Origin of the sequence: Pseudomonas sp. 18-147 (genome assembly GCF_051048045.1) — a bacterium.
GTDB classification, from domain to species: domain Bacteria; phylum Pseudomonadota; class Gammaproteobacteria; order Pseudomonadales; family Pseudomonadaceae; genus Pseudomonas; species Pseudomonas aeruginosa.
The window spans coordinates 1-453459 of sequence record NZ_CP182296.1; the positions used below are offsets into that span (position 1 = coordinate 1).

The 453459-nt window shown below is 66.2% G+C and carries 407 protein-coding genes, 1 tRNA gene and 4 pseudogenes (1 of these 412 only partly in view); 235 read left to right on the forward strand and 177 right to left on the reverse strand.

Going from position 1 to position 453459, the window contains the following annotated elements; translation table 11 throughout:
- The 4 genes and pseudogenes from dnaA to gyrB all read left to right on the forward strand — a co-directional run bounded on the left by dnaA (position 1) and on the right by gyrB (position 6213).
- Positions 1-1545 (forward strand): chromosomal replication initiator protein DnaA, encoded by a 1545-nt coding sequence (dnaA, locus tag ACM0M4_RS00005; protein ID WP_003109151.1) that lies wholly within the window; start codon positions 1-3, stop codon positions 1543-1545.
- A gap of 28 nt (positions 1546-1573) precedes the next feature.
- Positions 1574-2677, forward strand: coding sequence for a DNA polymerase III subunit beta (dnaN, locus tag ACM0M4_RS00010; RefSeq protein ID WP_003097262.1), 1104 nt, complete (start codon positions 1574-1576; stop codon positions 2675-2677).
- A 9-nt stretch (positions 2678-2686) separates the two neighbouring features.
- Positions 2687-3789 (forward strand): annotated as a pseudogene (recF, locus tag ACM0M4_RS00015) (DNA replication/repair protein RecF).
- 3 nt (positions 3790-3792) lie between these two features.
- The gene (gene gyrB / locus ACM0M4_RS00020) at positions 3793-6213 is read left to right on the forward strand and encodes a DNA topoisomerase (ATP-hydrolyzing) subunit B (protein WP_003097268.1); all 2421 of its coding nucleotides are present in this window, start codon (positions 3793-3795) and stop codon (positions 6211-6213) included.
- A 120-nt stretch (positions 6214-6333) separates the two neighbouring features.
- On the opposite strand, the gene ACM0M4_RS00025 is transcribed toward gyrB, so the two are convergent.
- The 6 genes from ACM0M4_RS00025 to ACM0M4_RS00050 all read right to left on the reverse strand — a co-directional run bounded on the left by ACM0M4_RS00025 (position 6334) and on the right by ACM0M4_RS00050 (position 16132).
- Positions 6334-7062, reverse strand: coding sequence for a M48 family metallopeptidase (locus ACM0M4_RS00025; RefSeq protein ID WP_221345460.1), 729 nt, complete (start codon positions 7060-7062; stop codon positions 6334-6336).
- Positions 7052-10159, reverse strand: coding sequence for a type I restriction endonuclease subunit R (locus ACM0M4_RS00030; RefSeq protein ID WP_065085108.1), 3108 nt, complete (start codon positions 10157-10159; stop codon positions 7052-7054). The genes ACM0M4_RS00025 and ACM0M4_RS00030 overlap by 11 nt, the downstream gene beginning before the upstream one ends.
- Positions 10160-10203: 44 nt before the next feature.
- The gene (locus tag ACM0M4_RS00035) at positions 10204-10623 is read right to left on the reverse strand and encodes a hypothetical protein (RefSeq protein WP_034070167.1); all 420 of its coding nucleotides are present in this window, start codon (positions 10621-10623) and stop codon (positions 10204-10206) included.
- Positions 10620-11873, reverse strand: coding sequence for a restriction endonuclease subunit S (locus tag ACM0M4_RS00040; RefSeq protein WP_221345461.1), 1254 nt, complete (start codon positions 11871-11873; stop codon positions 10620-10622). The genes ACM0M4_RS00035 and ACM0M4_RS00040 overlap by 4 nt, the downstream gene beginning before the upstream one ends.
- Positions 11870-14269 (reverse strand): type I restriction-modification system subunit M, encoded by a 2400-nt coding sequence (locus tag ACM0M4_RS00045; RefSeq protein WP_065085109.1) that lies wholly within the window; start codon positions 14267-14269, stop codon positions 11870-11872. The genes ACM0M4_RS00040 and ACM0M4_RS00045 overlap by 4 nt, the downstream gene beginning before the upstream one ends.
- Positions 14270-14368: 99 nt before the next feature.
- Positions 14369-16132, reverse strand: coding sequence for an N-6 DNA methylase (locus tag ACM0M4_RS00050; protein ID WP_065085110.1), 1764 nt, complete (start codon positions 16130-16132; stop codon positions 14369-14371).
- A 530-nt stretch (positions 16133-16662) separates the two neighbouring features.
- Between ACM0M4_RS00050 and ACM0M4_RS00055 the strand changes: the two genes are divergently transcribed.
- The 21 genes from ACM0M4_RS00055 (at position 16663) to ACM0M4_RS00155 (ending at position 39918) form a co-directional block, all read left to right on the forward strand.
- Positions 16663-17397 (forward strand): TnsA endonuclease N-terminal domain-containing protein, encoded by a 735-nt coding sequence (locus ACM0M4_RS00055; RefSeq protein ID WP_221345462.1) that lies wholly within the window; start codon positions 16663-16665, stop codon positions 17395-17397.
- Entirely contained in the window at positions 17387-19318 is a 1932-nt protein-coding gene (locus tag ACM0M4_RS00060; RefSeq protein WP_221345463.1) for a Mu transposase C-terminal domain-containing protein, read from the forward strand. Before ACM0M4_RS00055 ends, ACM0M4_RS00060 begins: the two co-directional genes overlap by 11 nt.
- Positions 19315-20259 carry a TniB family NTP-binding protein gene (locus ACM0M4_RS00065; protein WP_065085113.1) on the forward strand — a complete coding sequence of 315 codons (945 nt, stop codon included), beginning with the start codon at positions 19315-19317 and terminating at the stop codon, positions 20257-20259. The genes ACM0M4_RS00060 and ACM0M4_RS00065 overlap by 4 nt, the downstream gene beginning before the upstream one ends.
- Positions 20256-22130 (forward strand): TniQ family protein, encoded by a 1875-nt coding sequence (locus ACM0M4_RS00070; protein WP_221345464.1) that lies wholly within the window; start codon positions 20256-20258, stop codon positions 22128-22130. Before ACM0M4_RS00065 ends, ACM0M4_RS00070 begins: the two co-directional genes overlap by 4 nt.
- A gap of 179 nt (positions 22131-22309) precedes the next feature.
- Positions 22310-22642 carry a hypothetical protein gene (locus ACM0M4_RS00075; protein ID WP_065085115.1) on the forward strand — a complete coding sequence of 111 codons (333 nt, stop codon included), beginning with the start codon at positions 22310-22312 and terminating at the stop codon, positions 22640-22642.
- Positions 22643-22653: 11 nt separating this feature from the next.
- Entirely contained in the window at positions 22654-23025 is a 372-nt protein-coding gene (locus tag ACM0M4_RS00080; RefSeq protein ID WP_065085116.1) for a hypothetical protein, read from the forward strand.
- Between the two features lie 93 nt (positions 23026-23118).
- Positions 23119-23478 (forward strand): hypothetical protein, encoded by a 360-nt coding sequence (locus tag ACM0M4_RS00085; protein ID WP_260330243.1) that lies wholly within the window; start codon positions 23119-23121, stop codon positions 23476-23478.
- Positions 23471-24613: a hypothetical protein gene (locus ACM0M4_RS00090; RefSeq protein ID WP_260330244.1), complete on the forward strand. Its 1143-nt coding sequence runs from the start codon at positions 23471-23473 to the stop codon at positions 24611-24613. The genes ACM0M4_RS00085 and ACM0M4_RS00090 overlap by 8 nt, the downstream gene beginning before the upstream one ends.
- A 13-nt stretch (positions 24614-24626) precedes the next feature.
- Positions 24627-25073: an antitoxin Xre/MbcA/ParS toxin-binding domain-containing protein gene (locus ACM0M4_RS00095; RefSeq protein ID WP_052150881.1), complete on the forward strand. Its 447-nt coding sequence runs from the start codon at positions 24627-24629 to the stop codon at positions 25071-25073.
- Between the two features lie 101 nt (positions 25074-25174).
- Complete coding sequence (locus ACM0M4_RS00100; RefSeq protein WP_034070160.1) at positions 25175-26629, forward strand: DUF3375 domain-containing protein; 1455 nt, start codon at positions 25175-25177, stop codon at positions 26627-26629.
- A complete protein-coding gene (locus ACM0M4_RS00105) occupies positions 26626-27381 on the forward strand; it encodes a DUF4194 domain-containing protein (RefSeq protein WP_221345465.1) in 756 nt (251 codons plus the stop codon). Before ACM0M4_RS00100 ends, ACM0M4_RS00105 begins: the two co-directional genes overlap by 4 nt.
- Positions 27374-30760 carry an ATP-binding protein gene (locus tag ACM0M4_RS00110; protein ID WP_221345466.1) on the forward strand — a complete coding sequence of 1129 codons (3387 nt, stop codon included), beginning with the start codon at positions 27374-27376 and terminating at the stop codon, positions 30758-30760. The genes ACM0M4_RS00105 and ACM0M4_RS00110 overlap by 8 nt, the downstream gene beginning before the upstream one ends.
- Positions 30757-31950: a DUF3322 domain-containing protein gene (locus ACM0M4_RS00115; RefSeq protein WP_221345467.1), complete on the forward strand. Its 1194-nt coding sequence runs from the start codon at positions 30757-30759 to the stop codon at positions 31948-31950. The genes ACM0M4_RS00110 and ACM0M4_RS00115 overlap by 4 nt, the downstream gene beginning before the upstream one ends.
- Before the next feature lie 85 nt (positions 31951-32035).
- The gene (locus ACM0M4_RS00120) at positions 32036-33085 is read left to right on the forward strand and encodes a phosphoribosyltransferase-like protein (RefSeq protein WP_221345468.1); all 1050 of its coding nucleotides are present in this window, start codon (positions 32036-32038) and stop codon (positions 33083-33085) included.
- A complete protein-coding gene (locus ACM0M4_RS00125; RefSeq protein ID WP_231240503.1) occupies positions 33060-33713 on the forward strand; it encodes an NADAR family protein in 654 nt (217 codons plus the stop codon). Before ACM0M4_RS00120 ends, ACM0M4_RS00125 begins: the two co-directional genes overlap by 26 nt.
- A gap of 83 nt (positions 33714-33796) precedes the next feature.
- Entirely contained in the window at positions 33797-34894 is a 1098-nt protein-coding gene (locus ACM0M4_RS00130; protein ID WP_231240502.1) for an ATP-binding protein, read from the forward strand.
- 23 nt (positions 34895-34917) lie between these two features.
- The gene (locus ACM0M4_RS00135) at positions 34918-35478 is read left to right on the forward strand and encodes a winged helix-turn-helix domain-containing protein (protein WP_034070155.1); all 561 of its coding nucleotides are present in this window, start codon (positions 34918-34920) and stop codon (positions 35476-35478) included.
- A gap of 289 nt (positions 35479-35767) precedes the next feature.
- Positions 35768-36100 carry a YegP family protein gene (locus ACM0M4_RS00140; RefSeq protein ID WP_024916274.1) on the forward strand — a complete coding sequence of 111 codons (333 nt, stop codon included), beginning with the start codon at positions 35768-35770 and terminating at the stop codon, positions 36098-36100.
- Positions 36101-36254: 154 nt separating this feature from the next.
- The gene (locus ACM0M4_RS00145; protein ID WP_024916273.1) at positions 36255-37067 is read left to right on the forward strand and encodes a hypothetical protein; all 813 of its coding nucleotides are present in this window, start codon (positions 36255-36257) and stop codon (positions 37065-37067) included.
- 527 nt (positions 37068-37594) lie between these two features.
- The gene (locus tag ACM0M4_RS00150; RefSeq protein ID WP_221345469.1) at positions 37595-38614 is read left to right on the forward strand and encodes a hypothetical protein; all 1020 of its coding nucleotides are present in this window, start codon (positions 37595-37597) and stop codon (positions 38612-38614) included.
- Positions 38615-38850: 236 nt separating this feature from the next.
- A complete protein-coding gene (locus ACM0M4_RS00155) occupies positions 38851-39918 on the forward strand; it encodes a hypothetical protein (protein WP_221345470.1) in 1068 nt (355 codons plus the stop codon).
- Positions 39919-40372: 454 nt separating this feature from the next.
- Here ACM0M4_RS00155 and ACM0M4_RS00160 read toward each other — a convergent pair whose 3' ends face one another.
- On the reverse strand, positions 40373-41146 hold the full coding sequence (locus ACM0M4_RS00160) for a lysophospholipid acyltransferase family protein (protein ID WP_003100265.1): 774 nt from the start codon (positions 41144-41146) through the stop codon (positions 40373-40375).
- 11 nt (positions 41147-41157) lie between these two features.
- Positions 41158-41694 (reverse strand): D-glycero-beta-D-manno-heptose 1,7-bisphosphate 7-phosphatase, encoded by a 537-nt coding sequence (gene gmhB, locus ACM0M4_RS00165; protein ID WP_004351911.1) that lies wholly within the window; start codon positions 41692-41694, stop codon positions 41158-41160.
- Between the two features lie 331 nt (positions 41695-42025).
- Here gmhB and ACM0M4_RS00170 point away from each other — a divergent pair, with 331 nt between their 5' ends.
- Entirely contained in the window at positions 42026-43717 is a 1692-nt protein-coding gene (locus ACM0M4_RS00170; protein ID WP_221345471.1) for a di-heme-cytochrome C peroxidase, read from the forward strand.
- Positions 43718-43773: 56 nt separating this feature from the next.
- Here ACM0M4_RS00170 and glyS read toward each other — a convergent pair whose 3' ends face one another.
- Together glyS and glyQ are read right to left on the reverse strand one after the other, a co-directional pair.
- Complete coding sequence (gene glyS, locus ACM0M4_RS00175; RefSeq protein WP_003100271.1) at positions 43774-45828, reverse strand: glycine--tRNA ligase subunit beta; 2055 nt, start codon at positions 45826-45828, stop codon at positions 43774-43776.
- A complete protein-coding gene (gene glyQ / locus ACM0M4_RS00180; protein WP_003097276.1) occupies positions 45828-46775 on the reverse strand; it encodes a glycine--tRNA ligase subunit alpha in 948 nt (315 codons plus the stop codon). Before glyQ ends, glyS begins: the two co-directional genes overlap by 1 nt.
- A gap of 104 nt (positions 46776-46879) precedes the next feature.
- Here glyQ and ACM0M4_RS00185 point away from each other — a divergent pair, with 104 nt between their 5' ends.
- From ACM0M4_RS00185 to ACM0M4_RS00200, 4 genes are all read left to right on the forward strand, one after another.
- Positions 46880-47431: a DNA-3-methyladenine glycosylase I gene (locus ACM0M4_RS00185; RefSeq protein WP_023131051.1), complete on the forward strand. Its 552-nt coding sequence runs from the start codon at positions 46880-46882 to the stop codon at positions 47429-47431.
- 143 nt (positions 47432-47574) lie between these two features.
- Positions 47575-48462 carry a lysophospholipid acyltransferase gene (locus tag ACM0M4_RS00190; RefSeq protein WP_003097282.1) on the forward strand — a complete coding sequence of 296 codons (888 nt, stop codon included), beginning with the start codon at positions 47575-47577 and terminating at the stop codon, positions 48460-48462.
- An 84-nt stretch (positions 48463-48546) separates the two neighbouring features.
- The gene (locus tag ACM0M4_RS00195; RefSeq protein WP_003100272.1) at positions 48547-48813 is read left to right on the forward strand and encodes a PilZ domain-containing protein; all 267 of its coding nucleotides are present in this window, start codon (positions 48547-48549) and stop codon (positions 48811-48813) included.
- Positions 48814-48959: 146 nt separating this feature from the next.
- Positions 48960-49613 carry a 7-cyano-7-deazaguanine/7-aminomethyl-7-deazaguanine transporter gene (locus ACM0M4_RS00200; RefSeq protein ID WP_003097286.1) on the forward strand — a complete coding sequence of 218 codons (654 nt, stop codon included), beginning with the start codon at positions 48960-48962 and terminating at the stop codon, positions 49611-49613.
- A gap of 61 nt (positions 49614-49674) precedes the next feature.
- Here the strand turns inward: ACM0M4_RS00200 and ACM0M4_RS00205 are convergent, their stop codons facing one another.
- The 6 genes from ACM0M4_RS00205 to def all read right to left on the reverse strand — a co-directional run bounded on the left by ACM0M4_RS00205 (position 49675) and on the right by def (position 54913).
- A complete protein-coding gene (locus ACM0M4_RS00205) occupies positions 49675-49947 on the reverse strand; it encodes a hypothetical protein (protein WP_023131050.1) in 273 nt (90 codons plus the stop codon).
- Between the two features lie 292 nt (positions 49948-50239).
- Complete coding sequence (locus tag ACM0M4_RS00210; RefSeq protein WP_003120685.1) at positions 50240-50557, reverse strand: tetratricopeptide repeat protein; 318 nt, start codon at positions 50555-50557, stop codon at positions 50240-50242.
- A 148-nt stretch (positions 50558-50705) separates the two neighbouring features.
- Positions 50706-52079, reverse strand: a complete 1374-nt coding sequence (trkA, locus tag ACM0M4_RS00215) for a Trk system potassium transporter TrkA (protein ID WP_003107053.1) — start codon at positions 52077-52079, stop codon at positions 50706-50708.
- A 27-nt stretch (positions 52080-52106) separates the two neighbouring features.
- Positions 52107-53411: a 16S rRNA (cytosine(967)-C(5))-methyltransferase RsmB gene (rsmB, locus tag ACM0M4_RS00220; protein ID WP_115288923.1), complete on the reverse strand. Its 1305-nt coding sequence runs from the start codon at positions 53409-53411 to the stop codon at positions 52107-52109.
- Positions 53408-54352 (reverse strand): methionyl-tRNA formyltransferase, encoded by a 945-nt coding sequence (gene fmt / locus ACM0M4_RS00225; RefSeq protein WP_034034677.1) that lies wholly within the window; start codon positions 54350-54352, stop codon positions 53408-53410. The genes rsmB and fmt overlap by 4 nt, the downstream gene beginning before the upstream one ends.
- Positions 54353-54406: 54 nt before the next feature.
- Entirely contained in the window at positions 54407-54913 is a 507-nt protein-coding gene (gene def / locus ACM0M4_RS00230; RefSeq protein WP_003097293.1) for a peptide deformylase, read from the reverse strand.
- Positions 54914-55051: 138 nt separating this feature from the next.
- Here def and ACM0M4_RS00235 point away from each other — a divergent pair, with 138 nt between their 5' ends.
- The 3 genes from ACM0M4_RS00235 to ACM0M4_RS00245 all read left to right on the forward strand — a co-directional run bounded on the left by ACM0M4_RS00235 (position 55052) and on the right by ACM0M4_RS00245 (position 57898).
- Positions 55052-56077, forward strand: coding sequence for a LysM peptidoglycan-binding domain-containing protein (locus ACM0M4_RS00235; protein ID WP_003097294.1), 1026 nt, complete (start codon positions 55052-55054; stop codon positions 56075-56077).
- A gap of 134 nt (positions 56078-56211) precedes the next feature.
- Entirely contained in the window at positions 56212-57300 is a 1089-nt protein-coding gene (gene dprA / locus ACM0M4_RS00240; protein ID WP_015502109.1) for a DNA-processing protein DprA, read from the forward strand.
- Positions 57301-57340: 40 nt separating this feature from the next.
- Positions 57341-57898, forward strand: a complete 558-nt coding sequence (locus tag ACM0M4_RS00245) for an L-threonylcarbamoyladenylate synthase (protein WP_003097300.1) — start codon at positions 57341-57343, stop codon at positions 57896-57898.
- Positions 57899-57907: 9 nt separating this feature from the next.
- Here ACM0M4_RS00245 and ACM0M4_RS00250 read toward each other — a convergent pair whose 3' ends face one another.
- Entirely contained in the window at positions 57908-58885 is a 978-nt protein-coding gene (locus ACM0M4_RS00250) for an NADPH:quinone reductase (RefSeq protein WP_003097303.1), read from the reverse strand.
- A gap of 190 nt (positions 58886-59075) precedes the next feature.
- On the opposite strand from ACM0M4_RS00250, the gene hemF reads away from it, so the two are divergent.
- The 5 genes from hemF (at position 59076) to ACM0M4_RS00275 (ending at position 63838) form a co-directional block, all read left to right on the forward strand.
- Positions 59076-59993, forward strand: a complete 918-nt coding sequence (gene hemF, locus ACM0M4_RS00255; protein ID WP_034034679.1) for an oxygen-dependent coproporphyrinogen oxidase — start codon at positions 59076-59078, stop codon at positions 59991-59993.
- Between the two features lie 57 nt (positions 59994-60050).
- Positions 60051-60875 (forward strand): shikimate dehydrogenase, encoded by an 825-nt coding sequence (gene aroE, locus ACM0M4_RS00260; RefSeq protein ID WP_016264001.1) that lies wholly within the window; start codon positions 60051-60053, stop codon positions 60873-60875.
- Between the two features lie 110 nt (positions 60876-60985).
- A complete protein-coding gene (locus ACM0M4_RS00265) occupies positions 60986-61972 on the forward strand; it encodes a phospholipase C (RefSeq protein ID WP_003111200.1) in 987 nt (328 codons plus the stop codon).
- Positions 61953-63239, forward strand: coding sequence for a peptidylprolyl isomerase (locus ACM0M4_RS00270; protein ID WP_023131046.1), 1287 nt, complete (start codon positions 61953-61955; stop codon positions 63237-63239). The genes ACM0M4_RS00265 and ACM0M4_RS00270 overlap by 20 nt, the downstream gene beginning before the upstream one ends.
- Entirely contained in the window at positions 63236-63838 is a 603-nt protein-coding gene (locus ACM0M4_RS00275) for a hypothetical protein (protein ID WP_031675040.1), read from the forward strand. The genes ACM0M4_RS00270 and ACM0M4_RS00275 overlap by 4 nt, the downstream gene beginning before the upstream one ends.
- A 3-nt stretch (positions 63839-63841) precedes the next feature.
- Here ACM0M4_RS00275 and ACM0M4_RS00280 read toward each other — a convergent pair whose 3' ends face one another.
- From ACM0M4_RS00280 to betC, 3 genes are read right to left on the reverse strand one after another with little or no spacing between them, the layout of a single operon-like run.
- On the reverse strand, positions 63842-65395 hold the full coding sequence (locus ACM0M4_RS00280; protein WP_023131044.1) for a SulP family inorganic anion transporter: 1554 nt from the start codon (positions 65393-65395) through the stop codon (positions 63842-63844).
- Positions 65396-65399: 4 nt separating this feature from the next.
- Complete coding sequence (locus tag ACM0M4_RS00285) at positions 65400-66323, reverse strand: choline ABC transporter substrate-binding protein (protein ID WP_023131043.1); 924 nt, start codon at positions 66321-66323, stop codon at positions 65400-65402.
- A 16-nt stretch (positions 66324-66339) separates the two neighbouring features.
- Positions 66340-67851 carry a choline-sulfatase gene (gene betC / locus ACM0M4_RS00290; RefSeq protein ID WP_003120673.1) on the reverse strand — a complete coding sequence of 504 codons (1512 nt, stop codon included), beginning with the start codon at positions 67849-67851 and terminating at the stop codon, positions 66340-66342.
- Between the two features lie 127 nt (positions 67852-67978).
- Here betC and ACM0M4_RS00295 point away from each other — a divergent pair, with 127 nt between their 5' ends.
- Together ACM0M4_RS00295 and ACM0M4_RS00300 are read left to right on the forward strand one after the other, a co-directional pair.
- On the forward strand, positions 67979-68878 hold the full coding sequence (locus tag ACM0M4_RS00295) for a choline sulfate utilization transcriptional regulator (protein ID WP_221345472.1): 900 nt from the start codon (positions 67979-67981) through the stop codon (positions 68876-68878).
- Positions 68879-68888: 10 nt separating this feature from the next.
- A complete protein-coding gene (locus ACM0M4_RS00300; protein WP_023131042.1) occupies positions 68889-69242 on the forward strand; it encodes a DOPA 4,5-dioxygenase family protein in 354 nt (117 codons plus the stop codon).
- A gap of 2 nt (positions 69243-69244) precedes the next feature.
- Here ACM0M4_RS00300 and ACM0M4_RS00305 read toward each other — a convergent pair whose 3' ends face one another.
- The 4 genes from ACM0M4_RS00305 to trpB all read right to left on the reverse strand — a co-directional run bounded on the left by ACM0M4_RS00305 (position 69245) and on the right by trpB (position 72438).
- Complete coding sequence (locus ACM0M4_RS00305; protein ID WP_003097330.1) at positions 69245-69610, reverse strand: Hpt domain-containing protein; 366 nt, start codon at positions 69608-69610, stop codon at positions 69245-69247.
- A 7-nt stretch (positions 69611-69617) separates the two neighbouring features.
- Positions 69618-70241: a response regulator transcription factor gene (locus ACM0M4_RS00310; RefSeq protein WP_003111192.1), complete on the reverse strand. Its 624-nt coding sequence runs from the start codon at positions 70239-70241 to the stop codon at positions 69618-69620.
- 185 nt (positions 70242-70426) lie between these two features.
- The gene (gene trpA, locus ACM0M4_RS00315; RefSeq protein WP_025324594.1) at positions 70427-71233 is read right to left on the reverse strand and encodes a tryptophan synthase subunit alpha; all 807 of its coding nucleotides are present in this window, start codon (positions 71231-71233) and stop codon (positions 70427-70429) included.
- Positions 71230-72438 carry a tryptophan synthase subunit beta gene (gene trpB / locus ACM0M4_RS00320; protein ID WP_003097340.1) on the reverse strand — a complete coding sequence of 403 codons (1209 nt, stop codon included), beginning with the start codon at positions 72436-72438 and terminating at the stop codon, positions 71230-71232. The genes trpA and trpB overlap by 4 nt, the downstream gene beginning before the upstream one ends.
- Before the next feature lie 103 nt (positions 72439-72541).
- Between trpB and trpI the strand changes: the two genes are divergently transcribed.
- The 15 genes and pseudogenes from trpI (at position 72542) to ACM0M4_RS00395 (ending at position 92795) form a co-directional block, all read left to right on the forward strand.
- Positions 72542-73429, forward strand: coding sequence for a trpBA operon transcriptional activator TrpI (gene trpI, locus ACM0M4_RS00325; protein ID WP_003122282.1), 888 nt, complete (start codon positions 72542-72544; stop codon positions 73427-73429).
- Positions 73430-73529: 100 nt separating this feature from the next.
- Entirely contained in the window at positions 73530-73745 is a 216-nt protein-coding gene (locus ACM0M4_RS00330; protein WP_003097345.1) for a dodecin, read from the forward strand.
- Between the two features lie 183 nt (positions 73746-73928).
- Positions 73929-74156, forward strand: a complete 228-nt coding sequence (locus ACM0M4_RS00335; RefSeq protein WP_003097347.1) for a DUF1161 domain-containing protein — start codon at positions 73929-73931, stop codon at positions 74154-74156.
- A 296-nt stretch (positions 74157-74452) separates the two neighbouring features.
- Positions 74453-76141: a two-partner secretion system transporter TpsB2 gene (gene tpsB2 / locus ACM0M4_RS00340; RefSeq protein WP_023095012.1), complete on the forward strand. Its 1689-nt coding sequence runs from the start codon at positions 74453-74455 to the stop codon at positions 76139-76141.
- A gap of 112 nt (positions 76142-76253) precedes the next feature.
- Positions 76254-86786 (forward strand): two-partner secretion system putative hemagglutinin TpsA2, encoded by a 10533-nt coding sequence (gene tpsA2 / locus ACM0M4_RS00345; protein WP_049688261.1) that lies wholly within the window; start codon positions 76254-76256, stop codon positions 86784-86786.
- Positions 86783-87253 carry a hypothetical protein gene (locus tag ACM0M4_RS00350; protein ID WP_153274314.1) on the forward strand — a complete coding sequence of 157 codons (471 nt, stop codon included), beginning with the start codon at positions 86783-86785 and terminating at the stop codon, positions 87251-87253. The genes tpsA2 and ACM0M4_RS00350 overlap by 4 nt, the downstream gene beginning before the upstream one ends.
- 106 nt (positions 87254-87359) lie before the next feature.
- Positions 87360-88061: a transposase gene (locus tag ACM0M4_RS00355; protein ID WP_023083833.1), complete on the forward strand. Its 702-nt coding sequence runs from the start codon at positions 87360-87362 to the stop codon at positions 88059-88061.
- A gap of 76 nt (positions 88062-88137) precedes the next feature.
- Positions 88138-89079, forward strand: coding sequence for a hypothetical protein (locus tag ACM0M4_RS00360; RefSeq protein ID WP_023131438.1), 942 nt, complete (start codon positions 88138-88140; stop codon positions 89077-89079).
- Positions 89076-89393 (forward strand): hypothetical protein, encoded by a 318-nt coding sequence (locus ACM0M4_RS00365; RefSeq protein ID WP_019485604.1) that lies wholly within the window; start codon positions 89076-89078, stop codon positions 89391-89393. The genes ACM0M4_RS00360 and ACM0M4_RS00365 overlap by 4 nt, the downstream gene beginning before the upstream one ends.
- A 230-nt stretch (positions 89394-89623) precedes the next feature.
- Positions 89624-90316: a transposase gene (locus ACM0M4_RS00370; RefSeq protein ID WP_034082442.1), complete on the forward strand. Its 693-nt coding sequence runs from the start codon at positions 89624-89626 to the stop codon at positions 90314-90316.
- A 78-nt stretch (positions 90317-90394) separates the two neighbouring features.
- A complete protein-coding gene (locus ACM0M4_RS00375) occupies positions 90395-90730 on the forward strand; it encodes a DNA/RNA non-specific endonuclease (protein ID WP_071535845.1) in 336 nt (111 codons plus the stop codon).
- Complete coding sequence (locus ACM0M4_RS00380; protein WP_049347895.1) at positions 90730-91059, forward strand: hypothetical protein; 330 nt, start codon at positions 90730-90732, stop codon at positions 91057-91059. Before ACM0M4_RS00375 ends, ACM0M4_RS00380 begins: the two co-directional genes overlap by 1 nt.
- 327 nt (positions 91060-91386) lie before the next feature.
- Positions 91387-91806 (forward strand): hypothetical protein, encoded by a 420-nt coding sequence (locus ACM0M4_RS00385; RefSeq protein WP_170954362.1) that lies wholly within the window; start codon positions 91387-91389, stop codon positions 91804-91806.
- Between the two features lie 217 nt (positions 91807-92023).
- Positions 92024-92187 (forward strand): annotated as a pseudogene (locus tag ACM0M4_RS00390) (transposase); the annotation flags it as partial.
- 212 nt (positions 92188-92399) lie between these two features.
- Positions 92400-92795 (forward strand): hypothetical protein, encoded by a 396-nt coding sequence (locus tag ACM0M4_RS00395; RefSeq protein WP_003083536.1) that lies wholly within the window; start codon positions 92400-92402, stop codon positions 92793-92795.
- Positions 92796-93065: 270 nt separating this feature from the next.
- On the opposite strand, the gene ACM0M4_RS00400 is transcribed toward ACM0M4_RS00395, so the two are convergent.
- Positions 93066-94475 carry an MgtC/SapB family protein gene (locus tag ACM0M4_RS00400; RefSeq protein ID WP_003122278.1) on the reverse strand — a complete coding sequence of 470 codons (1410 nt, stop codon included), beginning with the start codon at positions 94473-94475 and terminating at the stop codon, positions 93066-93068.
- A gap of 163 nt (positions 94476-94638) precedes the next feature.
- Here ACM0M4_RS00400 and exoT point away from each other — a divergent pair, with 163 nt between their 5' ends.
- The 4 genes from exoT to ACM0M4_RS00420 all read left to right on the forward strand — a co-directional run bounded on the left by exoT (position 94639) and on the right by ACM0M4_RS00420 (position 98240).
- Positions 94639-96012, forward strand: coding sequence for a T3SS effector bifunctional cytotoxin exoenzyme T (gene exoT, locus ACM0M4_RS00405; protein WP_003104308.1), 1374 nt, complete (start codon positions 94639-94641; stop codon positions 96010-96012).
- A 495-nt stretch (positions 96013-96507) separates the two neighbouring features.
- The gene (locus ACM0M4_RS00410) at positions 96508-97194 is read left to right on the forward strand and encodes a CsgG/HfaB family protein (protein WP_003104306.1); all 687 of its coding nucleotides are present in this window, start codon (positions 96508-96510) and stop codon (positions 97192-97194) included.
- Between the two features lie 30 nt (positions 97195-97224).
- On the forward strand, positions 97225-97578 hold the full coding sequence (locus ACM0M4_RS00415; RefSeq protein WP_003083569.1) for a DUF4810 domain-containing protein: 354 nt from the start codon (positions 97225-97227) through the stop codon (positions 97576-97578).
- Positions 97575-98240, forward strand: a complete 666-nt coding sequence (locus tag ACM0M4_RS00420; RefSeq protein WP_003083573.1) for a DUF799 domain-containing protein — start codon at positions 97575-97577, stop codon at positions 98238-98240. Before ACM0M4_RS00415 ends, ACM0M4_RS00420 begins: the two co-directional genes overlap by 4 nt.
- A gap of 14 nt (positions 98241-98254) precedes the next feature.
- On the opposite strand, the gene ACM0M4_RS00425 is transcribed toward ACM0M4_RS00420, so the two are convergent.
- Both ACM0M4_RS00425 and ACM0M4_RS00430 read right to left on the reverse strand, forming a co-directional pair.
- Entirely contained in the window at positions 98255-98638 is a 384-nt protein-coding gene (locus ACM0M4_RS00425; RefSeq protein WP_003104304.1) for a helix-turn-helix domain-containing protein, read from the reverse strand.
- A 281-nt stretch (positions 98639-98919) separates the two neighbouring features.
- Positions 98920-100581, reverse strand: a complete 1662-nt coding sequence (locus ACM0M4_RS00430) for a hypothetical protein (RefSeq protein WP_003118561.1) — start codon at positions 100579-100581, stop codon at positions 98920-98922.
- Between the two features lie 611 nt (positions 100582-101192).
- On the opposite strand from ACM0M4_RS00430, the gene ACM0M4_RS00435 reads away from it, so the two are divergent.
- The 3 genes from ACM0M4_RS00435 (at position 101193) to asnB (ending at position 103990) form a co-directional block, all read left to right on the forward strand.
- The gene (locus tag ACM0M4_RS00435) at positions 101193-101333 is read left to right on the forward strand and encodes a PA0050 family protein (protein ID WP_003083582.1); all 141 of its coding nucleotides are present in this window, start codon (positions 101193-101195) and stop codon (positions 101331-101333) included.
- A 61-nt stretch (positions 101334-101394) separates the two neighbouring features.
- Positions 101395-101532, forward strand: a complete 138-nt coding sequence (locus ACM0M4_RS00440) for a PA0050 family protein (protein ID WP_079392888.1) — start codon at positions 101395-101397, stop codon at positions 101530-101532.
- A 625-nt stretch (positions 101533-102157) separates the two neighbouring features.
- Positions 102158-103990, forward strand: a complete 1833-nt coding sequence (gene asnB, locus ACM0M4_RS00445; protein ID WP_012613433.1) for an asparagine synthase (glutamine-hydrolyzing) — start codon at positions 102158-102160, stop codon at positions 103988-103990.
- Between the two features lie 52 nt (positions 103991-104042).
- Here asnB and ACM0M4_RS00450 read toward each other — a convergent pair whose 3' ends face one another.
- The 4 genes from ACM0M4_RS00450 to osaR form a co-directional block, all read right to left on the reverse strand.
- Positions 104043-104471, reverse strand: coding sequence for a cupin domain-containing protein (locus ACM0M4_RS00450; RefSeq protein ID WP_003083588.1), 429 nt, complete (start codon positions 104469-104471; stop codon positions 104043-104045).
- A 208-nt stretch (positions 104472-104679) separates the two neighbouring features.
- Complete coding sequence (locus ACM0M4_RS00455; protein WP_054375690.1) at positions 104680-105228, reverse strand: RNA 2'-phosphotransferase; 549 nt, start codon at positions 105226-105228, stop codon at positions 104680-104682.
- Positions 105229-105266: 38 nt separating this feature from the next.
- Positions 105267-105773: a DUF1993 domain-containing protein gene (locus ACM0M4_RS00460; protein ID WP_003083593.1), complete on the reverse strand. Its 507-nt coding sequence runs from the start codon at positions 105771-105773 to the stop codon at positions 105267-105269.
- Between the two features lie 65 nt (positions 105774-105838).
- Positions 105839-106759, reverse strand: coding sequence for an oxidative stress response transcriptional regulator OsaR (osaR, locus tag ACM0M4_RS00465; protein ID WP_010793595.1), 921 nt, complete (start codon positions 106757-106759; stop codon positions 105839-105841).
- 107 nt (positions 106760-106866) lie between these two features.
- Here osaR and ACM0M4_RS00470 point away from each other — a divergent pair, with 107 nt between their 5' ends.
- From ACM0M4_RS00470 to ACM0M4_RS00485, 4 genes are all read left to right on the forward strand, one after another.
- The gene (locus ACM0M4_RS00470) at positions 106867-107754 is read left to right on the forward strand and encodes an MBL fold metallo-hydrolase (protein WP_003083599.1); all 888 of its coding nucleotides are present in this window, start codon (positions 106867-106869) and stop codon (positions 107752-107754) included.
- A 62-nt stretch (positions 107755-107816) separates the two neighbouring features.
- Positions 107817-108521 (forward strand): disulfide reductase DsbM, encoded by a 705-nt coding sequence (gene dsbM, locus ACM0M4_RS00475; RefSeq protein WP_003128176.1) that lies wholly within the window; start codon positions 107817-107819, stop codon positions 108519-108521.
- 83 nt (positions 108522-108604) lie between these two features.
- The gene (locus tag ACM0M4_RS00480; RefSeq protein WP_003118563.1) at positions 108605-109060 is read left to right on the forward strand and encodes an OsmC family protein; all 456 of its coding nucleotides are present in this window, start codon (positions 108605-108607) and stop codon (positions 109058-109060) included.
- Between the two features lie 110 nt (positions 109061-109170).
- Positions 109171-109404 (forward strand): DUF1161 domain-containing protein, encoded by a 234-nt coding sequence (locus ACM0M4_RS00485; RefSeq protein WP_003083610.1) that lies wholly within the window; start codon positions 109171-109173, stop codon positions 109402-109404.
- Positions 109405-109415: 11 nt separating this feature from the next.
- Here ACM0M4_RS00485 and ACM0M4_RS00490 read toward each other — a convergent pair whose 3' ends face one another.
- On the reverse strand, positions 109416-109853 hold the full coding sequence (locus ACM0M4_RS00490) for a hypothetical protein (RefSeq protein ID WP_016263990.1): 438 nt from the start codon (positions 109851-109853) through the stop codon (positions 109416-109418).
- Positions 109854-109909: 56 nt separating this feature from the next.
- Positions 109910-110326: a hypothetical protein gene (locus ACM0M4_RS00495; protein WP_003083614.1), complete on the reverse strand. Its 417-nt coding sequence runs from the start codon at positions 110324-110326 to the stop codon at positions 109910-109912.
- 91 nt (positions 110327-110417) lie between these two features.
- On the opposite strand from ACM0M4_RS00495, the gene ACM0M4_RS00500 reads away from it, so the two are divergent.
- Positions 110418-111545: an aminopeptidase gene (locus tag ACM0M4_RS00500; protein ID WP_003118564.1), complete on the forward strand. Its 1128-nt coding sequence runs from the start codon at positions 110418-110420 to the stop codon at positions 111543-111545.
- 7 nt (positions 111546-111552) lie between these two features.
- On the opposite strand, the gene ACM0M4_RS00505 is transcribed toward ACM0M4_RS00500, so the two are convergent.
- Genes ACM0M4_RS00505 through ACM0M4_RS00515 form a run of 3 tightly spaced genes read right to left on the reverse strand, consistent with a single transcriptional unit; the run spans position 111553 to position 113769 of the window.
- The gene (locus ACM0M4_RS00505; protein ID WP_003114660.1) at positions 111553-112536 is read right to left on the reverse strand and encodes a hypothetical protein; all 984 of its coding nucleotides are present in this window, start codon (positions 112534-112536) and stop codon (positions 111553-111555) included.
- 32 nt (positions 112537-112568) lie between these two features.
- On the reverse strand, positions 112569-113234 hold the full coding sequence (locus tag ACM0M4_RS00510) for an HAD family hydrolase (protein ID WP_003106611.1): 666 nt from the start codon (positions 113232-113234) through the stop codon (positions 112569-112571).
- Positions 113227-113769, reverse strand: a complete 543-nt coding sequence (locus ACM0M4_RS00515; RefSeq protein WP_003106612.1) for a gamma carbonic anhydrase family protein — start codon at positions 113767-113769, stop codon at positions 113227-113229. The genes ACM0M4_RS00510 and ACM0M4_RS00515 overlap by 8 nt, the downstream gene beginning before the upstream one ends.
- A gap of 77 nt (positions 113770-113846) precedes the next feature.
- Here ACM0M4_RS00515 and prlC point away from each other — a divergent pair, with 77 nt between their 5' ends.
- The 3 genes from prlC to ACM0M4_RS00530 all read left to right on the forward strand — a co-directional run bounded on the left by prlC (position 113847) and on the right by ACM0M4_RS00530 (position 117311).
- Positions 113847-115892, forward strand: a complete 2046-nt coding sequence (gene prlC / locus ACM0M4_RS00520; protein ID WP_003106613.1) for an oligopeptidase A — start codon at positions 113847-113849, stop codon at positions 115890-115892.
- A complete protein-coding gene (locus ACM0M4_RS00525; protein ID WP_003083624.1) occupies positions 115889-116164 on the forward strand; it encodes a YheV family putative zinc ribbon protein in 276 nt (91 codons plus the stop codon). The genes prlC and ACM0M4_RS00525 overlap by 4 nt, the downstream gene beginning before the upstream one ends.
- Positions 116165-116252: 88 nt before the next feature.
- A complete protein-coding gene (locus ACM0M4_RS00530) occupies positions 116253-117311 on the forward strand; it encodes a PA0069 family radical SAM protein (protein ID WP_003083628.1) in 1059 nt (352 codons plus the stop codon).
- A gap of 229 nt (positions 117312-117540) precedes the next feature.
- Here ACM0M4_RS00530 and tagQ read toward each other — a convergent pair whose 3' ends face one another.
- The 12 genes from tagQ to tagH form a co-directional block, all read right to left on the reverse strand.
- Positions 117541-118455, reverse strand: a complete 915-nt coding sequence (gene tagQ, locus ACM0M4_RS00535; RefSeq protein ID WP_003106614.1) for a type VI secretion system-associated lipoprotein TagQ — start codon at positions 118453-118455, stop codon at positions 117541-117543.
- A gap of 61 nt (positions 118456-118516) precedes the next feature.
- Positions 118517-120229 carry a type VI secretion system-associated regulator TagR gene (gene tagR, locus ACM0M4_RS00540; RefSeq protein ID WP_003106615.1) on the reverse strand — a complete coding sequence of 571 codons (1713 nt, stop codon included), beginning with the start codon at positions 120227-120229 and terminating at the stop codon, positions 118517-118519.
- The gene (tagS, locus tag ACM0M4_RS00545) at positions 120222-121421 is read right to left on the reverse strand and encodes a type IV secretion associated ABC transporter permease TagS (RefSeq protein WP_003158496.1); all 1200 of its coding nucleotides are present in this window, start codon (positions 121419-121421) and stop codon (positions 120222-120224) included. The genes tagR and tagS overlap by 8 nt, the downstream gene beginning before the upstream one ends.
- Entirely contained in the window at positions 121421-122140 is a 720-nt protein-coding gene (tagT, locus tag ACM0M4_RS00550) for a type IV secretion associated ABC transporter ATP-binding protein TagT (RefSeq protein WP_003114657.1), read from the reverse strand. Before tagT ends, tagS begins: the two co-directional genes overlap by 1 nt.
- On the reverse strand, positions 122137-125235 hold the full coding sequence (ppkA, locus tag ACM0M4_RS00555) for a serine/threonine protein kinase PpkA (RefSeq protein WP_023081677.1): 3099 nt from the start codon (positions 125233-125235) through the stop codon (positions 122137-122139). The genes tagT and ppkA overlap by 4 nt, the downstream gene beginning before the upstream one ends.
- A 7-nt stretch (positions 125236-125242) precedes the next feature.
- Positions 125243-125971 carry a serine/threonine phosphatase PppA gene (gene pppA, locus ACM0M4_RS00560; RefSeq protein ID WP_003083639.1) on the reverse strand — a complete coding sequence of 243 codons (729 nt, stop codon included), beginning with the start codon at positions 125969-125971 and terminating at the stop codon, positions 125243-125245.
- Between the two features lie 9 nt (positions 125972-125980).
- Positions 125981-126661 (reverse strand): type VI secretion system-associated protein TagF, encoded by a 681-nt coding sequence (gene tagF, locus ACM0M4_RS00565; protein WP_003083642.1) that lies wholly within the window; start codon positions 126659-126661, stop codon positions 125981-125983.
- On the reverse strand, positions 126658-130191 hold the full coding sequence (gene tssM, locus ACM0M4_RS00570) for a type VI secretion system membrane subunit TssM (protein ID WP_003111851.1): 3534 nt from the start codon (positions 130189-130191) through the stop codon (positions 126658-126660). The genes tagF and tssM overlap by 4 nt, the downstream gene beginning before the upstream one ends.
- Entirely contained in the window at positions 130188-131537 is a 1350-nt protein-coding gene (locus ACM0M4_RS00575) for a DotU family type VI secretion system protein (protein WP_003118500.1), read from the reverse strand. The genes tssM and ACM0M4_RS00575 overlap by 4 nt, the downstream gene beginning before the upstream one ends.
- A 6-nt stretch (positions 131538-131543) precedes the next feature.
- A complete protein-coding gene (tssK, locus tag ACM0M4_RS00580) occupies positions 131544-132878 on the reverse strand; it encodes a type VI secretion system baseplate subunit TssK (protein ID WP_003115052.1) in 1335 nt (444 codons plus the stop codon).
- Between the two features lie 15 nt (positions 132879-132893).
- Positions 132894-133358, reverse strand: a complete 465-nt coding sequence (gene tssJ, locus ACM0M4_RS00585; RefSeq protein ID WP_003083660.1) for a type VI secretion system lipoprotein TssJ — start codon at positions 133356-133358, stop codon at positions 132894-132896.
- A 44-nt stretch (positions 133359-133402) separates the two neighbouring features.
- Positions 133403-134914, reverse strand: a complete 1512-nt coding sequence (gene tagH / locus ACM0M4_RS00590; protein WP_023086769.1) for a type VI secretion system-associated FHA domain protein TagH — start codon at positions 134912-134914, stop codon at positions 133403-133405.
- Positions 134915-135281: 367 nt separating this feature from the next.
- Here tagH and tssA point away from each other — a divergent pair, with 367 nt between their 5' ends.
- From tssA to vgrG1a, 10 genes are all read left to right on the forward strand, one after another.
- Complete coding sequence (gene tssA, locus ACM0M4_RS00595; protein WP_003104975.1) at positions 135282-136316, forward strand: type VI secretion system protein TssA; 1035 nt, start codon at positions 135282-135284, stop codon at positions 136314-136316.
- A gap of 88 nt (positions 136317-136404) precedes the next feature.
- Complete coding sequence (gene tssB, locus ACM0M4_RS00600; RefSeq protein WP_003083666.1) at positions 136405-136923, forward strand: type VI secretion system contractile sheath small subunit; 519 nt, start codon at positions 136405-136407, stop codon at positions 136921-136923.
- Between the two features lie 12 nt (positions 136924-136935).
- Entirely contained in the window at positions 136936-138432 is a 1497-nt protein-coding gene (gene tssC / locus ACM0M4_RS00605; protein ID WP_003104973.1) for a type VI secretion system contractile sheath large subunit, read from the forward strand.
- A gap of 75 nt (positions 138433-138507) precedes the next feature.
- Positions 138508-138996 carry a type VI secretion system receptor/chaperone Hcp gene (gene hcp, locus ACM0M4_RS00610; RefSeq protein ID WP_003083670.1) on the forward strand — a complete coding sequence of 163 codons (489 nt, stop codon included), beginning with the start codon at positions 138508-138510 and terminating at the stop codon, positions 138994-138996.
- Positions 138997-139163: 167 nt separating this feature from the next.
- Positions 139164-140009 (forward strand): type VI secretion system accessory protein TagJ, encoded by an 846-nt coding sequence (gene tagJ, locus ACM0M4_RS00615; RefSeq protein ID WP_003119488.1) that lies wholly within the window; start codon positions 139164-139166, stop codon positions 140007-140009.
- Position 140010: 1 nt separating this feature from the next.
- Complete coding sequence (gene tssE, locus ACM0M4_RS00620) at positions 140011-140520, forward strand: type VI secretion system baseplate subunit TssE (protein WP_003104971.1); 510 nt, start codon at positions 140011-140013, stop codon at positions 140518-140520.
- Positions 140517-142376, forward strand: a complete 1860-nt coding sequence (tssF, locus tag ACM0M4_RS00625; RefSeq protein ID WP_003083676.1) for a type VI secretion system baseplate subunit TssF — start codon at positions 140517-140519, stop codon at positions 142374-142376. Before tssE ends, tssF begins: the two co-directional genes overlap by 4 nt.
- Entirely contained in the window at positions 142340-143386 is a 1047-nt protein-coding gene (tssG, locus tag ACM0M4_RS00630; RefSeq protein ID WP_003104969.1) for a type VI secretion system baseplate subunit TssG, read from the forward strand. The genes tssF and tssG overlap by 37 nt, the downstream gene beginning before the upstream one ends.
- Complete coding sequence (tssH, locus tag ACM0M4_RS00635) at positions 143379-146087, forward strand: type VI secretion system ATPase TssH (RefSeq protein WP_010793589.1); 2709 nt, start codon at positions 143379-143381, stop codon at positions 146085-146087. The genes tssG and tssH overlap by 8 nt, the downstream gene beginning before the upstream one ends.
- Before the next feature lie 46 nt (positions 146088-146133).
- Positions 146134-148065 carry a type VI secretion system spike protein VgrG1a gene (gene vgrG1a / locus ACM0M4_RS00640; protein WP_003142374.1) on the forward strand — a complete coding sequence of 644 codons (1932 nt, stop codon included), beginning with the start codon at positions 146134-146136 and terminating at the stop codon, positions 148063-148065.
- 114 nt (positions 148066-148179) lie between these two features.
- Here vgrG1a and ACM0M4_RS00645 read toward each other — a convergent pair whose 3' ends face one another.
- From ACM0M4_RS00645 to eagT6, 4 genes are read right to left on the reverse strand one after another with little or no spacing between them, the layout of a single operon-like run.
- Positions 148180-148464 carry an immunity protein Tsi6 family protein gene (locus ACM0M4_RS00645; protein WP_043155554.1) on the reverse strand — a complete coding sequence of 95 codons (285 nt, stop codon included), beginning with the start codon at positions 148462-148464 and terminating at the stop codon, positions 148180-148182.
- Positions 148465-148476: 12 nt separating this feature from the next.
- Positions 148477-148710, reverse strand: coding sequence for a T6SS immunity factor Tis1 (gene tis1, locus ACM0M4_RS00650; protein ID WP_003083689.1), 234 nt, complete (start codon positions 148708-148710; stop codon positions 148477-148479).
- Positions 148700-150082, reverse strand: coding sequence for a T6SS effector (p)ppApp synthetase Tas1 (gene tas1, locus ACM0M4_RS00655; RefSeq protein ID WP_015502132.1), 1383 nt, complete (start codon positions 150080-150082; stop codon positions 148700-148702). Before tas1 ends, tis1 begins: the two co-directional genes overlap by 11 nt.
- Positions 150083-150097: 15 nt before the next feature.
- Positions 150098-150532, reverse strand: a complete 435-nt coding sequence (gene eagT6 / locus ACM0M4_RS00660) for a type VI secretion system effector EagT6 (protein ID WP_003083692.1) — start codon at positions 150530-150532, stop codon at positions 150098-150100.
- Between the two features lie 253 nt (positions 150533-150785).
- Between eagT6 and vgrG1b the strand changes: the two genes are divergently transcribed.
- The 9 genes from vgrG1b (at position 150786) to ACM0M4_RS00705 (ending at position 161868) form a co-directional block, all read left to right on the forward strand.
- The gene (gene vgrG1b, locus ACM0M4_RS00665) at positions 150786-153011 is read left to right on the forward strand and encodes a type VI secretion system spike protein VgrG1b (protein WP_115288927.1); all 2226 of its coding nucleotides are present in this window, start codon (positions 150786-150788) and stop codon (positions 153009-153011) included.
- Positions 153012-153038: 27 nt separating this feature from the next.
- A complete protein-coding gene (locus ACM0M4_RS00670; RefSeq protein WP_003101196.1) occupies positions 153039-153488 on the forward strand; it encodes a DUF6484 domain-containing protein in 450 nt (149 codons plus the stop codon).
- A 16-nt stretch (positions 153489-153504) separates the two neighbouring features.
- Positions 153505-154617, forward strand: a complete 1113-nt coding sequence (locus ACM0M4_RS00675; protein WP_206437053.1) for a DUF2169 family type VI secretion system accessory protein — start codon at positions 153505-153507, stop codon at positions 154615-154617.
- On the forward strand, positions 154614-155651 hold the full coding sequence (locus ACM0M4_RS00680; RefSeq protein WP_115288929.1) for a hypothetical protein: 1038 nt from the start codon (positions 154614-154616) through the stop codon (positions 155649-155651). Before ACM0M4_RS00675 ends, ACM0M4_RS00680 begins: the two co-directional genes overlap by 4 nt.
- Positions 155651-156811, forward strand: coding sequence for a type VI secretion system effector Dnase Tse7 (tse7, locus tag ACM0M4_RS00685; RefSeq protein WP_003083698.1), 1161 nt, complete (start codon positions 155651-155653; stop codon positions 156809-156811). Before ACM0M4_RS00680 ends, tse7 begins: the two co-directional genes overlap by 1 nt.
- Before the next feature lie 21 nt (positions 156812-156832).
- The gene (gene tsi7 / locus ACM0M4_RS00690) at positions 156833-157753 is read left to right on the forward strand and encodes a type IV secretion system immunity protein Tsi7 (protein WP_003083699.1); all 921 of its coding nucleotides are present in this window, start codon (positions 156833-156835) and stop codon (positions 157751-157753) included.
- A complete protein-coding gene (locus ACM0M4_RS00695) occupies positions 157735-158982 on the forward strand; it encodes a TIGR02270 family protein (protein ID WP_004346959.1) in 1248 nt (415 codons plus the stop codon). The genes tsi7 and ACM0M4_RS00695 overlap by 19 nt, the downstream gene beginning before the upstream one ends.
- 375 nt (positions 158983-159357) lie before the next feature.
- Complete coding sequence (locus ACM0M4_RS00700) at positions 159358-160086, forward strand: carbonic anhydrase (protein WP_003083701.1); 729 nt, start codon at positions 159358-159360, stop codon at positions 160084-160086.
- A gap of 210 nt (positions 160087-160296) precedes the next feature.
- Positions 160297-161868, forward strand: a complete 1572-nt coding sequence (locus ACM0M4_RS00705; RefSeq protein WP_003083703.1) for a SulP family inorganic anion transporter — start codon at positions 160297-160299, stop codon at positions 161866-161868.
- Here ACM0M4_RS00705 and ACM0M4_RS00710 read toward each other — a convergent pair.
- The gene (locus ACM0M4_RS00710; protein ID WP_016254346.1) at positions 161855-162493 is read right to left on the reverse strand and encodes a hypothetical protein; all 639 of its coding nucleotides are present in this window, start codon (positions 162491-162493) and stop codon (positions 161855-161857) included. The two genes, ACM0M4_RS00705 and ACM0M4_RS00710, sit on opposite strands and share 14 nt — an antisense overlap.
- A gap of 371 nt (positions 162494-162864) precedes the next feature.
- Between ACM0M4_RS00710 and coxB the strand changes: the two genes are divergently transcribed.
- From coxB to ACM0M4_RS00730, 4 genes are read left to right on the forward strand one after another with little or no spacing between them, the layout of a single operon-like run.
- Positions 162865-163989 carry a cytochrome c oxidase subunit II gene (gene coxB, locus ACM0M4_RS00715; RefSeq protein WP_003101203.1) on the forward strand — a complete coding sequence of 375 codons (1125 nt, stop codon included), beginning with the start codon at positions 162865-162867 and terminating at the stop codon, positions 163987-163989.
- A 9-nt stretch (positions 163990-163998) separates the two neighbouring features.
- On the forward strand, positions 163999-165591 hold the full coding sequence (ctaD, locus tag ACM0M4_RS00720) for a cytochrome c oxidase subunit I (protein WP_115288930.1): 1593 nt from the start codon (positions 163999-164001) through the stop codon (positions 165589-165591).
- Between the two features lie 10 nt (positions 165592-165601).
- Positions 165602-166156, forward strand: a complete 555-nt coding sequence (locus tag ACM0M4_RS00725) for a cytochrome c oxidase assembly protein (protein ID WP_003083725.1) — start codon at positions 165602-165604, stop codon at positions 166154-166156.
- A 10-nt stretch (positions 166157-166166) separates the two neighbouring features.
- Positions 166167-167054, forward strand: coding sequence for a cytochrome c oxidase subunit 3 (locus ACM0M4_RS00730; protein ID WP_003083728.1), 888 nt, complete (start codon positions 166167-166169; stop codon positions 167052-167054).
- A 15-nt stretch (positions 167055-167069) separates the two neighbouring features.
- Here the strand turns inward: ACM0M4_RS00730 and ACM0M4_RS00735 are convergent, their stop codons facing one another.
- The gene (locus ACM0M4_RS00735; RefSeq protein WP_003101213.1) at positions 167070-167279 is read right to left on the reverse strand and encodes a twin transmembrane helix small protein; all 210 of its coding nucleotides are present in this window, start codon (positions 167277-167279) and stop codon (positions 167070-167072) included.
- A gap of 15 nt (positions 167280-167294) precedes the next feature.
- On the opposite strand from ACM0M4_RS00735, the gene ACM0M4_RS00740 reads away from it, so the two are divergent.
- From ACM0M4_RS00740 to senC, 5 genes are all read left to right on the forward strand, one after another.
- Positions 167295-168089 carry an SURF1 family protein gene (locus ACM0M4_RS00740; RefSeq protein ID WP_019371305.1) on the forward strand — a complete coding sequence of 265 codons (795 nt, stop codon included), beginning with the start codon at positions 167295-167297 and terminating at the stop codon, positions 168087-168089.
- Positions 168064-168642 carry a hypothetical protein gene (locus ACM0M4_RS00745; RefSeq protein WP_004346934.1) on the forward strand — a complete coding sequence of 193 codons (579 nt, stop codon included), beginning with the start codon at positions 168064-168066 and terminating at the stop codon, positions 168640-168642. The genes ACM0M4_RS00740 and ACM0M4_RS00745 overlap by 26 nt, the downstream gene beginning before the upstream one ends.
- 64 nt (positions 168643-168706) lie before the next feature.
- Complete coding sequence (locus ACM0M4_RS00750; RefSeq protein WP_003117203.1) at positions 168707-169780, forward strand: COX15/CtaA family protein; 1074 nt, start codon at positions 168707-168709, stop codon at positions 169778-169780.
- Between the two features lie 25 nt (positions 169781-169805).
- Complete coding sequence (gene cyoE / locus ACM0M4_RS00755) at positions 169806-170720, forward strand: heme o synthase (RefSeq protein ID WP_003083746.1); 915 nt, start codon at positions 169806-169808, stop codon at positions 170718-170720.
- Positions 170721-170745: 25 nt separating this feature from the next.
- Entirely contained in the window at positions 170746-171381 is a 636-nt protein-coding gene (gene senC / locus ACM0M4_RS00760) for a cytochrome c oxidase copper chaperone SenC (RefSeq protein WP_003083748.1), read from the forward strand.
- 39 nt (positions 171382-171420) lie between these two features.
- On the opposite strand, the gene ACM0M4_RS00765 is transcribed toward senC, so the two are convergent.
- Entirely contained in the window at positions 171421-171873 is a 453-nt protein-coding gene (locus tag ACM0M4_RS00765; protein WP_009314933.1) for a GNAT family N-acetyltransferase, read from the reverse strand.
- A gap of 131 nt (positions 171874-172004) precedes the next feature.
- On the opposite strand from ACM0M4_RS00765, the gene ACM0M4_RS00770 reads away from it, so the two are divergent.
- The 7 genes from ACM0M4_RS00770 to ACM0M4_RS00800 all read left to right on the forward strand — a co-directional run bounded on the left by ACM0M4_RS00770 (position 172005) and on the right by ACM0M4_RS00800 (position 177814).
- A complete protein-coding gene (locus ACM0M4_RS00770) occupies positions 172005-172478 on the forward strand; it encodes a winged helix-turn-helix transcriptional regulator (protein ID WP_003083753.1) in 474 nt (157 codons plus the stop codon).
- Positions 172479-172734: 256 nt separating this feature from the next.
- Positions 172735-173463, forward strand: coding sequence for an SDR family oxidoreductase (locus tag ACM0M4_RS00775; RefSeq protein WP_003083755.1), 729 nt, complete (start codon positions 172735-172737; stop codon positions 173461-173463).
- A gap of 24 nt (positions 173464-173487) precedes the next feature.
- Complete coding sequence (locus ACM0M4_RS00780; protein WP_003119512.1) at positions 173488-174075, forward strand: 2-hydroxychromene-2-carboxylate isomerase; 588 nt, start codon at positions 173488-173490, stop codon at positions 174073-174075.
- Between the two features lie 229 nt (positions 174076-174304).
- The gene (locus ACM0M4_RS00785; protein ID WP_003119513.1) at positions 174305-175654 is read left to right on the forward strand and encodes a C4-dicarboxylate transporter DctA; all 1350 of its coding nucleotides are present in this window, start codon (positions 174305-174307) and stop codon (positions 175652-175654) included.
- A gap of 48 nt (positions 175655-175702) precedes the next feature.
- Positions 175703-176389, forward strand: a complete 687-nt coding sequence (locus ACM0M4_RS00790; RefSeq protein ID WP_003083762.1) for a FadR/GntR family transcriptional regulator — start codon at positions 175703-175705, stop codon at positions 176387-176389.
- 100 nt (positions 176390-176489) lie between these two features.
- Positions 176490-177224 (forward strand): GntR family transcriptional regulator, encoded by a 735-nt coding sequence (locus tag ACM0M4_RS00795; protein WP_003117208.1) that lies wholly within the window; start codon positions 176490-176492, stop codon positions 177222-177224.
- 179 nt (positions 177225-177403) lie between these two features.
- On the forward strand, positions 177404-177814 hold the full coding sequence (locus ACM0M4_RS00800; protein ID WP_003101225.1) for an aegerolysin family protein: 411 nt from the start codon (positions 177404-177406) through the stop codon (positions 177812-177814).
- 31 nt (positions 177815-177845) lie between these two features.
- On the opposite strand, the gene ACM0M4_RS00805 is transcribed toward ACM0M4_RS00800, so the two are convergent.
- The 4 genes from ACM0M4_RS00805 to ACM0M4_RS00820 form a co-directional block, all read right to left on the reverse strand.
- The gene (locus tag ACM0M4_RS00805; protein WP_023132709.1) at positions 177846-178754 is read right to left on the reverse strand and encodes a LysR family transcriptional regulator; all 909 of its coding nucleotides are present in this window, start codon (positions 178752-178754) and stop codon (positions 177846-177848) included.
- Positions 178755-179053: 299 nt separating this feature from the next.
- Entirely contained in the window at positions 179054-179335 is a 282-nt protein-coding gene (gene parE / locus ACM0M4_RS00810; protein ID WP_003083773.1) for a type II toxin-antitoxin system toxin ParE, read from the reverse strand.
- Complete coding sequence (locus tag ACM0M4_RS00815) at positions 179332-179559, reverse strand: CopG family ribbon-helix-helix protein (protein WP_003083775.1); 228 nt, start codon at positions 179557-179559, stop codon at positions 179332-179334. The genes parE and ACM0M4_RS00815 overlap by 4 nt, the downstream gene beginning before the upstream one ends.
- Positions 179560-179734: 175 nt before the next feature.
- The gene (locus ACM0M4_RS00820; RefSeq protein WP_003101226.1) at positions 179735-180355 is read right to left on the reverse strand and encodes a hypothetical protein; all 621 of its coding nucleotides are present in this window, start codon (positions 180353-180355) and stop codon (positions 179735-179737) included.
- A 100-nt stretch (positions 180356-180455) separates the two neighbouring features.
- On the opposite strand from ACM0M4_RS00820, the gene ACM0M4_RS00825 reads away from it, so the two are divergent.
- Positions 180456-180956: an LEA type 2 family protein gene (locus ACM0M4_RS00825; RefSeq protein WP_003101228.1), complete on the forward strand. Its 501-nt coding sequence runs from the start codon at positions 180456-180458 to the stop codon at positions 180954-180956.
- A 72-nt stretch (positions 180957-181028) separates the two neighbouring features.
- The gene (locus tag ACM0M4_RS00830; protein WP_003101229.1) at positions 181029-181370 is read left to right on the forward strand and encodes a zinc ribbon domain-containing protein YjdM; all 342 of its coding nucleotides are present in this window, start codon (positions 181029-181031) and stop codon (positions 181368-181370) included.
- An 81-nt stretch (positions 181371-181451) separates the two neighbouring features.
- Here the strand turns inward: ACM0M4_RS00830 and gabP are convergent, their stop codons facing one another.
- The 4 genes from gabP to bauA all read right to left on the reverse strand — a co-directional run bounded on the left by gabP (position 181452) and on the right by bauA (position 186258).
- Positions 181452-182879, reverse strand: coding sequence for a GABA permease (gene gabP, locus ACM0M4_RS00835; RefSeq protein ID WP_003083784.1), 1428 nt, complete (start codon positions 182877-182879; stop codon positions 181452-181454).
- Between the two features lie 168 nt (positions 182880-183047).
- The gene (locus ACM0M4_RS00840; RefSeq protein ID WP_003101230.1) at positions 183048-184541 is read right to left on the reverse strand and encodes a CoA-acylating methylmalonate-semialdehyde dehydrogenase; all 1494 of its coding nucleotides are present in this window, start codon (positions 184539-184541) and stop codon (positions 183048-183050) included.
- A gap of 83 nt (positions 184542-184624) precedes the next feature.
- Complete coding sequence (gene bauB / locus ACM0M4_RS00845; RefSeq protein ID WP_003083790.1) at positions 184625-184912, reverse strand: beta-alanine degradation protein BauB; 288 nt, start codon at positions 184910-184912, stop codon at positions 184625-184627.
- Positions 184912-186258 carry a beta-alanine--pyruvate aminotransferase gene (gene bauA, locus ACM0M4_RS00850; RefSeq protein WP_003083801.1) on the reverse strand — a complete coding sequence of 449 codons (1347 nt, stop codon included), beginning with the start codon at positions 186256-186258 and terminating at the stop codon, positions 184912-184914. Before bauA ends, bauB begins: the two co-directional genes overlap by 1 nt.
- 134 nt (positions 186259-186392) lie before the next feature.
- Between bauA and bauR the strand changes: the two genes are divergently transcribed.
- Positions 186393-187310 carry an HTH-type transcriptional activator BauR gene (gene bauR / locus ACM0M4_RS00855; protein ID WP_003083805.1) on the forward strand — a complete coding sequence of 306 codons (918 nt, stop codon included), beginning with the start codon at positions 186393-186395 and terminating at the stop codon, positions 187308-187310.
- Between the two features lie 113 nt (positions 187311-187423).
- Here the strand turns inward: bauR and guaD are convergent, their stop codons facing one another.
- Entirely contained in the window at positions 187424-188794 is a 1371-nt protein-coding gene (gene guaD, locus ACM0M4_RS00860) for a guanine deaminase (RefSeq protein WP_003121623.1), read from the reverse strand.
- Between the two features lie 1110 nt (positions 188795-189904).
- On the opposite strand from guaD, the gene ACM0M4_RS00865 reads away from it, so the two are divergent.
- The 5 genes from ACM0M4_RS00865 (at position 189905) to ahpF (ending at position 195959) form a co-directional block, all read left to right on the forward strand.
- Positions 189905-191476 (forward strand): ABC transporter ATP-binding protein, encoded by a 1572-nt coding sequence (locus ACM0M4_RS00865; protein WP_031633988.1) that lies wholly within the window; start codon positions 189905-189907, stop codon positions 191474-191476.
- Complete coding sequence (locus ACM0M4_RS00870) at positions 191476-192573, forward strand: ABC transporter permease (protein WP_058170544.1); 1098 nt, start codon at positions 191476-191478, stop codon at positions 192571-192573. The genes ACM0M4_RS00865 and ACM0M4_RS00870 overlap by 1 nt, the downstream gene beginning before the upstream one ends.
- 21 nt (positions 192574-192594) lie before the next feature.
- Positions 192595-193521, forward strand: a complete 927-nt coding sequence (locus ACM0M4_RS00875) for an ABC transporter permease (protein WP_034052897.1) — start codon at positions 192595-192597, stop codon at positions 193519-193521.
- Between the two features lie 164 nt (positions 193522-193685).
- Entirely contained in the window at positions 193686-194249 is a 564-nt protein-coding gene (ahpC, locus tag ACM0M4_RS00880; protein WP_003083828.1) for an alkyl hydroperoxide reductase subunit C, read from the forward strand.
- A gap of 144 nt (positions 194250-194393) precedes the next feature.
- A complete protein-coding gene (gene ahpF, locus ACM0M4_RS00885; RefSeq protein ID WP_003111221.1) occupies positions 194394-195959 on the forward strand; it encodes an alkyl hydroperoxide reductase subunit F in 1566 nt (521 codons plus the stop codon).
- A 79-nt stretch (positions 195960-196038) separates the two neighbouring features.
- Here the strand turns inward: ahpF and ppk2 are convergent, their stop codons facing one another.
- A complete protein-coding gene (gene ppk2 / locus ACM0M4_RS00890) occupies positions 196039-196935 on the reverse strand; it encodes a polyphosphate kinase 2 (RefSeq protein WP_003121626.1) in 897 nt (298 codons plus the stop codon).
- A gap of 457 nt (positions 196936-197392) precedes the next feature.
- On the opposite strand from ppk2, the gene ACM0M4_RS00895 reads away from it, so the two are divergent.
- Both ACM0M4_RS00895 and ACM0M4_RS00900 read left to right on the forward strand, forming a co-directional pair.
- Positions 197393-198742: an 8-oxoguanine deaminase gene (locus ACM0M4_RS00895; RefSeq protein WP_034014515.1), complete on the forward strand. Its 1350-nt coding sequence runs from the start codon at positions 197393-197395 to the stop codon at positions 198740-198742.
- Positions 198743-198849: 107 nt separating this feature from the next.
- Positions 198850-199902 (forward strand): nucleoside hydrolase, encoded by a 1053-nt coding sequence (locus tag ACM0M4_RS00900; RefSeq protein WP_003106723.1) that lies wholly within the window; start codon positions 198850-198852, stop codon positions 199900-199902.
- Positions 199903-199929: 27 nt separating this feature from the next.
- Here the strand turns inward: ACM0M4_RS00900 and ACM0M4_RS00905 are convergent, their stop codons facing one another.
- Entirely contained in the window at positions 199930-200556 is a 627-nt protein-coding gene (locus ACM0M4_RS00905; protein ID WP_003117212.1) for a nucleoside 2-deoxyribosyltransferase, read from the reverse strand.
- Positions 200557-200677: 121 nt separating this feature from the next.
- Positions 200678-201193 (reverse strand): nucleoside 2-deoxyribosyltransferase, encoded by a 516-nt coding sequence (locus tag ACM0M4_RS00910; protein WP_003162250.1) that lies wholly within the window; start codon positions 201191-201193, stop codon positions 200678-200680.
- A gap of 238 nt (positions 201194-201431) precedes the next feature.
- Here ACM0M4_RS00910 and ACM0M4_RS00915 point away from each other — a divergent pair, with 238 nt between their 5' ends.
- From ACM0M4_RS00915 to ACM0M4_RS00990, 16 genes are all read left to right on the forward strand, one after another.
- Positions 201432-202529, forward strand: a complete 1098-nt coding sequence (locus ACM0M4_RS00915; RefSeq protein WP_003118576.1) for a BMP family ABC transporter substrate-binding protein — start codon at positions 201432-201434, stop codon at positions 202527-202529.
- Between the two features lie 72 nt (positions 202530-202601).
- Positions 202602-203564, forward strand: a complete 963-nt coding sequence (locus tag ACM0M4_RS00920) for an oxidoreductase (RefSeq protein ID WP_009875670.1) — start codon at positions 202602-202604, stop codon at positions 203562-203564.
- 104 nt (positions 203565-203668) lie between these two features.
- Positions 203669-204619: an adenosine deaminase gene (locus ACM0M4_RS00925; RefSeq protein WP_003112641.1), complete on the forward strand. Its 951-nt coding sequence runs from the start codon at positions 203669-203671 to the stop codon at positions 204617-204619.
- Between the two features lie 196 nt (positions 204620-204815).
- Positions 204816-205361 carry an RNA polymerase sigma factor gene (locus tag ACM0M4_RS00930; RefSeq protein ID WP_003112642.1) on the forward strand — a complete coding sequence of 182 codons (546 nt, stop codon included), beginning with the start codon at positions 204816-204818 and terminating at the stop codon, positions 205359-205361.
- Complete coding sequence (locus ACM0M4_RS00935; RefSeq protein WP_003112643.1) at positions 205358-206353, forward strand: FecR family protein; 996 nt, start codon at positions 205358-205360, stop codon at positions 206351-206353. Before ACM0M4_RS00930 ends, ACM0M4_RS00935 begins: the two co-directional genes overlap by 4 nt.
- A 147-nt stretch (positions 206354-206500) precedes the next feature.
- Positions 206501-208888, forward strand: a complete 2388-nt coding sequence (locus ACM0M4_RS00940; RefSeq protein WP_023132712.1) for a TonB-dependent siderophore receptor — start codon at positions 206501-206503, stop codon at positions 208886-208888.
- Between the two features lie 286 nt (positions 208889-209174).
- On the forward strand, positions 209175-210092 hold the full coding sequence (gene pcaQ, locus ACM0M4_RS00945) for a pca operon transcription factor PcaQ (protein WP_009314968.1): 918 nt from the start codon (positions 209175-209177) through the stop codon (positions 210090-210092).
- A 134-nt stretch (positions 210093-210226) separates the two neighbouring features.
- Positions 210227-210946 (forward strand): protocatechuate 3,4-dioxygenase subunit beta, encoded by a 720-nt coding sequence (gene pcaH / locus ACM0M4_RS00950; RefSeq protein ID WP_003118581.1) that lies wholly within the window; start codon positions 210227-210229, stop codon positions 210944-210946.
- A gap of 10 nt (positions 210947-210956) precedes the next feature.
- The gene (gene pcaG, locus ACM0M4_RS00955; protein WP_003118582.1) at positions 210957-211562 is read left to right on the forward strand and encodes a protocatechuate 3,4-dioxygenase subunit alpha; all 606 of its coding nucleotides are present in this window, start codon (positions 210957-210959) and stop codon (positions 211560-211562) included.
- A gap of 206 nt (positions 211563-211768) precedes the next feature.
- Positions 211769-212608: an IclR family transcriptional regulator domain-containing protein gene (locus ACM0M4_RS00960; RefSeq protein WP_003083866.1), complete on the forward strand. Its 840-nt coding sequence runs from the start codon at positions 211769-211771 to the stop codon at positions 212606-212608.
- Positions 212609-212760: 152 nt separating this feature from the next.
- Entirely contained in the window at positions 212761-213912 is a 1152-nt protein-coding gene (gene triA / locus ACM0M4_RS00965; RefSeq protein WP_024946948.1) for a triclosan efflux RND transporter adaptor protein TriA, read from the forward strand.
- Positions 213909-214979 carry a triclosan efflux RND transporter adaptor protein TriB gene (triB, locus tag ACM0M4_RS00970; protein ID WP_003083872.1) on the forward strand — a complete coding sequence of 357 codons (1071 nt, stop codon included), beginning with the start codon at positions 213909-213911 and terminating at the stop codon, positions 214977-214979. The genes triA and triB overlap by 4 nt, the downstream gene beginning before the upstream one ends.
- Positions 214976-218023 carry a triclosan efflux RND transporter permease subunit TriC gene (gene triC, locus ACM0M4_RS00975; protein ID WP_054375684.1) on the forward strand — a complete coding sequence of 1016 codons (3048 nt, stop codon included), beginning with the start codon at positions 214976-214978 and terminating at the stop codon, positions 218021-218023. Before triB ends, triC begins: the two co-directional genes overlap by 4 nt.
- A 198-nt stretch (positions 218024-218221) precedes the next feature.
- Positions 218222-219160, forward strand: a complete 939-nt coding sequence (locus ACM0M4_RS00980) for a LysR family transcriptional regulator (RefSeq protein ID WP_003118585.1) — start codon at positions 218222-218224, stop codon at positions 219158-219160.
- A gap of 115 nt (positions 219161-219275) precedes the next feature.
- Positions 219276-219461: a hypothetical protein gene (locus ACM0M4_RS00985; RefSeq protein ID WP_003083879.1), complete on the forward strand. Its 186-nt coding sequence runs from the start codon at positions 219276-219278 to the stop codon at positions 219459-219461.
- Positions 219462-220047: 586 nt separating this feature from the next.
- Positions 220048-221382 carry an OprD family porin gene (locus tag ACM0M4_RS00990; RefSeq protein ID WP_043089550.1) on the forward strand — a complete coding sequence of 445 codons (1335 nt, stop codon included), beginning with the start codon at positions 220048-220050 and terminating at the stop codon, positions 221380-221382.
- A 28-nt stretch (positions 221383-221410) separates the two neighbouring features.
- On the opposite strand, the gene ACM0M4_RS00995 is transcribed toward ACM0M4_RS00990, so the two are convergent.
- Positions 221411-222208 carry an AraC family transcriptional regulator gene (locus ACM0M4_RS00995; protein ID WP_003083886.1) on the reverse strand — a complete coding sequence of 266 codons (798 nt, stop codon included), beginning with the start codon at positions 222206-222208 and terminating at the stop codon, positions 221411-221413.
- A 77-nt stretch (positions 222209-222285) separates the two neighbouring features.
- Here ACM0M4_RS00995 and ACM0M4_RS01000 point away from each other — a divergent pair, with 77 nt between their 5' ends.
- The 5 genes from ACM0M4_RS01000 to ACM0M4_RS01020 all read left to right on the forward strand — a co-directional run bounded on the left by ACM0M4_RS01000 (position 222286) and on the right by ACM0M4_RS01020 (position 228412).
- Positions 222286-223902: a gamma-glutamyltransferase family protein gene (locus ACM0M4_RS01000; RefSeq protein WP_003102206.1), complete on the forward strand. Its 1617-nt coding sequence runs from the start codon at positions 222286-222288 to the stop codon at positions 223900-223902.
- Between the two features lie 671 nt (positions 223903-224573).
- Positions 224574-225410 (forward strand): outer membrane protein OmpK, encoded by an 837-nt coding sequence (locus tag ACM0M4_RS01005; protein ID WP_003102209.1) that lies wholly within the window; start codon positions 224574-224576, stop codon positions 225408-225410.
- Between the two features lie 241 nt (positions 225411-225651).
- Positions 225652-227058: a uracil-xanthine permease family protein gene (locus ACM0M4_RS01010; protein ID WP_003102211.1), complete on the forward strand. Its 1407-nt coding sequence runs from the start codon at positions 225652-225654 to the stop codon at positions 227056-227058.
- 92 nt (positions 227059-227150) lie between these two features.
- Complete coding sequence (locus ACM0M4_RS01015) at positions 227151-227816, forward strand: TetR/AcrR family transcriptional regulator (protein WP_003083903.1); 666 nt, start codon at positions 227151-227153, stop codon at positions 227814-227816.
- A gap of 5 nt (positions 227817-227821) precedes the next feature.
- On the forward strand, positions 227822-228412 hold the full coding sequence (locus ACM0M4_RS01020) for an IMPACT family protein (RefSeq protein WP_003102213.1): 591 nt from the start codon (positions 227822-227824) through the stop codon (positions 228410-228412).
- A 6-nt stretch (positions 228413-228418) separates the two neighbouring features.
- Here ACM0M4_RS01020 and siaD read toward each other — a convergent pair whose 3' ends face one another.
- The 13 genes from siaD to ACM0M4_RS01085 form a co-directional block, all read right to left on the reverse strand.
- Positions 228419-229246 carry a biofilm formation regulator diguanylate cyclase SiaD gene (gene siaD, locus ACM0M4_RS01025; protein ID WP_003083910.1) on the reverse strand — a complete coding sequence of 276 codons (828 nt, stop codon included), beginning with the start codon at positions 229244-229246 and terminating at the stop codon, positions 228419-228421.
- 6 nt (positions 229247-229252) lie between these two features.
- A complete protein-coding gene (siaC, locus tag ACM0M4_RS01030; RefSeq protein ID WP_003102215.1) occupies positions 229253-229633 on the reverse strand; it encodes a biofilm formation regulator SiaD modulator protein SiaC in 381 nt (126 codons plus the stop codon).
- A gap of 26 nt (positions 229634-229659) precedes the next feature.
- Positions 229660-230202: a biofilm formation regulator kinase SiaB gene (gene siaB / locus ACM0M4_RS01035; protein ID WP_003083916.1), complete on the reverse strand. Its 543-nt coding sequence runs from the start codon at positions 230200-230202 to the stop codon at positions 229660-229662.
- An 8-nt stretch (positions 230203-230210) separates the two neighbouring features.
- Positions 230211-232202 (reverse strand): biofilm regulation protein phosphatase SiaA, encoded by a 1992-nt coding sequence (siaA, locus tag ACM0M4_RS01040; protein WP_221345474.1) that lies wholly within the window; start codon positions 232200-232202, stop codon positions 230211-230213.
- A 262-nt stretch (positions 232203-232464) separates the two neighbouring features.
- Complete coding sequence (locus ACM0M4_RS01045) at positions 232465-233514, reverse strand: protein-glutamate methylesterase/protein-glutamine glutaminase (protein ID WP_003083922.1); 1050 nt, start codon at positions 233512-233514, stop codon at positions 232465-232467.
- A gap of 19 nt (positions 233515-233533) precedes the next feature.
- The gene (gene cheD, locus ACM0M4_RS01050; protein WP_003102220.1) at positions 233534-234136 is read right to left on the reverse strand and encodes a chemoreceptor glutamine deamidase CheD; all 603 of its coding nucleotides are present in this window, start codon (positions 234134-234136) and stop codon (positions 233534-233536) included.
- Positions 234137-234141: 5 nt separating this feature from the next.
- Positions 234142-234984 carry a CheR family methyltransferase gene (locus ACM0M4_RS01055; protein ID WP_003102222.1) on the reverse strand — a complete coding sequence of 281 codons (843 nt, stop codon included), beginning with the start codon at positions 234982-234984 and terminating at the stop codon, positions 234142-234144.
- Positions 234985-235053: 69 nt separating this feature from the next.
- Positions 235054-237093: an aerotaxis transducer Aer2 gene (gene aer2 / locus ACM0M4_RS01060; protein WP_003112650.1), complete on the reverse strand. Its 2040-nt coding sequence runs from the start codon at positions 237091-237093 to the stop codon at positions 235054-235056.
- A 35-nt stretch (positions 237094-237128) separates the two neighbouring features.
- A complete protein-coding gene (locus ACM0M4_RS01065) occupies positions 237129-237614 on the reverse strand; it encodes a chemotaxis protein CheW (protein WP_003083938.1) in 486 nt (161 codons plus the stop codon).
- Positions 237601-239520: a chemotaxis protein CheA gene (locus tag ACM0M4_RS01070; RefSeq protein ID WP_003162954.1), complete on the reverse strand. Its 1920-nt coding sequence runs from the start codon at positions 239518-239520 to the stop codon at positions 237601-237603. The genes ACM0M4_RS01065 and ACM0M4_RS01070 overlap by 14 nt, the downstream gene beginning before the upstream one ends.
- 27 nt (positions 239521-239547) lie before the next feature.
- Positions 239548-239913 carry a response regulator gene (locus ACM0M4_RS01075; RefSeq protein WP_003083943.1) on the reverse strand — a complete coding sequence of 122 codons (366 nt, stop codon included), beginning with the start codon at positions 239911-239913 and terminating at the stop codon, positions 239548-239550.
- 197 nt (positions 239914-240110) lie between these two features.
- Positions 240111-241295 carry a trichloroethylene chemotactic transducer CttP gene (gene cttP / locus ACM0M4_RS01080; protein WP_369700423.1) on the reverse strand — a complete coding sequence of 395 codons (1185 nt, stop codon included), beginning with the start codon at positions 241293-241295 and terminating at the stop codon, positions 240111-240113.
- Positions 241296-241475: 180 nt separating this feature from the next.
- Positions 241476-242408, reverse strand: coding sequence for a LysR family transcriptional regulator (locus ACM0M4_RS01085; RefSeq protein WP_003083951.1), 933 nt, complete (start codon positions 242406-242408; stop codon positions 241476-241478).
- 116 nt (positions 242409-242524) lie between these two features.
- Between ACM0M4_RS01085 and ACM0M4_RS01090 the strand changes: the two genes are divergently transcribed.
- On the forward strand, positions 242525-243277 hold the full coding sequence (locus tag ACM0M4_RS01090) for a 3-oxoacyl-ACP reductase family protein (protein ID WP_003106691.1): 753 nt from the start codon (positions 242525-242527) through the stop codon (positions 243275-243277).
- Between the two features lie 99 nt (positions 243278-243376).
- Here the strand turns inward: ACM0M4_RS01090 and atsA are convergent, their stop codons facing one another.
- The 3 genes from atsA to ACM0M4_RS01105 all read right to left on the reverse strand — a co-directional run bounded on the left by atsA (position 243377) and on the right by ACM0M4_RS01105 (position 247527).
- Positions 243377-244987, reverse strand: coding sequence for an arylsulfatase AtsA (gene atsA, locus ACM0M4_RS01095; protein WP_054375686.1), 1611 nt, complete (start codon positions 244985-244987; stop codon positions 243377-243379).
- A gap of 87 nt (positions 244988-245074) precedes the next feature.
- Positions 245075-245914 carry an ABC transporter ATP-binding protein gene (locus ACM0M4_RS01100; RefSeq protein ID WP_003117229.1) on the reverse strand — a complete coding sequence of 280 codons (840 nt, stop codon included), beginning with the start codon at positions 245912-245914 and terminating at the stop codon, positions 245075-245077.
- Positions 245911-247527 (reverse strand): ABC transporter permease, encoded by a 1617-nt coding sequence (locus ACM0M4_RS01105; RefSeq protein ID WP_003106694.1) that lies wholly within the window; start codon positions 247525-247527, stop codon positions 245911-245913. The genes ACM0M4_RS01100 and ACM0M4_RS01105 overlap by 4 nt, the downstream gene beginning before the upstream one ends.
- Before the next feature lie 266 nt (positions 247528-247793).
- Between ACM0M4_RS01105 and ACM0M4_RS01110 the strand changes: the two genes are divergently transcribed.
- The 3 genes from ACM0M4_RS01110 to ACM0M4_RS01120 all read left to right on the forward strand — a co-directional run bounded on the left by ACM0M4_RS01110 (position 247794) and on the right by ACM0M4_RS01120 (position 250966).
- A complete protein-coding gene (locus tag ACM0M4_RS01110; protein WP_003112655.1) occupies positions 247794-248855 on the forward strand; it encodes an ABC transporter substrate-binding protein in 1062 nt (353 codons plus the stop codon).
- Positions 248856-249272: 417 nt separating this feature from the next.
- Positions 249273-250088 (forward strand): TauD/TfdA family dioxygenase, encoded by an 816-nt coding sequence (locus tag ACM0M4_RS01115; protein WP_023083541.1) that lies wholly within the window; start codon positions 249273-249275, stop codon positions 250086-250088.
- Positions 250085-250966 carry an AEC family transporter gene (locus tag ACM0M4_RS01120; RefSeq protein ID WP_023085730.1) on the forward strand — a complete coding sequence of 294 codons (882 nt, stop codon included), beginning with the start codon at positions 250085-250087 and terminating at the stop codon, positions 250964-250966. The genes ACM0M4_RS01115 and ACM0M4_RS01120 overlap by 4 nt, the downstream gene beginning before the upstream one ends.
- Before the next feature lie 37 nt (positions 250967-251003).
- Here ACM0M4_RS01120 and ACM0M4_RS01125 read toward each other — a convergent pair whose 3' ends face one another.
- A complete protein-coding gene (locus tag ACM0M4_RS01125) occupies positions 251004-252362 on the reverse strand; it encodes an OprD family porin (protein ID WP_014602351.1) in 1359 nt (452 codons plus the stop codon).
- A gap of 247 nt (positions 252363-252609) precedes the next feature.
- On the opposite strand from ACM0M4_RS01125, the gene ACM0M4_RS01130 reads away from it, so the two are divergent.
- Positions 252610-253335 carry an acid phosphatase gene (locus ACM0M4_RS01130; RefSeq protein ID WP_003083962.1) on the forward strand — a complete coding sequence of 242 codons (726 nt, stop codon included), beginning with the start codon at positions 252610-252612 and terminating at the stop codon, positions 253333-253335.
- Between the two features lie 23 nt (positions 253336-253358).
- On the opposite strand, the gene ACM0M4_RS01135 is transcribed toward ACM0M4_RS01130, so the two are convergent.
- Complete coding sequence (locus tag ACM0M4_RS01135) at positions 253359-254276, reverse strand: LysR family transcriptional regulator (protein ID WP_003083964.1); 918 nt, start codon at positions 254274-254276, stop codon at positions 253359-253361.
- A gap of 349 nt (positions 254277-254625) precedes the next feature.
- Between ACM0M4_RS01135 and ACM0M4_RS01140 the strand changes: the two genes are divergently transcribed.
- From ACM0M4_RS01140 to ACM0M4_RS01180, 9 genes are all read left to right on the forward strand, one after another.
- The gene (locus ACM0M4_RS01140; protein WP_221345475.1) at positions 254626-256998 is read left to right on the forward strand and encodes a TonB-dependent receptor; all 2373 of its coding nucleotides are present in this window, start codon (positions 254626-254628) and stop codon (positions 256996-256998) included.
- A 40-nt stretch (positions 256999-257038) separates the two neighbouring features.
- Complete coding sequence (locus ACM0M4_RS01145; protein WP_003112660.1) at positions 257039-257941, forward strand: TauD/TfdA dioxygenase family protein; 903 nt, start codon at positions 257039-257041, stop codon at positions 257939-257941.
- Between the two features lie 67 nt (positions 257942-258008).
- Positions 258009-258908 (forward strand): TauD/TfdA dioxygenase family protein, encoded by a 900-nt coding sequence (locus ACM0M4_RS01150; RefSeq protein ID WP_003112661.1) that lies wholly within the window; start codon positions 258009-258011, stop codon positions 258906-258908.
- A 646-nt stretch (positions 258909-259554) separates the two neighbouring features.
- A complete protein-coding gene (locus tag ACM0M4_RS01155) occupies positions 259555-260673 on the forward strand; it encodes a Re/Si-specific NAD(P)(+) transhydrogenase subunit alpha (protein WP_003083972.1) in 1119 nt (372 codons plus the stop codon).
- A gap of 75 nt (positions 260674-260748) precedes the next feature.
- Positions 260749-261057 carry an NAD(P) transhydrogenase subunit alpha gene (locus ACM0M4_RS01160; protein WP_003083974.1) on the forward strand — a complete coding sequence of 103 codons (309 nt, stop codon included), beginning with the start codon at positions 260749-260751 and terminating at the stop codon, positions 261055-261057.
- On the forward strand, positions 261057-262493 hold the full coding sequence (locus ACM0M4_RS01165) for an NAD(P)(+) transhydrogenase (Re/Si-specific) subunit beta (protein ID WP_003083975.1): 1437 nt from the start codon (positions 261057-261059) through the stop codon (positions 262491-262493). The genes ACM0M4_RS01160 and ACM0M4_RS01165 overlap by 1 nt, the downstream gene beginning before the upstream one ends.
- A gap of 342 nt (positions 262494-262835) precedes the next feature.
- The gene (locus tag ACM0M4_RS01170; protein ID WP_003117234.1) at positions 262836-263648 is read left to right on the forward strand and encodes an energy transducer TonB; all 813 of its coding nucleotides are present in this window, start codon (positions 262836-262838) and stop codon (positions 263646-263648) included.
- 28 nt (positions 263649-263676) lie between these two features.
- Positions 263677-264396, forward strand: coding sequence for a MotA/TolQ/ExbB proton channel family protein (locus tag ACM0M4_RS01175; RefSeq protein WP_003083979.1), 720 nt, complete (start codon positions 263677-263679; stop codon positions 264394-264396).
- Between the two features lies 1 nt (position 264397).
- The gene (locus tag ACM0M4_RS01180; RefSeq protein WP_003106175.1) at positions 264398-264799 is read left to right on the forward strand and encodes an ExbD/TolR family protein; all 402 of its coding nucleotides are present in this window, start codon (positions 264398-264400) and stop codon (positions 264797-264799) included.
- A gap of 180 nt (positions 264800-264979) precedes the next feature.
- On the opposite strand, the gene ACM0M4_RS01185 is transcribed toward ACM0M4_RS01180, so the two are convergent.
- Positions 264980-265192: a DUF3079 domain-containing protein gene (locus ACM0M4_RS01185; protein WP_003111981.1), complete on the reverse strand. Its 213-nt coding sequence runs from the start codon at positions 265190-265192 to the stop codon at positions 264980-264982.
- Positions 265193-265407: 215 nt separating this feature from the next.
- Between ACM0M4_RS01185 and ACM0M4_RS01190 the strand changes: the two genes are divergently transcribed.
- Positions 265408-265989: an alpha/beta hydrolase gene (locus ACM0M4_RS01190; RefSeq protein WP_003106176.1), complete on the forward strand. Its 582-nt coding sequence runs from the start codon at positions 265408-265410 to the stop codon at positions 265987-265989.
- Between the two features lie 7 nt (positions 265990-265996).
- Here ACM0M4_RS01190 and ACM0M4_RS01195 read toward each other — a convergent pair whose 3' ends face one another.
- From ACM0M4_RS01195 to ACM0M4_RS01215, 5 genes are all read right to left on the reverse strand, one after another.
- Complete coding sequence (locus ACM0M4_RS01195) at positions 265997-267454, reverse strand: amidase (protein ID WP_004346843.1); 1458 nt, start codon at positions 267452-267454, stop codon at positions 265997-265999.
- Between the two features lie 65 nt (positions 267455-267519).
- Positions 267520-268554 carry an extracellular solute-binding protein gene (locus ACM0M4_RS01200; RefSeq protein ID WP_003106178.1) on the reverse strand — a complete coding sequence of 345 codons (1035 nt, stop codon included), beginning with the start codon at positions 268552-268554 and terminating at the stop codon, positions 267520-267522.
- 22 nt (positions 268555-268576) lie between these two features.
- Positions 268577-269386, reverse strand: a complete 810-nt coding sequence (locus tag ACM0M4_RS01205; RefSeq protein ID WP_003106179.1) for an ABC transporter permease — start codon at positions 269384-269386, stop codon at positions 268577-268579.
- On the reverse strand, positions 269383-270303 hold the full coding sequence (locus ACM0M4_RS01210) for an ABC transporter permease (RefSeq protein ID WP_054375676.1): 921 nt from the start codon (positions 270301-270303) through the stop codon (positions 269383-269385). Before ACM0M4_RS01210 ends, ACM0M4_RS01205 begins: the two co-directional genes overlap by 4 nt.
- Positions 270304-270328: 25 nt before the next feature.
- Positions 270329-271441: an ABC transporter ATP-binding protein gene (locus tag ACM0M4_RS01215; RefSeq protein WP_003106181.1), complete on the reverse strand. Its 1113-nt coding sequence runs from the start codon at positions 271439-271441 to the stop codon at positions 270329-270331.
- Positions 271442-271671: 230 nt separating this feature from the next.
- Here ACM0M4_RS01215 and ACM0M4_RS01220 point away from each other — a divergent pair, with 230 nt between their 5' ends.
- The 10 genes from ACM0M4_RS01220 to madM all read left to right on the forward strand — a co-directional run bounded on the left by ACM0M4_RS01220 (position 271672) and on the right by madM (position 280059).
- Positions 271672-272565 carry a LysR substrate-binding domain-containing protein gene (locus ACM0M4_RS01220; RefSeq protein ID WP_003106182.1) on the forward strand — a complete coding sequence of 298 codons (894 nt, stop codon included), beginning with the start codon at positions 271672-271674 and terminating at the stop codon, positions 272563-272565.
- 120 nt (positions 272566-272685) lie between these two features.
- Positions 272686-274350 carry a malonate decarboxylase subunit alpha gene (gene mdcA, locus ACM0M4_RS01225; protein WP_003106183.1) on the forward strand — a complete coding sequence of 555 codons (1665 nt, stop codon included), beginning with the start codon at positions 272686-272688 and terminating at the stop codon, positions 274348-274350.
- A complete protein-coding gene (locus ACM0M4_RS01230) occupies positions 274350-275231 on the forward strand; it encodes a triphosphoribosyl-dephospho-CoA synthase (RefSeq protein WP_012613463.1) in 882 nt (293 codons plus the stop codon). Before mdcA ends, ACM0M4_RS01230 begins: the two co-directional genes overlap by 1 nt.
- 1 nt (position 275232) lies before the next feature.
- Positions 275233-275532, forward strand: coding sequence for a malonate decarboxylase subunit delta (locus ACM0M4_RS01235; RefSeq protein ID WP_003084001.1), 300 nt, complete (start codon positions 275233-275235; stop codon positions 275530-275532).
- A complete protein-coding gene (locus ACM0M4_RS01240; RefSeq protein WP_003084003.1) occupies positions 275525-276388 on the forward strand; it encodes a biotin-independent malonate decarboxylase subunit beta in 864 nt (287 codons plus the stop codon). The genes ACM0M4_RS01235 and ACM0M4_RS01240 overlap by 8 nt, the downstream gene beginning before the upstream one ends.
- Positions 276385-277191: a biotin-independent malonate decarboxylase subunit gamma gene (gene mdcE / locus ACM0M4_RS01245; RefSeq protein WP_003112668.1), complete on the forward strand. Its 807-nt coding sequence runs from the start codon at positions 276385-276387 to the stop codon at positions 277189-277191. The genes ACM0M4_RS01240 and mdcE overlap by 4 nt, the downstream gene beginning before the upstream one ends.
- A gap of 15 nt (positions 277192-277206) precedes the next feature.
- Positions 277207-277899, forward strand: coding sequence for a malonate decarboxylase holo-ACP synthase (locus ACM0M4_RS01250; RefSeq protein ID WP_003118606.1), 693 nt, complete (start codon positions 277207-277209; stop codon positions 277897-277899).
- Positions 277896-278828 (forward strand): malonate decarboxylase subunit epsilon, encoded by a 933-nt coding sequence (gene mdcH / locus ACM0M4_RS01255; RefSeq protein WP_054375677.1) that lies wholly within the window; start codon positions 277896-277898, stop codon positions 278826-278828. The genes ACM0M4_RS01250 and mdcH overlap by 4 nt, the downstream gene beginning before the upstream one ends.
- Before the next feature lie 56 nt (positions 278829-278884).
- Positions 278885-279289, forward strand: a complete 405-nt coding sequence (gene madL / locus ACM0M4_RS01260; RefSeq protein ID WP_003161012.1) for a malonate transporter subunit MadL — start codon at positions 278885-278887, stop codon at positions 279287-279289.
- Between the two features lie 5 nt (positions 279290-279294).
- Positions 279295-280059, forward strand: coding sequence for a malonate transporter subunit MadM (madM, locus tag ACM0M4_RS01265; protein ID WP_003084016.1), 765 nt, complete (start codon positions 279295-279297; stop codon positions 280057-280059).
- A gap of 84 nt (positions 280060-280143) precedes the next feature.
- On the opposite strand, the gene ACM0M4_RS01270 is transcribed toward madM, so the two are convergent.
- The 3 genes from ACM0M4_RS01270 to ACM0M4_RS01280 form a co-directional block, all read right to left on the reverse strand.
- A complete protein-coding gene (locus tag ACM0M4_RS01270) occupies positions 280144-281073 on the reverse strand; it encodes a LysR family transcriptional regulator (protein ID WP_003084019.1) in 930 nt (309 codons plus the stop codon).
- A 187-nt stretch (positions 281074-281260) separates the two neighbouring features.
- Entirely contained in the window at positions 281261-281698 is a 438-nt protein-coding gene (locus ACM0M4_RS01275) for a hypothetical protein (protein WP_003101914.1), read from the reverse strand.
- Positions 281699-281889: 191 nt separating this feature from the next.
- The gene (locus tag ACM0M4_RS01280; RefSeq protein ID WP_003084035.1) at positions 281890-282810 is read right to left on the reverse strand and encodes a LysR substrate-binding domain-containing protein; all 921 of its coding nucleotides are present in this window, start codon (positions 282808-282810) and stop codon (positions 281890-281892) included.
- A 350-nt stretch (positions 282811-283160) separates the two neighbouring features.
- Between ACM0M4_RS01280 and ACM0M4_RS01285 the strand changes: the two genes are divergently transcribed.
- From ACM0M4_RS01285 to ACM0M4_RS01300, 4 genes are all read left to right on the forward strand, one after another.
- Entirely contained in the window at positions 283161-284651 is a 1491-nt protein-coding gene (locus ACM0M4_RS01285) for an aldehyde dehydrogenase (RefSeq protein ID WP_009875686.1), read from the forward strand.
- Positions 284652-284708: 57 nt separating this feature from the next.
- Positions 284709-286142 carry an APC family permease gene (locus tag ACM0M4_RS01290; protein ID WP_003084045.1) on the forward strand — a complete coding sequence of 478 codons (1434 nt, stop codon included), beginning with the start codon at positions 284709-284711 and terminating at the stop codon, positions 286140-286142.
- A 30-nt stretch (positions 286143-286172) separates the two neighbouring features.
- Positions 286173-287555 (forward strand): aspartate aminotransferase family protein, encoded by a 1383-nt coding sequence (locus tag ACM0M4_RS01295; protein WP_003101901.1) that lies wholly within the window; start codon positions 286173-286175, stop codon positions 287553-287555.
- A gap of 163 nt (positions 287556-287718) precedes the next feature.
- Positions 287719-288777, forward strand: a complete 1059-nt coding sequence (locus tag ACM0M4_RS01300) for an ABC transporter substrate-binding protein (protein WP_003101898.1) — start codon at positions 287719-287721, stop codon at positions 288775-288777.
- Between the two features lie 77 nt (positions 288778-288854).
- On the opposite strand, the gene ACM0M4_RS01305 is transcribed toward ACM0M4_RS01300, so the two are convergent.
- On the reverse strand, positions 288855-289736 hold the full coding sequence (locus ACM0M4_RS01305) for a dihydrodipicolinate synthase family protein (protein ID WP_003101895.1): 882 nt from the start codon (positions 289734-289736) through the stop codon (positions 288855-288857).
- A 59-nt stretch (positions 289737-289795) separates the two neighbouring features.
- Positions 289796-290578 carry an aldolase gene (locus tag ACM0M4_RS01310; protein ID WP_003101894.1) on the reverse strand — a complete coding sequence of 261 codons (783 nt, stop codon included), beginning with the start codon at positions 290576-290578 and terminating at the stop codon, positions 289796-289798.
- A 154-nt stretch (positions 290579-290732) separates the two neighbouring features.
- Here ACM0M4_RS01310 and ACM0M4_RS01315 point away from each other — a divergent pair, with 154 nt between their 5' ends.
- From ACM0M4_RS01315 to ACM0M4_RS01360, 10 genes are all read left to right on the forward strand, one after another.
- On the forward strand, positions 290733-291272 hold the full coding sequence (locus ACM0M4_RS01315) for a helix-turn-helix domain-containing protein (protein WP_003112674.1): 540 nt from the start codon (positions 290733-290735) through the stop codon (positions 291270-291272).
- A gap of 150 nt (positions 291273-291422) precedes the next feature.
- Positions 291423-292274 carry a CoA transferase subunit A gene (locus ACM0M4_RS01320; protein ID WP_003084060.1) on the forward strand — a complete coding sequence of 284 codons (852 nt, stop codon included), beginning with the start codon at positions 291423-291425 and terminating at the stop codon, positions 292272-292274.
- Positions 292271-293053 (forward strand): CoA-transferase subunit beta, encoded by a 783-nt coding sequence (locus ACM0M4_RS01325; RefSeq protein WP_003084062.1) that lies wholly within the window; start codon positions 292271-292273, stop codon positions 293051-293053. Before ACM0M4_RS01320 ends, ACM0M4_RS01325 begins: the two co-directional genes overlap by 4 nt.
- Complete coding sequence (gene pcaF, locus ACM0M4_RS01330) at positions 293050-294255, forward strand: 3-oxoadipyl-CoA thiolase (RefSeq protein WP_003101891.1); 1206 nt, start codon at positions 293050-293052, stop codon at positions 294253-294255. The genes ACM0M4_RS01325 and pcaF overlap by 4 nt, the downstream gene beginning before the upstream one ends.
- Positions 294256-294404: 149 nt before the next feature.
- Positions 294405-295703, forward strand: coding sequence for an MFS family transporter (locus ACM0M4_RS01335; RefSeq protein WP_003101889.1), 1299 nt, complete (start codon positions 294405-294407; stop codon positions 295701-295703).
- Between the two features lie 22 nt (positions 295704-295725).
- Positions 295726-297105: a 3-carboxy-cis,cis-muconate cycloisomerase gene (locus ACM0M4_RS01340; protein ID WP_023109543.1), complete on the forward strand. Its 1380-nt coding sequence runs from the start codon at positions 295726-295728 to the stop codon at positions 297103-297105.
- 14 nt (positions 297106-297119) lie between these two features.
- Positions 297120-297911, forward strand: a complete 792-nt coding sequence (pcaD, locus tag ACM0M4_RS01345; RefSeq protein WP_003084070.1) for a 3-oxoadipate enol-lactonase — start codon at positions 297120-297122, stop codon at positions 297909-297911.
- A gap of 10 nt (positions 297912-297921) precedes the next feature.
- Positions 297922-298323, forward strand: a complete 402-nt coding sequence (pcaC, locus tag ACM0M4_RS01350; protein ID WP_003084072.1) for a 4-carboxymuconolactone decarboxylase — start codon at positions 297922-297924, stop codon at positions 298321-298323.
- Between the two features lie 174 nt (positions 298324-298497).
- Entirely contained in the window at positions 298498-299439 is a 942-nt protein-coding gene (locus tag ACM0M4_RS01355) for a LysR family transcriptional regulator (protein WP_003084073.1), read from the forward strand.
- A gap of 190 nt (positions 299440-299629) precedes the next feature.
- On the forward strand, positions 299630-300463 hold the full coding sequence (locus tag ACM0M4_RS01360; protein WP_054375678.1) for a hypothetical protein: 834 nt from the start codon (positions 299630-299632) through the stop codon (positions 300461-300463).
- A gap of 542 nt (positions 300464-301005) precedes the next feature.
- Here ACM0M4_RS01360 and ACM0M4_RS01365 read toward each other — a convergent pair.
- Positions 301006-302352, reverse strand: coding sequence for a 4-hydroxybenzoate transporter PcaK (locus tag ACM0M4_RS01365; protein WP_003101875.1), 1347 nt, complete (start codon positions 302350-302352; stop codon positions 301006-301008).
- 305 nt (positions 302353-302657) lie between these two features.
- Here ACM0M4_RS01365 and ACM0M4_RS01370 point away from each other — a divergent pair, with 305 nt between their 5' ends.
- From ACM0M4_RS01370 to ACM0M4_RS01385, 4 genes are all read left to right on the forward strand, one after another.
- Positions 302658-303437, forward strand: a complete 780-nt coding sequence (locus tag ACM0M4_RS01370) for an IclR family transcriptional regulator (protein ID WP_003101874.1) — start codon at positions 302658-302660, stop codon at positions 303435-303437.
- Positions 303438-303679: 242 nt separating this feature from the next.
- Positions 303680-304723, forward strand: coding sequence for a Gfo/Idh/MocA family protein (locus ACM0M4_RS01375; protein WP_031631615.1), 1044 nt, complete (start codon positions 303680-303682; stop codon positions 304721-304723).
- Between the two features lie 22 nt (positions 304724-304745).
- On the forward strand, positions 304746-305561 hold the full coding sequence (locus ACM0M4_RS01380) for a sugar phosphate isomerase/epimerase family protein (protein ID WP_003084082.1): 816 nt from the start codon (positions 304746-304748) through the stop codon (positions 305559-305561).
- 149 nt (positions 305562-305710) lie between these two features.
- On the forward strand, positions 305711-306589 hold the full coding sequence (locus tag ACM0M4_RS01385) for a DMT family transporter (protein ID WP_003084083.1): 879 nt from the start codon (positions 305711-305713) through the stop codon (positions 306587-306589).
- Positions 306590-306614: 25 nt separating this feature from the next.
- On the opposite strand, the gene ACM0M4_RS01390 is transcribed toward ACM0M4_RS01385, so the two are convergent.
- Together ACM0M4_RS01390 and ACM0M4_RS01395 are read right to left on the reverse strand one after the other, a co-directional pair.
- On the reverse strand, positions 306615-307880 hold the full coding sequence (locus ACM0M4_RS01390) for an OprD family porin (protein ID WP_003110226.1): 1266 nt from the start codon (positions 307878-307880) through the stop codon (positions 306615-306617).
- A 65-nt stretch (positions 307881-307945) separates the two neighbouring features.
- Positions 307946-309271 (reverse strand): MFS transporter, encoded by a 1326-nt coding sequence (locus ACM0M4_RS01395; RefSeq protein ID WP_073653855.1) that lies wholly within the window; start codon positions 309269-309271, stop codon positions 307946-307948.
- Between the two features lie 546 nt (positions 309272-309817).
- On the opposite strand from ACM0M4_RS01395, the gene quiC reads away from it, so the two are divergent.
- Together quiC and ACM0M4_RS01405 are read left to right on the forward strand one after the other, a co-directional pair.
- The gene (gene quiC, locus ACM0M4_RS01400; RefSeq protein ID WP_023118991.1) at positions 309818-311722 is read left to right on the forward strand and encodes a 3-dehydroshikimate dehydratase QuiC; all 1905 of its coding nucleotides are present in this window, start codon (positions 309818-309820) and stop codon (positions 311720-311722) included.
- Positions 311723-311814: 92 nt separating this feature from the next.
- A complete protein-coding gene (locus ACM0M4_RS01405) occupies positions 311815-312483 on the forward strand; it encodes a TetR/AcrR family transcriptional regulator (RefSeq protein ID WP_003101858.1) in 669 nt (222 codons plus the stop codon).
- Between the two features lie 39 nt (positions 312484-312522).
- On the opposite strand, the gene ACM0M4_RS01410 is transcribed toward ACM0M4_RS01405, so the two are convergent.
- The 4 genes from ACM0M4_RS01410 to pobA form a co-directional block, all read right to left on the reverse strand.
- Positions 312523-313377, reverse strand: coding sequence for a shikimate dehydrogenase (locus tag ACM0M4_RS01410; protein ID WP_014602360.1), 855 nt, complete (start codon positions 313375-313377; stop codon positions 312523-312525).
- The gene (gene aroQ, locus ACM0M4_RS01415) at positions 313374-313820 is read right to left on the reverse strand and encodes a type II 3-dehydroquinate dehydratase (protein ID WP_003106162.1); all 447 of its coding nucleotides are present in this window, start codon (positions 313818-313820) and stop codon (positions 313374-313376) included. The genes ACM0M4_RS01410 and aroQ overlap by 4 nt, the downstream gene beginning before the upstream one ends.
- Positions 313821-313936: 116 nt before the next feature.
- Entirely contained in the window at positions 313937-315442 is a 1506-nt protein-coding gene (locus ACM0M4_RS01420; protein WP_003123834.1) for an MDR family MFS transporter, read from the reverse strand.
- A gap of 174 nt (positions 315443-315616) precedes the next feature.
- On the reverse strand, positions 315617-316801 hold the full coding sequence (gene pobA, locus ACM0M4_RS01425) for a 4-hydroxybenzoate 3-monooxygenase (protein ID WP_003121662.1): 1185 nt from the start codon (positions 316799-316801) through the stop codon (positions 315617-315619).
- Positions 316802-316978: 177 nt separating this feature from the next.
- Between pobA and ACM0M4_RS01430 the strand changes: the two genes are divergently transcribed.
- Complete coding sequence (locus ACM0M4_RS01430; RefSeq protein ID WP_003123837.1) at positions 316979-317845, forward strand: helix-turn-helix domain-containing protein; 867 nt, start codon at positions 316979-316981, stop codon at positions 317843-317845.
- Here the strand turns inward: ACM0M4_RS01430 and ACM0M4_RS01435 are convergent.
- The 18 genes and pseudogenes from ACM0M4_RS01435 to ACM0M4_RS01520 form a co-directional block, all read right to left on the reverse strand.
- The gene (locus ACM0M4_RS01435; RefSeq protein ID WP_019371337.1) at positions 317842-318288 is read right to left on the reverse strand and encodes a GNAT family N-acetyltransferase; all 447 of its coding nucleotides are present in this window, start codon (positions 318286-318288) and stop codon (positions 317842-317844) included. The two genes, ACM0M4_RS01430 and ACM0M4_RS01435, sit on opposite strands and share 4 nt — an antisense overlap.
- Before the next feature lie 77 nt (positions 318289-318365).
- Positions 318366-318800 (reverse strand): CBS domain-containing protein, encoded by a 435-nt coding sequence (locus tag ACM0M4_RS01440; RefSeq protein WP_003112686.1) that lies wholly within the window; start codon positions 318798-318800, stop codon positions 318366-318368.
- 154 nt (positions 318801-318954) lie between these two features.
- On the reverse strand, positions 318955-319596 hold the full coding sequence (locus ACM0M4_RS01445) for a suppressor of fused domain protein (protein WP_003118118.1): 642 nt from the start codon (positions 319594-319596) through the stop codon (positions 318955-318957).
- A 264-nt stretch (positions 319597-319860) separates the two neighbouring features.
- Positions 319861-320148, reverse strand: a complete 288-nt coding sequence (locus ACM0M4_RS01450) for a hypothetical protein (protein ID WP_025270812.1) — start codon at positions 320146-320148, stop codon at positions 319861-319863.
- A gap of 91 nt (positions 320149-320239) precedes the next feature.
- The gene (locus ACM0M4_RS01455; protein ID WP_003145040.1) at positions 320240-320716 is read right to left on the reverse strand and encodes a MarR family winged helix-turn-helix transcriptional regulator; all 477 of its coding nucleotides are present in this window, start codon (positions 320714-320716) and stop codon (positions 320240-320242) included.
- A 40-nt stretch (positions 320717-320756) separates the two neighbouring features.
- On the reverse strand, positions 320757-322247 hold the full coding sequence (hudA, locus tag ACM0M4_RS01460; RefSeq protein ID WP_034038997.1) for a UbiD family decarboxylase HudA: 1491 nt from the start codon (positions 322245-322247) through the stop codon (positions 320757-320759).
- Positions 322248-322380: 133 nt separating this feature from the next.
- Entirely contained in the window at positions 322381-323067 is a 687-nt protein-coding gene (locus ACM0M4_RS01465) for a YoaK family protein (RefSeq protein WP_003106170.1), read from the reverse strand.
- Positions 323068-323230: 163 nt separating this feature from the next.
- Positions 323231-324163 (reverse strand): hypothetical protein, encoded by a 933-nt coding sequence (locus ACM0M4_RS01470; protein ID WP_023132724.1) that lies wholly within the window; start codon positions 324161-324163, stop codon positions 323231-323233.
- A gap of 262 nt (positions 324164-324425) precedes the next feature.
- Positions 324426-325569: pseudogene (locus ACM0M4_RS01475) on the reverse strand (IS3 family transposase); the annotation flags it as partial.
- Positions 325570-325610: 41 nt separating this feature from the next.
- Complete coding sequence (locus ACM0M4_RS01480; protein ID WP_277601003.1) at positions 325611-327203, reverse strand: type VI lipase adapter Tla3 domain-containing protein; 1593 nt, start codon at positions 327201-327203, stop codon at positions 325611-325613.
- A complete protein-coding gene (locus tag ACM0M4_RS01485) occupies positions 327203-329353 on the reverse strand; it encodes a DUF3274 domain-containing protein (RefSeq protein ID WP_115288933.1) in 2151 nt (716 codons plus the stop codon). Before ACM0M4_RS01485 ends, ACM0M4_RS01480 begins: the two co-directional genes overlap by 1 nt.
- Positions 329350-329847, reverse strand: a complete 498-nt coding sequence (locus ACM0M4_RS01490) for a hypothetical protein (protein ID WP_003118123.1) — start codon at positions 329845-329847, stop codon at positions 329350-329352. Before ACM0M4_RS01490 ends, ACM0M4_RS01485 begins: the two co-directional genes overlap by 4 nt.
- A gap of 3 nt (positions 329848-329850) precedes the next feature.
- Positions 329851-330369 (reverse strand): annotated as a pseudogene (locus ACM0M4_RS01495) (type VI secretion system tip protein VgrG); the annotation flags it as partial.
- A gap of 343 nt (positions 330370-330712) precedes the next feature.
- Positions 330713-331996 carry a T6SS immunity protein Tli4 family protein gene (locus ACM0M4_RS01500; protein WP_153549362.1) on the reverse strand — a complete coding sequence of 428 codons (1284 nt, stop codon included), beginning with the start codon at positions 331994-331996 and terminating at the stop codon, positions 330713-330715.
- Complete coding sequence (locus ACM0M4_RS01505; RefSeq protein WP_223716478.1) at positions 331993-333762, reverse strand: esterase/lipase family protein; 1770 nt, start codon at positions 333760-333762, stop codon at positions 331993-331995. The genes ACM0M4_RS01500 and ACM0M4_RS01505 overlap by 4 nt, the downstream gene beginning before the upstream one ends.
- 40 nt (positions 333763-333802) lie before the next feature.
- On the reverse strand, positions 333803-336301 hold the full coding sequence (locus ACM0M4_RS01510) for a type VI secretion system Vgr family protein (protein ID WP_115288935.1): 2499 nt from the start codon (positions 336299-336301) through the stop codon (positions 333803-333805).
- Positions 336302-336481: 180 nt separating this feature from the next.
- A complete protein-coding gene (locus ACM0M4_RS01515; RefSeq protein ID WP_003083317.1) occupies positions 336482-337000 on the reverse strand; it encodes an Hcp family type VI secretion system effector in 519 nt (172 codons plus the stop codon).
- A 1254-nt stretch (positions 337001-338254) separates the two neighbouring features.
- A tRNA-Arg gene (locus tag ACM0M4_RS01520) sits at positions 338255-338331 on the reverse strand.
- A gap of 629 nt (positions 338332-338960) precedes the next feature.
- Between ACM0M4_RS01520 and gabD the strand changes: the two genes are divergently transcribed.
- From gabD to ACM0M4_RS01535, 3 genes are all read left to right on the forward strand, one after another.
- Complete coding sequence (gabD, locus tag ACM0M4_RS01525; protein WP_003106269.1) at positions 338961-340412, forward strand: NADP-dependent succinate-semialdehyde dehydrogenase; 1452 nt, start codon at positions 338961-338963, stop codon at positions 340410-340412.
- 244 nt (positions 340413-340656) lie between these two features.
- Positions 340657-341937 (forward strand): 4-aminobutyrate--2-oxoglutarate transaminase, encoded by a 1281-nt coding sequence (gene gabT, locus ACM0M4_RS01530; protein ID WP_003106268.1) that lies wholly within the window; start codon positions 340657-340659, stop codon positions 341935-341937.
- A 325-nt stretch (positions 341938-342262) separates the two neighbouring features.
- Positions 342263-343462 carry an HDOD domain-containing protein gene (locus ACM0M4_RS01535; protein ID WP_003084206.1) on the forward strand — a complete coding sequence of 400 codons (1200 nt, stop codon included), beginning with the start codon at positions 342263-342265 and terminating at the stop codon, positions 343460-343462.
- A gap of 153 nt (positions 343463-343615) precedes the next feature.
- Here ACM0M4_RS01535 and ACM0M4_RS01540 read toward each other — a convergent pair whose 3' ends face one another.
- Positions 343616-345037, reverse strand: a complete 1422-nt coding sequence (locus tag ACM0M4_RS01540; RefSeq protein ID WP_023092283.1) for a PLP-dependent aminotransferase family protein — start codon at positions 345035-345037, stop codon at positions 343616-343618.
- Positions 345038-345163: 126 nt separating this feature from the next.
- Between ACM0M4_RS01540 and ACM0M4_RS01545 the strand changes: the two genes are divergently transcribed.
- Genes ACM0M4_RS01545 through ACM0M4_RS01555 form a run of 3 tightly spaced genes read left to right on the forward strand, consistent with a single transcriptional unit; the run spans position 345164 to position 346338 of the window.
- Positions 345164-345601: a carboxymuconolactone decarboxylase family protein gene (locus tag ACM0M4_RS01545; protein ID WP_003084211.1), complete on the forward strand. Its 438-nt coding sequence runs from the start codon at positions 345164-345166 to the stop codon at positions 345599-345601.
- Positions 345602-345612: 11 nt separating this feature from the next.
- Entirely contained in the window at positions 345613-346020 is a 408-nt protein-coding gene (locus ACM0M4_RS01550) for a cupin domain-containing protein (protein ID WP_003084212.1), read from the forward strand.
- 33 nt (positions 346021-346053) lie between these two features.
- A complete protein-coding gene (locus ACM0M4_RS01555; protein ID WP_003106257.1) occupies positions 346054-346338 on the forward strand; it encodes an antibiotic biosynthesis monooxygenase family protein in 285 nt (94 codons plus the stop codon).
- Here ACM0M4_RS01555 and ACM0M4_RS01560 read toward each other — a convergent pair.
- From ACM0M4_RS01560 to ACM0M4_RS01575, 4 genes are all read right to left on the reverse strand, one after another.
- The gene (locus ACM0M4_RS01560; RefSeq protein ID WP_003106255.1) at positions 346335-347267 is read right to left on the reverse strand and encodes a LysR family transcriptional regulator; all 933 of its coding nucleotides are present in this window, start codon (positions 347265-347267) and stop codon (positions 346335-346337) included. The genes ACM0M4_RS01555 and ACM0M4_RS01560 overlap by 4 nt on opposite strands.
- Before the next feature lie 49 nt (positions 347268-347316).
- On the reverse strand, positions 347317-348531 hold the full coding sequence (locus ACM0M4_RS01565) for a CynX/NimT family MFS transporter (protein WP_031640990.1): 1215 nt from the start codon (positions 348529-348531) through the stop codon (positions 347317-347319).
- 162 nt (positions 348532-348693) lie between these two features.
- On the reverse strand, positions 348694-349464 hold the full coding sequence (locus ACM0M4_RS01570; RefSeq protein WP_003107718.1) for a hypothetical protein: 771 nt from the start codon (positions 349462-349464) through the stop codon (positions 348694-348696).
- Positions 349465-349572: 108 nt separating this feature from the next.
- Positions 349573-350259, reverse strand: a complete 687-nt coding sequence (locus ACM0M4_RS01575; protein WP_003107720.1) for a Crp/Fnr family transcriptional regulator — start codon at positions 350257-350259, stop codon at positions 349573-349575.
- A 75-nt stretch (positions 350260-350334) separates the two neighbouring features.
- On the opposite strand from ACM0M4_RS01575, the gene ACM0M4_RS01580 reads away from it, so the two are divergent.
- Positions 350335-350850, forward strand: a complete 516-nt coding sequence (locus ACM0M4_RS01580) for a DUF962 domain-containing protein (protein ID WP_003107722.1) — start codon at positions 350335-350337, stop codon at positions 350848-350850.
- A gap of 39 nt (positions 350851-350889) precedes the next feature.
- Here ACM0M4_RS01580 and ACM0M4_RS01585 read toward each other — a convergent pair whose 3' ends face one another.
- A complete protein-coding gene (locus tag ACM0M4_RS01585) occupies positions 350890-351648 on the reverse strand; it encodes a M48 family metallopeptidase (RefSeq protein ID WP_003112168.1) in 759 nt (252 codons plus the stop codon).
- A gap of 171 nt (positions 351649-351819) precedes the next feature.
- Positions 351820-352572, reverse strand: a complete 753-nt coding sequence (locus ACM0M4_RS01590) for a sulfite exporter TauE/SafE family protein (protein ID WP_022580821.1) — start codon at positions 352570-352572, stop codon at positions 351820-351822.
- Between the two features lie 93 nt (positions 352573-352665).
- Between ACM0M4_RS01590 and ACM0M4_RS01595 the strand changes: the two genes are divergently transcribed.
- Positions 352666-353364: an ArsR/SmtB family transcription factor gene (locus ACM0M4_RS01595; protein WP_003104488.1), complete on the forward strand. Its 699-nt coding sequence runs from the start codon at positions 352666-352668 to the stop codon at positions 353362-353364.
- A 13-nt stretch (positions 353365-353377) separates the two neighbouring features.
- Here the strand turns inward: ACM0M4_RS01595 and ACM0M4_RS01600 are convergent, their stop codons facing one another.
- The 6 genes from ACM0M4_RS01600 to ACM0M4_RS01625 form a co-directional block, all read right to left on the reverse strand.
- Entirely contained in the window at positions 353378-354367 is a 990-nt protein-coding gene (locus ACM0M4_RS01600; RefSeq protein WP_003084237.1) for a sulfate/molybdate ABC transporter ATP-binding protein, read from the reverse strand.
- Between the two features lie 3 nt (positions 354368-354370).
- The gene (cysW, locus tag ACM0M4_RS01605) at positions 354371-355240 is read right to left on the reverse strand and encodes a sulfate ABC transporter permease subunit CysW (protein WP_003084239.1); all 870 of its coding nucleotides are present in this window, start codon (positions 355238-355240) and stop codon (positions 354371-354373) included.
- 10 nt (positions 355241-355250) lie between these two features.
- Positions 355251-356069, reverse strand: a complete 819-nt coding sequence (cysT, locus tag ACM0M4_RS01610; RefSeq protein WP_003084241.1) for a sulfate ABC transporter permease subunit CysT — start codon at positions 356067-356069, stop codon at positions 355251-355253.
- Positions 356070-356230: 161 nt separating this feature from the next.
- Entirely contained in the window at positions 356231-357229 is a 999-nt protein-coding gene (locus ACM0M4_RS01615) for a sulfate ABC transporter substrate-binding protein (protein WP_003084243.1), read from the reverse strand.
- A gap of 176 nt (positions 357230-357405) precedes the next feature.
- Positions 357406-357588: a sulfur starvation response protein OscA gene (gene oscA / locus ACM0M4_RS01620; protein ID WP_003084246.1), complete on the reverse strand. Its 183-nt coding sequence runs from the start codon at positions 357586-357588 to the stop codon at positions 357406-357408.
- A gap of 163 nt (positions 357589-357751) precedes the next feature.
- The gene (locus ACM0M4_RS01625; protein WP_003118721.1) at positions 357752-360034 is read right to left on the reverse strand and encodes a putative bifunctional diguanylate cyclase/phosphodiesterase; all 2283 of its coding nucleotides are present in this window, start codon (positions 360032-360034) and stop codon (positions 357752-357754) included.
- Between the two features lie 171 nt (positions 360035-360205).
- On the opposite strand from ACM0M4_RS01625, the gene desA reads away from it, so the two are divergent.
- The 6 genes from desA (at position 360206) to ACM0M4_RS01655 (ending at position 368104) form a co-directional block, all read left to right on the forward strand.
- Positions 360206-361384, forward strand: coding sequence for a delta-9 fatty acid desaturase DesA (gene desA, locus ACM0M4_RS01630; RefSeq protein ID WP_003104496.1), 1179 nt, complete (start codon positions 360206-360208; stop codon positions 361382-361384).
- A 228-nt stretch (positions 361385-361612) separates the two neighbouring features.
- Positions 361613-362998: a sodium:solute symporter gene (locus tag ACM0M4_RS01635; protein WP_031755862.1), complete on the forward strand. Its 1386-nt coding sequence runs from the start codon at positions 361613-361615 to the stop codon at positions 362996-362998.
- 55 nt (positions 362999-363053) lie between these two features.
- Complete coding sequence (gene speB / locus ACM0M4_RS01640) at positions 363054-364010, forward strand: agmatinase (protein ID WP_003104498.1); 957 nt, start codon at positions 363054-363056, stop codon at positions 364008-364010.
- A 52-nt stretch (positions 364011-364062) separates the two neighbouring features.
- Entirely contained in the window at positions 364063-365025 is a 963-nt protein-coding gene (locus tag ACM0M4_RS01645) for a LysR family transcriptional regulator (protein WP_003128540.1), read from the forward strand.
- Positions 365026-365137: 112 nt separating this feature from the next.
- Complete coding sequence (locus tag ACM0M4_RS01650; RefSeq protein ID WP_003104500.1) at positions 365138-366109, forward strand: GGDEF domain-containing protein; 972 nt, start codon at positions 365138-365140, stop codon at positions 366107-366109.
- Between the two features lie 612 nt (positions 366110-366721).
- Complete coding sequence (locus ACM0M4_RS01655) at positions 366722-368104, forward strand: OprD family porin (protein WP_003084265.1); 1383 nt, start codon at positions 366722-366724, stop codon at positions 368102-368104.
- 134 nt (positions 368105-368238) lie between these two features.
- Here ACM0M4_RS01655 and aguA read toward each other — a convergent pair whose 3' ends face one another.
- The 5 genes from aguA to ACM0M4_RS01680 form a co-directional block, all read right to left on the reverse strand.
- Complete coding sequence (gene aguA, locus ACM0M4_RS01660; RefSeq protein WP_003104504.1) at positions 368239-369345, reverse strand: agmatine deiminase; 1107 nt, start codon at positions 369343-369345, stop codon at positions 368239-368241.
- 85 nt (positions 369346-369430) lie between these two features.
- The gene (gene aguB, locus ACM0M4_RS01665) at positions 369431-370309 is read right to left on the reverse strand and encodes an N-carbamoylputrescine amidase (RefSeq protein WP_003111119.1); all 879 of its coding nucleotides are present in this window, start codon (positions 370307-370309) and stop codon (positions 369431-369433) included.
- Between the two features lie 162 nt (positions 370310-370471).
- Positions 370472-371137, reverse strand: a complete 666-nt coding sequence (locus tag ACM0M4_RS01670; RefSeq protein WP_003162098.1) for a TetR/AcrR family transcriptional regulator — start codon at positions 371135-371137, stop codon at positions 370472-370474.
- Positions 371138-371199: 62 nt separating this feature from the next.
- Complete coding sequence (locus ACM0M4_RS01675) at positions 371200-372261, reverse strand: polyamine ABC transporter substrate-binding protein (RefSeq protein ID WP_054375901.1); 1062 nt, start codon at positions 372259-372261, stop codon at positions 371200-371202.
- 255 nt (positions 372262-372516) lie between these two features.
- Positions 372517-373893: a glutamine synthetase family protein gene (locus ACM0M4_RS01680; RefSeq protein WP_016263947.1), complete on the reverse strand. Its 1377-nt coding sequence runs from the start codon at positions 373891-373893 to the stop codon at positions 372517-372519.
- Between the two features lie 278 nt (positions 373894-374171).
- Between ACM0M4_RS01680 and ACM0M4_RS01685 the strand changes: the two genes are divergently transcribed.
- From ACM0M4_RS01685 to ACM0M4_RS01720, 8 genes are all read left to right on the forward strand, one after another.
- Positions 374172-374924 (forward strand): gamma-glutamyl-gamma-aminobutyrate hydrolase family protein, encoded by a 753-nt coding sequence (locus tag ACM0M4_RS01685; RefSeq protein WP_003112938.1) that lies wholly within the window; start codon positions 374172-374174, stop codon positions 374922-374924.
- Between the two features lie 40 nt (positions 374925-374964).
- Positions 374965-376323, forward strand: coding sequence for a glutamine synthetase family protein (locus ACM0M4_RS01690; RefSeq protein ID WP_003084290.1), 1359 nt, complete (start codon positions 374965-374967; stop codon positions 376321-376323).
- A 65-nt stretch (positions 376324-376388) separates the two neighbouring features.
- Positions 376389-377759, forward strand: coding sequence for a putrescine--pyruvate aminotransferase (gene spuC / locus ACM0M4_RS01695; RefSeq protein WP_003084297.1), 1371 nt, complete (start codon positions 376389-376391; stop codon positions 377757-377759).
- 115 nt (positions 377760-377874) lie between these two features.
- The gene (gene spuD / locus ACM0M4_RS01700; RefSeq protein WP_003084299.1) at positions 377875-378978 is read left to right on the forward strand and encodes a putrescine-binding protein SpuD; all 1104 of its coding nucleotides are present in this window, start codon (positions 377875-377877) and stop codon (positions 378976-378978) included.
- Positions 378979-379396: 418 nt separating this feature from the next.
- On the forward strand, positions 379397-380494 hold the full coding sequence (gene spuE, locus ACM0M4_RS01705; protein WP_003084301.1) for a spermidine-binding protein SpuE: 1098 nt from the start codon (positions 379397-379399) through the stop codon (positions 380492-380494).
- 54 nt (positions 380495-380548) lie between these two features.
- Positions 380549-381703, forward strand: coding sequence for a polyamine ABC transporter ATP-binding protein (gene potA, locus ACM0M4_RS01710; RefSeq protein ID WP_003084303.1), 1155 nt, complete (start codon positions 380549-380551; stop codon positions 381701-381703).
- Positions 381704-381729: 26 nt separating this feature from the next.
- Positions 381730-382611, forward strand: coding sequence for an ABC transporter permease subunit (locus tag ACM0M4_RS01715; RefSeq protein WP_003121722.1), 882 nt, complete (start codon positions 381730-381732; stop codon positions 382609-382611).
- Positions 382612-382693: 82 nt separating this feature from the next.
- On the forward strand, positions 382694-383563 hold the full coding sequence (locus tag ACM0M4_RS01720) for an ABC transporter permease subunit (RefSeq protein WP_003084307.1): 870 nt from the start codon (positions 382694-382696) through the stop codon (positions 383561-383563).
- A gap of 177 nt (positions 383564-383740) precedes the next feature.
- On the opposite strand, the gene hacB is transcribed toward ACM0M4_RS01720, so the two are convergent.
- A complete protein-coding gene (gene hacB / locus ACM0M4_RS01725; protein WP_003142587.1) occupies positions 383741-386128 on the reverse strand; it encodes an N-acylhomoserine lactone acylase HacB in 2388 nt (795 codons plus the stop codon).
- A gap of 110 nt (positions 386129-386238) precedes the next feature.
- On the opposite strand from hacB, the gene ACM0M4_RS01730 reads away from it, so the two are divergent.
- Positions 386239-387291, forward strand: a complete 1053-nt coding sequence (locus tag ACM0M4_RS01730; protein ID WP_014602372.1) for an AraC family transcriptional regulator — start codon at positions 386239-386241, stop codon at positions 387289-387291.
- Here the strand turns inward: ACM0M4_RS01730 and ACM0M4_RS01735 are convergent.
- Positions 387270-387773: a transcriptional regulator gene (locus ACM0M4_RS01735; protein ID WP_003112942.1), complete on the reverse strand. Its 504-nt coding sequence runs from the start codon at positions 387771-387773 to the stop codon at positions 387270-387272. The genes ACM0M4_RS01730 and ACM0M4_RS01735 overlap by 22 nt on opposite strands.
- A 104-nt stretch (positions 387774-387877) precedes the next feature.
- Positions 387878-388489 carry a DUF6436 domain-containing protein gene (locus ACM0M4_RS01740; protein WP_003118762.1) on the reverse strand — a complete coding sequence of 204 codons (612 nt, stop codon included), beginning with the start codon at positions 388487-388489 and terminating at the stop codon, positions 387878-387880.
- Between the two features lie 76 nt (positions 388490-388565).
- Between ACM0M4_RS01740 and ACM0M4_RS01745 the strand changes: the two genes are divergently transcribed.
- Positions 388566-389507, forward strand: coding sequence for an alpha/beta hydrolase (locus ACM0M4_RS01745; protein WP_003459215.1), 942 nt, complete (start codon positions 388566-388568; stop codon positions 389505-389507).
- Between the two features lie 19 nt (positions 389508-389526).
- Here ACM0M4_RS01745 and ACM0M4_RS01750 read toward each other — a convergent pair whose 3' ends face one another.
- Complete coding sequence (locus ACM0M4_RS01750) at positions 389527-390279, reverse strand: hypothetical protein (protein ID WP_023089547.1); 753 nt, start codon at positions 390277-390279, stop codon at positions 389527-389529.
- Between the two features lie 48 nt (positions 390280-390327).
- Here ACM0M4_RS01750 and ACM0M4_RS01755 point away from each other — a divergent pair, with 48 nt between their 5' ends.
- The gene (locus ACM0M4_RS01755) at positions 390328-391026 is read left to right on the forward strand and encodes a 2OG-Fe(II) oxygenase (RefSeq protein ID WP_003118764.1); all 699 of its coding nucleotides are present in this window, start codon (positions 390328-390330) and stop codon (positions 391024-391026) included.
- A 21-nt stretch (positions 391027-391047) separates the two neighbouring features.
- On the opposite strand, the gene ACM0M4_RS01760 is transcribed toward ACM0M4_RS01755, so the two are convergent.
- Positions 391048-391599 (reverse strand): DUF6160 family protein, encoded by a 552-nt coding sequence (locus tag ACM0M4_RS01760; protein WP_033999324.1) that lies wholly within the window; start codon positions 391597-391599, stop codon positions 391048-391050.
- A gap of 265 nt (positions 391600-391864) precedes the next feature.
- On the opposite strand from ACM0M4_RS01760, the gene ACM0M4_RS01765 reads away from it, so the two are divergent.
- Entirely contained in the window at positions 391865-392359 is a 495-nt protein-coding gene (locus ACM0M4_RS01765; protein WP_003112945.1) for a DUF523 domain-containing protein, read from the forward strand.
- A 2-nt stretch (positions 392360-392361) separates the two neighbouring features.
- On the opposite strand, the gene ACM0M4_RS01770 is transcribed toward ACM0M4_RS01765, so the two are convergent.
- Both ACM0M4_RS01770 and ACM0M4_RS01775 read right to left on the reverse strand, forming a co-directional pair.
- Positions 392362-393054, reverse strand: a complete 693-nt coding sequence (locus tag ACM0M4_RS01770; RefSeq protein WP_003084339.1) for an amino acid ABC transporter permease — start codon at positions 393052-393054, stop codon at positions 392362-392364.
- A gap of 71 nt (positions 393055-393125) precedes the next feature.
- The gene (locus ACM0M4_RS01775) at positions 393126-393896 is read right to left on the reverse strand and encodes a cystine ABC transporter substrate-binding protein (RefSeq protein WP_003112946.1); all 771 of its coding nucleotides are present in this window, start codon (positions 393894-393896) and stop codon (positions 393126-393128) included.
- Positions 393897-394188: 292 nt separating this feature from the next.
- Between ACM0M4_RS01775 and ACM0M4_RS01780 the strand changes: the two genes are divergently transcribed.
- The gene (locus tag ACM0M4_RS01780; RefSeq protein ID WP_003084345.1) at positions 394189-394626 is read left to right on the forward strand and encodes a DUF4399 domain-containing protein; all 438 of its coding nucleotides are present in this window, start codon (positions 394189-394191) and stop codon (positions 394624-394626) included.
- Between the two features lie 57 nt (positions 394627-394683).
- Here the strand turns inward: ACM0M4_RS01780 and serA are convergent, their stop codons facing one another.
- Positions 394684-395913 (reverse strand): phosphoglycerate dehydrogenase, encoded by a 1230-nt coding sequence (gene serA / locus ACM0M4_RS01785; protein WP_003112947.1) that lies wholly within the window; start codon positions 395911-395913, stop codon positions 394684-394686.
- 203 nt (positions 395914-396116) lie between these two features.
- Between serA and ACM0M4_RS01790 the strand changes: the two genes are divergently transcribed.
- From ACM0M4_RS01790 to ACM0M4_RS01805, 4 genes are all read left to right on the forward strand, one after another.
- Entirely contained in the window at positions 396117-397511 is a 1395-nt protein-coding gene (locus ACM0M4_RS01790) for an FAD-binding oxidoreductase (RefSeq protein WP_003112948.1), read from the forward strand.
- 91 nt (positions 397512-397602) lie between these two features.
- Positions 397603-398268, forward strand: a complete 666-nt coding sequence (locus ACM0M4_RS01795) for a fumarylacetoacetate hydrolase family protein (protein WP_003110705.1) — start codon at positions 397603-397605, stop codon at positions 398266-398268.
- Between the two features lie 98 nt (positions 398269-398366).
- Positions 398367-399356, forward strand: a complete 990-nt coding sequence (locus ACM0M4_RS01800; protein WP_003121726.1) for an SdiA-regulated domain-containing protein — start codon at positions 398367-398369, stop codon at positions 399354-399356.
- Between the two features lie 83 nt (positions 399357-399439).
- Entirely contained in the window at positions 399440-399790 is a 351-nt protein-coding gene (locus ACM0M4_RS01805) for a NirD/YgiW/YdeI family stress tolerance protein (RefSeq protein WP_003084357.1), read from the forward strand.
- 80 nt (positions 399791-399870) lie between these two features.
- On the opposite strand, the gene aphB is transcribed toward ACM0M4_RS01805, so the two are convergent.
- From aphB to ACM0M4_RS01835, 6 genes are all read right to left on the reverse strand, one after another.
- Positions 399871-400905, reverse strand: coding sequence for an acetylpolyamine amidohydrolase AphB (gene aphB / locus ACM0M4_RS01810; protein WP_003110574.1), 1035 nt, complete (start codon positions 400903-400905; stop codon positions 399871-399873).
- Positions 400906-400920: 15 nt separating this feature from the next.
- Positions 400921-402315, reverse strand: coding sequence for an APC family permease (locus tag ACM0M4_RS01815; protein WP_003112951.1), 1395 nt, complete (start codon positions 402313-402315; stop codon positions 400921-400923).
- A 420-nt stretch (positions 402316-402735) separates the two neighbouring features.
- Positions 402736-403779: an extracellular solute-binding protein gene (locus ACM0M4_RS01820; protein ID WP_003084365.1), complete on the reverse strand. Its 1044-nt coding sequence runs from the start codon at positions 403777-403779 to the stop codon at positions 402736-402738.
- A gap of 47 nt (positions 403780-403826) precedes the next feature.
- Positions 403827-404615: an ABC transporter permease gene (locus ACM0M4_RS01825; protein ID WP_003112952.1), complete on the reverse strand. Its 789-nt coding sequence runs from the start codon at positions 404613-404615 to the stop codon at positions 403827-403829.
- Entirely contained in the window at positions 404612-405541 is a 930-nt protein-coding gene (locus ACM0M4_RS01830; RefSeq protein ID WP_003112953.1) for an ABC transporter permease, read from the reverse strand. The genes ACM0M4_RS01825 and ACM0M4_RS01830 overlap by 4 nt, the downstream gene beginning before the upstream one ends.
- Positions 405538-406587 (reverse strand): ABC transporter ATP-binding protein, encoded by a 1050-nt coding sequence (locus ACM0M4_RS01835; RefSeq protein ID WP_003112954.1) that lies wholly within the window; start codon positions 406585-406587, stop codon positions 405538-405540. Before ACM0M4_RS01835 ends, ACM0M4_RS01830 begins: the two co-directional genes overlap by 4 nt.
- 327 nt (positions 406588-406914) lie before the next feature.
- Here ACM0M4_RS01835 and ACM0M4_RS01840 point away from each other — a divergent pair, with 327 nt between their 5' ends.
- A complete protein-coding gene (locus tag ACM0M4_RS01840) occupies positions 406915-407880 on the forward strand; it encodes an SdiA-regulated domain-containing protein (RefSeq protein ID WP_003118774.1) in 966 nt (321 codons plus the stop codon).
- Positions 407881-407919: 39 nt separating this feature from the next.
- Here the strand turns inward: ACM0M4_RS01840 and ACM0M4_RS01845 are convergent, their stop codons facing one another.
- The gene (locus ACM0M4_RS01845; RefSeq protein WP_031635029.1) at positions 407920-409863 is read right to left on the reverse strand and encodes an autotransporter outer membrane beta-barrel domain-containing protein; all 1944 of its coding nucleotides are present in this window, start codon (positions 409861-409863) and stop codon (positions 407920-407922) included.
- Positions 409864-410152: 289 nt separating this feature from the next.
- On the opposite strand from ACM0M4_RS01845, the gene ACM0M4_RS01850 reads away from it, so the two are divergent.
- On the forward strand, positions 410153-410878 hold the full coding sequence (locus ACM0M4_RS01850) for a CatB-related O-acetyltransferase (RefSeq protein ID WP_003084381.1): 726 nt from the start codon (positions 410153-410155) through the stop codon (positions 410876-410878).
- A gap of 42 nt (positions 410879-410920) precedes the next feature.
- Here the strand turns inward: ACM0M4_RS01850 and ACM0M4_RS01855 are convergent, their stop codons facing one another.
- Positions 410921-411253: a YegP family protein gene (locus ACM0M4_RS01855; protein ID WP_003117874.1), complete on the reverse strand. Its 333-nt coding sequence runs from the start codon at positions 411251-411253 to the stop codon at positions 410921-410923.
- Positions 411254-411375: 122 nt separating this feature from the next.
- Complete coding sequence (rpiA, locus tag ACM0M4_RS01860) at positions 411376-412047, reverse strand: ribose-5-phosphate isomerase RpiA (RefSeq protein WP_003084386.1); 672 nt, start codon at positions 412045-412047, stop codon at positions 411376-411378.
- Positions 412048-412281: 234 nt separating this feature from the next.
- Here rpiA and ilvA point away from each other — a divergent pair, with 234 nt between their 5' ends.
- The 4 genes from ilvA (at position 412282) to ACM0M4_RS01880 (ending at position 416193) form a co-directional block, all read left to right on the forward strand.
- A complete protein-coding gene (gene ilvA, locus ACM0M4_RS01865) occupies positions 412282-413820 on the forward strand; it encodes a threonine ammonia-lyase, biosynthetic (RefSeq protein WP_017001827.1) in 1539 nt (512 codons plus the stop codon).
- A gap of 119 nt (positions 413821-413939) precedes the next feature.
- Positions 413940-414407, forward strand: a complete 468-nt coding sequence (locus ACM0M4_RS01870) for a DUF2269 domain-containing protein (protein WP_034039873.1) — start codon at positions 413940-413942, stop codon at positions 414405-414407.
- A gap of 50 nt (positions 414408-414457) precedes the next feature.
- Complete coding sequence (locus ACM0M4_RS01875) at positions 414458-415729, forward strand: SDR family oxidoreductase (protein WP_003118778.1); 1272 nt, start codon at positions 414458-414460, stop codon at positions 415727-415729.
- Positions 415726-416193 (forward strand): DUF2269 family protein, encoded by a 468-nt coding sequence (locus ACM0M4_RS01880; RefSeq protein ID WP_003158448.1) that lies wholly within the window; start codon positions 415726-415728, stop codon positions 416191-416193. Before ACM0M4_RS01875 ends, ACM0M4_RS01880 begins: the two co-directional genes overlap by 4 nt.
- Here ACM0M4_RS01880 and ACM0M4_RS01885 read toward each other — a convergent pair.
- Both ACM0M4_RS01885 and ACM0M4_RS01890 read right to left on the reverse strand, forming a co-directional pair.
- Positions 416166-417407 (reverse strand): MFS transporter, encoded by a 1242-nt coding sequence (locus tag ACM0M4_RS01885; protein ID WP_023118981.1) that lies wholly within the window; start codon positions 417405-417407, stop codon positions 416166-416168. The two genes, ACM0M4_RS01880 and ACM0M4_RS01885, sit on opposite strands and share 28 nt — an antisense overlap.
- A gap of 49 nt (positions 417408-417456) precedes the next feature.
- Positions 417457-418110, reverse strand: coding sequence for an HAD family hydrolase (locus ACM0M4_RS01890; protein WP_003110585.1), 654 nt, complete (start codon positions 418108-418110; stop codon positions 417457-417459).
- A 203-nt stretch (positions 418111-418313) separates the two neighbouring features.
- On the opposite strand from ACM0M4_RS01890, the gene ACM0M4_RS01895 reads away from it, so the two are divergent.
- The 3 genes from ACM0M4_RS01895 to ACM0M4_RS01905 all read left to right on the forward strand — a co-directional run bounded on the left by ACM0M4_RS01895 (position 418314) and on the right by ACM0M4_RS01905 (position 422251).
- Positions 418314-418793: an RNA pyrophosphohydrolase gene (locus ACM0M4_RS01895; RefSeq protein ID WP_003084400.1), complete on the forward strand. Its 480-nt coding sequence runs from the start codon at positions 418314-418316 to the stop codon at positions 418791-418793.
- A gap of 22 nt (positions 418794-418815) precedes the next feature.
- Entirely contained in the window at positions 418816-421095 is a 2280-nt protein-coding gene (gene ptsP, locus ACM0M4_RS01900) for a phosphoenolpyruvate--protein phosphotransferase (RefSeq protein WP_003084404.1), read from the forward strand.
- A gap of 118 nt (positions 421096-421213) precedes the next feature.
- Positions 421214-422251, forward strand: a complete 1038-nt coding sequence (locus ACM0M4_RS01905; protein WP_003112961.1) for a sensor domain-containing diguanylate cyclase — start codon at positions 421214-421216, stop codon at positions 422249-422251.
- A gap of 3 nt (positions 422252-422254) precedes the next feature.
- Here ACM0M4_RS01905 and ACM0M4_RS01910 read toward each other — a convergent pair whose 3' ends face one another.
- Entirely contained in the window at positions 422255-423010 is a 756-nt protein-coding gene (locus ACM0M4_RS01910) for an NRDE family protein (RefSeq protein ID WP_115288939.1), read from the reverse strand.
- A 121-nt stretch (positions 423011-423131) separates the two neighbouring features.
- Here ACM0M4_RS01910 and ACM0M4_RS01915 point away from each other — a divergent pair, with 121 nt between their 5' ends.
- The 3 genes from ACM0M4_RS01915 (at position 423132) to ACM0M4_RS01925 (ending at position 425745) form a co-directional block, all read left to right on the forward strand.
- On the forward strand, positions 423132-423935 hold the full coding sequence (locus ACM0M4_RS01915) for a sulfite exporter TauE/SafE family protein (RefSeq protein ID WP_003110587.1): 804 nt from the start codon (positions 423132-423134) through the stop codon (positions 423933-423935).
- Between the two features lie 9 nt (positions 423936-423944).
- Positions 423945-424745 carry a prolipoprotein diacylglyceryl transferase gene (gene lgt / locus ACM0M4_RS01920; RefSeq protein WP_003112963.1) on the forward strand — a complete coding sequence of 267 codons (801 nt, stop codon included), beginning with the start codon at positions 423945-423947 and terminating at the stop codon, positions 424743-424745.
- 205 nt (positions 424746-424950) lie between these two features.
- Positions 424951-425745 (forward strand): thymidylate synthase, encoded by a 795-nt coding sequence (locus ACM0M4_RS01925; protein ID WP_003110588.1) that lies wholly within the window; start codon positions 424951-424953, stop codon positions 425743-425745.
- 26 nt (positions 425746-425771) lie between these two features.
- Here the strand turns inward: ACM0M4_RS01925 and ACM0M4_RS01930 are convergent, their stop codons facing one another.
- Genes ACM0M4_RS01930 through ACM0M4_RS01940 form a run of 3 tightly spaced genes read right to left on the reverse strand, consistent with a single transcriptional unit; the run spans position 425772 to position 429361 of the window.
- Positions 425772-426569, reverse strand: coding sequence for an FkbM family methyltransferase (locus tag ACM0M4_RS01930; RefSeq protein ID WP_031755852.1), 798 nt, complete (start codon positions 426567-426569; stop codon positions 425772-425774).
- 34 nt (positions 426570-426603) lie between these two features.
- Positions 426604-427983, reverse strand: coding sequence for a GTPase/DUF3482 domain-containing protein (locus ACM0M4_RS01935; protein WP_023117225.1), 1380 nt, complete (start codon positions 427981-427983; stop codon positions 426604-426606).
- Positions 427976-429361: a DUF2868 domain-containing protein gene (locus tag ACM0M4_RS01940; protein ID WP_003158453.1), complete on the reverse strand. Its 1386-nt coding sequence runs from the start codon at positions 429359-429361 to the stop codon at positions 427976-427978. The genes ACM0M4_RS01935 and ACM0M4_RS01940 overlap by 8 nt, the downstream gene beginning before the upstream one ends.
- A gap of 191 nt (positions 429362-429552) precedes the next feature.
- Between ACM0M4_RS01940 and ACM0M4_RS01945 the strand changes: the two genes are divergently transcribed.
- A complete protein-coding gene (locus tag ACM0M4_RS01945; RefSeq protein ID WP_003102907.1) occupies positions 429553-429915 on the forward strand; it encodes a hypothetical protein in 363 nt (120 codons plus the stop codon).
- A 36-nt stretch (positions 429916-429951) separates the two neighbouring features.
- Here the strand turns inward: ACM0M4_RS01945 and ACM0M4_RS01950 are convergent, their stop codons facing one another.
- Positions 429952-431103 carry a glycerophosphodiester phosphodiesterase gene (locus tag ACM0M4_RS01950; protein ID WP_003102904.1) on the reverse strand — a complete coding sequence of 384 codons (1152 nt, stop codon included), beginning with the start codon at positions 431101-431103 and terminating at the stop codon, positions 429952-429954.
- A gap of 209 nt (positions 431104-431312) precedes the next feature.
- On the opposite strand from ACM0M4_RS01950, the gene ACM0M4_RS01955 reads away from it, so the two are divergent.
- From ACM0M4_RS01955 to ACM0M4_RS01965, 3 genes are all read left to right on the forward strand, one after another.
- Positions 431313-432407: a hypothetical protein gene (locus ACM0M4_RS01955; protein WP_031693604.1), complete on the forward strand. Its 1095-nt coding sequence runs from the start codon at positions 431313-431315 to the stop codon at positions 432405-432407.
- Positions 432404-433444, forward strand: coding sequence for a hypothetical protein (locus ACM0M4_RS01960; protein ID WP_031757012.1), 1041 nt, complete (start codon positions 432404-432406; stop codon positions 433442-433444). Before ACM0M4_RS01955 ends, ACM0M4_RS01960 begins: the two co-directional genes overlap by 4 nt.
- Positions 433445-433526: 82 nt before the next feature.
- Positions 433527-434033 carry a dihydrofolate reductase gene (locus ACM0M4_RS01965; protein WP_003084430.1) on the forward strand — a complete coding sequence of 169 codons (507 nt, stop codon included), beginning with the start codon at positions 433527-433529 and terminating at the stop codon, positions 434031-434033.
- A gap of 15 nt (positions 434034-434048) precedes the next feature.
- Here the strand turns inward: ACM0M4_RS01965 and ACM0M4_RS01970 are convergent, their stop codons facing one another.
- The 5 genes from ACM0M4_RS01970 to pfpI form a co-directional block, all read right to left on the reverse strand.
- Positions 434049-434522, reverse strand: coding sequence for a metallophosphoesterase family protein (locus tag ACM0M4_RS01970; RefSeq protein WP_003102894.1), 474 nt, complete (start codon positions 434520-434522; stop codon positions 434049-434051).
- A 138-nt stretch (positions 434523-434660) separates the two neighbouring features.
- Positions 434661-436046: a nucleobase:cation symporter-2 family protein gene (locus tag ACM0M4_RS01975; protein WP_003102887.1), complete on the reverse strand. Its 1386-nt coding sequence runs from the start codon at positions 436044-436046 to the stop codon at positions 434661-434663.
- Between the two features lie 229 nt (positions 436047-436275).
- Positions 436276-438114 carry a dihydroxy-acid dehydratase gene (gene ilvD, locus ACM0M4_RS01980; protein ID WP_003084436.1) on the reverse strand — a complete coding sequence of 613 codons (1839 nt, stop codon included), beginning with the start codon at positions 438112-438114 and terminating at the stop codon, positions 436276-436278.
- A gap of 328 nt (positions 438115-438442) precedes the next feature.
- Complete coding sequence (locus ACM0M4_RS01985) at positions 438443-439639, reverse strand: class I SAM-dependent rRNA methyltransferase (protein ID WP_003084438.1); 1197 nt, start codon at positions 439637-439639, stop codon at positions 438443-438445.
- Between the two features lie 72 nt (positions 439640-439711).
- The gene (gene pfpI / locus ACM0M4_RS01990; RefSeq protein ID WP_003102879.1) at positions 439712-440251 is read right to left on the reverse strand and encodes a protease PfpI; all 540 of its coding nucleotides are present in this window, start codon (positions 440249-440251) and stop codon (positions 439712-439714) included.
- A gap of 215 nt (positions 440252-440466) precedes the next feature.
- Here pfpI and ACM0M4_RS01995 point away from each other — a divergent pair, with 215 nt between their 5' ends.
- The 5 genes from ACM0M4_RS01995 (at position 440467) to ACM0M4_RS02015 (ending at position 444505) form a co-directional block, all read left to right on the forward strand.
- Positions 440467-441291: an HDOD domain-containing protein gene (locus ACM0M4_RS01995; protein ID WP_003118789.1), complete on the forward strand. Its 825-nt coding sequence runs from the start codon at positions 440467-440469 to the stop codon at positions 441289-441291.
- 58 nt (positions 441292-441349) lie between these two features.
- Positions 441350-442162, forward strand: coding sequence for a bifunctional DNA-formamidopyrimidine glycosylase/DNA-(apurinic or apyrimidinic site) lyase (mutM, locus tag ACM0M4_RS02000; protein WP_003123869.1), 813 nt, complete (start codon positions 441350-441352; stop codon positions 442160-442162).
- An 81-nt stretch (positions 442163-442243) separates the two neighbouring features.
- Positions 442244-442822, forward strand: a complete 579-nt coding sequence (locus ACM0M4_RS02005) for a lysophospholipid acyltransferase family protein (RefSeq protein ID WP_003084450.1) — start codon at positions 442244-442246, stop codon at positions 442820-442822.
- An 82-nt stretch (positions 442823-442904) separates the two neighbouring features.
- Entirely contained in the window at positions 442905-443249 is a 345-nt protein-coding gene (locus tag ACM0M4_RS02010) for a hypothetical protein (protein ID WP_003084452.1), read from the forward strand.
- 269 nt (positions 443250-443518) lie between these two features.
- Positions 443519-444505 (forward strand): tetratricopeptide repeat protein, encoded by a 987-nt coding sequence (locus ACM0M4_RS02015; protein ID WP_003112969.1) that lies wholly within the window; start codon positions 443519-443521, stop codon positions 444503-444505.
- Between the two features lie 104 nt (positions 444506-444609).
- On the opposite strand, the gene ggt is transcribed toward ACM0M4_RS02015, so the two are convergent.
- From ggt to ACM0M4_RS02045, 6 genes are all read right to left on the reverse strand, one after another.
- Positions 444610-446343, reverse strand: coding sequence for a gamma-glutamyltransferase (gene ggt, locus ACM0M4_RS02020; protein ID WP_003112970.1), 1734 nt, complete (start codon positions 446341-446343; stop codon positions 444610-444612).
- Between the two features lie 127 nt (positions 446344-446470).
- Complete coding sequence (locus ACM0M4_RS02025; protein WP_003084462.1) at positions 446471-446722, reverse strand: YfhL family 4Fe-4S dicluster ferredoxin; 252 nt, start codon at positions 446720-446722, stop codon at positions 446471-446473.
- Between the two features lie 120 nt (positions 446723-446842).
- Positions 446843-447322 (reverse strand): pantetheine-phosphate adenylyltransferase, encoded by a 480-nt coding sequence (gene coaD, locus ACM0M4_RS02030; RefSeq protein WP_003084466.1) that lies wholly within the window; start codon positions 447320-447322, stop codon positions 446843-446845.
- Positions 447323-447473: 151 nt separating this feature from the next.
- Entirely contained in the window at positions 447474-449069 is a 1596-nt protein-coding gene (locus ACM0M4_RS02035) for a GMC family oxidoreductase (RefSeq protein ID WP_003102870.1), read from the reverse strand.
- A 55-nt stretch (positions 449070-449124) separates the two neighbouring features.
- On the reverse strand, positions 449125-449673 hold the full coding sequence (locus ACM0M4_RS02040) for a hypothetical protein (protein ID WP_003084486.1): 549 nt from the start codon (positions 449671-449673) through the stop codon (positions 449125-449127).
- 54 nt (positions 449674-449727) lie between these two features.
- Positions 449728-451158: a coniferyl aldehyde dehydrogenase gene (locus ACM0M4_RS02045; protein WP_003102868.1), complete on the reverse strand. Its 1431-nt coding sequence runs from the start codon at positions 451156-451158 to the stop codon at positions 449728-449730.
- Positions 451159-451446: 288 nt separating this feature from the next.
- Here ACM0M4_RS02045 and ACM0M4_RS02050 point away from each other — a divergent pair, with 288 nt between their 5' ends.
- On the forward strand, positions 451447-452094 hold the full coding sequence (locus tag ACM0M4_RS02050; RefSeq protein ID WP_003084488.1) for a TetR/AcrR family transcriptional regulator: 648 nt from the start codon (positions 451447-451449) through the stop codon (positions 452092-452094).
- Here the strand turns inward: ACM0M4_RS02050 and ACM0M4_RS02055 are convergent.
- The gene (locus tag ACM0M4_RS02055; protein WP_003102866.1) at positions 452079-452489 is read right to left on the reverse strand and encodes a GNAT family N-acetyltransferase; all 411 of its coding nucleotides are present in this window, start codon (positions 452487-452489) and stop codon (positions 452079-452081) included. The genes ACM0M4_RS02050 and ACM0M4_RS02055 overlap by 16 nt on opposite strands.
- A 62-nt stretch (positions 452490-452551) precedes the next feature.
- On the reverse strand, positions 452552-453459 hold the 3' portion of the coding sequence (locus ACM0M4_RS02060; RefSeq protein ID WP_014602383.1) for a hydrolase. It continues 91 nt past the right edge of the window; the window shows 908 of its 999 coding nt (coding positions 92-999); the start codon falls outside the window, past its right edge; it ends in the stop codon at positions 452552-452554.

Sequence of the window (453459 nt, forward strand, 5' to 3'; positions counted from 1 at the left end):
GTGTCCGTGGAACTTTGGCAGCAGTGCGTGGATCTTCTCCGCGATGAGCTGCCGTCCCAACAATTCAACACCTGGATCCGTCCCTTGCAGGTCGAAGCCGAAGGCGACGAATTGCGTGTGTATGCACCCAACCGTTTCGTCCTCGATTGGGTGAACGAGAAATACCTCGGTCGGCTTCTGGAACTGCTCGGTGAACGCGGCGAGGGTCAGTTGCCCGCGCTTTCCTTATTAATAGGCAGCAAGCGTAGCCGTACGCCGCGCGCCGCCATTGTCCCATCGCAGACCCACGTGGCTCCCCCGCCTCCGGTTGCTCCGCCGCCGGCGCCAGTGCAGCCGGTATCGGCCGCGCCCGTGGTAGTGCCACGTGAAGAGCTGCCGCCAGTGACGACGGCTCCCAGCGTTTCGAGCGATCCCTACGAGCCGGAAGAACCCAGCATCGATCCGCTGGCCGCCGCTATGCCGGCCGGAGCAGCGCCTGCGGTGCGCACCGAGCGCAACGTCCAGGTCGAAGGTGCGCTGAAGCACACCAGCTATCTCAACCGTACCTTCACCTTCGAGAACTTCGTCGAGGGCAAGTCCAACCAGTTGGCCCGCGCCGCCGCCTGGCAGGTGGCGGACAACCTCAAGCACGGCTACAACCCGCTGTTCCTCTACGGTGGCGTCGGTCTGGGCAAGACCCACCTGATGCATGCGGTGGGCAACCACCTGCTGAAGAAGAACCCGAACGCCAAGGTGGTCTACCTGCATTCGGAACGTTTCGTCGCGGACATGGTGAAGGCCTTGCAGCTCAACGCCATCAACGAATTCAAGCGCTTCTACCGCTCGGTGGACGCACTGTTGATCGACGACATCCAGTTCTTCGCCCGTAAGGAGCGCTCCCAGGAGGAGTTCTTCCACACCTTCAATGCCCTTCTCGAAGGCGGCCAGCAGGTGATCCTCACCAGCGACCGCTATCCGAAGGAAATCGAAGGCCTGGAAGAGCGGCTGAAATCCCGCTTCGGCTGGGGCCTGACGGTGGCCGTCGAGCCGCCGGAACTGGAAACCCGGGTGGCGATCCTGATGAAGAAGGCCGAGCAGGCGAAGATCGAGCTGCCGCACGATGCGGCCTTCTTCATCGCCCAGCGCATCCGTTCCAACGTGCGTGAACTGGAAGGTGCGCTGAAGCGGGTGATCGCCCACTCGCACTTCATGGGCCGGCCGATCACCATCGAGCTGATTCGCGAGTCGCTGAAGGACCTGTTGGCCCTTCAGGACAAGCTGGTCAGCATCGACAACATCCAGCGCACCGTCGCTGAGTACTACAAGATCAAGATATCCGATCTGTTGTCCAAGCGGCGTTCGCGCTCGGTGGCGCGCCCGCGCCAGGTGGCCATGGCGCTCTCCAAGGAGCTGACCAACCACAGCCTGCCGGAGATCGGCGTGGCCTTCGGCGGTCGGGATCACACCACGGTGTTGCACGCCTGTCGTAAGATCGCTCAACTTAGGGAATCCGACGCGGATATCCGCGAGGACTACAAGAACCTGCTGCGTACCCTGACAACCTGACGCAGCCCACGAGGCAAGGGACTAGACCATGCATTTCACCATTCAACGCGAAGCCCTGTTGAAACCGCTGCAACTGGTCGCCGGCGTCGTGGAACGCCGCCAGACATTGCCGGTTCTCTCCAACGTCCTGCTGGTGGTCGAAGGCCAGCAACTGTCGCTGACCGGCACCGACCTCGAAGTCGAGCTGGTTGGTCGCGTGGTACTGGAAGATGCCGCCGAACCCGGCGAGATCACCGTACCGGCGCGCAAGCTGATGGACATCTGCAAGAGCCTGCCGAACGACGTGCTGATCGACATCCGTGTCGAAGAGCAGAAACTTCTGGTGAAGGCCGGGCGTAGCCGCTTCACCCTGTCCACCCTGCCGGCCAACGATTTCCCCACCGTAGAGGAAGGTCCCGGCTCGCTGAACTTCAGCATTGCCCAGAGCAAGCTGCGTCGCCTGATCGACCGCACCAGCTTCGCCATGGCCCAGCAGGACGTGCGTTACTACCTCAACGGCATGCTGCTGGAAGTGAACGGCGGTACCCTGCGTTCCGTCGCCACCGACGGCCACCGACTGGCCATGTGCTCGCTGGATGCGCAGATCCCGTCGCAGGACCGCCACCAGGTGATCGTGCCGCGCAAAGGCATCCTCGAACTGGCTCGTCTGCTCACCGAGCAGGACGGCGAAGTCGGTATCGTCCTGGGCCAGCACCATATCCGTGCCACCACTGGCGAATTCACCTTCACTTCGAAGCTGGTGGACGGCAAGTTCCCGGACTACGAACGCGTACTGCCGCGCGGTGGCGACAAGCTGGTGGTCGGTGACCGCCAGCAACTGCGCGAAGCCTTCAGCCGTACCGCGATCCTCTCCAACGAGAAGTACCGCGGCATTCGCCTGCAGCTTTCCAACGGTTTGCTGAAAATCCAGGCGAACAACCCGGAGCAGGAAGAGGCCGAGGAAGAAGTGCAGGTCGAGTACAACGGCGGCAACCTGGAGATCGGCTTCAACGTCAGTTACCTGCTCGACGTGCTGGGTGTGATCGGTACCGAGCAGGTCCGCTTCATCCTTTCCGATTCCAACAGCAGCGCCCTGGTCCACGAGGCCGACAATGACGATTCTGCCTATGTCGTCATGCCGATGCGCCTCTAAACATACTGAATGTCCCTGACCCGCGTTTCGGTCACCGCGGTGCGCAACCTGCACCCGGTGACCCTCTCCCCCTCCCCCCGCATCAACATCCTCTACGGCGACAACGGCAGCGGCAAGACCAGCGTGCTCGAAGCCATCCACCTGCTGGGCCTGGCGCGTTCATTCCGCAGTGCGCGCTTGCAGCCGGTGATCCAGTACGAGGAAGCGGCCTGCACCGTATTCGGCCAGGTGATGTTGGCCAACGGCATCGCCAGCAACCTGGGGATTTCCCGTGAACGCCAGGGCGAGTTCACCATTCGCATCGATGGGCAGAACGCCCGAAGTGCGGCTCAATTAGCGGAAACACTTCCACTGCAACTGATCAACCCGGACAGCTTTCGGTTGCTCGAGGGAGCGCCGAAGATCCGCCGACAGTTCCTCGATTGGGGAGTGTTCCACGTGGAACCTCGGTTTCTGCCCGTCTGGCAGCGCCTGCAGAAGGCGCTGCGCCAGCGGAACTCCTGGCTCCGGCATGGTAAACTGGACCCCGCGTCGCAAGCGGCCTGGGACCGGGAATTGAGCCTGGCCAGCGATGAGATCGATGCCTACCGCAGAAGCTATATCCAGGCGTTGAAACCGGTATTCGAGGAAACCCTCGCCGAATTGGTTTCACTGGATGACCTGACCCTTAGCTACTACCGAGGCTGGGACAAGGACCGGGACCTCCTGGAGGTCCTGGCTTCCAGCCTGTTACGCGACCAGCAGATGGGCCACACCCAGGCGGGACCGCAGCGTGCGGATCTTCGCATACGGTTGGCAGGTCATAACGCCGCGGAGATTCTCTCGCGCGGTCAGCAGAAGCTGGTGGTATGCGCCCTGCGCATCGCCCAAGGCCATCTGATCAATCGCGCCAAGCGCGGACAGTGCGTCTACCTGGTGGACGACCTGCCCTCGGAACTGGATGAGCAGCATCGAATGGCTCTTTGCCGCTTGCTTGAAGATTTGGGTTGCCAGGTATTCATCACCTGCGTGGACCCGCAACTATTGAAAGACGGCTGGCGCACGGATACGCCGGTATCCATGTTCCACGTGGAACATGGAAAAGTCTCTCAGACCACGACCATCGGGAGTGAAGCATGAGCGAGAACAACACGTACGACTCTTCCAGCATCAAGGTGCTGAAGGGGCTGGATGCCGTACGCAAGCGCCCCGGCATGTACATCGGCGACACCGACGATGGCACCGGTCTGCACCACATGGTGTTCGAGGTGGTGGATAACTCCATCGACGAAGCGCTGGCCGGTTACTGCAGCGAAATCAGCATCACCATCCATACGGATGAGTCGATCACTGTCCGCGACAATGGACGCGGTATTCCGGTGGATATCCACAAGGAAGAAGGGGTTTCTGCGGCGGAAGTGATCATGACCGTCCTCCACGCCGGCGGCAAGTTCGACGACAACACCTACAAGGTGTCCGGCGGCTTGCACGGTGTGGGCGTCTCGGTGGTGAACGCGCTGTCCCATGAACTGCGCCTGACCATCCGTCGCCACAACAAGGTCTGGGAACAGGTCTACCACCACGGCGTTCCGCAGTTCCCACTGCGCGAAGTGGGCGAGACCGATGGCTCCGGCACCGAAGTTCACTTCAAGCCGTCCCCGGAGACCTTCAGCAACATCCACTTCAGTTGGGACATCCTGGCCAAGCGCATCCGCGAGCTGTCCTTCCTCAACTCCGGCGTCGGCATCCTGCTGCGCGACGAGCGTACCGGCAAGGAGGAGCTGTTCAAGTACGAAGGCGGTCTGAAGGCCTTCGTCGAGTACCTGAACACCAACAAGACCGCGGTGAACGAGGTATTCCACTTCAACGTCCAGCGTGAAGAGGACGGCGTGGGTGTGGAAGTCGCCTTGCAGTGGAACGACAGCTTCAACGAGAACCTGCTCTGCTTCACCAACAACATCCCGCAGCGTGACGGCGGCACCCACCTGGCCGGTTTCCGTTCGGCGCTGACGCGTAACCTGAACAACTACATCGAGGCCGAAGGCCTGGCGAAGAAGTTCAAGATCGCCACCACCGGCGACGATGCCCGCGAAGGCCTCACCGCGATCATCTCGGTGAAGGTACCGGACCCGAAGTTCAGCTCGCAGACCAAGGACAAGCTGGTCTCCTCCGAGGTGAAGACTGCGGTGGAACAGGAGATGGGCAAGTACTTCGCCGACTTCCTGCTGGAGAATCCCAACGAAGCCAAGGCCGTGGTCGGCAAGATGATCGACGCCGCCCGTGCCCGCGAGGCCGCGCGCAAGGCGCGCGAGATGACCCGCCGCAAGGGCGCGCTGGACATCGCCGGCCTGCCCGGCAAACTGGCCGATTGCCAGGAAAAGGACCCGGCGCTCTCCGAACTGTACATCGTGGAGGGTGACTCCGCGGGCGGTTCCGCCAAGCAGGGCCGCAATCGCCGGACCCAGGCGATCCTGCCGCTCAAGGGCAAGATCCTCAACGTCGAAAAGGCGCGCTTCGACAAGATGCTCTCCTCCCAGGAGGTCGGTACGCTGATCACCGCCCTGGGCTGTGGCATCGGCCGCGAGGAATACAACATCGACAAGCTGCGCTACCACAACATCATCATCATGACCGATGCTGACGTCGACGGTTCGCACATCCGCACCCTGCTGTTGACCTTCTTCTTCCGCCAGATGCCCGAGCTGATCGAGCGTGGCTACATCTACATCGCCCAGCCCCCGTTGTACAAGGTCAAGCGCGGCAAGCAGGAGCAGTACATCAAGGACGACCAGGCCATGGAAGAGTACATGACCCAGTCGGCCCTGGAAGACGCCAGCCTGCACGTCAACGAGCACGCTCCGGGCCTGTCCGGAGCAGCGCTGGAGAAACTGGTCAACGAGTATCGCGGGGTGATCGCCACCCTCAAGCGCCTGTCGCGCCTGTACCCCCAGGAGCTGACCGAGCACTTCATCTACCTGCCTACCGTGTCGGTGGACGACCTGGCTAACGAGTCGGCCATGCAGGGCTGGTTGGAGAAGTTCCAGGCGCGCCTGACCGCCGCCGAGAAGTCCGGCCTGACCTACAAGGCCAGCCTGCGCGAAGACCGCGAGCGCCACCTGTGGCTGCCCGAGGTGGAACTGGTGGCCCACGGCCTGTCCAGCTACGTCACCTTCAACCGTGACTTCTTCGCCAGCAATGACTACCGCTCGGTGTCGCTGCTCGGCGACCAGCTGAACAGCCTGCTGGAAGACGGCGCCTACGTGCAGAAGGGTGAGCGCAAGCGCCCGATCAGCGCCTTCAAGGACGGCCTGGACTGGCTGATGGCCGAAGGTACCAAGCGCCACAGCATCCAGCGATACAAGGGGCTGGGCGAGATGAACCCTGAGCAGCTGTGGGAAACCACCATGGATCCGAACGTCCGGCGCATGCTCAAGGTGACCATCGAGGACGCCATCGCCGCCGACCAGATCTTCAACACCCTGATGGGCGATGCCGTGGAGCCGCGCCGCGACTTCATCGAAAGCAACGCGCTGGCGGTGTCGAACCTGGACGTGTGACGGGTCGTGTCGCGGGGCACATTAAATGTCCGAAGTGGGCGGGTTAATGTCCGCTCAAAAGAAAAAACCCCAGCCTTCGTTCTGGGGTTTTTTCTTTATAAATCAGTACAGTAGGACAACTTATCGTCCCCAGCGCTCATCTGCCAACATGCTTGCATTAAGTTCGTCGCGAAAAACCTGCCACTGCGGAAGGTACAGATTTAGCAGTGCTTGGAAGCGCTCGTTGTGGTGCCGTTCAAGCAGATGGACTAGCTCGTGCACCAGGATGTACTCCAGACACTGCACAGGCTTCTTTGCCAACTCAAGATTCAGCCAGATGCGGCGTGCTTCGATGTTGCAAGTACCCCATTTGGTCTTCATCCGCTTGATGCCCCAGGCTCGCGCTTCAACCTCTAACTTTGGCTGCCATTTCTCCAGCAACTCCGGCATCAGACGTTTCAGTTCGGCCCGGTAGAAGTTGTGCAGCACCTGTTCGCGGCGTTCGACTGTGGTGTCAGGGCGCACAAACAAATCCATGGTCGCTGTGCCACGCAGGGCGATGCGTAATGCCCCCGTGGTTTCGTGAACGCGCAGGCGGTAGCGTCGGCCCAGAAAGTAATGGCTTTCACCACTGACCATGCGCCGCTGGGATTGCCGGGGCTGGGCCTGAAATTTTGCCCGCTGGCGTTTGATCCAGCCAAGCTTACCGACCACTGCCAGGCGAACAGCTTCGTCATCTACCGCCAATGGAGCCGCCACACGCACACGCCCCTCTGGAGGATAAACGCCCAGGTGCAGATTTTTGATTGGCTTACGCACGACCTCCACGGTCAAACCGCTGACCGTGATATTGCGAGACTCAGTATTCATGCTGATGCTTGACCAGTTCCAGCAAGGCTTCCAGCCGCTCGTTGTCTTGCCCTGCTGAGTAGCTGCCCTGCGATTCGGCGGAGTCTTTGCCCCACTGATCCAGCACGTTCTTGATCGCCAGGCGAACACGTTTGATCTTCATGGAATTGCTGCGCCAGTCGTCCTGCCGGCTGTCCAACACCGCCGCGTCCACAGCCAATGCCAGGCTGGAGTCATGCCCCAGGTTGTCATACAGCGCTTTACGGGCGTTGTTGTTGATCGAGCCAGGGTAGTTGTTGGCGCTGGTTGGGTTCTTCGCCTGCTTGGTCAGCTCCACCACCTCGGCCAGGTATTCCTGGTAGCTGATAGCGTCTTCCTTACGCTTGGCGATCAACGCATTGAGCAACGAGGACATGGTTTCGTAGTACTTCGGGTTGATCGGCGACTCGTCGATGATCAACTTACGCACGTTGTTCTCAATGGTTTCGGCCACGGCTTCCAGGCTTTCACGGATTCCCTTGGGCAGAGCGTCGATGGCACCCACGCCGCGCTCGACGATCAGCTCAATCAGTGACATATCGTCGAAGGCGGAAATCTTCTCGCTGTCTTCGGCACGGATGTAGGTGTCGATCAAAAAGCGCATGTCTGGCTCGTAGGCCTTGAGGTCGATGTAGTCGCCGCTGGCAAGCTTCACCTCATCGCGTACCTTGGCGAAATGATCGACCTCGGACTGGATCTCTGCGATTTCCTTGGTGCTGTAACCCGCCTCTTCCAGCTCATTGGCGATATTGCCGAAGCAGCGGATCAGCGCTGAGGTCATCTTGTACAGGTTCAGGCGCTTGGGCTCATTGGCCTTGAGCTGCTCAGCGTTGCCCGAGTCAGTGCCGCAGAAGAAGCGCAGATAAGCCGGCGTATCCTTAGGTTGATCCACCGGCTCGCAAAGCGCTTTGATCGCCTCGCGGGCATCTTCGAGATCTTCCTCGGCCTTGCTCAGACGGTCTCCCAATAGCCCGGCCACGTCGGCCTCATCGTAGCCGTCCAGCGCGCCGCTGGTATAGTCGCCAATGGCGCCTTCCAGCTGCTTGAACAAGTCCTTGTAGTCGATGATGTAGCCGTACTGCTTGTCCTCACCATCCAGGCGGTTGACCCGGCAGATGGCCTGGAACAGGCCATGGTCGCGCATCTGCTTGTCGATATAGAGATAGGTCGCGGAAGGCGCGTCGAAGCCGGTCAGCAGCTTATCCACCACGATAAGCAGGCGCATCTGCCCCGGCTCTTTGATAAAGCGCTGTTTGACCTCCTTTTCGAAGGTCTCCGGGTCTTTGTCGCCAAGCATCTGGTTGTAGATGGCGTACTGACGCAGCTTTTCGGTCAGCCCTTCGCCAGTCGCTTCACCCTTGATGTCGGCAGCCGATGGTTTGTAGCTAGTGACGATGGCGCACTTGTCACCCATGCCCGCTTTGCTGAATAGCTCGTAGCACTTACAGGCTTCGAAGATGCTGCTGGTTACCAGCATGGCATTGCCTCGGCCATCGGCCAGGCGCGGCTTGGTGGCCATGTCCAGCAGGATGTCGGCGACAATTTTCTCCAGCCGCGACTGGCTCGACAGTACCTTCTGCAAGGTGCCCCAGCGCTGCTTAAGCTGAGCCTTGGCTAGGTCGTTTAGGCCCTTGGTTTTGGCCTCGAACCACTGATCAATCTTCTTCTGTGAAGTGATGTTTTGGTCAATGTCGCGGGCCTCGTAGCGCAGGTCGAGCACCACGCCATCGGCCACTGCTTCATTGAACTTGTAGGTGTGGATGTAGCGGCCAAATACCTCGATGCTCTTCTGCTTGTCGGCCTTGAGCAGCGGCGTACCGGTGAAGCCAATAAACACCGCGTTGGGCAGGATGAGCTTCATCGCTTTGTGCAGCTCGCCGGATTGAGTGCGGTGGCACTCATCGACGAACACATAGAGATCACCCTTGGCGCGGAAGTCTAGCGGCAGGCTCTTGCGCAGCTCCTCTACGAAGCCCTCCACGTCGGCATCTTCGCGGGTACCGAACTTGTGGATCAGTGAGCACAACAGCCAGGGCGAAGGTTGGTTGAGTTTGTCGATCAGATCGGCACCGCTGGTGGTACGCACGATCTGCTCGTTAACGCCGGTAAATACCTTCTCAATTTGCTCATCCAGCTCAGTGCGGTCAGTGATGATCAGCACCCGCGAATCCTGGATGTTTTCCCGAATCCATTTGGTCAGCCAGACCATGGTCAGGGATTTACCCGAGCCCTGTGTGTGCCAGATGATCCCGCCCTCGCGCTGACGCAGGTAGCGCTGCGCCTCGCGGATGCCGAAGTACTGGTTATGCCGGCAGAGCTTTTTCACCCCGCTGTCGAACACGATGTAGTCATGGATCAGCTCTAGAAAGCGAGTCTTGTTGCACAGCTGAAGTAGGTGCCGATCCAGCAGATTATCGGCAGTGGTGCTCTCCTCGCTTTCTTCCTTCCATGTGAGGTAATACTTCTCGCCGGTCTGGATAGTGCCGTAGCGCAGACCCTGAGTGTCATTGCCCGCCATCACGAATTGCTGGGTGGAGAAGAACGGTTGGATAAACTCGACCTTTTGGTTATCCAGGTTCTGCCGAATGCCCTCGTTCACCGCCACCTTGGAGCGCTTGAGTTCCAATACGCCCAGGGCAATACCATTCACATAGAGCACGATATCCGGGCGCTTGGTATTAGCCTTGGCATCGACGCCCTTGACGGTGACTTCCTCCGCAATGGCGAAGTGGTTTTTATCAGCCTGTTTCCAGTTGATCAGCCATACCGTCTGGGTATTCTCACCCACCTCAGGCTTGATCTTCACCCCATAGCGCAGCAGTTCGTATACCGCCTTGTTGCGGTCATACAGGCCCATGCTGGCGTCATTGGTAGCCTTGTTCAGCTCGAAGATGGCCCGGCTGGCTAGATTGGCCTCGACGCCCTGCTCTTCCAGCCAGCCGCGCAGCAGCTCTGGTTCGATATTGGCGTTGTTCGGGCGCTCGGCCCAGTCGCCGAGGTGCTCATAGCCCAGTGCATGCTGAAACAGCTTGGCCACACGTTGCTGGGTTTTTTTTTCGATCTGGCCAACGGTACTCATCTCTCTTCCTCGCTGCTCCCTGCTAAGTGTCTCTGGTTGCGTTCCTAGCTTGTCTGCAACTCGATGGCGGATACGATATTTGCTATCTGCACCGAAGCGCCAAGACGGTCGGATGCAACAGCAGTCACAAATCGATGGTTTTGCTTCAAGTGGTCGATATCGTCAGCCTCTGCAAGCTCAACATCCATCCATTTGCTGTCATCAGAAATTGCGGTAATGCGCCGTATGGCAATCATGTGGCCATCTGTGGTCAATAAGCCGAAAAGCCACCAGTCATCCATCATTCGGGAGGTATACCAAGCAGGAAGTATTTCTGAGGCCACGCCGGAGTCCCCAATCATGGCAACCTTGCTGCTGACTTTTTTCCATTGAATATGAGTAAACCACAGGCTCCAGGCAGCCACGGCGAGGCTAAGGGTAGAGATCACGGCTCCAGCTAGTGCTATCCAATCGCTGCTGCTCATTTCAGACGGATTCTTCCTGTGAGTAGTTCTTGCATCATGCCTTGTTTGATCTGGCGAGCCTTGTCGCGGCGGGTTTCGAGAGCGGCAAGTTCAGCATCCATATCTGACAGAACAGTGCTAATGGCTGTTTGCTCTTCCTCTAAAGGTTGAGGGATTTCGAGCTGCATAAAGGCGCTTTTCGCGATGTTGTAGCGGGTAGCGCCCTGTGCCAGTACGGACATAGCAGCGCGCCCTGCCTTGCTCCTGAACCAGTATGCGAAGAAAAGCCCATTCACTCTTGCCGCCGTGTTGAAGCGGAAGCCGAAGCAGAAGCTGTTCAGGTAGAGGTTCGGGATCTCATCAAGCAGAACTGAGCAGAAGCCCACTTCTTCAGGCGTTTCTGAGGAGCCATTGAAGAAAAGGTCTCCCTTCTTGGCGAGATTTTGTGCTTCGTCCGGCGCAACATCGACAGGTTCAAGCCAGTTCGCATCTATCACCGTATCGGTCATAACATTCATAAAAGGGATGTAGCGAGCTTCGCCGTGGCCGAAATCAATTTTTGTCTTTCCGGCGAGGCCACCATAGGTATTACCCAATGCTCGCATGGGTTTTACGTTCCACTCCCCACGAAACCCTGGCAGGCGGATTTGGCCGGTGAGGAGTTGTTGCATTGTGGTTTGCTGGATGTCGCGTTTTTTGGCGATCAGTTGATCCAGGCTGCTGATCAAGTTGTCTATGCCCGACAGCGCTGATGCAATGTGCTTTTGCTCTTCTAACGGCGGAAGAGGGATGGTTAGCTCTTTAAAGTACGGCAGACCAATTGTTTTGATGGTGTTGCCGTTAGCGATTCGCTCGAACTCAGGCTTCTTTGATTGGAGCCAGTAATACAGGAAATGATTGTCCAGCCGTTGGCCGCAAGTCCAGGCCATGAAATGCTGACTAACAGCCATGTCAGTGGCCATGATTGCGCTTTTCCCTACCCCAGCATCTCGGCTGAGCACTACCGTGCCTTTCTGATGGAGAACGGCAGAAGAGTTTTTGATGCCTTCAATCGTTATCGTTGCTGCTGTGTCCTCAATGTAAAGTGCATCGAGTTGGGCTGAGTCCTGAAGAGAAATCCACTTAATCGAGCCATCCCAGTACTCGGGATGCTTTTTGTCAGGTGTGTGGCCACTACCACGCTTGGTTACGGAGTCCAGTAATACATGCTCCCAATCGTCTTTTGGGACGTTTCCCTCAGTGGGCATGCTGATCTCTGCTGCTTGATTCATACAGCAAACCCCATCGTCACCAGATGCGCATTCACTTTGACCGCCAGCGCTTCCACTTCTGCATTTAGCGCCGGCAGCGGTGTGGCATAGCGCTCGGCTAGTTGACGAATACGGCCACTGAGCGCCTGTGACACCCGATCCAGCTCGGTCTGCACATCGGTTTGCAGGGTGGCCAGCCATTTGTCGTCCACCACCAGGGTTTTCAGCTCGTCTTCGCTGAGCTTGGCATAGTGGCCCTGTACCTTGGCATCCAGCGCCTTCTGCGCTGCTTTGACCTTCTTGCTGGCTTCTGCTTCGCGCTCGATCAGCGCCAGGCATTGTTCCAGCGCATGGCGTTCCTCGTAGGCATCCAGGTCGTGCTTAATGGCCTTGAGGCGGGCTTTGACGCTGGCGGCGGTGAGCTTGCCCTTGTCGGTCTTGCCTTCAGCCAGCGGGCCATCTTCACCGCCCTGTTCCTCGTCAAGCTCCTCCAGCTCACGGCTGACGGCGTCGCGTTTTGCTTCTAGTTCGCTGATGGCGGCGGCTTCGGCGGCGTAGTAGCGGCGCACGATCAGTTCGGGTGGCAGCAGATCGGTATTGGGCTCGCCCTGGCTATGGCCGCTGGCAATCAGTGGCTGCCAGCCGTCGATCACGAGTTGGTATACATCATCCTGAAGCGTGGCGTACCAGTAGTCCTGGAGGTGCTGGTAGACGTCGTAGGCATCCAGTAGCGGTGCGGCCTCGAAGCGATGCAGCAAATCTTCGGCCAACTCTTTGAGTAGAGTCTTGGGCTGGTCGCCAATGGCGATGCCGGCTAGGTTCGGGCGGTGTTCGGCACGCCAGGCCTCGAACAGGCCCGCCACCGTCTGGCGGAAGGCATCGAACTCGGCGTGGCCGAAGATGGTCGGCTTGATCTCGTTGACTACAACCTTGAGGCTGAGGTAGCCGGGGCGCAGTGGCTCGAACAGCGCGCTGCGCAGGTTAGGCATCACTTGCCAGTAGGCATACAGGGCGTCGATATCTCGCTCAGGAATGCCACCATGCAGGTGGGCCTCGATGTCCTGGAGATCCTCTTCTTCGCTGGTGTCGATATAGCGCGGGATATTCAGGTTGAAGTCGTTGGCCTCGATCTCGGCCAGTGGCACCAGGCGCGAGAACTTGGGCAGTTCGCGCTGCTGGGTGCAGGCATCGACGATCTTGTGGATGTCCTGCTCGCGCAGGCGGTTCTTGTTGCCGTCTTTGATAAAGCCCTTGCTGGCATCGATTAGGAACAAGCCCTTGCGCCCTGCACTGCCAGCTTTATCCAGAATGATGATGCAGGCGGGAATGCTGGTTCCGAAGAACAGGTTGGCGGGCAAACCGATAATGGCTTGGATATAGCCCTGCTGGAGGATGCGCTTGCGGATCACACCCTCGGCACCTCCACGGAACAATACGCCGTGGGGCAGAATCACTGCCGCCTTGCCAGTGCTTTTCAGCGAGGTAAGCATGTGCAGGAGAAAGGCGTAGTCGCCGTTCTTGTCGGGTGGAATGCCGTAGCCAAAGCGGTTGTAGTCGTCCTCGGCTGGGTTGAAGCCATTGCTCCAGGCCTTGGTGGAGAACGGTGGGTTGGCGACGATAAAGTCGAACAGCTTGAGGTTACCCAGCGGGTCTTTGAAATGCGGCGCGGAGAGGGTGTTGTCCTTCCAGATTTCCGCCGTTGGGCAGTCATGCAGGATCATGTTCATCTTGGCCAAGGCGCTGGTGGCGTTGTCCATTTCCTGGCCGTAGATGGCCAGATCCAGGCCGGTGGTGCTTTTGGCTTCATCATGGGCTTTGAGCAGCAGTGAGCCCGAGCCGCAAGTTGGGTCGTAAATGCTCTGTTTGCTGTCAGTTGCACCAGCCAGACCGATGACCTGGGACATGATCCGCGACACCTCGGCTGGGGTGTAAAATTGCCCCTTGCTCTTGCCTGACTCGGTGGCGAAGTGGCGCATCAGGTATTCGTAGGCGTCGCCAAGGATATCGTCGCCCTGGGCACGGTTGCTGCGGAAATCGAGGCCGGGCGAATTGAAGATGCTGATGAGGTTGGACAGGCGGTCGACCATCTCCTTGCCTTTACCGAGTTTCTCCTGGTCGTTGAAGTCGGCCACGTCGATGACGCCGGTAAGGTTATTGGCCTCGGCCAGGCGGGCGATGATCTGGTTGATCTTGTCGCCGATCTCCTTGTCGCCCTTGAGCGCCACCATGTCGACGAAGCTGCCGCCTGCCGGCACCTCGATCAGCGAATGGGGATTGCCGGCGTACCTGTCCGATACGTATTTCATGAACAGCAGCACCAGAACGTAGTCCTTGTACTGCGAGGCATCCATGCCCCCGCGCAGCTCGTCGCAGGACTTCCACAGAGATGAATAGAGTTCGGATTTCTTGATGGCCATTTTCTTGCCTTACCGCCTATGCGGGTAATAACAGTGTCGAACCGGTCTGAGAGATCTGGGATGCCAGTTCGTGGATTAATTCGGGGATGTCTTGGTTCGTCAGAGTGTCCAGAGCGCTGATGCTAGGCTTGCCTGCTTACTACGCAATTGCTGAATTTCTTGCTGGATCCGAACTTCGTGTTCAAGGATTTCGGATGCTGTGCTCATGGCTTCCTGGCTAATAGAAGGAATACCTAAGTCCTTAAGGGATGCGAGCTGAATGGTGGGCATGCTTGCACCTACTACCAAACGGCTAAGCAGCGCTTGGCCAATTTCAGAGCGGAGGTAAACCAATAGGGCTTTCGACTCATAGGACGCATCTTTCAATGACCGCAGTACTACGAAGGACTGTCCAGCGACCCAGCCACCCTCTCCCGCTGGCGGCGCCTGAGGGACAATCCCGACTTTGCCGACCGAGCCTTTAATTGCCAGCAGAATGTCGCCTGCTTGAAGGAAATAGGTCTTGGCTTTAGGTGAGCTGAGATCGAATAGGGAATCCTTGCTCGCCGAAACGATGGCTCCAAAGTCAGGGATGTCGGAGGCCTGCACCTCTCGAACCGCAACCCCTGAAGATGACGTGGAATGCTGACGCGAGCGGATGATCTCAACATGTTCACCGAGCCTCGCTAGGGGAAGGTCAGCGAGTATTTGTTCCAGCTTCTGGGCCGCATCATCAAGCACGTAGCGCCCGACCTCTAGATTGAAGTCGTTGCTGCGCACCTGTTCTGGCTGGACCGAGACGGCACTGGGACTACTCTCGACTCCTCTAGCGAGCTTTACCAAGACATCGATTTGAGTGAGTTCAGCCCGCTTTTTCGTGGCAGATGTGCAGAACTGTTCGCTGTCCGCATTCACAAAGTGGATCTGTTGGGATTGCTTTTTGGTGTTCAGAACGAGCACCGAGGTTGGAATGGCCGAGCCAGTAAGCAGACCGCTTGGCAGGGAAATAACGGCCTCTATAGCGCCGCGCTCAAACAGTTCTTTCCTAAAGCTACGTTCCGCACCAACACTGAATAGAACCGAGTTCGGTACAACAGCAATGACACGTCCGGCCGTCTGAGCCATCAGGTGCTGTAGTTGGAGAACACTCCCCGAAACGGTTTTTTCGGTGAAACGGCCGAATAGATCGCTGTCAACGACCTCGCGGTCGTAGCGAACACCCATGGGCGGAACAGCAATGGAGGAGGCGAAACGTTTAAGCCGCCCATGTTCCAGTGCCCGTGGAGCGTGTATTGGATCACCCGATAGTACTTGCCACTGATCGAGTGAGGTCAGTGTGAGTACCTGAGCTGCAAGCAGCGGTAGTGGTGTTTCAACCAGTACTTCGTAGCCGATACGGCGCGCCCGTGCAGCAAGCTGCCCGGAATGCTCCCATGGTGCATAGACCGAGCAGCCATCCGCTGGATCCAGAAGTGCGATCACCAGGTCTGCCAACGTAGGAGCCAAGCCTTGAGGTGAGTTCCTATCAGCGGCCCAGTAACAGATGTCATCCGCGCTAAAAGCGTTAAGCAGTCCCTGTTTACCTAGCTCGACGACTTTTTTCAGGAGCGGAAAAAGATCGCGGGCAGTGTCGAGCAGCTTGTATGCACCCTCATCTATAAAGGATGCCGGCGCATGGCTTTGGACCTGGCTAAGGCTCTCTATGATCTGCACCAGCTCTTTTCCGAGCTGTTCTTCCAGATGGAGGTGCTGGGGGAGCAATCCTTTCTCCTGGATTTTCCACCACGCAATAAAGGGCAGGGTCAGCGAGATGGCTTCCGACCCTGAGCCCGCTGAGCGCAGCATGTCTGCCAGCTGCCAGAGAATTTTTTCGTTGATATCCAAACGTCAGCTTCCTACGCCTACCGGATCAGAGGGGGAGACCAATCGCATTGCTCTGTGGTTGTGAGAAGCCTACACGGCATAAAGTGCTACATCAATAAAGTATTGACTACTTTTTAAGGTATTGCTATGATGTGCCACAGGTGGAGAGATTCGCCTGGAGTGTCGGCTGCGCTGACTTGAGGTCTGACGCGCACAATGCCGAGTGGCGTTCTCATCGTCGAGATGCCACTGAATCAAGATTTCCTCAAGCGGAGATCTATTAACCACTGTTGGTTTCCGCTTCTCGGAATACTTTCCGAGAATTACGGGTGTCCGTTTGTCTGAATAAAAGCGTTTGACTAAACGTTCTTTTGTTACTGCATGATTTTTTTGGCTTCTAATTCATTGATTTTGTGAAGGGGATTTTGTCTTTATGTTTTTCGCTTGGGTTAACTTCTTATTATTTTGATTTTTTCTGCATCGGTCTCATAAATCACGGTTGTGATTTTTGAAGATTGGAAAATAATCAAGATAGAAGAGAGGTGGCTCAAATGATTAACGATGGCAAAAGTTCTGGAGGAGTCAGGGATGTCACGCGACGAGTTCATCGCGGTCGGCGTGCTTTGGCCTTCTTCTCGCAAAAGAATGCAGATACCGAAGTCCGGGTCGAGTCTGGCCTTGAGCTGGATGTCGGGATGCTGTTGGAAGCTGATCCCCGTGTATTGTCGTATAGCGCCCAGCCGTTCTTCCTAGAGCTTGAGACAGGTAAGCTATTTGATAAAAAGACAGAATTCCCCAAGCGCTTGGGCATAAAGCCTCGCTGGTATACACCGGATTTTCTTTGTCAGATGCAGGATGGCTCGCAACTGGCAATTGATGCCAAACACTCCAGTTTCCACGAGAAATTCGCCAAGCGTAGCCCGGAAATCACCGAGTCCCTGAGGCAGTTGGGTATCGGCTTTTGCGTAATTGCCAATGATGCGGTGGATGTAACTGTTTGCCTTAACCTCCGCACCCTGCACGGATTGCGCGCTCCCTGCCACCGGGATTTCGTAATGATGGCCACGGCAGAGATCGAACAGCAGTTGCTGCTGGCAACAACCTGGCGCTCTGTCGAGTTGGAGACTCGTTTGAGTGGAGCGCGCCCCGCCGTGCTCGCAGGACTTTTGAACGGTCTACTACGTGCTGATCTGCGCTGCCCACTTTTTGAGCCGGCCAGCGTCGTTACGGCTAGCTATGGCGATCTGTCTCACTTTATCCACCTGGAGCTGCCCCATGGAATTTAAGGTTGGCACCGTGGTTATGCGTGAGACAGAGCGCCTGCGCGTCTCTTCCATTCGTCCCGAGGTTTCGCAGATTGTGCTGGAGGGTTCGCGTGGTGAGCAGTTCGTTCGGTCTGTTGATGAATTCAACACCGATGTAGCCGGCGGCAAGCTGAAACCACTCTTTGCGAATCAGGCTGCTCGCCTCGGTCAACTGCCGTCACGGCAATTGACCGAAAATGAGCGAAGGCACCTTGATCGTCGTATTGAGTTGCTTCAAGTCTTGGACAGGCTTGAGCCGGACGCGAGATGGTCGGAGCGCATGCAGGTACTTCGAGAATATTGCGAAGCAGGCAAACTTAATGTGCCGTCACAAAAGACGCTGAATCGCTGGGTAGCCCTTCGCCACAGTGGCCTAGGGCCTGAAATTTTGGCTCCTCGACTTAGTGCGAGAGGTCGAAAGATTCCCGCGTTCGATGATGACCCGTTCGAAGAAATTATCATGGATGAGATTATTCAGTGCTATTGCAAGACTGAAAAATATGGTCGAACACAGATTACGGATTTCGTGAATAACAAATGCCGAGATTTCGCAGAAAAGAGCGGCATTGATTTTCGCGGAATATCGAGGCGAAGCGTCAGTCGCCGGATTCAAAAGCTTGCCTACTACCTTATCAAGCCCGGGAAAGTTGACAGTTCCACTTTCAATCAAGACATGCGCGTGGCTTTGAAAGCAATCTTCACGGAGCGGCCCTACGAGCGCGTTGAGATGGACGCTGCCAAATTGCCAGTTTTCTGCGTGGACGCCAATGGCATAGTGATTGGCCGTCCCTGGCTGTATGCCGCCCTCGACTGTGCCAGTTCAACTCCCATCATTATCGTGCTGAGCATCCAGCCACCTTCTCAGGAGTTTGTGTTGCGGGCGTTGGAGTTTGCTTTTACCCCGAAGGGACTGGCGTTCAGCGAGAAGTATGGATTGCGTAATCAATGGCCGGCCCCGGCAGCTATCGAGCGCGTCGTACTGGACAATGCTGTCGAGCACCATGGCGGTGCGGTGCTCAGTGCACTGCGTTTCCTCGGCATCACGGTGGATTATCCACAGGCGGCGAAGCCGCAGCACAAACCGTTCATTGAGCGCTTTTTCAAGACGCTCAACGACTCGTTGCTTTATGCCCTGCCGGGCTCAGTCAAAAATAGAGTTCAACCGGACTCGACGCTCACTGAAAAGGCAATAGCCGAAGCGCGACTAACGGTAGAGGAAGTGGAGCAGCAAATCATGAAATGGGCGGCGGATGTGTACATGCAACAGCCCTTGTACCGGCTAGAGGAGCGATTCGGCCCAAGGACGTCACCTGTACTGGCGTTGACAATGCTGAAACAACAGCACGTGGTCCTGCCTCCCCCGGATCCGGAGCGTTTTCGTGCCGCGTGCCTCCGCTACAACAGTCAATTGATGACGTTGTCGCGTGAAGGTGTTTGCTGTGATGGTGAAAAATTCCAGAGCCCTGCGCTGGGGGCGTTGTACCGCGAGCTGGGGCCCAAGCAAAAAGTTGAGGTTCGCTATAACCCGCTGGACTGCACCGAAGTATCGGTTGTGCATCCGCGTGATCCCCAACAGGTCATTCAAGCGTTCAATCGGCGTCCAGGCATGCCTAGAATCAGCTTTGACGACGCGCGTGCCGCTCGCCGCCGGAACTATCGCAGTGATGCCGAGATGTCGGGTGAGCAGTATCACGAGGATCACATCGAACAATTGCGGGTCTTCCAGCATCAATCGAAATCGCGACGGATGCAGGATCGCAATCGTGCGGCACGAGGACAGGCTCGTGCGGCGGCAGCGCGAGAGTTGGACCATGCCACCATAGCGCCGAACACTACATCGCCGGTCCCTGCTCCGGCTACCCCGATTGCTGCACCCCGCCGTAAGAAAGGGAGTGCGCAATGAGCATCGCCAGCACCGAGCTGATCGTCCACCAGCAATTTGGTCAGGCTCTGGAGCGGGCTCACCGGGTTATTCACCGAGCGTTGGCGGGAGAATCGCTGATGTTGCCGATTTTTGGACCGACGCGGGTGGGCAAATCCCAGCTCGTTGATGAGCTGGTAGCCGCTTATCCGAGCCAATTGGTGGACGGGGTTCGTCGACAGCCATTGGTGCGGGTGAAGGTCCTGGGGCGGCCGACCCGTCGGAGCCTCTCCGAAGCGGTGTTGATGGCGCTGAATACGCGTCGTTATGGGCGGGCCAGCGCTGATGAGCTGATGTCGCGAGTCTGCGATTTGCTGCGCGTCGTGGGCACGCGGGTATTGCTGTTCGAGGAGATGCAGCAGTTCGTCGAAGGCATGTCTGCCAAAGCGACGCGAGAGGCTTCGGACTGGTTGAAAATCATGGCAGAGGAATTGGGTATCACCCTGATTTTGGTGGGTTTGCCGATCACGAGTGAGATTTTTCTGCGCAACGAGCAACTGCGCGACCGTGCCGAGCGTGTCCAGGAAATCCGGCCGTACAATTGGAACGACCCGCTGCAACAGGGGGAATTCCAACAGGCCCTGAATGCACTGCTGGAGGCCTACCTGGAGGCAGGTTGGCTGCTCCCGGTTGCGCAGGACCCTGAACTCTTGGCGCGTGTATACGGCTCTTGTCTGGGGCGGGTCGGCATGCTGTTCAAGCTGTTTGTTGCCGTCGAGCATCTGGCACGCAAGCACGTCCTCGATTTCGCCTTGCTGGCCAGGGCGCATGAGGAAGCGATTCAGACCGACTTCCTCCAATTCAACCCCTTCGATAAGAGTCGAACCCTGACGCACAACTTGCTGGTGGAGAGCTATGTGCGTGTGCTGACCGAGGCACACATGTCGATTCCGAAAGTGCGCCAAGCCGAGGTGGTGGCATGAGCTTGCCTGTCATCGTAGCGCCGCTTTCTGATGAAAGCCTGTCCGGCTGGCTGATGCGTACCAGTGAACGCAATGTTATTCCCAGTGCGATCCAGCTTCTGCGCTCGCTTGGGTTTAAGCCTCGTGTCGACTATCCCACGAAACAAGTGGAGGTATTGGCCGAAGAGTGTGGCGTTGCCGTTGAAAGCATCCTGCTTCGAAATCCTGCGCGTCGGTCGACGACGCCCCTCCTACGTCATCGGTTTCAGCGCAACACCGGCACACCGGTATGCCCGGCGTGTCTAGTAGAGCAGGCATACCTGCGCCAGGCCTGGAGCCACGACCTGATCGTCGCCTGTCCCCACCATAGTGTTGGCCTGGTCGACGTCTGTTCGAGTTGTGGCAGCCCGCTGACGATGGACCGCCAGCGCGTGGACACTTGCGATTGCGGGCAGGCCTTGTGCGAGGTGCCTACTCACCCCGCTTCAACGGCAGAACTGGCGCTTGCAGCTTTGTTGCAACAGGCACCGCACCCTGCCCGACAGAGCCTGCCGGTAGCCTTCCGAGAAGGCACTACCCCTGCCGACATGTCCGAGTTTCTTGAGTTCCTGGAGGCCCATTTGGGCGGGGATTCGACTGCTAGCAAACACCGGAAGTCGCCTCGGCCGAAGACGCTGATTGAATCGCGTAGCTGGGTCGCTCGGCTGTGGCCTCTGCTCGCAGGCTGGCCGCAGGGTTTTACTGCGGCCATCGATCAGCGTCTTCAGCGGACGGAGGGGCCCGGTCTCGCCAAGCGTCTGGGCAGTTGGTATCGCACACTGCACAAGGAATTCGCCACACCGCCCTATGCCTTCGTCCGGGATACGTTGGCACAACACACGGCGACGCACTTCGACGGCCATCTCAACTTGCGTCTGAGCACCATCGACCCGAAGCACGTCGAAGAAAAGTGCTGGCTGTCTCCGGCAGAAGCCGGTCGCTTCATTGGCGTGGGTGCCGAATTGCTGCGTGCAGCAGTGCTCAGTGGCGAGGTCAAAGGAAAACTCACGGTGTCAGGGGCGAACCGCTTCGTTTCCCTGCATCGCGACGAAGTCGAAACCATACGCCGCAATCGTCTGGCCTATCTGACGGCGACTGACGTCCGCAATCGCCTGGGGGTATCGAAGGTACTCTTCCAGCGCTTGCTGCAAGCCGGTGCGCTGCGTCGCTACAGCAAGCGGCAGCGGCCGCCGCTGGTATCCGCCGAGTTTCGTGAGAAAGAGGTGGATGCACTGGTCGAGCGCTTGTCCTCGAACGTCGATGCTCGTGCCTTGCCAGAGGAGCAGCAGCTGGGGCTGCACGACATGTCCGCGCGTCGTGGGCTGACACCGGACCAGATTATTGGCGTGCTTCAGTGCGTACTGGATGGCCGCCTACGTCCGACGGGCCAGCTTCCCGATCTTCCTGGGTTGGCAGGCCTGCGCTTCGACCGCCGAGAGGTTGAGGCGCTGTTGGCAGCGGACGTTGAGGACGCGCACGAGCCGACGCTGCTGATTACCGACGTCGTGCGAATGCAGGGTTGGAAGCATGAAAGCATCCTGGCTTGGATCAAGGCGGGCCACCTGCGCGTGGTGCACGAGCAACGCGGTCAGCAGCAGGTGACGGCGATTCCTGTTTCAGCACTGCTCGATTTCCTCTCGCGCTACCTGGTGCTGGCTGATGCGGCTGAGCGCGTCGGCAGCAAATCGAATTGGATTTTGCGGGGGTTGATGCCCGCCGGCGTCGCGGCGGTTGGCGGGGCGTCCCTACCGGGCGGTGGGCAGCGTGGGGTGTTGCTGGAGATCGATGCCCTCCTCCACGCCGCGCAGCGGAACAAGCGTCCGCAACACGAGGTGCCGCCGTGTGCGTTGTGAGTTGTGCTTGTCCGTTACCACCCAAGGCAGGAGGGTGGGTAGCGCCGTGTGCTACGCGCGGTAAAGGCCTGCGATCCAATTTATTTATCGACGTCGCTTCGTAAACCGCAGACCCCTCGTAAATCGGGGCAGTTGACGATGGGCGTGTGGTTTACGGTTCCTTGAGTGAGGGACTGATCATGCTGACACTGCGAAAACGGCAACAACTGCTGACGGCACTGCTGGAAGACTATCCCGAGGAATACATTGACGGTTACGTAATCGACGCCCGCATCGATTGCCATTGCCTGAGCGGATACATCTACAAAGCGCTCGGTTACGACAATGGCGAGCTGTTCACCGCCGACGTCGAATGCATCGTGCGGTACGCGCGTCGCTACGTTGTGCGCACTCACCACGCGGCGTATCTGATCGTCAATTTTCACCCCCAGGGCGGTCGTCGCTCGCTCCGCGAAACGCTGGCGATCTTCACGCGCGGTACCGCGCTGTCGACGCCGTTGACGCGACAGTGAACAGGAGCGTCATGATCATGCCGCAAGCCCCTGAATTGTCGGTGTATGCCGCGCGCCGGTTGGCGGCGGCTGGTCGTTATGTTTTTACCTGGCCAATCACGGCGTATCTGACGGATGTCCTGCTTCTGGCCAGGTGCGCCACCGGGCGCACTTACCACGATTGCCGGGCCGACGCCTGGGGGCAGTTTCACGATGGGCATCTCATCTGCACGTCAGCGATCTGCTTCGCCGAGCAATGCGGCCCCTACTGGTGTCTGCACACTGCCAGTGGCAGCGTCTATGTCGTGGTGACTTTTGCGGCGTGGGACGGTCGACCATCGCTCACGCGCTGGCTGGCGTCCGTCGCGCGCGGGCGAGCGCCGACTCCAGCGGGGCGGCACTGAGGGCTGGTTGGGGATTCGAACCGACCTCGCATAACACCGAATCGGTTAAACGGCGGAACAACCTCTCCCACCCAAGAGGCAGGAGTGATCGTGATGAGTGAGCAGAGCCAGACGAATTCCGACATCCACTGCGCGGTGTACGGAGATGCGACGCGCGTGCCGAACTATGGCCAGCAGTTCGGGACCTTGCATGCGCAGTGGGGTATGGCTCGAACCATGACGGCGAGTGTTACCGCGTGTACCTGTGTGAGTCCTGCTTATTTGCGATGCGGCAGCAGCGTCGAATCTACACGATGTTCGATGATGACCAACCGGCGGATGAGCAGGTCTTCGGCCGGGTCGCCCGCGATGATTTCCGGGGCGAGTTCTAACCTACGTTCGCTGCGCGGTAACACCAAGGTGGCTGCCGTCCACCAGCCGCAGGCGATCCACAGGGGGCCAAGCGATGCGTGAACAGTATGACCGAAGCCAATTGCTCGACGAGGTCTGGGCCGAACCGGTGAAGGTGGTAGCGCCACGCTATGGCCTATCCGATGTCGGCTTGAAGAAACTCTGCGCACGCTTGCAAGTGCCGACGCCGGCACGTGGCCATTGGGCCAAGGTGAAAGCTGGACGTGGTGTACCGCCAAAACCGAAGCTGAAGGATTTCAAAGGTGATCCCCGTCAGTTGCTTAAGCCGTTCGTTCCGCCAGCGGCAAGGGTGCCAGAGCCGGAACTGGCAGATCAGCGTTTTCAGGCGGTGGAGGCGCGGGAAAAAGACCCCGCGCATCGCATCACCGTCCCAGTCCGAGTGACCCGCTGGCACCCGCTGGTTACGGCCTCCCGCGATGCCCTCCAAAAGCCATATAAGGACAGTCGCGGCCTCCCGCTACCCCACGGCAAAGGGCTCGACATTGTTGTATCGGCAGCGCAACGCCTCCGCGCGTTACGCTTGGCGAATACGCTGGTTCAAGCTTTGGAAGCGCGCGGTTTCCTCCTAGTGGCCGGGAGTCGGCATCTAGAGGTGGAGGTATTCGGGGTGTGCCTGTCTTTGAGCATCGTGGAGTCAACCACGCGCGCTGACTATGTACCCACGGCCGCTGAACTGGCGGAGAAGGCACGTCGAGGATGGGGCTACTGGCCTCGATACACCTACACCCCCTCGGGGCGCTTGGAAGTTCGAGGTGACGGCGGGTATGGCGGCTTGATTCGGGACGGCGCACGCCAGCAAGTCGAGGAGCAGCTTAACAAGCTGGTCATCGGGATGGCCAAGCGGGCCGTGGGTATCCTCTGCTACCGCGAGGAGCGGGCCCGCGCAGAAGCGTTACGAGAGATTCAGCGTCGCGAAGCGCTGGTGCAGAAGGCACTCCAGGAAGCGGAGCAGCAGAAGCTAAAGGAGCTTCGAGCCGCTGCGCGGCGCTGGCAGGAGGCGCAGCTGATCCGAGCCTACCTGGATGCCGTCGAGCAGGCTGACCTAGTGCGTGGAGATGGCTCCAGTGAAGCGCAGCGGGCTTACCTGCACTGGGCGCGGGCGAAGGCCGATTGGCTGGACCCCCTGGTCGACGCCCCCGATCCCCTTTTGGACCAGGTCATTCAGGTGCCGTACTAAGGGAGGCCGTGGCGTGATTGAACTGAAACCCTACCAGCCAGTTGGGCTCGAAGATTCTAGCTACTGGGAACAAGTCGGGGTACCCGCGCGGGGCGCAGAGCTTTACCAGTGCGTAAAAGAAGGATTCGACTATGCGGTGCTTGAGCGCTTGGCAGTGGTTTCCGAGTTTCCCTGCCGGACCTTGGCGATGATGGTGGGATTATCCGCCTATGCAGTGCGCCAGGCGCGGAGACGTGGCCAATGGTCGTCGATGCAGAGTGACCGGTTGTTTCGCTTAGCGCGTGTGCTTTATGCCGCGCAGGACCTGTTCGGCGGCGATTGGACACAGGTCCGTCATTGGTTCGTCACTCCACAGCGTGGGTTGGGTGGAGGGCGTCCAATCGACTGGCTGCTGACCGAAGTAGAGGCGCGAATGGTGCTAGATCTGATCGGTAGGATAGGCCATGGTGTGGCTATCTGACCTACTGAAACCCAGCAGGTTTTCCGGATATGGTGTGCGGAAATGGCAGGGTCGCCTCTGAGGCCAGCACCTAACCTGATTCGATACACAAGGAGGTGTCGATGAGCCTACATGAGCAGCAGGCGCGTTTCAGGCGACTGCTCTTCGAACATGCGGCGTGGCGTCTGCTACACGCAGAGAATGCGCCCATCATTCTTGCCTTTATCAATGATCTCTTCGCTCAAGACAGCGAAGTGCCATTCGGGAAAGCACGTGTCGCGCTAGAGGCGGAGCTTCCGATCTGGCAGGAGGTCTATGGCCTGCACGACAACGCGGGCACCTATCTGCGCCAATGGATCCAGGCGGGCTGGTTGCGCGAGCTTGATGACAAGCTCACCCGAACCGATGCCTTCGAGTTGGCACTGCGCTTTGCCCAGAGCTTGGATCAGCGAGACAGTAATACCACGGCCTCCCATCTGCGTATTGTGCAAGACACCGTACGAGATTTGGCTGTCGCCCTGAGCCCAAACCCGGAAGAGCGAATCACTCTGCTGACGGCCCGCCGGCAGGAACTCGATCTGGAGATTGAGCGCTTGCAGATGGGCGAGGTGCCAGAGCTGAGCGCGCCGGAGCAGCGTGAGCGCATCCGGGGACTGTATCAGTTGACGTCAGTGCTCACGGGCGACTTTCGCCGGTTGGAGGACGAAATTCGCCAACTAGATCAGCGTATGCGGATCCGCATGATCGAGTCGGAGTCTGGGCGCGGTGAGGTGGTGAAGGCGCTGATAGAGCATGAAGGTGAACTGCTCCAGACCGATGCCGGACAGGCCTTCGACGGCTTCTATCAGTTGCTCTGTGATCAGAATCGAATCACTGAATTCCGTGAGCAAATCCGCTCGATCTTGGCACGTCCGGCATCCCAGTATCTGAAGTCAGACGAATTGCGTTACCTATCCCATCTGGTCCGCGAGTTGGGCAAGGAAAGTGAGCGGGTATTCCAGGTCCGTCGCCGGACCGAGGAGAGCCTGCGGGCTTTTGTGGAAAGCGGCGTTCAGCAAGAGCGCCGTGCAGTCGAGCGACTGCTTCGCCAACTGGAGCGGCTGGCGGTGAATTTCAAAGACCAGGAGGTGAGCCTGCGCGAGCCGGTAGTTGTGGACCTCCCCACGGGCAGTCTGCGCGTGCGTTCTCCGTCCAGTATTCACCTACGATTGCCTGAAGAACGCCTGGATACGCGGCAGGTGGCCGCAAATACCAATAGTCACGTCGCCAGTCTCGGCATGCTGGATCACCTCAACACGGTCAAGGTGCTGGAAGTGGCCCAGGATGTGAAGCAGTTGCTCACTGAGCACGGCCCGATGACGGTGGCGAGCATCGTTAGTCACCGCCCCATCACCGGAGGATTGGAAGAGCTGGTGGCGCACGTGCGGATCGCCAAAGCAGTCAGCGCTGTGGTGTTGGAACACCCTGAAAGTCTGGTGGTAGTGGATCGGACCGGCAATTGGATTCGGGCCAACATTCCCTCTTTGCTGATGTCCGCCGAGCAGTTTCCAACGGATTTGGAGGAACTCGCCTTATGAACGAGGAAGAGCAGCATTCCCAACAGGCCCCTGCCCTGTTCGACCAGTATCGAGCGAATCGGCCTGACACGCCGTCAGTCAGCGGTGAGGTGGAGACGTTTGGGGATGCTCCCGTTGAGCCGCCCGTCGTTGGGGACTCTGAGGTCGGCATGCCACTGGAAGCTAGGCGCGCCCTGGTGCTGTTACTCCGCCAAGGGGTGGTGATGGCCGATAGCAAACGCCTGGCGTTCGAAGCGCTGTGCCGGCACGAGGGCCTGATCGCAGAGCACTTGGGCAACATGTTCATGCGCATGTTGTTGGACATGAAGGCCGGTATCGCCATCCTGCTCCAGCAGGAGGTGGCAGAGCAGGGCGAGGAGGCCGACGAAGCGTCACGCCTGATCAACAAGCGCACGCTCAGCCTCTATGACACGCTGCTGTTGCTGGTGCTGCGCAAGTACTACCAGGAGCGAGAAACAGCGGGCGAACAGAAGATCATCATTGATATCGAGCGGATCGAGGCATTGATGACACCCTTTTTGCCGCTGACCTACAGCTCCCGCTCCGAGCGGAGGACGCTCAACGGATCGCTTGCCTTGTTGAAAGATAAGCGTCTCATCAGTGCGGTCCGTGGGGATGACGAGCGGTTTGAGATCACCTCGGTGATCCGCTATGTCGTCAATGCCGATTTTCTTGAACGTCTGTTGAAAGAGTACGAACGCCTAGCCGGTGATGCGGACGTCAAAACGGGCGAAGAGGTGCAGGATGCTTGAGGCAAGCGAGGTAAGTCTGAGTGAGTTGTTCAGCACCGGTCAGATCCGTCTAGCCGAGCTGTCGGTATACAACTGGGGCTCCTTCCATGGCCTGCATTCCGCGAAGATTGACCCCGAGGGCACCCTCATTACCGGTGACAACGGTGCAGGTAAGTCGACACTCATTGATGGGTTAATGGCGCTGCTGCTGCCCTCAAGCAAGGCGTCGTTCAACATCGCGGCTGCTCAAGGGGACCGTACGGATCGCACCTTAATGTCCTATGTGCGAGGAAACTATGGCAAGGCCCATGATGGCAGCGAGACGGCTACCCTGCTGAAACGCTCAGGGGCGACCGCAACGGGACTTAGGGCGCTGTACCAAGCGGACGATGGTTCGAAGATCACCTTGGCGGCCCTGTTCTGGATTACCCAGGCCAGCAACTCGCTCAACGACCTCAAACGCCTTTTCGTAGTGGGTAAGCGCGATGTGGGCTTGGATGAGCTGTTGCATCTCTTCGGTGAGGGCAATGCCCGTGTTCTGAAACAGCACCTCAAAGAGGACCCGCTGGTCGAGGCGTTCGATTCGTTTACCGAGTATCAAGAGACCTATGTGCGGCTCCTGCGCATGGAGAACCGTAACGCTCCTGCCCTGCTCTCCCGGGCGCTGGGTTTGAAGAAGATTGATGACCTCACCAGCTTGATTCGAGATCTGGTCCTGGAGCCCAGTCAGGTCAAGGAGCATGCCCGGCTTGCGGTCAGTGAATTCGATGACTTGGTCAGCGTCCATAGCGAACTCGATGATGCTCGGCGGCAGCGGGATGCCCTGATTGAGTTGCCAGAGACCAGCCAAGCGCTGAATCAGGCCAGGGAGGAGATGCGGCGGATCTCATCTGAGCTAGCCGGCCTGCCGGTCTACTTTGGCGAACAGTGCTCTCGACTGTGGCAGATGCGCCTGAAGCAATACGAGGCGGAACTGCTTCAGTTGGCAGAGGAAATGACCCGCCTTGGAGCTTTGGAGGAGCAAGCAACGGACCGGGTACAGGCATTGTTCCATGCCTACCAGTCGCAAGGTGGTGAGCGACTAGAGGGGCTGCGGAAGGACTTGAAAGCGGCAACGCAGGTGCATCACGACAGCGTGCGCGATGCGCGCCTGTATCAGATGGATGTACGAGACCTTAGTCTGCCCGACACGCTGTCGCTCGACGTATTCAAGCAAAACCAGGTGAGAGCACAAACGGAACTGGCGGATGTGCCAGCGTTACGTCAAGCGCGCCAGGATCAATTCGCTTCGTCGGCAGCGAACCTCTCCCGTGAGCAAACACAGCTCAAGGAGCTGGTAGGTGAAATCGAAGACATGGAGTCGCGACCGGACTCCAACATTGAACCTTCCTATCAGAAGCTCCGCGACCAACTGGTAGAGAGCTTGTCGCTAGATCCTGCGGAGGTTGTTTTCGTTGGCGAGCTTATCGATGTCCTGGAGGCGCATCGGCCTTGGCAAGGCGCCATTGAACGGGCGTTGGGAGGACATCGCACCACACTGCTGGTGCCTGATGAGCGATATCGCCTAGTGACCAAGTGGCTGAACACTCGCCACACGGGTCTCCATGTCAGGGTGCAGGTTGTTCGGCTGAACCAGCATCCGCAGGTTGCTGAGTTCCTACCGGATGGCTTTCTAAAAATGCTGGATTGGAAGCCGCACCCCTATCGTGATTGGCTGAAAAAGCACCTCTCACGCTTCGACCTGCACTGTGTGGCATCGACTGAAATACTGGACCAGACCGACTTTTCGATGACCATCCAGGGCCTGGTGCACTTGGATAAAGGGCGATTTGAGAAGAAGGACCAGCAGCGCATTGATAACCCACGTTTCTGGTGTTTGGGATTCAGTAACAAGGGGCGTCTAGCGGCGTTAAGGAAGGATCGTGTCGAGTTGGAGGCAGAGGTCAAGAAGCTGGCCCAGCTTACGGCAGATGCGCGCACGGCCATGGACGACCTCGAGAAGCACACTCGGGTATGGGAGCGCATCGCCCAGCTCACCTGGGCGGCAATTGATGTCCAGTCAGCGCAAGATCGGATGCAGTCGCTGAAGGCGGATCTAGAGGCGCTTGAGCAGCCTGATAGCGAGCTGGGAGTGGCAAAGGCACGGTGGGAGCAGGCTGGTGCTGAACTTAAAGAGATCCAAGAGCAGAAGGGTGCTGTCAGCAAAAGGATTGGTGGGCTGGATAGCAATGTGACTCAGGCGAACCAGCAGCTGGACCAAGCTTTCGAGCAGGCTAAGGCTGGGTTGACAGATGAAGTACGTGAGTTGCTCATCCTACGTGTTGGGCAGCTACATCTTGAGGACTTGGATGGTGTTGCAGAGCTTGAAGGTCGCCATCGTTCAGAGCTGGAGGACACGCGAAAGCGAACCCAAACCCGTGAGGTTAGGGCTTCTACTAAGGCGAGCGGAATCGTCTCCGATTTCAAGGCGAAGTGGCCGCTCATCGCCAATGATTGGCTCGCTGGCGTCGATGGTCTGGAGGAGTATCTCGATCACCTGACCCACTTGGTACAGGAGGGATTGCCAGACCTGGTGGAGCGTTTCCGAGAGCGCTTGAACCGCAACGCAACCCAGTCGCTGGCGCGAATCAGTCAAACGATTCAGGCCGAACGTGAGGACATCCAGGACCGAATCGAAACGATCAACGATGTCCTGGAGCGCACAGAGTTCAGGCAGGGAACCTACCTTCGTCTGGGAAGCCGGGCAGAAACCTTCGAACACGTGAAAGCGTTCAATGGGCAGCTAATGCGTGTGCTGGCGCGAGCCGGTAGTGACGATCATGAAGCTCGCTTTGTCGAGCTGAAGGACCTTATTGAGAAACTGGAGAAGGCCACCAATCCTGCGACCTCGGGCAATCTGGAAAGTCTGCGACTGTTGGACTCGCGCTACCAGCTGTCCTTCTTCGCCGAGGAGGTAGAGAAAGGCAGCAAAAAGGTACGCGATGTGCTGGAGTCTTCCAGCGGTAAGTCAGGCGGAGAAAAGGAGTCGTTTGCCGGCACCATCGTAGCCGCCAGCTTGGCTTACGTGCTGACGCCTGACGGCAGCGACCGTCCGCTCTACTGCACTGTGTTCCTGGATGAGGCGTTCTCCAACACCGCCGAGGCGGTGAGTCGCCGGGTGCTCAAGGTCTTCCGAGAACTGAAGATCCACGTGAATCTGATCACTCCATACAAGAACCTCAACCTTGCACGTGAATCGGCGCGCTCGCTGTTGATCGCAGAGCGTGACCAGGAAAAGCATGAGAGTCGGCTCTGCGAGGTCACCTGGGAGGAAATTGACGAGCAGCTGGCGCGTCATGAACAGCAGGGTCTGCAAAAGGCAGCCAGTTCACTAGGCATCGAAGTGGAGCCAGCTCTGTGAGGGATTGGGGACGGCTTCCAGATGACGTTGTTGAGGAGCTGCGCCGACTGGAGTGGGACCATACAGGCCGGCTGCGGGAGCGACTCTTGGGTGCGCGACCTTTTCCCATTCCTTGCTTGCTGAAGCCGCCAACCGGTAGCCAGGCGCTTGAGGATCTTGACCATTTCCATGGCTATATCGCGGCCTGGCGGAAATGGCCGTGGCCCCATCAAGTGGCATGGGTGACGAAGCGATTTCGGCAACTGGGTGAATGCGAAGTCCCCATCAGGTTGGAGATCGAATCAACGCAAGCCCTCATCGCTGCGCTGGGGGCTGAGGCTGTTGAACGAAGCAGGGGCTGGGCGGAGCGAATGGAGCCGTTGCTCTCGTTGGATAAGGCTCTGTTCACTACCCTCATCAAGCAGCTTGGAGAGCTGGAGAAGCTCTGCATGACTGACATCCATTTGCTTGCGTGCCTGCTGCCGCAACTCCAGTGTGGAATGGGCCAGCGTCGATACTTGCGTGCCCTGCCACTACAGAGGGTGGATACGAAGTTCGTGGAGCTGAACCAGAGCCTAATTGCCGCTCTCTTGGATTCGATGCACGACCAAGAGGTTTCCGCTCATGGCGGGTTAGAGGCTTGGCTAGGCTGCCGCGCCACGCCATCCAACTGGCTTCACGTGAAACCACTTTGCCCTGACGTGAAAGGCCGCCTTGCTGGGCTTGATCTCGTTCGGCTGTCCTTTGAGCAACTGATGACCTATCCGTTGCCCGCTCGGAGTGTGCTGGTGATCGAGAATCTCCAGGCTGGCTACGGACTTCCTGAGCTACCAGACACCATTGCAGTGTTCGGAGGAGGGGCAAATACCGCCTGGCTACAAGCCGAGTGGCTGAAGGACAGAAGGGTAGGTTACTGGGGGGATCTCGATACATGGGGGCTGAAATTCCTCGCCGATGCACGGTTGAGGCAGCCCCATGTTGAGGCAGTGATGATGGATCGCGACACGCTGATCGCCCATGTTGAGCGCGGGGTGTGCGAAGATCGACCAGCCGAGCTACCGGACTACGGCCTGACTCGTGCCGAGCGGTCCCTGTTTGAGGAGCTGCGTTCTGCTACACACGGAGTTGGTCGACTAGAACAGGAGCGGTTGTCGCAAGACTACGTAGAGCAGCAACTAGCCGCCTGGACTCATGCCTCTGCTGGGTTATAGTGGCATCTGGCTACTCATTCAGCCCCCGCAGCATGGTGTTGTGAGGTGGCTTCAGTAGAGGAATCGACAGGCAGGAGGCTAGCGAGTGGGAGAAAGAGAAGATCTCTTGGCATCTATTGCCAATACCATCAGTACGTATCGAGTGGGCGAAATCGCCCAACCTACGCCAGATCATGTCGGGCGGTGGGTAAGCCAGTTCACACCAGAGAATCAGCTTTCGTTTCTTCGTGAATTTGATCACGTGATCCGCCAGACCTTTCTGACGAAAGAGGTCGTGACGCGCTTTCTGAGCAATCTAGTCACGAACGAAAAATTGGCAGGCCAGGATCCAAGAGCATACTGGGCCCGTGCCAACTTCCTGCGGGTTCAAAAGGCGGGACAGAGCCAGAAGGAAATGCTTAGCCTCTTTGGTGAGGTGCTTCAGCAGCAATGCGGCCTACAGCTTGCTGACTGTGGGGTAGAGGGCGGCGATTTCATCTACCTTGACGATGTGCTTTTCACTGGTGGGCGGGTGGCGACGGATCTTCAGGCCTGGATTACCGACAGGGCTCCGGCGAACGCGGTTGTTCATGTGATTCTGATGGCCTACCACACTAGCGGCCACTACTACATCACGAGCAATCGATTGAAAAAGGCCATAGAGGCCTCGGGAAAGAAGGTTCAGGTCCATTTCTGGCGCTTGGTCGAGCTAAAGAATCAGAAAAGCCAGAAAGATTCTTCCGACGTGCTATGGCCCGCAGTGGTTCCTGAAGTGGCTTCTGTGCAGGCATACGTGGCCTCAGAGCAGAGATTCCCTCTTGTCCTGAGAAACGCGGGCGGAGCTTTGGGGGTGTTCAGTTCAGAGCAGGGGCGCCAGCTGCTGGAAACCGAGTTCTTGATCGCGGGGGTCAAGATCAGGTCGCTGACCCAGTCTCCCAAAGACTTCATCAGGCCGCTTGGTTGTGGCAGTTTTGGGGTAGGCTTTGGATCATTAGTAGCAACGTACCGGAACTGCCCCAACAATTGTCCATTGGCTTTATGGTGGGGTGACCCCCAGGTCAATGCGGGCGCGCTCCATTGGTACCCCTTGTTGGCGCGTAAGACCTACGCAGCGCCAGAGAATATCTTCAATGTCCTCGATGACCTCACCGCGTAAGACGACAAGAGATCTGCGCACCTATCACAGGGCGGAGGTCGTTGTTGTCTACAAAACGCGAGAGAGCTTCGGTGGCTTGTCCAATATGGCTTCGGGATTTCCGCTTCTAGTTAATGGAGTTCGGATACTGACATCTGAGGCGCTCTACCAGGCATGTCGGTTTCCTCATCTGCCAGAAGTGCAGAGAGCCATCATAGGTCAGCACAGCCCAATGACGGCGAAGATGAAGAGCAGGCCTTATCGCAATGAGTCTCGCTCGGATTGGGACTTGATTCGTTTCAAGGTAATGCGTTGGTGTCTCCGTGTGAAGCTAGCGCAGCATTACGAGGCGTTCGGCCAGCTACTGCTGGCCACGGAGGATCGCCCCATAGTTGAGCAGTCTCGTAAAGACGATTACTGGGGAGCGAAATCCAGTGGCGTGGCCGACGAAGTACTGATCGGCGAGAATGTTCTCGGGCGGTTGTTGATGGAGCTACGGGAGCAGCTCAAAAGAGATAGCAAGGGACGACTGAAGACAGTCGCGCCGTTGGCAGTTCGGGATTTCTTGCTGCTAGGGAGTCCTATTGCAATGGTTACTGAGTCTCCTTTTTTGCGAGAGGGCAAAGACCAGCAGCCTACTCTGTTCTAGTACTCAGCAAGACTGACGTGGTAGAAGCCGCGTGAGGTACAGCATCTGTCTGCCGAGCTGTGCTTAGCCAAGGAAATAGGTGGTTGTTTACACAGATGATTGCTGAAATTGCACGATTCCTCCGGTCAAACTCCGGTGCTAAGGGAAAGGAAATCGCACGGCAGCTGGGTATGGAGAAGGGGGCAGTGAACTCCCTTCTTTATAAGGTTCCCCAGATGTTCGTTCATGACGATGAACATTGCTGGTCATTGGTAGCACCACACAAGCTGACCCTGGTTCTTGAGGAAGAAGCTTGGGTCAGGGCCTCCTCATTTGAAGACGTGCTTGCAGTAACAGGATCGCCTCTGGATGAACCCGTCTCGGAGGTCGAGTTCGTAGTGCCTAAAGGCTGCAAGATCATGATCGACGCAGCGGCGCGCATCCTTGCGCTGTGTAATCAAACGGTCAAGATTGGGAAAACCGTCTCGATTGATTTCAGCGCGTGCAAGGCGACGTTGACGTACTTCAATCGACTAGGCTTTTTTGATCACCTATCAGGGATGGTGAACGTGGTTCCGGAGCGTCCTTCCCAGTCAGGCGCGGCAACCTACCGTGGCAATAATGACGGTGTGGTCGAGCTTGCTTCGATTGACCCCCGCATTCCCGATGAATCCATCCCCAAACGCTTGAAAAACAGTCTGGTGAAGTGTGCCGGTGAGCGATATTCGCAGTCCGCGTTTACGTTCATTTCTGAGCTGTTCGGCAATGTGCGGGATCATGCAAAGTCCGAAATTCCGGGCTTTGCGGCTCTTCAGCACTACCCGAAAGGTGGCAAGATTCAGACGGTGATCTCTGACAGCGGGATTGGCATTGTGGGAAGCCTTCAGCCCGTTCTGGCGCACAAGTACCAGGCGCTTTCTCGAACGCTCGATTTTTCGAAACCTGAGGCAGGCCCAGAACTGGTATTGCACGTGTTTAAGCAGGGGCGAATCTCCAGCTCTGATGATGATGGCCGGGGGCTCGGGTTGAAGCGAAGTGGTGACGTAGCCGCCGATTTCAACGCCACCGTTACGGTCCGGCAAAAAAACTTCGAGCTGACAATGGTTTACAGCGATGGCCGACTCAATCGCAGTGACCATCGGCTAGATATGCCGACCATCCTAGGTACCCATATCTGCTTCGACTTCTTAATTGACAGCTAAAGCTCTCTCGTTAAACTGAGCAAATGAATCAGAAATCCATCACTGTCAAGCTAGTAGACTTCACTGAGGATGACCACCCCTTTGGCAACGTCCAGGGTAAGGCAACCTTTGGGAAACTACTCGAATTCGTTGATACCCATCCGCAGTACTCCATTTTTGGAGTCTCTCTCGCTGGCATCGAAGCGACGGATGCGTCCTTTCCGCGAGAAAGCGTGGTGGCTGTCGCCAAGCTTTTCAGGGGCGAGCGCGGCTTCTTCCTTAAAGATCTCAAAAGCCGAGATCTGCTGGATAACTGGAACTATGCAGCACAGGCCAAAGAGATTCCTCTGACTGTCTGGACCTACGACGGCTATGACTTCATTGGGCCCGAGATTAGCCCTTCCACCAGAGAGCTGTTGGATTGCGTGCTGTCACAAGGCGCGGTTACTGCTGCCAAGGTAGCGGAAGCCCTGCAAATCTCGGTTCCGAATGCCAGCACTAAGCTGAAAAAGCTCAAGGATCAGGGTTACATCCTCCGAGCCGAAGAGACAGCCGAGTCAGGTGGTATTGAGTACGTCTATCTCGCTATCGGTGATTCTGCTTAAACTGCTTTACAAAATCAGAATTGGGGAGTAGCGTTTGCTTCGACTCCAAGGGTTTTTCGTAACCCCTGGTTAAACTGGATCAGTAAAGCAGATTGGTGATCGATATGGCGACAAATCCTCCAGCAGGTGACGGGCACCGCAATGGTGCGGTACGTCAGCGCTCCCAAACCCAGACCCCGTCTGGTCATTGGGTCAAACGCGACACGGAAACCGGCCAGTTCATGGACGTGAAAACGTCGGACAAAACGCCGTTCAAAGGCGTCCGGAAAGAGAAATAGGAGAGCTACGCATGAGTGCGAAATACGAAATTTTCCTGGGGGCGGATCGCCAGTATTACTTCCGCTTGAAGGCGCCGAATGGGGAGAAAATCCTGGCAAGCGAGGGCTATACCACCAAGGCGAATTGCCAGAATGGTATCCAGTCGGTGAAGGCCAACTCCCCTTATGACGTCAACTACAAGAAGCTGACGTCGGTTAACAACCAGTACTACTTCACCCTGCATGCAAGCAATGGGCAGGTAATTGGCAAGGGCGAAACCTATACCACCGCTCAAGCACGGGATGGCGGTATCGTAGCGGTCAAGGCATACGGCCCCAGTGCTCCGGTGGTCGATCTCACTTAACCGGTCGTACCTGTGAAAGCCCCCGCGTTGCGGGGGCTTTATTTGAGCAGATGATGCATGAGTAAGGCGGGCGCAAAATTCGAGCGCATTATGGGCCCTACTCAGCAGTTGGTTACCTGCTATTGATTGTTGACGGCATAAGCGAAGGCATTGGATGGATGTAGCAAAGTGCACTCTGGATGGCGACGAATATTCCGCAGTGAAATTCGCCAAGCTGCCGCCTTCCGAAATAGCCATCAAGCGTCGGCACCTTATCTGTATCAGATGCAGTACTCGGGCAATTTTTGTCAAAGAGGCTCGAAGTGGCCAAGGCCCACATTTTCGTGCACGGCCCCATGTAAATTGCGCGCTCGCGGCGCCAGAGTCTGAGCAGGGCGAAGGTGGCGGCGAAGATAAGGACATGCTCCGTAACCCTGGAGATCACATTGTTCTGGACCTTCGATATGGGGCTGCGGAACAGGTTAACGGTGATCCAGAATCGGGTGCTGAAGGTGGTACCAGAGGCGGTCGGTATGTTGGGTCAGGAGGTAATCGGCGGGCGATTTCTAGGCGTAGGCTACGGCCTATTTTGAAGAATTTGATTTTCTCGGAAGAGTTTAGGCGTTCAGATCAGACCATTGAGCTTCCGGACGTTAATGCTTTTCGAGTGCGTGACCTATTTGTCAACTTCTCCGATGTCACCGACGCCCATGTTGGCAGATTTAGAGGATTCTGGGGCGATATTCAAGATATCCGCCAAGGTAGAGATAAAGAGCACTGGATCAACACCGGCGACAAGGAAGACGTAAGTGTGGTGATCGGACAGGACATTTGCGCAGCGTTTCTGAGCTATCACCGCGTCAGTTGGTCGGAGCTTGAGGGTATGCATTTCCTGGTTTTCGGTTGGTTGAACCAGGGGCGGAAAAATAACAAGCTTTGGATTCGCCCCCGAGGTATAGAATTCACCGCCATTTACGATGGGATGTGAACTATTCAGTCTCTCTATGTAGGCTTGCCGGACGTACCAGCATTGCCACCCGACCCTGCTGGTTGAGCGAGCTACGTAAACAAGGGCGGAGGTCTCTTGCCCGCGACGTACGCAGCTGGCAGGTGGATTTGCTGTTTTCGATTGATTTGCTCGTCAGCTAATCAATCAAATTTAGCTAAGCGTTCCGGGGACGGGTTAGGTGCAATCTCCTCTGCTACCGGAAAAATCAGCAAGGAAGTTTTTTACAAATGTCTGACGTTATCGTGAGCCATAGTTTTCATCCGGTGGGCCAGGGGCTATTTAGCACCGGGATGATTTATTCTCCGGGTCGTGAGGGGCCCTTGTTTGTTTGGATTTATGACTGTGGTACCACTTCTTCGCAGTCATACCTGGATGACGCGTTGCACAGGTTCTCGACGGTCCAGCATGTAGACCTCGTTACCATTTCGCATTTTGACAAGGACCACATCAGTGGCATGGTCAAGCTGCTTATGAGGGTCTCGGTCGAAGAATTACTATAGCCGTACATGCCGCTCTGGCAGAGGCTCGTCCTGATAATTGAGGCGGGCATCACGTTTAGAGCACCCTTAGCCCGATTCCTCCTGGACCCTGTTGGGTTCATCTCAGAAATTCCGAATGCGAACGTCAAGCGCATTCTGTTTTCTATGCCCTCAGGTGATGCAGGTGAGTCAACTGACCTTCCTAAGCCTGACGGAAGCCAGCCGCTGGATAAACAGAGCAATACAAAGCAAAGAAAAGAAGAGCGAAAATCCGACAGTGGGCGCAATGGCAACAGGCTAGAGATTGAAATCGAGGCCATCGATGAGACGAGCCTGCCACCGGAAGATGAGAGGCGCCGCTACAAAGAAGAGGTCAAGGCAAAATCGGGCATTGAAGTGCTGTACCTGAGACCAGGTTCTGCCATTACAGTGGCCGGTTTCTGGGAATTCGTACCGTACAACGATGCAAGCCTCGCAGGTAAGGTGTCCAAAAGCTTTAAGGCTCGTGTAGAGAAGCTTCGCCACGACCTGCTGAATGAGCAAGATCCAGATGATAAAGCCTTGGCGCTGTATGGACTGAAGAAGGCATATATCAAGACGTTCGGCTTCGGTTCGGAGGAGCGGAACGTAATTTCTCTCTTCCTATTTGCCGGCTTGATCAATCGGGACCACTATTGGGGCCCCAGCACAAGCTACACATACGGGTACGCTCGGCACGCCTACACCTTCGGCACGCCGTGTGGTGGAGTGCTGTATACGGGAGACGGCTACCTAAATAGCCAGTCTCGCTTTGATGCTTTACATCAGTACTTAGGTAAGGAGCGCATGCAAAGTATTCACGTACTTCAGGTGATGCATCACGGCTCCAGAAGTAACTGGTTCCCTGGTATAGCCGCAAAAATTAGTCCCCAATACAGTGTTTTCTGCTCAGACCCGGCTCACCGTGGCTACAAGCATCCTCATGCAGAAGTGCTGAGAGATTTTTGGGGGTTTGGGCCTGTTCAGGTTGATAAGAACAATAGAGTCGATTTCGAGATGCACCTGTAGCGGCACCACTGAGCGCCTCCCGACTCTTGGCCGAAAGTGAGTCGCGGCTTACTCGACGCGGACTGGACCTCTCGCTAGAATCACGTGCAGGCGCCAGCCCAACTTGCACACGAGTTAAAAACGGCGATTCACCTTCTGCTTTTCTTCTCTCTAGCTGAGAAACCTTCCAAGCCTGCCGTCCGGGGCTTAAACGTGTGCCGACTGCTCCGAGTACGTCAGGCGACGAGGACGGTTTCATGGCTATCAAAAATCTCGCGTACACAACGAAGCAACAGCTTGAGTCGGCGACTCATCTGGCATTTCGTCATTCCCACGTCATCGAGCTACTGGCGGCTAGCTTTGGGTTCAAGTCCAGTGCAGCGCTGACCGCAAATCACGTCATCGTGAATCTGCGCTATGCCATTGAGCCTCGCCCGGACGACCTACTGCTTCTCCAATCACGGCTAGTGGCTCTGGGTTATCAGGCGGTAGCTGATGTTGCTGGGAGCGTGCTGCTACAGATCCTCAGAGAACATCGGCTTGGCGCCGCTGCAATCGAGCGAGTCCCAGACCTGCTTGATGGTGCTTGCTGGGAGTCCGAAGACGTCGAGTGGGGAGATGAGGGCGACGAGCCCTACGAGGATTTCATGTCTGCCATCGATCTCGATGGGACTGAGCTGTTGATGGAAGGGCTTGAAGCGGCGGCTCGACGAGGAAATGCGTCTGCGCATTTCGCGTTGGCACATATATATAGAAGGGATGAGCATTCTGACCTTGAAGGATCAGAGTATTGGTACTCCCTCTTGAAACAGGGGCGTCCCCTTCAGGGTATCGAGTTGGAATGGGCCCTGGCCTACGAGCGCGAGAGAATGCAGGCGGAGCGTCATGCGTATCATCTGGCCGAGGCTGCCAAATTGGGGCATCGGGCCGCTCGATTAGCTAGAGCTGTTAACGGCGCCCACAATGCTGAAGGCGAGGAGGATTTTGAAGAAGCTAAGCAGTGTTATCTGGAAGCTGCTGAGCTGGGCGATGTCGAGGCGATGCTGGAGCTGATCGAGGTCTATGATCAGGAGAACACGAAGCAGAATTGGATCTGGGTGTACCTTTCGGCGCGCTTGGGAGAGGACCTGCGGGAAAGCTCTTTGCGTGTCTATCACGACGGCGGCATGTTCGCAGACGAAGACTACGATGACGACCAAGGTGGTCCGATGTATGTTGCAGGACATGAGGGTATCGAGCTTGAGCCGCTGAGCGCCGCAGAGGATGCTGAAGCGAGGCGTCTCGCGGACGAGTATTTCAGCCGCATCGATCCCGCCGGCAGGTAGCTGCGTAAAGCGACATTTATTGAAGCCAGAGTGCTGGGAAAGGACATTAATTCCGGTCGGGAGGCGACACTTTTAGCGCCCATAACGCCTCTGAAACCCCTGATTTTTCTGGAGGGGGTAGCGACAGGTTATGTGCCCCTCGACAGGTCGGCAGACCGACCCTCATGGAAACCCCGGCCTGGCGCCGGGGTTTTCTTTTTGCGTCAGGTAGCCTGGATATGTGCCTTGCCAAGGTGTGGCCGAGCCCCGGTTGCTCGCCAGCATTGGCACCCTGGACCCAGGCCTCCTGGCGGCGTGGCACCGCTTCTGTGGGCAGCGGTCGTCGGTCGGTTCGGTCGATCGTTGCCAGCCGGCCTTGCTTTGCGCCTCGCGTGAAAACAAGAAGCCCCGCTATGGCGGGGCTTCTTTTATCGAATCGGCGCACAGTGCGCCTTGCAGGGGGCTTTGCGGCCCTTCACGAGACCACCGACGGCTCCGGATGGCTGACCCGCTGCTGGATGGGGCTGATCTCGGCCATGGTCTCGCTGACCCAGGCTTCGGCGCGCTGGTTTAGCTCGGCGATGGCGCGCGGGCCTTCGCCTTCGGCGTGCATGGCCGGGCCGATCACCACCTGGATGGTGCCCGGGTACTTGGCCCAGCCGGCCTTGGGCCAATACTGCCCGGCGTTGTGGGCGATCGGCAGTACCGGTAGCCCGGCGTTGACCGCCAGGGCGGTGCCGCCGCGGGAGAACTTGCCCATCTGCCCCACCGGAATACGCGTGCCTTCCGGGAAGATCAGCACCCAGGCGCCTTTCTTCAGGCACTCGTCGCCCTGCTTGGCCAGTTGCTTGAGGGCCAGCTTGGGCTGGCTGCGGTCGATGGCGATGGGCTTGAGCAGGGCCAGGGCCCAGCCGAAGAACGGCACGTAGAGCAGCTCGCGCTTGAGTACCTGGCTGAGTGGCTCGAAGAAGCCGGAGAGGAAGAAGGTTTCCCAGGTGCTCTGGTGCTTGGAGAGGATCACGCAGGGCTTTTCCGGGATGTTCTCCAGCCCGCGCACCTCGTAGCGGATGCCGGCGACCACGCGGGTCAGCCAGATTGCGAAGCGGCACCAGTTCTGTACCACGAAGCGGTAGCGGGCGCGGAACGGCAGGATCGGCGCGATGAAGAAGCTGAGGGTGCCCCAGACGAACGCGCTGGCGGACAGCAGCAGGTAAAAGAGGACGGTTCTGATGGCCTGCACTGTCGACATGTATTCTGACCTTACTGAAGTAATGCGCTGGCGACTGCCGCCAGATCGTCGAATATCAGGGTGCCCTCTGGCAAGGGCTTGCCCAGCGTACGTACACCTTTTCCGGTCTTTACCAACACCGGCTGACAATCGACGGCCCGCGCCGCCTCCAGGTCACCGATGCTGTCGCCGACGAACCAGATACCCGACAGATCGACCCCGTAGTGCTCGCCGATCTGCCGCAGCATACCCGGCTTCGGCTTGCGGCATTCGCAGCCGTCGTCCGGTCCATGCGGACAATAGACGATGAGGCCGACCTCGCCGCCCTGCTCCGCGACCAGTTCGCGCAAGCGCGCATGCATGGCCTCGAGCACCGCCAGGTCGTAATAGCCACGGGCGATGCCGGACTGGTTGGTAGCCACCGCGACGGTCCAGCCGGCCTTGCTCAGGCGGGCGATGGCCTCGATCGAGCTGGGGATGGGGATCCACTCGTCGAGGGTCTTGATGTAATCGTCGGAGTCGAGATTGATGACTCCATCGCGGTCGAGAATCAGCAGGGAACGGGACATCGATGCGCAGTTGGCCATGAACGGAAAGGATCGATTCTACCTCAGCCAGCCGGAGCATCGCGGATGGATCGACGAGCCCCCTACGCTGGACAATCTGTACTAGATTCAATAATGGCAATGGAATGGCAATCCCAGGCCAGGGAGTCATTTGGCACGCAGCAGTGGGTGTCTCGGAGTACGTGCGAACCCCTTGGCGGGTGGATCACCGGAGTAACGCAGTAAGCGCCTATCGCATGCCAGCACGGCCGACCGGCCGTGTTTCCACCACAGGTGGAGCGGGCATGACGACGGGGAGTTCCGGGGCGTCTGCCCGTTCCCAAGGACGGTAACCGTGAAACGCCTGAAAAAGACACTGCACCTTTCAAGCTTGTCCCTCGTTTCCCTGGCTCTTTCTTCCGCCGCCCTGGCGGCCGCTCCGGTCATGCTCGACCAGGGCAAGGAATGGACCGAAAGCCACCGCCAGGACTTCTACAGCCGCGACCAGGGCTCGCAGGTGATGCCCCTGCCCTGGCTCAAGGCGTTGCGACAGCCGGATGGAACGCCTTTCCTCGCCGACAGCCTGGCCCGCTACGGCTATTTGCCCAATCCCAAGGCGCCCGCGGAAGGCCTGCCGGTGGGCTTCACCGTAGCCGGCACGGGCGCCCGGCAGATGGTCGGCATGACCTGTTCGGCCTGCCATACCCGGCAGATCGAGGTGAAGGGCACGGCCTATCGGATCGACGGCGGTCCGGCGATCGTCGACTTCCAGGCATTCCTCTCCGACCTCGATCGGGCCGTGGGACCGCTGACCAGCGATGACGCCGCCTTCGACGCCTTCGCCAAGCAGATCCTCGGGGCCAATCCGCCTCCCGGTGCGCGCGACGCCCTGCTCGCGGCGGTGAAGGAATGGTACGAGCCCTATCACACGCTGATCGAGCGCGCGCTGCCCAAGGACACCTGGGGACCGGCGCGGCTGGACGCGGTATCGATGATCTTCAACCGCCTTACCGGGCTGGATATCGGCACCGCGCCGCCCTACCTGATTCCCGACAACATCAAGGCGGCGGATGCGCCGGTGCGCTATCCGTTCCTGTGGAACGCGGCGCGGCAGAACAAGACCCAGTGGCCCGGCTTCGCCGCCAACGGCAACGACCTGCTCGGCCTGGCGCGCAATGTCGGCGAGGTCTACGGGGTATTCGCCACCTTCCACCCGCAGAAGAGCAAGTTCCACCTGCTGGGCATGGACTACCTGAAGATCAACTCGGCCAACTTCCACGGGCTGGGCAAGCTGGAAGACCTGATCAAGAAGATCGGCCCGCCGAAGTGGCCCTGGGCGGTGGACAAGCACCTGGCCAGGAAAGGCGCGCTGATCTTCGCCCGCAAGACCGACGAAGGTGGCTGCGTGGAGTGCCACGGCATCCGGATCAAGGACCTGGTGCTTTGGGACACTCCGCTGAGGGACGTCGGCAGCGACAGCCGCCAGCACGCCATCCTCGATGGCCAGGTGCAGACCGGCGTGATGGAGGGCGCGCGGATGCCGTTCGGCCAGCCGCTGAAGGCGACCGACGGAGCCTTCGATGTACTCGCCGTAGCGGTGGCCGGTTCGATCCTGCAGCACTTCGTGCCGATCCTCGGTGAGAAGCCGGCGGTCAAGCCGGAAAGCGTGATGACCGACGAAACCCGGCAACTGCTGACCGCCTTCCAGAAGCCGGTGCGTACCCAGGCCGACCCCTACCCCTACGAGTCGCGGGTCCTGCAGGGGATCTGGGCGGCGGCGCCGTACCTGCACAACGGCTCGGTGCCGACCCTGGAAGAGTTGCTGAAGCCGGCCGCGGAGCGGGTGGAATCCTTCCCGGTGGGCTCGGCCTACGACGTGGACAAGGTCGGCCTCGCCGCCCAGCAGACCCAATTCGGCAGCTATGTGCTGAAGACCACCGGCTGCGAGCAGCGTGATTCCGGCAACAGCCGCTGCGGCCATGAGTACGGCACCAGCCTGTCGGCCGAGGAGAAGCGCGCGCTGCTGGAGTATCTGAAGGTCCTGTAGTGAAAAAGGCCCGGTGTCGCGAGGACGCCGGGCCTTTTCTTCGAGGCGGGACTGGCTCAGCCGAGCAGCGAGATGTCCGCCACCCCGAGGAACGACCCGCGCAGCTTGGCCAGCAGCGCATAGCGGTTGGCGCGCACCGCCGCGTCGTCGACATTGACCATCACATCGGCGAAGAACGTATCCACCGGCTCGCGCAAGGCCGCCAGGCGGGCCAGCGCGGCGCGATAGTCGCGTGCCGCTGCCAGCGGCGCGACTTCGCTTTCGGCGTTCGCCACGGCGCTGCCCAGGGCCTTCTCGGCGGCTTCCACCAGCAGGCTGGCATCCACGTTCGGCGGAACCTCGTCCTCGGACTTGGCGAGAATATTCGACACCCGTTTGTTCGCCGCGGCCAGGGCCTCGGCTTCAGGCAACTGGCGGAAGGCCTGGACGGCCTGTACGCGCTGGTCGAAGTCCAGCGGCGAGCTTGGCTTGAGCGCGCGCACCGACTGGTACACGGCCACGTCCACGCCTTCGTCCTCGTAGCGCGCGCGCAGGCGGTCGAACACGAAGTCCAGCACCTGCTCGGCCAGGCCGGCGGCCTTGACCTTGTCGCCGTATTGCTCGACGGCGGCGTTGACCGCGGCTACCAGGTCCAGGTCGAGCTGCTTCTCGATGAGGATGCGCAGCACGCCCAGCGCAGCGCGGCGCAGCGCGTAGGGGTCCTTGCTGCCGGTGGGAAGCATGCCGATGCCGAAGATACCGACCAGGGTATCGAGCTTGTCGGCCACCGCCACGGCGGCGCCGGTCAGGGTCGAGGGTAGCTCGGCGCCGGCGCCGCGCGGCATGTACTGCTCGTTGAGGGCCAGGGCGACGTCTTCCGCTTCGCCGCCGTGGGTGGCGTAGTAGTAGCCGGCGATGCCCTGCATTTCGGGGAACTCGCCGACCATCTCGGTCGCCAGGTCACACTTGGACAGGATGCCGGCGCGCGCGGCGTTCTGCGCATTGCCGCCTATACGTTCGGCGATGTAGGCGGCCAGGCCGGAGACGCGCTGGGCCTTCTCGAACACGGTGCCGAGCTGGGCCTGGAACACTACGTTGCGCAGGCGCTCATTGAAGCTTTCGAGCGGCTGCTTCTTGTCCTGCTTGAAGAAGAACTCGGCGTCGGTGAGGCGCGGGCGAACCACCTTCTCGTTACCGCTGACGATGTTCTCCGGCGCCTTGCTCTCGACGTTGGCGACGGTGATGAAGCGCGGCAGCAGCTTGCCGTTGGCGTCCAGCAGGCAGAAGTATTTCTGGTTGTCCTGCATGGTGGTGATCAGGGCTTCCTGCGGGACCTCGAGGAAGCGCTCCTCGAAGGAGCAGACCAGCGGCACCGGCCACTCGACCAGTGCAGTCACTTCGTCGAGCAGGCTCGGCGGCACGATGGCGCTGCCCTGTTGCTCGGCGGCCAGTTCGGCCACGCGCTTGGCGATCAGCTCGCGGCGCTCGGCGAAATCGGCCAGCACATGAGCGCCGCGCAGGTCTTCCAGATACGCTGCCGGGCTGGAAATACGCACATTGTCCGGATTGTGGAAGCGGTGGCCACGGGATTCGCGCCCGGCTTTCTGGGCGAGGATCTCGCACTCGACCACGTCGTCGCCGAACAGCATCACCAGCCATTGGGTCGGACGCACGAACTCCTCGCGGCGAGCTGCCCAGCGCATCCGCTTGGGAATCGGCAGTTCGTTCAACGAGGCCTCGACGATGCCCGGCAGCAGGCCGGCGGCCGGTTGGCCGGCGATGGTCTGGCTGAAGCGCAGCTTCGGACCGCTCTTGTCGATCTGCTGCAGATCCACGCCGCACTTCTTGGCGAAGCCCAGGGCGGCCTGGGTCGGGTTACCGCTGGCGTCGAAGGCGGCCTGTAGCGGCGGACCGTCTAGGTTGACGGTACGGTCGGGCTGCTGCACGGCGAGTTGCTCGACCAGCACGGCGAGACGGCGCGGCGCCGCATAGAAACGCGCAGCGGCATAGCTCAGACCGGCAGCCTTGAGGCCCTTCTCGATACCGCTGAGGAAGGCTTCGCCGAGGCTGTTGAGGGCTTTTGGCGGCAGCTCTTCGGTGCCCAGTTCGACCAGGAAATCCTTGGCGCTCATCATTCGGCCTCCTTCAGCTTGGCCAGTACTTCGTCACGCAATTCGGGGGTGGCCATGGGGAAGCCGAGGCGCGCGCGGGCCTGCAGGTAGCTCTGCGCCACGGCGCGGGCCAGGGTACGCACGCGAAGGATGTAGCGCTGGCGCTCGGTGACCGAGATGGCGCGCCGCGCATCCAGCAGGTTGAAGGTATGCGAAGCCTTGAGGACCATCTCGTAGGTCGGCAACGGCAGCTCCAGCGCGATCAGGCGGTTGGCTTCGCTTTCGTAGAAGTCGAACAGTTCGAACAGCTTCGGCACGTTGGCGTGCTCGAAGTTGAAAGTGGATTGCTCCACCTCGTTCTGGTGGAACACGTCGCCATAGGTGACCTTGCCGAACGGGCCGTCGGTCCAGACCAGGTCGTAGACCGAGTCCACGCCCTGCAGGTACATGGCCAGGCGCTCCAGGCCGTAGGTGATCTCGCCGGTGACCGGATAGCACTCGATGCCGCCGACCTGCTGGAAGTAGGTGAACTGGGTGACTTCCATGCCGTTCAGCCAGATTTCCCAACCCAGGCCCCAGGCGCCGAGGGTCGGCGACTCCCAGTTGTCCTCGACGAAGCGGATGTCGTGGACCAGCGGGTCGATGCCGATGGCTTTCAGCGAGCCGAGGTACAGCTCCTGGAAGTTCTCCGGGTTCGGCTTCAGGACCACCTGAAACTGGTAGTAGTGCTGCAGGCGGTTGGGGTTCTCGCCGTAGCGGCCGTCGGTGGGGCGGCGGCTCGGCTGGACGTAGGCGGCGTTCCAGGTCTCCGGGCCGATGGCGCGGAGGAAGGTGGCGGTGTGGAAGGTGCCGGCGCCCACTTCCATGTCGTAGGGCTGCAGCACCACGCAGCCCTGCTCGGCCCAGTAGTTCTGCAGGGCGAGAATCAGGTCTTGGAAGGTGCGCACGGCGGGCGTAGTCTGGCTCACGAAATTCACCTGTGCTGAGGCTTCGATACAAAACGCGGAAGTATACCCGATTCCCGCGCCGCCTCGCCCGTCCCCCCGATCCCTGGAAAACCACGGAAAGCCTTATGCCACGCTGCTTCTGGTGCAACGACGATCCCCTCTACATGGCCTACCACGATGAGGAGTGGGGTGTGCCGCAGCGCGATCCCGACGCGCTGTTCGAACTTCTGCTGCTGGAGGGCTTCCAGGCCGGGTTGTCCTGGATCACCGTGCTGAAGAAGCGCGAGCGCTACCGCGAGGTGCTGTTCGGCTTCGACGTGCAGCGGGTGGCACAGATGAGCGACGCGGAGATCGACGAACTGATGCTCGACCCCGGCATCATTCGCAATCGGGCCAAGCTCAACGCTGCGCGGCAGAACGCCCAGGCCTGGCTGGAGCTGGATGACCCGGCTGGGTTCCTCTGGTCCTTCGTCGGCGGCCAGCCGAAGATCAACCATTTCGCTGGTCGCGCCGAGGTGCCGGTGATTACCCCGGAAGCCGAGGCCATGAGCAAGGCGCTGCGCAAGGCCGGCTTCAACTTCGTCGGGCCGACCATCTGCTACGCCTTCATGCAGGCCAGCGGCATGGTCATGGACCATACCCAGGACTGCGACCGTTACGCCCAACTCGTCGGCTAGCCGGGCGCTCCCTGACGGATGCGTTCGGATGTTCCACGTGGAACATCGGCGCGCAGCATAGCTGGTCGCCCCGCTTCCTTGGCTGCCGCCCTCGCCTTCTTCCTGGCGTACAATGCGCGTTCGAGTCGAGCGAGGAGTGTTTCGTGGAGAAATTCAAAGGTGCCCTGGTGGTGGGGGCCCTACGCCTGTTCGCGTTATTGCCCTGGCGTGCCGTGCAAGGCGTCGGGGCCGGCATAGGCTGGCTGATGTGGAAATTGCCGAATCGATCCCGCGAGGTAGTGCGGATCAACCTGTCCAAGTGCTTCCCCGAGTTGTCTGAAACCGAACTGGAAAAGCTGGTCGGACAAAGCCTGATGGATATTGGCCGGACCCTCACCGAAAGTGCCTGCGCCTGGATCTGGCCGCCTGAAAAGTCGCTGAGATACATCCGCGAGGTCGAAGGCATGGAGGTGCTGGAGGAAGCGCTGGCTTCCGGCGATGGCCTGGTCGGCATTACCAGTCACCTGGGAAACTGGGAAGTACTCAACCACTTCTATTGCTCCTACGCCAAGCCGATCATCTTCTATCGTCCGCCCAAGCTGAAGGCAGTCGACGAATTGCTGAAGAAGCAACGCGTGCAATTGGGCAACCGCGTCGCACCTTCCACTCCGGAGGGTATCCTCAGCGTCATCAAGGAAGTGAAGAAAGGCGGTTGCGTAGGGATTCCCGCCGACCCCGAGCCCGCGCGTACCGCTGGGCTCTTCGTGCCCTACCTGGGCACCACTGCATTGATCAGCAAGTTCGTCCCGCAGTTGCTTTCACGCGGCAAGGCGCGTGGAGTGTTCTTCCATGCGGTGCGCCTGCCCGATGGTAGCGGTTACAAGGTGATCCTCGAAGCGGCTCCGGCGGACATGTACGACAAGGACCTGGAAGTGTCTGTAGCAGCCATGAGCCGCGAGTTGGCGAAGTATGTACGAGCCTATCCCAGCCAGTACATGTGGAGCATGAAACGCTTCAAGAACCGCCCGGATGGCGAGAAAAAATGGTACTGAGGAAAGGGCGTCGGAAGACGCCTTTTTCATATCCGGGTACTATGCTCAGCTCTGCCGCCTCCTCCGCAGGTCCCGAGGGACTCGATGGATAATCAACGACAATACCCACGAACCCCGCTCAAGTGCCGAATCCGTATCAGTCACCCGCTATTTGGCGAGCTGATGGCGCAGACACGCGACCTGTCCGACACCGGGGTCTATGTCAAACACCCGGAGCTGACCCAGCTCCCAACAGGCAGTGTCGTTACTGGCCAGGTACAGGACTTGCCGATCGACGCGCCGATCCTGCAGATGGAAGTCGTGCGAGTCGATGCGGAAGGCGTCGGCCTGCGCTTTCTCAGCGAAGCCTGAACGGTGGTGTTCCACGTGGAACACCAGGCATGAGCCACTGATCACAGAGTGGGCGAAACCGCTGCCGGTTATCGGCTAGAATGCGCGCCGCTCGGCATGGTGCCGGGCATGGGTTCCCTCACCCCATCGCGCAAAAAGGACAGCACATGTCAGCCTCTTCTCCGGCGGCCTGGCGCGGCACCCTGGCCGGCCTGATCGCCTTCCACATCTTCATCATCATCGCCAGCAACTACCTGGTGCAGTTGCCGATCACCCTGTTTGGCTGGCACACCACCTGGGGCGCCTTCAGCTTTCCGTTCATCTTCCTGGCTACCGACCTCACCGTGCGCCTGCTGGGCAAGGGCCCTGCCCGGCTGGTCATCGCCCGGGTCATGATCCCGGCGTTGATCGCCTCCTACGTGGTCTCGGTGTTGTTCCAGGAAGCGGCGTTCCGTGGTTTCTCCGCGCTGCTCGAGTTCAACACCTTCGTCGCCCGGATCTCCCTGGCAAGCTTCCTCGCCTATGTGCTCGGACAGATCCTCGATATCCAGGTATTCGACCGCCTCCGTCGTTCCCGGCACTGGTGGACCGCGCCAGTCGCCTCGACCATCCTCGGCAACCTGCTGGACACCTTCACCTTTTTCTTCGTGGCGTTCTGGCGCAGCGACAATCCGTTCATGGCGCAGCACTGGGTGGAAATCGCCACGGTGGACTACGGAGTGAAGCTGAGCATCAGCCTTCTGCTGTTCGTGCCGCTCTACGGCATGCTACTCAACGGCATCCTGAAGATGCTGCCGGGGCGGCCGCAGAGCAACGCTTGAGGCTTATCGAGGCAATCTGGAGGAAGGGCGCAACGGCCGTGACCGTTGCGCCCTTCTTCATTCAGGAGGTGGTAGCCCGGTGCGCTGCCGCGAGCAGCGTCAGGGCATCGCCGCCGAGCGTGACCAGGATGTGCGCCACGCGCTGAATGGGAACGCCCTGCCCTGTCCGCACTTCGATCCTTTCCAAGGCATGGAGGAGGCCGAGGAGAGCCCTGAGGCGCTCCTGTACGGATTCGAGCATCTCATTGGCGGAGGCGTTCCGGTGAACGTAGAGAATCGCTTGCTCGTATGGGTATTCGACATAGGACGGGACTGAACGCTCTTGCTTCGACATGTTGGCTCCGGAAAAGTAGTTGAAGTCAGGTGTCGCGTTCGGGCTTTGACCGAAGCGATGAGTCGAAGCTAGAGGGCCGGCAGCGGTCGCTCAATGGGGTTTTGGGCGTTCGGGATGCAGGCTACATCGTTGACAGAAGTTGCCTACGAATGTGTGGAACAGGCCTTTGTAAAAGTGTCGTCGGGGCGTGCTCGAACCGTTCTGCCAGCGCTCGATGAGCACGCCCGACCCGTCTGCCGGAACTCCGGCCGGCGGATGGCGAGAACGCGCTGCGCAAGCCTTGGCCGGACGCTCAGGTTCTCGCCCTGTCGAGCTTGCGCAGGAACACCGTCATTTCCTTTTCGGCCTGCTTGTCGCCATGCGTCGCGGCAGTTGCCAGGCCCTGCTCCCAGGCCTGCCGGGCGCCCGCGAGATCGCCGGCAGCCTGGCGCGCCTTGCCCAGCAGTTTCCAGCCGGCGGAATACTTCGGGTCCTGCTCTACGCAGCGCTGGAGGTGTTCCGCCGCGCGTTCGGCGTCGCCCGCGTCCAGGTAGCCCTTGCCCAGGCCGAAGCGCAGCAGCGCATTGTCCACGCCTTTGGCCAGCATCTTTTCCAGACCTTCGATCATCATCCTGCCCTCTTCCAACGATGTCGGCCATTGTGCCCGGCTCCGGCCAGGCTTTGCACGGAACAGGGGGATTCGGCCGTTGCGAAGGAGGCACGCGGCCCCTTGGTGTTCGTAGGCCGAAGCCCTATCGCCGTTCGCGATATGGCGTGCCTCAGAAGAACGTCAGGCCGGCCTGGAACAGTCGCTCGACGTCGCGGATGTATTTCTTGTCGACCAGGAACAGCAGCACGTGGTCGCCGCTCTCGATGCGGGTGTCGCCATGGGCGATCAGCACTTCCTCGTCGCGCACCAGCGCGCCGATGGTGGTGCCCGGCGGCAGCTTGATCTCGTTGATCGAGCGACCGATCACCTTGCTCGACTTGGCGTCGCCATGGGCTACCACTTCGATCGCTTCGGCTGCGCCGCGGCGCAGCGAGTGTACGCTCTCGATGTCGCCGCGGCGAACGTGGGCCAGCAGGGTGCCGATGGTCGCCAGTTGCGGGCTGATGGCGATGTCGATCTCGCCGCCTTGCACCAGGTCGACATAGGCCGGGTTGTTGATCAGGGTCATCACCTTGCTCGCGCCGAGCCGCTTGGCCAGCAGCGAGGACATGATGTTGGCCTCGTCGTCGTTGGTCAGGGCGAGGAACACGTCGGTCTCGCCGATGTTTTCCTCCAGCAGCAGGTCGCGGTCGGAAGCGCTGCCGTTGAGCACGATGGTGCTGTCCAGGGTATCCGAGAGGTGCCGGCAGCGCAGCGGGCTGCGCTCGATGATCTTTACCTGGTAGCGGCTCTCGATGGCCTCGGCCAGGCGCTCGCCGACATTGCCGCCGCCGGCGATGATGATCCGCTTGTAGCTGTCGTCGAGCCTGCGCATCTCGCCCATTACCGCGCGGATATGGGCCTTGGCGGCGATGAAGAAGACTTCGTCGTCGGCCTCGATCACCGTGTCGCCCTGGGGAATGATCGGCCGGTTGCGGCGGTAGATCGCGGCGACGCGGGTATCCACGTTCGGCATGTGCTCGCGCAGCTGGCGCAGCTCCTGCCCTACCAGAGGGCCGCCGTAGTAGGCCTTGATCCCGACCAACTGCGCCTTGCCCTCGGCGAAGTCGATGACTTGCAGCGCGCCGGGGTGTTCGATCAGGCGCTTGATGTAGTTGGTGACCACCTGCTCCGGGCTGATCAGCACGTCCACCGGGATCGCCTCGTTGTCGAACAGCCCGGTACGGGTCAGGTAGGCCGGCTCGCGGACGCGGGCGATCTTGGTCGGGGTGTTGAACAGGGTGTAGGCGACCTGGCAGGCGACCATGTTGGTCTCGTCGCTATTGGTCACCGCCACCAGCATGTCGGCGTCGTCGGCGCCGGCCTGGCGCAGCACCGTGGGGAACGAGGCCTTGCCTTGCACTGTGCGGATGTCGAGGCGGTCGCCGAGGTCGCGCAGGCGGTCGCCGTCGGTGTCGACCACGGTGATGTCGTTGGCTTCGCTGGCCAGGTGCTCGGCCAGTGTGCCGCCGACCTGGCCGGCACCGAGGATGATGATTTTCATGGCAGGAAACGGCTCGTCAGGTTTCGATCAACGGGCGGATATCTTGATCAGCTTGGCATAGTAGAAGCCATCGTGGCCCTCCACCTGCGGCAGCAACTGGCGGCCGTGGGGCTGTTTCATGCCCCAGGGGCCGGGAAGGTCCAGTTCGCGGGCGCCGGGCGTGCGGGCGAGGAAGGCGGCGATGCTGTCGCTGTTTTCCGCCGGCATCACCGAACAGGTGGCGTAGAGCAGTACGCCACCGACTTCCAGGGTAGGCCACAGCGCGTCGAGCAATTCACCCTGCAGGTGCGCCAGGGCGGCGATGTCTTCCGGCTTGCGCGCCAGCTTGATGTCCGGGTGGCGGCGGATCACCCCGGTGGCCGAGCACGGCGCGTCGAGGAGGATGCGCTGGAACGGCTTGCCGTCCCACCACTCCCCGGTGGCCCTGGCGTCGGCGGCGACCAGGCTGGCTTGCAGGCCGAGCCGCTGGAGGTTTTCCCGGACCCTTACCAGGCGGCTCTCCTCGAGGTCGACGGCGACCACTTCGGCCAGTTCCGGCTGGGTTTCCAGCAGGTGGCAGGTCTTGCCGCCAGGCGCACAGCAGGCGTCGAGGACACGCTGGCCGGGCGCGCTTTCGAGCTGCTCGGCGGCCAGTTGCGCGGCTTCGTCCTGGACGCTGACGCGACCCTCCGCGAAGCCCGGTAGTTCGCGTACGTCGCGCGGCGCGGCGAGCTGGATGCCGTCGCGGCTGTAGTCGCAGGCGCGGGCCTCGATCCCGGCTTCGGCGAGTTCGGCCAGGTAGGCATCGCGCTCGCCGTGGCGCCGATTGACCCGCAAGGTCATCGGCGGGTGTGCGTTGTTCGCCGCGCAGAGCGCGTCGAGTTGCTCCGGCCAGGCCTGCTTGAGCGCTTTCAGCAGCCAGCGCGGATGGCCCAGGCGCGCCGAGGGATCGCGGTCGACCTCGGCCAGCAGCGTCTCGCCTTCGCGCTGCGCGCGGCGCAGCACGGCGTTGAGCACGCCCTTGGCCCAGCCCTTCTTCAGCTTGTCGGCGCAGCCGACGGTCTCGCCGATCGCGGCGTGCGGCGGAATCCGCGTGTAGAGCAACTGGTAGAGGCCGATCAGCAGCAGGGCGTGGATATCGGTGTCGGCGGCCTTGAACGGCTTCTGCAACAGGCGCGCGGCCAGGGCCTGCAGGCGCGGTTGCCAGCGCGCAGCGCCGAAGGCCAGCTCCTGGGTCAGGCCGCGATCGCGCGGGGCGACCTTGTTCAGTTGCGGCGGCAACGCGCCAGACAGCGAGGCGCGTCCGGCGAGCACCGCGGCCAGCGCCTGGCAGGCGGCGAGACGCGGGTTCATTGGCCGAGCACCTGGCCGGCGGCGAATTGCTCGCGACGGCTGTTGTAGAGGTCGGCGAAGGCCAGTGGCTTGCCGCCCGGCACTTGCAGGCGGGTCAGGCGCAGGGCGCCTTCGCCGCAGGCGACCAGCAGGCCGTCGCGGCTGGCCTCGAGGATGGTTCCGGGCGCCCCGCTGCCCTGCTCCAGGCTGGCGCCGAGGACTTTCAGCGGAGCATCGGCGAGGCTGGTGTGGCAGACCGGCCAGGGGGTGAAGGCGCGGACCTGGCGCTCCAGTTCGACGGCCGGACGGCTCCAGTCGAGGCGTGCCTCGTCCTTGTTCAGCTTGTGCGCGTAGGTGGCCAGGGCGTCGTCCTGGATCTCGCCATGCAGGGTGCCGGCGGCCAGGCCGGCGATGGCTTCGACCACCGCTTTCGGGCCGAGCGCGGCGAGCCGGTCGTGCAGGCTGCCGCCGGTGTCCGCGGCGGAAATCGGCGTGCTCACCTTGAGCAGCATCGGGCCGGTGTCGAGCCCTGCTTCCATCTGCATCACGGTGACGCCGCTCTCCGCGTCGCCGGCTTCCACCGCGCGCTGGATCGGCGCGGCGCCGCGCCAGCGCGGCAGCAGCGAGGCGTGGCTGTTGATGCAGCCCAGGCGCGGGATATCGAGTACCGCCTGGGGCAGGATCAGGCCATAGGCGACCACCACCATCAGGTCCGCGCGCAGGGCCGCCAGCTCCGCCTTGGCCTCGGCATTACGCAGGCTCTGCGGCTGCATGACCGGCAGGCCATGCTCCAGGGCCAGGCTCTTCACCGCGCTGGGCATCAGTTTCTGCCCGCGGCCGGCCGGCCGGTCAGGCTGGGTGTAGACGGCGACGATCCGATGTGGGGTGTCGAGCAGGGCCTTGAGATGCTCGGCGGCGAATTCCGGGGTTCCGGCGAAGACGATGCGCAATGCTTGGCTCATGCGGGGCTCGCTAAAAGAAAAAGGCTTGCCGGGGCAAGCCTTTGGGGGATGGGGTCACGCCTGCTGTCGATGCTGCTTTTCCAGCTTCTTGCGGATGCGGTCGCGCTTGAGGGTGGACAGGTAGTCGACGAACAGCTTGCCGTTGAGGTGGTCGCATTCGTGCTGGATGCATACCGCCAGCAGGCCTTCGGCGACTTCCTCGAAGGGGTTGCCATCGCGGTCGAGGGCCTTGATCCGGACCTTCTGCGGTCGGTCCACGTTCTCGTAGAAGCCGGGTACCGACAGGCAGCCTTCCTGGTACTGGTCCATTTCCTCGGTCAGCGGTTCGAACTCGGGGTTGATGAATACCCTCGGCTCGGACTTGTCTTCGCTGAGGTCCATGACCACGATGCGCTTGTGCACGTTCACCTGGGTCGCGGCGAGGCCGATGCCCGGGGCTTCGTACATGGTTTCGAACATGTCGTCGATCAGCTGGCGCACCGCGTCGTCGACCACCTCCACCGGTTTGGCGATGGTCCGCAGGCGCGGATCGGGGAATTCGAGAATGTTCAGGATGGCCATATGCGTTTGTGATGCACTTGTGGAATCGATTGAAAATCCGCTGCTAAGATGGCGCGCAGCTTGAAAACGGCTTCAGACCGCGTTTCTCGCGGGCTTCGGGCGTTTCGCGTATGTCGACATGATAAAGGGATTCACTGCATGAGGAAATCACTAGTCGCCCTTCTGCTCCTTGCCGCGAGCGGTCTGGCGCAGGCCCAGGTCGACCTCAGGGAAGGGCATCCGGACCGCTACACGGTGGTCAGGGGCGATACCCTGTGGGACATCTCGGGGAAATTCCTCCGCCAGCCATGGAAGTGGCCGGAACTCTGGCACGCCAACCCGCAGATCCAGAATCCCCACCTGATCTACCCCGGCGACACCCTCAGCCTGGTCTACGTCGATGGCCAGCCGCGCCTGGTGCTGAACCGTGGCGAATCGCGCGGGACCATCAAGCTGTCGCCGAAGATCCGCAGCACGCCGATCGCCGAGGCCATCCCGACCATCCCGCTGGACAAGATCAACAGCTTCCTGCTGGCCAACCGCATCGTCGATGACGAGAAGACCTTCACCAGCGCGCCGTACATCGTCGCCGGCAACGCCGAGCGGATCGTCAGCGGCACCGGCGACCGCATCTACGCCCGCGGCAAGTTCGCCGACGGCCAGCCGGCCTATGGCATCTTCCGCCAGGGCAAGGTCTACATCGATCCGAAGACCAAGGAAGTCCTCGGCATCAACGCCGACGACATCGGCGGCGGCGAGGTGGTGGCCACCGAAGGCGACGTCGCGACCCTGGCGCTGACCCGCACCACCCAGGAAGTGCGCCTGGGCGACCGCCTGTTCCCCACCGAGGAGCGTGCGGTGAATTCCACCTTCATGCCCGGCGAGCCGAGCCGCGAGGTGAAGGGCGAAATCATCGACGTACCGCGCGGCGTGACCCAGATCGGCCAGTTCGACGTGGTCACCCTGAACCGTGGCCAGCGCGACGGGCTGGCCGAGGGCAATGTGCTGGCGATCTACAAGGTCGGCGAGACGGTGCGCGACCGCGTTACCGGTGAGTCGGTGAAGATTCCCGACGAACGCGCCGGCCTGCTGATGGTGTTCCGTACCTACAAGAAGCTGAGCTACGCCCTGGTTCTGATGGCCAGCAGGCCGCTCTCGGTAACCGACAGGGTGCAGAATCCCTGACTCGAAACCCCCGCCTCGGCGGGGGTTTCGCGTTTCTGGGGGAAGGAAATTTCATACGACGGTTTCCAGGATGGAAGCCGGACCCTTCCCTTCTTCCTGTCAGCGATGGACCTGCCTGCTATGGATGAGTCGCGATGAAGAACCATTCTCCAGCCGAACTGGAAGCACGGCTGCGTCTGCATGGCCTGCCCGAACTGGGACCCATGCGCTTCCTGCGCTTGATCGAGGCCTTCGGTTCGGCCTCTTCCGCGCTTGCCGCGCCAGCCGGCGCCTGGCGCACCCTGGGAGTGCCTGCCGAGGCCGCTGCCGCGCGGCGCAGCCCGGCGGTGCGGGAAGCGGCGGGTGAAGCCCTGCGCTGGCTGGAAGGTCCGCGCAGGCACCTGCTGATGTGGGATGACCCGGGATACCCGGCACTGCTCGCCGAAGTCGCCGATGCCCCGCCGCTGCTGTACGTCGAAGGCGCTCCGGAGACTCTGGAACGGCCGCAACTGGCGATGGTCGGCAGCCGCCGCGCCAGCCCCGCCGGGCTGGGCACCGCCCGGAGCTTTGCGCGCAGCCTGGCGCAGGGCGGCTTCGCCATCACCAGCGGGCTGGCCCTGGGAATCGATGGCGCCGCCCACGAGGGCGCGCTGGAGGTTGGCGGCGCGACCGTGGCAGTCCTCGGCACCGGCCTGCGCAGGCTCTATCCGCGCCGCCACGAGGCGCTGGCGCGGCGCATCGTCGAGGGTGGCGGCGCGCTGGTTTCGGAACTGCCGCTGGACAGCCCGCCGCTGCCGGCAAACTTTCCCCGGCGCAACCGCATCATCAGCGGACTCTCGCTGGGTGTGCTGGTGGTCGAGGCAAGTCCCGCCAGCGGCTCGCTGATCACCGCGCGGCTGGCGGCGGAACAGGGTCGCGAGGTGTACGCCATCCCGGGCTCCATCCACCATCCCGGCGCACGTGGCTGCCACCAGCTGATTCGCGATGGCGCGCTGCTGGTGGAAAGCGTCGGGCACGTGCTCGAAGCACTGCGCGGCTGGGCGCAGGCGGAGCCAGCGGAAGCGCCGGTGCAGCCCCTGCCCCACCCTTTGCTGGCGCTGCTGCGCGCCGCGCCCTACACCAGCGAAGGCCTGGCCGCCGCCAGCGGCATGACGCTGCCCGACGTGCTGGCGACGCTCAGCGAACTGGAACTCGACGGCCGGGTCGCCTGCGAGGCCGGCACCTGGGTGCATCGCTCCGGCTGAAACCGTACACTTCGCGCACCCTGTCCGCTGGAGTGAGTCGATGATCAGCAGCTTTCGTGCGCAATGCGCCGCCCGGGTCGTCCGCGAGGGCGGCGTGATCGCCTATCCCACCGAGGCGGTATGGGGGCTCGGCTGCGACCCGTGGAACGAGGATGCGGTGTATCGCCTGCTGGCGCTGAAGGCGCGGCCGGTGGAAAAGGGGCTGATCGTGGTGGCGGCGAACATCCACCAGCTCGACTTCCTTCTCGAAGACCTGCCGGACGTCTGGCTGGACCGCCTGGCCGGTACCTGGCCGGGGCCGAACACCTGGCTGGTGCCGCACCAGGAGCGCCTGCCGGAGTGGGTCACCGGCGTCCACGACAGCGTCGCCGTGCGGGTCACCGACCATCCCCTGGTACAGGAACTGTGCCATCTCACCGGTCCGCTGATCTCCACCTCGGCCAATCCGGCCGGGCGCCCGGCGGCGCGCACGCGGCTGCGGGTGGAGCAATACTTCCACGACGAGCTGGACGCTATCCTCGGCGGCGCCCTTGGCGGGCGCCGCAACCCCAGCCTGATCCGCGACCTGGTGACCGGACAGGTCATCCGCCCGGCCTGAGTACGCGCTTCAGGGCAACAGTACGGTCGAGCCCGTGGTTCGCCGTGCGGCCAGTTCGGTATGCGCCCTGGCTGCTTCGGCCAGGGCGAAGCGCTGGTTGATCTCGATGCGGATGTCGCCGCGCTCGATCAGGCCGAACAGCTCGTCGGCCATCGCCTGGAGTTTTTCCGGGGTATCGGCGTAGCTGCCCAGGGTCGGCCGGGTCACGTACAGCGAACCCTTCTGCGAGAGGATGCCGAGGTTGACCCCGGTCACCGGCCCCGAGGCGTTGCCGAAGCTGACCAGCAAGCCGCGCGGCGCCACGCAGTCCAGCGAGGTTTCCCAGGTATCCTTGCCCACCGAGTCGTAGACCACCGGGCACTTCTTCCCGTCGGTCAGTTCGAGCACCCGCCGCGCCACGTTCTCGTGGCTGTAGTCGATGGTCTCCCAGGCACCGTGCTGCCTGGCCAGGCGCGCCTTTTCCGGCGAGCTGACGGTGCCGATCAGTTGCACTCCAAGGGCCTTGGCCCATTGGCAGGCGAACAGGCCCACGCCGCCCGCGGCGGCATGGAAGAGAATGGTTTCGCCGCCCCGCAGTTCGTAGGTCTGGCGCAGCAGGTATTGGGTGGTGAGCCCCTTGAGCATCACCGCGGCGGCCTGTTCGAAGTCGATGCCGTCGGGCAGGTGGACCAGCTTCTCCTCCGCCAGCACATGCAGTTCGCTGTAGGCGCCCAGCGGGCCGGTGGCGTAGGCGACGCGGTCGCCGACCTTGAAACGGGTCACTTCGCTGCCCACCGCCTCGACCTCGCCGGCCCCTTCGCTACCCAGCCCCGAAGGGAAGCCGGGGGCTGGATAGAGGCCGCTACGGTAGTAGGTGTCGATGAAGTTCAGGCCGATGGCGCGATTACGCACGCGGACTTCCCGGGGGCCCGGCTCGGCGGGTTGGTAGTCGCGGTATTCGAGGACTTCGGGGCCGCCGTAGGCAGCGAACTGGATGCGCTTGGCCATGCTGGAACTCCTGCTTCGTCAGGGTTTCGGACGGTCGCGCCGGGTGGGCGACCCTGGGTAAAGGCCTTCATCCAAGCCTTCCCCTTGACGGCCGTCAAGCGCCGGCTACCCATCCAGGGTGGTATGCTTGCGCCCTCGTTTCGTCGCCAGCCCGCGCCCCGCGCGGCCTCCCCGCTCCAAGGTGAACTCCGTGACCGACCGTATCGCCGCTGTCAAAACCTACCTGCTCGACCTGCAAGACCGCATCTGCGCCGCCCTCGAGGCGGAGGACGGCAAGGCCCGCTTCGCCGAGGACGCCTGGGAGCGTCCGGCCGGTGGCGGCGGACGGACGCGGGTAATCGGCGACGGCGCATTGATCGAGAAGGGCGGGGTGAATTTTTCCCATGTCTTCGGCGATAGCCTGCCGCCCTCGGCCAGCGCCCATCGGCCGGAACTGGCCGGGCGCGGTTTCCAGGCGCTCGGCGTGTCGCTGGTGATCCATCCGGAAAACCCCCACGTGCCGACTTCCCATGCCAACGTGCGTTTCTTCTGCGCCGAGAAGGAAGGCGAGGAGCCGGTCTGGTGGTTCGGCGGCGGCTTCGACCTGACCCCCTACTACGCCCACGAGGAAGACTGCGTGCATTGGCACCGGGTCGCTCGCGACGCCTGCGCGCCGTTCGGCGCGGACGTCTACCCGCGCTACAAGGCATGGTGCGACCGCTACTTCCATCTCAAGCACCGCAACGAGCCGCGCGGCATCGGCGGCCTGTTCTTCGACGACCTCAACCAGTGGGACTTCGACACCTGCTTCGCCTTCATCCGCGCTATCGGCGACGCCTATATCGACGCCTACCTGCCGATCGTCCAGCGCCGCAAGCACACGCCGTTCGATGAACGGCAGCGAGAGTTCCAGGCCTATCGTCGCGGTCGCTACGTGGAGTTCAACCTGGTCTTCGATCGTGGCACCCTGTTCGGCCTGCAGTCCGGCGGCCGTACCGAATCGATCCTGATGTCGTTGCCGCCGCAGGTGCGCTGGGGCTATGACTGGAAACCCGAGCCGGGCAGCGAGGAAGCGCGCCTGACCGAGTATTTCCTCGCCGACCGCGATTGGCTCGCCGGCCAGCCCTGACCCGCCCGCAGGGGACGAGTCCGCTCGTCCCGTCCCACTCCGGCAAAGGAACGACCCATGGACCGCTATTGCGTATTCGGCAACCCCATCGGCCACAGCAAGTCGCCGCTGATCCACCGCCTGTTCGCCGAGCAGACCGGCGAGGCGCTGGTCTATGACGCGCAACTGGCGCCGCTGGACGATTTCCCCGGGTTCGCCCGGCGCTTCTTCGAGCAGGGCAAGGGCGCCAATGTCACCGTGCCGTTCAAGGAAGAGGCCTATCGTCTGGTGGACGAGTTGAGCGAGCGGGCCACCCGGGCCGGGGCGGTGAACACCCTGATCCGCCTCGCCGACGGTCGCCTGCGCGGCGACAACACCGACGGCGCCGGCCTGCTGCGGGACCTGACGGCGAACGCCGGGGTCGAGCTGCGCGGCAAGCGGGTTCTCCTGCTCGGCGCCGGCGGTGCGGTGCGTGGGGTGCTCGAACCCTTCCTCGGCGAATGCCCGGCGGAGTTGCTGATCGCCAACCGCACGGCGCGGAAGGCCGTGGACCTGGCCGAGCGGTTCGCCGACCTCGGCGCGGTGCACGGCTGCGGTTTCGCCGAGGTCGAAGGGCCTTTCGACCTGATCGTCAACGGCACCTCGGCCAGTCTTGCCGGCGACGTGCCGCCGCTGGCGCAGAGCGTGATCGAGCCCGGCCGTACCGTCTGCTACGACATGATGTATGCCAAGGAACCGACTGCCTTCAACCGCTGGGCCGCCGAACGCGGTGCGGCGCGTACCCTGGATGGCCTGGGCATGCTGGTGGAGCAGGCCGCCGAGGCATTCTTCCTCTGGCGCGGCGTGCGTCCTGCCTCGGCGCCAGTGTTGGATACGCTGCGCCGACAGTTGGCAACTGTCTGAGTTGTCAGGCGGAATTTGAGACGTACGTCTCAAGTTGGCTTCTATCTGACATGTAGGAATCACAAAACCGGGTTAAGACTTCAGGCTTCACTCACTCTCGAGCGCTACCGATGAAAACCTTCGCCCGCCTGGCCGCCGGTCTCTGCATCTGCGCCATCGCCAGCCAGGCCAACGCCTGGTCGCAACCGACCCACAAGAACATCGTCAAGGACGCCCTGGCCTTCATGAACTCCTCCTACGCCACCGAGGAGATGCGTCAGGCCTACCGGTTCTACGTGAGCGCCGCCGGCAGCGAGGCGCAGGCCGGGGAGATCCTCGGCCAGGCGGCCTTCGACGTGGACGACTTCAAGGACACCCGTCTCGGTGGCTGGTGGGTCGGCTACGAACACGCGCCGCTGTGGGGCGCGGCTTCGGGCATCGTCAACTACACCTCGTACTGGCACTTCCTCAACCTGGCCCGGGACGGCGACTCCCATGGCAACCCCCACGGCGGCTACGACTACCGCTACCACAAGGTCGACGGCGGCATCGCCGACGTCGACTGGTACGCCATGGTCTATCTCTACAACCGCGAGCTGAAGCGCGAGGACTTCGACACCACCGAGGCGCACTACCGCCAGGGCACCCGCTCGGACTGGCAGGAGCACTACGGCGACTTCCAGACCGCCGCCTTCCAGCCGATCGACAACCTCGCCACCTACTGGTTCGAGCAGTTCCGCGCCGCGCCTTCGCTGCAAACCATCGGCTATGCCCTGCACGCCACCGGCGACGTGGCCCAGCCGCACCATGTGTGGATCACCTCGGCCAACGGCCATTCCAGCTGGGAAGGCTGGGTCGACGACCACTACGCCAGCGAGAAGCTCAACGACCCGGCGGCGGTGGCCAACCTGGTGGGGCGCTACGATCCGAGCAAGAGCATCCGCGACCTGCTCACCCAGACCGGCCAGGTCGCCTACGCACGTCCCGAACCGCTCTACGACACCAGCTACGAGACGCGCCTGCGGGTGGCGAAGGAGCTGATTCCCGAGTCCATCGCCCTGACCGTCACCGTACTGACCAAGGGCGCCAACAGCTTCGATGCACCGACTGCTCTCTGATCGCGCCCGGGGCTGGCGTCGCGCACTGTGCGGGATCGTCCTCGGGCTGCTGGCGTGGAGCGCCCATGGCGTCCCCGCCAAGGCGCCGCAGGATCTGCGGATCGACGGCGAGGTGCTGCCGGGGAAAAGCGTCGACCTGCTCGAGCAGGCCCTGTCGCGGGTCAAGTTCAACACCGACCCGCAGCAGTTGCGCCGCGGCCTGGTGGAAAACCGCCTGCTGGCGCGCGCGGTGGAAGACCAGCTCACCGCGCAGAGCCGCGCCGATCTCGACGCCAGCGTGGAGATCGAGGCCGGCAACCTGCTCGAACAGGTATACGGCAGGCGCTACCGCGAGGACCTCGGGCCATACCTGCGCCAGCCCCGGGCCCTGAGCGCGGAGCGTTTGCGCGAGGTGCTGGCGCCGAGGAGCCGCGGCCTGGTGGAAAACAGCCTGCTGCTGGATGAGACGCAGCGCCGCGAGGCGGCCGGGGTCGAGCTGATCGGCTGGCAGTTTCCCGGCCAGCCGGCACAGGTCCTCGACCTGCTATCACTGTACGAAGGCGACAACGTCCAGGGCCAGGTGGAATTGCAACAGGGCAACCTCGCCTACCTGGCGCGCCAGGTCCAGACCCGCATCCGCCGCGACTACCTCTGGTACCGCCTGGCCCGGGACGGCTTCGGCCCGGCAGAGCGGCAGGGCGTGAGGACCCTGGTGCGGGACAAGCTGGTGCGCCATCGCTATCTGCACCAGATCGGCCTCTACAGTGATTTCCACCATGAGTCCGAGGCGCTGCGGGAACTCGCCGGCAAGGTCAGCGACAAGGACGCCGAGGCCTACTATCGGCGCAACCTGGAGCGTTACCGCAACGTCGCGCAGGTGCAGGCGGCGCATATTCGTCTGGCCGACCAGGCGAGCGCGGACAAGGTCTACGCCGAGTTGCGCAACGGCCTGGCCTTCGACGAGGCGGTACGCCGCTATTCCCTGGCCGACGACAGGGACCGCGACCCGCCCGGCGACCTAGGCCTGATACGGCCCCAGGACGGCCGGCTCGACCTGCTGCGCAAGACTGCGCTGATCCAGAAGGCCGATACGGTTTCCCAGCCGATGCGCATCGACGACGCGTTCGAGATCGTCCGGGTGCGTAGCCGCGAGGATCGCCAGTTGCCCCTCGACGACCGCAGCGTGCGCTTTGAGGTGAACCAGGCGGTGGCGCGCGAGCAACTGGCAGCGCAGTTCGAGACGCGCCTGCGCAACCTGCTGGCCGGCGCCAGGGTGGAAGGCCTGTGAAGCGCTGGCTCGGCGTTGCCCTCGGCTGCAGCGGGCTGGCGATCGCCCTGGCCTGCGCCGGCGTGTTGCTGGCGCCTGCCGATATGGCCGCTTCCTCGTCTTCTCCGTCGCCAGCCAGGACGCTTGCGGCACTGCCCGCGGTCGACGACCGTCCGCCGCCGCTGGCGCCGGTGCGATCGCAAGCGGCAGCACCGGCGTACGAGGCGGAGCCGCCGGTGGCGGAACTGGATCGCGAGCAGGCGATCCAGTTCATGCAGATGCTGCGCGACGAGGGCGACCCGCGCAGCCCGCCGCTCGGCGGCCTGCAACCACGCCAGGGCGCGACGGCGCAGGAGCTGGCCGATCCGAAGCAGTACCAGGCCTTCGAGGAACGACAGACCCGCGAACTGGTACAGGCCTACACCAGCGGCGTACAGCAGATCCCGGAAATCCGCGCGCGGATCGAGGCGGCCGAACAGGGTGGCGAGCGCAGCGGCGAGGAAATCGACGAGGCTCGCGCCGCCCTTGGACAGTTGGAGATGATGCGCGACAAGCTGCAGCGGGAATCGCCGCAACTGCTGCCCGGCGACAGCGCACCGACATCGCCGGCGGCGCCCTGAGCGTCAGCCTTCGTAGTGCAGGCGGCAGCCTTCGTCGGCCTGCCGGCCCAGCGCTTCGCGGACCTGCGGGCGAGCGTGGCGCAATACCAGGCGGCGTCCCTCGGCGTGCAGGCGGCGGGCTTCCTGCTGCAACAGCACTGCGCCGGCGAAGTCGATGAAGTTCACCTGGCGGGCGTCCAGCACCAGCCGTGGCCTGTCACATTGGCGCATGAGGCGTTGCAGGTAGTCGCAGGCGCCGAAGAAGATCGAGCCTTCGATGCGTAGCACTTCTTCCTCGTCGTTGCGCTGGCGCAGTACGCGTGGTGTCGAGGTGCGCCGCAGGTAGAAGAACAGCGACGCCAGCACTCCCGCGTAGATGGCGTTCTGCAGCGGCAACAGCAGCGTGGCCAGGGCGGTTAGGCCGGCCACCAGGCATTCGGCGCGGCCGCTGCGGTAGAGCGCACGGAGCGCCGGGCGGTCGATCAGGCCCCAGGCGATCAGCAGGATGCCTGCGGCCATCGCCGGCAACGGTACATGTTCGATCAGGCGCGCACCGAGCACGGCCAGCAGGGCCACCCAGAGCGCCGAAAACGCACCCGCCAGCGGGGAGCGCGCACCGGCTTCTAGATTGAGCCCGGAGCGGGTGAAGGAACCCGCCGACAGGCTCGCCGACAGCCAAGGCCCGAGCAGGTTCGACAGACCCTGGGCGCGGACCTCCTGGTTGGCATCGAACGCGTCTCCCTGGCGCGCGGCCAGGGCGCGGGCGATCGACAGGCTGGTGACCAGCCCGAGCATGCCGCAGGCCACCGCCGCAGGTAGCAGGTCGAGGATCGATCGGGAATCGAAGACCAGCGGATTCCAACCCGGCAGTGCACTCGATAAGGCCTGCACATGGGCTACCGAGGCGAAGGTCCCGGGTAGCGCCCAGACCAGCGTGGCACCGCCCAGCAAGCCAAGCAGCAGGGCCGGCCAGCGCGGTCGCAGGCGCCTGACCAGCAGGCTGAGCGCGAAGCTGAAGCCGCCCACCAGCAGCGATGGGCCATCGAACTCGGCGAACCGCGCCAGCAGCCGCCAGCCGTTTCCCGGCGCTGCGCCCTCCCCGCTCGCGGCCAGGCCGAGAAGATAGGGCAGTTGGCCGAGGACGATCAGCAGCGCCGCGCCAAGGGTGAAGCCGAGCATCACCGAATGCGAGACGAAATTGACCAGCGACCCGACGCGCAGGGCGCCGAGCAGCCACTGGAAGGCGCCGGCGAGAAAGGTCAGCAGCAGCACGGCCTGGACGTATTGCGGGCTGCCCAGCGGCGCCAGCGGGGCCACCGAACTGAACAGCAGCACCGAGATCGCCGCGGTGGGACCGCTCACCAGGTAGCGCGACGAGCCCCACAGGCAGGCGATCGCCACTGGCAGCATCGCAGCGTACAGGCCGTACTCCGCTGGCAGGCCGGCGATCAGCGCATAGGCCATCGATTGCGGTAGTGCCAGGATTGCGCCATTCAGGCCGACCCAGGCCTCGCGCCCGAGCATGCCCCGGTGCAGCCCCGGTAGCCAGGCGAGGAACGGCAGCAAGCCCGTCCACATGGCGCTATGGCTGGCCGCGTACCGCGGCCAGGGCGTCGCCGCCGTCGCGGCTGGTCACCCCTTGCAGCCAGGCCTCGAGCACCCGCGGGTTGGCCTTGAGCCAGGCGCGGGTCGCCGAGGCCGGAGTCGCCGTGCCTTCCAGCGCGTCGCTCATCAGGCGGTTCTCCATGTCCAGGTCGAAGCGCAGGTTGGCCAGCAGCCGCGCCGGGTTCGGGCACTGCGCGGCGTAGCCCTTGCGTGCCAGGGTGTAGACCTGGCCGCGGTCGCCGAAGTACTGCTCGCCGCCTTCCAGGTAGCGCAAGTCATGGCGGATGTTCATCGGGTGCGGCGTCCAGCCGAGGAACACCAGCCAGCGCCGGCGCTTCTCGGCCCGGCCGAGTTCGGCGAGCATCGCCTGCTCGCTGGACTCCACCAGCTTCCAGTCGCCGAGGCCGAACTGGTTGGCGTCGATCATCTTCTGGATCGACTGGTTGGCCGGCGCGCCGGAGCCGATCCCGTACAGCTTGCGGTTGAAGCGTTGCCCTTGCGCGGCGAGGTCTTCGAAGCGGTGTACGCCAGCGTCCCAGACGTAGCGCGGCACCGCCAGGGTGAAGCGGGTGCCATCGAGGTTGCGAGCGAGGCGTTCGACCTGGCCGCTGGCGACGAACTTGTCGTGATAGTCCTGGTGCGCGGGCATCCAGCCGCCGAGGAAGGCGTCCACCTGGCCGTCGCGCAGGCCGCCATAGATGATCGGCACCGACAGGGTATCGATCTTCACCTGGTAGCCGAGGCTTTCCAGGAGAAACGCGGCGGTGGCGTTGGTCACCGCGATATCGCTCCAGCCTGGATCGGCCAGCCTGACGCGGGCACAGGCGGGATCTTCGGCGTATAGCGAGGCGCTGCCCAGGAACAGGGTGGCGGCCAGCAGGCAGGTGGGAAGCCGGTTCATGGAAGTGCCCTCGTGCTCAGGGTTGCGGGAAGCGCGCGCGGCGCTCGAGATCGTCCAGGTCGATATGGTTGCGCATGTACTGCTGGCTGGCGTCGACCCACGGCTGGTGGTCCCAGCTGGCCAGCCGCCCTCGCGCCAGCGCGGCGGCCACCAGGCGTCGGCGGCGCTGGCTGTCGAGTACGGCGCGGGTGATCGCGGGGATGTCCCAGCGTCGCCGGGCCTCGTCGAGGAACGCCTCGAACGTTCCGCGGTGGGCCGGACTGGCGGCGAGGTTCTCGCGCTCCTGCGGGTCGTTGCGCAGGTCGTAGAGCAGGCAGGGGTCCTGCTCGGAGTAGATGAACTTGTAGTCGCCGCGGCGGATCATCATCAGCGGGCTGAGGGTGCCCTCGGCGGTGTATTCGCCGATCACCTCGTCATGCCCGCTGCCATCGCGCAGGTGCGGCAGCAGCGAGCGGCCTTCCAGCGGCAGGCGTGGATCGACCTGGCCGCCGGCCAGCTCCACCAGGGTCGGCAGCAGGTCCACGGTGGATACCGAAGCGCCGATGCGGCGCGGCGCGAAGCGCGCCGGCGCATGGACCAGCAGCGGCACGCGCGCGGCCATCTCGAACCAGTGCATCTTGTACCAGAGGCCGCGCTCGCCGAGCATGTCGCCATGGTCGCCGGAGAACACCACGATGGTGTCGTCGGCCAGCCCGCATTCCTCCAGGGTCGCCAGCAGCGCACCGATCTGCGCGTCGACGTAGCTGCAGGCGCCGAAGTAGGCACGCCGGGCGGCGCGGATGCGCTCCTCGGGCAACGGCTTGTCCCACAGGTCGATGACCTTCAGCAGGCGTTGCGAATGAGGGTCCTGCTCCTCCTGGGCGAAGCGCTGGCGCGGCAGCGGGATGTCCTCGTCGCGGTAGAGATTCCAGTAGCTCGCCGGGATGCTGTAGGGGTCGTGCGGATGGGTCATCGACACGGTCAGGCAGAATGGCTGGCCGGCGTGCTGGCGAACATGGTCGTAGAGGTACTGGCGGGCCTTGAACACCACCTCCTCGTCGAAGTCCAGCTGGTTGGTGCGCACGCAGGGACCGGCCTGCAAAACCGAGGACATGTTGTGGTACCAGCTCGGGCGCACCTCCGGCTCGTCCCAGTTCACCGCCCAGCCATAGTCCGCCGGATAGATGTCGCTGGTCAGGCGTTCCTCGTAGCCGTGCAACTGGTCGGGACCGCAGAAGTGCATCTTGCCCGACAGCGCCGTGCGATAGCCGAGGTTGCGCAGGTAGTGGGCGTAGGTGGGGGTATCGGCGGCGAAGTCGGCAGCGTTGTCCCAGGCGCCGATGCGGGTAGGCAAGCGACCGCTGACCAGGGTGAAGCGCGACGGCGCGCAGAGCGGGCTGTTGCAGTATGCCGAGTCGAACACCACGGCCCGTTCGGCGAGGCGCGAGAGGTGAGGCATGCGCAGCGCCGAGCGCGGATCGTGAAGCGGCAGCAGCGGCGCGGCCATCTGGTCGGCCATGATGAACAGGATGTTCGGAGAGGTCTTCATCGGGCGGCTTATCCCATGCGATTGGGTTATGCGATAGTGCTGCGTCGATCATCAGTGCATCGAAATCCCTGGTAAACCGCATGGGGCTGGATGCGTTGGATAAGCCGGGCTTATGTGAGAACACCTCATGCCGCCATCCCTCGACCTGCTCCGGGTATTCGAGTCCGCCGCCCGCCAACTCAGCTTCACCGCTGCCGCCGAGGAACTGGGGACCACCCAGCCTGCGGTCAGCCAGCAGATCAAACGCCTGGAGAAAGAGCTGGCGACCCCTCTGTTCCAGCGCGTTCATCGAGGCATCGTGCTCACCGACGCCGGCCAGCTTCTGCTCCGCCACGTGGCCGCCGGCCTCGAGACGATCGATGCCGGCATCGCCGCGCTGGGCGCGCGCCAGCGCCACGAGGTGCTCCAGGTGGCCACCGACTACGCCTTCGCTGCCTACTGGCTGATGCCGCGCCTTCCGCGCTTCCATCAGGCCCATCCGCACCTGGACGTGAGCCTGGTGACCAGCGAGCGCGGCCTGGCCGGCCAGCGCGGCGATATCGACGTGGCGATCCTGTTCGGCGACGGTCGTTCCAAGCACGGCGAAGCGCACCGGCTGTTTCGCGAGGAGGTGTTCCCGGTCTGTAGCCCGCGGCTGGTCGAGGGATTGCAGTTGCCGCTGGCCAAGGCGCACCTGGCGCGCCTGCCGATGCTGCATCTGAAGTCGGCGCAGCACGCCCGCTGGTTCGACTGGCCGGCGTTGTTCGAAGCGTTGGCCATCGATCGGCAGCCGATTCCGGCGGTGCTCAGCTTCGACAACTACACCTTGCTGATCCAGGCGGCCATCGCCGGCCAGGGCGTGGCCATCGGCTGGCGCCACCTGGTCGACGGCCTGCTCGAACAGGGGCTGCTTTGCCGGCCCATTGGCGAGAGCTGCCTGTCGCGATACGGGTACTATGCGGTATTGCCGGAGCGCAAGCGGCGCCAGCGGCTGGTCGACGGTTTCGTCGACTGGCTACAGGCCGAGTTGCAGGCCGGCGGCGCTTGAAGAGGTGACGATGAACGAGTATTCCACCCCCCGCATCCAGGGCTTCCATGCTCACGTCTATTTCGATGCGCAGAGCATCGAGCGAGCCCGCGCCCTTTGCGAAGAGGCGGCGCGGCGCTTTCCGCTGAAGATGGGGCGGGTCCATGAGCGGCCGGTAGGGCCGCATCCGGACTGGAGCTGCCAGCTGGCGTTCGCTCCCGAGGTGTTCGGCGAGCTGGTGCCCTGGCTGGCCATCCATCGGCAGGACCTGGTGGTGTTCATCCACCCGGTCACCGGCAACGATCTGCTCGACCATCGCGACCGAGCCATCTGGATGGGAGCCATTCGCCCGCTGGACCTGTCGATCCTGGACGAAGGCCCGTAACGCTATGACTTCGCCGTGCCTTGAGGCGCGGTCATCGTCATCCAGTCGTGCAGTTCGCATTGCAGCTCGCCCAGTGCCGTCACCAGGTCGTCGACGGCATCGGCGAGCTTGCGCACGGAGCTTTCGCCGCAGGCGATCTCCAGTTGGTGGCAGGCGCGTTCCACGGCGTGGGCGTGGATCAGCGAGGCCATGCCCGCCAGGCGGTGCGCCAGCTCGTTGAGTTCCTGGGTCTGCTCGCGCTCCTGGGCGCGCCGCAGCTTGCGGGTGTCTTCGTTGTTGCTGGTCATCAGCTGCGCGACGAGCAGGCGGCTGATCTCCGGTTGGTTGGCGCGGTCGCCCAGGGCGGCGGTCAGGTCGAACGTTCGCATGGGATCCTCAGATCAGCTCGTGGCGGCGGGCGAAATCGATCAGGCCGGCCAGGGAATGGGCGTTGAGTTTCAGCATGATGCGTGACTTGTAGGTGCTCACGGTTTTCTCGCTGAGGAACAGCTGCTGGGCGATGGCCTTGTTGGTATTGCCGTTGGCCAGGTACTGCAGCACGGTCATCTCGCGGTCGGAAAGGCTTTCCAGCATGCGGGCCTCGTTGTCGCGGCTCTGCTGGTTGATGCTGCGCAACGCCCCGGTGGGGAAGTGGATGTAGCCGGCCAGCACGGCCTTGGCGGCGAGCAGCAGCTCGGAGAGGTTTTCCCTTTTGCTGACGAAGCCCATGGCGCCGGCCTGCAGGCAGCGCGGGGCGAACTGCGCCGGATTCTGCCGGGTCAGGACCAGGACCTTGGTGTCCAGCTTCAGGGACTTCAGGCGGGCTATCACTTCGAGACCGTCGATCTTGGGGATGCCGATGTCCAGGATGGCCAGGTCGGGAGACTTCTTGCGGGCTACCTGCAGGGCTTCGGCACCGTTGTCGGCCTCGCCGACGATGGTGAAACCGTCGCGCTCGAACAGCAAGCGCACGGCCAGGCGGATAGCGGGATGATCATCGACGATCAGCACCTTACTCATGCGAACCTTCTTTGAATGCGTTGGCTATTTGGGTGAGGCGCTATTCAAGGCTTCGGCAGAGTCGGCGGACAATAAGACGTTTCTGAAAGTGACCGTGAATTTTTCCTCACGGTTCTGGCAGCGTGCAACGCAAGGCCAGGCGCAGCGGGTTGCCTGCGCCTGGCGAATGCCGCTGTCAGGGTCTGTCAGCGTGCGTTGCGCACGCCTTCGGCCAGCTCGCCGCACAGGGCGAGGACATCCTTGACCGCCTGGGCATTGTCGCGGGCCTTGGCGATCCGGTCGATCAGCGCCGAGCCGACCACCACGCCGTCGGCCAACCGCGCGACCGCGGCGGCGTGTTCGGCGCTGCGGATGCCGAAGCCGATACCGATCGGCAGGTCGGTATGCCGGCGCAGGCGCGCCACTGCTTCCTCGACGTGCTCCAGGGTCGCCGCGTTGGCGCCGGTGACGCCGGCCACCGACACGTAGTAGACGAACCCGGAACTGCCTTCGAGCACCGTCGGCAGGCGCTGGTCGCCGGTGGTCGGGGTGGTCAGGCGGATGAAGTCGAGGCCGGCGGCCTGGGCCGGGTGGCAGAGGTCTTCGTTGTGCTCCGGCGGCAGGTCGACCACGATCAGGCCGTCCACCCCCACCTCCTTCGCCTCGGCAATGAAGCGTTCGACGCCGTAGTGGTGGATCGGGTTGAAGTAGCCCATCAGCACCAGGGGCGTCTCACTGTCGCCGCTGCGGAATTCGCGGACCATCTGCAACGTCCTGGCCAGGGTCTGGCTGCCTTCGAGGGCGCGGATGTTGGCCAACTGGATGGCCGGGCCGTCCGCCATCGGATCGGTGAACGGCATGCCCAGTTCGATCACGTCGGCTCCGGCCGCCGGCAGGCCTTTGAGGATTTCCAGGGAAGACGCGTAGTCCGGGTCGCCGGCGGTGACGAAGGTCACCAGGGCGGCGCGGTTTTCCTGCTTGAGCTGGGCGAAGCGGGTCTGCAGGCGGCTCATGCTTTCGACTCCTGTTGCATGTGGTGCATGACGGTCTGCATGTCCTTGTCGCCGCGACCGGACAGGTTCACCACCATGATGTGCTCCTTGGGCAGGCTGGGCGCACGCTTGAAGACCTCGGCCAGGGCATGGGAGCTTTCCAGCGCCGGGATGATGCCTTCGAGGCGGCAGCAGGTGTGGAAGGCCTCCAGGGCTTCGTCGTCGGTGATCGAGGTGTACTCGACGCGGCCGGTGTCGTGCAGCCAGGCGTGTTCCGGGCCGATGCCGGGATAGTCGAGGCCGGCGGAGATGGAGTGTGCGTCGATGATCTGGCCATCCGCGTCCTGCAGCAGGAAGGTGCGGTTGCCGTGCAGCACGCCGGGAACCCCGCCGTTCAGGCTGGCCGCGTGCTTGCCGGTGTCGATGCCGTGGCCGGCGGCTTCCACGCCGACGATCTGCACCCCGGCGTCGTCGAGGAACGGGTGGAACAGGCCCATGGCGTTGGAGCCGCCGCCGATGCAGGCGACCAGCGAATCGGGCAGGCGCCCTTCCTTCTCGGCCAGTTGCTCGCGGGTTTCCTTGCCGATCACCGCCTGGAAGTCGCGGACCATCGCCGGGTACGGATGCGGGCCGGCGACCGTGCCGATCAGGTAGAAGGTGCTGTCGACGTTGGTCACCCAATCGCGCAGCGCCTCGTTCATGGCGTCCTTCAGGGTACCGGTGCCGGCGGTCACCGGGATCACCTCGGCGCCCAGCAGCTTCATGCGGAAGACGTTGGCCTGCTGCCGGTCGATGTCGGTGGTGCCCATGTAGATCACGCACTGCAGGCCGAAGCGCGCGGCGACGGTGGCGGTGGCCACGCCGTGCATGCCGGCGCCGGTCTCGGCGATGATGCGTTTCTTGCCCATGCGCCGGGCCAGGAGGATCTGGCCGATGCAGTTGTTGATCTTGTGCGCGCCGGTATGGTTCAGCTCCTCGCGCTTGAGGTAGATCTTCGCCCCGCCGCAGTGCTCGGTCAGGCGCTCGGCGAAGTACAGCGGGCTCGGCCGACCGACGTAGTCGCGCTGGAAGTAGGCCAGTTCCTCCTGGAACGCCGGGTCGTCCTTGGCCTTCTCGTACTCGCGGGCGAGGTCGAGGATCAGCGGCATCAGGGTCTCGGCGACGTACTGGCCGCCGAAGCGGCCGAACAGGCCCTTGGCGTCGGGGCCGTTGCGATAGGAAGTCATGGAGGGCTCCAGGAAATGACGTATGGGCAGAATCTAATCCCCCCGCCGGGTAAAAGAAACCGATAAGATTGCTCAAACCTGTCAGGAAAACTCACGAATAGCCATGAGCCGCGACCTCCCTTCCCTGAATGCCCTGCGCGCTTTCGAAGCCGCTGCCCGGTTGCACAGCATCAGCCTGGCGGCCGAGGAACTGCACGTTACCCATGGCGCCGTGAGCCGGCAGGTGCGGTTGCTCGAGGACGATCTCGGGGTGGCCCTGTTCGGCAAGGATGGACGCGGCGTAAAACTCACCGATTCCGGCGTTCGCCTGCGTGACGCCTGCGGCGATGCGTTCGAGCGACTGCGTGGCGTCTGTGCCGAGCTGCGCCGGCAGACCGCCGAGGCCCCGTTCGTCCTCGGCGTACCCGGCAGCCTGCTGGCGCGCTGGTTCATCCCGCGGCTGGACCAGCTCAACCGTGCCCTCCCCGACCTGCGCCTGCAACTGTCCACCAGCGAGGGCGAGTTCGATCCGCGTCGTCCCGGCCTGGACGCCATGCTCTGGTTCGCCGAGCCGCCCTGGCCGGCGGACATGCAGGTCTTCGAACTGGCGCCCGAGCGCATGGGCCCGGTGGTCAGCCCGCGCCTGGCGCAGGAAACCGGCCTGGCCCAGGCGCCCGCCGCGCGGCTGTTGCAGGAGCCGCTGCTGCATACCGCCTCGCGACCCCAGGCCTGGCCGGCCTGGGCCGCGAGCCAGGGGCTGGCGGCGGAGGCGCTGCGCTATGGCCAGGGGTTCGAGCATCTCTACTACCTGCTGGAAGCGGCGGTGGCGGGCCTCGGCGTGGCCATCGCCCCGGAGGCGCTGGTCCGCGACGATCTCGCCGCAGGCCGCCTGGCGGCGCCCTGGGGCTTCATCGAGACCGATGCGCGCCTGGCCCTGTGGGTACCGGCGCGCCTGCACGATCCGCGTGCCGGGCGCCTGGCGCAATGGTTGCGGGAGCAGTTGGCAGGCTGAGCGCTGGCGATTTGCTGCACTTTTCCGGCTCGGCTAGTGTCCATTGAACAGAGGCGCCCGTCGGGCGCGAAGAACCAGGCATCGTCCGGGGAGAGAGTTCATGTCCAATCACCACACCTACAAGAAGATCGAACTGGTCGGCTCGTCCAAGACCAGCATCGAGGACGCCATCAACAACGCCCTCGCCGAAGCGGCGAAGAGCATCCAGCATCTGGAATGGTTCGAGGTGGTGGATACCCGCGGGCACATCGAGAACGGCGCCGTCGGCCATTACCAGGTGACCCTGAAAGTAGGGTTCCGTATCGCCAATAGCTGATGGCACCCTGGAAACCTGTCCACGATCGCCAGCGCCCTGGGAAGGCCGCCGCGTCTTTCCGCTTCGCCGGATCATGCACAGGCTATGAGGGCGGCGTGCCTCCATGGGCGGCGCGCTCGTCTCAACCTTGCCGCATTTGGCAAGCCTGACCCGTTCGGGTCTTCATCCATGCAACGAGGGAATGTGTTCATGAAGAAGTTGATGTTGGCAGTCGGCCTGTTTGCCGTGGCGGGCAGCGCATTCGCCGCCAAGCCCTGTGAGGAACTGAAAGCCGAGATCGATGCGAAGATCAAGGCCAACGGCGTTCCTGCCTACACCCTGGAAATCGTCGACAAGGGCAGCGTCACCGACAAGAAAGTAGTCGGCACCTGCGACGGCGGCACCAAGGAAATCGTCTACCAGCGCGGCTGATGCAGCGCCTGCGACGAGCAGTATCCGGGGCCGGCTTTCCCATGGGAGCCGGCCCTTTCTTTTTGCCGCGATGAGTACCCTGCCAACGATGGGTCTTGTTGCAGTTCGTCGAGAAAGCGTGCCATCTAACGGATTAATCCAAAAGTCTGTGTTAGGTTTTTCGGCACGCCCAGATGGCCTTGTGCCTTAATTCCGGATTGTCCGACTCATGGAAGACGGATTTCGGAATATTCCTGCTTACCCGCTGTAGCCGCTGGGCCAACATCGCGCCTTTCTGTATTTCAAGGAATGAAATCGTGGCTCTCCATCGCCTGGCCTTTATCTTCCTGTGCCTGCCCCTCATGGCCAGCGCCGCCCCCTTCACCTCCCCCGGTGACCGCGACCTGATCCGCGACCGCCAGCAGCGCCTGCTGGACGAACAGCGCAAGCGCCTGGAGGAACTCCAGCAACTGCCCGGCAAGGGAGCGCCCGCCGCTGCGGATGCCTCCGGCGACGACGAGCGCTGCTTCGAGATCCGCCGCATCGAGCTGGAAGGCGCCGGGCACCTCGACGAAAGCGCGCGTCGCCAACTGCTGGCGCCCTACCAGGGGCGCTGCCTGGGCGTCGGCCAGCTCAATGCGCTGCTCAAGGCCGTCACCGACCATTACCTGGATCGCGGCTACGTCACCACCCGTGCCTACCTGCCACAGCAGGACCTGGCCTCCGGGACCCTGCGCATCATCGTCGTCGAAGGCCGCCTGGAGGGCCTGGACAGCTCCGCGCTGGCCAGCCCGCGCGAACTGGCGATGAGCTTTCCGGGCAGGACCGGCGAGCTGCTCGACCTGCGCGAGCTGGAGCAACTGGTCGACCAGTTGAGCCGCCTGCCGTCGCGCCAGGCGCAACTGGAGCTGGTGCCCGGCAGCGAGGTCGGCGGCAGCCGGGTGCGTCTCAAGGGCGAGCGCGACAAGCCCTGGCGGGTCTCCGCCACGCGCAACAACGACGGCGACGTCAGTACCGGCGAGCAGCAGATGGGCCTGGGCCTGGACTGGGACAGCCCGCTGGGCCTGGCCGACCAGCTCAACCTGCGCGCCAACCGCGACGCGGTGACCGACCGCTGGCGCCATTCCGACAGCCAGAGCCTGTTCTACAGCCTGCCCTGGGGCTGGTGGACCTTCACCTACGGCTACAGCCAGAGCGACTACCGCACGCGCAACGAGGCCAGCGGCTTCCCCTTCAAGCTCGATGGCGACAGCCGCAGCCACCAGTTCCGCGCCGAACGCGTGCTGCACCGCGACGGCGTGAGCAAGACCGCCATGAGCCTGGGGCTCAGCCACCAGCGCACCAACAACTATGTCGAAGACACCCGCCTGGAAGACCAGAGCACGCGGATCACCGAGACCCAGCTCGGCTTCAACCATGGCCGGCGGATCGGCAGTGGCTTCGTCAACCTCGACCTTGGCTGGCAGCAGGGCATCGGCGCCCTTGGCGCGCAGGGTCGCGGCCACCCGCACGCGGGCGATCCGAATGCGCGCTACGACAAGTACAGCCTGACCCTCAGCTACCTGCAGCCGTTCCAGCTATGGGGCGAGCGCTTCAGCTTCGACAGCCTGGCCACCGGGCAAAGGAGCGAGGACGTGCTGTTCAGCCCGCAGCGCATCAGCCTCGGCGGCAACAGCTCGGTGCGCGGCTTCAAGGACCAGACCCTGACCGGCGACAGCGGCGGCTACTGGCGCAACCAGTTGCGCTGGCGGCGTGCGGTGGAATGGGCGCCGCTGCGGCCCTGGCTGCAGGAATACGGCGTGGCCTTCGCCTACGACGTCGGCGTGATCCGCCACGACCGCTACAACGACGGCGCCAGCGGGCGCATGAGCGGCAACGCCATCGAACTGGATGCCCGCGGCCGCTATTTCGCCGCCAGCGTCGGCTTCGCCCGCTCGCTGGAGCGGCCCAGCGCCATCGAGCGGCGCGAGCACCCGATCTATTTCCGGGTCGACGCGTTCTTCTGAAGACGCGGCGACCTCCTGAACGCTTTAGGAAAGCGCCTACCTGCATCGAGGCCCTTTCCTTGGAAAACCTTGCTTAACCTCGCCGGGCCCCTACCCGCCAAGGAGTAACGATATGGACATCCGCAGCCCGCTGAACCAGTGCATCGCCCTGTCCCTGGCCGGCATCCTGTTCCTCAACCCGATCGTCGCCGCGGCGGCGGGGCTGGCGCTGGACAAGGCCGCCGGCGGCAACACCGGCCTGGGCCAGGCGGGCAACGGCGTGCCCATCGTCAATATCGCCACGCCCAACGGCGCCGGGCTGTCGAACAACCATTTCCGCGACTACAACGTCGGCGCCAACGGGCTGATCCTCAACAACGCCACCGGCAAGACCCAGGGTACCCAGCTCGGCGGGATCATCCTCGGCAACCCCAACCTCAAGGGCCAGGCGGCGCAGGTGATCCTCAACCAGGTCACCGGCGGCAACCGCAGCACCCTGGCCGGCTACACCGAGGTGGCCGGGCAGTCGGCGCGGGTGATCGTCGCCAACCCGCACGGCATCACCTGCCAGGGCTGCGGCTTCATCAACACGCCGCGCGCGACCCTCACCACCGGCAAGCCGATCATGGACGGCCAGCGCCTGGAGCGCTTCCAGGTGGACGGCGGCGACATCGTCGTCGAAGGCGCCGAACTGAACGTCGGCAACCTCGAACAGTTCGACCTGATCACCCGCAGCGCCAAGCTCAACGCCAAGCTCTACGCGAAGAACCTCAACATCGTCACCGGCCGCAACGACGTCCAGGCCGACAGCCTGCAGGCCACGCCGCGCGCCGCCGATGGCAGCGAGAAGCCGCAGCTGGCGATTGACAGCTCGGCCCTGGGCGGGATGTACGCCGGGGCGATCCGCCTGGTCGGCACCGAGCAGGGCGTGGGGGTGAAGCTGGCCGGCGACATGGCCGCCAGCGGCGGCGACATCCGCATCGACGCCAGCGGCAAGCTGAGCCTGGCCCAGGCCTCCAGCCAGGGCGACCTGAAGATCGCGGCCCAGGCCGTGGAGCTGAATGGCAAGACCTACGCCGGCGGCAGCGCCGAGATTCGCAGCGCGGAGGAACTGGTCAACCGGCAGAGCCTGGCGGCGCGCGAACGCATCGCGCTGGACGCCGCGCGCCTCGACAACGCCGGGGTGATCGAAGCCGGCGTCGAGCCGGACGAGCGGCGCAACGCGCGCGGCGACCTCGAGCTGCGCAGCGGCACCCTGCGCAACGCCGGCAGCCTGGTGGCCAGCCGCGCGCTGGAAGCGAAGGCGAGCCAGGCGCTGGACAACCAGGGCGGCAGCCTGAAGGGGGCGACCGTCCGGGTCGACGGCGGACACCTGGACAACCGTGGCGGCAAGCTGCTCGCCGAGGGCGAACTGCGGGTCGAGGCGAGCAGCCTGGACAACCGCCAGGACGGCCTGTTGCAGAGCCGGGACCGCGCCGTGGTCAAGACCCGTGGCGATCTCGACAACCGTGGCGGCCAGGTGATCGGCCTGAACGATCTGGAGGTCGGCGCGGCGACGCTCGACAACGGCCAGCAAGGCCTGCTCGGCAGCCAGCAGTCCACCCGCGTCAGCGCCCAGGCGCTGGTCAACCGGGGGGACGGCGAAGTCTCCGGCAAGCGCGTCGAGGCTCGCGTCGGTAGCCTCGACAATCGCGGCGGCAAGCTGATCGGCGACGACCTGCTGGTGGTCGCCAGCGGTGCCATCGACAACCGCCTCGGCTTGTTCTCCGCAGCCAACCGCCTCGACCTGCGGGCGCGCAGCCTGGACAACAGCGGCAAGGGCACGCTGAGCAGCCGGGGCGGCCTGGAGGTCAGCCTCGGCGGCCTGCTGGACAACCGCGATGAAGGCAACCTGCTCAGCCAGGGCGCGCAGCGCGTGACGGTGGGGCAACTGGACAACCGCGCTGGCGGCCTGCTGTCGAGCCGCAGCGAGTTGAACGTCCACGGCGCCAGCCTGGACAACCGTGGCGGCGTGCTGGTGGCCGACGCCGGCCTGAGCGCCACGGGAGGCGCCTTCGACAACCGCGACGGCGGCAGCGCCAGCGGCAAGGCTGGCGTGCGCGTGGAGGTCGCCAGCCTGCGCAACGACCAGGGTGGCAAGCTGCTCAGCGATGGCCGCCTGGACCTCGCAGCGAACGCCGTCGGCAACGCCGGAGGGCGTATCGCCGCCAAGGGCGACCTGCAGGCGACGCTTGGCAGCCTGGCCCAGCAAGGTGGCGAACTGGTCAGCGAAAAGACCCTGAAGGTCGCGGCCGACACGCTCGACAACAGCCAGTCCGGGCTGATCGCCGCGAATGGCGGCATCGCTATCGAGGCGCGGCAGGTCGACAACCGCGCCGGCGAGATTTCCAGCACCTCGAAGGTCGCCGTGAACGCCCGCGAGCAACTGGACAACCGCGGCGGCAAGGTCATCGGCGACAGCGGCCTGCGCCTCACCGTGCAGCGCCTGCTGAACCAGGCCAAGGGGGTGCTGGCCGGGCGCGACGGCCTGAGCCTGGACGGCGGCGAACTGTTCAACGGCGACGGCGGTCGGCTCGACAGCCAGAACAGCCTGAGCGTGAGCCTCGGCGGCGTGCTGGACAACCAGGGCGGCGCGCTGGTCAGCGAAGGCAGCCTGACGGCGCGCGTCGCGCGCCTGGACAACCGTGGCGGAACCTTCTCCAGCGCCGGTGCGCTGGCGCTGACCAGCCAGGCCGCGCTGGACAACCAGGGCGGCAGGCTGCTCAGCGATGCCGGCGTGACGCTGAAGGGCGCCAGCCTCGACAACAGCCGTTCCGGCGTGATCAGCGCCAAGGGTGCGGTGGATATCCGCACCGGCGTGCTGGACAACAGCCGCAACGGCGGCATCGGCAGCAACGCCGGCATCACCCTGGTGGCCGCCCGGCTGGACAACGGCCAGCAGGGCCGGATCAGCGCCAAGGGCCTGCTCGACGCCAACCTGAAAGGCCTCGACCAGCGCGGAGGCGGCGTTCTGGTCAGCGAAACCGGCGTCACCCTCGACCTCAATGGCGGCACGCTGGTCAACCGCGACGGCGGCCTGATCGCCACGCCCGGCGCGCTGCTGCTGCGCCAGCTCGGCGCGGTGGACAACGGCGCCGGCGGGGAAATCTCCAGCGACCGCGCCTTCACCCTCGCCGCCGCCAGCCTGGACAACCGCGGCGGGCGCCTGATCGGCGCCGACAGCCTGACCCTGCGCATCGCCCAGGCCCTGGACAACAGCCTGGCCGGGGTGATCTCCGGCGCCGCCGGCCTGGACATCGCGGCCGCTCGCCTGGACAACAGCGCCAAGGGCACCCTGGCCAGCCGCGCCGGCATCGACCTGCGCGTCGATGGCGCGCTGGACAACCACGCCGAAGGCACCGTTTCCGGCGCCCGCCTGACGCTCGCCAGCGCCTCGCTGGACAACAGCGGCAAGGGCCTGCTCTCTGGCAACGCCGGCCTGAGCGTCGTCACTGGTGCGCTGGACAACGCCGAGGGTGGCCAACTGATCAGCCAGGGCGTGCTGGACGTCAGCAGCGCCGACCTCGACAACCGTGGCGGCGCCCTCAGTGGCAAGCAGTCGCTGCGCCTGAGCGCCGCCAACCTGGACAACCGTGGCGGCCTGCTCACCAGCGACGGCGAACTGGAACTGACGGCAGGGCGCGTCGATTCCGCCGACGGCGGCGAAATCTCCGCCCGGGGCGACCTGCGCCTGACGGTCGAGCGCCTGGTGCAACGCCAGGGCCGGCTGATTGGCGAGCGCGGCGTCAGTCTCGACCTGCGGGGCGGCGACCTGGACAACCAGGGCGGCCTGATCAGTGCCCGCGGCCCGCTGAGCATCGAGCGGCTGAACGTCCTCGACAACCGCCAGGGCGGCGAGATTTCCAGCCAGCAGGGCTTCGAGCTGCTGGCCAGGCGCATCGACAACGGCCAGCAGGGGCGCATCATCAGCGCCGGGAAACTGCGCCTGGACGCCGACGCGCTGGGCAACGCCGGCGCCGGCCTGCTCTCCGGATGGCAGGGCCTGACGGTGACAGGCGGGAGCCTGGACAACAGCGCCGGCGGCACCCTTTCGAGCAAGGACGGCGAGCTGGCCATCAGCCTCGGCGGCGCGCTGGACAACCACGGCCAGGGCGCCCTGGTCAGCAAGGGCGCGCAACGGATCGACGCCGCCAGCCTGGATAACGCCCAGGGCATCGTCTCCGGCGAAAGCGACGTGACCCTGAGCATCGTCGGGAAGCTGGACAACGGCCAGGGCGGCCTGGTCTCGGCGCAGCGCGCGCTGAGCTTCGAGCGCGACGATACGCTGCTGAACAACGCCGGCGGCCGGATCAACGGCGGCAGCCTGCTGCTCAAGGGCGCCAGCCTGGATAACAGCGACGGCCAGTTGATCAGCCAGGGCCGGCTCGACGCCATCCTCGGCGGCGCCCTGGTCAACACCGGCGCGGCGCGCCTGGCCAGCGGCGGCGACCTGCTGCTGCGCAGCGCCAGCGTCGACAACCGCGGCGGCAAGCTGGTCAGCCAGGGGCTGCTGGAGATCACCACCGGCAGCCTCGACAACAGCGCCTCCGGCACCCTCGCCAGCCAGGCCGGCATGAGCCTGCGCCTGGGCGGCGGCGCCCTGCGCAACCAGCAGGACGGCCTGATCTTCAGCCAGGCCGGCGCCCTCGACGTGCAGGCTGGCAGCCTGGACAACCGCCAGGGCACGCTCCAGGCCCAGGGCGACAACCGGCTGCGTATCGGCGGCGCGCTGGACAACCAGGGCGGCCGCCTGGACAGCCGGGCCGGCAACCTCGACCTGCAGAGCGGCAGCCTCGACAACGGCGCCGGCGGCGTGCTCAACAGCGCCAAGGGTTGGCTGACGCTGGTCACCGGGCTGTTCGACAACAGCGCCGGCGTCACCCAGGCGCAGTCGCTGGAGATTCGCGCCGGGCAAGGCGTGCGCAACCAGCAGGGCCATCTCTCGGCGCTGGGCGGCGACAACCGCATCGTCACCGCCGACTTCGACAACCAGGGTGGCGGCCTCTACGCCAGCGGCCTGCTCAGCCTCGACGGCCAGCGTTTCCTCAACCAGGGCGCGGCGGCGGGTCAGGGCGGCAAGGTCGGCGCCGGGCGCATCGACTTCAGCCTGGCCGGCGCGCTGGCCAACCGCTTCGGCCAGTTGGAAAGCGAAAGCGAGCTGCACCTGCGCGCCGCCGCGATCGACAACAGCGGCGGCAGCCTGCGCGCCCTCGGCCGCAGCGGCAGCACGCGGCTGGTCGCTGGCGGCCTGAACAACGCCTACGGCGTGCTGGAAAGCGCCAACCAGGACCTCGACCTGCAACTGGGCAGCCTGGCCAACGCCGGCGGGCGCATCCTCCACACCGGCAATGGCACCTTCGGCCTGGATTCCGGGCAGGTGATCCGCGCCGGCGGCGAACTGACCACCAATGGCCTGCTGGACATCCGCGCCAGCGAATGGACCAACAGCAGCGTGCTGCAAGCCGGACGCCTGAACCTGGACATCGGCACCTTCCGCCAGACGGCCGAGGGCAAGCTGCTGGCGGTGCAGTCCTTCACTGGCCGCGGCGGCGACTGGAGCAACGACGGCCTGCTGGCCAGCGACGGCAGCTTGCGCCTCGAGCTGAGCGGCGGCTACCGTGGCAACGGCCGCGCCACCAGCCTCGGCGACTTCGCCCTGAACGCCGCCAGCCTCGACCTCGGCAATGCCGCCAGCCTCGCCGGCGGCGCCAATGTCACGCTCGGCGCCGGCAACCTGCTGGTCAACCGTGGGCGGATCACCGCCGCCGGCGACCTCGTGGCCAGCGCCGCGAGCCTGAACAACTACGGCACCCTGGGCGGCGGCGGCAACCTGCGATTGAACGCGCCCGCCCTGCTCAACGAGCGCGGGTTGCTGTTCAGTGGCGCCGACATGACCCTGCGCGCCGGCGACATCACCAACCTCTACGGGGATGTGTACAGCCTCGGCAGGCTGGATATCGCCCGCGACGATGCCGGCAACCGTGCCGCCAGCCTGCGCAACCTTTCCGGGGTGATCGAGAGCGGCAAGGACTTCAGCCTGCGTGCCAGCCTGATCGAGAACCGTCGCGCCGTGCTGGAAAGCAAGTCGGGCCTGTACACCGCGAAGATGGAGCAGACCGCCTGCATCGAAGGCGTCAACGCGGGCGACTGCAGCGGCAAGCGAAACGCCATCTGGACCATCACCCAGCGCGACAAGACCGAGGTCACCGCCAGCAGCGCCATGGGGCAACTGCTGGCCGGAGGCGACTTCGCCATCGACGGCGGCACCCTGAACAACCTTTCCAGTCTGATCGGCAGCGGCGGCAACCTCACCGCCAACCTCGAAGTCCTCGACAACCAGGGCCTGGAAACCGGCGAGCTGGAAACCATCCGCGTGCTGCGTACCGCTCGCGGCGGCGATATCGGCGGCATCGACCAGAAGTCGCGCAACTTCACCAACCTCTACTGGTACCAGAGCGCCAATTTCGACCCGGCGCGCGCGGGCGAGATCCCCGCCGCGCTCAACGCGATCCTCAGCGACTGGTCCTTCGAGTACGAATTCCCGAGCAAGGGGCCGACCCCGATCAGCAGTGGCGACCAGTCCTACGCAGCGGTGATCCAGGCCGCCGGCGATGTCACGGTCAATGCCAGCACGCGCATCGACAACGGCGTCACCCGCCCCGGCTACACCTTCGTCGGCAGCGGCCGCCAGGTGGGCGACAGCGCGGTGGGCGGCAGCGGGGTTTCGGTGGTCGTGCCGCTGACCTCGCAACTGCCGCCCGACCTGGCGCGGCGCCAGGTCAACCCGGTTACCCTGCCCGGCTTCAGCCTGCCCCAGGGTGACAACGGCCTGTTCCGTCTCAGCTCGCGCTTCGCCGAGGACGGCAATGGCAGCGCCGCGCTCGGTGCCGGCGCCGACCGCACCCAGGGCGGTAGCGGCGTCTCGGTCGGCCAGCAGGGCGCCGGCAACGCCGCCGGTACCTGGCAGGGCCAGGGCGTGCGAGTCGACGGCCTGGCTGGCGCGGCCAACGTCCAGGGTCAGGGCGGCAGCACGCTCGGCGGTAGCCTGCCGGGCGTCGCCCGGGTCCAGGGCGTGCCCGGCAACGCCACGCCGAGCGCCAGCCACAAGTACCTGATCGAGACCAACCCGGCGCTCACCGAGCTGAAGCAGTTCCTCAACTCGGACTACCTGCTCAGCGGCCTGGGCATGAACCCGGACGATAGCAAGAAGCGCCTCGGCGACGGTCTCTACGAGCAGCGGCTGATCCGCGACGCGGTGGTGGCGCGCACCGGCCAGCGCTACATCGACGGGCTGAGCAGCGACGAGGCACTGTTCCGCTACCTGATGGACAACGCCATCGCTTACAAGGACAAGCTCCAGCTGCAACTGGGCGTGGGTCTGAGCGCGGAGCAGATGGCGGCGCTGACCCACGACATCGTCTGGCTGGAAGAGGTCGAGGTGAACGGCGAGAAGGTCCTCGCGCCGGTGGTCTACCTGGCCCAGGCGGAGGGTCGGCTGGCACCCAACGGTGCGCTGATCCAGGGCCGCGACGTGAAGCTGGTGAGCGGCGGCGACCTGCATAACGTCGGCACCCTGCGCGCGCGGAACGACCTCTCGGCGACGGCCGACAACCTCGACAACAGCGGCCTGATCGAGGCCGGCAAGCGCCTCGACCTGCTCGCCGGCGACTCGATCCGCAACCGCCAGGGCGGGGTCATCGCCGGGCGCGACGTGAGCCTCACCGCGCTGACCGGCGACGTGATCAACGAACGCAGCGTGACCCGCTACGACAGCGCGCTCGACGGCCGCACCTGGGAACGCAGCTTCGCCGACAGCGCCGCGCGGGTGGAGGCGGCGAACAGCCTGAACGTCCAGGCCGGACGCGACATCGCCAACCTCGGCGGGGTGCTGCAGAGCCGCGGCGACCTCAGCCTCGACGCCGGACGCGACGTCACCGTCGCCGCCGTCGAGGACCGCCAGGGCCAGACCCGCTGGAGCACGTCGCGGCTACAGAGCGTGACCCAGCTCGGCGCCGAAGTCAGTGCCGGGCGGGACCTGAACGTCAGCGCCGGGCGCGACCTCAGCGCAGTGGCCAGCGCCCTCGAAGCGCGCCGCGACATCGCCCTCTCCGCCGGGCGCGACGTGACCCTGGCGGCGGCGGCGAACGAGGAGCATGCCTACAGCAAGACCAGGAAGGTCACCTACCAGGAAGACAAGGTTGCCCAGCAAGGCACCCGCGTGGACGCCGGCGGCGACCTGGCGATCAATGCCGGACAGGCCCTGCGCCTGATCGCGAGCCAGGCCAGCGCCGGCGACGAGGCCTACCTGGTGGCCGGCGACAAGCTGGAACTGCTGGCCGCCAACGACAGCAACTACTACCTGTACGACAAGAAGAAGAAAGGCGACTTCGGCCGCAAGGAAACCCGGCGCGACGAAGTCACCGACGTCAAGGCGGTGGGCAGCCAGATCAGCAGCGGCGGCGACCTCACCCTGCTCAGCGGCGGCGACCAGACCTACCAGGGCGCGAAGCTGGAATCGGGCAACGACCTGGCCATCGTCAGCGGCGGCGCGGTGACCTTCGAGGCGGTGAAGGACCTGCACCAGGAAAGCCACGAGAAGAGCAAGGGCGACCTGGCGTGGCAGTCGTCGAAGGGCAAGGGCCAGACCGACGAAACCGTGCGCCAGAGCCAGATCGTGGCCCAGGGGAATCTGGCGATCAAGGCCGTGGAAGGGCTGAAGATCGACCTCAAGCATATCGACCAGAAGACCGTGAGCCAGACCATCGACGCGATGGTGCAGGCGGATCCGCAACTGGCGTGGCTGAAGGAGGCCGAGCAGCGCGGGGATGTGGACTGGCGCATGGTGCAGGAGGTGCACGATAGCTGGAAGTACAGTAACTCGGGCATGGGGCCGGCGACGCAGATAGCTGTCGCCATCGCGGCGGCAGCCATCGGTGGCATGGCGGCAGCGGGAGCGCTCAGTGGAGCAGGAGTGGGTGCCAGTAGCTTCGCCATGGGCGCAGGAGTTGGTGCGGCAGGAAGCCTGTCGGGCACGGCAGCGGTCAGCCTGATCAACAACAAGGGCGATCTCGGGAAGGTGCTGAAAGACAGCTTCAGTAGCGACAGTCTGAAGCAGATTGCTATTGCGAGCCTGACCGGGGGGCTGACGGCTGAGTACTTCGACGGGATTCTTCAGACCAAGACTGATCCGCTTACTGGAAAGGTCACGGTAGACCTCAGCAGCCTATCTGGTGTTGGTCGCTTCGCTGCCAATCAGGCGATGCAGAACGCTACATCCACTGTACTGAGCCAGGCCTTGGGCCAGGGCGGGAGCCTGAACGAGGCGCTGAAGAGCGCGCTCTACAACAGTTTCGCGGCGGCAGGTTTCAACTTCGTCGGCGATATCGGCCAGGAATACAGCCTGAAGCCAGGCGATCCTTCGATGGTGACCATGCACGCCCTGATGGGTGGCCTGGCGGCGCAGGTCAGCGGTGGCGATTTCGCCACGGGCGCCGCGGCGGCTGGCGCCAATGAAGCGCTGGTGGCCAAGCTAGACCAGGCCTTCAAGAGCTTGAGCCCTGAGAACCGTGAAGCCATGGTCACTATGGGGTCGCAATTGGTTGGTGTTCTGGCTGCGGCGGTACGCGATCCCGATGCGACAGGCAAAGCTCTGGAAAGCGCTGCTTGGGTAGCGAAGAACTCGACGCAATACAACTTCCTCAACCATCAGGATGTGGCCGATCTGGATAATGCCTTGCAGAAATGCAAGTCCCAGGGAAATTGCCGTCAGGTAGAGGAAGAGTTCAAGGCGCGTAGCGACGAGAACCGGCGGAGGTTGAATGGCTGCGTGGCTGTGGGTAATTGCGCGGAGATTCGTGCGGAGATCGATGCGGGGTCTACGGCTCTCAACGAGCTGGTGGCCCGGCAGGAAACAGCTAATCCGGGAGGAAGTGACAGCGATATAGCCTACGGTTTCCTGATGGGCCGAAATGTTGTCGACTGGACGACGGCTGGTCAGTTGCACCTGGAGCAGACCGCCAACCTCTGGTGGAACGGTAATCCACAGTGGCAGAAGGAAGTCGGTGCATACCTGGACCAGACGGGGTTCAATCCGTTCGGAATCGGCGTTCCGGCAATGGGCGGTGCCGCTGGCAAGGTAACGGCCAAGGCGCTCATGAATGCGCTGAAGGCGGGAGAGTTGCCCAAAGGAGAGGTGGCCCCAGGAAAGGCTAATCTGCCTACCATTGGGGCGTTGGCGGATGCTGAGGCGGGAATGCCTTATACGCATCCGGTGAAAGAAGCAACTAAAACAAAAATACCAAATCCTCCTCGTGCAGAAGGGAACTTTACTGGTGGCCCCTTAGAAAATGCTATTAAGACTAGCGGTAGGTTTAAGCTAGATGGTGGGCCAGCCAATGGAGTGCTATATAGATCTGATAATAAGGGGAATGTTACAAGTTATGCTGTATATGACTCGACTGGCATGATTATTAAAAGGGTCGATGTAAGCGGGGCTTCGCATGCAAACATACCCACGCCTCATGTAATAGAATATGGTAGAAATATATTGCCAGACGGAAGTGTTAGAGTACAATCTCCATCAACTAAATTAGCTCCGCGCCCTGCTAATTCGGATGAGATACCATGAAAAAAATAGTGTCTTTTAAAGATTTAAAGTGTTTGAGTAATTATGAGTTATGGAGGTCCGGCTGGGAGAATAAGAATGAGATTGATGTATTTTCATATATTTCCTATGAAATCAGGCCAGAAGACTTATTGATCTTAGGGAAATTGGTTTTTCCTGATTTTATCTTGGATAGGGGGGCGGTAATACTGGAGATGAATTATGAGGAAAAAAAATTTAATGACTGGATGGAAAGATTAGAAAATGATATCCAGTCTGTAGAGAGATTCATTAATCATACCCATATTTATGATATTTTTTCCGGGTGCAATGAGGATGTAGAAGATGAAATTTTTGAGCAGCTTGCTCATATGCTTTCTCTATCATGGCGCTTAATTTTAAAAGAGAAATTTCCAGATAGAGATTTTTCGGTTTTGCTATCTTGCTCAGATCAAGATTATGGCCCTACTATTACTTTTTTTCAGAAATAAATATACTTTATTAAATAAAGAATAAATAAAGGGGTAGATTTATTTTACCTACTCTAATTTTCTAAGCAGGGAGGCTTCAGCGCAGACGCCGTAAGGAGGCTCCGCGATGCCTAGGCAAGGGCGAGTGGTTTTACCGAATTATCCGCTTCACGTGGTCCAGCGGGGACACAATCGGCAAGTGGTATTCGCCGAGGACGAGGACTACCAGCGTTACCTCTCCGATCTACGGGACCTCAAGGATGCCTTTGGTATCAAGGTCTACGCATTTTGCCTGATGACCAACCATGTCCATCTGCTCTTGGCGCCTGGTGATTCGCTGTCTGGCTTGGCGCGACTGATGAAAACGCTGGCGGCGCGCACGACACGATATCGGAATCGCTTGGAGGGCCGTTCCGGAACATTGTGGGAAAGTCGCTATAAATCGAGTGTCGTACAGAGCGATGCCTACCTGCTGGCGTGTTGCCGGTACATCGAGCTTAACCCTGTTCGGGCGCGGATGGTGGACGATGTGGCGGCCTATCCCTGGTCAAGTTATGGGCTGCGGGCGGATTGGTTGAAGGAGCCAAACTGGTTGGATATGGATCCCTGCTTCATTGAGCTAGGTCAGACGGCCGAAGAGAGATATCGGCGATACGTAACGTTCATGAAAGAGGCGATACCGGCCGAGGAATTGAGGCTGATTCGCGAGGCGGTTCAGCGTGGACAACTGACGGGCAATCAACGGTTCGTGGACGAGATCGAGCGGGTAGCCGGGGTGAGAATAGAGCGGCGTGGGCAAGGGCGGCCGAGATTAGAGCAGGGAAAATAAATCTGTCCCCTTTTTTCTTCAGGAAAATGGGCTGAGCGAGGACACCGCCCGCAAAGAGCTTCTCAGCACGGCCGCCATGATGGTGGACAATGGCTGGAACCAGGCCTTGGCCGGCACAGACATCAACGCTGCCCGGGCTGCTCAGTATCTGCGTACGGAGCTGGGCACAGGCCCGGACAGCAATCTCTTCCAGGTGACCCAGGCTGACTACTACAACGAGCGGGTGGGGCTGACGGCGCTATTCAAGAACAAGGAGGCCCTGACCAGCGTTCTGGAAAACATAGCCCTAGCGAATCCCGCGAGCTATACGAGGGACCCCGCGAACCGTGCGGAAGTGCTGAATGCCAAAGGTGAAGGTAGCCAAGCGGGCTTTGGGCTGGCACTGGAAGGGATCGTCAGCGCGCCTTCAAAAACTGCCTTGTGGTTGATGGGTGCGCTAACCTGTTCAAGCTGTGCGGAGCGGGATATCCAGAACGCTTGGAACTCGGTTGCCTCGTTACCTGAAGACATCCGTATGAAAGGCTATCTGGATGCCTTGCACACCATGCAAGGCCAGGGTGCCAGCGTGGTGCGGGACAACGCCGCGAGTTCGACTGCATTGGGAGTTGAGGTTGGGCTGGCCATTGATGGAGGGTTGGCAGGGGCAGGCAAGGGCGTCGTTACGGATGGTCCGAAAGGAATACTTACACTGAAAGATTTTCCTGATGTCTCTACCAAGATAAGCCAGAAGCAGCTTCGCCATATTGCTGGAACACAGCAGCTTGAGGCACGGGGAGGCGGTGGTTTCTTAAACAGTGTCTCTGATGCTCAAAAAGTGCTTGATGCCTACCATACCGGCCAAGTGAAAATCCTAGGGAGAAATGCTCAGGGATTCCCAGTAGTCAAGTTTGAGGGCGTTACTGGAACTAACGTTAATCTCGGTGTTGGTATAACTGATCAGGCAACCAATGTATTTATTATCAAGGGCACAAAGAGTCCAAGTATTGTCCCTACAAATCCAAACTGGAGTCCCAAATGAGTAGCCAGCCAACGTTGGAAGAATGGAATTTTCAAGTGTTAATGCTAATTCAAGCGTTGGTAGGTGCGATATCTGCCAATTTTAGAATGATTGCATTGTTATGGGATGGCGATGAGTGGGTATTGAGATTTTATCTTGAAGAGAGCAACGAAGAGGACGTTGAGGAGATTGAGGATGTTGTTTGCCAATATACGGCATATCAGGGCTCTAGTTTGAGATGCAGGTCTGAGTTGATCGTGGGGCGTGAACGCCTTCCGGGGCTTTCGGAGGTGGGTAGGGTTGTATACCGTCGCAGAGAGTCTTTTGATATTTAGTTGGGGCAAAAGGTAGCTCCGGCGCAGAAAGTGCTATCAATCAAGGCAGGCTTAATTCTCAGCTCCTGTCTGAGGAGGTTGCGAATGGCCACGCGTTCCAGAAACATTTAGTCGAACGGCAAGAGTTTGTTGATCTTGCGCCAACAGCATAAAGGGGACAGATTTATTTTCCCTACTCTAATTTTCTAAGCAGGGAGGCTCCAGTGCAGACGCCGTAAGGAGGCTCCGCGATGCCTAGGCAAGGGCGAGTGGTTTTACCGAATTATCCGCTTCACGTGGTCCAGCGGGGACACAATCGGCAAGTGGTATTCGCCGAGGACGAGGACTACCAGCGTTACCTCTCCGATCTACGGGACCTCAAGGATGCCTTTGGTATCAAGGTCTACGCATTTTGCCTGATGACCAACCATGTCCATCTGCTCTTGGCGCCTGGTGATTCGCTGTCTGGCTTGGCGCAACTGATGAAAACGCTGGCGGCGCGCACGACACGATATCGGAATCGCTTGGAGGGCCGTTCCGGAACGTTGTGGGAAAGTCGCTATAAATCGAGTGTCGTACAGAGCGATGCCTACCTGCTGGCGTGTTGCCGGTACATCGAACTGAACCCTGTTCGGGCGCGGATGGTGGACGATGTGGCGGCCTATCCCTGGTCAAGTTATGGGCTGCGGGCGGATTGGTTGAAGGAGCCAAACTGGTTGGATATGGATTCCTGCTTCATTGAGCTAGGTCAGACGGCCGAAGAGAGATATCGGCGATACGTAACGTTCATGAAAGAGGCGATACCGGCCGAGGAATTGAGGCTGATTCGCGAGGCGGTTCAGCGTGGACAACTGACGGGCAATCAACGGTTCGTGGACGAGATCGAGCGGGTAGCCGGGGTGAGAATAGAGCGGCGTGGGCAAGGGCGGCCGAGATTAGAGTAGGGAAAATAAATCTGTCCCCTTTTTTCTTATCAGACAGATAGTCTTGGGCGTGTTGAGAAGGTTGAGTCCAACCTCTCGCTGACGAAGAGTGACCGGAATACTTATCAGCAGTGCATTGCTGGTAAATGCGGGGTTAGTGGCGATGAAGGTGGCCATCTGATTGCAAGTATCTTCAATGGGCCAGGTGAGAAGCTGAACCTGCTTCCCATGAATGGGAACTTGAATAAAGGTGCCTGGAAGTCCATGGAGAACACTTGGTCATCTGCGCTCAAGCAAGGGCAGATGGTCAGTGTGAAAATTGAGCCTGTCTATTCTGGCTCATCTGTGCGTCCTGATAGATTTACTGTCAGATACTCTATTGATGGTGGTCGCCCTGTCATTGTCGATTTCAAAAACTCACCGGGTGGTATTTGATGGGCGATCAAGAGTTATATCAGAAAATTGGACAGCTTTTAGTCGATGCTGGCCCAGCGGATGCTAGGGAAATAATAGTTCGGGCGGAGCTTTTCTCAGAGGGCGATGGAGGGAAGTATGAGTTTGACTATGTTGATCAGTCTGGTGAGTTGAACTGGTTTGATCCGGATGGGCGTGCTGTAGGGGATTTGACAGAGTTGCTGGTCCAATTGCGCGATTATTTTTCAGCCAACAATTTGACCGCTGGAGAGGGGGGGTGGTCTGGATGTGTAATTAAATTACACGTTGATGAAATGAAATTTGGTATTGCATTCAACTACGGTAAGTAGTGTTGTTTTCAATAAAAATAGCCCCGGCACTCCCGGGGCTATTGAATCGGCGGCGACGGTGGCAAAACGTTCAGTTCTGGGCGTGACTGCCCTATGATCGGCCTTAGCCATGGTCAGCTCCTTCTTAGCTGCTTGTGGTTAGCGGGCCGTAGGTGTTGACGCACCTACGGCCCGCGTCTTTTTGCACCGAATGAAAGGGACAGATTTATTTTCTCTACTCTAAATTTTCTGAGCATGGAGGCTCCAGCGCAGATGCCGTAAAGGAAATTCGCGATGCCTAGGTAAGGGCGCATGGTTTAGCGAATTATTTGCTTTGAGCGTTTCAGAGTGGGCGCAGTCGCCGAAATTAGAGTAGTAAAAATAAATCTGTCCCCTTTTTTTGTCAAAAAAATATTTTTCTGCTTTTTGGTAGCCCAAAAAAATAAATTTGAGATCTCCTCGGTTTATGAGGTTGATCTGCTTGAAGTTAATTTTACTGAGATAGAGAATAGGCTGTGTTCTTTATATGAAGAGCATGTTTTAGTTGGAGAGGTAGGTAGAATAGTAGCTTTTTCAGATATGGTCTCATGGGTTCTGTATGAAGAGGTTTTAGAAGAGATAGGGGTTTTGGTTATGTTGGATGAAACGAAATCTGTATATTCAAATTTTGATTTTGGCGAGTTCGTTAGTAGAGAGTTTATGATGGAGCAGGCTGATTTGGGTTTATACCGGAAAGAGTACGTAGATAAACTTATTTCTAATTATTAACATAAAGGAAGAATTTTTATTTTCCCTATCCTAATTTCTGAACACGGAGGCTCCAGCGCAGGTTCCGTCAAGGGGGCAAGATGCCTAGGTAAGGGAGAATGGTTTAGCGAGTTATTTGCTTTGAGTGTTTCTGCGTGGCGCAGTTTCTGAAATTAGCAGCATAAAGGGGACAGATTTATTTTCCCTACTCTAGTTTTCTAAGCAAGGAGGCTCCGCGATGCCTAGGCAAGGGCGAGTGGTTTACCGAATTATCCGCTTCACATGGTCCAGCGGGGACACAGTCGCCAAGTGGTATTCGCCGAGGACGAGGACTACCAACGCTACCTCTCCGATCCTCAAAACCTCGAGGATGCCTTCGATAACAAGCTCCATGCATTTTGCTGAATAACCACCCATATCCATCTGCTCCTGGCGGCTTGCCGACCCTCCTTTCTACTGCCCCGTCGCACAGCGCCCCAATGTACTAGTACACCGGAAACCGCCGTCTCCCGTTGAACGGGCGGGCCCCGGCCCCCTACCATTCGCAGCACACCGACCCGCGCAAAGGGAGCGGGATGCCGCGTAGGCAGGCCGCCATGGAAGGAGAAGCAAATATGCCGGTACTGGCTCTGAGACTCACCGCCCTGGCGGCCCTTGCGATCAGCGTGTCGGGGTGCGTCATGGAGGCCTATGGCAGTCGCGCGCGTAGCGATGCGCAATCCTGGATCGGCTTGCCGATCCAGGACGTGATCAAGCGCTTCGGCGAGCCGGAACGCGTGACGGGGGATGCCGCCAGGCAGAAGTACGTGTGGAAGGAGTACGAGAACTATAGCCACGACTACGACTACACCTACTACGAGCAGGGCCATGGCAATACGCCCAACAGCTCGGTCCTGAACCAGAAGACCGGCACGGCCAACCAGAGCGGCTATTACACCTGCATCTACGAGTTCTTTGCCGACGCCTCGGGCAGGGTGGTCGATGCGACCGCGCGGGGTGAGTGCCGCTAGTTCCGGGCGCCCTTCACGCTGCAAAGGGCGATTGGCTCAGCCAGCCACCGCCTTGTCTCCGACGTCGCAGAGACGCCTCAGTCCAACGCGGAGGCGTCCCCTCCCCTCGCTCCGCCGTGATCGCCAGGCCGCCCTGCCTCACCCGGGTCCTGGTCCGGTCCTTGGCCTTGAAACCCGGCCGTTGCAGCCAGTAGCCGCGCAGGTTGATGCGGGGCGCCAGGCGGTTGTCGTCGCGTTCGTCCAGCGGCGCTCCGGGGTTTCCCCGGCGCCTCACAGCAGGATCAGCAGCGCTCCTACCAGCAGCCCCGCCAGGCTGAAGGGTAGCGTTTGCAGGGCCAGCCGCTTGCCGCCCACCAGCACGACCAGGCCGGCCTTGACCAGGCTGTTGCTCAGGGCGGCAAGGGCGATGCCGCGGCTGGCCACGCCTGGATCGAGTTCGCCCTGCGCCGCGCGGGCCAGGGACAGGGTGATCGCGTCGACGTCGGCGAGGCCGGAGAGCAGCGCGACCGCGTAGATGCCGGCATCGCCGAACAGCCGCCGGCCGACCTCCACCAACAGCAGGATCGCGCTCAGCAGGGCGGCGAAGCGCAGGGCCGGGAGCAGTTCGAAGGGGTTGCGCAGGCCTGGCTCGTCGGGCGCCTCCTGGCTGGCGCGGCCGCCGCGCAGGGCGTGGAACAGCGTGCCGCCAAGGTAGACGAGGGTGGTGGCGGCGAATGGCAGGGCCAGTTCCTTCAGCAAGGCCGGGTGGATCGCGCCGATCTCGACGAGGATGCGCGGGAACATCAGCGCCGAGGTCGCCAGCAGGGCGCACGCCAACAGGGCGTCGGGCATGCGCTCGCGCAGGCGCGCCAGGGTCAGGGTCATCACTGTGGAGGACACCAGGCCGCCGAGCACCGCGGTCAGCAACAGGCCCTTGCGCGAGCCGATCAGGCGGATGGCCAGGTAGGCGGAGAAACCGAGGGCGGCGATCAGCACCACCATCCACCAGGTCAGGTAGGGATTGAAGAACGCCCAGGGACCATAGCCCTGGTTGGGCAGCACCGGCAGCAGGACCACGGAAATGAACAGCAGCTTGAGGGTGCCCGATAGCTCCTCGGCGGTCAGGCGCTTCAGCAGGGCGTGGAGCTTGTCCTTGAGGCTCAGCAGCAGGGTCAGCACGATGCCGCCGGCGGCAGCCAGCAGGCGCTGTTCGGTGAGGGCGAGGCTGCCGAGGAGGAAGGTCATCAGTAGGGCGATCTCGGTGGTCATGCCCTGGTCGCCGCCACGCCTGACATCGCTCACGTAGCCGGCCACGGCCAGCGCCGCGAGGGCCAGCAGCAAGGCTACCCAGACTGCGCTGCCCAGTTCGCCCGCGAGCAGGGTGGCGAAGCCGCCGAGCAGGCCGGCCAGGCTGAAGGTGCGGATTCCGGCGATCTGCCGCGCATCTTCGTGGTCGCGCTCCTGCCAGCCGCGCTCGGCGCCGATCAGGAGGCCGATGGCCAGGGCCGTGCACAGGCTCAACAACAGATCCAGGGAAAGCGTCATGCTCGATTCCATTCGCCGGGAGAGAGGATGGCGACGTGCCTGTGCGCACCATAGCAGCAGACGACCCCGAGGCGCCCGCACGGCGGTGCGCCGTCCACCAAGAGCCCGTCGCTGCCGCCGATATCCATCGGGTTCTCCGCCCCGGTGTAGGCGCACGGGAGCTGGCGTAGGGAAAGTCCGCTGTTTTTCGGCCGCTGACGGTTCTCTTTCCGCGTGCTCCGACGGCCGCCAACAGTAAAAAAACCACGGCCAATCCTGATAGGCGGAGGGGCGCCTCGTTCCTAGACTGGCGGGGAAACATCAGGAGACGTCAATCATCATGCATATTCAATCATCTCAGCAGAACCCGTCTTTCGTGGCTGAGTTGAGCCAGGCCGTGGCCGGGCGCCTGGGACAGGTCGAGGCCCGCCAGGTGGCCACTCCCCGGGAGGCGCAACAACTGGCCCAGCGCCAGGAAGCACCGAAGGGCGAGGGCCTGCTCTCCCGCCTGGGGGCCGCCCTCGCGCGTCCCTTCGTGGCGATCATCGAGTGGCTGGGCAAACTGCTGGGGAGCCGTGCCCACGCCTCCACCCAGGCGCCGCTCTCCCGTCAGGACGCGCCGCCTGCCGCCAGTCTCTCGGCCGCCGAGATCAAGCAGATTATGCTGCAAAAGGCACTGCCCCTGACCTTGGGCGGACTTGGCAAGGCGAGCGAGCTGGCGACTTTGACAGCGGAGAGGCTGGCGAAGGATCACACGCGCCTGGCCAGCGGCGACGGCGCCCTGCGCTCGCTGGCCACCGCCCTGGTCGGGATTCGCGATGGCAGCCGGATCGAGGCTTCCCGTACCCAGGCTGCCCGCCTGCTCGAACAGAGCGTTGGGGGGATCGCGCTGCAACAGTGGGGGACCGCGGGCGGTGCCGCCAGCCAGCATGTACTCAGCGCAAGCCCGGAGCAACTGCGCGAAATCGCCGTCCAACTGCATGCGGTAATGGACAAGGTCGCCCTGTTGCGCCACGCGGTAGAGAGCGAGGTAAAGGGCGAGCCTGTCGACAAGGCGCTGGCGGATGGACTGGTGGAGCACTTCGGGCTGGAGGCGGAGCAGTACCTCGGCGAACACCCGGACGGGCCGTACAGCGATGCCGAGGTGATGGCGCTCGGTCTCTATACCAACGGCGAGTACCAGCACCTGAATCGTTCCCTGCGTCAGGGGCGAGAGCTGGATGCTGGCCAGGCGTTGATCGACCGGGGCATGTCTGCCGCGTTCGAAAAGAGCGGACCGGCTGAACAGGTCGTGAAGACCTTCCGCGGCACCCAGGGCAGGGATGCCTTCGAGGCGGTGAAAGAGGGCCAGGTCGGCCACGACGCCGGCTATCTCTCCACCTCCCGGGACCCCAGCGTTGCCAGGAGCTTCGCGGGCCTGGGCACGATAACCACCCTGTTCGGCAGATCCGGGATCGATGTCAGCGAGATATCGATCGAGGGCGATGAGCAGGAGATCCTCTACGACAAGGGGACCGACATGCGCGTGCTTCTCAGCGCCAAGGATGGGCAGGGTGTGACCCGTCGGGTGCTCGAAGAGGCCACGCTGGGGGAACGGAGCGGCCACGGCGAGGGACTGCTCGATGCCCTGGACCTGGCAACCGGGACGGATCGTTCAGGCAAGCCCCAGGAACAGGACCTGCGCCTGAGAATGCGCGGCCTCGACCTGGCCTGACCGGTCGACGGCAGAGACGGACACTCCCAAGGGGTGTCCGTTTTCGTTTGCGCCGTACAGCGTCGGGCGCAATGGGCGGCAAGGATGCCTGGCTGGCTGCCACCGGTGGGTGGCGGACACCGGTGCCCGGCGTCCCACCTCGATCCTGCGAACGAGACGCAGTCAGAATTCTCCGAGTATGCTTCCTGCATAACGAAACGATCGGAATAACTGTGGTAACTTTGCCGCCCACCGAGATGGCCTATTGATGGCTCATACGGTTCGTGCATCGCTTCCCGCACGATTCTTTCGGATTTCCAAGGCCGGCCGGGAGCGCCGGTTGATCGACGCATTCGTATTTCAAGGAAAGAAATCGTGGCCACCCCATTTCGCCCCTCGCCTTGGCGCGCCGCCGTGCCGCCTGGCCTTCCTCGATTTTCACTACGCCCTCTTTTCCGCACACGGGGCGGCTAGAAGCCGCTCCGCGTCGATAGCGTTTTTTTCCAGGAGAACCCCATGAGTCACAGCGCCAAGAAAACACTACTGCCGCTCCTCGCCGTTGCCACCCTGGCCGGCCTGGCGGGCTGCGCCACCGAGACCTCCACCGCGTTGCCGGTACAGCAGGTCGAGAGCGTCAACCGACCCTACAGCGGCGTGCGTTCGCCGATTGCGGTAGGCAAGTTCGACAACCGCTCCAGCTACATGCGCGGGATCTTTTCCGATGGCGTCGACCGCCTCGGCGGCCAGGCCAAGACCATTCTCATCACCCACCTGCAGCAGACCAATCGCTTCAACGTGCTGGACCGCGACAACATGAGCGAGATCCAGCAGGAAGCGGCGATCAAGGGCCAGGCCCAGCGCCTGAAGGGTGCCGACTACGTGGTGACCGGCGACGTCACCGAGTTCGGCCGCAAGGAAGTCGGCGACCGCCAGCTGTTCGGCATCCTTGGCCGCGGCAAGTCGCAGATCGCCTACGCCAAGGTGGCGCTGAACATCGTCAACATCTCTACCTCGGAGGTCGTCTATTCGACCCAGGGCGCTGGCGAGTACGCCCTGTCCAACCGCGAGGTGATCGGCTTCGGCGGCACCGCCAGCTACGACTCGACCCTCAACGGCAAGGTTCTCGACCTGGCCATGCGCGAGGCGGTGAACAAGTTGGTCAACGCGGTCGATAGCGGGGCCTGGAAGCCACAGAACCAATAATCCACCAGAAACCAGGGAATCACGGCACACATGAGCAAGACGATCACATGGACGGCGGCGCTGCTGGGGAGCATGGCGCTGGCCGGGTGCAGCGGACCGAAGACGCTGTACCAGTGGGAGGGCTACCAGGCCCAGGTCCACGAATACTTCAAGGGTGAATCCAAGGAGGCCCAGGCGCAGGCGCTGGAAGCCGACCTCGAGAAGATCCGGGCGAAGAACGGCGCGGTACCGCCGGGCTACCACGCCCAGCTGGGGCTGCTCTATTCCAGCATCGGCAAGGACGACCAGATGGTCCGCGAGTTCGAGACCGAGAAGGCGCTGTTTCCCGAGTCGGCGACCTACATGGACTTCCTCCTGAACAACGCCCGTGGAGGTGCCCGTTGAAACTCGCCCGACTGTCCGGCCTGGTGGCCGGTTTCACCCTGCTGGCCCTGCTCGGCGGCTGCGCGCCGACCAAGAGCGTCGATTACTCGGCGTTCAAGCAGGCCAAGCCGCGCTCGATCCTGGTCCTGCCGCCGCTGAACGAGTCGCCCGACGTGAAGGCGACCTACAGCATGCTCTCGCAGGTCACCTTCCCGCTGGCCGAGGCCGGCTACTACGTGGTGCCGGTGGCGCTGGCCGACGAGACCTTCCGCCAGAACGGCCTGACCAGCGCCGGCGACGTGCACCAGGTGTCCCCGGCCAAGCTGCGCGAGATCTATGGCGCCGACGCGGCGCTGTACGTCACGGTGAGCGACTACGGCACGCGCTACATGGTGATCAGCAGCGCGACCATCGTCACCGCCAGCGCCAAGCTGGTCGACCTGCGATCCGGCACCACCCTGTGGACCGGCTCGGCGACCGCCTCCAGCGAGGAAGGCAACGGCGGCAACAACGGCGGCCTGGTGGGCATGCTGATCACCGCGGCGGTCAAGCAGATCATCAACAGTTCGGTGGAGGACGCCGGTTATCCGATCGCCGGGATGACCAGTGCGCGCCTGCTCTCGGCCGGCCAGCCGGGCGGACTGTTGTACGGCCCGCGCTCGCCGAGGTACGGCAGCGACTGAGCCGTGCGCCGGGGCTACGGGGACGTTTCCGTGGCCTCGGCGCAAGCCGCCGGGAGGGGCTTGGCCGCTGCGTTGCGCTTGGCCATGTACTGGCGGATCAGGTCGTCGAGCAACGCCCGGATGGCGCGCCGCTCGTCCAGCCGCAGGCGGCCGATGGCCTCGAACTGCAGGCGCAGGTCTTCCGGTAGCGCCTGCCGCTCGCTGCGCTCGCAGACCAGCCAGTCGAGGGGCACCGCGAAACGTCCGGCGATGGTTTGCAGCACCACCAGCGACGGGTGCCCGCCCTTGGTTTCGAAGTGCCGCAACTGGCTCACGGTGACGCCCAATCGCTCGGCCATCTGCCGTTGGGTCAGGGCGTTCTGCTGGCGTAGGCGTAGGAGATTCTGCGCGAAGCTCATGGAAAACTCTCCAAGTCAGGGGAAATCCTTGCCACCGCCCCGGTGATGCGGGCGATGGCGGTTGTCTCCATCATCGGCGTTCGCACTCTTCGACTCTGCCCTACCGTTCCGGCGCGGGCCTGGGAAAGCTCCGGGTCGTGAGTCCGAGGTTTCCCCGCGTGCCGTCTTTTTCGATTCAGTAGAGGCTGAAGCGACGGGCTACCGTCCCGTTGGCCTGCGTCGGCGGCAGTTTGGCTCCGCGGCGAAGCGATAGGACGCGAGGGCCTTGCGCCTGGCGAGGACTAGTCCGCTTGCGCCCCCTGCGCCAGGGCGTTGCCGACGCCCACCAGCAGCGCCCGGGTCTGCGCCACGATGGCGCTGCGGTAGGCCTCGTAGCGGGCGTCGCTGATGGCGTTGTCGTTGCGCGCGCCGCCGCCGCTCGCCGGTACGCCGGTGTAGTAGTTGTTCATCACCGGTACATGGATGTGCCCGGCGGGAATCTCCAGGCGGAACGCGTCGCGCAGCACCGTGTTGCGGTAGGCGCTCTCGTTGGACAGGTAGTCGCCGCCACCGCCGTTGCGCGCGCAGATCCGTCGGTTCGGCGGGAGCACCAGGGAGGGATCGGGCATGGCGTTCATCACCCCGTTGGTCGGCACGTTTTCGGTGCGCGGGTTGGCGCAATCGGGGAAGAAGTCGTAGTTGGTGTGCCAGGTGACGTCGAAGCCTTCCGCGGCCTGGCTGGTAGCGCCCGGCGGCCGCTCGATGCCGCGCCAGGTATCGGCGGCGAGCAACTGGCGGACCGGCAGCGAGGCCTTGGAGAACTGTGCCGGCAGGTTCTGCCGCCAGCGGCTGGCGCTGTCGTAGCCGAGCCAGCGGCGCGGCGGGTTGATATTGCAGCCGGAGCCCCGCAGGGAAATCGGCGCGGTGCCGGGATTGGTCACGCTGCCCAGGGGAAGCACGTAGTTGGGCAAAGCGCTGTCGGCGGGGCAGTAGACGATGCCGTCGTTGCCGGCGGAGGAGCCGTGGAAGCGGCCGTTCCAGGCCTCCAGCCAGAACTGGTTGGCGCCGCCCTGGCTGATGGTGATGGAGGCGTCGACCCGGCGCGGGCCGGGGCGGAACCAGGGGCCCAGGGTGTCTTCCTGCATGCCGCGGTTGAACGGGTCGTAGCTGACCGGCAACAGGTAGGCCTCGATACGCAGCAGGCTGCCGTCGGCCAGCCTGAACTCGCGGCCGTCCAGCGCAAGGGCGGTGGCGCCCGAGGGGTTGCCGTTGCGCAGGCCGGTGTTCGCCGTCCCGGGAGTGCCCAGGGTGAAGACGTCGAAGCCGCTGATGATCATCCGCCGGTAGCGCGAGCCGTCGGCGGCGTAGCGGCGCGGCAGGTCGATGTCCAGCTGTCCGCGCGAGGCGCGTTCGAAGCGCCATTGCAGCGCCTGGGCCTGGGCCTTGCCGAGGTGGAAGGATGGCGCCCACTGGCGCAGGGTGCGGGTCATGTAGAGGCGCGTCCAGTAGAGCATGCGGTCATCGCTGGCCGGCAGCGCGCCGGCGGGAATGGCGCGGCGCCCCTGGGCCCGGTCGACGGCGGCGCGCCACAGCGCGCGGCCCTCTTCGGTGACCAGCTTCAGTGCCTTGGCGTAGCTGCTGACCGGGGTGCGGCCGTCGGCGGCGCACAGGCGCTTGGCGAAGGCCGGTTCGAAGCCGTCGAAGCCGGCGCCCTTGACGATGCGCTCGGCCAGCGGCGTCTGGTCATGGGTGACGACGTTGGCGCCGCTGAACGGCAGCGGCGTGTCGAGCCGGCGCTCCTCGTAGGACAACGCTGCCTCGCGGTTCCAGGAGCAGGCGACGCTGGGCGGCTTGCGGGCGCCGGCGAGGTCGCCGTTGGCGGCCCAGCCGGCGCCGGGCAGCAGGGCTGCCGAGACGGCCAGGGCGAAGAGGGAGTATCGGCTTGCGTGAGGGGCGTAGCGCATCGGGTGGACTCCTGTTCTTGTTCGGTTCATGGGTCGATCGGTGCGGCGGGCGGAGCGCGGGCGAGCGGTGCCCGCCGGCGGCGCGGGGGCCGGGGCCGACGCAAGGTGCGTCGCGGGTTGCTGCGGTGGCGGACGGGAGGGCGGTGCTAGGGGGCGCGTGTCGCCGGTAGACGGAGGCGCGCGGAGGGAGGGTTGCGGGACGACGCGGAGGCGTCTGGGGAAGTCAGGTCCTTTGCCATGGATGCACCGATCGTTGTTCTTGCTGTTGTGGGGCGTCGGTGGGTGCACGGCCGGACTTCGCACCCGTGCGGCATTCTTGGAGGCGCCGGCGCGGGGCGTCCAACGAATTTATGTGGCCGCCGGGGATAGGAAAAGTTGATGGCGAACCGGTGCCGAAGCCCCCTGCCCCGGTACTTTCGCTGGCGCTGCGGCAATCCACCGCACTGGCGCGTTCGCTCGGGCTGGTCTTTGCTCTCCGGGGTCCGGCGGCTCGCCGGCGAGTCTTGCGGTGCGCCGCGAGCGGACGGGCGTTCGGTCCTTCTGCAGGCAAATGCCCTTGTTTTCGGAGAAGGACACGGATCGTTGATCGCTGTTTCGACCAAGGAGGTCAGATGAAAAGGAAGATGCTGGCGGCTTCGCTGCTGCTGTGGATGTTCTCGCTGACGGCGCAGGCGGACTGCGCGGTGCTCGGGCCGGGGGAAGATCCCTGCGCGGGCCCGGTGCTGGGACCGACCGTCTGCGAGTGCCCGTGATGACCGACTGTACCCTCGACCAGGGACAGGGAGCGTTCGATTACCAACCAGGAGGTTGCAAATGAAGAAAGTACTGTTGGCTGTGTTCCTGCTCTGTGGCTTCTCTCTTACCGCCCAGGCCGCGTGCCCGGTTTTCGGCCCGTCCGAGGACCCGTGCAGCGGGCCGGTGTTCGGTCCGTCGACCTGCAAATGCCCTTGAGGTAGGTCGTCTGGCGGGCCCGGTGCAGCGGGCCCGCTTCCGGATGTATCGCTCGCTCGAAGTTGCCTTCTTTAATTCTCCATTCCCCGCGCCGCCCTACTTTTCCCGCTCGTCCATCGTCGCGTCGAACGTTGCCACGAAATCAGCGTCGATGGACAACTCTTATATTCAATAGTTGTACGATCTGAGTTTGTTGTAGTCATTTGCTTAGTTGGCTATCCATATGATTGGCCTAAAGCAATTATAAGTTTAATTGGATTAGCTTTCTAAGTCTTTGGAAAGAGCCGTGAACGACCCTGTAATATCTGGTTGTAGAGCCGTGTAATGATGTTTCAGGATATTTCATTAATTTTGTAGATTATTGTTTTTCCTTTGTTTTTTTAAAAACAGCTACCAGATTTAGATAGATATTAATTAACTCGGCCACGTTTTTTCCTGTTCTATCATTGGCCTTCCTTGGGCGCAGGCCTGCCGAAACTGATTATCTTCAGGTCCTCGAAAAGTTCATACATCGACCGCCTTGGGCGAAGCATTCGTACGCCGGAAATCTGTCCGGCCGCACGGATGTTTTCAGCATGTTCTCTGGATGAGTTTCCCGATAAACATCAATTAGAGGAGTTTCCCTATGTGCGGTCTCGCGGGTTGGGTGGATTACACGCGCAAGCTCGACGACGAATTTCCGGCGATCTTCGCCATGACCGATACGCTCGCCTTGCGCGGGCCGGATGCCGAGGGCATCTGGAAGCACCGCAACGCCCTGCTGGGTCACCGGCGGCTGGCGGTCATCGACCTCAGCGGCGGCGTGCAGCCGATGTCCTATCGCTTTCCCACCGGCCAGGAGGTCACCCTCGTCTACACCGGCGAGGTGTACAACCACGATGCCCTGCGCGAGCGGTTGCGCCGGGCCGGACATGAGTTCCGCACCCGCAGCGATACCGAGGTGGTCCTGCACGCCTATCTGCAATGGGGCGAGCGTTGTTGCGAGTACCTGACCGGGATGTTCGCCTTCGCCGTCTTCGATGGCCGCGACGGCCACCTGCTGCTGGTGCGCGACCGCCTGGGCATCAAGCCGCTGTATTACGCGCGGCACCGCGAGGGACTGCTGTTCGGCTCGGAGATCAAGTCCATCCTGGCGCATCCGGAATTCGCCGCCAGGCTCGACGCGGTCGGCCTGGTCGACCTCCTGACGCTGTCCCGGGGCACTTCGCAGACGCCGTTCCGCGAGGTCCAGGAACTGCTGCCCGGCCACCTGCTGTCCTGGCGTCCCAATTCCCAGGCGAAGTTGCGCCGCTACTGGGAGGTGCGCCGCCAGGAGCATGCCGACGACCTGCAGAGCACCGTGCAGCGCACCCGCGAACTGGTCACCCGCGCCCTGGGGGCGCAATTGCACGCCGACGTTCCGGTGTGTTCGCTGCTATCGGGTGGGCTCGATTCGACCGCCCTGACCGGCATCGCCCAGCGCATCGCGAAGGCGGAGCACGGCGGCGACATCAATTCGTTCTCGGTGGACTTCGTCGGCCAGGCCGAGCAGTTCCGCAGCGACGACCTGCGTCCCGACCAGGACCAGCCGTTCGCCCTGCTGGCCGCGCAGTACATCGGCAGCCGTCATCGCACCGTGCTCATCGACAATGCCGAACTGGTCTGCGAACGAGCGCGCGAAGAGGTATTCCGGGCCAAGGACGTACCTTTCACCTTCGGCGACATGGATACCTCGCTGCACCTGATGTTCGGCGAGATCCGCCGGCATTCCACGGTGGCCATCTCCGGTGAAGGCGCCGACGAGCTGTTCGGTGGCTACGGCTGGTTCCGCGATCCGCAGGCGGTGGCTGCGGCGCGCTTCCCCTGGGCCTCCAGGGTGCGCCTGCCGGCCGGCTTCATCGACGCCGGTTTCAACCGCCGCTGCGATCTCCTCCAGTACCAGCAGGCCAGCTACGACGATGGGCTGCGCCAGGTCGAACACCTGGCCGGCGACAGCCCGGAGGAGCGGCGGATGCGCGAGTTCAGCCATCTGCATCTGAAGCGCTGGATGGTGCTGCTGCTCGAACGCAAGGATCGCCTGAGCATGTGCAACGGCCTGGAGGTGCGGGTGCCCTACACCGACCATGAGCTGGTGGAGTACGTCTACAACGTGCCCTGGTCGATCAAGAGCCGGGACGGCGAGGAGAAGTGGCTGCTCAAGCGGGCCTGCGCCGACTATGTCCCGGAAGCCGTGCTCAAGCGCCGCAAGAGCCCTTATCCGACTTCTGCCAACCTCGGCTACGAGCGTTTCCTGCGCGGGAGCGTGCGGCGCCTGCTGGAGGACGCGGCGAACCCGGTGTTCGGCATCGTTTCGCGAGAGTTCCTGGCCGCCGAACTGGAGCATCCGGAGGGGTACTTCAACACCCAGGTGAGCCGCCACAACCTGGAGACCGCACTGGCGCTGGAAGGCTGGCTCAGGTTGTACGGGCTCTCCGCCTGAGCGTGACGCGGGGCGTGGCGGGTTCGGGCTGCTGTCCGGCCCGCCGGCGTCTTCAGGCGTCGGGCATTTCGCCGCGTTCGCCGAGCCCCACCGGCATGCCTTCCACGCCGGCATGGAACAGCAGGGCTTCCACCGGTTCGGCCCCGGCTATCAGGCGATGGATGATGTTCATCAGGCAACCCGCCGCCTCGCCTTCCAGCACCCGCGTGCTCTGGGCACCGTCGCGGGTCTCCAGGCGCAGTTCGCCCTTGAGCACGTAAAGCGCGCTGGGCATCGGATGGACCTGCCAGTCCAGGCGTTCGTGGGCGGCCAGGCTCAGGCGCTGCACGGTGAGCTGCGGCTGGCCGAGGGGATAGCCGAGGTAGAGCGAGCCGTTCCAGGCGCAGCCGCTGCGCAGCAGGGTTTCGCGGTGCGGACTGGTTGCGGCCGGGAGGTCGCGGCTGGGTGGGAACACATGCACGTGGCTGGGGCGAAGGTCCATCGGGCGTCCTGCGCTTGTCGGTATCTTTCCTCAGTCAAGCCGGCTTTCACCGCCTGCTCCACTGCCGCTTCTGCTAGGCGGCAGCGGGCCATCAAGGAGGCGGTTGGTTCATCGCAGGCGGCGGCTTTCTCCTTTTAGCCTCGGCGCATCGGCGGATAACGCTGCGCGTTATGCGCCCTACGACTTCCCGATGAGAGGCGATGCCTTCTCAAGCCTCGCGGATGAACCGCACGGCTACCCGCTCGGTCAGCCAGACGCCGTTCTCCGCCTGGTGGAATAGGTGCCCGGCCAGATGCATGTCGCGCGCGTCGATTTCCAGCAGAACCGGGCTGCCGTAGCGGCGGCCGACTTCTAGGGCGGTGGCGCGGCGGGCGGAGAGATGGACGTGGTGGCGGCTGCCGGGAACCAGGCCGCGCTCGCGGATGGAGTCGAGGAAGCGGCTGGCGGTGCCGTGGTAGAGCACTGCGGGCGGGACCGCGGGGGCGTAGGCGATGGCCACCGCGGCATGCGAGTGGCCTTGCACGGCGCGGATGCGCTGGCCATCGGCGGAGAGGGCGAAGCGCTTCTTGTCGTTGTTCTCGACCACCGCGCCGAGCAGCATGCGGTCGAGGGCGCGGCCGTCCCGCGCCGCGCCGGCGATCAGGGCGTCGATGTCGGCCCAGCCTTGGCCGTCCAGCGTCAGGCCGATGGCCTCGGGCTGGTGGCGAAGGACATAGCTGAGGAACTTGCTGGTGTCGTCGAGGGTTTTCCGATCCATTCCATGGTCCTTGTGCGTGCCATCCCGGCGCGGGAACCTCAGGCGCCGCCGAGGAAGTCCATCTTGCCCAGTTCGACGCCGTTGTGGCGGAGGATGGCGTAGGCGGTGGTGACGTGGAAGAAGAAGTTGGGCAGGGCGAAGCCGAAGAGGAAGTCGCGGCCGTTGAAGCTGATCTCCTGGCCGCGCACCTTGAGGGTCACGTTGCGCTCTTCGGCGCCGTCCAGTTGTTCCTCGCGGATGCCCTCGAGGAACTCGACGGTGCGGGCGATGCGTGCCTGGAGTTCGTCGAAGGTGGTTTCCGTATCCGCGTAGCTCGGCACTTCCAGCCCGGCCAGCCGCGCGCCGGCGCCCTTGGCGGCGTCGCTGGCGATCTGCACCTGGCGCGCCAGGGGGAACATGTCCGGCGCCAGCCGGGCGTCGATGAAGATGCGCGGATCGATGTTCTTCGCTTCGGCGTGGGCGGCGGCTTTCTTCAGGATCGCCGAGAGGTTGCCGAGGGTGCGCAGGAAGGTCGGGATCGAAGCCTGGTAGATCGACAGGGACATGGACGTGCTCCAGACAGGGGATAAAGGTGCGTCGAAGGCGGCGCGTCCAGCAGTCTACCCGGCTTTCACGCCAGCGCCAGGGGGCCCGCCTCGTCCCAGTGCGGATCGGCCGCCATCCGTTCGACCAGGAAGTCCAGCAGCGCCCGCAGCGCCGGCGGCATCTGCCGGCGCGAGGCGTACACCGCGTGGATGCCGAGCACCTGCGGCGACCACTCCGGCAGCAGCGCCACCAGGCGTCCGCTACGGATCAGCGGGGCTGCCGAGTACAGCGGCTGCTGGCTGATCCCGGCACCGGCGGCGGCGGCCTCCAGCAGCACGGTGGATTCGTTGGCGCTGAGACTGCCACCCACCGGCACGCTGATCGGCTCGCCGTCGCGCTCGAACTGCCAGAGACTGCGGCCGAAGTAGGAGTAGGTCAGGCAGTTGTGCAGCGCCAGGTCCTCCGGGCGCCGCGGGGTGCCGTGGCGGCGCAGGTAGTCCGGCGCGGCGCAGATCACCGAGCGGCATTCGCCGAGGCGGCGGGCGATCAGGTTGGGGTCGAGCTGGTTGGCGATGCGCAGGGCTAGGTCGATGCGCTCCTCCACCAGGTTGACCACCTGGCTGTTGACCTGCAGGTCGATGGCGGTGCCCGGGTAGCGCTCGACGAAGGCGGCGGCGGCACGGGTCAGCCAGGCCTGGGCGAAGGACAGGCTGCTGGTGATGCGCAGAGTGCCGCGCGGGCTGTCGCGGCGGGTCTGGCCGGTGGCCTGCATGGCGTCGGCCACGGCGAGCATCTCGCGGCACTGCGGCAACAGCTCCGCGCCGGCGTCGGTCAGGCTCAGGCGGCGGGTGCTGCGGTGCAGCAGGCGTGCGCCGACCCACTCCTCCAACTCGGCGAGGTAGCGCGAGACCATCGCCCGGGACATGTCCAGACGCTCGGCGGCGGCGGTCTGGCTGCCGCTGTCGATGACTTCGACGAAGACGCGAGTGGCGGTCAGGCGGTCCATGATTCGCTCGATCCATGCAACAAAGCTGTGATTATTGCGGGGCTTTTTGCGCGCTTTCAAGCAACTAACATGGCAAGCCTCTGATCCCACTGCCTGGAGAACCGCTCATGTCGCGCCATGGATTGCTTCGTTCCCTGTTCGCCGCCGCCGCCCTGCTGGGTGCCGCCGGCGTCTTCGCCGCCAGCGCCGAACCGCTGCGGCTGGAGGTCTACAACCCCGGCGAGAAGGCGATCTTCGCCGTGTCCTCGGAACTGCTGGTGGGCCAGCGCGAGGCGATGCTGATCGACGCGCAGTTCTCCCGCGCCGACGCCGAGCAACTGGTCAAGCGTATCCAGGCCAGCGGCAAGACCCTCAGCACTATCTACATCAGCCACGGCGACCCGGACTTCTACTTCGGCCTCGACGTGCTGAAGGCCGCCTTCCCCGAGGCGAAGATCCTCGCGACGGCGCAGACCGTCGCACACATCCAGGCGACCAAGGACGCCAAGCTGGCCTACTGGGGGCCGATCCTCAAGGACAACGCGCCGACGTCGCTGGTGGTGCCGGAGCCGCTGAAGGGCGACCAGTTGAAGCTGGAAGGCCATGCCCTGAAGGTGGTCGACCTGAAGGGGCCGAGCCCGGACCGCACGGTGCTGTGGATTCCGTCGCTGAAGACGGTGGTTGGTGGCGTGCTGGTGGAATCCGGTTCGCACGTCTGGACCGCCGATACCCAGACCCAGGCCTCGCGCCAGGCCTGGGTGGCGATGCTCGACCGGATCGAGGCGCTGCAACCGCGGCGCGTGGTGCCCGGCCATTTCACCGGCGAGGAGCCGAAGGGCCTGGACGGCGTGCGCTTCACCCGTGACTACCTGAAGGCCCTGGAAGCCGAACTGCCCAAGGCCAGGGATTCCGCCGCGCTGGTCGAGGCGATGAAGCGCCGCTACCCGAACCTGCCGGGCGAGGAAGGCCTGGAGCTGAGCGCCAAGGTGCTCAAGGGCGAGATGCAGTGGCCCTGAGCCGCGCCCGCCGATAGCCGCTGATCGAGGCGTCCCCTGCGGGGCGTCTCGTGGAGACCGAGATGAACGACCTCACCCTGCATTACCTCTACGATCCGCTCTGCGGCTGGTGCTACGGCGCCTCGCCGCTGCTCGCCGCCGCCCGCGAGGTGACGGGTCTGGACGTACGCCTGCATGGCGGCGGCATGATGACCGATGCCAACCGCCAGCCGGTCGGCGCCGGTCTGCGCCACTACGTGATGCCCCATGACCTGCGGATCGCCCAACTGACCGGCCAGCCGTTCGGCAAGGACTACTTCGACGGCCTGCTGCGCGACACCAGCGCGGTATTCGACTCGGCCCCGCCGACCGCCGCCGTGCTTGCCGCCGAAGCGCTCGACGGCCTCGGCGCGGCGATGCTGGCGCGGATCCAGCGTGCCCACTACGTCGAGGGCCGGCGTATCGCCGAGCGTCCGGTGTTGCTCGAGCTGGGTGCCGAACTGGGGCTTGGCGAGGGCTTCGCCGAGGCGTTCGACGCCTGCTCCGGCGAGCCGCTGCGCGCGCACTTCGCCGACAGTCGGCGGCTGATGAACCGTCTCGGCGCCGCTGGCTTCCCGACCTTCGCCCTGGAGCGCGACGGCCGCCTGCAGGTGCTCGACACCGGGCGCTACCTCGGCCAGCCGGACGACTGGCGGGCTCTCCTCGAAACGCAGCTGCGCCTTGCCGGCGGCAGCGATGCCGTGGGCGGGGCCGCGGCGCCGCTCTGCCGCATCGACGGTTGCGCCTGAATCCCGCCGCCGCGCAGGCGGACTGAACTTGTCCGGCTGCGTCGTCCTCCCATGTAGACATGCCCGCTCGCCGACGCGAGCGGATGTCCATCCACAGCTCCGGAGGAGTCGACATGAAGAAGACGGCATCGGCGGTCTGGCAAGGCGGCCTGAAAGACGGCAAGGGCACCCTTTCCACCGAAAGCGGCGCGCTCAAGGACAACCCCTATGGCTTCAATACCCGCTTCGAGGGCGCACCGGGAACCAACCCGGAAGAGCTGATCGGCGCGGCCCACGCCGGCTGCTTCAGCATGGCCCTGTCGATGATGCTCGGTGAGGCCGGCCTGACCGCCGAACGTATCGAGACCCGCGCCGAGGTCACCCTCGACAAGCAGTCCGACGGTTTCGCCATCACTGCCGTGCACCTGGTGCTCAGGGCGCGCGTGCCGGGGGCGGACGCGCAGACCTTCGAGCAGATCGCCAACAAGGCCAAGGCCGGTTGCCCGGTATCCAAGGTGCTCAACGCGAAGATCAGCCTGGACGCCAGCCTCGACGGCTGAGCGGAACGCTTCCCCAGCCCGGCGAACTGGCCCTGGCCTGCCGCAGTCGAATGCGGCAGGATGCGCTGCGCAGCACTCGGCTGCCAGGCATCGACGAGGAGTGACGGGTCATGAAAACCATCGGGCTGGGGATTGCCGCCTTGCTGTTCAGCGCCACGGCGCTGGCCGCGCCGAAGCCGTGCGAGGAACTCAAGGCGGAGATCGAGACCAAGATCCAGTCGGCCGGGGTGACCTCCTACACCCTGGAGATCGTGCGCAACGACGAAGTCAGCGACCCGAACATGGTGGTCGGCAGTTGCGAGAACGGCACCAAGAAGATCATCTACCAGAAGAACGACGACTGAGCCGCTGCGTTTCAGTACGGCGGGCAGCGGCTGGTCTGGAAGTTCGAACGGGCGACCACCTCGCCACGCTCGTCGCTCAGTAGCGCCAGCGCCCTGCGCAATTGCGGGCGCACCTCCAGGCGATAGCGCCGGCCCGCCTCGAAGCTGTCATAGACCACCTGCTGGTAGCAGTTGATCTGCACCGGCTCGCCGAAGCCGCCGCCCCCGCCGCCGGAACCGCCATAGAGTTCGTACTGGAAGCGCACCTCCAGCACATGGCGTCCCGGAGTGACCTGGAAGTAGCGCCCGTCGCTCAACCGCTCGCCGTCCAGGCGCTCGGCCAGCAGGGTGTTGGCCGGCGCGCTGCGCAGCTCGACCCAGGCCATCTGCGGGTCCGGCTGCGGCAGCGGTCCGGCGCAGCCGGCGAGGAGCAGCAGCGCGAGCGGGACGAGACGGGTGAGTGGACGCATGGGGCGGGCTCCGGAGGGCGTTCAGCTCCTAGCATAGCGCCCTCGCCTTGCGCCGTTCAGACCTTCGCGCAGCGCCCCTCGCGGCCGCGCGCCAGTTCCCTATTGTCCTGGTCGTAGAGCTTCGCCCAGGGACGGAAGCCGATGTGCCCGGCCTCCAGGCGGTAGCGCTGGCCGGCGCTGAAGTCCTTGAACTTGAGGTTGAGCTGGCAATCGCGCCAGAGCGGGCTGTCCACGGGGCCGATGTTGGTCGGGTCGACGGTGAACTGGTAGCGCACCGTGAGTTCGCGGGTGCCGGGATCGACCTCGAAGTAGCGCGTGCGGTCCCAGCTCTTGTCGTCGACTTCCACGGCGGCGAGATCGGCGTCGGGCTGGGTATCGAGGTCGACCCAGGCGCGGTTCGGGTCGGGGGTGGGCATCAGCAGTGAGCAGCCGCTCAGGACGAGCAGGCCACCGGCAAGCAGCAGCGTACGCATAGAAGACTCCGAAGCTCCTTTAACCCGGCCGCCATCCGTCGCGCCTTGGAAAAACGCCTTGCGTTCCTCCGCCTCGCCGGATCGCGGACCGGTGCTGGTAGGGCGGCGGGCGGTCCGCGTGCTGTGCTATGTTCCGCCCATGCCACGCCGCCTTCGCCATCCGCTTGCTGACCTTCGACTGCCCCGTTGGGTTCCCTGCCTGGCGCTGTTGGCGCTGAGCGGTTGCTCGACCGTCTCCTACTACGGGCAACTGGCCAGCGGCCAGTTCGCCCTGCTGCGCGCCCGCGAGCCGGCCGCCGCGGTGATCGCCGACCCGCAGCGCGACGCGCGCTTGCGCGAACGCCTGGCGAAGGCGGAAAAGGCCCGGCAATTCGCCAGCGAACGCCTCGGCCTGCCGGACAACCGCAGCTATCGCCTGTACGCCGATATCGGCCGGCCCTACGTGGTATGGAACGTGTTCGCCACCCCGGAGCTGTCGCTGCAGCCGGTCACCCATTGCTTCCCCATCGCCGGCTGCGTGGCCTACCGCGGCTACTACAGCGAGGCCGCCGCGCGCGCCGAGGCGGCGCGCCAGCGGGCGCTCGGCGACGACGTCTACGTCGGCGGGGTGCAGGCCTACTCGACCCTCGGCTGGTTCGACGATCCGATCCTCAGCAGCATGCTGCGCTGGGACGACGAACGGCTGGCGACCTTGATCTTCCACGAACTGGCGCACCAGAAGTTCTACCTGCGCGACGACACCGCCTTCAACGAATCCTTCGCCACCTTCGTCGAACAGGAAGGTACCCGCCAGTGGCGCGAGTATCGTGGACTGCCGCCGGCGGACGGCCGCGAGGAGAAGCGCCGCGAGCAGTTCACCGCGCTGGTCCTGGCCAGTCGTGCGCGCCTCGAAGCACTTTATGCCGGGCCGTTGGACGATGCCGCCAAGCGTGCCGGCAAGGCTGCCGAATTCCAGCGCCTGCGCCGCGAGTACGCGGCGCTGAGCCAGCGCGAATGGGGTGGCGAGTCGCCGTTCAAGGCCTGGATCGACGCGCCGTTCAACAATGCCAAGCTGCTTCCCTTCGGCCTCTACGACCAATGGGTGGCGGCGTTCGCCGTGCTGTTCCGCCAGGTCGGCGGCAACTGGCCGGCGTTCTATGCGCGGGTCCGTGCCCTTGGCCAGCTCCCCCTGGCGGAGCGCCAGGCGGCGTTGCAGCGGCTGGCCGCCGCAGCGCCCTGACGCCTGCTCAGGCGGCGAGCTGGTCGGCGTAGCACCAGCGCGTGGCCAGCCGGCCGATCGGCCAGAGCAGCGCCAACAGGCCGACGCCGAGCAGCGCCACCAGCAGCGTATAGCCGATGCCAGCGGGCGCCAGGCCGAGGATCATCAGCAGCGCCAGCCCCCCGCCGACCGCCAGCAGCGCGACGCTCCAGAGCAGCATGGCGACCACCGCGAGCAGCAGCGCGCGGCCGGCGGCGAAGCGTTGCAGGCGCGCCGGCAGGCGCGTGCAGACGGCGCCGAAGAGCAGCGCCGCGGGCAGCGCCACGCCGCTCAGGTACAGGCCGTATAGCCAAGGCTCGTCGTAGCGCAGCAGGGCGTAGGGAAGGAACTGCATCAGCTTGAAACACAGCGTGGCGAAACACAGCGCGGCGCCCAGGGCGACCTGCCAGGCAGCGACGCGGGCTTCTTCCCCTTCGGCCAGGCGCGGCGAGTTCACCCGGCTGCCGAGCAGCACCAGCCCCAACGGCAGCAGGCTGCCCAGGAGCAGGTAGACCCAGCTCATCGCTTCGTTGAACGCCATCAGCCAGACGCCGTAGCTGGATTGCGCCGTCACCCACTGGTAGAACGGCAGCGTCAGCGGTGCCAGGCCGATCCCGGCGAGCATGCCGCAGACCAGGTTGAGCAGACCGTAGCCGATCAGCAGCAGCGCCAGCGGGCGGAACTCGACGAGCTGCCGCTTCTCGCGGTAGGCATGCAGCACCAGCAGGTTGGCCGCCGCGTAGAACACCAGGCCGGTGAACCAGTGCGGCGCCATCAGTTGCAGGTGCTCGGAGAAACGCTGGCGGATCTCGCCGATGTCGTTGTACCACTGGATGCCCAGGCTCACGGCGAAGGACAGGCAGGTGACCAGCGCCAGCACCGCGATGAACGCATAGGGCTGGGTGGTGGCGGGCACCTCTCTGGCCGGCGGCTGCACCGGGGCGGTGGGGGTGGCGAAGGGATTGTCGGTCATGTCAGGCGTCCTTGTCTGAAACGGAGCATGGGTCAGTGGGATTCCAATACCTGCCGCAGGGCGGCGAGGTCGGCGCAGTAATGGGTCGGCTGGTGCGCGCGCAGTTCGTCTTCGCTGCCGAAGCCGTAGCCGACGCCGATGCAGGCGACACCGTTGCGGCTGGCGCCGAGCAGGTCGTGCATGCGGTCGCCGATCATCAGGCAATGCTCCGCTGCCAGGCCTTCGCTGTCGAGCAGATGGCGGATCAGTTCGTCCTTGTGCGTGCGCGTGCCGTCCAGCTCGCTGCCGTAGATCGCCTTGAAGTGACGGTCGAAGGCGAAGTGGCGGGCGATCTCGCGGGCGAACACGCCGGGCTTGCTGGTCGCGACGTAGAGCGTGTGGCCGCGTCCGACCAGGGCTTCGAGCAGCTCGGGAATGCCGTCGAACACGCGGTTCTCGTAGAGACCGGTGACCCTGAAGCGCTCGCGGTAGTGGTTCACCGCCTCCCAGGCGCGCGCTTCGTCGAAGCCGTAGGTCTGCATGAAGCACTGCAACAGCGGGGGGCCGATGAAGTGTTCCAGGCGCGCCAGGTCCGGCTCGTCGATGCCCAGGCGGGCGAGGGCGAACTGCACCGAGCGGGTGATGCCCTCGCGTGGGTCGGTGAGGGTGCCGTCGAGATCGAAGAGGATGTTCGGGTAGCGCAGCGTGGCGTCACGCATGGTAGTCCTCGGCGATGTGCAGGTCCTTGAGCTTCACGTAGTTGCCGGCGGTGTAGGTGAAGAAGCCGCGCTCCTTGTCGCTCAGCGGACGGGCCTTCTTCGCCGGGCTGCCGACGTAGAGGAAGCCGCTCTCCAGCACCTTGCCCGGCGGCACCAGGCTGCCGGCGCCGAGGATCACTTGGTCCTCGATCACCGCGCCGTCCATGACGATCGAGCCCATCCCCACCAGCACCCGGTTGCCGATGCTGCAACCGTGCAGCAGGACCTTGTGCCCGACGGTCACTTCGTCGCCGATGCTCAGCGGAAAACCGTCCGGGTTGAAGGGGCCGGCGTGGGTGATGTGCAGCACGCTGCCGTCCTGGATGCTGCTGCGCTGGCCGATGCGGATGCGGTGCATGTCGCCGCGGATCACCACCAGCGGCCAGACCGAGCTGTCGGCGCCGATCTCGATGTCGCCGACGAGCACGGCCGAGGGATCGACGAAGACCCGCTCGCCGAGCAGTGGCGTTTTGCCCTGGTAGGAACGAATGGTCACGATAGTTTTCCTCAGGCTGCGGATGCCGCCGATTGTATTTAAGATGGTCGGGTATTTCCTTAGCCAAGGTTGCCAACGTGAGCGCGAATCCCCTTCTGCAGGCCTACGACCTGCCGCCTTTCTCCTCCATTCGCCCGGAACACGTGAAGCCGGCCATCGAGCGGATCCTCGCCGATAACCGCGCCGCCATCGCCCGCCTGCTGGAAACCCAGCGCGAGCAGCCGACCTGGAAGGGCCTGGTGCTGGCGATGGACGAACTCAACGACCGTCTGGGCGCCGCCTGGAGTCCGGTCAGCCACCTCAACGCGGTGTGCAACAGCGCCGAGCTGCGCGAGGCCTATGAGGCCTGTCTGCCGGAGCTGTCGGCCTACTCCACCGAGCTGGGGCAGAACCGCGCCCTGTTCGAGGCCTACGAGGCGCTGGCGAAGAGCCCCGAGGCGGCCGGCTTCGACGTGGCCCAGAAAACCATCCTCGAACACGCCCTGCGCGACTTCCGCCTGTCCGGCATCGACTTGCCGGCGGACAAGCAGAAGCGCTATGCCGAGGTGCAGTCGCGCCTGTCCGAGCTGGGTAGCCGTTTCTCCAACCAGCTGCTCGACGCCACCCAGGCCTGGACCAAGCATGTCACCGACGAAGCCGCGCTGGCCGGCCTGACCGATTCGGCCAAGGCCCAGATGAAGCAGGCCGCCGAGGCCAAGGGTCTGGACGGCTGGCTGATCAGCCTGGAGTTCCCCAGCTACTACGCAGTGATGACCTATGCCGATGACCGCGCCCTGCGCGAAGAGGTATACGCCGCCTACTGCACCCGCGCCTCCGACCAGGGCCCGAACGCCGGGCAGAACGACAACGGTCCGGTGATGGAAGAGATCCTCGACCTGCGCCAGGAGCTGGCCGGCCTGCTCGGCTTCGCCAACTACGCCGAGCTGTCGCTGGCGACCAAGATGGCCGAGTCCAGCGACCAGGTGCTCAGCTTCCTCCGCGACCTGGCGGTGCGCAGCAAGCCGTTCGCCGCCCGCGACCTGGAGCAGCTGCGCGCCTACGCTGCCGAGCAGGGCTGCACCGAATTGCAGAGCTGGGACGCCGGCTACTACGCCGAGAAACTCCGCGAGGCGCGCTACAGCGTGTCCCAGGAGGCGCTGCGTGCCTACTTCCCGGTGGACAAGGTGCTTTCCGGCCTGTTCGCCATCGTCGGGCGCCTCTACGGCATCCAGATCCGCGAACTGCACGATTTCGAACGCTGGCACGCCGACGTACGCCTGTTCGAGATCCTCGAGAACGGCGAACACGTCGGCCGCTTCTACTTCGACCTCTATGCCCGCGCCAACAAGCGCGGCGGTGCCTGGATGGACGGCGCCCGCGACCGCCGGCGCGACGCCCAGGGCCGGCTGATCGACCCGGTGGCCTACCTGGTGTGCAACTTCACCCCGGCGGTGAACGGCAAGCCGGCGCTGCTGACCCACGACGAGGTCACTACCCTGTTCCACGAGTTCGGCCATGGCCTGCACCACCTGCTGACCCGCGTCGAGCATGCCGCCGCCTCCGGGATCAACGGGGTGGCCTGGGACGCCGTCGAGCTGCCCAGCCAGTTCATGGAGAACTGGTGCTGGGAACCGGAAGGCCTGGCGCTGATCTCCGCCCACTACGAGACCGGCGAGGCGCTGCCGCAGGACCTGCTGGAGAAGATGCTGGCGGCGAAGAACTTCCAGTCCGGGATGATGATGGTCCGCCAGCTGGAGTTCTCCCTCTTCGACTTCGAGCTGCACGCCACCCACGGCGACGGCCGTAGCGTGCTGCAGGTGCTCGAGGGCATCCGCGACGAAGTGGCGGTGATGCGTCCGCCGGCGTACAACCGCTTCGCCAACAGCTTCGCGCACATCTTCGCCGGCGGCTACGCGGCCGGTTACTACAGCTACAAGTGGGCCGAGGTGCTGTCCGCCGATGCCTTCTCGCGTTTCGAGGAAGAAGGCGTGTTCAACCCCGATACCGGGCGCGCCTTCCGCGAGGCGATCCTGGCCCGCGGCGGCTCCCGCGAGCCGATGCTGTTGTTCGTCGATTTCCGCGGTCGCGAGCCGTCCATCGACGCCCTGCTGCGTCACTCCGGGCTGGTCGGGGAGGCCGCATGAGCCCGGCGATCACCAGGAAGCGCTTCATCGCCGGGGCGGTCTGCCCGGCGTGCAGCGAACAGGACAAGATCCAGATGTGGGAAGAGGACGGCGTGCCGCACCGCGAATGCGTGGCCTGCGGCTACGCCGACACGCTCAACGCCCAGGGCCAGTCGATCCCGAAGGAGCTGGGTACGCGGGTCAACCAGAACGCGCCGAAGCCGGCCAACCCGAAGGTGCAGTCGGTGCAGTTCTTCCCCAATCCCAAGCTGAAGAAGAAGCCCGACGCCTGACCGCTCGCCGCCGACCGGCGGCGATGGCTGTGGGCCGGGGCCCGGTGCGATACTGTATCCATATACAGTATTTCGCCGGGTTCCCCTCATGAGCGCTCCCCTGCCCCCGCGCGGTCGCGGTACCGCTAGCAACCCCCTCAACCGCTTCGCCCCGACCCACAGCGAGGCCTTCGACGATGGCTGGGAGCAGGACGTGCCGCCGATCCAGCTCACCGAGGTGCGCGAGGAGATCGCCCGCACGGTGATCTCCCGCAACCAGTCGCCGGACCTCCCTTTCGATCGTTCGATCAATCCCTACCGTGGTTGCGAGCATGGCTGCATCTACTGCTATGCGCGGCCCAGCCATGCCTATTGGGACCTCTCGCCGGGGATCGATTTCGAGACCCGGCTGATCGCCAAGAGCAACGTCGCCAGCGCGCTGGAGCAGGAACTGAGCAAGCCCGGCTATCGCTGCGCGCCGATCAACCTGGGCGCCAATACCGACCCCTACCAGCCGCTGGAGCGCGAACGCCGCCTGACCCGCCAGGTGCTGGAGGTGCTGCTGCGCTTCCGTCACCCGCTGACCATCGTCACCAAGGGCTCGCTGATCCTTCGCGACCTCGACCTGCTGCGCGAACTGGCGGAGCAGAACCTGGTGGCGGTGATGATCAGCCTGACCACCCTCGACGACGAGCTGAAGCGCATTCTCGAACCGCGCGCGGCGGCGCCCTCGGCGCGACTGCGGGCGATCCGCACGCTCAGCGGCAACGGCATCCCGGTGGGCGTGCTCTGCTCGCCGATGATCCCGATGGTCAACGACATGGAGCTGGAGCGCCTGCTCCAGGCGGCGCGGGACGCCGGCGCGCGCAGCGCCGCGTACATGCTCCTGCGCCTGCCGCGCGAAGTCGGCCCGCTGTTCGAGGAATGGCTGGCGGCGCACTACCCGCAACGCGCCGAGCATGTGATGAGCCTGGTCCGCCAATGCCGTGGCGGCGAGGTCTACGACAGCCGCTTCGGCCACCGCTTTCGTGGCCAGGGACCGTTCGCCGACCTGCTGGCGCAGCGTTTCGCGGTGGCGATGAAGCGCCTCGGGCTGGACCGCCGCGAGGGCTTCGGGCTGGATTGCAGCCGGTTCGCCGTGCCGGGGGCGCAGATGGCGTTGTTCTAGCGTTTTCCCCGCGGTGCAGCATTTCGTATAGGGCGGAGTAGCGGCGGAGCGTGCCGGTGGCGATATCCGCCCTGCGAGAAGAACCGCTGCCGCCGGGAAGCCGGAAACGTCGGAAGCAGCCGTCCCGGCGAACGCTCGACCTTCAGGCCGGTCGGGTCAGCGCGCCAGCCCCCTCAACGAAACGGCGACCCGAAGGTCGCCGTCGCGTTCGTGCCGGTAACGAGGCCGATCAGGCCTTGGCGCAGCTCGGCGGCGCCCAGTCGCCCATGTCCGGGCTGTTGCAGACTTCCCGGATCATGCCCTGGCCCTGGGAGGCCACCTTGTTGCCTTCGCTTTGCGCGTCCTGGGCCTTGCGGATGGTCTGCTCGGTGGCGACCGCTTCCTTCGGCACCTTGGGATTGCTGCCGGTCTTGGGCTTGCTGCCGCCTTTCGTAGTGCTGGCGCGGTTCTCGGCCTCGGCGACCTTGGTCACCTCGGCGCGCGGTACGCCGACCTGCTGCAGGTCTTTCTCGTAGGCCTGGGTGTAGTTGCTGATGTTCTCGCCGGCACGGCCGTTGGCGGCGACCAGCAAGGCGTTGGTCTCCTGCAGGCCGCTGACGATCTCGGCCAGGCGCTTGCGCCCTTCGGCTTCGTTGATCGACTTGTTCTTGCGACCGTCGAGCAGAGCCTTGAACTGGCTCTGGTAGCAGCTTTGCGCCGACTTGGCGTAGGCCACGCTACGGTTGATCTCGACGGTGCTGCGGTCGACGTCGGTACCGTAGGAGCCGATGCGCGCGCGGTCATCGCTGATCTGCTTCTGCTTCTCCATGTAGTAGCCCGCCGCGCCGCCGGCCAGGGCGCCGCCTGCGGCAGCGAGGGCGGCATTGCGGCCGCGGTTCTCGTCGCTGGCCAGGCCGCCGGCCAGGCCGCCCAGGAGGCCGCCGGTAATGGCGCCGGTGATGGCCGAATTGCGCACTGCGTTATCGGTGCTGCGCAGGTGCGACACCGGCTCGTAGCAGGACGGGTAGTATTCCGCGCGGGTGGTCTGGGCGACCGAGCCGACGCCGCTGCTGGCGCAGCCGCTGAGCAGCACGCCGCTGGCGGTCAACAGGCAGAGCGCGTAGCGCGCCGAGGTGATCAAACGGTTTTCGCTGGGTTGGCTCATTGCATCTCACTCCTGGTTTGATGAACCGCCCGGCTGCCGAGAGGGGCCGGACGGAACTCCTTCAACGCCCGCTGGACGCGAGCAATTCCTTCAATACCGCCTCCGGCTCGGCCCGGTGCTGCTGGCGATAATCTCCGACGTGTTTGACGAACAGGGTCGCGCGCTTGACCAGGCTCTTGCCCAGAACCGGGTTGCGATTGAGTTCTTCCTGGATGCGCTGGAACTGCGCCTGGATCACCGCGTCGGTGTAACGGGTGCCGGTGGCGAGGTTGTCGATGTAGATGGCCAATGCGCCATCGAGGGCGCTGCGCCCGTTGGCGATGGCGCCGGCATAGAGCTGGGCGGTCGCCTGATCCCTGGCTGCCACGGCTTTCTCCCTGTCCTTCTTGAGGTTGGTCAGGCGTATGTTGTAGTTGTTGATCGTCTCGGCGACCAGTGCCGCCGACTGTATCAGGTTTCCGGCGGCCTCTTCGCGCTGCCGGGCGATCAACGAAACGTTACGCTTGAGTTCCTCGTTTATCTGGGCCAACTGCGCCTGCATCTGCGGGTCGCGGGTGGCGGCAATGATTCCGTCCAATTGCTTGGTGGGATCTTGAGCGTCATCGATGGCATCGGTCAATGCCGCTAGTCGGCCTTCCTTCTGCCATTGGGCGAACAGCTCGGGATAGCGCGAGCGCGGCGCGGACAGCGCGCCGATGGCGACACGGAAACCGGTGGTCTCGTTGCGCTGTTCGCTGCCGTCGGCGGCGAACAGCGGGTATTCGCGGCGCATCCCGGTGAATAGAGTCATCTCGCCTTCGAGATAGTTCCCGCCCTTCACCACGAAACCGCCATATGTGCCCTGCCGGCGACCGGCGTGGACCAGTTGGAAGGACTCCTGGACCATCTCCGCGGCATTGCCGATCACGTCGAACAGGCCCAGCGGGTTCGGCCGCTTCATCCCTACCGGCAACAGTCGCGCGGCCTGCCCGGTGCCGCCGGCGACCTGGTTGTACACCGCCCAGTCGCCCAGCGGGCCTTCCTGGTCGCTGCCCTCGACCTTGCGCGGGAACAGCCGGCCTTCCAGTTCCTGGCGGCTTACCGCCTGGCCGCCGCGCGCGGCGAACTCCCACTCGACCTCGGTGGGCAGGCGGACGAAGCCGATGCCGCCGTCCTCGGGATTCTTGCCGCGGCCGCTGACCGGCAGCAGTTCCGGGTGGTTCTTCAGCAGCCAGGCGCTGTACACCGCGCCGAAGCGTTCGGCGTCGAAGCGCGAGAGGTTGACCTTGGGCAGCCGCGCGGCCATCCCGTCCGGCACGTCGCAGGCCGGCGCCTCGCCCTGGCCGGAGAGCGCGGCCGCCTGGCTCATCACCGCGGCGTACTGGCGGGCGGTCACCTCGTACTTGCCGATGAAGTACAGCATCGGCTTCAGCGGGGTGCCGGCGGCAGGCTTCGGCAGGCTGGCGGAGAGCTTCTGCTGCCAGGCCGGTGCCAGGTCGGCGAGGCTGAACTGGCCGTTCACGTAGTCGCGCCGGTAGCCGGAGATGAACGACTGCTGGTAGCCCGCCTCGCCTTCGTTGAAGGCGTAGCCGAGGTTGACCTCGCGATCGTCGAGGGCGCCTTCGGCGAGTACGTAGACATGCCGGAAGACCATCTCGCCGCCACACGGCAGCGGCAGGGCGACGTCGTCGGCCAGCGGCTTGGGATTGTCCGGCGAGTCGCCTTCGGCCCAGGCCGGCGCGGCAAATGCCAGGCAGGCGCCGAGTGCGAGCGGAAGAATGGCTTTCTCAAACATCGCGTAATCCCTCTGCGGCTTCGATCCGCGCCGCGCGCCAGCCGCCGCTGGCGGCGGCCAGGACGCTGCACAGCAGCGTGGCGAGCAGCGCCGTCAGGTAGTGGCTGGGCAGCAGGCGGCAGACGAACTCGCCGCTCTGGTTGTCGAACAGGTGGTTCAGCGCGCCGGCCGTGGCGGCGTACAGCAGCCCGGCGAGGAACAGGCCGAAGACGGCGCTGAACAGCGCCAGGAGCATGACGAAGCCGACCAGCGCGGCGGTCGGGAAGCCCAGCAGACGCAGCACCGCCAGGGCGCGGCGCTTGCGTTCGACGGCGGCCAGGCTGCTGGCGGCGATGGCGGCGAAGGCACCGCCGATGGCCAGCGCGGCGACGATCCAGAACACCAGGCCGAGGTTGCGGCTGAGGCTGCGCACCTGGGCGATGGCCTCGGCCTGGGTGGCGACTTCCACGCCACTCGCGACGAAGTGCCGGCGCAGCCCTTCCACCGCATCGAGGTCTCGGGCGTACAGGCGGAAGCCCGGGTAGATGCGTGCGCGCGGGGTCTCGCCGGCCTTCCCCGGCCAGCCGTAGGCGGCCACCGCGCGACCGTCGCGATAGTCCTCGGCGGCTTCCAGCAGGGCCAGCGGGGCGAACAGCGCGTCGCGGGCGAAACGCTCCTGCGGCAGCACCGCGAGCACATCCAGCTCCAGGCGCTGGCTCTGTGCCTGGCCATCCATGCGCCGGCCGATGCGCGCGACGATGCGCTCGCCAGGCTGGGCGCCGAGTTTTTCCGCGGCGCCGTGGCTGAGCACCACGCGGGTCGGCCGGTCGGGTTGCGGCAGGCCGGCCAGCAGCGGGTCGCCGGCGGCGCTGGGAATCATCTCGACGCTCAGGGCGGTCTCGCCGCCGCCGCTGAGGTCGGCGGTGGCGGCGATCTGCCGGGTGCGCGGCACGGCGAAGGCGACGTCCGCGCGTGCGGCCAGGGCGGCGATGTCCTCGGCACGGTAGCGGGCGCCGCCGACCGGAATGATCTCGCGCACCGAAGGCGCGCGCTCCAGCCGCTCGGTGAGGGTGCTGACCAGGCCGTACTTGAGGCCGAACAGCACCAGCAGCGGGGTGATCACCGCCGCCAGGGCGAAGATCGCGCAGAGCGACAGGCGCGCCTCGCCGCGGTAGTCGGCCCAGGCCAGCGAGAGCAGCAGGCCGGCGCGCATCAGCCAACTTCCTCGAGGCAGGCGCCGACGCTGTCGTCGGCCTCGCGTTGCCAGCGGATGGCCAGGACTTCCAGGCCGGCGGCGCGAGCCAGGCGCTCGTCGTGGGTGGCGACCACGGTGCAGGCGCCGCGCTCGCGGGCCTGCTCCACCAGCAGGCGCATCACCCGTTCGGCGTTCAGCGGGTCGAGCGCCGCGGTCGGCTCGTCGGCCAGCAACAGGCGCGGCGCATGCGCCAGGGCGCGGGCGATGGCGACCCGCTGGCGCTGGCCGACCGACAGCGCCGCCGGTTTCTTGTCCAGCTGGTCGCCGATTTCCAGCCGCTCGGCCAGCGCCTGCACGCGCTCGGCGGACGGGGCGCCGAGCAACGCGCAGGGCAGGCCGATGTTGCGCCGCACATCGAGGAACTCGAGCAACCCGCCGCTTTGCAGCACGTAGCCGCAGTGCTGCCGGCGCAGCGCCGCCAAGCGGTCCTGGCGGCCGTCGCGCCAGAGCGCGGCGATGTCCTGCGGGCGTTCCCCGGCGAGGAATTCGAAGCGCCCGCCCGGGTCCGGCGCCAGGGCCAGCGCCAGCAGGTCGAGCAGGGTGCTCTTGCCGCAGCCGCTGGGGCCGACGATGGCCAGCTGGCGACCCGCGCGCAATTCCAGCGCCGGCACCCGCAGGCGGTAGCGCTGGCGACCGGCGCCGTGGCTGCGGGCGACCTCGTGCAGGCGCAGGATCATGGCAGCGTCGACAGCGGCACGCGGTACAGCGCGTCGCCGGCGTCGGCGTCGCCGAACCGGACCCAGTTGGCGACGTCGTTGTGGAAGGTTTCGTAGAGGCGGATCTTCGACTCCAGTTCGTCGATGAAGTCCTGCTGTTCGGCGACGCTCAGCGACAGCCAGAGGTCCTGGGTCATGTTCAGCGACTTGCTGCGGTACGGCAGGCCTTCCAGGTATTCGCCGAGCACGCCGCTCTGCGCCAGGTTGCTGCCCTTCACCAGTTGCGCCGGGTCGCGGCTCATGTAGGCGCTGGCGCTGGCGATTTCCTGGAAGAAGTCCTTGGGCGAGGTCTGGGTACGCTTGGCCGCGTCGACGATCAGTTTCAGCGACTGTTGCAGTTCGTTGAGTTGCAGCTTGCTCAGCAGCACGCAGACCTGGAACGCCGGCAGCGCCGGGTTGGTCAGGTCACGGTCGGCGGTCCAGGCGGTGACGACCTGCGGCGCGCGCACCGGGTCGCGGCGACCGAGGAATTCCATCTGCATGGCGTAGCCGATGGCCGCCGACTTGCTCGCCACGCTTGGCGCGGCGTCGAAGCGCGGCGCCTGCGGCTTGCGGTTGCCGGCGTCGTGGACCAGGTCGGCGAACACCGTGCCGATCTCCTTCACCGTGTTGCCGAAGGCGTTCACCTCGCCGCCGGCCACCGGGATGTAGAGGTCGGCGATCTTCGGGTTGGCGTCGGCGGTGAGGCTGCGGTACTGCTGCTCGGCGTAGCCGTGGTTGTTCTTCCCGGCCGGGGTGCGCAGGTGCAGGGCATAGATCTTCACGCCCTTGCGCAGCGCCGCCTGGCGGACCTCGGCCTCGTTCATCTGGGTGCGCCCGAGCGGGTCGTTCTTGCGCAGCGCGCCGGCGTCGGTGACCAGCAGCACCACGCGCCCGGCGTAGGGCGACCAGTCCATTTCGTCGACCGCCTGCATGATCCCGGCGAAGGCGTCTTCGTTGAACGAGTGGCTGGAGACGTCGGTGGCGCGCACCTGGCTGCTCAACTCGGCGAAGCGCTGCGCGTCGTTGCCCGGTTGCAGCGGCACCAGGGTCTTGCTGACGTATTCCAGGCCGGGGGTCTTGTCGGTGTTGTTGCGGAAACCGACCAGGCCGAAGCTGACCTTGTCCAGGTCGCCGCGCTCGCCGATCTGCCGCTGCAGGCCGTCGATCACCTCGCGCACGCGGTCGATGTAGGGCTGCATCGACACCGAGGTGTCCACCACCAGGACGATGCCGGTGCGGAAGGTGTCGCTCGCCGCGCCGCTGGCGCCGCCCTGCCCGGCCTGGCCCGGCGCCTGGGGCGCCGCGGCGCTGCCGCCGGGGTCGATCGAGGCGACCTCCAGCAACTGCGCCGGCTGGCCGTCGGCGTCGAAGCTTTCCTTCGAGTCGAAGATCGGCAGCAGGTAGAACTGGTCCTGGGGGATCGCCCGGTCGTTGGGCTCGACCGCGACCACCTGCGGATCGCCCTTGTGATCCACCGCCTGGGTCAGGGTGTCGCGCGCTGCGCGGGTATCGCCGAGCAGGCGCTCGACCTGCTCGGCGCTGTTGAGGAACATCACCGGCGCGCGGCCGGAGCGTTCGGTGAACTTCAGCACCAGGCTCTGCTTCCAGTCGCTCACCGCGCTGGCCGGCAGCCAGCCGTCGCCCTCGCCGTTGCTGGAGGCGCCGACGCGCAGCCAGGGGCTGCCGCCGACCTGCTTGCGGGCGTATACGTAGAGCACCGAGAAGGCCGGCACCGCGCCGGCCCGGGGCGGGCCACCGGCCTCGGCGGAGATGGCCGCGCCGGGCTTGGTCAGGACGCGCTGGAACAGCGTCTTCTTGCCCGGCATCAGCAGCGGACGGTCGCCGCCGTCCTGTTCGGCATCGGCCACCGGGGTCTGCTGCTGCGGCTTGTCCGTCGGCGTCTGTCCCAGCGGCGCTGGATCGACAGGGCTCGGTGCGTCGTCCGAGCCCAGCAGCCACCAGGCGCCGCCGCCGATCGCCAGGAGCACGGCGGCCGCGGCGGCGGCGATCAACGGCGTGCGGCTGCCGCCGGCACGTGGCTTCGCCGGCGGCAACGGAGGCGGCGGGGGCGATGGCGGTTTCGCCGCTTGCGACGGCGGAGGCGGAGGCGGCGTGGCGCCGCCGGCGCTGGGCGTGACCGGCGGCAACTGGATCGACACCGGTTGCAGGCCGCCGAGGTCGGCGGGCGGCAGGGGCGCGGGTTCGGCCGGCGGCGGGTTGCTCGCTCGCGGCGAGTCCTGCGGCGTCGCCAGCGGACGGATCTGGGTGGCTTCCAGGGCGCTCGGCGCCAGGCGGTCGAGGGCGGCGATCAGCGCGCCGGCAGTGGGGAAGCGCTCGGCCGGGTCCTTGGCCAGCAACTGGCGCAGGATGTCCTGGTAGCGGCCCTGCTCGATCGGCAGTTCCGGCAGCGGCTCGGTGAGGTGGGCCAGGGCGGTGGAGAGCGAGTCCTTGCCGTTGTAGGGCAGCTTGCCGGTGAGGATCTCGTAGAGCACCACGCCCAGCGCGTAGAGGTCGGCGCGGCCGTCGATCTCCTGCCCGCGGGCCTGCTCCGGGCTCATGTAGCTGGGGGTGCCGACGGCGAAGCCGACCTGGGTGAACTGGGTATTGTCCTCGATCGACTTGGCGATGCCGAAGTCCGAGAGCACCGCGGTGCCGTCGGCGCGGAACAGGATGTTGGCCGGCTTCACGTCGCGATGCACCAGGCCCTGGGAGTGCGCGTAGCCGAGCGCGGCGGCCACCTGCCGTACGTAGGCCAGGCCCTGCTCGGGATCGAGGCCCTGCTGGATGCGCTCCTTGAGCGTGCCGTTGGGCAGGTATTCCATGGCCATGTAGTAGCAACTGCCGACGTTGCCGATGTCGTGGATGGTCACCGTGTTCGGGTGCGACAGCCGCGCCAGGGTCCGACCTTCGCGCAGGAAGCGTTCGGCGAAGCTCGGGTCGGCGGCCAGCGCCGCGGCCATCACCTTCAGCGCCACCTTGCGCTGCAGCGAGCGCTGGGTGGCCAGGTAGACCGTGGCCATGGCGCCTTCGCCCAGCTCGCGTTCGATGTCGAATCCCGGAAGTTCTATGTCCATGTCCGTCTCAGAAGGCCCTGACCACCAGGGCCGTGATGTTGTCCGGGGCGCCGCGGGTCAGGCCCAGGTGGACCAGGCTGCGGACCACCGCATAGGGATCGCTGTGGCTGAGCACGTCGCGCAGTTCGCTGTCGTCGGCGGTCTTGTTGAGGCCGTCGCTGCAGAGCAGGAAGCTGTCGCCGGGCAGCACGTGCAGCGCGGCTTCCGACAGTTCCAGTTGCTCGTGCACGCCGACCGCGCGGGTGACCACGTTGGCGCGCGGATGGTGGCGCGCCTCTTCCTCGCTGATCAATGCGTTGTCGAGCAGCTCCTGGACGTAGCTGTGGTCCCGCGAGATGGCTTCCAGCACGCCGCCGCGCAGGCGGTACAGGCGGCTGTCGCCGGCCCACAGGCAGCTCGCCTGGTTGCCGCGCGCGGCGAGCAGTACCAGGGTGCTGCCCATCACGCTGACGCCACGCAGGCCGGCCTCCTGGCGAACCCGCTCGTTGACCTGGGCGAGGCCGGTGCGCAACGCGCCGACGTAGGCCGGTAGCGAGGAGGCCGCCGGGATGCGCCGCAGGGTATCGACGATCAGGCTGCTGACGAAGTCGCCGGCGGCGTGGCCGCCCATGCCGTCGGCGACCACCCAGAGTCCCGACTCGGGGGCGTCGAGACTGGCGTCTTCGTTGACCTTGCGGACCATGCCGACGTGGCTGTAGCTGGCCGACCTGTAGTAGCTGACTGAGTTGGGCACCATCAGTTGTCCTTAACCGGGTATGCCGGGAAAGAGCGGGATCACCTCGCCCTCTCCGGTGAGGAATCGTCCGAACGCCGGCGCCGGCGGCAGGCCCTGGTAGCGCATCAGGCCGGCGGAGATCCGTGCCGAGCCGCGTCCCCACCAGTGGCTGGCGCCGTCGCAGGCATGCTGGGCCAGCGCGGCGAGGCGCTGCGCCGGGGTCACCGCTTCGCTGCGCAGCAGGTTGCCGCTGATCAGCGATTGTTCGATGCGTGGTCCGCAGGGAGGGGCCGGGAGCTGCGCCACCGCCTGCTCGAAGGCCTCGACCTCGGCCTCCGGTTCGAGGGTGGAGAGCAGCAGGCTCTCGACCTGCTCGAACCAGCCGTCGTCGCCGCCGACCAGCCCGCCGAGGTCGGCGTTCGCCGGCAGCAGGCAGGCGACGGTCAGCGGGAAATAGCGACCGACCCGGTCGATGCTCGGCATCACCACCCCGGCCACCGCTTCGCCGCCGAGCAGGCCGGGGGCGATGGCGAAGCGCCACAGCGGGCTGGTCAGGTAGGCGTCGAGCCAGGCCGCGCCGAGTTCGTCCTGGCTGGCGCGCATGCCGCTGGCCAGCCAGGCGTCCCAGGGTTCGACGAAGGTGTTCGGCAGGCCGCGGCTGACGAAATCGCCGCGGCCGGCCAGCTTGCCGTAGAAACCGACGCTGTTCAAAGGCGCTCCGGGAGGCTGAAGCCGGACACGACCCGGCTCTTGAAGGGGTTGAAGGCGCTGCTGGCGCGCAGCTCGCAGGCGATGCTGGAGCCGTCGATGCGCAGCCGCAGGGTGAAGCGGTCCGGCGAGTTGCCGCGTTCCAGGTCCGACTGGTCGAGCAGGCGGAACCAGGCCCAGGGGCCCTCCAGGGTCAGGCCGGAACGGCCGCTGCTGGGCGGCGGCGTCACCGTCAGGCGGACCACGCCGAGGCCGTTGGCGCTCGGCCACTGCATCGCCACCGGGCGGGCGGGGCCGTGGTCGTAGGTCAGCTGCTGGCCGTCGAGGTCGAGGATGAACTGGCTGATCGCCGCGTCCATGGTCACCGGCTTGAGTTCGAAGCGCACCGCCGGCTGCATGCCGCCGGAGCGGAAGAAGGCGTCGCGGATCGCCGCCGCGCGCTGGAAGGTGTGCAGCACGCCGGGGTTGATGCCGAGCTTCTGCGCCGCGCCGGGCTGCCAGCGCCAGGTGCTGGCGGAGGTGTCGACGTAGGGTTGCAGGTACTGGCGGAAGTAGCTGTCCATCACCCCGCCGGCACCGAAGAAGTGGCCGAAGTCTTCCAGGGTGGCGTCGCGCGAGCTGCCGGCGGCGATCGGGTAGCGCCCGGCCAGGGACTGCCGGTAGACGCTGACCACATCGCTTATCCAGGCCGCGTTGAGCTGGTTGCGCACGCTGCCCATCATGCTGCTGGTGGTGGAGTTGACCACGTTCTTCACCAGGCCCTGGACCACCGGCGGCTGGCGCTCGGCGCTGAGGGCCACGCGCGAGGCGGCGGCGGCCACCTGGTTCTTGGCGTCGCCGAGCAGCGAGTCGCCGCTGGCTCCGGCCATGGCGCTGACCTGTACGTAGAGCGCGTTCATGTCCTCCAGCAGGCTGTCGATCGGCGCCGGCTCGTTGCCGCCCTCGCCCTTGCTGACCAGGCTGTTGAGTTCGGCGAAGTGGGCGCTGATCGGGTCGCTGTCGGCCTGCTGCGGCTGTTCGCGGGCGCCTTCCTCCTCCTCCTGGCCGACCAGCGAGCCGAGGCGCTGCTTGAGCTTGTCCACGGTGCCGTCGGCGGCCTTCTTCACTTGCGCGGCGACCAGCCGGTCGCCCTTCTGCAGGTCGGTCTCGCGGGCCACCGCCTCGAGCAGCTTGCGGAACGGCGAGGTCGGCCCGGAGAGAATGCGCAGCACGTCGGCGGCCTGGGTGACGTTGGTGATCGGCACCACGGTGAGGTCGGCGAGCAGGTCGTCCCATTGCCGCAGGTAGTCCTGGAAGTACAGGCGACGCACGTCGAGGGCCAGGTTGGCGGCGTCGCCGGCATCGTTCAGGTCGCGCCCGAGCACCCACTGTTCCTCGGCGATGGTGCCGGCCTGGCTGAGGCTGGCGGTGAGGAACACCTCGCGATAGCCGCGATAGGTGAAGAAGCCGCTGAGCGGGTCGGTGAGCGGCTTGCCGCTCTTGCGCGCGAACACCAGCGGCGCGTCGCGGCCGGCGGCGTCGCTGATGCGGAAGTCGGGCACGTCCTTGGGCAGCCTCTGCCGCTTGACCCGGTCGTAGACCCGCTGCGCCACCGGCAGTTGCTGCAACTGGCGGCGCAGGTCCTCGACCAGGTCCTGGTCCAGGCGCGCCGACGGCGGCCGCCGTTCGAGCAACGCGTCGAGGTGCGCGTGCAGCGCCTGGCGCTGTTCCGGCGAGAGGTCGCGCGGCAGGTTGCGTTCCCAGTCGAGGCTGATCCAGGCCTTGATGAAGTCGGCGTCGTAATGGTCTGGGCTGCCGAGCATCAGGTAGGCCTTCAGGCCCTCGTAGAGGAAATCGCTGCTGCCGCCGGAGCGCAACTGTTCCTCGATGCGGGTCACCAGGCGCGGGGCGAACACCGCGATCAGCAGCTTGCGGTAGACGCTGGCGGACTCCTCGCCGAGCATGTCGCCCTGGTACAGCCCGTAGCCTTCGGCCCAGCTCGGCGCGTCGCCGGCGAGATTCTGCACCGCGTTGAGCTGTGGCAGTACGGCCAGGACGTCGCGCTGGGCCGGGCTCAGCGACTCGATGCCGCGCGCCAGCGGGTCGACGCGCTGGTCGACCGCGGCGATGTAGCTCTGGTTGGCGCGGTAGCTGGCGATCCATACCGCCGTCACCGCCAGCACCACCAGCGCGGTGGCGCTCAGCGCGCCGATGGTCAGCCATTTGCGGCGGCGCTCGACCTTCGGGTTGGTGCCGACCAGGCCGCGTTCGCCGAACGCCACTTCGCGGAACAGCCGCTCGATGAAGTAGCTGCGCCCGGTTCCGGTCTGCCGCGCCAGGTGCTGGCGGTCGAGGTTCATCGACTGCGCCATGCTGCCGATCAGGCGGTCGATCGGACTGCCTTCCTGGGTTCCGCTGGTGAAGTACAGGCCGCGCAACAGCGGGCGTTCCTCGTAGGGGTTGGGCTTGAACACGCCGTTGAGGAACTCGCCGAGGCATTCGCGCAGGGCGGCGAATTGCTGCGGGAAGCCGTAGACCAGGTCGCGCCGCGCCGGGTCGCGCTCCTGCTGCAGGCGTTCCACCAGGCGCGCGGTGAGACGCTGTTCGAGCAGGGCGAATTCGCTGTCGAACACCGCCAGCGGGCCTTCCGCGCTCTTGCCGTCGTCGAGGGCGAAGGTCATCCCCCAGACCTGCGCGCGTTCCTCGCGGTTCAGGCTGTCGAAGAACTCCATGAAGCCCGGCACCAGGTCGAACTTGGTCAGCATCACGTAGATCGGGAAGCGCACCCCGAGCTGCTGGTACAGCTCCTGGATGCGCGCGCGGATCGCCTGGGCATGGGCGGCGCGCTCGGCGTCGCTGCCCAGCAGCAGGTCGGAAAGGCTGATGGCGATGAACGCGCCATCGATGGGGCGGCGCTTGCGCTGGGTCTTGAGCAGGTCGAGGAAGCCCAGCCAGGCGGCCTTGTCCACCTGGGCGTGGCTGTCCTGGGTGGTATAGCGGCCGGCGGTGTCCAGCAGCACCGCTTCGTCGGTGAACCACCAGTCGCAGTTGCGCGTGCCGCCGACCCCGCGGATCGCCCCGGCGCCCATCTGTGCGGCGAGCGGGAAGTCCAGGCCGGAATTCATCAGCGCGGTGGTCTTGCCCGAACCGGGCGGGCCGATGATCACGTACCAGGGCAACTCGTACAGGTTGCGCCGCTCGCTGCCGCCCAGCTTGGCCCGCTTGAGCAGGGCCAGGGCCTCGTCCATGCGTTGCTTGAGGGTCGCCAGCTCTTCGGCGGTGGCGACGCTGGCGGCGTCCGGCGCGCTGACCTCGGCGAGACTCTGCATGACCTTCGCCGCGTTGCGCCGGGCCTGCACGATGCGCAGCACGCGGAAGCCGATCCAGACCAGGAACAGCAGGACGATCAGCACCCAGCGGCTGGTCGCCGAGGCCAGCGGTTCGTAGTTGCCCAGGCGCAGCAGCGGGCCGAGGAACCAGATGATCAGGCTCAGGGCGAGCAGGCCGAGCACCGGCACCACCCAGCGCGCGAAGAAGTTGAGGAAGCCTTTCATTGCGCGCCCTCCGCGAATACGGTGATTTCCACCCGGCGGTTGCGTGCGCGGCCTTCGGCGCTGGCGTTGCTCGCCACCGGCTCGGTGTCGCTGCGCCCTTCGGCGGTGAAGCGGCCGGCGTCGCCGGTGGTCGCGCCGAGCAGGTCGGCGACCTCCTGGGCGCGGGCCTGGGACAGTTTCCAGTTGGACGGGTAGCGCAGCGTGGCGATCGGCCGGTTGTCGCTATGGCCGGTGACCAGCACCTGGCCCTTGACCTTGCGCAGGGCGTCGGCGATGCGCAGCAGCAGCGGCTGGAACTCGTCGCGCACGCTGGCGCTGGCGCTGGCGAACAGCTCGTCGCCGCGGATGGTCACCACCGAGCGGTCGACGGCGTCCTCCACCGCCACCCGCTGGGCCTTGATGTCGTCGGCGAGGAAGCGCGCCAGGCGTGGCCGCTCGATCACCCGCGGCTGCACCGCCGGGCGGTCGATGGCCTGCACCGGGATCTCGCCGATGGCGTGGATGCGCTTGAACACCGGCTCGGCGTCGGCGGCCAGCTTCATCCGCAGGCCGAACAGCAAGGCCAGCAGCAAGGCCAGGCCGATGGCGATACCGACCCACGGCGGCAGGTATTGCGAAAGGCGGTCGCGCATCACGCTGAGGCCGCGCCAGTGCGGCGACAGTTCGTGCTCGTACTCGCCGCGGGTGCTGCGGATCACCGCCGCGGTGCGCTCGCGCAGCGCCTCCAGTTGGCTGCGGCCGTCGTGCATGACCCGGTAGCGGCCTTCGAAGCCGAGGCTGGTGCACAGGTACAGCAGCTCCAGCAGGTGCAGGCGCTGGTGCGGGTTCTGCAGGCAGTGTTCGAGCAACTGGAAGACCTTCTCGCCACCCCAGGCCTCGTTGTGCAGGGTGATCAGCAGGCTCTGCTTGCCCCAGTCGCTGGTGCTGCCCCACGGCGTGCTGAGCACCGCTTCGTCGAGGGCGGTGCAGAGCACGTAGCGCGCCAGCATCACCTCGTCCGGCGCCACGCCGGCCTGGCGTGCCTTCTCCTCGAACTGGCGCAGGTAGCCGAGCAGTTGCGCGCGCAGGCTGGCCGGCGCCGGATGGGCGATGGTGTTGCGCAGGCGGGTGAGCATCGCCAGCAGTGGGCCGGCGGCCTGCTCCAGCGGGTTGAGGCCGTCGCCGCGGCCGCTCAGCGGCGCCAGGCTGGCCATCGGCGGCGGCGTGTAGGGATCGCCGCCGCGGGGGCCGCCGGCCGGTTCCGGGGCGCGGCCGCCGGGACGCGGCATGATCATGGTGCGGTCGTCGGGCGGGCTTCCGTTGCCGCCGCCGGCCGGGGTGCCGAAGGGATCGTCGATGGGAGGCATCGTTGCTTATCCTCGAATGGCCCAGAAGGCCAGGTTCAGCCCGGGGAACTGGCCGGCGATGTGGAAGGCGAAGCCGCCGGAGTGCGTCAGCTGCTTCCAATGCGCGCTGCCGCGGTCCAGTTCGAAATAGGTGGAGCCGGCGTGGTAGGGGATCTGCCGCGGCGCCACCGGCATCGGCAGCAGGCCGATACCCGGCAGTTGCAGGTTGACCAGGTCGCGGATGTGCTCCACCGAGCCGACCTTGGCCTGCTGCGGGAAGTGCCCGCGCAGGCTCTCGCCGGGGACGTCGGCGCGCACCACCAGGACGAAGCTGGCGTTGTCGATCAGGCTGCGGTCGCTGAGCATCGCGACGTGCACGCCGTAGGCCTTCTCGACGATCGGGATGGCGATCGCCTTGGCGTCGATCACCGTCGCCAGCGCCTGGCGCAGGGCGAGCATCACCGGGGCGAAGCTGGCGGCCAGGTCGTCGTGGTTGTACACCGGGTACTCCTCGGGACGCCGCTGGCTGGCGGTGAAGGTGCAGAACTCGCCGGCCAGGGCCACCAGTTCGCGGTACAGCTCCTGCGGGTGCAGCGGGCGCACGCGGGACAGGTGACCGGTGAGGGCCTCGGCGCGGTTGACCAGTTGCAGCAGCAGGAAGTCGGCGATTTCCGAGGCGCCCCCGGCGCTTGAGGCCACCACCCGCCCGGCGAGGGCTTCGCCGCGCTGGTGGAGCAGGCCCAGCAGCTCCTTGGCGAAGGACGCCAGGGGCGGCGCGGCGGCAATGTCGAGTACCGGCGGCAGGTAGTCCTCGTCCAGGCTCAGGGCCTGGTCCGCGCGCTTCTCGCGGACCCGCGCGACGCCCACCGCGGCGTATTCGCCGAGGCCGTCGCGCTCGGTCAGCAGGCGGAACGCCTGGCTGCCCAGGGCCACTGGCGCGCGGCTCTCGAAGGCGGCATTGTCGTCGCGCACTTCCTGCACCTGGCTGACGTAGCGGGCGCCGCCGAGGGCCTCGCCCTCCTCTACCGTGTCGCGGGTGCCGACCCGCTTCAGCGGCAGGCCGAGGTAGACGATGCCATCACGCAGGCTTTCCTCGACATTCAGCGGCGCCGGCGCCGGATCGTCGGCGGGGATGTTGAACGGCGTACCATCCGGCAGCACGCCGCGGGCGCTGACGATGGCCAGCTTGCCCTGGGTCAGCAGGGCATCGTCCAGCTTCAGCTCGGAAAAGCCCCAGCCGCCCGCCAGGAGCGAGCGGCAGCGGCCATCCACCAGGGTTTCCAGGTAGCGGTCGTGCTGCTGGAAATGCTGTGGCCGCAGGAACATGCCTTCGGACCACACCACGCGGTTATTCCAGGACATAGGGACTCCGAAGGTTCAGGGCGCGGGACGCGCGACGATGCCGATGGCCTGCGCGCCGAGCGTGATGTCGAGATGGCTGGTGCGTTGCCCCGGCACGTCGAGGACCTGGCGCCAGGTGGCGCGGTCGAGGTCGCGGTAGGCGGCGACGAAACCGAGCTGGCGGGTCTGCTCGTCGAGCGTGCGTTCGATGCGCCGTTCCTCGCCCGGACGCAGGAGGAACTCGTCCTGCTCCACCAGGTCGCCACCGAGGGTCGACTGGGCGTTGTCGGTGAGGGCGAAGTAGTCGGCGCGGCCGAACGCGGTGTCTTTCTTCAGCTCGTACAGCCGCAGGCGCAGCGGCGCCGCCTGGCCGGCGGCGGACGGGTTGAGGTTCGGTGCGGCGTGGAGCCAGATCACCACCCGGGTCGGCGGGGTTTCCGGCGGGCTGGACGAACAGGCGGCGAGCAGCAGCCCGAACAGCGCGACGATCAGTTTCTGCATGGTGTCGTCCTCATTGACGTTGTTTCTCCTGGTGTTCGTTGGCGTCAGGAACGCCGTAGTCGAGCGCTGTGTTCCTCGTAGGCGCGGCTGAATTCGCGGCCGAAAAGCTCCTGGAAGTCGTCCTCCGCCTCGCGCAGGATCTTCGCGTACAGCTCGGTGAAACTGTCCCAGTTCTGTGCCTGGCGGGCCCCCGGCAGCAGGCCGGAAAGCCCGGCCGGCTTGCCGAAGCGGGCTTCCAGCGCGGCCGGTTCGAAGCGCGCCAGCAGGTGGCGGATGGCGGCCTGCACGCCGGCCATCACCGCCAGCTGGTGCGCCTTGAGGTCTTCGAAGCTGTCGGCCACCGCGCGATCCGGCGCCATGAACGCCTGGTTGTCGCGGCGCAGCAGGAGCAGCATGGCCTCGTCGACGTTCGGCGCGAACTTCAGCGGGTTGTTCTGCACCGGCTGGATCATGGTCTGCGCCATGCGGAACTCGCCCTTCAGGCTGGCCCGCGCGCGCAGCACGTCCACCAGTCCTTCCACCAGGCCGCGATAGCTGCGGCCGATGGCTTCCATCTGCGCTTCGGCGCCGGCCGGGTCGACCTTCAACTGGGTCATGCCGGCGCCGCGCAGGAACGCTTGCAGCAGGTCGCCGCCGGCCGACGCGGCGGCGCTTGCCGGCGGCGTCGGCGCCGCCACGCTCGCTGGCTGTGGCTGTGGCTGTGGCTGTGGCTGTGGCTGTGGCTGTGGCTGTGGCTGTGGCTGTGGCTGTGGCTGTGGCTGTGGCTGTTGGGTGATCCCTGGGTCGGCGAAGGGCATCGCCAGCGGCGTCGGTTCGGCCGTCGGCAGCGGCTGGGCGACGGGCGTGGCGCTTGGCGCGGGCGTGTTGCCGAGCAGTTCGGCGAACGGGTCCCAGTCGGCCGGAATCAGCGGTGCGCCGCCAGCGGGCGGTGGCGCCGGGGTGGTCGCGGGGGGCGGCGGGATCACCGGTTCCGGCGGGCGGAAGTCGTGCTGTTCGGCCGGTACATGGTCCGGACGCGGCGCCGCGCCGGGCGGCGGCGGGGTGAGGAAGTCGAACAGGTCGGGCTTGGTGTCCAGCGGCGAGCCGCCCTGGAAATGCGCCGTCACCGCGGGGTGCGGGGTGGGCGCCGGTTCGGCGAAGGCAGGCGCCGATCCGGCGGCCTGCCGGCTCATCAGGGCGTCGAAGCTGGTGAACGGATCGGTCTGCGGATTGCCGCTGCCGGGCAGGGCGATGTCATGGCCGAGCTGGACGAGGATGTCGTATTCGCCGAGGCGGACGGTCTCGCCGTCCTGCAGCGGCTCGCTGTTGCCGCGGCGCAGGCGGTGCCCGGCATTGACCAGCAGCACGCCGTTGGTGCTGGTGTCGGTGAGGTAGTACACCCCGTCGCGGTTGAGGATGGTGCAGTGGCGGCTGGAGACCAGGCGCTCCGGGTCCGGCAGGACCCAGTCGTTGTCCGGGCCCCGACCGATGGTCAGCTGTCCCTGGTCCAGTACCTTTTCCGAACACTGACCGGGGGTCAGCTTGTGGTAGCTGGTGATGGTCAATCGCAGCGGCATTGCTACTCCTTGCATTGCCAGCGCCCGGCTCTTCCAGGCGCTCACCCCCGTGCCCGAGGGATTTCGGTTCGCATCCAGGCTGGCCCGACGGCTTTCCGGCGTTTCGTCGCCTCGGGAAGACACATCGGGTGATACCGGATTATAAAAGACTAATCCTACGTCTTTTAAAGATTTGTCCGATCTGCGGTGTCATGCAACTAGTGGCGTTGTGCCTTCCTTGACAAGCCTTGCGGCATGCCACAAGAATTTTGCCAACCTTTCGAGTCATCCGATATTCATCAATGGCTCCTACAAGATCCGACGGAGTGGATCTTACAAGCGAAGGTGAGGGCCGCGCAGCGGCTTCGATGATAGGGAGATCGTCACCGTGCTGGATGTACCCGTTTTGCTGGCTGCCGTATCCCCGGACTCGCCCTGTGGCGACGATCTGGAGTACGACGCCGCGTTCCTCGAACTCGAACGCATCGCCCAGGGCCAACCCGAGCGCCAGATGGGCGATGCCGTGCTGCCCGCCGAGCCGCCGGAGTGGCCGCGCGTACGCGCGCTGGCCAGCGAACTGTTCGGCCGTAGCAAGGACCTGCGGGTAGCCAACCTGCTGCTGCAGAGCAACGTCGCCCTCGACGGCCTGGACGGGCTCGCCGACGGCCTGCTGCTGGTCCGCGAGCTGCTCGGCCAGTACTGGGACGGCGTCTATCCGCTGCTCGACGCCGATGACGACAACGACCCCACCTTCCGTATCAACGCCCTCACCGGCCTGGTCGCCGAACCGTTGCTGCAACTGGTCTGGGCGATCCCGCTGGTGCGCTCGCGGGCGTTCGGCCCGGTCAACCTGCGCGCCGCGCTGAACGCCGCCGGGCTGCAACGCTTCGCCAGCGAGACCCTGAGTCCCGAGCAGATCGCCGGCGCCTTCGCCGATGCCGACGCCGATGCGCTGGCCGCCACCCGGCGCGCCCTGGAAGGCGCCCAGGAACATGCCCTGGCCATCGAGAGCGGCGTCGCCGAACGGGTCGGCTCGGCCCAGGGACTCGACCTCGGTCCCCTTCGTCAACTGCTGCGCCAGGCCCTCCAGGTGTTCGACCTGTACGGCCCGCAGGGCGCCGGCGAGCCCTTGGCGCCGGGCGCCGAAGCGGCCGCCGACGAGCAGGGGGGCGCCGCGCCTGTCGCAGCCGTCGCCGCGCCGGCACCGCGAGCCAGCGGCGAGATCGCCAACCGCGAAGACGTCCTGCGCCAGCTCGACCGCCTGCTCGAGTATTACGTTCGCCACGAGCCGTCGAGCCCGGTGCCGGTGCTGCTCAAGCGCGCCAAGACACTGGTGACGGCCGACTTCGCCGAAATCGTGAGGAATCTCATCCCCGATGGGATTTCCCAGTTCGAAACCCTGCGAGGCCCGGAAAGCGAGTAACGCCTAGCGGCCGTCCGGGCCAACGCTGCAAGCCGCCGGGGCGATTCCGACGGCGCTAACAACCGCCGTCGCGCGAGGGAGAAACAAGATGGGAAGCACTACCAGCAGTCAGAAGTTCATCGCCAGGAACCGGGCGCCACGCGTGCAGATCGAGTACGACGTGGAGTTGTACGGTGCCGAGAAGAAGGTCCAGCTGCCCTTCGTCATGGGCGTCATGGCCGACCTCGCCGGCAAGCCCGCCGAACCCCAGGCGGCGGTCGCCGACCGCAAGTTCCTGGAGATCGACGTGGACAACTTCGATGCCCGGCTGAAGGCGATGAAGCCGCGGGTGGCCTTCAACGTACCGAACGTGCTGACCGGCGAAGGCAACCTGAGCCTGGACATCACCTTCGAGAGCATGGACGACTTCAGCCCCGCCGCGGTGGCGCGCAAGGTCGATTCGCTGAACAAGCTGCTCGAGGCGCGTACCCAGCTGGCCAACCTGCTGACCTACATGGACGGCAAGACCGGCGCCGAGGAAATGATCATGAAGGCGATCAAGGACCCGGCCCTGCTTCAGGCCCTGGCCAGCGCGCCGAAGCCCAAAGACGACGAGCCGCAGGCGTAAGAGGATTCCAGCATGGCCGAATTGAGCACCGAGAACCTGGCCCAGGGCCAGACCACCACCGAGCAGACCAGTGAGTTCGCCAGCCTGCTGCTGCAGGAGTTCAAGCCCAAGACCGAGCGCGCCCGCGAAGCGGTGGAGACCGCCGTGCGGACCCTCGCCGAGCATGCCCTGGAGCAGACCAGCCTGATCTCCAACGACGCGATCAAGTCGATCGAGTCGATCATCGCGGCGATCGACGCCAAGCTCACCGCGCAGGTCAACCTGATCATGCACCACGCCGACTTCCAGCAACTGGAAAGCGCCTGGCGCGGCCTGCACTACCTGGTCAACAACACCGAGACCGACGAGCAACTGAAGATCCGCGTGCTGAACATCTCCAAGCCGGAGCTGCACAAGACCCTGAAGAAATTCAAGGGCACCACCTGGGACCAGAGCCCGATCTTCAAGAAGCTCTACGAAGAGGAATACGGCCAGTTCGGCGGCGAGCCCTATGGCTGCCTGGTCGGCGACTACTACTTCGACCAGTCGCCGCCGGACGTCGAGCTGCTCGGCGAGATGGCGAAGATCTCCGCCGCCATGCACGCGCCGTTCATTTCCGCCGCCTCGCCGACGGTGATGGGCATGGGTTCCTGGCAGGAACTGTCCAACCCGCGCGACCTGACCAAGATCTTCACCACCCCGGAATACGCCGGCTGGCGTTCGCTGCGCGAGTCCGAGGACTCCCGCTACATCGGCCTGACCATGCCGCGCTTCCTGGCGCGCCTGCCCTACGGGGCGAAGACCGATCCGGTGGAAGAGTTCGCCTTCGAGGAAGAAACCGACGGCGCCGACAGCAGCAAGTACGCCTGGGCCAACTCGGCCTACGCGATGGCGGTCAACATTAACCGCTCCTTCAAGCTCTACGGCTGGTGCTCGCGGATCCGCGGCGTCGAGTCCGGCGGCGAGGTGCAGGGCCTGCCGGCGCACACCTTCCCCACCGACGACGGCGGCGTGGACATGAAGTGCCCGACCGAGATCGCCATTTCCGACCGCCGCGAGGCGGAGCTGGCGAAGAACGGCTTCATGCCGCTGCTGCACAAGAAGAACACCGACTTCGCCGCCTTCATCGGCGCGCAGTCGCTGCAGAAACCCGCCGAGTACGACGATCCGGACGCCACCGCCAACGCCAACCTGGCGGCGCGCCTGCCCTACCTGTTCGCCACCTGCCGCTTCGCCCATTACCTGAAGTGCATCGTTCGCGACAAGATCGGTTCCTTCAAGGAGAAGGACGAGATGCAGCGCTGGCTGCAGGACTGGATCCTCAACTACGTCGACGGCGACCCGGCCCACTCCACCGAGACCACCAAGGCCCAGCACCCGCTGGCGGCGGCCGAAGTGGTGGTGGAGGAAGTCGAAGGCAATCCGGGTTACTACAACTCGAAGTTCTTCCTTCGCCCGCACTACCAGCTCGAGGGACTGACGGTATCGCTACGCCTGGTATCCAAGCTGCCTTCGGCCAAAGAGGCCTGAGGCATTCAACGACAGCGCCTGCCATGGTGGCGGGCGCTTGCATAGCGTAGTGGCGCGAGCCACACGGGAGGAAAGATGGCTGTTGATATGTTCATCAAGATCGGCGACGTCAAGGGTGAGTCCAAGGACAAGACTCACGCCGAGGAAATCGACGTGCTGGCATGGAGCTGGGGCATGTCCCAGTCCGGGTCGATGCACATGGGCGGTGGCGGCGGCGCCGGCAAGGTCAACGTGCAGGACCTGTCGTTCACCAAGTACATCGACAAGTCCACGCCCAACCTGATGATGGCCTGCTCCAGCGGCAAGCACTATCCGCAGGCGAAGCTGACCATCCGCAAGGCCGGCGGCGAGAACCAGGTCGAGTACCTGATCATCACCCTGAAGGAAGTCCTGGTGTCCTCGGTGAGCACCGGCGGCAGCGGTGGCGAGGATCGCCTGACCGAGAACGTGACCCTGAACTTCGCCCAGGTCCAGGTCGACTACCAGCCGCAGAAGGCGGATGGCGCGAAGGACGGCGGTCCGGTCAAGTACGGCTGGAACATCCGCCAGAACGTGCAGGCCTGATGAGCCGGCTGCCGGTCATGGCGTGGCCAGGCCATGCCGTGGCCGGTGCGAGCGCCCGCCATGCCGGGTGCCGAAGGCGCGCGCGGCGCGCCGCGGACCTCGTCCGCCCGACCTCCTGCCGGAGGTACTGAATTCCACCGGGTCGTCCGTCGCGTCCGCCGGGCGCCATGGCCGACCCTTCATTCGCATCCGGGCGCCTGGGCTCCCGGCTACAGGGAAGTATCGCGATGATCGCCGAAGAACTGTTGCGCGCCGGGCGCCTGGACGATGCCTTGAAAGCCTTGCAGGAACAGGTGCGCAGCCAGCCGTCGAACGCTACCCTGCGGATCTTCCTGTTCCAGCTGCTGGCCGTGATGGGCCAGTGGGCGCGGGCGCAGAACCAGCTCAAGGTGGTCGGCGAACTGGATGCCTCGGCGCTGCCGATGGTACAGACCTACTCCACCGCCATCGACTGCGAGGCGCTGCGCCGCGAGGTGTTCGCCGGGCGCCTGACGCCGGTGATCCTCGGCCAGCCGGCGGAATGGATCGCGCCGCTGTTGCAGGCCCTGAGCCTGGACGCCGAAGGCCATGGCGAGGCCGCCCAGGCCCTGCGCGAGCAGGCCTTCGACGCCGCGCCGGCGGTGCCCGGGCGGATCGGCGAAGCGCCGTTCGCCTGGCTGGCGGATGCCGACACGCGCCTCGGCCCGGTGCTCGAGGTAATCGTCAACGGTCGCTATGCCTGGTTGCCGATGAGCAACCTGCGCAGCCTCAAGGTCGAGGCGCCGAGCGACCTGCGCGACCTGGTCTGGCTGCCGGCCGAACTGACCCTGGCCAACGGTGGCGCCACCGTCGCGCTGCTGCCGGCGCGCTACGCGGAAACCGTCGAGCACGGCGACGACGCCGCGCGCCTGGGGCGCAAGACCGAATGGCTGGACAGCGGCCTGCCGGTCGGCCAGCGGCTGTTCGTCACCGATGCCGGCGAGACCGCGCTGTTCGACCTGCGTGAACTGGACTTCGAGCCGACGGACGCCTGACATGGCCGAACTGACCCTCCAGGAGCGCCTGCAGCCGTCGCTGCTCGACCGCCTCACCGACGACGAGCCGGGCAACCTCAAGGAAGCCGCGGAGCGCCGGGTGCTGACCCTGAACCAGCTGAAGGCCTCGGTGCTGCGCGACCTGGCGTGGCTGTTCAACACCACTTCGCTGTTCGACCACGGCCCCGCCGCACGGATGCCGGCCGGCAACTCGGTGCTCAACTACGGGCTGCCGGCGCTGGCCGGGCACACCGCGTCGAGCGTCGACGTGCATGCCATCGAGGCGCTGCTCACCGAGACCATCGCCACCTTCGAGCCGCGCATCATCCGTTCTTCGTTGCGGGTGCGCGCGCAACTGCTGCCCGGCGAGATGGACCACAACGCCCTGAGCTTCGAGATCGAGGGCGACCTCTGGGCCGAACCGGCGCCGCTGCGCCTGCTGCTGACCACCAACCTGGACCTGGAGACCGGCCACGTGCGCGTCGCCCAGGGCGAGCGGAGGCGTACATGAACCCGCGCCTGCTCGAGTACTACAACCAGGAATTGCAACACATCCGCGAAAGCGCCGCGGAGTTCGCCGAGGAATTCCCGAAGATCGCCGGGCGCCTGTCGCTGTCCGGCTTCGAGTGCGCCGACCCCTACGTCGAGCGCCTTCTGGAAGGCTTCGCCTATCTCACCGCGCGGGTCCAGCTGAAGCTCGACGCGGAGTACCCGACCTTCACCCACAACCTGTTGGAAATCGCCTACCCGCACTACCTGGCGCCGACCCCGTCGATGACCGTGGTGCAGTTGCGCCCGGACCCCAACGAAGGCGCCCTGAGCAGCGGCTTCAGTGTCGAGCGCGGGGCCTCCCTGCGCGGCCAGCTCGGCCCCGATGACCAGACCGCCTGCGAATACCGCACCGCCCATCCGGTGACCCTGTGGCCGCTGGAAGTGGCCCAGGCCGACTACTTCGGCAATCCCGCCGCGGTGCTCGGCCGCCTCGCCGCCAGCGAGCCGCGGGCCAAGGCCGGCCTGCGCATCCGCCTGCGCAGCGGCGCCGGCATCCCGTTCGACAGCCTGTCGCTGGACGCCCTGCCGCTCTACCTGCACGGCGCCGACGAACAACCCTACCGCCTCTACGAACAATTGCTCGGCAACGCCTGCGCGGTGTTCGTCCGCGCCCCGGACAATGCCTGGGTCGAACGCCTGCCGACGAGCAGCCTGCGTGCGCGCGGCTTCGACGACGAGGACGCGCTGCTGCCGGTGGTGCCGCGGGCGTTCCAGGGCTACCGCCTGCTGCAGGAATACTTCGCCCTGCCGGCGCGCTTCCTGTTCGTCGAGTTCTCCGGCCTGAACCGCGCCCTGCGTCGATGCCACGGCGAGGAGCTGGAACTGGTCGTGCTGTTCGGCAAGCACGACCAGCGCCTGGAGGGCACGGTGGACGCGGAGCAACTGGTGCCGTTCTGCACCCCGGCGATCAACCTGTTCCCGCGCCGCTGCGACCGCATCCACCTGTCCGACCGGGTCAACGAGCATCACGTGATCGTCGACCGCACCCGTCCGCTGGATTTCGAGGTGCATTCGCTGCAACAGGTGAGCGGCCACGGCAGCGGTCCGGAGCAACCCTTCCAACCGTTCTACGCGGTGCGCGACCCGGCGCGCTACGGCCGCGAGCAGGCCTACTTCAGCGTGCGCCGCGAACCGCGCGTGCTGTCCAGCAAGCAGCGGCGCAAGGGCCCGCGCTCGACCTACGTCGGCAGCGAGACCTTCGTCGCCCTGGTCGACGCCAACCAGGCGCCCTATCGCCACGACCTGCGCCAGCTCGGCATCGCCGCGCTGTGCACCAACCGCGACCTGCCGCTGTTCATGCCGATCGGCGCGCACAAGAGCGACTTCACCCTGGAGGACAGCGCGCCGGTCATGCAGGTGCGCTGCCTCGCCGGACCGAGCCGGCCGCGCGCCAGCCGTGCCCACGATGCCAGCGCCTGGCGGCTGATCAGCCAGCTGTCGCTGAACTACCTGTCGCTGGCCGAGCGCGGCCAGGGCGCCGCCGCCCTGCGCGAGCTGCTGCGGCTCTACGGCGACAGCGGCGATCCGGCGCTGCAATTGCAGATCGAGGGCCTGCGCGAGGTCAGCAGCAAGCCTTGCACGCGGCGCCTGCCGATGCCCGGGCCGATCGTCTTCGGCCGTGGCCTGGAGATCACCCTGGACTTCGACGAGAACGCGTTCCGCGGCACCGGGGTGTTCCTTCTCGGCGCTGTGTTCGAGCGCTTCCTGGCACGCTACGTGTCGATCAACAGCTTTACCGAGACGGTGCTGCGCACCGGCGAACGGGGCGAGGTGATGAGATGGCAGGCGAAGCCGGGCAGCCGTCCGAACCTCTGAACCTGCTCGCCGGGATGGCGGCGGCGCCCTGGGACTACGACTTCTTCCAGGCGCTGCGGCGCATCGAGTGCGAGTCGCCGCAACTGCCGCGCCTCGGTCATTCGGTGCGGCTGGCGGACGACCCGCTGCGTCTCGGGCAGAAGCCCGACTGCACCTTCGCGCCCTCGACCCTGGCCTCGGTGAGCCAGGCCGGCACCGCTGCGGTGCCGCGCCTGGACCAGTTCTTCTTCGGCCTCACCGGCCCCAACGGGCCGCTGCCGCTGCACCTCACCGAATACGCCCGGGAACGCCAGCGCAACGTCAACGACGCGACCTTCAAGCGCTTCATGGACGTCTTCCACCACCGCCTGCTGACCCTGTTCTACCGTGCCTGGGCGGAGGCGCGGCCGGAGATCAGCCACGACCGGATCGACGACGACTACTGGTCGGCGCGCCTCGCCGCGCTCTCCGGGCGCGGCATGCCGAGCCTGCGGGGGCGCGAGCCGCTGGCGGATACCGCACGCTACTACTACACCGGCCACCTCGCCGCGCAGACCCGCTACCCGGACGGCCTGCGGGTGATCCTCGCGGAGTATTTCGAGGTCCCGGTGGCGGTCGAGGAATACGTCGGCCAATGGCTGGAGCTGCCCGAGCGCAGCCGCCTCGGCGTCGACTCGACGAGCCTGGGCATGGACGTCTGCCTGGGCACCCACGTCTGGGACCGCCAGCACAAGTTCCGCCTGCGCCTGGGGCCGCTGGACCTCGATCAATACCAGCGCTTCCTGCCCGACGGCGACCACTTCGTCGAGCTGGCCGCCTGGGTCGCCGAATACCTGGGCGAGGAGCTGGACTGGGACGTCAACCTGGTCCTGCAACGCCACGAAGTACCCCCGCTGGGCCTGCAGGGCGGCGGGCGGCTCGGTTTCAACACCTGGCTGGGCGATCCCGGCCAGGACGCCAGGGATCTACTGCTGGCCCGCCAGTACGCCACTGCGCGGCCGCACGAGCACAAGGAGAAGGAACATGAGTGAGATCAGTCGCGTTGCGCTGTTCGGCAAGCTGAACAGCCTGGCCTACAAGGCCATCGAGGCCGCCACGGTATTCTGCAAGCTGCGCGGCAATCCCTATGTCGAGCTGGTGCACTGGTTCCACCAGATCCTCCAGTTGCCGGACTCGGACCTGCACCAGATCGTCCGCCAGTCCGGGATCGACCCGGCGCGCCTGGCCAAGGACCTGACCGAGGCCCTCGACCGCCTGCCGCGCGGCTCGACCTCGATCACCGACCTGTCCTCCCATGTCGAGGAAGCGGTGGAGCGCGGCTGGGTCTACGGCAGCCTGATGTTCGGCGAGAGCCAGGTGCGCACCGGCTACCTGGTGATCGGCATCCTCAAGACGCCGAGCCTGCGCCATGCCCTCACCGGGCTGTCGGCGGAATTCGCCAAGCTCAAGGTCGAGGCGCTCACCGAGCGCTTCGACGAGTACGTCGGCGCCTCGCCGGAGAACGGCCTGTCGGCCAGCGACGGCTTCAACGCCGGCGCCGCCCCGGGCGAGGCCAGCGGCGCCCTGGCGCCGAGCGCGATGGGCAAGCAGGAGGCGCTCAAGCGCTTTACCGTGGACCTCACCGAGCAGGCCCGTAGCGGCAAGCTCGACCCCATCGTCGGGCGTGACGAGGAGATCCGCCAGTTGGTGGACATCCTCATGCGCCGCCGGCAGAACAACCCGATCCTCACCGGCGAGGCCGGCGTCGGCAAGACCGCGGTGGTGGAAGGCTTCGCCCTGCGCATCGTCGCCGGCGACGTCCCGCCGGCGCTGAAGGACGTCGAACTGCGCGCCCTCGACGTCGGCCTGCTGCAGGCCGGGGCGAGCATGAAGGGCGAGTTCGAGCAGCGCCTGCGCCAGGTGATCGAAGACGTGCAGAGTTCCGAGAAGCCGATCATCCTGTTCATCGACGAAGCCCACACCCTGGTCGGCGCCGGTGGCGCGGCCGGAACCGGCGACGCCGCCAACCTGCTCAAGCCGGCCCTGGCGCGCGGCACCCTGCGCACCGTGGCGGCGACCACCTGGGCCGAGTACAAGAAGCACATCGAGAAGGACCCGGCGCTGACCCGGCGTTTCCAGGTGGTGCAGGTGGACGAGCCGTCCGAGCACAAGGCCATCCTGATGATGCGCGGCGTCGCGTCGACCATGGAGAAGCACCACCAGGTGCAGATCCTCGACGAGGCGCTGGAGGCGGCGGTCCGGCTGTCGCACCGCTACATCCCGGCGCGCCAGCTGCCGGACAAGTCGGTGAGCCTGCTGGATACCGCCTGCGCGCGCACCGCCATCAGCCTGCACGCGGTGCCGGCCGAGGTCGACGATAGCCGCCGGCGCATCGAGGCGCTGGAGACCGAGCTGGCGATCATCCGCCGCGAGAGCGCCATCGGCGTCGCCACCGCCGAACGCCAGCGCAACGCCGAGACCCTGCTGGCCGAGGAGCGCGAGCGCCTGGCCGCCCTGGAGCAGCGCTGGGCCGAGGAAAAACGCCTGGTCGACGAACTGCTGGAGACCCGCGCCCGTCTGCGTGCCGCCGCCGAAGCGGTGGACGCCGGCGGCGTGCCGCTGGGCGAAGGCGAGGCGCGTCTCGACGAGGAACAGCGCCAGGCGCTGCATGCGCGGCTGGCGGAGCTGCAGGCGCAACTGAGCGCGTTGCAGGGCGAAGAGCCGCTGATCCTGCCGACCGTGGACTACCAGGCGGTGGCCTCGGTGGTCGCCGACTGGACCGGCATCCCGGTCGGCCGCATGGCGCGCAACGAGATCGAGACCGTGCTAAACCTCGACCGGCACCTGAAGAAGCGCATCATCGGCCAGGACCACGCGCTGGAGATGATCGCCAAGCGCATCCAGACTTCCCGCGCCGGCCTCGACAACCCGAGCAAGCCGATCGGCGTGTTCATGCTCGCCGGCACCTCCGGGGTGGGCAAGACCGAGACCGCACTGGCCTTGGCCGAGGCCATGTACGGCGGCGAGCAGAACGTCATCACCATCAACATGAGCGAGTTCCAGGAAGCCCACACCGTCTCCACCCTCAAGGGCGCCCCGCCCGGCTACATCGGCTACGGCGAGGGCGGCGTGCTGACCGAGGCGGTACGCCGCAAGCCCTACAGCGTGGTGCTGCTGGATGAGGTGGAGAAGGCCCACCCGGATGTCCACGAGATCTTCTTCCAGGTCTTCGACAAGGGCGTGATGGAGGACGGCGAAGGCCGGGTGATCGACTTCAAGAACACCCTGATCCTGCTCACCACCAACGCCGGCACCGAGATGATCGCCAGCCTCTGCGCCGATCCGGAACTGATGCCCGAGCCGGAAGCCATCGCCAAGTCGCTGCGCGAACCGCTGCTGAAGATCTTCCCGCCGGCGCTGCTCGGCCGCCTGGTGACCATCCCCTACTACCCGCTCAGCGACGACATGCTCAAGGCCATTTCGCGCCTGCAACTGGGGCGGATCAAGAAGCGCGTGGAGGCGACCCACAAGGTGCCGTTCGAGTTCGACGAGGGCGTCGTCGACCTGATCGTCTCGCGCTGCACCGAGACCGAGAGCGGCGGCCGGATGATCGACGCGATCCTCACCAACACGCTGTTGCCGGACATGAGCCGCGAGTTCCTCACCCGCATGCTCGAAGGCAAGCCGTTGGCCGGGGTACGTATCAGTAGCCGCGACAACCAGTTCCACTACGACTTCGCCGAGGCCGAGTGACAACCGGCGACACGCAGAGCAGTAGAAGGAACCGTCGATGGGATTGATGCAACTGACCCGCCTGGTCCAGGTGGATTGCCCGCTGGGGCCGGACGTGCTGCTGTTGCAGCGCATGGAGGGACGCGAGGAACTGGGACGGCTGTTCGCCTACGAGCTGCACCTGGTATCGGAAAATCCCAACCTGCCGCTGGAGCAGTTGCTCGGCAAGCCGATGAGCCTGTCGCTGGAGCTGCCCGGCGGCAGCCGGCGCTTCTTTCACGGCATCGTCGCGCGCTGTAGCCAGGTGGCCGGGCACGGCCAGTTCGCCGGCTACCAGGCCACCCTACGGCCCTGGCCGTGGCTGCTGACGCGCACCTCGGACTGCCGCATCTTCCAGAACCAGAGCGTGCCGGAGATCATCAAGCAGGTGTTCCGCGACCTCGGCTTTTCCGATTTCGAGGATGCCCTCACGCGCCCCTACCGCGAGTGGGAATACTGCGTGCAGTACCGCGAGACCAGCTTCGACTTCATCAGCCGGCTGATGGAACAGGAGGGCATCTACTACTGGTTCCGCCATGAGCAGAAGCGCCACATCCTGGTGCTCTCCGACGCCTACGGCGCGCATCGCAGCCCGGGTGGCTACGCCAGCGTGCCGTACTACCCGCCGACCCTCGGCCATCGCGAGCGCGACCACTTCTTCGACTGGCAGATGGCACGCGAGGTCCAGCCCGGTTCGCTGACCCTCAACGACTACGACTTCCAGCGCCCCGGCGCGCGCCTGGAGGTGCGTTCGAACATCGCCCGGCCGCACGCGGCGGCCGACTACCCGCTGTACGACTATCCCGGCGAATACGTGCAGAGCCAGGACGGCGAGCAGTACGCGCGCAACCGCATCGAGGCGATCCAGGCGCAGCACGAGCGCGTGCGCCTGCGCGGCGTGGTGCGCGGGATCGGCGCCGGGCACCTGTTCCGCCTGAGCGGCTATCCGCGCGATGACCAGAACCGCGAGTACCTGGTGGTCGGCGCCGAATACCGGGTGGTCCAGGAACTCTACGAAACCGGCAGCGGCGGCGCCGGCTCGCAGTTCGAGAGCGAGCTGGACTGCATCGACGCCAGCCAGTCGTTCCGTCTCCTGCCGCAGACTCCGGTACCGGTGGTGCGGGGTCCGCAGACCGCGGTGGTGGTCGGACCCAAGGGCGAGGAGATCTGGACCGACCAGTACGGCCGGGTCAAGGTGCACTTCCACTGGGATCGCCACGACCAGTCGAACGAGAACAGCTCCTGCTGGATTCGCGTGTCCCAGGCCTGGGCCGGGAAGAACTGGGGTTCGATGCAGATCCCGCGGATCGGCCAGGAAGTGATCGTCAGCTTCCTCGAAGGCGACCCGGACCGGCCGATCATCACCGGGCGGGTCTACAACGCCGAGCAGACGGTGCCCTACGAGCTGCCGGCGAACGCCACCCAGAGCGGGATGAAGAGCCGTTCGAGCAAGGGCGGCACGCCGGCCAACTTCAACGAGATCCGCATGGAGGACAAGAAGGGCGCCGAGCAGTTATACATCCACGCCGAGCGCAACCAGGACAACCTGGTCGAGAACGATGCCTCGCTGTCGGTCGGCCACGACCGCAACAAGAGCATCGGCCACGACGAGCTGGCGCGCATCGGCAACAACCGCACCCGCGCGGTGAAGCTCAACGACACCCTGTTGGTGGGCGGGGCGAAGAGCGACAGCGTCACCGGCACCTACCTGATCGAGGCCGGCGCGCAGATCCGCCTGGTCTGCGGCAAGAGCGTGGTGGAGTTCAACGCCGACGGCACCATCAATATCTCCGGCAGCGCCTTCAACCTCTACGCCAGCGGCAACGGCAACATCGACACCGGCGGCCGCCTCGACCTCAATTCCGGCGGCGCCAGCGAGGTCGACGCCAAGGGCAAGGGCGTGCAGGGCACCATCGACGGCCAGGTACAGGCGATGTTTCCGCCGCCGGCGAAGGGCTGAGGCGGCGGCATCCTGGCTGCCCGCCCTTGGGCAGGACGCCGCGGGAGCCTTGACGATTCGCGCATGTCCTCGCCAGGCAGAAGCGGCGGTCGCTCAAGACCGATGGTGTTGCGCTCAGGGCAGATCGACTTTCAGGCCGCGGCCAGTGCGTATACCGACGTAGTAGGCGTCCTTGAGGGCCCTGGCGAGTTCCGGGTCGGTCTCCTCGAACTCTTTCCCGGCGATGCCGCCGAAGCTCAGCCGGTGCAACGCGGAACGGTCCAGGCTGCGGTCGAGCAGCACGGCTTTCAGGTACAGCAACTGCTTTTCCACGGAGAGCAGCATCCCGCATTGCGGATGCCGGGCCAGCCGCTCGGCGACCAGCGCCAGGGCGCGTTCGACATAGTTCACGGGGGACATGGCTGCGCCGCTTCAGCCCTTGGGAAAGCCCGTCTCGTACTCCTCGCGGGTGATTTCCCGGCCGAAACGCAGCGCATCGTTGAACAGGCGGTTGTCGTGCTCAACCGGCTCGGGGGATTCGGCTTCGCCGTAGAAGCGCACGTGGATCGTGCCCTGCCGATGGTCCCAGCGGTAGGTGACGTCTTCGAAGTCGTAGTCGATGTAGATATCGCGCCTGGCGAACGCTTCGCCCTTTTCAATTGCCATTGCCTTTCCTCACTGCGTCGTAGTACGCCCGGCTCTTCTCGGCGATGGCCTGGGCCTCCGGGGACTTCGGATCCAGTACCCGCCAGTCCTCATAGTACTTGTGGCCCTGCCCTCCGGGTACGCCGGCCTTGGCCGCCACCGCGTCGTAGGTGTCGTTGCCGAGGAGGATGCGAGCCATGTCCTCCGACTCCTTGGCGTAGATCATCTCCGGCGAGTTGACCTGGATCTCGCCGGGTATCCCGGCCTTGGTGTTCATCGTCGAGTTCACCCCGCTGTAGCCGAGCGGGTCGGCGTTGCCGTCGATCACCTTGACCTTGGCGCCGCGGTTGGCCAGCTCGGCGGCAACGGTGTTCACCTTGTCGCCTTCGACGATGATGGTGTTGCGGGCCAGATCCTTGATCTTGGTCGGATCGCCCTTGTAGTCGTTGTTGATCTTCTGCATGGCGCGTTCGCGCGACTTGATCGGTGCCTTGGCGACCCTGCCGCCGTGCTTCGCCGCCAGTCCGTCGGCCACCGCGTCGATCTCGGCCTTGGCTGCCGGCGCCTTGCCATAGACCTTCTCGAAGCCTTTCGGCACCTGGGTCTTCGGCGCGCCCTTGGGTGCGTTGCCGAGCCGTGCCATCTTCGGTCCGAAGCCCAGCAGCGCCATGCCGGCCACGCCCTGGAACAGGTCGCGGTAGCCGGGACCGAGGCGGTCGCCGAGGTCGCCGAGCAGGGCCATGCCGCCCATCATCAGGCCGCCGATGGCGACCACTCCAACCAGCGCCGCGACCCCGGCCATCGCCGCCAGCAGCAGGCCGCCGGCAAGGGCCGCCAGGCCCAGCGCCTCGAGGCCGGTGTGCAGCCATTCCTCCAGGTCGAGGACGAAGGCCACCCGCTCGGTGGGGCCGCCGATGAAGGTGTCCTGGCTGCCGGTCTTGATGTGCGCGCCGCAGACCATCTTGCTCTGCAGGCGCGCCGCCGGCTTGCCGTTGATGTACACGGTGGCGCTGCCTTCGGCGATCAGCACCGGGAACGGCCACAGCGGATGGTTCAGCGGCAGGCCGCTGCAGGTGGCGGAGACGTCGTCGCCGGCGCGCATCGCGTTGCGACTGTTCACGTAGACGTTGAAGCTGCCGCGTATGAGCACCCCGGTGGTCGGCTCGGGTAGCTCGAAGATGGTGGTCAGGCCCTTGACGATCTGGAACATCGACAGCCCGCCGGCGGCGATCGAGCCGGCCAGGATCACCGCGGCCAGGCCGCCGGTGGCGGCGGTGGCGGCGACCACGGCGGCGCCGATCAGGGCTCCGGCCACGGCTCCGGCGACCATCGCGGCGACACCGAAACCGTGGGCTATCTCATCGCCCAGTCGGGCGGCGGCTTGCGCATCCATGCGTCGGTACTCGGATCAGCTAGGGGTCGGGCGCGGGACCAGGGTCTGCATCGCCTGCTTCCAGGCCGGCTCGTGGTGCGGCAGGTCAGCCGGGGTGGTGGTCAGGGTGGTGATCAGCACCGCCGGGCGGCGCTCGATGAACACCTGGCGCAGCATCAGGTCGCGGCCCTCGCGCTGCCACTGGTAGTCGAGGAGCACGGCGGCGTGGCCGTGGATGTTGATGTCCCAGCGCTTGTGCAGCTTGAAGCCGGGCAATTGCTTCTCGGCATTCTCCAGTTGGCGGGCGACATAGTCGGCGAACGGCGCGTCGCCCTGGCTGGCGTCGCGGCTGATGACGAAACTGGCTTCGCGGGCGGGGCCGCTGGCGGGGAGCTTGAAGATGTTGATGCTCTGGTCCTGCCAGGCATCGGGAATCTCGAGATCGGCTTCGTGGAGGCGATAGAGCGTCACTGTGTTAACCCCTTCCCTAGGATTCTGAGTGAGTCATTGCTGGACAAAAGCTTTACGGAATGTTGCTCGCGAATCAAGGCTTTCCTGGCCCGAAGCGGCCTTTCGTGATGGCCTTCTGCCTGTTCGCCGTCGGTCGGGGCGCTCGTCGGAATCTGTGTCACGCATCTCCCCTTTCCACCGCATCCGCGCCTATGCTGCTTGGGTGGCGCCGCTCCAACGGCGCCAGTGATGGACGTGGATCAAGGATGATTTCATGGCACTTGCGCAACAGACCCGCCTGGTCCGGGTCGACAGTCCGCTCGGCGCGGAGGTCCTGCAATTGCAGCGAATGGAGGGTCGCGAAGAGCTCGGCCGGCCGTTCGCCTACGAGCTGGAACTGATCTCGGAAAACCCCGACCTGCCACTCGACGGGCTGCTGGGCAAGCCGGCCAGCCTGGCGCTGGAACTGCACGACGGCAGCCGGCGGCATTTCCACGGCATCGTCGCCGCTTGCAGCCAGGGATCCGGCAACGGCCAGTTCGCCAGCTACCAGGTCACCCTGCGCCCCTGGCTGTGGCTGCTGACGCGCACCTCCGACTGCCGCATCTTCCAGAACCAGAAGGTCCCGGACATCATCAAGCAGGTGTTCCGCGACCTCGGCTTCTCCGACTTCGAGGACGCCCTGAGCCGCTCCTACCGCGAGTGGGAATACTGCGTGCAGTACCGCGAGACCAGTTTCGACTTCGTCAGCCGGCTGATGGAGCAGGAAGGCATCTACTACTGGTTCCGCCACGAGCAGAGCCGCCACATCCTGGTGCTCTCCGACGCCTACGGCGCGCACCAGAGCCCGCCGAACTACGCCAGCGTGCCCTACTACCCGCCGACCCTGGAACAGCGCGAGCGCGACCATTTCTACGACTGGCACATGGCGCGCGAGGTGCAGTCCGGCTCACTGAGCCTCAACGACTACGACTTCCAGCGTCCCGGCGCGCGCCTGGAGGTGCGTTCGAACATCGCCCGCTCGCACGCGGCGGCCGACTACCCGCTGTACGACTACCCCGGCGAATACGTGCAGAGCCAGGACGGCGAGCAGTACGCGCGGACCCGCATCGAAGCCTTGCAGGCGCGCTACGAACGGGTGCGCCTGCGCGGCCGCGCCCGCGGCCTGGGTTCGGGCCACCTGTTCAAGCTCAGCGGCTACCCGCGCGAGGACCAGAACCGCGAGTACCTGGTGGTCGGCGCCGAGTACCGGGTGGTCCAGGAACTCTACGAGACCGGCGGCGGCGGGGTCGGCGCGCAGTTCGAGAGCGAGCTGGACTGCATCGATGCCGGCCAGGCCTACCGCCCCTTGCCGACCACTCCGCTGCCGATCGTCCGTGGCCCGCAGACTGCGGTGGTGGTCGGGCCCAAGGGCGAGGAGATCTGGACCGACCAGTACGGCCGGGTCAAGGTGCATTTCCACTGGGACCGCCACGACCAGTCCAACGAGAACAGCTCCTGCTGGATGCGCGTCTCCCAGGCCTGGGCGGGGAAGAACTGGGGCTCGATCCAGATCCCGCGGATCGGCCAGGAAGTGATCGTCAGCTTCCTCGAAGGCGACCCGGACCGGCCGATCATCACCGGGCGTGTCTACAACGCCGAGCAGACGGTGCCCTACGAGCTGCCGGCGAACGCTACCCAGAGCGGCACCAAGAGCCGTTCGAGCAAGGGCGGCACGCCGGCCAACTTCAACGAGATCCGCATGGAGGACAAGAAGGGCGCCGAGCAGTTGTTCATCCATGCCGAGAAGGACCAGGACATCGAGGTCGAGAACGACGAGACCCACTGGGTCGGCCACGACCGGACCAAGACCATCGACCACGACGAGACCGTGCACGTGAAGCACGATCGCACCGAGACCGTGGACAACAACGAGACCATCACCATCGGCGTCGACCGCACCGAGAAGGTCGGCAACAACGAGAAGATCAGTATCGGCGCGAACCGCACCGAGGACGTCGGCAGCAACGAGACCATCAGCATCGGCGTTGACCGCACCGAGAAGGTCGGCAGCAACGAGAAGATCAGCATCGGTGCCAATCGCACCGAGGACGTCGGCAACGACGAGACCATCAGCATCGGCGCGAACCGTAGCGAGTCGGTGGGCAACAACGAGACGATCAGCATCGGCGCCGACCGCAGCGAGTCGGTGGGCGCCAACGAGACCATCGACATAGGCGGCAACCAGAGCACCAGCATCGGCAAGAACGAGTCGCGCAGCGTCGGCCAGGGCCGCGATACCTCGGTGGGCAAGGACGATAGCCTGGACGTGGGCAAGAGCTTCACGCTCAACGCCGGCGACTCGATCACCCTGGTCACCGGTGCCGCCAGCATCCGCATGAAGAAGGACGGCAGCATCGTCATCAGCGGCAAGAACATCACCATCGACGGATCCGGGGCGATCAACGTCAAGGCCGACAAGAACGTGGTGGTGAAGGGACGCAAGATCCTCCAGAACTGAAGCGGCGCAGAGCCAGGGAGTCAGCGCATGAGTGTCGAGATCCATCTACCCGGGGCCACGACGGCCCTTCCCGCGCGCCTGGACGGCGTGGTCATCGGCGTCCTCCTCGACGTGCCGGACGCCGCCGCTCCGGTGGTCGCCTATCCCGGTTGCCCGAGCGAGCACGGCCTGGCGGCGGCCACCACCACCCAGCTCAGTCGCGCCGACATCGGCGCCCAGGTAGCGCTGATGTTCGTCGCCGGCGATCCGCGCCAGCCGCTGCTGATCGGCCGCATCCAGCGCCTGCCGCAGGAAGCGCTGGCGCAACTGGACGGCGAGCGCCTGGAGTTCAGTGCCGAACGCGAGATCGTCCTGCGTTGTGGCAAGGCCAGCATCACCCTGACCCGCGCCGGCAAGGTGATCATCCGTGGCGCCTATCTTTCCAGCCGCTCCACCGGGGTCAACCGGATCAAGGGCGGTTCGGTGCAGATCAACTGAGCGCGGCGGGCCCGACATGGAACTGTTGAACGCCACCCCGCTGGCCGCCGCCTACAACCAGGGGCTCGACGCCGAAGGCCGGGAGTCGCTGGTGGTGATCGCCAAGGGCAGTTTCGACCTGCCGCTGGACGGTCGCGAGGCGCGCCTGCTGGACGAGCAGCAGGCGCTGCTGATGGTCGATGAATTCTATGGCGAGCCGGGGTTTTCCGCGCCGCGCCGGGAGTGCGAGTTCGTTCCCTTCAAGCCGTTCTGCGATGTGCTGGTGCTGGGCAGCGCCCAGGCGCCCGGCGGGCGGCCGGTACAGCAGTTGACCGCGGGCATCCGCGTCGGCCGGGTGAGCAAGGCGCTGGCGGTGCATGGGCCGCGCCAGTGGGAACCGGGATTGCTCGGTGCCGGCGCGGGCGTCGCGCAGCCGTTCCAGCGCCAGGACATTTCCTACGCCAGTGCCTTCGGCGGCAGCCATGCCTCGCCGGACAACCCCGGTTTCATGGATTGCTACATGGCCAATCCGGCCGGATGTGGCTGGTTTCCGCGCAGCGCCGACACCGCCGAGATCGTCGGCACGCCGATGCCGGCCACGGAAAAGCTCGGCGAGCCGGTGGACAGCCCCCACGGCCGCTTCACGCCGATGGCGCTCGGCCCGCTCGGCCGCCACTGGCAGGCCCGGGTCGGCTTCGCCGGCCGCTACGACGACACCTGGTTGGCCGAGCGCTTCCCGTTCCTGCCCGCCGACTTCGACGAGCGCTACTTCCAGTCCGCGCCGGCCGACCAGTGGACCGACCATCTGCGCGGCGGCGAGGAGGTCCTGCTGCTCAACCTCACCGGCGAGGAGCGCGCGGCCTTCCGCGTGCCGCGCAGGGAGGTCCCGGTGACCTTCTTCCTGAAAAAGGGTGGCCACGAAACCGCGCAGGCACGGATCGATACCCTGCTGGTGGACTGCGACGCCCGTCGCGTGGAAGTCACCTGGCGCATTCGCCGGCCGTTGAAGCGCAACCTGTTCGAGATCGCCCAGGTGCTGGTCGGCAGCAAGTCCGCCGCCTGGTGGCGCGCCCGCGAGCTGGGCAAGGACTACTACCCCTCGCTTGCCGCGTTGGCACGCAGCCGCCAGGCCGAGGAGGACGAGGCATGAGCCAGGTCCTGAGCATCGTCGCCTCCGGCATGGTCAGCGCGGTCGGTCTCAGCGCGCCGGCCAGCTGCGCGGCGATCCGCTGCGCCCTGGACAACTTCCAGGAAACCCGTTTCATCGACCAGGGCGGCGAATGGTTGCTTGCCGCCAGCGTGCCGCTGGAGCAGCCCTGGCGCGGCCGCGCCAAGCTGCTGAAGATGGCTGCGCGAGCCATCGACGAGGCCTTGCGCGGCCAGCCCGATCTCGATTACGCGGAGCTGCCGCTGCTGCTCTGCGTCGCCGAGGGCGACCGTCCCGGACGCTGCGCGGGGCTCGACGAGTCTTTCCTGCGTGACCTGGAAGGCGAGCTGGGACGACGCTTCCATCCCTCCTCGGCACTCATCGCCCGTGGCCGGGTCGGTGGCGCGGTGGCCCTGCTCAACGCGCGCAAGCTGATCCAGGGCGGCTGCCGGCAGGTCCTGGTGGCCGGCGTCGACTCCTTCGTCAGCGGCCCGACCCTGGCCGCCTACGAGGCCCGCGAGCGGCTGCTGACCAGCCAGAACTCCAACGGCTTCATTCCCGGCGAGGGCGCCGCCGCCGTGCTGGTCGCCGCGCCGCTCCACGAGGAGGCGCCGCAGTTGCTCTGCATCGGCCTCGGCTTCGGCGTCGAGAAGGCCACGGTGGAGAGCGAGGACCTGCCGCTGCGCGCCGACGGCCTGAGCCAGGCCGTGCGCGCCGCCCTCGCCGAGGCTGGCTGCGGCCTGGAGCAGATGGACTACCGGCTCACCGACATTTCCGGCGAGCAGTACTACTTCAAGGAGGCCTCGCTGACCCTGAGTCGCAACCTGCGCGTGCTCAAGCCGAAGTTCGACCTCTGGCACCCCGCCGACTGCATCGGCGAATGCGGCGCCGCCATCGGTCCGGCGTTGCTCGCCGTGGCCCTGGCCGCTTCGCGCAAGGGCTACGGCGACGGGCCGAACGTGTTCTGCCACCTGGGCAACGATGCCGGCGAACGCGCCGCCGCGCTGCTCAGCTATCGACGGGTGAGGGCTGCCTGATGGCCAACGAGGTGTACGCCAACAACATGGAGATCTCCTGCAAGGCGGCGAGCGGCAAGTCCATCGCGGCCTTCCCGGATGTCTGCTTCACCCCGCCGCAGGCGCCGCCGACGCCGTTGGGGGTACCGATCCCCTACCCCAATACCGGCCTGTCCAAGGACACCACCAAAGGCACCCGGACCATTCGCATCACCCGCAAGGAGGTGATGCTGAAGAACAAGAGCTACTACAAGACCAGCTACGGCGACGAGCCGGGGCGGGCGCCGAAGAAGGGCATCGTCACCAGCAAGATCAAGGGCAAGGTGTACTTCACCTCCTGGTCGATGAACGTCAAGTTCGAAAGCAAGAACGTGGTTCGCCACCTCGACCTGACCACCCACAACCACGCGTCCTTTCCTGGCAATACGCCGGTCTGGCCCTACCTCGACCAGGCCACCGTCGATGCTGGTGGTGGACCGTGCAGCAATGAAGTGAAGAAGGAGAAGAAGGATTGCGCTGACTTCAAGCCGCATGGCAGCAAGGATGCCTGCGCTGGCCTTGGCGCGGGCAAGCCTTCCGGCAAGAAGACCAGCAACGAAGCTGACCGACTGGCAGACAAGGTCGCTGCCCGAAAATGCCTGACCGCGCGCCGGTGTGCCCTGCAACCGTACAAGCCGAACAGTTGCTGCCCGCAGCAGACCGCTCACCACCTGATCGAGGCCAGCGCCTTGCACGACAAGGGACGTGGTGGAAAAGGCTCGGTACCCCTCAAGGGGATATCCAACTATTCGGAGAACAAGGCTCCTTGCGTCTGCGCGGAGGGCGTCAATCAGAACGTGGGTACCCACGGCCTCATGCACACGTTCCAGAGCGCCGCTGCCGCGAAGTCGCGCAGTGGAACCCTGCAATTGTCCAATGGCAGCTCCATCTCCGCGAAGAAGACCACCTACGGAACGGCGAAACGTCAATCCATGGCTGCCATGGGCAAGGTCTTTCCGCAGTCGAAATGCTCGAAGGAATGTCTGTCCGCTCAGCTCGACAACTATCACAAGCAGTGCGGAATCAACGCCAGAACACCCATCAAGGCCGTTGAAACCGGCCAGACCGACGTCACGGCTGCGACGCAGGCGATAAAGACCCGCAATGCGCGTCTTGGCGCCACGAGGAGTCGAGTCCGCTAGTGACCGTTACAGGAGATTGAAATGTTGAAGAAACTCTCGCCGATTTTCTCGAACATCACCGGCGTCGTCCGCTATCAGGACCTGGCGTACGTGGCCTCGGTATCCGACGAGATCCAGGAGCAGAACATAGCGCACAGCTATGTCACGGAGTGGGACTGCGGAACCTGGTGTGTTGCTGGCGAGGATGACGACATGCTGCCCTGGGAGATCGTGTCGGCCACGGTAGTGCACGAGCCAGTGGAACAAGCATTGTTTCTGGGCGCTCGGGGCCAGGTATTCTGCATGGGCTCCGGCGACATCCATGAAGAGCAGTTGCCCGACGGCGACGATGCCATCGGTGGCCGGGGCAATATGCGCGGCGTTGCCTGTATCGACGGGGTGGCCTATGCCTGCGGGATGGATCGACAGGTCTACCGGCGCTTCGACGAGAACGACTGGCGTGCCATCGACAGCGGCGCTCGGCCTCCGGCAGGCAGCGAAGCGGTGGTCGGATTCGAGGCCATCGGCGGCTTCGGTGCCAGGGAAATCTATGCCGTCGGCTGGGACGGGGAGATCTGGCAGTACGACGGCAAGCGCTGGCAGCCCCGGGAGAGCCCGACGAACTTGATCCTGACGGCGATCTGCTGCGCGGAAGATGGCTCGGTTTACGCCTGTGGACAGGCGGGAACGCTGCTGCGTGGACGCAACGACCACTGGGAGATCATCGCCCAGGACGATGTCGATGAAGACTTGTGGAGCCTCGCGTGGTTCGACGGCGCACTCTACGTGTCGAGCGCAACGGCGGTCTATACGCTGGTCGGTGGCCATCTCAAGGAGGTGGACTTCGGTGATGAGCAACCCCAACGCTGCTTCCACCTTAGCGCTGCCGACGGCGTGTTGTGGAGCATCGCCGCGAAAGACATCTTCAGCTTCGACGGCCAGCAATGGACGCGCATAGATTGAGCATCGCAGCGATCGTCGACCAGCACGCCGAGGAAGCCGCCTTCCTTGCCCTGCTCCGCGACTACGCCGTGCGTGCGCCCCATTACGACCTGGAGGAGCTCGCCGAGCTCGATCAGCGCATCGAGGCGCACCTGGACGGCTTGGCGATCGCCGGCCAGGCCGGCCATGACGCCCTGCTCGAGCAACTCGACGCGCACGCCCAGGGCGAGGCGTTCGCCCTCGCGGTGCTGGCCATGCAGGCAGGAGACGATGCGTTGATCGGCCGGATGCGCGCCTGTCTTGCGGCGTCTCCGGAAGCCCGGCGCGGTTTCGCCGCAGCCCTCGGCTGGCTCGACTGGGACCAGGCGCGGCCCTGGGTGGAGCGCCTGCTGGCCTCGCCCGAGCCGCTGTTCCGCGCCATTGGCCTGGCCGCCTGCGGCATGCACCGGCATGACCCGGGGCCGGCGCTGCTGTCCGCCCTTGGCCACGCCGACCCGGCGGTGCTGGCGCGCGCCGCGCGCACCGCCGGCGAGCTGCGTCGGCGCGACCTGATGGCGAATATTCGCGCCTATCGCGCCCACGATGACCCGAGCCTGCGCTTCTGGGCCAACTGGGCCACCGCGCAGATGGGCGACGAGGAGGCGTTGGGGCCATTGCGTGCGTTCGCCGGGCAGCCCGGCCCGTTCCAGCTGCCGGCGACCATGGTGCTGCTCGCCTGGCAGCCGCGCGACACCAGCATGGCCTGGATTCGCCAACTGATGCAGGCGGCGGACACGCGGCGGATCGGCATCCAGGCCACCGGCCTGTTCGGCGATCCGGTGGCGGTGCCCTGGCTGATCCAGCAGATGCGCGACGAGAGTCTGGCGCGGGTCGCCGGCGAGGCCTTCAGCCTGATCACCGGCGCCGACCTGGCGCTGCTCGACCTGGAGCTGGAGGCCTTGCCCGACTACGACCCTGGCCCCAACGACGATCCCGACGACGACAACGTCGCCCTCGACGACGACGAGAACCTTAGCTGGCCGGAGGCGGAGCGAGTCTCCGCCTGGTGGCGTGACCACGGCGCGCGTTTCGTCGCCGGGCGCGCCTACCTGCTCGGCGAACCGCTGGGCGAGGCGCGCTGCCGCCAGGTCCTGCGCGACGGCCAGCAACGCCAGCGAATGGCTGCGGCGTGCCTGCTGGCGCGCTTCGTGCCGAACCTGCCGCTGTTCCCCACCGGTGCGCCGGTGCGCCGCCAACTGGACCTGTTCTGATAGCTGGCTGGCACCGGGCGGCCAGGTCATGGCCGCTGGCGCGGTGCGCCGGGTTTTCCCATTCGACGAATTTCCCTGCACGTAGCCAACCGGTTGACTGAAACCTTTCACCACTTATGCGGGGCGAATGGAAATGCCACTCGTTTGCCATGATAGCCTGTCGACATCCTCTGGAAATATCGTGAAAAAAGCTGGCAACGTGCGAGATAGAGGGATTTTTTAATTTATGGTTAAGCTTCGGGCATTAGCGTTGAGCACCAGAAGTGACCGATCGGTCACGTAGGTCGCTCTGCGTTTGTTGTGCCTTTTTCCTATGGGGAAAGCGTCGGCAGACGTGGGAAAATTCAATCGATCCACTCATCGAGGTTCCGAACCATGCCAGACCGTATGCGGGGCGTTAAGTCCGATTCTCCAGAGCAGGAAAGCGCTGACGATGCATTGAAAAGGATTGTCGATGGATTCCAGCATTTCCGCCGGGAGGTCTTTCCCGAGCAGCAGGCGCTGTTCAAGAAGCTCGCCAATAGCCAGCGGCCGCGGGCGATGTTCATCACCTGCGCGGATTCGCGCATCGTTCCCGAGCTGATCACCCAGAGTTCCCCCGGCGACCTGTTCGTCACCCGCAACGTCGGCAACGTGGTGCCGCCCTACGGGCAGATGAACGGTGGCGTCTCCACCGCCATCGAATACGCTGTGCTGGCGCTGGGCGTGCACCACATCATCGTCTGCGGCCACTCCGACTGCGGGGCGATGCGCGCCGTGCTCGACCCGCAGACCCTGGAACGCATGCCGACGGTCAAGGCCTGGCTGCGGCACGCCGAGGTGGCACGCACGGTGGTGGCGGACAACTGCGACTGCGGCGCCAGCCACGACACCCTCGGGGTGCTCACCGAAGAGAACGTGGTGGCCCAGCTCGATCACCTGCGCACCCACCCCTCGGTGGCCTCGCGCCTGGCCAGCGGGCAACTGTTCATCCACGGCTGGGTGTACGACATCGAGAGTGCGCAGATCCGCGCCTACGACGCCAAGCAGGGTCGCTTCCTGCCCCTCGACGGCGAGCATCCGGTGCCGATGGCCACGCCCGCGCCGCGCTACCTGAACTCGTGATAGCGGCGGCCGTGTGGGCCGCCGGATAACAACAGCGTTTTCGCGTCACCTTTCGCCGTTCCTGCCATGGACGACCTCTGGGAAGCCCCGTTCCGGGGCTGAACGGGTCGCTATTACAAGAAAAAACACACTGCGCACACACAACCGGCGCCGGGCCTGGTCCTGGCGTCGCTCCCTCGTCGTGGAAAAAATTCGCAGGAGAACTGTGCCATGCATGTTTCAAAGGTGTTTCCGTCCCTCCGGGACACGTTGCCGCGGGACCTGATGGCCTCCGTGGTGGTGTTCCTCGTCGCCCTGCCGCTGTGCATGGGCATCGCCATCGCCTCCGGGATGCCGCCGGCCAAGGGCCTGCTCACCGGCATCGTCGGTGGCCTGGTGGTCGGCTTCCTGGCCGGCTCGCCGCTACAGGTCAGCGGCCCGGCGGCCGGCCTCGCGGTGCTGGTCTTCGAACTGGTGCGTACCTACGGGGTGGCCATGCTCGGGCCGATCCTGCTGCTCGCCGGCGCCATCCAGCTGCTCGCCGGGCGGCTGCGCCTGGGCTGCTGGTTCCGGGTCACCTCGCCGGCGGTGGTATACGGGATGCTCGCCGGCATCGGCATCCTCATTGTCCTTTCGCAATTGCACGTGATGCTCGACCTGGCGCCCAAGGCGTCCGGCCTCGACAACCTGCTGGCATTCCCCCAGGCGGCGTTCGCCGCGCTCGGTTCGCTGGGCATGGACAGCGGCCTCGACGCGGCGCTGCTCGGGCTGGGCACCATCGCGGTGATGTGGGGCTGGGACAAGCTGCGTCCGCAACGCCTGCGCTTCCTACCCGGCGCGCTGCTCGGCGTGAGCCTGGCGACCCTGGCCAGCCTCTGGCTGGCGCTGGACGTGCGGCGGGTCGAGGTACCGGCCAACCTCGGCGAGGCCATCGACTGGCTACGCCCGGCCGACCTGCTGGCCCTGGCCGATCCCTCCCTGCTGCTGGCGGCGGTGGTGGTGGCCTTCATCGCCAGTGCGGAGACCCTGCTCTCGGCGGCGGCGGTGGATCGCCTGCACGACGGCCCGCGCTCGGACATGGATCGCGAGTTGTCCGCCCAGGGTGTCGGCAACATGCTCTGCGGCCTGCTCGGCGCGCTGCCGATGACCGGGGTGATCGTACGCAGCTCGGCCAACGTCAATGCCGGTGCGCGAACCCGCGCCTCGGCGATCTTCCACGGCCTCTGGTTGCTCGCCTTCGTCCTCCTGCTCGGCAGCCTGCTGCGGCAGATTCCGGTGGCGAGCCTGGCCGGGGTGCTGGTCTATACCGGGGTCAAGCTGGTCGATTTCAAGGCCCTCGGCAACCTCTCTCGCTACGGCCGGATGCCGATGCTGGTGTACGCGGCCACCGCCCTGGCGATCGTCTTCACCGACCTGCTGACCGGCGTGCTGGTGGGCTTCGCCCTGACCCTGCTGAAGCTGGTGCTGAAGGCGGCGCGGCTGAAGATCGCCCTGCGCTACACCGGCGAGCATGAAGCCGAGCTGCGCCTGAGCGGCGCCGCGACTTTCCTCAAGGTGCCGGCGCTGTCGCGGGTGCTCGACGAGGTCAAGCCGGGGACCACCCTGCACGTACCGATGGATAACCTCAGCTATGTCGACCATGCCTGCATGGAGCTGCTCGAGGATTGGGGGCGGATGGCACCGGTGCAGGGCTCGCGCCTGGTGATCGAACCGCGCGCCTTGAAGCGTCGCCTGGAAGGGCGCCTGCGCGGCAGCGTCGGGTTGGGCGGCGCGCGCAATGGCGGGGCGGTCAGCCCAGGCTGAGTTCCACCCCGAGCTGCTTCGACAGGCACGGCCACTGCTGCCAGGCGGCGACCACCCGCGGGTTCTTCAGGTTCTCGCGGTAGGCGCGGGCCGAGTCGGCGTCGAAGGTGGTGGCGTCGAGCATGTTCTCCACTGCATGGTGGACGGCTTCGTCCAGCCGGTTGGCGAAGGGCTCGCCGATCAACTGGTGGGCCACCAGGTTGGCTACGGTGGTGTCCAGTGGGATCAGTGCCTGGCCGAAGTGGGCGATGTAGCGGTCGTTCACTTCTTCCACCAGGCGGTGCGCCAGGTAGGCTTCGTCGAGCAGGGCGTCGAGGCCGTCGTGGCCGGCGAGCAACGCCGGCGGGGTGAGGAAGAACTGCTCGGCGACCTTCAGCACCGGCTTGATCCGTTCCTCGATGCCGGCTTCGCGGGCCACGCTGTTGGCGGCGTCGAGCAGGTCCGGTACCTGTTCGACGTAGGCGTGGACGAAGCGGGTGAGTATGTCTTCCGTGTTCTCGCCTTGCGGCTGGATGGTGCGATGCAGGCGGGGCAGGCAGCTGGCTATCAGATCAGCCAGGTGACCGTGGCGGGCTTCGCTGAGGTGCGCCTGCTGGATGAGTTCACGGAGGGCAGCGGTGTTCATGGGTTCTCCCATACAACGGGGATGGTGAAGAAGAGGAGAAACATAGCCGGCGGCGCGCGCCGGCTAAGACGCGATTGTCATAATCGCTTCGTGGTTATGCGAGGATGATATATCAGGCGGCCACCATTCGCCTGCAAAGCCACGCCGCTCGCGGCTTTTAGAGAAGAATCGGCACTTTCCAGCGACGTTTTTACGCTGCGTTGTTATGTCGCAGCCGCTGTCTATACTCCCACTCGAATGCTGAACCTGATGAACCCGGCCTGCCTTGCTGTGTGCCGAGGTGCGACGGTCAAAGTTCGTTGTCTTGACGGTCCACCCCTTGGCCGTTGGCGTCTGCCGGCGGGATAAAAACAACGATAAGGGGAACCCGAATGCTGCGACATCCACGAGTCTGGATGGGCTTCCTTTTGCTCTCGGCGATCAGCCAGGCGAATGCCGCCTGGACGGTCAACATGGCCCCGGGCGCTACCGAGGTGAGCCGGTCCGTCTTCGACCTGCACATGACCATCTTCTGGATCTGCGTGGTGATCGGCGTGCTGGTCTTCGGCGCGATGTTCTGGTCGATGATCGTCCACCGCCGCTCCACCGGCCAGCAGCCGGCGCACTTCCACGAGAGCACCACGGTGGAAATCCTCTGGACGGTGGTGCCGTTCGTGATCCTGGTGGTGATGGCGGTGCCCGCCACCCGCACCCTGATCCACATCTACGACACTTCCGAGCCGGAGCTGGACGTGCAGGTCACCGGCTACCAGTGGAAGTGGCAGTACAAGTACCTGGGCCAGGACGTCGAGTACTTCAGCAACCTGGCCACCCCGCAGGATCAGATCCACAACCGGCAGGCGAAGGACGAGCATTACCTGCTGGAGGTGGACGAGCCGCTGGTGCTGCCGGTGGGCACCAAGGTGCGCTTCCTGATCACCTCCAGCGACGTGATCCATTCCTGGTGGGTGCCGGCCTTCGCGGTCAAGCGCGACGCCATCCCCGGCTTCGTCAACGAGGCCTGGACCAAGGTCGACGAGCCCGGCATCTATCGCGGCCAGTGCGCCGAGCTGTGCGGCAAGGACCACGGCTTCATGCCGATCGTGGTCGACGTCAAGCCCAAGGCCGAGTTCGACCAGTGGCTGGCCAAGCGCAAGGAAGAGGCGGCGAAGGTCAAGGAACTGACCAGCAAGGAGTGGACCAAGGAAGAGTTGGTTGCGCGCGGCGACAAGGTCTACCACACCATCTGCGCCGCCTGCCACCAGGCCGAAGGCCAGGGCATGCCGCCGATGTTCCCGGCGCTGAAGGGTTCGAAGATCGTCACCGGGCCCAAGGAGCACCACCTGGAAGTGGTCTTCAACGGCGTGCCCGGCACCGCCATGGCGGCCTTCGGCAAGCAGCTCAACGAGGTCGACCTGGCCGCGGTGATCACCTACGAGCGCAACGCCTGGGGCAACGACGATGGCGACATGGTCACCCCGAAAGACGTCGTCGCCTACAAGCAGAAACAACAATAGGAGACCGCCATGAGTGCTGTGATCGATACGCCCGACCACCATGCCGGCGACTACCACCACGGACCGGCCAAGGGCCTGATGCGCTGGGTGCTGACGACCAACCACAAGGACATCGGCACCCTCTACCTGTGGTTCAGCTTCATGATGTTCCTGCTCGGCGGCTCGATGGCCATGGTGATCCGCGCCGAGCTGTTCCAGCCCGGCCTGCAGATCGTCGAGCCGGCGTTCTTCAACCAGATGACCACCATGCACGGCCTGATCATGGTCTTCGGCGCGGTGATGCCGGCCTTCGTCGGCCTGGCCAACTGGATGATCCCGCTGATGATCGGCGCGCCGGACATGGCCCTGCCGCGGATGAACAACTTCAGCTTCTGGCTGCTGCCGGCGGCCTTCGGCCTGCTGGTCAGCACCCTGTTCATGCCCGGCGGCGGTCCCAACTTCGGCTGGACCTTCTACGCGCCGCTGTCGACCACCTTCGCCCCGCACAGCGTGACCTTCTTCATCTTCGCCATCCACCTGGCCGGGATCAGCTCGATCATGGGCGCGATCAACGTGATCGCCACCATCCTCAACCTGCGCGCCCCGGGCATGACCCTGATGAAGATGCCGCTGTTCGTCTGGACCTGGCTGATCACCGCGTTCCTGTTGATCGCGGTGATGCCGGTGCTGGCCGGCGTGGTGACCATGATGCTGATGGACATCCACTTCGGCACCAGCTTCTTCAGCGCCGCCGGCGGCGGCGACCCGGTGCTGTTCCAGCACGTGTTCTGGTTCTTCGGCCACCCCGAGGTGTACATCATGATCCTGCCCGCCTTCGGTGCGGTCAGTGCGATCATCCCGACCTTCGCGCGCAAGCCGCTGTTCGGCTACACCTCGATGGTCTACGCCACCGCCAGCATCGCCTTCCTCTCCTTCGTGGTCTGGGCGCACCACATGTTCGTGGTCGGCATCCCGGTCACCGGCGAGCTGTTCTTCATGTACGCCACCATGCTGATCGCGGTGCCCACCGGGGTGAAGGTGTTCAACTGGGTGACCACCATGTGGGAGGGTTCGCTGACCTTCGAGACGCCGATGCTGTTCGCCGTGGCCTTCGTCATCCTGTTCACCATCGGCGGCTTCTCCGGACTGATGCTGGCGATCGCCCCGGCGGACTTCCAGTACCACGACACCTACTTCGTGGTCGCCCACTTCCACTACGTGCTGGTGCCCGGCGCGATCTTCGGCATCTTCGCCTCGGCTTACTACTGGCTGCCGAAGTGGACCGGCCACATGTACGACGAGACCCTCGGCAAGCTGCACTTCTGGATGAGCTTCATCGGCATGAACCTGGCGTTCTTCCCGATGCACTTCGTCGGCCTCGCCGGCATGCCGCGACGGATCCCCGACTACAACCTGCAGTTCGCCGACTTCAACATGGTCTCGTCGATCGGCGCCTTCATGTTCGGCACCACCCAGCTGCTGTTCCTGTTCATCGTCATCAAGTGCATCCGCGGCGGCAAGCCGGCCCCTGCCAAGCCCTGGGACGGCGCCGAGGGCCTGGAGTGGAGCATCCCTTCGCCGGCGCCCTACCACACCTTCAGCACCCCGCCCGAGGTCAAGTGAGGAGCGCGCCATGAGCGATGCCAAGGTCGATACCCGCCGCCTGGTCGGCCGCCTGCTGCTGGTGACCGTGCTGATGTTCGCCTTCGGCTTCGCCCTGGTGCCGCTCTACGACGTGATGTGCCGCGCCCTGGGGATCAACGGCAAGACCGCCGGCAGCGCCTACAGCGGCGAGCAGCAGGTGGATGTCGGGCGCGAGGTGAAGGTGCAGTTCATGACCTCGAACAATATCGACATGGTCTGGGAGTTCCGCTCCGCCGGCGACCAGTTGGTGGTGCATCCCGGCGCGGTGAACCAGATGGTGTTCTACGCGCGCAACCCGAGCGACAAGCCGATGACCGCGCAGGCCATCCCGAGCATTGCCCCGGCCGAGGCTGCCGCCTACTTCCACAAGACCGAATGCTTCTGTTTCACCCAGCAGGTGCTGCAACCCGGCGAGAGCATCGAGATGCCGGTGCGCTTCATCGTCGACCGCGATCTGCCCAAGGATGTGCGGCACGTGACGCTGGCCTACACCCTCTTCGATATCACTGCGCGGAAGCCGCCCGTACCGGTTGCGGGACGATAAGGAGAACAACATGGCAAGCCACGAACACTATTACGTCCCCGCCCAGAGCAAGTGGCCGATCATCGCCAGCATCGGCCTGCTGGTGACGGTGTTCGGCCTGGGTACCTGGTTCAACGACCTCACCGCCGGCCACAAGGAATCCCATGGCCCGTGGATCTTCTTCGTCGGCGGGCTGATCATCGCCTACATGCTGTTCGGCTGGTTCGGCAACGTCATCCGCGAGAGCCGCGCCGGACTCTACAGCGCGCAGATGGACCGCTCGTTCCGCTGGGGCATGAGCTGGTTCATCTTCTCCGAGGTGATGTTCTTCGCCGCCTTCTTCGGCGCGCTGTTCTACGTCCGCCACTTCGCCGGTCCCTGGCTCGGCGGCGAGGGTGCCAAGGGCGTGGCGCACATGCTCTGGCCGAACTTCCAGTACAGCTGGCCGCTGCTGCAGACCCCGGACCCGAAGCTGTTCCCGCCGCCGAGCGCGGTGATCGAGCCGTGGAAGCTGCCGCTGATCAACACCATCCTGCTGGTCACCTCCAGCTTCACCGTGACCTTCGCCCACCACGCCCTGAAGAAGAACAAGCGCGGCCCGCTCAAGGCCTGGCTGGCGTTGACCGTGCTGCTGGGGATCGCCTTCCTGATCCTGCAGGCCGAGGAGTACGTGCACGCCTACAACGAGCTGGGCCTGACCCTCGGCGCCGGTATCTACGGCTCGACCTTCTTCATGCTCACCGGCTTCCACGGCGCCCACGTGACCCTCGGCGCGCTGATCCTCAGCATCATGCTGATCCGCATCCTGCGCGGTCACTTCGATGCCGAGCACCACTTCGGCTTCGAGGCCGCCAGTTGGTACTGGCACTTCGTCGACGTGGTCTGGATCGGCCTGTTCATCTTCGTCTACGTGATCTGACCGCCACCGGGGGAATCAGAAATGCCAGGGCGCGTGGCTGTTCAGCTCGCCGCTGTAGAAGCCCCAGGCGACCAGCACCAGGGTCGCCGCGGCGAGCACCACGCGGACGGTCAGCGAATTGACCACGCGGGAACCATGGCCCTGGTCCTTGACCAGGAAGAACAGGCCGCTGAACAGGCTCACCAGGGTAGCCAGCAGTAGCAGGACGATCGCCACTTTCAACATGGTGGGACTCCGGCGATGGGGGGATTCATGCAGTATAGCCAGCGCCTCGGGGAGGCCGGACGCAATGACAGACGCAGCATGCGTGGCGCGTTCCGCCCCGGCCTGCTGCCGACCCTGGTGGTCCTCGGCCTGCTGCCGGTACTGCTCTGGCTGGGCACCTGGCAGTTGCAGCGGGCCGACGAGAAGCGCGCCCTGCTGGCCAGCTACGAGGCCCGGCGCGGCGCCGAGCCGGTGTCGCCCGGGCAGCTAGAGGGGCTGCGCGACCCGGCGTACGTCCGCGTGCGCCTGCACGGCCGCTTCGACGAGCGGCATACGCTGCTGCTGGATAACCGGCTGCGCAACGGACAGGCCGGGGTCGAGGTGCTGCAACCCTTCTACGACCAGGCCAGCGGCCTCTGGCTGCTGGTCAACCGCGGCTGGGTCGCATGGACTGACCGACGCTCGCCGCCGACGCTGGAAACCCCCGACCGCGTCCTCCTGCTCGACGCCTGGACCTACCTGCCGCCACCCGGCGGCCTGCACCTGGCCGACGCGCCGGCCGGCGGCTGGCCGCGCCTGGTGACCCAGCTCGACATCCCGGCGCTGTGGCAGGCCTTCGGTCGCGCCGGGCTGCCCTGGGAAATCCGCCTGGAAGCGGGCGACGCCAGCTTCGACACCGATTGGCCCCTGGTCTCGATGCCGCCGGAGCGGCACACCGGCTACGCCGTGCAGTGGTTCGCCTTGGCGACGGCCCTGCTCGCCCTCTACCTCTACCTCGGTGTGCGCCGCGCACGGGAGAAAAACCATGAGTCTCGCGATTCCGATGCCTGAACGTCCGCGCCGCGCCCGTGGCCGCCTGCAACTGCTGGCGATCATCGGCCTGGTGGTGGGGCCGATGCTGCTCGCCAGCGCCATGTACAAATGGAATTTCTGGGTTCCGCAGGGGCGCAGCTACAGCGGCGCGCTGATCGGCAACGGCCAGACCCCCGCCGACCTCGGCGTGCAGGGACGCAGCCAGGGCGAGCAGTGGCAACTGCTGGTGACCGCGCCGGGTACTTGCGGCGAGGACTGCCAGCAACTGGTCTACCTGGCCCGCCAGGTCAACATCGCCCTCGGCCGCGAAGCCTCGCGCGCCGGCCACGCCCTGGCCGCCAGTGGCGAGCTGCCGGCGGACTTCGCCAACCTGGTGAGGCAGGACTACCCGCGCCTGCAGCGCTACGGCCTGGACCCTGTCCTGTACGACAAGGCCGGCGGCGGCGAGCGGCCGCTGCTGTGGGTGGTCGACCCGCACGGCAACCTGGTGCTGCGCTACGACGCCAAGGCCAACGGCAAGAAGCTGCTGAAGGACGTGCAACTGCTGCTCAAGCTCTCGCATATCGGTTGATCGGCGTGGCCGGCGCGGTTCCCGGCCCGATGAGGACAGAACGACAAGAAAAAGGGGCCCGCGAATGACAGGCGCAACCCGCAAACCCGGTTTCACCGTCGCCGTGCTGGCGACCCTGCTGGCCGCCGTGGTGGTCCTGCTCGGCGCCTATACCCGGCTGACCCACGCCGGCCTCGGCTGTCCGGACTGGCCAGGCTGCTACGGCTTCGTCCACGTGCCGCTGAGCGAGGCGCAACTGGCCCACGCCGAACTGCACTTCCCCGACGCCCCGGTGGAGGCACAGAAGGGCTGGAACGAGATGATCCACCGCTATTTCGCCGGCGCCCTCGGCCTGCTCATCCTTGGCCTGGCGTTGCATGCGCTGGTCCGCCGCGGGCGCGACGGCCAACCGCTGAAGTTGCCGCTGCTGCTGCTCGCGGTGGTGATCGCGCAGGCCGCCTTCGGCATGTGGACGGTGACCCTCAAGCTCTGGCCGCAGGTGGTCACCGCCCATCTGCTCGGCGGCTTCACCACCCTGGCGCTGCTCTTTCTCCTCGCCCTGCGCCTCTCCGGACGCTTCGCGGCGCGGCGCTACCCGGCGGCGACCCGCGGACTGGCGGGGCTGGCCCTGCTCCTGGTGATCGGCCAGATCGCCCTCGGCGGCTGGGTCAGCAGCAACTATGCGGCGGTGGCCTGCATCGACCTGCCCACCTGCCATGGCGAGTGGTGGCCGCGGATGGACTTCGCCAACGGCTTCCACCTGACCCAGCACATCGGCCCCAACTACCTCGGCGGCCAGCTCGACAGCGACGCGCGCACGGCGATCCACATGACCCACCGGATCGGCGCGCTGTGCGTGACCCTGGTCCTCCTGCTGCTCGCCTGGCGCCTGCAGCGCAGCGGCCTGGTCTGGCCGACCGCGCTGATGCTGCTCGGCCTGTCGCTGCAGATCGGCCTGGGCATCAGCAACGTGCTGCTGCACCTGCCGCTGCCGGTGGCGGTGGCGCACAACGGCGGTGGCGCCCTGCTGCTGCTCAGCCTGGTGCTGGTCAACTATCGCCTGCGCGCGCCGGCCAGCGTCCGCGCGCCGGCACCGTCGCCGCAGCGCGTGCGCCGCACGCTGCCGCCGGCGCAAGGTTCGCGGCTGAAGGCCGCCTGACAGACAGAAGGATGGAGGTAAGGATATGGCCACCGTCATCGATCGCCACAGCCAGCCGACCTGGCGCGACTTCCTCGAACTGACCAAGCCCAAGGTCGTGGTGCTGATGCTGATCACCTCGCTGATCGGCATGCTGCTCGCCACCAAGGCGCCGCTGGATGGCTTCGTGCCCTGGCAGGTGCTGATCTTCGGCAACCTCGGCATCGGCCTTTGTGCCGGCGCGGCGGCGGCGGTCAACCATGTGGTGGACCGGCGCATCGACTCGATCATGGCGCGGACCCACAAGCGGCCGCTGGCCGAGGGTCGGGTGTCGCCGAGCATGGCGCTGGGCTTCGCGCTGCTCCTGGCGCTGGCCGGGATGGCCGTGCTGCTGGCCTTCACCAACCCGCTGACGGCCTGGCTGACCCTCGCCTCGCTGCTCGGCTACGCGGCGCTCTACACCGGCTTCCTGAAGCGCGCCACGCCGCAGAACATCGTCATCGGCGGGCTCGCCGGGGCGGCGCCGCCGCTGCTCGGCTGGGTCGCCATCACCGGCCACCTGAGCGCCGAGCCGCTGTTGCTGGTACTGATCATCTTCGCCTGGACCCCACCGCACTTCTGGGCGCTATGCATCCACCGCAAGGACGAATACGCCAAGGCCGACATCCCGATGCTGCCGGTGACCCACGGCGAGCGCTACACCAAGCTGCACATCCTGCTCTATACCCTGGTGCTGTTCGCGGTGAGCCTGATGCCGTTCGTCATCCACATGAGCGGGCTGGTCTACCTGCTCTGCGCCCTGGCCCTGGGCGCGCGCTTCCTCGACTGGGCCTGGGCGCTCTACTGTGACAGCCGGCCACATGCGGCGATAAAGACCTTCAAGTACTCTATCGTCTACCTGTTCCTGCTGTTCATGGCGCTGCTGGTGGACCACTATCTGCCGCTGAAGCTGCTTCTCTGATCCCACTCTAGAGCCTTGCCCACCCATGACTCGAGTCAACAAGACCGTCCTCGTCCTCGTCGCCCTGGTCGCCCTGGTCCTCGGCCTCACCGTGCACAAGGTGCTCACCGCCCAGCGCCAGGCCGATCCCACCGTGCTGCTCGACGCCGGCATCGTGATCCTGCCGCAGACGCGCAAGGTGCCGGCGCTGGAGTTCACCAACCAGGACGGCCAGGCGGTCAGCACCGCCAGTCTCAAGGGTCGCTGGCACCTGCTGTTCTTCGGCTACACCTTCTGTCCCGATGTCTGCCCGACCACCCTCGCCCAGCTCCGCGAATTGCAGGGCAAGCTGCCGCAGGAGGTGCGCGACGACCTGCAGGTGGTATTCGTCAGCGTCGATCCGAACCGCGACACGCCGCAGCAGATCAAGCAATACCTGGGCTACTTCAACGCCGGCTTCCAGGGGCTCACCGGTACTCCGGAGAACATCCAGAAGCTGGCCAACGCCATGAGCATCCCCTACATCCCCGCCGACACCAGCAAGCCCAACTACACCGTCGACCACAGCGGCAACCTGGTGATCATCGGCCCGGACGGCGAGCAGCACGGCTTCATCCGCGCGCCGCTGAACAACGCCAAGCTGGAAGCCCAACTGCCCGGCGTGCTCAAGCCGCAGGCCTGATTCCCTTCCCTCCCCCCACCGTCCGCGGCGTTCCGGGCCTCAGGCCCGGCGCATGCCGATGTGCGGGATGTCGTCTTCCAGGTAGACCTCGGTGACCGCGACGAAGCCATAGCGGCTGTAGTAGCCCTGCAGGTGGGCCTGGGCCGAGAGGTATACCGGGGTGTCCAGCCAGAGGCGCTCCGCCGCCTGCAGCGCGCGTTCCATCAACTGGTGACCGAGCCCCTGGCCGCGCGCGGCCGAGGAACTGACCACTCGGCCGATCACCACCTGGCCCTCGTGGCGAACCGGGTCTAGCAGGCGCAGGTAGGCGAGCAACTGGCCGTCGCGCCAGGCCATCAGGTGATGGGTATCGCCGACCAGGTCGAGGCCGTCGACTTCCTGGTAGGGGCATTTCTGTTCCACCACGAAGACCTCGGTGCGCAATTGCAGCAGTGCGTAGAGTTCCTTCAGGGTGAGGTCGGCGTGGTGCTTGCAGGTCCAGTCGAGCGACATGGTCGGGATTCCGGGACAGGGGACAGGAACGCGGTTATGCCATGGGCGGCGGGCCGCTGGAAAGGCGTGGCCGGTCGGTTTCGTTTCAGAACCCACGCGGCTATCCTTTGCCGAACGGCTGGAGGTGTCTCATGCGTTGGGAAGAACTGAGCGAGCAACCCTGTTCGCTGGCGCGGGTGCTGGCGATCCTCGGCGATCGCTGGACCCTGCTGGTATTGCGCGACTGCTTTCTCGGCGTGCGCCGTTTCGACGACTTCGAGCGCAGCCTCGGCGTGACCCGCCACGTCCTCGCCGACCGCCTCAAGCGCCTTGTCGAAGCGGAGATACTGGCCAAGGTGCCCTACCAGGAAAGGCCGCTGCGCGAGGAATACCGGCTTACCGAGAAAGGGATGGAACTGTACCCGGCCATCCTTTCCCTGGTGAACTGGGGCGACCGCCACCTCGCCGGCGTCGAGGGGCCGCCACTCGAGCATGTGCACAAGCATTGCGGCCAGCACATGCATGGCGTGCTGGTCTGTTCCGAATGCGGTGAGCCGCTGCACGCGCGGGACGTGACGGTACGCGAGGGGCTGTTCTGGAAGGGGCGCCTGCTGCGGCGCGGCTGAGCGTTCCAGGCCTGGCCGCCGACGTGAATCGGCGGATAAACGCCGATGGCGTTACGGCAGGAAGGACGCTGTCGTACCAGGCTCCGCCGACCGGTCCCCTCTCTTCAGGGAGAGGACGTGCCGGGCAGGCCGGGACAGGCAGAGTAATTGGTGCGCGGATATCACTCGAGCCCTTGCCAGTTGACAAGTTCCTTTTAAGAACTAACTATCGTCTCTATTGGGTTCTAAAAAAGAACTAACAAGAGAGGCCTCTGCAATGACCCAGCGCAAAGCGGTTCTGGTAATGGGCGCCGGCGACGCCACCGGTGGCGCCATCGCCCGGCGGTTCGCCCGCGAGGGCTACGTGGCGTGCGTCGCCCGGCGCAACGCGGAGAAGCTGGAGCCGCTGGTGCAGGCCATCCGCGACCAAGGCGGCGAGGCTCTGGCCTGCGGCTGCGACGCACGCCAGGAGCAGCAGGTGATCGACCTCTTCGCCCGCATCGAGGGTGAGGTCGGTGCGCTGGAGGCGGTGATCTTCAACGTCGGCGCCAACGTCTGGTTCCCGATCACCGAAACCACCGAACGGGTCTATCGCAAGGTCTGGGAGATGGCCGCCTTCGGCGGCTTCCTCACCGGCCGCGAGGCGGCGCGGGTGATGCTGCCGCGGCAGCGCGGAACGATCATCTTCACTGGCGCCACCGCCTCGTTGCGCGGCCGCGCGCATTTCGCCGCGTTCTCCGGCGCCAAGTTCGCCCTGCGTGCCCTGGCCCAGAGCATGGCGCGCGAGCTGGGGCCGAAGGGCATCCACGTCGCCCACCCGATCATCGACGGCGCCATCGACACCGACTTCATCCGCGAAACCCTGCCCGAGCTGTACAAGCGCAAAGAGCAGGACGGCATCCTCGATCCCGAGCACATCGCCGAGACCTACTGGCAGATCCACTGCCAGCCGCGCGACTGCTGGGTGCACGAACTGGACCTGCGCCCCTGGATGGAAACCTTCTGATCCCCGCCACGGAAAGAGCCACGCATGAGCAAGCAAATCGAGTTCTTCTTCGACTTCGGCAGTCCCACCACCTACCTCGCCTGGACCCAACTGCCGCGCATCGCCGCCGCCCATGGCGCGAGCATCGCCTGGCGGCCGATGCTGCTGGGCGGCGTGTTCAAGGCCACCGGCAACCATTCGCCGATCGAGGTGCCGGCCAAGGGGCGCTACACCCTCCACGACCTGGCGCGCTATGCGAAACGCTACGGCGTGCCGCTGGCCTTCAACCCGGCCTTCCCGATCAACACCCTGACGCTGATGCGCGGCGCCCAGGGCTATCTCGGCGGCGAAGGGTTCCAGCCCTACCTGAAAGCGGTGTTCGAAGCGTTGTGGGTACGACAGCAGAACCTCGGCAAGCCCGAGGTGGTCGCCCAGGTGCTGGCGGAGGCTGGATTCGATCCGGATGAGTTCCTCCGCCTGGTTGGCGACGAGCAGGTCAAGGAGGGGCTCAAGGCGACCACCGAAGAGGCGGTGCGGCGCGGCGTTTTCGGCGCGCCCAGCTTCTTCGTCGGCGACCAGTTGTTCTTCGGCCAGGATCGCCTCGATTTCGTCGCCGAGGCCCTCGCCGGCTGACCTCCCCTTCCCCGCGGCGAGCCGCTCTGGCCCGCCGCCTTGCGCCATCCGAGCGCCCTCCTCCCGGCTGCGGCCCGCGCGTGCCGTCGTTCCTGGCCATTCGTCGCGCCCGCCGATAGCGGCTTGTCAGGCTGACTTCTTTGCGTATAGGCTGAACTGGTCAGACCGGTAATACCACAATAAAAATGCGTTCATCGCCCGCCTCCGCGAGGCCCGATGGAAGCGCCGAATGGAGACTCCTGCGATGTTCATCAAGCGCTGTTCCCGCTCGATATTCCTGCAAGTCGTGATTGGCCTGGTGATAGGCGTGATCTGCGGGGTCGGCATTCCCGACCTGGCCGTGCAGATGAAGCCGCTGGGCGATGGCTTCATCAAGCTGATCAAGATGCTCATCGCACTGATCGTCTTCTGCGTGGTGGTCAACGGCATCTCCGGCGCCGGCGACCTGAAGAAGGTCGGCCGCATCGGCCTGAAGTCGGTGATCTACTTCGAAATCCTCACCACCATCGCCCTGGTCCTCGGCCTGGTGGTCGCCTACAGCCTGGGCCTGGGCAGCGGCGCCAACATCCATCTCAACGAACTGCCCGCCGGCGACGTCGCCCTGTATACCGGGCGCACCCAGGAGATCCACGGCCCCGTGGCATTCCTCATGGGCCTGATCCCGACCTCTGTGTTCAGCGCCTTCGCCGAGAACGACATCCTCCAGGTCCTGCTGTTCTCCGTGCTGTTCGGCAGCGCCCTGAACCTGGTCGGCGAGCAGGCCAGCGGCGTGGCCCGCCTGATCAACGAGTTCAGCCACATCGTGTTCCGCATCATGGGCATGATCGTGCGCCTGGCACCGCTCGGCGTGTTCGGCGCGGTGGCCTTCACCACCGCCCGCTACGGCGTCGACTCGCTCAGCCACCTGGGCGCGCTGGTGCTGGTGTTCTACGCCACCTGCCTGGTCTTCGTCATGGCGGTGCTCGGTAGCGTCCTGCGTCTCTCCGGGGTGCGCATGCTGCCGTTCCTGCGCTACTTCCGCGAAGAGCTGCTGATCGTGATGGGCACCGCCTCCTCCGACGCGGTGCTGCCGCAGGTGATGCGCAAGCTCGAGCACATGGGCATCCGCAGCTCCACGGTAGGCCTGGTGATTCCCACCGGCTACTCGTTCAACCTCGACGGATTCTCGATCTACCTGACCCTGGCGGTGGTGTTCATCGCCCACGTCACCGGCACGCCGCTGGCGATGACCGACCTGGTCACCATCCTGCTGGTTTCGCTGGTCACCTCCAAGGGCGCCCACGGCATTCCCGGCTCGGCCCTGGTGATCCTCGCCGCCACCCTCACCGCGGTGCCGGCGATCCCGGTGGCCGGCCTGGTGCTGGTGCTTTCGGTGGACTGGTTCATGGGCATCGGCCGCGCGCTGACCAACCTGATCGGCAACTGCGTGGCCACCGTGACCATCGCCCGCTGGGAAAACGACATCGATATGCCGCGCGCGCAGGCCATACTCGACGGGCGCCTGGAGGCGCCGGCCAAGGCCGACGGCGAGCCGCTCAAGCGCAGCGCGGTGGCCGGGGAAGGCAAGCTGCATGGCTGACGCGCCGAGGCGCGTTGCACGTCCGATTGGCAAGTAAAGGGAGGCGACATGTTTTCTTCGTCCAAGCTGGTCAACGCGGTTGCCCAGCGCCTGCTCGACACCATCGAGCAGGGTCGCTGGGTCGCCGGCCAGATGTTGCCCGGCCAGCGCGAGCTGGCTGAACAGATGGAAATCAGCCGGCCGAGCCTGCGCGAGGCGATCATGGTCCTGGAGACCCTGGGCGTGGTCCGTTCGCTGCCGGGCAAGGGCGTGATGGTCCTCGAACGCAGCGAACCGCTGCGCGAGGTCGCGGCGCCCGGCGAGGCGACCATGGAAGACGTCCTGCAACTGCGCTATGCGCTGGAGCCGTTCATCGTCGGCATCGTCGCGCAGAGCGCCGGGGCGGCGGAGATCAGCGAACTGCGGCTGTTGCTGCTGGACCTGCGCGAAGCGGTCGAGGATGGCGACCCGCAGGCTCTGGTTGAGGCCTACACGGCCTTCCACCGGCGCCTGGTGAAGCTCACCTCGAACCCGATCTTCCTCAGCGTTTCCGAACAGATCGGCAGCGCCCTGGAACGCAGCGACAACCTGGTGCGCCGCCAGCCGGAATACGCCGAGGAGATCCTCCAGGAACACGACGCCATCCTCCGTGCGATCCGCCAGCACGACAGCGAGCGGGCGAGCCAGGCGATGCGCCAGCACATCCTCAACGAAGGCGCGCGCCTGAACATCGACCTGCGCTTGCCGCAGGTCTGATCGCCCGCGCCAGGGTTCCAACCCGGGACCGTCGCGGCGCCCGGACGGCTTTCGTCCGCCGCCTGCGAAGGCCCACAAGCACGACTCGACAGGTGTGAACATGGTCGGATTCGAAGCACGTACCCAGCAGGGCGCCGCGCTGCGCCCCACCAGCCATTTCGTCTACGAAAGCATCTACACGGCAATCCTGGAAAAGCGCCTGGCGCCGGCCGCCAAGCTGAGCAAGGAAACCCTCGGGCAGATCTTCCGGGTCAGCAACGGCACCATCCAGCGTGCCCTCACCCGTCTCGCCGAGGACGGCGCGGTGGTGATGCCGCCGAAGGAGGTCGCCAGCGTCGCCCGCCCGGACGAGCGCCAGGCGCGGCAGGTGCTGGACGCGCGCCTGCTGGTGGAAAGCGAAGTGGTGCGGCAACTGCCCGCGGGGCTGGATCCCGCCGCCCTTGCCGAGCTACGGGCGCTGGTCGACGAGGAGCAGGCTTGCCTCGCGGCCCGCGACAGCGCCGGGCTGATCCGTCTCGCCGGGCGCTTCCACCTGCGCCTGGCCGAACTGACCGAGAATCCCTTGCTGCAGGGTTTCGTCCGTGGCCTGGTGGCACGCGCCTCGCTGGACATCGCGCTGAACAAGGGGGCGGTCTATACCGCCGAGGCCTGCGCCGCGCAGCGCGCCCTGCTCGATGCCCTGGAGGACGGCGACAGCGCGGCGGCGGCTGCGCTGATGGACGCTTACCTGCGAGGCCTGTTCGCCCGCATGCGCTTCCTGCCGCCACCCACCACCGACCTGCGCGAGGCATTCGGCATGAAGGCCCCTCGCGGGGAAAAACGCCGGAGGGCCTGACCTCCCCGGCCGCCGCCTACCAGATCTGGCAGGCGGTGGTGGCTGGTGGCCAGCCTATAGTGAAGCGGGTCAGGGATGGCGCCGTGCTGGTCGAAGTAGCCAAGGGTCCGTTGTGAGCGCCCGGTCCTGTCCGTGACGTCCTACAGGAAGCTGTGAACGCATGGTTAACGGAGATCGACATGGCATACGCAGAATGGATCGCAGTGAAGGTCGTGGTATCCAAATCCATCGGCACGGTGGGCATCCGCAACGCCACCTTGCAATGGGGCAAGTTCTACCGCTACACCAACAAGGACGACGAGATTTCCACCGAGGAAGTCAGCAGCATGAACGTGCAGGCCGGCAGCCCGCAATGGATCGCCTCCTGCGGACGGGAGAACGCTTCGTCCGGCACCCAGGGCAGCTTCGACTGCTACGACGGCAACACCAAGATGGGCACCTTCAGCTGGGATGACCCGTGGAAATCCGGCGCCACCAACACCTGGAGCTTCACGCCGGCATCGGCGGACTATGCCGGCATCACCAGCGGCGGCAACGCTACGGGCACGGACATCGGCGAGGTCACCCTGACCCTCGGCCGCTTCTCCTGACGGTACCTGGAGCTGGCCGGCAGTCCGTCGGTCAGCTCCAGCGCTCATCCCCGTCCGTGGCGAACGCTCGCCGCAGCGCCTCGATGGCGACCTTCACCTTGGCCGGCTGGGCCTCGCGCCGTGGCGTCACCGCATAGATGCCGAGCCGGGGAATCCTCCACTCCGGCAATAGCTGTTGCAGGCGCCCGTCGTTCAGCGCGTCGCGTACCTCCGGCAGCGGCTGGTAGGACACGCCGAGTCCGTCGAGGGTGAACTGACGCACCGCGAGCATCCCGTTGGCGGCCACCCGTGGCTCCAGGCGCAGTTTGCAGACTTCCCCGCCCGGCCCGCTGAGCGTCAGGTGGTTGAGGTGGTTCGAAGTGTTCAGGGAAATCCAGTCGACCTCGGTCAACTGCTCCGGACGGTTGATGGGCGCCCGCTGGCGCAAATAGGCCGGCGCCGCGCAGAGCACGCTGCTCCAGTCGCCGAGGTGGCGCGCCACCAGGCTGGAGTCGGCGAGATTGCCGACGCGTATCGCCAGGTCGATGCGCTCGGCGACCAGATCGATGCGCTCGTCCTGGAAGAACAGTTGCAGGCGCAACTGGCGGTGGTTCTCCAGCAACGGTTTCAGCGCCTGGGTGATCAGCGTGCCGGAGAACCCCACCGGCGCCGCCAGGCGCAACTCGCCCACCGGCGCATCGCGCCATTCGCCAAGCCGCCGCTCGGCTTCCTCGGCGATCGCCAGCATCTGCGCGCAACTGCGATAGAACGCCTCGCCGGCCTCGGTCAGGGTCAGCCGGCGGGTGGTGCGATGCAGCAAAGTGACCTGGGCGCGGCTCTCCAGCTTGCGGATCTGCTGGCTGACTGCCGAAGGGGTCATGCCCAGGCTCTGGGCCGCGGCTGCCATCGAGCCCTTGTCCACCACAGTGGCGAAGATCGCCATGCCTTTCAGCGAATCCATGCCGGTTCCTCCTTGCGGGAGACTGCGCCTGGGGAAAAATCACCGGAAAAAGCGCGAGAAAGCATGCCCAGCGGGCGAGGTCGTCGAGTTACGGAAAAATACGGACGCGTATGGGAGCGAAGCATGAGTCAGCCAAAGAACTAATCAGGTCGCAGTGGTCGCATGTTGGTCGCTCTCATTGGTCAGGTCGAAAAATGTCCATTTTTTGTGAGTTATGGATGTTTCGTCCGAAATAAGTCACTACGTACAAGTCAAGGTAAATATTCGTTTTGAAACATCTTGTAACCGTGTGACCACTTTCAGGGGGTAATTTCGACCCTATCGATGCGCAAAATCTGGATTTCCTTGCCTTTAACCCGAAACGGGGCGCTGAACGGCCAGCGCTCCAGGGTCAGGGTGCGTACGCCTGGCACCTCGCTGGGCCGCCCTGCCCCCTGGTTGGCTACCTGCTGCAGCGGTTTCACCTGCTCGACGATGTCCTGAACGGCTTTCAGAGCTTTTTCCGGGCCGATCAGCACGACGTAATGGTCGTAGATGGCGTCCAGGTCGGCGGCCGCCTTGCGGGTCCACTTCAGGCTCATTGCAGCCCCCAGCGCTTCTCGATCTCGGTGTGTTCCAGCAGGCGACCGGCATTGGCATCGGCCAAGCCTTCATCGATGGCAGCGACCTGCCACTGCTGCCTTTCCAGGTACTGCGCGAGCGCCTGCCGCAGGTGGTAGGGGCGGTCGCGGTGGGTGGCGCGGGCCAGTTCGTCGAGGGCCGCGACCAGGGCGTCATCGGCGCGGAACGAGACTACGGTGCTCATTTTCTGATCAGCTTCGTTTTCGATGTATACGGTGTTTACAGTGAAAACGAATGTATACGAAAGCTTTCGGGCGAGCAATCGCCCGGCTGTTTCGTCCGTCGAAAAAACCTTTATCGATCAGTGGGTTGAATGAGGAGCCCGCCCCGAGCGGGGCGGGCGGAAGGACGGCGTGGGATTACCAGGCCTGGTTGAAGTGGAAGCCCTGCCTGGGCGAGAAGCGGGTGTTGACGAGCTTGTAGCCTTCCTCGCCGCGTGGCTTGACCAGCGAGACCTGGCCGACCTGCGGTTGGGTGATCTGTTGCAGGGTGGTCAGGCTGGCCTGCTTGAGCACCTCGGGGTTCTTCGCCCAGTCCTTCACTTCGCGTGGCTTGACCTCGACGGTGACCAACCAGCCCTTTTCCACGGCCGGGCCGTAGTCGTCGGGCTTGGCGGGGTCCACCGAACGGACGCTGACGTCGAAGCCGCTGCTGTAGCAGAAGGCCTTCGACTCGGGCTTGTAGTCCTCGCGGCCGGCGGGCGTGAGGTCGTAGGAATCGCCGTCGCGGCGCAGCAGGCCGACGCCGACCAGCGCGTCGTAGACCGCGGCGTTGCCTTTCGCCGGGCCGGGGCCGGAGAAGCTGTCGGAGAGCGTCACCGGGAAGGTCTTGAACAGGGTGGAGCTGGCGCAGGCGGGTTTGTCGAAGCCGCGCTCGGCGAGCAGGCGGGCGATCTCCTCGCTGGACGGAGCGGAGTCCGAGCAGGCGGCGAGGAACAGTGGGAGGGCGGCGACGAGGCCGCGCAGAACGCGTGTAGGCATGGGCATGTCCTTTGTCCATTGGCGCAGCCGGATCGGCTGCGCGGCGAATTCTAGCGGCTGTGGCACCATGGGCGCACATTCGACCCAAGGAGGAGAACCCATGCGCCTGCCTGCGAACCTCGGCCGCCTGCTGCCGGCCCTGTGCCTGGGCGTCCTGTTGAGCGCCTGCAGCACCTTCGGCCAGCGCGATCCGTTGCGTATCGACCTGGTCGGCCTGGAACCCCTGCCGGGGCAAGGCATGGAGATGCGCTTCATGGTCAAGCTGCGGGTACAGAACCCCAACGACGAGCCGATCGAATACAACGGCATCGCCCTCGACCTCGACGTCAACGGCCAGCCCCTGGCCAGCGGCGTCAGCGACCAGACCGGCGAGGTGCCGCGCTTCGGCGAGCGGGTGGTGAGCGTGCCGCTGACCGTCTCCGCCTTTTCCGCCTTCCGCCAGGCCTGGGGCCTGAGCAACAACGCTCCGACCCGGGGCATGCCCTACGTGGTGAAGGGCAAGCTCGCCGGAGGCCTGTTCGGCACCGTGCGCTTCAGCGAAAAGGGCACCCTCGACTTCTCCGGGCCGGCCGTCGGCGCGCCGAAGACCAAGGGGCTCTGAGGCGGTTCGGCAGGGGAGCGAGAAACCCTATATAATCTGCGGTTTTCGTCCCCCTGCTGAAGAGAGAATGCCGTGAGCACGCTGCCGCCCTGTCCCCAATGCAACTCCGAATACACCTACGAGGATGGTGCGCTGCTGGTCTGCCCGGAGTGCGCCCATGAATGGTCGCCGAACGAGGCCGCTACGGCGTCCGATGATGGCAAGGTGATCAAGGATTCGGTGGGCAACGTTCTCCAGGACGGCGATACCATCACCGTGATCAAGGACCTGAAAGTGAAAGGCTCCTCGCTGGTGGTGAAGGTCGGCACCAAGGTGAAGAACATCCGCCTGGTGGACGGCGACCACGACATCGATTGCAAGATCGACGGCATTGGCGCGATGAAGCTGAAATCGGAATTCGTCAGGAAGGTCTGAGACGACCTTGCCTGAAGAAGCCCGGCCATTGGCCGGGCTTTTCTTTGGAGGGCTGTCTGGGTTCTTCCCCCGGTGGTGGACTCAGACCCGCGCCGTCTTCCCGGCGTAGTCCTCGCCGAGGCGCGGCTTGCGTCGCGCGTTGAGCAGCCCGAGGCAGACGGTGAAGATCGTCAGCAGAGCGGTGGCGAACACCTCGTGACGGTGCTCCGGCATGATCAGCATGATGCTCAGCGCGGCGACGATGAACAGGATCACCGCCCAGGTCAGCCAGGGATATAGCCACATGCGGAACTCGATGGGCTGGCCGCTGGCCTGCAATTGCTTGCGCATGCGCAACTGGGCCACGGCGATCACCAGGTACACCAGTAGCGCCACGGCGCCGGAGCTGGCGAGGAGGAAGGTGAAGACCTTCTCCGGTGCGAAGTAGTTGACGATGGTGGTGAGGAAGCCCACCGCGGTGCTGGCCAGCACCGCCGGGCGTGGTACGTGGGCGGTGTTGGTCAGCTTGAGCACGCTCGGGGCGTCGCCGCGCTTGGCCAGGGAGAAGACCATCCGCGACGAGGTGTAGATCGCCGAGTTCAGGCAACTGGCCACGGCGACCAGTACCACCAGGTCGACGATCAGCTTGGCGTGCGGGATGTCCAGCAGCTCCAGGGCGCGCTGGTAGGAGCCGACCTGGATCAGCAGCGGGTCGTTCCACGGCACGATGGAGATCACGATGAAGATCGACACCAGGTAGAACAGGCCGATCCGCCAGATCACCGAGTTGGTGGCGCGGGTGATCTGCTTCGCCGGGTCCTTGGACTCGGCGGCGGCGATGGTGACGATCTCGGTGCCCATGAAGCTGAACATGGTCGTCAGCAGGGCGCCGAGCACCGCGCCGTAGCCGTTCGGCACGAAGCCGCCGTGGCTCGCCATCAGGCTGGACAGGCCGCTGACCTCACGCTCCGGCAGGCCGCCGACGATGGCCACCGCGCCGAGCACGATGAAGGCGATGATGGCGATCACCTTGAGCAGCGCGAACCAGAACTCGAACTCGCCGTAGCGGGCCACGCTGAAGAGGTTGGTGACGGTGAGCAGGAAGGTCACCGCGAGGGCGAAGATCCAGGTGTCGATGGCCGGGAACCAGGCGTTGAGGATGGCCGCGGCGGCGATCGCTTCGAGTGGGATCACCAGCACCCAGAACCACCAGTAGAGCCAGCCGATGGTGAAACCGGCCCAGCGGCCGATGGAGCGGTCGGCGTAGGTGGAGAAGGAACCGGTATCGGGGGAGGCGACCGCCATTTCGCCGAGCATGCGCATGACCAGCACCACCAGGGTGCCGGCGATCAGGTAGGCGAGCAGGGCGGCCGGGCCGGCGGCGGCGATGGCATGGCCGGAGCCGACGAACAGGCCGGCGCCGATCACCCCGGCGATCGACAGCATGGTGACGTGGCGTTGTTTCAGGCCGGGCGCGAGCGAGGCGTTGCGCTTGTTCGGCAGTTGTGAAGCCAGTACGACTTTGGACATCGTTGAGACCCTTTAATTGTTCTTGGGCAAGGTCTGGGCCGCCTTGTGGGCGACGCCATGGGTGCGGCCGTGGGTGAGGTTTCACGGCGGTGGAACGTTGCGGACTCCTGATTGCGGAAAAAGAAAAAAGGCATGGTCGTTACCGACCATGCCTGTCGTCGTCAGCCTTCAGAGGCTGGGGAAGGCGAATTGCGAGGCCTCGTGGCTGGCCCGCTGCGGCCAGCGCTGGGTGATGGCCTTGCGCCGGGTGTAGAAGCGCACGCCGTCCGGGCCGTAGGCGTGGAGGTCGCCGAACAGCGAGCGCTTCCAGCCGCCGAAGCTGTGGTAGGCCACCGGCACCGGCAGCGGGACGTTGACGCCGACCATGCCGACCTCGATCTCGTCGCAGAACAGGCGTGCGGCCTCGCCGTCGCGGGTGAAGATGCAGGTGCCGTTGCCGTATTCGTGGTCGTTGATCAACTGCATGGCCTCTTCCAGGCTGTTGACGCGAACCACGCACAGCACCGGGCCGAAGATCTCTTCCTTGTAGATGGTCATTTCCGGGGTCACCCGGTCGAACAGGCTGCCGCCGAGGAAGAAGCCGTTCTCGTGGCCGGCGACCTGGTAGCCGCGGCCGTCCACCACCAGCTCCGCGCCCTGGGCCACGCCGCTGTCGATGTAGCCGGTGACCTTGGCCTGCGCGGCGGCAGTGACCAGCGGGCCCATGTCGAGGCCGCAGGAAGTGCCGGCGCCGATCTTCAGCGCCTTGATCTGCGGAACCAGCTTGGCGATCAGCGCGTCGGCCACCTGGTCGCCGACGCATACTGCCACCGAGATCGCCATGCAGCGCTCGCCGCAGGAGCCGTAGGCGGCACCCATCAACGCGCTGACGGCGTTGTCGAGGTCGGCGTCGGGCATCAGCACCGCATGGTTCTTCGCGCCGCCCAGGGCCTGCACGCGCTTGCCGCGCTTGGTGCCCTCGGCATAGATGTATTCGGCGATGGGGGTCGAGCCGACGAAGCTGATGGCTTTCACTTCCGGCGCCTGGAGCAGGCCGTCCACGGCTTCCTTGTCGCCGTGCACCACGTTCAGCACGCCCTTCGGCAGGCCGGCTTCGTGGAACAGCTCGGCGATCAGCAGGGTGGAGCTGGGGTCGCGCTCGGAGGGCTTGAGGATGAAGGTGTTGCCGCAGGCGATGGCCAGCGGGTACATCCACAGCGGCACCATCGCCGGGAAGTTGAACGGGGTGATCCCGGCGACCACGCCGATCGGCTGGAAGTCGCTCCAGGCGTCGATGTTCGGGCCGACGTTGCGGCTGTACTCGCCCTTGAGGATTTCCGGGGCGGCGCAGGCGTACTCGACGTTCTCGATGCCGCGCTTGAGTTCGCCGGCGGCGTCTTCCAGGGTCTTGCCGTGCTCTTCGCTGATCAGCTTGGAAATCCGCGCCTCGTTCTGCTCCAGCAGTTGCTTGAAGCGGTACAGCACCTGTGCACGCTTGGCCGGCGGGGTGTTGCGCCAGGCCGGGAAAGCGGCCCTGGCGGCATCGATGGCTTTCTGCAGGGTCTTGCCGTCGGCCAGCGGGACCTTGTGGATGGCTTCGCCGGTGGAGGGGTTGAAGACGTCGGCGCTGCGGCCGTTGTCGGCGACCATTTCGCCGTTGATCAGGTGGTGGAGGGTGCCCATCTTGTCTTGTTCTCTCTTCGCTAGGGGTGACGAAAGGGCCGTGGCCCTTTCCCTTTACCCGCTCCCTGGGGAGCGGGTGCGGATTACTTGATCTCGGTCTCGACGAAGACCACTTCGTGTGCGCTGGCGTTGATCACGTTGTGCTCGACGCCGGCCTTGCGGAAGTAGGCCTGTCCGGCGACCAGCGGCGCGTGGCGGTCGCCCTCGGGGGTTTCCAGCAGCAGCGTGCCGTCGGTCAGCGGTACCACCACATAGTCGTGGCCGTGGCGGTGGCGCCCGGTTTCCGCGCCGGGGGCGAAGCGCCATTCGGTCACGATCACCTCGGCGTTGTCCACCTGCACGGTGGGTACGGCTTGCGGGCGGCCGCTCATCAGGCGATGCCGTTGAGCGCTTCGCCGACCGCGTCGAACAGGCGGTCCAGCTCTTCCGGCCTGGCGTTGAAGGTCGGGCCGAATTGCAGGGTATCGCCGCCGAAGCGCACGTAGAAACCCTGTTGCCAGAGCTTCATGCCGGCCTCGAACGGACGCACGGTCGGATCGCCGTCGCGCGGGGCGATCTGGATCGCGCCGGCCAGGCCGCAGTTGCGGATGTCGATGACGTTCTTCGCGCCTTGCAGGCCGTGCAGGCCCTTCTCGAAGTGCGGCGCCAGCTCGGCGGACTGCTGCACCAGGTTGTCCCTGGCCAGGATGTCCAGCGCGGCGAGGCCGGCGGCGCAGGCGACCGGGTGCGCGGAGTAGGTGTAGCCGTGGCTGAACTCCACCGCGTGCTCGGGCAGCGCCTGGTTCATGAAGGTGTCGTAGATCTCGCTGCTGGCGATCACCGCGCCCATCGGCACGGCGCCGTTGGTGACCTGCTTGGCGACGTTCATCAGGTCCGGGGTGACGCCGAAGTACTCGGCGCCGCTGTAGGTGCCCAGGCGGCCGAAGGCGGTGATCACCTCGTCGAAGATCAGCAGGATGTTGTGCTGGTCGCAGATCTCGCGCAGGCGCTGCAGGTAGCCGACCGGCGGTACCAGTACGCCGGCGGAGCCGGACATCGGCTCGACGATCACCGCGGCGATGTTCGAGGCGTCGTGCAGCTCGATCAGCTTGAGCAGCTCGTTGGCCAGCTCGACGCCGCCGGTCTGGGCCATCCCGCGGGTGAACGCCATGCCCGGTTGCAGGGTGTGCGGCAGGTGGTCGACGTCCATCAGCTGGCCGAACATCTTGCGGTTGCCGCCGATCCCGCCGAGGCTGGTGCCGGCGACGTTGACCCCGTGGTAGCCGCGGGCGCGGCCGATCAGCTTGGTCTTCTGCGGCTGGCCTTTCAGGCGCCAGTAGGCGCGGGCCATCTTGATCGAGGTGTCGGCGCACTCGGAGCCGGAACCGGTGAAGAACACGTGGTTCAGTTCGCCTGGCAGCAACCCGGCGATCTTCTCGGCCAACTGGAAGGACAGCGGATGGCCGTACTGGAAGCCCGGCGAGTAGTCGAGGGTACCGAGCTGGCGAGCCACCGCCTCCTGGATTTCCTTGCGCGAGTGGCCGGCGCCGCAGGTCCACAGGCCGGACAGGCTGTCGTAGACCTTGCGGCCCTTGTCGTCGGTCAGCCAGCTGCCTTCGGCGGCGACGATGATCCGCGGGTCCTTCTGGAAGTTGCGGTTGGCGGAGAAGGGCATCCAGTGGGCGCGCAGGTTGAGTTCGCTGGAAACCGGCGGGGCCACGTTGAGCGGCTGGTTCATCGTTCGATCCTCGGGCTTTCTTGTTGGAAGGTTCCGCGCACGCGGCGGCGGAGCGTTGGATCAAGCTTGGCCCTGACGAAAGGTTAGATAAAGCTTATTCTTCTCACGTTTAGTTTCGACTGGGTAAAACAATAATGGCCAAATCCCGCAACCCGTCGCTCGGCCAGGTCAGCGATTTCGATATCCGCCTGCTGCGCATCTTCAAGACCATCGTCGAGTGCGGCAGTTTCTCCGCCGCCGAGAGCACCCTCGGCCTCAGCCGCTCGGCGATCAGCCTGCACATGGGCGACCTGGAGAAGCGCCTGGGCATGCGCCTGTGCCAGCGCGGCCGCGCCGGCTTCGCCCTGACCGACGAGGGCCGCGAGGTCTATCGCGCGACCCAGACCCTGCTGGCGGCGCTGGAGGGGTTCCGCGCCGAGGTCAACGACCTGCACCAGCACCTGCGCGGCGAACTCAACATCGGCATCATCAACAACCTGGTGACCCTGCCGCAGATGCGCATCACCCACGCTCTCAGCGCGCTCAAGGGGCAGGGACCGCAGGTGCGGATCAACATCGGCATGACCACCCCCAACGAGATCGAACTGGGCGTGCTCGACGGCCACCTGCATGTCGGCGTGGTGCCGTTGATCAGTCCGCTGTCGGGGCTCGAGTACCTGCCGCTGTATGACGAGCACGCGCAGCTCTATTGCAGCCGCGGCCACGCACTGTTCGAGCGCGCCGACGGCGATATCGCGGTGGACGAGGTGCTCGCCGCGGACGCCGTGGCGCCCAGCTACCGCCTGCCCGCCGAAGCCCAGGCGCGCCACCAGGAGCTGAACAACAGCGCCAGCGCCTCGGACCGCGAGGGCATGGCATTCCTGATCCTGACCGGCAACTTCATCGGCTACCTGCCGTCGCACTACGCCGCCGACTGGGTCGCCGCCGGGATGCTGCGGCCCCTGCTGCCGGAGCGTTTCCACTACGCCATCGCGCTGACCATCGTGACCCGCAAGGGACGCCGGCCGAACCTGGTGCTGGAACGGTTCCTGGAGGCGGTGGCGGTGTCGTGAGGGCGCGGATTGAGTGACGCGAGCTTCGGCCGTCCGCCGAACGGTGCCTTTTCTCTAACAGCGCGAGGAGGTGGCATGCAGCGACGGGCCGAGCCAACGCGGGAAAGAGGCTCTCACCCCTTCGCATGGCGCCGCTCCCCCATCACCCAGGTCTCCGCCACCGCGCGGTCGTCGCCCAGGGTGTTCAGCACGAACAGGGTATCGGCCAGGCCGCGCGCATGCTCCATGCGCTGGGCGATCATCGGCGTGGCGGCCAGGTCGAGAGCGACGAAGTCGGCCTCGCGGCCGGGCAGGAAGTTACCGACCAGGCCGTCCAGGTCGAGCGCCCTGGCGCCGCCGAGGGTGGCCAGGTAGAGCGCCTGGAACGGATCGAGGCTGGTGCCGCGCAATTGCTGGATCTTGTAGGCGTCGGCGAGGTTGGCCAGCAGCGACAGGCTGGTGCCGCCGCCGACGTCGCTGCCGATGCCGACGCGGATGCCGTATTGCTGGGCGCGGCCAAGGTCGAACAGGCCGGAGCCGATGAACAGGTTGGAACTGGGACAGTGCGCCAGCGCTGCGTTCTTGTGCGCCAGGCAGCGGCATTCGCGTTCGGAGAGATGGATGCCATGGGCGAACACGCTGCGTTCGCCGACCAGGCCGGCGCGATGATAGACGTCCAGGTAGTCCTGCGCCTGGGGAAACAGCTCGCCGACCCAGGCGACTTCCTTGAGGTTCTCCGAAAGATGGGTGTGCAGGTAGACGCCGGGATACTCGTCCAGCAGGCGCGCCGCCGCGGCCAGTTGCTCGGGCGAGGAGGTCGGCGCGAAGCGCGGGGTGACCGCGTATTGCAGGCGCCCGTTGCCGTGCCAGCGCTCGATCAGCGCGCGGCTCTCGGCGTAGCCACTGGCCGCGGTATCGCACAGCGCCGGCGGCGCGTTGCGGTCCATCAGAACCTTGCCGGCGATCATCCGCAGGCGGCGCTTCTGCGCGGCCTGGAAGAATGCCTCGGCGGATACCGCATGGACCGTGCCGAACACCAGCGCGGTAGTGGTGCCGTGGCGCAGCAGTTCGTCGAGGAACAGCTCGGCCTGGGCGGCGGCGTAGCCGGCATCGGCAAAGCGCTGCTCGGCGGGAAAGGTGTGGGTTTCCAGCCAGTCCAGCAGTTGGGTGCCGTAGGAGGCGATCACTCCGAGTTGCGGGTAATGCACATGGCAATCGACGAAGCCGGGCAGCAGCAGGCGCTGCGGATGCTCCTCCAGCGGCAGGTCGGCGGGCAGTTGCGGCAGCAGGTAGGTTGCGTGATCGAGCGCGCGCACGTGGCCGTGTTCGATCCACAGCAGGCCGTCCTCGAAATACTCCCAGGCCTTGTCGCCGAGTTTCGCCGGGTCGCCGAGGAAATGCAGGATCCGCCCGCGATGGGCCGAACTGCTCATCGCGCTCCCGCCGTGGTCGGAGTGCAGGATAAGTGGGGGGACGAAGTTGCCAGCAGGTACTGCATCGTTCATCTCCTCTGCTGCCGGAATGGCGCTTTCGCCTCTTTAGTCCGGGAAATCGACGGAAATATCCCGTCTTTGGCGCGTGATCTCGCTTCCGCCATTATGCACTGTGCGCATGCTGTGGATAAGTCTGTGTGTAGCGCGTGTGCGGAAAGATTGCACGAGCCATTGCGGGATGTGCCCATCTGGCTTCCGGCAGGCGATCCGCGGAAAGCGTTCCGGCACCTTGAATCCGCCTTGCGAAATGCCCGGTCGGCAACTGGCGCTTCTGTGGGTTTGTCTGTGGAAAAGCTGTTCGCATTCCCCGTTGAAAAAATGCCTTCGGCAGTCGGGGGAAAGGCATTGGACGGAGCCGCAGGATTTCTCCCGGTTGGCGAAAGAGCCAGGGAAAAGGTGCTGTGGAATGCGCCACGACGGTGCATCGCGAAACTGTGGACAGCGGATCCACCCATGGCGCCGCCGAGCATGCTTCCGTCGATCGCCGCGGACTTTCCTGGAAAGCCGGAAAACCCAGTATTCATGGGCATCATGGCGTCTAAAGGGGAAGTCCTGGAGACATTTTCACGGGCATTCCCGTTCCGCGGGTTTCCTGTGGAAAAGCTGTTGGCAAACTGTGCCGGAAGCGGGCCGCCGGGGCTGCCCCAGGGATTCGGCCGACCCGTGGCTTGGCCGGGAGAGATCGTCCTGCCGTGCTCCTCCGAACGGCTGTCGATATCTTGTGGATAAAGCTGTTGGCAAAGTGTTGGAAAAAATGCCTTGCCAGGTCGCGCCCATGGCCTGCCGGGTTGGCTGTTTTCTGTCCATCGCCAATGTTGCGAAAATCGCCGGGACGATCGGCGCGGGAGGCTTCCCAAGGTCCCGGATGGGCTCCCGACACGCTGTGGATAACTCTGTGAGCAAGGTGGTGATGACTGTTTTGCGACAAATGCTCACGCGGGTGCGCCGCAGGGTTGCCCGCAAATGTGCCGCGGCGTCCCAGGCGTGCCCCGGCTTGGTGCCGCTCGGCGCGGCAGCCTGGCCCGTGGCTCCCGGTGCAAGCCGCGTTCCAGGGCTTTCCTGACCTCCTGGCCAGGTATTTGCACCGGCCGCCGCATCGTCGAGCAACCGATCGGGTCCGCCATGTCCGCACCTTCCTCCTTCGCGCCGCCGCGCCTCGAACTGCGCGGGATCAGCAAGCGTTATCCGGGTTGCCTGGCCAACGACCGCATCGACCTGTGCATCGACGCCGGCGAGATCCACGCCCTGCTCGGTGAGAACGGCGCCGGCAAGAGCACGCTGATGAAGATCATCTACGGCGTGACCCGTCCCGATGCCGGCGAGATCCGCTGGCAGGGCGAGCCGGTGCAGGTACGCGACCCGGCTCGCGCCCGGGCGCTGGGGATCGGCATGGTGTTCCAGCATTTCTCCCTGTTCGAGACGCTCAGCGTGGCGGAGAACATCGCGCTCGCCCTCGGCGCCGAGGCGGGCAGCCCGCGCCGGTTGGAGGCGCGTATTCGCGAGGTGTCGCAGCGCTACGGCATGCCGCTGGAGCCTCGCCGGCTGGTCCATGGGCTGTCCATCGGCGAGCGCCAGCGGGTGGAGATCGTGCGCTGCCTGATGCAGGACATCCGCCTGCTGATCCTCGACGAGCCGACCTCGGTGCTGACCCCGCGCGAGGCCGAGGATCTCTTCGTCACCCTGCGCCGTCTTGCGGAGGAGGGTTGCAGTGTCCTCTTCATCAGCCACAAGCTGGCCGAGGTCCGTGCGCTCTGCCAGCGCGCCACGGTGCTGCGCGGCGGACGGGTGGCCGGACAGTGCGTGCCGGCGCAATGTTCCGATCTCGAGCTGGCGCGGCTGATGGTGGGCGACGCCGAGGGCCTGGCGGCGGAGTATCCGAAGGCTACCGGCGGCGCGCCTTTCCTCCAGGTGCGCGACCTGCACTGGCGCAACCCGGACCCCTTCGGCGTGTCCTTCACCGGCCTCGATCTGGAGGTGCGCAGCGGCGAGATCCTCGGTATCGCCGGGGTCGCCGGCAACGGCCAGGACGAGTTGCTCGCTCTGCTCAGCGGCGAAGTGCGCCTGCCGCGCGCCCAGGCCGAGCGCATCCGCCTCGGCGGCTGCGCCGGCGCGCACCTGGCGCCGGATGCGCGGCGCCGCGCCGGCCAGGCCTTCGTGCCCGCCGAGCGGCTGGGGCACGGCGCGGTGCCGGAGATGAGCCTGGCGGACAATGCGCTGCTCACCGCCTTCCAGCAGGGCCTGGTGAAGCGCGGGTTGGTCCGGCGGCGCAAGGTGCTGGCGCTGGCCGAGGAGATCATCCGCCGTTTCGCCGTGAAGGCCCCGGGTGCCGGGGCGCCGGCCCGCAGCCTTTCCGGCGGCAACCTGCAGAAGTTCATCCTCGGCCGCGAGATCCTCCAGGCCCCGCGCCTGCTGGTGGCGGCGCATCCCACCTGGGGCGTGGACGTCGGCGCGGCGGCGCTGATCCACCGCGCGCTGATCGCCTTGCGCGATGCCGGTACGGCGATCCTGGTGGTCTCCGAGGACCTCGACGAGCTGTTCCTGCTCAGCGACCGCATCGCCGCGCTGTGTTCGGGTCGGCTGTGCCCGGCGGTCGCCACCGCGAGCGCTTCGCCGCAGCAGGTCGGCGGCTGGATGGCCGGTCAATTCGAGGCGCCGGCGGCGGTCGCCGGCGCCGTTGCCCAAGGGAGCCTGTGATGCTGTTGTCCCTGGAACCGCGCGGCCGGCAGTCGCGCTGGATGCTGCTGGCCTCTCCGCTGCTGGCGGGGTTGCTGACCCTGGTCTGCGGCGCGCTGCTGTTCGCCTGTCTCGGCCACGATCCCTGGCAGACCCTGCATACCGTGCTGGTACAGCCGCTCAGCGACCTCTATGGGCTCGGCGAGCTGCTGGTCAAGGCCATGCCGATCCTGCTCTGTGCCCTCGGCCTGGCACTGGCCTACCAGGCGCGCGTGTGGAACATCGGCGCGGAGGGCCAGTTGCTGGTCGGCGCCCTGGCCGGCAGCGCGGTGGCGATCCAGTTGCTCGACTGGCAGAGCCGCTGGGCGCTGGCCTGGGTGCTGCTCGCCGGCACCGCTGCCGGGGCGCTCTGGGCCGGGTTCGCCGCCTGGCTGCGAACGCGCTTCAACGCCAACGAGATCCTGACCACCATCATGCTCAACTACATCGCGCTGAACCTGCTGCTGTACGGCGTGCACGGGCCGTTGAGGGACCCGGATGGCTTCAACTTCCCGCAGTCGGCGCTGTTCGGCGAGGCCAGCCGCCTGCCGGCGCTGTTCGAGGACAGCCGGGTGCACCTTGGCGCATTGTTCGGCCTGCTGGCGCTGGCGGCGGTCTGGGTGCTGGCGCAGCGCAGCTTCCTCGGTTTCCAGGTCCGCGTGCTCGGCCTCGACCGCCGCGCCGCCGGTTTCGTCGGTTTCCGCGAGAAGCGCCTGGTCTGGTTCGTGCTGCTGTTCTCCGGCGCACTGGCAGGCCTGGCCGGCGTCTGCGAGGTCGCCGGGCCGATCGGCCAACTGGTGCCGCAGGTCTCGCCGGGCTACGGCTATGCGGCGATCACCGTGGCCTTCCTTGGCCGTCTCAATCCGTTCGGCATCCTCTGCGCCAGCCTGCTGATGGCGTTGCTCTACCTCGGCGGCGAGGCCGCGCAGATGAGCCTCAACCTGCCGTTGGCGCTGACCGGGCTGTTCCAGGGGATGATGCTGTTCTTCCTCCTCGCCTGTGACGTGCTGATCCTCTACCGCCCACGTTTGCACGGACGCTGGCGCAAGCGCCCGGCGCTGCGCGACGCCCTGGCCTGACCGAACCGCCGAGGAACCACGATGGATATCGATCTGCTCGACAACCTGCTGTTCGCCATGGTCCGCACCGGTACTCCGCTGCTGCTGGTGGCCCTGGGCGAACTGGTCTGCGAGAGAAGCGGGGTGCTCAACCTGGGCCAGGAGGGGATGATGCTGTTCGGCGCGGTGATCGGCTTCATGGTCGCCTTCTCCAGCGGCAGCCTGTGGCTCGGCGTGCTCCTCGCGGTGCTCGCCGGCATGCTGCTGGCGGCGCTGTTCGCCGGGGTCGCCCTGTACCTGAACGCCAACCAGGTGGCCTGCGGCCTGGCGCTGACCATCTTCGGCGTCGGCCTGTCGTCGTTCGTCGGCGCCGCCTGGGTCGGCAAGCCGCTGCAAGGGTTCGCCCCGCTGGCGCTGCCGGTGCTGGGCGAGTTGCCGCTGCTCGGGCGCATGCTGTTCGCCCAGGACGCGCTGGTCTACCTGAGCCTGGCGCTGTTCGCCGCGGTCGCCTGGATGCTCCTGCGCAGCCGCGCCGGGCTGGTTCTCCAGGCGGTCGGCGAGAACCCTGACGCGGCCAGCGCGATGGGCCTGCCGGTGCTGCGCGTGCGCACCCTGGCGGTGCTCTTCGGCGGCGCCATGGCCGGCCTGGCCGGTGCCTACCTGTCGCTGGCCTACACGCCGATGTGGGCGGAGAACATGACCGCCGGACGCGGCTGGATCGCCCTGGCGCTGGTGGTCTTCGCCAGTTGGCGGGTGTTCCGCGTGCTGCTCGGTGCCTGGTTGTTCGGCCTGGCCAGCATCCTGCACCTGGTGGCCCAGGGGATCGGGCTGTCGATTCCGGCCAACCTGCTGGCGATGCTGCCCTATGCGGCGACCATCCTGGTGCTGGTCCTGCTCTCCCACGATGCCCTGCGCACCCGGCTGTATGCCCCGGTTTCCCTGGGCCAGCCGTGGAAGGCCGGGCACTGACGAGGGCAGGTTCTTCGATTAGTTGTTTTAACTATTTATATATTCTTCGATAGATTTAGATAATTTCACTGATGGCCTAAATCAATGGGGCATTTTTGCCGAACCCCGTTAAGATTCTCCCAGTCGATTTGAAACACCCCATTCAACTGAGAGAGGAACGACTGATGTCCCTGATCAACACTCAAGTCCAACCGTTCAAGGTCAACGCTTTCCACAACGGCAAGTTCATCGAGGTGACCGAGGAATCCCTGAAGGGCAAGTGGTCGGTCCTGATCTTCATGCCGGCTGCCTTCACCTTCAACTGCCCGACCGAGATCGAAGACGCCGCCAACAACTACGGCGAGTTCCAGAAAGCCGGTGCCGAGGTCTACATCGTGACCACCGACACCCACTTCTCGCACAAGGTCTGGCACGAAACCTCCCCGGCAGTCGGCAAGGCCCAGTTCCCGCTGATCGGCGACCCGACCCACCAACTGACCAACGCCTTCGGCGTGCACATCCCGGAAGAAGGCCTGGCCCTGCGCGGTACCTTCGTGATCAACCCGGAAGGCGTGATCAAGACCGTCGAGATCCACTCCAACGAGATCGCCCGTGACGTCGGCGAGACCGTGCGCAAGCTGAAGGCCGCCCAGTACACCGCCGCCCACCCGGGCGAAGTCTGCCCGGCCAAGTGGAAGGAAGGCGAGAAGACCCTCGCTCCGTCCCTGGACCTGGTCGGCAAGATCTAAGACCGCGCCGGCGGCATTCGCCGCCAGCCTCTCCGGCGGACGATCCCTCGCGGATCGTCCGCCCTTCACCCAGCCAACGCGCCGTGCAGGGCGGATGTCCCATCCGCCGGGGATACGTTTGCCCGAATTTCGAGGAGCTGAACTATGTTGGACGCCAATCTTAAAACCCAGTTGAAGGCCTACCTGGAAAAGGTCAGCCAGCCGTTCGAGATCGTCGCGTCCCTCGATGACAGCGACAAATCCCGCGAGCTGCTGGGCCTGCTGCAAGACATCGTCGGCCTGACCGACAAGATCACCCTGAAGACCGACGGCAGCGATGCGCGCAAACCGTCGTTCTCGTTGAACCGCCCCGGTGCGGACATCGGCCTGCGCTTCGCCGGTATCCCCATGGGCCACGAATTCACCTCGCTGGTGCTGGCCCTGCTGCAGGTAGGCGGCCACCCCTCCAAGCTCGACGCGGACGTGATCGAGCAGGTCAAGGGCATCGAGGGCACCTTCGAGTTCGAAACCTACTTCTCGCTGTCCTGCCAGAACTGCCCGGACGTGGTCCAGGCGCTGAACCTGATGGCCGTGCTCAACCCGAACATCCGTCACGTCGCCATCGACGGCGCGCTGTTCCAGGATGAGGTCGAGGCGCGCCAGATCATGTCGGTGCCGAGCATCTACCTCAACGGCGAAGTCTTCGGCCAGGGCCGCATGGGCGTGGAAGAGATCCTCGCCAAGATCGACACCGGCGCCGCCGCCCGCGACGCCGAGAAGCTGACCGCCCGCGACGCCTTCGACGTGCTGGTGGTCGGCGGTGGCCCGGCCGGAGCCGCGGCGGCGATCTACGCCGCGCGCAAGGGCATTCGCACCGGCGTCGCCGCCGAGCGCTTCGGCGGCCAGGTGCTGGACACCATGGCCATCGAGAACTTCATCTCGGTGCAGGAGACCGAAGGGCCGAAGCTGGCACGGGCGCTGGAAGAGCACGTGCGTCACTACGAGGTCGACATCATGAACCTGCAGCGCGCCAGCAAGCTGGTTCCGGCGAAGAACGCCGGCGAGTTGCACGAGGTGCGGTTCGAGAGCGGCGGCAGCCTCAAGGCCAAGACCCTGATCCTCGCCACCGGCGCTCGCTGGCGCGAAATGGGCGTGCCCGGCGAGCAGGAATACAAGGCCAAGGGCGTGTGCTTCTGCCCGCACTGCGATGGCCCGCTGTTCAAGGGCAAGCGCGTGGCGGTGATCGGCGGCGGCAACTCTGGCGTCGAGGCGGCCATCGACCTGGCCGGCATCGTCGCCCACGTGACCCTGCTGGAATTCGACAGCAAGTTGCGCGCCGACGCCGTGCTGCAACGCAAGCTCTACAGCCTGCCGAACGTCGAGGTGATCACCAGTGCTCTGACCAGCGAAGTGAAGGGCGACGGCCAGAAGGTCACCGGCCTGGTGTACAAGGACCGCAACTCCGAGGAGTTCAAGTCGATCGAGCTGGAAGGCATCTTCGTGCAGATCGGCCTGCTGCCCAACACCGAGTGGCTCAAGGGCAGCGTCGAGCTGTCGCCGCGTGGCGAGATCATCGTCGACGCCCGTGGCGAGACCTCGCTGCCCGGCATCTTCGCCGCCGGCGACGTGACCACGGTGCCGTACAAGCAGATCGTGATCGCCGTGGGCGAGGGCGCCAAGGCTTCGCTGAGCGCCTTCGACCACCTGATCCGGACCTCCGCGCCGGAGTGACCCGGCCAGCGACCGTCGAACCAGGGACGCCCGGAGCGCGAAAGCGCCCCGGGCGTTTTCGTTGGCGCGACCGCCCGCCTCAGGCCGGGATATCCAGGTTCGCGTGGCCCGGCGCGGCGGCCGCCTCGGCGTAGACCTTCTCGTCCTCCTCGATCACCCGCGAGGCCGGCCCCACCAGCAACGGGTCGGGCTCATGGGCGATGCGCCGGTCCTTGTCCGGGTAGTCCAGCGAGTGCAGGAAGTGGCGGATGCAGTTGAGTCGCGCGCGCTTCTTGTCGTCGGACTTGATGACCGTCCACGGCGCGTCGGCGGTGTCGGTATGGAAGAACATCGCCTGCTTGGCGGCGGTGTAGTCGTCCCACTTGTCCAGAGACTTGATGTCGATGGGCGACAGCTTCCAGTGCTTGAGCGGATCGTCGCGGCGCGAGATGAAGCGCCGCAGTTGTTCCTCGCGGCTCACCGAGAACCAGTACTTGAACAGCAGGATGCCGCTGTTGGTGAGCATACGCTCCAGCTCCGGCGCCTGGCGCATGAACTCCAGGTATTGCAGCGGCGAACAGAAGCCCATGACCCGCTCGACGCCGGCGCGGTTGTACCAGGAGCGGTCGAAGAAGACCATCTCGCCGGCGGTGGGCAGATGTTGGATGTAGCGCTGGAAATACCACTGGCCCTGCTCCTGGGAGGACGGTTTCTCCAAGGCTACGATCCGCGCGCCGCGCGGGTTCAGGTGTTCCATGAAGCGCTTGATGGTGCCGCCCTTGCCGGCGGCGTCGCGGCCTTCGAACAGGACCACCACGCGCTGGCCGGTCTCCTTCACCCAGCTCTGCACCTTGAGCAGTTCGATCTGCAGGTCGTGCTTGGCCTTCTCGTACTCGTTGCGGCGCATCCGCGTGTGATAGGGATAGTTCGCCGGCAGGCTCGCCGAGGTGCTGTCCTCGCTGCTGCCGTGGGGCGCACTGGCGACCTGCAGGGCCACCGGCTTCTGGCTGATTGCCTGGATCTCCTCGCGGGCCTTCTGCGCCGGGCTGGCCACTCGCGGGCGGCGGGTCGCCGGCTTGCGCGGGGCGCGGCGGGCGGCTGGCCGGGCCGGCTTGGCCGGCTGCGCGGCGGGTTGCTCAGGGGAGGGGGGACTGACAGTGGGTTCTTCGCTCATGCGGGACTCCTTCCGTTCTACGTTTTCAGCTATGCAGTCCCCCACTCTATGCCCCTGCCGGGAGGCGTCCGTTGACCCCCATCAAACCGCGCCCGGCCGCCACCGGGAGGAAAGCCTTACACCTCTCCAGAAATCCCTTGTAGGATATCGCCACGCGCGTGGCGTCCCGTCGTCGCCCCGCGGACCTGGATCAGCAGACAGGGTGAACACTGAGCTGGCTCTCATCAACCGAGGGCCGGCAGCGTTCGCGCCGGCCCGCCGATCCGACGAAGGTCCGCACATGTCCCGCACCTGGATTCGCAATCCCCTCGCCATCTTCACCGCCAACGGTCTCGACGCCGCCGGCGGCCTGGTCGTCGAAGACGGCCGCATCGTCGAGCTGCTCGGCGCTGGCCAGCAGCCCGCACAACCTTGCGCCAGCCAGTTCGACGCCAGCCGGCACGTGGTGTTGCCGGGGCTGGTCAACACCCATCACCACTTCTACCAGACCCTCACCCGCGCCTGGGCGCCGGTGGTCAACCAGCCGCTGTTCCCCTGGCTGAAGACCCTCTACCCGGTCTGGGCGCGGCTGACCCCGGAGAAACTCGAACTGGCCACCAAGGTGGCGCTGGCCGAGCTGCTGTTGTCCGGGTGTACCACTGCCGCCGACCACCACTACCTGTTTCCCGGCGGCCTCGAACAGGCCATCGACGTGCAGGCCGGGGTGGTCGAGGAACTGGGCATGCGCGCCATGCTCACCCGCGGCTCGATGAGCCTCGGCGAGAAGGACGGCGGCTTGCCGCCGCAGCAGACGGTGCAGGAAGCCGAGACCATCCTCGCCGACAGCGAGCGACTGATCGCCCGCTACCACCAGCGCGGAGACGGTGCCCGGGTGCAGATCGCCCTGGCGCCCTGCTCGCCGTTCTCGGTGACTCCGGAGATCATGCGCGCCAGCGCCGAAGTGGCGGCGCGCCACGACGTACGCCTGCACACCCACCTGGCGGAGACCCTCGACGAGGAAGACTTCTGCCTGCAGCGCTTCGGCCTGCGCACCGTGGACTACCTGGATAGCGTCGGCTGGCTCGGCCCGCGCACCTGGCTGGCCCACGGCATCCACTTCAACGCCGAGGAGATCCGCCGGCTCGGCGAGGCGGGCACCGGTATCTGCCATTGCCCGAGTTCGAACATGCGCCTGGCCTCGGGCATCTGCCCGACCGTGGAGCTGGAGGCGGCCGGCGCGCCGATCGGCCTGGGAGTCGATGGCTCGGCTTCCAACGACGCCTCGAACATGATCCTCGAGGCGCGCCAGGCCCTGTACCTGCAACGCCTGCGCTACGGCGCCGAGCGGATCACCCCGGAACTCGCCCTGGGCTGGGCAACCCGTGGCTCGGCACGCCTGCTCGGGCGCAGCGACATCGGCGAGCTGGCCCCCGGCAAGCAGGCCGACCTGGCCTTGTTCAAGCTCGACGAGCTGCGCTTCTCGGGTAGCCACGACCCGCTCTCGGCGCTGCTGCTGTGCGCTGCCGACCGTGCCGACCGGGTAATGGTCGGCGGCGCCTGGCGAGTGGTCGACGGTGCCGTGGAAGGGCTCGACCTGGCCGCCCTGATCGCCCGCCACCGCGAGGCGGCGAGCGCCCTGATCGCCGGGTGAGGCGGGCGCCGACAGAGGAGGCGCCAGGCTTCCTCTGTCGGTTCGCATAGGTCGGCGCGTGGCCCGCAACTGGCTAGACTGTGGCATTCCCCACCAGGAGCCGCCCCATGTCACGCGCCGCCCGCCCATGCAATCGCTTTTGCAGCCTTCTGCTAGGACTCGCCCTGCTGATGCCCGCCAGCCTTCCTCTGTCCGCTGCCGAAACGGTGGCGCCGCCATCGCCGCGGACGCTGATCATCGACACCGATCCGGGCGCCGACGATGTGATCGCCCTGCTGTTCGCCATGGCCTCGCCGAAGGAGCTGAAGATCCAGGCGCTGACCACCGTCGCCGGCAACGTGCCGCTGGAAAAGACCGCGCGTAACGCCCGGCTGGCCCGCGAGTGGGGCAAGCGCCCGGATATCCCGGTCTACGCCGGCGCCCCGCGACCGCTGCTGCGCACGCCGATCTACGCCGCCGACGTGCACGGCAGCGAAGGCATCAGCGGCGTCGAGGTGCATGAGCCGAAGCAGCCGCTGGCCGAAGGTAACGCCGTGGACTACCTGATCCGCACCTTGCGTGCGGCGCCGGAGAAGAGCGTGACCCTGGCCATGCTCGGCCCGGAGACCAACCTCGCGCTGGCCCTGACCCAGGCCCCGGACATCGTCAAGGGCATCCGCGAGATCGTGATCATGGGCGGCGCCCACTTCAACGGCGGCAACATCACCCCGGCCGCCGAATTCAATATCTTCGCCGACCCCCACGCGGCGGAAATCGTGCTCAAGAGCGGGGCGCCGATCACCATGCTGCCGCTCGACGTGACCCACAAGATCCTCACCAGCCCCGAGCGCATCGCCAAGCTGCGCAACCTCGGCAACCAGGCCGGCAAGACCGTCGCCGACATCCTCGACGCCTACGTCCAGTACGACATCAAGTACTACGGCCTGAAGGGCGGCCCGGTGCACGACGCCACGGTGGTCGCCTACCTGCTCAAGCCCTCGCTGTTCAAGGGCAAGCGGATCAACGTGCAGGTCGACAGCCGCGAGGGCATCACCTTCGGCCAGACCGTGGCCGACTGGTACGGCGGCCTCAAGCAGCCGGCCAACGTCGAGTGGATCAACGAGGGCGACGCCCAGGGGTTCTTCGACCTGCTCACCGAGCGTATCGCCCGCCTGCCCTGAGTCTCTCGCCGTACGGCCGGCGCCGGGTCAGCCGTGGCGCCGGCTGGCGAGTTGGCGCAGGGCCTGCTCGGCGTCGCCGACGACTAGCGTTGCCGGCACCGCCAGCATCAGGTTGAGCGGCAGGCCGAACTCTTCCAGGGTCATGCCGTCGCGGTCGCGGGTCGGATCCTCGCCGATCAGCTCCGGGGCGTGCCGGCGGATCCGCTCGGCGTAGCTGCCGGCGTCGTCGACGTAGCCATAGACCGGCTTGCCGAGGGCGGTGGCATAGCCGACCTCGAAGGCGGTGCCGCTGTCCGGCTCGGCGCCGCGGAAGAAGTTCAGGTTGGCCAGCACCGCGTCGGCGCGTTCGATCAGGCCGATGTTGGCGCGGTAGATCCAGGCCGCCTGTTCGCGCGGCTCGGCGAGCTGTTTCGGCAGCGCGTTGTCCAGCGGGTAGAGGCCCTCGAAACCGTAGCGTGCGCACAGTGCCTTGAGTGCTTCGCCGTGGGCGACGGCGTCGGCGCGGAACACATCGGGACCGGCCAGATAGAGTTTCCGCGGCCTGGCCGCGGCGCGTACGCCCGGCAGGCTGCCGAGCAGGGCGCCGGCGGGCAGTAGCAGGGCTGCCAGGCGCAGGAAGGTACGACGGCTGCTGGAACCCTTGGATCGGTTCATCGGATGCCTCTTGCAGGCCGGCCTCCCGGATGGGGCCGTTGTTGTCCAGGATTATGGCCGGCAAGCGACGGGCCGGGCGGCGGCTATCTGCCAGCAGCTAGGCGACGGCCTTCCCGCGATGTCAGGCGCGCTCGAGTTCCTCGGCGAGGCGTCGCAGGGCCTCGCGCGGGCCGCCGGCGACCAGCCGCGAAGGCACCGCCAGCATCAGGTTCAATGGCAGGCCGAAACCCTCCAGTTGCCAACCGTCGCGGTCCTCGCCGGGGTGCTCGCCGAGCCATTCCGGGGCCAGCCGGGCGAGGCGCTCGGTGTAGGCGCCGGCATCGCTGAGGTAGGCATATACCGGCTTGCCCAGGGCCAGGGCGTAGCCCACTTCGAAGGCGGTGCCGCTGTCCGGCTCGCTGCCGCGGAACGGTTCGAGGTTGGCCAGCACGCAGTCGGCGCGCTCGATCAGGCCGACATTGGCGCGGTAGATCCAGGCGGCCTGTGCGGCCGGCTCGCGGATGTCGGCGGGCAGGGCGTGGTCGAGCGGGTAGAGGCCGACGAAGCCGAACTCGGCGCAGAGCGCCTTGAGGGTTTCGCCATGGGCTTCGGCGTCGGGGCGGAAGACGTCCGGCCCGGCCAGGTAGATTGCGGTCATCGCGTGCGTGCCTTGTTACGGAAAGCCAGCGCCCATGGTAGCGCCATCGTGGCGGCGCCGGCATGCACCAAGCGATGGCGCGCTGCACCGTCCTGCAGCCGCGCCGGCATGACGCGGCGCGCAGAAGCGCGAGCTTGAGCGGAGTTGTCCGGGTGGTCAGGTAATTGCATCGGCGGGCGGGCTGAACGCGAAGCCACGCCCGATGGCCAACCCTGCACTCACCGGAGCACGCCCATCCATGAAACACCGTCGCACGCAATCCCGCATGTCCGTCCTGCGCCGCCTTGCCGCCGTCCTCGGCCTCGGCGCCTGCGCTCTCGCCGCCGAGGCCGCCGAACCACTGAAGATCGGCTTCGTCTATGTCGGCCCGGTCGGCGACCACGGCTGGACCTACCAGCACGAACTGGGCCGCCGCGAACTGGTGGAGCACTTCGGCGACAAGGTGAAGACCAGCTTCGTCGAGAACGTCGCCGAGGGCGCCGATGCCGAGCGGGTCATCCGCAACCTGGCGAAAGACGGCTACGGCCTGGTCTTCACCACCTCCTTCGGCTACATGAACCCTACCGCCAAGGTGGCCCGGCAGTTTCCCAAGGTGACCTTCGAGCACGCCACCGGCTACAAGCGCGACAGGAACCTCGGCACCTACCTGTCGCGCTCCTACGAGGGACGCTACGTCGGCGGCTTCCTCGCGGCGAAGATGACCCGCAGCCACAAGATCGGCTACATCGCCTCGTTTCCGATTCCCGAGGTGATCCGCGACATCAACGCGATCCAGCTGGCGCTGGACAAATACGACCCGCAGGCCGAACTCAAGGTGATGTGGGTGAGCACCTGGTTCGATCCGGGCAAGGAGGCCGACGCGGCCAACGCGCTGATCGACCAGGGCGTCGACGTGGTGTTCCAGCACACCGATAGCCCGGCGCCGATCCAGGCCGCCGAGCGTCGCGGGGTGTACGCCGTGGGCTACGCCTCGGACATGCAGCACTTCGGTCCGAAGACCGTGCTCACCTCGATCGTCAACGACTGGGGCCCGCACTATATCCGCTCGGCCCAGGCGGTGATGGACGGCACCTGGAAATCCGAGGACTTCTGGGGCGGCCTGGCCGAGAGTACGGTGGTCCTGCCGCTGAACCAGGAGGTGCTGCCGGCGCCGGTGCGGGAAGAGGCGGGCAGGCTGATCGAGTCGATCCGCAGCGGAGCCTTCCACCCCTTCACCGGGCCGATCCGCGACCAGTCCGGCAAGGAGCGTTTCGCCGCCGGCGTCAGCGCGACCAATGCCGACCTGGCGTCGATGAACTATTACGTGGAAGGCATCAAGGCCGACCTGCCGAAGTGAGCCCTGGCCTTGTATGGAAAAAGTCGCCGAGCGCAGGCACTTTCCGTACAGGGCCCATCGAGGAGAGCGCGATTGGACCGTCTACCCATCATCGACATCGCCCCGCTCTACGGCGCCGACCGTGGCGCCTGGAACGACGTGGCGCGGCGGATCGACCAGGCCTGCCGCGAGTGGGGCTTCTTCTACATCGCCGGACACCCGTTGCCGGCCGCGCGCTTCGAAGCCCTGCTGGCGGCGGCGCGGGAGTTCTTCGCGCTGCCTGTCGAAGAGAAGCTGAAGATCGATATCACCCGTAGCCGCAACCATCGCGGCTATGGCGCGATCGCCACCGAGCAGCTCGACCCGGCGTTGCCCAGCGACTTCAAGGAGACCTTCGACATGGCCCTGCACCTGCCGGCGGAGCATCCCGACGTGCGCGCCGGCAAGTCCTTCTACGGGCCCAACCGACACCCCGACCTGCCCGGCTGGGAGGCCCTGCTGGAAGGACACTATGCCGACATGCTGACGCTGGCCCGTACCGTGCTGCGCGCCCTGGCCATCGCCCTGGGGATCGAGGAGGACTTCTTCGATCGCCGCTTCGAGCAGCCGGTCAGCGTGTTCCGCCTGATCCACTATCCGCCGGCCTCGGCCCGGCAGAGCGCCGACCAGCCCGGCGCCGGCGCGCACACCGACTACGGCTGCGTGACCCTGCTCTACCAGGACGCCGCCGGTGGCCTGCAAGTGCAGAACCGCCAGGGCGAATGGATCGACGCGCCGCCCATCGACGGCACCTTCGTGGTCAACATCGGCGACATGATGGCGCGCTGGAGCAACGACCGTTACCGCTCGACCCCGCACCGGGTGATCAGCCCGCGCGGGGTGCACCGCTACTCCATGCCGTTCTTCGCCGAACCGCACATGGATACCGAGATCCGCTGCCTGCCGGGCTGCTTCGACGCGGACAACCCGCCGAAGTATCCGCCGACCACCTGTGGCGATTGGCTGACCTCGCGCTTCGCGCAGACCTATGCCTATCGGCGCGGCGAAACGGCCTGAGCCGCCCGTCGCGCGCGGGAGCGGTTCGCGGGTTTGCCGCGGGCCTGACTCCCGGGACAGGTTAAACTTGCCGGCCAAGACCAGCCTGATCGAGAACCCACCCCATGTACGAATGGCTCAACGCCTTGCCCAAGGCCGAACTGCACCTGCACCTGGAAGGTACCCTGGAGCCGGAGCTGCTGTTCGCCCTCGCCGAGCGCAACCGCATCGCCCTGCCCTGGAACGACGTCGAGACCCTGCGCAAGGCCTACGCCTTCAACAACCTGCAGGAATTCCTCGACCTCTACTACGCCGGCGCCGACGTGCTGCGCACCGAGCAGGACTTCTACGACCTGACCTGGGCCTACCTGCAGAAGTGCAAGGCGCAGAACGTCGTCCACGTCGAGCCGTTCTTCGACCCGCAGACCCACACCGATCGCGGCATTCCCTTCGAGGTGGTGCTCGCCGGCATCCGCGCCGCGCTACGGGACGGCGAGAAGCTGCTGGGCATCCGCCATGGGCTGATCCTCAGCTTCCTCCGCCACCTCAGCGAGGAACAGGCGCAGAAAACCCTCGACCAGGCGCTGCCGTTCCGCGACGCCTTCATCGCCGTCGGCCTCGACAGCTCGGAAGTAGGGCATCCGCCGAGCAAGTTCCAGCGGGTCTTCGACCGGGCCCGCAGCGAAGGCTTCCTCACCGTCGCCCATGCCGGCGAGGAGGGGCCGCCCGAGTACATATGGGAAGCCCTCGACCTGCTCAAGGTCGAGCGCATCGACCACGGCGTACGCGCCTTCGAGGACGAGCGGCTGATGCGGCGGCTGATCGACGAACAGATCCCGCTGACCGTCTGCCCGCTGTCCAACACCAAGCTCTGCGTGTTCGACGACATGAGCCAGCACACCATCCTCGACATGCTCGAACGCGGCGTGAAGGTGACGGTGAACTCCGATGACCCGGCCTACTTCGGCGGCTATGTCACCGAGAACTTCCATGCCTTGCAGCAGAGCCTGGGAATGACCGAGGAGCAGGCCAGGCGCCTGGCGCAGAACAGCCTGGATGCGCGCCTGGTGAAGTGAGGGGCGGCGTGCCGGGTAGCCCGGCGCGCGACCCGCAAGGCGTTTCGTCGTCGCCGGCTTCTCGGTATTGATGATAAGCATTATCATTTGCGGGCCTGCTCAGCATTCCCATGGCGCCGCCCCGGCGCCGGCTTTCGTGCAGCCGTCCTCACCGATGCCCGACCGCGACCTACCTCCCGGCCCGCGCCCGGATGCCTTGCCGGCAGACGGCGAGGCGGCGCGCCGCGCGGATCTCCTCAAGGCCTTCCTGGCCCAGCGCCAGCGCATGGAAAGCCTGGTCAGCCGCTGGGTCGGCTGCCGGGCGACCGCCGCCGACCTGGTCCAGGAGCTGTTCCTGCGCTTCTGGCGGCGCCCGGCCGCCCCGGTGGAGGAGCTTGGCAGCTACCTCCTGCGCAGCGCGCGCAACCTGGCCATCGACCACTTGCGTGGCGAAGGATCGCGGCAACGGCAACTGGACGATTGGCTGCCGGAGCAGCGCCAGGGCGAGCCGGTCGGTCCCGAGCAGGCGCTCGAGGCCGGCGACCAGTGGCGCCGGGTCGAGGCCGCCTTGCGCGGCCTGCCCGAGCGGACCCGGCGGATTTTCCTGCTCAATCGCATCCACGGCCGCACCTACGCGGAGATCGCCCAGGCCATGCAGCTTTCCCAAAGCGCCGTGGAAAAACATATGATGCGCGCCCTCGACGCCTGCAAGGCGAGCCTGGCCGGCCCGGCCGGCGAGCAGGCAAGGAGCGCCCAGCCATGACCCGACCCGATAGCGACGCCGCGCCCTACGAGCCCGTCCTCGAGCAGACCGCCCAGGCCTGGCTGGTGCGCCTGCGCGGTACGCCGGATGCGGCGACCCGGCGGGCCTTCGAGGACTGGCTGGCGCAGCGGCCGGCGCATGCCGAGGCCTATGCCCGCGCCGAGGCGCTCTGGCGCCTGACGGAAATACCGGCGAGCCGCCTGGCCATCGAAGAGGCCGATGCCCTGGAAGCCTACCTGCGGCCGCGCCGAGCGTCGCGCAACCCGCGGCGCTGGGCCTACCCGCTGGCCAGCGTCGCCTGCCTGCTGGCGATGCTCTGGCTGGGCGGCTGGTGGCAGCCCGGCGACTGGCTGCAGGACTGGCGTGCCGACTATGTCGCCGCGCCGGGACAGGTCGCCGAATGGAAGCTGGCCGATGGCTCCTACCTGAGCCTGGACGCCGGCAGCGCGGTGCGCGTGCGTATCGACGGCGGCCAGCGGCGGGTCGAACTGCTGCGCGGCGCCGCCGCGTTGCGGGTGAAGCGCGACGCGCTGCCATTCGTGGTCGAGGCCGGCGAAGGTCGGGCGCGGGTACTGGGCACCGAGTTCGAGGTCCGTCGCGGCGCCGGGGCGACCCGCGTCACCGTGTTGCAAGGGCGGGTCGCGGTGAGCGCCGGCACCGGTGCGGGCGCCGCCGAGGAAGTGCTGGGCGCCGGCCAGCAGGTCGGCTTCGCCGACGGCAAGCTGGGCCGGCCCGTGGCCATCGACGCCGCCGCCGCGCTGGCCTGGCGCCAGGGTTGGCTGAGCTTCTACCGGCGGCCGCTGGCAGAAGTGCTCGACGAACTCGCTCGCTACTACCCCGGACGCATTCTCCTGCTCGACGACGCGCTCGGTCGCCAGCCGGTCAGCGGCAGCTTCCGCAGCGATGATCCCGAAGCCGCGCTGAAGTCGCTGCAGGCGGTGCTCGGCTATCGCCAGCAGATCCTGTTCGGACGCCTGGTGGTGATTCGCTGACGGTGGCCCTGGTCCGTTTGGCCGCAGGAATCTTTCCCGGCGAAGAATTTTTTTGCCCTGCGGGGTGAGGTAAATCCGGCGCCGCTTCGTGTAGTGCTCATGACCGCGATTGATTCGCATTAGAAAAGCGACCGACACGAGCAACCCATGACCCCGTTCCCGCGCTTCGCCCTGCGTACTCTCCCCGCCCTGTTCCTCAGCCTCGGCTGTCTCGCCGCCACCGTGCAGGCCGCCGAGGCGGTTCGCTACCGCTTCAGCCAGGCTGCCGCGCCGCTGGCCCAGGCGCTCAACGCGTTCAGCCGGGCCAGTGGGCAGACGCTGCTCTACACCGCCGAGCTGCCGCCGCAGGCGACCGCTCCGGCATTGCACGGTTCGCTGGACGCGGAGGAGGCGCTGCAACGCCTGCTGCAGGGCAGCGGCCTGCGCGCGCGGCGGATCGACGAGCGCACCCTGACCCTGGAACCGATCCCCGCCAGCGGCGCGCTCGACCTCGATGCCACGACGGTCTCCGCCGCCGCCCCGGCGCAGGGCTACCGGCCGGCGGCCAACGCCTCGATCAGCCGCGGCGATGCGCCGCTACTGGATATCCCCCAGGCGATCAGCGTGGTCCCGGCACAGGCGCTGCAGGACCAGCGCCCGCGCAACCTTGACGACGCGCTGGGCAACATCAGCGGCATCACCCAGGCCAACACCCTTGGCGGTACCCAGGACGCGGTGATGAAGCGCGGCTTCGGCGACAACCGCGACGGCTCGATCATGCGTGACGGCATGCCCTCGGTGCAGGGCCGCAATTTCACCGCCACCGCCGACCACGTCGAGGTGCTGAAGGGGCCTGCATCCCTGCTCTATGGCATCCAGGACCCGGGCGGGGTGGTCAACGTGGTGAGCAAGAAGCCGCAACTGCAACAAGCCAACGCCCTGACCCTGCGTGGCTCGGCCTACGCCCACGGGCGCAACGGCAGCGGCGGCCAGCTCGACTCCACCGGCCCGCTGGGCGACAGCGGACTGGCCTACCGGATGATCCTCGATCATGAGGACGAGGATTACTGGCGCGACTTCGGCAAGAGCCGCGAGACGCTGGTGGCGCCCTCGCTGGCCTGGTACGGCGAGGACACGACGGTCAACCTGAGCTACGAGCACCGCGAGTTCACCACGCCGTTCGACCGTGGCACGGCCATCGATCCGCGTACCAACCGCCCGCTGGACATCCCGCGCAGCCGGCGCCTGGACGAGCCCTTCAACATCACCGAGGGCCGTTCCGAGCTGACCCGCCTGGATCTCGAACGGCAGCTCGACGACACCTGGAAGGCCCACTTCGGCTACGGCTACAGTCGCGAGACCTACGACGACAACCAGGCCCGGGTGATGGCCGTGAATGCCGACGGCACCCTGACCCGGCGCATGGACGGCACCCACGGCGCGGTCAGCAGCGACAGCTTCGCCACCCTCGGCCTGAGCGGAACGCTGCAACTGGCCGGGATGCAACATGACCTGCAATTCGGCATGGACCACGAGAAGCGCAAGATCTTCCGCGCCGACCTGCTGCGCGACAGCAAGACCAGCCGCTTCGACTACCTCGACCCGGTCTATGGCCAGGTGGTGCCGTCGACCCGGGTGGTCGCCGGCGACAGCGACCAGACCGACAAGCTGCGCAGCGACTCGCTGTACTTCCAGGACTCGATCCACCTGGACGAACGCTGGATCCTGGTCGGCGGCGCGCGCTACCAGATCTACGACCAGCTCGCCGGGCGCGGCCGGCCGTTCAACGCCAACACCGATATCAACGGGCAGAAATGGGTGCCGCGCGGCGGCCTGGTCTACCGCCTGAGCGACGAGGTTTCGCTGTACGGCAGCTACACGCGCTCGTTCAAGCCGAACTCGACCATCGCCCCGCTGAGCACCGGCGAGACCATCGATTCGGCGATCCTGCCGGAGGAGGCGACCTCCTGGGAGCTGGGCGCCAAGCTGGATGTGCCGGGGCGTCTCAGCGGCACCCTGGCGCTGTTCGACATTCGCAAGAAGAACGTGCTGGTCAACGAACTCGACGGTGCTGGCAACAGCAGCGTGCGCGCCGCCGGCCGGGTCCGCTCGCGCGGCCTGGAGCTGGACCTCACCGGCCAGCTCAGCGAACGCTGGAGCCTGATCGGCAGCTACGCCTGGCTCGCCGCGGAAGTCACCGAGGACCCGACCCTGGAGGGCAAGCGCCTGCAGAACGTGGCGCGCAACACCGCGTCGCTGTCGGCGGTCTACGAACTCGGCCAGCTCTTCGGCGGCGACCGCCTGCGCCTGGGCGGCGGCGCGCGCTACGTCGGCAAGCGCCCGGGCGACCCGGCCAATTCCTTCGACCTGCCGTCCTACACCGTGGCCGATGCCTTTGCCAGCTACGACACCCGCTTCGGCGGACACGGCGTGAAGTTCCAGCTCAACGTGAAGAACCTGTTCGACCGCACCTACTACCCGTCCAGTGCCAATCGACTGTACGTGGCGATGGGCGAGCCCCGGCAGTTCCAGGTGTCGACGACGGTGGAGTTCTGAGTCGGCGCTCGCTCCAGGTGGGGTTCCCCGGCGTCCTCCTGGACGTGGAGGCCCCCCTGAAGGGCGAAGGGTCGGCGCGATGCTGCCCGACCATGCTCCATCTGGTTCCTTCTTCCCCCAGGGAAGGGATTGCCCGGCGCGTGAGTCGTTCCGCCATCCAGTGCCTTCTCCCTTTGGGGAAAGGAAGGCGGAGTACCGCCTGGCACGACCTCGCCGCACGCCACACCTCGTTCCCAACCCGCCCGTTGGGTACCATGCCCGCACCACTCGCCGCCACGGCCGCCCCATGAACCTCGACAACCGCATCAAGTTCCGCCACCTCGCCTGCTTCCTCGAAGTCGCCCGCCAGCGCAGCTTCGCCAAGGCGGCGGATGCCGTGGCGGTGTCGCAGCCGGCGATCTCCAAGACCCTCAAGGAACTGGAGGAAATCCTCGGCGCGCGCCTGTTCGAACGGAGCAAGGCCGGCGCCGAGCTGACCGAGGCGGGCGTGACCTTCCTGCGCTATGCCGGCCCCTGCGTGCAGGCCCTGCGCGACGGGGTGAACACCCTGCGCGGCCACGAGGCGCAGGTCGAGACGGTGCGGGTCGGCGTGCTGTCGACGGTGGAGAGCCTGGTGGTGCCCGAGGTGATCCGGCGCCTGCACCGGCGCCACGGTGCGCTGGTGGTCAGCGTCGCCACCGGACCCAGCGCCTACCTGCTGGCGCAACTGAAGGTCGGCGAGCTGGACCTGGTGGTCGGGCGGATGACCGATAGCCCGGACATCCAGGGCCTGACCTTCGAGCACCTGTACAGCGAGTCGATGATGCTGGTGGTGCGTCCCGGCCACCCCTTGCTCGCCGCGCCCCTCGGCGACCCGCAGCGGCTGGCCGAATTCCCGCTGGTGCTGCCGCTGGCCGGCACCACCATCCGCCGCCACGCCGACAGCCTGTTCGTGCAATGGGGCATCCCGCTCGCCGGACAGCGCCTGGAAACCCTCTCGCCGACCCTCAGCCGCAGCTATGTGTTGCGCAGCGAGGCGATCTGGGTGGCGCCGCGCGATGCCGTGCGCCTGGACGTCGGCAACGGCGAGCTGGCCGAGCTGGACCTGGGTATCCGCGAACCGGGCGGTTCGGTCGGGCTGTGCCACAACGCGGCCTTGCCGTTGCCGCTGGGGGCGCAATGGTTCAGCGCGGTGTTGCGCGAGGTGGCCGCCGAGTTGCACTGACAAAGCATAACCAAATGGTTATGTATGGGGCCGGATAATTCACTGTCCCCGTCCCGCCTCCTGCGCAAGACTTCGTTTTCCATGCCTGAATCCACAAGCCTGGCGACCGATAACGCGAATAACAGGAGCCCGACATGCACGACGCCGAAAGCCGTCGTTTCGTCATCCGTGACCGAAACTGGCACCCCAAAGCCTTGACCCCCGACTACAAGACCTCCGTGCCGCGCTCGCCGAGCCAGGCGCTGGTGAGCATCCCGCAATCGCTCTCGGAAACCAGCGGGCCGGACTTCTCCCACCTCAGGCTCGGCCGCCACGACAACGACCTGCTGCTCAACTTCGACCACGGCGGCCTGCCCCAGGGCGAGCGCATCATCATGTTCGGCCGGGTCTTCGACCAGTACGGCAAGCCGGTCCCGCACACCCTGGTGGAGATGTGGCAGGCCAACGCCGGCGGGCGCTACCGGCACAAGAACGACCGCTACCTGGCGCCGCTCGACCCGAACTTCGGCGGCGTCGGCCGGACCCTCACCGACAGCGAGGGCCACTATTACTTCCGCACCATCAAGCCCGGGCCCTATCCCTGGCGCAACGGCCCCAACGACTGGCGCCCGGCGCACATCCACGTGTCCGTCAGCGGCCCGGCGATCGCCGCGCGGCTGGTCACCCAGATGTACTTCGAGGGCGACCCGCTGATCCCCAAGTGCCCGATCATCCGCACCCTTGCCGACCCGGAGGCGGCGCAGAGCCTGATCGGCCGGCTCGACATGAGCATGGCCAACCCGATGGATTGCCTGGCCTACCGCTTCGACATCGTCCTGCGCGGGCAGCGCAAGACCTTCTTCGAGAACGTCTGAGGAGCCGACCATGAGCCACGAACTGCTGCGGGAAACCCCTTCCCAGACCGCCGGTCCCTATGTCCACATCGGCCTGGCGCTGGCCGCCGCCGGCAACCCGACCCGTGACCTGGAGATCTGGAACCGCATGGCCCGCGAAGACGCGCCGGGCCAGCACATCCTCCTGCTCGGCCACGTCTACGACGGCAACGGCCACCTGGTGCGCGACTCGTTCCTGGAGTTCTGGCAGGCCGACAGCGAAGGCCGCTACCAGGAGCGCTACGATCCGGAGCGTCCGTTCAACAGCTTCGGCCGCACCGCCACCACCTTCGATGCCGGCGAGTGGACCCTGCACACGGTCAAGCCGGGGGTGGTGCGTAACGCCCAGGGCGTGCCGATGGCGCCGCACATCAACGTCTCGCTGTTCGCCCGCGGCATCAACATCCACTTGCAGACCCGGCTGTACTTCGATGACGAGACCGAGGCCAACGCCGCCTGTCCGGTGCTCAACCTGATCGAGCAGGCGCCGCGTCGCGACACCCTGCTCGCGCAGCGCTGCGAAGTGGACGGACAGCTCGCCTACCGTTTCGACATCCGCATCCAGGGCGACAACGAGACGGTGTTCTTTGACTTCTAGGCGCATCGATCGCGCGGGAAGGAAGGGCGCCCTTGCCGGAGCGGCAAGGGCGTACCCAGAACCCGCCGATGGGTACCTGACATTACTCCCGGAGGGCGATGGGTAGCCCCGACAGTACTACAGTCGGAGGCGCTCCGGTCAATTGCGATGATCGAACGAGTGTCCGATAATCGGCGAGCCTTTCCGTGACCCGAGCCCGAACGTCCATGAGCGAACTCCCGGAACACCCCGCCACCCTGGCGCCGCCGACCGTCCTTTCGCCGGCCAAGCGCATCGAGGCCTTCACCGGCGATCCCAACTTCATGACCTCGCTGGCCCGTGGCCTGGCGGTGATCCATGCGTTCCAGGAGCGCAAGCGGCACCTGACCATCGCCCAGATCAGCCACCGCACCGAGATACCCCGCGCCGCTGTGCGTCGCTGCCTGCACACGCTGATGCAGCTTGGCTACGCCACCACCGACGGGCGCACCTACTCGCTGTTGCCGAAGGTGCTCACCCTCGGCCACGCCTACCTGTCGTCGACGCCGCTGGCGATCACTGCGCAGCCGATCCTCGACCGCCTCAGCGAACAGCTCCACGAAGCCTGTTCGATGGCCACCCTGGAGGGCGACGACGTGCTCTACATCGCCCGTTCGGCCACTCCCCAGCGGCTGATTTCGGTGGACCTCAACGTCGGCAGCCGGCTGCCCGCCTATTGCACCTCGATGGGCCGCATCCTCCTCGCCGCGCTGGACGACGACGCGCTGCACGCCTACTTCGGCGGAGTGGAGATGCAGGCCAAGACCAGCCGTACCCTGTATACCCCCGAGACCCTGCTGCCGTGCCTGGTGGAGATTCGTCGCCAGGGCTGGTGCATCGTCGACCAGGAGCTGGAAGTCGGCCTGCGCTCGCTGGCGGTGCCGGTACGCGACTCCGCCGGCCACGTGCTCGCCGCGCTGAACGTCGGCACCCATGCCGGGCGGGTCTCCCGCGCCGAACTGGAAAGCCGTTTCCTGCCGTTGCTGCTGGAGGCCAGCCGCGAGCTGAGCGCGCGCCTGTTCACCTGACGCCGGAGGCGATCCCCTCCACAAGTTTGGAAAAGGAACCCCCGCTTCCATCTGATAGTCGCAATCCTTGGGGACGCGGCTAGAATCCCTGCCAATTCTGGGAGTTTCCGGCCGTATCGGCCGGTATCTGTATGGATCGCGAAGGGGAAGGCATGTCAGACGCCAGAGGCGCTTTTCATTCCAAAGGTCGCTGGTCGCGGATGGCGCTGCCCGCCATCCTGTGCGCCAGCCTGCTTGTCGGTTGCGGCGCTGAGCCGCCCGCCGAGGAACACGTCCGTGTGCTGGCGCAGACGGTGAAGATGGCCGAGTTCGCCTCGGCCACCTCGATCACCGGCGACATCCAGGCACGGGTACAGGCCGACCAGTCGTTCCGTGTCGGCGGCAAGATCGTCGAGCGCCTGGTCGATGTCGGCGACCACGTCGCGGCTGGCCAGGTGCTGGCGCGGCTCGACCCGCAGGACCAGCGCAGCAACGTGGAGAACGCCCAGGCGGCGGTCGCCGCGCAGCAGGCGCAGTCGAAGCTCGCCGACCTCAACTACCAGCGGCAGAAGGCGCTGCTGCCCAAGGGCTACACCAGCCAGAGCGAGTACGACCAGGCGCTGGCCTCGGTGCGCAGCGCGCAGAGTTCGCTGAAGGCCGCCCAGGCGCAGTTGGCCAACGCCCGCGACCTGCTTTCCTATACCGAGCTGCGTGCCTCCGACGCCGGGGTCATCACCGCCCGCCAGGCCGAGGTCGGCCAGGTGGTGCAGGCCACCGTGCCGATCTTCACCCTGGCCCGCGACGGCGAGCGCGACGCGGTGTTCAACGTCTACGAGTCGTTGTTCAGCCACGATGTCGACGGCCAGCGGATCACCGTCAGCCTGCTCGGCAAGCCGGAAGTCACCGCCAGCGGCAAGGTCCGCGAGATCACTCCGACGGTGGACGAGCGCAGCGGTACGCTGAAGGTCAAGGTCGGCCTCGACTCGGTGCCGGCGGAAATGAGCCTCGGCAGCGTGGTCAACGCCAGCGTCGCCGCGCCGGCCGAGCACAGCGTGGTGCTGCCCTGGTCGGCGCTGTCCAAGGTCGGCGAGCAGCCGGCGGTCTGGTTGCTCGACCAGCAAGGCAAGGCGCGTCTGCAACCGGTGCGGGTGGCACGCTACGCCAGCGAGAAGGTGGTCATCGACGGTGGCCTGGAGGCGGGCCAGACGGTGGTCACGGTGGGCGGCCAACTGCTCCATCCGGGTCAGGTGGTCGAGGTGGCCCAGCCGCCGCAGCCGACCCAGAGCACCGCCAGCCGCGACGCCGTGGGCGGAGGCCAGCCATGAAGCCGTTTTCCCTCGCCGGCCTGTTCGGCTTCGCCCTGCTCCTCTCCGGCTGCGGCGACGAGCCGCCGCCGGCACCGCCGCGGCCGGTGCTGACGGTGACCGTGAAGACCCTGAAGAACGACGACCTCGGTCGCTTCGCCGGGAGCATCCAGGCGCGCTACGAGAGCGTGCTCGGCTTCCGCACCAACGGACGGATCGCCTCGCGCCTGTTCGACGTCGGTGACTTCGTCGGCAAGGGCGCGCTGCTGGCGACCCTCGACCCCACCGACCAGCAGAACCAGTTGCGCGCCAGCCAGGGCGACCTGGCCAGCGCCGAGGCACAGTTGATCGACGCCCAGGCCAATGCCCGGCGCCAGGAAGAACTGTTCGCCCGCAGCGTCACCGCCCAGGCGCGCCTGGACGATGCGCGGACCCGCCTGAAGACCAGCCAGGCCAGCTTCGACCAGGCCAAAGCGGCGGTGCAGCAGGCCAGGGACCAGCTTTCCTACACGCGCCTGGTGACCGATTTCGACGGCGTCATCACCACCTGGCACGCCGAGGCCGGGCAAGTGGTCAGCGCCGGCCAGGCGGTGGTCACCCTGGCCCGGCCCGAAGTGCGCGAGGCGGTCTTCGACCTGCCCACCGAGGTCGCCGAGAGCCTGCCGGCCGACGCGCGCTTCCTGGTCAGCGCCCAGCTCGACCCGCAGGCCAGGACCACCGGCAGCATCCGCGAGCTGGGTCCGCAGGCCGACGCCTCGACCCGCACCCGTCGCGTGCGCCTGAGCCTGGCGCAGACGCCGGAGGCGTTTCGCCTCGGTTCGACCATCCAGGTCCAGCTGAGCAGCGCCGGTAGCGTGCGCAGCGTGCTGCCGGCCAGCGTGCTGCTGGAGCGCGACGGCAAGACCCAGGTCTGGGTCGTCGATGGGAAACAGTCCAGCGTGGCCCTGCGCGAGGTACAGGTGCTCAGCCGCGACGAACGCCAGGTGGTGATCGGACAGGGCCTGGCCGACGGCGACCGGGTGGTCCGCGCCGGAGTCAACAGCCTCAAGCCCGGCCAGAAGATCAAACTCGACGAGGATGCGCGATGAAGGGCGGTTTCAACCTGTCGGACTGGGCCCTGCGCCACCAGTCCCTGGTCTGGTACCTGATGGCGGTATCGCTGGTGATGGGCGTGTTCTCCTACCTCAACCTGGGGCGCGAGGAGGATCCCTCGTTCGCCATCAAGACCATGGTCATCCAGACCCGCTGGCCGGGCGCCACGGTGGACGACACCCTGGAGCAGGTCACCGACCGCATCGAGAAGAAGCTCGAGGAGCTGGACTCGCTGGATTACGTGAAGAGCTACACGCGACCCGGCGAATCGACGGTCTTCGTCTACCTCAAGGACACCACCAAGGCCGGCGACATCCCGGATATCTGGTACCAGGTGCGCAAGAAGATATCCGACATCCAGGGCGAATTCCCCCAAGGCATCCAGGGACCGGGTTTCAACGACGAGTTCGGCGACGTGTTCGGCAGCGTCTACGCCTTCACCGCCGATGGCCTGGACTTCCGCCAGCTGCGCGACTACGTGGAGAAGGTGCGCCTGGACATCCGCTCGGTGAAAGACCTGGGCAAGGTGCAGATGATCGGTGCGCAGAACGAGGTCATCTACCTCAACTTCTCTACCCGCAAGCTGGCCGCCCTCGGTCTCGACCAGCGCCAGGTCGTGCAGAGCCTGCAGGCGCAGAACGCGGTGACCCCGTCGGGCGTGGTCGAGGCCGGCCCCGAGCGCATCTCGGTGCGCACCTCCGGCAACTTCCGTTCGGAAAAGGACCTGCAGGCGGTCAACCTGCGGGTCAACGATCGTTTCTACCGGCTGTCCGACCTGGCCAGCATCAGCCGCGATTTCGTCGACCCGCCGACCTCGCTGTTCCGCTACAAGGGCGAGCCGGCCATCGGCCTGGCGGTGGCGATGAAGGAGGGCGGCAATATCCTCGAGTTCGGCGAGGCGCTCAATGCGCGCATGCAGGAGATCACCGGCGAACTGCCGGTTGGTGTCGGCGTGCACCAGGTGTCGAACCAGGCCCAGGTGGTGAAGAAGGCGGTCGGCGGTTTCACCCGGGCGCTGTTCGAGGCGGTGGTGATCGTCCTCATCGTCAGCTTCGTCAGCCTCGGCCTGCGCGCCGGGCTGGTGGTGGCCTGCTCGATCCCGCTGGTGCTGGCGATGGTCTTCGTGTTCATGGAATACACCGACATCACCATGCAGCGGGTTTCCCTCGGCGCGCTGATCATCGCCCTCGGCCTGCTGGTGGACGATGCCATGATCACCGTGGAGATGATGATCACGCGCCTCGAACTGGGCGACTCGCTACACGACTCGGCGACCTACGCCTACACCTCGACGGCCTTCCCGATGCTCACCGGGACCCTGGTGACGGTGGCCGGCTTCGTACCCATCGGGCTCAACGCCAGCTCCGCTGGCGAGTACACCTTCACCCTGTTCGCAGTGATCGCCGTGGCGCTGCTGCTGTCGTGGATCGTCGCGGTGCTGTTCGCCCCGGTGATCGCCGTGCACATCCTGCCGAAGACTCTCAAGCACAAGTCGGAGCAGAAGAAGGGCCGCATCGCCGAGCGTTTCGACAGCCTGCTGCACCTGGCGATGCGCCGGCGCTGGACGACCATCTTCCTCACCGCGCTGCTGTTCGGCGTGTCGCTGTTCCTGATGAAGTTCGTCCAGCACCAGTTCTTCCCGTCTTCCGACCGTCCGGAACTGCTGGTCGACCTCAACCTGCCGCAAAACAGCAGCATCCACGAGACCAGGGCGGTGATGGACCGCCTGGAAGCGACGCTGAAGGACGACGAGGACATCGACCACTGGAGCGCCTATGTCGGCGAAGGCGCGATCCGCTTCTACCTGCCGCTGGACCAGCAGTTGCAGAACAACTTCTATGGCCAGCTGGTGATCGTCACCAAGGACCTGGAGGCCCGCGAGCGCGTCGCCGCACGCCTGCGCGATCGCTTGCGCAAGGACTACGTCGGCATCAGCACCTACGTGCAGCCGCTGGAGATGGGGCCGCCGGTGGGACGGCCGATCCAGTACCGGGTCAGCGGACCGCAGATCGACAAGGTCCGCGAGTACGCCATGGGCCTGGCCGGCGTGCTCGACGGCAACCCGAACATCGGCGATATCGTCTACGACTGGAACGAGCCCGGGAAGATGCTCAAGATCGATATCGCCCAGGACAAGGCGCGCCAGCTCGGGCTTTCCTCCGAGGACGTGGCGCAGATCATGAACAGCGTGGTGACCGGCAGCGCGGTGACCCAGGTGCGCGACGACATCTACCTGGTGAACGTCATCGGCCGCGCCGAGGATAGCGAGCGCGGCTCGCTGGAGACCCTGGAGAGCCTGCAGATCGTCACGCCCAGCGGCACCTCGATCCCGCTCAAGGCGTTCGCCAAGGTCAGCTACGAGCTGGAGCAGCCGCTGGTGTGGCGCCGCGACCGCAAGCCGACGATCACGGTGAAGGCGTCGCTGCGCGGCGAGATCCAGCCCACCGACCTGGTCGCCCGGCTGGCGCCGGAGGTCAAGCGCTTCGCCGACAGCCTGCCGGCGAACTACCGGATCGAAGTGGGCGGCACGGTGGAGGAGAGCGGCAAGGCCGAGGGCCCGATCGCCAAGGTGGTGCCGCTGATGCTGTTCCTCATGGCGACCTTCCTGATGATCCAGTTGCAGAGCGTGCAGAAGCTGTTCCTGGTGGCCAGCGTCGCGCCGCTGGGGCTGATCGGGGTGGTCGCGGCGTTGCTGCCGACCGGCACGCCGATGGGCTTCGTGGCGATCCTCGGGATTCTCGCGCTGATCGGCATCATCATCCGCAACTCGGTGATCCTGGTGACCCAGATCGATGCCTTCGAGAAAGACGGCAAGACGCCCTGGGAAGCCGTGCTGGAAGCCACCCACCACCGCACCCGGCCGATCCTGCTGACGGCGGCGGCGGCCAGCCTGGGGATGATCCCCATCGCCCGCGAAGTGTTCTGGGGGCCGATGGCCTATGCGATGATCGGCGGCATCGTCGCCGCCACGCTGCTCACGCTGATCTTCCTGCCGGCGCTGTACGTCGCCTGGTACCGGATTCCGGAACCGGGACGCTGAGCGCGGCGTAAGGGGAAGGGGGCGCCGCCGTAGCAGAGTCTGTGCGGGGGGAAGGAGAGCGGACGGCGGGTGGGCCATCCGCCCCGACGCCGGGCAGGGTATGCCCGGCGTTGCTACGGCGACGGCGGCCAGTATAGGCAGCCCGGCGCCAGGGAAAATCCGACCAATTTACGAATCTGTTTTGCAACCGAGGTAATAGTGGACACATTGCAAGGCATGCGCGTGTTCGCCAGGGTGGTGGACAGCGGCAGCTTCACTTCCGCCGCCCAGGCCCTGGACCTGTCCACCGCGCAGGTATCGCGGCTGATCTCCGACCTGGAGGCGCACCTGCAGACGCGCCTGCTGCACCGCACCACCCGGCGCCTGGCCCTGACCGAGGCCGGCGAGCGCTACCTGGAGCGGTGCCGCGGGATCCTCGAGGACATCGAGGTCGCCGAGGCCGAAGCCGCCGGCGCGCACATCCGCCCCTGCGGCCGCTTGCGCGTGCAGTCGCTGATGGGCATGGGCCAGCATCACCTGGTGCCGATGATCGCCCGCTACGGCGCACTGTTCCCCGACGTGGTGATCGAGCTGACCCTGTCCCAGCGCAACCCGGACATGCTCGAGGAAGGCCAGGACGTGCTGATCACCGGCGAGCGCCAGTTGCCCGACTCGGAGTTCGTCGCCCAGCGCCTGGGCAGCATCCACAGCGTGCTCTGCGCCAGTCCCGGCTACCTGCAGCAGCGCGGCGTGCCACGCTCGGTGGACGACCTGGAGCGCCACGTCTGCCTGCGCCTGCAGGACCCGGCCTACCCGGAGGGCTGGATCTTCGCCGACGAGCAGGGCGAGCGCACCGTCAGCCCGCAGAACACCTTCATGGTCAATGTCGCCGAGGTCATGGCCCAGGCGGCCAAGGCCGACCTCGGCATCGCCCTGCTGCCCAGCTACGTGGCGGCCGCGGCGCTGCGCAACGGCGAGCTGCTACGGGTGTTGCCCGGCCATGCCATGCACCAGCGGACCATCTATGCGCTGTATCCCTCGCGGCGTTACCTGGACGCGAAGATCCGCACCTGGGTCGATCTGTTGCAACAGGAACTTCCCCAGGCATTCGCCCGCGACGAAACTACCATGCAAAGTTCAAGTTACTGGGCACAGTGAAGGATTGTTGTTATTGAGGTAATACTCTCTCGTCTGTTTGGCTATTTTTCCGAGCATGGCGGTTAACTAATATGGCGCCTGTCCCAAGTGAACAGGGTGTCATCGGAGACCCGCCATGAATCGCCAGATCCTTGCTGCCGCCATACTCAGTTTGTTTTCCCTCGCATTTTCCCAGGCCGGTTTCGCCGAAGAGTCCTCGCTGATGACCAACCGCATGGTCGACGCCAACCAGCAGGCCATCGAGCACCAGCAGGAACTTTCCGCCTCCGCCGCGCAGGCCGGGGCCCGCAGCGACTCCTGATCTAGCGCATGGCGCCAGCCGCGCCATGGCTTCCCCCGGGTACTCGGGAAGCGTGAGCCTGGGTACCCTGTCCTTGCGCCGCATATGATATGCGGCGTTTTTTTTGCCTTCCTGACCGTTCGGACAATTCTTGCAGAATATGTAAAAGACTTTCGTTGGATATCGGGTTTTTCCGATAGTGGCAAAAAAATATAATCGCGCCAGCTCAATGGATAATTGTCGCTGGCTGTCGACGATATTCGTTCTGTCTTCATCGATCTCGCCATGCAAGAGCGGGACGTGGAAAGCCTAAAGCCTGATGAGTCGAAGAGACTTTCAATAGAAGAGTCCGACTGCGTTCCAGCCGGTTTCCAGTGTCCGGAAATACACTGGCAAGACTTCCCGACGCCGAACTTTGATTGCTCCTATTCGACGTCTTCTCAAGGCCGCTGATACCAGCGACCTTTTTTTTCGGGTTGCGCCCGGCTGGGCGCCCCATGGGAGCGATCGCCCGCGCGACGCCAGCAGAAGCGTCGCCGGGAACGACACCACAACACGCTTTCCGGCCTTGCCGGATTTCACCACGCTGTAAGAAGGAGCAACCGCAATGAGGAATCTGTTCGCCTTGACGCCGATGGCGCTGGCGCTGTGCACCGCGTCCGCCGCCTGGGCCGATGAGGGGGAAGCCAAAGAAGGCTTCATCGAAGGCTCCAGCCTCCAATTGCTGACCCGCAACTACTACTTCAACCATGACCGCCGGCACGCTTCCGGGCACGACAGCAAGGAATGGGCGCAAGGCTTCATCGCCACCTTTCAGTCCGGCTACACGCCCGGCGTGGTCGGCTTCGGCGTCGACGCCTACGGCATGCTCGGGCTGAAGCTCGACGGCGGCGGCGGTACCGGCGGCACCAGCATCCTGCCGATCACCGCGCCGAGCAAGGAAGGCTACGAATCCGGCAAGGCGCCCGATGAGTTCTCCAGTGGCGGGGCGGCGCTGAAGATCCGCGCCTTCGACACCGAGCTGAAGCTGGGCGACCAGTTCCTCAGCAACCCGGTGGTCGCCGGCGGCGAGTCGCGCATGCTGCCGCAGACCTTCCGCGGTGTGAGCCTGACCAACAACAGTTTCGAGGACCTGACCCTCACGGCTGGCCAGGTCAGTTTCACCAAGTACTACAACCAGAGTGGCCACCGTCGCCTCGGCTCGTACTACGGCGAACTGCCGGGCGACCGCGACAGCCATCATCTCAGCTGGCTGGGCGGCACCTGGGGCGGCATCGAGGGCTTCACCAGCAGCCTGTACGCCGCCGAACTGCAGAACGTCTGGAAGCAGTACTACGGCGACGTCGACTACACCTACGAGATCGACGACAACTGGTCGCTGAACCCCGGCGCGCACTACTACAAGACCGTCGACAGCGGCGACTCGTTGCTCGGCCGGATCGACAACAACACCTACAGCCTGCATTTCGCGGTCGGCTACAGGCAGCACACCGTCACCGCGGTGCTGCAGAAGGTCAACGGCAACACGCCGTTCGACTACATCAACCAGGGCGACAGCATCTTCCTCGACAACTCGCAGCAGTATTCCGACTTCAACGGTCCCAACGAGAAGTCCTGGAAGCTGCAATACGACTACGACTTCGTCGCCCTCGGCCTACCCGGCCTGAGCGCCTCGGCCTCGTACTCGCGCGGCAAGCTGGACCTGACCCGGGTCGATCCGGACAGCCCCGGCTACGGCGGCTGGTACAGCGCCGACGGCAAGAACGCCAAGCACTGGGAACGCGACCTCGACCTGCAGTACGTGGTCCAGGGCGGTCCGGCCAAGGACCTCTCGCTGCGCCTGCGCTGGGCCACCCACCGCGGCACCGGCGGCTACAGCGCGGTGGACAACGACATCGACGAATACCGGGTGATCGTCGACTATCCCATCGACGTGTTCTGAGCCGCGCGCGCTGGGCCCTTCGCCGGGCTCAGCGCTGGCGGAACAGTTCGCCGGGAGTGAAGCCGAAGAGTCCCTTGAAGGCGGCGATGTAGGCCGAGGTCGAGTCGTAGCCGCTGTCCAGGGCGGCGCCGGTGACGCTGTCGCCGGCCTCCAGCGCGTTGAGCGAGGCGAGCAGGCGCTGGCGTTGGCGCCAGAGCCGGTAGTTCATCCCGGTCTCGCGCTGGAACAGGCGCGACAGGGTCTTTTCCGAGGTGCCCAGGCGCTGCGCCCAGTCGCCCATGGTCAGGCTCTGGGTCGGTTCGTCGATCAGTGCCTGGCACAGCCGCAGCAGGCGCGGCTCGCGCGGCATCGGCAGGGAGAAGGCGACCTCCGGCAGCAGCCGCAACTGGTCCAGCAGCACCTGCACCAGCCGCGATTCGGCGCTGTCGCCCTCCGGGTAGTCCACCGGCAACTCGCAGAAACTCTTGATCAGCTCGCGCGCCAGCGGCGTCACCTCCAGCACCCGGCAGCGCGTCGGCGCCCAGGCGCAGGCGTCGCCACGGATGTACAGGCTGCGCATCTCGGCGCGGGTGGAGGTGACCACCTCGTGTTCCAGCTGCGCCGGAATCCAGATCGCCCGCTGCGGCGGGGCGAAGAAGCTGCCCTCGGCGGTATGTACGCCGAGCACGCCGCTGATGGCGTAGGAAAGCTGTACCCAGGCGTGCCGGTGGCGCGAGGTCCAGGAGCCGGCGCGCAGGCTTTCGGCGCGCGCGTAGACCGGCCGTGGCAGGCGGGCGAGGGTGGGAATCGGGCGGTGCAGTTCCGCAGGCTGTCCGTTCATCGTCATGACTTGGCGTCGTGTCGCTAGTCGGCAGAGTCTGGCAGGGCTAACCTGCCGCCTCAAGTTTCCCGGAGCCCACGCCGATGCTCGACTTCTCCGCCCACGCGCTTCCCTACGCCTCGCAACGTTCGCCGGTCCATGCCCGCCGCGGCATGGTCGCCACCTCGCAGCCGCAGGCGGCGCAGGTCGGGCTGGAGATATTGCGCCGTGGCGGCAATGCCATCGACGCGGCGATCGCCACCGCCGCCGCGCTGACGGTGGTCGAGCCGACCGGCTGCGGGATTGGCGGCGATGCCTTCGCCCTGGTCTGGACCCGCGGACGCCTGCACGGCCTGGACGCCAGCGGGCGCGCGCCGGGCCTGCTCGATCGCGAGCGGGTGCGCGCCGCCGGCCACGAGCGGATGCCGCTGTACGGCTGGACGCCGGTCACCGTGCCGGGCTGTCCGGCGGCCTGGGGCGAACTGTCGCGGCGCTTCGGCAAATTGCCGTTCGAACAACTGCTGCGGCCGGCGATCGAGCTGGCTCGCGATGGCTTTCCGGTCTCGCCGGTGATCGCCCGCCTGTGGCAGAGCGGCCTGGACAAGTTCCGCGCGGCGTTGCCGCAGCGGCCCGAGCTACGGGCCTGGTTCGACGAGTTCCTCATCGACGGCCGGGCGCCGCGCGCCGGCGAGGTGTTCCGCCAGCCGGGCCAGGCCGACACCCTGGACGAGCTGGCGCGCAGCCAGTGCGAAAGCTTCTATCGCGGCGAGCTGGCCAGGGCCATCGTCGGCCACGCCGAGCGCAGCGGCGGCTACCTGCGCGCGGAGGACCTGGCTGGCTACCAGGCGAAGTGGGTCGAACCGATCTCGCTGAACTACCGTGGCTATGACGTCTGGGAGATTCCGCCGAGCGGCCAGGGCCTGATCGCCCTGATGACCCTGAACATCCTCAAGGGCTTCGAATTCGGCGAGCGCGACTGCGCGCGGACCTGGCATCGCCAACTGGAGGCGATGAAGCTGGCGTACGTCGACGGGCTGCACTACATCAGCCAGCCGCAGTCGATGCGGGTCTCGGTCGAGGAACTGCTGCACGAGGACTACGCCGCCAGCCGCCGTGCGCTGATCGGCGAGCGCGCGCTCGATCCCAGCCCCGGCCAGCCGAGGCCGGGCGGCACGGTGTACCTGGCCTGTGGCGACGAGGAGGGCAACCTGGTCTCGTTCATCCAGAGCAACTACCACGGCTTCGGCTCCGGCGTGGTGGTGCCCGGCACCGGCATCGCCTTGCAGAACCGCGGCGCCGAGTTCAGCCTCGATCCGGACCACGTGAATTGCCTGGAGCCGGGCAAGCAGACCTTCCACACCATCATTCCCGGTTTCCTCAGCAAGGACGGCGTGCCGCTCGGCCCGTTCGGCGTGATGGGCGCCTATATGCAGCCGCAGGGCCACGTGCAGATGGTGATGAACCTGGTGGACTTCGGCCTCAACCCCCAGGCTGCCCTCGACGCGCCGCGCTGGCAGTGGCTGGGCGGGCTGCGCGTCGGCATCGAACATGCCGCGCCGCGCGCGCTGGCGGCGGAGCTGGCGCAGCGTGGGCACCAGGTGGAGATCGCCTACGACTCGACCAGCTACGGGCGCGGCCAGATCGTCCTGCGCGACCCGGCCAGCGGCGTGCTCTGTGGCGGCACCGAGCCGCGCACCGATTCGCAGATCGCGGTGTGGTGAGGGGACCCATGTGGGTGAGGCGGGGAGACCTGTCCGGCGGATAATGCCCAAGGCGTATCCACCCTGCGGATGACGAAGCAAGAAGACCCGGCAGGCATAGGCTGCCAGGCGACCCGTACTCGAGCGCGCTCCGCTACGCAACATCGAGAGCGCCTTCTGGATGTCATGCCACCGGAGTCTCCCAGGCCCTGGCGAATTTACGTCCGGGCGTCCTGAAACCCGACGAAAAACCCCATTCGGGGATGAATTCCGCCCGCCGTCTCTGGCATCATCCGCGCCGCTTCTCGCCCGAACGCCGGGGCGGTGATGTGTAGAAAGACCACGCACTGTTTTGTGTACAAAAGTCTGCTGATTCTTTTTGTCACAAATCGTTTTTGTGTATCCAGTTTTCTTCGCGCTGCCAACCCAAAGTCGAGCACGCCCCTCCCGACCACGCACCAGTGCAAGGCAAAAACTGTCCTTGGGGTCAGGTTTTTGCCGTCGTAGAGAGGTTGGAGGCATTTCGCCGCCTTTGTCCAAAACACTGAAAAAACAGGCGTTCCCTTCGCCGCAGGAAACCCGGCGAAGCGCCCGCGCCGTCTTGGCTTCGTTCTTGCTATCCATGGCGAGGCCTGACCGCTCGGACAGGTTCGCCCACTAGAAGAAAAGCTATTCACTCCAGGAGCGTTTCAATGAGCCGCACACTCGCCACCGTGATGCTAGCCGGGGGGCTACTGGCCGCAGGCCAGGCTGTCGCCGAAGACCATGACATGACGCCGACCCACGAGACCGACTCGGGGCCGCTGCTCTGGCACAACGAGAGCCTGACCTACCTCTACGGCAAGAACTTCAAGATCAACCCGCCGATCCAGCAGACCTTCACCCTGGAACATGCCAGCGGCTGGACCTGGGGCGACCTGTTCATCTTCTTCGACCAGATCAACTACAACGGCAAGGAAGACGCCAGCAACGGCAAGAACACCTACTACGGCGAGATCACTCCGCGCCTGAGCTTCGGCAAGCTCACCGGAGCGGACCTCTCCTTCGGCCCGGTGAAGGACGTGCTGCTGGCCGGCACCTACGAGTTCGGCGAAGGCGACACCGAGGCCTACCTGCTCGGCCCGGGCTTCGACCTGGCGATCCCCGGCTTCGACTACTTCCAGCTCAACTTCTACTACCGCAAGCCCGACGGCAACCGCGTGCGCGCCGGCGCCTGGCAGATCACCCCGGTGTGGTCCTACACCATTCCGGTGGGCAACTCCGACATCCTCATCGACGGCTACATGGACTGGGTGATCAACAACAAGAGCGCCAGCACCAGCCGCCGCAACCAGAGCGACTATCACGCCAACCTGCACTTCAACCCACAGGTCAAGTACGACCTGGGCAAGGCCCTCGGCTACGAGCCTAAGCACCTGTACGTGGGCCTGGAGTACGACTACTGGTCCGACAAGTACGGTGTGAAGGACTCGCAGTACTTCACCACCGACCAGAACACCGCAAGCTTCCTGGTCAAGTACCACTTCTGAGTCCGTCGTGCGGGGCTGCCGGCCGGGCCCCGCCAGCGCGCCCCGTCATTGCGCGCCGTGCATCGGCACGGTGCGCGACGGTCGCCTTCGTCGTCCTTGCGTTTGCCTCCCGTTGTTCGCTCGACCCACGCCGGGCGCGCCTTGCAGCCTGAGCGGCAGGAATAAGCTGATCACCTGGACAGCTTTTTGCAGAAGCCGTGCATCCTCCTCCTGTCCGAGGAGCGCCACTTGAGACGGCCCGATGCATAGCGAAGACCAGCGCCCCAACGACCTCATCTACGGCCTCGACGACCGGCCGCGCCCGCTTCCCGCCTTCCTTGCCGCGCTACAGCACGTGCTGGCCAGCTTCGTCGGTATCGTCACTCCGCCGCTGGTGATCGGCTCGCTGCTCGGCCTCGGCGAGCACCTGCCATACCTGATCAGCATGGCGCTGATGGTTTCCGGCGCCGGCACCCTGATCCAGGCGCGCCGGCCGTTCGGCATCGGCGCCGGGATGATCTGCCTGCAAGGCACCAGCTTCGCCTTCCTCGGCGCCGTGCTGGCCGCCGGGATGCTGGTGAAGCAGCGCGGCGGCGGTCCCGAGGAGATCCTCGCGATGATCTTCGGCGTGTGCTTCTTCGGCGCCTTCGTGCAGATCGTCCTCAGTCGGTTCCTCGGCCATCTTCGCCGGGTGATCACGCCGCTGGTCACCGGCATCGTCATCACCCTGATCGGCGTCAGCCTGATCAAGGTCGGCATCACCGACCTCGGCGGCGGAGCCGGGGCCACGGACTTCGGCGCACCGGCCAATCTCGCGCTGGGCGCGCTGGTGCTGCTGAGCATCGTCCTGCTGAACCGCTCGCGCCTGCCCTGGCTGCGCCTGGCCGCCATCGTCATCGGCCTGGCGCTGGGTACCCTGGCGGCCTGGGCGACCGGCCTGTTCGTTCCGCGGGCGTTGCCCGAGCTGCCGCTGGTCAGCCTGCCGCAGCCGTTCCGCTTCGGCTTCGCCTTCGACTGGATGGCCTTCCTGCCGGTGGCGCTGATCTACCTGATCAGCAGCATCGAGACGGTCGGCGACCTGACCGCCAACTGCATGCTCTCGCGGCAACCCCTGGAGGGGCCGGCGTACCTGCAGCGGTTGCGCGGCGGGGTGCTCGGCGACGGCGTCAGTTGCCTGCTGGCAGCCACCTTCAGCGCCTTCCCGAACACCACCTTCGCGCAGAACAACGGGGTGATCCAGCTCACCGGGGTGGCCAGCCGGCACGTCGGCATCTACATCGGCGGCGTGTTGCTGGCGCTCGGCCTGTTCCCCTGGGTCGGCGCGATCCTCCAGCAGATCCCCAAGCCGGTACTCGGCGGCGCCACCCTGGTGATGTTCGGCAGCGTCGCCGCCGCCGGCATCCGCATTCTCGGCCAGACCGCAATGGACCGCCGCAGCGTGCTGATCATTGCCGCCTCGTTCGGCGTCGGCCTCGGCGTGGCCGCGCAGCCGACCCTGCTCGACCAGATGCCGGCGGTGGTGAAGACCCTGTTCGACTCGGCGATCACCAGCGGCGGCATCACCGCCATCCTGCTCAACCTGCTGCTGCCCGAGGAGCGCGTTGCCGAAGCGGCGCAAGCCAGCGCGAAGGGCGGCGCCCTGGCGCGCTGGCGCAAGCCGCTGGGTTGATACGGGCGTTTGCAAATTTTTCCGCGCCTGGCTTGTGTCCCGCGGCCGGGCTGGGGTATCAACGCGGGGATCACGCCGATGGAAACCTGCGCATGACCCTGACAGTGCCCGCCCACGACCCGGCCGCCCGCGACAAGCCGGCCGGGCGCATCCGCCAGAAGAACGAGGAGGCGATCCTCGCCGCGGCCGAGGAGGAGTTCGCCCGCCACGGCTTCAAGGGCACCAGCATGAACACCATCGCGCAGAACGTCGGCCTGCCCAAGGCCAACCTGCACTACTACTTCGGCAACAAGCTGGGCCTCTACACGGCGGTGCTGAGCAACATCCTCGAACTCTGGGACAGTACCTTCAACACCCTCGGCGTCGACGACGATCCGGCCGAGGCGCTGGCCCGCTACATCCGCGCCAAGATGGAGTTCTCCCGCCGCTACCCGCTGGCCTCGCGGATCTTCGCCATGGAGATCATCAGCGGCGGCGAGTGCCTCACCGCGCATTTCAACCAGGACTACCGCAGCTGGTTCCGCGGCCGCGCCGCGGTATTCGAGGCCTGGATCGCCGCCGGCCGGATGGACCCGGTGGATCCCGTGCACCTGATCTTCCTGCTCTGGGGCAGCACCCAGCACTACGCCGACTTCGCCAGCCAGATCGGCCTGGTCACCGGCCGCAAGCGCATGTCCAGGCAGGACTTCGCCGCCGCCGCCGACAACCTGGTGCGGATCATCCTCAAGGGCTGCGGACTGACCCCGCCGGCGGCCTGAACGCGATGCCGAGCACCCTGCAAGGCCTCGCCGAATACCGCGAGGAAATCCGCAAGAGCCGCTTCCACACCATCGCCGCGCCGGTGGCCGACGAGGACGAGGCGCAGGCGTTCATCGCCGCCCACCGCGACGCTTCCGCCGGACACAATTGCTGGGCCTGGAAGTGCGGCGCGCAGTACCGCTTCAGCGACGACGGCGAACCCGGCGGCAGCGCCGGGCGGCCGATCCTGGCGGCCATCGAGGGACAGGACATGGACTGCGTGGCGGTGCTGGTCAGCCGCTGGTTCGGTGGCATCAAGCTCGGCACCGGCGGCCTCGCCCGCGCCTATGGCGGCGGCGCGGCCAAGTGCCTGCAGCAGGCGCCGCGCAGCGAGCTGGTCGAGCGCTGTCGGGTGCGCTTCGCCTGTGCCTTCGCCGACCACGCGCTGCTCAAGGCGCGCAGCCTGGCGCTGGGCGCCAGCGTGGCGGCCGAAGACTACGGCGCCGACGGCGTCGTCCTGACCCTGGAGTTGCCGGTGGCGCGCTTCGAGGCGCTTCAGGCGCTGCTGGTGGACCTCAGCCGAGGCCAGGTGCGGCCGCAGCGGCTGGACGCCTGAGGAGGCTCAGCGCGCTGGAGCCGGGCGGGAAGGGGCAGGAAGCGGCGGGAGCGCGGCGAACACGCATTTGTCGCGGCCGCTGCGCTTGGCGTCGAGCAGTGCGGCGTCGGCGCGATTGACGGTCTGCGAATAGGTTTCGCCGATGCGGTGTTCGGTAACGCCGACGCTGGCGGTGACGCTCAGCGCCTCGGTGCCGACGCGTACCGCCAGGGTCCGTACGCTGTCGCGCACCCGCTCGAGTACCGGGCCGGCGTCCTGCAGGCGGGTCTGCGGCAGCAGCAGGAGGAATTCCTCGCCGCCCCAGCGGCCGCAGAGGTCGTATTCGCGTAGCTCGGATTCCATGGCCCGGGCGATTTCCACCAGCACCCGGTCACCGCTGTCGTGGCCCCAGGTATCGTTGACCTGCTTGAAGAAGTCCACATCGAGCATTGCCAGCACGTAGCTCTGGCCGTGGCGCTGGGAGCGTTCGTTCTCCTCCCTGAGGCGCTCCAGCAGCATGCGTCGGTTGGGCAGGCCGGTCAGCGGGTCGCGGATCGAGGCTTCCTTCAGCGCCAGGTTGAGGTCGCGCATCATCTGCTGGTAGCGGTCGGAGATCCGCGCCACCTTTTCCAGGCGCCGCAGCTGCTTGTGGTAGCGCTCGGACAGCGACAGGTTCTGCTCCCGCGCCATCGACTGGAATCCGTCGGAGATCCGGGCGATGCGCTCCAGCCGCACCAGTTGCTCCAGCGATTGCTGGCGCAGGCGGGCCAGCGCCTGGTGCAGCGGATGCCCGTGGAACTGCGGATCGGCCAGCAGGCCGTCGATCCAGGCGTCCAGTTCGCGTTCGCGGCTCATCGTCGGCTACTCGTCGTGGGCCTGGATGGCGAAGGGGAAGCTGCAGTCCTCGCGGAACTCCTCGGCCAGCTCCGCGACCCGTTCGTTGCGCCGGTCGTAGTGCCAGCGCAGGCTGACCGGGCGACCGCCCTGGTGGGCCTCTTCGAGCAGGTCGAGGATGTCCATCATGGCCTTGATCGAACTGGTGTTCAGGTACAGCAGGCGCAGGTCCAGTTCCAGCGGCCGCTGCCCGGCGGCGAGGAAGCGCTCGACCCAGTCGATCACCTGGCCGAACAGTTCATAGGAGTTTTCCGGGTAGGAATCGCCTTGCATGGACAGGCGTCCGGCCTGCCAGTCGCCCTGGATGGCGGGCGTGGACTGGGTGCCGGGTATGTGCAGGTCACTCATGATGGTGTTCTTCCTAAAACACGGGGTCAGATCACGGCGCGCAGGCTGAAGAAGGCGCGCCCGTCGGGCTGTTCCTTCAGCGATGCGGCCAGTGGTTCGCTGGACTTGCGGGCGATGTCCAGCAGGCCGAGACCGGCTCCGCTGGCGCAGCCGCTGTCGCGCGGGCGGCGTAGCTGCTCCTTGTAGGCGGCCTTGAGGGCGGCCTTGTCGAGGTTGGCGATGGCCTGGATGCTGCGCACCAGGCTCTGGCCGTCGTCGCGTTCCACCAGGTTGCCGGCGGACACCACGTAGTGGCCGTCCTCGTTGCGGGCGATGGCTACCGTGGCCGCCGCCTCGTGTTCGCCGTAGCCCTTGAGATTGGCGTAGTGGCGGATGTTCTGGGTCATCTCGATGTACACCGCGAAGACGTCCATCGCTTCGCTCGGCTTGGCCTGTTCGGCGTGCAGGTAGTTGCGCAGCGCGTGGCCTATCTCCTCGATCAGGCTGCGCGAGATCGGTCCGTTGAAGCAGAGCAGGATGCGTTGGCGAGTGTAGCTTTCACGCATGGCCAGCAGGTCTAGCGTTTCCATGGGTGCCCCTAGTCGAATCGGAAGGACAGGATGGTGATGTCGTCGCGTTGCGGGTGCTCGCCCTGGTACTCGGCGAGCGTCGCCACGAAGGCCTCGGCCTGCTCGGGGAGCGGCTGCCGCGCGTGGTCGCGGAGCATGTCGGCGAAGCGCCGGCTGCCGAAGCCGAAGCCGTGTTCGCCGCCGGCCTGGTCGAGGAAACCGTCGGTGCTCAGGTAGAAGGTCCAGCCCGGCGCCAGCGGTACCTCGATGTTGCGGTAGTCGCCACGGCGCTTGTCGCCGATCGCCCGGCGCGCGCCCTTGAGTTCCTGGACCTCCTCGCCGTCGCTGGCGTACAGCGAGATCTTCGCCCCGGCGAAGGCCAGCTGGCGGCGCCGGCGGTCGACCCAGACCAGCCCGGCATCCATGTTGGTGGCCAGCGCCTGGGGGATCTGCTCCTGGCTGAGCATGCTGCGCATCGCCTGGTCGGTCTCGCCGAGGATCGCCGCCGGGTCGCGGCTGCCCACCGCCTCGATGGCGTGGTCGATGGCGGCGCGGGCGAGCATGGTCATCAGCGCGCCGGGCACGCCGTGACCGGCGCAGTCGACCACGCCGATCAGGTAGCCGTCGGCCTGCTCGCGGTACACGTAGAAGTCGCCGCCGACCACGTCGCGCGGTTTCCACAGCATGAAGTGATGCTCGCCGAGGGTGGCGCTGAGCTGGCGGTCGGGGAGGATCGCGCGCTGGATCAGGCTGGCATAGTCGAGGCTGTCGCCGATCTTCTTCTGCGCGGCGGCCATCTCGCGGTTGGCTTCCTCCAGCGCCTGGGTGCGCTCCTGGACCTTGTCTTCCAGCTCGGCGGTGTGCCGGCGGACCTGGTCGGCCATGCTGGCGAAGGCCTTCGACAGCGAGCCGATCTCGTCCTGGCGCGCCAGCGGCAGCGGCGTGTCGTAGCGCCCGGCGGCGATCGCCTTGGCCGAGCGCTTGAGGCTGCGCAGGGGGCGCAACAGCAGGCGCTCGACGGCATAGGCGAAGCCCAGCAGCAGGGCCACCAGCAACAGCAGGAACGTGCCCGCCAGCGGCCAAAGCCAGCGGTTGTCGAGGACCTGGGCGGCGTGCAGGTCGACGGCGGTGAGCACGTACCAGCGCAGTTGGGGAATGTAGGCCACGGCGAAGAGTTGCTGGCGGCCGTCGAGGCCGGCCCACAGGCAGTGCACCGAGCCGGCCTTGGCGCGGGCCAGGCGCATGGCCTCGCGCAGGGCGTCGCGCTGTTCCGGCTGGTCGAGCAGGTCGAACACCCGGTGGCGTTCGCTGGCGCCGCCGGCGGCGGAGCTGTAGGCGATCAGGCGGCGGTCCGGGTGGGCCTGGATGGCGCCGTCGTCGCCGACGATCATCGGCGTCACGCCCGGCTCGCGGGCGATGATGAAGTCGTCGAGGAAGCCGCTCAGGTCCAGGCCGCTGCCGGCCAGGCCGATGGGCCGGCCCTGGTCGCGGATCACCAGGTTGAACCAGACCTTGGTCAGGTTCAGCTTGCTGTCGACATTGACGTTGATGTTGTAGGCGGCGCTGTTGCGCAGGGTATTGAAGTACCAGGCGTCTTCCGGGTCGCCGGCCTCCAGGGTGTAGCGCGGCCGTTCGCTGTAGGGTTGGCGGCCGTCGTTGAAGTAGTAGTGGTGGGAGCCGCTGGCGATGATGAAGTAGGCGTGGTCGCGGAAGTCGCCGCGGTAGCCCTCGGCCTCGCGGAAGAACAGCGCGCGGCGCGCCGGGTCGTCTTCCTTCAGCAGCCAGTCGCGGGTCACCACCGATTCGGCGAAACGGCGCGACAACGCCAGTTCGCGGGAGACCGGGGCGAGGATCTTCTGCCGGTGCAGCAGGGTGAAGTTCTTCGCGTAGGCCAGGCCGAAGTGCGTACGGATGTCGTCCATCGCGCGCCAGCCCAGCAGCACCGCCGGGACCAGTGCCAGGGCACAGGCCAGCAACAGCGCCACCACCGATTTGCCGCGCAACCCCCAGTTCGCCGCCATGGCTATCCCTATCAGTTTCTCGCCCGGCCCGCGGCCGAAATCATGGATCGAAAGCGTGTGTCGAACTTTTGGCGAAAGGGCCAATTGTGCAGATGTGCATTATTTCAGGCAACGTAATTTGGTTTTATTTCGCCATTAATTTGACGTCACAATGATGGCGAGCAGGCAAAGGCCCGTGGTTCGGGCCTGTCGTCGGCGGGGTCTCGGCGGGGGAGGTTGCGGGGGGCGGCGAAAAAGCGCAGCGGGCCGGCCAGGATCCCGCTCAGAGGCGGTTGCCGCTGCCGCGCCGGGCGGCTTGCTGGAGCAGCGCGGCGGCGATCCGTTCGAGCGGCAGCACGTCTTCCGCGGCGCCCAGTTCCACCGCTTCGCGGGGCATGCCGTAGACCACGCAGGTAGCCTCGTCCTGGGCCAGGGTGTAGCCGCCGGCCTGGCGGATCGCCAGGAGCCCGCGCGCGCCGTCCTTGCCCATGCCGGTGAGCAGGCCGGCGAGCAGGTTGCGCCCGGCGCAGCGAGCCAGCGACTCGAACATCACGTCCACTGCCGGGCGGTGGCCGTTGACCTGCGCCTGGCGGTTCAAACGCACCACGTAGTTGGCGCCGGAGCGCTGCACCTCCATGTGGTGGTCGCCCGGCGCGACCAGGGCGTGGCCGGGCAGTATGCGGTCGCCGTCGCGCGCTTCGCTGACGCTGAGCCGGGTCAGGCGATCCAGGCGCTCGGCGAAGCTGCGGGTGAAGCCGGGAGGCATGTGCTGGGTGATGACCACCCCGGGACTGTGCGCCGGCAGGCCGAGCAGCACTTCCTTGAGCGCCTCGGTGCCGCCGGTGGAGGCGCCGAGGGCGATGATCTTCTCGGTGCTGAGCAGCGGCGCCGCGCTTTCCGGCGGCGCCGGCGCGTCCGCCGCACGGCGGCGCAGGCGGGCGCGGGCGACGGTCTTGAGCTTGGCGCGGATTTCCTCGGCATAGGCCTGCATGCCTTCGGCGATGCCCAGCCGGGGCTTGGCGATGAAGTCCACCGCGCCCAGTTCCAGCGCGCGCAGGGTGGCTTCGGAACCGCGCTCGGTGAGCGAGGAGATCATCAGCACCGGGGTCGGCCGCGCCTTCATCAGCTTGTCGAGGAAGGTCAGGCCGTCCATTCGCGGCATTTCCACGTCGAGGCTGATCACGTCCGGCGCGTGCTGCTTGATCAGGTCGCGGGCGACGAAGGCGTCCGGCGCGCAGCCGACCAGGCGCAGCTCCGGGTCGGCCTGGATGATCTCCTTGAGCAGGCTGCGGATCAGGGCGGAATCGTCGACGACCAGGACACTGATGGGCATGGCGGGCTCTCCCGGAGAGTCAGAACAGGTCGATGGGGCCGCCGTCCGCGTTGCGGTCGATACGGCGGCGGTAGTCGCGTTCACGCTGCAGCACGGTGTCGTTCTTCAGCTCCACCAGGGACTTCACCAGGACCCGGCCATTGCGCGGGAAGAAGTAGATCTTGCGCGGGAAGGCCTCCAGCACGTCGCTGGCGAGCAGCGGGATACGCTCGGTGGCCAGGTAGTCGAGGGTGAACTCGACGTTGCGCTGGCCGATGGCGGCGCTGATCTGGCGCAGTACCGAGCCGCCGCCGAAGACCTTGGCCTGCAGGCGCTCGCGGCTGGCGCCGAGGGCCAGCATGCGGTTGATCAGCAGTTCCATGGCGTGGCTGCCGTAGCGCGCCGACGGCGAGGCCGGGTCGCCGCCGAGGCCGCGCTCGGGGAGCATGAAGTGGTTCATCCCGGCGATGCCGTTGAGCGGGTCGCGCAGGCACACCGAGACGCAGGAGCCGAGCACGGTGACGATCACCAGGTCTTCGCCGCTGGCGAAGTATTCGCCGGGCAACAGCTTCACCGCATCGCAGGCGAAGTACGGATCGTAGTAGCGGTTCAGCGGCGCGCCTTCCCGGGCCTGGAGATTCATCGCGATCAGGCCGGGCTGTAGACGGTCTGGCCGACGGAGCGCACCAGGTGGCTGGCGTGGACGAAGTTCTCCGAATGCCCGGCGAAGAACAGGCCCTCCGGCCGCAGCAGGGCCACCATGCGTTCCAGCAGGCGGGTCTGGGTCGGCTTGTCGAAGTAGATCATCACGTTGCGGCAGAAGATCGCGTCGAGTTCCCCGGCGATCGACCAGTCTGCCTCCAGCAGGTTGATCTGGCGGAACTCCACCAGTTGCCGCAGTTCCTCCACCACCCGCGCCTTGCCGGCGTTGGGCCCGGTGCCGCGGAGGAAGAAGCGTTTCTTCAGCGGCGCCGGCATCTGCTCCAGGCGCTCCAGCGGATAGACGCCCTGGCGGGCGCAGTCGAGCACTCCGGTATCGATGTCCGAGGCGACGATCTTCACCGGCGGATCGAAGCTGCCCAGCGCCTCCACCAGGGTGATGGCGATCGAATAGGGTTCCTCGCCGGTACTCGCCGCCGCCGACCAGATGCGCAGCGGGCGATGCCGCTGCAACTGGCGGCGGGCGAGGTCGGCGAGCAGGGGGAAGTGGTGGCGTTCGCGAAAGAATGCGGTGAGGTTGGTGGTCAGCGCGTTGACGAACAACTGCTGCTCGCCCGGCTCGCGGTCGAGGTGGGTGAAATATTCGGCGAAGCTGCCGAGCCGCAACAGGCGCAGGCGCCGCGAGAGGCGGCTATAGACCAGTTGCGCCTTGCTCTCGGCCAGGCTGATGCCGGTCAGCCGGTAGAGCCGCTCGCGTACTTGCTGGAAGTCCTCGCGGGTGTAGTGGAACTCCTGGTTGCCGAACACCGGCGAAGGCGTGGAGGTGGGCATTGGCGTCGGGTTTCCCTGGTCGACCCTAAGGGCTTGCCGCCCTCCGCCTGGCGGAGGCGCGGCGTGGTCTCAGAACTCTTCCCAGCCGTCTTCCTTGCGCGCCTTGCTGGCCCGCGCCATGCCGCTGCGGGCCAGCGGCGCCGGCGCGCTGGGGCGTGGCGCGGACGGCCGCGCGCTGGCGAGCTGGACCACGCTCGGCGGAGTGTCCAGCCTGAACACCGCCACCGACTGGTTGAGCAGGCCCGCCTGCTCCTGCATGGCCTCGGCCGCGGCCGCGGCTTCCTCCACCAGCGCGGCGTTCTGCTGGGTCATGTCGTCCATCTGCGAGACCGCGCTGTTCACCTCTTCGATGCCGGTGCTCTGCTCGGCGGAGGCGGCGGCGATCTCCGACATGATGTCGGTGACCCGGCGGATCGCCACCACGATGTCGCTCATGGTCTGTCCGGCCTGGGCCACCAGGGTGTTGCCGTTCTCCACCTTGTCCACCGAGTCGGAGATCAGCGTCTTGATCTCCTTGGCCGCGGCGGCGGAACGCTGGGCGAGGGTGCGCACTTCCCCGGCGACCACCGCGAAGCCGCGGCCCTGCTCGCCGGCGCGGGCTGCCTCGACCGCGGCGTTGAGGGCGAGGATGTTGGTCTGGAAGGCGATGCCGTCGATCACCCCGATGATGTCGGCGATCTTGCGCGCCGACTCGTTGATCGAGGACATGGTGCTGACCACCTTCTGCACCACGGTGCCGCCCTGGGTCGCCACTTCCGAGGCATTGGCCGCCAGCGAGTTGGCCTGGCGGGCATTCTCGGCGTTGAGCTTCACCGTGCTGGTCAGTTCTTCCATGCTCGAGGCGGTTTCCTCCAGGCTCGACGCCTGCTGCTCGGTGCGCGCCGACAGTTCGGCGTTGCCGCTGGCGATCTCGCTGGCGGCGGTGTTGATGGTGTCGGCGGCCTCGCGAATCTGCCCGAGCATCCGCGACAGGCTTTGTGCGGTGTCGTTGGAGAAATCCTTGAGCTGGCCGAAGGTGCCCTGGTAGTCGGCCTCGATGCGCTGGGTGAGGTCGCCCTGGGCCAGCGCCCCGAGCATCCGCGAGACGTCGCGCAAGCCGCGGTCGGCGGTATCCACCAGGCTGTTCAGGTCCTTCGCCAGCCTGAGGAAGAAGCCTTCCTTGCCGGCCTCCTCGACGCGCTTGCTGAAGTCGCCGGCCGCCGCCGCCTGCACCAGTTGCGAGACTTCCTGCTCGGCGCGGTGTTCCTCGGTGCGGTCGGTCCATTGCACGGCGGAGCCGAGGCGTTCGTTGGCGTCGTTGAACACTGGCACCACATCGAGGGAGAAGCGCCGGCCGCCGAGGTTGAGCTCGGCCTTGTGCACGCCGGTGAGGTTGGCCAGCAGGTGCCGCTGGTGCGCCGGATTCTTGTGGAACACGTCGATGTTGGCGCCCATCAGGCGGCCGGCGTCGAAGTTCGGCAGTTGCTTGCGGATATCCGCTTCGGCGCGACCGAGCATCTCGCTGACGGTGCGGTTCATGTAGATGATGTTGAGGTCGTTGTCGGCGATCATCACGTTGGCCGAGACGTTGTCCAGCGCGCTCTTGATCCGCGCGTTGTAGGCCGCCGTGGCCAGTTGCGCCGAGGTCGCCTCGGCGGCCCCGCGCAGGCGTTCGCGAACGCCGTCGATGGCTTCGGTGATCTGCGCCTTCTTGCCCGGCAGGCGGTCCATCAGCGGCTCGAAGTTGCCCTGGCCGTAGGCGGTGACCACGCTGACCACCTTCATCTTCACCGCGATGTGCGCGGCCACCAGTTCGTTGACGCCCTTGGCGATGCGCGCCGCGCGACCTTCCAGGCGTTCGGCGGGAATCGTCTGGTCGATCCAGCCGGCTTCGTGCTGGCGGCTCATCTCCGCCAGCCCCGCCTCCAGGCTTTCCACCTGCTGGAGTTCGGCGCGTTGTTCGCGCAGTTGCCGCTGCAGCGCCCGCAGGCTGTCGTAGAGACGCTCGTAGCCGGGCGCCGGGGCCTCGCCGACGGCGGTGTCGAGCTGGCCGTCGGCGAACGACTGGAGGAGCGTGGCGATCCGGTCGGCGCGTTGCTGCGCCACCGCATGTGCATTGAACAGACCCATTTCGATATCCCCTGCCTATCCCTCGTTGGCGCCGCTCAGGCCGCGGCTTCGTCGACCAGCGCCATTTCGCGGCTGGTCATCAGTCTCTCGATGTCCACCAGGATCAACATGCGCTCGCCCGCGGTGGCCAGGCCGAGCAGGTATTCGGTGTCGAAGCTGGCGCCGAACTCCGGCGGCGGCCTGATCGCGTCGCCGCCCAGTGCGATCACGTCGGATACCGAGTCCACCACCACGCCGACGATGCGCCGGCCGATGTTGAGGATGATCACCACGGTGAACGGGTCGTAGGTGACCTCGGCGAGGTGGAACTTGATGCGCAGGTCGACGATCGGCACGATCGCCCCGCGCAGGTTGATCACGCCCTTGATGAAGGGCGGCGCGTTGGCGATCGCGGTGACCTGGTCGTAGCCGCGGATCTCCTGCACGCGGAGGATGTCGATGGCGTACTCCTCGCGGCCCAGGGTGAAGGTCAGGTATTCCTGCGCCGGGCCGTTCGCCTGGCTTGCCTCAGTGCCGTTCATCGGCGGTGTCCTCCCGCGCCGCCAGGCGTGGCAGCGCATCGACGTCGAGAATCAGGGCGACGCTGCCGTCGCCCATGATGGTGGCGCCGGCGATACCCTCCACACGGCGAAAATTCTGTTCCAGGCTCTTGATCACCACCTGCTGCTGGCCGACCAGTTCGTCCACCTGCAGGGCGAAGCTGCGCCCCTCGGACTCGAGGATCACCACGATGCCCTGCTCCGGCGCCGGCGCTTCGCCGCCGATGCGCAACAGCTCGTGCAGGCTGAACAGCGGCAGGTACTCGCCGCGTACGCGGATCATCGCGTTGTCTTCGCCGCCGAGGCCGCGCACGTCGTCGCTGCGCGCCTGCAGCGACTCGACGATGTAGGTCAGCGGAATCACGTAGTTGACCGCTTCGACGGCGACGATCAGGCCGTCGAGGATCGCCAGGGTCAGCGGCAGGCGGATGCCGATGCGAGTGCCCATGCCGGGCGCCGAGTCGATGTCGATGCGCCCGCCCATGGCACCGATGTTGCGCTTCACCACGTCCATGCCGACGCCGCGTCCGGACAGCTCGGTGACCGCCTCGGCGGTGGAGAAGCCGGGCATGAACACCAGTTGCCAGACCTCGGCGTCGCTCATCCCGTCATGCACCGGCAGGTTGCGCTCGCGGGCCTTGGCGAGGATACGCGGACGCGACAGGCCGCGACCGTCGTCGGAAACCTCCACCACCACGCTGCCGCCCTGGTGGCTGGCGGCGAGCTTCACCGTGCCGCTCGCCGGCTTGCCGGCGGCGAGGCGTTCGGCGGGCGTTTCGATGCCGTGGTCGATGCTGTTGCGGACGATGTGGGTGAGCGGATCGCTGAGTTTCTCGATCACGCTCTTGTCCAGTTCGGTGTGCTCGCCGTGCAGGTGCAGCTCGACCTGCTTGCCCAGGCGCGTGGCGGTGTCGCGCACCAGCCTGGGGAAGCGGCTGAAGATGAAGTTGATCGGCAGCATGCGGATCGACATCACCGACTCCTGCAGGTCGCGGGTGTTGTGTTCGAGCTGGGCCAGGGCGTGCTGCAGGCGCTCGTGGCGGCTCGGGTCGAGCTGCTCGCCGAGCTGGCCGAGCATGGCCTGGGTGATCACCAGTTCGCCGACCAGGTTGATCAGGCTGTCGATCTTTTCCACGCTGACCCGGATCGAGCCGGACTCGCCGTCGCCACGCACGGGCGCGACTGCGCCCCTGGCCGGCGCGGCGACGGCTTGCGCGGGCGCACTGGGCGCGGCGGGGCTGCCGGGGGCGCCGTCGAACAGGCCGAAGGCGCGTTCCTCCGCCGGTGGGGAACCCGGTGCCTCATCGAAGAGGCCGAACGCTTCGCTCGCGGCCGGTGCGCCGGGCGCCTCGTCGAAGAGCCCGAACGCTTCCGGCGCGGCCGCTCGTTCCGGAGCGCCCGGGCCTTCGTCGAAGAAGCCGAAGGCATCGTCGTCCGCGGTTTCCCTGGCGGGCGCGTCGTCGAACAGGCCGAAGCCTTCCTCCGCCGCTTCCTGCTCCGGCACCCGCAGCCAGCCGCGCAGCCGCTCGACCGTCTCCAGTAACGGCACCCCGGGGTCGGGACTGCCGCTGCGATGGGCGTCGAGCAGGCGCTGCAACACGTCGCGGGCTTCGAGGAAGGAACTGATCATGTCCGGCCGCAGGTGCATCTGGCCGCAGCGGATGCGGTCGAGCAGGGTCTCCAGTTCGTGGGTGACGGCGGTGATGTCGTCGAAACCGAACATTCCGCTGGAACCCTTGATCGAATGCGCGGCGCGGAAGATGCCGTGCAGCGTCTCGCTGTCCGGCCGGTCCAGGTCGAGACCGATCAGGAGGAGTTCGAGGGTGGCCAGGTGTTCCTCGGTTTCCTCGAAGAACACCTGGAGAAACTGGCTCATATCCTGGGGCATGGGACCTCCCCCGCGGGGGAACGGGAATCAGGGCAGGACCTTGCGCGTCACTTCGAGCAGTTTCGGCGGGTCGAACGGCTTCACCAGCCAGCCGGTGGCGCCGGCGCTGCGCCCCTGCTGCTTCATCGCGTCGCTCGATTCGGTGGTCAGCATGAGGATCGGCACGCTGCGGTAGCCGGCCAGGTTACGCAGGCTGCGGATCAGCGACAGGCCGTCCATGTTCGGCATGTTCTGGTCGGTGAACACCAGGCTGTAGCTCTTGCTCTGGGCCTTGCCGAGGCCTTCCTTGCCGTCCGCGGCCTCGTCCACCTCGTAGCCGGCGGACTTCAGGGTGAAGCTCAGCATCTGGCGGATAGACGCCGAGTCGTCGACGATCAGAATCGGTTTGCCCATGGTCTTGCGTCCTCACGGTGTCCCTACCGCAGCGCCAAGCTCGGCGGCGAAGGTGGTGTGTGCCAGGTGGCTGTGACGGAGGGCTCTGATGGCCCTTTGCTAGTTCCAGTAAAGACAATGTCCGGTGGATTTCAATTATTGGCGCCGGTTTCTCGTCGGATAGTTATCCGGTTAGACGGATTGGCTATCGATACCCCTCAGAACAATTCCACTTCGCCCACGTTGACGCTGTTCTGGCTCACCGGGCTGGGCAAGGGCCGGCGCAGTTCCTCGACCTCCCGTGCGACCCGTTCGGGCCATTCCTGGCGCGGTCGCGCCTCCAGCGCGCCGAGGCCGAGGGCGAAGGCGCCAAGACGCGCATGGTGCTTGCGCATCTGGCCGAGCAACTGGCTGCCCATGTCCTGGAATTGCAGGGCGGTGACCGCCGCGTCGACGCCCTGGCCGACTTCCAGCGAGAGCCGGTCCAGTTCGTGGATGACCTTCAGGGTGTGCCGATTCATCGCCTCCAGGTCATCGAGCATGCCCTGGATCTTGTGCTTGGAATCGAGGGCGAAGGACATGTCCTTGTCGGCCAGTTGCGAGATCGCGCTCTCGGCGTCCTGGATCTCGTGGTGGACCACGTCGACGTGCTTGCGGATGGCGGCGGAAAACTCCGTGGAGCGGGTCGACAGCGCGCGCACTTCATCGGCGACCACGGCGAAGCCGCGGCCGCTCTCGCCGGCTCGGGCGGCCTCGATGGCGGCGTTGAGGGCGAGCAGGTTGGTCTGCTTGGCGATGGCGTCCATGTCCTGGGTCGACTGCAGGATCTCGGTGATCTTCAGCCGCACCTGGTCCATGCGTTCCACCAGTTGCTGCGAGGTCCGGCTGGTTTCCAGGGTAGCCTCGACGAACAGGCTGAGGGTCTGCTGGGTGGTCCTGACGAAGTCCTGGAAGTTGATGCCTTCGTCGACCTGGCCGCGCCCGTCGTAGCGCTCGATCAGCGAATGGGACAGGCCGCGCTGGGTATCGATGCGTTCGGCGAGGCCGTGGAAGCTGTCGCTGAGCTGGCGGATCGCCGAATGCAGCAGTTCGTCGATCTGCCGGGCGTGACCGTCCAGTTGCGCGGTTTCGTCGGCGAGCGCCCGTTGCGCCGCGCTCCAGGCCGGCGAAGCGGTATCCGCCTGCGGGTTGGCATTCGCTACCGCTTGCCGAGGGGCGCGCAGGAGGAGGACGAGCATGGCCAGGCTGGCGAACCAACCGAGCGCCAGGACCAGCCAGACGCCGAGGCCGACGGCATGCAGCCCGGCGCACAACGCCCAGGGTAGGGAAAGCAGGCCCAGCTTCAGCAGCAGGGGCCGGGATGGTAACGAAACACCGAGGGACTCGCGCATGCTGCACTCCATGTGCCGGATCGGAGCAGGGCTTCCAGGCGGTCCCTCGGGACCGTGCGGAAGACGCCTTCCAAGCTCGTCGGCGGCGTTTTCTAAAACTAGAGTCCCAATCGGTAATGTCAAACTGCCGTTTTTCCGGCGAGGCCGGTGCCAGGGCCTTTTCCCGTTTGCCGAGGCGACGGATGGCTGGCGCTAGCCGGTTGGGAAGGCGGAGAAGCGCCGGGCCAGGTCCTGGCGGCGGAAGTAGTCGACGACGAAGTCGACGAAGACCCGGGTCTTGGCCGGTAGCAGCTTGTTCGCCGCGTAGTAGAGGCTGGTGTTGCCGGCGTCGACGTACCAGTCCGGCAGGACCCGCACCAGGGCGCCGGACTCCAGGTAGGCATAGGCGTGCTGCATGCATACCAGGGTGATGCCCAGGCCCATGGCGGCGACCTCGCAGGTGGCTTCCGGGTCGCTCATGGTCATGCGTTCGCGCAGCTCTATCGGCGCCTCCTCGCCGTTGCGCCGGCGCAGCGGCCAGGAGCGCACGCGGCCGGTCTGCGGCGAGCGGATGCGGATCCCGTCGAAGCCGCCCAGGTCGCCTGGATGGCGGATTGGCGGCTTGTCGCGGAGGTAGGCGGGCGAGGCGAGGAGGATCAGGTGGCCCGGCGTCAGGTTGCGCGCCACCACCCCGGGAGGCAGTTCGAAACCGCCGCCGATGGCGGCGTCGAAGCCTTCGCCGATGAGGTCGACCTGGCGATTGTCGAAATGCCAGTCGGGCACGATGTCGGGATAGCGTTCGAGGAACTCGCCGAGCAGCGGCAGGATGTAGTCGCGGCCGAAGGCCAGCCCCATGCTGACCTTCAACGTGCCGCTGGGTTGGTTGCCGACGCTGGAGACGTTGGCGAGAGCGGTCTGGATGCCCTCCAGGCTGCCGCCGACCTCTTGCAGGAAACGCTCCCCGGCTTCGGTCAGGGTCAGGCGCCGGGTGCTGCGCTGGAACAGGCGCACGCCGAGGTTGCTTTCCAGGCGGGCGACGTTCTTGCCCACCCCGGCCGGCGTCAGGCCCAGGCGCCTGGCGGCCTCGGCGAAGCTACCGGCCTCGGCGCTGCGGACGAAGCACTGGATGTTGCTGAGGGTTTCCATGGGAAAGGGCCCGCATAAACCATTGGTATCGGCTGAATATAGCGATTACCCGCTACCAGGTCTGCAATGGACGACGGAAACTCGGGGCCTGTCTATCCACTCCGATGGAGATTTCCATGTCCGTATCCTCTGCATCCCTCGCCGGCAAAGTCGCCTTCGTCCAGGGCGGTTCCCGCGGCATCGGCGCCGCCATCGTTCGCCGGCTGGCCGCCGAAGGCGCCAGCGTCGCCTTCACCTACGTCAGCTCGGCGGACAAGTCCCGGGCCCTGGCGGCCGAACTCGAAGGCGCCGGAGCCAGCATCCTGGCCCTGCATGCCGATAGCGCCGACGCGGCCGCGCTCGTCGCCGCCGTCGACGAAGCGGCGGCTCGCTTCGGACGCATCGACATCCTGGTCAACAACGCCGCCGTCCTCGCCCTCGGTTCGGTGGAAGAGCTGCCGCTGGCCGACTTCGAGCGGACCCTGGCGATCAACGTGCGCAGCGTCTTCGTCGCCACCCAGGCGGCGGTCAAGCACATGGGCGACGGCGGGCGGGTGATCAGCATCGGCAGCACCAATGCCGAACGCATGCCGTTCGCCGGCGGCGCCACCTACGCGATGAGCAAGTCGGCGCTGGTCGGCCTGACCAAGGGCCTGGCCCGCGACCTCGGCCCGCGCGGGATCACGGTGAACAACGTGCAGCCGGGTCCGGTGGATACCGACATGAACCCGGACGACGGCGACTTCGCCGAGGCCCTCAAGGGCCTGATGGCGCTGCCGCGCTACGCCCGCAGCGAGGAAATCGCCAGCTTCGTCGCCTACCTGGCCGGGCCGGAAGCGGCCTACATCACCGGGGCCAGCCTGACCATCGATGGCGGTTTCTCGGCCTGACCCGGGTCGCCTCGTTCCACCCGGCGAAGTAGCCCCTCTCCCCGACCTTCTGGCCAGACGTTCCCTCCTGAAGGGAGAGGGCGAGGGGAGAGGTTCCGCTTATCGCACCAGGAAAGGCGAAGCCCCCTCTACGACACCGGTCTCGCTGACGTATCGCTTCCAATGCTCGATCAGCTCCGCCAGCTTGCCCGGCTGGCTGTCAGCGAGGTCGTGGATCTCGCCCGGGTCGCGGGCCAGGTCGTAGAGCTGCCAGGTGGCCGGGCCCACCGGGGCCGGCAGGTACACCGCCTTCCAGTCGCCCTGGCGGATCGCACGCATGCCGAACAGCTCCCAGCCGGTCACGGTGTTCTCGTCGTGGGCCGCCTCGGTCTCGCCGGAAAGCCAGCCCAGCCAAGACCTGCCGCGCGGCTCGGCGATCTCGCGGCCGCGCCAGCGCTTGCCTGGGTGGCGGACACCGGCGAGGTCGAGGAGGGTCGGGGTGACGTCCATCACCGTGGCGAAGGCATGGCTGATCGCACCCTGCCGGCTTAGCCGCGGGTAGCGCACCAGCGCTGGCACGCGAATCCCGCCCTGGGTGGTGAACGCCTTGTACAGGCGCGATGGTGCGGTGGCCGCCTGGGCCCAGCGCGGGCCATACCAGACGTAGGAATTGGCGCGGCCGATGTTTTCCAGGCTGTTGTCGTAGTGCCGGTCGAGAAAGCCCAGCAGGTCCGGGCCGAATTTCGGGAACGCCTCCAGCAGGGCGCCTTCGGCGCCGTTGTCGGACATGAACAGGACGAAGGTGTTGTCCAGCTCGCCCTGCCGGCGCAGGTAGTTCACAACCCTGCCGATGTTCCAGTCCATGCGCTCGACCATCGCCGCGTAGACCTCCATCGCCCGCGCCGACTTAGCCCGTTCCTCGTCCTCCAGGGCCTCCCACTCGCGGGTCAGGGCGAGCACCGGATGGGCTTCGACGTCCGCTTCCACCAGGCCCAGCTCCTTGAGCCGGGCCAGGCGTTCCTGGCGCAGCGCTTCTGGACCGGCGTCGTAGCGACCGCGGTACTTCTCGACGATCTCCCGCGGCGCTTGCAGCGGCCAGTGCGGCGCGGAGAACGGCAGGTAGGCGAAGAACGGCCGGCTCTGGTCGCGCTCCTTGAGGTATTGCAGCAGCTTGTCGCCGAAGGCGTCGGAGGAATAGAAGCCCTCCGGCAGCGTGTCGAGGTAGCGCTCGTCTTCCACGTAGAGCGCTGGCGTACCCTTGAGGATGCGCGGAGCGCTTTCGTCGTAGGGCGGCTCGAAACCATAGTGGTTGGCGGCGCCCGGCAGCAGCGAGAAGGAACGCTCGAAACCGCGTGCATGGGGCGTCTGTTCCGGCTTCAGACCGAGGTGCCACTTGCCGGCCATGAGGGTCTGGTAGCCGGCCTCGCGGAGCAGCTCCGGCAGCGCCACCACGCGCTCGTTGAGATGCCCTTCGTAACCCGGCTTGCCTGCCAGTTCCGGGGTCAGCGCCTCGGCCATGGTGCCGATCCCGGCGATGTGGTGGTCGGTGCCGGTGAGCAGCATCGAGCGGGTCGGCGAGCAGGTCGAGGCGGTGTGGAAGTCGGTCAGGCGCAGGCCGGCGATGGCCAGGGCGTCGAGGTTCGGCGTGGCGATCTCGCCGCCGAAGGCGCCGATATCGGAGAAGCCCAGGTCGTCGGCGACGATCACCAGGAAGTTGGGGCGTTTGCTCATGCGCGGGTCTCGTCTGGATGGGAGGAGAAGGTGGGGCCCTCGCCCCCGCCCTTCCCGCAGGGGGAAAGGGCCAGGGCAAGGGGCTTTTCAGCAAGCGAGGAATTCGAAGGGCAGGTTTTCCACCCGTCGCGGCGGCGGCGCGACGTACTCGCCGTCGGCGGTCAGTTCGTGCAGCAGCGCTTCGCGCTGGCGCAGGAAGTCGAAGCCACCGCGCTCGCGCGGATGCGCCAGGCCCACCTCGACCACCCGCCTGATCCGCCCCGGACGCGGCTCCATCACCACCACCCGGTCGGCCAGGTAGAGCGCCTCCTCGACGTCGTGGGTGACCAACAGGGTGGTGATACGGGTGCGCCGGCGGATCGCCAGCAACTCTTCCTGCAACTGCTGGCGGGTCAGTGCGTCGAGGGCGCTGAACGGCTCGTCGAGCAGCAGCAGGCGCGGGCTGGCCACCAGGCCACGGGCGATCGCCACGCGCTGGGCCATGCCGCCGGACAACTGGTGCGGGTAGGCTCGCTCGAAGCCGTGCAGGCCGACCAGGCGGATGTATTCGTCGATCCGCGCCGCCTTGTCGGTTTCGCCCAGGGCTTCGTTGACCAGGCCGAGGGCGACGTTCTGCTGCACCGTCAGCCAGGGGAACAGGCGGTGCTCCTGGAACACGATGCCGCGTTCGCCGCCGATGCCGGCGATTGGCCGGCCGTCGACGCGGATCTCGCCGTCGTAGTCGCGGTCCAGGCCGATCAGCAGGCGCAGCAGGGTCGACTTGCCGCAGCCACTGGCGCCGACGATGGCGATGAACTCGCCCTCGCCGATCTCCAGGTCGAACTGCTGGATCGCTTCCAGTCGCCGGCCGTCCACGGCGAAGTGCTTGCGCACCTGGCGGAAGCTGACCAGCGGGGTGCCCGTGGCGGGCGCGGTGAATGCGTTCATGCGTGTCTCCAGCGCGTGGCGCGCGCTTCGATGCGTTGGCCGAGGGCATTGAGCAGGGCGCCGGTGAGGCCGACCAGGAGCATGCCGGCGCCGATCAGGTCCATGCGGAACAATTGCTGGGCGCCGATCATCAGGCTGCCGATGCCGCCGTCGGAGGGCATGAAGTACTCGGCGCCGATGGTTCCCAGCCAGGCGTAGATCAGCGCCAGGCGCAGGCCGGCGAACACCGACGGGGCGGCACCCGGCAGGACCAGCCGGAGCAGCCGTCGCCAGGGACCCAGGCGCAGCACCCGGGCCGCCTCGCCGAGGCTCGGCGGCAGGCTGGCGATGCCGCGCTGGGTGGCCAGCAGCAGCGGGAAGAAGGCGGCGATTGCGACGAACGTCAGCTTGGCCGGTTCGCCCAGGCCGAACCAGGCGGTGAGCAGCGGTACCCAGGCGAAGATCGCCACCTGCCGCAGTGCCGCGAAAGTGGGGCCGAAGAAGCGTTCCGCCGGGCGCCACAGGCCGAGCAGCAGGCCGCCGAGGAAACCCAGGCCGCCGCCCAGCAGGAGCCCGCCGAGCGTGCGCTTCAGGCTGTCGAACAGGGCGCCTGGGAGGCTGCCGTCGAGCGCTCCGCTCCAGGTCGCCCGCGCCACTTCCAGAGGGCTGGCGAGGATTGCCGGATCGACCCATTCGGCGCTGCTCGCCGACTGCCACAGGAGCAGCAGCGCCAGCGGCGGCAGCCAGACCTGCAGGCGCTGCCAGCCGCGTCCCGGCGGGCGCCGGCGGAATTCGCCGGTGGCGGCTTGCGGCCAGTGCAGCAGGCGGCGGTCGAGCCACTGGATGGCGCGGTCCATGCCCACCCCGACCAGGCCGATGATGAGGATGCAGACGAACACGATGTCGAGCATGAACAGTTGCCGGCCCTGCACCATCAGGTAGCCGATACCCTCGCTGGAAGCCAGCAACTCGACCGCCAGCAGCGAGGTCCAGCCCTGCGCCAGGGCCAGGCGCAGCCCGGTGAGGAAGGCCGGCAGCGCCGCCGGCAGGATCAGCCGCCAGACCAGCAGGCGTGGCGGCAGGCGCAGTACTGCGGCGGCTTCGCGCAGCTTGGGCTGGGCGTCGCGCACGCCGACCAGGGTATGGATGGTCACCGGCACCACGACCGCTTTCACCAGCACCACCAGCTTGAGCAGTTCGCCGATGCCGAAGAACAGCATGAACAGCGGGATCCAGGCCAGCGTGGGGATTTGCGCGAGGGCGCTGAAGGTGGGGAAGACCAGGCGCTCGGCACGCGGACTGAAGCCTAGCCAGGCGCCTAGCGCGGCGCCGCTGGCGACCCCGGCGAGCAGGCCCCAGGCCAGGCGCCGCAGGCTGATCGCCAATTCGCTCCAGAGTTCGCCGGCGAGCAACTCGCGGGCGCTCTGCCAGACCAGCTCGGGAGTTGGCAGCACCTGGGCCGACATCCAGTGGCGATGGCTGGCGACCCACCACAGCAGCGCCAGCCCGAGCGGCAGCAACCAGGGCAGCAGGCCGTCCCCCAGGCGCCGGGCGAAAGCCGCGGAGGGCGGCGGCGCCAGGCGCGGCAGGGGCCGGCTCCAGGCGGGCGAAAGGGTTTTATCGATATTCTTCATGGGAATATAAATCGCCGAATCAATGCATTTTTTCGCTAAGAAGGGCCATTTAAAGAAAGGCACCAGGCAGCGGCAAATGCATTTGGAGAATATTTTCCATGCTCTGGCTGCATATGACGCGGAGAGGCCCGTGCGGCCTGTCATACTGCTTTTGGTTATAAAAAAATGAATTTTTATTATTTATTTTCGAGGCGCCGCTGTGCATAGCTAGCCGCACACCCGCTCCCGGCGGGAATCCCTCTCTTCCCGTTCCAAGGAGCCGCCCCATGAAAGCGCTTACGTCTTCCCTGCTCGGTCTGTTCGCCGCGCCTGTGCTCGCCGGCCTGCTCGGTGCCTACGTGCCGCTGGCGAGCGCCGCTCCGCCGAAGGAAATCCGCATCGCGGTGCCGGACGTCAGCGCCGGCAGTTCGCACTCGGGCGGCGGCGTGGTCGACGTGCTCTACACCCGCCAGTTGCTGGAGAAGGAGTTCGCCAACGACGGCATCGCGGTGAAATGGAGCTTCTTCAAGGGCGCCGGCCCGGTGGTCAACGAAGCGTTCGCCAACGGCCAGGTGGACTTCGCCTACCTCGGCGACCTGGCGGCGATCATCGGCAAGTCCGGAGGCCTGGACAGCCGCCTGCTGGCCGCTACCGCGCGAGGGGTCAACCACTATCTCGGCGTGCAGCCGGGCTCCGGGATCAAGACCCTGGAGGATCTCAAGGGCAAGCGCGTAGGCATCTTCCGTGGCACCGCCAGCCAGTTGTCGTTCGACAATGCCCTGGCCAGCGTCGGTCTCAGCGAGAAGGACCTGAAGGTGATCAACCTCGATTTCAGCGCCGCCCTGTCCGCCCTCGCAGCCAGGCAGATCGATGCCACCTGGGGCCTGGCCGGACTGTTCGCCCTGCGCGACCGCGGGCTCGCGGAAATTCCGCTGAGCACCCGCGACCTGAACGGCGCCGGCACCCTGCAGGCGCTGCTGGTCGGCTCCGGAGCCTTCGTCGATGCCCATCCGGACATCACCGAGCGGCTGCTCAAGGTGCAGTTGCAGGCCCAGGACTGGCTGGCCCGCGAGGAGAACCGCGACGCCTACATCGAACTGGTGTCGAAGCAGGCCAGCTACCCGGTGGTGATCCTGCAGAGCGAGTACCGTGGCCGCAAGCTGGGCGACGCCCTGTCGCCGCGCCTGGACGCCGATTTCCTTGGCCGGCTGGATGCTTCGATCCAGGCGGCCAAGCGTTTCGGCCTGATCCGTCGCGAATTCAGCGCCGAGCAGTGGGCCGCGCCGGAACTGCTGGAGGCGGCCGGCAAGCTGGCGAAGGCCAAGGCCGTGGCGCAGGCGGCGGAGTGACGCCGAGCCGGGGACGGCCGAGGCGGCGCCGTTTCGTAGCAATTTGTAATATGTTTCGAGATTCTTGCACCGACCCAACCAATGACTGGATCGAGCGAAGTATCCAGCCGTTGGTCGGGGATTCTGCGTATATCGCGTCATGAAAGTTTCACGCGGGTAATCCGCAGGTTATTCCGCGATCATTTCGTTCGTTAATCGCCCCATATATTCAGATACAAAATCGGCACTGCCAATTCTTCCAGTTTTCCCTTCCGACAATTCTCCCGACCCTCCCCGGAAACAACTCCAAGTATCTCGCGGCGAACCGCCGCGTCCCGCATCTAGCCTGCCCATCACTACGACAGCGCGGCGCCAGCGCCGGGCCTCGCCCTGCGCGTCGGCGGCATTCCTGATTTTCTTCCGGAGGAGAGCGGTCATATGAATCTCGATAGCAAATTGTTCGACGCGACACTCGATCTCGAACGCGTGAAAGTTTCGGTGAGAACGCTGGTGAAGTTATCCCGCCAGGAACAAGCGGCGATCATCCGGACCCTCAACGAGTTTGGTTTCCTGCTGTTGCGCAGCGAACAGGGCGAAGACAGGCAGGAACTTCTCGCGCTCAAGGAGTTGTTCGGCCGCGCCGCCCCCCACCCGCGCGCCGACGCCGACGGCATCGTGCCGATCAGCAATGCGCGGTATGTCAGCGGCTACCTCGGCTCCACGCCGCTGGAGCACAAGCTGCACACCGACGGCGCTTTCCTCGACACCCCGGAGCAATTGTGCAGCCTGCAATGCGTGCGCAACGCCCGGGAGGGCGGGGAGACCCTGCTGGCCAGCGCCGGACTGGCCTTCGAGCGCCTGCGCCGGCGCATGCCGACCAAGCATCTCGGCCTGCTGCGCGGCGACGCCCTGACCATCGTGCGCAAGCACCAGAGCAGCACCCAGCCGGTGTTCCGCCTGAACGGCGAGGCGCTGGGCATCAAGTTCCGGCAGAACGACGGGGCGGCCGAGGTGGTCGAGCACCCTGTGGCGGTGGAGGCCTTCGCCGAACTGGTGGCGGCGCTCGAGGATCCGGCCTGCCAACTGCGGATCAAGCTCGAACCGGGGGAAATCCTGGTGCTCGACAACACCGCGGTGTTGCACGGGCGCACCGCCTTCTGCGCCAACGAACTGCGCGAGATGCGCCGGCTCAACTTCGACGGCCACGGCCGCCTGCGGGCGGAGCTGGAACTGGGCTTCAAGGTGGGGTTGTGATCGCACAGTTCGTCGCGGTGGTGCTGCCGATCCTGATCTGCACCGGGATCGGTTTCGCCTGGAGCCGTTCCGCCGGGCCGGTGGATACCCGCGCGCTGGTGTTCCTGGTGGCCAACGTCGGCTTTCCCTGCCTGCTGCTGTCGTCGCTGGACCGCCCCGGCCTGTCCATTGGCGTGGTGGCCGGGGTGTTCCTCGCCACCGCGCTGGCGGTGCTGGCGTTCGCCCTGCTGGGCCTGGTCGCCCTGCGCCTGCTGCGGATGCCGGTGCGGCGCTACCTGCCGTCGATCATGCTGCCGAACTCCGGGAACATGGGCATCCCCATCGCCTACCTGGCCTTTGGCGAGGAGGCGCTGGTGTATGCGGTGGCGTTCTCCACCCTGATCCAGGTGGGCCACGCGACGCTCGGCGTCTGGTTCGCTTCGGGCGATATCACCCCGGCGAGCATCCTGCGCAACCCGATGATCTATGCCCTGGCCGTGGCGCTGGGCCTGATCGCCCTGGGCTGGAGCCTGCCGCCGCCGTTGCGCGATGTGACCCGCCTGCTGGGCGGGATTACCGTGCCGCTGATGCTGGTGATGCTCGGCCTGTCGCTGGCCGGTCTGCGCCTGCACGAGACCTGGCGGCCGTTGCTGCTGTCTCTGGTGCGGGTCTGGGGCGGTTTCGCGGTCGGCTATGGGATCGCTGCCGGCCTGGGCATGGAGGCGGTGGCGGCGGGCACCTTCGCCATCCAATGCGGGATGCCGACCGCGGTGCTCACCTACCTGTTGGCCAAGCGTTACGACGGACCGGTGAACGAAGTGGCAGGCATGGTGCTGATCACCACGCTGCTGGTGCTGCTCTCCACGCCTTTGTTCATCCAGTTGCTGCCGCGCGCGTGAAGACGATCCGGGCCGCCCCGCGGGGCGGCCCGGGGCGTCACCAGATCGAGCGGGAGTAATCGACGACCAGCCGGGTTTCGTCGATGTCGCCGTCGAGATAGCTCGCGTTGCCCCGGTGCCAGGCCTGCGAGGCGCGCAGCGCGAGGCCGGCGAGGGGGCCCGCCTTGACCCGATAGGCGAAGCCGAGGTCGCTTTCCCGGTGCCGCCCGTCACGCCCGTAGAGTCCGGCGTAGATGCTCTCGGCGGCACTGCTGGCGCTGGCCCCGGCACGGCCGCGGGCATGCAGCGCATGCAGGCTGAGCCCAGGCAGGCCGAGCGCGCCGAGGTCCAGGTCATAGCGTAATTGCCAGGAACGCTCGCCCGGTCCGTTGAAGTCGGAGTAGCCCACCGAGTTGGCCAGTACCATGGACGCGCTGGAGCGCCCGTCGCCGAAGGCCATGTAGTCGAACGGCTGCTCGCCATGGACACGCTGGTAGGCCAGGGTGATGCGCTGCGGCCCCTGTTCGTAGCCCAGGGCCAGGGAGCTGGCCAGGGTGTCGATGCGGCCGAAGCGGCTCTGGCCGCTGTCGCGGGTGCGGTAGGCGTCGAGGTCGACCCGCAGCGCGCGCTCCCCGCCCAGCGGCTGGCGATGGCTGGCGCCGAAATAGGCTTGCTGCCAGATGTCGTCGAAGCGCGAGGCGTAGAGCGACAGTTGCAGCCGCTCCGTGGCCTGCCATTGACCGCCGAGGAAGCCGACCGCGTCGAGGCGCACCGGATAGGCGCCGAGGCGTCCGTAGACGGTGCTGATGTCGCCGCGGACCTTGGATTCGCCGGGGCCGGAGGCGGCGGTGAAGCGCCCGCCCTCGAGCAGCAGCCCGTCGAACGAGCGGTCCTCCAGCAGCAGGCCGTAGGCCATGCCGGCCAGCGTGCGGTTGCTGCTGGCGGCGAACACCGGCGCGCTGGTGGTGGTCTGGCCGTACTTCAGGCGGGTTTCGCCGTGGCGTAGCCTGAGGGCGCCACCGACCTTGCCGTAGCGATGGTCGGGATGGCCGTCGGCGCCGACCGGCAGGTTGCCGGTGCCGGTGCGGCCGCCGCCGCTGTCCAGTCGCAGGCCGAGCATGGCATGGGCGTCGAGGCCGAAGCCGAGGCTGCCCGGCGTGTAGCCGGAGGCGAACTGGAGGCGCAGGCCCTGGGTGGCTTCCTCGCGGTAGCCGTTGCGCTCGCTCCTGGGCTTGAAGCGGTTGCGCCCGGCGTTGTTCGGGCTGTCGCGGTAGTCGCGGTTGAAGTAGTAGGTGCGAGCGAGGAACTGCAGTTCGCTGTCCTCGACGAAGCCCCCATCCCCGGCCGTCGCGGCCGCCCCTTCGGAAAGCGTGCCGGCGACCAGGCCGGCGAATACAGCGCGTCTGAGATTTTGCATTTATTGTTTTCTCCCACCTGAGTGCCAGGTGGGCGCAGTCTCGGAAGTCGCTCCGCAGGCCGCTTGTGTTTCCCTGCCTCGGCTTTTGCCGGGGCCTGCCATTGGCAGGGGCTGGCATGTGCAACGGCAGGCCGGGTCAAGCATTTCGGAAGTCACCGACGGAGAGTGTGGCGTCGGCCGTCATCCGCAACGGCCGTGGGTGGGAGCCTAGGCTCCCGATGCAACCTCGCCTCAGGGAATACGCTTCATGAACAACAAGACCCTATGCCCTTCGCTCTTGCTCTGCCTTTCGCTGCTTGCACCGCTGTCTTGTCTCGGGGAGACCGCCGCAGCGCCCTATCCGCTGGCCCACCCACCGCGCCTGGCCGACTACCTCCCGCCGCCGCCGGCGGCGGACTCGGCTGCGGCCGTCGCCGATCTCGGCGCGGTGCTGGAGGCGCAACGCCTGCGCACGCCCGAACAGGTACGCCGGGTACGCGCCCACGACCAGTGGGAGGACAACGTCTTCCCCTTCGCCGGCGACCTGCTGGGCGCCTCGTTCGACAAGGAACGCCTGCCGCTGACCCGGAGTTTCTTCAACCGCGCCCAGGAAAACCTGGTCGAGGTGCTGATGCCGGCGAAGAAGCACTTCGCCCGCCCGCGTCCCTACGAAGTGACACCGAAGGTGAAGCCGGTGCTGCCGCCGCCGGAGGGGGAGTCCTATCCCAGCGGCCACACCATGGACAGCTACTTCAAGGCCTCGCTGCTGAGCATGCTGGTGCCGGAGCATCACGATGCGTTCTTCGCCCGCGCCGAGGAGCATGCGCAGAGCCGTGTGCTGGCCGGCGTGCACTTCCCCAGCGACCTGGAAGGCGGGCAGACCGCCGCCGCGGCGCTGGTGGCGAGCCTGCTGGCCGATCCGGCGGTGGCCGCCGACTTCGCCGCGGTGCGCGAGGAGCTGCGCGGCGCGCTGGGGTTGCCGAAACTCCAGTAGAGGAAGGGAAAGCGCGCGGCGGCTCAGGCCGCCGCGTGTTGCGCCTGGTCCAGTTCCACCAGCGTCTCGATCATCGCCTTCGCCGCTGCCGAAAGCCGGTAGCCGCTGCGGCTGATGATGCCGCAGCGGGCGCTGAGGCTATCCAGGTTCTGCGGCAGGTTGCGCCACTGTAGCGGTTGCAGTTCGCCGCGCTGCAGGTAGGGGCGCAGGGTCTCGTCGCTGGCGATGCCGATGGCGTCGGTCTGGCGGACGATACGGATCAGCGCGTGCATGTTCTCGCAGCGGATGTTGGCGGCGAAGTCGATCTTGCCGCTGAGGTTCGCCAGCAGCTTGCGGATGCCCGGGGGAATCAGGGTCGAGGCCAGCGGGTAGTTGAACAGGTCGTTGGTGGACAGGCTGTCCTTGCCCAGCAGCGGATGTTGCGGACGGCAGAAGAACTGGCCGCGGCGCGGGGTCAGCGGGCGCGTCTGGAAGTTCGGGTCGGCCTCGAAGTCGCGGATGTCGGCGACGAAGAATTCGATCTCTTCGCGGAGCAGGGCGCGGCTGAGCTTTTCCCAGTTGTCCACGTCCAGGCTGATCTGCACCCGCGGGTGGCGGTTGATGAAGTCGGCCACCGCGTCCGGCACCAGTTGCTGGGCCGGCGCCGGCCCGCTGCCGAAGCGCAGCTCGCCGGCATCCAGCTTGTTCAACTGGGCGATCTCGTGGATCAGGTTGGCCGACCCCTGCACCAGGCTCAGCGCGTGTTGCAGCACCACCTGGCCTTCCGGCGTCGGGCGCAGGTCCTTGCTGCCACGGTCCACCAACTGACAGCCAAGCTCCTGCTCCAGGCCCTGGATGCTGCGGCTGAAGGCCGGCTGGGTGATGCCCATGGCGTCCGCCGCGCGGACGAAACTGCGGTGTTCGGCGAGGGCGATGAAGTAACGCAGTTGGCGCAGATCCATGATGCTTTACCGGCATTGGAAATATTGGACAAAGGCATTTGCCGTTCGGGATGTGCTGGTTTTAAATGCAAGCTCTTATTCCGTCAACAAAGAACAAATTAGAAAAATATGCGATTTAGTAATAAGCATAGATAGACCCCAGGAGCTGAACATGGTCCACCGTGCCTTTGCCGCCCCACCTCCGCCGTTCCGAATGCCCTTCCGCGTCGCCGGCGGCTGTCGCCCCTGACAGTCGCCCGGGGCTGAGCCGTCCGCCGGCCCCCTTCGAACCTTTCGCCAGATCGCTGCCTTGCGCGGCATGGCCGCCTGCTGCCTGCGTCCGGCTGCGCCGGAACCGAGGACATTCACGATGAAGCACCACTACCGCTTGCCGCTCCGCCGAACGCCGCCCGGCGGCTCCGACTACGCCCTGGCCCTGCTGCTCGCCCTCGGCGGTGCGTTGCCGGCCAGTGCCGCCGATGCTCCCGCGCCCGCCGAGGAAGCGCCGCCGCTGGCCAGCAGCGTCCCGGACAAGGCCGATACGGCCCTGGGCAAGGTCACTGTCACCGCGCGTCGCCGCGAGGAGGATTCGCAGAAGGTACCGACGCCGATCACCGTGCTCGGCGGCGAGACTCTCGAGGCCCAGCGCATCTCCCGGGTGCAGGACCTGCAGCAGGTGCTGCCCAGCGTCAATGTCGCCTACATCCATGCGCGGCAGTCGAGCGTCGCCGTGCGCGGCATCGGCAACAACCCCGCCAGCGACGGCCTGGAAGGCAGCGCCGGGATCTACCTCGACAACGTCTACCTGGGACGTCCGGGAATGGCCGTGTTCGACCTGCTGGACATCGAGCAACTGGAGCTGCTGCGCGGTCCGCAGGGCACCCTGTTCGGCAAGAACACCACCGCCGGGGTGCTGAACATCAGCACCCGCGCGCCGACCTTCACTGCCGAGCGTACCGTCGAGGTCTCCGGCGGGCAGGATGGCTACTTCCAGGGCCGCGGCACGGTTTCCGGGCCGCTCGGCGAAACCCTCGCCGGACGCCTCTCGGCCTATCGCACCCGCGACGACGGCTACATCAAGAACATCCACGACGACAACTATCTCAACGGCGGCGAGCGCCAGGGCGCGCGCGGGCAATTGCTGTTCGAGCCGAACGAGGACTTCAGCCTGCGCTGGATCGCCGACTACAACGAGGAGGATTCGAGCAACGGCAGCATGGTGGTCTACGGCGGCGCCGAGCGTTTCTGGCAGCGCGCCGCGCTGGTCGGCGCTTCGCCGTTGCGCGATCCGCAGCGCAGGAAGGTCAACATCAACGGCCGCCAGCACGTCAGCGTGCACCAGGGCGGCAGCTCGCTGGAGGCCAACTGGAACCTCGCCGGCGGCTACCGCCTGACCTCCATCAGCGCTTACCGCTACTGGCACTTCACCCCGGCCAACGACGAGCAACTGAACGTCTCGGCGATCAACGACACCGGGGTGGAAGTGCACGACCGGCAGTTCTCCCAGGAGATCCGCCTGGCCTCGCCCACCGGCGGTGCCTTCGACTACGTGGTGGGCGCCTACGCGTTCAGGCAGAACCTCGGCAACAAGACCTTCACCTCCTACGGACCGTTGGCCGACCTGTACCTGCTCGGCGCCAATCTCGGCGCGCTGAACGACACCTACTCGAAGGCCAACGGCAAGATCGAGACCGACAGCTTCGCGCTGTTCGCCCAGGGCACCTGGCACCTCACCGAACGCCTGGACTTCACCGCCGGCCTGCGCGGTACCTACGAGGAGAAGAACGCCAAGGTCGAGCGCTTCGCTCCGCTGGGCGGCGCGGCGGTCGGCGGGGTCGGCGCGGCGGTGCGCAACGGCCAGCTCGGCGCCTACGATTCCGACGATCTCAGCCAGTACAACTTCGCCCCTTCGGCGTTGCTCAGCCTCAGCTACCAGTTCAGCGACGACCTGCTCGGCTACGCCAGCCTGTCCCACGGCGAGAAGTCCGGCGGGGTCAACCTGGCGGTGGGCAGCGCACCGAGCGCCGGCGCCGATTCGCTGCTGGTCGGACCGGAGCGCGCCAACGACGCCGAGCTGGGCCTGAAGAGCACGCTCTTCGACCGGCGCCTGCTGCTCAACGCCAACCTGTTCTGGACCGGCATCCACGGCTACCAGGCCACCACCCTGTACCAGGCGCCGGGCTCGACCCAGTTGGTGCAGGTGCTGGCCAACGCCGGCAGCGTGCGCTCGCGTGGTCTGGAGTTCGAGGCCACCGCGCTGCCGTTGCGCGGCCTGACCCTGAACTTCAACGGCTCCTATAACGACGTCACCTACCTGTCGTTCAAGTATGCCCCGTGCCCTGCGGAAGTCAGCACCCGGCCCGGCGCGCCGAGCAGTTGCGACCTCACCGGGCAGCGCGTGGTCGGCGCCTCGAAATGGATCGCCAATCTCAATGGCGAATACCAGTGGCGCCTCGACGACCGCTTCCAACCCTACGTCAGCGCCAGCTACGCCTACCGCTCCGCCGCCGAGGGCACGCTGGACAACTCCGACCTTTCGAAGATCGACGGCTACGCCCTGGTGAACCTCGCCGCCGGTCTGCGCAGCGATCTCGGCGACGGCCAACTGGACACCTCGGTATGGCTGAAGAACGCCTTCGACAAGGACTACTACCTGAGCGCCTTCGCCAGCATCAACGGCTCCTACACCGCATCGGTGGGGCAGCCGCGCACGCTCGGCGTATCGCTGCGCTACGACTTCTGAGCCTTCACCCACGCAGTACCCCACGCATGAGGAACATGACATGAGCAATGCAGCACAAGCCCTCGCCACGCCGGTACGGCTCGACATCCGGCCGGTCGCCGGACGGATCGGCGCGGAGATTCGCGGCGTGACCCTGTCCGGCGAACTGGACGCCGCCACCGTCGAGGCGATCCAGGCCGCCCTGGTACGCCACAAGGTGATCTTCTTCCGGGACCAGAGCCATCTCGACGACCAGACCCAGGAGGCCTTCGCCCACTTGCTCGGCGAACCGGTCGCCCACCCCACCGTGCCGTCCCGCGAAGGCACCCGCTTCCTCCTCGAGCTGGATGGCGCCGAAGGCCGCCGGGCCAATTCCTGGCATACCGACGTGACCTTCGTCGAGGCCTACCCGAAGGCCTCGATCCTGCGCAGCGTGGTGGCCCCGGAGTCCGGCGGCGACACCGTCTGGGCCAACACGGCGAGCGCCTACGCCGACCTGCCGGCGGAGCTGCGCGAGCTGGCCGACCGGCTCTGGGCGGTGCACAGCAACGAGTACGACTACGCCGGGGTCAAGCCCAGCGCCTCGGTGGAGCAGTTGGAGAACTACCGCAAGGTGTTCACCTCGACCGTCTACGAGACCGAGCACCCGGTGGTCCGCGTGCATCCGCAAAGCGGCGAGCGGACGCTGCTCCTCGGCCACTTCGTGAAACGCCTGAAGGGTCTTTCGCAGCATGACTCGGCGCATCTCTTCGCGGTGCTGCAGGGGCACGTCACGCGCCTGGAGAACACCGTGCGCTGGCGCTGGCAGGCCGGCGACGTGGCGATCTGGGACAACCGCGCGACCCAGCACTACGCGATCGACGACTACGGCGACCAGCCGCGCGTGGTGCGCCGGGTGACCCTCGGCGGCGACGTGCCGGTAGGCATCGACGGGCAACGCAGCCGGACGATCCGGAAGGCATGACGGACCCGGCCCTCTCCTCGCCGGGGAGGGCGACCACAGGCAGAACGAACCCGCGAGGACCCCTTACATGAGCCAATCCGCCACCGCCCGGCAACCCGAACCCGAGGTCGCCGAGGCATTCCGCATCACCCCCCTGGAGGCGCCGCTGGGCGCCGAAGTCCGTGGCCTCGACGCGCGCCGGCCGCTGGCGCCGGAGCAGGTCCTGGCGCTCAAGCAGGCGCTGCGCGAGCACCACATCCTGGTGTTCCGCCAGCAGCACCTCGACGATGAGCAGTACTTGCGCTTCGCCACCCTGTTCGGCTCGGTGTTCCAGCCGCCGGCGGACATCCCGGTGCTGTCCTCGGGTGGCGACGGCAAGGTGCCGGACATCGTCAAGGTGGCCAACACCGGCGACGGCGAACTGGGCAACTTCGCCCTGCCGGCACACATCGACCACCAATGGACGCCGGTGCCGTCCTCCGGCTCGTTCCTCTACGCACTGGAGGTGCCGTCCAGTGGCGGCGAGACGCGCTTCACCAACCTGGCGCGCGCCTACGAGAGCCTCGACGAGGCGACCCGGCGCGAGATCGATGGCCTGCGCCTGATCAACTACAACCCCTTCATCCGCCTGCGCGAGGGCGGCTACGGCGGCGGTTTCGCCACCTACCGCACGCCGGACATCGAACCGATCCAGGGCAGCGAGCACCCGCTGGTACGCACCCACCCGGAAAGCGGCCGGCGCGTACTGTTCCTCAGCGCCCACACCGAGGTGGAGATTCCCGGCTACGACCCCGCGCGGGGCCAGGCGCTGATCGGTCGCCTGCGCGAACATCTGGCGCGCCCGGAACTGAGCTACAGCCACGCCTGGTCGGTGGGCGACATCGTCTGGTGGGACAACCAGGCCGTGCTGCATGCGCGCAACGCCTTCCCGGCCAGCGAGCGGCGGCGCCTGAAGCGCATCAGCCTGGCGGGCAGCCGTCCGTTCTGAGCCGGCATCCCCCAGCGTGCGCCGGCTCCTCCGTTGCCGACCGGCGGAGGTCGCTGCGCGCCGCTCTGGCGAGCCCCTTCCGTTCCGGCGAATAGCTAGCAGAACTGCGACATGCTGTCGCAGTTCTGCCATTTCTCCGCGTCTATCCTGCCCATAGGGCAATTCGCCTTTGGTCTAACGAGCTGGCCTGCAGCGCCCATGGAAAGGCGATTCTGACTTTGTAGTCAAAGTTTTGCTTTGCTACTTTGGCCAGGCATCAGGGATTGCTGATACAGCGTATTAAAAACATTAATTACCCCGGCATTCCGCGGCGCTGGCAGGATATTTTCCCGTCGAAGCCGTAGCGGCTTGACCTGATAGCCGGTCATTCACGGCAGGGATGTCATATTCTCGCGCGGGCTTCCCCGGATAGGCTGCACGCCAGTCAGGACGCGCCCGGCGGCGATGGGCGGGAATTGTTGGTCGGTTTATGACTTGTAGTTTCTCTGTCGTATGCCTTCAGAACTTGTTGAAGGCTTTTCGGCTCGATTGCACAATGCCGCGCCAAGGTTCGTTCGCGAATCGCGGTATGTGAGCTAGACCTCCGCAGCCGGTGCGCCATCCGCAGTGCCCCGGACTACTCGACAATCACGCAGGAGATTCGTGAGTGCAGATCGGTGTCCCCCTCGAGACCCATGCCGGTGAGACGCGGGTTTCCGCCACCCCGGAAACCGTCAAGAAGCTGATCGGCCAAGGCCACCAGGTGATCGTCCAGAGCGGCGCCGGCGTCAACGCCAGCCAGCCGGACAGTGCCTATGAAGCCGCCGGCGCGACGATCGGCAGCGCCGCCGAGGCCTTCGGCGCCGACCTGGTGCTGAAGGTGGTCGCGCCCAGCGCCGCCGAGCTGGCCCAGATGAAAAGCGGCGCCGTGCTGGTCGGCATGCTCAACCCCTTCGACAACGAGAACATCGCCCGCATGGCCGAGCGCGGCATCACCGCCTTCGCCCTCGAGGCCGCGCCGCGTACCTCGCGGGCGCAGAGCCTGGACGTGCTCTCCTCGCAGGCCAACATCGCCGGCTACAAGGCGGTGATGCTCGCCGCCAACCACTACCCGCGCTTCATGCCGATGCTGATGACCGCCGCCGGCACCGTGAAGGCCGCCCGCGTGCTGATCCTCGGCGCCGGCGTCGCCGGCCTGCAGGCGATCGCCACGGCCAAGCGCCTGGGCGCGGTAATCGAGGCTTCCGACGTGCGTCCGGCGGTGAAGGAGCAGATCGAGTCGCTCGGCGCCAAGTTCGTCGACGTGCCCTACGAGACCGACGAAGAGCGCGAGTGCGCCGAAGGCGTCGGCGGCTACGCGCGGCCGATGCCGGCCTCGTGGATGGAGCGCCAGGCCAAGGCCGTGCACGAGCGCGCCAAGCAGTCGGACATCGTCATCACCACCGCGCTGATCCCCGGCCGCAAGGCGCCGACGCTGCTGCACGAGGCGACCGTGGCGGAGATGAAGCCGGGCTCGGTGGTCATCGACCTGGCCGCCGCCCAGGGCGGCAACTGCCCGCTGACCGAGGCCGACCAGGTCGTGGTCCGGCACGGCGTGACCATCGTCGGCCACAGCAACCTGGCCGCGTTGGTACCGGCGGACGCCTCGGCGCTATACGCGCGCAACATCCTCGATTTCCTCAAGCTCACCCTGAACGCCGAAGGCTTCAGCGTGAACCTCGAGGACGACATCGTCGCCGCCTGCCTGATGTGCCGCGACGGCCAGGCGGTGCGCAAGAACGGCTGAGCCGCTGCGTCGGGAAGCTTCGATAACGATAAATGCGCACGCCTCGCGCCTGCGCCCTGAAGACCGGTGAAAACGATGGATATCATTTCTGACGGGATCTACAACCTGATCATCTTCGTGCTGGCCGTGTACGTCGGCTACCACGTGGTATGGAACGTCACCCCTGCCTTGCACACCCCGCTGATGGCGGTGACCAACGCGATTTCCGCGATCGTCATCGTCGGCGCCATGCTCGCCGCCGCCCTGACCGTGACCCCGCTGGGCAAGGCCATGGGCACCCTCGCCGTGGCCCTGGCCGCGGTCAATGTGTTCGGTGGCTTCCTGGTCACCCGGCGCATGCTGGAAATGTTCAAGAAGAAAGCGCCGAAGGCGGGGGGCCACTGATGAGCATGAACCTGGTCACCCTCCTGTACCTCATCGCCTCGGTCTGCTTCATCCAGGCCCTGAAAGGCCTGTCGCACCCGACCACCTCGCGCCGCGGCAACCTCTTCGGCATGGTCGGCATGGCCATCGCCGTGGCCACCACCGTCGGCCTGGTGTTCAAGCTGGGCGCGGAGATCGCCACCACCGGCGTCGGCTACATCGTCGTCGGCCTGCTGGTCGGCGGTACCGCCGGCTCGATCATGGCCAAGCGCGTCGAGATGACCAAGATGCCCGAGCTGGTCGCCTTCATGCACAGCATGATCGGCCTGGCCGCGGTGTTCATCGCCATCGCAGCGGTGGTCGAGCCGCAGTCGCTGGGGATCGTCGCGCACCTGGGCGACACCATTCCCACCGGCAACCGCCTGGAGCTGTTCCTCGGCGCGGCCATCGGCGCCATCACCTTCTCCGGTTCGGTGATCGCCTTCGGCAAGCTCTCCGGCAAGTACAAGTTCCGCCTGTTCCAGGGCACCCCGGTGCAGTTCTCCGGGCAGCACCTGCTGAACCTGGTGCTCGGCCTGGCAACCCTCGGCCTGGGCCTGGTGTTCATGTTCACCGGCAACCTCACCGCCTTCGCCGTGATGCTGGCGCTGGCCTTCGTCCTCGGCGTGCTGATCATCATCCCCATCGGCGGCGCCGACATGCCGGTGGTGGTGTCGATGCTCAACTCCTATTCCGGCTGGGCCGCGGCGGGTATCGGCTTCTCGCTGAACAACTCGATGCTGATCATCGCCGGCTCGCTGGTCGGCTCCTCGGGCGCGATCCTCTCCTACATCATGTGCAAGGCGATGAACCGCTCGTTCTTCAACGTCATCCTCGGCGGCTTCGGCGCCGAAGCCGACGCCGGCGGCCCGGCGGGCTCCAAGGAGCAGCGTCCGGTGAAGTCCGGTTCGGCCGACGATGCCTCGTTCCTGCTGACCAACGCCGACAGCGTGATCATCGTCCCCGGCTACGGCCTGGCGGTGGCCCGCGCCCAGCACGCGCTGATGGAACTGGCGGAGAAGCTGACCCATCGCGGGGTCACCGTGAAGTTCGCCATCCACCCGGTCGCCGGGCGCATGCCGGGGCACATGAACGTGCTGCTGGCCGAGGCCGAGGTGCCCTACGAGCAGGTGTTCGAGATGGAGGACATCAACTCCGAGTTCGGCCAGACCGACGTGGTCCTGGTGCTCGGTGCCAACGACGTGGTCAACCCGGCGGCGAAGAACGATCCGAAGTCGCCCATCGCCGGCATGCCGATCCTCGAGGCCTACAAGGCCAAGACCGTGATCGTCAACAAGCGCTCCATGGCCAGCGGCTACGCCGGCCTGGACAACGAGCTGTTCTACCTGGACAAGACCATGATGGTGTTCGGCGACGCCAAGAAAGTCATCGAAGACATGGTCAAGGCGGTGGAGTGATTCCCCGCTGAGTCCACCAGAACCCCGGCCCAGGCCGGGGTTTTTCGTTTTCGCGGGTTGTCCGCGCAGCGTTCTCCGCCGCTTCCAACGGCGAAAACACCAGCCTTTCAGGAATATTTTTCATGCCCGCAAGGCATGGGTTTTTCGTCGGATCGCTGTAGCCCGCCAACCACGCGGCCTGTGGCGACAGGGGCGAAACCCATAGCTCCAGAAGTTATTTCCATAACAAAAATAATTACTTCAGGCGCTAAGCCTCCTTGCCAATCATGCAACTCCCTGCGCCGCTAGGACTCCAGCACGGACCTGAGCGGCCATCGAGTTCGTCAGTGCAAGGAGCTTTTCATGGCAACACCCCAGCCCGTCGATGCCCGCACGCAGCCCTGGCGCGAGACGCCCGGCGGCGACCTGGTGGCGCTCGGTCGGCCGGTTCGCCAGGCGTTGCACCTGGTTCGCCACAACCCGGCACAGGGTCGGGTGCTCAGCCGGCGCGAGACGATCCTGCTGGTCCTGTTCGCCCTGACCCTGCACGGAGCGGTGATCCATTGGCTGAGCCAGCAGAGAACCCCGGCGCTGCCCGAGGTGCCGCCACAGGTGCCGCCGATGACCATCGAGTTCACCGCCCCGGCGCCGCCGGTGGTGGAACCGCCGCCGCCCGAGCCGTTGCCGCCGGTGGTCGAGGAACCGCCACCGCCGGTGGTCGACGAGAACGCGGTGAAGCCGCCGCCGCCGAAGCCGGTGCCAAAGCCGAAACCCAAGCCCAAGCCGCAACCCCGGCCCAAGCCGGCGCCGAAGGCCGTCGAGCCGGCTCCGCCCGCGCCGCCGCAACCCGCCGCGCCACCCGCCCCGCCGGCGCCGGCCGCCGCCCCGGCGCCGCTGACGCCGCCGTCGGCGAACGCCGGCTACCTGCACAACCCGGCGCCGGAATACCCCGCCCTGGCCATGCGCCGCGGCTGGGAGGGCACCGTGCTGTTGCGGGTGCATGTCCTCGCCAGCGGCAGCCCGAGCGAGATCCAGGTGCAGAAGTCGAGCGGACGCGAAGCCCTCGACCAGGCCGCGGTGAAAGCGGTCAAGCGCTGGTCCTTCGTTCCCGCCAAGCGCGGCGACAAGGCCGAGGACGGCTGGGTCAGCGTACCGATCGATTTCAAGTTGAACTGAATCTGCAGCGTCACGAGGAGCATCCGTCATGAGTCTGTTAACCACCCCGCTCGAATCCGTCGAAGGCGCCGTCATCTGGCTGCTGGTCGGCTTTTCCGTGGTCACCTGGGGCCTGGCCCTGGTCAAGGGCGTGCAGTTCGCCCGGCAGAAGCGCCAGGACCGCCAGTTCCAGAAGCAGTTCTGGAGCGCCACCAGCCTCGACTCCGCCGGCGAGCAGGCGCAGGACAAGCAGGGCGCCGGCGCCCGCGTGGCCCAGGCCGGCTTCGCCGCGATCCAGGTGCAGGACAACGGCCAGCCCGACCTGGCCCAGTCGATCAACCACCAGGACCGTCTCGAACGCGCCCTGCGCCAGCAGATCCAGCGCGAGCGGCGTTCCCTGGAGTCGGGCCTGGCGGTGCTCGCCTCGATCGGCTCGACCTCGCCCTTCATCGGTCTGTTCGGCACCGTCTGGGGCATCATGGAGGCGCTCAAGGGGATCAGCGCGGCCGGCTCGGCGAGCCTGGAGACCGTGGCCGGGCCGATCGGCAGCGCGCTGATCGCCACCGGCGTGGGAATCGCCGTCGCGGTGCCGGCGGTGCTGGTCTACAACTACTTCCTGCGGCGCCTGAAGCTGACCGCCGCCGACCTCGACGACTTCGCCCACGACTTCTACAGCCTGGCGCAGAAGAGCGCGTTCCGCGTCATCGTCCATCCCTCCGCCGCGCGCCAGGCCGGCAACCCCTCGCGCAACGTGAAGGAGGCGTCCTGACATGGCCTTCTCGACCCAGGACAGCGACGAAGTCCTTTCCGAAATCAACGTCACCCCGCTGGTCGACGTGATGCTGGTGCTGCTGGTGGTGTTCATCGTCACCGCGCCGCTGCTGACCAACTCGATCCCGATCAACCTGCCGAAGACCGAATCGGTGGCCCCGCCGGAGCAGAAGGATCCCCTGGTGGTGAGCATCGATGGCGCCGGCAAGCTGTTCGTCAACAAGGACGAGATCCAGCCGGAGCTGCTGGAGAGCAACCTGGCCGCGGCCAAGGCGAAGGACGCCGAGGTCCGCGTGCAGTTGCAGGCCGACGAAGGGGTGAACTACGGCCAGGTGGCGAAGGCCATGGCTTCCATCGAGCGCGCCGGGATCACCAGGCTGGCGGTGATCACCGCACGCTGAAGCGAATCCACGCCGTCCGGCGCAGGTCGGGCGGGCAACGGTTTCGACCGCTCCGATCCGGGCAGGGGAGAGCGGTCTTTTTTATTCCGGATGGACGCTCCTCGGGCGTGTCCGCCGAGGCCGGGCTCGCGAATGCGTCGCGCACCCTGTCCGGCGCTCGCACGTCCCACGCCTGGGTGCTCAGGCCTGGCGTGCCGGCGCCTCCTGCTCCTTGGCGTCCTCCGTTCCTTCGACTTCCCATTCACCGGCCCAGTCCTCGCCGAACAGTTCGCTGGGATGCTGGGTGCGGCTGGCGCCGTTGCCGCAGCCCATAGATTCCGCCGAGCAATAGCGGTCGCAACCCCAGCAGATGCGCTCCGGATGGCTGGGATGGAGAGGAAATTTCTTGGCCATGATCCTGTCCCGATACCTGATGCCTGCGCTCAGGTATACCGCCGATGGCTTGCGCCGCCCAGGCGTTGCCGCGGAAAAGTGGCTTCGGCTTGCGCTGGATCAACTCGATTGGCATATATGTATTAATAGAATATTAAAATTGCTTTTTATTCCTTAGAGAAAAAAGGCTGCGCCCTTACACTTCCCTGGTGATGAATTTTTCTGGAGGGTTCTCCATGCACAGCGAACGCGTCCGTTATGTGTTGGTGCCCGGTTGGTACGGCTCGGAAGACGCCCATTGGCAAAGTCACTGGCAGCGCGCGCTGCCCAATGCCTCACGGGTCGAGCAACAGGACTGGATCACCCCGCTGCGCGCCGACTGGATCGCCGAGCTGGACGCCGAGATCCGCCGCCAACCCGGGCCGGTGGTGCTGATCGCGCACAGCCTGGGTTGTGTGACAGTGGCGCTGTGGGCGGCCCAGGCCGAGCGCCGGGTGCGCGACCAGGTACGCGGCGCCCTGCTGGTGGCGCCGGCCGACGTCGAGCGCGAGAGCTGCGCCGAGGCGCTGCGCAACTTCGCGCCGATCAGCCGCGAGCCGTTGCCGTTCCCCAGCGTGCTGGTGGGTTCCGACAACGACCAGGCCTGCAGCCCGCAGCGCGCCATGCACCTGGCCCGCGCCTGGGGCGCGGAGACGGTGATCCTGCCCGAGGCCGGGCACATCAACGTGAAGTCCGGCCACGGCGCCTGGGAGGCCGGCTACCGACACCTGTTCCGCTTGCAGTACCTGATCGACAGCCAGGCTCGCCGCCGCGCCTGAGACCACTTCAGTTCGCCAGCAGCGGCGACGGCTGGCGCTCGAACCAGCGGCTGGCCCGCTCGTAGGCGTGGGCCAGTTGCAGTACCGCGAAGTCGGCCTGGTGCGGACCGATGATTTGCAGGCCCATCGGCAGTCCCTCGGCATTGAAGCCCGCCTGCACATTGGCCACCGGGCAGCCGGACAGGCTGCCGGGAACCACCACTTCCATCCAGCGGTGGTAGGTGTCCATTGCCACGCCTTCGATGCTGCGCGGCCAGGGGGTTTCCTTGGCGAAGGGAAATACCTGCGCGCTGGGCAGCAACAGGTAGTCGTAGCGCTCGAACAGCCGGCCGATGGCGCGATACCAGTCGCTGCGGATGACCGACGCGCGAAAGACCGCGTCGGCGCCCAGGCGCAGCCCGTTCTCCACCTCCCAGAGCGCTTCCGGCTTCAGCAGGGCACGCTTCGCCGGATCGGCATGCACGCCGCCGAGCGAGCCGGCCACCAGCCAGTGGCGCAAGGTGCGCCAGCATTCCCAGAGGCGCTCCGGGGCGAAGCCGAGGTTCGCTTCTTCGATCTCGCAGCCGAGGCTGCGGAAATCGCCTAGCGCGCGCTGGCACAGTTGGAGGATGCCGTCCTGCATAGGCAGGTAGCCATCGAGGTCGCCCAGCCAGCCCAGCCGGATGCCTTCGAAATCGCGCTCCAGCGGAGCGGCGAACCGCGCGCCGGGTTCGGCGATGGATAGCGGCGCGCGGCGATCGGCGCCAGCCTGCACCGAGAGCAGCAGGGCGGTGTCGCGCACGCTGCGGCCCATCGGGCCTTCGTAGCCGAGCTGGTCGAAGAACAGGTCGGCGCTGTCGTCGAACGGTACGCGGCCTTGGGAAGGGCGGAAGCCGATGACGTTGTTGAAGGCCGCCGGGTTGCGCAGCGAGCCCATCATGTCGCTGCCGTCGGCCACCGGTACCAGGTGCAGCGCGAGGGCAGCGGCGGCTCCGCCGCTGCTGCCGCCGGCGCTGAGGCGTTCGTCGTAGGCGCAGGCGGTGGCGCCGAACAGCGGGTTGTAGGTCTGCGAGCCGAGGCCGAACTCGGGGGTATTGGTCTTGCCGATGAGAATCGCGCCGGCGGCCCTGATCCGCTCCACCATGATCCCGTCGCGCTCGGGAATGTAGTCGCGGTACAGCGGCGAGCCGAGGGTGGTGCGGATGCCACGGGTCAGCGACAGGTCCTTGATGGCATGTGGCAGACCGTGCATCCAGCCACGCCATTCGCCACGGGCGAGTTCGCCGTCGCGCGCGTCCGCCTCTTCCAGCAGGCGTTCCGCCGGCAGCAGGCTGACCAGGGCGTTGACCCGTGGGTTGAAGCGCTCGATATGCGCCAGGTAGGCCTGCATCACCTCGCGGCAGGACACCTGGCGCAGGCGGATGCGTTCGGCAAGCTGGTGGGCCTGGAGCAGGACCAGCTCGTTGATCGGAGGGTTGGGCTTCATCGGGGTCGGGCCTTGGCAGTCGAGAAGGGGCGCCCCTGTGCCAGGGGCGCGAAACGGCGCTGCGCTCAGCGCATCAGGTTGGTCCACAGGCGGTCGGCGAGGCGGATCGCGTCTTCGCCGCAGGTCTGGCTGAACACCACGCGGGTACCGGCGGGGACGTGCAGCTCCGGGGCGTCCTTGAGACTGGCGTCGAGGTAGGGCTCGACGCCCTTCACCGGGCTCTGGTGCTTGAGGAAGTTCTGGGTCAGCGCGGCGTTCTCCGGCTGGGCGAGGAAGGCGATGAAGCGCCGCGCGTTGTCCGGGTTGCGGCTGCCGCGCGGGATCACCAGGTTGTCCACCCAGGCCAGCACGCCTTCCTTCGGATACAGGTACTTCAGGCTCGGCTTGAGTTCGCGCGCACGCATCGACGAGCCGCCCCAGAACATCGACATGTCCACCTCGCCCGCGGCGAGGTTCTCGCGGATCGAGCCGGCCTTGGAGCTGTAGGTCTTGACGAAGGGTTTCTGCGCCTTGAGCAGTTCGAGGACGCGCTGCATCTGCTTCGGGTCCGCGCTACAGAGCGGGATGCCCAGGTACAGGCTGGCCATGTCGACCACCTCGCTCACCGAGTCGAACATGTTGATCCGCCCGCGCAGCTCTTCCGGCGGCTGGTAGAGCACCGCGTAGCTGTCGGCCGGGCCGGCGTAGCGCGCGCCATCCAGCACCACGCTGGTGGTGCCCCAGATGAAGGGCACGCTGTAGGCGCCCTCCGGGTCCCAGGCGGGCTTCTTCAGGTTGTCGAGCAGGTTGGCGTAGTACGGCTCGGCGGCCGGGTCGAAGCGCTCGAGCAATGCTTCCTTGACCAGGATCGGAACGAACTGCTGCGAAGGAATCGCCACGTCGTAGCCGGCGCCGCCCTGCTTGAGCTTGGCCAGCAGGGTTTCGTTGGAGTCATAGGAGTCCACCGTGACGCGGATGCCGCTTTCCTTCTCGAATTTCTCCAGCAACTGCGGCGAGAAGTAGCCGCTCCAGCTGACCACGTTGAGTTGCCCGGCGGCCTGGGCGCTGCCGCCCAGGGCCAGGGTGAGGCCGAGGCCGATGCTTGCGATCCGTTGATGCATGGGGATTTCTCCGACGTAGGGCTCAGGCGCGTGGCTTGCCGAGCAGGTAGGAAAGGCTGACGAAGATCACGGAGACGCCGAGGATCAACGTCGACACGGCGTTGACGTCGGGCGTGACGCCCATCCGCAGCAGTCCGAAGATGAAGATCGGCAGGGTGGTGGTGCCGGCCTGCGAGACCATCATCGAGATCACGAAGTTGTCCAGCGAGACGATGAAGGCGAGCATCAGGCCGGAGAAGATGCCCGGCGCCAGCAGCGGCAGCGTCACCTTGCGCAGGGTCCGCCACGGACCGGCGTAGAGGTCGGCGGCGGCCTGCTCCAGGGAAAGGTCCATGTCATCCAGGCGGGCACGGATCGGCAGGTAGGCGAACGGGATGCAGAACACCGTGTGGGCGATGATCAGGTTGCCGTAGCCGAGAGACAGCCCGACGGTGGAAAACAGCGCCAGGGTGGCGACCCCGACCACGATTTCCGGCAGCACCAGGGGCAGCATGATCGCTCCCATCGACAGGCGCAGGCCCCTGAACTTCGCCCCACGCGAGGTGCCGAGGGCGGCCAGGGTGGCGATCGCGGTGGCCGCGGCGCTGGCGCACACGGCGATCAGCAGGCTGTTGCCGGCGGCCTGGCGCAGCGCCTGGTTGGCGAAGGCGGCGCGGTACCAGTCGAGGCTGAAGCCGGTCCAGACGGTGGCCGACTGGTTGGCGTTGAAGGAGTACACCACCAGCACCAGGATCGGCGCGTACAGGTACAGGTAGAACAACAAGCTGAAGGCACCGAAGCCGGGGAAGTCCTGGACGTTATGGCGGCTGCCTTTCCACAGGCGCGCGATCATCGGCCCATCCCCCGTGCGAGACGTTCGGCGCGCCAGGCGTAGACGGTCAGGATCAGCATCACCGCGGCCATCAGCACCAGCGACAGGGCGGCGCCGAACGGCCAGTTCCGGGCGTCGGCGAACTGCCGGAAAATCAGGTTGCCAAACATCATGCGGGTGCCGCCGCCAAGCAGTTCTGGGGCGATCATCGCGCCCAGGCAGGGCACGAAGGTCAGGATGGCGCCGGCCAGGATGCCCGGCCGGGCGGTCGGCAGGACCACCTTGCGTAGCGTGCGCAGGCGGCCGGCGTAGAGGTCCTGGGCGGCTTCCAGCAGGCGCATGTCCATTTTCTCCAGGGTCGCGTAGATCGGCAGTACCACGAAGGGCGCGTAGGTGTAGACCAGGCCGAGCAGCACCGCGCCGTCGCTGTAGAGCAGCGGCAACGGGTGGTCGACCAGGCCGAGGCCGAGCAGGCCGTTGTTGATCACTCCGCTGCCGCGCAGCAGGAGAATCCAGGCGTAGGTGCGGATCAGCAGGTTGGCCCAGAACGGCACGGTGATCAGGAAGATCAGCAGGTCGCGCCGACGCGGCGGCTGCATGGCCAGCCAGACCGCCACCGGGAAGCCGAGCGACAGGGTGATGAGGGTGGTCAGCGCGGCGATGCCGAGCGAGCGCAGGGCGATTGTCAGGTAGGAGTCGGCGAAGGCCAGGCTGTCGTCCATCTGCCGTTCGAAGAGCAGGGATACGTACGCCTCGCCGCTGAAGGCCCGGTCGACCCCGCCATAGGGGTTGGCCTCCATCAGCGAATAGGCGGCGACGATGAGGATGGGCAACACCAGGAACAGGCCGATGGCGACCAGCGCCGGCGTGACGCCGAGGAAGCTGCGCAGGGCCTGGCGACGCTGCAAGGCTGCGCCGGGGGAAGGGATCGGATGCATGGCTGGGGTCCGTTGCCGAAGGGGATCAATCCAGCAGGACGCTGGCGCTGTCTTTGGCCACGGCCAGGCAGGCAGCTTCGCCGGTGGCGAAGCGCCGTGCCGTGCCGTTCGGTGTGCGCACCGTCAGCAGGCTGCCGTCGGCCAGGCGCACCCGGTATTGCAGGTCGGTGCCGAGGTAGACCTGGCTTTCCACCGTGCAGGGCAGGCCGCCGCCGGTGTTGGCCGCCAGCAGGTCCAGGCGTTCCGGGCGGATCGACAGGCAGACCCGGGCTCCGGCTGCCAGGCCGTCGCGCGCGGCGGCCTCGAACGCTTCACCGCCGGGACCGCGGTACAGCGCCAGCGGGCCGTCGCGCTGGAGCAGCTCGGCTTCGATGAAATTGGTCTCGCCAATGAAGTCGGCGACAAAGCGGTTGCCGGGGCGCTCGTAGATCTCTTCCGGCGGTCCGACCTGTTGCACCTGGCCCTCGGAGAGCACGGCGATGCGATCGGACATGGTCAGCGCCTCCTCCTGGTCGTGGGTGACGAAAATGAAGGTGATCCCGGTCTTCGCTTGGATCGCCTTGAGTTCCTCGCGCATCGCCTGGCGCAGCTTCAGGTCGAGGGCCGAGAGCGGTTCGTCGAGCAGCAGCACCCGCGGTTGCGGCGCCAGCGCACGGGCCAGTGCCACACGTTGCTGCTGGCCTCCTGAAAGCTGCCCGGGACGGCGATCGGCGAAACGTTCCATCTGCACCAGGGCGAGCATCTCGCGGACCCGCTCGGCGATCTCCGCCTTGCCCAGGCTGCGTCCCAGTGGGCGCGATTCGAGGCCGAAGGCGAGGTTCTCGGCGATGCTCATGTGCGGGAACAGCGCATAGTGCTGGAACACGGTGTTCACCGGGCGCTCGAAGGGCGGTCGCGCGGCGATGTTCTCGCCGTAGAGGAGGATCTCGCCCTCCGTGGGAAACTCGAAGCCGGCGATCATCCGCAGCAGGGTGGTCTTGCCGCAGCCAGACGGGCCGAGGAGGGTGAAGAACTCATTGTCGCGGATATCCAGGTCGACGCGCTTCAGTGCCACCGGGCCGCTCTCGGGATCGCCGTACACCTTGCGTACCGCGCGGATGGACACTGCATGGGTACGCAGCGAATGCAGGGCACTCATGGACTTACCTCCGATTCCCCTTCGTGCGTGCCGCAATGCGGCGCGACGATGGTTGTTGTTCTTATGGCAGGGCTGGAAAGTAGGCTTCCGCGAGGTGGCGGAAGGGTAGCGCCGGCTTGTGGTCGCCGATGGCTGGAGCGGATGATGCGGAAAAGGGGCGGCTGTCGAAAGCTCAATTTTTTTATATAAGGTGTTAAAAAAATTAACATCTAGCGAGGTTCGCAAGGCCCATGTCGATCCCCCGTTTGCCCCCGTTGAACGCTGTGCGCGCCTTCGAGGCCGCCGCCCGCCTGGGTAGCTACGTGGCGGCGGCGAAAGCCCTGCACGTAACCCAGCCGGCGGTCGGCCGGCATGTCCGGCTGCTGGAAGACTGGCTCGGCGCGCGTCTGTTCGAACGTACTTCGCGTGGCGTGCTGTTGACCCCGGCCGGGCGGCAGTACTACGCCGCGGTGTCCACCGCGTTGCAGCAGATCGCCGAGGCCGGCGGCCAGCTCAGTGGCGCGCGCTGGCTGCGGATCATGGCGGTGCCGGCGTTCTCCCGGCGCTGGCTGACGTCGCGCCTGGAAACCCTCTGCGCACAGCGGCCGGGGCTGAAGATCGCCCTCGAACCCAATCCCACCTTCGACCACGTGGAGGAGCGCAGCGCCGACCTCGGTATCGTCTATGGCCTGCCGGGCCAGTACGCCAACCCGCGCGCGCTGCTGATCCGGCCCAAGGTGTTCCCGGTGTGTTCGCCGGCCTACCTGGCCGCCGCCGGGCCGCTGGAGTCGGCGGAGCAACTGGTCGCGCACAAGCTCATCCATGTCGACGACGGCGAGTGGTGGAACCTCTGGTTCTCCGCCATCGGGGTCGACGTCGAGGTCCGTCCGGCGGTGCTCTACCTGAGCAACGACCATGCCCTGGCGCGGGCCGAGGAGGGTCTCGGCATCGCCCTGGCCAACGAGGTGCTGGTCCGCCAGGAACTGCGCAGCGGCGCTCTGGTGCGGCCCCTGGCCGCCGAGGCGGCACTGGAGTGCTACCAGGTGCTGACCCCGCCCGGCACGCCCTCGGCGGACGTCGAGTGGTTCATCGGCTGGCTGGGCGAGGCCCTGCGCGAAGAGTTTCCGGACGCCGTGACGTCCTGAACGCAGCGCCAGCGCTGCATCGTTAACCCAAGCGTAACGATCATGGCGGCTGCTTGATTGAACAGGCCTGGCGGCCTGCCTAACGTGGCTCCTCACGACAGCGTGAAACCTGGAGCCGACATGACGACACCGATCTCTCCCCCGCCGCAGTGGTCGCGGCGCCGCCAGGAAAAGCAGCGGCGCCTCGAGCGCGTGCGCGGCCTGGCTGACGGCGCGGTGCTGCCGCGCGAACGCCTGGTCGCCGCGCTGGAGGCGCTGATCGCGCCGGGCGATCGGGTGGTGCTGGAAGGCAACAACCAGAAGCAGGCGGATTTCCTCTCCCGTTCGCTGGCGCGGGTCGATCCCGGCAAGCTGCACGACCTGCACATGATCATGCCCAGCGTCGGCCGCCCGGAGCATCTCGACCTGTTCGAACTGGGCATCGCGCGCAAGCTCGACTTCTCCTTCTCCGGCCCGCAGAGCTTGCGCATCGGCCAGTTGCTCGAAGACGGCCTGCTGGAGATCGGCGCGATCCACACCTACATCGAGCTGTACGCGCGGCTGGTGGTCGACCTGATCCCCAACGTGGCGCTGGTCGCCGGTTTCGTCGCCGACCGCGAAGGCAACGTGTACACCGGGCCGAGCACGGAAGACACCCCGGCGCTGGTGGAGCCCACCGCGTTCAGCGACGGCATCGTCATCGTCCAGGTCAACCGTATCGTCGACGACCCGCGCGACCTGCCGCGAGTGGATATCCCGGCGTCCTGGGTGGACTTCGTGGTCGAGGCCGACCAGCCGTTCTACATCGAGCCGCTGTTCACCCGCGACCCGCGCCACATCAAGCCGGTCCACGTGCTGATGGCGATGATGGCGATCCGCGGCATCTACCAGCGGCACAACGTGCAGTCGCTGAACCACGGCATCGGCTTCAACACCGCGGCCATCGAGCTGATCCTGCCGACCTACGGCGAGTCCCTCGGCCTGAAGGGCAAGATCTGCCGACACTGGACCCTCAACCCGCACCCGACCCTTATCCCCGCCATCGAGAGCGGCTGGGTCGAGAGCGTGCACTGCTTCGGCACCGAGCTGGGCATGGAGGGCTACATCGCCCAGCGTCCCGACGTGTTCTTCACCGGTCGCGACGGCTCGCTGCGTTCCAATCGGATGTTCTGCCAACTGGCAGGACAATACGCCGTCGACCTGTTCATCGGCGCTACCCTCCAGGTCGACGGCGACGGCCATTCCTCCACCGTCACCCGCGGACGCCTGGCCGGTTTCGGCGGCGCCCCGAACATGGGCCACGACCCGCGCGGCCGGCGCCACTCGACGCCGGCCTGGCTGGACATGCGGGGCGAACCCGAGGCCTTGCTGGAGCGCGGCAGGAAGCTGGTGGTGCAGATGGTCGAGACCTTCCAGGACGGCGGCAAGCCGACCTTCGTCGAGCGCCTCGACGCGCTGGAGGTGGCGCGCGAGACCGGCATGCCGCTGGCGCCGGTGATGATCTATGGCGACGACGTCACCCATGTGCTCACCGAGGAAGGCATCGCCTACCTGTACAAGGCGCGCTCGCTGGAGGAGCGCCAGGCGATGATCGCGGCGGTGGCGGGGATCAGTCCGATCGGCCTGCGCCACGATCCGCGCGAGACCCTGCGGATGCGCCGCGAAGGGCTGATCGCGCTGCCCGAGGACCTCGGCATCCGCCGCACCGACGCCTCGCGCGAGCTGCTGGCGGCGAAGAGCATCGCCGAGCTGGTCGAGTGGTCCGGCGGGCTGTACCAGCCGCCGGCGCGTTTCAGGAGCTGGTGATGAACGCCATCGCGAACCTCGCGGCGACGCCGTGTGCCGACCTCGGCGAATGCCTGGCCGACCTGGCGGTGGACGCCCTCATCGACGAAGCCGAACTGTCGCCCAAGCCGGCCCTGGTGGACCGCCGCGGCAATGGCGCGCATGCCGACCTGCACCTGGGCCTGATGCAGGCCTCGGCGCTGAGCCTGTGGCCGTGTTTCAAGGAAATGGCCGACGCCGCCCAGCGGCATGGGCGCATCGATGCGCGCCTGCGCGGCGTCCTTGGCCAACTGGGGCGCGACGGCGAGGCGGCGATGCTGCGTACCACCGAAGGCGTGAACACCCATCGCGGAGCGATCTGGGCGCTCGGCCTGCTGGTCGCGGCCGCCGCTCTCGAACCGCGCCGCACGCAGGCCGGCGAAGTGGCCGCGCGCGCAGGACGCATCGCCCTGCTCGACGATCCGGCGGCCGCCATCGGCGACAGCCACGGCGAGCGCGTCCGTCGGCGCTACGGCGTCGGCGGCGCCCGCGAGGAGGCGCGTCTCGGCTTCCCCCGCGCAGTGCGCCACGGCCTGCCGCAGCTATGGCGCAGCCGCGAAGGCGGCGCTGGCGAGCAGAACGCCAGGCTCGATGCGCTGCTGGCGATCATGAGCGTCCTCGACGATACCTGCGTGCTGCACCGCGCCGGCCGCGTCGGCCTCGCCGTGATGCAGGATGGCGCCCGCGCGGTGCTCGCCGCCGGCGGCAGCGCCAGTCTCGCCGGGCGTCGCCGCCTGTGCGAGCTGGACCGCCGCCTGCTGGCGCTGAACGCTTCGCCCGGCGGCGCCGCCGACCTGCTGGCCGCCTGTCTTTTCCTCGATCGCCTGCCCGCCGTGTCCGGTGGGTGGGCTGGGAGTCTCTGAGATGGAAACCCTGACCTTCGAATTTCCCGCCGGCGCTCCGGCGCGCGGTCGCGCCCTGGCCGGCTGCGTCGGCTCCGGCGACCTGGAGGTGCTGCTCGAGCCGGCCGCCGGAGGCGCGCTGAGCATCCAGGTGGTGACCTCGGTAAACGGCAGCGGCCCGCGCTGGCAACAACTCTTCGCGCGGGTCTTCGCGGCGTCCACGGCGCCGGCCGCGTCGATCCGCATCCACGATTTCGGCGCCACTCCCGGGGTGGTCCGCCTGCGCCTGGAGCAGGCACTGGAGGAGGCTGGCCATGACTGACGTCGCCCGCCTGCTGGCGCTGCGTAGCTTCACCGAACTGGGAGCGCGCCAACGCGCCCGTGCCCTGCTTGACGCGGGCAGCTTCCGCGAGTTGCTCGATCCCTTCGCCGGCGTGCAGTCGCCCTGGCTGGAACGACAGGGCATCGTGCCCCAGGCCGACGATGGGGTAGTGGTCGCCCGTGGCCTCCTCGACGGCCAGCCGGCGGTGCTCGCCGCCATCGAAGGTGCTTTCCAGGGCGGCAGCCTTGGCGAAGTCAGCGGAGCGAAGATCGCCGGCGCGCTGGAGCTGGCCGCCGAGGACAATCGCAACGGCGTTCCGACCCGGGCCCTGCTGTTGCTGGAAACCGGTGGCGTGCGCCTGCAGGAAGCCAACCTCGGACTGGCGGCGATCGCCGAGATCCAGGCGGCCATCGTCGATCTGCAGCGCTACCAGCCGGTGGTGGCGGTGATTGCCGGGCCGGTCGGCTGCTTCGGCGGCATGTCCATCGCCGCCGGGCTGTGCAGCTACGTGCTGGTGACCCGCGAGGCGCGCCTCGGCTTGAACGGTCCGCAGGTGATCGAACAGGAGGCCGGCATCGCTGAATACGACTCGCGCGACCGGCCGTTCATCTGGAGCCTCACCGGCGGCGAGCAGCGCTTCGCCAGCGGTCTCGCCGACGCCTACCTGGCCGACGACCTCGATGAGGTACGCACCTCGGTACTCGCGTATTTCGCCAAGGGCCTGCCGGCACGGCCGCGCTGCCGCCGCGCCGAGGATTACCTGCGGCGGCTGGGCGACCTCGATACCGCCGAGCAACCGGATGCCGCCGGCGTGCGCCGGCTGTACCAGGGGCTGGGCCAAGGAGATGCAACATGAGCCAACCGTTCGCTTCCCGTGGCCTGGCCTGGTTCCAGGCGCTGGCCGGTAGCCTCGCGCCGCGTCCCGGCGATCCTGCTTCGTTGCGCGTCGCCGATGCCGAGCTGGACGGCTACCCGGTGCGTTTCCTGGCCGTCGTGCCCGATCCCGACAATCCGTTCCCGCGCGCTCGCCAGGGCGAGGTCGGGCTGCTCGAAGGCTGGGGCCTGGCCGCCGCCGTCGACGAGGCGCTGGAGGCCGACCGCGAGGCGCCACGCAAGCGCGCGCTGCTGGCCATCGTCGACGTGCCGAGCCAGGCCTACGGCCGCCGCGAGGAGGCCCTGGGTATCCACCAGGCGCTGGCCGGGGCGGTGGATGCCTACGCCCGCGCCCGACTCGCCGGGCATCCGCTGATCGGCCTGCTGGTGGGCAAGGCGATGTCCGGCGCGTTCCTCGCCCACGGCTACCAGGCCAACCGCCTGATCGCCTTGCACGATCCGGGGGTGATGGTCCACGCCATGGGCAAGGCCGCCGCCGCGCGGATCACCCTGCGCAGCGTCGAGGAACTGGAGGCGTTGGCGGCGAAGGTGCCGCCGATGGCCTACGACATCGACAGCTACGCGTCGCTCGGCCTGCTCTGGAGGACCCTTCCGGTGGAGACCGTCGAGGTGCCGTCGACGGCGGACCTGGTGCGGGTCCGCACCTGCCTGGGCGAGGCCCTGGCCGATATCCTCGGCGGCCCGCGCGACCTCGGCGGCCGCCTCGGCGCGGCCAACCGCGAGGCGTCGGCGCGGGTGCGCCGGCTGCTGCGCGAGCAGTGGTGAATTCAGGAGCGAGCCGTGGTCATCGCGAACAGCTCACAGCGGGGCTCCAGCCGGCGACGGCTCGCTCCTGATCCGATGCGTCGCAGGGCAGGGCCGGAACCCCATGACTTGCTCCTGGGCATGGCGCCGGCGCATTTGCCGGAGAATGCTCCGGCCTGGGTCTGCGCGGCACTGAAGGCCGGCTGGCCGGTGGTGGTGCGCCGTGCGCCGGCAGATCCTGCGCGGGTGGCCATCGGCGTGCGCGGCCTGGCGCGGGAGCAGCGCTGGGCCGGCTGGATGCCGTTGGCGGCAATCACCCGGCGCTTGCGCCCGGAAGCGCTGGGCCAGCGCGAGCCGGCGATGCTGCGCGATCTGCCGGCCTGGCGTGCCTTGCGCGACCTGCGTGCGCCGCTGAACGCGCTGGGACTGGCCTGGGGCGTGACCGGCGGCGCCGGTTTCGAGCTGGCCAGCGGGGTCGCCGTGCTGCATCCGGACAGCGACCTCGACCTGCTGCTGCGCACCCCGCGCCCGTTCCCGCGCGATGACGCGCTGCGCCTGCTGCAGTGCTTCGAGCAGTGTCCCTGCCGGATCGACCTGCAACTGCAGACCCCGGCGGGCGGCGTGGCCCTGCGCGAATGGGCCGAGGGTCGGCCCCGGGTGCTGGCGAAAGGCAGCGAGGCGCCGCTGTTGCTGGAAGACCCCTGGCGGATCGCGGAGGTCGAGGCATGAGCGTGCTGTTCGCCTATCCCGGCCAGGGCGCCCAACGTCCCGGCATGCTCGCGGCCTTGCCCGACGAACCGCCGGTGCGCGCCTGCCTGGAGCAGGCGGCGGACTGTCTCGGCCAGGCGCCGGCCGAACTGGAGAGCGCCGAGGCCTTGCGCGGCACCCGCACGGTGCAGTTGTGCCTGCTGATCGCCGGGGTCGCCGCCAGCCGCCTGCTGGAGACGCGCGGGCATCGGCCGGGGCTGGTCGCCGGGCTGTCCATCGGCGCCTATCCGGCGGCGGTGGTAGCCGGCGCGCTGGACTTCGACGACGCGCTGCGTCTGGTGGCGCTGCGTGGCGAACTGATGCAGGCCGCCTGGCCCGAGGGCTACGGGATGAGCGCCATCCTCGGTCTCGAACAGGCGCAACTGGAAGCGCTGATCCTGGCGGTGCGGCGCGAGCACCCACCGCTCTACCTGGCCAACGTCAACGCCGAGCGGCAACTGGTGGTGGCCGGCAGCGAAGCGGCTCTGGCCGCCCTCGCCGAACGCGCCCGTGCCGCCGGCGCCAGCGCGGCGAAGCGCCTGGCGGTGAGCGTACCGTCGCACTGTGCGCTGCTCGACGAACCGGCCGCGCGCCTGGCCGAAGCCTTCGCCGGCATCCGCCTGCATCGGCCGCGCGTGCCCTACCTGAGCAGCAGCCGGGCGCGCCTGGTCGCCGAACCGGCCGCGCTGGCCGACGATCTCGCCGGCAACATGGCGCGCCGCGTCGAGTGGCTGGCGACATTGCGCAGCGCCTACGAGCGCGGTGCCCGCCTGCATCTCGAGCTGCCGCCGGGACGGGTCCTCAGCGGTCTGGCGCGGCCTCTGTTCGGCTGCGCCACGCCGGCCTTCGAAGGCTCCCGGGCGGATACCCTGGACGCGCTGTTGCGCGAGGAGGAAAAGAGAACCCGATAAGCGTTCGTTCGAGGCATAAAAACAACAATATCGATCCGCAACCGAGGACAACAATAATGATTATCTACGGTGTCGCACTGCTGTCTCTGTGTACCCTCGCCGGGCTGTTCATCGGCGAGATCCTTGGCGTGATGCTCGGCGTGCCGGCCAACGTCGGTGGCGTCGGCATCGCCATGCTGCTGCTGATCTTCGTCGGCAGCTACCTGGGCAAGCGTGGCCTGCTCTCGGCGAAGACCGAGCAGGGCGTGGAGTTCTGGAGCGCGGTCTACATTCCCATCGTGGTCGCCATGGCCGCCCAGCAGAATGTCCTCGGCGCGCTGAGCGGCGGGCCGGCCGCTATCCTCGCCGGCATCGCCGCGGTCGCCGTGGCCTTCGCCCTGGTCCCGCTGCTCGACCGCTTCGGCCGGAAGAAAGCCGAAGGCGCCCCGCCATTGAAACCGCGCACCAGCGTGCAGGGGTGAGCGCCATGTTCGAGTCCCTGAACAAAGTCATCAATGGCTACGGCCTGATCAGCGGCTTCGCCATCATCGGCGTGACCATGGCGGTGTCCTACTGGTTGTCGGCGCGCCTCACCCGCGGGCGCCTGCACGGCTCGGCGATCGCGATCTTCCTCGGCCTGGTGCTGTCCTACGTCGGCGGCGTCGCCACCGGCGGGCAGAAAGGATTGGTGGACGTGCCCCTGATGTCCGGTATCGGCCTGCTGGGTGGCGCCATGCTGCGCGACTTCGCCATCGTCGCCACGGCCTTCGGGGTGAATGTCGAGGAACTGCGTCGGGCAGGGGTTTCCGGGGTGGTGTCGCTGTTCCTCGGAGTCGGTTCGTCGTTCGTCGCCGGGGTCGCGGTGGCCATGGCGTTCGGCTATACCGATGCGGTCAGCCTGACCACCATCGGCGCCGGCGCGGTCACCTACATCGTCGGACCGGTGACCGGCGCCGCCCTGGGGGCCAGCTCCGAGGTGATGGCGCTGAGCATCGCCGCCGGGTTGGTGAAGGCGATCCTGGTGATGGTCCTGACGCCTTTCGTCGCGCCCTACATCGGCCTGAACAATCCACGTACGGCGGTGATCTTCGGTGGTCTCATGGGCACCTCCAGCGGCGTCGCCGGCGGCCTCGCCGCCACCGACCCGAAGCTGGTGCCCTACGGTTGCCTGACCGCGGCGTTCTATACCGCCATCGGTTGCCTGCTGGGGCCGTCGCTGCTGTATTTCAGCGTGCGCGGCCTGGTTGGGTGAGCGGGCTCGTCCGGGCACCCTCTCCCTGAAGGGCGAGGGTTGGGGAGAGGTCAGCGGGCCAGCGGTAATGTGGACTTCCGTCCGCTATCCCGCCGCCTCCTGCTCCAGGCGCAGGCTGTACATCCGGCACTCCGCGAGCAACGCCAGCAGGTTCGGGTCGCGCTCCTTGGCCTTGAGGAACACCACGCCGATGTGCTGCTGCAGGCGATAGCGCGGTTGCAGCGGGATCAGCCGCACGCGGTTCTCGTAGACCGCCTCGATGCGTTTGGGCAGCAGCGCATGGCCGACCCCCGAGCTGACCATGCTGAGGAGGGTGAATATGTCGTTCACCTGCATGGCGATCTGCGGTTCGAAGCCGGCCTGCTGGAACACCCGGGTGCCGTCCTGATGGGTGGCGAAGCCCTGGGTGAGCGTGACGAAGGGCGTGTCGCGCAGGGTGCTGAGATCGATCTCGGCGAGCCTGGCGTAGGGCGAGTCCACCGGCACGGCGAGGAAGATGTCATCGGAGAACAGCGGCAGGTGCTCGCAGTCGGGATCGCTGACGCTGTCGTTGAGCGACACCAGGATGGCGTCCAGCTCCATGTTCTTCAGCTGGTAGAACAGATCGACGTTGGAGCCGAGGATCAGGTCGATGTTCAGCGCGCTGCGTCGCAGCTTGAGGCCCATGATCAGTTGCGGCACGGTCTTCACCGTCAGCGAATAGAGCGCGCCGAGCTTGAAACGCTCGGCGGAGAAGCCGGCCGCCTCGCGGGTCAGGCGCACCGTGTCGAGTACCTCCTGGACCAGCTTCTGCGCGCGCTCCTCGAGCACGTAGGCGCTTTCCAGCGGGGTCAGGTTGCGTCCCTCGTGCTTGAACAGCGGGCAGCGCAGGGCGCTTTCCAGCGAGTGGATGGCGCGGTGCACACTGACGTTGCTGGTGCCCAGTTCCGCCGCCGCGCGCGCCAGGTTGCCGGTGCGCATGAAGGCGAGGAAGGTTTCCAGCTTCTTGAGGGTGATTTCTTCGTCGATCAGCATCCGCGTTCCCCTGGCCGGTGGCGTCGGGGGATTGTGCCTGAGGCGGCGCGGGAGGGGTAAAAAGGGCCGTCATGTCCTAGCGCGTGGCGGAGCATGACGGCCTGGAAACGCCTTGGGGAAGGCGGAGTTGCACTGACCGGATGGAATCCCGCTTCGGCAGCCTGAGCCGCCGATAGGCTAACGGAACTCAGCGGATGGAGCGGATGGTGCCCTTGCTGCCGGTGACCTTGACGTCGACCTTCTTGAACAGGAAGTAGTCGTTCACCGAAACCTCGTAGCGCGGCGCCACGATCAGGTCGGCATTGGAGTTCTTCACCGCCTTGAACGCGGCGGCGGCCTTGGCCGAGGACACCGGGTCGAAGGCGCCGAGGCTCAGGCCCGAGCCGCTTTCTGCGCCGTAGGTGACGCCGTCGGCGAACTGGCTGTCGCCGCCGAACTTGAGGAAGCCGAACAGGATATTGACCGAGGAGTCTCCGCTGATCGGCTCGCCGACGGCGACGTCGGCCTTGAGGTCGGTTTTCACCGCGCCGGCCACCGGGGCGATGGGCTGGCTGACGTTGTAGCTGGCGCAGCCGGTCAGCGAGGCCGCGGCGAACAGCAGGGCGGGCAACAGGAACTTCTTCATCTGACTCTCCATGATGATTCATCGATGAGGCGGCAGGCCCGAATGTCCATCGATCCCTGGGCGCTGCCGGACTGCCGGACCGGGGTGGTCCGGAGCGCCGGCCACCCTAGCAACGGAGGCTTTTTGCCACAGTCATCGGATTCGTCTTTGTCAGAAAGAAAGTTCCTCTTGGAATGTCGGAAAGCTGAGGGTCAGTGCCGGCGCTCGGCAAGCTTGCCCAGTTGCTCCCGGCAGTAGTCGACGAACAATCGTGCCGGCTTGGTCAGTTGCGCGCGTTTCAGCCAGGCGGCGGCGAGCCCGGAGGTGGACACCGGCTCGGCGAGGTCGACCATGACCACCTTCTTGCCGTCGTAGGTGCATTCCGAATGCGGGCGGGTGACCAGCAGGGAGAAGCCGAAGCCCTGGCCGACCATGCCGCGCACCATCTCGATGGACGGCGAGCTGAAGGCGATGTTCGGCGTCAGGCCGAGTTCCTCGAACAGGCTGACGAAATAGGTGCGGCTGGGCTGCACGTCGAGCAGGATCATCGGTTCCAGGCACAGGTCGCGCAGCGACACTTGCGCCTGCCCGGCGAAGCGGTGCCCTTCGGGGAGCAGCGCGTGGGGTCGTTGCGGCGGCATCAGCGGCTCGGTCTCGATGGTCGAGTCGAGGTCGTGCTCGTAGAGGAAGGCCAGGTCGAAGCGCCCGGAGGTGAGGCCTTGCACCAGTTCCTGCTGCTCTCCGTCGCGTATGCGGATCTCCACCCCCGGATAGGCCTGGCGAAAGCCGGCGATCAGGCCCGGCAGGTAGAGCGGGGCGACCGTCTCGAAGCAGCCGATGTCGATCTGCCCGGCGATCACGTCGTTGTCGGCCAGGGCGTTCTGCTCGAACTCGTGGGCCATCCGCAGCAGTTCCTGCGCCTTGCGGTAGAAGCGCGCGCCGGCGGGGGTCAGCGACACGCCCTGGGCGTGGTGGCGGATGAACAGCTGCACGCCGAAGCTTTCCTCCAGACCCTTCACCGCCGTGGAGATCGACGGCTGGGCGATGTACAGCTTGCGCGAGGCCTCGGCCACGCTGCCGCATTCCACGGTGGTCACGAAATACTTGAGTTGCCGCAAGGTATAGGACGCCACTGCAAGACCTCATCGGCGCATCATCCTCCCCGGGCCGGGAGTGCGCGCCTCGATTGTTGTGTCCGCCGCGCTGCAAGCAAGTTGCAGGCCGCTGCCGAGCGTCGCGGCGCTGGCCGCGACGACGATTGCCCGCCTGCACGATAACCCAGCACGACGCACTTTGCCGGGGCACGCCTGGCCAGCTTTTTCTTATGTCCCGAGGACATTTTTAATAATTTTCCTTCGCCGCGGCTTGCGCGACCATCCTTCCCCATCGACCCCATGGACAGCGGTCCGCCTCCCGGCGGTCCGGGCCATGCGTGCAGAACCACGACCGGCGCAGACCGGCGAGATAACAAGGAGAAGGTGGGGTGTTCGAACTCAGCGATTGGCAACGGCGCGCCGCGACACAGCGCTTCATCGACCAGGCCCTGATCGGCGGCCGCCAGCGTCCGGCCGCCAGCGGCGCTACCTTCGACGCCATCGATCCGGCGAGCAATCGCCTGCTGGCGCGGGTCGCGGCCTGCGATGCGGCCGACGTCGACGCGGCAGTGGCCGCCGCCCGCCGCGCCTTCGACGAAGGCCCCTGGGCGCGTCTCGCCCCGGTCGAGCGCAAGCGCGTGCTGCTGCGCCTGGCCGAGCTGATGCTGGCCCATCGCGAAGAGCTGGCGCTGCTCGACTCGCTGAACATGGGCAAGCCGGTGATGGACGCCTGGAACATCGATGTGCCCGGCGCCGCCCACGTCTTCGCCTGGTATGCGGAAAGCCTCGACAAGCTCTACGACCAGGTCGCGCCGACCGCCCAGCAGGCCCTGGCCACCATTACCCGCGTGCCGCTGGGGGTGATCGGCGCGGTGGTGCCGTGGAACTTCCCGCTCGACATGGCCGCCTGGAAGCTCGCCCCGGCCCTGGCCGCCGGCAACTCGGTGGTGCTCAAGCCGGCCGAGCAGTCGCCGTTCTCCGCCCTGCGCCTGGCCGAGCTGGCCCTGGAGGCGGGGGTGCCGGAAGGCGTGCTGAACGTGGTGCCGGGCCTCGGCGAGCAGGCAGGCAAGGCCCTCGGCCTGCACCCGGAGGTGGACGCACTGGTGTTCACCGGCTCCACCGAGGTCGGTAAGTACTTCATGCGGTATTCCGCGCAATCCAACCTCAAGCAGGTCTGGCTGGAGTGCGGCGGCAAGAGTCCGAACCTGGTGTTCGCCGATTGCCGCGATCTCGACCTGGCGGCGGAGAAGGCCGCCTTCGGCATTTTCTTCAACCAGGGCGAGGTCTGTTCGGCGAACTCGCGCTTGCTGGTGGAGCGTTCGATCCACGACGAGTTCGTCGAGCGCCTGCTGGCCAAGGCCCGCGACTGGCAGCCGGGCGATCCGCTGGACCCGGCCAGCCGCGCCGGCGCCATCGTCGACCGCCGGCAGACCGCCGGGATCCTTGCCGCCATCGAGCGGGCGCAAGGCGAGGGCGCGACCCTGCTCGGCGGTGGTCGCCAGTTGACGATCAACGGTTCGGACAACTTCATCGAACCGACCCTGTTCGGCGACGTACGCCCGGACATGCAGCTGGCCCGCGAGGAAATCTTCGGTCCGGTGCTGGCGATCAGCGCCTTCGACTCCGAGGACGAGGCCATCCGCCTGGCCAACGACAGCCGCTACGGCCTCGCCGCCTCGCTGTGGAGCGACGACCTGCACCGTGCGCACCGGGTGGCGCGGCGCTTGAATGCCGGAACGGTGTCGGTGAATACCGTGGACGCGCTGGACGTCGCGGTGCCTTTCGGCGGCGGCAAGCAGTCCGGCTTCGGTCGCGACCTGTCGCTGCATTCCTTCGACAAGTACACCCAGTTGAAGACGACCTGGTTCCAGTTGCGCTGAAGACGCGACGGACGCGACACGACTCGATGCCGATAACGACAACAAGAGGACGATCGAATGAACGACACGCCGAACGTGCGTGAGCCGGCCCTGCGCCGCGTGCTCGGGCTGGGACCGCTGCTGGCGGTGGCCATCGGCCTGGTGGTTTCCCAGGGCGTGATGGTACTGATGCTGCAAGGCGCCGGGACGGCCGGCCTCGGCTTCATCGTGCCGCTGGGAGTGGCCTACCTGCTGGCGCTGAGCTACGCCTTTTCCTTTTCCGAGCTGGCCCTGATGATTCCCCGCGCCGGTAGCCTGAGCAGCTACACCGAGGTGGCCATCGGGCATTTCCCGGCGATCCTGGCGACCTTTTCCGGCTACGTGGTGGTGGCGATGTTCGCCCTCTCGGCGGAACTGCTGCTGCTCGACCTGATCATCGGCAAGGTCTACCCCGGCGCGCTGCCGCCGATGCTGGTGGCCTACGGCGTGCTCGGCCTGTTCACCCTGCTCAACCTGCTCGGCATCGACATCTTCGCGCGCCTGCAGAGCGCGCTGGCGCTGCTGATGATGATCGTCCTGCTGGTGCTCGGCCTGGGTGCGGTGAGCAGCGACCACGCTTCCGCGCAGACCGCCCTGGCGAGCGGCTGGAACCCGCTGGGGGTAAGCGCCCTGGCGCTCACCGCGATGGCCGTGTGGGGCTTCGTCGGCGCCGAGTTCGTCTGCCCGCTGGTGGAGGAGACGCGGCGTCCGGAGCGCAACATCCCGCGTTCGATGATCCTCGGCCTGAGCATCATCTTCCTGACCATCGCCCTCTACTGCTTCGGTGCGCTGCTGTGCATCCCGCAGGCGGAACTGGCCGGCGACCCGCTGCCACACTTCCTCTTCGCCAACCGCGTGTTCGGCGAGTACGGCCAGCTGTTCCTGGTGATCGCCGCGATCACCGCCACCTGCAGCACCCTCAACTCGTCGCTGGCGGCGATCCCGCGGATGCTCTACGGGATGGCGCAGAACGGCCAGGCCTTCCCGCAATTCAAGCAGCTCAGCCGGCGGGCGCGCACGCCCTGGGTGGCGGTGCTGTTCGTCGCCGCGATCACCGGCCTGCCGATCCTGATCCTCGGTCAGGACCCGGACTCGATCAACCTGCTGCTGCTCGCCGCCGCGCTGGCCTGGCTGCTGGCCTACATCATCGCCCACGTCGACGTGCTGGCCCTGCGCCGTCGCTATCCGCACATCGCCCGCCCGTTCCGCACGCCGTTCTACCCGCTGCCGCAACTGTTCGGCATCGCCGGGATGATCTACGCGGTGGTCCACGTCTCGCCGACCCCGGAAATGACCGGACGGATCTTCGCCAGCGCCGGCGTGGTGCTCGGCGTGGTCTCGCTGGTGGCGGTGGTGTGGATCAAGGGCGTGATGCGCAAGCCCCTCTTCGTACCCGAACCGCTCGAGACGGCCGGTGAGACTGCCCAGGGCAAGTCCGTCGCCCTCGATCCCCTGCAATCCCCTTCGGCCTGACGCGCCAAGGGAACAAGGAGAACACAGACGATGACCGCTCAGCTCAACCCGCAGCGCGACACCCGCGACTACCAGCAACTGGACGCCGCGCACCACATCCACGCCTTCCTCGACCAGAAGGCGCTGAACCGCGAAGGCCCGCGGGTGATGGTCCGCGGCGATGGCCTGCAGCTCTGGGACAATGACGGCAAGCGTTACCTGGACGGCATGTCCGGCCTCTGGTGCACCAACCTGGGCTACGGCCGCCAGGACCTCGCCGCCGCCGCCAGCCGCCAGCTGGAACAACTGCCGTACTACAACATGTTCTTCCACACCACCCACCCGGCGGTGGTGGAGCTTTCCGAGATGCTCTTCAGCCTGCTGCCGGACCACTACAGCCACGCGATCTACACCAACTCCGGCTCCGAGGCCAACGAGGTGCTGATCCGTACCGTGCGGCGCTACTGGCAGATCCTCGGCAAGCCGCAGAAGAAGATCATGATCGGCCGCTGGAACGGCTACCACGGCTCGACCCTGGGCAGCACCGCGCTCGGCGGGATGAAGTTCATGCACGAGATGGGCGGCATGCTGCCGGACTTCGCCCACATCGACGAACCCTACTGGTACGCCAACGGCGGCGAGCTGAGCCCGGCCGAGTTCGGTCGCCGCGCGGCGCTGCAACTGGAGGAGAAGATCCTCGAACTGGGCGCGGAGAACGTCGCCGCCTTCGTCGCCGAGCCCTTCCAGGGCGCCGGCGGCATGATCTTCCCGCCGCAAAGCTATTGGCCGGAGATCCAGCGCATCTGCCGGCAGTACGACGTGCTGCTGTGCGCCGACGAAGTGATCGGCGGCTTCGGCCGCACCGGCGAATGGTTCGCCCACGAACACTTCGGCTTCCAGCCGGACACCCTGTCCATCGCCAAGGGCCTGACGTCCGGCTACATCCCCATGGGCGGCCTGGTACTCGGCAAGCGCATCGCCGAGGTGCTGGTGGAGCAGGGCGGGGTGTTCGCCCACGGCCTGACCTATTCCGGCCACCCGGTGGCGGCGGCGGTGGCCATCGCCAACCTCAAGGCGCTGCGCGACGAGGGCGTGGTCACGCGGGTCAGGGAGGAGACCGGACCCTACCTGCAACGCTGCCTGCGCGAGGTCTTCGGCGACCATCCGCTGGTCGGCGAGGTCCAGGGCGCCGGCTTCGTCGCCGCGCTGCAGTTCGCCGAGGACAAGGCGACCCGCAAGCGCTTCGCCAACGAGAACGATCTGGCCTGGCGCTGCCGCACCATCGGCTTCGAGGAGGGCGTGATCATCCGCTCCACCCTCGGCCGCATGATCATGGCCCCGGCGCTGGTGGCCGGGCGTGCCGAGATCGACGAACTGATCGACAAGACCCGTATCGCGGTGGATCGCACCGCGCGCGAGATCGGCGTGCTCTGACGCGCCCCGGCGGCCCGGCCTCGGCCGGGTCGCCTGCGACACGGAGCGTCCCCCCATAACGACGATGCGGCGCCTGGCGACCGCGCGCGGAACCGTTTCGGCCTCTGGCCGGCAACTGCCTCAGCAACATCACAACAATGCCAATCGGCTGTGGGAGTGTTCCATGTTCAAGTCCTTGCACCAGTACGCACACGTGTTTTCCCGGTTGTCCCTGTTCGGCCTGGCGTTCGCCGCGGCGGCCCAGGCGCAGAGCCAGAGCCTGACGGTGATCTCCTTCGGCGGCGCGACCAAGGCCGCCCAGGAACAGGCCTATTTCAAACCCTTCGAGCGAAGCGGCGGCGGGCAGGTGGTCGCCGGCGAATACAACGGCGAAATGGCCAAGGTGAAGGCCATGGTCGACGTCGGCAAGGTCAGCTGGGACGTGGTCGAGGTGGAGAGCCCCGAACTGCTCCGCGGCTGCGACGAGGGGCTGTTCGAACGCCTCGACCCGGCGCGTTTCGGCGACCCCGCGCAGTTCGTCCCCGGCACTTTCAGCGAGTGCGGGGTGGCCACCTACGTCTGGTCGATGGTGATGGCCTACGACTCGACGAAGCTGGCCAGGGCGCCGCAGTCCTGGGCGGATTTCTGGAACGTCCGCGAGTTCCCCGGCAAGCGTGGCCTGCGCAAGGGCGCCAAGTACACCCTGGAAGTGGCGTTGCTGGCCGACGGGGTGAAGGCGGAGGACCTCTACAAGGTACTTGCCACCCCGGAGGGGGTCAGCCGCGCCTTCGCCAAGCTCGACCAGCTCAAGCCGAACATCCAGTGGTGGGAGGCCGGCGCCCAGCCGCCGCAATGGCTGGCGGCCGGCGACGTGGTGATGAGCGCGGCCTACAACGGGCGCATCGCCGCTGCGCAGAAGGAGGGGGTGAAACTGGCCATCGTCTGGCCCGGCAGTCTCTACGATCCGGAGTACTGGGCGGTGGTGAAGGGCACGCCGAACAAGGCGCTGGCGGAGAAATTCATCGCCTTCGCCAGCCAGCCGCAGACGCAGAAGGTGTTCTCCGAGCAGATCCCCTACGGGCCGGTACACAAGGGCACCCTGGCGTTGCTGCCGAAGACGGTGCAGGAGGCGCTGCCGACCGCGCCGGCCAACCTCGAAGGCGCGCGGGCGGTGGATGCCGAGTTCTGGGTGGACCACGGCGAGGAGCTGGAACAGCGTTTCAATGCCTGGGCGGCGCGCTGAGCGCGCTGCGCGTCGGCAAAAAAAACGACGGGCCCCAAGTCGTCCGGGCCCGTCGGGTCAAAGCGCTGACGGGGTGATCAGCGCAGCTCTTCCAACAACCCCTGCAGATACCGACAGCCCTCGGTATCCAGCGCCTGCACCGGAAGGCGCGGCGCCCCCACCTCCAGGCCGGAGAGGCCCAGGCCGGCCTTGATGGTGGTCGGCAGGCCCCGGCGGAGGATGAAGTCGAGCAGCGGCAACTGCCGGTAGAACAGCGCGCGGGCCTTCTCCAGGTCGCCGTCGAGCACCGCCTGGTAGAGCTGGCCGTTGAGCGTCGGGATCAGGTTCGGCGCGGCGCTGCACCAGCCTTTCGCGCCGGCCACGAAGGCCTCCAGCGCCAGCGGGTTGCAGCCGTTGTAGAAGGGCACCCGGCCTTCGCCGAGCAGGCGCAGCTTGTGCATGCGCTGGATGTCGCCGGTGCTCTCCTTGACCATGGTCACGTTGTCCACTTCGCGGACGATGCGCAGGATCAGTTCCACCGACATGTCGATGCCGCTGGTGCCCGGGTTGTTGTAGAGCATCACCGGCACGCCGATGGCTTCGCCCACCGCGCGGTAGTGCTGGAACACTTCCGCCTCGTTGAGCTTCCAGTAGGAGATCGGCAGGACCATCACCGCCTCGGCGCCGAGGGATTCGGCGAACTGCGCGCGGCGCACGGTCTTGGCGGTGGTCAGGTCGGAGACGCTGACGATGGTCGGCACGCGATGGGCGACGGTCTTCAGGGTGAAGTCGACCACCTCGTCCCATTCCGGGTCGCTCAGGTAGGCGCCTTCGCCGGTGCTGCCGAGCGGGGCGATGGCGTGCACGCCGCCGTCGATCAGGCGCTCGATGGAGCGGCCGAGAGCCGGCAGGTCGAGACCGCCGTCGGCGGCGAAGGGGGTGATGGTGTAGCCGATGATGCCGTGGATGGATGCGGACATTGGATGTACCCGTGACATTGAGTGGGAAATGCCAGGACGGACCTGGTGGGAAAGGTCGTTCAGCTCAGGCAGTCGCTGTTGCGCGGCAGGCAGCGCCGGGCGTAGTAGTTGAATGCGGCGCCGTGGCGCTTCGGGGTGGAGATCCAGTCGTGGGCCTCGCGCGCCAGGGCCGGCGGGATCGGCTTGATCTCCCCGGCGGCCATCGCCAGCAACTGCATCTTCGCCGCGCGCTCGAGCAGCACCGCGATCACGCAGGCCTCCTCGATGCTCGCACCGGTGGCCAGCAGGCCGTGATGGGAGAGCAGGATGGCGCGCTTGTCGCCGAGGGCGGCGGAGATGATCTCGCCTTCCTCGTTGCCTACCGGCACGCCCGGCCAGTCCTTGAGGAAGGCGCAGTCTTCGTATAGCGGGCAAAGGTCCATGTGCGAGACCTGCAGCGGTACTTCCAGGGTCGACAGCGCGGCGATGTGCAGCGGGTGGGTGTGGATGATGCAGTTGACGTCCGGGCGGGCGCGATAGACCCAGCTGTGGAAGCGATTGGCCGGATTCGCCATGCCGTGCCCGTGGAGGACGTTGAGGTCTTCGTCGACCAGCAGCAGGTTGCCGGCGCTGATCTCGTCGAAGCCCAGGCCCAGTTGCTGGGTGTAGTAGGTCCCCGCCTCCGGGCCGCGCGAGGTGATCTGCCCGGCGAGCCCGGAGTCGTGGCCGGCCTCGAAGAGAATCCGGCAGGTCAGGGCCAGCTTTTGCCGGTCAGTCCACGTATTATCGCCGAGGCTGCTTTTCATCTGCTTCAGCGCGTGCTGGATCAGTTGATCCTTGGGTAATTCCAGTGTCGTAGCCATGCGAGGTTCCTTTGACGGAGCGAGTCGGGGGAAACGCCAGGCAGTTGCGCGCCACGCAACGACCCGGCTGTAAATGACACGGATCAAGTTATATGACACAAAGTGTTATTAGCAAGAGAAAAGTTTCATCGCCATCGGGAGAAGGCTGTCCTCAATGTCCATGCGCTTGAAATTGCTGAGAAAAAAACTCGGGGTCACGCTGGAGACCCTGGCCGAGAAGACCGGCCTGACCAAGAGCTACCTGTCCAAGGTCGAGCGCGGGCTGAACACGCCGTCCATTGCCGCCGCGCTGAAGCTGGCGAAGGCGTTGAACGTGCAGGTGGAGGAGCTGTTCTCCGAGGAAAGCGACGGTGTCGACGGCTACAGCATCGTTCGTCGCGACCAGCGCAAGTCGCTGTCCAGCGGCGACGACGGCCCGGCCTACGCCTCCCTCGCGCAGCAGATCGGCGCCCGCGCGCTGTTGCCGTTCATCGTCCACCCCCCGCGCGATTTCAGTCACTCGACGTTCAAGGAGCACCTCGGCGAAGAGTTCATCTTCGTCCATGAGGGCCAGGTCGAGGTCGACTTCATGAACCAGCGGATCATCCTCGAGCGCGGCGACGCCCTGCATTTCAACGCACAGAAGCCGCACCGCATCCGCTCCCTGGGGGAGACCCAGGCGGAATTGCTGGTGGTGATCCACAGCGACGAATGAGGCGGCGGCTTCGGTCGATCGGATGCTTGCTAACGTTCTGTTCGATTATCGAACTGTTAATCGATTATCGGATTGTGAGCCCTCGGACCCCGGCGTAAGGTTCTCGTCACGTGCCGTCCAGGCAGCGCACAACAAGACGAGACCCGACCGATGGCTGAAATCCTCTCCCTGCGCGAAGCGGTGCGACGCTTCGTCCACGATGGCGACAGCGTCGCCCTCGAAGGCTTCACTCACCTGATCCCGACGGCCGCCGGCCACGAGCTGATCCGCCAGGGCAGGAAAGACCTGACGCTGATCCGCATGACTCCCGACCTGGTCTACGACCTGCTGATCGGTGCAGGCTGCGCGAAGAAGCTGGTGTTCTCCTGGGGCGGCAACCCCGGCGTCGGTTCGCTGCACCGCCTGCGCGACGCGGTGGAGAAGGGCTGGCCGCAACCGCTGGAGATCGAGGAACACAGCCACGCCGACCTCGCCAACGCCTATGTCGCCGGCGCCTCCGGGCTGCCCTTCGCGGTGCTGCGCGCCTACGCCGGCTCCGACCTGCCGAAGGTCAACCCGCTGATCCGCAGCGTCACCTGCCCGTTCACCGGCGAAGTGCTGGCGGCGGTGCCCTCGGTGCGTCCGGACGTCAGCGTGATCCACGCGCAGAAGGCCGACCGCAAGGGCAACGTGCTGCTCTGGGGCATCCTCGGCGTGCAGAAGGAAGCGGCCCTGGCGGCGAAGCGCTGCATCGTCACCGTCGAGGAGATCGTCGACGAACTGGACGCCCCGATGAACGCCTGCGTCCTGCCGAGCTGGGCGCTCAGCGCCGTGTGCCTGGTGCCCGGCGGCGCGCATCCGTCCTATGCCCACGGCTACTACGAGCGCGACAACCGCTTCTACCAGGACTGGGACCCGATCGCCCGCGACCGCGAAAGCTTCACCGCGTGGATCGACGAATACATCCGGGGGACCGAGGATTTCGGGGCCTTCCAGGCCAAGCTCGCGGAGGGCAAGCGATGAGCAGCTACAGCACCAACGAGATGATGACCGTGGCCGCCGCCCGCCGCCTGCACAACGGCGCGGTGTGCTTCGTCGGCATCGGCCTGCCGTCGAAGGCCGCCAACCTGGCGCGCCTGACTTCCTCGCCGGACGTCGTGCTGATCTACGAGTCCGGGCCGATCGGCGCCAAGCCCAGCGTCCTGCCGCTGTCCATCGGCGACGGCGAGTTGGCCGAGACCGCCGATACCGTGGTCCCCACCGGCGAGATCTTCCGCTACTGGCTGCAGGGCGGACGGATCGACGTCGGCTTCCTCGGCGCGGCCCAGGTCGACCGCTTCGGCAACATCAACACCACCGTGATCGGCGACTACCGTCAGCCCAAGGTGCGCCTGCCGGGAGCCGGCGGCGCGCCGGAAATCGCCGGCAGCGCCAAGGAAGTGCTGATCATCCTCAAGCAGTCGCACCGCACCTTCGTCGACAAGCTGGCCTTCGTCACCTCGGTCGGCCATGGCGAGGGCGGCGACTCGCGCCAGCGCCTGGGCCTGCCGGGCAAGGGGCCGGTGGCGATCATCACCGACCTGTGCATCATGGAGCCGGAAGCCGGCAGCAACGAGTTCGTGGTCACTTCGCTGCATCCGGGCGTGACCCGCGAGCAGGTGGTCGAGGCCACCGGCTGGGCGATCCGCTTCGCCGAGCGGGTCGCCGAGACGCCCGCGCCGAGCGAGGTCGAACTCGCCGCGCTGCGCGACCTCGAGGCGCGCACCGCGGCCGCCCATGGACAGAAGGGGAGCGACGAATGAGCCGCGAGGTATTCATCTGCGATGCCGTGCGCACGCCGATCGGCCGTTTCGGCGGCAGTCTTTCCGCGGTGCGCGCCGACGACCTCGCGGCGGTGCCGCTGAAGGCCCTGGTCGAGCGCAACCCGGGGGTCGACTGGTCGGCGTTGGACGAGGTGTTCCTCGGCTGCGCCAACCAGGCCGGCGAGGACAACCGTAACGTGGCGCGCATGGCGCTGCTGCTGGCCGGTTTGCCGGAGAGCGTGCCCGGCGTCACCCTCAACCGCCTCTGCGCCTCGGGGATGGACGCCATCGGCACGGCGTTCCGCGCCATCGCCTGCGGCGAGATGGAGCTGGCCATCGCCGGCGGCGTCGAGTCGATGTCGCGCGCGCCGTACGTGATGGGCAAGGCCGATAGCGCCTTCGGGCGCGGCCAGAAGATCGAGGACACCACCATCGGCTGGCGCTTCGTCAATCCGCTGATGAAGGAGCAGTACGGCATCGACCCGATGCCGCAGACCGCCGACAACGTCGCCGACGACTATCGCGTGTCGCGTGCCGACCAGGATGCCTTCGCCCTGCGCAGCCAGCAGCGCGCCGGCAGGGCGCAGGAGGCCGGTTTCTTCGCCGAGGAAATCGTCCCGGTGACGATTCGCGGGCGCAAGGGCGACACCCTGGTCGAGCACGACGAGCATCCGCGTCCCGACACCACCCTGGAGGCGCTGGCCCGGCTCAAGCCGGTCAACGGGCCGGAGAAGACCGTCACCGCCGGCAACGCGTCCGGGGTCAACGACGGCGCCGCCGCGCTGGTCCTGGCCTCCGCCGAGGCAGTGGAGAAGCACGGCCTGACTCCGCGCGCGCGGGTGCTGGGCATGGCCAGCGCCGGCGTCGCCCCACGGATCATGGGCATCGGCCCGGTGCCGGCGGTGCGCAAGCTGCTGCGGCGCCTGGACCTGGCGATCGACGCCTTCGACGTGATCGAACTCAACGAAGCCTTCGCCAGCCAGGGCCTGGCCTGCCTGCGCGAACTGGGCGTGGCCGACGACAGTGAGAAGGTCAACCCGAACGGCGGTGCCATCGCCCTCGGCCACCCGCTGGGGATGAGCGGTGCGCGGCTGGTCCTCACCGCGCTCCATCAACTTGAGAAGAGCGGCGGCCGGCGCGGCCTGGCGACCATGTGCGTAGGCGTCGGCCAAGGCCTGGCGCTGGCCATCGAGCGGGTCTGACTGGCACAACCGGGTCGCCCGCCCGGTATCAAGAGCGCGCGTCGCGCGGCGCTGCCCATGTTTCGGCGGCGGCGCGGCGCGTGTGCAGCGGAACAGGACGCTCCGTCGCACGGTCAGGATGAAACGGACCCTGTCGAGAGAACAACAGCATGACTGCCCCTGTTCACCAGTACAGCAACGAAGAACGCCGCAAGCGCATCTTCGCCATCGTCGGCGCCTCCTCCGGCAACCTCGTGGAATGGTTCGACTTCTACGTCTACGCCTTCTGCGCGATCTACTTCGCACCGGCCTTCTTCCCCTCCGACAACCCCACGGTGCAGTTGCTGAACACCGCCGGGGTCTTCGCCGCCGGCTTCCTCATGCGCCCCATCGGCGGCTGGATGTTCGGCCGCATCGCCGACAAGCACGGGCGCAAGACCGCCATGCTGATCTCGGTGGTGATGATGTGCGCCGGCTCCCTGGCGATCGCCTGCATGCCCACCTACGCCAGCATCGGCACCCTGGCGCCGGCGCTGCTGTTGCTGGCGCGGATGTTCCAGGGCCTGTCGGTGGGCGGCGAGTACGGCACCAGCGCGACCTACATGAGCGAGGTGGCGCTCAAGGGCCAGCGCGGCTTCTTCGCCTCGTTCCAGTACGTCACCCTGATCGGCGGACAGTTGCTGGCGGTGCTGGTGGTGGTGATCCTGCAGCAGTTGCTGAGCGAAGACGAACTGCGCGCCTGGGGCTGGCGCATTCCCTTCGTGATCGGCGCGATCACCGCGGTGATCGCCCTCTGGCTGCGGCGCTCGCTGAACGAGACCGCTTCGAAGTCGACCCTGGAGCGCAAGGAATCCGGCACCTTCGCCGAGCTGTTCAAGCACAAGCGGGCCTTCTTCACCGTGCTCGGCTTCACCGCCGGCGGCTCGCTGATCTTCTACACCTTCACCACCTACATGCAGAAGTACCTGGTCAACACCGCCGGGATGAGCGCCAAGACCGCCAGCGCGGTGATGACCTTCGCCCTGCTGGCGTACATGCTGATGCAACCGCTGTTCGGCATGCTTTCCGATCGCATCGGGCGCAAGACCTCGATGCTCTGGTTCGGCACCCTGGGCACGCTCTGCACCCTGCCGATCCTGCTCGCGCTGAAGACCGTGAGCAGTCCCTACATGGCCTTCTTCCTGATCATCCTGGCGCTGGCCATCGTCAGCCTGTACACCTCCATCAGCGGCCTGATCAAGGCCGAGATGTTCCCGCCGGAGGTGCGCGCCCTCGGCGTCGGAGTGTCCTACGCGGTGGGCAACGCGATCTTCGGCGGCTCGGCCGAGTACGTCGCCCTGGGGCTGAAGTCGGTAGGGATGGAGAACGTCTTCTACTGGTATGTTTCAGCCATGTGCCTGCTGGCGCTGCTGGTCTGCGTGAGCCTGCCGGACCTGCGCAAGGTCAGCTACCTGAACGACGAGCCCTGACGGGCCGGGAAAAGGAAAACCGATGAGCGACATACCCGCCAACCAGTTGTTCGATGCCTATTTCATGGCGGCGCCGATGCGCGCGGTGTTCTCCGACCGCGGCCGCCTGCAAGGCATGCTCGACTTCGAGGCCGCCCTGGCCCGCGCCGAGGCGCGCACCGAGGTGGTTCCCGCGACGGCGGTGGCGCCGATCGAGGCGGCCTGCCGCGCCGAACTGTACGACCCGCTGGCGCTGGCCGAGGCGGTCGCCACTGCCGGCAACTCGGCGATCCCGCTGGTCAAGGCGCTGGGCCGCCAGGTGGCGGCTGGCGACGCCGAGGCCGAGCGCTACGTGCATCTCGGCGCCACCAGCCAGGACGCCATGGACAGCGGCCTGGTGCTGCAACTGCGCCGTGCGCTGGCCTTGCTCGAGCAGGATCTGCAACGTCTTGCCGAGGTCTTGGCGGACCAGGCCGAACGGCATGCCGACACGCCGCTGGCCGGGCGCACCTGGTTGCAGCACGCCACCCCGGTGACCCTGGGCATGAAGCTCGCCGGCCTGCTCGGTGCCTTGACCCGGCACCGCCAGCGCCTGCGCGAGTTGCGCCCGCGCCTGCTGGTGCTGCAATTCGGCGGCGCCTCGGGGACGCTCGCCGCGCTCGGCGAACAGGCCCTGCCGGTGGCCGCGGCGCTGGCCGAGGAGCTGGGCCTGGCTTTGCCCGAACAACCCTGGCACACCCAGCGCGACCGCCTGGTGGAATTCGCCAGCGTGCTCGGCCTGGTGGCCGGTAGCCTCGGCAAGTTCGGTCGCGATGTCAGCCTGCTGATGCAGACCGAGGCCGGCGAGGTCTTCGAGCCGGCCGGCGCCGGGCGCGGCGGTTCCTCGACCATGCCGCACAAGCGCAACCCGGTGAGCAGCGCGGTGCTGATCGCCGCCGCCACCCGTGCGCCGGGGCTGGTCTCGACCCTGTTCGCGGCGATGCCGCAGGAACACGAGCGCAGCCTCGGTCTCTGGCACGCCGAGTGGGAAACCCTGCCGGAACTCTGTTGCCTGGTTGCCGGCGCGCTGCAACAGGCGATCGGCCTGCTCGAAGGCCTGGAGGTGGACGCCCAGCGGATGCGCCGCAACCTTGGCCTGACCCACGGCCTGGTGCTCGCCGAGGCGGTGAGCATCGCCCTGGCCCGCCGTATCGGCCGCGAAGCCGCGCACCATCTGGTGGAACAGTGCTGCCGCCGCGCCGTCGAGCAGCGCCGCGAGTTGCGCGCGGTGCTCGGCGAAGAGGCGCGGGTGAGCGCCGAGTTGTCCGGCGACGAACTGGACCGCCTGCTCGATCCCGCCCATTACCTCGGCCAGGCCCGCGCCTGGGTCGAGCGCGCGCTCGCCGAACACCATGCCCTGGGCTTCGAACCCCATCCCGCCTGACTGGAGATCCCTTCGTGCCAACCGTACGCCTCGCCGACGGCGACCTGAACTACTCCCTGGAAGGACCGGCCGGCGCGCCGGTCCTGCTGTTGTCAAACTCGCTGGGCACCGACCTGGGCATGTGGGACACGCAGATCCCCGCACTCACCGCCCATTTCCGCGTGCTGCGCTACGACACCCGCGGCCACGGCGCCTCGCTGGTCACCCCCGGACCGTACGCCATCGGCCAGCTCGGCGCCGACGTGCTTGCCCTGCTCGATGCCCTCGAGCTGCCGCGCGTGCATTTCTGCGGGCTGTCCATGGGCGGCCTGATCGGCCAGTGGCTGGGCATCCACGCCGGCGAGCGGCTCGGCCGGCTGGTGCTGTGCAACACCGCGGCGAAGATTGCCAGCGACGAGGTCTGGAACACCCGCATCGATACCGTCCTGAAAGGCGGCGAGCAGGCCATGCGTGACCTGCGCGACGCCTCGGTGGCGCGCTGGTTCACCGCGGGCTTCGCCGAGCGCGAACCGGCGCAGGTCGAGCGCATCGTCGCGATGCTCGCGGCCACCTCGCCGCAGGGCTACGCGGCCAACTGCGCTGCGGTACGCGACGCCGATTTCCGCGAGCAGCTCGGGCTGGTCCAGGCGCCGACGCTGATCGTCGCCGGCAGCCACGATGCCGTGACCACTCCGGACAACGCCCGCTTCATGCAGGCGCGCATCGCCGACGCGCAGTTGGTCGAGTTCGCCGCCGCGCACCTGTCCAACGTCGAAGCGGGCGACGCCTTCAGCCGCCGCCTGGTCGATTTCCTGCTGTCCGCCTGAGGAGCCGCCGATGGACGAGAAACAACGCTACGAAGCCGGCATGCAAGTGCGCCGCGCGGTGCTCGGCGACGCCCATGTCGAGCGCAGCCTGGCCAACCTGACGCCGTTCAACGAAGAGTTCCAGGAAATGATCACCCGCCACGCCTGGGGCGACATCTGGACCCGTCCGGGGCTGCCGCGACACACCCGCAGCCTGGTCACCATCGCCATGCTGATCGGCATGAACCGCAACGAGGAACTCAAGCTGCATCTGCGCGCGGCGAAGAACAACGGGGTGAGCCGCGACGAGATCAAGGAAGTGATCATGCAGAGCGCCATCTACTGCGGTATTCCCGCGGCCAACGCGACCTTCCACCTCGCCGAATCGGTGTGGGACGAGCTTGGCGTGGAGTCGCAGCAGGCGTCCCGGTAGGTCGCCGGCGGCGCTAGCGGTAGGGCGAATGGCGTCGCAGGCGTTATCCGCCGATACCCCGAGGGCCAACGGCGGTTATCCGTCCTGCGCGTGGGCCGGCAAGGCGGCGCTTCCCCTTGCCAATCGCCGGCGTTTCCCGGAAGGTCGACAGCTCCGTCATCCCTTCGGTCCGCCATGAGCCGCAAGCTGCATATCCACGCGCCCGCGATCCACTACTTCGACATGGTTCGCCGCTGCCATTCGATCCGCGAAGCCGCGCGGCGCCTGAACGTCGCCTCGTCGGCGGTGAACCGGCAGATCCTCAAGCTGGAGGACGAGATCGGCGCGCCGCTGTTCGACCGCCTGCCCGGCGGCCTGCGCCTGACCGGAGCCGGGGAGATCTTCGCGCGCCACGTCACCGTGGTCCTGCAGGACATGGAGCGCGTGCGTTCCGAACTGGACGCGCTGCAAGGCCTGCGCACCGGCCATGTGGAGATCGCCACCATCGAAGCGGTGACCAGCGACCTGCTGCCCTGCGTGCTCAAGGCGATGCGCGAACGCTACCCGGACATCACCGTCGGCGTCACCCTGCTCGGTTCCCAGGCGATACCCGAGGCGGTGAGCAGTGGCGCGGTCGACCTCGGCCTGGCCTTCGCCCTGCCGCGCAGCGCCGACCTGCAACAGGTCAGCGTCGGCCATTTCCGCCTCGGTGCCATCGTCTCCCCGCAGCATCCGTTGGCGCGACACCAGGCCATCGCCTTCGCCGATTGCGTCGAACATGGCCTGATCATGGCCAAGAGCGAGCTGTCCATCCATCACCTGCTGGCGCCGCTCCAGCGCCGTTTGCGCGAACCGCGCCGGGCGGTGCTGGAGAGCAGCTCCCTGGAGCTGTCGCGACAACTGGCGCGGCGCGGGCTCGGCGTCGCCTTCCAGACCCGCCTGGGGATCGAGGCCGACATCGCCCAGGGCGAGCTGCGTTTCCTGCCGCTGAAAGACAATGGCGGCATCCACAGCGACCTCGGCCTCTACGTGCGCACCGGCCGTTACCTGCCGGTGGCGGTGGACGCCCTGGCCCGGCAGATCGCCGAGGAAGTGCGCCTGCGCGAGCGCGAGGAAGCGCGCCTGAACGAGGCCTGAGCGGCGCTCGCGCCGATGCCAGACGGCTTGCCCGAGCTTGCTTGTTCGCTGATGCCGTTTCGGCATCGGTATGTTCGATATTCTGTTCTTTGGTCAGCGCGGCGAAGTGCCGATACTGCCCCGCGACCCCGGCGCGAAACCGGGGGCTGAGTCGCCACAAGAACAACAAGCAACCAGCAGGACACACAGCATGAAGAAGATGATGCAGGGCGCCGCCGCCCTGATCGCGCTCGTCGGCGCCGGGGAGAGCATGGCGCTGGAATGGATGAGCAACAGCGTCGGTTTCCGTTACGGCCAGCAATTCACCAACCCGAACAACCCGGACAAGTTCGCCAAGCGCATCTACAGCTTCACCCACGCCGACGGCTATCGCTACGGCAGCAATTTCTTCAATCTCGATGTGTTCCTTTCCGACAACCGCGACCCGCGCAAGGGCACCGACCATGGTGGCAGCGAAGTCTATGCGGTCTACCGCCACCAGCTCTACGCTTCGCGGGTGTTCGACCGGCCGCTGGGCACCGGCCTGGTCAAGGACTACGCCTTCACCCTGGGCTTCGACGCCAGCCGCAACAACAACCTGGCTTCGGCCAAGAAGCGCGCCCTGGTGTTCGGCCCGACCCTCAAGTTCAACGGTCCCGGCGTGCTCGACCTGAGCCTGCTCTACTACCGCGAGAAGAACCACTTCGGCGTGCCCGGCGCGCGCCATCCCGACCACACCTTCGACACCACCTACATGCTCAACCTGACCTGGATGCGGCCGTTCAAGGTCGGCAACCATGCGGCGAAGTTCCAGGGCTTCGTCAACTACGTGGGAGAGAAGGGCGAGGACTACAACGACAAGGACACCGCGGCGGAAACCCTGGTCCGCACCGCCCTGATGGTCGCCGCCCTGCCAGGCGACAAGCGCCAGCCGAACCTGTGGCTCGGCGTCGGCTACGAGTATTGGCACAACAAGTTCGGCGTCGACGGTGGCACCGGCAGCCGCACCTCGACGCCGACGTTGAACGTGGAATTCACCTTCTGAAGCGAAGCGCCGTCGCCCTACGCGATGCCGCCAACCCTGGGGTGGGGCGGATAACGCCACCGGCGTTATCCGCCGATACACCGAAGCCCGGCGGCGGATAACCGCAAGCGGTTATGCGCCCTACGCGATGCCGACCCCTGGGGTAGGGCGAATAACGCCACCGGCGTTATCCGCCGATACACCGAAGCCCGGCGGCGGATAACCGCGAGCGGTTATTCGCCTTACGCGATGCCGCCCCCTGGGGTAGGGCGAATAATGCCATCGGCGTTATCCGCCGATACACCGAAGCCCGGCGGCGGATAACCGCAAGCGGTTATGCGTCCTACGCGATGCCTACCCTTGGGGTAGGGCGAATAACGCCATCGGCGTTATCCGCCGATACACCGAAGCCCGGAGGCGGATAACCGCAAGCGGTTATTCGCCTTACGCGATGCCGCCCCCTGGGGTAGGGCGAATAACGCCACCGGCGTTATCCGCCGATACACCGAAGCCCGACGGCGGATAACCGCAAGCGGTTATTCGCCCTACGCGATGGGGCAGCTTCACCCCGCATCCGCGTGACTGACCAACCCCTTCAGCAGCACCGCGGCGGTGGCCAGTGCAGCCGGCAGCACCAGGGCGGTCAGCACCTGTTCGAAGTTCCAGCCCAGGCCCAGCAGGGTGGCGCCGATCCAGGCGCCGAGGATGGCGCCGAAGCGGCCGATACCGAGCATCCAGGAGACCCCCGTGGCCCGCCCCTGGGTCGGATAGAAGCGCGCCGCCAGCGACGGCATCGCCGACTGCGCGCCGTTGATGCACATGCCGGCCAGCAGCACCAGGGTCGCCAGCAGGGTGACCTGGCCGAGGCTCTGGCCGACGCACCAGGCGAACACCCCCGCCAGCAGGTAGAACAGGCCGATCACCTTGTGCGGGTTGAAGCGATCCATCGCCCAGCCCACCGCTACGGCGCTGAGCACCCCGCCGAACTGGAACAGCGCGCCGATGAACGCCGCCTGCTCCAGGCTCGCGCCGCTATCGCGCATCAGGGTCGGCAGCCAGCTGGTGAGCAGGTAGACGATCACCAGGCCCATGAAGTAGGTCAGCCAGAGCAGCAGGGTGCCGGCGCTGTAGGTACCGGAAAAGATCACCGCGAACACGTTGCGGGCCTGCACCGTCTGCTGCTCGGGGACGTGGAAACTCCGTGCCAGCGCCACCTGCGCCGGGGCGATGGGGGCCAGCACCTGGCGTACCCGCTCGCTGCCGCGGTTGCGCACCACCAGGTAGCGCGCCGATTCCGGCAGGCGGAACAGCAGGACTACCGCCAGGACCAGCGGTAGCAGGCCGCCGAGCAGCAGCAGGCTGTGCCAGCCGAACAGCGGGATCAGCTTCGCCGAGACGAATCCGCCGCAGGCCATGCCCAGGTTGAAGCCACAGAACATGCTGGTCACCAGCAGCGACTTGAGGCGCTCGGGGGTGTATTCGGAAAGCAGGGTGGTGGCGTTGGGCATCGCCGCGCCGAGGCCGAGGCCGGTGAGGAAGCGCAGCGCCAGCAGTTGCTCGACGTTGGTGCTGTAGGCCGAGGCCAGGCTGAACAGGCCGAAGAGGAAGACCGCCGCGACCAATACCAGCTTGCGTCCGTAGCGGTCGGCCAGCGGTCCGGAGCCGAGGGCGCCGAAGACCATGCCGATCAGCGCGGCGCTCATCACCGGCCCGAGGCTGGCGCGGTCGATGCCCCAGTCCTGGGTCAGCGCCGGAGCGATGAAGCCCATCGCGGCGGTGTCGAGGCCATCGAGGAAGACGATCAGGAAGCACAGCAGGACGATCCGCCATTGGTACGGCGAAAGCGGCTGGGCATTGATGAAGGCTTGCACGTCGAGTCGTTCGACGGCGGGCAGGCTGGGGCTGTTCATGGGACGGGTTCCGCGGCGAGAGTGAGGGCGTGGGACGAGGGTCGGACGCGTGGCTCAGGTGCAGGCGGCGGAAGGCAAGGCGTGCTGCGGCATGTCGGGATTCCCCTGTTGTTTTTGTAGCGGAGGCGCTCGGCCTGCCGGGGTGCAGACACATTACGGAGGGCCATGGGGAGTGGCAATCCGATAATCGTTTATCGGTTCGCTGATCGAACGAAACCCTGTGAAATCTCGACCTTCGCCAGGCTGTGAAAATCCGGAACCAGATTCTAGAATCCTGCCTTTCCTCGACTCAGGAACGCCCCTCCATGGCCGGTAGCCTCATCGAACGCGCCCTCGGCTTGCTCGAACTCCTCGCCAGCGATGCCCGTGGCCTGCCCCTGCAACAACTGGCGGACCGCCTGGATATCCCCAAGAGCGCCGCGCACCGCATGCTCGCCGAGCTGATCCGGCTCGGCTACGTGCGCCAGGACGACGACACCAGCCGCTACCGCCTCAGCACCCGCCTGGCCGCGCTGGGCTTCCGCTTCCTCGCTTCCAGCGGGGTGGTCGACCTGGTCCAGCCGGTGCTCGACGGGCTCGCCCGGGAGACCGGCGAACTGGTGCGCCTGGGGGTGATCGAAGGCGATCGCCAGACCTGGATCGCCAAGTCCCAGGGCGCCACCTCCGGGCTACGCTACGACCCCGACATGGGGCGCGAGGCGCCGCTGTTCTACACCGCATCCGGGCACGCCTGGCTGGCCAGCCTGAGCGACAAGGCGGCGCTGGCGCTGGTGGAGCGCCAGGGCGTAGGGGCGGCGCGGGACTTCGGTCCCAACGCGCCGCGCTCCAGGAGCGAGCTGCTGCGCTACCTGAAGCGCGCCCGCGAGCACGGCTATGCCTGGCAGATCGAATGCTCGGCGCCGGGCATGGCGGCGATGGCCGCACTGGTGCGCCACCCCGAGGACGGACGGGCTCTCGGCGTGCTCAGCGTGGCCGGGCCGAGCGCACGCTTCGGCGAGGCGCGCATGCACGAACTGGCGCCCCTGCTCCTGGCCGCGGCGCAGGACCTGTCCCACGCCAGCCAGGCGTCCGAGCTGTTCCGCTGAGCCATCCGGCCCGGCCCCAGTCCTTTCCCGACATCAGCGTTCGAATAGCGAACGCTTTCTTGCCTGTCACGAGCCCGCATGCGGCGGGCCTTTCCGCACTTCCATGGATGCCCCGGCGGTAGTGCCGTCTCGAAGCGCTCTTGCGCGGGGCCAGCCATTCGTTCAAATAATCTCCCTCGCTAAATCTGGAACGGCGTTCTGGAATCTTGAAGCGAACAAGAAAACAACGATTGGGGACCGCCTTGGACGCACCGCTTCGCATCGCCCTCATCGGCGCCGGCAATATGGGCCGCCAGCATTACCACCGCTTGCAGCGAATCGCCGGCGCGCGCCTGTGTGCGGTGGCCGATCCCCAGGGCCAGGCGTTCGCCGCGGACGCCGGCGTGCCCTGGTTCGGCGATCATCGGAGGTTGCTGGAAGAAGCCCGGCCGCAAGCGGCGATCGTCGCCAATCCGAACAACCTGCATGTCGCCACCGCCCTCGACTGCCTCGCCGCCGGGGTGCCGCTGCTGCTGGAAAAACCGGTCGGCGTGCAGCTCGACGAAGTGAGCGAGCTGGTGGCCGTCGCCCGGCGATCTGGCGTTCCGCTGCTGGTCGGTCACCATCGTCGGCACAATCCGCTGGTCGTGCGGGCGCGCCAATTGATCGCCGAGGGCGCGCTCGGTCGGTTGCTGTCGGTCACCGCGCTCTGGCAGTTGAAGAAGCCCGACAGTTATTTCGAGGTGGCCTGGCGTCGCGAGCCCGGCGCGGGAATGTTGCTGACCAACCTGATCCATGACCTCGACCTGCTCCGCCACCTGTGCGGGGAAGTGCGGGAGGTGCAGGCGCTGGCCGGCAACGCTATCCGTGGCCTGCCCAACGAAGACAACATCGCGCTGCTCCTGCGCTTCGCCAATGGCGCCCTGGGCAGCCTGACCGGTTGCGACGCTGCGGCGGCGCCCTGGAGCTGGGAGCTGGCAGCCGGGGAGAACCCGGTCTATCCGCGCCAGGCCGAGCAACCCTGCTACCTGCTGGCCGGCACCGAGGGTGCCCTGAGCCTTCCCCAGCTCCGCCGCTGGCGCTACGCCGAGGCCCGGCAGGGCTGGCACGACCCGCTGGCGGCCAGCGTGGAGGCCGTGGCGGCAGGCGACCCCCTGCAACGCCAGCTAGAGCACTTCGTCCGGGTCGCGCGGGGCGAGGAAGCGCCATTGATGGATGCCACCGACGCCGCTCGCACCCTGGCGCTGGTCGAGGCGGTTCGCGAGGCCGCGCGCAGTGGCCGGGCCTGCGCGCCGGCCAGTTTCTGAACCGCTGACGATGAGGTAGTGCATGGAATCGAGGATTCTTTCCCTGGCGGCGCTCACCGTGCTCGAGCTGTCGCCCCCGGACATGGTCGAGGCTGCCGCCCGCGCCGGCTACAGTCATGTCGGCCTGCGCCTGGTGCCGGCCACCGTGGAAGAGCACCACTATCCGCTGCTGGCCGATGCCGGCCTGCGCCGGCGGACCCTGGCGCGGCTGCGCGACAGCGGAGTGCGCACGCTGGACGTGGAGATCCTGCGCCTGCGTCCGGACACCCGCGTCGGCGAGTTCGCCGCGGTGCTGGAGGTCGGCGCCGAGTTCGGCGCGCGCTATGTGCTGGTGGCCGGCAACGATGACGACGAACGGCGCAGCGCGGACAATTTCGCCGCGTTGTGCGACCTGGCGCGGCCGCTCGGCCTCGACCCGCACCTGGAGTTCATGCCCTGGACCGGGATCCGCGACCTGCGGCAGGCCGCGCGGGTGGTCGAGGCGGCGGCGCGGGACAACGCCGGCCTGTTGCTGGACGCCTTCCATTTCGACCGCTCGGCCAGCAGCCTGGAAGACCTGCGGGCGATCCCGCCTGCGCGCCTGGGCTACGCGCAACTCTGCGATGTCGTCGGGCCGCGTCCGACGTCGATGGACGAAATCCTTCGCCAGGCCCGCGAGGAACGGCGCTTCCCTGGCGATGGCGGGCTCGATCTGCTGGCGCTGCTGCGCGCCTTGCCGGAGAACCTGCCGCTGAGCCTGGAGGTGCCCGCGCTGGATCTGCTCGCGCGCGGCGTGGATGGCGCGGAGCGGGCGCGGCTGGCGATCGAGCGGACCCGGGCGCTGCTCGCCCGCCTGTAGCGCCACCGCGCAGGCAGGTTGCCCGTTTGCATAATGGAACGGGGTTCTATAGTTTCCAAACGTTGAAGCCGATCGTTTCTTTCCTCGATGGCGGGTACCGTCAGAATAAATAGCCTGCTATCGATTTGCCCTGGTGCCCGGACCCTCCGATGAACGCATCCACCTCCCCGCTGCCCGCCAGCGACCAGACCCTGCGCGGCATCCTGCTGATCTGTGCCGCGGTGTTCCTGTTCGCCAGCCACGACGGGTTGTCCAAGTTCCTTTCCGGTTTCTACCCGATCGTCATGGTGGTCTGGGCCCGCTACCTGGTGCACACCCTGTTGATGGTCGCCGTGTTCGTGCCGCGCAACGGCCTCGCGGTGATCCGCAGCCGCCGTCCGCTCATGCAGTTGGCGCGGGCGCTGTGCCTGATCGGCACCAGCCTGTTCTTCACCACCGGCCTGCGCTACCTGCCCTTGGCCGAGGCGACCGCGGTGAACTTCCTGGCGCCGCTGCTGGTGACCGCGTTATCCGTGCCGTTGCTGAAGGAGAAGGTCAGCCTCGGTCAATGGCTGGCGGTGCTCACCGGCTTCATCGGCGTGCTCTTCATCGTGCGTCCCGGTGGCGCGCTGTTCACCCCGGCGGCGTTGTTCCCGCTCGGCTCGGCGCTGTGCTTCGGGCTCTACCAGCTGCTCACGCGGATGCTCGCCAACAGCGACAGCCCGACCACCAGCAACTTCCTCGCCGGCATCTTCAACACGCTCATCATGAGCCTGCTGGTGCCGTTCTTCTGGCAGACCCCAAGTCTTCTCCACGGCCTGATGATGATCGCCCTGGGCGGTTGCGGCATGGGCGGCCACCTGCTGCTGACCCAGGCCTTCCGCCATGCGCCGCCGGCGACCCTGGCGCCGTTCAGCTATGGCCAGATCATCTTCGCCGGCCTGCTCGGCCTGCTGGTGTTCGGCCACGTGCCGGACGCCTGGTCGCTGCTCGGCATCCTCGTCATCTGCGCCAGCGGCCTGGTGGTCGCCTGGCGCCGTGGCCGCTGAACGCAACGGGGTCGGCGCGTAGGCTTCACAACAGGCTCAGCGGATAGCTGACGATCAGCCGGTTCTCGTCGAAGCGGGTATTGCTGCCCCAGTCGCGGCGCTGGCTGGAGTTGCGCCAGCGGACGTTGAGACGCTTGAAGGCGCCGCTCTGCAGCGTGTAGCCCAGCTCGCTCTCGCGTCCCCATTCGCTGCCGTCGTCGGTGACTCCGGCCAGGCGCACATGGTCGCCATGCAGGTAGCGGGTCATGAAGGTCAGGCCGGGTAGGCCGAGGCCAACGAAGTCGAAGTCGTAGCGCAGTTGCCAGGAGCGCTCGCCGGGATTGTCGTAGCTGGCGTTGTAGCTGTCGTTGGCCAGGGTTCCGCCGCTGGTGCCGTTGACCCGCATCCAGCCATCGTCGCCACTGACCTTCTGCAGGCCGAGATAGAGGGTATGCAGCCCGTAGCGCGCGGAGAACAGCGCGGAAACGGTGCGGTTATCGAGCTTGCCGGCGCGCGCGCTGCCAGCGTCGCGGCCACGGAAGCCGCCGAGGTTGGCGCCCAGCAGCCAGTCGCCGAGCGGCTGGCTGTGTTGCAGTTGCAGGTACTGTTGGCGGTAGATGTCCTTCAGCTCGGCGTTCCACAGGCCGAGCAGGCTGCGTTCGCCATTGAAGCGATATTCGCCGCCGGCGAAATCGAAGCGGTCGGAAGTGGCGGCTGGCCGGCCGAACAGCGACATGTCCTGCATGCTTGCGTCGTTGCGCGGGCTGTTGCCGCGGAACTGGCCGGCGTAGAGGGTCAGGCCGGCGATCTCGTTGGCGCTGAGCTGGCCGCCGCGGAAGGTCTGCGGCAGCGAGCGGCCATCGTCGGAGCGGAGGATCGGCAGCACCGGCATCCATTCGCCGATCTTCAGTTCGCTGTTCGACACGCGCAGCTTGCCGGCCACCGCCAGGCGTCCGAAGTCGTCGGCCGGGCGGCCGTCGTCGTGGGTTGGCAGCAGTTGGGTGCCGGCCGTTCCCTTGCCGCCATCCAGCTTCAGGCTGTAGAGACCGAGGACATCGAGGCCGAAGCCGACGCTGCCCTGGGTGAAGCCGGAGCGGGCGTCGAGGATGAAGCTCTGCGTCCACTCCTCGGCCTTGCCCTGGCTGGCATCGCCGACGAAGTTGCGGTGCAGGTGGAAATTGCGCGCGGTGAGGCTGGCCTTGGCATCTTCGAGGAAACCTTGCCCGGCATGGACGTGCCCGGCATGGACTGGCAGGCCGGCGCCCAGGCAGAGGGAAGCGCAGAGCGCGCGGACGTGGCTCGGGTGCGACATGGGAGTGTCCCTTCGTTCTTGTTCTCTAGGCAGGGAGGCGCCCGGCGAGCGCCGGGCGCTTGGACTCATGCTTCGATCCGGCGCGGGGCCATGAAGTACAGCCAGGTCAGGGCGATGAAGTACATCGCCGGGATCATGGTGAAAAGCACCGCGTAGTTGTTGTTCGTCGCGGTCAGTACGCCGCCGACGATCTGGGTCATGAACATCCCTCCCAGCGCCGCACACATGCCGCCGAAGCCGAACACCGTGCTCATCAGGTGCTTGGGCGTGTAGTCCATCACCAGGCTCCAGATGTTCGCCGTCCACGCCTGGTGTGCGCCGACCGCCAGGGCGATGGCCAGCACGGCGATCCACAGGCCGCTGGCGTTGGCGGCGAACACCACGCCGACGATGGTGCAGGCGAACAGCAGCATCGACAGCAGGCGCGCGCGGATCGCCGGCATGCCGCGGCCGATCAGCCAGGACGAAAGGATGCCGCCGCCGACGCTGCCGAAGTCGGCGGTCAACCAGATCAGGATCAGCGGGATGCCCATCTGCGTCACGCTGATGCCCAGGCCGTACTGCTGGTTGAGAAACGGCGGCAACCAGTAGAGGTAGAACCAGAACACCGGCGCGGTGATCGAGTAGGCCAGGGCGAAGGCCCAGGTGCCGCGGCGGCGGAGAATCTGCGAGAAGGGCACGCGGGTGGCGGGCGGCTCCTCCTGCTGCTGGATGTATTCCAGCTCGCTCTGCTTCACCCGCGGATGCTCCTCGGGGTTGTAGTAGTTGCGCCACCAGAACACCAGCCAGACCAGGCCCAGCGCCGACATGCAGAGGAACGCCGCCTGCCAGCCCCAGACGCCGAGGATCAGCGGCAACAGGGCCGGGGTGACCATCGCGCCGACATTGGTGCCGGCGTTGAAGATGCCGGTGGCCACCGCCCGTTCCCCGGCGGGGAACCACAGGCGGGTGGTCTTCACGCAGGCCGGGTAGTTGGCCGCCTCGGTCAGGCCGAGGATGAAGCGACAGACCATGAAGCCCGCCGCCGAGGTCGCCAGGCCGTGGGCGCCGGTGGCCAGGCTCCAGAGCAGCACGGCGAGGAAGAACGCGCGCTTGACCCCGACCTTGTCGATGAAGCGGCCCTGGAGGATGAAGCCGATGGCGTAGCCGACCTGGAACCAGAAGTTGATGTTGGCGTAGTCCATCGCCGTCCAGCTCATCTTCTCGGCCAGGATCGGCTGCATCACGCCGAGGGCGGCGCGATCGATGTAGTTCAGGGTGGTGGCGAAGAACACCAGGGCGAGCATGCCCCAGCGCGTCCGGCCGACGGCGAAGGCGTTGCGGATCCTGCCGCCGCGGGATTCCCGCGGGGCGTCGGCGGCGAACAGTCGAGAGCTGGAAGAGTGGATCATTGACGGGGCCATCCTTTCGGCGGCCGGCGCCTGGGCGCCCGGCCTGGATTTGTCGTTCTGGGTTGCACGCAGGCGGGCCAGGGGCCGCGCCGGTGTCAGCGGGCCAGGGGCGGTCGGGCCGGGCGAGCGGCGAGCGGACGGGATGGAGGGCGGACGGAGAGGTCGGCGATGGACATGAGCGGGTACCCGATTCTTGAAATTGTTATGTCGCGTGGGTTGCGCAGGTGCCCGGGGAAGAAGCGCGGAGCGCTTCCGGCAGATCGGGACGGCCTGCACGGGTGGCTGCGATGGTGCGCGATTGGTCGAAAAAGCGTCAATTCGATAATCGTGCTTCCGTTCGATATTCGAACGGAATACTAACCAGTTCGTACATTTTGCGTTGCCCGTCAGTTGGCGCAAACCAATAATCGGCTTGCCGGGCGAGCGGTCTCAGCGACCCGAAGTGGCTTCCCGGCGCATCCCGCGCGGGCTATCCGCGCCTCCGCCGTTCCGCCGCCGGCCCTCGCGCGGCGCCAGGCGCCGTAGGGCGCATTGAGGAGTCGAAGCATGCAGCGTTCGATCGCCACCGTATCCCTGAGCGGCACCCTGCCGGAAAAGCTCGAGGCCATCGCCGCCGCCGGTTTCGACGGGGTGGAAATCTTCGAGAACGACCTGCTTCATTACGACGGCAGCCCGCGCGACGTACGCCGGCTGTGTGCCGACCTGGGCCTGGAGATCCTGCTGTTCCAGCCGTTCCGCGACTTCGAGGGCTGCCGCCGAGAACGCCTGGGGCGAAACCTGGAGCGCGCCGAACGCAAGTTCGACCTGATGCAGGAACTCGGCACCGACCTGGTGCTGGTGTGCAGCAACGTCGCTGCCGATGCCCTCGGCGAACCGGCGCTGCTGGCCGATGACCTCCGGCAGTTGGCCGAGCGCGCCGCCGTCCGCGGCCTGCGCATCGGCTACGAGGCGCTGGCCTGGGGGCGCCAGGTGAACACCTGGGAGCAGGCCTGGGACCTGGTGCGGCGGGCCGACCAGGCGAACCTCGGGCTGATCCTCGACAGCTTCCACACCCTCTCGCTGGACGGCGATCCCCGCGGCATCGCCGATCTTCCGGGGGAAAAGATCTTCTTCGTGCAGATGGCCGACGCGCCCTTGCTGGCAATGGACGTGCTGGAATGGAGCCGGCACTTCCGCTGCTTCCCGGGTCAGGGCGGCTTCGACCTGGCAGGCTTCCTCGCGCCGGTCGTCGCGTCCGGCTATCGCGGTCCGCTGTCGCTGGAGGTCTTCAACGACGGCTTCCGCGCCGCGCCGACCCGCGCCAACGCCGTCGACGGCCTGCGCTCGCTGCTCTACCTCGAGGAGAAGACCCGCGAGCGCCTGCAACGCCAGACGCCGCACGTGGCGGTGGACGAGCTGTTCGCGCCGCCGCCGGCGAGCCTCTGCGACGGCATCGAGTTCCTCGAGTTCGCCGTCGACGAGACGCTCGGCGCGCGCCTTGGCCAGTGGTTGCAACGACTGGGCTTCGCCAGGGCCGGCGAGCACCGTTCGAAGAATGTCAGCCTGTTGCGCCAGGGCGACATCAACCTGGTACTGAACGCCGAGCCCTATTCCTTCGCCCACGGTTTCTTCGAGGCCCACGGACCGTCCTTGTGCGCCACCGCGCTGCGCGTGCGTGACGCCGGCCAGGCGCTGGAGCGCGCTCGTGCGTACGGAGGCCAGCCGTACCGCGGACTGCTCGGCCCCAACGAGCGGGAAATCCCGGCGGTGCGCGCCCTCGACGGCAGCCTGCTGTATCTGGTCGAGCGGCACACCGAGGGCCGCAGCATCTACGACAGCGACTTCTTGACGAACGACGCCGACACCTCCGGCCTCGGCCTGCGGCGCGTCGACCACGTGGCCCTGGCGCTGCCCGCCGAAGGCCTGGACAGCTGGGTGCTGTTCTACAAGAGCCTGTTCGACTTCGGCGCCGATGACGAGGTGGTGCTGCCCGACCCCTATGGCCTGGTCACCAGTCGCGCCGTGCGTAGCCCCTGCGGCAGCGTGCGCCTGCCGCTGAACATTTCCGAGGACCGCAACACCGCCATCGCCCGTTCGCTGTCCAGCTATCGCGGTTCCGGCGTGCACCACATCGCCTTCGATTGCGCCGACATCTTCGCTGCCGTGGCCCAGGCCAAGGAGGCCGGGGTCGCACTGCTGGAAATCCCGCTGAACTATTACGACGACCTCGCCGCGCGCTTCGACTTCGACGACGAGTTCCTCAGCGAACTGGCCTACTACAACGTCCTCTACGACCGCGACGCCCAGGGCGGCGAGCTGTTCCATGTGTTCACCGAGCCGTTCGAGGAGCGCTTCTTCTTCGAGATCCTCCAGCGCCGCCACGGCTACGCCGGCTACGGCGCGGCCAACGTGCCGGTGCGCCTGGCGGCGATGGCGCAAGCGCGGCGGGGTGTGCGCCGGGTCAAGCTGTGAGAATTGTCGGGGCTCCGGCAGGTGCTCTTCCTACAGCCGGGCGGGCCCCGCATAATCGGCCGCAATTCCCGCCGGCCACGAGTGAGTCACCGATGTCCAAGCCTGATCCCGCCGTCGTGGAGGAATCCGCTCCGCGCGGCAAGGGACGCAAGAACAATCCCGAGAAGACCCGCCAGGACATCCTCCGCGCCGCCATCGACGAGTTCGTCGCCCAGGGCCTCTCGGGTGCGCGGGTGGACGCCATCGCCGAGCGCACGCATACCTCGAAGCGGATGATCTATTACTACTTCGGCAGCAAGGAGCAGCTCTACCAGGCCGTGCTGGAGAAGCTCTACAGCGACATCCGCGGTATCGAGGGCACCCTGCGGCTGGGCGCGCTGCCGCCGGCCAAGGCGATGGAGAAGCTGGTGGAGTTCAGCTTCGACTACCACGACCGGCATGTGGATTTCGTGCGCATCATCAGCATCGAGAACATCCACAAGGGCGAGCACATCGCCAGCAGCGAACTGGTGCAGAGCGTCAACAGCTCGATCGTCCAGAGCATCGCCGAGATTCTCCGCCGCGGCGAAGCGGAAGGGGTGTTCCGCGCCGGGCTGGAGGCGCTCGACGTGCACATGCTGATCAGTTCGTTCTGCTTCTACCGGGTGTCCAATCGCTACACCGTGTCGCGGATCTTTCGCACCGACCTGCACGACGCCGAGGTTCGCCAGCGGCACCGGCGGATGATTGGCGAGGCGGTATTGCGCTACATCCGTGCCTGACTCCGGTCCCCTCTCCCCTTGGCGGGAGAGGGGCGCCATTCAGTCGCCCAGGCTGGCGAAGTGCGCCTGCATGCGCGCGGCGTCGGCCGCCACCCCGCTGAACAGTTCGAATGCCTTCACCGCCTGGAACACCGCCATGGTGCCGCCGTCCAGTGTGCGGCAGCCGAGGGCGCGGGCCTGGCGCAGCAGCTCGGTTTCCAGCGGAAAGTAGATCACCTCGGCGACCCACAGGTCGGCGCGCAACAGTTCCGCCGGCACCGGCATGCCGGGTAGCTTGGCCATGCCCACCGGGGTGGTGTTGACCAATCCCTGGGCATCGCCCAGGGCGCCGGCCAGGTCGCTGCCGGCGAGCGCTCGTGGCGCGCCGAAGTGCTGGTTGAGGTTGTCCGCGAGGGCCTGGGCCCGCGCCGGGTCGACGTCGAACAGGACCAGCCGCTCGACGCCCTCGGCGAGCAGCGCATGGGCCACTGCCGCGCCGGCGCCGCCCGCGCCCATCTGCACCACGCGCTGGCGCGGCGCGTCGGCCAGGCCGCGCCGAAAGCCCTCGGCGAAGCCCAGGCAGTCGGTGTTGTGGCCGATGCGCCGGCCATCGCGCAGCACCACGGTGTTCACCGCGCCGATGCCGCGTGCCTCGGCGGAGAGGTCGTCGAGCAGGGGGATGATCGCCTGCTTGCAGGGGAAGGTGACGTTCAGCCCGGTGAAGCCGAGGTCGCTGGCGGCGGCGAGCAGGAACTCCAGGTCGTCCGCCGACTTGCCCAGCGGGTCGAGATCGATCAGCCGGTACAGATAGCGGATGCCCTGGGCGTCGCCCTCGCGCTCGTGCAGGGCAGGGGTCCGCGACGCCTGGATGCCGGCACCGATCAGGCCGGCGAGAACCGATCGCGGCGCGCTCATGCGGCCGCCTCGAAACGCTCGGCGAAATGTTCCAGGGCCAGGCGGTAGCCGAGGCTGCCGAATCCGCAGATCACTCCCAGCGCCACCGGCGAGACGTAGGAGTGGTGGCGGAACGCTTCGCGCTGGTGGACGTTGGACAGGTGCACTTCGACCACCGGCAGTTCCACCGCGGCCAGGGCGTCGCGCAGCGCCACCGAGGTGTGGGTCCAGGCGGCGGGGTTGATGACGATGCCGGCGACCCGGCCGCGGGCCTGGTGGATCCAGTCGAGCAGTTGGCCTTCCTGGTTGGTCTGGCGGAAGTCCACGGCGAAGCCGCGCGTCTCGGCGAAGGCCGCGCATTCGTCGGCGATTTCGCCCAGGGTCCGCCGGCCGTAGGTCTGTGGCTCGCGGGTGCCGAGCAGATTCAGGTTGGGGCCGTTCAGGACCAGTACCGTGCGCGTCATGGCGCAGCCTCCACAGCAATGATGTCATCGATGCCGGGAAAATGTACCGAACGGTTACTTTTGTAAACCGGACGCCGTCGCCGACGGGACGAAAGCGTTCGATTATCGGCGTCCGCTCACTCGCCTGCCGTCGGTTGCGTCGCGCCGCGGCCGCGCAGGGTCATGTCGGGCAGTGCCGAGGCCACCGCCAGGCCGAGCAGCGCCACCGCCGCGTTGACCAGGAAGAGCACCTTGAAGGCATCCGCGAGGACATGCTGGAGGATCACCCGGGCCGGCCCGCTGGCGGCGTCCAGGCTGCTCAGCAGGGCGCTCTCGGAAAAGCCCTGGTCGAGCCCGCCGCCGATCCGCAGGTGCTTGAGCAGGGCCAGCAGGATCGCCGACATCAGCGCCACCCCGACCGCCCCGCCGAGGGAGCGGAACAACGTCGCGTTGCTGGTGGCGACGCCGATGTGGCGTTGCTCCACGGCGTTCTGCGCGGCCACCAGGCTGGTCGGGAACTGGGTACCGATGGCGATCCCGGTGAGCAGCATGCACAGCCCGGACAGCCAGTGGTCGCCGACCGGGACCAGGGCCAGGCCGGCGATGCCGCAGGGCAACAGGACGGCGCCGAGCAGGATCAGCGGCTTGTAGCGTCCCAGGCTGGCGGTCAGCCGCCCGCAGCAGTACGCGCCCAGCGGCAGGCCCATGACCAGCGGCAGCAGATGCAGCGCGGCGCTGTCGGCGCCGGCGCCGGTAACGCTCTGGTAGCGCAGCGGTACCAGCACGGTCAGCGAGATGGCCTGGAAGCTGGCGAAGAACGCAACCAGCCAACTGAGGGTGGCGGCGCGGACGGCGAACAGTTGCATCGGCACCAGCGGTTCGCGGAAGCGCCGCTCCTGGGCGACGAACAGCAGCAGGGCGAGCGCCGCCAGGGCGAACAGGCCGAGCAGCGCAGGGTCGCTCCAGGCTGCGCCCTGGCCGATCTGGGTGATGGCCAGGAGCAGCGCGGTGAGGCCCACCACCATCAGCACGATGCCCAGGTAGTCGATCACCGGTTGCCGGCGCGGCACCGGCAGGCCGACCAGGGTTCGCCGCGAGATGGCCAGCGCGAGAAGGCCGATCGGCAGGTTGATCCAGAATACCCAGCGCCACGACAGGTACTCGGTGAGCAGGCCCCCGAGCACCGGGCCGGCGACGCTGGCGATGGCGTACATGCTGCTGAAGTAACCCTGGTAGCGGCCGCGCTCGCGCGGCGGGACGATGTCGCCGATGATCGCCTGGCTCACCGCCATCAGCCCGCCCGCGCCGATCCCCTGCAGCACTCGCGCCAGCACCAGTTGGCCCATGCTCTGCGCGAGCCCGCAAAGCAGCGAGGCGGCGGTGAACACGACGATGGCGAAGAGCATCAGACGGCGGCGGCCGTAGAGGTCGCCGAGCTTGCCGTAGATCGGCATCGATACGGTCATCGCCACCATGTAGGCCGAGATCACCCAGGCCAGCAGGTCGAGGTCGGCGAAGTCGGCCGAGATCGCCGGCAGGGAGACGGCGACGATGGTCTGGTCGAGGGCGCTGAGGAAGATCGACAGCATCAGGCCGGCGAGGACGGTACGGACGGCGGGCGGGTTCTGGGCGAGATCGGACAAGACGGCACCTGGGGCGGACGGAACGCGAAGGCAGCGGGCATCATACTGCGCCTGGGGTCGGACAGGTGCCGCGGAGAATCGATCCGTGGGCCGTCTTTCGTCGATATTCGCCTGCGCCAACGTTGCGTCCCGCCTTGGGAAAGGTGCCCCGGCGTTGCGCCGGGGTGGCGCGGCCTACTCGATTTCCTCGTAGGGCAGGCCGACATAATTCTCGGCGATGGTCGCCAGGCCCGCCTCGGAGCCCAGGTAGTACTCCAGTTCGGTCTGCTGGATGCGCTGGCTGAACGCGTCGGTGTCGGGGAAGCGATGCAGCACCGAAGTCATCCACCAGGAGAAGCGTTCGGCCTTCCAGATCCGCCGCAGGCAGATTGCCGAGTAGCGTTCCAGCAGTTCGCCGCGCCCTTCGCGGTAGGCCTTCAGCAGCAGCCGGTAGAGCGTGCTGACGTCGCTGGCCGCCAGGTTCAGTCCCTTGGCGCCGGTGGGCGGCACGATGTGCGCGGCGTCGCCGGCGAGGAACAGCCGGCCATGCTGCATCGGCTCGACCACGAAGCTGCGCAGCGGCGCGATGCTCTTCTCCAGCGAAGGTCCGGTCACCAGTTTCTCCGCCACCTCGGACGGGAGTCGCGCCTTCAGTTCCGTCCAGAAGCGCTCGTCGGACCAGTCCTCGACCTTCTCCGACAATGGCACCTGCACGTAGTAGCGGCTGCGGGTGGCCGAACGCTGGCTGCACAGGGCGAAGCCGCGCGGATGATTGGCGTAGATCAGTTCGTGGCTCACCGGCGGGGTGTCGGCGAGCAGGCCGAGCCAGCCGAACGGATAGACCCGCTCGAAGACCTTCAGCCGCTCCGCCGGGATCGATTGCCGCGAGATGCCGTGGAAGCCATCGCAGCCGGCGATGTAGTCGCAATCCAGGCGCAGCCGTTCGCCGTCGCGTTCGAAGGTCACGTAGGGGCGCTCACCTTGCAGGTCGTGCAGGCGCACCTCGGCGGCCTGGTAGACGGTAGTGGCGCCGCAGGCTTCGCGGGCCTCCATGAGGTCGCGGGTGACCTCGGTCTGGCCGTAGACCATCACCGTCTTGCCGCCGCTCAGGCGCTTGAGGTCGATGCGCCGGCGCTGCCCGGCGAAGGCGATCTCCACGCCTTCGTGGACCAGCCCGTCGCGCGCCATGCGCCGGTCGACGCCGGCCTCGCGCAGCAGGTCGACCATACCCTGTTCCAGCACGCCGGCGCGGATGCGGCCGAGCACGTAGTCCGGGGTCTGGCGTTCGAGGATCACGTTGTCGATGCCGGCCTTGTGCAGCAACTGGCCGAGCAGGAGGCCGGACGGACCGGCGCCGATGATGGCGACTTGAGTCTTCATTGCGGATAGCCCTCTCGCTGTTATGGCTGGCCGGCGGCGCATGCGCCGGCGCTGATCTTGTCTGGAGGTGGCTGTATTTTTGTTTGCCGTGGAGTGCTATAGAAGGCAAATTGCCGATCTATTTCTGGACTTTTATAAAGTCTGTTCGGCAATCGGCCATTTCGCTCGGAGGGCTCGATGACGGATTCCATCCGCGACGTCCCGGTGTTCAAGCTCTACGGCGCTCCCCTCGAATGGCCGACCCCGGACCTGCTGCACTGCGAGTCGATCCCCGCCCGCAGTCGTCTGCACGACTGGGAGATCAAGCCGCACCGGCACGCCGATCTCGCTCAGTTGCTCTACGTGCGCAAGGGCTGGGCGCAGCTCCAGGTCGAGGGCGAGCCGACTCGCGTCGAGCAGCCTTCCATCCAGTTCGTACCGCCGTTGTGCATCCATGGCTTCCAGTTCTCCGAGCGCATCGACGGCTACGTGCTGACGCTCGCCGCACCGTTGCTGGCCCGCTTGCAGGCGCACCTCGGCGCGCAGCGCCAGGCGCTGGAGGCGCCGGGGTTGTACCCGGTGGGCGCGGACCGGCGCTATATCGACACGCTGTTCGACGCCATAGACGGCGAGTACGCCGGCGCTGCGCCGGCGCGCGAGCTGTTGTTGCAGTCGCTGATCGGCGTGCTGGCGGTGTGGCTGGGGCGGCAGGTGATGGTCCGGCGGGCGGAGGCACGGCCGGGTCGTGGTCAGGAATACCTATCGGCCTTTTCGCAACTGGTCGAGCGGCATTTCCGCGAGCACCTGGGAATCGACGAGTACGCGCGTCGCCTGGGCATCTCCCCGGCACACCTGAACAGCGTGGCGCGCCGCCTCAGCGGGCAGACCGCACTGGGCATCGTGCACCAGCGCCTGCTGCTGGAGGCCAAGCGCGACCTGGTCTACACGGCGATGACGGTGAACGAGATCGCCGACCGCCTCGGCTTCAGCGAGCCGGCCTACTTCACCCGTTTCTTCAAGCGCCTGAGCGGCGTCTCGCCGAGCGCTTTCCGCAAGGGCGACTAGTGTTCGCGGTGCAACTGGACGATCTCCAGCGCGCGTCCCTCGTCATCACGCGGGCGTCGGCCGCTCTCGACGAAGCCGCAGCGCGCATAGAACCCCAGCGCCTCGCGGTTGGCGGCGTAGACCTCGACTTCCAGCGCGCCCTTCAGGGTTGCCGCGTGCTCCACCAGTTGCCGGCCGATCCCGCGCCCGTGGGCCGCCGGAGCGACGAAAAGGCCGCCGATGAAGGCATCGAGCAGGCCGATGAAGCCCAGCGGCGTATCGCCGTCCAGCGCCAGCCAGGTTTCCGAGGCATCCAGATAATGATCGCGAACCAGTGCCTTCTGCTTCTGCAACTCGGCTTCGCCGAGGAAACCGTGGCCGACGCGCGAGGCCTCCAGCCAGATGGCCAGGGTGGCATCGCGGTCGGCGGGAATGTAGCGGCGGATTTTCAGCGGAGAGGACATGGCGGCAGCTCGCAACGGAAACAGCCGCGGATTATCGCGTGAGCCGGCGGGAAAAGGGTAGGTCCGGCATGTACGCTTCAGTCGCCGCGGATGTACTGTTCCAGTTGCTGGATCAGCTCGGCCTGCTCGGCGATCGCCGCCTTGACCAGGTCGCCGATGGACAGCAGGCCGAGCAACTGGCCGTCTTCCACGACCGGCAGGTGGCGCAGGTGGCGATCGGTCATCAGGTTCATGCAGGTGTCGACGCTCTGCTTCGAGTCCACGCTGACCACCGGCGCGCTCATGATCGCGCTGATCGGCGTACCGATGGACGAACGGCCCTTGAGGACCATCTTGCGCGCATAGTCGCGCTCGCTGACCACCCCTACCACCTCGCCATGGTTCACCACCAGCAGCGCGCCGATGTTCTTTTCCGCCATCAGGCGCAGGGCGTCGAGCACCATCTCGTCCGCTCCGATGGTGTACACCTGCTGGTTCTGCTTGGCGTTCAACAGTTGTGCCACGGTTTTCATACGCGCCCCTCCGGAGCCGTTCTCACGTCCAGCAAGAATCGTAGACGGCGAGCGGATCGGCAAGCGGGGAAAACGGCATCGAACCGATTGAAAAACGTCATCATCGCTTTCCCGACGAAGGTAGGGCCCGCGCTATTAGTCTTTCCCTGCGGGGCTAGTGCAGCACCCGTGCGAGCCCTTCCGGCGACTGGCCGGTGACGTAGCAATGGCGGTGCCGGTCGAGGCTGAGCGGGTGGCCGGCGTCGGTCAGCAGCCTGGCGATGCCCTCGAGGTGTTCCTTGACGTTCACCTGGTATTCCTGCTCGGTCAACGGCACGACCCACAGCAGGTCGACCGGATGCGCCGACAGGGCGAAGCCGTCGAACAGGGAGGCATCCTCCTCCAGCGGCGCCGGGAGGAGAAGGAAGTGCCGCAGCAGGCTCTGCTCGTAGAGCGGGAAGCCGAACGCCACCGCATGTCCATGTCCCAGGGCGAGGCGCTCGTGGAATGGCAGGCCGGCGAGCCATTGCAGGTGGCGCAGGTCATCGCCGCCCAGTTCGTCGAGATAGCAGATCAGCTCGGCGGACCAGCGCGCCTTGCCCATGTAGGGCGCGAAATGCATCGGTGCCTGGCTCATCCCGGCGGTGATCACCACATGGTGCGGCCGCCGGGTGCTTTCCAGGCGATAAGCGAAGACCGCCATTTCCGGCGCCGCTACGCAGTGTCTCCAGAAGTCCCGGCAATCCAGGGTCATGGCGGGCGCACAACCGAAATGGGCGTCGTATTTCTCGCGCAGCCGGGCGATGTAGTCGTTCATCTTCGGTCCTCTGGACTTAGCGGGTGGGGCCGGACATGGGGCGCCGGGGGCGCGGCCGTTTCCATGCGAGGGCAGACCAGTGATGGCTGATCCTGGTTGCCGTTGGGTGACCAATGGAATGCGAACGGCGACTGCCGAGAAATCGGCTCGTTCCGAGAGAGGCGAGAGGCTTTCCTTCTTGGTGCGTAGGAAAGCGCTGAGGGCAGCTGAGGGTATCTGTCGGGAACGGAAAAAAGCCCGTCGGGAACGGGCGAAGAGGGAAGCTTACCAGGGCAGCGGGAAGTGGCCTTCCGCGCGCAGGTAGTCAGGATCGGGGGTGAACGGGTCGATCTTCTGCCGCTCGTTGCAACCCTGGCGTTCGCAGTCCCGCAGGCGCTGCAACGGCGAGCGGTCGTCGCGCTGGATGCGGATGCCTGTGACAGGCGCGCCTTCGGAAAGGCTGTAGCTGCGGCCGCTCTCGCAACCGGGCAGGGTCAGGCAAAGGCAGAGGAGCAGGGTGGTGTGCGGGTGTCGTGGCATTGCGGGTCGAATGGGCTTGCGAAGGCCGCCCATGCTATCAATCGGCCAGCAAATAGGGGGCCGGATGGACAGTCCATGACCGGGATGAGAGTTGCTTCGCAAACCCGGAGATGCCCTCGAAAGGCTATTGCGTCACGCGGGAAAGCCCGTCGAAGGCCCGCAGCAACTTGCCCAGGACGAGGGTCAGCGCCTCTTCTTCCGGGCCGGCGCCGAGACCCGCCAGCAGCCTTTCGTCGAGCCCTGCGACCTGTGCCAGGGCCTGCTCGAACACCGCCTGTGCCGCGGGGCTGCGGCGCACCAGCACGGCGCGCCCGTCGTCCGGATCCGGCAGGCGGCTGACCCAGCCGCGCCGCACCAGCCGTTCGATGGTCCGGCCCAGCGCAGTGCGGTCGGTCTGTGAGTGCTCGATGAGCACGCTCATCGGCACGTCACCGTCGAAGGCGTGGATGATCCGCAACGCACGCCATTCATGCAGCCCCAGTTCGAGAGGGGCAAGCAGGGCGGTGAGTTGCCGTTCGCGCTGGCGGACGATCTCCGTCATCAGGTACAGCGGGCCTTGGGGCAGCCCCAGTGCGTTCGTCTCGGTCATTGGCCCGGTCACCTTCCTCGATCCTCTTTCGCCAGGGCGGGGATTGTAGCGCTCAGGCGTCGCCGAATCCGTAGTCGCTCCAGCGTTCTTCGACTCGCCTGCGCAGCGCCGTCGGATAGGCGTGGCGGAACGACGCCGTAGCGGCACGCATTTGCCCGGCGAACTGTTCCGGGTACAGGCAGTTGATCACCAGCCGACCGCCGCTGCTTCGTGCCTTGTCCTCGGCATCGAGGTAGGGAACCATCGGGAAGTCACGGATCTGCGGGAAGGCGAAATGGTCGTGCAGCGGATGCGCGCGGGTCGCCAGCGCCCATACCACCTGGTCGATCTCGGTGACGTCGATGTCGTTGCCGACCAGGATCAGCTTCGGCACCAGGTGCCCGGCATGCGAGCCGAAGACGGTCTCGGCGACCCGTGCGGCGAAGGCCGCGGCGTCGGTGCCCAGGGCCGCCAGGCGCTGCACGTCGATCGACAGCACGGCCCAGCAGGTCGCCGCCTCGTAGGAGCACCAGACCATGTCCACCGGCAGTCCGGCGTTCTGCGCCACGTCCAGCAGTTGCGCGGAAATCATGGTGCCCCAGATGGTGTGGTTTTCCTCCGGTGGCGTGCCGGCGACGCAGATCGGCAGGATCGGCTGGTCGCGGAAGCTCAGCGCATGGACGTGGAACAGCGGCTGCGGCTTGCCGGTGGGGAAGGAATAGCCGTGGTATTCGCCCATCGGGCCTTCCAGCGCGGTTTCGTCGAGGCTGATCTCGCCCTCCAGGACGATCTCGGCATTGGCCGGAACCCACAGGCCGTTGGTCTGCGTGCGCACCACCTCCACCGGCTCGCCGACCAGGGCGCCTACGTAGCCGGCTTCGCTGACCCCCTCCGGCAACGGCATGCCGGCCGCCGCGAGTGCCGCCGGCGGTGCGCCGAGGGCCATCGCCCAGGGCGTCGGCTTGCCCAGGCGGCGCCATTGCTCGCGGATGATGCCGATGTGCTGGGTGGCAATGGTCGGGCCCGCCAGGGTGTTGCGGTCCACCAGCATCAGCCGGCCCACCGACCAGCTGTCCCAACTGCCGTCCGGCGTCTGTACCACGTGGAAACCGTAGGTGCCGAAATAGCGGCCGCCGTCCTGCTCATGGAGCAAGGGGACCGGGAAGCGGGTCAGGTCCACCTGCTCGCCGAGCCAGACGTTTTCCTGCACCGGCCCGCGCTCCAGCCGGCGCGGCGCGATCGGTTCCGCGCGCATCGCGGCGCGCAGCATGGCCACGATGTCCCGCGGCCCGCTGTGTTCCGGCAGGCCGAAATGCAGCGCCAGGCGCGAATGGGCGCGGGCCCTGTCGGCGCGCAGGCCGGCCGGCGCGCCCAGTACCCGCGCGCCGGGCAGGCTGTCGCGGATGTTGTGGAACAGCGGGGCGGGTGCGCGGCGTTCGTAGACCCGGCGGGTGATGGCGCCGATCTCCAGGTTGGCGTCGACCTCGGTGTGCACGTCCACCAGGTCACCCTGGCGACGCAGGTGGTCGACGAAGTGGCGGAAATCCAGGGCGCTGCGGTTCATCGGCTCGCCACTCCATATAAGTGCGTGTGCACGCATCCTATTGAATGGTTCCAGGCGAGGTCAAGAAGTGCTGCGCTCCGTTCCGGGGATTCGTCGGGCCGTCGTGGCACGCGGCAAACCCCGCAGTGGCCGCTCAACGCACCATATAGTCCATCTGCCATGGCCGCGGAATCACCAGTGCCAGCAACGCGAGAAGAGCCGCCAGCGCTGCGCTCGCCGCCATCGCCGCGAGGCCCAGTTGCTGTTCCAGCAGGGCGCCGAGCACCGCGCCGACGCACATGCCGCTCCAAGGCACCAGTTGCACCCGCCAGCCGTTGCGCCGCTCGCCCAGCAGCCAGCGGCCGAGGCCGCGGCCGAAGCGGGAGAGGGCGCCGGTGACGTAGGTCAGGCCGATGGGCAGGCCGTTGACCTGCTCGACCACGGCGTTGAGCATGCCCATGGCGAGGATCGCGGCGACCAGCGCCGGCACGTTCCAGTCGAATGGCCAGACCGCCGACAACGCCAGCAGCATCGCGCAGCAGACCAGGATCGGCGCCGCCCGGCGCCCGCTGAAGCGCGCCAGTATCACTCCCAGCGCGTTGCCGACGACGAAACTGGCCAGGGCGACGCTCAGCCGCACCAGCCCGCCGAAGTCGCCCTCGCCCAGCGATACCGCGAGGCGCGTGGTGTTGCCGCTCATGAAGGAAACGAAGTCGCCGGTGGCGAGGAAACCGATGGCGTCGGTCATGCCTGCCAGTACCGACAGCCCGGCCACCAGGCCGAGCCCGACACGCCCGCGCGTCCGCCGCAAACGAAGGCGCCGCGCGCTGCTACCCACCATGCTGTCTGGAAGCATCCGGAGAAACCACCCGCAGGAAGAGAAGGTCCGCCCCAGTGCGGACTCCCGATCTTAAGGCTCTCCCCAGGGAAAAGGCCAGGGGCGAGGCGGAGCGTCTGGGGCCGAAGATCCTGGTCAATCGGCAATGACAGTGCGGGGCGGGGCCTCAGATATCGAATACCGGTACCTGGTTTCCACCCAGTACCTCGATCTTGTCGGTCCGGTAGACCACCATCGCCTTGCTGCAGGTCACCGTGGAACGACCCTCTTTGCTGGCATTGAGATACACCGTGCCCTTGCCGGCGTAGACCGCTCTCGCGTTGGCGGCGATGCGCAGCTCGAGGGCCGCCGCTTCTCCGTCCTCGTCCCCGGCGAAGTCGCACCCGTAGAGGGCGATGGCCAGTTCCTTGCCGAACAGTTCGAGAAGGGTCGCACCAAAGGCCTGGGGCTCGACGAACTGCTTGCCCTGGACACGCCGGGCCATGACGTCCGCGGTGCTCTCGCCGTGGGGGTTGCCCAGCCAGAGTTGGCCAGCCGTGCCGTGGGTGGCGATGAGGATCGTATCGATGAAGTACTGTTCGCCGCTCTCCGCGGCAACCTTGCCTAGATCCCGAACCAACTGGGCGTAGTTGGTATCTGCCTTGATCGCGAAGGCCGGCTTGTAGAGCTTGTTCCGCGCATAGGCGACGACCGCCTCCGCGAAGGCGCTGCCGGAGTCGCCTCTCCGGATCTCCTGCTGGAAGTCGTGGTAGATGACCAGGATCGCCCCTTTCCTGACCGGGCCGCTGAGCCCTCCCTTGACGATGTCGAGGGCGAAACGGAAATTGGCGCTGAGCACCTGGGACGCATGGGTAGGAAAGGTATCCGTATCGGTCAGCAGTTCTACTTCGGTACCGACCAGCACCTCCTTTCGTTCGTCGCCCTCCGCCCAGGGCGTGTCGTCCACATCCGTTCCGTAGATCCTTGCGTCCAGGTCGACCTCGACGAGCGTACTCACTGTGAAGGGCACCAGAAGCTCTTCCGGGCCGAGTCGATTCTTGACCACGGCGCCCTTGCCTTGCTTGGCGATTTTCGTGACTACGCCATGCCATGAGCGCATCCTGTTGCTCCTGTGGGAGTCCTGGTAGGAACGGCATCCGAGCATGCAGAACTATAGACGTGAAACGGCCAGCCCCGAGGAACTATCCGCCGATCGACCCTTCATCTGGCCCCGGCCTTGAGTGCCATTCCCGGCCGGACAGGATCGGTTGCTCTGGTCTCGCGGCGAGGGACAGGCGCTGCTCGGCGGAGCGGGTGGCGGCGAGGCAGGTCTTGTCTAGTCCTGAAATAGGTTTACACCTGCTCAGGTAGGCCGATAGGCCTCAAAACGCCCGATGCACCGCATCGGGCGTTTTGTTTTTCAGGGCCATGTGAGGCCGCTCTGTGTTGTAGATCTGCACGGCTTCAGCAACCATCTTCCTTGCCTGCTCCAGATTTTCAGGGCTACTCAGCAGCAGCTCTGTTTTGAGGATCCCGTTGATGCGCTCAGCTAGCGCGTTCTGGTAGCAGTCATATCCGTCAGTCATCGAGCACTGGACGCCATGCCGTGCATGCAGTGACTGATACAGCGCCGAGCAATATTGAATACCGCGATCCGAGTGGTGGACCAGTGACTGGCGACGCTGCCGTTTGCGTAGGGCCTGCCTAAAGGCTTGTGCAACTGACTTGGCATGCAGGCTTTCATGCACATGGTGGCCAACAATTTTTCTGGAATACGCATCCGTTACCAGGCTTAGGTACAGCGGGCCGCTACTGGCTGGTAGGTAAGTAATGTCCGCCGCCCAAACGTGCTCCGGTCCTGACGGGACAACCTGGTTCGGGCCTGACTGGAGTAGGTTCGGATGGCGGTAGAAGCGGTGAAAGCTTTGTGTTGTCTTGTGATACGCCCGCTTGGGCAACACCAGCAAACGGCGCTCTCCCAGGACCTGAAATAGTCGGTCTCGGCCAATTTGGAGCCGCCTATCAGGCTGGCAATGCAGCAGATAGTGCAGCTTTCGTGTGCCTAGTCGTGGCTGACGTATCCGGATTTGTTGAACAAATTCGACAACCCGATCTGCCTGGCGTGCTTTGCTATCAGCAGCTCGATTGCGCTTTTAGTAAGCCTGTCGGCTCATGCCAAGAAACTGACAAGCCCTGGCAATGCTCAGTCCTGCGACTTGACCTTGCGAGAGGACTTGCCGGATCGCTTTTTTACGACCGATACACCGTAATCATTTTTCAGGACACCGACGACGGTCTCGAAGAACTGAGCCTTCTGGCTCATCAACTCAAGCTGCTGCTCAAGCTCTTTGATCCGCTGCTCTGGAGTGAGCGTTTTGGGGTCAGACATCGCGCAACTCCTCTCGGCCCGAATCGACGCCCTTGGCTCCAATCCTGCCGACCATGCTTGCGCAACCATACCAGAACCGTCGACCGGCCCTGGATGCCATACCGCACCTGGGCCTGCTTGTAGGTCACCTGTCCTTGTCATCTGACGAAAACTCCATCTGGCGCGGGACACCATCGACCTACAAATCGTCCTGCCAGTCGGTGCTGGGTTTGAGGCTGCTCAGGAACTCTTCCAGGGCATAGTCTTCGCCGGGCGGCAACCGGGTCGTGAGCCGACTGGCGGGCGCCACCGGGTCGGCCGATAGCGGCGGACCGTCGCCGCTGGCGGTCTGCGGCAGCAGGTCGACGCCGAATGGGTCGTGAACGGGCTTCTTCCCCGGCGTCGGCGAGCTGATGCCGATCAGGGTCGCCTGGTCCTTGCGCCGCAACGGCATCACCATGCTGCTGTCGCCGTTGAGGTAGCTGGCCATGGTCGCCAGGGCGATGCCAACGAAGGGCGAGGCCGCGCCGGTGTCGCCCAGGCGCTGGGTCAGGTCGTAGCTTTCCCGCGAGTCCAGCAAGTCCAGCGAACTCTGCGCGGCGCCCAGCGCCGGGGTGAGTTCGGCCAGCGGCGTGGCGTTCAAACCGCCGTCGTAGAACAGCCGGGCGGGCGCCGGCCTGAGCCCGGCACTGGCCGTCTTCCAGGCAGCGGCCAGTTGTGCGGTGAGAGCTTCGCGCTTGAGCCGTTCGCCGGTATCCGGGCGGGTCAGCGGCACACTCACCGGCCGATGCAGCCTGGCCAGCACCGGCAACGCATCCCACTGCTCCAGAGCCCGCTCGGTCCAGGGCTGGGGAATGAACGGCGTGGGGCGGAACTCCACCGGCGGCTTGCGCCAGCCCCAGCCACGGAACTCGGGGTCGATCCGGTTTTCGTTGACCTTGGTGTAGGGGGCGAACTGGCGTAGCCAGTCGACCCGCTCGGGGCGGCCGACGATCAGGGCGACCATTGCATCCGTAAGCGTTCCAGGTATCCGAGGGCCTGACACAGCGCCTAGTGACTTCAATGTTACATCTCTACTGGAAAGCGCCCCCGCCATACTGATGCCTTCATTCGCATACACCAACACTGCTGGCAAGTCAGGGTTGCGTTCGAATAAACTGAACAACGCCTCCAGTACTCCTTCAGGCGTATCGTTACAGATAATGCCATCCTGCAAATTGGCAATCCGATGCCAATGCAGTCCAGCCGGAACACGGAGATCATTGACTTTTACTGACAGGCTTTCCCGCGTCTCCTCCGGAGTGAAGCGTAGGTTAGGAGTGCTCGGATCCCAACCACGCACCACCGTCACCGTCGGTATCGGCCATTTCTCCAGGAAGTTTTTCAGCCCTAGTTCCAAGGCGTCCGCTTGGCGCTTTTCATACGCCATATCCTTGTCATCCGCAGACGTCGGATACTTCTTCGGGTCCATCGGCAGGATGCTGCCGACATGCAAGGCCTCGGCCTGTGCGGCATTCTGCTCCTGCAAGGCCTTCCACACTTGCCCCTGGCGAAACACATCCAGGCTCATGCCTATGCTGAGCACGTCCAGGGTTTCCAGGCGCGGCGAAGTTGTCGGTGGGTGATAAGCATCAGCGGACATGGTGGCCTCCTTGGCCGGGGCGTAGGCGGTAACGGACGTGGCCGGACTGGCAAAGCAGCGCATCGAGGATAGCGGCGACTCGGCCGCCTGCCCCACAGGGCAGTTCAAAAGGACGCCAACGAGAGAGAAAGCTGAGAGCATCAAGCGCATTAGATTGTCCCCCCAAAGCGCACCGCCTGCTCGTGGTAACGATCTAGGATGGTTTGTGTCCCGACCAGGGAAGGCAGTCTATTTCCTACTACCACAGGGAACTCGCCACTCTTGCGGTAAGCTACGGTGGCGTCTATTAACTGGCTGTTTTTAGATTCTTCCGCACGGTACAAAGCACGCACCTCTTCATCCGGCAGATCAACAGACGCATCACCTTGACTAAATATTCCTTTGTCCGAAGCCTTCCAATCCAACCGCCAATCCGCCACCCGACACAGATACTGATAGAAAACCACATCATCCACGCTGTCCCCGGCCCCGATGGCCAGGTCATAGGCCAGTACCCGCCGGTTATGCTCCGGGTTGTTGGGTATGGCCGAGTGGAACGACAAGGGCTCCAGATGGCCCTCCGCCGTCTGCAGGCGCAGCCGGGCCTCGTAGGGAGTTTCCGCGCGGGTGACCAGAACCATGCCGGTGCCCAGTTCACGAGCGGAAAACACATGGGTCTGCTGGGCCAATTCCTTGCCTTCGTTCAACGCCCTCTCCACGCTGCGCGCGTCGCGCCCGTAGCGGTACGCCAGCGCGGCGTCCACCTGTTGCGCGACGGCGTGCCCGCTGTCCTTTTCCTTCCAGCCGCCGTTGCTTACGCCGATGGCGGCGTCGATCGGATCGAGGGTATCGCGCACCTGATAGACGCCGCTGGCGGAGTTCTCTCCCGGCGCCGTGACGGCTCCGTCGAAATCGAATCGCGCTTCCGTCGGCAACGGCAGACGCGGCGCGGTCAGCAGCACGCTGTCGCCCTGGTCGAAGTTCGCCCGGCCGAATCTGTCCTTGCCGCCCAGCCCGGTGTCTTCCCAGGTCTTCTCGCCGGCCAGCAGAAGAGGATAGACATGGGGAGGGGCGTGCCCGCCGATCTTTTCCTTCTCGCCATTGCGCTTGCGTACGGTGAAGATGCGCTGGTGAAAACCCTGCGGCAGCCCGGTCCTTCCCGGGAGCCCCTTGACCTGCTCAGCAATGCCGCGCCAGCCGATACCCTGGACGTTGGCAAGTCCCACCGTCTGGTCCTGGGGCGTGAAATACAGGTAGACACTGCCGCGATTGTCGCGCTCATCGAAGCTGAGCCGTTCCCCGTCGATGGTCGTCTGGCAGCCCTGGCCACCCACCCAGCCGGGGCCGCCTATCGCGCCGTAGCCTTGGCAGTTGCGCAACGCGACGCTGCTCAGCGCGGGGACCGGATGGCGTCGGCCGCAGATGAACTCGAGGATACCTTTGAGCGTGGCCAGCCGCGCCTCTCTGGTCTGCTGGCTGCTCCAGCCCTGGAGCTTCTCGTTGAGGGGTTCGAACAGGCCGTAGGGTGAGTTGAGCATGATCACCCCGTCCGCCGGCTCCACGCCGTCATCCTTGAGGAAGGCATGTGCCAGCAGGGTCAACAGGGTGCCCTGGCTGTGCCCGACGACATTGATGGTGTCGTCCGGGTAACGCTTGCGGATGATATTGATCAACATGGCCAGGCGCATGGCCGCAAGGACCATGTACTTGCGCCCTGCCGCCGAAAACAGCGGATGGGTCATGGTGCCGCCGAACCAGTCCAGCGAGATGAAACCGAACAGCTTGCCGTTGAAACCCTGGCCCCACATGTCCGGCAGGTTGGTGGTGGCATTGACGAACTGCCCGCCTTCCTTGGTGCCGGACTTGTCCAGCCGGTTGCCGTTGCGGTCCAGCCATTCGCCGTGGGCCGCGGTCTTGTTGATGTATTGCTCTTCCTCGCGGAAGCCCCAGTAGAAAGGTACGACTACGCTGCGTACGGCGGCCCCGCCGGCGCCACTGGCGAACTTGCGCCGGTAGTAGACGACGTCGGGGTTCTCCGCCTTGCCTTCGTCGTCCGCCGGCAGGCTGTAGCCCGCCGGCGTCAGGTAGCCGGGATTGGCCTGCCCGCCGGGCAAGGTCGGCGGCATGTCCAGGCGTTCGTTGAGCCCCTGGCAGAGCCCTCGCTCGATCCGTTCGTAGCAACCCGCGAGATCGTTGACGCCATGCACCACGATGGTCACGCAAGGCTTGGGCGGAGGCGGCACCAGGTGCACGTCGCCGCCCTTGGGCAAGGTGATGGACTGGGCAGAGACGATCGTCCTCGACCGAACCCTATCGTTCATGGCTTCTCTCCTTGCCGCTCCTCGGCGTTGCGTCGTGCCAGGCAGGTCGCTTCGTCGAGCAGCATCCAGTTGCCAGGTTCGCCGGCCAGGCAGAATTCGACGGCAATGCTGGAAACCGTTTGCTGGTGCCGACGGCTACGCTCGTTGAAATGAATGAATGCGTTGTAGCTCCCATCTGGCTGCAAGCGCTCCGGCCGGCGCAGGAGCACGCTGGAGCCGGGATAGTCGCCGAAGACCTCGATCTCCCCGGCACGCCACCCGGGCGGGAGCTCGATCCGCCACAGCGTTTCCTGGCAATGGCTGCCGACCCGCCGACATACCGAAACACGGGTGATCTCGACGTCGTTGGTTTCCGCCAGCAAGGGGCGTAGATCCAGTGTCACGCGCCCGGAGCCGGCGTGTACCGGGATCTGCGGTGGCAGTTTGGAAACGGCCAGGGCCTGGGCGCTTCCCAGGCCGAACAGGCAGGCAATGAGCAAGGTCTTGCATTTCATTGGTCAGTATCCCGTTGGGAAGTTTTTCAGTACGCCAGCGAACCTGCTGTTCGCAGAGGCTTCCCCGAACTCGTTCTTCTCGAGGAAATAATCTCGAACGATGTCTCCCTGCTGTTCGATGTTGTAGTCCTTCAACGTCTTTCCCGGCTCCAACCGGTAGGCGTACTGGTCGCCTAGGAGAAACTGCCTGGCTTGCTGGTAGGCCCCCACCAGAAGGACGTTGACGCCATGCTGGTGCTGCCAGACATGGGTCATTTCGTGGATGAACAGACCCTGGCGCTGCAGGCTCTCCAGGCTCCAGTCCGCCACGCCGCGCAACTCCTCGCCGAAGTAGATATGGCCGTTCGGCGCCATCACGTAGTCCTTGCCCTGCCAGGGGACATAGTCCTCGTCGCGCAGGCGGACCGTGGAATAGTCGATGGAATCGCCGAATACGCCTTTCGCCAGGCTGATTTCCCCTTCGCTGAGAGCACGTCCGGCCTCGGCGTCGGAGCCACCCAGGAGTTTGCCGGCGACCAGCGATTTCGCGTGCTGCAGCAGCTCAGCTTCCAGGCAAACTGCACGCATGGAGGTCGCCGACCTGCCGAGAATGCCTAAGCTCCTCCATTCTCCTACTCTAGGCCGCCCTCTGCGACCCACTGGCAATCAGGCATCCTCATCTCGAGCAAGGCGGCCGGCGTTCCCATCCACATCCAGCAGCGCACTGCTCCCGATGATGGGAAATATGCTCGTCATCGGGAGCAGACCACCTGGTGGCCTCCGCCATCGATCAGTCTGGCCAAACGGCTCCGTGACCGTGATACCGTGGTAGGTGCTTTCACCGAGCCAAACGATATCCATTGCCAATTACTCCTTCTTCTGGTCCTTACAAGTCATCCAACCAATTCTCTTTCGGCGTCAAACTGGTGAGAAACTCCTCCAGAACATAATCGTCTCTGTCATAGGTCATCAGTGGTGCCGGGCGAACAGGAGGGCTACCGACGCTACTGGCCATTGGACCCGAGTTTGGTGGAGGAGGTGTCAGTGCTCCGGGGCGATAACGGACACTATTGAGAATTGTGTCCCAGAGTTCAAAGAACTCTGCCTCAGTCGGGTAAGCCGGAGCCTCGTCGTGGGTGGGGAAATCACCAAGTTCCGCAGGCTTCGTCGCAGTCTTAAAGGTCGTTTCCAGATCAATGCCAACGCTCGGCATCGGATAAGGACTTCCGGCACCAGGGAAACTCCATTCGCCACCGATGTTGGTTTTGAAATACTTCCAATTACCTCTTCCTTCAGTGCCACCAACCACACGCTCATCGCCCTCCAGATCGCCTACATTGCGTTTGCGAGCTCTATATTCCTTTCGACCGGCGACAACCCCCGGCTTGGCAAGATCTTTCGCCAGAAGCCCGGTGAATTCATCCTCTCCTTCCCGATAACGTTCCAACATTGGCTGCTCGGGTTCCCACACCTTCGCATGACGCACTACCAACCCTAGCTCCTTTGGCAGTCTGAATCCCCAGCTAACTGACTCGAACGGAGCATTGAGGTCGTAGTATGACTCAACAAAGGCTCCATTCAGGCATAGCCCTGGCCTGTCGGGTATTTCATTGTTCTTCCGTGTATACAGCCGGGGAAGCCAACGCAGAATATCCTCAGCAGCGTTTAGCGTGCGGCCGAAGGTGAACAATGTGTTGTCACGCCACAAATATCCCTCAGCCTCATGAAAAACCTCTTTACGCATAACTCCATTCAGGTCAGGTCCTTCGACCCACACATAGTTATATATAAATACTGAGCTATTTTTTAGAGGACTCCTTTTATTTGCCGACCGTGGAGCAAGTCTGGTGGATTTCTTTTCTTCTGCCTCGATCTCCGCCCATCGTTTCTCCATCAAAATAGCGTAATCAGCCTCAGACACTCCCGTGGTGACCGAAAGAGCTAAATAACCGTCAAGATGCGCCCCGCTGGCGGTAGGCTCCCACTCCGTTCCTTCTGGTAGATCGATGAGTAAGCGCCCAACACAATGGGTCTGCATTTTTTTTGTCAATTCTGTCATGGGATAATTCCTATGCAATTTGCTGTCACCCCAGTAACGCAAGGCATAGAAGCTCACGGCTATCGCTATGCCCAGCAAGATAGCGTGCGGTATATACTTACGCCATTTCATGCGGGTATTTCTGTAGTTGTCGTGGATTTTCCGGCCTCTTTTCGTACTGCCAACGCACCGATACATAGAACCGAATACAGAGTGACGTTTTGCACCATTCGATTATCGTACGAGGCCTGATGGTCAAACCCTGTCATACGAGCGGAGAAAACAGCGGCCTTTGCCGAGTCTTCGGAAGAATGCGCAGGTACCGTTGCATCACCTACTTGGTCTTGCCCCTGTATTTTCCCAACATAAGAGTTGCCTTTAGTGCTTCGCATGACCCCCACTCCATGCTGCATGACCATATCCTGTCCATCAGCATCATTAACCAGATAAGCCGTCCCCTCGTGGTCATCGCGCCACATACGCAACCCTATAGCGTGAACGGTCGATGGTACGGGCCCTCGGGTAGGAGGCAGGTCCTTGCGGTATGCAGCGATCATTTGCGGCTGAAGATTCCATGTGACGCGATGAAAAGCCATTTCCCCTTCATCTGCGCCGTAATGCGAGTATGTATTAGGGTGATAGCTGCTACCGAGTTCGGTGTGAAAATGCTTTGCCTCGCCCAGTCGCATTCCATAGCGCCCCCAGGCTTTCTGAAGTGCTTGAAGCGCTGCGGGACCTTTTATTTTATTGACCGCCGGATCAATCCAAAGCGGATCAACCAAGCGCCACCACGCTCGAGGCTCCATATAAATTTGCATATAGGGCTCCGCCTGCCCCACACGTGCCTCCGGTAGTTGTGCGACAACTCTGCCCTCGCAAGTGATGCGCAGCCAACCGGCCCCATAACGATGATTGGGCAAAAGCTCCAATGGGCCTGCTGCATTAGCAAATACCGGCATAATTTTCTTTCCAGTTCCACCAAGCCCGATGCTTCCGGCGAAGTCCTCCCAACCCGCACGCACCCTACGATAAGCCGTTCCGGCTCCAACCGCTGGCTGCACGCCATGAACTACTCCCTGAATCAAAGCGGGATAGCGTTTGGCACACATTCGGCCAACTAACCCTCCCATAGAGTGGGTAACCAGTATCACCCCATGGTCACACTTGACTCGAAGTTCTTTCCTGCAACGATCAATGATGGCTTCGATTTTTCCCGCCAGATAGTCGGCGGCTTTGCCGTTGGTCTGCAGCCAGTTGTAGCCCACTGCATAGACGGGATAACGAAACTCGGCAGCCTCCCGCAACATCTCCTTTGTGAGTACTTGATAGCCATTGAGCTGCCCCCACACCTCTGGGTTGTGCGGCACCGCACCTTGCACCCCCGGATACACCTCCCCCTTCGAGGTGATGATGAAGCGAAGCTGCGCTTCTAGGAAATTGAGAATGCCGCCGTACGAGCTGATCATCACCGACCCCCAACCACGACTAAGTGCCTCCTGCAACGGCAGAGTAGTAATGTGCTCGGAAACAACTTCACGATCTGCATCCTCGGGAGACGAGACTGGCCGTGTAGTGTCGGGATCAAGCAACAATTTCCGCTCTGTCGGGCTCAGATGACGGTACCCTCTTTTCGCAGTAAACCCCGCCACCCACCCCACGCCATCGTCTGGAAACCAAGCCCAACGATTGTTTTCCCCAAGTAACCTTCCAGCCTCCGCATTTGACGTCAATAACGGACTACCCATGATGCCCGGCACAAAAACAACCGGAATCGCCTGATCCGGAGGGGCAGTAATTTCGGCACGAACCTTGTTACTAGTTGGACTCATCGTCACACGAGCAGTGGTGTGTCCATTGGTCCCAATGTGCGTAGACACAAGCCTAGTTGGCTCACTCATCTCGATCTCCTCTCCATGTGGGCCCATATGCCAAGTTGCATCAGACCTCTGCCGGCCCTAGCAACTCGATCTCATATCCCTCCGAAGTCAGTCCTTGCTGCAGCGCTGTCCAGCCGTCCTTGTCGGTAACGCCCTCTACCCTTGCCCCATCGCTATACACAAGCGCATAACGATAGTTGGGAAGCGGTCTACCTCCACGCACAACACGTACGCGCTGATCGAACGGTGCTCCGGACCAAGAGTTGAAGGCCGTAGACGCATAGGCAGGACCAACATGACTATGCTTCGCCGCCTTGACCACGAAGTTGCCGGGCATGCCCAGCTCGATGTTGCCGCCCTTGAGGGTCAGGTAGGCGCCGCCGCACATCAGGGTGATGTGCTCCTTCGCGGTGACCAGCACGTGCTGCTGGCTGGCGCTGACCTCCACGCTCTGCTCGGCTTCCAGGCGGATGTCGTTCTTCTGCGCCTGCAGCAGCATCGGCCCCTGGTGGGTGATCTGGCGCAGCTCGCCGCCCTGGGCGAACAGGCCGATGTCGCTGCCGGCGTTGATCACCACCTTCTGCCCGGCGGTCACCTGCTGGTTCTGCCGGGCCACGCTGTCGACGTGCTCGCCGGCGGCCAGGGTCAGGCTCGCCGGCGTCGCCGCAGCGATCCCTGCCGGACCGCTCAAGGCGATCGCCGGCTTGCCTCCGTTGCTCTTGCCGGACTCGTCGTTGGCGCCGTGGCCGAGGTCGCGCACGGCTTCCTGGAGGGTTTGCTGCGGCGCCGCGTCGTGCCCCACGCCCTGGTGCTCCCCGGCGTAGTCGCCCAGCTCGCGGGCCAGCTCCAGCGCCGCCTCCAGCACCTGCACCACGACGCCTCGGTCGAGATGGCCGGCGCCGGCCCTGAGCTGCTCCTCGGTGCTCAGCAGCAGCCCCTTGGCCGCACGCACCGCGCCATGTTCGTCGGTGCGCAGTTCGAAGCCCTCGCCGCGCGGCTTGCCGCCTTCGGGCCGAGGATGGGTCAGGTAGCCCAGGTGCAGCGCGCTGGCACCGTGGTCGCTCATCAGCGCCGCACTGATCTGCGCCGTGGTGTCGTCGATGCGCAGCTCGTTGGCCCGACTGCCCTTGTACTCCTTGCTCTTGATGGTGCTGAGGATTTTGTGGTCGGGCAGCGCGTAGGGCGGCCGGTTGGTCGCCCGGTAGGTGCGCCCGGTGACGATCGGCTGGTCGCAGTCGCCGTCCAGGTAATCGACGATCACCTCCTGGCCAATCCGCGGGATCGCCATGTGCCCCCAGTCGGCACCTGCCCAGTTCTGCGCGACCCGTATCCAGCAGGTACTGAACTCATCGTGACGTCCCTCGCGATCCCAGGGGAACTGGACTTTCACCCGTCCCCACTCGTCGCAATGGATCTCTTCCCCTGCCGGGCCGACTACCGTCGCGATCTGCGGACCATCGATACGTGGCCGAGGCAGCGGTGCGGGACGCCATTCGACGTCCTCGGGCACCAGTTCGGCGCGCAGGTCGTAGCTCACCCCCAGAGGGGCGTCGGCGGACTCTTCCTCCTGGCCGGCATACTGGGTGCCGCGATGGACCACCCGCACCGGCCGCCACCAGGCGTTGAAGTCGGCACGCGGATGACCTTCCAGGGCAAAGGCGTGGCCCGGGATCAGCCGCGGGTCGTCGCCGCTGACCGATGCCACCCGTGCATCGCGCCGATGTCCTCTGAGGCGGCTTTCGCTGAAAGGCCGGCCCGCGCCGCTCCGCTTGTAGCGACCGGGGTAGTCGTAGCGCTCGTAGGACGAGTCCTGATGCTCGAGCGCCTCGCCAGCGAGATGATGCTCCTGGTCGTAGGTCGGGCGCTTGAAGCTGTAGTCCCGCTGGGTCTGTCGAGCCGTACGAACATTTTCGCTGTAGCGGAAAGAATGAAGCACCGGCTGCGGGTTGTCGCCCTCCGGCTGGGCGCTGAACAGCACCGGGCCGCCGGCGATACGCTCCTGGACGTAGAGCCGGTCGCTGCAGACCAGGGTGTGGCGGTGTTCGTCGAAGCGGAAGTAGTAGACCAGGCCTTCCTCGAAGGCCAGCCGGTCGTGCAGGTAGTGATCGCTGTCGCCGGCCTGCACGCAGTATTCGCGCGGCAGGTGCTCATGGTAGATGCGCTGTTCGTAGTCGAGCACCCGGTGTTCCTTGAGCAGCGCCTGGAGAATCTCCGGAACACTCTTCTCCTGGAAGATCCGCCAGTTGCAGCACAGCTCCAGGCGCGCCAACTGTGGTTCCAGCAGCAGTTCGTAGCGGGTCCGGCGAAAACCCGAGCTGCCTTGGGTGAAGTGGCTGACGATGCCATGGACGTAGCGGGCCGGACGGCCGTCCTGCCAGAGGGTGAAGGTGCCCGGCTGGTCGAGTACCTGCTTGAAATCGATGGCGTTCTTGTCGCTGGCCAGCTTCAGGCTCAGGCGGAAAGGCTCGCAGAGCGCTTCTTCCAGTTCGAACTCGACGACATCGAACGCAAGGTTCCCTTCGCCAACGACGAAGGTGAATTTCAGGTCTCTTTGACGCATGGATCGTTCCCTGTTCCGGGTGGGCAGTTCCTTTCCAATCCATTGGAGGAGCAAGCCACGTTACTCTTGCTCAGCCGGCGCCGAAAGTCTTTGGCTCTGTGTCGATTTCGCGAAGTCGCGGACATTTTCGGCTCGACGGAGAACCGGCCGCACAGGTGTACGACCGGTGTGCCTGTCAACTCACCCTGCCACCGGCGAGCGCCAGTCGTCGGAGCCGGAGGTGCCGGAGACTTCGTGGGTCCAGGTGATCTTGCGGTAGGTGAAGTGCACGTCTTCCAGGTGGGTGAAGTGGGCGTTGCCCGGGTCCTGGCAGTTGTGCATGTAGTCCTTGATGTCGACGATGATCGCGTCTTCCAAGACGGTGGTGTAGTAGTGCTCCTGGGTGCCGGCGGCGGAGGTGCGGTACCACTGGATCTCGACCTTGGTCAGGCGCTCGCCGGAGGTCAGGGCGGCCAGCAGCAGCGGCGAGGCCTTGTCGAAGACCTTGGTGATGACCACCGGCTTGTGCACGCGCTGGCCGGTCGGCTGGCCGGACTGCGGGTCGCGCGGGATGATCACTTCGTGGTTGAAGCCCTGGACCATCACCTGGTCCTCGTGGCCTTCCTGGTAGGTGTTGCCGACCGAGTCCTCGGTGAAGGCGCCGGCGGTGATCAGGCCCTGCTTGGTGCCGGTGATGGACATGTAGGCGGGGGTTGCCATGGATACGTTCCTTGTCTTTGAAAGTGCCCAGGCGACATGCCGGGGGCACCAGTGCTAGACAAGAACTGTGCCACTGGTCTTGAAACTCTTTTCCATCAAGGCGTTATTGGGGGAAGCCAAAAACTCGCTGGCGATTCTCATAGGAAGAACACTGAAAATTGCGCAACTTTTTGCGCACCGCTTGCAAAAAGTTGCGCACTCTCTCGGAGCCCTTTGGGTATTTGTTCCCTAGCGTTCTATCCACAACGTTATCAACCAAAAAGTTGCACAATGGCTTTTGGATTGTGAGGCTGAATGGTTGGAGTATTTTCTGCCTCTGCCCCTATCCAAACAACGCTTCAGCACGCGTAGTCTGATTGTCCAAACGTTCACCAAGCCCAGCCGGTACAAGCTCACCTTTCCACCGTATGCGTGACCTCTCCCTCAGCCGGTATTCCCCCAATGGGGGCGAACCGCCGTTCAAATGCGGGTGGCCGGCTTGAAGTCGGATAGTCCGACCTCAAAACCGGCAAATCGCCGGTTTTGGATCTCCTGCATTGCAGGCAAAGGCTCGCTGCGTTCAAGCGCAAATACGGGAATATCCCGCATTTGAAAACCCGGCTTCAAAAGTACGCAAAACGTCCTTTTGACTGCGGACGAAATTCGTCGTCAGTCGGTGTTTTGTGCGTCCGAATTTCGGACGCACAAAATCCCCCAGATTCGGGGTATTACGAGAGTCTCGTAAAACTCTCACTCCAGCCACCGGCTGAAGCCGCCACTACAAAATATTCGTAGTGAACATGCCCTGATTTTTCAGGAGATGATCGCGCGACCGTGGCCGCAATTTTGTGGAGACGGCGACCCCGCTGAGTTACGGCCTCGGGCATTAACGTTGGAGCAACGTTGGCTAACGGTGGACTAACGTTGATCGCGTTACCGGGAAGGGGCGCATTTCAAGTGCGCCCCTTGGCGCGACCAGCGATGGCTCCGAACTGAGCCATGGGCTAACGCGGCGCTATCTCACAACCGCCAATGGGGGAAGTGAGGAAAATCCCACCTTGCCTGACCAATCGCCAGGGGATCGAACTTACCGGGAGCGACGCAGACCACCCGGTTGCCCTGCTGGAACTGACGACAGACATTTGAGCTGGCCGGCATAAAAAAGCCCCGCCTGAGCGATTCAGGACGGGGCTTTCCTTTAGGCTTACTGCACCCACCATGCACCCATGAGAGGTGGCTTGTGGCTAATGACTTTTGGTAAGTGCTTGATTTGTATGGCGCATCCGGCGGGATTCGAACCCACGACCCCTGCCTTCGGAGGGCAGTACTCTATCCAGCTGAGCTACGGATGCAGCGCCGCGGCTCGCGCGGCAGGCCGCAATCATACGCATCTCGTCGGCGGGAGTCCATTCCCTGTGCGTACGTTCGTGATTTCGAACGAAAACGACCGTCCGTCGAGGATGTGCTCAGAAAAGCAGCAGAATTTTCCGACTTTCGTTGATTTTATCGAACGGGGTATTGCCCTTTGTCAGTGGTGGCCCTAGGATTCGTTTGAGATTTCAAACGCCCCCAAAGCCACAACAACAGGAGACCGGGGAATTGGCATCAGTTCAGCCGGCCGCGAGCCCCTGGAATGACCTCTTTCTGACCTGCCCGTCGCTCGTCCGGCCTTTCGCGCTGCCGGGCCGCCGTGGTGCCGGCGTGGCGTTTCGTCCGCAATCCCTTTCCCGCACGAGTCTTTCGTATCCTCCCCGACGCCTGTCGGCGGTCGCGTTCGTCCGCGTCCGCCCGTTGCGCACGGTGGCCGGCCGGTAACGGCGACGCCGCTGGCACAGGGCGCAGGAAATGGAACACCGGGGCGCTGGCCCTTTCGAATAACCAGCAGGCAACACTTTCCGGTTACAACCGAACCAGACAACCAGGCACGCGGGGTAGTCGAGGTAGACCCGCTGCTCACGGCATTCCTCGAAGGAGACAGGTCATGCAACTCAAAGATGCCAAGCTGTTCCGTCAACAAGCCTACGTCGATGGCGCCTGGGTGGATGCCGACAACGGCCAGACCATCAAGGTGAACAACCCGGCCACCGGCGAGATCATCGGCAGCGTGCCGAAGATGGGCGCCGCCGAGACCCGCCGCGCCATCGAGGCTGCCGACAAGGCCCTGCCGGCCTGGCGTGCGCTGACCGCCAAGGAGCGCGCCAACAAGCTGCGCCGCTGGTTCGACCTGATGATCGAGAACCAGGACGACCTGGCCCGCCTGATGACCATCGAGCAGGGCAAGCCGCTGGCCGAGGCCAAGGGCGAGATCGCCTACGCCGCCTCCTTCCTCGAATGGTTCGGCGAAGAAGCCAAGCGCATCTACGGCGACACCATTCCCGGCCACCAGCCGGACAAGCGCATCATCGTGATCAAGCAGCCGATCGGCGTGACCGCGGCCATCACGCCGTGGAACTTCCCCTCGGCGATGATCACCCGCAAGGCCGGCCCGGCCCTGGCCGCCGGCTGCACCATGGTGCTCAAGCCTGCTTCGCAGACCCCGTATTCCGCCCTAGCCCTGGCCGAACTGGCAGAGCGCGCCGGCATTCCGAAGGGCGTGTTCAGCGTGGTCACCGGTAGCGCCGGCGAAGTCGGCGGCGAGCTGACCAGCAACCCGATCGTGCGCAAGCTGACCTTCACCGGTTCCACCGAAATCGGCCGCCAACTGATGGCCGAGTGCGCCCAGGACATCAAGAAGGTGTCCCTGGAGCTGGGCGGCAACGCGCCGTTCATCGTGTTCGACGACGCCGACCTGGACGCCGCCGTTGAGGGCGCGCTGATTTCCAAGTACCGCAACAACGGCCAGACCTGCGTCTGCGCCAACCGCCTGTACGTGCAGGACGGCGTGTACGACGCCTTCGTCGACAAGCTGAAGGCCGCCGTGGCCAAGCTGAACATCGGCAACGGCCTGGAAGCCGGCGTGACCACCGGTCCGCTGATCGACGCCAAGGCCGTGGCCAAGGTCGAGGAACACATCGCCGACGCGGTCTCCAAGGGCGCCAAGGTGGTTTCCGGCGGCAAGCCGCACGCCCTCGGCGGCACCTTCTTCGAGCCGACCATCCTGGTCGACGTGCCGAAGAACGCCCTGGTGTCCAAGGACGAGACCTTCGGCCCGCTGGCGCCGGTGTTCCGCTTCAAGGACGAGGCCGAGGTCATCGCCATGTCCAACGACACCGAGTTCGGCCTGGCGTCCTACTTCTACGCCCGCGACCTGGCCCGCGTGTTCCGCGTCGCCGAGCAACTGGAGTACGGCATGGTCGGCATCAACACCGGCCTGATCTCCAACGAAGTGGCGCCGTTCGGCGGCATCAAGGCCTCGGGCCTGGGCCGCGAAGGTTCCAAGTACGGGATCGAGGACTACCTCGAGATCAAGTACCTCTGCCTGGGCGGTATCTGAGCCCGGCGAGGAACGCATCCGGAGGGGCCGGACGGCAGGCAAGAGCTGCGCCGTCCGGTGTCGACGTTGCCGGTGGTGGCACCGGACGAACCGGGAGACGCGGTCGCCGATCGCGAAGCGGCTCCGAGCCCTGGCGGGCCTGCAAGTCCCGAGGCAGTCGATCATCGCATGCTGCCTTGGGGAGCTTCCTTCCCGCCTTCATCCTTTGACCCGGCCGACCCGATGAGCGGCCACTGAGGAAGCCATGAGCAAGACCAACGAATCCCTGCTGAAGCGTCGCCAGGCCGCGGTACCCCGCGGCGTGGGCCAGATCCACCCGGTCGTCGCCGAGCGCGCCGAGAACTCCACCGTCTGGGACGTGGAAGGCCGCGAGTACATCGACTTCGCCGGCGGCATCGCCGTGCTGAACACCGGCCACCTGCATCCGAAGGTGATCGCCGCGGTCCAGGAGCAACTGGGCAAGCTGTCCCACACCTGCTTCCAGGTGCTGGCCTACGAACCCTACATCGAGCTGGCCGAGGAAATCGCCAAGCGCGTGCCGGGCGACTTCCCGAAGAAGACCCTGCTGGTCACCTCCGGCTCCGAAGCCGTGGAGAACGCTGTCAAGATCGCCCGCGCCGCCACCGGCCGCGCTGGCGTGATCGCCTTCACCGGCGCGTACCACGGCCGCACCATGATGACCCTGGGCCTGACCGGCAAGGTGGTCCCGTACTCCGCCGGCATGGGCCTGATGCCGGGCGGCATCTTCCGCGCCCTGGCGCCCTGCGAGCTGCACGGCGTGAGCGAGGACGACTCCATCGCCAGCATCGAGCGCATCTTCAAGAACGATGCCCAGCCCCAGGACATCGCCGCGATCATCATCGAGCCGGTGCAGGGCGAGGGTGGCTTCTACGTCAACTCCAAGTCCTTCATGCAGCGCCTGCGCGCCCTGTGCGACCAGCACGGCATCCTGCTGATCGCCGACGAAGTGCAGACCGGCGCCGGCCGTACCGGCACCTTCTTCGCTACCGAGCAACTGGGCATCGTTCCTGACCTGACCACCTTCGCCAAGTCGGTCGGCGGCGGCTTCCCGATCTCCGGCGTGGCCGGCAAGGCCGAGATCATGGACGCCATCGCGCCCGGCGGCCTGGGCGGCACCTATGCCGGCAGCCCGATCGCCTGCGCCGCGGCACTGGCCGTGCTGAAGGTGTTCGAGGAAGAGAAGCTGCTGGAACGTTCGCAAGCCGTCGGCGAGCGCCTCAAGGCCGGCCTGCGCGAGATCCAGGCCAAGCACAAGGTGATCGGCGACGTTCGTGGCCTGGGTTCGATGGTGGCCATCGAGCTGTTCGAGGGCGGCGATACCCACAAGCCGGCCGCCGAGCTGGTCAGCAAGATCGTCGTCCGTGCGCGCGAGAAGGGCCTGATCCTGCTCTCCTGCGGCACCTACTACAACGTCATCCGCTTCCTCATGCCCGTCACCATCCCCGACGCGCAACTGGAGAAGGGCCTGGCCATCCTGGCCGAGTGCTTCGACGAACTCGCTTAAGCTTCACCGGCAAAGCGATACCCCCGAGGCCCGCGCGTCCGCGCGGGCCTTTCTTTCAGAGGCTTCACGGAAACGGAAGCCTCTTTTTTCTGCCAGGGTTTTCCGCGAAACGCCCGACGAACGGTTTTCCCCTGTTACCCTTGGGCGCCTGGCGCATACGAATCCTCCCGCATTCCTCCGGTCGTTCCGTTCGTGGCGATTAGGACAGGTCCTAGAGGCGCACCGTGTTCGTCCGTCATACCCTTGTGTGCCCGCGGGCCGTGTCGTGCCCGCCTGTCATGCCTGGTGCGTCCCGCTCGGTTCGCCAGGTTCGAAGAGGAACGCCATGAGTGCCGCGAAAAAGGCCCCCGTCATCCTGATTGCCGACCCGGACCCCTGGAGTCGCGACTTGCTTGGCCAACTGGTCCTCGGCGTGCGTTGCGATGCCCGGCTGGTCCTCTGCGGCGATGGCGGAGAAGCGCTGGCGCATTGCCGGCGCCGGCGCTTCGCGTTGATCCTGGCCGAGCTGAACCTGCCGCAGGTGGATGGCTTCGAGCTACTGCGCGAAGCGCGCCTGCGCCGCTCGGTCGCCGAGCAGCCGTTCATCCTGATCAGCGACCGCGCCGACCAGGCCAGCGTGCGCGCCGCCGTGGCACTGGCGCCGACCGCCTACCTGGTGAAGCCGTTCCAGGCCGAGAACCTGATGCAACGCCTGCGAGGGTTGTTGCTGAAGGGCGACGAGGTGGTCGCCTGTCCGCTGCCGGAGCGGGACGCGGGCGAGAACCTGGAGGCTTTCCTCGAACGTGCGCGCGACTCCGCGGAGGGGGCGCCGTTGCTGGCCGACGTGCGTGCCGCCAGCGATCGTTGCCTGAGCGCCGAGGAGCATCCGCTGCGCGTGCTGGAGGATGAGTTCGGTCGCGACCCGCAGATCACCGCTGGCCTGATCGCCGCCGCCAACAGCGCCGCCCGGCACGTCGGTCCGGCCTGCCAGACCCTGGGCCAGGCCCTGCGGCGGCTGGGACTCGGGCACAGCCTGAACCTGGTGCTCGGTTTCAGCCTGCAGCGGGCCATCCAGCTCGGCGAGCCGCTACTGGCCGAGCGCGCCATGCACTTCTGGGATCTTTCGCAACGTTGCGCGGACATCGCTTGGGAACTGGCCGACGCCCTCGGCGCGGACGTCGAGCGCTGCTATACCGCAGGGCTGCTGCATCGCCTGGGCGACCTGGCGCTGCTGCGGACATTGCAGGATTGGTGCGATGGCGGCGGCGCGCTGGACGAGGCGCGGCTCGACGAGCTGCTGGGGCGTTTCGGCGCCAGCTTCGGCTCGGCCCTGCGGGCGCGTTGGCGGCTGCCGCTGGAGCTGCGCCGGCTGATCGCTGCGGCGTACCAGTTCGGTGGCGTGCTTTCCCGCGAAGAGCTGATCCTCAGCCTGGCGACCCAGGCCGCCAGCCTGCCCGAGGACGACGCGGAGCAACTGGCCGAGAGCAAGGCTGCCCGCATGCTCGGGCTGGACGGCGAACGACTGGCGAAACTGCTGCAGCCCTGAGCCGTCCTCGCCGGGCCTTTGTCCCATAGGGCGGATAACGCGGCGCGTCATGCGCCGCTGGGCATGGGCGCGGTTGCAATCGAGCCTCTTGCCGGGGAGATCGGCTCCTACGCACGCCGCCGAGTTGCCGGCCGTGGATGGGCGGAAGCGCGCCTAGCGCCGCAGCTCGGCGCGCAACAGGTCCAACGCCGGGTCGATGTCGTCCCGTTCGATGCAGCCGAAGCCGAAGAGGAAGCCGGCCTGTGCCGGGGTTTCCGCGTAGAAGGGCGGCAGGGTGCCGACCTCCAGGCCTTGCTGGCGCAAATGACGGGCGATGCGCAGCACATCCAGCGGTTCGCGACAGCGCGCCGCGAGGTGGATCCCGGCCACCGCCGGCAGCGCTTCGAGCCAGGGGCTCAGGTCGCCGTGCAGGCGTTCCAGCAGGCGCCCGCGACGCTGGGCGTATTCGCGTTGCAAGCGGCGCGTATGGCGGGCGAAGTCGCCGCGCTGGATGAACAGCGCGAGGGCGCGTTGCTGCAAGGTCTCGCTGTGCCGGTCGACCAGCTTGCGCGCCGCCAGCACCGCTTCGCGCAGGCTTGCCGGCGGCAGCAGGTAGCCGAGGCGCAGCTCGGGGAAGAGGGTCTTGGAAAAGGTCCCGAGGTAGGCCACCTGGCCGTTCCGGTCGAGGCTGCGCAGCGACTCCAGCGAACGCCCGTCGAAGCGGTACTCGCTGTCGTAGTCGTCCTCGATGATCAGCGCCCGGTGGCGCTGCGCCCAGTCCAGCAACTGCAGGCGCCGCTCCAGGCTCATCGGCATGCCCAGCGGGAACTGGTGCGACGGGGTGACGTAGACCAGCTTGGCGTTGTCCGGCAGCAGGTCGACGCGCAGCCCCTCGGCGTCCACCGGCACTCCGCGCACCTCGGCGCCGGTGGCCAGCAGGCTGGCGCGGGCCGGCGGATAACCGGGTTCCTCGACCACCGCCAGGTCGCCGGGGTCGAGCATCACCCGGGCCAGCAGGTCGAGTCCCTGCTGGGCGCCCTGGGTGACCATCAGGGCGTTCCAGTCGCACTGCACGGCGCGGTTGATCGCCAGGTAGCGGGAGATCGCCAGGCGCAGTTCGGGGTCGCCTTCGGTTTCCTTGTAGAACGCCGGCGAGCGCTGTTGCAGGCGTAGCGCCTGGAGCACGCAGGTACGCCAGGTATCGAAGGGAAAGCGGCGCTTGTCGGTCGTGCCGCCGGCGAAGCTGTAGCGGAGCGGTGCTCGCTGGTCCATCAGACCGGACTGCGGTTCGATGCGTGCCCAGCGCGCGGCCGGCCGCAGCGGACCGTCGGCGCGCTGCGGCGGCGCTTCCCCGGCGGGCCCGCGGGCGACGAAGGTGCCGCTGCCGACCCGGCCTTCGAGGAAGCCCTCGCTGGTGAGGCGCTCGTAGGCTTCGCTGACGGTCTTGCGCGACACTTCCAGGCGTTCGGCAAGGTAGCGCGTGGCTGGCAGGCGATCGCCGGTGGCCAGGCGACCGTGGAGGATCGCGTCGCGCAGCTGGCGATAGAGCTGGCCGACCAGGTCGTGGCGGCCGTCGAGGATCAGTTGCAGTTCCATGGCGAAATTGGCTACCTGGTATTTCTGGTAATTGGCTCTTCGTGGAAGCCAAAGGCAGGCTTAGTGTTACCCCATGCCGCGCCGCTTTCCACTCTCGCGGCTGCCAATCAGCCAAGGAGATTCGCCATGACCACCCGCCTCGAATGGGCCAAAGCCTCCCCCGACGCCTATGCCGCCATGCTCGGCCTGGAAAAGGCCCTGGCCAAGGCCGGCCTGGAGCGCCCGCTGATCGAACTGGTCTACCTGCGCACTTCGCAGATCAACGGTTGCGCCTACTGCGTGAACATGCATGCCAACGACGCGCGCAAGGCCGGCGAGACCGAGCAGCGTCTGCAAGCGCTCTGCGTCTGGCAGGAAACCCCCTACTTCACCCCGCGCGAGCGCGCCGCCCTGGCCTGGACCGAGCAACTCGCCCGCCTCAGTCAGGGTCCGTTGCCGCACGGCCTGCTCGACGAACTGCGCGAGCACTTCGACGACAAGGAGATCGCCGAACTGACCCTGGCGGTCTCGGCCATCAACGCCTGGAACCGCTTCGGCGTCGGCATGGGCATGCAACCGGAGTGAGGTGGGCGGCGATGAAGGCCAATCGATCGATCGCCTGCCTGCTGCTCGCCGCGCTGCCGACGCTGGCCAGCGCCCATGCTGCGGAGAAGGTGGAAACCCTGCGCGACCAGGCCCTGGCCGAGATTCCCGGCCATCGTGGGTTGATGCTGACGGTGTCGTTCAAGCCCGGCCAGGTCTCCGCGCCCCATGTGCATCCCGGCTCGGTGTTCGTCTACGTGCTCGAAGGCACCGTGCAGACGCAACTGGAAGGCGGCCCGGTGGAAACCTACACGGTGGGCCAGAGCTGGTACGAGCCGGCGAACGTGCCGCACCTGCTGGCACGCAATCCCGATCCGATGAAGCCGGCCAAGTTGCTGGTCTGGGAGTTGCTCAAAGAGGGCGACCCGATCCTCAAGCCACTGGAGCGCGGCGCCCACTGAGGCGTCGCTCGTTCGTCCGGAGGAGCGTCCGTCATGAGCGCCAGCCAGGTCATCCGTATTCGCGCGCGCAACGGTCAGTCGGAACGGCTTGGCCTGCGCCTGCAACAACTGGTCGAACCGGGGCTGGAGGCGCCGGGTTGCCTGGAGTACCAGGTGCGCAGGGACGCCCTCGAGCCGGATCTCTGGCTGGTGTGCAGCCAGTGGCGGGAAGCGCAGCAGATGTTCGACTACCTGGCCGGCGGCATCCAGCAGGTATTCGCCGAAGTGCTCTGGCGCTCCCTGGCGGCGAGCCTCGAAGTGCAGGATGACGCAGGCTAGAGCAAACCCAGCTCGGCGCAGACGATCAGCACCTGTTCGCGCAGCCAGAGGTTCGCCGGGTCCTGGTCGGCGGCGCGGCTCCATGACAGGTGCAGGGCGAACGGCGGCAGCCCGGGCGGTGCGAGGCAGGCGTGATGGCGGCCATCGTCGAGCAGTGCATGGATACGCCGTGGCAGCATCAGCACGAAGTCGCTGCCCGACAGCAGTTGCAGGGCGGCGACGTAGCTGTTGGCGCGCGCGGCGACCTCGCGGCTGCGGCCCTGGCGTCGCAGCCACGTGTCCACCAGGTTGGCGTTGCTGGCGTCGAGCGGGGTCGGGAAGACGAAGCGGCGCCTGCAGAACTCGTCCAGTTCCAGGCGCTCGTGGCGCGGCTGGGCACGATCCTGTACGCAGAGCAGCTCGTCGCTGAACAGGGCGAGCGCCTGTAGCTCCGGTGCCGGTCGGTGGTACTCGGGACCGAAGTCGAAGACCAGGTCGACCTGGCCGTCGAGCAATGCTTCGGTGGGCAGTTCGGGACCCAGGCGGCGGATGTCCAGGCCGATCCTCGGGCCGTTGGCGGCGAGCCGTCGCAGGAGTGCCGGAAGGATCAGCAGCTCGACATATTCCGGCGCGCAGAGGGTAAAGGTCCGCGGCTCGCCACGCGGGTCGAAGCTGCCCTGGGCGGCGTGACAGGCGTTGATGCGGGCGAGCATTTCCTCCACGTGGGGCAGCATGGCGCGACTCTTGTGGGTCGGCTGCATGCCGCCGCGGGTGGCGATGAACAGCTCGTCGTCGAAGGCCTGGCGCAGCTTCTTCAGGCAGTAGCTGACCGTCGACGGACTGAGGTTCAGGTGTTCGGCGACCTCGACGAGGTTCTGTCGTTGGTGGACCTGTAGGAAGACCAGCAGGTCCTGCATGTCGACCTTGCGCAGGCCGTTGGCGATCAGCATCGGGGCGTCCTGACGGCGTCGGGAGCGCCATCAGAACCCGTCCCTTTCCTCAGCGCAAGCTTTCGGCGCCGACGCCTTGCGGCTGTCGCTCGTCGAACAGTGCCGCATAGCGCCGCGGGTCGAAGCGCAGGCCCAGCCCCAGTAGCAGCGCCGCCACCGTGGCCAGCCCGAGCCAGGCTCCGGTGAAGCTGCCGAGGCTGTCGCGCAGCAGCCCGGCGATCCATGGCGAGACCCCGGCGATCAGGTAGCCGGCGCCTTGTACCAGGGCAGCCAGTTGACCGGCGCGTTGCGGCGCGTCGAAGTGGTCGAGGCAGACGATCAAGCCCATGGGGAACAGCCCGCCGATGCCCAGTCCGAGACACAGCGCCCAGAGCAGCGGCAGGCTGGCCGGCGCCCAGGCGAGGCCGAGGAAGCCGGCCAGCATCAGCGCCGTTAGCCCGACCAGCACCGGGCGGCGATCCCGCGAGCGGCTGGCCAGGGCCGGCGCGAGCAACCCGGAGAGCACCTCCATGGCCGTCAGGAAACCGAGCAGCAGCCCGGATTCCTGGGCGCTCCAGCCCTGCTCCAGGTAATAGGGCGCGAGCCAGGCCAGCACGCAGGTGTAGCAGGCCGTGCCGAGGCCGAAGAACAGGACCAGCAGCCAGGTCCGCGGATAGCGCAGGAGGCTCCTGCCCGGCTGCGCGGCGGGCAGGCGCAGGCGGGTGCCGGGTTGCAGCCACCAGGCCAGCAGCGCGAGCGCGGCGAGCGCCGCCCAGGCACCGAGGCCGAGCCGCCAGCCGGCGTGCTCCGCCAGGGTCGGCGCGGCGCTGGCGGACAGCGCCGCGCCAGCCATGATGGCGGTGACGTAGAGCCCCATGCAGAGCGGCGTGCGCGCGCCGAAACGGGCCTTGATCAGGGCCGGCATCAGCGCCTGGATCAGGGCGATGCCGAGACCGGCGAGCATGGCGCTGCCGAGCAGGTCGGGCAGGCCTCGGCTGCCCAGGCGCAGGGCGCTGGCGGCGCCGATCAGCAGCAGGGCGAGGGCCACCGAACGCCACTCGCCGACGCGGCGGGCGATGCCCAGGCCGAAGAACATGCCGAGGCCGAGGGTCAGCACCGGCAGGGCGGTCAGCAGCGAGACGTCGCCGAAGCTGAGCGCGATCTCGCCGCGCATGGCGTTCAGCAGTGGGCCGACGGCGGCCATGGAGGGCCGCAGGTTGAGGCCGACCAGGACGATGGCGGCCATCAGCCAGAGGGTGCGGCCGGGTGGGTTGGCAGTGGGCATGGCGATCTCCTTTCGGGAGCACCATTGCGCCTGCGCCAGGGCGTGGCGGCAAATCAAAATCCGCAGGGCGGATTCGAAAAAATGCGCTGGCCAGGGAGTCGGGGCGGACGCTGGCGCAACGTTGCGAGTCGCGAGGTTATCCGCCCCGTGCGGCGCGTGGCCTCACTCCGCACTCAAGCGCATCAGGCTTTCGCTCAGGGCCCGCGCGTGGCGGTCGACGATGATCGGCGCCCAGGGCCTGCCGGAAGCGCTGACCAGCGCGCTGCTCTTGCTGTTCAGGTCGCGCAGGGCCTGGCTCAGGTACTCCCAGCGGTTTTCCAGTTTCTTCAGTCCCGCCGGGTTGGCGCTTTGCGCCACCAGCAGGGCGATGCGCCGGTCGATCAGCGGGACCAGCACGCTCTCGTCCTGGCCGAGATAGTCCCGGGGCTGCTCGCGGGCAGTCTCCAGCCCGCCCAGGTAGGCGCGCGCCAGGTATTGCAGGGACAGGTACTCGACCCGCACCGGCAACTGCCAGAGCGGCAGGGGCTGGCCTGGCGGGGGCGGTGGCACCTGGCGTTCCACCAGGTTGAGGAAGTCACGCAGGGCGCGGCTCAGTTGCTGCGGGTAGCGCCAGGGCAGGTCCTCTTCGCGGGGGCCGTAGGCCGCGCCTTCACGGATGCGCGCCACCAGCGTCTTTTCGTCTTGCCGCAGGAGCACCCCCTCGGGGGCGGCGGCGAGCGCGCGGTCGAGGCTGGCGAGGTCCTTCTCCAGTTGCGCCGCGTGCTGTTCCTGGAAACCCTCGCCGCGCAGCAACAACAGGCTGCCCACCGCGCGACAGGCCTGGACCTGCAGTTGTTGCAGGGCGCGTTGCTGGTCGTCGAGGGCGGCGCGCGCCGGCAGCACCAGCAGCAGGCAGTAAAGACAGAGGACAGCGGGAAGCGCGGGACGGAGCATGGGGAGATCCTGTTGTTGTCGTTATGGATATCCGCACCGAGGGCAGGTGCCCTGCACACGGTAGCCGGCCATGGCGCGCCTGCAAGCGTTCGAAAGTGTGATTCGCGCTCAGCCGTGGGTGGCCGCGCGCAGGCCGGCGAGGTCGAGAATCTCGATGCCGCCGTAGCTGAGCTGGAGGATGCCCTGGGCTTCGAGGTCCTTGAGGATCTGGTTGGTGGTCTGCCGCGACAGCGACAGCATCAATGCCAACTGCTCCTGCGGCAGGTGCAGGACCTGCCGGCTGCGGCTGTTGTCGTAGCCCTCGGCGAGCATCAGCAGGCGCCGCGCCAGGCGTTGTGCGGCCGGCAGCAGGGCCATCTCTTCCAGGGCGATGAATGCCAGGCGCAGCTTGTGGCTCATCAGCAGGGCCACGTCGCGCCAGTAGTGCGGCTCGCGGCGAAGCAGTTCGAGCAGCGCCGCCTGCGGCACCTGGAGTAGCTGGGTGTGGCCTTCGGCGTAGGCGTCGTGGGTGCGCGCCTGGCCGTCGAACAGGGCGATCTCGCCGAACCAGTGCGGCGCTTCCACCAGGATCAGCAGCGCCTCCTTGCCGTTCTCGCTGACCGCGCTGATACGGATCGCGCCCTCGACCACGCAGTACAGTCCGCAGGGCGCGTCGCCGCGGGCGAACAGGCGCTGGCCCGGCGGCAACTGGCGCGGTTGGGCGAGTGCCAGCAGGTGCGTCTGCAAGGCCTCCGGCAAACCCTGGAACCAGCGGCCGGCCTGGAGTTGCGAACGGTAGTCGGTACGCTCGTTCATGTTTGTCGTCTAGCTGACAGAGTGGAAAACCGGGGCGGCGCGATGATGCGAGAACCCTGGCGTGAGACCACAACAATGAAAACCCTAGTCGATCACCTTGCGCAATACGCCGCCTACCACCGCGACCGGCGCAACATCTTCAGCCATTTCATCGGCATTCCGATGATCGTCCTCTCCATCGCCGTGTTGCTGGCGCGGCCGGCGCTGGGGTTCGGCCTGTCTCCGGCGCTGCTGCTGGCGCTCGCCGCGGCGCTGTTCTACCTGCGCCTGGACCTGCGCTTCGGCGTGGCCATGACGGCGCTGCTGGCGCTGACGGTGTGGGGAGCTGCGCAATTGGCGGCGGGGACTACCGCTGCCTGGCTGGGCTGGGGCGTCGGCCTGTTCGTGGTCGGCTGGATCATCCAGTTCGTCGGTCATTACTACGAAGGGCGCAAGCCGGCCTTCGTCGACGATCTCAGCGGGTTGATCGTCGGTCCGCTCTTCGTGCTGGCGGAACTAGCCTTTCTGCTGGGGCTGCGCGGCGACGTGCAGCGCGAGGTCGAGGAGCGCGCCGGCCCGACCTGCATTCGCGAGCACAAGCGGGCGGCGTGAGAAGGTCTCCCGCGAGCGCGGGAGACCGGGGTGGGAGCGTTACTTGCGATCCGCGGCGATGCGCTGGCGGATGTGATCGGCGCGGGCCTGGGAGCCCGGGTGCGAATCGAACATGCTGCTGTCGCCGCCGCCCAGCTTGGCCAGCTTCTCGAAGGCGGTGACCAGGCCCTGGGTGTTCACTCCGCGCTTCTTCAGTAGCTCGTAGGAGAAATCGTCGGCGTCGGATTCCTGGGACTGGGAGAACTGCGCGTTGATCAGCGATTCGGTGAGTTCGCCCAGCTGGGAGCCGGACAGGGCGGCCAGCGCGCCGCTCTTCGAGGCGCCGGCGGCGCCGCGCACCGCGGCGGCCGCGTAGGCGGTCTGGGCGGCCTTGCGGGTGTGGCCGAGGGCGACGTGGCCCATCTCGTGGCCGAGTACGCCTTCGATCTCGTTGTCGCTCATCAGTTCCATCAGCCCGCTGTAGACGCGAATGCAGCCGTTGGCCATGGCCCAGGCGTTGACCTCCTCGGTGAGGTAGACCTTGTAGTTCACCGGCACGCCGTCGATCTGGTCGCCCAGGGCCTTGGCGATCTTGTCCAGGCGCTGGCCGTACTTGCTGTTGGCCGGGGCGATGCGGTTCTGCTGGTCGGACTCGGCACAGGCCTGGTCGGCGACCTGGCGGACCTCGGCGTCGCTCAGGGTGGCGGCCTTCACCGCCATCATGCCGTGCTGCATGAGGTCCCCCTGGGGCAGGTTCTGGCAGCCGGCCAGGGTGGCGCAGGCGAGGGCCAGGGCGGAAAGGGAAAGACGGGTCTTCATCGTGTGCTCCTTGCGATAGGTGGCGTTCCGTGCCGGACGGGCGTGTTCCGCCCGGTGCCGCGCGCCCGGTGGGGGTCGCGCGGCGGCGGATGATAGCGGCTTGTGCCGTTCGTCGGAAGTCCCGCGAAGGCCGCAGGTCCGCCCTGGCGGGTGCGCAATGCGTCCCTGGCGTCAGTGGAAACCGCGCCAGGCGAGGTCGGCGCCGAGCAGCAGGAGACCGACGAAGAAGCAGCGCCTGAACAGCGTCGCGCTGATCCGCTGGCGCAGCCACTGGCCGAGGAGCATCCCGCCCAGCGCCGGGACCAGGGTCAGCAGCGAGGCGCCGAGCATCTGCGGTTCGAGCAGGTCGCCATGCACGCCGAGAGTGACCGCCAGGGCCAGGGTCGAGGCGCTGAACGACAGGCCGAGGGCCTGGACCAGTTCGTCGCGCTGCAATCCTAGGGCTCCCAGGTAGGGCACCGCGGGAATCACGAAAACCCCGGTGACCGCGGTCAGCGCGCCGGTCGCCAGCCCGACCAGCGGGCCGGCCCAGGGCTCGTGGCGTGCCGGCAGGTGCAGCGGGATCGCGGCCAGGCCGAGCAGCGCGTAGGCCGCCAGGGCCAGGCCGAGCACGCCGGTGGCCTGCCTTGGCGCGTCGCCGCCGAGCCATGCGCCGACCAGCAGGGTGCCCACGACCACCCCGAGCAGCAGGCCGGCCAGGCGCTTCATCAAGCCGAGGAAGCGCGGGCCGCAGGCGAGCTGCCAGAGGTTGGTCACCATCGACGGTACGATCAGCAGCGCCGCCGCCTGCATCGGCGGCATGGCCAGGCCGAGCAGACCCACCGAGACCGTCGGCAGGCCCAGGCCGACCACGCCCTTGACGAAGCCGGCGAGAAGGAAGGTGAGGGCGATCAGCGGGATCAGGGCGTGGAGGTCGACGGACATGCGGGTTCTTCCTTGTCTCGGGCTGGCGCGAACGGGCGATGGCGGCCAGTATCTCTCGTCGTCGACAGGCAATGTTTCATCCGGAGGTGAAGCATGCAATTCAATCCCGGCTTCAGTTCGCTGGCGGCGCTGCTCGCCGATCCCGGCCGCGCGCAGATGATCTGGGCACTGATGGATGGCAGCGCCCGCCCGGCCAGCGAGCTGGCGCTGCTGGCGGGCGTCTCGCCGTCCTCCGCCAGCGGCCACCTGGGACGGCTGGTCGAGGGCGGCGTGCTGAGCCTGGAGGCGCGCGGGCGCAATCGCTTCTATCGCCTGGCCGGGCCCGAAGTGGGGCAGGCGGTGGAAGCGCTGGCCAGCGCCTCCCTGGCCCTGCAGCCGCAGCGGCGCAGCCTGCCGCCGAGCCACGGCACGCCGTCGGCGTTGCGCGAGGCGCGGACCTGCTACGACCACCTGGCCGGCGAACTCGCGGTCGGTGTGTTCGCACGGATGCTGGATGCCGGCTGGATCGAGCAGGAGGGCAGGACGCTGCGCCTGAGCGCGACCGGCGAGGCCGGGCTGGCCAGGTTGGGAATCGACCTGGCGGAGGTCCGCCGCCGCCGTCGGCAGTTCGCCTGCGCCTGCCCCGACTGGAGCGAACGCAAGCCGCACCTCGGCGGCGCGCTGGGGGCGGCGTTGCTGGAGGCCTGTCTGCGCCAGGGCTGGTTGCGGCCGCAGGACGGCTCGCGGGCGTTGCAGGTGTCGTCGAAGGGCCGCGCGGGACTGCGCGGCCTGGCGGAGCGCACGGCGGGCTGAACCCGCCGCGGGATCAGAGATTGGCCACCGGCTGGAAGGCCTTCGGCTTGAAGTAGAGGGTCTCGCCGCGGGCCAGGCCGGCCAGGCTGTCGTGGTCCTTCACCACTTCGGCTTCGATCAGTTCGTCCTGGCCGTCGACCTTCAGCGTTACCCGGGTGATCGCCCCCAGCGGACGGATGTCGCGGACCTCGGCGGCGCGGTGCTCGGCCACCGCGGAACGCGACAGCGACACTTCGTGGGGGCGGAACAGCAGGTGCTGATCGTTGCCCAGTTGCAGGCGGTTGGAGTCGCCGAGGAAGTGGTAGACGAAATCGCTGGCCGGGTTCTCGTAGACCTCGCCGGGCGAGCCGATCTGCTCGATCACGCCCTTGTTCATCACCACGATGCGGTCGGCCACTTCCATCGCCTCTTCCTGGTCGTGGGTGACGAACACCGAGGTCAGGTTGATCTCCTCGTGCAGGCGCGCCAGCCAGCGGCGCAGCTCCTTGCGCACCTTGGCGTCGAGGGCGCCGAAGGGTTCGTCGAGGAGCAGGATCTTCGGCTCCACCGCCAGCGCGCGGGCCAGGGCGATACGCTGCCGCTGGCCACCGGAGAGCTGCTCGGGATAGCGGTCGGCGAGCCAGTCGAGCTGCACCATGTTGAGCAGTTCGTGGACCTTGGCCTTGATCGCGGACTCGCCCGGCCGCTCGCCCTTGGGCTTCATGCGCAGGCCGAAGGCGACGTTGTCGAACACCGTCATGTGGCGGAACAGCGCGTAGTGCTGGAAGACGAAGCCGACGTTGCGGTCGCGCACGTCGTGCTGCGAGACGTCCTCGCCATGGAACACGATGTTGCCGGCGTCCGGGGTTTCCAGCCCGGCGATGATCCGCAGCAGGGTGGTCTTGCCGCACCCGGAGGGGCCGAGCAGGGCCACCAGCTCGCCGCTCTGGATGTCCAGGTTGATGTCGTCCAGGGCCTTGAAGGCGTTGAAGTTCTTGCTGACGTTACGGATTTCGATGCTCATGGTTCATTCCTCGTCAGCATTGCTTTTCAGTCGGGACATGCGGGATTCGCTCCACTGCTTGAGCAGAAGGATGACCAGCGCCATCAGCAGCAACAGGCTGGCGACGCTGAAGGCGGCGACATGGTTGTATTCGTTGTAGAGGATCTCGACGTGCAGCGGCAGGGTGTTGGTGACGCCGCGGATGTGTCCGGAAACCACCGACACCGCGCCGAACTCGCCCATCGCCCGGGCGGTGCAGAGCACCACGCCGTAGATCAGGCCCCACTTGATGTTCGGCAGGGTCACGTGCCAGAACATCTGCCAGCCGTTGGCGCCGAGCAGGCGGGCGGCTTCCTCCTCCTGGGTGCCCTGCTCCTGCATCAGCGGGATCAGTTCGCGGGCGACGAAGGGCACGGTGACGAAGAGGGTCGCCAGGACGATTCCGGGCACCGCGAAGACGATCTGGATGTCGTGGTCGCTCAGCCATTCGCCGAAGTAGCCCTGGGCGCCGAACAACAGCACGTAGATCAGGCCGGCGATCACCGGCGAGACCGAGAACGGCAGGTCGATCAGGGTCACCAGGATGCTCTTGCCGCGAAACTCGAACTTGCTCACGCACCAGGCGGCGGCGACACCGAACAGCAGGTTGAGCGGCACCGAGATGGCCACCGCGATCAGGGTCAGCTTCAGCGCGGCCAGCGCGTCGGGTTCGAGGATCGCCTCGAAGAAGGTGCCGAAACCCTGCTTCAGCGCCTCGCTCAGGACCACGTAGAGCGGCAGCAGGAGGAACAGGGCGAAGACCAGCCAGGCCAGGACGATCAGGGCCAGGCGGCCGCCGGCGTTGCCGCGGCGGGAGGCGCTGGCGGTGGCAGCGGAAATGCTTGCACTGGACATGGCGCCCTCCTTACGGGGTTTCGATGCGACGCTGCAGCAGGTTGATCAGCAGCAGCAGGATGAAGGACACCACCAGCATCAGCACGCCGATGGCGGTGGCGCCGGTGTAGTCGTACTGGTCCAGCTTGACCATGATCAGCAGCGGCAGGATCTCGGTCTTCATCGGCATGTTGCCGGCGATGAAGATCACCGAGCCGTATTCGCCGACGCCCCGGGCGAAGGCCAGGGCGAAACCGGTCAGCCAGGCCGGCAGCAGCGCCGGCACGAGGATATGGCGGAACACCTGCAGCGGCCTGGCGCCGAGGCAGGCGGCGGCTTCCTCGACTTCCTTGGGAATGTCGGCGAGCACCGGCTGCACCGTGCGGACCACGAACGGCAGGGTCACGAAAGTCAGCGCCAGGGTGATCCCCAGGGGGGTATAGGCGATCTTGAAGCCGAGGTCGCTGGCGAACTGTCCGACCAGGCCGGCCGGCGCATAGAGCGCGGTGAGGGCGATACCGGCGACGGCGGTGGGTAGGGCGAAGGGCAGGTCGATCATGGCATCGATGATCTTCCGTCCGGGGAATTCGTAGCGCACCAGGACCCAGGCCAGCAGCGTGCCGATCAAGCCGTTGAGCACGGCGGCGGCGAGCGCGGTGCCGAAGCTCAGCTTGAGCGCGGCGAGCACCCGCGGCGCGCTGATGATGGCCCAGAATTGCTCCCAGCTGAGCTGGGTGGTCTTGAGGAACATGGCCCCCAGCGGGATCAGGACCAGCAGGCTGAGGTACACCAGGGTGTATCCCAGGGTCAGCCCGAAGCCGGGTATGACCGGGGAAATGCGTCGTGACATGTTCTGTCCTTACTCTGCGTTGGAACGCTTGGTGGCTCTCCCGGTGCCGGTTCCTTCCGGCAGTGGGCCCGGTACGGGACCGGGCCTGCTAGCCCCCTCGCCCGTCCGGGAGAGGGTCTGGGAGAGGGGCCGTGGTTCGGGCGACGGGTCTGCCGTCGCGATCATTGCGCCTGGTAGATCTGGTCGAAGATGCCCCCGTCGTTGAAGAACTTCGGCTGGGCCGTCTTCCAGCCGCCGAAATCGGAGTCGACGGTGACCAGGTTCAGTTTCGGGAACTGCGTGGCGAACTCGGCGGCGACCTTCTGGTTGCGCGGCCGGTAGAAGTTCTGCGCGGCGATGCGCTGGCCTTCCTCGCTGTACAGGTATTGCAGGTAGGCCTCGGCGACCTTGCGGGTGCCTTTCTTCTCGACCACCTTGTCGACCACCGCGACCGGCGGTTCGGCGAGGATGGAGATGGAGGGCACGACGATCTCGAAGTTTTCCCCGCCCTGTTCCTTCTTCGCCAGGAACGCCTCGTTCTCCCAGGCCAGCAGCACGTCGCCGATCTGGTTGTTGACGAAGGTGATGGTCGAGCCGCGGGCGCCGGTGTCGAGTACCGGTACGTGCTTGTACAGCGCCTGCACGTAGTCCTTGGCCTTCTCGTCGCTGCCGTACTGCTTCTTCGCCCAGGCCCAGGCGGCGAGGAAGTTCCAGCGCGCGCCGCCGGAGGTCTTCGGGTTCGGCGTGATGACTTCCACGCCTTCCTTGGTCAGGTCGCCCCAGTCCTTGATTCCCTTGGGGTTGCCCTTGCGCACCAGGAACACGATGGTCGAGGTGTAGGGGGTGCTGTTGTCCGGCAGGCGTGCCTGCCAGTCGGCCGGCAGCAGCTTGCCGAGCTTGTGCAGTTCGTCGATGTCGCCGGCCAGGGCCAGGGTCACCACGTCGGCCTTGAGCCCGTCGATCACCGCGCGGGCCTGCTTGCCGGAGCCGCCGTGGGACTGCTGGACGGTCAGGTCCTCGCCGCCCTGGGCCTTCCAGTGCTTGATGAAGGCCGCGTTGTAGGCCTGGTACAGCTCGCGGGTCGGGTCGTAGGAAACGTTCAGCAGTTGCGTGGCTGCGGCAACCGGGCCGGAGACCAGGGCGCTGGCGAGTGCGGCCAGGGCGAAACGACGAAGGGACATGTGCAGCTCCTAGGTGTGTGCTGTTTCGATTGTTCTAATGGGGTGTTGGCGGAACGACGGGAACACGGGGCGTCAGGCGCGCATTCGCGGCCGACAGCTGCAGTACCGGTGCGGATGGGGTATCGAACGGATGTTCATGGCGAGACGCCTCCGGTGGTCCAGTCGGGTCGTGTGCTTCAGGCCTGCTTGACGGCCGGTTGCTGCAGACGGAATTTTTCCTTGCGCTCGATCTGCACCACCTGGCCGTTGTGCACGGTGATCTCGACGGCGCCGAAGCGCAGGCCGCGCAGGGCACTCTGGATTTCACGCAGGATGGTGGCTTCGTCCTGGCCATCCAGGCTTCTGAGGGTTGCGCTCATGGGTCTCTGCTCCTGTGGCTCGAGGTGCCGCGTTGCTCGACGAAGTGGAGGCGGCGTGAGGCGCATAGTAAGCAGTGGGCAATATTCTTAAAAATATTGTTTAAGAATCTTTATAGGTAAAGTGGTTATAAGACGGCGAAGCGGCCCGGCTTCGCCGCCAGGCTCAGTCTTCCGGCAGCGCCACGGGCGGCAGGTCGAAGCGCAGCGCTTCCGCCGGTTGCGGCCGTCCGTACCAGTAGCCTTGGCCGAAGTCGCAGCCATGTTCGCGCAGGAACAGCGCCTGGTCCTGATGCTCGATGCCCTCGGCAACCACCCGCAGCCCCATGCTTTGCGCCAGGGCAACGATCGCCCGGGCGATCGCGGCGTCGTCCACCGCGCCGGGCAGGCCGGCGACGAAGCCCTGGTCGATCTTCAGCTTGTGCACCGGCAGCCGCTTGAGGCGCATCAGCGAGGAATAGCCGGTGCCGAAGTCGTCGATGGCCAGGTTCACGCCGAGGATACGCAGGCGGCAGAGCAGGTTGAGGGACTGCTCGAAGTCCTCCATCACCGCGCTTTCGGTGACTTCCAGCTCCAGGTAGCGGGGCTCCAGTCCGGACTCTTCCAGGGCATTGGCGATCCTTTCCTCCAGGCCGCCGCGGTTGAACAGCCGGCTGGAGACGTTGACCGCGACGAACTCCAGCTCGACGCCGCGCTGTTGCCACTCGCGCATCTGCCGGCAGGCACGCTTGAGCACCCAGTTGTCCAGCGCGGCGATCAGCCCGCATTCCTCCGCCACCGGGACGAACTCGCCTGGCGGCACCAGGCCGCGCTCGGGATGCTGCCAGCGCACCAGCGACTCGACGCCGACGATCCGCCCGCTGGCCAGGTCGTGCACCGGCTGGTAGTGGACGCGCAGTTCGTCGTGATCCAGCGCATGGCGCAGGGCCGATTCCACCTGGACATGGGCGCGGGCCCGGGCGGTCAGCACGCGGGTGTAGAAGGCGTAGGCGTTACGCCCGCTGTCCTTGGCCTGGAACAGCGCGGCGTCGGCGTGTTGCATCAGGTGGTCGACGTCGCTGGCGTCTTCCGGGTAGAGGCTGACACCGAGGCTTGCGCTGATATAGATCGGCTGGCAGTGGATGTCGAACGGCGCGTTGAAACCGTCGAGGATGCGCTGCGAGAGGCGCGCGACGGCTTCCGGGTCGTCGTTCTCGACGAGGATGGCGAATTCGTCGCCGCCCAGTCGCGACAGCAGGCAGCGCTCGTCGAGCTGGTGTTGCAGGCGCTTGCTGACCTCCTTGAGGAGCATGTCGCCAGTTGTATGGCCGAGGCTGTCGTTGATGTGCTTGAAGTGGTCGAGGTCGATCAGCAGCAGGGCCCCGGCCACCGTCCGGTCCTTGCCGTTCTCCAGCGCCTGCTCGATGCGCTCGCGCAGCAGCACGCGGTTGGGCAGGCCGGTCAGCGAGTCGTGGTGGGCGAGGAAGTCCAGCTCGTTCTCCGAGCGCTTGATGCTGCTCAGGTCGGAGAACACCCCGACGTAGTGGGTCAGCTGGCCCTGGTCGTTGCGCACCACGCGGATGTGCAGCCACTGCGGGTAGATCTCGCCGCTCTTGCGCCGGTTCCAGATTTCTCCGCTCCAGACGTCCTGCTCGCGCAGGGCCAGCCACAGGCGCTGGTAGAACGCCTGGTCCTGGCGGCCGGAGCGGAGGATCGCCGGGGTCTTGCCGAGCACGTCTTCGGAGCGGTAGCCGGTGATGCGCTCGAAGGAAGGGTTGACGTGCACGATCACCGCCTGGGCATCGGTGACCAGAACGCCCTCGCGGGTGCTGTCGAATACCGCCGCGGCCTGGCGCAGGTGGTCTTCCTTGAGCCGCTGCAGGGTGATGTCGCGGGCCACGCCAGTGTAGTGCAGCGGCTTGCCCAGGGCGTCGCGGAGGACCCGGCCGCGCGAGTGGATCCAGCGGTAGTCGCCGTCCTTGTGGCGCAGGCGGTAGATGTGGTCGAGATTGTCGGTCAGGCCCTGCAGGTGGTTGCGGTGGGCCTCCAGCACGGTGGCGTACTCTTCGGGGTGCAGGCGCTTCTTCCAGGTCTCGATGGGGTCGCCGAGTTCCTCCGGAGCGAGGCCGATCAGCGCGGCGTAGCCCGGCGAGACGAACATCCGGTCGGTCACCAGGTCCCAGTCCCAGAGTCCGTCGCGCACCGCTTCCAGGGCGCGGTTCAGGCGCTGCTCGCTGCCGTGCAGTTCGTCGTAGGCCTGGGCCTTGCGGCGGAACTGGCGTACCAGGTAGAGGTACAGGAGCAGGCCGGTTGCGGCGAAGAAGAACAGCCGCTTGGCGGTCATCCAGAACACCAGTTGGTCGTGGTCCTGGACCTGGTTTTGTAACAAATGATCGCTCAGGAACGCCCAGGCGATGGCGATTGCGAGATAAGCCAGGCTCAGGCGAAGGGCACTCAGGCGGGGGCTCATGGGATTTTCAGTGGGCAATTATTGGCCGGGCAGTATAAATGATGGCCATCCGGCCCTGTTCATATCTAAAAGAACGGATGGTAATCCCCAGCCGCTTGGTGATAATGCCCCCAGGTTTTGTCAGACAAGGCCCTCATCACTCCCAAGTCCCCCCGAGGTTCAGTACCGCCTATGTGGTTCAACGGTTTTCTCGACCTGTCGCCGTGGCAACTGGTGGCAGTTACCCTGGTGCTGACGCATATCACCATCGTCAGCGTGACCGTCTACCTGCATCGCTATTCCGCCCACCGTGCACTCGACCTGCACCCCGCGCTGCAGCACTTCTTCCGTTTCTGGTTGTGGTTGACCACAGGGATGAACACGCGCGAATGGACCGCGATCCACCGTAAGCACCATGCCAAGTGCGAGACCGTCGAGGATCCGCACAGCCCGGTGCACAAGGGCCTGTTCACCGTTCTGCGCGCAGGCGCGGAGCTGTACAAGGCCGAGGCGAAGAACCAGGACACCCTGCGCATCTACGGCAAGAACTGCCCGGACGACTGGATCGAGCGCAATCTCTACTCGCGCTTCCCGATCGGCGGCGTGGTGCTGATGGCGCTCATCGACCTGGCCCTGTTCGGCGCCCTTGGCCTGACCGTCTGGGCCGTGCAGATGGTATGGATTCCGTTCTGGGCCGCCGGCGTGGTCAACGGCCTCGGCCACGCGGTCGGCTATCGCAACTTCGAATGCCGCGACGCTGCCACCAACCTGGTGCCCTGGGGCATCCTCATCGGCGGCGAAGAGCTGCACAACAACCACCACACCTACCCGAACTCGGCCAAGCTGTCGGTGAAGAAGTGGGAATTCGACCTGGGCTGGGCCTGGATCAAGCTGTTCAGCTTCCTGCGCCTGGCCAGGGTCGCCCGGGTCGCGCCGATCGCCCATCGGGTCGAGGGCAAGCACAGCCTGGACATGGACACCGCCATGGCGATCCTCAACAACCGCTTCCAGATCATGGCGCAGTACCGCAAGCTGGTGATCGCGCCGCTGGTCAAGCAGGAAGTGGCCAAGGCCGACGAGTCGGTGCGCCACCTGTTCCGCCGCGCCAAGCGCCTGCTGTCGCGCGAGACCAGCCTGCTGCAGGACCGCCACCACGTGCGCATCGACTCGATGCTCGCCCACAGCCAGGCGCTGAAGGTGATCTACGAGAAGCGCCTGGCGTTGCAGCAGATCTGGGCCAAGACCAGCGCCAACGGCCACGACATGCTGGCGGCGATCAAGGACTGGGTGCATGAGGCGGAAGCCAGCGGTATCCAGTCGCTGAAGGAGTTCGCCGCGCAACTGAAGACCTACTCGCTGCGTCCCGCCTGACGCCTGGCACGCCCTCGCGGGTGCGTCAGCCGCCTCTGCAACGCGCCGGCTCCTGCCGGCGCGTTGCGTTTCGGCGTCGCCAGTGCGACGCCCCGCCGATACTTCTCTTCCTCCGCAAGTCGACTTGCCCGATCCGGGATTCAGCCCGGGCGGCGCCCGGCCTATCTTCGGCGTGCCCAGGCGCCACGCCGGGCGTCACGCAGAACAACAAGAAAAGGAGCGCGGGCGATGTTGCTGGATTACCTGATCATGCTGGTCTACGCCCTGGCCATGCTGGGCCTGGGCTGGTACGGAATGCGCAAGGCGAAGAGCCAGAGCGATTTCCTCGTCGCCGGACGCCGCCTCGGCCCCGGCCTCTACCTGGGAACCATGGCCGCGGTGGTGCTCGGCGGCGCGTCGACCATCGGTACGGTCAAGCTCGGCTACCAGTTCGGCCTGTCCGGCTTGTGGCTGGTGTTCATGCTCGGCCTGGGGATCATCGTCCTCAGCCTGGTGTTCTCGCGGCAGATCGCGCGCCTGCGGGTGTTCACCGTGACCCAGGTGCTGGAGCAGCGCTACCAGGCCTCCTCGCGCCTGATCGGCGGGGTGGTCATGGTCGCCTACGACCTGATGGTGGCGGTCACCGCGACCATCGCCATCGGCTCGGTCACCGAGGTGGTATTCGGCATCCCGCGGATCCCGGCGATCCTCTGCGGTGGCGGGATCGTCATCGTCTATTCGGTGATCGGCGGCATGTGGTCCCTTACGCTGACCGACATCATCCAGTTCGTGATCAAGACCGTCGGTATCTTCCTGGTCCTGCTGCCGTTGTCGATCGACGGCGCCGGTGGCCTGGCGCGCATGCAGGAGGTGCTGCCGGCGGGCTTCTTCGACCTCGGCCACATCGGCCTGGATACCATACTCACCTACTTCCTCCTGTACTTCTTCGGCGCGCTGATCGGCCAGGACATCTGGCAGCGGGTGTTCACCGCGCGCAGCGAGACGGTGGTGCGCTACGCCGGGCTTGGCGCCGGCGTCTACTGCATGCTCTACGGCGCCGCCTGCGCGCTGATCGGCGCGGCGGCGCGGGTCCTCCTGCCGGACCTGGCGGTGCCGGAGAACGCCTACGCCGAGATCACCCGCGAGGTACTGGCGCCGGGCCTACGCGGCCTGGTGGTGGCGGCCGCGCTGTCGGCGATCATGTCCACCGCCAGCGGGTGTCTGCTGGCGGCGGCCACCGTGCTGCAGGAAGACATCTATGCGCGCTTCCTCCGCCCCGGTATCACCAGCGACATCCGCCTGAGCCGTTGCATCATCCTGCTGATGGGGGTGGCGATGCTGGTCCTGGCGTGCCTGGTCAACGACGTCATCGCGGCCCTGAGCATCGCCTACAACCTGCTGGTCGGCGGCCTGCTGGTGCCGATCGTCGGCGCGCTGCTGTGGCGTCGGGCCAGTCCGCAGGGAGCGATCGCCAGCATCGTCGCCGGTTGCCTGGCGGTGATCGCCTGCATGGCCCGCGACGGCCTGCTCGCCAACTCGCCGATCGTCTACGGCCTGCTGGCCAGCCTGGCGACCTTCGTCGCGGTCAGCCTGGCTACCCGTCCTGCCGCCAGCCTGCGAGCCCAGCCGGAATGAACCCACCGCGCCGGGCGGCGCCCGGCGCTTTCTTCCCGCCACACGGAGACGCCCCATGTCGAACGACCATCCGCAGCCCCTCGACGCCGCCGAGATTCCCCGCTTCGCCGGTATCCCGACCTTCATGCGCCTGCCGGCGTTCACCGACCCGGCGGCGCTGCAGGTCGGCCTGATCGGCGTGCCCTGGGATGGCGGTACCACCAACCGCGCCGGTGCCCGCCATGGCCCGCGCGAGGTGCGCAACCTGTCCAGCCTGATGCGCAAGGTGCATCACGTCAGCCGCATCGCGCCCTACGACCTGGTGCGGGTCGGCGACCTCGGTGACGCGCCGGTGAATCCCATCGACCTGCTCGATTCGCTGCGCCGCATCGAAGGCTTCTATCGCCAGGTCCATGCCGCCGGCACCCTGCCGCTGTCGGTCGGTGGCGACCACCTGGTGACCCTGCCGATCTTTCGCGCCCTGGGTCGCGAGCGGCCGCTGGGCATGGTGCATTTCGATGCGCATTCCGATACCAACGACCGCTACTTCGGCGACAACCCCTACACCCACGGCACGCCATTCCGCCGAGCCATCGAGGAAGGCCTGCTCGATCCGCTGCGCACGGTGCAGATCGGCATCCGCGGCTCGGTGTATTCGCCGGACGACGACGCTTTCGCCCGCGAGTGCGGCATCCGCGTGATCCACATGGAAGAGTTCGTCGAACTGGGCGTCGAGGCGACCCTGGCCGAAGCCCGGCGGGTGGTGGGCGACGGGCCGACCTATGTGAGTTTCGACGTCGACGTGCTCGACCCGGCCTTCGCGCCCGGCACCGGTACCCCGGAGATCGGCGGCATGACCAGCCTCCAGGCCCAGCAGTTGGTCCGCGGCCTGCGCGGGCTGGACCTGGTCGGCGCCGACGTGGTGGAAGTCTCGCCGCCGTTCGATGTCGGCGGCGCCACGGCGCTGGTGGGGGCGACCATGATGTTCGAGCTGCTCTGCCTGCTTGCCGAGTCGGCCGCGCGAAGCGCCTGACGGCGTTCCGCCGGCCCGGCTTTGGCGCTATAACGAAGGCGGACCGAACGCCATGGGGGCGGGAATGCTGGGCAACCTCAACGACATCGACCTGCGCATGCTGCGCACCTTCTGCGCCATCGTCGAGGCCGGCGGCTTCACTGCCGCCCAGGCGCGCCTGAACACCAGCCTGTCGCGCCTGAGCGTGCTGGTGCGCGACTTGGAGGTGCGCCTGGGCTATTCCCTGTGCCGGCGCGGCAACGGCGGTTTCCAGTTGACCGAGGAGGGACAGGAACTCTACGACGCCGCGCTCGGCCTGTTCAGCGACATCGCCCGTTTCCGCGAGCAGGTCCGTGGCCTCGGCGGGCGCGATCGCGAGGCGTTGCACCTGGGCTGCGTCGATGGCGTCATCGGCCAGCATTGCCTACCGTTGCCGCTGGCCATCCGGCTGTTTCGCCAGCGCGCCCCGGAGGTCCTACTCAAGCTGCACACGCGGCGTCCCGACGAACTCGAGCACGCGGTGCTGGAAGAGCGCCTGCAACTGGCGGTGGGGGCCTTCCACCACCGGTTGTCCGGGCTCTACTACCAACCCCTGTTCCGCGAGGAGCAGAACCTCTATTGCGGCAGCGCGCACCCCTTCTTCGCCCGGGCGGACGACGAACCGGCGCTGGACGAGATCTGCGCCGCCGACTATGTCGGCCGCGGCTACATGGCGGAAAACCATCGCCCGCACGACCTGCGCTTCAACCAGGGGACCGACGCCTACACCATGGAGGCCATCGCTACCCTGGTCTTCAGCGGCACCTACATCGGCTACCTGCCGACGCACTATGCCGCCACCTGGGTCGCCGAAGGGCGCATGCGGGCGATCCGGCCACGGCAACTGGCCTACGACTCGGAATTCCATTGCATTACCCGTCAGGGACACGAAGAACGACCGACCCTGACCCTGTTCCTGCGCTCGCTGTTCGAGGCGCAGAAACAACTGGGCGTGCAGGCTCCGGCGAATACGAACGGCATCGCTCGGCAATTGTGATCAAGCGCACTGGCTGGAGCCTTTCCCTGCCGTTCGGCGGGCATTTCTGTATCGCCGCGACCCCTGCGCTAAGTTGGCGGTCGAACCCGTTCCGCGAGCAGAGCGACGATCCATGGACGACCTAACCGGCATTCCCGAAGACCCGCAGGAGGCCGCGCTGGCCTTGCTGCACAGCCGTGCCGAAGTGGCCCGGCTGAAGGAGCGCGAGCAACTCTTCAGCGCCTTGCTGGCCAGCGTCAACTCGGTGCTCTGGGCCTACGACTGGCAGAACCGGCGAATGGTCTACGTCAGTCCCGCCTACGAGAAAATCTTCGGCCGTTCCGCGGCGCTGCTGCTGGCGGACTACGAGGAATGGCGCAACAGCATCTACCCGGACGACCTCGACTACGCCGACAGCAGCCTGCTGCAGGTGCTCGAACGTGGCGCCGTGGAACAACGCGAATACCGCATCGTGCGTGGCGACGGCGAGGTCCGCTGGCTCAACGACAAGTGCTTCGTCAGCCGCCAGGGCGAGGCGGGACTGCCGCTGATGGTGGTGGGCATCGCCGAGGACATCACCGACAAGAAGCACATGGAGAGCGAGCTGCAACGGCTGGCCACCACCGACGTGCTGACCCAGAGCAGCAACCGTCGCTATTTCTTCGACAGTGCCGAGGCGGCCTTCAAGGAGTGTCGCCGCGAGGGGATACCGTTGGCGTTCCTGCTGCTGGACGTCGATGACTTCAAGAAGATCAACGACCGCTTCGGCCACCAGGTCGGCGACCAGGTCCTCCAGCGTATCGCCCAGAGCGGCAGTGCCGCGCTGCGCCGTGGCGACCTGTTCGGGCGGATCGGCGGCGAGGAGTTCGCCGTGCTGCTGCCCGGCTGCGACGAGCAGACCGCGCGACAGATCGGCGAACGCCTGCAGCGCGAGGTGCAACGCCTGCGCTTCCAGGAGGGCGAGCACAGCTTCGGGATCACCGTCAGCCAGGGCCTGACGGTCCTCCAGGCCGATGACGAGGGACTCGGTGCCCTCTACAGCCGGGCCGACGCCGCGATGTACTCGGCCAAGCGCCAGGGCAAGGACTGCATCGTCGTGGGCTGACCGCTGGGCAAACGTTTCCGTTTTGTCGACGGCGCCACGGAATACCTCTTTGGGGAGGCGACCGGCAGGTCGCGGCTGCGGTACAATATTCCTTAAAGCTATTAAATATGAATAATTAATTCTTTTTAGGTTTATTGCGGATATTTTACTGTTTATTACCCACGCGCTATAAAGCGCGGGAAATAACGATTTCTGAAACGTGGCGGTAACTCGCCAGAAAGGAAGCTGTAATAGGCGGTTTTCTGCCGACACCCTTCGGCCCGTCAGCCGGGAGAAGGGCAGGAAGCCCGAGAGGACGCGAAGGCGGAGCCCGATGGAAAGATTGGCTTACAAATTGCCTTCACTGGCGGTGGGTCGAGACACCCGCCGCACAATAACAAGACACGAGTACGCCCATGCACACGCTTCCGTTCGCTGCCTCCCTGCCTGCTTGCCTGCCCCGTCGTTCCATCGTCGCGGGTTGCGCCGTTTCCTGATCCATCGAATGCCGAGTTTCGCGCGCGCCATCTTCCGGGATGGTACGGCGCTCAGTGTTTCAACGACCGGTCGGGCCCACGCGTTCCACTTCCCCCGACCGGAAGACAATTAGCAATACCAATGGGGAAAAGACCAATGAAGAGTCGCAAGATCAACAAGTCACGACTGGCCCTGGCCATCACTGCCGGTACCCTCGGTGCCCTGGCGCAACAGGCGGTCGCCGCCGGTTTCATCGAGGACAGCAAGGCATCGCTGACCCTGCGCAACTTCTACATCAATACCGACAACCGCAATGGCACCGCCTCGCCGAGCAAGCAGGAAGAGTGGGGCCAGGGCTTCATCCTGAATTACCAGTCGGGCTTCACCCAGGGCACCGTCGGCTTCGGCGTCGACGCGCTGGGCCTGCTCGGCGTGCGCCTGGACGGCGGCGGCCGTGCCGGCAAGAGCGGCCTGGACCGCCAGCCGGGCACCGTGTTCCCGCTGGAAAGCAACGGCGAGCCGGTGCACGACTTCGCCAGCCTGGGCCTGACCGCCAAGGCCAAGGTGTCCAACACCGAGTTCCGCTACGGCACCCTGCAGCCGAAGCTGCCGGTGGTCACCTACAACGACGGCCGCCTGCTGCCGGTCACCTTCGAGGGCGGCCAGGTCACCTCGACCGACCTCAAGGACTTCACCCTGGTTGCCGGCCAACTGGAGCACTCCAAGGGCCGTAACTCCACCGACAACCGCAGCCTGAGCATCGCCGGCGCCAACGGCAGCAGCGCCAGTTCGCGCGACAGCAACAAGTTCTACTACGCGGGTGGCGACTACAAGGTCAACAAGGACCTGACCCTGCAGTACTACTACGGCAACCTGGACGACTTCTACAAGCAGCACTTCCTCGGCCTGATCCACAACTGGCAGATCGGCCCGGGCGTCCTGAAGACCGACCTGCGCGCCTTCGACAGCAGCTCCGACGGCAAGAACGGCAGCCGTTCCGGCCGTGCCGACGGCTACGTCAGCAGCGGCTACTACGGCAGCGGCGTGACCAAGGGCGAAGTCGACAACCGCGCCTTCAGCGGCCTCTTCACCTATACCGTCAGCGGCCACAGCATCGGCGCCGGCTACCAGATCCTCAACGGCGACAGTGACTTCCCGTTCCTGAACCGTGGCGATGGCGAAGGTTCTACCGCGTACCTGATCACCGACGTGCAGATCGGCAAGTTCCAGCGTGCCGGCGAGCGCACCTGGCAGGTCCGCTACGGCTACGACTTCGCCACCGTCGGCGTGCCGGGCCTGACCTTCAATACCATTTACCTGAGCGGCGACAAGATCAAGACCGCCCGCGGCGACCAGAGCGAGTGGGAACGCGATATCTCCCTGGCCTACGTGATCCCGGACGGCACCTTCAAGGGCCTGGGCTTCACCTGGAAGAACGCCTCCTTCCGCAGCGGCCTGCCGGCTGCCGGTTCGAGCAACAACCAGCGCGACCAGGACGAGAACCGCCTGATCGTCAGCTACACCCTGCCGCTGCTGTAAGCTCCGGCCGGACAGGAAAAAGCCCGCGTCCTCCTGGAGGACGCGGGCTTTTTTCATTCATGGCGCCACTCGGCGTGCCGGGCCGGCCAGGGCGAACAGCGCCGCGGCTGGCCATCCGCCCTGCGGGATGCCCGTCAGGCCTTGCGCGGCGCCGGTTGCTGCTGGGTGATGCAATGGATGTTGCCGCCGCCGAGGAGGATCTCGCGCCCCGGGACCATCACCACCTCGTGCTCGGGGAACACGCGCTGGAGGATCGCCCTGGCCTCGGCGTCCTTGGGATCGTCGAAGCTCGGCGCGATGATGCCGCCGTTGACGATCAGGAAGTTCACGTAGGAGCCGGCCAGGCGAATGGAGGGATCGCGCGGCTGGCTGCCCTCGACGATATCCACGCCGTCGCACTCTTCCTGGGTCGCGTACAGCGGGCCGGGGATCGGCATCTTGTGTACCACCAGCTTGCGTCCCTTGGCGTCGCGGCTTTCTTCCAGCACGCGGAGGGCGGCCTGGCAGCGCAGGTAGTTCGGGTCGTCCTGGTCGTCGGTCCAGGCCAGCAGCACCTCGCCGGGACGCGCGTAGCAGCAGAAGTTGTCGACGTGGCCGTCGGTCTCGTCGTTGTAGAGGCCGTTCGGCAGCCAGATGATGCTCTCCACCGCAAGGTAGTCGCGCAGGGTCCGCTCGATCTCCGCCTGGCTCAGGTGCGGGTTGCGGTTGTGGTTGAGCAGGCATTCCTCGGTGGTGATCAGCGTGCCTTCGCCGTCGACGTGGATCGAGCCGCCCTCGAGGACGAAGTCGTCGGTGCGGTAGCGGGCGCGCCGTTCGATCTCGAGGATCTTGCGTGCCACCTGGTCGTCGCGCTGCCAGGGGAAGTACAGGCCGCCTTCGAAGCCGCCCCAGGCGTTGAAGCCCCAGTCGACGCCGCGTACATCGCCCTTGTCGTCGATGACGAAGGTCGGGCCGGTGTCGCGGACCCAGGCATCGTCGCTGCTGATTTCCACGACGCGGATGTTGCCGTCGTCGAGGCGTGCGCGCGCGTTCTCGTACTGCCCGGCGCTGGCGCAGACGGTGACCGGCTCGAAGCGCGCGATGGCCTTGGCCACCGCGGCGAAGGCCGCCTGGGCCGGCTTGCCGCCGTTGCGCCAGTTGTCCGGGCGTTCCGGCCAGACCATCCAGGTCTGCTCGTGGGGTTCCCATTCGGCGGGCATGCGGAAGCCGTCGGCGCGTGGGGTGCTGGTCGGGTTGCTCATCGCTGCTCCTGAAATCGTTGCTATGCGCGGTAGACGCCGGCGCGGAATGCGCGGGGCGTCCCCGCGCGGATCGTTTCCCGAGGCCTCAGGACTCCAGCGAACCGTCCAGGGTCTTCAGCGGACCGTAGAGGTTCGGCCGGCGGTCGCGGAACACGCCCCAGGCGCTGCGGGTGCGCTCCAGCGCATCGAGGTCGAAGGTGTGGACAAGGATACCTTCCTCGGTGCGGTTCAGCTCCTCGACTTTCTCGCCGAACGGGTCGGCGATGAACGAAGAACCATAGAAGGTGATGTCGTAGCCATCCTGCTCCTCGCGGCCGATGCGGTTGGAAGCCACCAGCGGCATCAGGTTGGCTCCGGCATGGCCTTGCTGCACGCGCTGCCAGTGATCGCGCGAGCTGATGCTGGCGTCGTGCGGTTCGCTACCGATGGCGGTCGGGTAGAACAGGAGTTCCGCGCCGAGCAAGGCCATGCTGCGCGCCGATTCGGGGAACCACTGGTCCCAGCAGATACCGACGCCGATCCGTGCGTAGCGGGTCTGCCAGACCTTGAAGCCGGTGTCGCCCGGATTGAAGTAGTACTTCTCGTGGTAGCCCGGGCCGTCCGGGATGTGGCTCTTGCGGTAGACCCCGAGGTTGCCGCCATCGGCGTCGATGACCGCGATGCTGTTGAAGCGGGCGCGCCCGGCGCGTTCGAAGAAGCTGATCGGCAATACCACCTGCAACTCCCGGGCGAGGGCCTGGAAGTGGGCGATGGCGGCGTTCTCCTCGACCGTGGTGGCCAGCTGCAGGTAGTCCGGGTTCGGCTTCTGGCAGAAGTAGGGGGTCTCGAACAGTTCCTGGATCAGGATGATCTGCGCACCCCTGGCGGCGGCCTGGCGCACCAGTTTCTCGGCGCGGGCGATGTTCGCCGGACGATCCCAGGAGCAGGCCATCTGGGTGGCGGCGACGGTGACGTTGCGGGTCATGGAGCACCTCGTGTGCTGGCTCGGATGGCTGCCGGGCTTGGCGGCGGCCGGTTGTGGGTCGGGCGGGCGGGAACGGGGTGTCGCGCCCGATCGAGTGATGGGCGGATTTATATCCGATAAAAATCGGACTGTGAAGCGGTTTAAGAGGGTGTTATGGATTTTCTATCGATTTAAATCGGATATAAATCCGGATAATGGTTCGCTACGCTTTTCCAGGATCGGCGGCAGGTAGAGCCCCAGGTAGGCGTCGAACACCCGCATGCCTTCTTCCGCCAGGCGTGCGTCGATGATCCCGTGACGCTGGACCGACAATGCGTAGACGCGATCGCCTAGCTCCATGGCCAGGCTGAAGATCTCGATATCGGTCGGCAGCGGTGGCAGCAGGAAATGCCGCTCGAACAGGGCGCGCATGGCCTGGCCGAGTTGCACGTCATGCTGGCGATCGGCCTGGGTGACTTCGGCCAGGCCGTGGCTGGCGAGAATCAGTTGGCGGGCCGCCGCGTCGCGGGCGTAGACCGCCAGCATGCGCTCCTCGACGATCCGCGACAGGTCGCGCCAGCAGCGCAGGCCTGCATGGTCCACCGGCTGTTCGAGGCACGCGCGGAAGGCGGCGTGGACCTCGCCGGTCAGCCCCTGGAGCAGGGCCGGCACGCTGGGGAAGAAGTGGTAGACCGACGATGGTGGCATTTCCGCGCGTTCGGCCACGCTGTAGATGGACAGGCCGCCGATGCCTTCGTCGGCGAGCAGGTCGCGGGCGGCGTCGAGGATCGCGGCGATCCGGGCCTGGCTGCTGGCGCGGGGCTTGCGGGTGGGCGAGGTGGGCTGCATGTGGCGGGTCTCCGGGCGTGAGCGGCTATTGGACGCCAGCTCACGCGACCGGGGCAAGCCGCTCAGTGGCTGGCGCCGCGGAAGGCCTTCCAGATCTCGTCGACCACCGGCCGGAGCTTTTCCGGCGGCGTTTCCAGGGCGAACAGGCGGCGGCTGGTGTCGCGGTCCGGATACAGGCCCGGTTGCTGGCGCAGGGCGGGATCGAGGAAGCCGGCGGCGTCGGCGTTGCCGCTGGGGTAGAGGGTGGCGGCGGTGATCTGTGCGGCGATCTTCGGTTGCATCAGGTAGTCGATGAAACGGTGCGCCTCGCGTGGATGCTGGGCGCCGGCCGGGATCACCAGGTTGTCGATGAACAGCACCGAGCCTTCCTGCGGTACCTCGAAACTTACCGGCTGGCCCGCCTTGGCCGCGCGCAGGGCGTCGCCGACCCAGGCCATGGCCAGGCAGAGGCGACCGCCTTCGAGGTCGGCGATGTAGCGCTCGCTGTCGACGTAGCTCAGGTTCGGTCGCAGTCCGTGCAGCGCCTCGGCGGCGCGGCGTACCTGGCTCGGCGCAGTACGACCGAGGTTGCGGCCCTGGTAGTTGAGGAGGATCGCCAGGGTTTCGTCCGGCGCGTCCAGCAGGCTGATGCCGCAGCTTTTCAGGCGCTGGCTCTGGCTGGCGTCGAACAGCAGGCTCCAGCTGTTGGGCAGCGGCCCGCCATAGGCGGCTTCGGCCTGCGGGGTATTGATGGCCAGGCCTACGGCACCCCATAGATAGGGGACGGCGTGGCGATTGTCAGGATCGACCGCGGCCAGTTTGCTCAGCAATTGACGGTCGAGATGGCTGCGGTTGGGCAGCTGGGTGAAGTCCAGCGGCCGCAGCAGGTTGTCCTTCAGCAGGGCCGGCAGGGTGTCGTGGGAGGGGACGGCGACGTCGATCGCCTCGCCACTGCGCAGCGCCTTGTCCAGTTCCTCGGCGGTGGCGAAGGTGTGGTACTCGACGCGGATGCCGGTGTCCTTCTGGAAGGACTCGAGCACCTGCGGGTCGATGTAGTCGTTCCAGTTGTAGACGCGCAGGGTCTCCTCGGCCTGGGCCAGCCAGGGTGCGAGGGCGAGGAACAGCAGGGCGGAAAGGCGGGGCATGGAATCTTCTCGCTGGACGGAACGGAGCGGACGATGGTGCCGGAGCCAGGCGGCAGAGGCATTGATGCAGGCCAGCATCGAGTCTGGCGGGAGGCGTGGCGGCAGGCTGTGCCGTGGCGCACATTTCCCGGTTCCGAGAAAAGGACCGGGGCGGTTTCCCAGACACAGACGCCCCCGCGTTGAGTGTCTGCGAAACCGCCCCGGATTTCGCTGCGTACGGCGCCGGCCCAGGACCGGCGCGCCGATACCGCTACCTCAGACGGTATGCAGGTACCAGTTGTACTCGAGGTCGGAGATCGAGTGCTCGAACTCCTCCAGCTCGCTTTCCTTGCAGGCGACGAAGATGTCGATGTACTTCGGGTCGATGTACTTCGCCATGATCTCGCTTTCGTCCAGCTCGCGCAGGGCGTCGCGCAGGTTGTTCGGCAGGCTCGGCTCCATCTGCTCGTAGGAGTTGCCTTCGATCGGCGCGCCCGGCTCGACCTTGTTGGTCAGCCCGTGATGAACGCCTGCCAGCACCGCTGCCAGTAGCAGGTAGGGGTTGGCGTCGGCACCGGCCACCCGATGTTCCAGGCGTACCGCGTCCGGGCTGCCGGTGGGCACGCGCAGGGCCACGGTGCGGTTGTCCAGGCCCCAGCTCGGCGCGTTCGGCACGTAGAACTGCGAACCGAAGCGGCGGTAGGAGTTGACGTTCGGGCAGAGGAAGGCCATGGAGGCCGGCAGGGTCTCGAGCACACCGCCGATCGCATGGCGCAATGCGGCGTTCTGCTCGGGATCCTCGCTGGTGAAGATGTTGTTGCCATGCTTGTCGAGCAGCGAGATATGCACGTGCAGTCCGTTCCCGGCCTGGCCCGGATAGGGCTTGGCCATGAAGGTGGTGTCCATCTCGTGGTCGTAGGCGATGTTCTTGACCAGGCGCTTGAGCAGCACCGCGTGGTCGCAGGCCTTGAGGGCGTCGTTGACGTGGTTGAGGTTGACCTCGAACTGCGCCGGTGCGGATTCGGCGACGATGGCGTCGGCCGGGATGCCCTGGGCGCGGGCGCCGTCGATGATGTCCTGGAGGCACTCGACGTATTCGTCGAGGTCGTCGATGGAGTACACCTGCACCGACTGCGGACGTTTGCCGGAGATCGGCGAGCGCGGAGGCTGCGGCCGGCCGTTCACGTTCTCCTGGTCGATCAGGTAGAACTCCAGCTCGAAGGCGGCGACGATGGTCAGTTCCATCTCGGTGAACCTGGCCACCACCTGGCGCAGGACTTCGCGGGGGTCGGCGAAGAAGGGATCACCTTCCAGCTCATGCATGGTCATCAGCAGTTGCGCGGTCGGGCGCTTCTGCCAGGGTTCCATGGAGAGGGTGCCGGGGATCGGGTAGCAGATCCGGTCGGCGTCGCCGATGTCGAGACCCAGGCCGGTACTCTCTACGGTGGAGCCGGTGATATCGAGGGCGAACAGGGAAGCGGGGAGATTGATACCTTTTTCGAAGACTTTGTTCAGACTGTTGCGTTCGATCCGCTTGCCGCGAACCACGCCATTCATGTCTGCAATAAGGAGGTCGACGAACTGGACCTCGGGATGTTCCTTGAGGAACTCGCTCGGTTCAGTGAGCTGAACGGCACGCTGGGGTACCGACATGATGCAACACCTTTTTTGTTAAAAATTTCAATCATGCGGGGGGTAGGCTATGAGTCAATCCGAAAGCCTGTGGGATGTCAATAGCCGCCAAAAACGCCCTCTTGTGGGGCGTTGAGGCCGTTTTCAGGGCATTTTCGCCGGACGAAAAGCCGAAAAAAACCTCGCGTCGAAGGGTGTTCAGGAGTGCGTGTTCAATTTTTTACAGGCCTATTGTGTAAAAAAATGAACAACGCTAAGCTCGGCCAAACCCCATAACATCTACAAACAACGGGTGTCTCATGTCTCGCCTGCCGTTAATCGGCGTCACCGCCTGCACCAAGCAGATCGGTCTTCATCCCTACCACATTGCCGGCGACAAATATCTGCGTGCCGTCGTCAACGGCGCTGGCGGTCTCCCGCTGATCATTCCTGCGCTGGGCGAGTCGATCGACCAGGCAGCCCTGCTGGACAGCGTCGACGGCTTGCTCTTCACTGGCTCGCCGTCGAACGTCGAGCCCCGTCATTATAGTGGACCGGCGAGCGAGCCCGGCACCCTCCACGACTCCGACCGCGACGCCACCACGCTGCCGCTGGTCCGCGCCGCCATCGACGCCGGCATTCCGGTCCTCGGCATCTGCCGCGGTTTCCAGGAAATGAACGTGGCTTTCGGCGGCAGCCTGCACCAGAAGGTGCACGAGGTCGGAACCTTCATGGACCACCGCGAGCCGGCCGACCAGCCGCTCGAGGTTCAGTACGCGCCGCGCCATGCCATGCATGTGCAGCCGGGCGGAGTGCTCGCCGGTATCGGCTTGCCGAGCGAGTTCCAGGTCAATTCCATCCATGGCCAGGGCGTTGATCGTCTGGCGCCGGGCCTTCGAGTAGAAGCACTGGCGCCTGACGGGTTGGTCGAAGCCATCTCCGTAGAAGGTGCAAAAGCCTTCGCTCTTGGTGTGCAATGGCACCCGGAGTGGCAGGTTCTGACGAACCCCAACTATCTCGCTATCTTCCAGGCTTTCGGTAAGGCCTGCAGCAAGAGGGCGGGGCAACGTTGAGTCCGGCTGTTGGGGCCGGGCTCTCAACCCTGAGGTCTTTATGACTACCAAGTTAGACCAGCTGACCAGCTGGCTGAAGGAACGCAAGATCACCGAAGTGGAATGCCTGATTTCCGATCTGACAGGCATCGCCCGCGGCAAGATCTCGCCGACCAACAAATTCATCGCGGAAAAGGGCATGCGCCTGCCGGAGAGCGTTCTGCTGCAGACCGTCACCGGCGACTACGTGGAAGACGACATTTACTACGACCTGCTCGACCCGGCCGACATCGATATGGTCTGCCGCCCGGACGAGAATGCCGTGTTCCTCGTCCCCTGGGCCATCGAGCCCACCGCGATGGTGATCCACGACACCTTCGACAAGCTCGGCAATCCCATCGAGCTGTCGCCGCGCAACATCCTCAAGCGCGTGTTGAAGATGTATGCCGACAAGGGCTGGCGGCCGATCGTGGCGCCAGAGATGGAGTTCTACCTGACCAAGCGCAGCGACGACCCCGACTATCCGTTGCAGGCCCCGGTGGGCCGCTCCGGACGCCAGGAAACCGGGCGTCAGTCGTTCTCCATCGACGCCGCCAACGAGTTCGACCCGCTGTTCGAGGACATGTACGACTGGTGCGAGGCCCAGGGCCTTGACCTGGATACGCTGATCCACGAGGAAGGCACCGCGCAGATGGAGATCAACTTCCGTCATGGCGACGCCCTCGACCTGGCCGACCAGATCCTGGTGTTCAAGCGCACCATGCGCGAGGCCGCGCTCAAGCACAACGTCGCCGCGACCTTCATGGCCAAGCCGATGACCGGCGAGCCGGGCAGCGCGATGCACCTGCACCAGAGCATCGTCGACGTGAAGACCGGCAAGAACATCTTCTCCAATGCCGACGGCACCATGAGCGAGCTGTTCCTGCACCATATCGGCGGCCTGCAGAAGTTCATCCCGGAAGTGCTGCCGCTGTTCGCGCCCAACGTGAACTCGTTCCGCCGCTTCCTGCCCGATACCTCGGCGCCGGTGAACGTCGAGTGGGGCGAAGAGAACCGTACCGTCGGCCTGCGCGTGCCGGACTCCAGCCCGGAGAACCGCCGGGTCGAGAACCGTCTCGCCGGCGCCGACGCCAACCCTTACCTGGCGCTGGCTGCCAGCCTGCTGTGCGGCTACATCGGCATGGTCGAAGGCATCAAGCCGAGCGCCCAGGTCAAAGGTCGCGGCTATGAACGCCGCAACCTGCGCCTGCCGCTGACGATCGAAGCGGCGCTGGAGCGCATGGAGAACTGCAAGCCCCTCGAGCAGTATCTCGGCAGCAAGTTCATCAGCGGCTACGTCGCGGTGAAGCGTGCGGAGCACGAGAATTTCAAGCGGGTAATCAGCTCCTGGGAGCGGGAATTCCTCCTGCTTTCCGTTTGATCCTGACCGGGGGCGGCCGGCGTGGTCCTCCGCTCCCGGACAGTCTTGAATAGAAGAGGTGTGACATGAACAGCCAAATCACCAACGCCAAGACCCGTGAGTGGCAGGCGTTGAGCCGCGACCACCATCTGCCGCCGTTCACCGACTACAAGCAGTTGAACGAGAAGGGCGCGCGGATCATCACCAAGGCCGAAGGCGTCTATATCTGGGACAGCGAGGGCAACAAGATCCTCGATGCGATGGCCGGCCTCTGGTGCGTCAACGTCGGCTACGGCCGCGAGGAGCTGGTCCAGGCCGCCACCCGGCAGATGCGCGAGTTGCCGTTCTACAACCTGTTCTTCCAGACCGCCCACCCGCCGGTGGTCGAGCTGGCCAAGGCGATCGCCGACGTCGCTCCGGAAGGCATGAACCACGTGTTCTTCACCGGCTCCGGCTCCGAGGCCAACGACACCGTGCTGCGTATGGTCCGCCACTATTGGGCGACCAAGGGCCAGCCGCAGAAGAAAGTGGTGATCGGCCGCTGGAACGGCTACCACGGCTCCACCGTCGCCGGCGTCAGCCTGGGCGGCATGAAGGCGTTGCATGAGCAGGGTGATTTCCCCATCCCGGGCATCGTCCACATCGCCCAGCCCTACTGGTACGGCGAGGGCGGCGACATGTCGCCGGACGAGTTCGGCGTCTGGGCCGCCGAGCAGCTGGAGAAGAAGATTCTCGAAGTGGGCGAGGAAAACGTCGCCGCCTTCATCGCCGAGCCGATCCAGGGCGCCGGCGGCGTGATCGTCCCGCCGGACACCTACTGGCCGAAGATCCGCGAGATCCTCGCCAAGTACGACATCCTGTTCATCGCCGACGAAGTGATCTGCGGCTTCGGCCGTACCGGCGAGTGGTTCGGCAGCCAGTACTACGGCAACGCCCCGGACCTGATGCCGATCGCCAAGGGTCTCACCTCCGGCTACATCCCCATGGGCGGGGTGGTGGTGCGCGACGAGATCGTCGAAGTGCTCAACCAGGGCGGCGAGTTCTACCACGGCTTCACCTATTCCGGTCACCCGGTGGCGGCCGCCGTGGCCCTGGAGAACATCCGCATCCTGCGCGAAGAGAAGATCATCGAGAAGGTGAAGGCGGAAACGGCACCGTATTTGCAGAAACGCTGGCAGGAGCTGGCCGACCACCCGTTGGTGGGCGAAGCGCGCGGGGTCGGCATGGTCGCCGCCCTGGAGCTGGTCAAGAACAAGAAGACCCGCGAGCGTTTCACCGACAAGGGCGTCGGGATGCTGTGCCGGGAACATTGTTTCCGCAACGGTTTGATCATGCGCGCGGTGGGCGACACTATGATTATCTCGCCGCCGCTGGTGATCGATCCGTCGCAGATCGATGAGTTGATCACCCTGGCGCGCAAGTGCCTCGATCAGACCGCCGCCGCCGTCCTGGCTTGAGTCCCTGAGCGGACTTTTGCCAGACTGCGCCAGTGCGTTGGCCAGGCTCACCGGGTGGTGACGCGATCGGTTGCGCCACCGCCCGGATACTTCAACAAAAATGGAGCTACCCCGCATGATGAAACGTTTCGGTAAGACCCTGCTCGCCCTGACCTTGGCGGGCTCTGTGGCCGGTATGGCGCAGGCTGCGGACAACAAGGTGCTGCACGTGTACAACTGGTCCGACTACATCGCGCCGGACACCCTAGAGAAGTTCACCAAGGAAACTGGGATCAAGGTCGTCTACGACGTCTACGACAGCAACGAAGTGCTGGAAGCCAAGTTGCTGGCGGGCAAGTCCGGGTACGACGTGGTGGTGCCGTCCAACTCCTTCCTCGCCAAGCAGATCAAGGCCGGGGTCTACCAGAAACTCGACAAGTCCAAGCTGCCGAACTGGAAGAACCTGAACAAGGACCTGATGCACACCCTGGAAGTCAGCGACCCGGGCAACGAGCATGCGATTCCCTACATGTGGGGCACCATCGGCATCGGCTACAACCCGGACAAGGTCAAGGCGGCCTTCGGCGACAACGCGCCGGTGGATTCCTGGGACCTGGTATTCAAGCCGGAGAACATCCAGAAGCTGAAGCAGTGCGGCGTCAGCTTCCTCGACTCGCCGACCGAGATCCTCCCGGCGGCCCTGCATTATCTCGGCTACAAGCCGGACACCGATAATCCCAAGGAACTCAAGGCGGCCGAAGAGCTGTTCCTGAAGATCCGTCCCTACGTCACCTACTTCCACTCGTCGAAGTACATTTCCGACCTGGCCAACGGCAACATCTGCGTCGCCATCGGCTACTCCGGCGACATCTACCAGGCCAAGTCCCGCGCCGAAGAGGCGAAGAACAAGGTCACCGTCAAGTACAACATTCCCAAGGAAGGCGCCGGCAGCTTCTTCGACATGGTCGCCATTCCGAAGGACGCCGAGAACACCGAGGGCGCCCTGGCCTTCGTCAACTTCCTGATGAAGCCGGAAATCATGGCCGAGATCACCGACGTGGTTCAGTTCCCCAACGGCAACGCGGCGGCCACCCCGCTGGTGTCCGAGGCGATCCGCAACGACCCGGGCATCTACCCGAGCGAAGAGGTCATGAAGAAGCTGTATACCTTCCCCGACCTGCCGGCCAAGACCCAGCGGGCGATGACCCGCAGCTGGACCAAGATCAAGTCCGGCAAGTGATCCGCGAGGAGCCCGGCGGCGCCTGAAGCCGCCGGCGCTCCGGCACGAGAGAACCGGAACGCGGCCGGGTTTCCTCCGGCCACGCTCCCCTGCGAAGAGGTTCGACTCTTTTGCCCGTTCGTCCAGACGCTTCCTCCTGGGGGCCCGACGACCGGACGCAGTATCGACGACGAAGACGCTGCCATGGGCGCTGCGCCAATCTGCCGCGCCGGGGCCGGTCGTGTCGCTCGCACCGGGGCCGAGGGCCCGGAAAACCTGAAACCAACACGCCGGTAGGGAACCCAGCTCACTCATGTTTCCCGGCGGAATCGTCGGGTTGTCATGAAACCCGAGTGATCTGGGCTTACATCGGCACTTGAAGAACACGGGTCGAACAGGCAGGGTGCTGCCGTGAAAAGGCCCGGAACAGGAGTCGGACATGCAACATTCCATTGGCAAGACACTGCTGGTAGCCGCTCTGGCTACGGCGATCGCGGGCCCCGTGCAGGCGGAGAAGAAGAGCCTGCACATCTATAACTGGACCGATTACATCGCTCCCACCACCCTCAAGGACTTCACCAAGGAGAGCGGGATCGACGTCAGCTACGACGTCTTCGACTCCAACGAGACCCTCGAGGGCAAGCTGGTCTCCGGCCACTCCGGCTATGACATCGTGGTGCCGTCGAACAACTTCCTCGGCAAGCAGATCCAGGCCGGTGCCTTCCAGAAGCTGGACAAGAGCAAGCTGCCGAACTGGAAGAACCTCGATCCGGCGCTGCTCAAGCAACTGGAGGTCAGCGACCCGGGCAACCAGTACGCGGTTCCCTACCTGTGGGGCACCAACGGCATCGGTTACAACGTGGCCAAGGTCAAGGAAGTCCTCGGTGACCAGCCGATCGACTCCTGGGCCATCCTCTTCGAGCCGGAGAACATGAAGAAGCTCGCCAAGTGCGGCGTGGCCTTCATGGACAGCGGTGACGAGATGCTGCCCGCCGCCCTCAACTACCTGGGGCTGGATCCCAACACCCACGACCCGAAGGACTACAAGAAGGCCGAGGAAGTCCTGACCAAGGTTCGCCCCTACGTCAGCTACTTCCACTCCTCCAAGTACATCTCCGACCTGGCCAACGGCAACATCTGCGTCGCCTTCGGCTATTCCGGGGACGTCTTCCAGGCCGCTGCCCGCGCCGAAGAGGCCGGCAAGGGCATCGACATCCAGTACGTGATTCCCAAGGAAGGCGCCAACCTGTGGTTCGACCTGATGGCGATTCCCGCCGATGCCAAGGCCGCCGATAACGCCTACGCGTTCATCGACTACCTGCTGCGTCCGGAGGTGATCGCCAAGGTCAGCGACTACGTCGGCTACGCCAACGCGATACCGGGGGCCCGCCCGCTGATGGACAAGAGCGTCAGCGACAGCGAGGAGGTGTATCCGCCGCAGGCCGTGCTCGACAAGCTCTACGTTTCCGCCGTGTTGCCGGCCAAGGTGCTGCGCCTGCAGACCCGTACCTGGACCCGGATCAAGACCGGCAAATAAGTTCAAATTCCGCCCGGTAGCGTGACCGGGCTCAACGACTTGGGAGTTGTGGTAATGGCGATAGCCTCCGGTGCCTACAAGAAAGCCCTAGAGGGCAACCAGCAGCCGAAAGAGGTGCTGGTAAAGATCGACCGGGTAACCAAGCAGTTCGACGAGACGCTGGCGGTGGACACCGTGTCCCTGACCATCAACAAGGGCGAGATCTTCGCCCTGCTCGGCGGCTCCGGTTCGGGTAAATCCACCCTGTTGCGCATGCTCGCCGGTTTCGAGCGGCCCACCGAGGGGCGGATCTTCCTCGATGGCCAGGACATCACCGACCTGCCGCCCTACGAGCGGCCGATCAATATGATGTTCCAGTCCTATGCGCTGTTCCCGCACATGAGCGTGGCGCAGAACATCGCCTTCGGCCTCAAGCAGGACGGCCTGCCCAAGGCCGAGATCGACGAGCGCGTGGCCGAGATGCTCAAGCTGGTGCACATGACCCAGTACGCCAAGCGCAAGCCGCACCAGCTCTCCGGCGGCCAGCGCCAGCGGGTGGCCCTGGCTCGTTCGCTGGCCAAGCGGCCGAAGCTGCTGCTGCTCGACGAGCCGATGGGCGCGCTGGACAAGAAGCTGCGCTCGCAGATGCAACTGGAACTGGTGGAGATCATCGAGCGCGTCGGCGTGACCTGCGTGATGGTGACCCACGACCAGGAAGAGGCCATGACCATGGCCCAGCGCATCGCCATCATGCACCTGGGCTGCATCGAGCAGATCGGCAGCCCGATGGACATCTACGAGACCCCGGCGAGCCGCCTGGTCTGCGAGTTCATCGGCAACGTCAACCTGTTCGACGGCGTGCTGGTGGAGGACGTGCAGGACCATGCGGTGATCGCCTGCCCGCAGCTGGAGAACCCGATCTACATCGGCCACGGCATCAGCACCCGCGCCGAGGACAAGCGCATCACCTACGCGCTGCGGCCGGAGAAAGTGATGATCAGCGCGCAGAAGCCGGACAACCTGGAACACGCCGGGCACAACTGGGCCCAGGGCACCGTCTACGACATCGCCTACCTTGGCGGCCACTCGGTGTACTACATCAAGCTGGCCTCCGGGATGATCGTCCAGGCCTTCATGGCCAACGCCGAGCGCCACGTCGCCCGGCCGACCTGGGACCAGTCGGTGTACATCAGCTGGTACGACGACAGCGGCGTGGTACTGCAGTCATGAAATTCGCCAACAGCCTGAAAAAGCGCATGCCCACCGGGCGGCATGCGGTCATCGGGGTGCCGTTCCTGTGGCTCTTCCTGTTCTTCCTGCTGCCCTTCGCCATCGTGCTGAAGATCAGCCTGGCGGAAGCGGACGTAGCCATCCCGCCCTACACCGAGATCTTCGCCTACGCGGACCAGCAGTTGCAGGTGCTCCTCAACCTCGGCAACTACCTGATGCTGACCGATGACCCGCTCTACATCGATGCCTACCTCGGCTCGCTGAAGATGGCCTTCATCAGTACCCTGATCTGCCTGCTGGTGGGCTACCCGATGGCCTACGCCATCGCCCGCTCCAGCCAGTCCTCGCAGACCGTCCTGCTGCTGCTGATCATGATGCCGACCTGGACGGCGATCCTGATCCGGGTCTATGCCTGGATGGGCATCCTTTCCAACAACGGCCTGCTCAACAGCGTACTGATGGGGCTGGGGCTCATCAGCGAGCCGCTGACCATCCTCAATACCAACATCGCGGTGTACATCGGCATCGTCTATTCCTACCTGCCGTTCATGATCCTGCCTCTCTACGCCAACCTGGTGAAGCACGACCCGAGCCTGCTGGAGGCCGCTTCCGACCTGGGCGCGCGTAACTTCACCAGCTTCTGGAAGATCACCGTGCCGCTGTCGAAGAACGGCATCATCGCCGGCTGCATGCTGGTGTTCATCCCGGCGGTGGGCGAGTTCGTCATCCCGGAACTGCTCGGCGGCCCCGAGACCCTGATGATCGGCAAGGTGCTCTGGCAGGAGTTCTTCAACAACCGCGACTGGCCGGTGGCGTCCGCCCTGGCGGTGGTGATGCTGGCGATCCTGATCATCCCGATCATCCTGTTCAACAAGAACCAGGCCAAAGAACTGGAGGGCAAGGTATGAGCCAGCACAGCGTATCCCGCTCCGTATCCCGTTCAACAGGCTCTCCATCCAGAAGCGTGGCCAAAGAACTGGAGGGCAAGGTATGAAGCGCTGGAATTTCTCCAACGTCATGCTGATCGTCGGCCTGCTCTTCATCTACCTGCCGATGCTGATCCTGGTGATCTATTCGTTCAACGCCTCCAAGCTGGTGACGGTGTGGGGCGGCTGGTCGGTGAAGTGGTACGTCGGCCTGCTGGACAACACCCAACTGGTCAGTTCGGTCGGACGCTCCCTGGAGATCGCCTTCTATACGGCGTTCTCCTCGGTGCTCCTCGGCACCCTGGCGGCCTTCGTCCTCACCCGCATCCCGCGCTTCCGCGGTCGTACGCTGTTCGGCGGCATGGTCACCGCGCCGCTGGTGATGCCGGAAGTGATCACCGGCCTGTCGCTGCTGCTGTTGTTCGTGGCCATGGCGCAACTGATCGGCTGGCCGCAGGAACGGGGTATCGTGACCATCTGGATCGCCCACACCAGCTTCTGCTCGTCCTACGTGGCGGTGGTGGTGTCGGCGCGCCTGCGTGAACTCGACCTGTCGATCGAGGAAGCGGCGATGGACCTGGGCGCCAAGCCCTGGAAGGTGTTCCTGCTGATCACCATCCCGATGATCGCGCCCTCGCTGGCGGCGGGCGGCATGATGTCCTTCGCCCTGTCGCTGGACGACCTGGTACTGGCCAGCTTCGTCTCCGGACCCGGCTCGACCACCTTGCCGATGGAAGTGTTCTCGGCGGTACGCCTGGGCGTGAAGCCGGAGATCAACGCGGTGGCCAGCCTGATCCTGCTGAGCGTTTCGCTGTTCACCTTCTTCGCCTGGTACTTCACCCGCCAGGCCGAGGAGCGGCGTCGCCGGGCGATCCAGCAGGCGATGGAAGAGACCGCGACCGACTGGCAGAAAGGCTCGCCGACCCCGGCCTGAGCCCTCCGCCGAAAAGAAAAGGCCACCTGCGGGTGGCCTTTTTCATTGGCGCGTCGGTGGCGGGAAATGCCTGGCTACGCTCCGTAGGGCGACGCCCGAGGCGTTATCCGCCGATAGCCCGTTGTATCCGGCGGACAACCACCATGCGGCTACTCGCCCGACCCCACGCCGGCCGGCTCAGCGCTTCGGCTCCAGCACCAGCACGCCCTTGCTGTTCGCCTTCACCTCGTTTTCCTCGTAGTGCTGCGGCAGGTAGTGGCCCTCGATGTAGGCCTCGGCCTGGTCGTCGTAGTGGCCGTCGAAGGGCACGCCGCTCTGCCCGACCGGGTTGATGCCGAGGCTGTGGGTCGGGTCGGCGAAGTCCACCAGGCGCCGGGTCGATGGACCGTAGGTGACCGCCCAGGGGGCCGGGCCGATCTTCGCCGACAGATTGTTCGGTACCTCGTGGGTGCCGGGGGCGGCGAACGGACCGACGTTGAGAAGGCGCCTGAGCAGCGCTTGCTGGCCCAGGGCGTGCTCGTGGGTCAGGGTATGCGCCTTGCCCCACAGCCAGCCGGACGGGTCGTTGCCGAGGGTGCTGCGCAGATGCGCGAGGGAGGCGTTCCAGGCGGTCCTGACGATATCCGCGCGGGTTTCCCGGCGTTCTGTGCGGCGGTCGTCCCACCAGGGCGAGTCGGCGTCGCCAGCCAGCCGAGGCAGCGCGCTGTCGATGGCGCGGGTGGCGATCAGGCTGTCGAAGAAGGCATCGCCCAGTTCGTCGTGCAAGGCGCCCTCGGCAATCTGGAACAGCAACTGGTTGAACAGCGTGGCGGCGGTCGAGTCGACCGGGTAGTCGCCGTTCCAGGCCGCCAGTTGCTCGACCAGGCGCTTGCCTTCGGCGTCGTCGACCACCTCGCGCAGGACCGGCAGCAAGGGTGCGAGCAGGCGTGGCGCGTAGCCGGTGCGATTGCCGAGTTGCAGCGCGCGGCTGTTGTCCAGGTTCCATTTGGTGCCGCGGTCGGCCAGTTGGGTATCCAGCCACTGGCCGCGGTCCGCCAGGTTGTAGTAGCCGGGAATCGGCCGGCCATTGGCCGGGACCGGCTGGAAGTTGGCGGAGACGATATAGCCGCGCGCCGGGTTTTCCTCCTGTGGGTTGTCGGCGAACGGATAGAAGCCGGACTTGTCCGCCTCGCCCTTGCTGCCGTCGAGGATGAAGCTCGGGTTCACCCCCTCCGGCCGCTTCGGCAGGGCCGCCGAGGCCCACCAGCCGATATCGCCGGCGGCGTTGGCCCAGACCAGGTTGAGTCCCGGCGAATGGATCTTCGAGGCCGCCGCGCGGGCCTTGGCCAGGGTATCGGCGCGATTCAGCTGGTAGAAGGCGTCGAGCACCGGGTTCTCGGTCTCGAGGAAAGCCCACCACATGGCGATCGGGGTCTTGCCGGAGCTGGCGCCGAGCGCGTCGTTGACGATCGGACCGTGGGGCGAGCGGCGCAGGGTGAGCTTCACCGGCGCAGCGCCCTTGACCGCGATTTCCTGCTCCTCGCTCTGCAGGTCGACCCATTCGCCCTGGTACCAGACCTGGTTGGGGTTGTCCGGGTTGACCTTCTCGGCGACCAGGTCGAGGTCGTCGTTCTGGAACATCGTCAGGCTCCAGCCGAACGCACGGTTGTGGCCCAGCGAGGCGAAGGGGTTGAGCGCCTGGTGGTGGCCATAGAGTTCGAAGCCGGGCGCGCTCAGCTGGGCCTCGTACCATACCGCCGGCGCGGCGAAGCGGATATGCGGGTCGCCGGCCAGCAGGGGCTTGCCGCTGGCGGTGCGGCTGCCGGCGACGACCCAGGCGTTGCTGCCCTCGAACTGCGGCAGGCCGGCGTCCTCCAGGGCCTGCTGGCTGAGACGGGCGAGGGCGCCGAGGTCCTTCCAGTCGCCGGCGCCCAGTGCGCCGGAGGGCGTCAGCACGCCCTGCGGATGCCAGTCGAGATCGAAGATGCGCAGGTAGTCGCTGCCCAGTTCGTCGCGGATGTAGGTCAGCACCGGCTCGGTGCGGAAGGCGGCAGCGAAGCTGTAGGCCATGTAGCCGGCGATGCTCAGGGTATCTTCGGGGGTGAAGGGACGCCTGGGTATGCCCAGCAGATCGAATTCGAGCGGCGCCGGGTTGTTCTCCTGGAACTGGTTGACCCCGTCCAGGTAGGCCTCCAGCACTTTCCAGGGCTGCGACTGCTTGTCCTGGCGGGCGCTGTATTCGGCGGCGTGGTCGCGGATGCGCAGGGTGCGGAACAGACGGTCGGTATCCACCAGCTTGGGTCCGAGCACTTCGGCCAGCTCGCCGCGCGCCAGGCGCCGCAGCATTTCCATCTGGAACAGGCGGTCCTGGGCGTGCACGTAGCCGAGGGCGCGGTAGAGGTCGGTCTGGTTCTGCGCATACAGGTGCGGAACCCCGCGCTCGTCGTAGCGCACGTCGACCGGCGCCTGCAGGTGGGCCAGGGCGAGCGAGCCGTTGCGGAGCGGCTGCTTGGCATGGAGGTACCAGGCGCCGCCGGCAGCCGCGGCGGCGACCGCCACGGCGATCACGGTCAGGGTGCGTTTCATCGATCCTTTCTCCTTGTTGTAGTGCCGAGCATTCTGCGGATGCCGCCGGCCCGCGGCATTGACCGAATGCTCGGACCCTGGAAGTCTTTGGTCAATCGCGAGGAGCCGCCATGCAGGACGACCCGTCTACCAGCCCCCTGACCCATTCCGCCACGTTGCGGCGTCTGTTGTATGAAGCCCTGGACGCCCTCGGGCTCGACCCCACCCGCGTCTACCGCAGCGTCTACCGGCGTATCCCGCTGCCGCCGCCGACCCTGGGCGGCCGCCTGGTGCATGACAACGCCCCGTTGTTCTGGACCGAGCTGGCGGCGGTGACCGGCGATGCCGACATCGGCCTGCACCTGGGCGAGGCAATGAAGCCGCGCCTGCTCGATGTGGTCGGCTACCTGCTGCTGTCCGCGCGCGACCTGGAGGAGGCGCTGCGCAGCTTCGTGCGTTTCCAGCACATTCTCTCCGGCGGTTTCGCCGCGCGCCTCGAGGTCGAAGGGGAAACGGCAAGGCTGATCCTCGACATCAACTACCTGGGCTATGCCTCGCTGCGCCAGCAGATCGAATGCCTGATGCTGCTGTTCCTCAAGCTGCTGGCGCTGATCAGCGACGACGAGTTCGTCGCCGAGCGCATCGAGTTCCGCCACCGAGCCCCGCCGCGGCTGGGCGAACACCGCCGGTTGTTCGGCAGGCTGCCGCTGTTCTCGCGGCCGCACGATGCCCTGGCGTTTTCCGCCGCCTTGCTGCGGCGTCCTTCGCGCAACGCCAATCCGGACATGCATGACGTGCTGGCCCGCCACGCGGAAGAACAGTCCCGCGAACTCAGCGAGAACCGCTTGCTCAATCGCGTGCGCTACCTGATCGAGCTGCGCCTCGGGGAGGGCTATGGCTTGCGCCAGTGCGCGGCGGAGCTGGGCCTTGGCAGCGGTGCCTTGCAGCGTGCGCTGGCCGCTGGGGGAGCGAGTTTCCGGCAGGTTCGCGATGAGGTTCGCCGGCAGCGGGCGAGCGAGATGCTGTTGGCCGGTCGCGCCATCCGCGAGGTGGCCAAGGCTTGCGGGTTCGCCGAGCTGTCGCCGTTCTACCGGGCCTTTCGCCGCTGGCACGCCGCGCCCCCGGAGCAATACAGGGCGCGGCTGGCGAAGCGGGAAGAGGGTTACTCGACCAGCGGTACCTGACGGCCGATCTCCAGGGTGGCGATGGCGTCGAGCTGGATCTCGATCTGCAGGAAGCGCATGGCGCGCTTGGGCGAGACGTTCTTGGCGATGCGCTTGACGTACTTGTCGCGCAGTTCCAGACGGTCCTCCTGGAGGTCGTCGACACGCTCGATCAGCTTGCTCGCCTGGTCGTCGCTGACGTTGCCGCTGTTGTAGGCCTGGGCGTAGTCGAGCAGGAGCTTGAGGGTTTCCTTGCTGAGCTTGTCCGACTCGGTGCGGTAGGTGTTGTAGATCGGCCAGAACTTCTCGCCTTCCTGGTCGGTGAGGTTCATGTTGGCCTCGACGATGCGCTTGCGCTTGTAGTCGACGTCGGCCAGGTCGTTCTGGATCTGCGCCTGGTGCTCCTTCATCAGTTCCTTGCTGCTGGGCTGAGGGTCGTTCTGGGCGGCCATCAGTGGCAGGCTGACGAGGGCGAGCAGGGCGAGGGTGGGACGTAGGGACATGCAGCGACTCCTTGGTTCGGCAACGGCCCCTCGTGGGCCGACCCGGGCAGTGTAGCCGCTACGCCTTCCGGCGCCCCCTCCGGAAGGCCCGGTGTTGAGCCAGGTCAGCCTTTTTCCGGGGTCCAGGGGCAGTAGCAACCCACGGCGAGGGTATGGGTGGCATCCACCGGACGTCCCTGCAGCAGCGCTTCGAGGATCGGTTCGATGAAGCTGTTGCTGGAGGTGCATACCGCGCCCTCGCTATAGGGGCCGAAGTAGGCCAGGCGGCCGTCGCGGTCCCAGATCGCCACGGCCGGGCTGGCCGGCAACTGCTCGGAACCGGGCAGACCGGCGAGGGGGCGCAGGGCGGCCAGGTTGTCCGGCAGGCGGCCCTGGCTGCCAGGCTTCTGCAGGACATGGAACTCCACGCCCTTGCCGGCGAAGCGTTCGATCAGCTCGCCGAGGTGCTGCTGGTTGCCGACGTTGCAGGGGCAGGCCGGGTCCCAGAAATGCACCAGGCGGATCGCCCCCGGCCCGGCCAGCTCGGCCGGCAGGCGCAGGCTGTCGCCGGAGAACAGGGTGGTCTGCTCGCTGAACGGGCGGATGTAGCGGATCTCGAACCACCAGTAGGCGGCGAGCAGGCCGCCGGCCCAGAGCAGGCCGACCAGGCTGACGAGGAGCGTCTTGCGGCGGGGAGTCATGGCATTCACACGGAAAACGGGTGCCAAGCTTGCCATGTGTTCGCGCGCAGCTGAATATCCCTGGGTTTCGCCCGTGGCCCGGCCACGAATCGATTGCAGCCCGGAACCGCCGATGTCAGAAGCCTTCAACCCCGATTACCTGCGCCAGCACCTGCGACCCTTGGCCGCGGCCGAGGCGGACGCCGCCGTCCTCGCCTACCAGGCCTACTACGGCCTGGACCTGCGCTCCCGCCATCCGCGCCTGCAAGCGCGGCTCGGCAGCATGACGGTCGACGGGCGCCGCCTGGCGGTGCAGGCCTGGCTGCTGCCGGAAGCGCGCGGCAGCCTGTTGCTGATGCATGGCTATTACGACCACATGGGACTGTATCGGCACGTGGTCGACTGGGCGCTGGGCATGGGCTTCTCGGTGCTCGCCTGCGACCTGCCGGGGCATGGCCTGTCCGAAGGCGAGCGGGCCAGCATCCGCGACTTCGCCGAATACCAGGCGGTGTTCAAGGGCCTGCTGGGCCAGGCTGCCGAACTCGACCTGGCGGCGCCCTGGCACCTCTGCGGACAAAGCACCGGGGGGGCGATCCTGCTGGACTACCTGCTGCACGGCGGCGAACGTCCCGAGCTGGGCGAGACGATTCTCCTGGCGCCGCTGGTGCGCCCGCGCGCCTGGGGCTGGTCGAAGCTCAGCTACCGCCTGCTGAGCCCGTTCGTCGACTCGATCCCGCGGCGCTTCTCGGAGAACTCCAGCGATCCGCAGTTCCTCGACTTCCTCCGCGAGCACGATCCGTTGCAGCCACGCACCCTGCCGACCGCCTGGGTCGGCGCGCTGACCCGCTGGGTGCCGCGCATCGAGCGGGCACCTCGGCGTGCCCTGAGCCCCCTGGTGGTGCAGGGCGAGTCCGACGAGACGGTGGACTGGCGCCATGGCCTGAAGGTGCTGCGGGAGAAATTCGACGAGCCGCGGATACTGTTGCTGGAAGAGGCGCGCCATCACCTGGCGAACGAAAGCGAGGGGCTGCGGCGGCGCTATTTCGATTTCCTGAGCGACGCGCTGGGGGCCTGAGTTCCAGGCCCCGCGTCGATCAGGGGGCGACCGCCTGGTCCACCGCCAGGCCGGCTTTCAGCGCGGCCAGGGCCGCCTGGTAGTAGCTGCGGCCGGCCGGCGACTCGGCGAAGTTCACGTACTGGGTGAGTTCCGCATCGGAGAGATCGCGGTAGACATACAGCAGGGTGTTCTCCAGGTCCGCGCCGATCTGCTGCACCAGGCGCTGGCGCTGGCCTTCCAGCAACTGGCCGGTCTGTCCGCCGCCAAGCAGGCCGGGGAGGCCCGGAAGCATCTGGCTGAGGCTGTCGGCGGCGACCCCGGCCAGGGCCAGGCTGACTTCCGCGCCGGCCTCTCGGGCCGGAAGGACCTGGGCCAGGCGCTTCACCAGGGCCCGGCGTGGCTCGCTGGCGTTCTGCCGCGGCAGGCCGTTGCTGTGCTGGAGCAACTGGTCGCGGCGGGTGGCGAGCACCTCGGCGGCGACCACCTTGCGCCCCAGCGGCGACTCGAAGAAATTCAGCGGGCTGGCGCTGTCCGGCAGGTTCTCGCGCAGGCCGTTGAGGGCGCGCTGGTCGACTTCGGCCGGGGCGAAGCGGCGATTGCTGTTGTCCACCAGGGTCTGGTAGAGCGCGGGCGGCAGCTTGTCCTGGTAGCGCTTCTGCGCCGCGTCCAGGGCATCGCTGAAATGCGCGCGCTGGTCGGGCCAGCCAGCGGCCTGGTACAGGCGTTGATAAGGGTCGGCCAGGGCGGGCAGACCAACCAGCAGTAAAGCGAAGGCGAGCAAAGCGCGCATTGATACTCCTTTGGCGGCGAAAGCCTCGTCGTTCGGGTGGTGCCGTCCATGGGGCGCTATTGTCGACATGCGGCGGACCGCTTGTCGAGACACCGGGGCGGCACGCTACAATGGACAATGCACATCAACGTCAATCATCCACTCCTGCATCGCATCGTCGATGAACTGGTCGACCAGGGCTGGTCGCACCAGAGCATCTTCATGCCTGAGCGTCTGACCACCAGATTGGCCGAAGAGTGCCGCACCCGTGCGGTCGCGGGCGACCTGACCCCGGCGGCGATCGGCCGCGGCGACGGCCAGGTGATCCGCGAAGGCATCCGCGGCGACCTCACGCAATGGCTGGAGCCCGGAGAATCCGAGGCCTGCGACGAATACCTGGGGGTGATGGACAGCTTGCGCCAGGCGCTCAACGCCTCGCTGTTCCTCGGCCTCGAGGATTTCGAGTGCCACTTCGCGCTGTACCCGCCGGGCGCCTATTACCAGAAGCATGTCGATCGTTTCCGCGACGACGACGCACGCACCGTCTCCGCGGTTCTCTACCTCAACGATGCCTGGTTGCCCGAGCATGGCGGCGCGCTGCGCCTGCACCTGCCGCAGCGGCAGGTGGACATCCAGCCGACGGGCGGTAGCCTGGTGGTGTTCATGTCCGCCGGCACCGAGCACGAAGTCCTGCCCGCCAGCCGCGACCGGCTGTCGCTGACCGGCTGGTTCCGCCGGCGCAACGAATCCCTCCTGCAACTTTCCTGAACCCTCGGCGGCGTCGCCGCCTCAGTGACCCCAGACCTTGATCGTGCCGCGCAGGTCGGTGATGTCGCGCAGTTCGATGCGGCCGATCGAGTTGTCGCCGATGTACAGGTCGCTGGCCACCCGCAGGCGGATGCGCTGCGCCGGCAGGCCGCTGGCGATCAACTGGTCGTTGATCGTGGCGAGGTCCGGCAGGCTGATCGCCAGTTGCTGCCCGCCGCCGCTGCCGGTGGTCACGTCCAGTGCCAGGGTCGGCTGCTCGACGCCGAAGATCGGCAGGCTCAGGCCGAGCTGGGCGGCGCCCAGGGGGATGTTGCCGCCGCGCCCGTCCGGGCAGTCGCCGGCCTTCACGCAGCCGTTGTCGATCACCAGGTTGCGCAGCGAGAGGCTGCCGCCGTCGTCCACCCAGGCGACCCTGGCCGCGCCGGCGCGCAGGTCCAGGCGCAGGCTGATGCCGGCCTGGCCGGTGACCTGGCTGAGACTGTCGTTGTCCAGGGCCTCCATGGCCGCCTGGCTGGCGCTGGCGAGCAACGCGGGGGCCAGGAAAAACGGTAGAAGCGAGCGGGTCGGGAGCATGACGGGCGGGTCCTTCGCGGTTGCGCGGGAAGCCAGTCTGCTCGGGGCGGCGGAGGTTCGCCATGGGCCGCCCGCAGTTCTATCCTAAGGATCGGCAAGAAATAGCCCTGGTCCCCGCCATACGGGCGCTGGAGCGCGACCGCGAGGCCTAACTCCGGTTGGGTCGAGGGCGGGTTTCCCTGGTGTTTCCCGGCTACTGTTACCGGGCGTGACCATCGGCGAGCGGCGGGCTACTCTGTGTGCCTGTCAAAGGGGTGGAGCATCCATGCAGAAGGTTCTGGTCAGCCGTTGCCTGCTGGGCCACCTGGTGCGCTACGACGGTGGCAGCCATGGCCCGTTCGACCTGCTCTCGCGCTGGCATGCGCAGGGGCGGATCGTCGCCCTTTGCCCGGAGGTCGCCGGAGGCCTGCCGACGCCCCGCCCGCCAGCGGAGATCCCCGGCGGCCAGGGCGGCGAAGTGCTGGACCGGCTGAACCGGGTCTTCACCGTCGACGGCGAGGATGTCAGCGAAGCATTCCTGCTGGGTGCGGAGGCGGCAGTGGAACTGGTCCGCCGCCATGACATCCGGATGGCCGTGCTCAAGGCGCGCAGTCCTTCCTGCGGCAACCTGGAGAACTACGACGGGCGCTTCAACGGCAACCGGGTCGCCGGCGAGGGCGTTACCGCCGCCGCCCTCAAGCGCATGGGCGTGCTGGTATTCAACGAGGATGAACTGGACCGCGCCGCGGTCTGCCTGGCCGGCCTCGACGCCGGCGGCTGAACTCAGCGCCGCAGCGGCGCGGTCAGGCGGTTCTCCAGGGCTTTCTGCACACGCTCGAAGAGTGCCGAAAGCAGCCAGTAGATCCCGGCGGCGGCGAGATAGAGCGGCAGCGGCTGGAAGGTCTCGGCGATGACCTCCTTGGTCGCCAGCATCAGTTCGGTCACGGTGATCACGGAGATCAGCGAGGTGTCCTTGATCAGGCTGATCAGGCTGTTCGACAGGCTCGGCACCGCCAGGCGCAGGGCCTGCGGGGTGATGATGTTCCACAGGGTCTGGCCCCAGGTCAGGCCGACCGAGAGCCCGGCTTCCCATTGTCCCTTGTCGATGCCGAGGATCGCCCCGCGCATGGACTCCGAGAGATAGGCCGCGACATTCAGGGTCAGCGCCAGGATGCCCGCGGTGACCGGGGTGAACTCGATGCCTACGCTCGGCAGCCCGTAGTACAGGACGAAGATCTGCACCAGCAGTGGCGTCCCGCGGAAGGCGCTGACGTAGACCGCGGCGATCTGCGAGACCACCGGCACCTTGGTCACCCGGACCACCGCGACGCTGAAGCCGAGGATCAGGCCCAGGACCATCGATACCGCGGCGAACAGCACGGTATACATCGCGCCCTGGAGCAGGAAGGGCCAGGCCATCCCGAGCAGCTCGACCAGGTTGGCGAGCCATTCGAGCAATTTCTGCAGCGAATTCATTCAACACTCCATCGACAAACACGACGGCCGCGTCTCTCGGGCGCGGCCGCTTCCCCCGTTCGGGCGGGAGCTCACTTCGGCGGCTGGCTGACGTCCAGGCCGAACCACTTTTCCGAGAGCTTGGCGAAGCGGCCGTCGGCCTTGATCTTCTCCAGCGCCGCATTCAGCGCCTCGCCGAACTTCGGATTGTTCTTCCGGTAGGGAATCGCCATGTTCGCCACCGGTCCCACCGCCGCGCCGGGCTTGACCGGCAGCTTGGCCTCGCGGATGGCGAAGGGGATCAGCAGGCGGTCGTTGAGCGCCGCGTCGATGCGTTTGCTGGCCAGGTCCTGCAGGTATTCCGGGGCGCCCGGATAGGTGCGCACGTTGACGCCGGCCACCGACTTCGCCAGGTCGGCGTAGTTGGTGCCCTGGCCGACGCCGAGCTTGAGGCCCTTGAGGTCTTCCAGCGACTTGAACTGGCGGGTTTCGTCGGCACGCACGATCAACTGGGCGCTGGAGATGGTGTATGGCTCGCTGAAGTCGAAGACCTTGCGCCGCTGCTCGTTCACCGAGACCTGGTTCAGCGCGATGTCGTACTTGCCGCTCTGCAGGCCGGCGAGGATGCCGCTCCATTCGGTGGTGACGAATTCCGGCTTGACCGCCAGTTCGGCGGCCAGCAGTTCGCCCAGTTCGGTCTCGAAGCCGGTGAGCTTGCCGCCCTGCTTGAAGTTGAACGGCGGATAGGTGCCCTCCAGGGCGATGCGCAGGGCGCCGCGCTGGTGGACGTCGTCGAGCAGCTCGGCATGGGCCAGCGGAGCGGCCAGGGATACCAGCATCAGCAGGCGGGGCAGAAATCGCATGTAGTACTCCTCGGGTGGGAATGAACGTCGGTCGGGCCTATGCTGTTCGTTCAGCTTAGCCGGGCCCGCGTCCTGGACAATCGCGAACCTACTGGGTTGCATGCGGTCTTTCCAGGGGTTGCGGGCATTGACCCGGATTATGTGCGCGAGCGCCGCTCTAACACGGGCTTCGCAGTGGAAATCGCTGTGCCAGCGATGCCTTTCCCTGATTCGGAAGGCACGAAGAGTGCCGGGGAAATTCCGTCCAGTGGTGTTTCCCGGGTGCTAACGGAAGTGAAAACAGGAGACTCCCATGAGAGTGACATTGCCTTGCCTCGGTCTAGCCGCCCTGATGTTCGGCGCATCCGCCAGCCTGATGGCTGCCGACCTGCCCCGGACGAAGGCGCCCGAAGGGGCGAAAGTGTATTTCATCACGCCGGCCGATGGTGCAACCGTCGACAAGACCTTCACCGTGAAATTCGGCCTGAAAGGCATGGGCGTGGCGCCGGCCGGCGTCGACATGCCGGATACCGGCCACCATCACCTGTTGGTGGACCTGAAGGAGCAGCCGGCGATGAACCTGCCGCTGCCGATGACCGACAACATCCGCCACTTCGGCAAGGGCCAGACCGAAACCGAGATCACCCTGCCGCCGGGCAAGCACACCCTGCAACTGCTGGTGGGCGACAAGAACCACGTGCCGCTGGAGCCGACCGTGGAGTCGGAGAAGATCACCGTTACCGTCAAGTGACGGAAACGAAAAAAGGAGGCCGCTGGGCCTCCTTTTTCCTTTCCGCCGGACGCTGCCTTAGAACAGCACGCGGCTACGGATGGTACCGTTGACCTGCTGGAGTTTCTCCAGGGCCAGGTCCGAGTACTCGGCATCGACGTCGATCACTACGTAGCCGACCTTCTCGTTGGTTTGCAGGTACTGGCCGGAAACGTTGATGCCGTTGTCGGCGAAGACCTTGTTGATCTCGCTCATCACGCCGGGGATGTTGGCGTGGATGTGCAGCAGGCGGTGCTTGCCCGGGTGCGACGGCAGGGCCACTTCGGGGAAGTTGACCGAGGACACCGAGGTGCCGTTGTCGCTGTACTTGACCAGCTTCTCCGCCACTTCCAGGCCGATGTTGGCCTGTGCCTCGGCGGTGGAGCCGCCGATGTGCGGGGTCAGGATCACCCGGTCCAGGCCACGCAGCGGGCTGGCGAATTCCTCGTCGTTGGATTTCGGCTCGACCGGGAACACGTCGATGGCGGCGCCGATCAGGTGCTCGTCCTTGATCGCGGCGGCCAGGTGGTCCAGCTCGACCACTGTGCCGCGCGCGGCGTTGATCAGGATGCCGCCCTTCTTCATCGCGCGGATTTCCTTCTCGCCGATCATCCACTGGGTGGAGGGCAGTTCGGGAACGTGCAGCGAGACGATGTCGGACATGCCCAGCAGCTCGTGCAGGCTGCCGATCTGCACCGCGTTGCCCAGCGGCAGCTTGGTCACGGTGTCGTAGAAGAACACCTGCATGCCCAGGGCCTCGGCGAGTACCGAGAGCTGGGTGCCGATCGAGCCGTAGCCGACGATGCCGAGCTTCTTGCCACGGATCTCGAAGGAATTCGCCGCGCTCTTGATCCAGCCGCCGCGATGGCAGGAGGCGTTCTTTTCCGGGATGCCGCGCAGCAGCAGGATCGCCTCGGCCAGTACCAGCTCAGCCACAGAGCGGGTGTTCGAGTAGGGCGCGTTGAACACGGCGATACCGCGTTCGCGGGCGGCGTTGAGGTCGACCTGGTTGGTGCCGATGCAGAAGCAGCCGACCGCGATCAGTTTCTTCGCGCAGTCGAAGACCTCTTCGGTCAGCTGGGTGCGGGAGCGAATGCCGATGAAGTGCGCATCGGCGATCCTTTCCTTCAGCTCGTCGCCGGAAAGCGCGGTCTTGAGGTACTCGATGTTGGTGTAGCCGGCGGCCTTCAGCGTGTCCACGGCGTTCTGGTGGACACCTTCGAGAAGAAGGAACTTGATCTTGCTCTTGTCGAGAGAGGTCTTGCTCATCTGCGTAAACCTGTTGTCCCGGAGGAAGTGGCTGGAAAGCGAACTGCGCGAAGCGGGTCCGGCCGGCGCTGGCCGGCACCCGCAACTCGGCGCCCAGAGGCACTAAGCGCGGGGGGCGTATGCTAGCATGTTCTCCCTTTTCCTTGCCCGGTTGCGACCTGAGTTGTTCTCAGGACGACCATGAATCATTTGAGAGTTCCCGAATGACCCGCGAAGCCCTGATCGAATCGCTCAAGCCCCTGGTCGAGCCTGGCAAGCTGCTCGACGACGCCGCCTCCCTGGACGCCTACGGCAAGGACTGGACCAAGCATTTCGCCCCTGCGCCGCTGGCCATCGTGTTCCCCAAGAGCGTCGAGCAGGTCCAGGCGATCGTCCGCTGGGCCAACCAGCACAAGGTCGGTCTGGTCCCGTCGGGCGGTCGTACCGGGCTCTCCGCCGCGGCCGTGGCGGCCAACGGCGAAGTCGTGGTGGCCTTCGACTACATGAACCGGATACTCGACTTCAATGCCTTCGACCGCACCGTAGTCTGCCAGCCGGGCGTGGTTACCAAGCAACTGCAGACCTTCGCCGAGGAAAACGGCCTGTACTACCCGGTTGACTTCGCTTCTTCCGGTTCCAGCCAGATCGGCGGCAATATCGGCACCAATGCCGGCGGGATCAAGGTCATTCGCTACGGCATGACCCGTAACTGGGTGGCCGGGATGAAGGTCGTCACTGGCAAGGGCGACCTGCTCGAACTGAACAAGGACCTGATCAAGAACGCCACCGGCTACGATATGCGCCAGCTGTTCATCGGCGCCGAAGGCACCCTGGGCTTCGTGGTCGAGGCGACCATGCGCCTGGAGCGCACGCCGAAGAACCTCACCGCTATGGTCCTCGGCACGCCCGACTTCGACTCGATCATGCCGGTGCTGCATGCCTTCCAGAGCAAGCTCGACCTGACCGCCTTCGAGTTCTTCTCCGACAAGGCCCTGGCCAAGGTCCTGGCCCGTGGCGACGTACCGCGGGCGTTCGAAACCGACTGCCCGTTCTACGCCCTGCTGGAGTTCGAGGCGACCACCGAGGAAGTCGCCAACGAGGCGCTGGCCACCTTCGAGCACTGCGTCGAGCAGGGCTGGGTGCTGGACGGGGTGATGAGCCAGAGCGAGCAGCAGTTGCAGAACCTGTGGAAGCTGCGCGAGTACATCTCCGAGACCATCTCCCACTGGACGCCGTACAAGAACGACATCTCGGTCACGGTTTCCCGGGTGCCCGCCTTCCTCAAGGACATCGACGCCATCGTCGAGGCCAACTACCCGGACTTCGAGGTGGTGTGGTTCGGCCACATCGGCGACGGCAACCTGCACCTGAACATCCTCAAGCCGGAAAACCTCGGCAAGGACGAGTTCTTCGCCAAGTGCGCGACCGTCAACAAGTGGGTGTTCGAGACCGTCGAGAAGTACAACGGCTCGATTTCCGCCGAGCATGGCGTGGGCATGACCAAGCGCGACTACTTGACCTACACCCGCTCGGAAACCGAAATTGCCTATATGAAGGCACTGAAGGCGGTGTTCGACCCCAACGGGATCATGAATCCCGGCAAGATCTTCGCCGAGTAGCAGGTGTCGCAACGCAGAGGGCCGGTCATCCGGCCCTTCTCGTCTGTGGCGGGCGCCACGGATGCCTTTCCACCCGTTCAGGAGTCGGTAAATGAGTTACCAGCATCAATATATCGACGGCACCCCGATCCACTTCCCCCTGGGCAAGCTGGTCTGCGTCGGGCGCAACTACGCCGAACACGCCAAGGAACTGAACAACCCGGTTCCCACCGAGCCGCTGCTGTTCATCAAGCCCGGCTCCTGCGTGGTGCCGGTGAGCGGCGGGCTGAGCCTGCCGCAGGAGCGCGGCTCGGTACACTACGAGGCGGAAATCGCCGTGCTGATCGGCAAGCCGCTGTCGCGCAAGCCGAACCGCGAGGAGGTCCTCGACGCGATCTCCGGCTATGCGCCGGCGCTGGACCTGACCTTGCGCGAGGTCCAGGCGAAACTGAAGGAAAAGGGCCTGCCCTGGGAGCTGGCAAAGAGCTTCGATGGCGCCGGCGTGCTGTCGCCGTTCGTGAACGCCGACCAGTTTCCCGACCCGACCGACATCGGCATCCGCCTGACCATCAACGGCGAGGTGCGCCAGGACGGCAACAGCCGCGACATGCTCAATCCGATCGTGCCGCTGATCCAGCACATCGCCGGGCATTTCTCGCTACAGGCCGGCGATGTGGTGCTGACCGGCACGCCGTCCGGGGTCGGGCCGCTGAACAGCGGCGACGAGTTGCTGCTCGAATTGCCGGGCGCCAGCCGTTTCGAGACCCGCGTGCTCTGAACCGCTGCGGCCGCCGGGTGCGGCCGGCCTCCCTAGCGCCGGCAGCGGAAACGACTGTCGGTCGGCTGGCCGACGCTTCGATTGACAGGCCGGGGGCAATGCCCTTTCATGGCGACGCCCAAGAAAACACCTGGCCAAACAGTCGAGCCTCGCCCATGTCCCTTGCCTCCAAGCTTCCCCGTTTCCGCTGGCTGCTGCCGGCGTTCGTCGTGCTCGTCGGCGTGGTGCTGACCATCGTCATGCATTGGGACGATCGCGCCGGCCTTTGGTGGAAGGAAAGCCAGGCCAGCCAGCAGCAGCGCGACGAAAGCATCTGGCTGCCGGGCTATCGGGTGGTGATCGACGCCAAGCCGTTGCAGGGCCTGGAGGAGGAAGAAACCTCGGACCTGGCCTACAACCCGGCAACCAGGACCCTGTTCACCGTTACCGGCAAGCGGCCGCTGCTGGTGGAGCTGTCGCTCACCGGCGACGTGCTGCGCACTATCCCGCTGCTCGGCCTGAGCAATCCCGAAGGCGTGGCGGTGCTGGAGAACGGCAACGTCGCGGTGACCGACGAGCGCCGCAATACCCTGACCATCTTCCATGTCGACCCGCAGACCGCCGAGCTGAGCACCAAGAGCCTGGCCGAATTCCCGCTGGGCAATATCGGCAAGAAGAACAAGGGCTTCGAGGGCATCGCCTGGGATCCGCGCCAGCAGCGTCTGTTGCTGAGCAAGGAGCGCGATCCGATGACCCTGTTCAGCTGGAAGAGCGACGGCGGGCCGAGCCTGAGCGGGGCGATGACCGCGCTACCGAGCGACGACCTGTACATGCGCAACGTCTCGGCCCTCAGCGTCGACCCGCGTACCGGCCATACCCTGGTGCTGTCGGCCGAATCGCATCTGCTGCTGGAGCTGGACGAGAAGGGCGAGCCGGTCAGCTTCATCAGCCTGCTCGGCGGCTTCAACGGCCTGGACAGCAAGATCCCGCGCGCCGAAGGGGTGGCCATCGACGACGAGGGCACCATCTACATGGTCAGCGAGCCGAACCTGTTCTACGTGTTCCGCAAGAAGAGCGGCGAGCGCCTGGCCACCAGCGACGCCGATTAAGCTTCGCTTAAGCGCCGATTAAGCCTGGTTTCAGCAAGGCTTCGTAGCCTGGACCCATCGAAACCAACTACGAGGCGTTACCCATGAAACTTCGTCACCTGCCCCTCATCGCTGCCATCGGCCTGTTCTCCACCGTCACCCTGGCCGCCGGCTATACCGGCCCGGGCGCTACCCCGACCACCACCACGGTGAAGGCCGCGCTGGAAGCCGCCGACGACACCCCGGTGGTCCTCCAGGGCACCATCGTCAAGCGCATCAAGGGCGACATCTACGAGTTCCGCGATGCCACCGGCAGCATGAAGGTGGAGATCGACGACGAAGACTTCCCGCCGATGGAAATCAACGACAAGACCCGGGTCAAGCTGACCGGCGAAGTCGACCGCGACCTGGTCGGCCGCGAGATCGACGTCGAGTTCGTCGAAGTGATCAAGTAAGGCCCTGAATCGAAACGGCCCGCCTCCCGGAAGAGAGGCGGGCCGTTTCGCGTTCCGACCGGGCGAAGTTGCGGGCGGGCTTACCGGTGAACCCCTTCGAAACCCTGTAGCACGTTCACCGCGTTGATCCCGATTTCCTCCACCGCGTAGCCTCCCTCCATCACGAACAGCGTGGCCAGGCCGAGCTTGCCGATGGCTTCGCCCATGCGCAGGTAGTCGGGGCTGTCCAGGCGGAACTGGGAAATCGGGTCCTCCTTGAAGGTATCCACCCCCAGGGAAACGATCAGGACGTCCGCCGCATAGGCCTGGATCTGCCGGATCGCCGCCTGCAGCGCCTGGCTCCAGGTCGCCCAGTCGCTGCCGGCCGCCAGTGGGTAGTTGAAGTTGTAGCCGGTGCCGACGCCGTTGCCCTTCTCGTCGGCGTAGCCGAGGAAATAGGGGTATTCGAAGCGCGGATCGCCGTGGATCGAGGTGAACAGCACATCGGCGCGGTCGTAGAAGATGTCCTGGGTGCCGTTGCCATGGTGGTAGTCGACGTCGAGGATCGCCACCCGCCCGGCGCCCCGGTCGAGGAAGGCCTGGGCGGCGATGGCGGCATTGTTGAAGAAGCAATAGCCGCCCATGTAGTCGGCCGCGGCGTGGTGGCCCGGCGGGCGACAGAGCGAAAATACCGAGCGCGCGCCGTTGGCGAGTTCGGACTGGCCGCTGAGGGCGACGTTGGCCGAACTGGTGATCGCCTGCCAGGTCCCGGCGGTGATCGGCGCGCCGGCGTCGAAGGAGTAGTAGCCGAGGCGACCGTCGATGTTGTCCGGCTCCGTCTGCCGCAGGCGCCGGGTCGGCCAGGCGATCGGCAGCATATCGTGGCTGCGGCCGGTGGCCAGCCAGTCCTGCCAGGCGTTCTGCAGGAAACGCACGAAACCCTCGCTGTGCACCCGGCGGATCGGTTCCAGGCCGAAGTCGCGCGGTGCGCGGACTTCGCCGAGGCCGACGGCCTTCACGCGGTCGAGGACCATGTCGGCGCGGCTGGGTTTTTCGAAGCAGGGGGTGAACTGGCCGCCGATCAGTTCGTGCCGGCCGTGGTGCAGGCGATGGTCGTCGCTGTAGATGGTCAGCATGTCGGGCTCCCGGGCTCAGTTCTGTTCGGAGAAGGTCACGGTCGGCGCCTTGCGGCGGAAACCGCCGGTATGCAACGCCAGGTAGGCGAGGCCGGCGGCGAACCAGGTCAGGCCGATCACCAGGGTCAGCGCCGAGAGGCTGGTCCACAGCCACAGGGTCAGGCCCAGGCCGATGGCCGGCACCAGCCCGTAGCGCAGCAGGTCGCGCGGGGCGCGGCGGCCGTCGAGCAGCAGGTAGCTGCGGATCACCGCCAGGTTCACCGCGGAGAACGCCACCAGCGCGCCGAAGCTGATCATCGAGGCCAGGGTGGTGAGGTCGATGACCACCGCCAGCAGGGAAATCACCGAGACCACCAGGATCGCGATCACTGGCGTCTTGAAGCGCTCCGAGAGGCTGCCGAACACGCGCCGCGGCAGGATGCCGTCGCGGCCCATGCTGTAGAGGATGCGCGACACCGAGGCCTGCGAGGCCAGCGCCGAGCCGGCGGCGCCGGCGACGTAGGCGGCGGTGAAGAAGCTGGCGAGGAACTTGCCGCCGGCCGCCAGCATCACTTCGTTGGCCGCCGACTCGGCGTCCTGGAATACGCTGCCGGGGAACACCAGTTGGCTGAAGACCGCCAGCACGGTGAACAGCAGGCCGGCGCCGACCGTGGTGATGACGATGGCGCGCGGGATGTCGCGTTGCGGGTCGCGGGTTTCCTCGGCCAGGGTCGAGACCGCGTCGAAGCCGAGGAACGACAGGCACAGCACCGCCGCGCCGGCCATCAACGGGGCGAAGCCCGGCTGGCTGCCGTCGCCGACGAAGGGCAGGCTCAGGTCCAGCGAGGGGATGCCGGCCAGGTGCTTGACCGCCATGGCGACGAACACCACGGCGAAGACGAACTGGGCGCCGACGATCACGTTGCTCATGCCGGCCACCGAGCTGATGCCGATCACGTTGAGCACGGTGACCAGGCCGATCGCCGCGAGCACGAAGACCCAGGCCGGCACCATCGGGAAGGCGATGTTGAGGAACAGGCCGATGAGCAGGTAGTTGATCATCGGCAGGAACAGGTAGTCGAGCAGCAGCGACCAGCCGGCGAGGAAGCCGACGCAGGGGCCGAAGCTGAGGCTGGTATAGGAATAGGCCGAGCCGGCGATGGGATATTTCTTCACCATGAAGCTGTAGGAAAAGGCGGTGAAGAGCATCGCCGCCAGGGTGATCAGGTAGGCGCTGGCGGTGCGACCGCCGGTGATCTCGGTGACTACCCCGTAGGTGGTGAACATGGTCAGCGGAACCATGTAGACCAGCCCGAAGAAGACCAGGGCGGGAAGCCCGAGGATGCGCCGCAGGCCGGTGCCCTGGGCGCTGTGGACGTACTCGGGGCGCTTGCCGCCGATGAGGATGCCGTTGTTGCGTTCGCTGGCCATGTTCCGCTCCTCGCGAAATGCCGTATCGATCCCGCAGGCGGCCGCTTGGGCGGACCTTTCCTGCGCCGGGTGAATGGACGGGCTAGTGGAAAACCGCTGGGGTTTCCGCCGGGTCGGTGGAAATGGCAGTGACGAGAGGGCGCGCGGCGTGTGCGGGCACGGGCGTTGGGGCGTCGATAGTGTTCATGGCGTTCTCAGGAAGCGTTCTTGTTGGATTTCTAGCTCGCGGTCGCGAGGTTCCCTTGGGCTCTGCCGGCGCCGTTTCCGCGGCTCCGGGCGACCCCTCGAGGAGGGCGCGGTTCGACTCTAGCAATCCGGTTTCGCCGGGGAGAACCCTGTAGACGGTCAAAAAGGGATCGAAATGGCCAAGCTGGCTGGCCGGCCAGCGCTGGCGCGAGCTGGCCGCCAGCGCCGCGTCGATTATTTCTTAAGCTTGGTCCAGACCTTGCTGCGCAACGCCAGGGCTTTCGGCGAGCAGAGCTTGAACGGCTTCAGGCGGTCGAGCTTGTCCTGCGGGGTGTTGATCGCCGGGTCGTCGAACAGTGCTTTCTCCATGAATTTCTCCGAGCCGACGATGGCGTTGTTGTACTTGGCGAAGTTGGAGGCGGCGGCGATGTTCTCCGGGCGCATCATCCAGTCGATGAAGACGTGGGCTTCCTTGACGTTGCTGGCGTCGCGCGGAATCGCGAAGTTGTCGATGAACAGCCGGATGCCTTCCTTCGGATAGACGTATTCGAGGCTGGCGCGTTGGGCGTGGGCGCGGTGGAAGGCGCCGTTCCACTGCTGGTGCATGGCGACCTCGCCGGCGGCCATGCGCTCGATGGTGCCGTCGCTGTTGTACATGGCCAGCGCCGGCTTTTGCCTGAGCAGCAGGTCGAGGACCTTCTGCGCTTCCCTGGCGTCCTCGGTGCATTCGTCGATGCCGAGGTAGTAGGTGGCGGGAATGAACAGTTCCTCGATGGAGTTCAGAGCCACCACCTTGCCTTTCAGCTCGGCTGGTGGTTCGAAGAACGGCTTCCAGCTTTCTTCCAGCCTGCCGCCCGGCACCTTCGCCGTATCGTAGCTGTAGCCGGTGGTGCCCCAGAGATAGGGAATGCTGTAGTCGTGGCCGGGATCGAAGCCAAGGGTCCGGAAGTTTTCCTTCAGATTGCCCAGGCTCGGCAACTGGCTCTTGTCGAGCTTTTGCAGCAGCCCCTCCTTGACGAATATTTCTATGAAACTGTCCGACGGCACCACCACGTCGTAGGCGCCGCCACCGGCCTTGAGCTTGGCCAGCAGCGTCTCGTTGCTGTCGTAGGCGTCGAGGGTGGCCTTGATCCCGGTGTCCTTCTCGAACTTCTTCAGCAACTCCGGCGGGTAGTAGTCCGACCAGTTGGCGAAGTGCAGGGTGCCTTCGGCGCGAGCCTGGCCGCCCAGGGCTAGACCGGCGGCGAAGAGCAGGGTGAGCGGTGTGCGGTAGGTCATGATGGACTCCTGGCGATCTTCTGTTTTTTCTTCGTGGAGGCAGGTTCTCAGCGGCGGCGTTGGCCGAGGTAGTACGACAGGGCGACGAAGGCGATGGAAATCATGAGGATGATCGAGGAAATCGCATTGATCTTCGGGGATATGCCCATGCGGATGGAACTGAAGATGTACACCGGCAGGGTGGTTGCGCCGGCGCCGGCGACGAAATAGGTGATGACGAAATCGTCCATCGAGATGATGAACGCGAGCATCGCCCCGGACAGCACGCCGGGCATCAGCAGCGGCAGGGTGATTTTCCAGAAGGCCTTCCACGGCGAGGCGTAGAGGTCGGCGGCGGCCTCCGCCAGGCGCGGGTCCAGGCCCTCCAGGCGGGCGCGGATCGGCAGGTAGGCGAAGGGGATGCAGAACACGATGTGGGCGATGAGGATGGTGAACAACGACAGCTTCAGGCCGATGAAGGAGAAGAACATCAGGGTCGCCACCGCAGTGACGATCTCCGGCACCAGCAGCGGCAGGCCGAGAACGCCGTTCATCAGGGTCTGCCCGCGGAAGGCGCGACCGCGCATGCCCAGCGCGGCGAGGGTGGCCAGGACGGTCGAGGCCAGGGTGGCGAGGGTGGCGACGAGCAGCGAGTTCTTCGCCGCGCGGAGGATTTCCGGATCGTTGGCCACCACCGCATACCATTTCAGGCTGAAGCTCTCCCAGAGCGTCGCCGACTGGCCGCTGTTGAAGCTGAGCACTACCAGCACCAGGATCGGGATGTAGAGGAAGGCGAAGAACAGCCAGGCGGCCTGGCGCACGCCGCTGAAGGTCCAGAGTGGATTGCGGCCGTTCATGGCTGGCCTCCGCCGGCGTTGGCCCGGAAGCGCAGGTTGTAGATCAGCATCGCCAGCAGGACGAAGGCCAGCAGGGCGAACGAAAGGGCGGCGCCGAACGGCCAGTTGTGCGCGGTACCGAATTGCAGCTGGATCAGGTTGCCGATCATCAGCGCCTTACCGCCGCCGAGCAATTCCGGAATGATGTAGCTGCCCAGGGCCGGGATGAATACCAGGATGCAGCCGGCGACTATCCCCGGCATCGCCAGCGGCACGATCACCCGGCGCAGCGCTTTCCAGCGGTTGGCGCCGAGGTCGAATGCCGCCTCCACCAGGCGCCAGTCCATCTTTTCCAGGCTGCTGTAGATCGGCAGCACCATGAACGGCAGGTAGGTATAAAGGAGGCCGATGATCACCGCGTTGTCGGTATAGAGCAGCCCCAGCCCGGTGTCGGTCAGGCCGATGCCTTGCAGGCCGGCGTCCACCAGCCCGCCGTTGCGCAGCAGCAGGATCCAGGCGTAGACCCGCACCAGCAGGTTGGTCCAGAACGGCACGGTGACCAGGAACAGCAGCAGGTTGCGCCGGCGTTCCGGCTGCAACGCCAGGTACAGCGCGGTGGGGAAGCCAAGCGCCAGGCAGCCGAGGGTGGTCAGCAGCGACAGCCAGAACGAGCGCTGGAAGATGCCCAGGTAGTCGGCGTTGAACACCAGGCTGTCGTCCAGGTCGCGTTCCCAGAGGAAATTGAGGTAGGCCTCCAGGCTGTGCTGGCCCCATTTCACTCCGCCGTAGTCGCCGGATTGCTGGATCGACACGGCGAACATGATGCCCAGCGGGATCACCAGGAACAGCACCAGCATCAGCATCGCCGGGCTGCTCAGCAGCAGGCGCCGACGCAGCTGCCGGCGTTCGGCCGACTGTTGCGCGGTAGGTCGGCCGGCGGTGCTCATTCGGCGAGCACCCGGATGGCGGCGGCGGGAATCCGCACCCGCACCTTCGCCCCCGGACTGTGCGGGCAGCGTGCGCCGTCGCGGTTCTGCTGGCGCACGCGGAAGCCCGGCTGTCCGGCCACGTTCAGGTGGTAGACGGTATCGGTGCCGACATAGACGATGTTTTCCAGCACGCCTTCCAACTGGCCGTCGGCGGCCAGTTCGGTGCGCTCCGGGCGGATCGCCAAGGTCACAGCGCCGCTGCCCGGGGTCGTCGCGGCCAGCCGCTGGCCGTCCGCCAGGCGCACGCCGTCGGCGTCGGCCTGGCCCTCGAGGAAGTTGGTTTCGCCGATGAAGTCGGCGACCGCCCGGTTCAGCGGCGCCTCGTAGATGTCGCTGGGCGTGCCGACCTGCAACACCTTGCCCTTGCTCATCACCGCGATGCGGTCGGACATGGTCAGCGCTTCCTCCTGGTCGTGGGTGACGAAGATGAAGGTGATCCCGGTCTCGTGCTGCAGGCGCTTCAGCTCGATCTGCATTTCCTTGCGCAGCTTCAGGTCCAGCGCCGACAGCGACTCGTCGAGCAGCAGCACTTTGGGCCGGCTGGCCAGCGCGCGGGCCAGGGCGATGCGTTGCTGCTGGCCACCGGACAACTGGTCGGCGCGGCGCTTGCCGACCTCCGGCAGCTTCACCAGGTCGAGCATGCGGCTCACGGTGGCGTCGATCTCGCTGCGCGGGCGGCCCTGCATCTCCAGGCCGAAGCCGATGTTGTCGGCGACGCTCATGTGCGGGAACAGCGCATAACTCTGGAACACCGTGTTGACCGGGCGGCGGAACGGCGGCAGGCCTTCCATGTGTTCGCCATAGAGGCGGATGCTGCCGGAACTGGGCTGTTCGAAGCCGGCGATGAGGCGGAGGAGGGTGGTCTTGCCGCAGCCGGAAGGGCCGAGGAGGGTGAAGAATTCGTTGGCGTGGATATCCAGGGACACATCGTCAAGGGCCTTCAGGCCTTGGCCGGGGGTACCGAATTCCATGCAGATCCGCTCGATGGCTATCGCGCTGGTCATGCTGAATTCCATGCAGTCAAGCAGTTGTTATTGTTGAGGTTTTGCGGTTTCTGGGGCCCGCTTCACCTGCTGCGGTTCGATAATGACCGGGGCGCCGCGGGCGCAGAACGATAGATGCGGCCAATAAGGGATCGAACAGGCCAATCTGGTGGCGCTGGAAGAAGACTGCGGATGCTCTCTTGTCGTCTCTTTCGGACAGGAAACTCGGACCTGTCCGAGTCGCCCGGGCGGCTGGCTGACTTTAAGCTTGGCTTCAGCCTGGAGCCGTAGCTTGCGTAGGAAAGGTCGGGCGCAGCCCGTTTCCATACAGCGTACAGGCTCTATGCTATGACTATCCACGCCCAAACTCCCGAGCCGTTTTCCATGTCCCGAGCTTTCACGCCTCGCCGTCTGCTGCTGGCCGTCCTGCTGGTCGCGCTGTCCGCGCTGGTCCTTCTCGGCCAGAGCTTCCGGGTCTTCGACCGGGCCTGGTTCGCCGTCCAGGAGTGGCGTCACGCCGATGCCTGGAAAGAGCGCTCGATATGGCTGCCGGACTACCGCGTGCGGATCGAGGCGCAGCCCATCGAGGGGTTGAACGACGACGTTTCCGCGCTGACCTTCGATCCCGACCGGCGCACCCTGTTCACCGTGACCAACCAGCCGGCGCAGATCATCGAGCTGTCCTTGCAGGGCAAGGTACTGCGGACCATCCCGCTGACCGGCTTCGGCGACGCCGAGGCCATCGAGTACATCAGCCGCGGCGTCTACGTGATCACCGACGAGCGCCAGCAACGCCTGGTCAAGGTGCGCCTGGAGGACGACACGCGCTTCATCGACGCTGCCGATGCCCAGCAGCTTTCGCTGGGTATCGGCCTCAACGGCAACAAGGGTTTCGAAGGGCTAGCTTACGACGCCGAGGGCAAGCGCCTGTTCGTCGCCAAGGAGCGTGACCCGGTGCGCATCTACGAGATCCACGGTTTCCCCCACACCCAGGCGGACAAACCGTTCGCCGTGCACGTGGTGGACGACCCCGGGCGCGACAAGCGCCTGTTCGTCCGCGACCTGTCCAGCCTGCAGTTCGACGAGGGCACCGGGCACCTGCTGGCGTTGTCCGACGAGTCGCGTCTGGTAGTCGAGCTGGACACCGACGGCGAGCCGGTCAGCACCCTGTCGCTGCTGCGCGGCATGCACGGCCTGAAGCGCAGCGTGCCGCAGGCCGAGGGCGTGGCGATGGACGACCGTGGCGTGCTCTACCTGGTCAGCGAGCCGAACCTGTTCTACGTGTTCAGCAAGGACGAGCCGGCGCAGCCCTGACGCGGCCTACGGGGACGGCAGGAGCGTCCCCTGGCCCGCTCAGAACTGCCAGTTCACCCCGAGCGAATAGCCCGCCTGGTTGCCTTCGCTGTGGGCGAAGCGGCTGTTGGCTTCGGCGAAGACCCCGAGCTGCTCGGTGATCGCCAGTTGCGCGCCAAGCTGGGCGCGGCCGAAATCCTTGTCCACGCCGCCCATGTCGGCGACCCGGACACGCCCGTCGCCGCGGCTGGTCAGGTCCATGTCGTCCAGGCGTCCGTCCGCCAGCTCGCGGACCCAGCGCAGGCTGGCGTAGGGTTGCAGGCGCATTCTCGCGCCCAGCGCCAGCTCGCCGCGCAGGCGCCAGCCGAGACTCGCCTCCAGCGAGTCGTAGTCCTGCTTCTCGTAGCCGAGTGCGGTACGCAGGGCCTCGTCCTCGCGGAAGTCGTCGATGCGGTAGCGCATGTAGTCGAGGCCGGCCAGCGGCCCGCTCCGCAGTTCGCCGAAGCTGAAGTCATAGCCGCCTTCCAGCCGGGCGCCCCAGGACCAGGCCGAGGTGTCGCCCGACAGACGCTGGTCGAGCAGCACCGGCCCGCCGGCGGCCTGGAGGTAGACTGAACGCTTGCTGTCGTAGCGGGTATGCCCGAGGTTCAGCTCGCCGGCCAGCCATTCCGGACCGCCGTCGTTGTACAGGCCGAACAGGCCGAGCTGCCAGGTGTCGCCCTCGATGCGCCCACCATGGTCCAGCTTGTCGCGGCTGCGCTGGAAGGCCAGGCTGCCACCAAGGGTCAGGGCCTCGCTGTAGCGGTAGTCGCCGAGCAGATGCACGCCGGCGCGCCTGGACTCCGGATCGCCAGGCATGTCGAAACCGCTGTCCGGCGAGACCTCGCCCTCCGCGCCCACCTCGCCGTCGAAGCTGCCTACCGGCCGGTTGCTGCCGAGCAGGGTCAGCCAGCGGCGGTCGTGCAGGCGGGTCAGTGCCTGATGCTGGCGCTGCAACTGGTCTTCCATCTGCCGCGCCAGGGCGCCGCCGGAGGCGGTGGAGGCCAGCAGGTCGGCGTTGGTCAGCTCCAGCACCAGGCGCGTCAGCAGGCGGGAAAAGTCGCGCATGCGTTGCTCGATGCGCTCCTGGCCGAGGGCGTTGGTCAGTACTTCCTTGTTGTCCTCGGCCGGGTCGTGCCAGGTTGAGCCGCCGGGAATCGCCGGGTTGTCGGTCTGCTCGTAGCCGTCCAGGTCGCCCAGTTCCCAGTTGGTCGCCTCGATGAACAACACCGGGATGTCCATCCCGTTGAAGCTTTCGCCGTCGCTGCAGCAGCCGGTACCCGCCGGGTATTCGGCGTTCAGGCCGGGGTTGGTGAACAACGGGATGTCCAGCTCGCGGGCGATGCGCAGGATCTGTTCGCGGTAGGCGCCGAGGGCCGGGCTGGACACGCTGTTGGAGCCGGCATGGGCGTACATCTTGTCGCCGGTGACCAGGCTGTCGAGGTTGATCATTCCCAGCAGGTTGGCGCGCTGGCTGGCGTCGAGGGACTCGACGTAGGCACGCGAACCGCGCAGGCCTTCCTCCTCGGCGCCGAAACCGACCACCTCGAGGCCGTTCTCCAGGGCGATGCCGCCGAGGTTGCGGGCGATCTCGGTGAGCACCGCCGCGCCCGAGGCGTTGTCGTCCAGGCCCTGCAGGGTCGGGCGACCGTAGTAGGTGTCGTAGTGCGCGCCGAGTACCAGGAACTTCCCGCTGCTACCGGGCGCCGAGGCGATGACGTTCTGTGAACTGCGGTTGCCGGCCCAGGTGAAGTCCTGGCGACTGGTCTGGTAGCCGAAGCCCAGGCGCGACTGCATCAGTTCGCTGGCGCCGGCGAAGCTGGCGGTGCCGCGATAGCGGCCCGGGTAGTCGGTGATCAGGCGCTCCAGGGTCTCCCCGGCGTATTCCCCGTATTGGTAGGCGTTGGCGCCCAACGACAGCGCAGCACATCCCAGGCCTACAGCGACAGCTAATGGTTTGAACACGGCACTTTCCTCTGTGTCGGTACGATGGTGCATCGAATGATGCTCGCGCCGCGGAAAGCAGGATGCGGACCGTTTCATGTCCCTGGAGCACGAATTGACGCCTGGGCGACCTGCGGTGTCGCCAGGTTGTAAGAAGCGTCGCTCCTGGCGATGGGCAGGAAGCTTCGTGCTGGACGTAGTGTTACCGGCGATGGCCGCTACTGGGGCGTGACTTCCCGTTTCGGGGCTTGGTAACCGCGAGCGGTCGATTTACAGTGCTCGCCCTGCCGATCTCCTGGATACCCGTCGCATGAACATTTTCCGCGAAGCCCTGCTCAACCGTCGCCTGAAGAAGGCCCTGGCACGTCACGGTTGCCGCATGGCCAGCGGGGTCGAGACGCTGCGCGACGGCACGCAGGTGACGCTGGAGCCGAACGTGAAGCTGGGCAAGGCGAAGATCCACTCGCCAGCACTGGAGGTCGGCGCCTATACCGACGTGGTCAGCGGCTGCGAGTTCTTGGAGGTGGCCAGCATCGGCCGCTTCTGCTCGATCGCCACCGGGGTGGTGATCGGCCAGCCGCGCCGCTCGCATCCAATGCACTGGCTGAGCACCCACGCCTTCACCGCCAATCCGAAGCTGTTGCGCAAGCCGTTGCAGCCCGAGCGCGAAGCGACCCCGGCGCGGATCGGCCACGATGTATGGATCGGGCGCGACGCGCTGATCCTCGATGGGGTGGAGATCGGCACCGGCGCGGTGATCGGCGCGCAATCGCTGGTCAATCGCGACGTGCCGCCCTACGCGGTGGTGGCGGGTTCGCCGGCGCGGGTGCTCCGCTATCGCTTCGCGCCGGAGCTGATCGAGCGACTGCTGGCGAGTCGCTGGTGGGAGTTGCCGCTGGACGTGCTCGGCGAATTGCCGCTGGACGATCCGCAGGCCTGCGTCGAGGCGCTGGAGCGTCGGCCGCCGCAGGCGCGCCAGGAGGCGCGGCGCTTGCGCATCCGGCACAAGCCGTTCGCCATCGAATGGCTGTCCTGAGGCCCGCAGCCGCCGCCGGCGTCGACGGCGGCCAGGGCTGGATCAGCTTTCGTCGCTGAGGCCGGCTTCCGGCGCTGCGCGCTTCACCGACTGCACGCCGGCTTCGGCGTTGGCCTGGCTGGCATAGAGCTGGCTCTGGCCGACGACCTGGCCATTTGTGGCCTTGAGCACGAAGTGGAACTTGCCGTTGCTGGCCGGCTTGACCTCGAAGGCACCGTCGCGCTGGGAGTTCTTGCGCACCGACTCGATGCCGCCGAGCGCCGAGTCCTTGGCCTTGTACAGTTCGCTGGTGAGAATGATCTCGCCGTTGGCGGCATGCAGGTTGAAGTGGAACTGGCCGTCTTTCGCTTTCTTCAGATGGAATTTGGCTGCCATGTCTAGCTCCTTGTTCACAGGGTGAGGCGGATCGCAACGGACCAGCCGTCTGCTGAGACACAGCGTAGCCGCTTTTGTTGCAGTGTCGCCCCGCTCCGGTCATCGGCCTGGGGCGAGCGGGCTCAGGCCTTGAGGGTCTTGACGCCGTCGGCGGTGCCGAGCAGCAGCAGGTCGGCCGGGCGGGCGGCGAACAAGCCGTTGGTGACCACGCCGACGATGGCGTTGATCTTCTCTTCCAGTTCCACCGGGCTGTCGATGCGCAGGTTGTGCACGTCGAGGATGATATTGCCGTTGTCGGTCAGCACGCCTTCGCGGTAGACCGGATCGCCGCCGAGCTTCACCAGTTGGCGGGCGACGTGGCTGCGAGCCATCGGGATGACCTCCACCGGCAGCGGGAACTGGCCGAGGATGGGCACCAGCTTGCTGGCATCGGCGATGCAGATGAAGGTCTTGGCCACCGCGGCGACGATCTTCTCGCGGGTCAGCGCGGCACCGCCGCCCTTGATCAGCTCCAGGCGCTCGTTGCTTTCGTCGGCGCCGTCGACGTAGAACTCCAGCTCGCTGACCGTGTTCAGCTCGTAGACCGGGATGCCATGCTCCTTCAGGCGCTTGGCGGTGGCCTCCGAACTGGCTACTGCGCCGTCGAACTCGGCCTTGTGGCGGGCCAGGGCATCGATGAAGAAGTTGGCGGTGGAGCCTGTGCCGACGCCGACGATGCTCTTGCTGTCGAGGTGCGGAAGAATGTGGTCGACGGCGGCCTGTGCCACTGCCTGCTTGAGCTGATCCTGGTTCATCCCGGGTGCCTGTCTGGTTGCCTGGCCGGCCGTCCCGGCGGCGCAGGCGGAGGGTGCGCGCGGCCGGGGCGGCCCGGCGGGTTTCCGGCACGTCCTGTGCCGCTGCGATACGAAGGGACGAATTATAGCGGCCTGGCGTCCTCCGGTCTTGCCCCGGATGACCGGCAGTCGCGGTGTTTTCCTGCGGCGCGCCGGTAGTCCGCCCGGCGGGCCTGGAGTAGACTCCGGGCTTCCGTGAAGTCCGCCGAACCGCCTCCGATGCTCGAACAATACGTCAAGAAGATCCTCACCTCGCGCGTCTACGACGTCGCGGTGGAAACGCCCCTGCAACCCGCCCGCCAGTTGTCCGAACGCCTCGGCAACCAGGTCCTGCTCAAGCGCGAGGACCTGCAGCCGGTGTTTTCCTTCAAGATCCGCGGCGCCTACAACAAGGTCGCGCAGCTCACCGAGGAGGAGAAGGCCCGCGGGGTGATCGCCGCCTCGGCCGGCAACCACGCCCAGGGCCTGGCCCTGGCGGCCAAGCGGCAGGGGATCAGGGCGGTCATCGTGATGCCCAAGACCACCCCCGAGATCAAGGTCCAGGCGGTGCGCGCCCATGGCGCCAAGGCGGTGCTGCACGGCGACGCCTTCCCCGAGGCTCTGGCCCACGCGCTGAAGCTGGTCGACGAGAAGGGCTACACCTTCGTCCATCCCTACGACGATCCGGACACCATCGCCGGCCAGGGCACCGTGGCCATGGAGATTCTCCGCCAGCAGCCCGGCCGCCTCGATGCGATCTTCGTCCCGGTGGGCGGTGGCGGACTGGTCGCCGGCATCGCCGCCTACGTCAAGTACCTGCGTCCGGAGATCAAGGTGATCGGCGTCGAGCCGGACGAGTCGAACTGCCTGCAGGCGGCCATGGCCGCCGGCGAGCGGGTGGTGCTGGGCCAGGTCGGGCTGTTCGCCGACGGCGTGGCGGTGGCGCAGATCGGCCAGCACACCTTCGACATCTGCAAGGACCACGTCGACGAAGTGATCACCGTCAGCACTGACGAGATCTGTGCGGCGATCAAGGACATCTACGACGACACCCGCTCGATCACCGAGCCGGCCGGCGCGCTGGCGGTGGCCGGGATCAAGAAGTACGTCGAGCGCGAGCGCGCCGAGGGGCAGACCCTGGTGGCGATCGACTCCGGCGCCAACGTCAACTTCGATCGCCTGCGGCATGTCGCCGAACGCGCCGAACTGGGCGAGCGCCGCGAAGCGATCATCGCGGTGACCATTCCCGAGCGGCCGGGCAGCTTCAAGGCCTTCTGCGAGGCGGTCGGCAAGCGCCAGATCACCGAGTTCAACTATCGCTACCACAGCGGCAGCGAGGCGCACATCTTCGTCGGCGTGCAGACCCACCCGGAGAACGACCCGCGCGAGGCGCTGGTGGCCTATCTGCGCGAGAAGGGCTTCCCGGTCCTCGACCTGACCGACAACGAACTGGCCAAGCTGCACATCCGCCACATGGTCGGCGGCCATGCGGTGAAAGTCAGCGACGAGATGGTGTTCCGCTTCGAATTCCCCGAGCGGCCCGGCGCGCTGTTCAACTTCCTCACCAAGCTCGGCGGGCGCTGGAACATCTCGATGTTCCACTACCGCAACCATGGCGCGGCCGACGGCCGGGTGGTGGCCGGGTTGCAGGTGCCGGAAGACGAGCGCCACCTGATCCCGCAGACCCTGGAGGCGATCGGCTATCCGTACTGGGACGAGACCGCCAACCCGGCCTACCAGCTGTTCCTCGGCTGACCCGCGGCGGCTCGCCGACACGGGCTGCTAAGCTTCACGGGCAGGTGATCTCCTTCCTCGGGAACTGAGCCCGCCCCCGGCCCCTCAAACGGGCCGGGAACACGGACAAGGATGCGCTGATGGAACATTTTCTCCAGATCAAGATTCTCCACGGAGTCGCCACCGTGCTGCTGTTCGGCGGCCTGCTCGGCCTGGCGTTCTACGCCTGGCGCAGCTGGCGGACGGGCGACGCGGCTCGGGTCGCGCGCGGTTTCAAGCGGGTCCGCCTGATCGGCTGGCCGCTGCTGGGGCTCAGCCTGCTGGCCCTGCCGGTCAGCGGCTGGTGGCTGGTGCACCTGGTCGGCTGGCCGTTGGGCCAGAGCTGGCTGCTGTTCGGCGCCTGCCTCTATCTGCTCGGCTGCATCTTCTGGCTGGTCCTCGCCGGCCGCCTGGCGCGGGTCCAGCACCAGGCCGGCGCCGCCGAGACGGCGGGGGCCGCGCTGGGCGAGCAGACCCTGCGCGAGATCAAGGTGGGCCTGGTCATGGCCCTGCTCGGTGCGGCCAGCTTCATCGCGGTGGCGGTACTGATGGTCAGCAAGCCGCTCTGAAACGCCAACGAAATGGACTTCACCGGCCTTCGCCGGTTCTGTAGGAACGCATGCGTATTCTGCTGGTAGGCGCGGGAGGTTTCGTCGGGCGGCACCTGCTCCCGGCGCTGCTCGCCGCCGGACACGAACTGCTCCTCACCGCGCGCCGCCCGCCGGTCGATGCGCCTGCCGGCGTACGCTGGCTGGCGCTCGACCTGGAGCGGCTTGCGGAAAGGCCGGACAGCTTCGCCTGGCCCGCCGGGGTCGACCTGCTGATCAATGCCGCCGGCACCATGAGCCTCGACGAGGCGAGCATGGCTCGCGTCCAGGACAGCGGCGCGCGAACACTCTTCGACCTCGCTGCAGCCCATGGGGCGAAGGTCCTGCAGATTTCCGCGCTGGGCGCCGGTGCGCACCCGGACGTGGCCTTCCTCGCCAGCAAGGCGGCGGCCGACCGCCACCTGCTGGAACTGGGCATCCCGGCGCTGGTGCTGCGCCCGTCCCTGCTGCTGGGGCCGGGCGGCGCCAGCAGCGCCTGGCTGGAACGCCTGTCGCCGCTACCGCTGATTCCCTTGCTGGACAATCGCGCGCGCCTGCAACCGCTGCATGTCGAGGACCTGGTCGGCGCGGTGCTGGCCTTGCTGCGCCGCTGGCCGGAGCGGGCGCAGGTGATTCCGCTGGTGGGTCCGCAGGCGCTGACCCAGGGCGAGCTGCTGGACGAGCTGCGCCGCGCCCAGGGTTGGCCGCGCGGCCGCTATGTGGTGCCGCCCGCGGCGCTTCTCGATGCGTTGGGCGGGCTTGGCCGGCGTGCTGGCTGGCGGACACTGAGTCCATCGATGCTGAAGCTGGTGCGCCACGACAACCTGGCCGACCCGGCACTCCTCGATGCGGCCTGCGGCTATCGTTGCGCGCCGCTGGCCAGTCGCCTGCTCGGCTGGCCGCAGGCGGCACGCAGCCTGGCGGCGCTGATGCGGCCGCTGATGCTGGCGGCCCTGGTGCTGATCTGGCTGGGTACCCTGGTCGCCTGCCTGGGGCCGGGTTACGGTTGGGGCCTGCGGATCCTCGGCGAGGCCGGCATCCACGGCTGGCCGGCGAGCCTGGCGGTGATCGCCGGGGCCCTGCTCGACGGTGCGCTCGGCGTCGGCCTGCTGCTCCGCCGCTGGCGCCGGCGCGCGCTGCTGGCGCAGTTCTGGCTGATGCTTGGCTACAGCCTGGCGATCAGCCTGATCCTGCCGCACTACTGGTACGACCCCTACATGGCGGTCGGCAAGAACATCGTGCTGATGGTGGCCACGCTCTGGCTGCTGGGCGACGAACCTCGAGCCAGGGAGGCCCGTGGATGAACCTTTACCTGCTGCTGAAAACCCTGCATATCCTTTCCTCGACCATTCTCTTCGGCACCGGCCTGGGGTCGGCCTACTACGCCCTGCGCGCCTGGCGCAGCGGGCAGTTGCCGGTGATCGCGGTGACCTTCCGCCACCTGGTCGCCGCCGACTGGCTGTTCATCGCCACCACAGCGGTGTTCCAGCCGCTCAGCGGCCTGGCCATGGTGCATGTCGCCGGCTGGTCGCTGGCCCAGGGCTGGTTGCTGTGGAGCCTGGGCCTCTACGTGTTCGCCGGGCTCTGCTGGCTACCGGTGGTGTGGTTGCAGATCCGCGTACGCGACATGGCCGAGGCGGCCTTGCGCGAGGCGCGGCCCATCGAACCGCTGGCGTACCGCTACATGAACGCCTGGTTCATCCTCGGCTGGCCGGCCTTCATCGCCTTCATGGTCATCTTCTACCTGATGGTCAACAAGCCGGTCTGAGAGTCCCCTCGGCGCAACCAGAGCAACGCCAGGACCAGGAACGCCAGGGAGCCGCCCCAGTACAACCAGGCGAAGCCGCCGGGCCGCTCCAGCAGGAGGAAGGCCAGGGCCGGGCCCAGCGCGGCGCCGAGGTCCTGGACGATGGAATAGCGGGTCATGAAGCCGACCACGTCGCCGGCGCGGGCGACGTCGGCGGCGAGGGCGTCGGTCAGGGTGGTGAGGGCGGTGGCGACCAGCATCACCAGCAGGGCGATGGCCAGCCAGGCGAGAATGGGCAGCCTGCTGGAAAGCAGGCCGAAGCCCATTGCGCCGACCAGTAGCGCAGCCACGTAGAAGCGCCGACGCCCGCGCGGGCCATCCGACCAGGCACCGAAGCGCCCGGCCAGCCAGGGCTCCCAGGACCAGCGCAGGGCCTGGATGATCCCGGAGAGGCCGGCGGCGCTGAGCGCCAGGCCGAGCAGGCTGACCTCGGTGCCGAAGCTGCGGGCGATCAGCGCGCTCAGGGTGGCGGCGAGTACGCCCTGGATCAGGAGCGCGGTGGCGAAGCCGCTGAGGATCACCAGGCCGCGCGGAGGCGGGCGCCTGGCGACGCTGGTGGCTGCCGTTGCGGCGGAGGTCCGCGCATGTCCGGCGGGATTCTCCGGCAGGTCGAAACCCCTCGCCAGCAGCGGCAGGCCGAGCAGTGCCAGGAACGCGAAGGACAGCGCCAGCGCCGGCAGGCCGAGGACCGGCACCAGCAGCCCACCGAGCAGCATGCCGACCAGGCTGCCCAGGCGGTAGAGGCCGTTGTACAGGCCCATGGCGCGGCCGCGCTGGTGGTCGGCGGCGCAGTAGACCACCGCCGAGAGTCCGCCGATGCGGAAGAACGACCAGCCGATCCCCCACAGTCCGCGCAGCAGCACCCAGGCCAGGAAACCGCTGGCCAGGCCGTAGCCGGCGGTGCTCAGCACGCCGATGACGACCGCCAGGAGCAGGCCGGTCTTCAGTGCCAGGTGCTTGTACAGGCGGCCGATCAGCGGATTGAAGGGCAGGCGGATCAGGCGGTTGATCGACAGCAGCACGCCGACCTGCCAGAGCGCCTCCAGGCCGACCTCGTGCCAGTAGATCGGCAAGGCGATATAAAGCATCGAGTCGCCGGCCAGGCATAGCGCGGTGACCAGGGCGACGATCACGACCGGCCGCAGCGAGCCGGGAGCGGGGGCTGTGTGGGGCATCCTGGGGCCGCCGTGGCGCCGCCCGTCGGACGGCGCGCTTGTCAGTGGGTCAACGCAGGGAAATGATCGGCCAGCCGCGTTTTTCCGCCTCGGCGCGTAGGCGCGGATCGGGGTCGACGGCCACCGGCCGGCTGACCTTTTCCAGCAGCGGCAGATCGTTCAGCGAGTCGCTGTAGAAGCTGGCGCCTTCCAGGTCCAGGCCGTTCTCGTCGAGCCAGCGTTGCAGGCGCACCACCTTGCCGCCCTGGAAGCAGGGCACGTCGAAGGTCTGCCCGGTGTAGCGGCCGTCGCGCATCTCGCACTCGGTGGCGATCAGGGTCTCCACCCCGAGCCGTTCGGCGATCGGGCCGGTGACGAAGCGGTTGGTGGCGGTGATGATCACCAGCCGGTCGCCGGCGGCGCGGTGCTCGGCGAGCAGCGCCTCGCCTTTGGCCAGCACGATCGGCTCGATCACTTCCTGCATGAACTGGCGGTGCCAGGTTTCCAGCTGGGCCATCTCGGTGCGACCGAGGATCGCCTGGGTGAAGGCCTGGTAGGCAAGGACGTCGAGCTTGCCGGCGACGTAGTCGGCATAGAAGGCGTCGTTGCGCGCCTGGTATTCGGCGGCGTCGACCAGGCCGCGCTGGCACAGCCATTCGCCCCAGCTATGGTCGCTGTCGCCGGCGAGCAGGGTGTTATCGAGATCGAAAAGGGCCAGACGCACGGGGTGACTCCATCGGTTGGCGGGTGGCGGAAGGGCCGTGAGAGCCTTTTGCGAAGGCTCCCACCGGGCCTTGGGAAAGCCCCTAGCCTACCGGCTTTTGCCGGCCCTGTATCCTCCCCGCACGAGTCGCAAAGCCGCGCGTTGCCGCTATCACAAGCTTTATGGAACAATGCGGGCACATGCGATTTCGAGGATGTCCCAGCGTGATCGATTCCGATGGTTTTCGCCCGAATGTCGGCATCATTCTCGCCAACGAGGCGGGGCAGGTGCTGTGGGCGCGGCGTATCAATCAGGAAGCCTGGCAGTTCCCGCAGGGAGGCATCAATGATCGCGAAACGCCGGAAGAGGCGCTGTATCGCGAGTTGAACGAAGAAGTCGGGCTGGAGGCCGGGGACGTGCGCATCCTGGCCTGCACCCGCGGCTGGCTGCGCTACCGTTTGCCGCAGCGCCTGGTGCGGACCCACAGCCAGCCGCTGTGCATCGGCCAGAAGCAGAAATGGTTCCTGCTGCGGCTGATGTCCGACGAGGCGCGCGTGCGCATGGATATCACCAGCAAGCCCGAGTTCGACGGCTGGCGCTGGGTGAGTTACTGGTACCCCCTGGGACAGGTGGTGACCTTCAAGCGCGAGGTCTACCGCCGCGCCCTGAAGGAACTGGCCCCGCGCCTTCTGGCGCGGGACTGAACACGGAGACAAGGCCCCGAGCATGCTCAACACGCTGCGCAAGATCGTCCAGGAAGTGAACTCCGCCAAGGATCTGAAGGCGGCGCTGGGCATCATCGTGCAGCGGGTCAAGGAAGCCATGGGTACCCAGGTCTGCTCGGTGTACCTGCTCGACACCGAGACCCAGCGTTTCGTCCTGATGGCCACCGAAGGCCTCAACAAGCGTTCCATCGGCAAGGTCAGCATGGCTCCCAGCGAAGGCCTGGTCGGCCTGGTCGGCACCCGCGAGGAGCCGCTCAACCTGGAGAACGCCGCCGCCCACCCGCGCTACCGCTATTTCGCCGAGACCGGCGAGGAGCGCTACGCGTCGTTCCTTGGCGCGCCGATCATCCACCATCGGCGGGTGATGGGGGTGCTGGTGGTGCAGCAGAAGGAGCGCCGCCAGTTCGACGAAGGCGAGGAAGCCTTCCTCGTCACCATGAGCGCCCAGCTCGCCGGGGTCATCGCGCATGCCGAGGCGACCGGTTCGATCCGCGGCCTGGGCAAGCTCGGCAAGGGCATCCAGGAAGCCAAGTTCGTCGGCGTGCCCGGCGCCCCCGGGGTCGGGGTGGGCAAGGCGGTGGTGGTGTTGCCGCCGGCCGACCTGGAAGTGGTGCCGGACAAGCAGGTCGACGACATCGACGCCGAGATCGCCCTGTTCAAGCAGGCCCTGGAGGGCGTTCGCGCCGACATGCGCGCGCTGTCGAGCAAGCTCGCCAGCCAGTTGCGCAAGGAAGAACGCGCGCTGTTCGACGTCTACCTGATGATGCTCGACGATGCCTCCATCGGCAACGAGGTCAAGCGCATCATCCGTACCGGCCAGTGGGCCCAGGGCGCCCTGCGCCAGGTGGTGATGGAGCACGTGCAGCGCTTCGAGCTGATGGACGACGCCTATCTCCGCGAGCGCGCCTCCGACGTCAAGGACATCGGTCGCCGCCTGCTCGCCTACCTCCAGGAAGAACGCAAGCAGAACCTGACCTACCCGGAGCAGACCATCATCGTCAGCGAGGAGCTGTCGCCGGCGATGCTCGGCGAGGTGCCGGAAGGGCGCCTGGTCGGCCTGGTCTCGGTGCTCGGCTCGGGCAACTCGCACGTGGCGATCCTCGCCCGTGCCATGGGCATCCCCACGGTGATGGGGGCGGTCGACCTGCCGTACTCCAAGGTCGACGGCATCGACCTGATCGTCGATGGCTACCACGGCGAGGTCTACACCAACCCCTCCGCCGAGCTGGTGCGCCAGTACAGCGACGTGGTCGCCGAGGAGCGCGAGCTGAGCAAGGGCCTGGCGGCCCTGCGCGAGTTGCCCTGCGAGACCCTCGACGGCCACCGCATGCCGCTCTGGGTCAACACCGGCCTGCTCGCCGATGTCGCCCGCGCCCAGGAGCGTGGCGCCGAGGGAGTGGGCCTGTACCGCACCGAAGTGCCGTTCATGATCAACGACCGCTTCCCCAGCGAGAAGGAACAGTTGGCGATCTACCGCGAGCAGCTCAGTGCCTTCCACCCGCTGCCGGTGACCATGCGCACCCTGGATATCGGCGGCGACAAGGCGCTGTCCTACTTCCCGATCAAGGAAGACAACCCGTTCCTCGGCTGGCGCGGCATCCGCGTCACCCTCGACCACCCGGAGATCTTCCTGGTCCAGACCCGCGCCATGCTCAAGGCCAGCGAAGGACTGGACAACCTGCGCATCCTGCTGCCGATGATCTCCGGCACCCACGAGCTGGAAGAGGCCCTGCACCTGATCCACCGCGCCTGGGGCGAGGTGCGCGACGAGGGCGTGGACATCGCCATGCCGCCCATCGGCATGATGGTCGAGATTCCCGCCGCCGTGTACCAGACCCGCGAGCTGGCCCGCCAGGTCGACTTCCTTTCGGTCGGTTCGAACGACCTGACCCAGTACCTGCTGGCGGTCGACCGCAACAATCCGCGGGTCGCCGACCTCTACGACTACCTGCATCCGGCCGTTCTGCATGCGTTGAAGAAGGTGGTCGACGATGCCCACCTGGAAGGCAAGCCGGTGAGCATCTGCGGCGAGATGGCCGGCGATCCCGCGGCTGCCGTGCTGCTGATGGCGATGGGCTTCGACAGCCTGTCGATGAACGCCACCAACCTGCCCAAGGTGAAGTGGCTGCTGCGCCAGATCACCCTGGACAAGGCCCGGGACCTGCTCGGCCAGTTGCTCACCTTCGACAACCCGCAGGTCATCCACAGCTCGCTGCACCTGGCGTTGCGCAACCTCGGCCTGGGTCGCGTGATCAACCCGGCGGCTACCGTCCAGCCCTGATTTCCCGCGCGCCGGACGCTTCGTCGTGCGGCGCTTACGCTTTCCCCGCAAGCGTATAGACTGCCTGCCATTCGGTAGAGGCCACTGGCCAGTCGAACGTGCGAGGGATTGCCGCAAAATGGACGAACGGGCGTCGAAGCCGCCAGGTCTTCTTCCGCTGTCACGCGAAGACCTTGAGAAAACCCTGCGATATGCCCTGGAGATCGTCAGCGACGGGATCTGGGACTGGAACATCGCGACCAACCAGGTCAGCCGCAGCGCCGGCTGGTACCTGATGCTCGGCTATCCGCCGCATAGCCTGCCGGAGAGCGTGGAGACCTGGAAGAGCATCATCCATCCCGAGGACTATCCGCGGGTGATGGCCAGCTTCCAGGCCTACCTCGACGGCGAAAGCCCGGAATACTGCGAGGAATACCGCTGCCGCACCTACAGCGGGGATTACCTGTGGATCAGCGATCGCGGGCGTTTCGTCGAGTTCGACGAGCGCGGCGAGCCGCGGCGGATGATCGGTGCGCACCACGAGATCCATCAGCGCAAGCTGGTCGAGCTGGAGTTGCAGCAGCGCAACGAGGAACTGTTCGACTGGAACCTGCGTCTCGAGGAACTGGTGGCCGAGCGCACCGAGGCGCTGCACCGGGTCAACCAGGCGCTGGCCTCGAAGATGGCCGAGGCCCAGCGCCTGAGCGAAATCGATCCGCTCACCGAGCTGTACAACCGACGCAAGTTCGAGCAGTGCCTGCACCATGAATGGATGCGCCGGCAGCGCCATGGACGCGCCACGGCACTGGTGATGATCGATGTCGATCACTTCAAGCGGATCAACGACCTGTTCGGCCACTCCACCGGTGATCGCGTGCTGGTCGCCTTCGGCCGCCTGGTTGCCAGCGAGCTGCGCGAGGTCGACGTGCTGGCGCGCTGGGGTGGCGAGGAGTTCATCCTGCTGCTCCCGGAAACCGGCCTGGAGGCCGCGGCGGCCTTGGCCGAACGCCTGCGCCAGCGGGTTCGCTCGCAGTCCTTCGAGATGGGCGAGCGGTTGACCGCCAGCTTTGGCGTCGGCGTGCTGAATGATGGCGAGACCCTCGACCTGCTGCTGTGCCGGGTGGACGACGCCCTCTATCGGGCCAAGCAGCGTCGCGATTGCGTGGCCTGTTGCTGAAGGTCAGCCTGGCGGCAGCACCAGGCTGACCTCGCCGAGCCGGGCGCCGGACGGCCCGAAGCTGCGCTCGATCATCTCCCGCGTGCCGTCGGCGTGTACCCGTACGACGCTGCTGGCGCGAGTGCCGTAGCTCGGGCTGGCGATGAACACGCTGGAGAGCAGGCGTTCCGTGGCCAGACCCACGCCGGTATCCGGCAACTGGCCGTCGGCGGCCGGCGCTGCGTCGGCCAGCAGCTCCAGCAGGGCCTGCGGATGCGGCTCGGCAAGCCGCTCGGCGAGGGCGGCGCGAGCCTTGAGCAGCTTCGGCCAGGGCGTATCGAGGGCCGCGTTGGACAGCCCGTAGATCCCCGCCGGCAGCAGGCGCGGTGGCCCTACGCGGGGGTTGTAGTGCCAGAGCTGCTGGCGATCGCCAATGAGCAGGTTGAAGCCGGAATAGTCCGCGGCGCGCCCGGCGACCTGCGCCAGGTAGTCGGCCGGGTTGCCGCCGCCGCGCAGGAAGTCCGCCACCAGTTCGCCACGGGAGCGCTTGCCGAGAGCCTGCGACGGATCGCGGACGTTGGTCAGGGCGGCGAAACGGCCGGCCGGGCCGAGCCCCAGCCAGGTGCCGCCGGCCTCCAGGTCGCGTCCGGCGAATACCCCCTCGGCGTCCTCCCAGGCCGCCAGCGGCAGGCTCGGGCGGGCATAGAATTCGTCACGGTTGGCGGCGACCAGCAGCGGCAGGGCGTGCCCCGGTTGCCAGGCGAAGACGATCAGGCACATGCGCGATCCTTGGGATGGGCTGGCCGTCAGGCTAAAGGCATCCGCCATCGCCGTTCAAGCACGACGCCTGCCGCACGGCGCGCAATTCCGTTACCATGCCGGCTTTCCAACGGGGGCGTGCATGGAGTTTCTCCTCTATATCGTGCTGGGCGCCTGTGCCGGCGTGCTGGCCGGACTGTTCGGCGTCGGCGGCGGCCTGATCATCGTCCCGGCGCTGGTCTTCAGCTTCACCGCGCACGGTTTCGGCGGCGACGTCCTGACCCAGATGGCGGTCGGCACCTCCCTGGCGACCATCGTCTTCACTTCGATCAATTCCATTCTCGAACACCATCGGCGCGGCGCGGTGCGCTGGCCGGTGTTCGCCTGGATGACCCTCGGCATCCTCATCGGCAGTGCCCTCGGCGCGCTGACCGCGGCGCAGATCAAGGGGCCGCTGTTGCAGAAGATAATCGGGGTGTTCGCCATCCTGGTCGCTTTGCAGATGGTTCTCGACCTCAAGCCCAAGGGTAGCCGCGAGGTGCCCGGCAAGGGCGGCCTGACCCTGGCCGGCGCGGTGATCGGCTGGGCCTCGGCGATCTTCGGCATCGGCGGCGGTTCGCTGACCGTGCCTTTCCTCAGTTGGCGCAGCGTGCCGATGCAGCAGGCGGTGGCGACTTCCTCGGCCTGCGGCCTTCCTATCGCCATTTCCGGCGCTCTGTCGTTCATCGCGGTCGGCTGGCACAACCCGCAGTTGCCGGAGTGGAGCCTGGGCTACGTCTATCTGCCGGCGTTGGTCGGCATCGCCGCCACCAGTATGCTGTTCGCCCGCTTCGGCGCGCGCCTGGCGCATCGTTTGTCGCCGCGCGTACTCAAGCGACTGTTCGCCCTGCTGCTGTTCAGCGTGGGCATAAGTTTCCTGACCCCCGATCTCGCTTTTCTGTCGTAGGAGTTATCGATGCTGACGTATCCCCAGATCGATCCGGTTGCGCTGGCCATCGGCCCGCTGAAGATCCACTGGTACGGGCTGATGTACCTGATCGGGATCGGCGGCGCCTGGCTGCTGGCGTCGCGCCGGATGAAGCGCTTCGACCCGACCTGGACCAAGGAGCGCCTTTCCGACCTGGTCTTCTGGGTCGCCTGCGGCGTGATCCTCGGTGGCCGCCTGGGCTACGTGCTGTTCTACAACCTGGACGAGTACATCGCCAACCCGACGCTGATCTTCGAGGTCTGGAAAGGCGGCATGTCCTTCCATGGCGGCCTGCTCGGCGTGATGCTGGCGGTCTGGTGGTTCGGCAAGCGCCATGGCAAGAGCTTCTTCCAGCTGATGGACTTCATCGCCCCGCTGGTGCCCATCGGCCTGGGCGCCGGGCGCATCGGCAACTTCATCAACTCGGAACTGTGGGGCAAGGTCAGCGATGTGCCCTGGGCCATGGTCTTCCCCAACGGCGGCCCGCTGCCGCGGCATCCCTCGCAGCTGTACCAGTTCGCCCTGGAAGGCGTGGCGCTGTTCGTCATCCTCTGGCTGTTCACCCGCAAGCCACGGCCGACCGCCTCGGTCTCCGGCCTGTTCGTGCTGTGCTACGGGATCTTCCGCTTCGTTGTCGAATTCGTCCGCGTGCCGGATGCCCAGCTCGGCTACCTCGCCTGGGGTTGGCTGACCATGGGCCAGGTGCTCTGCGTACCGATGGTGCTGGCCGGCATTGCCCTGATGGTCTGGGCCTACCGCCGCGACGCGGCGCAGCCGAAGGCGGCCTGAGCCGCTTTTCGTGCCCGGGGCGGATAACGTCGCAGGCGTCATCCGCTCCGGGCAGCCGGCTTTCCGCTCCAGGGCGTGCATGGCTTGCGCCGGTCGCGCCGAACTGGCGATGCAGGCTCCGTCGCCGTAGACTTGGCCATCCTTCTGTCATCCCTCGGTGGGAGCCGCCACGTCGGCGCCGCACCGATATCGATCCGAGCCTCCGATGAAACAGTACCTCGACCTGATGCGCCACGTGCGCGAGCACGGCACCTTCAAGAGCGACCGCACCGGCACCGGCACCTATAGCGTGTTCGGCCACCAGATGCGCTTCGACCTGGCCGCGGGCTTCCCCCTGGTGACCACCAAGAAGTGCCACCTCAAGTCGATCGTCCACGAGCTGCTGTGGTTCCTCAAGGGCTCCACCAATATCGCCTACCTCAAGGAGCACGGCGTCTCGATCTGGGACGAATGGGCCGACGAGAACGGCGACCTCGGCCCGGTGTATGGCTACCAGTGGCGCTCCTGGCCGGCGCCGGACGGCCGCCACATCGACCAGATCGCCAACCTGATGGCGATGCTGAAGAAGAATCCGGACTCGCGCCGGCTGATCGTCTCCGCCTGGAACCCGGCGCTGATCGACGAGATGGCCCTGCCGCCCTGCCACGCGCTGTTCCAGTTCTACGTCGCCGACGGCAAACTCAGCTGCCAGCTCTACCAGCGTTCGGCGGACATCTTCCTCGGCGTACCCTTCAACATCGCCAGCTATGCCTTGCTGACCCTGATGGTGGCGCAGGTCGCCGGCCTGCAGCCGGGCGAGTTCATCTGGACCGGCGGCGATTGCCACCTGTATGCCAACCACCTGGAGCAGGCCGACCTGCAGTTGACCCGCGAGCCGCTGCCGTTGCCGAGCATGAAGCTGAATCCCGAGGTGAAGGATCTGTTCGACTTCCGCTTCGAGGACTTCGAGCTGGTCGGCTACGAGGCCCATCCGCACATCAAGGCACCGGTCGCGGTCTGACCCTTCGGCGGAGCCGTCGGCTCCGCTCAACCGAACAGGCGGCGGTACCAGGGAAGCGCGCGCCAGTCCCGCAAAGCCCGCTCCGCATCTTCTGCGCGTTGCAGCGCCTGCTCCAGGGCCTGCTCCAGCGGTGCGACCGGATGGCTCATGGCGTGGCCATGGCAGAGCTGGAAGTCGTCCAGCAGGTTCGGCGGTAGCGCGAAGGCGCCTTCCAGGCGGGCCTGTTCCTCCGCCAGGTAATAGCCGTTAAGGCCGTCGAAGTGGACGAAACGGTAGCCCGCGGCGAGCAGCGGCGCTTTCCACTCGGGGTCGTGGTCGAATGGAGTTTCCGCGAGGATCAGCCACGGGCGCCAGCGGTTCAGGTCGAGGCCGCGGAGCACCGCGCCTTCCAGCCCTTCGACGTCGATCTTGAGGAAGTGGATCGGCCCTTCGACATGGGCCGCGCAGATCGCGTCCAGGGTGCTGACCTTCACTTCGCGCGGGGTGGCCGTGCAGCCCTCGGCCTGGCGCTGGCGGGCTAGCTCGGGGTCCAGGGTGGAGAGACCCGAGGCGGCCATCTCGTAGAGCGTGGCGCGGCCTTCGCGCTCGCCAATGGCGAGGTTCAGGTTGAGGTCTTCCGGCCGTTCCCGCTCCAGCTCGCGGTGCAGGTGGGGCAGCGGTTCGATGTTGATGCCGCGCCAGCCGCGCTCGTAGAACGCCAGGGTGACCGAGTCGATCCGCGGGTGGTTGGCGCCGACGTCGATGTAGAACCCCCTGGGGAAGAGTTTCAGGGCCCGGCAGAGTCGGACGTCTTCCAGGTTCTGCGCGTAGGAAACGAAGGGCATGGGCCTACCTCTTGGGCGATCGTCGCCCAGTCTGTCATTCCCCGCGCCCGCTCTCCAGCAATTCGGCCAGCGCGTCGATCTGTTCCTGGCGGTCGCTGCCGCCCACCCGCCTGCCGTTCAGCGACGACCACTCCGGATGCGCGCGCGCCTTGCGCAGCGCTTCCGGCAGCTTGCCTTCGCGCCACTGCTTGTCCTCCGGGGTTTCCAGGCGGATCGCCTCGACCGCCGCGTGGCCGCGCGTTTGCAGGGCTGCCAGGAGCTGCCGTTGGCGCAGCGCGAGCAAGCGCAGCACGGCGTCGTTGACGGTCAGCTCGCGGGCGCCCTTGAGCTTGCCGAGCAGGCGCGAGCCATAGTGGCCGACGGTCTGCCAGGCGCCGCCGGCGAGGGCACCGAGGGCGGCGGCGGCGCCAAGGGTGACGCCGCCCACCAGCAGGTCGATGCCGGCGCCGGCCGCGGCACCGGCCGCAACCCCGCCGCCGAGGCGGATACCGAGTTGGCGCAGGGTCTCCGGATTGAACAGATCGTCGCCCCAGCGGCCGTCGAGCAGCGGCAGGTCGGCGGCGCGGGCGTCGTCCCTGGCGAAGGCGTAGAGCCGCAGCAACGCTTCCACGCAGGCCTGCTCGCGCTTGCGCACCTGCTGGTGCAGGTCGCGGGTGGCTTCCTGCACGGCGCTTTCGCCGCCGGGCACCAGGCGCCGGCAGGCGGCGACGTCGACCAGCAATTCGGCGATCAGCCGTTGCCCGGCGCGCAGGCGCGCGGCGGCCTGGGTCTCATGGTCGGCGATCAGCCGGTCGAGTTGCGGCCGGGCGCGCTCCAGCAGCAGCGCCAGGCTCTCGTAGAGGCGCCGTTCGCCGTCCAGCGGCGGCGCCACGCTGTCGAAACGCACCAGGGCGTGCAGGCCCAGGCGAGCGAGGGCGGCGCGCCACTCCTCCTCGCGATGCTGCGGGCTGGCGACAAAGTTCAGCACCGGCAGCAGCGGCCGGCCGCAGCCGGCGAGCACCGCCAGTTCGTCGCGATACTTGGCCAGCACCGGTTCGCGGGCGTCGATCACGTAGAGCCCGGCGTCGGAGGCGAGCAACTGGCGGACCACCTTGGCTTCCTGTTCGAAACGCCCGCGCGCTTCGTTGCTGTCCAGCAACCGCGCCATGCGTTCCGGGCCATCGAGACGCTCGCCGGGGCGCTCCAGGGCGTCCAGGTAGTCGAGCAGGGCGATGGCGTCTTCCAGGCCGGGCGTGTCGTAGAGTTCCAGCAGCGCTTTGCCGTCCACCGACAGCCTGGCGCCCTCGACGTGGCGGGTGGTGCTGGGGCGATGGCAGACTTCGCCGAATCCACGGTCGCGAGTCAGGGTGCGCAGCAGCGAGGTCTTGCCGGTATTGGTGTGGCCGACCACGGCCAGGATCAGCGGCTCAGTCATGGCCGGTCTCCAACCAGGCCAGCGGCGAGGTCTCGCCGTGCGGCAGTTGCAGGCGTTCCAGGGCGGCGTGCCAGTCACCCAGGCGGTCGCTGTCGAGCGCTTCGCCGGGCGGAGCCTGGAGCAGCCAGATGCGGGTGCTGGCGGCGCAGCGGGCGAGTTCGCCGAGCAGTGCCAGGGTGCCGCGGTCCGGCGAGCGACGCGGGTCGCAGGCGATGGCCAGGCGCGCCGGCGGGTAGCGGGTCAGTTGTTCGAGCAGGCGACGGCGCTGCTGGCCGTCGTCGAGGATGCCGGCGTCGGCGACGCCTTCGGCGAGCTTCGGCGGCCAGGGCCGGCGATCGTCCAGCTCCACCGCCACCAGCACCGCTCCGGCGGCTTCCTGGCTGGACTGGCCGCCCTGCGGCTCCGGCAGCCAGTCCGGTGCCGCGTCGCTGACGCCGAGGCGTTCGCTGGCCGGCATCAAGCGTTCGCGCAGCAGGCTGTAGCCTGGGTCGTCGAGGTCCAGGTCGAGGTGGGCCAGGCCGCGTTTCCAGCGCCACAGGCAGAGCAGACCGAGCAGCGCGCGCGGCAGGACCCCATAGACCAGCAGTACGCCTACCAGCCAGCCGGCCCAGGCGTGCCGTGCGGCTTCGCTGGCCAGGGCGGCGTCGCCGCTGGCGCGGATCAGCTCGGCGTCCGGCAACGGGAAGCCAAGCAACGCCGGCAGGGCGCCGAGCGCCTGGGTAAGGGCGATGAAGGTATCGCTGCCGAGAATGGTGGTTTCCCAGACGAAACCGTAGCGGCGGGTCGCCAGCAGGCCGAGGAGCATGGCCAGCGCGGTCAGCAGGCCGAGCAGCCAGAGCCCGTGGACCAGCGCGCCGAGGCCCCAGCGCGCCAGCCGGCGCCGGCCGAGCAGGACCAATAGCGCCGGCGCCAGGTGCGCGGCGCGGGCATCGCGCGCCAGCTTGCCGCTGAGCCACAGCCAGAGCCGGCCGAGCGCGCCCGCGGCCTCGCCGCCGGCGAGCAGGCCGAGGGCCCAGCCGAGCAGGGTCAGCAGGTGCAGGCCGAGTAGGCTGGCCAGCGCCCAGAACACGTTGACCGGGCGCTGGCCATCGCCGAGCGCGGCGAAGGCCAGTCCGGCGCCGCTGGCCAGGGCCAGCACCAGCAGCAGGGCCAGCGCCAGCCGCGAACCCTGGCGCCAGGTCCGCTGGGCGTCGAGCAGGCCCTCGCGGCGGCCCAGCCAGTGGGCGCGGGTGAGAATACGGCGCGGCAGGGAACCGCCCTGGGCCAGCGCCTGGCGAACCGCCTCGCTGTCTTCCAGCGGACCGGCCTGCTCCTCGCGCAGGCGAACGGCCTCGGTCAGCCAGAGGGCGTCGAGGCCGGGATGCGTCGTGTGACTCAAGTCACCTCCTGTGTCGATTTCCCTGCCGAGCGTGAATCGTGCCCGGCCAACGGCGTCTGATCAGCGCCAAACATAGCAAAAAGCGCCCCGGCGGCTCATGCTGGCTTGCCAGCCGGCTGGCGGCGGGGTGTGGGATTTTGACTGGTGCCGTGGCGAAAGCGTTCGGCGCCGGTAGCGAGAGGAACACTGAGATGAAGGTAGTACGCCGATACCCCCTGGCGCTGTTGCTGGGGATGGCGGGCGCGCTGGCCGACGAGTTGCCCGATGGCTCCTTGCTGCAACGCTATGGCGTGCAGGCCGACCAGTTGCCGACCCTGGCGGCGGATCCGCCGTCGCGCAAGGAGGAGAAGGAAACGCCGTCGCGCTTCCGGGTGGAGCCGGAGCAGCCCTTGGTGACCTTTGGCGTGAAGGACCACAAGGGCATGGAACCCACTGGCAACCCGTCGATCGACGCCATGCACGAGCGCGATCGGCGGATCTGCCGGAACATCAGGCGGCAGGCACTGGAGAAAGGCAAGGCACAGCCCTTCGACGGCTACATCGAGTGTCCATGAGGCCGGCGCCCGCGTACGAGCGCCGGTCGGGCTGCGTCAGCGCTGCTCGCGCAGGCGCACGGCGACGTCCGGCTGGTCGCTGAACAGGCCGTCGATGCCGGCGTCGAGGTAGGCCCTGATCTCGCCGGCCAGGTCGCCGCGCGACTGCGGGTTGCCGTCGGCGCTGCGGAACTCCGCCGGAAGGAAGCTGTTTTCCGCGCGGAAGGTGTAGGGATGCACCTTCAGCCCGGCGGCGTGGGCGTCGCCGACGAAGCGGGTCGGCTGGCCGAGGTTGCCGTTGGCATCGCGGGGAATCACGTAGCTCTTGTCCGGACCGACCCCGTAGGCGTAGCGCGCCACCTGGCGCAGGCCCTTGGCGGTGGCCATCTCGGCGTAGGTCAGGCTGCCGCCGGCAGCCTGCTGGTCGTAGGGCTGGCCGCTGCCGTAGAGCTGGACCAGGCGGATGCCGGTGAGGCGCTTGAGTTCCTTCAGGTTGTTCACCTCGAAGGACTGGATGAATACCGGCGCGCGCGGACCGAGGTAGCCGTTGCGGTGCAGGGTCTTCACCAGTGGGCGTTCCATGGCCAGGCCGAGGCGCTGGAAGTGGGTGCCGTGCTTGATCTCGGGGTACAGGCCGATGGTGCGTTGCTGGCTGATCTGCAGGCTTTTCACCAGGTCGATGATCTCCTGCAGGGTGGGGATCTCGAAGGTGCCGTCCAGGCGCGCATTGCCCGGGCGGATCGTGGGGATGCGCTCGATGGCGCGCAGGGTCTTCAGTTCGGCGAGGGTGAAGTCTTCGCTGAACCAGCCGGTGAGTTCCACTCCGTCGACTTTCTGCGTGCGCTTGCGGTCGGCGAATTCCGGGTGCTGGGCGACATCGGTGGTCAGGCCCAGCTCGTTGTCGTGGCGGGCGACTAGCTTGCCGTCGCGGGTCATCACCAGGTCCGGCTCGACGTAGTCGGCGCCCATCATCACCGCCAGGGCGTAGGCGCCCAGGGTGTGTTCCGGTACGTAACCGCTGGCGCCACGGTGGGCGATGACCAGCGGCGAGCGTTCGTCGCTGGCCGGGTGGCGAACGGAGGCCTGGCCCTGGGCCCAGTCGATGGCGCGTTGTACGTTGCCGGTGTCGGCGTGGGCGGCGCTGGCCAGGCCAGCGGCGAGCATCAGGCAGGCGGCGCCGAGGTGGCGGCGCAGGAAGGCTGGTTGCATGACGGGTCCTCGTCGGCGGTTCGGGAGTGTTCCAGTCCAGCAGATTGACGCAGCCAGGTGATACTTCTTTGCCCGTTTCGCGACATTCCCGTGACAATCGCCGCCAGCGTGACGACGTCGGCGTTTTCCCGGCCAATCCAACGAAAGGGGCGGACGGCCGGGGCAGGGTATAGGGTGACGGCGCTCGCATAACAATAAGAGGATCGGTGATGGCTTCCGCGCAACCTGCCTCCGCGTTTCCCTGCCTGTCGTTGCAACTGGCCTGCCTGTTGCTGGGCGCCTGGCTGGCCTTCGATGCCCACGGCGGCGGCCAGGCCGTGGCGCCGCCGGCCCGTGTCGAAGCGCGTGTGCCGACGACCGCTACCGATGACTGGGGACGCCAGCCGGACAGCCTGATGAGCGCCGTGCCGCCGCGCACGCTGGAGGCGAGCGTCGGCGCCCGCGGCTCGGGATCGGCGAGTTCGCGACTGTGGATCGCCGATACCGACTTCCGCCTGCACGACGACATCGGTTTCTTCATCCAGCGCATGCTGATCCGCATGGAGCCGACTCGTCCCGGCGCGCCCTTGTCGCTCGACGATCCGACGGCGATGGTGGCGCGGATCCAGGCCGGCGAGATATTCGTCAGCGACGCCACCCTGGCGACCCTGCTCAACCAGGACCTCGCCGCGTCCCGCGCGGCCGTGCGCAACCTCAGTATGAACACCCGCAAGGACGGCCAGGAAGTGCGTGGCGAGTTGTTGCGCAAGGGGCGCTGGCGGCCGCTGCGGATGCTCACCGAGATCGAGCTGAGCGGTCCGCTGGAGGTGACCCTGGTACCCCGGCGGATCTTCGTCGACGGGGTCGAGGTCACTTCGTCGCTGGCGGCGGCCTCGATCGAGATGTCCGAGGTGCTGAAGCTGAAGACCCGGCACATGGAACTGGTCGGCAACCGCATCCGCGTCGACCTCGACGGTTTGTTCCCGCCGCCGCGCCTGGACTTCCGCGTCAGTCGCCTGGCCCTGGCCGACGGCGGCATGCAACTCGCCCTCGGCGACTCCCTGGCCGACCTGCAATGGCCGGCATTACGGGCGCCGGACAGCTACATGTTCATCGAGGGCGGCGATATCAAGATGGCGCGCACCGTGCTGGTCAAGGCCTATGCCCTGTTCACCAGCCTCAGCCCGGGGCAGCCGCTGCTGTTCAATCTCTACGACTACCGGCGGCAACTGCAGAACGGCGTGATCCGCCTGCGCGAGGACGGCATGGTGCAGATCGCCGTGTCGCCGGTGAAGGCGCCGGCGCCGCTGGAGGCACGGCTGTGAGCCGGCGTCCGTGGGGCGTACTGCTTGGCTGTTGCCTGTTGGCGGCCAGCGCGGCCCAGGCCGAAAGCGCCATCGACCGGCAGCAGCGCGAACTGGCCCTGCTGCGCGAGGGCTGGTACCGGCAGGTCCCCCCGGCGCCGGTGCCGCTGCCCATGCGTACGGCCGGGCCGGCGGATTCCGGCCAGGATGGTGTCGGCATACTGCTGCGCAACGTGGACATGTACCTGCGCGGCAACATCGGTTTCCACGTGCCCGAGCTGAAGGGCTGGCTGGTGCCGAACCGGGCCGGCCAGCCGGTGGACTTCGACCGTCCGCAGGACATGCATTTCCAGGTGATGGAGGGTGAGGTGCTGCTCAGCCCGCGGCAACTGGCCAACCTGTTCAACGAGCACATCCTCGCCTACGACGGGACCATGTTGAAGGACTTCCGCATGAGCAGTGCGGCGGGACGCCTGGAGGTGGAGGGGCGGGTGCGTCCGCTCGGCGTAGGGCCCTGGCTGCCGCTGCGGCTGGGCGGCGGCGTGGAGGTGGACGCGGCCAGCGGCGCGCTGGTCTATCGGCCCGACCAGTTGAGGGTGGTCGGTCTGCCGCTGTACGGGGCGATGAGCCTGGTCGGCCTGCCGATGTCGGCGCTGGTCAGCCTCGATCGGCCGGGGGCGAGCCTGGTGGGCAGCGCCATGCGCCTGGACTACCGCAAGGTCTTCCCGCTGCTGGGCATCGACGGCCACGTACAGGAGGCCTGGCTCGACGACCAGGGGCTGCACCTGCGTTTCTCCCAGGCGCCCGGCCAGCCGTCGCCGGTGTTCAGCCCGCCGGCCGCGGCGGGCCCATCCTTCCTCTGGCTACAGTCCGGCGACCTGAAGATCTTCGAAATCCTCATCACCTACGCCCAGGTGCTGCTGAAGACCGAGACCCCGGACCAGGTGCTGACCTTCAACCTGCAGGACTACCGCAAGGTGCTGGCGACCGGCACCACCCAGGTCAACGAGGATGGCACCTTCTTCATGCAGGTGCCGCCGTATGCCAATCCCTTGTAGGCCGGCCCGCACAGTTGGCCTGGAGTCCGCCGGCGCGAGTGTTTATCCTCGCGCCTTTGTCCTTCCACGATGAGGTAACCCCATGGCACGACCGCTGGCGATGATCGCCGCCCTTGGCGAGAACCGCGCGATCGGCATCGACAACCGCCTGCCCTGGCGCCTGCCGGCCGACCTCAAGCATTTCAAGGCGATGACCCTCGGCAAGCCGGTGATCATGGGGCGCAAGACCTGGGACTCGCTGGGTCGGCCGCTGCCGGGCCGGCTAAACCTGGTGGTCAGCCGCCAGGCCGGCCTGGCACTGGAGGGTGCGGAAGTGTTCGCCAGCCTGGACGCCGCGCTGGCGCGCGCCGAGGCGTGGGCGCAGGCGGAGGACGCCGACGAACTGATGCTGATCGGCGGCGCCCAGCTCTATGCCGAGGCCTTGCCGCGCGCCGCGCGTCTCTACCTGACCCGGGTTGGCCTGGCGCCGGAGGGCGACGCCTTTTTCCCCGAGATCGATGGTGCGGCCTGGCGCCTGGCGTCGAGCATCGAACACGCCGCGGCTGACGATGCGCCTGCCTACGCCTTCGAGGTATGGGAGCGCCGCTGACGGTTCCAGGCGGGGTCAGAGGGTGATCAGCTCCGCCTCGATCTTCTTCCCCGCCACTTCCAGCACGCCGATCCCGATCGGCAAGCTGAAGCGCCGCGGCCCGGCGCTGCCCGGGTTGAGGTAGAGCACGCCGTCGCGCTCTTCCTTCAGCGGCTTGTGCGAATGTCCGGCGACCACCACGTCGATGCCTTCGGCGGCCGGGTCGAGGTCGAGTCGCTTGAGGTCGTGCAGCACATAGAGGGTCAGCCGGCCGATCTTTAGCAGCAGGCGCTCGGGGATGTCCGCCGCCCAGTCCTGGGTGTCGTTGTTGCCGCGCACCACCGAGAGCGGCGCCAGGCGTTCCAGCTCGGCGAGGATTTCCGGCTTGCCGATGTCGCCGGCATGGATCAACTGGTCGCAGCCGCGCAACCGTTCCAGCGCCTCGGGCCGGAGCAGGCCATGGGTGTCGGCGATCAGGCCGATGCGCAACGGGCGGCGGGACTGGGGCATGGGCGCGGGTCCGGGTTGCGGGACGGAAGAGGGTGGCCGACGGGCATGGCCATGCCGTCGATCATACCCAACCATTGGCCGGGTACGAAAACCCTTCGGCGAAAACCGCGACGCCACCCGGAGGTGGCGCCGCGCCTATCAGTGTCCGGCCTTCTGGACCGGGCTTTCCGGCAGGAACCAGTTCAGCAGCAGGGCGCAGATGCCGCCGGTGGCGACCCCGGACTCCAGCACGTTGCGCAGCGCCGCGGGCATGTGCGCGAGGAACTCCGGCACCTGCGAAACGCCCAGGCCGAGGGCCAGGGATACGGCGATGATCAGCAGGGCACGGCGGTCCAGCTGGATGCCGGCGAGGATGTTGATGCCCGAAGCGGCCACCGCGCCGAACATCACCATCGCCGCGCCGCCCAGTACCGGTTCCGGCACCGCCTGGATGACCCCGGCGACGCTCGGGAACAGGCCGAGCAGGACCAGCATGGCGGCGATCCACAGGCCGACGTAGCGGCTGGCCACGCCGGTGAGCTGGATCACCCCGTTGTTCTGGGCGAACACTGAGCTGGGGAAGGTATTGAAGATACCGGCGAGGAACGAGTTGGCGCCGTTGACCAGCACGCCGCCCTTGATCCGCTGCATCCACAGCGGGCCTTCCACCGGTTGCTTCGACACCTTGCTGGTGGCGGTGACGTCGCCGATGGCTTCCAGGGAGGTGACCAGGTAGATCACCAGCATCGGGATGAACAGCGGCCAGGAGAAGTCCAGGCCGAAGTGCAGCGGGGTCGGTACCTGGAACAGCTCGGCCTGGTGCATGCCGGTGAAGTCCAGGCGACCGAGGTAGCCGGCCAGCGCGTAGCCGACGGCCAGGGCGATGACGATGGCGCAACTGCGCATCCATACCACCGGGATGCGGTTGAGCACCACGATGATGCCCAGCACCACGCCGGACAGCAGCAGGTTCTCGCCGTTGGCGAAGGTGCCGTTGGACATCGCCGAGAAGCCGCCGCCCATGCTGATCAGGCCGACCTTGATCAGGGTCAGGCCGATCATCAGCACGACGATGCCGGTCACCAGCGGGGTGATCAGCCGCTTGACGAACGGCAGTATGCGCGAGATGCCCATCTCGACGAAGGAGCCGGCGATGACCACGCCGAAGATCGCCGCCATCACGCTTTCCACCGGCGTGCCCTGCTTGACCATCAGCGCCCCGCCGGCGATCAGCGGGCCGACGAAGTTGAAGCTGGTGCCCTGGACGATCAACAGTCCGGCGCCGAACGGGCCGAAGCGCTTGCACTGGACGAAGGTGGCGATGCCGGAGATCACCAGCGACATCGACACGATCAGATTGGTGTCGCGCGGCGATACGCCCAGCGCCTGGCAGATCAGCAGGCCGGGGGTAACGATCGGCACGATGATCGCCAGCAGGTGCTGGAGGGCGGCGAGCAGGGCGATGGGAGCGCTGGGACGGTCGTCCAGGCCATAGACCAGGTCGTTGCGGGCGCTGGCGTCCGACGGGCTTTGCAGGGAACTCATGGTGGCGGTCCGGGGAAAAAGAGCGCGATTTTACTGGGCGAACACGGTCTCGCCCAGGCCTGGCTGCGCCGCATGTCGGCGGATAACGCCGGTGGCGTATGCGCCCTGCGGTTGGAGCGTGGGTGAGCGGTAGGGCGAATGACCGCTTGCGATTATCCGCCATTCGGCGCGCGTACGCGTGAATGAAAAAGCCCGGCGCGGGACCGGGCTTTTTTCGTCGCTGGACGATTCAGCCGTCCAGCAGCGCCTTGTTGCGTACCGCGCCCTTGTCGGCGCTGGTGGCGAGCAGGGCGTAGGCCTTGAGCGCGGTGCTGACGCGGCGGGCACGCGGCGCGGCCGGCTTCCAGCCCTTCTTGTCCTGTTCGGCGCGGCGTGCGGCGAGTTCTTCGTCGCTGACCAGCAGGTTGATCGAGCGATTGGGAATGTCGATCAGCACCTTGTCGCCGTCCTGCACCAGGCCGATGGCGCCGCCGGCGGCGGCTTCCGGGGAGGCGTGGCCGATGGACAGGCCCGAGGTGCCGCCGGAGAAGCGTCCGTCGGTGAGCAGGGCGCACTGCTTGCCCAGGCCCTTGGACTTCAGGTAGCTGGTCGGATAGAGCATTTCCTGCATGCCCGGCCCGCCCTTCGGTCCTTCGTAGCGGATGATCACGATGTCGCCGGCCTTCACCTCGTCGCCGAGGATGCCTTTCACCGCGGCGTCCTGGCTTTCGAAGATCTTCGCGCTGCCTTCGAACACGTGGATCGACTCGTCGACCCCGGCGGTCTTCACCACGCAGCCGTCGAGAGCGATGTTGCCGTAGAGCACGGCCAGCCCGCCTTCCTTGGAATAGGCATGCTCGACGCTGCGGATGCAGCCCTCGGCGCGGTCGTCGTCCAGGCTCGGCCAGCGGGTGTTCTGGCTGAACGCGGTCTGGGTCGGGATGCCCGCCGGACCGGCCTTGAAGAAGGTGTGCACGGCTTCGTCGCGGGTCTGGGTGATGTCCCACTGGGCGATGGCGTCGGCCATGCTCGGGCTGTGCACGGTGGGGACGTCGGTGTGCAGCAGGCCACCGCGGGCCAGTTCGCCGAGGATGGAGAAGATGCCGCCGGCGCGATGCACGTCTTCCATGTGGTACTTCTGGATGTTCGGCGCCACCTTGCACAGTTGCGGCACCTTGCGCGACAGGCGGTCGATGTCGCGCAGGTCGAACGGCACCTCGGCCTCCTGGGCGGCGGCCAGCAGGTGCAGGATGGTATTGGTCGAGCCGCCCATGGCGATGTCCAGGGTCATGGCGTTCTCGAAGGCCTTGAAGTTGGCGATGTTGCGCGGCAGCACGCTGTCGTCGCCTTCGCCGTAATAGCGCTGGCAGAGTTCCACGGCCAGGCGCCCGGCGCGTAGGAACAGTTGCTCGCGGTCGGCGTGGGTGGCCAGGGTCGAGCCGTTGCCCGGCAGCGACAGGCCGAGCGCCTCGGTCAGGCAGTTCATCGAGTTGGCGGTGAACATGCCGGAGCAGGAGCCGCAGGTCGGGCAGGCGCTGCGCTCGTACTCGGCGACCTTCTCGTCGGAGCAGGAGTCGTCGGCGGCCACCACCATGGCATCGACCAGGTCCAGGCCGTGGCTGGCCAGCTTGGTCTTGCCGGCTTCCATCGGCCCGCCGGAGACGAACACTACCGGGATGTTCAGGCGCAGCGCGGCCATCAGCATGCCGGGGGTGATCTTGTCGCAGTTGGAGATGCAGACGATGGCGTCGGCGCAGTGGGCGTTGACCATGTATTCCACGGAGTCGGCGATGATCTCCCGGCTCGGCAGCGAATAGAGCATGCCGTCGTGGCCCATGGCGATGCCGTCGTCGACGGCGATGGTGTTGAATTCCTTGGCCACGCCGCCGGCCTTCTCGATCTCGCGGGCGACCAGTTGGCCGAGGTCCTTCAGGTGCACGTGGCCGGGCACGAACTGGGTGAAGGAGTTGGCGATGGCGATGATCGGCTTCTTGAAGTCTTCGTCCTTCATCCCGGTGGCGCGCCAGAGGGCGCGGGCGCCGGCCATGTTGCGGCCGTGGGTGGAGGTTTTCGAGCGGTAATCGGGCATGACGATTTCCTGCGGCTAATCAGGTTCGGGTTATGACTGTATCGTGAGCGTCGAAGGAACCGGATGCAAACGGGGAATAGCCGAGTGTACGGAGTTGGCCGGGGTCTGAATGGGGTCACCATTGGCGACGGCCTGGGCTCACTGCCCGCCGGGGGATGATTGGCGAGGAATGCCCGGATTCTAAGCCCAGAGCGGGCGAATGGGGAAGGCTGGCGGTCGGCGGAGCGGCGCGTCGCGACCAGGGTTGGCCTCTTGCGCCGCCCGTCGCGCCGCGAGAGGCGGTGGCCGTAGGGCGGATGAACGCAGGCGCTCATCCGCCGGGACGGGCTCAGCCGTTGGGCAGCAGCCGGCAGGTCAGGCTCTTGATGTAGCGGGTTTCCGCGATCGCCAGGTGCACCGGATGGTCGGGGCCCTGGCCGCCGCGCTCGAGCAGCTGGATGTTGCGGTCGAGATGGCGGGCGCTGCCGATCAGGATGTTCTGCAGGTCGTCCTCGGGCAGGTGCATCGAGCAGGAGGCGCTGACCAGGATGCCGTCCTTGCTCAGCAGGCGCATGGCCTGTTCGTTGAGACGGCGGTAGGCGGCCTCGCCGTTCTTCAGGTCCTTCTTGCGCTTGATGAAGGCCGGCGGGTCGGCGATCACTACGTCGAAGCGTTCGTCGGCGGCCTTCAGCTCGCGCAGGGCCTCGAACACGTCGCCCTCGACGCAGGCGACCTTCTCCGCCACGCCGTTCAGCGCCGCGTTGCGCTCGACGCCGTCGAGGGCGAAGGCGGACGCGTCCACGCACATCACTTCGCTGGCGCCGAAGGCGGCGGCCTGGATGCCCCAGCCACCGATATAGCTGAACAGGTCGAGGACCCGCTTGCCCTGCACGTAGGGCGCCAGGCGCGCGCGGTTCATGCGGTGGTCGTAGAACCAGCCGGTCTTCTGCCCGGCCAGCACCGGCGCCTCGAACTTCACGCCGTTCTCTTCCAGGGCGACCCACTCCGGCACTTCGCCGTAGGCATTGGCCACGTAGCGCTCCAGGCCCTCGGCGTCGCGCGCGCTGGAGTCGTTCTTCCAGAGCACGGCGGCGGGCTTGAGCACCTGCAGCAGGGCGGCGAGCACCTCGTCCTTGCGCAGTTCCATGGCTGCGGACGCCAGTTGCACCACCAGCACGTCGCCAAAGCGATCGACCACCAGGCCGGGCAGCAGGTCGGAATCGCCGTAGACCAGCCGGTAGAACGGCTTGTCGAAAAGCCGCTCGCGCAGGCTGAGGGCGATGTTGATGCGATGAACCAGCAGCGATTTGTCGAGAACGTGCTTGGTATCACGGGAAATGAGGCGGCCGCAGATGAGATTGTTCGGGCTCAGCGCGACGATGCCCAGCGGCTTGCCGTTGGCCATTTCCAGCACCGCCTGGTCGCCGGCGGCGAAGGCATTCAGCGGCGTCGCGGCGACATCCACCTCGTTGCTGTAGACCCACAGGTGGCCGGCGCGCAGGCGGCGCTCGGCGTTGGCTTTGAGACGCAAGCTGGGCAGGGTCATGGGAAAGGCTCCGGCAAAAGAGCGCGATTATAGCGCAGCGACGGGATTCACCGCTGCGCGAACGCGGGCCGTTCAGCCGGCGAGGATTTCGATGAATCGACGGTTGAAGGCCGGGATGTCTTCGGGTTTGCGGCTGCTCACCAGCTTGCCGTCCACCGCTACCTCCTGGTCCACCCAGTGGCCGCCGGCGTTGTTGATGTCGTCCTTGAGCGACGGCCAACTGGTCAGGGTACGACCCTGCACCAGTCCGGCGGAGATCAGCAGCCAGGCGCCGTGGCAGATCACCGCCACCGGCTTGCTCGCCTGTTCGGCGCGGATCGCCAGTTCCTGGGCCTTGGCCAGGCTGCGGATCTGGTCGGAATTGATCACCCCGCCGGGCAGCAGCAGGGCGTCGTAGTCGTCCAGGCTGGCGTCTTCGAAGGTGCCGTCGACGCGGAAGGCCTCGGCTGGCTGGTGATGGTTCCAGCCGCGCACCTCGCCGGCCTTGTCGGAAAGAATCCTTACCGTGGCGCCGGCGTCTTCCAGGGCTTTTTTCGGACCGGTCAGTTCGACCTGTTCGAAACCGTCGGTCACCAGGGCGGCGACGACCTTGCCGTGCAGGGATTGGGTCATGGCATGTCTCCCGATATCAGAAGGGGTATTCATTCCGACCCTGGCGGCTGCGGGAAAAGTTCCATGTCCGTTGCCTGGCGCCGCTTTTCCGGTAGAAGCCCGCCCCATGGCGGGGTTCTCCGGGTAAACTGCGCGCACCGTCAACTTTCGCCTCCGTCCTCATGGTCCAAGAACTCACCGCCGAGCAGATCCGCCAGGTCCTGCAAGGCATCAGCGTGCCGCCGCAACCCCAGATCATGGTCGACCTGCAGATGGAGCAGGTCATGCCCAATCCGGACCTGAAGAACATTGCCAGGCTGATCAGCCAGGACCCGGGCCTTTCCGGGGCTCTCCTGAAACTGGTGAACTCGCCGTTCTTCGGCCTGGCCAATCGCATCACTTCGATCCAGCGCGCGGTGAACCTGCTGGGCAGTCGTTCGGTGATCAACCTGATCAACGCCCAGTCGATCAAGGGTGAGATGAGCGACGACACCATCGTCACCCTCAACCGTTTCTGGGACACCGCCCAGGACGTGGCCATGAGCTGCCTGAGCCTGGCCAAGCGGATCGGCTACGAATCGGTGGACGAAGCCTACGCTCTCGGCCTGTTCCACAATTGCGGCATCCCGCTGATGCTCAAGCGCTTCCCGCACTACATGGCGGTGCTGGAAGAGGCCTACGCCGCCGCCAGCGACGAACGCCGGGTGGTGGACACCGAGAACCGCGTGCTGAACACCAACCATGCGGTGGTCGGCTACTACACCGCGCGCTCCTGGCGCCTGCCGGAGCACGTCTGCGAGGCGATCGCCAACCACCACAACGCGTTGTCGATCTTCGGCGACGAATCGGCACGCGATACCCAACTGAAGAACCTGCTGGCGATCCTGAAGATGGCCGAACACATCTGCGGTTCGCACCGGGTCCTCGGCAACCAGCCGGAAGACCACGAATGGAACAGCATCGGTGCGCTGGTGCTGGACTACGTCGGGCTCACCGACTACGACTTCGAGAACCTCAAGGGCTCGATCCTCGAGCTGGGCGTCGGCCAGGGCAGCTACTGACTGGCCGCGCCGCGGCGCTTCCTGCTAAGGTGCCGCGGTCAACCGGATTGCTGCCGCCATGCCCGAACTACCCGAAGTCGAAACTACCCGCCGGGGCATCGCCCCCTACCTCGAAGGCCAGCGCGTCGAGCGCGTGATCGTGCGCGAGCGGCGCCTGCGCTGGCCGATTCCCGAAGACCTGGACGTGCGCCTGTCCGGACAACGCATCGTCAGCGTCGAGCGCCGCGCCAAGTACCTGCTGCTGGGCGCCGAGTCCGGTACGCTGATCAGCCACCTGGGCATGTCCGGCAGCCTGAGGCTGGTGGAGAGCGGCACCCCGGCCAGTCGCCACGAGCACGTCGACATCGAGCTGGCCTCGGGCATGGCCCTGCGCTACACCGATCCGCGGCGCTTCGGCGCCATGCTCTGGAGCCTGGCGCCACTGGAACACGAGTTGCTGCGCAACCTCGGCCCGGAACCGCTGACCGACGCTTTCGCCGGCCAGCGTCTGTTCGAGCTGTCGCGCGGGCGGAGCATGGCGGTCAAGCCGTTCATCATGGACAACGCGGTGGTGGTCGGGGTCGGCAACATCTACGCCAGCGAAGCGCTGTTCGCCGCCGGCATCGATCCGCGCAAGCCCGCCGGGAGCATCTCCAAGGCGCGCTACCTGCGCCTGGCGGAGGAGATCAAGCGAATCCTGGCGATCGCCATCGAGCGCGGCGGCACCACCCTGCGCGATTTCGTCGGCGGCGACGGCCAGCCCGGTTACTTCCAGCAGGAATTGTTCGTCTATGGCCGTGGCGGGGAGTTCTGCAAGGTCTGCGGCAGCACCCTGCGCGAGATCCGCCTAGGCCAGCGCGCCAGCGTGTACTGCCCGCGCTGCCAACGCTGAAGCGCCGCGCCGCGCCGCGCATACTCTACCGCCACAAGAAGGGCCGCCACGGTGAGCGGCCTGCCATAAGAAAGGTGCACGATGTCCGGCAATTACCTGCCTCGCAACACCCTGGTCGAGTCGCTCGGCCATGCCATGCTGAAACTCTCCGGCTGGAAGATCGAGGGCCAATTGCCCGCGCTCGACAAGTTCGTGGTGATTGGCGCCCACCACACCTCGAACTGGGACTTCGTGGCCTTCCTTGCCGCCAAGTTCGTCCTGCGCCTGAACGCCCGCTGGTTCGGCAAGCACACCCTGTTCAACGGCCCGCTGGGCGGCCTGATGCGGCGCTGGGGTGGCATCCCGATCCAGCGCCACCTGAAGTTGAATACCGTGGACCAGGCGATCCAGGCCTTCCGCGAGCACCGTGAGTTCATGCTGATCATCGCTCCGGAAGGCACACGCAAGAAGGTCGACCGCTGGCGCATGGGCTTCTACCACATCGCCCGTGGCGCCGGCGTACCGGTGGTGCCGGCGGCGCTGGACTACGAAAACCGGCGGATCGTCATCGGCGAACCCTTCTGGCCGACCGGCAACGAGGACGCCGACCTGTGCAGCCTGATCGGCTTCTACCGGCCGTTCATCCCGAAAAAGCCGCACTACGCATTCCTCGGCGATTGAAGGCGGTCACGCTGGCACTACCCGCAGCGCTGTTATAGTTAGGCGATATCTGCCCAACCAAAAACCAGAAAGGACCGCCTCCATGAACCTGTTTCGCACCACCGCGCTCGTGCTGGCGCTGACCACCGGGCTCTCGTCCATGCCCGCGCTGGCGGATGCCGTGCAGGAAAACGCCAGCGGCGACCCGATGTACACCGTCGAAGCGCCCCCCGCGTACGCCATGATCGGCGATCTGCTCATCGCCCGTCCCTTCCTGATCGCCGCCACGGCCGTCGGGGCGGTGGCCTTCGTGGTCAGCCTGCCGTTCACCGCGGCCAGCGGCAGCGTCGGCAAGGCCGGCCAGGCGCTGGTGGTCGATCCGGGCAAGGAAGCCTTCGTCCGTTGCCTGGGCTGCACCACCAGCGGCTATAACCACGACGAAAGCTGAGTTTCCAACGGAATGAAAAAAAGCCGGTCATCGACCGGCTTTTTGTTTTCTCGATGCATTGCAGGGGGCACGGAGATTGGGCTAAGTCTTTTCTTCCGCCACGGCAGGCGGCAGCTATAGCGCCGTATCGGCCGATGACAGATGTTCCGCACGGACCGTTCGCGGCACTTGATCGGACTCTCCGATGGTGACAGTGTCCTGCTGACCAGCAAGGTCACAAGGTCGACCAGGGGTGGCCGACCGACTCAACCAAGATAAGGATTTCGCGTATGTTCAGTCAGTGGGTGTTCCTGTCCGTCCTTGCTCTTGCCGTACCCTCGTTCGCCTGGGCGGAGGATGCGGTGTCCGACCTCGCCAGGGAGCAGTCCAAGGCCGAGCAGGGCGACAAGCGCGGCGATGAACTGTTCGCCGAATTCACCCGCCTCCGCCAGGCCGCCGAGACGGGGGAGCCGCAGGCTCTGTTCGATTTCGGCGCCTACTTCTACCAGCAACAGAACTACGCCAGCGCGCGCGAATGGTGGGGCAAGGCGGCCGCTGCGGGGATGGTCCGCGCGCAGATCCAACTGGCCATGCTCTATCGCGATGGTGACGGCGGGCCACAGGACAAGACCGAGGCGGCACGCTGGTTCCGGAAGGCCGCGGAGCAGGGGGATGCCGCCGCCCAGAATGAAATGGGCGTTCTCTACTGGAGAGGCGAAGGGGTCGACCAGGACCGGGTGAAGGCCGGGACCTGGTTCGAACGCGCGGCGGCCAGCGGTAGCGAAGACGCCGAAACCAATCTGGGATGGTTCTACCTGGACGACTCGCAAGGCGTCTATTCCGCCACTTCAGACGAGGAAGCCGCCCTGCTGGACCGTTATGCCGGCAGCCGGGAAAAGGCCTTCCAGTGGTTCTGCAAGGCTGCGACCCAGGGAGATGCCCGTGCCCAGTTCAAGGTGGGCGAGGCCTACTGGAACGGTTCCGGTGCCGGGATGAACAAGCTGCAAGCGCGGCTCTGGCTGGAAAAGGCCGCACAGCAGCAGGATGCGGATGCCATCGCCTGGTTGGAGAGCGCCGCGAACGCAGCCTGGTACACCCGCCTGGAAAACTGGATTCACGCTGCGCTGGATGGAGAGCTGTCCGGCGTCGCCGACTGCTCCGGTGCCGCCGATCGCCGGCACTCCGGCCGAGGCATGGAGGGCGCCCCGTCTGACCCGGAGGCGGTGGAAGCCAGTGCGGAGGATGCGCAGCAGGCGGTTGAAGCGGCGAGCCAGTGAGGCACGCCGCCTGGATTGCCAGCCGGACTCGTCGGCGAAATCCCTACGCGGCGCCTATCTGGGTGAGATCGTCGAACATTTTTTGAGCGCTGTCTCTCGTTTGTTCAGTGCGGCCGAGGCTGCGCTTGCGCCTCCAGGGACAGAGACGAGTAGCCGATCCCGCGCGGGTCGCTGGCGGCGTCGACGCGGCCGCTGCGCTTGTCCCAGTAGAGCACCTGCTGGTTGCCGTAGCTGCGCTCCAGGCGTTTGAGCTGATAGCCGCGCCGGCGCAGTTCGGCGGCCTCGGCATCGCTGAAGGCGCGCGGTTCGTACTCGACGACGTCCGGCTTGTACTGGTGGTGGTAGCGCGGCGCGGCGACCCATTGGCCGACCGGGCGGCCGTCGAAGTACTGCAGCATGGAGATCAGCACCATGCTCGGGATGCGGCTGCCGCCAGGGGTGCCGAAGGCGGCGAAGTCGGTCGGGCTTTCCAGGAAGCTCGGGCTCATGCTCGACAGCGGGCGCTTGCCGGCCGCCACCGCGTTCGCCTGGCTGCCGGCCAGGCCGTAGCTGTTGGCGCCCTGGGTGTCGGCGGCGAAATCGTCCATCTCGTTGTTCAGCACCACGCCGGTATCGGGAACGGTGAAGGCGGCGCCGAACGGCAGGTTCACCGAGAGGGTGGCGGCCACCGCGTTGCCCTGGGCATCGATCACCGCGAAGTGGGTGGTGTGGTCGCCTTCGCGCCAGGCCGGCGCCTCCGGCAGCGCCGAGCTGGGCGTGGCGCGGCGCGGGTCGATGCCGGCGGCAAGGCGCTTCAGGTAGTCCGGCGCCAGCAAACTGGGCAGCGGGTTGGCGACGAAGTCCGGGTCGCCGAGCAGGCCTCGATCGCGGTAGGCACGGCGCAGGACCTCCAGCACGTAATGGGCGCGCTGTACCGGCTCGGCCTTCTGCCACGGCAGCTGTTCCAGCATCTGCAGGCTCTGCGCCAGGGCGACGCCGCCGGCCGAGGGCGGCGGTGCGCTGATCAGTTCGCGGCCGTTGGCCAGCTTCACCTCCAGCGGGCGGCGTTCGATCACCCGGTAGTCGCGCAGGTCGGCCGCGCTCCAGATGCCGCCGCCGGCGCGGACCCCGGTGAGCAGCTTGTCCGCTGTCTCGCCTTCGTAGAAACCGATCCGCCCGTAGCGCCCGAGGCGTTCCAGGGTACGTGCCAACTGCGGTTGGCGGAGCAGGTTCCATTCGTCGGGGATTCCGCCCTTGTCGAGGAAGATCCGCGCGGTTTCCGGGTCCTTGCGCATCGCTTCCAGGCGCATGGCGGCGCGGTCACGGTAGATCCGGTCGACGGATACGCCATCCACCGCCAGGCGGATCGCCGGCACCAGATTGTCGGCCAGGGGCTTGCGTCCGTAGCGGCTGCTCAATTCGACCAGCGCCGCCGGCAGGCCGGGGATCGCCGCCGCCAGCGGGCCGTCGACGGACAGCCTGGGGTCGACCTTGCCATTGCGCCGGTACATGTCGGCGTAGGCGGCCTTCGGCGCGCGCTCGCGGGCGTCGAGGAAGCGATAGGTCGGCTGCGCACCGGCCTGGCGCAGAAGGAAGAATCCACCGCCGCCGAGTCCCGAGCCGTAAGGCTCGGCTACCGCCAGGGCAGCGGCGATGGCCGCCGCAGCGTCGAAGGCGTTGCCGCCATTGGCCAGGGTTTCCAGGCCGGCGACGGTCGCGGCCGGATGTGGCGTGGCGACGGCGGCCTGCTGCGGTGCGTGGGCGTCGCCGCGAAAGCTGTCGGCATGCGCCGCGAGGCTGAGCAGGGACAGGCCGCAGGCGGCGACCAGGGTACGGACGGGCAGGTTCAGGAAGGACATGGCGGCTCACTGTTCAGCGGCGTTCGCGGGACGGGGCCGCGAACGCCTCAGACTGGATTGCCAAGGATAGCCAAAAGCGCGTCGGACGGGGCGCGAACCGTCCCTGAAGGACAGGCGCCGGCGGGGATCAGGCCTTGCCGGTGATCTTCCGGTATTTCTCCATCAACTGGTCCTTGCTCTCGACATTGGCGTCGTCAAGGGGAATGCAGTCCACCGGACAGACCTGCTGGCACTGCGGCTCGTCGTAGTGGCCGACGCACTCGGTGCAGAGATTGGGATCGATCACATAGATTTCTTCGCCTTGCGAGATCGCGCCGTTCGGGCATTCGGGTTCGCAGACGTCGCAATTGATGCAATCGTCAGTGATTTTCAGGGACATCTAACAACTCCAACCGCGACGGACAGCCACGGCATCGGTAACGGGAATAGCGGAATTGTGCCGCATCGGCGCCCGCAGTGCACGCGGGACGCCGACGGGAGGCCGGCGGAGAGACGCGGATCAGCGCTTGAAACGTTCCGCCAGGGCGTCTGCCACGGCCGGATGCACGAACTTGCTGATATCCCCGCCGAGAGCGGCGATTTCCCGGACCAGCGTCGAGGAAATGAAGGAATACTTCTCCGACGGGGTGAGGAACATGCTTTCCACGTCGGGGGCGAGCTGGCGGTTCATGTTGGCCAGCTGGAACTCGTACTCGAAGTCGGAAACCGCGCGCAGGCCGCGGAGGAAGACATTCGCCTTCTGCTCCTTGACGAAGTGCGCCAGCAGGGTGGAGAAGCCCACCACCTCGACGTTCGGCAGGTGCTTGGTGACCTCCTGGGCCAGCGCAACCCGCTGTTCCAGGCTGAACAGGGGGTTCTTCTTGGGGCTGGCGGCGACCGCGATGATCACATGGTCGAAAAGCCGTGAAGCACGTTCGATCAGATCGCCGTGACCCTTGGTGATGGGATCGAAGGTGCCTGGGTACAGCACTCGGTTCATCGCTACGTCCTGGCAGGGTTTCGTAAGGGAATCGGATGGTAGCGCAGGGATGCCCGTGCGGCCAAGACGCACGGGCCATCGGCCTTTAGCCCATAGGTCTGATGGCGCCGGGCCGGCTGCCGCGGCGCGCGGCCGGCCCGGCGGCGGCGGTTCAGGCCCTGGCCAGGCGTTCGGCCAGCGCGCTGGCCAGTTGCGCGGTAAGACCGTAGACCGAGAGCTGCGGGTTGGCGCCGATGCTGGTGGGGAACAGCGAGCCGTCGTGGATCGACAGGTTCCGCAGGTGGTGATGGCGGCCGAGGCTGTCGGCCACCGCCACGGCCGGGTCTTCGCCCATGGCGCAGCCGCCCATGACGTGGGCGCTGCCCAGGCGCGTGCGGTAGATCTCCAGGCGCAGGCCGTCGATGATCCCGCGCGCCTCCTGCAGGTTCTTCGCGCTACGCGCGTCGCTGTGCACCGGCCGCACTTCCCGGGCGCCGGCGGCGAACTGGATCTCCGCCATGGTATGGAAGGCACGGCGGATACCGTCCCAGGTGTAGTCGGTCATCCGGTAGTCGAGCACTGGGGTGTCGTCGCCGCGCAGGCCGACCGAGCCCTCCGCGCTGTCCGGGTGGAAGCCGTCGCGGAGCAGGGCGAGCATCATGTTGGTATGCGGTAGCTGTTCCATGCGCAGGGCGTTGTCGCTGCCGAAGCCGCCGAGCAGCACCGAGGCCAGCGACGGTTGCAGCGGCGGCACCTCCAGTTTGTAGGACATGCGTCCGGTGACACCGTCGTCCCATTGGAAATGGTCGGAGTAGATCGACTGCGGTGCGCCGTAGAAGGGGTTGATCACCCGGTCGAACAGCCCCGCGCTGAAATTCACCGTGTGCAGGAAGGTGCGCTTGCCGACCCGCTGGCTCGGATCAGGCGCCTTCGAGCGGAGAAGAATCGCCGGGGTGTTGATGCCGCCGCCGGAGAGCACGTAGTGCCTGGCCCGGACCCTGATCCGGCGGCCGTTGGGCGCCACGCAGCGCTCATCCATGCCCAGGCATTCGAGGCCCGTCACCTTGTCGCCGTCCAGCAGCAGCCGGTTGGCGCGCGCTAGGTAGAGCAGCTCGCCACCCTTGTCGAGGGTCGCCGGGATGGTGGTGACCAGCATCGACTGCTTGGCGTTGACCGGGCAGCCCATGCCGCAGTAGCCGAGGTTCCAGCAACCGAGGACGTTGCGCGGGATGACCTTCCAGTGATAGCCGAGCTTCTCGCAGCCCAGGCGGATCACGTCGTTGTTGGCATTCGGCGGCAGCGCCCAGGGCGCCACGTGCAGGCGCTGCTCCATTTTCTCGAACCAGGGCGCCATGTCCTCCGCGCTGTGGCCCTTGACCCCGTAGACCTGGGCCCAGTGCTGCAGGGTCGGTTCCGGGGTGCGGAAGCTGCTGGTCCAGTTGATCAGGGTGGTGCCGCCCACGGCGCGGCCCTGGAGGATGGTGATGGCGCCGTCCTTGCTCATCCGGCCGATGCCTTCCTGGTACAGCTCGGGGTAGGCGTCGGCCTCCTGCATCTTGAAATCGCTGCTGGTCTTCAGCGGGCCTTCTTCCACCAGCAGCACCTTCAGGCCGGCGGCGCTGAGGATTTCCGCGGTGGTGCCGCCGCCGGCGCCGGTGCCGACCACGACCACGTCGGCCTCCAGCTCCAGGTCGTCGTCCAGGCGCGAGCCGTTGTAGGTTTTCCAGCCGCGGGCGAGGCCCTCGGCGAACAGATCGGGTACAGGCATGAATGCACTCTCAGGCTAGGCGGCTTCGGGCTCTTCGTATTGTTCCGGGGGCGGCTCAAGCGATCTTCGGCGGTCCGGGGTAGCCACAATGGGCCCACGCCTCGGGGCGGGCGTACCAGGCCATCATCGCCAGTTGCATCAGCGAACTGTGGCCCATCCGCAACAGGCCGATGAAGCTGTTTTCCCAGCGCGAAAGGAATGCCCGCACGTCGTCGCCGCTGGCGTTCTCCCAACTGCCCCAGATACCGGTGAGCGGGCCACGGGTGAGCGGCAGGGCGAGCACGTCGAAGAGTTGCTGGGTGAGCTTGAACATCTCCGGGGAGAGCCGCGCCAGGTTGTGGTCGAGGCTCTGGATCGCGCCCTCCACGGCTTTCGGCATCTGCTCGGCGGAAACCGCGCCGAGCAGCATCACCGGCAGCAGCGCACGGAGGAACGGCAGGTCGGATTCGCGGACCTTTTCCAGGCCGCTCGCCGGTTTCTCCGCCGAACAGCCGGTGAGGCTGGCGGTGACGCCCGCGGTGGCGAGGAAGGCGCCGCCGATCAGGCCGACTTTCATCAGGCTGCGTCGGGACAGGCCGGCGCTTTCAAGGGTGGTGTCGCTCATTGTTGTTATGTCACCTGCAGCGTAGGAATGAGGGGGCGCCGCACGCGCCCCGGTTCAGCGCACGAACAGCTTGTAGACGAGCTTCTGGATCGACTTGCCGTAGGGGGGGTAGATCATTCGCGCGGCGTTGAAGCGCGGCTTGCTGAACACGCCCTTGGCCTTGCTGAAGGTGAGGAAGCCTTCGTGGCCATGGTAGTGGCCCATGCCGGAGGGACCGACGCCACCGAACGGGATGTCGTCCTGGGCGACATGCAGCAGGGTGTCGTTCAGACACACACCGCCTGAGTGGGTCTCGTGCAGCACGCGCTGCTGCTGCGCCTTGTCGTAGCCGAAGTAGTACAGGGCCAGCGGTCGCGGGCGCTGGTTGACGTAGGCCAGGGCGTCTTCCAGGCGCTCGTAGGGGATCACCGGCAGCAGCGGGCCGAAGATTTCCTCCTGCATCACTTTCATGTCGTCGCTGACGTTCAGCAGCAGCGTCTGCGGCAGGCGCCGTTGCTGGCCTTCGGCGAACAGCGGGACGAGGGTCGCGCCCTTCTCGCGGGCGTCGTCGAGATAGCCCCGGAGGCGGCCGAGCTGGCGCTCGTTGATGATCGCGGTGTAGTCGGGGTTGTCCGAAAGACGCGGGAAGAAGCCCTGGACCACCTCCTTGTACTGGCTGACGAATTCCTCGACGCGCCGGCTCGGTACCAGCACGTAGTCGGGCGCGACGCAGGTCTGCCCGGCGTTGAGGCTCTTGCCGAAGGCGATCCGCTCGGCGGCGTCCTTCATCGGCACGCTGTCGGAGACGATCGCCGGCGACTTGCCGCCCAGCTCCAGGGTGACCGGGGTCAGGTTCTCGGCGGCGGCGCGCATCACGTGCTTGCCGACGCTGGTGGCGCCGGTGAACAGCAGGTGGTCGAACGGCAGCTTGGAAAAGGCCACGCCGACGTCCACCTCGCCGAGCACCACGGCGACCTGGTCCTCGGGGAAGATCCGCGCCAGCAGGTCCTTGAGCAGGCGCCCGGTGGCCGGGGTCGACTCGCTCATCTTGATCATCACCCGGTTGCCGGCGGCGAGGGCCCCGGTCAGCGGGCCGATGGAGAGGAACAGCGGATAGTTCCAAGGCACGATCACCCCGACCACGCCCAGCGGCTGGTACACCACCTGGGCCGAGGCCGGCTGGAATTGCAGGCCGACCGCGCGGCGCGCGGGCTTCATCCATTTCTTCACGCGCTTGGCGGCGTAGTGGATGCCGTGCAGGCTGGGCATGATCTCGGCGAGCAGGGTCTCGTCGGCGGAGCGCGCGCTGAAGTCCCGGTCGATGGCCTCGATCAGTGCCTGCTGTTCCTTGAACAGCAGGTCGCGCAGGGCCTTCAGCCACTGCACGCGCTGCGTGGCGTCGGGCATCGGCTGCGCCAGGTAGGCGGCGCGCTGGCGGGCGAAGAGGGCTTCGAGCTGGTTGATTTCCTGCTGGCTCTGCTGCAGGTAGGCGATATCGGCGACCATGGGCTGGCTCCTCGGCGAAGCGTGGGCGGCTGCGTGGCCGCGCGTCTGTCGTTATGGCGGACCTGGTTCGGTCCGATGAATTTCGCTGCGTCGCTGGATTTCTAGAGTAAATACTCTAAAGTGTCAAACAGCATGCCTGCCAGCCCGGCGCTTGCGTACCCAACGAAAGGCGGGCCGGTCGCCGGCCGCCACCCCGGGGGCTGACCCGGGCGGCCGGCTTTGTGTACCTTCTACGCTGTCACGGCGGGGCGCGCCCCGCACTGTTACCCGAACGAGCCCGTCGTCCCCATGGCACCACGCATCAAGACCCGCGATCGCATCGCCCAGGCCAGCCTGGAACTGTTCAACGCCCAGGGCGAGCGCAGCGTCACCACCAACCATATCGCCACCCACCTGGGTATATCGCCTGGGAACCTCTACTACCACTACCCGAACAAGCAGGCGATCATCGCCGAGCTGTTCGCCGAGTACGAAAGCCACGTCGAGAGCTTCCTGCGCCTGCCCGAAGGGCGGGGTCTGACGGTGGACGACAAGACCTTCTACCTGGAAGCGCTACTGGCCGCGATGTGGCGCTACCGCTTCCTCCATCGCGACCTCGAGCACCTGCTGGAAAGCGACCCGGAGCTGGCGGCGCGCTACCGCGCCTTCGCCCAGCGTTGCCTGGTCAACGCCAAGGCGATCTACCGGGGCTTCACCGAGGCCGGCATCCTGCGGATGAACGAGACCCAGCTGGAGGCCCTGACCCTCAACGCCTGGATCATCCTCACCTCCTGGGTGCGCTTCCTCTGCACCACCCTCGATCTCGACGGCGACCTCAGCGAGGCGCAACTGCGTCGCGGCATCTACCAGGTGCTGGCGCTGGAGAGCGGGCACATCGAGGCGCAGGCCCAGGATGCGGTGGACGGGATTTCCGAGCGGCTCTACGTGCCGCTCTGATCGCGCAGGGTTTTCTCCAGCACCTGCTGGATGTGGATGCCGTGGCGGCGGAAGAAGGCTTCGGTACCGAGGGTGGCGTCGGTGAACAGGTAGGCGCCGCGGTGATCCTCGGCGAAGCGCCGCAGCAGGGCTGCGCCGACGCCGCTGCTCTGTGCGCCGGGCAGCACGGCGATTTCCGCCAGCCAGACGCGAATCGGTGTTTCTTCCTCGGCGCGCAGCAGGCCGACCAGGCGGCCGTCGCGTTCGGCCAGCAGGGAATACCCGGAATGCTGGTACAGCGTGCGTAGCTCGGCAGGCGGCATGCGCCGGTCCCAGCCGACCGCCGCGTGGATCGCCAGGATCGCCTCGCAGTCGGCGTCGTCGAGCATCGGGTTGTGCCGCAGCGTCAGTTCCATTCGCCCCCCTTTTTCCTTCAGCCTGTTCCTATTCTGCCGCCCGTCGCCGGACGCCGGCCAGCTCAGTGCTGCCGCAGGCGGGCCTCCAGCCAGTCGGGGATGCGTCGTTCCAGGTAGTAGGTGGGCTGGCGCGGAGAGCCGTCGACGAAGCCGACGTGACCGCCGCGGGCGTGCAGCTCCAGCTCGGTGCAGGGTGCCAGTTCGCTGCGATCGGGCAGGCTGCGGGCGAACACGAAGGGGTCGTCGCTGGAATGGATGATCAGGCTCGGCGTGCGGATGTCCGGCAGGTAGTAGCGGCTGGACGCGCGCCGATAGTAATCCCTGGCGTCGGCGAAGCCGTGCAGCGGCGCGGTGACCCGGCCGTCGAAGTCCCAGAAGGTGCGCATGCCCTCCAGCGGACCGAGGCGTTGCAGGGCGGCCAGGCCTTCCGCCTGGCCCTGCTCGCCGAACAGCCGCTGCTTGTCCTGCACGTAGGCCAGCATGGCCTTCATGAAGTGCGCCTGGTAGACCCGGGAAAAGCCCAGGCCGATGCGGTCGGCGCACTCGTCCAGGCGGAACGGCACCGACACCGCGACGCCGCCGAGCAGCGGGCAGTCCCCAGCGGTTTCGCCCAGGTACTTGAGCAGCACGTTGCCGCCCAGCGAATAGCCGACCGCGTACAGCGGCGCTTGCGGGCGCCTGGCGCGCAGGTGCGCGACCACCTCGGCGAGGTCGTCGCTGACCCCGGAATGGTAGCCGCGCGGCAGGCGGTTCGGCTCCCCCGAGCAACCGCGCCAGTTCAGCGCCACGCTGGCCCAGCCGCGCTCCAGCAGAGCGCGCTGCAGACCGAGGATGTAGTGCGACGAGGATGACCCGGTGAGGCCGTGCAGCGCCAGCACCAGCGGGGTCTCGGCATCGTGCGGGCCGGCCCAGTCGAGGTCGATGAAGTCGCCATCGGCCAGCCACAGGCGTTCGCGCTGCCGTTCCAGGG

Bases quoted from the DNA above. Each gene is read 5' to 3' on its own strand.
- ACM0M4_RS01685 (WP_003112938.1), top strand. From the start codon at position 374,172: ATGTCTCGCCTGCCGTTAATCGGCGTCACCGCCTGCACCAAGCAGATC.
- ACM0M4_RS00675 (WP_206437053.1), top strand. From the start codon at position 153,505: ATGGAACTGTTGAACGCCACCCCGCTGGCCGCCGCCTACAACCAGGGG.
- bauA (WP_003083801.1), bottom strand. From the start codon at position 186,258: ATGAACCAGCCGCTCAACGTGGCCCCGCCGGTTTCCAGCGAACTCAAC.
- tse7 (WP_003083698.1), top strand. From the start codon at position 155,651: ATGGCCAACGAGGTGTACGCCAACAACATGGAGATCTCCTGCAAGGCG.
- ACM0M4_RS01055 (WP_003102222.1), bottom strand. From the start codon at position 234,984: ATGCCCACCTCCACGCCTTCGCCGGTGTTCGGCAACCAGGAGTTCCAC.
- tagT (WP_003114657.1), bottom strand. From the start codon at position 122,140: ATGATCCTGCGCCTGCACGAGGTCGCCCGCAGCCACGGCGCCGGTCGC.
- ACM0M4_RS01635 (WP_031755862.1), top strand. From the start codon at position 361,613: ATGTTGCTGGATTACCTGATCATGCTGGTCTACGCCCTGGCCATGCTG.
- ACM0M4_RS01335 (WP_003101889.1), top strand. From the start codon at position 294,405: ATGACTGCCCCTGTTCACCAGTACAGCAACGAAGAACGCCGCAAGCGC.
- ACM0M4_RS01750 (WP_023089547.1), bottom strand. From the start codon at position 390,279: ATGCGCGCTTTGCTCGCCTTCGCTTTACTGCTGGTTGGTCTGCCCGCC.
- ACM0M4_RS01790 (WP_003112948.1), top strand. From the start codon at position 396,117: ATGACCCGCGAAGCCCTGATCGAATCGCTCAAGCCCCTGGTCGAGCCT.
- ACM0M4_RS00055 (WP_221345462.1), top strand. From the start codon at position 16,663: ATGATTAACGATGGCAAAAGTTCTGGAGGAGTCAGGGATGTCACGCGA.
- ACM0M4_RS00285 (WP_023131043.1), bottom strand. From the start codon at position 66,323: ATGAACCGGCTTCCCACCTGCCTGCTGGCCGCCACCCTGTTCCTGGGC.
- ACM0M4_RS01765 (WP_003112945.1), top strand. From the start codon at position 391,865: ATGCAGAAGGTTCTGGTCAGCCGTTGCCTGCTGGGCCACCTGGTGCGC.
- ACM0M4_RS00990 (WP_043089550.1), top strand. From the start codon at position 220,048: ATGAGGAATCTGTTCGCCTTGACGCCGATGGCGCTGGCGCTGTGCACC.
- ACM0M4_RS01220 (WP_003106182.1), top strand. From the start codon at position 271,672: ATGTCGATCCCCCGTTTGCCCCCGTTGAACGCTGTGCGCGCCTTCGAG.
- ACM0M4_RS00530 (WP_003083628.1), top strand. From the start codon at position 116,253: ATGAGCGCTCCCCTGCCCCCGCGCGGTCGCGGTACCGCTAGCAACCCC.
- ACM0M4_RS00350 (WP_153274314.1), top strand. From the start codon at position 86,783: ATGAAAAAAATAGTGTCTTTTAAAGATTTAAAGTGTTTGAGTAATTAT.
- ACM0M4_RS01390 (WP_003110226.1), bottom strand. From the start codon at position 307,880: ATGTCGCACCCGAGCCACGTCCGCGCGCTCTGCGCTTCCCTCTGCCTG.
- ACM0M4_RS00060 (WP_221345463.1), top strand. From the start codon at position 17,387: ATGGAATTTAAGGTTGGCACCGTGGTTATGCGTGAGACAGAGCGCCTG.
- ACM0M4_RS00775 (WP_003083755.1), top strand. From the start codon at position 172,735: ATGACCCAGCGCAAAGCGGTTCTGGTAATGGGCGCCGGCGACGCCACC.
- ACM0M4_RS00800 (WP_003101225.1), top strand. From the start codon at position 177,404: ATGGCATACGCAGAATGGATCGCAGTGAAGGTCGTGGTATCCAAATCC.
- tssF (WP_003083676.1), top strand. From the start codon at position 140,517: ATGAACCCGCGCCTGCTCGAGTACTACAACCAGGAATTGCAACACATC.
- ACM0M4_RS01070 (WP_003162954.1), bottom strand. From the start codon at position 239,520: ATGCCCCAGGATATGAGCCAGTTTCTCCAGGTGTTCTTCGAGGAAACC.
- ACM0M4_RS00905 (WP_003117212.1), bottom strand. From the start codon at position 200,556: ATGAACCGATCCAAGGGTTCCAGCAGCCGTCGTACCTTCCTGCGCCTG.
- ACM0M4_RS01760 (WP_033999324.1), bottom strand. From the start codon at position 391,599: ATGCTCCCGACCCGCTCGCTTCTACCGTTTTTCCTGGCCCCCGCGTTG.
- madM (WP_003084016.1), top strand. From the start codon at position 279,295: ATGTTCGAGTCCCTGAACAAAGTCATCAATGGCTACGGCCTGATCAGC.
- ACM0M4_RS01405 (WP_003101858.1), top strand. From the start codon at position 311,815: ATGTCCAAGCCTGATCCCGCCGTCGTGGAGGAATCCGCTCCGCGCGGC.
- ACM0M4_RS00205 (WP_023131050.1), bottom strand. From the start codon at position 49,947: ATGTCGAAGCAAGAGCGTTCAGTCCCGTCCTATGTCGAATACCCATAC.
- ACM0M4_RS01115 (WP_023083541.1), top strand. From the start codon at position 249,273: ATGAATCTCGATAGCAAATTGTTCGACGCGACACTCGATCTCGAACGC.
- vgrG1a (WP_003142374.1), top strand. From the start codon at position 146,134: ATGCAACTGACCCGCCTGGTCCAGGTGGATTGCCCGCTGGGGCCGGAC.
- ACM0M4_RS01235 (WP_003084001.1), top strand. From the start codon at position 275,233: ATGGAAACCCTGACCTTCGAATTTCCCGCCGGCGCTCCGGCGCGCGGT.
- ACM0M4_RS00140 (WP_024916274.1), top strand. From the start codon at position 35,768: ATGAGTGCGAAATACGAAATTTTCCTGGGGGCGGATCGCCAGTATTAC.
- ACM0M4_RS02025 (WP_003084462.1), bottom strand. From the start codon at position 446,722: ATGTCCCTGAAAATCACTGACGATTGCATCAATTGCGACGTCTGCGAA.
- ACM0M4_RS01585 (WP_003112168.1), bottom strand. From the start codon at position 351,648: ATGAAGACCCGTCTTTCCCTTTCCGCCCTGGCCCTCGCCTGCGCCACC.
- ACM0M4_RS01380 (WP_003084082.1), top strand. From the start codon at position 304,746: ATGGAATCGAGGATTCTTTCCCTGGCGGCGCTCACCGTGCTCGAGCTG.
- ACM0M4_RS01835 (WP_003112954.1), bottom strand. From the start codon at position 406,587: ATGACCAGCGCGATAGCCATCGAGCGGATCTGCATGGAATTCGGTACC.
- ACM0M4_RS01365 (WP_003101875.1), bottom strand. From the start codon at position 302,352: ATGAACAGCCCCAGCCTGCCCGCCGTCGAACGACTCGACGTGCAAGCC.
- ACM0M4_RS01000 (WP_003102206.1), top strand. From the start codon at position 222,286: ATGCTCGACTTCTCCGCCCACGCGCTTCCCTACGCCTCGCAACGTTCG.
- aer2 (WP_003112650.1), bottom strand. From the start codon at position 237,093: ATGGGTCTGTTCAATGCACATGCGGTGGCGCAGCAACGCGCCGACCGG.
- mdcH (WP_054375677.1), top strand. From the start codon at position 277,896: ATGAGCGTGCTGTTCGCCTATCCCGGCCAGGGCGCCCAACGTCCCGGC.
- ACM0M4_RS00505 (WP_003114660.1), bottom strand. From the start codon at position 112,536: ATGACCGACAATCCCTTCGCCACCCCCACCGCCCCGGTGCAGCCGCCG.
- ACM0M4_RS00795 (WP_003117208.1), top strand. From the start codon at position 176,490: ATGGTCGGATTCGAAGCACGTACCCAGCAGGGCGCCGCGCTGCGCCCC.
- ACM0M4_RS01295 (WP_003101901.1), top strand. From the start codon at position 286,173: ATGACCGCTCAGCTCAACCCGCAGCGCGACACCCGCGACTACCAGCAA.
- ACM0M4_RS00510 (WP_003106611.1), bottom strand. From the start codon at position 113,234: ATGCGTGACGCCACGCTGCGCTACCCGAACATCCTCTTCGATCTCGAC.
- quiC (WP_023118991.1), top strand. From the start codon at position 309,818: ATGCAGCGTTCGATCGCCACCGTATCCCTGAGCGGCACCCTGCCGGAA.
- trpB (WP_003097340.1), bottom strand. From the start codon at position 72,438: ATGACTTCCTATCGCAACGGCCCCGACGCCAAGGGCCTGTTCGGCCGC.
- spuE (WP_003084301.1), top strand. From the start codon at position 379,397: ATGCAACATTCCATTGGCAAGACACTGCTGGTAGCCGCTCTGGCTACG.
- ACM0M4_RS00440 (WP_079392888.1), top strand. From the start codon at position 101,395: ATGAAGAAAGTACTGTTGGCTGTGTTCCTGCTCTGTGGCTTCTCTCTT.
- ACM0M4_RS02010 (WP_003084452.1), top strand. From the start codon at position 442,905: ATGAACCTGTTTCGCACCACCGCGCTCGTGCTGGCGCTGACCACCGGG.
- ACM0M4_RS01450 (WP_025270812.1), bottom strand. From the start codon at position 320,148: ATGGGCGGCCTTCGCAAGCCCATTCGACCCGCAATGCCACGACACCCG.
- coxB (WP_003101203.1), top strand. From the start codon at position 162,865: ATGCTGCGACATCCACGAGTCTGGATGGGCTTCCTTTTGCTCTCGGCG.
- ACM0M4_RS01720 (WP_003084307.1), top strand. From the start codon at position 382,694: ATGAAGCGCTGGAATTTCTCCAACGTCATGCTGATCGTCGGCCTGCTC.
- speB (WP_003104498.1), top strand. From the start codon at position 363,054: ATGTCGAACGACCATCCGCAGCCCCTCGACGCCGCCGAGATTCCCCGC.
- ACM0M4_RS00915 (WP_003118576.1), top strand. From the start codon at position 201,432: ATGAAACACCGTCGCACGCAATCCCGCATGTCCGTCCTGCGCCGCCTT.
- ACM0M4_RS00105 (WP_221345465.1), top strand. From the start codon at position 26,626: ATGAACGAGGAAGAGCAGCATTCCCAACAGGCCCCTGCCCTGTTCGAC.
- gyrB (WP_003097268.1), top strand. From the start codon at position 3,793: ATGAGCGAGAACAACACGTACGACTCTTCCAGCATCAAGGTGCTGAAG.
- ACM0M4_RS01510 (WP_115288935.1), bottom strand. From the start codon at position 336,301: ATGCGTCAAAGAGACCTGAAATTCACCTTCGTCGTTGGCGAAGGGAAC.
- ACM0M4_RS00730 (WP_003083728.1), top strand. From the start codon at position 166,167: ATGGCAAGCCACGAACACTATTACGTCCCCGCCCAGAGCAAGTGGCCG.
- ACM0M4_RS01840 (WP_003118774.1), top strand. From the start codon at position 406,915: ATGACTATCCACGCCCAAACTCCCGAGCCGTTTTCCATGTCCCGAGCT.
- ACM0M4_RS01085 (WP_003083951.1), bottom strand. From the start codon at position 242,408: ATGGAAACCCTCAGCAACATCCAGTGCTTCGTCCGCAGCGCCGAGGCC.
- gabP (WP_003083784.1), bottom strand. From the start codon at position 182,879: ATGTCCAAAGTCGTACTGGCTTCACAACTGCCGAACAAGCGCAACGCC.
- ACM0M4_RS01110 (WP_003112655.1), top strand. From the start codon at position 247,794: ATGAAAGCGCTTACGTCTTCCCTGCTCGGTCTGTTCGCCGCGCCTGTG.
- pcaF (WP_003101891.1), top strand. From the start codon at position 293,050: ATGAGCCGCGAGGTATTCATCTGCGATGCCGTGCGCACGCCGATCGGC.
- ACM0M4_RS01625 (WP_003118721.1), bottom strand. From the start codon at position 360,034: ATGAGCCCCCGCCTGAGTGCCCTTCGCCTGAGCCTGGCTTATCTCGCA.
- ACM0M4_RS01195 (WP_004346843.1), bottom strand. From the start codon at position 267,454: ATGAAGCCCAACCCTCCGATCAACGAGCTGGTCCTGCTCCAGGCCCAC.
- parE (WP_003083773.1), bottom strand. From the start codon at position 179,335: ATGAGCCTGAAGTGGACCCGCAAGGCGGCCGCCGACCTGGACGCCATC.
- aguA (WP_003104504.1), bottom strand. From the start codon at position 369,345: ATGAGCAACCCGACCAGCACCCCACGCGCCGACGGCTTCCGCATGCCC.
- ACM0M4_RS01045 (WP_003083922.1), bottom strand. From the start codon at position 233,514: ATGCCCATCAGTGTCCTGGTCGTCGACGATTCCGCCCTGATCCGCAGC.
- tssH (WP_010793589.1), top strand. From the start codon at position 143,379: ATGAGTGAGATCAGTCGCGTTGCGCTGTTCGGCAAGCTGAACAGCCTG.
- gabD (WP_003106269.1), top strand. From the start codon at position 338,961: ATGCAACTCAAAGATGCCAAGCTGTTCCGTCAACAAGCCTACGTCGAT.
- ACM0M4_RS00770 (WP_003083753.1), top strand. From the start codon at position 172,005: ATGCGTTGGGAAGAACTGAGCGAGCAACCCTGTTCGCTGGCGCGGGTG.
- mdcE (WP_003112668.1), top strand. From the start codon at position 276,385: ATGAGCCAACCGTTCGCTTCCCGTGGCCTGGCCTGGTTCCAGGCGCTG.
- ACM0M4_RS00910 (WP_003162250.1), bottom strand. From the start codon at position 201,193: ATGACCGCAATCTACCTGGCCGGGCCGGACGTCTTCCGCCCCGACGCC.
- coaD (WP_003084466.1), bottom strand. From the start codon at position 447,322: ATGAACCGAGTGCTGTACCCAGGCACCTTCGATCCCATCACCAAGGGT.
- ACM0M4_RS01830 (WP_003112953.1), bottom strand. From the start codon at position 405,541: ATGAGCACCGCCGGCCGACCTACCGCGCAACAGTCGGCCGAACGCCGG.
- ACM0M4_RS00480 (WP_003118563.1), top strand. From the start codon at position 108,605: ATGTCCATCCACAGCTCCGGAGGAGTCGACATGAAGAAGACGGCATCG.
- ACM0M4_RS01230 (WP_012613463.1), top strand. From the start codon at position 274,350: ATGAACGCCATCGCGAACCTCGCGGCGACGCCGTGTGCCGACCTCGGC.
- ACM0M4_RS01730 (WP_014602372.1), top strand. From the start codon at position 386,239: ATGCAGGACGACCCGTCTACCAGCCCCCTGACCCATTCCGCCACGTTG.
- cysT (WP_003084241.1), bottom strand. From the start codon at position 356,069: ATGTCACGACGCATTTCCCCGGTCATACCCGGCTTCGGGCTGACCCTG.
- ACM0M4_RS00785 (WP_003119513.1), top strand. From the start codon at position 174,305: ATGGAGACTCCTGCGATGTTCATCAAGCGCTGTTCCCGCTCGATATTC.
- ACM0M4_RS00145 (WP_024916273.1), top strand. From the start codon at position 36,255: ATGGATGTAGCAAAGTGCACTCTGGATGGCGACGAATATTCCGCAGTG.
- ACM0M4_RS00470 (WP_003083599.1), top strand. From the start codon at position 106,867: ATGTCGCGCCATGGATTGCTTCGTTCCCTGTTCGCCGCCGCCGCCCTG.
- tssC (WP_003104973.1), top strand. From the start codon at position 136,936: ATGGCCGAATTGAGCACCGAGAACCTGGCCCAGGGCCAGACCACCACC.
- ACM0M4_RS01185 (WP_003111981.1), bottom strand. From the start codon at position 265,192: ATGGCCAAGAAATTTCCTCTCCATCCCAGCCATCCGGAGCGCATCTGC.
- ACM0M4_RS00765 (WP_009314933.1), bottom strand. From the start codon at position 171,873: ATGTCGCTCGACTGGACCTGCAAGCACCACGCCGACCTCACCCTGAAG.
- tagS (WP_003158496.1), bottom strand. From the start codon at position 121,421: ATGCGCGCCGGCCTGCTGCTCTCGCTGGCCTGGGCCGACTACCGCGGC.
- ACM0M4_RS01490 (WP_003118123.1), bottom strand. From the start codon at position 329,847: ATGAAATGCAAGACCTTGCTCATTGCCTGCCTGTTCGGCCTGGGAAGC.
- ACM0M4_RS01950 (WP_003102904.1), bottom strand. From the start codon at position 431,103: ATGCAACCAGCCTTCCTGCGCCGCCACCTCGGCGCCGCCTGCCTGATG.
- ACM0M4_RS01820 (WP_003084365.1), bottom strand. From the start codon at position 403,779: ATGACCTACCGCACACCGCTCACCCTGCTCTTCGCCGCCGGTCTAGCC.
- ACM0M4_RS01240 (WP_003084003.1), top strand. From the start codon at position 275,525: ATGACTGACGTCGCCCGCCTGCTGGCGCTGCGTAGCTTCACCGAACTG.
- ACM0M4_RS00455 (WP_054375690.1), bottom strand. From the start codon at position 105,228: ATGGATCGGAAAACCCTCGACGACACCAGCAAGTTCCTCAGCTATGTC.
- ACM0M4_RS00705 (WP_003083703.1), top strand. From the start codon at position 160,297: ATGCATGTTTCAAAGGTGTTTCCGTCCCTCCGGGACACGTTGCCGCGG.
- ACM0M4_RS01320 (WP_003084060.1), top strand. From the start codon at position 291,423: ATGGCTGAAATCCTCTCCCTGCGCGAAGCGGTGCGACGCTTCGTCCAC.
- ACM0M4_RS00780 (WP_003119512.1), top strand. From the start codon at position 173,488: ATGAGCAAGCAAATCGAGTTCTTCTTCGACTTCGGCAGTCCCACCACC.
- pobA (WP_003121662.1), bottom strand. From the start codon at position 316,801: ATGAAGACTCAAGTCGCCATCATCGGCGCCGGTCCGTCCGGCCTCCTG.
- ACM0M4_RS00035 (WP_034070167.1), bottom strand. From the start codon at position 10,623: ATGAGCAGCAGCGATTGGATAGCACTAGCTGGAGCCGTGATCTCTACC.
- ACM0M4_RS01905 (WP_003112961.1), top strand. From the start codon at position 421,214: ATGGACGAACGGGCGTCGAAGCCGCCAGGTCTTCTTCCGCTGTCACGC.
- triB (WP_003083872.1), top strand. From the start codon at position 213,909: ATGAAGCCGTTTTCCCTCGCCGGCCTGTTCGGCTTCGCCCTGCTCCTC.
- aphB (WP_003110574.1), bottom strand. From the start codon at position 400,905: ATGCTGACCATCTACAGCGACGACCATCGCCTGCACCACGGCCGGCAC.
- ACM0M4_RS01165 (WP_003083975.1), top strand. From the start codon at position 261,057: ATGAGCATGAACCTGGTCACCCTCCTGTACCTCATCGCCTCGGTCTGC.
- ACM0M4_RS01885 (WP_023118981.1), bottom strand. From the start codon at position 417,407: ATGCCCCACACAGCCCCCGCTCCCGGCTCGCTGCGGCCGGTCGTGATC.
- dsbM (WP_003128176.1), top strand. From the start codon at position 107,817: ATGAACGACCTCACCCTGCATTACCTCTACGATCCGCTCTGCGGCTGG.
- ACM0M4_RS01675 (WP_054375901.1), bottom strand. From the start codon at position 372,261: ATGCCCCGCCTTTCCGCCCTGCTGTTCCTCGCCCTCGCACCCTGGCTG.
- desA (WP_003104496.1), top strand. From the start codon at position 360,206: ATGTGGTTCAACGGTTTTCTCGACCTGTCGCCGTGGCAACTGGTGGCA.
- madL (WP_003161012.1), top strand. From the start codon at position 278,885: ATGATTATCTACGGTGTCGCACTGCTGTCTCTGTGTACCCTCGCCGGG.
- tsi7 (WP_003083699.1), top strand. From the start codon at position 156,833: ATGTTGAAGAAACTCTCGCCGATTTTCTCGAACATCACCGGCGTCGTC.
- ACM0M4_RS01970 (WP_003102894.1), bottom strand. From the start codon at position 434,522: ATGCCCCAGTCCCGCCGCCCGTTGCGCATCGGCCTGATCGCCGACACC.
- ACM0M4_RS00415 (WP_003083569.1), top strand. From the start codon at position 97,225: ATGAGCAAGACGATCACATGGACGGCGGCGCTGCTGGGGAGCATGGCG.
- ACM0M4_RS01770 (WP_003084339.1), bottom strand. From the start codon at position 393,054: ATGAATTCGCTGCAGAAATTGCTCGAATGGCTCGCCAACCTGGTCGAG.
- hcp (WP_003083670.1), top strand. From the start codon at position 138,508: ATGGCTGTTGATATGTTCATCAAGATCGGCGACGTCAAGGGTGAGTCC.
- ACM0M4_RS00430 (WP_003118561.1), bottom strand. From the start codon at position 100,581: ATGCGCTACGCCCCTCACGCAAGCCGATACTCCCTCTTCGCCCTGGCC.
- ACM0M4_RS01935 (WP_023117225.1), bottom strand. From the start codon at position 427,983: ATGACTGAGCCGCTGATCCTGGCCGTGGTCGGCCACACCAATACCGGC.
- ACM0M4_RS01600 (WP_003084237.1), bottom strand. From the start codon at position 354,367: ATGAGCATCGAAATCCGTAACGTCAGCAAGAACTTCAACGCCTTCAAG.
- ACM0M4_RS01615 (WP_003084243.1), bottom strand. From the start codon at position 357,229: ATGTCCCTTCGTCGTTTCGCCCTGGCCGCACTCGCCAGCGCCCTGGTC.
- ACM0M4_RS00490 (WP_016263990.1), bottom strand. From the start codon at position 109,853: ATGCGTCCACTCACCCGTCTCGTCCCGCTCGCGCTGCTGCTCCTCGCC.
- ACM0M4_RS01745 (WP_003459215.1), top strand. From the start codon at position 388,566: ATGTCAGAAGCCTTCAACCCCGATTACCTGCGCCAGCACCTGCGACCC.
- pfpI (WP_003102879.1), bottom strand. From the start codon at position 440,251: ATGACCCAATCCCTGCACGGCAAGGTCGTCGCCGCCCTGGTGACCGAC.
- ACM0M4_RS01175 (WP_003083979.1), top strand. From the start codon at position 263,677: ATGAGTCTGTTAACCACCCCGCTCGAATCCGTCGAAGGCGCCGTCATC.
- vgrG1b (WP_115288927.1), top strand. From the start codon at position 150,786: ATGGCACTTGCGCAACAGACCCGCCTGGTCCGGGTCGACAGTCCGCTC.
- ACM0M4_RS01160 (WP_003083974.1), top strand. From the start codon at position 260,749: ATGGATATCATTTCTGACGGGATCTACAACCTGATCATCTTCGTGCTG.
- ACM0M4_RS00085 (WP_260330243.1), top strand. From the start codon at position 23,119: ATGAGTGAGCAGAGCCAGACGAATTCCGACATCCACTGCGCGGTGTAC.
- ACM0M4_RS01315 (WP_003112674.1), top strand. From the start codon at position 290,733: ATGTCCATGCGCTTGAAATTGCTGAGAAAAAAACTCGGGGTCACGCTG.
- trpI (WP_003122282.1), top strand. From the start codon at position 72,542: ATGAGCCGCGACCTCCCTTCCCTGAATGCCCTGCGCGCTTTCGAAGCC.
- ACM0M4_RS00450 (WP_003083588.1), bottom strand. From the start codon at position 104,471: ATGGACCTTCGCCCCAGCCACGTGCATGTGTTCCCACCCAGCCGCGAC.
- tssE (WP_003104971.1), top strand. From the start codon at position 140,011: ATGGCCGAACTGACCCTCCAGGAGCGCCTGCAGCCGTCGCTGCTCGAC.
- pcaC (WP_003084072.1), top strand. From the start codon at position 297,922: ATGGACGAGAAACAACGCTACGAAGCCGGCATGCAAGTGCGCCGCGCG.
- ACM0M4_RS01955 (WP_031693604.1), top strand. From the start codon at position 431,313: ATGGCTTCCGCGCAACCTGCCTCCGCGTTTCCCTGCCTGTCGTTGCAA.
- ACM0M4_RS01130 (WP_003083962.1), top strand. From the start codon at position 252,610: ATGAACAACAAGACCCTATGCCCTTCGCTCTTGCTCTGCCTTTCGCTG.
- ACM0M4_RS00815 (WP_003083775.1), bottom strand. From the start codon at position 179,559: ATGAGCACCGTAGTCTCGTTCCGCGCCGATGACGCCCTGGTCGCGGCC.
- ACM0M4_RS01590 (WP_022580821.1), bottom strand. From the start codon at position 352,572: ATGTCCGTCGACCTCCACGCCCTGATCCCGCTGATCGCCCTCACCTTC.
- ACM0M4_RS00100 (WP_034070160.1), top strand. From the start codon at position 25,175: ATGAGCCTACATGAGCAGCAGGCGCGTTTCAGGCGACTGCTCTTCGAA.
- ACM0M4_RS00750 (WP_003117203.1), top strand. From the start codon at position 168,707: ATGACAGGCGCAACCCGCAAACCCGGTTTCACCGTCGCCGTGCTGGCG.
- ACM0M4_RS00310 (WP_003111192.1), bottom strand. From the start codon at position 70,241: ATGAGTAAGGTGCTGATCGTCGATGATCATCCCGCTATCCGCCTGGCC.
- ACM0M4_RS01340 (WP_023109543.1), top strand. From the start codon at position 295,726: ATGAGCGACATACCCGCCAACCAGTTGTTCGATGCCTATTTCATGGCG.
- ACM0M4_RS01205 (WP_003106179.1), bottom strand. From the start codon at position 269,386: ATGATCGCGCGCCTGTGGAAAGGCAGCCGCCATAACGTCCAGGACTTC.
- ACM0M4_RS01145 (WP_003112660.1), top strand. From the start codon at position 257,039: ATGAGCAATGCAGCACAAGCCCTCGCCACGCCGGTACGGCTCGACATC.
- mutM (WP_003123869.1), top strand. From the start codon at position 441,350: ATGCCCGAACTACCCGAAGTCGAAACTACCCGCCGGGGCATCGCCCCC.
- ACM0M4_RS00865 (WP_031633988.1), top strand. From the start codon at position 189,905: ATGTCCGCACCTTCCTCCTTCGCGCCGCCGCGCCTCGAACTGCGCGGG.
- ACM0M4_RS01880 (WP_003158448.1), top strand. From the start codon at position 415,726: ATGAACCTTTACCTGCTGCTGAAAACCCTGCATATCCTTTCCTCGACC.
- ACM0M4_RS01975 (WP_003102887.1), bottom strand. From the start codon at position 436,046: ATGAGTTCCCTGCAAAGCCCGTCGGACGCCAGCGCCCGCAACGACCTG.
- ACM0M4_RS00150 (WP_221345469.1), top strand. From the start codon at position 37,595: ATGCCGCTCTGGCAGAGGCTCGTCCTGATAATTGAGGCGGGCATCACG.
- tagQ (WP_003106614.1), bottom strand. From the start codon at position 118,455: ATGAGCCAACCCAGCGAAAACCGTTTGATCACCTCGGCGCGCTACGCG.
- ACM0M4_RS01470 (WP_023132724.1), bottom strand. From the start codon at position 324,163: ATGCGCTCATGGCATGGCGTAGTCACGAAAATCGCCAAGCAAGGCAAG.
- ACM0M4_RS01210 (WP_054375676.1), bottom strand. From the start codon at position 270,303: ATGCATCCGATCCCTTCCCCCGGCGCAGCCTTGCAGCGTCGCCAGGCC.
- ACM0M4_RS01075 (WP_003083943.1), bottom strand. From the start codon at position 239,913: ATGGGCAAACCGATTCTGATCGTCGACGACTCGGCGTCTATCCGCCAG.
- ACM0M4_RS01480 (WP_277601003.1), bottom strand. From the start codon at position 327,203: ATGCGCTTGATGCTCTCAGCTTTCTCTCTCGTTGGCGTCCTTTTGAAC.
- ACM0M4_RS01310 (WP_003101894.1), bottom strand. From the start codon at position 290,578: ATGGCTACGACACTGGAATTACCCAAGGATCAACTGATCCAGCACGCG.
- ACM0M4_RS00700 (WP_003083701.1), top strand. From the start codon at position 159,358: ATGCCAGACCGTATGCGGGGCGTTAAGTCCGATTCTCCAGAGCAGGAA.
- ACM0M4_RS01180 (WP_003106175.1), top strand. From the start codon at position 264,398: ATGGCCTTCTCGACCCAGGACAGCGACGAAGTCCTTTCCGAAATCAAC.
- tis1 (WP_003083689.1), bottom strand. From the start codon at position 148,710: ATGGCAATTGAAAAGGGCGAAGCGTTCGCCAGGCGCGATATCTACATC.
- ACM0M4_RS01560 (WP_003106255.1), bottom strand. From the start codon at position 347,267: ATGCTGATCGCCAACGGCCTGCGCAAGGTCGACATGCAGGACCTGCTG.
- ACM0M4_RS00805 (WP_023132709.1), bottom strand. From the start codon at position 178,754: ATGGATTCGCTGAAAGGCATGGCGATCTTCGCCACTGTGGTGGACAAG.
- tas1 (WP_015502132.1), bottom strand. From the start codon at position 150,082: ATGGATGCGCAAGCCGCCGCCCGACTGGGCGATGAGATAGCCCACGGT.
- ACM0M4_RS01915 (WP_003110587.1), top strand. From the start codon at position 423,132: ATGGAGTTTCTCCTCTATATCGTGCTGGGCGCCTGTGCCGGCGTGCTG.
- ACM0M4_RS01775 (WP_003112946.1), bottom strand. From the start codon at position 393,896: ATGCGATTTCTGCCCCGCCTGCTGATGCTGGTATCCCTGGCCGCTCCG.
- ACM0M4_RS01910 (WP_115288939.1), bottom strand. From the start codon at position 423,010: ATGTGCCTGATCGTCTTCGCCTGGCAACCGGGGCACGCCCTGCCGCTG.
- pcaG (WP_003118582.1), top strand. From the start codon at position 210,957: ATGAGCCACGAACTGCTGCGGGAAACCCCTTCCCAGACCGCCGGTCCC.
- ACM0M4_RS01570 (WP_003107718.1), bottom strand. From the start codon at position 349,464: ATGCTCCGTCCCGCGCTTCCCGCTGTCCTCTGTCTTTACTGCCTGCTG.
- ACM0M4_RS01575 (WP_003107720.1), bottom strand. From the start codon at position 350,259: ATGAACGAGCGTACCGACTACCGTTCGCAACTCCAGGCCGGCCGCTGG.
- ACM0M4_RS00025 (WP_221345460.1), bottom strand. From the start codon at position 7,062: ATGAATACTGAGTCTCGCAATATCACGGTCAGCGGTTTGACCGTGGAG.
- ACM0M4_RS00790 (WP_003083762.1), top strand. From the start codon at position 175,703: ATGTTTTCTTCGTCCAAGCTGGTCAACGCGGTTGCCCAGCGCCTGCTC.
- osaR (WP_010793595.1), bottom strand. From the start codon at position 106,759: ATGGACCGCCTGACCGCCACTCGCGTCTTCGTCGAAGTCATCGACAGC.
- potA (WP_003084303.1), top strand. From the start codon at position 380,549: ATGGCGATAGCCTCCGGTGCCTACAAGAAAGCCCTAGAGGGCAACCAG.
- gabT (WP_003106268.1), top strand. From the start codon at position 340,657: ATGAGCAAGACCAACGAATCCCTGCTGAAGCGTCGCCAGGCCGCGGTA.
- ACM0M4_RS00355 (WP_023083833.1), top strand. From the start codon at position 87,360: ATGCCTAGGCAAGGGCGAGTGGTTTTACCGAATTATCCGCTTCACGTG.
- senC (WP_003083748.1), top strand. From the start codon at position 170,746: ATGACTCGAGTCAACAAGACCGTCCTCGTCCTCGTCGCCCTGGTCGCC.
- ahpC (WP_003083828.1), top strand. From the start codon at position 193,686: ATGTCCCTGATCAACACTCAAGTCCAACCGTTCAAGGTCAACGCTTTC.
- ACM0M4_RS00065 (WP_065085113.1), top strand. From the start codon at position 19,315: ATGAGCATCGCCAGCACCGAGCTGATCGTCCACCAGCAATTTGGTCAG.
- dprA (WP_015502109.1), top strand. From the start codon at position 56,212: ATGAAGAACCATTCTCCAGCCGAACTGGAAGCACGGCTGCGTCTGCAT.
- cttP (WP_369700423.1), bottom strand. From the start codon at position 241,295: ATGGAGTGCAGCATGCGCGAGTCCCTCGGTGTTTCGTTACCATCCCGG.
- ACM0M4_RS00030 (WP_065085108.1), bottom strand. From the start codon at position 10,159: ATGAGTACCGTTGGCCAGATCGAAAAAAAAACCCAGCAACGTGTGGCC.
- ACM0M4_RS00160 (WP_003100265.1), bottom strand. From the start codon at position 41,146: ATGTCGACAGTGCAGGCCATCAGAACCGTCCTCTTTTACCTGCTGCTG.
- ACM0M4_RS00985 (WP_003083879.1), top strand. From the start codon at position 219,276: ATGAATCGCCAGATCCTTGCTGCCGCCATACTCAGTTTGTTTTCCCTC.
- cysW (WP_003084239.1), bottom strand. From the start codon at position 355,240: ATGTCCAGTGCAAGCATTTCCGCTGCCACCGCCAGCGCCTCCCGCCGC.
- ACM0M4_RS00235 (WP_003097294.1), top strand. From the start codon at position 55,052: ATGAGGAAATCACTAGTCGCCCTTCTGCTCCTTGCCGCGAGCGGTCTG.
- tssM (WP_003111851.1), bottom strand. From the start codon at position 130,191: ATGAAAGGCTTCCTCAACTTCTTCGCGCGCTGGGTGGTGCCGGTGCTC.
- atsA (WP_054375686.1), bottom strand. From the start codon at position 244,987: ATGAGCAAACGCCCCAACTTCCTGGTGATCGTCGCCGACGACCTGGGC.
- ACM0M4_RS01945 (WP_003102907.1), top strand. From the start codon at position 429,553: ATGAAGGTAGTACGCCGATACCCCCTGGCGCTGTTGCTGGGGATGGCG.
- ACM0M4_RS01170 (WP_003117234.1), top strand. From the start codon at position 262,836: ATGGCAACACCCCAGCCCGTCGATGCCCGCACGCAGCCCTGGCGCGAG.
- ACM0M4_RS02045 (WP_003102868.1), bottom strand. From the start codon at position 451,158: ATGGTCGCCGATATCGCCTACCTGCAGCAGAGCCAGCAGGAAATCAAC.
- ACM0M4_RS01925 (WP_003110588.1), top strand. From the start codon at position 424,951: ATGAAACAGTACCTCGACCTGATGCGCCACGTGCGCGAGCACGGCACC.
- ACM0M4_RS01290 (WP_003084045.1), top strand. From the start codon at position 284,709: ATGAACGACACGCCGAACGTGCGTGAGCCGGCCCTGCGCCGCGTGCTC.
- ACM0M4_RS00155 (WP_221345470.1), top strand. From the start codon at position 38,851: ATGGCTATCAAAAATCTCGCGTACACAACGAAGCAACAGCTTGAGTCG.
- ACM0M4_RS01875 (WP_003118778.1), top strand. From the start codon at position 414,458: ATGCGTATTCTGCTGGTAGGCGCGGGAGGTTTCGTCGGGCGGCACCTG.
- tssB (WP_003083666.1), top strand. From the start codon at position 136,405: ATGGGAAGCACTACCAGCAGTCAGAAGTTCATCGCCAGGAACCGGGCG.
- ACM0M4_RS01540 (WP_023092283.1), bottom strand. From the start codon at position 345,037: ATGGAACTGCAACTGATCCTCGACGGCCGCCACGACCTGGTCGGCCAG.
- siaD (WP_003083910.1), bottom strand. From the start codon at position 229,246: ATGAGCCGCGAACGCGAACTGGACGCCTGGATCGACGGCCTGCTGGCC.
- ACM0M4_RS01855 (WP_003117874.1), bottom strand. From the start codon at position 411,253: ATGGCAGCCAAATTCCATCTGAAGAAAGCGAAAGACGGCCAGTTCCAC.
- guaD (WP_003121623.1), bottom strand. From the start codon at position 188,794: ATGAACGATGCAGTACCTGCTGGCAACTTCGTCCCCCCACTTATCCTG.
- ACM0M4_RS01215 (WP_003106181.1), bottom strand. From the start codon at position 271,441: ATGAGTGCCCTGCATTCGCTGCGTACCCATGCAGTGTCCATCCGCGCG.
- ACM0M4_RS01545 (WP_003084211.1), top strand. From the start codon at position 345,164: ATGACCACCCGCCTCGAATGGGCCAAAGCCTCCCCCGACGCCTATGCC.
- ACM0M4_RS00330 (WP_003097345.1), top strand. From the start codon at position 73,530: ATGTCCAATCACCACACCTACAAGAAGATCGAACTGGTCGGCTCGTCC.
- tagR (WP_003106615.1), bottom strand. From the start codon at position 120,229: ATGTTTGAGAAAGCCATTCTTCCGCTCGCACTCGGCGCCTGCCTGGCA.
- ACM0M4_RS01015 (WP_003083903.1), top strand. From the start codon at position 227,151: ATGACCCTGACAGTGCCCGCCCACGACCCGGCCGCCCGCGACAAGCCG.
- ACM0M4_RS01780 (WP_003084345.1), top strand. From the start codon at position 394,189: ATGAGAGTGACATTGCCTTGCCTCGGTCTAGCCGCCCTGATGTTCGGC.
- ACM0M4_RS00245 (WP_003097300.1), top strand. From the start codon at position 57,341: ATGATCAGCAGCTTTCGTGCGCAATGCGCCGCCCGGGTCGTCCGCGAG.
- ACM0M4_RS01565 (WP_031640990.1), bottom strand. From the start codon at position 348,531: ATGCCCACTGCCAACCCACCCGGCCGCACCCTCTGGCTGATGGCCGCC.
- ACM0M4_RS00125 (WP_231240503.1), top strand. From the start codon at position 33,060: ATGTCCTCGATGACCTCACCGCGTAAGACGACAAGAGATCTGCGCACC.
- trkA (WP_003107053.1), bottom strand. From the start codon at position 52,079: ATGAAAATCATCATCCTCGGTGCCGGCCAGGTCGGCGGCACACTGGCC.
- ACM0M4_RS00575 (WP_003118500.1), bottom strand. From the start codon at position 131,537: ATGCCTCCCATCGACGATCCCTTCGGCACCCCGGCCGGCGGCGGCAAC.
- ACM0M4_RS00725 (WP_003083725.1), top strand. From the start codon at position 165,602: ATGAGCGATGCCAAGGTCGATACCCGCCGCCTGGTCGGCCGCCTGCTG.
- tssJ (WP_003083660.1), bottom strand. From the start codon at position 133,358: ATGCAGAAACTGATCGTCGCGCTGTTCGGGCTGCTGCTCGCCGCCTGT.
- ACM0M4_RS00935 (WP_003112643.1), top strand. From the start codon at position 205,358: ATGACCCGACCCGATAGCGACGCCGCGCCCTACGAGCCCGTCCTCGAG.
- ACM0M4_RS00080 (WP_065085116.1), top strand. From the start codon at position 22,654: ATGATCATGCCGCAAGCCCCTGAATTGTCGGTGTATGCCGCGCGCCGG.
- oscA (WP_003084246.1), bottom strand. From the start codon at position 357,588: ATGAGCGCAACCCTCAGAAGCCTGGATGGCCAGGACGAAGCCACCATC.
- rsmB (WP_115288923.1), bottom strand. From the start codon at position 53,411: ATGAACCCGCGTCTCGCCGCCTGCCAGGCGCTGGCCGCGGTGCTCGCC.
- ACM0M4_RS01690 (WP_003084290.1), top strand. From the start codon at position 374,965: ATGACTACCAAGTTAGACCAGCTGACCAGCTGGCTGAAGGAACGCAAG.
- fmt (WP_034034677.1), bottom strand. From the start codon at position 54,352: ATGAGCCAAGCATTGCGCATCGTCTTCGCCGGAACCCCGGAATTCGCC.
- ACM0M4_RS01805 (WP_003084357.1), top strand. From the start codon at position 399,440: ATGAAACTTCGTCACCTGCCCCTCATCGCTGCCATCGGCCTGTTCTCC.
- ACM0M4_RS02005 (WP_003084450.1), top strand. From the start codon at position 442,244: ATGTCCGGCAATTACCTGCCTCGCAACACCCTGGTCGAGTCGCTCGGC.
- exoT (WP_003104308.1), top strand. From the start codon at position 94,639: ATGCATATTCAATCATCTCAGCAGAACCCGTCTTTCGTGGCTGAGTTG.
- ACM0M4_RS01410 (WP_014602360.1), bottom strand. From the start codon at position 313,377: ATGAGCGCGCCGCGATCGGTTCTCGCCGGCCTGATCGGTGCCGGCATC.
- ACM0M4_RS00360 (WP_023131438.1), top strand. From the start codon at position 88,138: ATGATGGTGGACAATGGCTGGAACCAGGCCTTGGCCGGCACAGACATC.
- ACM0M4_RS01125 (WP_014602351.1), bottom strand. From the start codon at position 252,362: ATGCAAAATCTCAGACGCGCTGTATTCGCCGGCCTGGTCGCCGGCACG.
- ctaD (WP_115288930.1), top strand. From the start codon at position 163,999: ATGAGTGCTGTGATCGATACGCCCGACCACCATGCCGGCGACTACCAC.
- ACM0M4_RS00670 (WP_003101196.1), top strand. From the start codon at position 153,039: ATGAGTGTCGAGATCCATCTACCCGGGGCCACGACGGCCCTTCCCGCG.
- ACM0M4_RS00825 (WP_003101228.1), top strand. From the start codon at position 180,456: ATGCGCCTGCCTGCGAACCTCGGCCGCCTGCTGCCGGCCCTGTGCCTG.
- ACM0M4_RS01105 (WP_003106694.1), bottom strand. From the start codon at position 247,527: ATGAAGAATATCGATAAAACCCTTTCGCCCGCCTGGAGCCGGCCCCTG.
- ACM0M4_RS00045 (WP_065085109.1), bottom strand. From the start codon at position 14,269: ATGGCCATCAAGAAATCCGAACTCTATTCATCTCTGTGGAAGTCCTGC.
- ACM0M4_RS01465 (WP_003106170.1), bottom strand. From the start codon at position 323,067: ATGGTGGGTAGCAGCGCGCGGCGCCTTCGTTTGCGGCGGACGCGCGGG.
- ACM0M4_RS01100 (WP_003117229.1), bottom strand. From the start codon at position 245,914: ATGAACGCATTCACCGCGCCCGCCACGGGCACCCCGCTGGTCAGCTTC.
- ACM0M4_RS01715 (WP_003121722.1), top strand. From the start codon at position 381,730: ATGCCCACCGGGCGGCATGCGGTCATCGGGGTGCCGTTCCTGTGGCTC.
- ACM0M4_RS00270 (WP_023131046.1), top strand. From the start codon at position 61,953: ATGCACCGACTGCTCTCTGATCGCGCCCGGGGCTGGCGTCGCGCACTG.
- ACM0M4_RS00295 (WP_221345472.1), top strand. From the start codon at position 67,979: ATGCCGCCATCCCTCGACCTGCTCCGGGTATTCGAGTCCGCCGCCCGC.
- cheD (WP_003102220.1), bottom strand. From the start codon at position 234,136: ATGAATCTCCAGGCCCGGGAAGGCGCGCCGCTGAACCGCTACTACGAT.
- tagJ (WP_003119488.1), top strand. From the start codon at position 139,164: ATGGCCGACCCTTCATTCGCATCCGGGCGCCTGGGCTCCCGGCTACAG.
- ACM0M4_RS01825 (WP_003112952.1), bottom strand. From the start codon at position 404,615: ATGAACGGCCGCAATCCACTCTGGACCTTCAGCGGCGTGCGCCAGGCC.
- ACM0M4_RS00735 (WP_003101213.1), bottom strand. From the start codon at position 167,279: ATGTTGAAAGTGGCGATCGTCCTGCTACTGCTGGCTACCCTGGTGAGC.
- ACM0M4_RS00370 (WP_034082442.1), top strand. From the start codon at position 89,624: ATGCCTAGGCAAGGGCGAGTGGTTTTACCGAATTATCCGCTTCACGTG.
- ACM0M4_RS02040 (WP_003084486.1), bottom strand. From the start codon at position 449,673: ATGAGCGACACCACCCTTGAAAGCGCCGGCCTGTCCCGACGCAGCCTG.
- ACM0M4_RS01555 (WP_003106257.1), top strand. From the start codon at position 346,054: ATGAGCGCCAGCCAGGTCATCCGTATTCGCGCGCGCAACGGTCAGTCG.
- ACM0M4_RS00075 (WP_065085115.1), top strand. From the start codon at position 22,310: ATGCTGACACTGCGAAAACGGCAACAACTGCTGACGGCACTGCTGGAA.
- ACM0M4_RS01305 (WP_003101895.1), bottom strand. From the start codon at position 289,736: ATGTCCGCATCCATCCACGGCATCATCGGCTACACCATCACCCCCTTC.
- ppkA (WP_023081677.1), bottom strand. From the start codon at position 125,235: ATGGACATAGAACTTCCGGGATTCGACATCGAACGCGAGCTGGGCGAA.
- pppA (WP_003083639.1), bottom strand. From the start codon at position 125,971: ATGGTGCCCAACTCAGTCAGCTACTACAGGTCGGCCAGCTACAGCCAC.
- ACM0M4_RS01005 (WP_003102209.1), top strand. From the start codon at position 224,574: ATGAGCCGCACACTCGCCACCGTGATGCTAGCCGGGGGGCTACTGGCC.
- ACM0M4_RS01740 (WP_003118762.1), bottom strand. From the start codon at position 388,489: ATGGCAAGCTTGGCACCCGTTTTCCGTGTGAATGCCATGACTCCCCGC.
- betC (WP_003120673.1), bottom strand. From the start codon at position 67,851: ATGAAGACCTCTCCGAACATCCTGTTCATCATGGCCGACCAGATGGCC.
- ACM0M4_RS01430 (WP_003123837.1), top strand. From the start codon at position 316,979: ATGACGGATTCCATCCGCGACGTCCCGGTGTTCAAGCTCTACGGCGCT.
- ACM0M4_RS00710 (WP_016254346.1), bottom strand. From the start codon at position 162,493: ATGAACACCGCTGCCCTCCGTGAACTCATCCAGCAGGCGCACCTCAGC.
- ACM0M4_RS00875 (WP_034052897.1), top strand. From the start codon at position 192,595: ATGGATATCGATCTGCTCGACAACCTGCTGTTCGCCATGGTCCGCACC.
- triC (WP_054375684.1), top strand. From the start codon at position 214,976: ATGAAGGGCGGTTTCAACCTGTCGGACTGGGCCCTGCGCCACCAGTCC.
- ACM0M4_RS01550 (WP_003084212.1), top strand. From the start codon at position 345,613: ATGAAGGCCAATCGATCGATCGCCTGCCTGCTGCTCGCCGCGCTGCCG.
- ACM0M4_RS01670 (WP_003162098.1), bottom strand. From the start codon at position 371,137: ATGCAGCCCACCTCGCCCACCCGCAAGCCCCGCGCCAGCAGCCAGGCC.
- mdcA (WP_003106183.1), top strand. From the start codon at position 272,686: ATGACGACACCGATCTCTCCCCCGCCGCAGTGGTCGCGGCGCCGCCAG.
- ACM0M4_RS00680 (WP_115288929.1), top strand. From the start codon at position 154,614: ATGAGCCAGGTCCTGAGCATCGTCGCCTCCGGCATGGTCAGCGCGGTC.
- ACM0M4_RS00110 (WP_221345466.1), top strand. From the start codon at position 27,374: ATGCTTGAGGCAAGCGAGGTAAGTCTGAGTGAGTTGTTCAGCACCGGT.
- ACM0M4_RS01020 (WP_003102213.1), top strand. From the start codon at position 227,822: ATGCCGAGCACCCTGCAAGGCCTCGCCGAATACCGCGAGGAAATCCGC.
- ACM0M4_RS01395 (WP_073653855.1), bottom strand. From the start codon at position 309,271: ATGATCCACTCTTCCAGCTCTCGACTGTTCGCCGCCGACGCCCCGCGG.
- ACM0M4_RS01515 (WP_003083317.1), bottom strand. From the start codon at position 337,000: ATGGCAACCCCCGCCTACATGTCCATCACCGGCACCAAGCAGGGCCTG.
- ACM0M4_RS00185 (WP_023131051.1), top strand. From the start codon at position 46,880: ATGCCACGCTGCTTCTGGTGCAACGACGATCCCCTCTACATGGCCTAC.
- ACM0M4_RS01680 (WP_016263947.1), bottom strand. From the start codon at position 373,893: ATGTCGGTACCCCAGCGTGCCGTTCAGCTCACTGAACCGAGCGAGTTC.
- ACM0M4_RS00380 (WP_049347895.1), top strand. From the start codon at position 90,730: ATGGGCGATCAAGAGTTATATCAGAAAATTGGACAGCTTTTAGTCGAT.
- def (WP_003097293.1), bottom strand. From the start codon at position 54,913: ATGGCCATCCTGAACATTCTCGAATTCCCCGATCCGCGCCTGCGGACC.
- ACM0M4_RS00200 (WP_003097286.1), top strand. From the start codon at position 48,960: ATGTCAGCCTCTTCTCCGGCGGCCTGGCGCGGCACCCTGGCCGGCCTG.
- ACM0M4_RS01800 (WP_003121726.1), top strand. From the start codon at position 398,367: ATGCCCTTTCATGGCGACGCCCAAGAAAACACCTGGCCAAACAGTCGA.
- ACM0M4_RS00425 (WP_003104304.1), bottom strand. From the start codon at position 98,638: ATGAGCTTCGCGCAGAATCTCCTACGCCTACGCCAGCAGAACGCCCTG.
- ACM0M4_RS00280 (WP_023131044.1), bottom strand. From the start codon at position 65,395: ATGTGGACGGGCTTGCTGCCGTTCCTCGCCTGGCTACCGGGGCTGCAC.
- hacB (WP_003142587.1), bottom strand. From the start codon at position 386,128: ATGAAACGCACCCTGACCGTGATCGCCGTGGCGGTCGCCGCCGCGGCT.
- ACM0M4_RS01500 (WP_153549362.1), bottom strand. From the start codon at position 331,996: ATGAAATGGCGTAAGTATATACCGCACGCTATCTTGCTGGGCATAGCG.
- ACM0M4_RS01190 (WP_003106176.1), top strand. From the start codon at position 265,408: ATGCACAGCGAACGCGTCCGTTATGTGTTGGTGCCCGGTTGGTACGGC.
- ACM0M4_RS01965 (WP_003084430.1), top strand. From the start codon at position 433,527: ATGGCACGACCGCTGGCGATGATCGCCGCCCTTGGCGAGAACCGCGCG.
- ACM0M4_RS01150 (WP_003112661.1), top strand. From the start codon at position 258,009: ATGAGCCAATCCGCCACCGCCCGGCAACCCGAACCCGAGGTCGCCGAG.
- ACM0M4_RS00695 (WP_004346959.1), top strand. From the start codon at position 157,735: ATGGACGCGCATAGATTGAGCATCGCAGCGATCGTCGACCAGCACGCC.
- tpsA2 (WP_049688261.1), top strand. From the start codon at position 76,254: ATGGACATCCGCAGCCCGCTGAACCAGTGCATCGCCCTGTCCCTGGCC.
- ACM0M4_RS00485 (WP_003083610.1), top strand. From the start codon at position 109,171: ATGAAAACCATCGGGCTGGGGATTGCCGCCTTGCTGTTCAGCGCCACG.
- ilvD (WP_003084436.1), bottom strand. From the start codon at position 438,114: ATGCCCGATTACCGCTCGAAAACCTCCACCCACGGCCGCAACATGGCC.
- ACM0M4_RS01440 (WP_003112686.1), bottom strand. From the start codon at position 318,800: ATGAAAACCGTGGCACAACTGTTGAACGCCAAGCAGAACCAGCAGGTG.
- ACM0M4_RS01485 (WP_115288933.1), bottom strand. From the start codon at position 329,353: ATGAACGATAGGGTTCGGTCGAGGACGATCGTCTCTGCCCAGTCCATC.
- spuC (WP_003084297.1), top strand. From the start codon at position 376,389: ATGAACAGCCAAATCACCAACGCCAAGACCCGTGAGTGGCAGGCGTTG.
- asnB (WP_012613433.1), top strand. From the start codon at position 102,158: ATGTGCGGTCTCGCGGGTTGGGTGGATTACACGCGCAAGCTCGACGAC.
- ACM0M4_RS00250 (WP_003097303.1), bottom strand. From the start codon at position 58,885: ATGGCCAAGCGCATCCAGTTCGCTGCCTACGGCGGCCCCGAAGTCCTC.
- triA (WP_024946948.1), top strand. From the start codon at position 212,761: ATGTCAGACGCCAGAGGCGCTTTTCATTCCAAAGGTCGCTGGTCGCGG.
- ACM0M4_RS01010 (WP_003102211.1), top strand. From the start codon at position 225,652: ATGCATAGCGAAGACCAGCGCCCCAACGACCTCATCTACGGCCTCGAC.
- ACM0M4_RS01325 (WP_003084062.1), top strand. From the start codon at position 292,271: ATGAGCAGCTACAGCACCAACGAGATGATGACCGTGGCCGCCGCCCGC.
- ACM0M4_RS01735 (WP_003112942.1), bottom strand. From the start codon at position 387,773: ATGTCCCTACGTCCCACCCTCGCCCTGCTCGCCCTCGTCAGCCTGCCA.
- gmhB (WP_004351911.1), bottom strand. From the start codon at position 41,694: ATGTCCCGTTCCCTGCTGATTCTCGACCGCGATGGAGTCATCAATCTC.
- ACM0M4_RS01580 (WP_003107722.1), top strand. From the start codon at position 350,335: ATGAAAACCCTAGTCGATCACCTTGCGCAATACGCCGCCTACCACCGC.
- ACM0M4_RS01870 (WP_034039873.1), top strand. From the start codon at position 413,940: ATGGAACATTTTCTCCAGATCAAGATTCTCCACGGAGTCGCCACCGTG.
- ACM0M4_RS02035 (WP_003102870.1), bottom strand. From the start codon at position 449,069: ATGCCTGTACCCGATCTGTTCGCCGAGGGCCTCGCCCGCGGCTGGAAA.
- ACM0M4_RS01270 (WP_003084019.1), bottom strand. From the start codon at position 281,073: ATGCTGATCGACGAAGAAATCACCCTCAAGAAGCTGGAAACCTTCCTC.
- ACM0M4_RS00995 (WP_003083886.1), bottom strand. From the start codon at position 222,208: ATGACGATGAACGGACAGCCTGCGGAACTGCACCGCCCGATTCCCACC.
- ACM0M4_RS00495 (WP_003083614.1), bottom strand. From the start codon at position 110,326: ATGCGTACGCTGCTGCTTGCCGGTGGCCTGCTCGTCCTGAGCGGCTGC.
- ACM0M4_RS01140 (WP_221345475.1), top strand. From the start codon at position 254,626: ATGAAGCACCACTACCGCTTGCCGCTCCGCCGAACGCCGCCCGGCGGC.
- tagH (WP_023086769.1), bottom strand. From the start codon at position 134,914: ATGCCGCTGCGATTGACCATCACCAGCTACCACAAGCTGACCCCCGGT.
- ACM0M4_RS01065 (WP_003083938.1), bottom strand. From the start codon at position 237,614: ATGAACGGCACTGAGGCAAGCCAGGCGAACGGCCCGGCGCAGGAATAC.
- ACM0M4_RS00870 (WP_058170544.1), top strand. From the start codon at position 191,476: ATGCTGTTGTCCCTGGAACCGCGCGGCCGGCAGTCGCGCTGGATGCTG.
- tssK (WP_003115052.1), bottom strand. From the start codon at position 132,878: ATGTCCTGGAATAACCGCGTGGTGTGGTCCGAAGGCATGTTCCTGCGG.
- ACM0M4_RS01275 (WP_003101914.1), bottom strand. From the start codon at position 281,698: ATGAAGAAGTTCCTGTTGCCCGCCCTGCTGTTCGCCGCGGCCTCGCTG.
- ACM0M4_RS01385 (WP_003084083.1), top strand. From the start codon at position 305,711: ATGAACGCATCCACCTCCCCGCTGCCCGCCAGCGACCAGACCCTGCGC.
- siaC (WP_003102215.1), bottom strand. From the start codon at position 229,633: ATGAGTGACCTGCACATACCCGGCACCCAGTCCACGCCCGCCATCCAG.
- ACM0M4_RS01360 (WP_054375678.1), top strand. From the start codon at position 299,630: ATGAAGAAGATGATGCAGGGCGCCGCCGCCCTGATCGCGCTCGTCGGC.
- bauR (WP_003083805.1), top strand. From the start codon at position 186,393: ATGGCCAAATCCCGCAACCCGTCGCTCGGCCAGGTCAGCGATTTCGAT.
- pcaH (WP_003118581.1), top strand. From the start codon at position 210,227: ATGCACGACGCCGAAAGCCGTCGTTTCGTCATCCGTGACCGAAACTGG.
- ACM0M4_RS00070 (WP_221345464.1), top strand. From the start codon at position 20,256: ATGAGCTTGCCTGTCATCGTAGCGCCGCTTTCTGATGAAAGCCTGTCC.
- ACM0M4_RS00460 (WP_003083593.1), bottom strand. From the start codon at position 105,773: ATGTCCCTGTCGATCTACCAGGCTTCGATCCCGACCTTCCTGCGCACC.
- ACM0M4_RS00365 (WP_019485604.1), top strand. From the start codon at position 89,076: ATGAGTAGCCAGCCAACGTTGGAAGAATGGAATTTTCAAGTGTTAATG.
- ACM0M4_RS01200 (WP_003106178.1), bottom strand. From the start codon at position 268,554: ATGCATCAACGGATCGCAAGCATCGGCCTCGGCCTCACCCTGGCCCTG.
- pcaQ (WP_009314968.1), top strand. From the start codon at position 209,175: ATGAACCTCGACAACCGCATCAAGTTCCGCCACCTCGCCTGCTTCCTC.
- ACM0M4_RS00740 (WP_019371305.1), top strand. From the start codon at position 167,295: ATGGGGGGATTCATGCAGTATAGCCAGCGCCTCGGGGAGGCCGGACGC.
- ACM0M4_RS01535 (WP_003084206.1), top strand. From the start codon at position 342,263: ATGAGTGCCGCGAAAAAGGCCCCCGTCATCCTGATTGCCGACCCGGAC.
- ACM0M4_RS01985 (WP_003084438.1), bottom strand. From the start codon at position 439,639: ATGACCCTGCCCAGCTTGCGTCTCAAAGCCAACGCCGAGCGCCGCCTG.
- ACM0M4_RS00300 (WP_023131042.1), top strand. From the start codon at position 68,889: ATGAACGAGTATTCCACCCCCCGCATCCAGGGCTTCCATGCTCACGTC.
- rpiA (WP_003084386.1), bottom strand. From the start codon at position 412,047: ATGAACCAGGATCAGCTCAAGCAGGCAGTGGCACAGGCCGCCGTCGAC.
- ptsP (WP_003084404.1), top strand. From the start codon at position 418,816: ATGCTCAACACGCTGCGCAAGATCGTCCAGGAAGTGAACTCCGCCAAG.
- ACM0M4_RS00040 (WP_221345461.1), bottom strand. From the start codon at position 11,873: ATGAATCAAGCAGCAGAGATCAGCATGCCCACTGAGGGAAACGTCCCA.
- ACM0M4_RS02015 (WP_003112969.1), top strand. From the start codon at position 443,519: ATGTTCAGTCAGTGGGTGTTCCTGTCCGTCCTTGCTCTTGCCGTACCC.
- ACM0M4_RS00395 (WP_003083536.1), top strand. From the start codon at position 92,400: ATGCCGGTACTGGCTCTGAGACTCACCGCCCTGGCGGCCCTTGCGATC.
- hudA (WP_034038997.1), bottom strand. From the start codon at position 322,247: ATGAACCGCAGCGCCCTGGATTTCCGCCACTTCGTCGACCACCTGCGT.
- aroE (WP_016264001.1), top strand. From the start codon at position 60,051: ATGGACCGCTATTGCGTATTCGGCAACCCCATCGGCCACAGCAAGTCG.
- serA (WP_003112947.1), bottom strand. From the start codon at position 395,913: ATGAGCAAGACCTCTCTCGACAAGAGCAAGATCAAGTTCCTTCTTCTC.
- ACM0M4_RS00745 (WP_004346934.1), top strand. From the start codon at position 168,064: ATGAGTCTCGCGATTCCGATGCCTGAACGTCCGCGCCGCGCCCGTGGC.
- ACM0M4_RS00265 (WP_003111200.1), top strand. From the start codon at position 60,986: ATGAAAACCTTCGCCCGCCTGGCCGCCGGTCTCTGCATCTGCGCCATC.
- ACM0M4_RS00925 (WP_003112641.1), top strand. From the start codon at position 203,669: ATGTACGAATGGCTCAACGCCTTGCCCAAGGCCGAACTGCACCTGCAC.
- ACM0M4_RS00135 (WP_034070155.1), top strand. From the start codon at position 34,918: ATGAATCAGAAATCCATCACTGTCAAGCTAGTAGACTTCACTGAGGAT.
- ACM0M4_RS01435 (WP_019371337.1), bottom strand. From the start codon at position 318,288: ATGTCCTCTCCGCTGAAAATCCGCCGCTACATTCCCGCCGACCGCGAT.
- ACM0M4_RS01795 (WP_003110705.1), top strand. From the start codon at position 397,603: ATGAGTTACCAGCATCAATATATCGACGGCACCCCGATCCACTTCCCC.
- ACM0M4_RS01815 (WP_003112951.1), bottom strand. From the start codon at position 402,315: ATGGCCAGCGAACGCAACAACGGCATCCTCATCGGCGGCAAGCGCCCC.
- siaA (WP_221345474.1), bottom strand. From the start codon at position 232,202: ATGGCGGCGAACTGGGGGTTGCGCGGCAAATCGGTGGTGGCGCTGTTG.
- ACM0M4_RS00195 (WP_003100272.1), top strand. From the start codon at position 48,547: ATGGATAATCAACGACAATACCCACGAACCCCGCTCAAGTGCCGAATC.
- ACM0M4_RS01090 (WP_003106691.1), top strand. From the start codon at position 242,525: ATGTCCGTATCCTCTGCATCCCTCGCCGGCAAAGTCGCCTTCGTCCAG.
- ACM0M4_RS01445 (WP_003118118.1), bottom strand. From the start codon at position 319,596: ATGAACGACTACATCGCCCGGCTGCGCGAGAAATACGACGCCCATTTC.
- ACM0M4_RS02050 (WP_003084488.1), top strand. From the start codon at position 451,447: ATGGCACCACGCATCAAGACCCGCGATCGCATCGCCCAGGCCAGCCTG.
- glyS (WP_003100271.1), bottom strand. From the start codon at position 45,828: ATGAGCGCCAAGGATTTCCTGGTCGAACTGGGCACCGAAGAGCTGCCG.
- ACM0M4_RS01655 (WP_003084265.1), top strand. From the start codon at position 366,722: ATGAAGAGTCGCAAGATCAACAAGTCACGACTGGCCCTGGCCATCACT.
- ACM0M4_RS01755 (WP_003118764.1), top strand. From the start codon at position 390,328: ATGGGGCGCTATTGTCGACATGCGGCGGACCGCTTGTCGAGACACCGG.
- aroQ (WP_003106162.1), bottom strand. From the start codon at position 313,820: ATGACGCGCACGGTACTGGTCCTGAACGGCCCCAACCTGAATCTGCTC.
- ACM0M4_RS00940 (WP_023132712.1), top strand. From the start codon at position 206,501: ATGACCCCGTTCCCGCGCTTCGCCCTGCGTACTCTCCCCGCCCTGTTC.
- ACM0M4_RS00900 (WP_003106723.1), top strand. From the start codon at position 198,850: ATGTCACGCGCCGCCCGCCCATGCAATCGCTTTTGCAGCCTTCTGCTA.
- ACM0M4_RS01135 (WP_003083964.1), bottom strand. From the start codon at position 254,276: ATGGATCTGCGCCAACTGCGTTACTTCATCGCCCTCGCCGAACACCGC.
- ahpF (WP_003111221.1), top strand. From the start codon at position 194,394: ATGTTGGACGCCAATCTTAAAACCCAGTTGAAGGCCTACCTGGAAAAG.
- ggt (WP_003112970.1), bottom strand. From the start codon at position 446,343: ATGTCCTTCCTGAACCTGCCCGTCCGTACCCTGGTCGCCGCCTGCGGC.
- tssG (WP_003104969.1), top strand. From the start codon at position 142,340: ATGGCAGGCGAAGCCGGGCAGCCGTCCGAACCTCTGAACCTGCTCGCC.
- ACM0M4_RS00435 (WP_003083582.1), top strand. From the start codon at position 101,193: ATGAAAAGGAAGATGCTGGCGGCTTCGCTGCTGCTGTGGATGTTCTCG.
- spuD (WP_003084299.1), top strand. From the start codon at position 377,875: ATGATGAAACGTTTCGGTAAGACCCTGCTCGCCCTGACCTTGGCGGGC.
- ACM0M4_RS01930 (WP_031755852.1), bottom strand. From the start codon at position 426,569: ATGCCCTTCGTTTCCTACGCGCAGAACCTGGAAGACGTCCGACTCTGC.
- ACM0M4_RS01850 (WP_003084381.1), top strand. From the start codon at position 410,153: ATGAACATTTTCCGCGAAGCCCTGCTCAACCGTCGCCTGAAGAAGGCC.
- ACM0M4_RS00210 (WP_003120685.1), bottom strand. From the start codon at position 50,557: ATGATGATCGAAGGTCTGGAAAAGATGCTGGCCAAAGGCGTGGACAAT.
- ACM0M4_RS00895 (WP_034014515.1), top strand. From the start codon at position 197,393: ATGTCCCGCACCTGGATTCGCAATCCCCTCGCCATCTTCACCGCCAAC.
- ACM0M4_RS00410 (WP_003104306.1), top strand. From the start codon at position 96,508: ATGAGTCACAGCGCCAAGAAAACACTACTGCCGCTCCTCGCCGTTGCC.
- ACM0M4_RS00305 (WP_003097330.1), bottom strand. From the start codon at position 69,610: ATGCGAACGTTCGACCTGACCGCCGCCCTGGGCGACCGCGCCAACCAA.
- ACM0M4_RS01645 (WP_003128540.1), top strand. From the start codon at position 364,063: ATGGGGGCGGGAATGCTGGGCAACCTCAACGACATCGACCTGCGCATG.
- lgt (WP_003112963.1), top strand. From the start codon at position 423,945: ATGCTGACGTATCCCCAGATCGATCCGGTTGCGCTGGCCATCGGCCCG.
- cyoE (WP_003083746.1), top strand. From the start codon at position 169,806: ATGGCCACCGTCATCGATCGCCACAGCCAGCCGACCTGGCGCGACTTC.
- ACM0M4_RS00820 (WP_003101226.1), bottom strand. From the start codon at position 180,355: ATGCCTACACGCGTTCTGCGCGGCCTCGTCGCCGCCCTCCCACTGTTC.
- ACM0M4_RS01355 (WP_003084073.1), top strand. From the start codon at position 298,498: ATGAGCCGCAAGCTGCATATCCACGCGCCCGCGATCCACTACTTCGAC.
- ACM0M4_RS02055 (WP_003102866.1), bottom strand. From the start codon at position 452,489: ATGGAACTGACGCTGCGGCACAACCCGATGCTCGACGACGCCGACTGC.
- ACM0M4_RS00840 (WP_003101230.1), bottom strand. From the start codon at position 184,541: ATGGGCACCCTCCACCACCTGATCAACGGCGAAATGGTCGCCGACAAC.
- ACM0M4_RS00090 (WP_260330244.1), top strand. From the start codon at position 23,471: ATGCGTGAACAGTATGACCGAAGCCAATTGCTCGACGAGGTCTGGGCC.
- ACM0M4_RS01595 (WP_003104488.1), top strand. From the start codon at position 352,666: ATGCAATTCAATCCCGGCTTCAGTTCGCTGGCGGCGCTGCTCGCCGAT.
- ACM0M4_RS01370 (WP_003101874.1), top strand. From the start codon at position 302,658: ATGGCCGGTAGCCTCATCGAACGCGCCCTCGGCTTGCTCGAACTCCTC.
- ACM0M4_RS00645 (WP_043155554.1), bottom strand. From the start codon at position 148,464: ATGTCCCCCGTGAACTATGTCGAACGCGCCCTGGCGCTGGTCGCCGAG.
- ACM0M4_RS00960 (WP_003083866.1), top strand. From the start codon at position 211,769: ATGAGCGAACTCCCGGAACACCCCGCCACCCTGGCGCCGCCGACCGTC.
- ACM0M4_RS01505 (WP_223716478.1), bottom strand. From the start codon at position 333,762: ATGAGTGAGCCAACTAGGCTTGTGTCTACGCACATTGGGACCAATGGA.
- ACM0M4_RS01300 (WP_003101898.1), top strand. From the start codon at position 287,719: ATGTTCAAGTCCTTGCACCAGTACGCACACGTGTTTTCCCGGTTGTCC.
- bauB (WP_003083790.1), bottom strand. From the start codon at position 184,912: ATGAGCGGCCGCCCGCAAGCCGTACCCACCGTGCAGGTGGACAACGCC.
- ACM0M4_RS00525 (WP_003083624.1), top strand. From the start codon at position 115,889: ATGAGCCCGGCGATCACCAGGAAGCGCTTCATCGCCGGGGCGGTCTGC.
- ACM0M4_RS01650 (WP_003104500.1), top strand. From the start codon at position 365,138: ATGGACGACCTAACCGGCATTCCCGAAGACCCGCAGGAGGCCGCGCTG.
- siaB (WP_003083916.1), bottom strand. From the start codon at position 230,202: ATGGAAACGCTAGACCTGCTGGCCATGCGTGAAAGCTACACTCGCCAA.
- trpA (WP_025324594.1), bottom strand. From the start codon at position 71,233: ATGAGCCGCCTGCAGACCCGCTTCGCCCAGCTCAAGCAGGAAAACCGC.
- aguB (WP_003111119.1), bottom strand. From the start codon at position 370,309: ATGACCCGCAACGTCACCGTCGCCGCCACCCAGATGGCCTGCTCCTGG.
- dnaN (WP_003097262.1), top strand. From the start codon at position 1,574: ATGCATTTCACCATTCAACGCGAAGCCCTGTTGAAACCGCTGCAACTG.